Source organism: Bacillus sp. CBEL-1, assembly GCF_004348885.1.
Taxonomy (GTDB): domain Bacteria; phylum Bacillota; class Bacilli; order Bacillales; family Bacillaceae_H; genus Priestia; species Priestia aryabhattai_A.
In genome coordinates this window covers 1,437,446-1,814,417 of the sequence record NZ_SBIM01000013.1, presented here as the reverse complement: position 1 = coordinate 1,814,417, position 376,972 = coordinate 1,437,446, and the positions used below count along the sequence as shown (strand labels likewise).

The following is a 376,972-nucleotide window of genomic DNA, read 5'->3' as shown; positions in this document are numbered from 1 at the left end:
GTGTGGACGGGATAAGTGCTGAAAGCATCTAAGCATGAAGCCCCCCTCAAGATGAGATTTCCCATAGCGCAAGCTAGTAAGATCCCTGAAAGATGATCAGGTTGATAGGTCAGAGGTGGAAGCACGGTGACGTGTGTAGCTGACTGATACTAATCGATCGAGGACTTAACCAAATGATAGTACACGAAGTACTCAGCAAATATGTTATCTAGTTTTGAAAGAATAAAAACTCAAAAAAAGTCTTGATTTCTTTCGAAAATGTTGTATAATATAATATGTCTGGTGGCGATAGCAGAGAGGTCACACCCGTTCCCATGCCGAACACGGAAGTTAAGTTCTCTAGCGCCGATGGTAGTTGGGACTTTGTCCCTGTGAGAGTAGGACGTTGCCAGGCTGTTATATAATGGAGGATTAGCTCAGCTGGGAGAGCACCTGCCTTACAAGCAGGGGGTCGGCGGTTCGATCCCGTCATCCTCCACCATGAATATGTTGCCGGTGTAGCTCAACTGGTAGAGCAACTGACTTGTAATCAGTAGGTTGGGGGTTCAAGTCCTCTTGCCGGCACCACTTTCGAGCCATTAGCTCAGTTGGTAGAGCATCTGACTTTTAATCAGAGGGTCGAAGGTTCGAGTCCTTCATGGCTCACCATTTTAAATACACACACATGCGGGTGTGGCGGAATTGGCAGACGCGCTAGACTTAGGATCTAGTGTCTTTACGACGTGGGGGTTCAAGTCCCTTCACCCGCACCATTTAATTTCATAATGCGCGGAAGTAGTTCAGTGGTAGAACACCACCTTGCCAAGGTGGGGGTCGCGAGTTCGAACCTCGTCTTCCGCTCCACAAATAAGTCCTGCCGGGGTGGTGGAATTGGCAGACACACAGGACTTAAAATCCTGCGGTAGGTGACTACCGTGCCGGTTCAAGTCCGGCCCTCGGCACCATTTTAATAAGCGCCCGTAGCTCAATTGGATAGAGCGTTTGACTACGGATCAAAAGGTTAGGGGTTCGACTCCTCTCGGGCGCGCCATAAACGGGAAGTAGCTCAGCTTGGTAGAGCACTTGGTTTGGGACCAAGGGGTCGCAGGTTCGAATCCTGTCTTCCCGACCATTTATGGGGCCTTAGCTCAGCTGGGAGAGCGCCTGCCTTGCACGCAGGAGGTCAGCGGTTCGATCCCGCTAGGCTCCACCAACTTAATACATTTCTGATAATATGGCGGTGTAGCTCAGCTGGCTAGAGCGTACGGTTCATACCCGTGAGGTCGGGGGTTCGATCCCCTCCGCCGCTACCATATATAATATACGGAGGAATACCCAAGTCCGGCTGAAGGGATCGGTCTTGAAAACCGACAGGGGTGTTAAAGCCCGCGGGGGTTCGAATCCCTCTTCCTCCGCCATTATATTATTATCAAATTATCGCGGGGTGGAGCAGTCTGGTAGCTCGTCGGGCTCATAACCCGAAGGTCGCAGGTTCAAATCCTGTCCCCGCAACCAAAGTGGTCCCGTGGTGTAGCGGTTAACATGCCTGCCTGTCACGCAGGAGATCGCGGGTTCGATTCCCGTCGGGACCGCCATTATAAAAAGGCTCGGTAGCTCAGTTGGTAGAGCAAAGGACTGAAAATCCTTGTGTCGGCGGTTCGATTCCGTCCCGAGCCACCATCTATATGGCGATTGTGGCGAAGTGGTTAACGCATCGGATTGTGGTTCCGACATTCGTGGGTTCGATTCCCATCAGTCGCCCCATATAATTAAGCGGGTGTAGTTTAATGGTAAAACCTCAGCCTTCCAAGCTGATGTCGTGAGTTCGATTCTCATCACCCGCTCCATAATGGGCCTATAGCTCAGCTGGTTAGAGCGCACGCCTGATAAGCGTGAGGTCGGTGGTTCGAGTCCACTTAGGCCCACCATTTATTATTCCACAGTAGCTCAGTGGTAGAGCAATCGGCTGTTAACCGATCGGTCGTAGGTTCGAGTCCTACCTGTGGAGCCATTATATTGGGGAAGTACTCAAGAGGCTGAAGAGGCGCCCCTGCTAAGGGTGTAGGTCGCGTAAGCGGCGCGAGGGTTCAAATCCCTCCTTCTCCGCCAGTCGATTTTAATACTGGCCCGTTGGTCAAGTGGTTAAGACACCGCCCTTTCACGGCGGTAACACGGGTTCGAATCCCGTACGGGTCATATCTGAGAAGGTTTGCATTTATGCAAACCTTTTTTATTTGTTTGAAAATCATCTAGTAAATAGATGGTTTTTTTATTTTCATAAAAATATTCAGAAAAGAAGGAAAAAATAGATGCTTTATGGAATGTAAATTAGATAATAGAAATGAAAGAAGAAAGGTTTATTTACTAGGTTAGTCGTTAGAAAAGAGGGTATAGTAAATAATGGAAATAAAAAAAGAGGAGTTTATTTACTAGGTTAATTGTTATCAAGGAGGGGTATTTTTGAATTCGATTGTTCAACCTACTGATTTTGACATCCATCTTTATCATGAAGGAAATTTGTTTCATAGTTATAAGCTCTTTGGGGCACATAAGTTAACACTAAACGGCATAGAGGGAGTACGATTTTCTGTTTGGGCTCCTAATGCTTCTGCGGTAAGCATTGTGGGTGATTTTAATGAATGGGACGGTTTAAATCATCCGTTAGAGAGATTAAACTCTCAAGGGATATGGACAATATTTATCCCAAATCTTGAAGAGAATATGATTTATAAATACGAAATTACAACTCATAATGGAACCAAAATATTAAAAGCGGATCCATATGCTTTTCATAGCGAAGTAAGGCCTAACACTGCTTCTAAAATTTATTCTTTAGAAGGATACAAGTGGGGTGATCAGTATTGGAAGCGTAAAAAGAAGCAACACGCTGTTTATGAAAAGCCTATGTGCATTTATGAGCTACACGCGGGTTCGTGGAAGATTCACGAAGATGGTGAACTATATACGTACCGTGAACTAGCTGAAGAATTAATTCCTTATGTACTAGAACAAGGTTTTACCCATATCGAACTATTACCGCTCGTTGAGCATCCGCTCGATAAATCGTGGGGATACCAAGGGACTGGCTATTTTTCTGCAACAAGTCGATACGGTTCACCACACGACTTAATGTATTTTATTGATCAATGTCATCAAAGCAGCATAGGCGTTCTTTTAGATTGGGTTCCCGGCCATTTTTGTAAAGATGCGCATGGGTTATATATGTTTGATGGTTCACCCACGTATGAATACAAGAACGAATTAGACCGTGAAAACTATACATGGGGCACGGCTAATTTTGATTTAGGTAAGCCAGAAGTGCAAAGTTTCTTAATATCGAATGCATTGTTTTGGCTAGAGTATTTTCACGTTGATGGCTTTAGGGTCGATGCTGTTGCCAATATGTTGTATTGGCCGAATTCGCATGAATTGGTTGAAAATCAATATGCTGTTCAATTCTTAAGAAAGCTCAATGAAGCGGTTTTTGCCTATGATTCAACTATTTTAATGATGGCTGAAGATTCAACAGATTGGCCACTAGTTACAGCTCCTACATATGATGGTGGGCTAGGTTTTAATTACAAATGGAATATGGGCTGGATGAACGATGTCTTAACCTATATGGAAGCAGACACTCATCAAAGAGCGAACCTTCATGAAAAGATGACTTTCTCTTTAATGTATGCCTTTAATGAAAATTTCATTTTACCATTCTCTCATGATGAAGTCGTTCATGGGAAAAAATCAATGTTAAATAAAATGCCTGGAGACTATTGGCGAAAATTTGCTCAGCTGCGATTATTATACGGCTATTTTATTGCTCATCCGGGCAAGAAACTACTATTTATGGGTGGAGAATTTGGTCAATTCGATGAGTGGAAAGACGCAAGTGATTTAGATTGGCAGCTATATGACTTTGACATGCACCAAAATTTAAATAGTTATTTTAAAGAGTTACTTAAAATTTATAAAAGAAGTAAGCCACTTTATGAATTAGATCATAAAGAAGAAGGTTTCTCTTGGATTGATGTGAATAATCGAGATCAAAAAATCTTTTCGTTTATTCGAACATCAACAAATAGTCAGGATAAGCTTGTAGTGGTATGTAACTTCTCAGATGTTCCATATCATGCATATAAAGTAGGTGTTCCTCTAAACACAGAATATGTTGAGGTCATCAATAGTGATCATGTTGATTTTGGAGGTTCTGGAGTTGTTAACTCAAAACCTTTAAAAGTAGTTGAGGAAGGGTTTCACGGTCTACCGTTTCATATTGAAATGGATGTACCACCCTTTGGGATTAGCATCATGAGAACAAAGAAAAAACGGGGGGAGAGAAAAAAAAATGTTAAAAAAGAAGTGCGTAGCGATGTTATTGGCAGGAGGAAAAGGTAGTCGATTAAGTTCACTTACAAAAAATTTAGCAAAGCCAGCTGTCCCATTTGGTGGAAAATATCGAATTATTGATTTTGCATTAAGCAATTGCTCCAACTCTGGGATTGAAACAGTTGGAATCTTAACACAGTACCAGCCTTTACTTTTACATTCTTATATTGGTATTGGAAGCGCTTGGGACTTGGATAGGAGAGACGGAGGCGTTACGGTATTACCTCCTTATTCAGAGTCATCAGGGGTAAAGTGGTACAAAGGAACTGCTAGTGCAATTTATGAAAACTTAAACTACCTATGTCAGTATGAACCTGAGTATGTGTTAATTTTATCCGGAGACCATATTTACAAAATGAATTATGAAAGTATGCTAGATTACCATATTGAAAAAGAGGCAGATGTATCTATCTCAGTGATTGAAGTTCCTTGGGATGAAGCAAGTAGATTTGGAATCTTAAATACAAACGAAGCTTTAGAAGTTGAGGAATTCGATGAAAAGCCACAGCATCCAAAGAATAATCTAGCTTCTATGGGTATTTATATTTTTAAATGGAATATTCTTAAAGAATATCTAGAAATGGATGCACGTAATCCTTATTCTAGTCATGACTTTGGGAAAGATGTCATTCCTCTATTGTTAGAAGAGAAGAAGCGCTTAATAGCATATCCATTTACAGGGTATTGGAAAGATGTTGGTACAGTTAAAAGCTTGTGGGAAGCGAATATGGACTTATTAGACGAAAGTGATGAGCTCAATTTATTTGATTCTTCATGGAAAGTATATTCAGTAAATCCTAGTCAACCTCCTCAGTATATTGCTCCAACAGCATGCGTAGTGGAATCGTTAGTAAATGAGGGCTGCGTTGTTGAAGGTAGTATTGAACGCTCTGTGTTGTTTCCAGGAGTACAAATTGGCAGCGGTTCAGAGGTCAAACGAAGCGTTGTGATGCCATCGGCTAAAGTGGGAGTAAACGTATATATTGAAAATGCTATTATTCCGTCAGATGTAATCATTCCAGATGGAACTATTATTAAGCCAACACAGGGAAAAGAAGAAGTCATTTTAGTGACTAATGAACTTTTAGAATCAATTTCATAATGCATTTAATTAACAGAGAGGATGAACTACATTGAATAATCAAATGCTAGGCATTATTGATGCTTGCACAACTATGAGCTCTTTACAACCATTAACTTTTTATCGTTCAATTGCGGCTGTTCCATTTGCAGGACGCTACCGCTTAATTGATTTTATGCTGTCGAATATGGTGAATTCTGGCGTCCAAAGCGTGGCTATATTTCCAAAGGACCGCTATCGTGCTCTTACTGATCATATTGGTTCAGGAAAAGAGTGGGATCTAGACCGAAAAAGAGATGGACTATTCATCTTTCCACCTGTAAAAAACGATTTAAAATTAGAAGACCCATCGCTAATTGCTCAATTCCGCTATCATATTGATTATTTCCTTCGAAGTAAACAAGATTACGTTATTATTGCAAATAGCTATACCATTTGTACCATTGATTTCAGTCAAGTATTAAAGCGTCATGTAGCTCAAGGTGCAGTTGTAACGTCAGTAGTGAGTGGTAATACTCCTCTAAACATATACATTATTAATAAAAAAACGTTACTCGATATCCTACAAAATGAAACCCAAGATTTTGATACGATTACAGAGCTTGTGCACTATCTTTCAGAGTCATCCAAAGTGATTACGTATGAGCATAATGGATACCTTTCTCAAGTGGATTCGCTAGAAGCATATTATAAAGCTAGTATGGATATTTTATCTCCAGACACGTGGAAGCAGCTATTTCTAAGAACTCGTCCAGTTTATACAAAAACAAAAGATGAACCTCCAACGCGCTATGCAAAAACAGCTGTAGTGAAAAATTCAATGATTGCTAACGGATGTGTTATTGAAGGGCATGTTGAAAACAGTATTATTTTCCGAGGTGTAAAGATAGGAAAAGGCGCAGTTGTTAAAAATAGTATTGTGATGCAAAAAGGAGCTATTCTTGAAAATAGCGTATTAAACTATGTTGTTTTAGATAAAGATGTAAAAATAGGTAGTCATGAAGAGTTGAATGGTGAACCTAATCTACCAAGAGTATTAGCAAAAGGAACAGTTCAAGGAGCGTTGATGAATTCGTGAATGTATTATTTGCAGTGTCAGAATGTGTACCGTTTATTAAAACAGGAGGATTAGCGGATGTAGCTGGTGCTTTGCCTAAGGAATTGAAGCAGCTGGGCACCAACGTATCTGTAATTATGCCCAAGTATAGCTTAATTCCTGAACAGTACAGTGAGCAGATGACTTTAGAAAAAGTCATCTATGTACAAGTTGGATGGAGAAGACAATATTGTGGGATTTATACGCTAGAAATGAATGGTACTCAGTACATTTTTATTGATAATGAATACTATTTTAAAAGAGATAGTCTGTACGGTCATTATGATGATGCAGAACGCTTTGCCTTTTTCTCTAAAGCAGTACTAGAAGCTATTCCAACTTTAGTAAATGAGCCGGATATCATTCATTGTCATGACTGGCATACAGCCATGATTCCTTTTTTATTAAGAGCGCAATATAATATGTATGACCATATTGAAACGGTATTCACTATTCATAACCTACAGTTTCAGGGGGTCTTTCCAAAGCAAAATTTATATGAGCTACTAAACTTAAATGATTATCACTTTACGTCTAATCAATTAGAGTTTTATGGCAATTTAAATTTTATGAAAGGCGGTCTTGTCTCTGCGGATAAAATTACAACAGTGAGCCCAACTTATCGAAATGAAATTCAAATGCCTTATTATGGTGAAAAGTTAGATGGATTGCTAAGACAAAGAGACCAGGATTTGATAGGGATTGTAAATGGTATTGATGATCAGGCTTATAATCCAGAAGTGGATGAGTTAATTGCATTTAACTATTCAGCACAAGATTTAGCAGGTAAGAATAAGAATAAAGAAGATTTACAAGCATACCTTGGATTAGATGTGAAAAATAATGTCCCACTTGTATCAATGGTAACGCGGTTAACAAAACAAAAAGGGTTAGATCTTGTAAAGCATGTTTTTCATGAAATAACTCGTTTAGGTGCGCAAGTTGTTATACTCGGGACAGGTGAAGAAGAATTTGAATCATTTTTCAAAGACATGGAATCTCAGTATCCCAATCAGGTAAAAGCAATCATTGGTTTCAATGAAGCCCTAGCCCATAAAGTGTATGCGGGATCAGATTTATTTTTAATGCCTTCAAAGTTTGAGCCATGCGGATTAGGTCAATTGATTGCGTTGCGCTACGGTGCAATCCCAATCGTCAGGGAAACAGGTGGGCTAAATGATACGGTCCTTTCGTATAATGAGTCTACTCACGAAGGAAATGGATTTACTTTTGCAAATTATAACGCTCACGATATGCTTTACACAATTGAAAGGGCAATTTCCTTTTACAATGATAAGGACGTATGGGAGAAATTAATGCGAGATGCTATGAGTCAAGATTATAGCTGGGCGCAGTCGGCATTTAAATATAATCAACTATATGCGAACTTAACATCTATTTCATCTTGAAAGGGTGATAAGCTTGTTCTCTAATAAAGAAAGCTTTCAAAAAGTATTTTTAAAAAAGTTAGAAATGACTTATGGGAAAAGCTTCAAAGAATCGACGGTACAAGATCAATACCATACGTTAGGAAATATGGTCAGAGAGTATATTAGTAGTGATTGGATTGCTACTAATGAGGCTCAGAGGTCAAATCATTCAAAACAAGTGTATTATCTCTCGATTGAATTTTTATTAGGCAGGCTATTAGGACAAAATTTACTTAACCTTGGAATAAAAGAAGTAGTTGAAGAAGGGTTAAAAGATTTAAATATTTCACTAGAAGAGATTGAGGAAATTGAGGCAGATGCTGGGTTAGGAAATGGTGGGTTAGGCCGTTTAGCTGCTTGTTTTTTAGATTCTTTAGCTTCTTTAAATTTACCAGGGCATGGATGTGGAATTCGATATAAACATGGGTTATTCGATCAGAAAATTGTGGATGGTTTTCAAGTAGAATTGCCTGAACAGTGGCTTCGTCACGGTAACTCTTGGGAAGTGAGAAAAGTTGATCAATCGATTGAAGTAAACTTCTGGGGAGAAGTTGAATATTACAATGATAATGGCAAACTAGCATTTCGACATATTAATGGAGAGTCTATTTTAGCTGTGCCGTATGACATTCCGGTAGTAGGCTATGATACGACTACGGTGAATACGCTTCGACTTTGGAACGCAGAACCTGCTTCATTTCCAGTACATAAAGACGTAATGCAGTATAAGAGAGAAACAGAAGCAGTATCCGAATTTTTGTATCCAGATGACACCCATGAAGATGGTAAAATTTTAAGATTGAAGCAGCAATATTTTCTCGTATCCGCTAGTTTGCAAAGTATTATTCGTTCCCATCGTATTGTGTACGGGACGCTTGCCAATCTACATGAAAAGGTAGCGATTCATATCAATGACACCCATCCTGTATTAGCTATTCCAGAATTGATGCGCATTCTCTTGGATGAGGAAAATCTTAGTTGGGATGATGCGTGGCATATTACTACACAGACCATTTCATACACCAACCATACGACGTTATCTGAAGCTTTAGAAAAATGGCCAATTCACTTGTTTAAACCGCTTCTCCCTCGTATTTATATGATTGTGGAAGAAATTAATCAGCGCTTTTGTGAAGAGTTGTGGAAAAAATATCCTTACCAATGGAAAAGAATTGAGGATATGGCCATTATCGCGCATGATATGGTGAAGATGGCTCATTTAGCGATTGTAGGAAGTCATAAAGTAAACGGCGTGGCAAAAATACACACCGACATTTTAAAAAAGCGAGAAATGAAAAACTTCTTTGATTTCTATCCACAGAAGTTTATTAATAAAACAAACGGTATTACTCATAGACGATGGCTGTTAAAGGCGAATCCAGAATTATCAATGCTTCTCAATGAAACTATCGGTGATGACTGGGTGAAAAATCCTTACGCATTAAAACAGTTGGAGCCTTATGCTCAAGATAACAATTTTAAAGACCAATTAAAACAAGTAAAGCAACAGCGGAAAGATATTTTAAGCGAAGTTATCAAAAAGCAAACTGGTATTGAAATAAATCCAGAGTCAATCTTTGATGTGCAAGTGAAAAGGTTACATGCTTATAAGCGACAGTTGCTAAATGTACTTCATATTATGTATCTATACAATCGTTTAAAAGAAGACTCTAACTTTAAAATTATACCTAGAACTTTTATCTTTGGAGCAAAGGCTTCGCCAGGATATTACTATGCTAAGAAGGTTATTAAGTTAATTAACTCAGTGGCTGATGTAGTAAACAGTGATCCAATCACATCGCCGTTTTTAAAAGTTGTTTTCCTTGAAAACTACCGCGTTTCTTTGGCTGAAGATGTTTTTACAGCAGCCGATGTTAGCGAACAAATCTCAACTGCCAGTAAAGAAGCATCAGGCACTGGGAATATGAAATTCATGATGAACGGTGCTTTAACTATTGGAACAATGGATGGAGCAAACGTAGAGATTGCGGAAGCTGTTGGAGAAAACAATATGTTTATCTTTGGTTTATCATCTGAGGAAGTTTTACACTATCAACAAAACGGTGGGTATCGCTCATTTGATTATTATCATCATGATCAGCGAATAAAAAAAGTGTTAGAACAGCTTATAAACGGCTTTTTTAAGAATACTTACGATTTATTTGAACCAATTTACGATTCGTTGTTAATGCAAAATGATGAGTACTACGTACTGAGAGACTTCGCTTCCTATGTTCAAGCACAAGAAAAAGTAAATCAAGCATACTGTGACAAAGAGAAATGGTTTGAAATGAGCGCGTTAAATATTGCTCAATCAGGTTATTTCTCTAGCGATCGCACAATATCAGAGTATGCAAAAGAGATTTGGGAAATTAATTCATCAAAACAAATATTGTCATATTAAAAAAGGAGCCTCTAGGCTCCTTTTTTATCTATTATCACTAAAGAAATTATCGGAATTTCTTTATACATATATTTTTATACAGAATAACAGCCGTATTACGCTACTCCTGGTATTCTGTATAATGCTCTTTTTCATGAGATGGTAGGTCACCAAAAGTTGTCATAATACCTTCTTCATCTAAGGTCTGCTCATATTCTTCATGCTGTTTGGACGGGTATACAACAATTTCTTTTCCATATAAATCAGTACCTACGAAGTTCTCATAGTCTTCTACATATCCAACGTTTTCATCATGTTCAATGTATGTGTCGTTATAAGAAGAGATATCTCCTTCGAAGTCAGATGGTGATTCAGACGTTCCATATCTTTCGACGTCTTGCCAAGAATCTTCCGCGTCATATTCAGTTGCTCCGGAAGTATCCAAATCGTATTGTCCAAATGGATGACGAAGGTTTAATTCTTCGACGGGTCGTTGTCGTGATGTTTCTTGCGACGGACTATGCTCTTTACAGTACAAGGTGGTAGGAACTGCTTGGAGACGTTCAAAGCTAATATCTTTTCCACAAGTTTTACATTTTCCATATGAGCTTTTTTCCATAGCATTTAAAGCAGCCTTAATTTCCTTTAGCTCTTCGCGTGTATGTTCATATAATGCAATATCTTTTTCACGTTCGTAAATTTCACTGGCCATATCTCCAGGGTGATTATCATAACTTGATAATTCTCCGGTTGAATCATGTAAACTTTGGGATCTTAACCCAAAATCATTATTGTCTTTTAACTGATGCATTAGGCTTTCTTGTTCAGTTAATAATGCTTCCCTTAATTGATTTAGTTGCTTATTGGAAATCATAAGACTTCTCTCCCTTTTCCCTTGAATTACTCAATTCCACATTATTATGTGTTAAATGATTTAAAAAAATTAAGTTCTATCGTGTTTCACATGTGAAATGATTGGTATTTATGATGAAATGTGTAACGACTTCTTCCCTTAGTTATGGAAAAACTAGTCGATAAATACTTTCATTGCTGAAGGAAAGTAAATATTTTTTTAAGTTATATAATGTAACTTGGAAACAAAGAGCACAAAATCGGTAACTTTTGTTGAGATATGATACAATCTTATCAAGGGAATTCAGTTGTCAAACTAGATTTTTTTACAGCGAAAGTTTATAATAAATTGGTTAAAGACTTACGACATTATAAACGGGGGGACGTAGTGTGATTGCAATAACTGAACAGTTAATACATGATCATTTATCAGAGGCAATTGAATGTGCCAAAAATGAAAGTAACACAAAACTTGTCAGCGTAGTCAAAAAAGTAAGACCTATTGACCCCCTTATTTTTTATGCAAACGGCTATAGACAGTTTTGTAAAGAACGTTTCTTTTGGAGAGATCCGAACCAGCAGTATACGTTCGTTGGGTTAGGAAGAGCTTATACGCTGTCTTCCAAAGAAGGGTCTGAGCGTTTTTTTGATACAGAAAAACAATGGAAGCGCTTTAAAAGAGATATTTTGTATACAAATGACGTAGAGTTTCCAAATGGTACAGGTCCTCTGCTTTTTGGAGGGTTCTCATTTGATCCTTATCAAAAAAGGGACAACCATTGGAACGATTTTTCCAATAGTAAATTTGTAATTCCCTCTGTTCTTTATACAGAGACGGAAGGGAATGGATATCTAAGTATAAACATTAAAGTAAGTGGTGAAGACAATATACAAGCTCATCTTAAGCATATTGAAGAGCTTGAAGGATTGTTAGGAAACCAAGAATATGACGGTAGTAGCTATTCATCGCCTTTACTATTAACAAAAGAAGAAATTGATGTGCAAAGGTTTAAAAAAAATGTTCAAAATGCTACTTCGTTAATCCAACAAGGAAAAATTGAGAAAGTGGTACTAGCTCGACAGTTAAAAGCAACATTTACCGAAGCAATTTCGACAGAGTACGTTATTCAGCGTTTGTTGAGAGAACAACCTACAAGCTATACCTTCATTTTTGAGAATGAAAATCAACATTTTGTTGGGGCGTCTCCAGAGCGTTTGGTGCAAAAAGAGGGAGACTATGTTTTTTCGACTTGTTTAGCGGGTTCTATTAAGCGAGGAAAAACAAGAAAAGAAGATGAGCTTTTAGGTAATGAGCTTTTAAATGATCAAAAAAATTTAATTGAACATGATGTGGTTGTTCATATGATAAAAGAAGCAATGGAAGCCTATTGTATGGAAGTAGAAATACCTATGCAACCAACACTGTATAAAACGAAGCATATTCAACATCTCTATACACCTGTTCGAGGCAAAACGAAGAAAGATGTGACATTGTTTTCGCTGTTAAAAGAGCTCCACCCAACACCTGCTTTAGGAGGATATCCACAAAAAGAATCTTTGTCCATTATTCGAAAGTTAGAGCCATTCGACCGAGGATGGTATGCAGCTCCAATTGGTTGGATTGATATTAATGGTAACGGAGAGTTTATTGTTGGAATTCGTTCAGGTGTAATTGAACGACAACAGGCGATGCTGTTTGCAGGTTGTGGAATTGTAGCGGATTCGACTCCTGAGAGTGAATATGAAGAAACAACGATTAAATTTAATCCAATGCTATCAGCTTTAGGGGGTATAGCAAGTGGACCATACTAATCAGCTAACTGCTTACGTAGCAGCTTTTGTAGACGAATTAGCCAAATTAGGTGTGAATCACGTTGTGGTAAGCCCTGGCTCTCGTTCAACACCAATTGCTATGTTAATGTCTGAGCATGAAAAAATAAAAGTTCATTTAAATATTGATGAGCGCTCGGCTGGTTTTTTTGCTTTAGGTATGGCAAAAGCAAAAAATCAGCCTGTTGCGCTTGTTTGTACGTCTGGAACAGCTGCTGCGAACTATTTTCCGGCGGTTGTTGAAGCATATTATTCAAGGGTTCCTCTACTTGTTATTACTGCAGATCGTCCACATGAACTGCGTGAGGTAGGGGCTCCACAAGCAATTAATCAACAATACTTGTTTAGTCACTACGCGAAGTGGTTTGTAGATACTGCTTTACCAGAAGCAACAGAAGAGCCAATTCGTTACATTCGAACTGTGGCTGGAAGAGCTGTCAGCCTGTCAGCTAGTGGTCCAAAAGGACCTGTTCACATTAACATGCCGCTTCGTGAGCCAATTGTTCCAAATCTGTCTTTGGAAAATTTATGGAGCTTACATGAACGTGAAAACTCTTATGTATCGTTTGATGAAGGAAAATCAATGCTTTCTAGCCAAGCTTTTGAGCATATTGGTCAGTTCATAAAAGACGAAACAAAAGGTTTAATCATATGTGGAGACCAGCTAAATAGTGAGGATAAACAGGCTATTGTAGAGTTATCAGATTATCTTCAATTTCCAATTATTGCAGATCCACTCTCCCAGATGAGAAGTGGTAATCACGATAAAGCTCTTATCATCGATACTTATGATTCATTTTTGAAAAAAGAAGGAATTCAATCACTATTGAAGCCAGAAGTTGTCATTCGTTTTGGTGCCATGCCTGTATCAAAGGGGTTAACTTTATTTTTAAAAGCTTATGAACCAAAAGCTGTTTTTGTAGTAGATGAAAGTAACGGATGGCGAGATCCTACACTTCGCTCCACACATATGATTCAGTGCAACGAAGGACTATTTGCTCGTGAATTACCTAAGTATATAGGGAGTAAAAAATCTTCTAATTCATGGAGCGAAAAGTGGATTGAATTAAATAAGCAAGTTAAGGATTCATTAAAAGCCAGCTTACAAGATAAGTGGTTTGAAGGTAGCATTGTAGAGGAACTGTCAAACCTTTTACCAGCTAATTCGGCTTTGTTTATCGGTAACTCAATGCCGATAAGAGATGTAGATTCGTTTTTCTTTGCAACAGATAAAAAGCTTCACTTATTTGCAAATCGAGGTGCCAATGGTATTGATGGTGTAGTTTCATCAGCTTTAGGCGTTAGCACTGAATATGAGCATACTGTACTTTTAATTGGTGACTTATCTTTTTATCATGATTTAAACGGCTTGCTTGCTGCTAAAATGCATAATCTCAATTTAACAGTCGTGCTCATTAACAATGATGGTGGAGGGATTTTTTCATTCCTACCTCAGTCAAAAGAAGAGAAGCATTTTGAGTTTTTATTCGGTACACCAACAGGCTTGCAGTTTGAGCATGCTGCAAATTTATATGCTGGTACATTTAGTAGAGCTTATACAGCAGGTGAATTTCATGATGCACTAAAAGCTTCGTTTAAAGAGGGCGGACTGCATATTGTTGAGGTACCAACAGTTCGTACAGAAAATGTCGAAATGCACCGTGAAATCTGGAATAACGTTTCACAGGTAATAAATTTGTCTAAGTTTGAGGAATAAGAGATGTATTATAAATATGAAGGTGTTTCGTACCATGTTGAAGTGCAAGGGAAGGGAATGCCTCTGTTATTATTGCATGGTTTTACAGGCTCTTCTCAAACTTGGAGTACATTTGCAAAGTCTTGGGCACGTTATTATCAGGTTATTACAATTGACATTATTGGTCACGGGAAAACGGATTCTCCGAAAACAGTTTCTCTATATACAATGGAACAGATGATGAACGTCATTGTAGGGTTGTTTGACCAACTCCATATTGAAAAAGCCGTTGTCCTAGGTTATTCGATGGGAGCACGTCTAGCACTGGCGTTATCCTGTCACTTTCCAGAGCGAGTAAAAGCACTTATTATGGAAAGTGGGTCACCTGGTCTAAAGACAGAGGCAGAAAAAATTGCAAGGCAAGCTGCAGATGAAAAATTAGCTGTGTTTATTAAGAACCAAGGTATTTTTAAGTTTGTTGATTATTGGGAAAACATTCCTATGTTTGAAACTCAAAAACAAATGTCTGTACAGGATCAAGCGCTAGTTCGACAAGAAAGGTTAGCTCAAACAGAACGTGGTTTGGGAAATAGCCTATTAGGTATGGGAACAGGGGCGCAAGAATCTTATTGGGAAAGGTTAAATGATTTGCTTTTTCCAGTCCTTTTAATCACGGGTGAGCAGGATCGGAAATTTTGTGAAATTGCAAAAAAGATGTCTAATCAGCTCAAATTTTGTAGGCATAAAGTTGTTTTAAATGCCGGCCATGCAATTCATGTGGAACAACCAAGAATTTTTGGTAAAATAGTAAGTGAGTTTTTATCAGAACATGAGGAGGAAGAAAGATGACAGTTGAATGGGTATCTCAACGTAATTATGAAGATATTTTGTATGAAACATATAATGGAATTGCAAAAATTACAATTAACCGTCCAGAAGTAAGAAATGCTTTTCGTCCAAAAACGGTAATGGAATTAATTGATGCTTTTGCATATGCGCGTGATGATTCAAGCGTTGGTGTAATTGTGCTAGCAGGTGCTGGAGACAAAGCATTTTGTTCTGGTGGAGACCAAAAAGTACGCGGACATGGTGGTTATGTAGGCGAAGACGAAATTCCTCGCTTAAACGTATTAGACTTACAGCGTTTAATTCGCGTTATTCCAAAGCCAGTTGTTGCAATGGTTTCAGGATACGCAATTGGTGGAGGTCACGTTTTACATATCGTATGTGACTTAACAATTGCAGCGGATAATGCAATTTTTGGCCAAACAGGTCCAAAAGTTGGAAGCTTTGATGCTGGCTATGGTTCAGGCTACTTAGCGCGTATTGTTGGTCATAAAAAAGCGCGTGAAATTTGGTACCTATGCCGTCAATACAACGCACAAGAAGCACTTGAAATGGGACTTGTTAACACTGTTGTACCATTAGAAGAGTTAGAAGCAGAAACAATTAAGTGGTGTGAAGAAATGTTAGAAAAGAGCCCAACAGCTCTACGTTTCTTAAAAGCTGCATTTAATGCTGATACAGATGGATTAGCTGGTATACAGCAATTTGCTGGAGACGCTACGCTTTTATATTACACAACTGATGAAGCAAAAGAGGGTCGTGACGCATTCAAAGAAAAGCGTAACCCAGACTTCAAACAGTTCCCACGTTTCCCATAATGCTCAAAACAGCTTGATGACACTCATCAAGCTGTTTTTTCTATGGAAAGGAGAATAGAAGCATGAATTTTTTACCTAATTGGTTAAGTCAACGAGCAAAAGTCACACCTAACCGAATTGCCATTGATTTAGAATCGGAATCAATTACATTTTTTCAGCTACATAAACGAGTAGTGAAGCGAGCTTTTCAATTAGCGAGCTATGGTATAAAAAAAGGGCATACAGTTGCTATCTATATGAGAAATCGAATAGAGTATATTGAATTGATTCATGCTTTAGCTTACATAGGAGCAAAAGCTCTATTACTCAATACGCGCTTAAAGCAGCAAGAGATTCAATATCAATGTAGTGATGCAAAAGCAAGTTTTCTTGTTGCCGATGAGAGTTATGAAGAAACTATACTAATTTCAGGAACAGAACTAATTCAACTGCAAGAACTTACCCAGCGATATGAACAAGAAATTGTGCTTCAATCTCAGTATGACTTAAACGATACATATACAATTATGTATACGTCAGGTACGACAGGTAATCCAAAAGGAGTTATGCAGTCTTATGGGAATCATTGGTGGAGTGCTACTGGATCATCACTAAATCTTGGACTCCAGGCAAATGACTGCTGGCTCGTTGCGGTGCCTTTATTTCACATTAGCGGCTTTTCTATTTTAATGAGAAGTGTTATTTACGGCATGAGAATTGTACTACACTCAAGGTTTGAAGCTATAGAAGCAAACGCTGCTATCGAAACAAAAGGTGTAACCATTATGTCGGTCGTAACATCAATGCTAACCCAGATGTTAAAGGAGCTAGGTGAAAGAAAATATCCGGAATCATTTCGTTGCATGTTAACAGGAGGAGGTCCTGTGCCAAGAGGTCTCTTGGATGACTGTATGGAGAAAGGAATTCCTGTTTACCAAACATATGGGATGACAGAAACTTCTTCTCAGTGTGTAACGTTAGCTCCAGAAGACAGCATCCAAAAACTTGGATCTGCAGGAAAGCCCCTGATGCCTTGCCAGCTTAAAATTGTAAATGCTAGCGGTAAAGAAGTAACGAATGGTCTAGAAGGTGAAATCGTTGTGAAAGGCCCTAACGTAACGCCTGGGTACCTCAATAAGCCAGAAGAAACAGCCAAAGCGATAAAAGATGGTTGGTTATATACAGGAGATATTGGTAAGCTTGATGAAGATGGGTTTTTATACGTACTAGATAGAAGATCAGATTTAATTATTTCAGGTGGAGAAAACATCTATCCAGCGGAAATTGAGAGCACTTTATTAAAGCATCCACTTATTGTGGAAGTCGGTGTTACAGGAGTGCCTGATAAACAGTGGGGACAAGTTCCAGCAGCTTTTTTAGTAGTCACATCGCCAATAAAAAAAGAAGAGTTGCATATACATTGTCAGGCAATGTTAGCTAATTATAAAATACCAAAGTATTATTTTATTGTAGATGAACTGCCAAGGACAGCGTCCAATAAAATTGTTAGACGAAAATTACCTAAACTTATAGAACAGGGGCACCAGCTATGATTCAGATTCATAAAGCAACTATTCATGCTATTGAATTGAACCTGTTATCACCGTTTTCAACTAGTTATGGAACTGTGACAAATCGAGAGCTACTGCTTTTAGAAGTAGAAGATATAAATGGTGAAGTAGGGTGGGGAGAAGTGGTAGCATTTTCGACCCCTTGGTATACAGAAGAAACTATTAAAACGTGCTTTCATATGCTCAATGATTTTTTGCTCCCTGCTTTAATTGGTAAGCGATTAAGCACGCCTTTAGATTTGCAGGAACTATTTAATCCTATTAAGCGAAACCATATGAGTAAAGCAGCGGTAGATTGCGCGGTTTGGGATTTATTTGCTAAGAAGAACAATCAGTCGCTATCTCAAGCTCTTGGGGGCACAAAAGAAGCTGTAGAAGCAGGCGTAGTAGTTGGGCTGGATAATATTCATCGAATGATTCATAGAATAGATCAACATTTGAAAGCTGGATATAAACGTTTTAAAGTGAAGATTAAGCCCGGAACGGATTACGATCTTATTAAGCAAATTAGAAAGCATTATCCCAAACTTCCACTGATGGTAGATGCAAACTCTGCTTACTCCTTAGATGATTTGAAGTTGCTTCAAAAGCTAGACGAGTTTGATCTCATGATGATTGAACAGCCTTTAAATTCTAGTGATATTATTGATCACCGCCATTTGCAAAAGCATCTGCGTACACCCATTTGTTTAGATGAAAGTATTGTGTCTTACGATGATGCTAGAAAAGCAATTGAGTTAGGAAGTTGTCAAGTTATTAATGTAAAAGTTGGACGAGTAGGTGGTTTAACAGAAGCAAAGCGGATTCATGATTTGTGCCAGAAAAGTAATGTGCGACTATGGGTCGGAGGAATGCTTGAATCCGGTATATCAAGAGCTCATAATATTGCACTTGCTTCATTAGAACACTTCACCATCCCTGGGGATATTTCAGCTTCTGCACGTTATTGGAACAAGGATGTCATTCTCCCAGAAGTAGAAGTAAATAACGGGTTAATTCATGTGCCAAAAGAACCTGGTATTGGCTATCAGATTGATAGAGTGTTTTTAAATAAAGTTTCCACCTATCAAAAAATATATGAGTGATATAAATCCACTTTAAAAGTGGATTTTTTTATTGGGATTTCTTTTGAAGAGCCTGCTTTCTTATCGTTTATATAAAAGCTATCTATCAGGTGAAAAAAAGTTTGATTAAATTTCACAAATCAAATAGTATAACCAATCCGAAAAAACATGTTATGATGGAATAGTTTGATGAAAAATGAAGCTGTTTATAATAGCTAGTTGCTAATACATAACAAAACTTTTAAAAATTTCTTTTTTATATGTATGCAAGAAATCTTATTAAATAAAGGCGTAGAAGGGTATGTCAAGTAAGGGAAGGGAAAATGAGCGGAAATTTATTTTGAAAAAGATATTGTAGTTCTGTAAGTTGTCCCTTATAATGTGTTTATAACACAACATCTTGTTTTTAATTAAAACTTCATATACTATATTTTGTGTTTTCCAGTAAAAAAGGTGTCTGATAAAAGACTTAAAAGGGAATTTGGTGCAAATCCAAAACTGTCCCCGCAACTGTGAATGCTGATGAAATAAGGAATAGCCACTGTGAATAACAATCATGGGAAGGCCTTAGAGTAAAGCGAAGCATAAGTCAGGAGACCTGCCTTTTTTATGACGTTTTATCTTCTTCGGGAGGTGAGAGGATAGAGCGAGGATTGAGAAAAGACATTTCGTCTTCTTTTATCTTCGTTCTATTCGCTCACTGCGTCAGGTGAGCGATTTTTTTATGATGGAGAAAAAGGAGGAACTTATTCTTATGATTAATACAACAGATTTAAATAAACTTGAAAAAGTAAATTATGATATGAAATTACTTGGTGAAAAATTTCCACAACTTGATTTTTCATGGTATGAGGAAAAGGTAGTGGAAACAGTTGCTGCGAAAGAGAATATGACGGATGAAAAAATAGCAAACGTGTTTATTTTAGCAGCACTTGAGCGAATTTCCATGGATGAGCCGGATTGGACATATGTAGCAGCTCATATCTACTTACAAGAGCTATATCGCAAAGCTGCAGTTAATAGAAAATACGATCAAGCTGAAAGATACGGATCATTTTACCAACTAATTAAAGAACTTACAGATATCGGGATTTATAATACACAGCTCCTGGATACATACTCTGTGGAGGAAATCAATGAGCTAGGCTTAGCCATTGATTATAAAAAAGATAGCTTATTTACGTATATCGGCCTGTTGACATTAGCTGACCGATACTTAGCAACATCACATGATAAGCGCGTATATGAGCTACCGCAGGAACGCTTTTTAATTATTGCTATGACGCTGATGGCAAATGAAAAGAAAGAAAATCGCTTAGCGTTGGTAAAAGAGTCATACTGGGCACTTTCTAATCTTTACATGACAGTAGCAACACCGACATTAGCAAACGCAGGGAAAAGCTATGGACAGCTATCAAGCTGTTTCATTGATACGGTCGATGATAGTTTACGAGGTATCTATGATAGCAATACGGACTTAGCAACATTGAGTAAAAACGGTGGTGGGATTGGCGTGTATCTGGGTCATATCCGTAGCCGAGGCAGCGATATAAAAGGGTTTAAAGGCGTATCATCAGGAACAATTCCTTGGATGAAACAGCTTAATAACACAGCTGTTAGTGTTGATCAACTAGGCCAACGCCAAGGGGCGATTGCTGTATATTTAGACGTGTGGCACAAGGATATTTTTTCTTTCTTAGATGCACGTTTAAACAATGGAGACGAGCGTCAGCGTACACATGACTTATTTACTGGCGTTTGCCTGCCTGATTTATTTATGGAAGCCGTTGAAAAACGTGAAGACTGGTATTTGTTCGATCCGCATGAAGTTCGTACGGTAATGGGGTATTCACTAGAAGACTTCTATGATGAAGAAGAAGGCAGCGGCTCCTTTAGAAATCGTTATCGTGAATGCATTGAAAATGAAGCTCTATCAAGAGAAAAAGTGCCTGCGATTGAAATTTTTAAACGAATTATGATTTCACAATTAGAAACAGGAACACCATATATGTTCTATCGTGATACAGTAAACCGCGCTAACCAAAACCGTCATGAAGGCATGATTTATTGCAGTAATTTATGTACAGAAATTACGCAAAATCAAAGCATGACAACAGTAGTTGAAGAAGTTACCGAAGACGGAAAAATTGTTATTACAAAACAACCAGGTGACTTTGTAGTTTGTAATTTATCGTCTATTAACTTAGCGCGTGCAGTAACGGAAAATGTGCTTGAACGCCTTGTACCTATTCAAGTTCGCATGTTAGATAACGTAATTGAACTGAATAATCTACCAGTTTTACAGGCAAAACTAACAAACCAGCGCTATCGTGCTATCGGCTTGGGTACGTTTGGGTGGAACCATCTATTAGCTCTACAAAAGATTGCTTGGGAAACAGAAGAAGCGGTTCAATATTGCGATGAGCTGTATGAAAAAATTGCTTACTTAACGATTCAATCAAGCATGGAGCTTGCAGAAGAAAAAGGAGCGTACCCTCTATTTGAAGGGTCTGATTGGGAAACAGGAGCTTATTTTACAACACGTGGTTACAACAGTAGTCAGTGGAATGACCTACAGGCGCTTGTAAAAGAAAAAGGAATTCGAAACGGATATTTAATGGCTGTGGCTCCAAATTCATCTACTTCTATTATTGCTGGATCTACTGCGAGTATTGATCCGATCTTCCGTAAGTTCTATTCAGAAGAGAAGAAAAACTATAAAATTCCGGTTACAGCTCCGGATTTGTCACCGGAAACCAATTGGTATTATAAGTCTGTTTATTTAATTGACCAACATTGGAGCATTAAGCAAAACGCAAAGCGTCAGCGTCATATTGACCAATCTATCTCGTTTAACATTTATGTTCAAAATGATATTCGTGCAAAAGACTTACTAGATTTGCACATGACTGCATGGAAAGAAAAGTTAAAAACAACGTATTATGTTCGCTCTACGTCTAGCGAAGTAATTGATGAGTGTGAAAGCTGCCATAGCTAAGAAAGGAGCCGATTTTGTTGACGAACAGTCTAAAGAAACGTGAGATTATGAATGAAAATGCCCCGAACCGCTCAACGGGAATTATTAATGGTGAAACCTCAAACATTTTAAATTGGGATGATGTCCGATTTTCGTGGGCGTTTCCAAAGTATAAACGCATGTTAGCTAATTTCTGGACGCCGTTTGAAATTAATATGGGACAGGACATCAAGCAGTTTCCACAACTCACAGCGGATGAGCAGGAGAGCTTTTTAAAGATTATTGGTCTGTTGGCTTTATTAGACAGCATTCAGTCAGATTATGCGAGTAAAGTGGCTGATTATGTTACAGATTCTTCAATCAATGCGCTGATGATTATTTTAGCTCAGCAGGAAGTTGTTCATAATCACTCTTATTCATATGTATTATCGAGCTTAGTGCCAAAAGCTAAGCAAGATGAAGTATTTGAATATTGGCGTACGGATGAAAAACTTCGTGCACGCAATGACTTTGTAACAAATGGTTATAAAGCATTTGCCGAAGATGCAACGGTTGAAAACTTTTTAAAGTCCATTGTATATGATGTTATTTTAGAAGGCCTGTTTTTCTATAGTGGCTTTGCATTTTTCTACAACTTGGCACGTAATCAAAAAATGGTTGCCACATCCACAATGATTAATTATATTAACCGTGATGAGCAGCTTCATGTAGGATTATTTGAAAAAATCTTTAAAGAAGTCTTAAGTGAAAATCCTGAACAGCGTACAGCTGAGCTTGAAGAGTTTGTTACTTCAACATTTAGACAAGCTGCTCAGCTTGAAATTGAATGGGCTGAGTCAGTCATCGGTGAGAAGTTTGATGGAATTACAATGAAAGATATTCGTCAATACATCGAGTATATGGCGAATAAACGCTGTAATCAAATGGGCTTTGGGCGCGTAGCGTTTCCTGATGCACCAATTGAGAATCCACTACGTTGGATTGTTGCGTATCAGGAAGTTGACCTTGGTAAGACAGACTTCTTTGAACAAAAATCAAGACAATATACAAAGGCATCAGATGTAAATGGGTTTGATGATTTGTAAAATAAAACAGCTGACTAAAATTCTAAAACAGTTTTAGTCAGCTACCTGTGTCGAAACAAGACCTAGCTCAAGGGCACGAGTGGTAATAAGTAGATCAATTTCAGGTGGAATATTTTCCAGTGTTCCACATTCATGTTGCCATAAATGAGCAAATGATTGAACATAAATAGGGAACGTTTGTTTATTGGCTTTAACAGCTTCCGTTTTAAAAAAATGAACAAGTTGATTTGTATTCATATATTACCTTCACTTTCATTGATATGAAAAAGGACAACCCACGTGGTTGTCCTTTTTTTATTAATTAGTAAGAGAACAAAGTTTGTTTTAGGATAACCAATTTAAATGTCTTCAGGTTTAAATGTTTTACAGTCTGTTTCACGGCTATTAGAAGCCTTTTTACCAGCATGGCTGACTACGTAAATTTCGTCTGCTCCACAGTGGTTGCCTTGTTTCCAATAATGACAGTTATTCACTTCACAAAGAATGTTTTGTGACATGTAATCCCCTCCTTTATACGCGTGATATATGTAGTATGGTCAATTTTCATTATTGTTATAATCGAGAGATTGGAAAATTAATTGAGAATTTTTATCAATTAACAATTGACAAAGAGAATCATTCTCAATTATTCTATGTATATAGCAAACAAGATTAAATCATCGTTAAGATTTTAAATAAACCTAATTTTATCGTACAGGAGGAGAAAGAAATGTCATCAGTTATGGTTGTTGGAGGAGATCGTTTAAAGCATATTACAGATCGGTTAGCAGGCGAAGGATTTAACGAAATTATTCATCTTGATGGAAGAAAGAGTAATATGGTGAAGCGAGAAATCCCAGATCATATTGGTTTTGTACTTGTGATTACAGATTTTATTAACCACAACATGGCGAAGGTGATTAAAGAGAAAGCGAAAAAGCAGCAAAAGCCAATTTATTTTGTTAAGCATTCATGGAGCGCGATTCGCAAAGTGATTGAACAAGTATCATAATAAAAAAACAACATGTGAATTTATAAAGCGTGGTGACAGAATGCAGTTAAAAGTTCAAATTAAAACTTTGGCCGGCCATCATATTGAAGAATTTATTCAATGTCCTTATAAATTTTATCAGAGACAGATAAAAGCTCGTAAACAACGATTGGCTGATTGGCGAGATTTCGTAGGAGTAACCGTTCATAAGGTTGTCAAAGAATATTATCTGAAAGCTCCTTATGAAAGGTCTTCCTATCTAATTTTAAAATTGATTGAAAAGTACTGGTCTGAGCTTTCACCGGACCTTTTTCAATCACAAATTCATTATTATGAAGTATTAGCATCTGTCAGTGATTACTTATTAGCTTTTCTTATGAGTGAGTGGCAAGATGATACGCCATTATTTGTTTATGAGAAATACGGAGTATACGTTCCGGAGTTAGAAACAAATATATCATTGCTAATTGATGCTGCGTATTGGTCAGGCTCCTCTTATGAAGTAACAAAGTTTCTACTTGATGATCAATTAGAAGTAAAAGAAATGATGACAGCTTTTATCGTTGTTTTTACAAAGCATGCATTCAATAGAGTACCAAAAGCTATTCATTTTTACTCGCTGCTAACAGGGCGGAGAGAAACTGTCCATATTGAACCTGAAGATTATTCGCAATCAATTAGAAAGTTAAAAATGATGAAAGATATACTGGAAGAACCAAAGTTCTTTCAAAAAACTGCTTCAATAGAAGAGTGTAGAAACTGTCCACTTCGATTCGAATGCAGCACAGGTTCAGATATTCAAGCTGAGAAATTAACAATGTTGATATAAAAAGGTAGGTTTTTTTAAAAGTGAAAGAAGTATTATTAGCCTATGCAAGTATGTCTGGCAACACAGAAGCAATAGCAGATGTGATTGAAGAAGTATTAATAGAAGAGAAGTTAGCTGTACATCGTCTCGAAGTATTTGACTTAACACCAGAAGATATAAGAAATTTTGATCATATCATTTTAGGATCATATACATGGGGAGATGGTGAGTTACCTGATGAGTTTTTAGATTTCTATGATGAAATGGACGATATTGATTTTTCTCAAAAGAAGGTAGCGGTATTCGGTTCAGGTGATATGTCCTATGATATCTTTTGCGGAGCCGTAGATTTATTGGAAGAGAAAGTGCAGAGTCAAGGTGGCTCATTAATGACGGCGGGGTTAAAAGTAGAACTTGCTCCATATGGAGAAGATGTAGAAAAGTGTAAAGCTTATGCGTGCAGTATTGTTAAAGAGATAAAAAAGAAGTAAAGAACAGGTGAATCGTTCTTTACTTCTTTTTTTAATATGGCTTCTTTCCAACATACTTTCGATTGTCTTTCATAAACAAGCGCCAGAAATAATAGAATCCGGGGAATAAAATAGCAAACCCTACGATATACGTTATAAATAACGAGCGAAAAGCATCAGGATGAGTAAATCCAGTTTCAATTGTTACATTTGGATAAATAACATATGGTAAATGACCTCTTCCATATACATAGCTTGCTAAAAAATATTGAAGAACGATTGCAACAACCGCTAATCTTGGCATTCCTTTTCCCTTTGAGGATGGAAGTAAAAGCGCGCCTCCAGCGACTAAAAATAAAAACAATGAAACAAATAAAATAGGCCTGTATTCCATCATATTATTATAAAGCCAGGTAGCTTCCATACGCAGTGTCACCATAATGAGAATAGCCATAACAAGTGAAATGGGACCTGTGATAAGTGCATCTCTTCTATATACTTCATATGCTTCCATTTCATCTGACGACTTGGAGTAATCAGCTAAAAGTAAAGATGATAGAAATAACGAAGAGCTGACAGCAAATCCTATAAAAGCATATACGTTTGGACTAGTAAATACTTTGATTAAGTTTAGTTTTTCAACTCCATCAATGGTATCGATGTAACCGCCTTGGCTAATTGGTAAAACAGCAATTAAAAATGCTGGAATCAATACGCCTGATATACCAGAAATATAAACAAGAGCCTTTTGATGACGAGCGCCCTTGGTATAATGTGAAAATACAAGGAAACCACTTCTAAGTGCCAAAAGCAATAGAATAATACTTCCTGGAATTAATAGAACCGTTCCAAGCGTAAACGTAGCGCCAGGAAAGAAGCTAAATAAACCAACTACAATTGCAACGATGAATACATTAGTTACTTCCCAAGTTGGAGATAGGTAGCGGTTAGCGATATTTGTAGCATTTGTTTTTTCACGGTTAATATAAATCATTGACCAGAATCCCGCTCCAAAGTCCATTGTTCCCATAACAGCATAAATAAAAATAAATCCCCAAATGACCGTGATGGCAAGTAGTGAATCACCCATATCAATTCCACATCCTTTTAGTTCATATCTGCAAGCTCTTTTTCCAAGGGATTACGCTTGAAGTAATAAATAAGAACAAGTGAAACAGCAACAACGAGTATAGCGTATACAATTAAAAATAGGGCAAATAAAAATTCTAAATTAGCAGAGGTAGTAACGGATTCAGAAGTCTTCATAATTCGATAAATCACCCAAGGCTGTCGACCTGTACATGCAAAAATCCACCCGAATTCTACTGATAGAATAGCCAAAGGACCAGAAATAACGAATGCCCACATTAACCACTTTGGAAAACCACGTTTTTTCATAAACTTATACCAAGCAATTCCTAGAATAGATAGTAAAATAAGCAGCGAGCCGATTCCTACCATACCGTTAAAAAGAGTATGGATGAAAAGAGGAGGCCAATATTCTTCTGGAAAATCATTGAGGCCTGCAACAACCGTATCAAAGCGATCATCTGCTAAAAAGCTTAGTGCCCATGGAATCTCAATGCCCCATTTGACCGTTTGAGTTTCGCGATCTGTAAATCCACCGATAGTAAGCGGTGCGTAGTCAGTTGTTTCAAATAAACCTTCTGCTCCTGCGAGCTTTTCTGGCTGATATTCATAAAGAAGCTGCGCAGATTCATGCCCGTTTAGCGCTGTTAAAAATGAAAATATACCTCCAACAATTAGTCCCATCATTAAAGCTTTTTGGTGGAAGCGATAAAGCCGAGGCTCTTTTCGAGAGCGAAGCATTTTAAATGCAGCGATGGATGCAATGACAAATGCCCCAGTTGCATAAGCAGAAACAGCAACATGTCCAGCTGTTGTAATAAAGCTTGGATTAAAGAAAGCTCCCCATGGGTCAACATCTGTAATTTCACCATTTACAATACGAAAGCCAGCCGGAGTTCCTTCAAAAGCGTGGACGTTTGTAATTAACACAGCTGACGCCACAGCTCCAATGGCTACAAGGATAAGGCTTACAATTCGCATTGTTCGCGAAATTCGATCAGCTGCATACACATAGATAGACAAAAATAGTGCTTCAATAAAAAATGCATAGATTTCAATTTGAAAAGGTAATGACATAACTTTCCCTACAACCTCCATAAAACCAGGCCACAATAAAGCTAACTGTACTCCAGCGATGGTTCCAGTTGGGATAGCAACGCCTAATAAAATCGCGGCACCTTTTGTCCAACGCTTTGCCATTAGCTCATAATCTTTGTCTTTCGTGCGCTGATAGAGAAGTTCTGCTAATAAAATCATTAAGGGAATTCCTACGCCTAGCGTGGCAAAAATAATATGAACTCCCATGGTCATACCAAACATCGAACGAGCAGTTACTAAATGTTCCATTGAAATACAACCTTTCCAATCAAGTATTGATAAGCCTTATTGTCCACTTTTTACCACGATTTATTCATTAATAAATTTTCGAAACAGAACACTTGAAAATAAGAATCATTACGATATAATAGATGTATATCTCATTAAAGGAGAGGATTATAATATGAAACCAAATATTCATCCAGAATACAGAAAAGTAGTGTTTATGGATACCAATAGCGGATTTAAGTTTCTATCAGGTTCTACGATGAATACGTCAGAGACTGTTGAATGGGAAGATGGTCAAACATACCCATTGATTAAAGTAGAGGTAAGTTCTGATACGCACCCTTTTTATACGGGCAGACAGAAATTTGCTGATAAAGGTGGACGTGCAGAGCGCTTCATGCAGAAATATAATATGAAACAAAAATAACTAGCCAGTTGGCTAGTTATTTTTGTTTGTAGTTAGTTTAGAGCTTTTTTTAGCGTTTCAATGTTTTTATCCATAATTGAGAAGTAATCTTCTTTGTTCGCTATATCATCTTTTGTAGCAGACTCCAGGTTGTGAAGGGTAAGAGCTTCTGCACCTACTTCTTTTTGAACAAGCTTAGATACTTTAGGCTCTAAGTTTTGATCGAAAATAAAGTACTTAATGTTATGCTCATTTGCTTCTTTAATAATAGACTGTAGCTGCTTTTGTGATGGCTCATTTGTTGGAGACAAGCCTGCAACGCTAATTTGAGTCAATCCATAACGCTTTTCCCAGTATCCATATGCAGCGTGGGAAACTAAAATTTCTTTATGCTTTCCTTCAGAAATAGTTGTTTCTAGCTTTTGGTCAAGTTCTTCTAGCTGAGCCTTTAAGTCTTCATAATTTTTTTCAAACTCTTCTTTTGAGTCTGGTTTTAGTTCTACTAATTCATTCTTAATGTTTTCAGCTAATTGAATTGATAGTACTGGGTCCAACCAGATATGTGGATCCGTATCTCCATGATCATGGGCGTGCTCATCTTCATGGGCATGCTCGTCTTCATGGGCGTGCTCGTCTTCATGGGCGTGCTCGTCTTCATGGGCATGCTCGTCTTCATGGGCGTGCTCGTCTTCATGAGCATGTTCGTCTTCATGAGCATGCGTGCTTTCAGATAGTTCAATACCTTTAGCTGCTTCCACCATAGTAACATCTTCATTTTTTAATGTATCCTGTGCTTTATCAGCAAAGCCTTCTAATCCAATGCCGGAGTAAATGAAAGCATCACCTTTCGCAATTTCCACCATATCTTTTGTTGTTGGTTCGTAAGAGTGAGCATCTACTCCAGGAGGGAGCACACTTTCAACATTCACTTCCTCTCCACCAATTTTCTTAGTGAAATCTTGCAGTGGAAAAATAGTAGTATAAACCGTTAATTTATCGTCTTTACCGCTTGTTTGTTCATTTGAATTATCAGCACCGCATCCAGCTAAAAATGTTGCTGTCCCTAACGCTAATGCCATAAATGTAGCTTTAACTTTCATATATATAATTCTCCTTTCGATTACTAGTTACGAACAATGACCTATGTCATTATATCGTAATAGTTACGATTTGAAAACTATAAATTTCTGACTGAACTGTGAACTTAGGTAGAGGGTCGCGGAAAGTCGACCAATCTTGCTGCATTTCTAAATCAGTAAGTAAGCAGTGGTCAAGCGTTGAGATGATTTCTTCTTCATTCATTTCTAATCCAATAAAGACTAACTCATTTGTGCGGTCACCAAATGTATCATCCCACTTTTCGAGAAGTTCGGGCTCTTCCTTTAATGTCTGTTGTTTTTCAGCTTCTGAATATGCTGCTACCCATTCGCCTGCACCTTGAATCATAATCGATGTTCCTGCTTGCGAGAGCAGTCCTGCCATATCATTTCGTGAAGCTAACCAGAAAAAGCCTTTTGCTCGGACAATATCAACTGGCCAATTCTCAAGCCATGTCATTAACCGTTCTGGATGAAACGGACGGTTTCGTCTGTAAACAAAAGAAGAAATACCAAACTCTTCTGTTTCTGGAGTGTGGTGATCTGTATTTAACTCCTTAATCCAACCAGCCGCTTGGCTTGCTTTTTCAAAGTCAAATAGGCCAGTATTTAGAATTTCTTTCAGGTCGATCACACTTTTAATTGTTTGAATAATTTTAGCTTCAGGGTTCAGCTTTTTTAATACTAACTCCAGCTCTTTTGCATCTTCTTCAGTCAGTAAGTCGACTTTGTTCAGAAGAATGACATTTGCAAACTCAATTTGGTCAATGAGTAAGTCAACAACTTCACGCGTATCATGTTCATCATTGCCTTCTTTGCGATCCAATAAGCTTTCACCTGATGAAAAATCTTCCCAAAATCGATTGCCATCTACGACTGTAACCATTGTATCCAAAGAACATTTTTTTGTTAAATCAATCCCAAGCTCTTCATCGATATAAGTAAACGTTTGGGCCACGGGGATTGGCTCACTAATTCCAGAAGATTCAATCACGATATAATCAATATTCCCTTTATCAACAAGACGTTCAACTTCTTTCATTAAATCGTCTCGTAGCGTACAGCAAATGCATCCATTTTGCATTTCAACTAATGTTTCTTCAGTACGAGAAAAGCCACCTTGCTTTACTAAGTCGGCATCAATATTTACCTCGCTCATATCATTAACGATGACTGCTACTTTAAGTCCGTCTCTATTTTTTAAAATATAATTCAATAAAGTTGTTTTACCTGAACCTAGGTAACCACTTAATACTGTAACAGGTACTTGTTTCATATTGTTCTTCCTTCCTTTAAATAAGAATAATTACGATTTATGCTGTTACATCATATAAAAATTTTTAGTATAATACAAGAGAAACGATTAAAAAATTTTTAAATAGGAAAGGAAGTAGAAAACATGAATCTATTAAACGAGATCCTAGATTACAATGAGAAGTTTGTGGCAAATAACGAATATCGCAAATATGAGACAAGCAAGTTACCGGATAAAAAGATGGTTATTTTGTCTTGTATGGACACAAGATTAGTGGAATTACTTCCTCAATCAATGAACTTACGTAACGGCGATGTGAAGATTGTAAAAAATGCAGGAGCACTTGTATCTCATCCTTTTGGAAGCGTAATGAGAAGTATTTTAGTAGCTGTATATGCACTTCAAGCAGATGAAGTATATGTAATTGGCCACCATGATTGTGGGGCAGGGAAATTAGAGCCGATTTCATTTTTAGAAGCTGTAAAAGAGCAAGGGATTTCAGAAGAAGTAATTGATACAATTGAAAAGTCAGGAATTGATTTAAAAAGCTGGTTAAAAGGGTTCGATTCGGTTGAAGAAACAGTCCAACATACGACGTCTACAATTCGTAATCATCCTTTATTTGCAAAGCATATTCCTGTACATGGTCTTGTTATTGATCCAGGCACAGGAAAGCTAGACGTTATCGTAGATGGATACGAGTATGTGAAAGAAAAGCAAAATAGCTAATTTTTGTTGACAGGTTCTTTTTCAGGAACAGGATCCATACCTCCTGGATGAAAAGGATGACACTTGGAAATTCGCTTTATCGTTAGCCATCCGCCTTTAAAGGCCCCAAATCGCTTAATCGCTTCAACTCCATAATGAGAGCATGTTGGATAGAAGCGACATGTGGGAGGGGTGAGTGGCGAAATCACTTTTTGGTATACCTTTATAATACTCAGCATGATTTTAGCGAGCACTGATATCACACCTTTCTAAACAGATTCTTTTTTATAAATATATCGAAAGAAAAGCACAGGATGCAAATACCAGGTATATAGTATATTAAATTGATGAAAAAAATCGGAATTAAGTGTATGATAGGTAGTAAGAATAAAAAAGGAGTGATAGCATGCCATCAGTAGAAAGTTTTGAATTAGATCATAACGCTGTAAAAGCCCCTTATGTAAGACATTGTGGTGTACACAAGGTAGGTAGTGACGGCGTTGTTAATAAATTTGATATTCGTTTCTGCCAGCCGAATAAACAAGCAATGAAGCCTGATGTTATTCATACATTAGAGCATTTATTGGCTTTCAACATTCGCACTCACGTAGAGAAATATGACCATTTTGATATTATTGATATTTCTCCGATGGGTTGTCAGACAGGATATTATCTTGTTGTAAGCGGAGAACCGAAAGTAGAAGAAATTATTGATCTTTTAGAAGATACATTAAAAGATGCAATTACAATCACAGAAATTCCAGCTGCCAACGAAAAGCAGTGCGGCCAAGCAAAGCTCCATGATTTAGAAGGAGCAAAACGCTTAATGCAATTCTGGTTAAGTCAAGATAAAGAAGAGTTAGCCAAGGTATTCGGTTAACAAAAAAACTCTAGCTACTTGAGCTAGAGTTTTTTTGTTTAACCATAATGTCAATCCTTAGTGTTAGACCATTTTTATAAACTATTCACAATAAGCTGCGCAGCTTGTCTAGCACCAGAAATATTCCTAGCAATCGGCCCCACTTCTAGCTCAGCTAATGCTCCTGTTACATATAAATTAGGTCCCCATTGCAGGGAGTGAGAAACAATAGGGTAGCCACATTCACTGCAATTTAATTTATGCTCATCAATTAACGGTGTAAGCCACTGCTTTTCAGGTAATGTTTGAACAAAGCCAGTTGCTAAGATGACACGTTTCACTTCGATCGTTAGACCATCTTTAAGGTGAAGCGTATTTTTATCGTAATAATCCACTTCTCCATCTACTATTGATAGATGGCCTTTTTCCGTTAAACGTTTAACTTTTAAAAATAATTCTTGTGGAATCGAGCCTTTGTGACGAGCTTCTTTTATCAATTCACGCCTCTTTCGGTAGCTAGATAAACGTCGAAATGGATGCTGCTTTTTTGGACCTAGCCATGCAGGATCACTATCAAAATCGTGAATGCGAAACGGATGTCTTTTAATAAGGGTAACGTTCCCAGGATAAAGAGAAGATAGCTTAACAGCAGTATGTACGGCCGTTATACCTCCACCAATTACAGCAACGGGACTTTTTACTTCTTCTAAGCTGTGTAAAGCTGGATCGAAAATATGTTGAGCGTTGGGATTTTCTTGTGCCCAATGAGGAATTGCTAGTTGATTTCCAATTCCTACCGATAAAACGAGATTATAACTTGTAAATGCTTGTCCAATTTCGGTTTGGATGGTCCAGAGGTTTCCTGTACGCTCAGCGTGAATAACCTTTCCTTGGTGCCAACACTTATTTAACCTTGTATCTTCTATAACGTGGCGGCAGTGCTCGTTAAACAAATCTAAGGAAGGACGTTTATACCGCCCGTAAAAATTCTTAGTCTCACCTTTGATTTTGTTGAATTCTTGTAGACTAAAAGGCAAGCTATCAATATGATGTACAGAAGGAGAACGTAAATAAGGCATATCAATTAAACCGGTGCAGTGTTTCCAATTTGCTAAGGGCTCCTCATGTGGATCTATAATAGCTAAACGTTCAACTGTGGTCTTTTTTTCTTTTAAAAGAAAGTTGGCAAGGGTAGACCCTTGAATGCCCCCTCCAATAATTATCCAATCGTAAATCAAATATATCCACCTCTTTAAATCGTAATCATTTCGTTTTGTGAAAATGATAATAAAAAAATGGTTCATCGTCAATAGCGGAAGAGTACGAAAAACTTCTAAAAAAATGTTTTAATCAAGGAAAAAGGGGTACTACTATACTAGAGATAATTGAAGTAGAAATCATTAAGGAGTGGGTCTTATGTCTAAAGAATTAACAACAATCGTAAATAAGCAAGTAGCAAACTTTAGCGTGATGTATATCAAGTTACATAATTATCATTGGTATGTAAAAGGCGAACAGTTCTTTACATTGCACGAAAAGTTTGAAGAACTTTATACAGAGACAGCAACAGTAATTGATGACTTAGCAGAGCGTTTATTAGCTTTAGGTGGTAGCCCGGTTGCTACAATGAAAGAAATTTTAGAAATGAGCGCAATTGAAGAAGCTCACGGAAACGAAACAGCAAAAGATATGGTATCAGAATTAGTAAAAGACTTCACTACGCTCACAACAGAGTTAAAGCAAGGTATGGACGTAGCCGGCGAAGTCGATGATGAGACAACAGGAGATATGCTTCTTGCTATTCATCAAAGTCTAGAAAAGCATATGTGGATGCTAAACTCTTTCTTAGGAAAGTAAAAACTTGCGAGCTTCTCGCAAGTTTTTTTATTTCGTAAAAGTGTACAAACGATAGCATGTATGAAGAACACTTCTCACTATTTTTCATATGATAGTATGTACTACTATGTAAATAGTTGAGAGGATGAAAAGTGAATATGTACAAACTATCCTTGTTATCTGTGTCTAGTTTAGGTTCATTTATCTTTTTCTTAGTCGGAGAATGGAATTATTTATTGATGGCTCTTGTAGCATTGGTAGCCGTTGATTATGTGACTGGAACAGTTGCAGCATTTATTGATAAAAGTTTATCTAGTAAGGTAGGCTTTCGTGGCATTGCCAAAAAGGTCTTTATTTTTGCTCTTGTGATGATGGCAAACTTTATGGACCAAGTATTTTGGCCGGACAATCATTTTATCAGAGATGTAACGATATTATTCTATATTTTAAATGAAATGATTTCTATTACAGAGAATGCTGGCCGAGTAGGTCTTCCTGTGCCTACCGTTATTAAGGAGGCGATTGAAAAATTAAAAAATCAAATTAAATGATTAGTATAAAAGGAAACCATTATACAAATAAGAAAGGTAAGTCAGTATAAAGGAGCTGAATATCTTTCAATGAAAAAAACGTATTATGTATCCCTCGGTTCAGGTGAGATTTCTCAAGTAAGTACAGCATCGGAATGGAACTTTAAAATAAGTGCGACAGATTTGGAAGTAGAACAACTGCGAGAGCGTTTAGATCAACGTTATTCAGATGATTGGCAAGGTTTTTTTCGAGCACATATTCCTTATCTAGAGTATCATCATGATCGTCAAAATGATGCTTATGATGATATGAATACTCAGTTATATCAAATGTTGTATGAACTCGGAGATGAAGAGGCAAAGGCTCATATTCGTACGATGGGAATTCTACCTTCCTGAAAATAATAAAATTGTAAAACTAGTGCTTCAATTTGTGATTATTAAGGGCTTTTACTGAGAATATTGATAGAAAATCGGTTACTTCTATTCGAAAAGCTAAGAGATAGTACTTAAATGTGTGATAAAATAAGGGAAAAAAATCAAATGGAGTTTGAGTAGACGATGTACACATTTAAGGACGCATACCATAATCAAGTTTTTTTATCATTTGAACGCAGTCCGTTTTCCAAAACTCCTCGTCACGTTTGGGTTGTTTGTCGATACAAAGGGCAATGGTTGCTTACTAATCATTCTAAGCGGGGATTGGAGTTTCCGGGCGGTAAGTTGGAGTTGGAGGAAACTCCAGAGGAAGCGGCAGTTCGAGAAGTATTTGAAGAAACAGGTGGAGAGGTAGAGAACCTCTCGTATATTGGTCAGTATAAAGTAGTTAGTAAAGGAAAAACAATTATAAAAAATATTTATTTTGCAAATGTCTCAAATCTAGTTCCAAAAGATGATTATATGGAAACAAAAGGCCCAGTCATTATTCAAGAAATTCCAGAACAAGGAATTCAAAAAAATACGAAATACAGTTTTATTATGAAAGATAATGTTTTACAGTACGTGATGAAGCATGTAAAGCGTACATTTTTATAAGAAACAAAGAGCCCTGTTATGCATGACAACAGGGCTTTATTAGTATCAATGGCGTGTTAGTCGTTTCTCTAAATAGGAAATCCCTTGGTACATTCCAGTTGCAAATACAGCAATAAGCAACAAGCTTAAAATAACGAGAGTAAAATTGAACACTTGGAAACCATAAATGATCATATATCCAAGCCCTTTAGATGACACAAGAAACTCTCCAACAATTACACCTACCCATGATAAACCAACATTCACTTTAAAAGTTGAAATAATTGCTGGCATTGTAGAAGGTAATATCGCTTGTTTAAAACAATCATGCTTAGTAGCACCAAAGCTTTGTAGTAATTTCACATAGTTTGGGTCCACTTCCTTAAAAGCTGTGTAGACAACAATAGCAGTGATGATAACGGAAATGATTGCGCCCATTGTTAAAATGGAAAAGAAACCAGGTCCAATGGCTACAATCAAAATCGGTCCTAGAGCTACCTTTGGCATAGCATTTAAGATAACTAAATAGGGATCCAAAATCTTTGCTAAACGATTGGAGTACCATAGCAAAGTTGCTAAAATGATACCACACAGCGTTCCGATAATAAATCCAAGCACAGTTTCAAACAAGGTAAAACCAATGTGTTCTAATAATGAACCGTCTCCTATTTTCTCAATAAATAAATTCCATACTCGGAGTGGAGAACTGAAAATAAGAGGATCAATCCATTTGAATGAAGAAGCTAGTTGCCATATTCCGAAAAAAGATAAGAAAATAAATAATTGAACTAAACGAATGATTCGCTTTTCGCTATTTACTGCGGCTTTGTATTGTTGGTGTAAAACATCAGGATTGTGAGGCTGATTCAAGTTGATCTAACTCCTTCCAAATCTCCATGAACAAGTCGTTATACACAGAGTGTTGTCTAGCTTCAAAAGGAGACAGTGTCTGAAGAATTGGTGGTACAGTAAAAATTCGAGCAATTCTTCCTGGGTTGGCTGAAAATAAAACGATTCGATTACTCATCGCAATGGCTTCTCCAATATCATGCGTAACAAGTACCGCCGTTTTTTCATAGGTCATGAGCGTTTTTGATACAAGCTCTTCTAACTTTAACTTTGTTTGAAAATCAAGAGCTGAAAATGGTTCATCTAAAAGTAGAATGCTCGGATTCGTAGCGAGTGTTCTCACAAGTGCTACACGTTGACGCATTCCTCCAGATAATTGATGTGGAAAAAAATCAGAAACGCCTTTTAATCCCATTTCTTCTAGAAGCATTAATGCTCGCTGCTCATGCTCTTTTGTGAGATTACGCTGAATTGTTAGTCCAAGAAGTATATTGTCTTTTATCGTCTTCCAAGGAAACAGGTAATCTTGTTGAAGCATATAACCAACTTCTGCAGTAGGCTCTTGAACAAGTTTGTTTTTAATGTTCACTTCACCTGAAGTTGGTTTAATTAACCCAGCCAAGATAGAAAGAAGTGTCGTTTTTCCACATCCGCTAGGCCCTAGAAAAGAAACAAATTCTCCTTCTTTAATTGACAGGTTGATGTTTTCTAAAGCTGTGGTGGCTGATTTGATTGTGACATATACGTGGTGGACGTTTGTAATTTGCAGGCCTGACATGGTTACTGCTCCATGACATCAGTTGCAATTTTGGTGTTGACTAATGTTTTATGCTCAATACGTTTAGGGAGTTCACCAGCTTCATCCATAATACGCTGAAGGTTTTCCCATTCTTCTTTATCTAACACTGGATTGGTAGCAAATGAATTTTGGGCTTTATATCTCTCAACAACGATTTCAATTGTATCGGTTGATGTGTCTTCAAAATAAGGAGCAATTGCTTCAGCAACTTCTTTTGCACTATGCGTATTAACCCACTGCTGTGCATTATAGATGGCTCTTGTGAATTTTTCAGCTGTTTCTGGATTGTCTTGCAAAAAGCTGTTTTTTGACATGAACGTGGTATAAGGAACTTTTCCTGATTCTTCACCAAAAGAAGCTACGATGTAGCCTTTTCCTTCTTTTTCGAAAATGCTAGCCGTTGGCTCAAATAACTGGACATAGTCGCCAGTTCCGGATGCAAAGGCACTTGAAACGTTAGCGAAATCAATGTTTTGAATAAGTGTTAAATCGTTTTTAGGATCAATATTATGTTCCTTTAAGACGTACTCTCCAACCATTTGTGGCATGCCGCCCTTACGCTGTCCTAGGAATGTTTTTCCTTTTAACTGGTCCCATGAAAAGTTATCAACTTTTTCACGTGCTACTAGAAACGTCCCATCCGTTTGCGTGAGTTGCGCAAAGTTAATAATGGGATCATCAGAACCTTGTGCAGCTACATAGATTGAGGTTTCTGAGCCAACTAATGCAACATCTATGCCATCTGATAAAAGAGAAGTCATTGTTTTGTCTCCGCCCCACGTAGTTTTTAATTCTACATTTAATCCTTCTTTTTCAAAAAAACCTTTTGATATAGCTACATATTGGGGAGCATAAAAGATGGATCTTGTTACCTCTCCTACGCGTACAGTTTCAATTGAACCTTGTTTACCACAGCCAATTAAAGTGAAAGTTAAAATAAAAACAGTAATGATGGACAGCAGCCATTTTAGTTTTCGCATGGTATTTCCTCCTAACGTTAAAATAAGGTTGTAAATCAATTATGATGAAACATATTTATAGGCCAATACATGGAATAGGACTGATAGCGTGACTTTTTCTACAATAATGTATGATAATGGATAAAATAGTGTGAATGCCTGGTTAAAAACGATTGAATGATAAGGAGGATTTTTATGAAGGACGGAACTATTATTAGTCAATATCCTTTCCCATCTCCCAATCCACGCATTTCTTTGTCAATCGTGACGTATATGTGTCAAGGTTTAAAGATTAAGGGGATGTTAGCGGAGCCAAAAGAAGAAGGTACCTATGATGGTTTTTTATATTTAAGAGGAGGTATAAAGAATATAGGCACTGTGAGGCCAGGGAGGCTAATCCAATTCGCATCTCAAGGGTTCATTGTTATGGCTCCATTTTATCGAGGGAATCAGGGAGGAGAAGGTAACGAAGATTTTGGTGGAGATGATCGGTATGATGCTTTTGCTGCCTATGACTTGCTTGTCAGTCACCCTCGAGTTCATCAAAATCGAATTCATGTATTTGGTTTTTCACGAGGAGGCGTAATGGCTTTATTTACTGCCATTGAAAAAAGTGCAGCATGTTCACTTGTTTTATGGGGAGGCGTAACGGATATGGTTCTTACCTATGAAGAGCGAACAGATTTAAGACGTATGATGAAAAGGGTTATTGGTGGAACACCTTCAAAATATCCAGACAGGTATGAATGGCGTTCACCGCTAGCTCACGCACATAATCTGAATGTACCGGTATTGTTAATACATGGAAAAGAAGATGCAAACGTTTCAATTGAGCATGCATATCAATTAGAGAAAATGTTGAAGGAACATAGAAAGCCTGTAGAAAGCTGGTACTTTGATGAATTTCCTCATGCATTTCCTCCTAAGCAAAATCGAGAGACAGTCAAGAATTTAACTGAATGGATGAAAACAAAATAAAAGATATGCCAGCATAGAAAAACCATTGTACAATAGAGGAAAAGAAAGGGAGGTAAGAAGAATGGGAATGCCACTAGAATTAAATACGATGATTGTTACAAAAGGAAATGAGAAGCGAGTAGTAGATAATGTATTTCAAATTGAAAAGAAAGGCTACCGCTTATATCCTCTTGAGGTTCCGCTTAGTATTCATAAAACAAAGAATGGTGAACGCGTCGGTACGGGCGTTATTAAAAAGCTTGAGTTAGAGCAAAATAAAACCGTTGTTACATATGAGCTAATAAAGTTACACTCTACAAATTAAAAAAAGCCGGAATTAATTCCGGCTTTTCGTTATTTTGAAATGATAGGACCACCCATTTGTGAAATTTCTGGAGCTACGTTTGCAAAGCGCTCAAAGTTTTTTGTAAACTTTTGTGCTAGCTGGCGAGCTTTTTCCTCATATAAGTTTGCATTCTTCCATGCCTTTACTGGTTGAAGTACTTCATCAGGAACACCAGGAACATGTGCAGGAATTTCAAGTCCGAAGATTGGGTCTTGAACCGTATCTACGCTAATAAGTTCGCCTTCTAGCGCTGCTTGAACCATCGCACGTGTATAAACAAGCTTCATTCGCTCTCCAACTCCGTATTCTCCGCCGGTCCATCCCGTATTCACCAAATAAACATTTACATTATGCTCATCAATTTTCTTACCTAACATTTCAGCATAAGCTGTAGGTGGAAGAGGCAAGAATGGCTCACCAAAACAAGTAGAGAACGTCGCTTGTGGCGCAGTAATTCCACGTTCTGTTCCGGCAAGTTTACTTGTATAGCCACTTAAGAAATGATACATTGCTTGTTCTTTTGTTAGTTTACTAATTGGAGGTAAAACCCCAAATGCATCTGCCGTTAAGAAAACAATTGCCGTAGGGTGTCCTGCAACACTTGGTAAGATTGTGTTATCAATTGCTTGAATTGGGTAAGCAGCACGAGTGTTTTCTGTTAAACTATTATCATTGTAATCTGCAACTCTAGTATTTGAGTTAATCACTACATTTTCTAAAACTGTCCCAAATCGAATGGCATTAAAAATCTGAGGCTCTTTTTCTTTTGATAGCTGTATACATTTAGCATAGCAACCACCTTCAATGTTAAATACGCCTGTACTAGACCAACCATGCTCATCGTCACCAATTAGCCTTCTTGTAGCATCAGCTGATAGCGTTGTTTTGCCGGTGCCAGATAGTCCGAAGAATAGCGCAACATCGCCTTCCTTACCAACGTTAGCCGAGCAGTGCATAGGAAGTATATCTTTTTGAGGAAGTAAAAAATTCATCACAGAGAAAATAGATTTTTTCATTTCACCTGCATATTCTGTTCCACCAATTAAAACAACTCTTCGCTCAAATGAAATAATAATAAATGTTTCAGAATTTGTCCCATCAATGTCTGGAACAGCTTTAAAAGTAGGAGCAGATACAATTGAGAATGATTCAGCATCATTTTTTAGCTTTGTGTCTTCTGGACGAATAAATAATTGATGAGCAAATAAATTATGCCATGCGTATTCATTTACCACTTGGATTGGAAGCTGATATTTATCATCGGCGCCGGCATATCCATTAAATACAAATAGTTCATTTTGTTCCTTTAAATGTTCTAATACTTTTTTATAAAGTGCGTCAAATCGTTCAGATGAAAAAGGTTGATTAACATCTCCCCATTCAACAGTATGAGAGGTTAAGGAATCGCTTACAATGAATTTATCGTGTGGGGAACGCCCCGTATATTTTCCTGTTTCAACTTGAATAGCACCCGTAGAAGTCAATACGCCTTCTTGTCGCTCTAAAATCTTTTCGACTAATTGAGAAACAGATAGTTGGTGATTCACTTTTTCAGATTCCAGGAGATTGGCTAATTCAATAGACATATTAACAGTACTCATGTGCACTACCTTCCTTTTTTTAAAATGATGTTTAAATGTACAATTAGTATAACACATTACTTTAAATAGTCTATACTATTCGGGTAAAAATGTTCAAATGTTGCGAAAAGTTTTTTGTTTTAGAGAACACAAATCGTTTTTATGAAATGGTCTTATTAATTGAAGATTTATGTAAATAATAGGAAAGGTAAATGCAACCTTTGCATGATTTTCACAGGAATGTTATTGACATAATAGAGCATTTTCCTGTATGATATGTCCTTGAACGGATACTCTCTTATCCCGAGCTGGTGGAGGGACAGGCCCTATGAAACCCAGCAACCATCACCCATTTCAATAGAGGTGATAAGGTGCTAACCTGATGCAAGGGAATAAACCTTGATCGATAAGAGTGAAAGGCTTATGCAGAACTTGATACCTTTCCTCGATACAAGGAAAGGTTTTTTATATTGAAAAAATGTAAATGGAACACAATAAGGGAATGAGTACCGTATCACAATGTATCGTATTTAAAGGAGGAAAACTGATGTCAACACAACGTCGTCTGTTTACGTCAGAATCTGTTACAGAGGGACATCCAGATAAAATTTGTGACCAAATTTCTGACTCAATTCTTGATGCTATTTTAGCTGAGGATCCAAATGCTCGTGTTGCTTGTGAAACAAGCGTAACAACTGGTTTAGTATTAGTAAGTGGTGAAATCACAACATCTACTTATGTAGATATTCAAAAAACAGTACGCGACACAATTAAAGAAATTGGTTATACGCGTGCAAAATATGGTTTTGATGCGGATACTTGTGGAGTAATCACAGCAATCGGTGAGCAATCTCCAGATATCGCTGCTGGTGTAGACCAAGCGTTAGAAGCTCGTGAAGGTTCAATGTCTGATGAAGAAATTGAAGCAATTGGAGCTGGTGACCAAGGTTTAATGTTTGGTTACGCTTGTAATGAAACAAAAGAATTAATGCCGTTACCAATTTCTTTAGCTCATAAGTTAGCACGTCGCTTAACAGAAGTGCGTAAAGAAGAAATCTTACCTTACCTTCGTCCGGATGGTAAAACGCAAGTAACGGTTGAATATGATGAGAATAATCAACCAGTTCGTGTTGATACAATTGTTATCTCTACTCAACATCATCCAGAAGTAACGTTAGAGCAAATTCAACGTAACTTAAAAGAATATGTAATTAATCCGGTTGTTCCACAAGAATTAATCGATGAGAACACGAAGTACTTCATTAACCCAACAGGACGTTTTGTAATTGGTGGTCCTCAAGGTGATGCAGGCTTAACGGGTCGTAAAATTATCGTTGATACTTACGGTGGATACGCTCGTCACGGCGGTGGCGCATTCTCTGGTAAAGATGCAACAAAAGTTGACCGCTCAGCAGCATATGCAGCACGCTACGTTGCGAAAAACATTGTAGCTGCAGGATTAGCTGATCGTTGTGAGGTTCAACTTGCATATGCAATTGGTGTAGCACAACCAGTTTCAATCTCTATTGATACATTTGGAACAGGTAAAGTAACGGAAGAAGTACTAGTTGAAGTAGTACGAAACAACTTTGATCTTCGTCCAGCTGGTATCATTAAAATGCTTGATTTAAGACGCCCAATTTATAAGCAAACAGCAGCATATGGTCACTTTGGCCGTACTGATGTTGAGCTTCCTTGGGAGTTCACTGATAAAGCAGAAACTTTAAAAGCAGAAGCTTTAGCAAAATAATGAAAAGTCGCTGCCTCAAAAGAGGCAGCGACTTTTTTATTTCACAAATTCTAACCCATGGGTGGATTTAGTCGCGACTGATTCATAGCGAAGCAGTAATTGGTCAAATACAGAATCCCACGATTGCGTAAGAGCATAACGACGAGCAGCATCTCCAAACCTTAAGCGAAGCTGGGGAGATTCTAATAAAGTGCAGATGGATTCAATAAACTCTTCAAGTGAATTAGGGGTACAGAGGTAGCCATTTTTCTTATTGCTAACAATATGTTTTACCCCTCCTGCATTAGCAGCAATAACGGGTGTCCCACAGGATAATGCTTCTAATACAACATTACCAAAGGTTTCCGTTTCAGAAGGGAATATGAATAAATCAGAAGCTGCGTATAGTTTAGCTAAATGCTCATGTTCTAAGAAGCCAATGAACGTAATGGAATCACCTGCTTCTTGCTCTAGTGCTTCTTTGCTAGGTCCATCTCCAACGATAAGCCATTGTACTTGGTGACGTAGATGATTAGGAAGTAAACGTGATAGTTTCAAGAAAAATGCTACGTTTTTTTCAGGAGATAAACGTCCAACGTATGTTAAAATATAAGGTCTTTTTATATTATATTTTATGCGGATATCAAATTTATCATAGTAGGGATGAAATAAATGATGATCGACTCCTCGAGACCAGATAGATACATCTTTAAAGCCTTGATTTAAGAGCTGCTTTTTTGTTTCAAGAGAAGGAACAAAGATTTCTTCAAACGGTTCATAAAACCATTTCATGTATCTCCACAGAAGAGGAGATAAGTGTCCCAACTTGTAGCTTGGAAGGTAATGCTCAAAATCAGTGTGATGAGAACCGACTAAAGGAATGCTAAGTTTTTTAGCCACGTGAATACCACTCAGACCCATTGAAAAAGGGGTAGCAACATGCATAATAGTAGGATTGAACTCTCTTATCTTCTTTTTTATTTTTACAATATTCGGTAAAGCAAACCGACATTGTGGATAAAGAAAAAATGGTATACTTAATGAATGATTAATGGGTAATGGACTAAATGTGCGAGATGATGATTCAGGTGCAAAAATCTCATAGTCAATTCGTTGACGAGATAAGTAATAAGTAAAGCGCTCTAATGTCTTTGCGACTCCGTTAATTTCAGGAGAAAACGTATCTGATATCAATGCAATCCTCATCCTACCACCTCCACTTTGATTTAGTAGAATAACTGTAGACCAATAATTCCAGAAAATACACCTAACAGCATGCCCACAAATACGTCAGTAGGATAGTGAAGCCCTAAATAAATCCGCGACACGCCTACTAAAAAAGCAAGTGGGAATAAAAAGAAAATTGAAATAGGTACAGCAATCATAATGGGTGCTAGAAATGAAAAAATAGCTGTTGTATGCCCGGATGGAAATGAGTGATCTTGTAAGGGATTATCCAATACTTTTGTTTCTTTTAATTGAAGGTAAGGGCGTTTTCTTGGATAAATTTTCTTTGTAATCGCTACAGGAATGTGGCTGATTGCTAGAGATAAAGCGCATGCGTAAGAAAGTGATAAAGATGCGCGATCAATGAATAACATCAGGAGTAGAGCCAGGCTAATCATTGAAGTTGCCCCACCGATATGGGTAATCGTGCGAAAAAAAGTGTTAAGGGGCTTGAAATCGAAATATTTATTTACGACTTGAAACAAGTGACACTCCCAATCATAAACTTGACGAATTAGTTTTGTTCGCATATAGCAACCTCCTTTAAGCCCATTATGTTCATAGATAAAGTCATTGGTGACGATGAAACGTTAAAAAAGTATATGTTTTCGTTTTTTAACGAATGTGTAGTCGCTATATTATATTGTAAGGAATGTTTGTAGAGCCAGTGCTAATCTTATGTAAAGAATGTGTGGATTTATTTAGTGCATACTAAGTAAGGTCGCTGTACAAAAAACAAGCAGTGGAGTTGACCACTGCTTGTTTCATTACTTGTTAATCGGATTAAGTGATTTATAATATTGTCCTTTTTCAACATACTGCGTGCGAATTCTGTTCATATCTTTTATATCTTCATCCGTTAATTCACGGACAACTTTAGCAGGGCGGCCTAGTGCAAGTGTATGAGGAGGGATTTTTTTTCCGGGTGATACCAAGCTACCAGCTCCGATAAATGCACCTTCTCCAACTTCTGCTCCATCCAAGATAATCGACCCCATTCCAATCAGTGCGTTTTTGCGGATGAGTGCGCTATGTAAAATAACTTGATGACCGACTGTTACGTCATCTTCAATGATGAGCGGCAAATTAGGGCTTTGGTGAAGGGTAGATTGTTCTTGGATATTAACACGCTTTCCAATAATAGTTGGTGACACATCACCACGAATAACAGTATTAAACCAAATGCTACTTTCATCGCCAATCGTTACATCCCCTGTAATTGTTACGTAATCAGCGATATAGCAAGTGGGTGAAATAGATGGCGTTTTTCCTTTATAAGGATAAATCATGCGTTCATCTCCTTTATTAGTTGAAAAAAGAGTAATAATCTTCTAATGTAAGTGTACATAGTTTTTTTTTACAGGTAAATAGCAAATGAAAGGGAGTAACTCTAATGCGTAAGTGGGAAACAGAAAATCCAAAAGGTGTGGTAGTCATTGTTCACGGCGCAGCTGAGCATCAAGGACGGTACCGCTGGCTAGTCGAAATGTGGCGTTCAGTCGGTATGAACGTTGTGATGGGTGACCTTCCTGGACAAGGTCTAACAACAAGAAGAAGAGGACACATCTTATCATTTGACGAGTACGTACATGAAATTGAGAATTGGGTAAAAGAAGCACAAGCTTATGATTTACCTATTTTTCTATTAGGACATAGCATGGGTGGGCTTGCTGTTATTCGAACACTTCAGTTGAAGAACTTACCAATATGGGGAGCAATCTTATCATCACCATGTCTAGGTCTAAAAGAACAAGTTCCAGCTTATTTAGACGTCTTGTCTAAAGGGTTAAATAAAGTAATGCCAACGAAATTATTTGACTTAGGCTTGACTGTAGAAAAAGCAACAAGAAATCCAGAAGTAAGAGACGAAGACCAGAATGATTCATTGTATGTGACAAAAGTTTCGGTTCGGTGGTATCGCGAACTTGTAGAAGCGATTAATATGGCGTTTCGTGATATTGAAAAAATGCCTGATGTTCCACTTCTTGTTATGCAAGCTGGAGAAGATAAAATTATTGAAAAATTAATTGTAAAGCAGTGGTTTGACGAAGTAGATTTAAGCGAAAAAATCTATAAAGAATGGCCTCAGCTTTATCATGAAATCTTTAATGAACCTGAACGAGATTATGTTTTCACATATGCAAATAGCTTTGTTAACCTTCATATTTAATAAAGCTTGAAACAACGGAGGTGGGGAACCTGTGAAGATACCGTCTCATCCCTTGTCTTTAATGGGGAAAATTTATCGAGGCATCATGCCAACTGTACATGAAGAATTGAAGCAGTGGCGTTTAAAAGCAGAGAAAATACCAAATATAGAGCTTAGAACGCAGGCTTTAGATAGCATTAATACCAAAACCTTTCACTGTGAAGGAGGAGGTATACTAGCAATTTTGGCAAAAGACCAAATGGAGGCCTGCATTCGATTTATCGTTGCGTATCAGACCATTAGCGACTATTTAGACAATTTGTGTGATCGCAGCAATTCGCTCGATCCAAAAGATTTTGCTGCGCTCCATGAGTCCATGCCAGATGCTTTAACACCTGGTGCACCATTAAAGGACTATTACCGCTATCGAGATGATAAAGATGACGGCGGATATCTTAATGAGCTGGTTCTTACATGTCAACAGACGTTGGCTAAAGCAGTGAACTATGCTATCGTAGCACCTTATTTAATTGAGCTAGCTACGTACTACTGTGACTTACAGATACATAAACATGTACGAATAGAAGAACGTGTACCTAGGCTCGAGAAATGGTTTTCAGAGCATAAGGAAGCATTACCACAGATGTCATGGTATGAATTTTCTGCATGTTCAGGGTCGACACTTGGAATCTTTTGTTTAGCTGCTTATAGTTTTACAAAAGGTTTTACATTGCAACATGCAGAGCAAGTACGTAATGGATACTTTCCTTATATTCAAGGGTTGCATATCTTGTTAGACTATTTAATTGATCAAGAGGAAGATGTGGTAGGAGGAGATTTAAACTTTTGCTTTTATTATCCTCATCATCAAGATATGATGAATCGATTTCTACACTTTGTTACAAAGTCTGGTGAGCATGCTAAAAACTTACCAGATGCTCATTTTCATCGCTTTATTTATCAAGGTTTACTAGGTGTTTATTTATCAGATCAAAAAGTTCGAAGCCAAAAGGAAGTAGCTCGAAATGCTAAAAGGCTTATAAAAGCAGGCGGGTCTTTGAGTTATTTTTTCTATGTTAACGGTCGATTATATCGAATGTTAAAAAGATAAGCTTTTGCCATCTGGCAAAAGCTTATCTTTTTTCAATTGCCACAATAAATGGCGGGTTATTTTGCTGGTTGATGAATTGATAGCGTAAAACGTGAACGAGCTGTTGATCAAGATTCGACACATAATGTAGTACATCATCACGCTCTAGCTGTCCTTGTTCATGCCCATGATAAATAACAAGTACAATCAGTCCCTCAGGTGCCAATAGTTCAATAAGCTGTTCAATGGCTTGGATAGTAGACGTCGAGAGAGTAACAATCTCTTTATTTCCACCAGGTAGGTAACCGAGGTTGAAGATTGCTCCTGTTAGCTTACCATGTAGATAAGGTGGAATATGTTTTTTTAAATGACTATGGCTATCTTTTATAAGTGTAACTTGTTGTTCAATACCTTGTTTAACCAATCGTTCAAATGTATTTTGAATGGCTTCATCTTGGATATCAAATCCGTATACATGTCCATTTGCGCCCACTAATTTCGCTAAGAATGACGTATCGTGACCGTTTCCAACAGTCGCATCAATGACTGTATCGCCTTCGTTAACAGCACTTGTTAATAGTGTACGGGCAAAGGGGAGAATGCGTTCAATTTTCATAATGTTGAAACACCCTTTGAAAAGAATTTTCCTTGATAGCTACTTCGACGTTTGAGCTCTTGGTCAATTGTGTTCAATACATTCCATTTATCCACGCTCCACATTGGTCCAATCATTAAATCGATTGGGCCATCTCCTGTAATGCGATGAACAATCATTTCTGGTGGTAGAATCTCAAGCTGATCGCAAACAAGGCTGATATAATCATCAAATGATAAAAATTCGAGCAGACCTTTTTCGTACTGCTTCACCATTGGTGTGCCTTTTAATAAATGCAGAAGGTGGATTTTAATACCTTGGACATCCATTTGTGCTACTTCCTTTACAGTTTCCATCATCATATCTTGAGTTTCAAGAGGAAGGCCGTTAATAATATGAGTGCAAACGCGAATGCCATGCTTTCGCAGTTTGTTCACACCCTCTAAGTAACACGCATGGTCGTGTGCGCGATTAATTAATGCAGAAGTACTTTCATGGATTGTTTGAAGCCCTAGTTCTACCCATAAATACGTACGTTCGTTAAGTTCTGCTAAATACTCAACTACGTCATCTGGTAAGCAATCTGGGCGGGTAGCAATCGATAATCCGACAACTCCTGGTAATGCTAAAACTTCTTCATATTTTTGACGTAGTTCTTCTACTGGTGCATGTGTGTTTGTAAATGCTTGAAAGTAAGCGATGTACTTTCCGTCTTTCCACTTGTGATGCATCTTTTCTTTTATCTTGTTAAATTGTGTAGTTAAGCTTTCAGCTCGGTTTCCAGCAAAATCTCCAGATCCCGCAGCGCTACAGAAAGTACAGCCGCCGTGTGCGACACTTCCGTCTCGATTTGGACAGTCAAATCCTCCGTCTAACGCCACTTTAAATACTTTATGACCAAAATGCTGCCTTAAATGGTAATTCCATGTGTGATAACGTTTATCTTCCGCTTTATATGGAAATGGGTTCACTTGACTCAAGTTAATACCCTCCTTTATCTATCTACGGTACGTGCCCTAAATACAACATCAAATTGTATCAGAAAAAAAGGAAAGTTCCAAAGGCAATTTGAAATTCTATATTTTACAAATGATTTTTTCTAGAGATATGTCGTAAATTTGCCCAAAGATGAGCAAAATACATCTGAAACTAAAGAGTGTGGAGGGAGATACCCATGGCAACACGTCAATCAGTAGATAAGCTTCTTCAACAATGTGAAGATGCGCTCCAATATGCGCAAAGTCAATTGTCTGAAGGAATGAAACAGGAACATTACAACGATACAGAATATACAAAGGCACAGCTTGGTCTTGAAAATGCCTATAAAGAACTTGAAGAGCTTGCTCATAGCGCAAATGATCAACAACGTGAACAGCTTTATCGTATGCGCCTTCAAATTCAGCAGATCCAAAATCGAATGATTTTAACTGAACATTAAGGGGGAAACAGTGATGGCTACTCGTTCAAACCAGAATAATCCGGAACAAAAAACAAAAAATGGAATCAACAATAACGATATTGAAGCAGGTAAAGATTTTGATCCTGTAAAAGAATTAAAAGCTCGTAATAGCAAGCGTGCACAGCCTGATAAATCGAAAACAAAGTAAGGTAAAAAGAGCGCGAAAGCATTTGCTTTCGCGCTCTTTTTCAATAGAAAGTTAATTGAAAACATTTTTAATTGACTTTCTATATGCTAACTCATTGCGAAATGCAGTAGAAAGGACTAGAATGTACGTTGGCTTTAAAAGTTCTCAACAATTGAAAGGAGAAATAGATATGCCAAAGTCATTATGGTTTTTAATCATTGGAATGTTAGTGAATGTTACAGGCGCTTCGTTTTTATGGCCTTTAAACACAATTTATATACATGATCATCTTGGTAAATCATTATCGGTAGCAGGCTTTGTTTTAATGCTAAATGCTGGTGCTAGCGTAATCGGTAATCTTATTGGAGGTACTTTATTTGATAAAATAGGTGGATACAAATCCATTTTGTCCGGTATTATTATTACTTTGATAGCATTAGTCGGGTTAGTTTTTTTTCACGATTGGCCTACATACGTGGTACTGCTTGTGATCGTTGGTTTCGGATCTGGAATTGTATTTCCATCTATGTACGCAATGGCCGGGACAGTTTGGCCAGAAGGGGGACGTAAATCTTTTAATGCTATTTATGTAGCTCAAAATGCCGGGGTAGCCATTGGTGCAGCTCTTGGCGGAATTGTAGCTTCTTATTCATTCACCTATATCTTTTTAGCAAACACGTTACTGTACGTAGTTTTTTTATTGATTGCATTTTTTACGTACAAGAACATTTCAGTTACAGGTTCAGCTCAAACGAATGTATTGCAAGAGGCTAAAGGAATTAAAAATCACTATAAGCTGATTGCTCTATTAACGTTATGTGTGGGCTATTTGCTTTGCTGGATGGCATATGTACAGTGGCAAACAACAATTGCTACCCATACATTAGAGCTTAACATCCCACTCTCTCAATACAGCATGCTTTGGACAATAAACGGCATTTTAATCGTTGCAGGACAACCGTTTATTGTACCAGTTGTACAAAAGTTTGCAAAAACGTTAAAAGTACAAATTATGATCGGGACGGCAATCTTTATTGCATCTTTTGTCATTGTTCTACAGGCCACGACTTTTGTAGACTTTTTAGTTGCAATGGTTGTCTTAACAATTGGAGAAATGTTTGTTTGGCCAGCAGTACCTGCGGTAGCAAACGAATTGGCGCCAAAAGGTAGAGAAGGATTCTACCAAGGTATTGTAAACAGTACGGCTACAGGAGGAAGAATGATTGGTCCTGTTTTCGGTGGGATGATGGTAGATCATTTTGATGTTTCTATACTTGTGTATAGCTTAATTGTTTTTCTGTCCTTAACATTTTTCACAACATGGTTTTATGATGTGAGAATTAGAGAAAAGTCTACAAAACGTTATCAAGTAACGGTTTCAAAATAAATAAAAATCTACAAAGCGGTGCTATATAGCATCGTTTTTTTGTTCTATAAAACCTGGTATGTCTCAATGGTTTGTCTAATAAGATAGTAGAAGTCAACAGAGAGGAGGTTATTCTTCACTTAATTGTAAACGCTTTCTAAAATAAAAGGGGGAAGAAAACGTGCTTAGTATGATCGGATTAATTGGTGGTTTAGTCTTACTTATTGTGCTTACGATGAGAGGGATGAACCTATTAATTGCAGGACCTTTAAGTGCTTTGCTAGTAGCTTTAACCAGTGGAATGCCTCTGTTTCCACAGCTTGTTAAAGAAGGTGAAATAAACTTTGTTGGTAACTATATGTCCGGATTTACAGGTTTCGTGACATCTTGGTATCTAATGTTCTTACTTGGAGCAATCTTTGGAAAAGTGATGGAAGACAGTGGTGCAGCTGATAGTGTTTCAAAATGGATTGTAGAAAAGCTCGGTATGAAAAGGGCTGTATTAGCCATTGTTTTAGCCTGTGCTGTATTAACTTATGGAGGAGTCAGCTTGTTTGTCGTAGCTTTTTCTGTGTATCCTATGGCTGTAAGTTTGTTTAAGCAAGCTAACCTTCCACGACGTTTTATTCCAGCTGCTCTTGCTTTTGGTTCTGTTACGTTTACAATGACTTCAGCTGGGTCACCTGAAATTCAAAACTGGATTCCAATTGATTATTTGAATACATCACCTTATGCAGGTTGGGAAGTAAGTTTAATTGTGGCTGTATTAATGGCAGTGTTTGGCTATTGGTGGTTGAAGAAAATTATTACAAAAGCAGTGCAAAACGGTGAGTACTTTGTTGAGAGAGAGGCGGACCCAAGAACGGAGGAAGGAAGAGAGTTACCTCATCCATTGCTTAGCTTAATTCCTTTAGTTGTCGTTCTTGTTTGTTCATTTGTATTCCATAATTCATTGATGCAATCAGCTCTTATCATTGCTTTATTAAGTGGGATTATCGCTACGTATGTATTAAACCGTCGTTACTTTAAAGACTTCTGGGGAGCGCTATCTGAAGGGACGCTGGGTGCTTTGATTGCAATTGGAAATACGGCAGCTGTTGTTGGATTTGGCGGAGTAGCCAAAGCAGCTCCTGCTTTTAATGTCGCTGTTGAGGCAATGACTAGTATTCCGGGCAGTCCATTAATTGGAGGCGCCATTGCAGTAAGCGTTATTGCAGGAATGACCGGATCAGCATCCGGTGGCCAAGCGATTGCTTTACCGCTATTAGCACCACATTATATGGATGCCGGTGTTAATCCTGAAGCACTTCATCGGGTTGTGGCCATTTCATCTGGGGTATTGGACTCACTTCCTCATAATGGATATGTTGTAACAACAATTAACGCCATTTGCGGTGAAACGCATAAGGATGCCTATGGATCCGTTGCAGCTATGACTGTCGTTGTTCCCCTCGTAGGGTTAGTGGTAGCTATTGCTCTCTTTACATTTGGAGTAGGTATTTAAAGAGTAAGAGGTTCAGCACATGGACATTTTAGCTGTTTATGTGCTGAATGTTTGGATATTTCTTAAAAAAGTGGGCATTATGTATGTTTTTAAGAGATTTGTTTATAAATAAGAAGAGAAACTTTGATAAAATGGTGTGAACAACTTGCAGTTTAATCACATATTATTTACAATACAAGGTAGTTACTATATGAAAAGCATTGAGAAGGAATAGTAGTGGGCGATACGAGCAAAGAGAGTTGACGGTTGGTGGGAGTCAACAAACGACCGTTCATGAACTCACCTTTGAGCTGTAAATGTGAACAAAGTAGCATTTATCGTCATCCGCGTTAAGGAAAATGAGTGAGTACATACATAATTTGTGCTAATGTGGGTGGTACCGCGGGAAGTTTATTCAACCTCTCGTCCCTTTCTTAAGGGATGAGGGGTTTTTTATAGTTCTAACACCATTGTCTTAAAATAGAAGGAGGAGTATTCATGGCCTTTAACCATAAGCAAATTGAGAAGAAGTGGCAACAGGTTTGGGAAGAAAATCATACATTTAAAACGACTGAAGATAAAGGAAAGCGTAAATTTTATGCGCTAGATATGTTTCCATATCCATCTGGAGCTGGCCTACATGTAGGGCATCCAGAAGGGTATACAGCAACAGATATTTTATCTCGTATGAAGCGTATGCAAGGATATAACGTACTTCATCCAATGGGATGGGATGCATTTGGGTTACCAGCAGAGCAGTATGCGTTAGATACAGGAAATGACCCAGCGCAATTCACAGAGCAAAATATTAACAACTTCCGTCGCCAAATCAAATCTCTAGGTTTCTCATATGACTGGGAGCGTGAAATCAATACAACAGATCCAAGCTACTATAAGTGGACGCAGTGGATTTTCTTAAAGTTATACGAAAAGGGATTAGCGTATATTGATGAGGTTGCGGTAAACTGGTGTCCAGCTCTTGGGACGGTATTAGCGAACGAAGAAGTTATTGATGGTAAAAGTGAGCGTGGGGGTCACCCAGTAGAACGACGTCCAATGAAGCAGTGGATGTTAAAAATTACTGCTTATGCAGATCGATTACTGGAAGATTTGGAAGAATTAGATTGGCCAGAGAGCATTAAAGAAATGCAGCGTAATTGGATTGGTCGTTCTGAAGGGGCACATGTTCACTTCACAATTGATGGACATGATGAAACGTTTACCGTGTTTACTACGCGCCCAGATACTCTTTTTGGCGCGACGTATGCCGTATTAGCACCAGAGCATCCATTTGTGGATAAAATTACAACAGCTGAGCAAAAAGCAGCAGTAGGTGCCTATATTGAGAAGATTAAAAGTAAAAGTGACTTAGAACGTACAGATTTAGCAAAAGATAAAACAGGTGTATTTACAGGAGCTTATGCGGTTAACCCAGTAAATGGCGAAAAAATGCCAATCTGGATTGCAGATTACGTATTAATGAGCTACGGAACAGGTGCGATTATGGCAGTTCCAGCTCACGATGAGCGTGACTATGAGTTTGCTGTTAAGTTTGAGCTTCCAATTAAGGAAGTTGTAGCGGGAGGAGACGTTTCGAAAGAAGCGTACACAGGAGATGGCGAGCACGTTAACTCTGACTTCTTAAACGGTTTAAATAAAGAAGAAGCAATTGAAAATATGATTGCTTGGTTAGAAACAAACAAAAAAGGTGAAAAACAAGTTACGTACCGATTACGCGACTGGTTATTTAGCCGTCAGCGTTATTGGGGAGAACCAATTCCAGTAATTCATTGGGAAGACGGTACAACAACACCTGTTCCAGAAAGCGAGCTGCCACTAGTACTTCCAAAAACAACGGAAATTAAGCCTTCGGGTACAGGGGAATCACCATTAGCAAACATTGATGAATTTGTAAACGTAGTAGACCCAGAAACAGGTAAAAAAGGCCGTCGTGAAACAAATACAATGCCACAATGGGCTGGAAGCTGCTGGTACTACTTACGCTACATTGATCCAAAAAATGAAGATGCATTGGCTGATGCAGAAAAATTAAAAGAATGGTTACCGGTTGATATTTACATCGGTGGTGCAGAGCATGCCGTTCTTCACTTATTATATGCTCGCTTCTGGCACAAGTTTTTATATGATATTGGAGTAGTACCGACAAAAGAGCCGTTCCAAAAGTTATTTAACCAAGGAATGATTCTTGGTGAGAACAATGAAAAAATGAGTAAATCAAAAGGTAACGTTGTGAACCCGGATGAGATTGTTGAAAGTCATGGTGCAGATACACTTCGTCTATATGAAATGTTCATGGGACCTTTAGATGCTTCCATTGCTTGGTCAACAAAAGGTTTAGATGGAGCAAGACGCTTCATCGATCGCGTATGGCGTTTGTTAATGGATGACAACGGTGAACTAAGTGATAAAGTGAAAGAAAGCGATGATAAAACATTAGAGCGCGTATACCACCAAACGGTGAAAAAGGTAACGGAAGATTATGAAGGGCTTCGTTTTAATACAGCTATTTCACAATTAATGGTGTTTATCAACGATGCATATAAAGTTGATGTTCTTCCAAAACAATACGTGGAAGGCATTGTGAAGTTACTTGCACCAATTTGTCCACACGTTACAGAAGAGCTGTGGAATAAACTTGGTCATGAAGAAACAATCTCATATGAGGCTTGGCCTGCTTTTGATGAAGCAAAATTAGTAGATGATGAAGTTGAAATTGTTGTTCAAGTGAACGGTAAAGTACGTGCAAAGCTAAACGTTCCAGCCGAAGCATCACGCGAACAGCTTCAAGATATCGCAATGGCAAATGAAAACGTGCAAGAGCAAATCGAAGGCAAGACTGTCAGAAAAGTGATTGCTGTGCCAGGTAAATTAGTAAACATTGTAGCAAACTAAGAACTAATAATAGAGGTCTGAGGCAAGAGCCTCAGGCTTTTTTTATGTAAGTAGAATTTCATTTATCACTTTTGTTACAATAATAGCAGAGGCACGAATACATAATGAGAGGGTTGAAAAAGATGGAACAAGTAAAAGAAATTACAACAGAAGAGCTAAAGAAGCGTTTGGAACAAAATGAAGAACTTGAGCTAGTAGACGTTCGCGAAGATGAAGAAGTAGAAGAAGGTATTATTCCAGGGGCAAGACATATTCGCATGAATGATATTCCTTCACATATTGATGCTTTTGATAAAGAAAAAGAATATATCTTTATCTGTCGCTCAGGTCGCCGTAGTGAGAACGTATGTTATTACTTACAAGAGCAAGGATACAAAGTGCGCAACATGGTTGGCGGTATGCTTGAATGGGAAGGCGAGATAACTAAAAAGTAAATGAACCAAGCCGAGGCACAATCGTTTCAGCGAATGAGATACTCGAACTATCGAAAGGTAATGACTTTTGATAGCTTGGGTATCTTTTTGTCATTCTCAAAACCAGCTGGAAAATTAGTGGAAGAAACGCAACTTCTGTGGAAACTGAAGGAAAGGCTGATACCTTATAATCCGATGGAGTAAAATGGTTATTTGAATTTTAATATTTTAGTGGAGGTATCATTTATCTTCTAGCAAGAATTAGTTGGATTTGTTCCACACTCTTTTTAATTCAACGTATAAATTTTATAAGAATGTCTATAGTGATTGATACATATGTTAATAGAAATGTCCAAGCAGTGATAATCATGGGATGAAAGTGGTGTCGCGGTGTGGTTCAAGTAAAAGTATTTGATAAAGAGCATGAAAAAGATCTAGAAGTAGCTCTAAATCGCTTTTTGAAAAAATTTGATGATGACGATATTGTAGACATTAAGTATCAGGTCACAGTAGATGTGGATCGAGATGAACAGGTATACTGTTTTTCAGCAATGGTCATATATAAAGCCTAGCGCATTAATGCGCTAGGCTTTTGGCATACTCTCCTGCATTTGTTCCAGCAAGCCTTCCTGTTACTAAAGCTGACGTAATGTTATAGCCGCCTGTATAGCCATGAATATCTAAAATTTCGCCGCAAAAGTAAAGGCCATTCATGAATTTTGAAGACATTTCTTTTGGGTGAACTTCCTTTACGGATACGCCTCCACCCGTTACAAATGCTTTTTCAAGAGATAACGTTCCATTTACAGAAAACGTAAATCGTTTCATCAGACCGACAAATTCACGAAGGCGATCATGCGAAATTTGTCCTGCAAGCTCTTGCTCTTCAATATGAGAAGCTTGAAACAAAAATAGTAAATAGCGCTCAGGCACAAATCCTTTTAACACATTTTTGATTGCTTTTTTGGGCTCTTCTTTTAAAAGTGAAACAACTTTTTGAAAGAGGTTTTCTTCGTTTATATCTGGAAATGAGTCAATCATCATTTCAACAGTCGTTGTCTTTTGCTTTTTAAGCTCTTTGACAACATATTGACTGCAGCGTAATACGGCAGGTCCAGAAATTCCAAAGTGCGTAAAAATCATATCCATTCGATGCGTAATGACTGGCTTCCCTTTTTTATTTAAAACGCTTAACCCGACGCTACGTAATGATAAACCTTGCAATGCTTTTTCTCGAATAAATGCTTCGTTTGAAGTGACGGGAACTTCGGTTGGGTAAAGTTCTGTAATGGTATGCCCGGCTGCTTCTGCCCAAGCGTATCCATCACCTGTAGAACCTGTATGAGGAACAGATTTTCCTCCAACAGCTAAAATAACTGCCTTGGTGTGGATTACTTCACCTGTCTCTAACTGAACTGCTTTTACTGCATTGTTCTCATATACAACTTTTCGTACAGGCGTGTTTGTGCGTACATGAACGTTTAAACGCTTTAGCTCACCAATCAGTGCATCAACGACTGATTGTGCCTTATTTGATACGGGAAACATGCGTCCGTGATCTTCTTCCTTTAAAGCAATTCCAAGGTTTTCAAAAAACGAGATAATATCTTCGTTATTAAAAATTGAAAATGCACTATATAAGAAGCGTCCGTTTCCTGGAATGTGCTTAATAATTTCATCAATTGGAAGTCGGTTCGTGACGTTACAACGTCCACCACCCGAAATAGCTAGCTTCCGGCCTAGCTTTGTTCCTTTGTCTACTAATAGTACCTTTGCGCCTTTTTCACCAGCTGCAATCGATGCCATCAAACCAGAAGGTCCTCCTCCGATTACGATTACATCATAAATCATATCTTCACCAACCTGTCTATTTTATAAAATTTGAGTTTGTTCACTGACAAATGAACAAACTTTGGATAAAATGGGCTATAGTCTTGTTTTTTTTCTAGCTGCTAGCAGCAGTTAACATTAAAGCATGTCTGAAATAAAACTGCAACTTGATTCCTTTTTATTTTATCACTATTATCAAAGTGTAACATTACGTATCGGAGGCAAGCTTATGTCTGATTCAAAGCTATTACGAGGAACATTTGTGTTAACGTTAGGAACATATATTTCTCGTATACTAGGAATGATTTATATTTTTCCATTTGCAACGCTCGTTGGAGCTGTAGGTGGCGCCTTATTTGGTTATGGGTATAACCAATATGCTATTTATCTAAGTATTGCAACGGCAGGAATGCCGATGGCTGTTTCAAAATTCGTATCTAAATACAATGCAATGGGTGATTATTATACGAGTAGGAGAATGTATCGTGCAGGCCTTAAGCTCATGCTTGTCACAGGGATTTTATCTTTTCTCTTACTTTATTCTTTATCTCCTTTTATTGCGAATTTAACACTGGGAGGAGCAGATTTAGATAATTCGTTAGAAGACGTTGTCATGGTTATGCGTATGGTGAGCGTGGCGCTTCTTGTCGTACCTATTATGAGTTTAATGCGTGGATTTTTCCAAGGACACCAGTCTATGGGACCAACTGCTGTTTCACAAGTTATTGAACAGTTTGTCCGCGTTGTCTTTTTACTCGCTTCTACGTACATCGTGTTAAAAGTTGTCGGAGGCAGTCTAGCCTTAGCGGTTGGATTTGCAACGATGGGGGCATTTGTAGGTGCGCTCGGTGGATTAGCTGTCTTGTTATGGTATTGGAAAAAACGAAAGCCTCATTTAGATAAGATGGTACAAGAGCAAAAAGTTACGCCAACGCGTATTTCAACGGTTTCTATTTTTAAAGAGTTGTTTACGTATTCTATTCCGTATGTGTTTGTTGGACTTGCAATTCCGCTTTACCAGTATGTTGATCAATTTACATTTAACCGTGCAATGGTAGCTGCTGGCCAAAAAGAAATTGCGGAGACGATGAATGGGATTGTGCAGTCTTATGTACCAAAGCTAGTAATGATTCCTGTTTCATTAGCTACTGCTTTTGGATTAACGCTGGTTCCAACAATTACACGATCGTTTGTGAATCAAGATTACACGGCTCTTCAAAAGCAGATTGACCAGACGTATCAAACGATTATGTTCTTAGTATTACCAGCATCAGTTGGTTTGATGGCTTTAGCAGGTCCAGCCTATGGAACATTCTTTGGTATAGAAGACGTTAAAGCTGGCGGAACAGTCCTATTAGCTTACGCACCAGTGGCGTTATTATTTTCATTTTTCACTGTGAATGCCGCGATTTTACAAGGTGTGAATAAACAAAAATATGCGGTAATCAGTTTAGCATTTGGTCTAATTGTGAAAATTATTTGTAACGTACCATTTATTTATCTATTTCACGAGTTAGGTTCTATTTTAGCAACGGCTCTTGGCTATCTTGTATCTATTGCATATACATTTTATCTCATTAAAAAGTATGCGAATTATGATTACCAAGCATTTATCAAACGTACAGTATTAATCTTTATCTTCGTTGCTATTATGGGATTAAGCGTTAAAGTACTTTCCTTTATTTTAGGTTTCTTCCTAATGTACGATCAAAGCCGTATTGCAGCTGTAGTAATTACCTTTATTGGAGCAGGTGTTGGAGGGGGTATATACGGTGTAGCTACGTATCGTTCGACATTATTAGAGCGAGTAATGGGAAAACGAATTATAAACATAATTGAACGAAAAATTTTACGCCGTCGTCCAGAGAACGGTTAAGAATAGAGTGACTCATTCAATGGGTCACTTTCTTTTCGAATATAAATAGAGGGGGATTTTATGAGATTAGATAAGCTATTAGCTAATATGGGTTATGGCAGTCGAAAAGAAGTAAAAGGGTTATTAAAAACAGGAGCAGTAAAAGTAAATGGTAAAGCGATTAAAGATGCTAAGCTACATGTGGACCCAGAAGCTGAAGAAGTGTCCGTTCACGGAGAGATTATTGAATACAAAGAATTTATTTATTTAATGATGAACAAACCGCAAGGAGTAATTTCTGCTACAGAAGATCATCAACATGAGACAGTTGTTGATTTATTAGAAATTGACGACGCTATTTATGACCCATTCCCAGTGGGAAGACTAGATAAAGATACGGAAGGATTACTGTTATTAACAAATGATGGACAGCTTGCTCACCAGCTGCTTTCACCGAAAAAGCATGTTCCTAAAACGTATTTTGCGATTATTAATATGGAAGTGACAGAGGAAGACGTGGAGGCATTCAGAAAAGGAGTTACACTAGATGATGGATACGTTACGAAACCCGCAGAGCTAACAATCTTAAGAAGCGGTGAATCATCTGAAATTGAGCTAACCATTGTGGAAGGGAAATTTCATCAGGTAAAGCGTATGTTTGAATCGAGAGGTAAAAAAGTAACATACTTAAAACGAATTTCAATGGGTTCGTTGCCGTTAGATGAAGAGTTGGAATTAGGTGAATATCGAGAGTTAACGGAAGATGAGCTAAATTTATTAAGGGGAAAAAAGGAATAAGAGGCGAAAGAAAAAGGAACCTGTACATAAATTGGTTCCTTTTTGTTCACTCTACGCAAGTGAAACAATTCACGTTTAAATGCACCGAAATAAAGTCGGACATTCAAAGATACTCAACACACATGGTGAAAAGTATGAGGAATCTTTATCTCTGTATATAAATACTTACCTTTGAAACTTACTAGGATGAAATCTTGACCTTCTTCTCTGTCGTCGTCCATGTACCACGACTTGGACTATGAACTAAATCATTGTATGCTAAGACATTTAAATCACGCTGAATAGTTCTAGGAGTGATACCAAACTCATCAACAAGCTCTTGAGTAGTAACAGTTCCCTTTTTACTAATGAACATGTAAACGGATTTGATACGCGTTAGCATTCGATTAGTTGAAGGTTTCAAAAAACCACTTCCTTATTCGTTTTTCGTAAGGCACAACTTCTTTATAACTTTGAGATGTCAAGCACTATTTAAGTCCTCAGTTACATTGTACACAAAAAACCATAAAAAATAAAAGGGTAAAGCTTAATTTAATAATTAATTTACAAAAATTGATATAAATGAGATAAATATGTACTTTTTTGGCAGGTCTCCTTTCTTAAGCTATACATTATTTATTTAATGTATGCAAAATATAACCAAATAGACCTATTCAAGCATAAATTTAGAGAAAAGGTTACAACCCTTTACCCTTTTTGCAGCTAATTAAACACCTTAGATGCTTTTTAAAAAAAGGTGTGATAAAGTGGAAAATAGTACAAATTGAATACTTCTGAAATGGTGGAGGATAAATATGGAAGCTATCAATTGGATGGAAGAAGTCAAAAAAAGAGAACGCGATATCTTGGAAGAAACGAAACGTTTTTTACAAATTAAAAGTGTTCTCGATGAATCTATAAAAGAAGATGAGCCGTTTGGAGAAGGAGTAGCTAAAGCTCTTCATTTTTTATTGGATAAAGGACATGCTGATGGTTTTGTAACTAAGAACGTAGATGGATATGCAGGACATATTGAATTAGGAGAAGGAAAAGAATTAATAGGAGTTTTATGTCACGTTGACGTCGTACCTGAAGGTGATGGTTGGTCTGTTGATCCATACGGTGGCGAAATTAAGGACGGGAAAATTTTTGCCCGTGGAGCCATTGATGATAAGGGACCAACAATGGCTGCTTATTACGCTATGAAAATTGTGAAAGAGTTGAAGTTGCCGCTCTCAAAACGCGTACGTATGATTATTGGAACGGATGAAGAAAGCGATTGGAGATGTGTAGATCACTACTTTAAACATGAAGAAATGCCAACGATGGGTTTTGCTCCAGACGCTGACTTTCCTATTATTTACGCAGAAAAAGGAATTACCGATGTGGAGTTACACCAACAACCAATTCAAGGTACAGATGGAGAGTATGTATTAATGTCACTTGAATCTGGTCGTCGCTATAATATGGTGCCTGATCATGCAAAAGCAGTTCTTGCTGTGAAAGAAGAAGTAGACTTGAAAAAAGCGTATGAGAACTTCTTAAATAAACATGGCGTAAAAGGTACAGTTGAATTCAACAACAGCCGATATACGCTTACTTTAGAAGGGGTATCGGCACATGGAAGTGTTCCTCAAAAAGGAAAAAATGCAGGGCTGTTGTTAGTAAGTTTTCTACATGAATTAGCATTAAATGAACAAGCAAGACAGTTTGTTACATATGTGAATCAATATTTTGTAGATGATACAATTGGTAACAAAATCGGTTTGCATGTTCGAGATGATGTAACAGGTGACTTGACCGTAAACGTTGGTATTTTATTTTACACTGATGAGAAAGCCGGGCAAATTGGCTTAAACATTCGTTATCCAGTTGCCGCTAATATTGACAGTATTATTTCTACACTCAAGAAACAAAGTGAGACCTATCAAATCACTGTTAAGCATTTTTCTGATTCAAAACCCCATCATGTAGATAAAAACCATGAGCTTATTAAAACGTTACAGCAAGTGTATCAAGACCAGACAGGAGAAGAACCAACGCTTATTTCTATCGGTGGAGGTACATATGCACGAGCATTAGAAGCGGGAGTAGCATTTGGCCCACTCTTCCCTGGAAGAGAAGAAGTGGCCCATGAAAAAGATGAATATATGGTGGTCGAAGATTTAATGAAAGCAACAGCCATTTATGCACAAGCTATTTATGAATTAGCTAAGTAAACCAAAAAGACGCTCAAAAGCATGAGCGTCTTTTTCTAACTTATTATGAATCAAAAGAGAATAAATCACTTGATAAGTAGCGTTCGCCTGTATCGCAGGCAATGCACACAACGACTTGGTCAGGGCTTAGTTTTTTAGCTACCTCGATAGCAGCATAGCAAGCTGCACCAGAGGATGGACCAACTAAAATTCCTTCTTCAGCTGCCAGTCTACGCGTAATATCATACGCTTCTTCATCTTTAATCTTTAAAATTTCATCATATACATCCACATTTAAGGTATCAGGTATAAAGCCGGGGCTTGTTCCTACAAGCTTATGCTTTCCTGGTTTTCCACCTGATAACACGGGAGAGCCAGCAGGTTCCACTACATGAACGCTCATGTTCGGATAGCGTTCTTTTAACGCTTCACCAGTTCCTGTTATTGTACCGCCAGTACCTGCTGTAGCAACAAATGCAGCTAATTCTTTATTTAAATCATCCATTGCTTCGACAATTTCTTTTGCCGTGGTGTGGCGGTGCGCGTCTGGGTTAGCTGCGTTTTTAAATTGCATCGGCATAAAAGCATTTGGAATTTCTTTTGTTAATTCTTCTGCTTTACGAATAGCCCCTGGCATTTTTTCGTCTCCTGGTGTTAGCACAACTTCAGCCCCGTAAGCTTTTAATAAGTTGATACGTTCTTGTGTCATAGTATCTGGCATAACTAGAATTGAACGATAACCTCTTGCTGCAGCATTCATAGCTAATCCAATTCCAGTATTGCCACTAGTTGGCTCAATTATAGTTGAATTTGACTTTAAAAGGCCTGCCTCTTCAGCTTTAACAATCATATTAAAGGCAGCGCGATCTTTTACGCTCCTGCTGGGATTGAAGAATTCAAGCTTTAAATAAACGGATGCACCGTCAGCTGGCTGAAGGCGATTCAATTTGACAAGGGGCGTATCCCCAATTAAATCTGCCATGTTGTTAACAACTTTCATTATAACCATCCTTTGCATCGATAGAATTAATAATCTTTTTTAACTTAGTATAGACAACAATAGTGTAAAGCTACACTTTCACAGTCAGAAAAAGACGTGTTTTTTCTATCATAACATAATCTATCGCCTTAGTAGGATAAAAGGGTTTAAGCATCCTGTTTCACTAAAAAGCTTTAATTACTAGTGGTATCTTTGTTTTAATATTAGTAAAATTGAACCATAAAAACAATCTGGCAGCTTTTAGCGAGGAGAATGATTTGATATGGCGCAACTTATTAAGATACAAGACTATCTTTCACGCTATGAGAGAGATTTGTATCATTATTCATCTCAATTTACACGTGTGAAACAACATAATTGGGATAGAGCAAAGGAATATTTTTATAATGGAAAAGAAGCGGATATAGCTGAGTTAGAAGAATCACTGACTCCAGAACAATCGCTTTTTCAAAAGGTAAAGTTCTTCTTTAAAAAAGATGAACTAGTTGAAATAGATAAACAATACATGGAGGTAGCAATAGAAAAAGAAGAAGGAGAAGAAAGCTTTGATGCTGAAAATCTCACTACGTTCGTGACAGACCCTAAAAACCTACAAGATTTAAAAGTGTTGTTTTTAGAAAACGTTTTTCAAATGCAAATGAGGTGGGCGACATCAACTTTATTTGAGCTTTCAAATGCAGATAAGCGATATTTTTATGATGAAAAGCTTCAATATTTTTTGAAAAGTTTTCCTGATACGTTTCTACTTATGTATAAGCCTGTGTTTTTAGTGAAAAAAGCCCCTGTTGAAGCAGAGGTTATTTTAATTACGCCTACAGAAACTATCTGCATTGCAATGGTTGAAGGAAAAAATGGCTCTGTGTTTCAGTATTCAAAAGAAAATTTTTGGACAGAGTTAATAGGGAAAGACAAAAAGAAAGTGTTAAATCCTGTGCTTGGATTAAATAGAACGGTGCAACTCGTAAAAAGCCTTTACCAATCGCATAACATTGATCGACCTATTCGAAAAGTATTGCTGAGTCGTAATGGATTCTTTGACTCTCCTAAAGAACCTTATCAAATTGATTTTATTGATAAGAGGAATTATGAAGAATGGTTCTATAGTTTAAGGCGTTTATCAGCACCTTTAAAATTTAATCAGCTTCAAGCAGCTGAGGCACTTTTAAAACATAGTCAAAGCATTTATTTTGATCGAAGTGAGAATGAATCATTTTGATGTGAAATTTAGTATTTATCTAATAGAAAATGCTTTCATTTCTCCAATTTGAACATATAATGCTCATAATAAGTTATGTAGGAGGAGAACAGATGGCTTATGATGATCAAAAATTTGAAGCATATTTAGATAAGATGGATATGGTTACCGTTCTTGTTCCTAAATCTTACTACAATGGAGAAGTGAATTCGCTTTGCTTAATGAGAGGTGACCAATCTCTTTCTTTAACGTTAAAGGATAAAAAAGTCTTACATGAAGCTATAAAATATGAATACTATTGTCCAATGAAAGTAGAGATTGGTGAAGAGTATCGAGTGGTAGAAGAACGTGGTGCGAAAGCAGACTTAAAGATAGGAGCCGTCATCCGGACTCCTGAATTCGATGATGCTTTCTTTTATAATGAATCAGATTTGGGGGTGAGTTTTACTACCCAACATATCCAGGTAAAAGTATGGGCACCAACTGCTACGGATGTAAAAGTAAAGCTTATCAATCCTGAAACTTTAAACAAAGAATATATTAGCATGACTCGCCTGACAAAAGGAGTTTGGACTGCGGCCTGTGGACTTGAAAAAGAAGGGTATTACTACACATTTGAGGTAACGGTCAACGGCGTTACGAGAGAAGCTGTTGACCCTTATGCAATAGCAGCATCAGTAAATAGTAAATATGGTGTGCTGGTGAATTTAAAAAAAACGAAGCAGTCACCGGTGCAAAAGGCTCCGCTTCCAAACCCTACCGATGCTATTATTTATGAAGTGCACATTCGTGATTTTACCATTCATCCCTCCAGTAACGTGTCCAGTAAAGGAACATATGCAGGATTTACTAGAGCGTCAACAGAAAGCGGTGTATCAACAGGCTTAGCTTACTTGAAGGAACTTGGTATTACACATGTGGAACTTTTACCAGTTAATGATTTCGATGGTGTAGATGAATTGAATCCTTTTGATGCTTACAATTGGGGCTATAACCCACTCCTATTCAATGTCCCGGAAGGTAGTTATTCTTTGAATCCGACCAATCCAGTAGCCCGTATTCTAGAACTAAAGGAGCTTATTCAAATCGTTCATGAGAATGACTTGCGTGTTATACTTGATGTCGTCTATAACCATGTGTATATAAGAGAAGAATCTTCATTTGAAAAGATTGTTCCAGGATATTTCTTCCGCCATGATGAATTTGGAATGCCTTCTAACGGAACTGGTGTAGGAAACGACTTTGCTTCTGAGCGTAAGATGGCACGCAAATTTATCGTGGATTCGGTTTTGTTTTGGGTGAAAGAATATGATGTGGATGGCTTTCGATTTGATTTAATGGGAATTTTAGATATTGAAACGATGAATACGATTCGACAAAAGCTGTTTGAATATGATTCATCGATTTTACTATTCGGTGAAGGTTGGGATTTAAATACCCCTTTATCCTCAGAGGAGAAAGCAACCATTTATAATTCTGATAAGGTACCAAACATTGGTTTTTTTAATGATCGTTTTCGAGATTTTATTAAGGGAAGTACTTTTAACATCTATGATAAAGGTTTTATTTGTGGTAACACTCATCGAATAGACGAAGTAAAGCAAGTAGTAGCTGGCAGTGTTTCTTATCAAAAAGGAGAAAAGTATTTATTTACCCAGCCTACCTCCTCAATAAATTATGTAGAATCACACGATAATCATACTTTGTGGGATAAATTGAGTAAGTGTAATTCCCATGAAGAGAAGCGAATCTTGCAAAAGAGGCAAAAGCTTGCAAGTGCAATGGTGTTATTAGCTCAGGGAATTCCTTTTCTACATGCAGGACAAGAGTTTTACCGAACAAAAAAAGGCGTTGAAAATAGCTATCGTTCACCAGATAGCATTAATCAATTTGATTGGGAACAGCGAAAGATTTATAAAGAGGATATCAAATGGCTACAAGCAGTGATTCAGCTAAGAAAAGCACACGGCGCGTTTCGTTTTCATACAACTGAGCGCATTAGGAAGCATATGAAGTTCTTAGAATCACTACCAGAAGTTGTTGCATATTCTCTTGTTAATGTAGAAGAGTACGGACCATGGAAAGATATTATTGTCGCGTTTAACCAAGACACATCGACTCGTTATATTAACTTGCCACCGGGAAATTGGCATGTTGTAATTGATGGAGAAAATGCTTATAAGTATCCATTTACAAAAGTCCTTTCAGGTAAAACAGCCGTTCCTGCAGTTGGAGTTTTAGCATTATTTAAAACATAAGTGCTATTCTGCTACTTGACGAGAAAAGCGGGAAGAGGATAAAATTTATGAAGGATAGCTATTGGTATATGTCCGCAATAGCTGTCTTTTTTATTTAATAAAACAAATACACGTTGTTGATGATATAAATAGAAGTAAACATAACTTTAAATTTTTAATGAAATGTGTGTGTTGAAATTGAAGGTGAATTGGTTGGAACATATATTAGGAAGCGAATGGGAAGTGACTCCTGCTGGCGGTGCAACTGGAGATGCTTATTTCGCAAGGTTTCAAGACCGAAAGCTATTTCTGAAGCGTAATTCATCTCCTTTCCTAGCTGTTTTATCAGCAGAAGGCATTGTTCCAAAACTAGTTTGGACAAAACGAATGGAAAATGGAGATGTAATTACAGCTCAACACTGGTTAGATGGTCGAGAGTTGAAGCCTCAAGATATGAACTCGGATAGCGTAACAGAGTTGCTGAGTAAAATTCATCACTCTAAAGAGCTATTGGATATGTTAAAAAGATTAGGGAAAGAGTCATTATTACCACAAGACGTTCTACTCGATATTCGAGCGAATGTAGATGTAGACTTGCAAAAAGAACTGATTGTTGAGCAAGGAATTATGTATTTAGAACGAGAAGTGGATTTTGTTCAACCAGAGGAATATGTGGTTTGTCATTGCGATGTCAATCATAACAATTGGTTACTAGGCGAAAATGAACAGCTATATTTAATTGATTGGGACGGAGCGATGATTGCTGATCCAGCCATTGACTTAGGCCTCTTATTGTATTGGTATATCGATCCAGCAGAATGGAAGAGCTGGTTAGAAAAGTATGGTATTACTTTAACTGATAACTTACAAAAGCGAATGAAGTGGTATGTGGTGAGTCAGAGCATTTTATTTGTACAATGGCACCGTACAAAGCAAGAAGTACCAGAAATGAACTACTGGCTTAACTACTTAAAAGTATTGCTTGAAAATGAGCAGCTAAGCCAGTAAGTTTAATTAAGATAGACTAGATAGTTCTTCAACCCATTGAGATAGATTTTGTTTGTTTGTCTCAATGTGTTGGTCAAGATGTGCCGCGCTTTTTGCAGTTTGTGTATACTCGCAAATATTTTGAAGCGTACGATACACTTGTTCATTAGCAGTTCCATTTGCTAGCATTGCTTGAGCCAAACGTTCAACTTGTTCGCATTCTGAGACTGTTCCACAGCAGTCTGTTTGGTGATTTGATAAGATGTCCTTTAAGATAGCCATTTGATGCTGAGCGTTTAAAGGCATAGTGCATCATCCTTTCTCGTATGATGCTTTTATTTTTTTCTTTATAAATACAATTATTCATACGAATGTCGGTTGTACAAAATAACCGACATTTTCCGTGTGGTTCAATTTTGATAATTTTTGATAATATAGATGAGGTGTGGAGTATGAGACTAAGAAATAAACCTTGGGCAAAAGAAAAATTGGCGCAGTATCCACAATATGCTGTGGGAAACCCTGCAGAACATAAGGGAAAGTGGAACGAAGTATTTGAAAACAATAATCCAATTCATATTGAAGTAGGAACTGGAAAAGGTCAATTTCTACTTGGAATGGCTAAGCAAAATCCAAATATTAACTATATTGGTATTGAGTTATACGAGAGTGTAATTGTGAGTGCTTTAGATCGTATAATTGAAGCAGAAGTACCGAACTTCAAGCTGCTAAGTGTTGATGCAAAAGACTTAACCGAATACTTTGCTAAAGGTGATGTTGAACGAGTGTACCTAAACTTTTCAGATCCTTGGCCAAAAGTTCGTCATGCTAAAAGACGCTTAACGTACAAAACATTTTTAAATATCTATGAGCAAATTTTAATTGATGGTGGAGAAATACACTTTAAAACAGATAATCAAGGGTTATTTGAATACTCTTTAATGAGCTTTTCTGAATATGGTTTGTTATTAAAGTACGTAAGTTTAGATTTACATGCGAGTGAATTTGAAGGAAATATTATGACTGAGTATGAAGAGAAGTTTTCTCAAAAAGGAAGTCGAATCTATCGTTCAGAAGTTAAATACATGAACGAAAAGTAATATCCACAGGGACCTTTCAACTAATGAAAGGTCCTTTTTATTTAAAAAAGACTATAAAAACGCAAATAGGCAGTGATACAATAAATAGGAATATATGGGAGGTGTGAAAAATGGAAACGTTAACAATAGGGGATGTAAGAGTTACTTGGTTAAACGGTGGAGACAATCATCTTGATGGAGGCGCTATGTTTGGTGTTGTACCAAAAGAGCTTTGGTCTAAAAAATACCCTCCTGCCTATGATAACCGTATTCCGATGAGAACTGATCCACTTTTAGTTCAAATTGGTAAAGAAGTTGTCTTAATTGATGCAGGTATAGGAAATGGAATGATTGAAGGTAAGCAAAAAAAACATTTTGGTATTACGGAAGAATCTCATGTAGAAACGGATTTAATGAAACTAGGGTTAACACGACATGATGTCACCAAAGTAGCGATGACGCATATGCACTTTGATCACGTATCGGGACTAACAACGAAAAGTCAAGGTGCATTGGAGTCTACGTTTCCAAAAGCAGTTATTTACGTAAGCGAAGTTGAATGGAACGAAATGCAAAACCCTAATATACGTTCAAAAAATACGTATTGGAAGCAGAATTGGGAAGCTATTGAATCTCAAGTTGTACCGTTTCATGATTCTATTCAATTGCTCCCGGAATTTACGATGCACCACACAGGTGGGCATAGCGATGGACATTCTGTCGTTGTCATTAGTAGCCAAGGTGAGCAGCTTGTGCATATGGGAGATTTACTGCCAACTCATGCTCATCACAATGTTTTGTGGGTTATGGCCTATGACGATTTTCCAATGACATCTATTTCACAAAAAGAAAAATGGCTTCAATACGCATACAATCAAAATGCATGGCTTAGTTTTTACCATGATGCTTATTACCGAGCAATTAAGTGGGATACTAAAGGTGATATCATAAATGCAGTGAAATTTAATCAATCTTTACTAAGTCAATAATGTTACCGCTACTTTTATCAATGAAAAATTCATATTGTTCACGACTGCCGTCTACAGAGCGAGTAATACCGCCAGAGTAACCTTCAAAAGCGAGACCATACCTATTTATAACCTTGGTCGTCGTCTGAATCCAAGAGCCGTTAATAGGACCATTTTGTTTAAATGCCTGTTTTGCAATGTGCAGTGCTTCCATGGATGAAAGAGACGACTTTTTCTTTTGGTAGAGATAAGCGCTTGCAAAACCAACAGCAATGCCTGTTATGAGCTGGGTATACTTCATAATAATCACCTTCTTTTTTTAATAAAAACAAAAGCTCTTACTATAGTCCATTATACAAAAACATACTTTGATTGTTAAGCAATCCAGGTGTTTAAGGAAGAAGAATGGAAAGTATTTTGACTTTTCGCTACAATAAAGGGTAATGACATACATAAAGGAGACGAAAGATGAATTCAGAAACTTTATCATTATTTAAAACGCTAACAGAACTTCCGGGTGCTCCAGGGCATGAGCATGCAGTAAGGGCTTTTATGAAATCACAAATGGAGCCTTTAACTGATGAAATTATTCAGGATGGACTTGGGAGTATTTTTGGGGTAAAAAAAAGCAATGCCTCAGGTCCAAAAGTAATGGTAGCTGGGCATATGGACGAAGTTGGATTTATGGTAACCGGAGTGACGGATAAAGGAATGTTACGCTTTCAAACATTAGGCGGATGGTGGAGTCAGGTACTCTTGGCTCAGCGCGTCGAGGTTGTTACAAGAACGAGAAAGGTTACAGGCGTTATTGCATCGATTCCGCCACATCTGTTAGAAGATGCGCAGCGTAATAAGCCAATGGCTATTAAAAATATGATGATTGATGTCGGCGCCGATTCTAAGCAAGAGGTTGCTGATATGGGGATTCGTCCTGGAGATCAGATTGTGCCCATTTGTCCATTTACACCAATGGCTAATGAGAAAAAAATCTTAGCAAAAGCATGGGATAATCGATATGGTTGTGGATTAGCGATTGAATTATTAAAAGAAGTAAAAGATGAAAAGTTGCCAAATATTCTATACGCTGGAGCAACTGTGCAAGAAGAAGTAGGTTTACGAGGTGCTCAATCTGCTGCAAATATGATTAAGCCTGATGTTTTTTATGCGCTAGATGCAAGCCCAGCAAATGATATGTCAGGGGATAAGAATGCATTTGGGCAGCTTGGAAAAGGTGTACTGCTTCGCATTTTTGACCGGACGATGGTAACGCATCGAGGTATTCGAGAGTTTATTTTAGATACGGCTGAGACCAATCATATTCCATATCAGTATTTTGTTTCACCAGGTGGCACTGATGCAGGGCGTGTTCATACATCTAATAGTGGAGTTCCATCTGCTGTAATTGGTATTTGCTCAAGATACATTCATACACATGCTTCTATGATTCATGTAGATGATTATGCAGCTGCGAAAGAACTATTAGTGAAGTTAGTGCGTGCAACGGACGAAACAACAGTAGCTACTCTTAAAGAGCAAGTTTAATCTTAGAACAGTCGCTTGTAAAAAGCGATTGTTTTTTGTGTTAATTAAACAATAAGCAAAGGAGAGATAAAATGAATATTGCAATTGGAACGAAAAATCCAACTAAAATAAATGCTGTTAAGAATGTATTTGGACAAGAAATGACCTACCATTTGTTTGAGGTGCCTTCAGGTGTATCTAGCCAACCGTTTTCCGATGAAGAAACCATTCAAGGAGCCATTAACCGTTCAGAGAGAGCATGTAAAGATGAGATGGATTTAGGGATAGGATTAGAAGGTGGCGTAACAGAAACAGATTATGGGTTGTTTTTGTGCAATTGGGGAGCTTTAAGTAGTCCTTCTCTCAAAAAGCCAATTATTGCTGGTGGTGCAAGGATTTTATTACCTCACGAAATTGCAACAATGTTAAAGAAAGAAAAAATTGAGTTAGCGGAAGCTATGGAGCGCTTTACGCATAAAAAAAATGTGCGTTCAAATGAAGGGGCAATCGGTATCTTCACATCGGAAATGCTCACAAGAACAACGATGTTTGAACACGTTGTTCGCATGCTGTATGGTCAATATCAGTTTCATCAAAAACAATAAATAGGATATACTAACACCTTATAATAATGAAACGCTCTACATACTTAGAAGTAAGATACTTGCACCATCTTGTTGACTATGGTTTCATATGAATGACTGTACAATTAAAATAATGATAAATAAGATGTCTTTTTTGGGAAGCAACAAGGCATACAATATAAAGGAGGAAGTAACAATGAAAAAAATGGAGAGTATTGAACAATATAATGAGGTCATTAAAGAAGGAAAACATATTATGATGTTCTCAGCAGACTGGTGTCCAGACTGTCGTGTCATTGAACCAATTTTACCTGAAGTGGAACAGAAATATAGTGACTATACGTTTCACTATGTAGATCGCGATCAGTTTATTGATTTGTGCATTGAACTCAATATCTTTGGTATTCCAAGTTTTGTAGGATACCACAACGGTGAAGAGAGCGGACGTTTTGTAAGTAAAGATCGTAAAACGCAGGAAGAGATTGAACAATTTATCGAAAGTTTAAAAGGATAAGCTACCGCTGGGCCTGTTGTTTTAACAAGAGGCCTAATTTTAAGCTTTTTTGGTGAAAAGGAGGGATTTCTTAGTGAAGATGACGAGTATTAAAATGAAAAAATTAATTCAAGATCGTTTGAAAGATGAAAATTTACGTTTTCAATTCGATCAAAAAAACGATACGCTACGAATTGAGCATTCTGAAACGAAAAAAGGATTAACTGTTTCACTACCAGGACTCATTGCGAAGTGGGAAGAAAAAAAGGACGCAGCAGTAGATGAAATGATATATTATATAAGAGAAGCTGTGCGCGTAATGAATGATGAACAACAATTAAACCCAAAAGAAAAGAAGATTCTTCCAGTTATTCGATCTACTTCTTTTCCAACGAAAACAAACGAAGATGTTCCGCTCGTATATGATGATCATACGGCAGAAACAAGAGTTTATTATGCCTTAGATTTGGGTAATACGTATCGATTAATAGATGAAAAGCTCCTTGAAAAAGAAAAGCTTGAGGTAACATCTATTAGGGAAATGGCAAGATTTAATCTTCGGTCATTGCCGATTACATATAAAAAAGATACGGTTGCGGGCAACGATTTTTATTTTGTTAATGCTAATGACGGGTATGATGCGAGCCGCATTTTAAATGAATCTTTCTTACAAGAGTTTCAAGATAAAGTAAAAGGAACGCTCACAATTGCTGTGCCTCATCAAGATGTTTTGATTTTAGCAGATGTTCAAAATGAAACGGGCTATGATATATTAGCACAGATGAATATGAGCTTTTTTGCTAGTGGAAGAGTACCCATTACAGCACTCTCTTTCTTGTATGAAAACGGGCATTTAGAGCCAATTTTCATTTTAGGAAAAAATCGTAGTAAAGGACGGAGTTAAGGAATGAATATTTTTTACAACAAAGAAGGTATCGGTGATACGCTAATCGTATCTCTTCAAGACATCGAACTGTCAAACCGAACGTTTGAAACAAAAAAGAACGTCACGCGCATCTTTGATGAAAAATCAAATGTTACTGCTGGCTATAATATTTTCGAAGCATCGACTGTTTTATCTTTCTCAGGGCGTGGGCCGATTAAGTTAACAGAAGAGCTAATAGCGGAAGTAAACCGCGTTATTCGAGAAAGTGGATTTTCTGAATCGATTGAAGTAGACTTATCTCCAAAATTTGTTGTGGGCTATGTTCAGGAAAAAGAAAAGCATCCAAACGCTGATAAATTGAATATTTGTAAAGTGGATGTTGGCACAGAAACGTTACAAATTGTGTGTGGTGCTCCAAACGTTGAGGCAGGACAAAAAGTTGTAGTGGCAAAAGTGGGCGCTGTTATGCCAAGTGGTCTTGTTATTAAAGATGCAGAACTTCGTGGCGTACCTTCTTCTGGTATGATCTGTTCTGCAAAAGAATTAGCTTTGCCAAATGCTCCTCAAGAAAAAGGGATTTTAGTGTTGGAAGAAAGCGCAAAAGTAGGAGAAGAGTTCTCAGCTTAATTCTATATAATACAAAAGTCGGATGTTGCTTTACACCTATGTTTCAAAGGATTACAGTTTGTGAAAAGCAATTGTCAATAGTTTTATAAATTTGATAAAATTAAAAGCCACTAGTAGTTCTAGTGGCTTTTTTGCATATTTCATAAGATATCGGGTAACTAGTTAATAGATTTTATAGGAACCCTATTGGATACATGGTAAAATGAATGAGAGTGTATAAAAATTGAAAATTTTACAAGAAGCATACAGTTTTTTATAAATAGAAATACGACTGTTAAGGAAGAAAGAGTGATAAAAATGGGTTTTATGCGAAAAATGATGGATTATCTATTAGGTTATGAAGTGAAAGAAATTATAGTAGATGAAGAAGGTCGAAAAACAGAGATTCCATTAAATGAGCCTAAGAAAGAGACAGAAATGAAGCAAAGGCCAGTTCAAGAAACGGTCAATGAAAAAGCAGCTACTCCAAAGAAGCAAACACCAGCCCGTTTACCAAGACAAGAAAAAGGGACAACCCATCAAGACTTAGAGGCAAAAGTAGCTTATCACTATCCAAAAGGTCAATTTCGCTTTCCACTTATAGATGACAATCAATTTAGTCGTTCAGATGATTCACTAAGTCATGAAGTCCGTCGAAGAGAAAGACCTGCTGAAGAGGTGAAAAATGAACGAGAGTTTGTACGGAAAAGTCGTCAGATGAATCGAGAAGAACCGGCTCCTTTTCAACGTCCAGAATATGTGAAGCCAGTACAAGAGAAAAAAGTATCAGTTGCTTCTAAGCCGACTTCGCAAGTGAAGAAGCCGTTTCGTCCAACTGAAATCCCGTCACCTGTATACGGATTTAACAAGCGTCCAGCTAATCATCAACTTTCTCAACAGCATTCAGAAGTGGTCGAATTTGAGCTTTCGAGCTCAGCTGGAATAAAGCCGACCCCTACGTATGAATCTCTGCGAAAAGAAATTCGTAACGAAAGGACGTACGTAGAACCTCTAGTGCGCAAAGAACAGCAAGAGGAGAGTAAGGAAGTAGAAAACGTAGACTCGTTTAGCGAACAGGTAAAAGATGTTTATGTCGAACCTCAAACAGTCCCGTCTTTACATATTGAAGAACGGCCACTAGAAGAAGTAGAGAAACCATCAATTCAGTTTGAGGGACATGGAAATATTGAAAGCATAGCGCCTGAAGTAGTAGAGAAGTCAGAATCTATAGAAGAAGATGTTCCACAGCAAGAAGCGCCTATTGTAGATGAGTTTGAAGAGGTAAAAGAGTCTCAGCCTGCAATTGAAGAAGAGCCACAAGCATATGCAGATGACCCGGAAGACACTAATCGAAAACCGGAAAAGTCAAGTGCGAGCTCATCAAATGGAGGCCGCAGGTTAGTTCCTTTTAATGTCATGATGTTAAAAAAGGACCGTGAAAAAGTCGCTCAATCTTCGTCTGTAGAGCGTTTGAAAACGCAGGAGAAGCAAGAGGAGCGTGAAGAAGAACCAACTCCTAGCCTACTTAAAGAAGCAACACCATTAGCGGATTCTCAAGCGGAATTGCTGTATCAATTCCCTTCTATGTCAATGTTAAATGCACCATTAATTGAAATGGAAGAGGATCATGATTGGGTACAAGAGCAAAGTGACCTGCTTGATATGACGCTAAACAATTTCAACGTTCGTGCCAAGGTAGTAAATGTGACGAAAGGTCCAACCGTTACACGCTTTGAAGTTCAACCAGAGCCGGGCGTTAAAGTAAATAAGATAACGAATTTAACAGATGATATTAAGCTGAGTTTAGCAGCAAGAGATATTCGGATTGAGGCGCCAATACCAGGTAAAAATACAATTGGCATTGAAGTGCCCAACCAACAAAGTAAGCCGGTTTTGCTTAGCGAAATAGTAAACGACCCAGCTTTCACCCAAAATAAGTCACCTTTAACGGTAGCATTGGGTTTAGATATCTCAGGTTCTCCAGTAGTCACGGATTTAAATAAAATGCCACATGGTTTAATTGCAGGGGCCACTGGTTCAGGAAAAAGCGTATGCATTAACACAATTATTGTGAGTTTGCTCTATAAAGCAGCTCCACATGAGGTCAAATTGATGCTTATTGATCCAAAGATGGTTGAGTTAGCGCCTTATAATGGTATTCCGCACTTAGTAAGTCCTGTTATTACAGACGCCAAAGCTGCCACAACAGCTTTAAAGTGGGCTGTAGAAGAAATGGAACGTCGCTATGAGCTGTTTGCGCATACCGGTGTGCGTGATATTACACGCTATAATGAAAAAGTAGAAGAGCATAGCGAGAAAAGCGGTAAGCTTCCATATCTCGTCATTATTATTGATGAGCTTGCAGATTTAATGATGGTATCACCTGGTGAAGTTGAAGAAGCAATTTGTCGTATAGCTCAAAAAGCGAGAGCATGCGGTATTCATTTGCTGCTAGCGACACAAAGACCTTCTGTTGATGTTATCACAGGTCTTATTAAAGCGAATGTCCCAACCCGCGTAGCCTTTTCGGTCTCTTCTCAAGTTGATTCTCGCACGATCATTGATACAGGTGGAGCGGAGAAACTACTTGGTAAAGGAGATATGCTGTTATTAGAAAACGGTTCGTCTAAAACGGTTCGAGTTCAAGGGAATTTTGTATCAGATGAAGAAATTGATCGCGTCGTCGATCATGTAAAATCGCAAATGAAGCCAACTTATTTATTTGATCAGCAAGAACTGTTAAAAAAACAGCAGACGTTTTCAACACAGGAAGATGATGAATTATTCTATGAGGCGTGTGAATTTGCTCTAAACCAGGACGGTGCCTCAGCATCAAGCTTACAACGCCGATTCCGTATCGGTTATAATCGCGCTGCAAGATTAATTGATATGATGGAGCAGCAAGGGATTATCTCCGAAGCGAAAGGTAGTAAGCCAAGAGATGTGTTAATTACGGAAGATGAGCTGCATGAACTTGAAAATAAAACAGCCAGCTACTAAAGTAAAGACCTGGCTTGCTACGGCTATTTTAGCAGGGTAGCTTAGCCCAGGTCTTTATGTGTGTAATGAGGTTAGGTTATTTTGGAAGTGTGAGAACCGAGATAAAGGTTTGTCAGATTACAAAAAATGATTTAGTATATGTAAGGGTAACATTTCGTTGTTTTTTCCAGTTTAATTTGGAAAGTATAATTATTAATGAGGACGTCAGCTCACAAGCGATATGCTAAGGCTCCTCGATAATGAGTGTGAGAAGCAATGGCGAATAACCATCAAGACATTATTGATTTAATTGAAATTCGGAAAGAAAAACAATCCCAAGCGGATGAGGCCATTCAATCCTTTTATAATGAGTACCTTTTGTTTGTTATGAGGTATACAAACATTCGAGAAAAAGTGAGAGCAGCTCACCTTTTTCGTGAACGTACAGGACTTTCACAAAAGCAAATGCAGCTAAGCGACAAAGAGCATTTATTTCAACAGTGGCTTGCATTTGATTATGTTACAATTCAAGGCCGAACGTTGTTGCAGCAGTTTATAAGTGAAAAAACAGCTACACGAAACGAAACATTTTTAATTCAAAGTGCGTTGTTTTTAACAAGTGTATTAGAGCCGATTGTTGTATCAAAAGTATGTGAGTCTTTTTACGTAAAAGGATATAGTCCATTGACAAACAAGCAGGTTATCATCAAAGATGTAAAAGGAAGGTTTAAAAACACAGATGTTGAGAAAGTATTATGGGTTCGGAAAATAAAGTCACTCGGTTATGACGTGTTAGTAGGCTCTTACTTTATACAAGCAGAAGCTAGTTTGGAGAAGCTACATCAATCACTGAACCAAGAAGAAAAGCTCAATTGGAGACAATTTTTAAAAAGATATGCGGTTACCTATTTGACGGAGGCCAGAGTCTTTCAGAAATAGCCAAAAGTCAAGGCTTTCAAAGCTTGTTGAGCAATTTTCAGAAGTGATATAATATGCAGCTGTTATCATTCTATACGAACAAATGCGAAGAATGACATGTTTGTAAGAGCAATTATTGATAACCGTCATATACTGTCTTACAGATAGACGAATGTTGGAGGTTCTTTATATGACAGTTTACCATTTTGTAGGTATTAAAGGAACAGGGATGAGTGCGTTAGCACAAATCTTAAATGATACGGGCTTTCAAGTTCAAGGTTCGGATATTGAAAAAGAAATCTTTACACAGAAAGCATTAGAAGAGCAGGGGATTCCTGTTCTACCTTTTAATAAAGAAAACATTAAAGAAGGCATGGTTGTAATTGCTGGAAATGCGTTTCCTGATACGCATGAGGAAATTGCAGAAGCCATGGAGCGCGACATACCTGTTGTTCGCTATCACCGTTTTTTAGGTGACTATATGAATCAGTTTACAAGTATTGCTGTTACAGGTGCTCACGGTAAAACATCCACTACTGGTATGCTAGCACATGTTATTCAAGGCGCTGAGCCAACTTCATATTTAATTGGAGATGGCACAGGGAAGGGCGTAAAAGATAGCAAATATTTTGCATTTGAGGCATGTGAATATCGTCGTCACTTCTTATCCTATACGCCAGATTATGCAATCATGACAAACATCGATTTTGATCACCCAGATTATTTTGCAAACATCGAAGACGTATTCAGTGCGTTTCAAGAGATGGGTTTGCAAGTGAAAAAAGGTATTATTGCCTGTGGTGATGACGAGCATCTTCAGCAAATACAAGCAAAAGTACCAGTCTTGTATTATGGATTAGGTGAAGAAAACGATTTTCAAGCTCGCAATATCGTGAAAAGTACGACTGGAACAGCATTTGATGTATTTGTACGTAATACATTCTTTGCATCATTTGAAATTCCTGGATACGGAGACCATAATATTTTAAATGCTCTATCAGTAATTGCTCTATGTCATTATGAAGACATCCCTGTAGCTGTGTTACAAGAGCGATTTAAGACTTATCAAGGCGTAAAGCGTCGTTTTAGTGAAAAGAGTGTTGGAAAGCAAGTATTAATTGATGATTACGCGCATCACCCAACGGAGATTAACGCAACAATTTCAGCAGCTCGTCAAAAGTATCCAAATCGAGAAGTAGTTGCTGTATTCCAACCTCATACATTTACAAGAACACAAACGTTCTTAGAAGACTTTGCTACAAGTTTACAACATGCTGATAAAGTATACTTATGCGATATCTTCGGCTCAGCTCGTGAACAGCAAGGCAAGCTTTCAATTGAAGATCTGCGCAGTAAAATCAGCGGAGCAGAGCTTATTAATGAACAAACAATTGAAACGTTAAAAGGTCATAATGAAGCAGTTCTTGTATTTATGGGAGCTGGGGATATTCAAAAATTTGAAGAGTTATACCAAAAAACGGTTTCATAATAAAAAAAGCTCAGATTATTAATCTGAGCTTTTTTAGTGCTTGGATAATTGATTATTTCAAATTATCTGGATTTAATCCTTTTAATTCTTCTAATACGAAAAGACCGTCTTTACGTATCAATACATCGTCAAAGTAAATTTCTCCACCGCCATATTCAGGACGTTGAATCATAACCATATCCCAATGAATATTTGATTTGTTACCATTGTATGCATCTTCATAGCATTCTCCTGGGGTAAAGTGAAAGCTACCATCAATTTTCTCATCAAATAAAATATCTTGCATTGGGTGTTGAATATATGGGTTTACACCAATTGCAAATTCTCCAACAAAGCGAGCACCCTCATCTGTATTGAAAATTTCATTGATACGCTCTGTATCGTTAGCCGTTGCATCAACAATTTTTCCATTTTCAAACGTTAGCGTTACGTTTTCAAACGTAAATCCTTGATATGGTGAAGGTGTATTATAAGCAATGGTTCCATTTACTGAATCACGGACAGGTGCTGTGTAGACTTCTCCATCCGGAATGTTCATTTCGCCAGCACATTTTACAGCAGGAATATCTTTAATAGAGAATGTTAAGTCTGTTCCTTTTCCAGTTAAACGAACCTTGTCCGTACGATTCATTAAATCAACAAGCGCATCCATCGCTTTACTCATTTTGCTGTAGTCTAAGTTACATACATCAAAGTAAAAATCTTCAAATGCTTCTGTGCTCATTTTAGCCAATTGAGCCATTGCATCATTTGGATAGCGTAGTACAACCCATTTTGTTTTTGGAACACGGATATCACGGTGGACTTTTTTACCGATTGTATTTCCATGAATACGCATTTTGTCTCCTGGTACATCGGATTGTTCAAAGATATTAGAACCTGAACGTAATCCAATATAAGCGTCCATTTGCTTCATCACGTTTGCTTCAAAATCAGCCATCATGCTATATTGCTCTTCTTGTGCACCTTGAAGGAGAGCACGGTCTACCGTATGGTCTTTTAATAAAACAAATGGATATCCACCTGCAGCATATGCTTCGTTTACAAGGGCAGTTACAAGTTCACGTTGCAAGCCAAAGTTTTCAATTAAAACTTTTTCACCTTTTTGAAGACGAATGGAATAATTAATTAAGTTATGCGCCAAAGTTTGAATTCTAGGATCTTTCATATGTATTCCTCCTTTAAAATAAGCGACAACTGTCACTTTCTTATTGTAACCGATTATTTATTTTTTGTTGATGAATATGGAATGTTTTAGTTATACTTTCCAAAGGATAAGGCAATAAATAATAAAAGTTTAAGAAAATGAGGAAGATAGTGTATGATAAGGATAAACACTTCCAATTTTTGATCCTATGTTTAAGTTATTTTGAAATTGGGAACGTATTTGTATCAACAATTATGAACGAGGAGGGGATTAAATATGATTCTTATTTTATATTTAAGCGCTGCAGTAGTCGCTATTGCGATTTTTTATCTTGTTGTTTCAGTATCAAAGACGCTTCGTTCTGTACAACAAACTCTTACTTCTGTGGCAGGAACGCTCGACGGTTTGGAAAAACAAATGACAGGTATTACAACGGAAACAACTGCACTCTTACATAAAACTAATTTATTGGCAGAAGATATTCAACGAAAATCGGAAGCTTTAAATACCGTAGTGGATTCGGTGAAAGGTGTTGGAGACTCGATTCATGATTTAAATAAATCTTTAAAGAACGTGTCTACTAGCGTCTCGCAAAAGGTAGAAGAAAACAAAGAGACTGTTGCACAAGTTGTTCAATGGAGCAATGTAGCAATGGATGTGTGGGAACGATTGAAAGCGAGAAGAAAGCCTGTACAACAATCTACTGTTGATTCCACTGCTGCTGAGTTAGTTGAACCATCAAAAAAACGCTCAAGATCTTATTCTTAAAAGTATACTGGAGGAGAAAGCAATGGCAAATAATCAATCAACAAATAAAGACTTTTTATTAGGAACGATTATTGGAGGAGTAGTAGGAGCAGCGACTGCTTTATTGTTAGCTCCGAAAGCAGGTAAAGAACTAAGAGCGGATTTAAATGAACAAGCTGCTTATGTTCGTTTAAAAACGGAGCAAGTAAAAAATAGCGCTGTTGAAAAAGGACAAGAATTTGCTCAAACTGCGAAAGTAAAAACAGCAGATTTGTCGCATACTATCTCCGAGCAATCATCACAAGTGGTAGATAAAGTGAAAAATTTTAGAAAAGCTGATCAGCATGAAGACAATTTACCACCAACAAGCCTCGAGGTACTTGCTGATGAAGTAGAGTCTCAAAGTGATGAAGACTTTCATCAAAAGCTAACGGAAGCCCAAGAAGCGTTAGATGAAGTAGAAAGCAATATCAATCGCCCTTAAATTTGCTAGTAAGCGTTCATCTACTTGAACGCTTTTTTTTATGACTATCCCATATGTTAATTTATTGTGAATGAGTAATTTGGAAGGTAAAATAAAGAAAAAACTTAAAAGGATGATGAAAATGAAGAAAATTACAAGCGTAGAAGAGTTTAATGAAGTAGTCAACGAAAATGAATCTTTTCTATTTTTAAAGCATAGTACAACCTGTCCAATTAGCGGCGCAGGTTATGAAGCATTCTCGAACTATGTAAACAACCAAAACTCAGTGAAAGCATACTATTTACACGTCCAAGACGCACGTCCACTATCAAATTATATTGCTGAGACATATGGTGTTAAACACGAATCACCACAAGCTCTTTTCTTTGAGAATAATAAAGTAAGTTGGGACATTTCACACTGGAAGATTACCGAAGAAGAACTAAGTAAAAGAGTAAGTAAATAAAAGGTAAAGAAAGCTTGCGTGCTGAAAGATTGCGCAGGCTTTTGCTTTATTGTGCTTCAGGTGAATTTCGTATAAAATGAATGTAACTTAGTCGTCTCCTCTATCTATATCCTCCTAGATCAACAGATTCTTCAAAGGACTTTTGTGTTTTAGTTATTTTCAGCAGCGAGATAAACACATGAATATTGATAACCGTAAAGGTGAAAGGGTGGAACCAAATGGCGAAACAAGATTTACAGCAACTACGTGCTCAAATTGATGAACTGAACCTACAGCTATTAAAAGTTATTAATGAAAGAGGACTGCTCGTTCAAGAGGTTGGTAAACTAAAAGGAGTGCAGGGAACGAATCGTTTTGACCCCGTCCGTGAAAGAGCAATGCTTGATTTAATTGTTGAGAAAAATGAAGGGCCATTTGAAACATCTACTCTACAGCATATCTTTAAGGAAATTTTTAAAGCGAACCTCGAGCTCCAAGAAGATGATCATAGAAAAGCACTTCTTGTCTCAAGGAAAAAAAATCCAGATAATACAATTGTCACGGTAAAAGGAGAAGCAATTGGCAATGGTAGTCAGCGGTTTATTGCAGGCCCTTGTGCAGTTGAAAGCTATGAGCAAGTTGCTGCGGTGGCAAAAGCAGTAAAGCAGCAAGGAATTAAGCTTCTTCGCGGTGGTGCTTATAAGCCTAGAACGTCACCGTATGATTTTCAAGGGTTAGGTTTAGAAGGGCTGAAGATTTTAAAGCAAGTTGCTGATGAATACGATTTAGCGGTGATCAGTGAAATCGTGACCCCTGGTGATATTGAAACAGCACTTGAGTATGTAGACGTTATCCAAATTGGTGCACGAAACATGCAAAACTTTGAATTACTAAAAGCAGCAGGAAGTGTGAATAAGCCTGTATTATTAAAAAGAGGTTTAGCTGCTACAATTGATGAATTTATTAATGCTGCTGAATACATTATGTCAAAAGGAAACGGTCAAATTATCTTATGTGAACGTGGAATTCGAACATATGAGCGAGCAACTCGCAATACGTTAGATATTTCGGCTGTTCCAATCTTGAAAAAAGAAACGCATTTACCAGTTCTTGTCGATGTTACGCACTCCACGGGACGAAGAGATTTATTGCTTCCAACTGCTAAAGCAGCGCTTGCAATTGGAGCTGATGGAGTCATGGCAGAAGTTCATCCAGACCCAGCTGTTGCATTATCAGATTCTGCCCAGCAGATGAATATTCCTCAATTTAATGAATTTATGAATAAGTTAAAGCCGCTTTGTAACTGAAATGTATAAATGAGAAGCCTGAAACTCATGTTTCAGGCTTCTTGTATGAAAAACTGTACTGTTATAAGTAGAAAAAAGCAATAATGTTGCATCTTTACAATAAGTTTGCTAAAAATAGGAAAGGATAAAAAGACAGAATCATTTTTTGAAAATCTGGTGAAATTTGTCGGAAAAAGGCGCTAAAGGCGTTGCGGTTCAGCACATAGTGTCGTATAGTAGTTACAGATATTCGCTATAATTCTGTCAATTATTTTTTATTCAAGCCCCTGTATGTACGTGTATATACATAAGAACTTTTGATGATTTATGAATAGACGTTATATAGAATGGGTATTTAATGGGTATATAAAAATCATGAATGAAAATCTTACAACTATTTCGTTATATGCAAGAAGGATTTATATACGTAATTACAAGTTATCATTTTAGGACAAAATAAGTGAACAAGTAATAAAAAAGGAGCGTGTCGTTATGAACGTAACAATTTATGATGTAGCAAGAGAAGCGAGTGTATCAATGGCAACGGTTTCGCGCGTTGTGAACGGAAACCCTAACGTGAAGCCTTCGACAAGAAAAAAAGTATTGGAAACAATTGAACGTTTAGGCTATCGTCCTAACGCAGTAGCAAGAGGGTTAGCAAGTAAAAAGACAACAACAGTAGGGGTTATTATCCCAGATATCTCAAGTATCTTTTATGCAGAACTTGCACGTGGTATTGAAGATATTGCTACAATGTACAAATATAATATTATTCTAAGTAACTCCGATCAAAATCAAGATAAAGAACTTCACCTATTAAATACAATGCTAGGTAAACAAGTAGACGGAATTATTTTCATGAGTGGTAATTTAACTGAAGAGCATGTAGAAGAGTTAAAAAAGTCACCGGTTCCGATTGTATTAGCAGCATCTATTGAATCTACAAACCAAATTCCATCTGTCACAATTGATTATGAACAAGCAGCATATGATGCGGTTAAGTCTTTAATTGACAATGGCCACAGTAAAATTGCGTTCTTAGCAGGTACTCTAGAAGAACCAATTAATCATGCCAAAAAATTAAAAGGCTATGAAAGAGCATTAACAGATCATCAAATTGATGTTCAAGATTCCTATATTGTGGAAGGCGATTACACGTACGATTCAGGTATTGAAGCAGTTGAAAAGCTATTCGAAGAAAGTGAAAAACCGACAGCTATTTTTGTAGCTACTGATGAAATGGCTCTAGGTGTTATTCATGGTGCACAAGATCGTGGATATAACGTGCCAAATGACCTTGAGGTTATTGGATTTGATAATACGCGTTTAGCTACGATGGTACGTCCGCAGCTAACTTCTGTTGTTCAACCAATGTATGATATTGGTGCGGTAGCTATGAGATTATTAACGAAGTATATGAATAAAGAAACTGTTGATAGCAGCATTGTTCAGCTTCCACACCGTATTGAATACAGACAATCAACAAAATAAAAACAAATTTCCATAAGTAGCTAATGAGCTTAGTCATGCAAAAACATATTGAAGTTGCCATTAGTGGGGAGAGAAGGTATGAAGAAATTTGATCTATTAACGCCTATAGGGATACTAATTGGTATCTCTATGGTTGCGTTTGGCGTTATTTCTAGCGGCGGAGTACAAGGTTTTTTAATTTTTATTGATTTCCCGTCCATGCTTATTGTCTTGGGGGGAGTTTTCGGAGCTCTATGCGTAAGCTTTCCAATTAGGCAGCTTCGTAATATGTGGAGAGTTGGTTTACAAGCTTTTCAATCAAAAGAATCAAACGTTGATGAGATGATTGGGAAATTTGTACAGCTATCAGAATTAGCAAGGCGTGAGGGATTATTAGCACTGGAAGCAGAAATGCACAAGGTCCATGATCCATTCGTACGAAAAGGACTTTTATTAGCAATTGATGGCGTAGAACCTGAAATAATTAAAGAAATGTTAGAAGCAGAAATTATTGGAGTTGAGGAACGTCATTCTAGGGGGAGAAATATGTTTGAAAAAGCTGGTGACTATGCTCCAGCTTGGGGAATGGTAGGAACATTAATTGGACTTGTTTTAATGTTAAGGAACTTAAATACTCCTTCTACACTTGGTCCAAATATGGCCATTGCACTTCTGACGACATTATATGGTTCTCTTCTTTCAAATTTATTATTTCAGCCAATTGCAGCCAAGCTAGCAGTAAAAACAGAGCAGGAAGTATTTATGAAAGAAGTAGTAATTGAAGCTGTTGTCGGTTTGCAAAACGGTCAAAACCCTAGATTATTGCAAGAAAAGCTAAAAGCATTTATACCAGCTAAAAAAGTAGGACAATCTCAGCTTAAAGAGAGGACTAGCGTCCGTGAAGCGTAGAAAAAAAGTTCAGCATTCTTCACAGTCAAACAAATGGATGGTGACGTTTGCAGACCTTGTTACATTAATATTGGTGTTCTTTATTTTACTTTTCTCTATGTCTAATATCGATAATATTAAATTTAAACAATTAGTAAACTCTTTGGGCTTATCAGAATCTAATGGGGTAAACGCTTCTATTATTGAATTTGAATCATCGTCGCATCCGCGAGAAAAAAACAATGAAAAAGGCGTTAGTAACAAGTCAGCGGAGCTTGATCGTATTCTTTTACAGGTACAACAATATCTTGAAAAAAATAACCTTCAAGAAGTGATAACGGCGAATCGGGATAAGCGAGGAGTCGTTTTGGTATTACAAGAACAGGTGTTGTTTGAAACAGGAGAGGCAGAGATTTTAAAAAAAGGCTATCCGTTTTTAAATGAGCTAGGTGAGCTTTTTACGACCATACCTAACCAGATTAAAATTGAAGGCTATACCGATAATCGACCGATTAAAACGTACCGTTATCCATCGAACTGGGAGTTATCTACTGCAAGAGCAAGCAGCGTTATTCGCTACTTTACAGCTAATTATGATTTGAAGTCTGAGCAATTTATCGCTATTGGTTACGGGGAAGCAAAGCCTGTTGTTGAAAATACGTCAGAAGCCAATATGCAAAAGAATCGACGCGTTGAGATTATTATTTCTGACCCAACAAATGAATAGTTATTGAGAGTATGGCCTCTTCTCAGATTATGAGAGAAGGCCATGCTTTTTTAGTGAGATGAAGCTTCTTTCTGATGCGAACGAATAGGAAAAAGAGCTCGAGAGACAGTATGAGCATTCTTTTCCTCAATTTCTTGCCGTCTTGGAATCGGGTCATAGATTCCATCTTCATCATCCCACTTTGTACAGATGGGGATGGGAGCTTCCCTCTCCCACTTTTGAACCCAGGTTGCGGGTAAACTTCCCGTAATATCTTGCTTTTCTAACATCTCTAGCCAAATAAAGGACCAAGCGCGTGGAACTACACGCCAAATATCATATCCTCCACCACCTACTCCAATCCACTTCCCGTTGCAGTATTTATGAGCAATCTCATGCGCGATTTTTGGAATTTCCCGATACATTCTAGTTGTGCCGCAAAGATGAGTAAGCGGATCATAGTAATGAGAATCAGCACCGTTTTGAGTTAAGATCACATCTGGCTTGAAGAACGCAGCAATCTCTTCAAGTGATGTTTTATAGGCATGTAACCATGAGTCGTCTTCTGTATAGGCATCAACTGGTATATTAAATGAATATCCGTATCCTTTATTATGGCCACGCTCATTTACATCTCCAGTTCCAGGGAATAGATATCTTCCCGTTTCATGAATGGATAAAGTACATACAGAAGGATCATCGTAAAAAGTCCATTGTACGCCATCACCGTGATGAGCATCTGTATCGACGTATAAAATGCGGGCACTATATTTTTCTTGCATATAGCGAATAGCTACCGCACTATCATTATAAATACAAAAGCCAGATGCTTTTCCTCGAAAGCCGTGGTGAAGTCCACCACCAAGGTTTAGTGCATGGTTAGCCTTTCCTGACATGACTTGATCTACGGCAGTAAGCGTACCACCAACGAGAAATGCACTAGCCTCGTGCATGTTATGAAAGATAGGTGTATCTTCCGTCCCTAATCCATAGCTTTCAGCTTTTGTGTTCGATAAATTTCCTGATCCAGCATCTTTAACAGCTTGTATATAAGCAGGGTCATGAACGAGCGCTAGCTCTTCGTCAGTAGCCATTCTTGGCAAGACAAGTTGTTTTTCTGTTAGCATTCCAGATTCCAGCAACAGTTCATAAGTTAGCTTTACTCGAAGCTGGTTAAAAGGGTGGTGTTGATTAAATTTATAAGTTAATAAATCTTCAGAGTAAATAAAGACGGCATCTTGTTTTTTCATAACGTATTCTCCAGTGGTTTTGGCCAAATAACTTCGTAGCCGTGATCACGTAAATCGTTAAGAATGCTAAGTGGATTAAACGTTTGAACCCTAAAAACGAGTACTTTATATCGATCATCTTTATCAGGGTATACTAGGACGCTTAAGATATTTGTACGGTGTTGACCGAATATAGCTGTCACGTCACTTAAAACACCCGCTTGATTTTTAACTTTCACTTCAATATGTGACCCAGGCTTATGTGAACCAGTTAACTGAATAAAGCTTCGCAATAAGTCTCGTTCAGTAACAACACCGATTAGACGGTTTTCTTGTGTAACAGGTATGCATCCGATTTGGTTTTCATAGAAGACGTTTGCCATATCTTCCACAAAATCAAGGGGATGTGCAGTAATAACATTTTTTTTCATGATGCGATAAATAGGTTCTGATAATTCAGTAGACTGTGAAGATGGATCTAGAATTGATGGGCTAGCATCTCGTATATCACGATCGGAGATAATACCAACAATATGATTTGCATGATTCACAATTGGAATGTGACGAATTTTATATGTATCTAGTAAGTGAAGTGCTTCAGCAATGGTATCAGTCGGTGCTAGAGTAATAACATCTTGAATCATAATTTCTTCAACAAGCATATAAAACGCCTCCTTATCAATACATAAAGCGATTTTGAAAACGTAGGTGGTCAAACGATTGAACGCTATCTAACTTGACTCTTTTTCCTATTCGAGCCATTAAACAGTTGGCAGGATGTGAGCTGATTTCTGGATCATCTGTTGCATACCAGGTTAATCCACCTGTGTTCATCATTTTTTCCATGATTTTACGATATTCCCACACGTTTAAGCCTGTTCCTTTTAAATCCCAATGCCAATAATATTCTGTTGTAATAATAATATAATCTTCCATTGCATCATCCATCATTGAAACCTTCAATAAACTTTTTCCAATAGAGTAGCTTCTAAATGGAGCTGCCACCTCAATGGCACCTAGCTCAATTAAATTATCCATTTTCCCTTCAGACCATCTTTCTAGAGGGTCTGGGTATAAGAAGGTGACATAGCCAACAACGGTATGGTTAATACGTGCAACAATAATTCTACCTTCAGGTAAGTCGGCAATTTCAACTAGAGCTTGCTTTTGCTGTTCAGCGGGTCTAAAGGCCGTTAATTCTTGGTGGAAATCTAGCTGTGCTAATGTTGTAGAGGAAACGGGACCTTCAATGACTAACGTCCCAACAGGAGTTTTAACTTCTTTCATATTGTATGTTTTGATGTGATTCAACAAGGTCACCACCTTTATTCGGTCTTATCTGTATTATACATAAAATCGAGATAAATGAAGCGTTTTCAATAAATTTATCGAGAAAAAAAGGAAATTGGTAGAATTAGTCGAATTATTTTATCGAGAACAGAGCGTTTTTTTGAAGAATATTTTTAAAATTGAGAAAACTATTACTCTGTTATATAATAGGGATGAGAATATTTACATAAGGGGGAGTTTGTGATGAAGGTGGAAGCGCTTCCTGTAATTAACGGTGAGTATAATTTACAGGACTATGATCAAATGTATACAGAATTTGATTGGTCACAGGTGGAAAAAGAATTTTCTTGGCATGAAACAGGTAAACTAAATGCTGCCTATGAAGCAATAGATAGGCACGCAAACTCTACGAGGAAAAATAAAGTAGCGCTTTATTATCGCGATGCGAATCGTAATGAAAAGTATACGTATCGTGAAATGAAAGATTGGTCAAATAAAGCAGCGAATGTTTTAAAACAGGCAGATGTTGAAAAAGGAGACCGCGTTTTTATTTTTATGCCGAGATCTCCTGAACTGTATTTTGCTCTTATAGGTGCTATTAAATTAGGAGCTATTGTTGGTCCATTATTCGAAGCATTTATGGAAGGTGCTGTGAAAGATCGACTTGAAGACAGTGAAGCGAAAGTATTAATTACAACTCCAGAATTACTCCAACGTGTACCCGTCCAGGAATTACCCGCTTTAAAACATGTTCTTCTTGTAGGTGAAGAAGTGGAAGAGCATGGACCATTTTTAGATTTTAATCAGCGTATTGCACAAGCAAGTAAAGAAGTTGAAATTGAATGGGTTGATCGAACTGATGGTATGCTGTTGCACTACACATCAGGTTCAACTGGCAAACCAAAAGGTGTTTTACATGTTCATAATGCGATGCTCCAACACTATCAAACTGCTAAATGGGTGTTGGATTTAAAAGATGAAGATGTATATTGGTGTACGGCTGATCCTGGTTGGGTCACAGGTACATCTTACGGTATTTTTGGTCCATGGCTAACCGGCTCAACAAATGTTATTATTGGTGGACGTTTTAGTCCAGATTCGTGGTATCAGGCTCTTGAAGAGTACGGTATTACCGTGTGGTATAGTGCGCCTACTGCTTTTCGTATGCTGATGGGAGCGGGAGATGAGCTTGTAAAGCGCTATAATCTATCTCAGCTTCGTCATGTTTTAAGTGTAGGTGAACCTTTGAATCCTGAGGTTGTGCGCTGGGGGATGAAGGTATTTCAAAAGCGCATCCATGATACGTGGTGGATGACAGAAACAGGTGCTCAAACAATTTGTAACTACCCGTGCATGAAGATTAAGCCGGGATCGATGGGCAAGCCAATTCCAGGCGTGACAGCAGCTATTGTTGATGATCAGGGCCAAGAACTCCCACCTTATCGAATGGGGAATTTAGCTATTAAAAAAGGCTGGCCTTCTATGATGCATACAATTTGGAATAACCAAGCAAAATATGAATCATATTTTATGCCAGGTGATTGGTACGTATCAGGAGATTCAGCTTATATGGATGAAGATGGTTATTTTTGGTTCCAAGGGCGAATCGATGATGTTATTATGACAGCTGGTGAGCGTGTAGGGCCGTTTGAAGTTGAAAGTAAGCTTGTGGAACATCCAGCAATTGCTGAAGCAGGAGTTATCGGAAAACCAGACCCTGTTCGTGGTGAAATTATTAAAGCATTTATCGCATTAAGAGATGGTCACCAACCTTCGGATGAGTTGATTGAGGAAATCCGTCAGTTCGTGAAAAAAGGGTTGGCTGCTCATGCAGCGCCACGTGAAATTGAATTTAGAGACAAGCTTCCAAAAACAAGAAGCGGTAAGATTATGCGCCGTGTCTTAAAAGCATGGGAGTTAGATCTTCCAACAGGTGATTTATCAACTATGGAAGATTAATTTTAAAAAAACTCAAAGAGATTTCTCTTTGAGTTCTTAGTTTTTAATCACATAGATTGCTACTTGAATTTTAAAATGAAATCATTCATAATAATGCTGTATAGATTTTTTTAATATAAAATGCAGAGATAGGAAAAAGTAGTAGCTGTCTCCCTGTTAAAGAGAGCTGGTGGTCGGTGTAAATCAGCCATAGACAGATATGAAGTACATCCTTGAGCATCTTTTGTGAATATTTTAGTAGCAAAAGACGGGAAGACCGTTACATCGTTTAAGTGGAAAATAACTGTTGTTATTTTCAAATAGGGTGGTACCGCGATATTTTCGTCCCTTCTTTTATAGAAGGGGCGTTTTTGTGTTGTTTTGAAAGATATATTAAAGGAGAGAAATTTAGATGAGCATTTTACAAGATCTTGAATTCCGTGGTCTTATTAATCAACAAACGGATGAAAAAGGGTTAAGTGAGTTATTAAATTTGGAATCAGTTCGCTTATATTGTGGATTTGATCCAACGGCTGATAGTTTACATATTGGCCATTTGTTACCGGTGTTAATTTTACGTCGTTTCCAGCAAGCTGGCCATCAGCCAATTGCACTAGTTGGTGGAGGTACAGGTCTTATTGGAGATCCAAGTGGGAAAAAAGCAGAACGTACGCTAAATGAAAAAGAAACGGTAGCAATGTTTAGTGATCGTATTAAAGGTCAGCTATCTCGCTTCTTAGATTTTGAAAACGGAGATAATCAAGCGGTTATTGCAAACAACTATGACTGGATTGGATCTCTAGATGTTATTACTTTCTTACGTGATATTGGTAAGAACTTTGGCATCAATTACATGATGGCAAAAGATTCAGTTCAATCGCGTATTGAGTCAGGAATTTCTTTCACAGAATTTAGTTACATGATTCTGCAGTCTTATGACTTCTTAAATTTATACAAAACGTATAACTGTAAGCTACAAATTGGGGGAAGTGACCAGTGGGGGAACATTACAGCTGGCCTTGAACTAATTCGTAAATCAGAAGAAGATGCAAAAGCATTTGGTTTAACAGTTCCGCTTGTAACAAAAGCTGACGGTACAAAGTTTGGTAAAACAGAAGGTGGAGCAGTTTGGTTAGACGCTGAAAAGACAAGTCCTTATGAGTTCTATCAGTTCTGGATTAATACCGATGACCGCGATGTTGTAAAATACTTAAAGTATTTTACGTTCTTATCTCATGAAGAGATTACAGCACTTGAAGTATCTGCTAATGAAGCACCTGAAAAACGTGAGGCTCAAAAGGCATTAGCGTCTGAAATGACGGAGCTTGTTCATGGGAAGGCAGCTCTAGAGCAAGCAATTCGTATTTCACAAGCTTTATTTAACGGTAACATTTCTGAGTTAACTGCAGCAGAAATTAAAGAAGGATTTAAAGATGTACCTTCTTACAATCATAGTGGTGAAGAAGTAGGACTTATCGATTTGCTTGTTGAAAGTAAAATTTCTCCGTCTAAACGTCAAGCGCGTGAAGATGTAACAAACGGAGCAATTTATATTAACGGAGAACGTATTCAAGACCTTCAAAAAGTAATGACGGAAGAAGATCGTATTGAAGGGCAGTTCACAGTTATTCGACGCGGTAAGAAAAAATATACGTTGATTCAATATTAATGAAAAAGACGCTCACACTGGAGCGTCTTTTTATTATTAGAAAAAGAACAGAAAATAAGTCTATTGCAGTAAGTAGAATTAAAAAAATTCGATTGAACTGTATCTTAATGGATTTTATTGAAGGGAAATGGTGAGGTTTCATGCTAATTAACAATGACATGGGGGTTACTAATAAATAATAGGGAATTATCGTCCTCTCTACTTACATTATACAACTAATAGTAAGTTATTTATAGACTACACTTTCTAAAATTCCTGTCCTATACTGTTATATACAAATTTAAAAATGAGGTGTATAAGTATGAATGACAAAAGAGATGTAATAGATAAAGGTCCTTTCTTTCATGGCACTAAAGCAGAACTGAAAATTGGAGATCTTTTAGAGCCACAACACTTATCAAATTATCAAGACAAAAAATCTAACTATATATATTTCACAGCCACATTAGATGCGGCTAAATGGGGTGCTGAATTAGCGACATCTAAATCTAAAGAAAGAATTTACATTGTAGAACCATCAGGTGATTTTGAAGATGATCCTAATTTAACCAACAAAAAGTTTCTGGGGAACCCCACACGTTCTTATAGGTCTAAATCGCCTTTAAAAATAATAGCTGAATTAAGTACATGGGAAAGGCATTCCGATGAAGAAATAAATCGTATGCTAACATCTTTACAAAAGTTACGTGAACAAGGAAATGATGTAATAATTGATTAATCTTTAATTGGAATATATTAATACAACCCTGAAGAGAAATTTCAACCTATGTTATCAAAGTAAAAGAAGTCTCTCTTCTCCCAAGCTTCGGTATGAAAAGTTATTCTATATTTTTTCTTCATAAGTATCTTTAACTGCGAGAGTATATCTTCCAAATAGTTCGTAACTCTTAATGAAATAGTAAGTTTCTATCTATAATCGACAGCCTAATATGTGGCTGTCTTTTTTATTGTTGAAAGAATCCTAAAATATTGTAGAAAGGGTAGCTTTAATATTAGATGCCTCAATTACTGTAAGAACAAGTTACTTAATAAATATTTAAGAAATCTCTAAGAGGATGTTTATAATTGCATCCTACTATACAAATATAGCAAAACAAAAGGAGGGCACAAATTGAAGTAAGTAAGTACAAGTAATCGTGTAGGACGAATCACATATTTGGTATTAGCGATAGTTTTTACAATTTGTATTATCATTCAAATGTTCTGGGGTGGTATGGCAACATTTGTGAATCTAGCTAACTGGAAGAATCATGTAGTATTTGTACAGAAATTTGGATTTACGATACCACTCTTAATGCTTGCCTTCGCTTACTTAGGTGCGGTTCCAAAAAAGGCTTATGGGCAAATGTTTGCACTATTTGGATTGACGTTCCTAATGTATTTTACTGCAAATATTTCAAGGATTATTCAGTGGATAGGAGCTACGCACCCTGTTGTGGCAATTCTATTACTTGCTCTATCTATTGTAATTCTGTTTAGCTCTTGGAAACTTGTTAGTAAGAATAAGACTTAGAAAGGATTGTATAAATCGTGAGAGTTTTTATAGCAGTTATTGTTGGAGTATTTGGTGGTTTTATTTTAGGTATAGCTCTTTCTAGTTTCATTGGTGTTGTAGGTATGACGCTTTTTAATGAACCATTTGGAATTAAATATCTTTCCTATTACACATCTTTTGTTTGTGCAATCTTAGTACCAATCATAGATCACAAAACTTTTAAAAAGTAAAAAAGGAGAATTTATTATGTTTTTAGCCTTTAAAGAGATGGCCCAATCAAAAATTAGATACACATTGATAGGGTTAATTATGATTGCGGTTTTATTTCTAGTGTTCTTTATCTCAGGATTAGCAAATGGTCTTGCATATGGGGATGGTGCTGCAATCAAATATTTAAGCGCCGACTATGTTGTAATGAACAAGGAGGCCAATGGTGCGATTATAAAATCGGAATTAACATTAGATGATATAAATACTATTAAAGACCAGATAAGTGAGGACGCTACGCCTCTTTCTATCACGATGATGTCATCTTTAGTTAAAAGTGGAGAGGCACCTGCCGATGTTACGTATTTTTCGGTGAACACAGATAAATATCCGGAAATAGAAGTTATAGAAGGAAAAAATATTAGTGAATTAGATAAAAATGAAATAATTGTCGATGAAAGTTTAAAAACTACCGGTTTTCAAATAAATGATAAAGTGGTAGATAAAGTGACTGGAAAAGAGATGGTGATTGCAGGTTTTTCAAAAAATCAACTTTATTCAAATATTCCTGTCGTTTATACAGATCTTGAGATGGGTTTAAGTTCAATATATCAATCTGAATCCATGTATAATGCGGTACTATATTCAGGTGAAAAAGTTGATATGAAAGAGTACGATACAAGGTCCGTTAACCAAACAGTGAAAGCAATCCCAGGGTATAAAGAAACACAAGGTTCATTAAATATGATAGTCGTCTTCCTATTTATTATTTCAGCGTTTGTTTCAACGGTATTTTTTTATGTCATAACGATACACAAATTAAACCAATTGGGAGTATTGAAAGCTATTGGTGCAACTACTGGTTATATTGCAAAGAGTATTATGATTCAAGTCATTTTATTAACTGTGACAGGTTTAACTTTTAGTAGTCTACTCGTTTACGGTATGACTCAAGTAATTCCAGAAGAAATGCCCTTTAGATTAACTCCAACTTTAATGCTCGGTACTGCTGCATTATTTTTACTATTAAACTTAATTGGTGCTTTATTATCAGTTTATCAAGTTGCTAAAACGGATGCACTTGAAGCTATTGGGAGGGTTGAATAATGAAACAAGATATATTGAAATTAGAGAATATTTCAAAAATATTTGGTGATGGTGATTCGACGGTTACAGTATTAAAGAACATTTCATTCAGTGTAAATCGAGGAGAGTTTATCGCAATTGTAGGTCCATCGGGTTCTGGAAAAAGTACGTTGTTATCTATTATTGGAGCATTATTAACGCCTACTAAGGGAAAGGTTATAGTAGATAATAAAAACATAGAACACTTTAACTCGGCAAAACTAACTTCTGTAAGACGAGACAAGATAGGATTCATATTTCAATCTGCCAATTTAATTCCTTATTTAACTGTAAAAGACCAATTATTATTAGTAACAGATATTGCAAAGAAAGGGAAAAGGGGAAATGTGGAAAAGTCAAAAGAATTAATTGAACATCTAGGTTTAACTCATAGACTTAAACAATATCCCAACAAACTGTCAGGCGGGGAAAAACAAAGAGTTGCCATAGCAAGAGCTTTTATGAATGATCCTGATATTGTTCTAGCTGATGAGCCAACAGCAAGTTTAGACTCTGAACGCGGGAAACAAGTAGTAGAAATGATTTCAAAGGAAGTAAAATTAAGAAATAAAGCAGCCATTATGGTAACTCATGACGAAAGAGTATTACATCATTGTGATCGGGTGTTATATATTGAGGATGGTCAAATATTTGAGCAAGCATAACTATTTATCGGCAAATTAAGCTGCCAAGGGAAACCAGGCAGCTTTTCTCTTTGAAAAAGGAGTTCTTGTTTAGATAATAATCAAAGATAAGGAGAAACTGTAAACTAAGAAGGTGAGCGTATGTCGATTAAAAAGAGATTGATTCTCTCTAATCTTGGAATGATTGTTATTCCGCTTGGAAGCTTTTTATTAGTAGAAATAATTTTAGGTTACTTAATGTTTGATATGTTTAATGGGGAATTAAAAGGGGAGCAGTTAAAGTTCTTTGTTAGTTTTCGAATAATTGCAATGGTTATCATACTAATAGTAACAAATGGTTTAATGACGTATTATGTTTCAAAAAGCATTCTAAAACCTATTAAGAAGCTTTCACTTGCAGCAAAAGAGATTAGTCAAGGAAATTTAGAGTTCAACATCACATCAGATTCAATGGATGAGATAGGTCAATTATCCAACATATTCGAAGAAATGCGACGAAAGCTAAAAGAAGCAGATATGATTCAATCTCAATTTCAACTGAATCGTCAAGAGCTTATAGCTAGTATTTCTCATGATTTGAAAACACCATTAACCTCTATTAAAGGTTATGTTCAAGGGATACAAGATGGAGTGGCAAATACTCCTGAAAAATTAAATCGATACATGGAAATAATTTATAGGAATACAACAGATATGGATAGCTTAATTGATGAGCTTTTTCTATATTCAAAATTAGACTTACATCAAATTCCTTTTCACTTTGAGGAAGTGGACTTAAAGTTACTGTTTTCTGATTTTATTGATGAATTATCTTTTATGTTAGAAAAAGAGCATGGGAGAGCGATTCTTTCGTATGATTGTGGGGAAATTTATTTGGTAGAAGCAGATCGAGATAAACTATATCGAGTAGTAACAAATATTGTACAAAATAGTTTGAAATACATGGATAAAGAACAAAAGGAAATCACAATTAATCTAACATCTTTTACTGATGAGGTAATTGTTGAAATAAAAGATAATGGTAGTGGGATTAGCAATGAAGATTTACCCTACATATTTGAAAGTTTTTATCGAGCAGACATGTCTAGAAATTCATCAAAAGGTGGAAGTGGTTTAGGGTTATCCATTGCAAAAAAAATTATAGAGGGACATGAAGGAAAGATTTGGTGTAAAAGTACTTCGGGTATAGGTACTAGCATTTATTTTAAATTAAAAAAGGTGAAGTAAAATGAAAAAAGTATTAATTATTGAGGATGAAATGGATATAGCGGAATTACAAAGGGATTATTTGGAAGTAAATGGTTTTGATAGTGATATCGCATCAACAGGTGAGGAAGGACTCCAATTAGCGAATTCAAATAAATATGACCTTATGTTGATAGATGTGATGTTACCAGGAGTAAATGGATTGGAACTATGCAAGGAGTTACGAAAAAAATATGATATTCCTATTTTGATGGTGACAGCTAGAAAGGAAGATATTGACAAGATTAAAGGGTTTGATCGAGGAGCAGATGATTATATTGTCAAACCTTTTAATCCTAATGAGTTAGTTGCAAGAGTGAAAGCACACATATCAAGGTATGATCGTCTAATAAATCGCGAAAAAGAACAAGAAACCTTGCAAATTAGAGGATTGGTTATTCATCGAGACTCACGAAAAGTCATTATAAATAAGGAGGAAAAAATATTTACAGCAAAAGAGTACGATTTATTACTTTTTTTGGCGGAAAATGCAAATAGAGTATTCTCGAAAGAGCATTTATTTGACCGAATATGGGGATATAATTCTATAGGTGATATTACAACAGTTACGGTCCATATTCGAAAAATTAGAGAAAAGATTGAAGAAGATCCATCAAACCCAAAATTTATTGAAACAGTTTGGGGTGTAGGTTATCGCTTTAAAAAAGAATAAAATAAATCTGGTGCTCTATTGAAAAAGAATCTTGCTTTTATGGTTAGTAAAAAAACATTCAGATTCACTGTTGAGAAAGATATATAGGTTTTATCTGCTTGTTTTATTAACGGAATACTATTTGTATAAGATAGAGGAGGAAAAAGGAAAATTATTTCTGTAAGGTACAAGAATACTGTTCAAGTAAATGATATTAGACAATCGGGAGCGATTCATCTGTTGCTAAAATAAATTCTGTATAAGTAAAGGGATGATATTAACAAATATTTAGCCGGAGTCAATTGTTATGAAAATTTCTAGCTACAATTAGTGGACTAGAGTATAACAGTTATAACTATTATATATATTCGTACTCAATAGCGGTTCTGTGGGATAGAGGTATAATCTACCCAGAATCTACATAGACAATGGCTCACTCGACAATTGAAGAGTGGACTTACTATTATGATAATAATAAATTTAGCCACTCTAATAGTAAGCGTCTGTACACGAGTTTTTAATTAGAATTAAAGTTCCTTCAAAACTCCTCTCAAATGGTTGGGAGAATACGCTATTCTACAAAGCCGAAAATAAACAAAAAACCTAGAACCTTGCTGTAACAAGGGTTCTAGGTTTTTTGTATTTCTCTTTAAAGAGAAAATTAATTAACGAGAGTAGAACTCTACGATTAGTGCTTCGTTGATTTCAGGAGATAGTTCAGTACGCTCAGGTAAGCGAGTGAAAGTACCTTCTAATTTTTCAGCATCTACAGTTAAGTAGTCTGGTACGAAGTTTGTAGCTTCTACAGATTCTTTAATAATTGAAAGGTTGCGAGACTTTTCGCGAACACCAATTACTTGACCTGGTTGTACACGGTAAGATGGGATGTCAACACGTTTACCATCAACTAAGATGTGACCGTGGTTAACTAATTGACGAGCTTGACGACGAGTGCGTGCAAGACCCATACGGTATACTAAGTTATCAAGACGAGCTTCTAAAAGAATCATGAAGTTCTCACCGTGCTTACCAGTTAATTTACCAGCAGCAACGAATAAGTTACGGAATTGACGCTCGTTTACGCCGTACATGTGACGTAATTTTTGCTTTTCTTGTAATTGTAAACCGTACTCAGAAATTTTCTTACGTTGTCCTGGACCATGTGGACCTGGAGCGTAAGGGCGTTTTTCTAATTCTTTACCTGTACCACTTAGAGAAAGACCTAAGCGACGAGAAATTTTCCAACTTGGACCTGTATAACGAGCCATGATGACTCCTCCTTGTTTGTGTTTTTATTTTATGCAAAACAAAAACAGACACATTCTAGCGATATGCTCATTTTGTTTTCATGTACCATCGCTCTAGCAGCAGAGAGTTACACGATACACCATCAGCTTATGCTGAGGAACAAAATGAAAAACATAAAGAAGATTGTATAAGCTGCAATATTTTACACAACGAGTATTATATGTTTTCTAATTAGAATTGTCAAGTCCATGTCTTTGAAATGTGATGAGGCATATTCACTATAAAAGAGGGGTTCTTAAGAACCCCTCTTTATTACTTATCACATTGCTTCTAGTAAAGCTTCAACAAACTTCTCTAAATAAGCTTGATCTAGCTCATCGAAACGGCTTTTAATTGGGCTATCAATGTCAAGCACACCAATTAATTTACCGTCTTTTACAATAGGAACAACGATTTCTGATTGAGATGCAGCATCACAGGCGATGTGACCAGGGAACTGATGTACATCAGCAACGAGCTGAGTTTGATGTGTTTCAGCTGCAGTTCCACAAACACCTCGTCCAAATGGAATCCTTACGCATGCCGGTAATCCTTGGAAAGGGCCAAGCACTAGTTGGTTTCCTTCCGTTAGATAAAATCCAACCCAGTTTACATCTTCTAAAAACTGATTTAAAAGTGCTGAAGCATTAGAAAGGTTTGCGATGAAATTATTTTCACCGTCAATTAATGCACGAAGTTGTTTTAAAACGAGCTCGTAATTTTTTTCTCTTGATTCGCTATAGTTTTCGACATGAAACATGTTATTCTCCTCCATTCAACATAAAACGTATAAAAATGTATCAAAGCGCGTCGTTCTGTTCATTACTTTGTCGATAAAAGATTACAGGAACTTAGAAGCTTATCACGAATTATGTAGATAAGCCGATAAAACCCTTTTAAATAATGTAACGATTTCTCTGGGATTTTGCAATGACTTTGATTGCGCATAAGAATACGTAATTTCTGTTTAAATATCACTTGATTGAAAAAAGATGAGGTGGTAAAAATGGCTACTCAAGCTAAAACGAAGGAACGAATTATTGACGCTGCGGTTTCATTATTTAACGCGAAAGGCTTTGATGGAACTTCAGTACGCGAAATTGCTACAAGAGCAAAGGTGAACGTAGCGAATATTTCATATTACTTTGAAGGAAAAGAAGGTCTATTAGAAACCCTTGTTACAACTTACTTTGAAGGCTATATAGCAGCGCTTGAAAATGAATTTGAGCTCAGAGAATATAAAGATGCTAAGGAATGTTTACAAGGGATGGTTGCTGCTGTACTGAATTATCAGCATGAAAACCGTACAATTGCGCGACTTGTTTATCGTGAGATTTCACTAGACACGACGTTCATAAGAGAAGTTATGACAACATACCTGGCAAAAGAGAAGTATTATCTCAAAACTGTTTTAGAAAAAGGAATGGAGAGCAGGGAATTTCGAAAGGTTAACGCTTCATTTATCATTATCCAGTTAAAAGCGCTGCTTTCGATGCCTTACCTCCATCCACAATATTTAACAGAAGTATTATATATCATGCCTCAAGAAACTTACTTTTTAGAACAATACACTGGTGAACTAACCGCTTGGATTCAAACGATGCTATATGAACAGTGTGAATCGAACAAGCAAGTGCACGTGCGTTTAACAAGAAAATAGCGCTTCGTAACCTTGACCGAGGTCCTTCGCACAATGGGCATCTGATCCATAGACAAGAGGGATCTTTTTTTTGCGTGCTAATTCAAGCACATTAGGAGCAGGGTATGCTTCTTGACAAAGAGGTTTAAATAGCCCAGCTGCATTATAATCAAGCTCTAAGTTATTTTCCTGAATGGCTAATAAAATCGTATTGATTTCTTCAGTAAACGGATTAGGACACGGAAATTGCTTTTGGAACTTATGAACGAGCGTCATATGTCCAATTCTCTGTGGCTTAAAAATTCCTAAGTCACAATTTATAGACTTCAACAACGTTTCGTAGTACTTATCATATGTTTTGCTTACACTTCCAAATTTCTGTACAATATGAGCAAATGCTTCGGGGCTATAATCTAAACAAAAGTACTGGCGGTCAAACCTTAAAAAGTGAACAGACAGTATGCTGTCGTCTAAGTGAGGGCCGTATTCATTTAAGAATTGCGCAGTTTTCGTTTCAAATCCATCAATATAATCCACTTCAAGTCCAACATTGATCTTTAAGTCGTTGGCATACTGCTCTTTTATGCGATGGACATCCTTTAAATAACCTTCAAGCTGTGCCATAGACATGCTGCTATCTTGTTGTGGAGTAGGATCAACAAAACTCTCAGGAAGTGGGGCATGCTCTGTAAATGAAATTTCCTGAAATCCTAATTGGATGGCTTGCTCTGCATAAGCTTGTAATGAATCTTTTGAGCCATGTGGACAAAACGGTGTGTGAATATGACGGTCTACCTTCGTCAATTTGCATCATTCCTTTCATTTTCTTTAATTGTAACGTTGCAGTCTAAAACTTCAACTGCACAACTCGAAATTTCAACAATTTTGTCGATAAGTTTAGAAAAGCAAAAGGTTTTTTTTGAAAGAAATGACAAAACGAGATACGGTCGACAAATTACCAATATTTTGTGCAAAAAAATTAAAATTTTTGCTCAAAAGCAAGGCTTTACATGGTATCATAAAAACATTGACGCTTAAACATTTAAAGGATTACAATAACCCTTTTTATAAATAGGAAACTTGTCATGTAGAACGTATTGTAAGGGGGCTTAGTATGGAATTTATTATTGCACTAATCATACTAATTATTGGATTAGTTGTGTACGGAATGTTTTCACGAAAAAAAATCTATCAAGAAATTGACCGGCTTGAATCACGTAAGATGGAGTTAGCAAACATGCCGGTAGCAGAGGAAATTTCAAAAGTAAAAGAACTAAACATGACAGGTCAAACTGAAGAGCTATTTGAACGCTGGCGTGAACAGTGGGATGATATCGTAGCAACTGAGCTTCCAAAAGTTGATAAATTACTTTTTGAGACGGAAGAATGTGCAGATAAATACCGCTTTAAAAAGGCGAAGCAGCTATCTATACATATTAATGAATTGTTAGATAAAACAAAGACTGAAATTGAGAACATATTAACGGAACTACAAAACCTCATTGGTAGTGAACAAGATAATCGTCATGATATTGAAGAGCTTAACCAGTTACACCGCCATGTAAAGAAAAAGTTGCTAGCGCATCGCTATTCATATGGAAAAGCTGAAAAAACGCTTGAAGCAGCAATTGATCATGCAAAGAAGCAGTTTGTTGTTTTTGAAGAAGAAACAGTAAATGGAAACTATTTGCAAGCACGTGAAACGGTTCTACAGCTGAAAATTGATTTAACGGCAATTGATACATGCTTAGAACAAATTCCAAAAGTATTAGTAGAATGTCAAACTACGCTTCCAGCTCAGTTTTCGGAATTGCTTGATGGATTTATTGGGATGACAAGGGATGGATACGTGTTAGATCACCTGCAGGTTGAAGAAACGATTGAATTTTTAAGACATGAAACAGACACGATTATTCAACAAATTGAAGAGCTTTATGTAGAAGAAGCAATGGCAAAGCTAGATAGTGTAAATGAACGTTTAGAACAGTTATATGATGCTTTAGAACACGAAGTGTATTCATATCATAAAATGAATCAGGAATCTCAAACGGTTTCACACTTTTTGAAAATTTTACAAGATAAAAACCGAGAATTGAGAGATGAAACACTGTTCGTACAGCAAAGTTATCATTTTAAAGAGAAAGACTTAGAGCTATATTACAAAATGGACCGCGAATTAAAGCGTTTAACGAACCTTTACTATAATATCACAGATAAAGTAGCGGAACATAACTTAGCTTATAGTGTGATTCAAGAAGAGCTTGAAGATGTGTCGAAGCAACTCAAACAGCTTCAACAGTCGCAAGACTCTTATAGCGATATGTTGCAAGCATTGCGAAAAGATGAGTTGACAGCTAAAGAGCAGATTGAAGAGTTGAAATCTCAGCTCATTGAAGCAAAGAGGTTAATTCAGAAAAGTAATTTACCTGGTGTACCTGAATATTATAAGGTTCAGTTAGAAAAAACGATGCATCTGTTGAAGGACGCAACGTTAAAGCTTCAGGAAAAACCGCTTAACATTCAAGCAGTCCAAACTCTTCTTAGTGAAGCTGTAGAAGCTGTAAAAGAGACGTTTGAAGAAACAGAAGCAATTCTAGAAGAAGCACAGCTTGTTGAAAAAATGATTCAATATGGAAATCGTTACCGTAGTCAGTATGGATCAGTAGCTCAAGCACTACGAGATGCAGAAGAGCTCTTCCGGAAATATGAATACAAAGAGGCTCTGAATGAAGTGGCTAGTGCGATTGAACAGGTCGACCCTGGTGCGGTAGAAAAAATTCAACAGTTTATGGTAACAAATAGATAGAATAAAAAAAACGCCAGCTTAGTTAGCTGGCGTTTTTTATTGGTGATAGGAATTTATGAAGCCTTGCGAGAAGAGGATTCCACATCTTCGATATAACTTCCGCGAATCTTACTAATCATATAGCCGATGATACAAGCAATAAGTGTTGGAATTAACCAACCCATTCCGTCGCTATAAAGTGGAAGGTAGCTTGTAAATAACTTGTCAATGCTTGCAATTTTTAAATTAGCAGCATTTAGTCCATCAAAAAGACTAAAAAACGCACTTGTAATGACTGCTAGTACATATACTTCACGTCCAAATCGTAGTGCTGATGCAGCCAAAGAAAGAACAATTAAGCTAATAGCAATTGGATAGATAAATGTAAGGATTGGCACTGAAATAGAAATTAATTGTGTAAGCCCTACATTTGCAATAATTGCACTAAATATTGTGAGTATTACTACAAAGCCTTTATAGGAAAGCTTTGGGAATATACGATGAAAAAAAGAACTACAAGCAGAAATTAAGCCGATTGATGTAGTTAAACATGCGAATGTAATTGCTAATCCTAAGATAATCGTTCCAAAGCTACCGAATAGTTCCCTAGCAACAGCCGTTAAGATAGCTCCTCCATTGGATTGCATGCCGATAGACTCTACGCTGGATGCGCCAATGTAAGCTAGTGATACATATACTACAATCAATCCAATCGCAGCAATAAAACCTGCTTTAATACAAATAGCCGAAAGTTTCTGACTATTTATAATACCTTTTTCTCGAATACTTGAAATGACAACAATCCCAAACACAAGAGCCGCAATAGCATCCATTGTTAAATAACCATCAACAAACCCTGCTACAAATGAAGCTGATTCGTATCTTGGTTGTGGAAGCTGAAATTCTCCCATTGGTGTCAGTAAACTTTTTAGAACAAGTATAGCTAAGACTGTTAATAATAAAGGTGTTAAAATCTTACCTATGCGATCTACAATTTTTGTTGGATTTAATGATAGAAATAACGTAATACCAAAGAAAATAATGGTATAGATCATTAAAGGTACATTACTAGCTAATGCGCTATCGGACAAGAATGGTGTAACGCCGATTTCAAACGCTACAGTATCTGTCCTTGGAATACCAAAAAAAGGTCCAATTGCTAGATATAAAACAATTGTAAAAAATATTCCGAAAATAGGGTGTACTCGGTTTGCTATTTTTGTGAAATCTCCATTGGTTTTAGACGTGGCGATAATTCCTAGTAACGGTAATCCAACACCCGTTATTAAAAAGCCAATTGTTGCACTCCATGTATTTACCCCTGCTTGTTGTCCTAACGAGGGCGGAAAAATCATATTACCTGCACCAAAAAATAGGGCAAAAAGCATTAAACCAATAGCTAACGTCTCTTTGCGAGTTAGTGCTTCTTTTTTCATAATGCCTCCTATATTCTATAGAAATAGTATAAAGTTTCTGATACATACTATCATATTTCATAAAAAAAATGTCGAAAATTTTAAAAATCTAAATATTCAGTTTAATTATCTGGGCAGTTATATGATATTTAGACTTCTGTTTAGAAAGGTAATTAAGAGTATTATCTGTTTCATTTGGATAAATAAACAACATCATTTAAAAAATAATGAAGGTATGCTATGATAAAAAGTTGTTTCTAAATATTTTTAAAGGGGCGTGCACATTGATTTATTTAGATAATAGTGCTACTACTAAGCCTTATGATGAAGTTATTCAATCTTTTACAAAGGTTGCTACAACATATTATGGAAATCCTTCTTCGCTCCATCAGTTTGGTGTTCAAGCGGAAAATCTTATGACAAAATCAAGAGAGCAAGTAGGACAATTATTACACGTATCACCAAAAGAAATTATTTTTACATCTGGGGGTACGGAGGGAAATAACATGGCAATAAAAGGTGTAGCCATGAAATATAAAAATAGAGGTCGTCATATTATCACAACGGCTATTGAACATGACTCCGTTCATGAACCTTTTAAACAACTACAAGAGCTTGGTTTTGATGTAACATACTTACCTGTTTCTAGAGACGGGTTTGTAAACCCTCATGACCTTAAGAGTGCAATTAGACCTGAAACCATTTTAGTTTCAATCATGCATGTTAATAATGAAATCGGAACAATTCAGCCGATTGAAGAAATCGGGGAAATATTGAAGGAGTATCCAACGGTTTTGTATCATGTAGATCATGTTCAAGGTATTGGAAAAGTTCCTCTTTCGTTGCGAGGTGCTCATATTGATTTATGCACAATATCAGGTCATAAAATTCATGGTTTAAAAGGAACAGGGATTTTATATATAAGCCAAGGGGTTGAACTTTCACCATTGATTAGTGGAGGTTCTCAAGAGTTACAGAAGCGCTCTGGCACTGAAAATGTGCCTGGAGTTGTCTCATTTGCAAAAGCGCTTCGTTTAACTATGGAACATGCATCGAAGAATAGTAATAAAATGAAAAAGATGCAAAGTGACCTGAAAGCTCAATTGGAAAAGCACGAACGTATTATTATGAATACTCCAGTTGAAGGTTCTGCTCCTCACATCTTAAATTTCACTGTAAAAGGAATTAAAGGGGAAGTATTCGTTCATGCTCTAGAGGAAAAAGGTGTTTTTGTATCAACAACATCAGCTTGTTCTTCTAAGCGTCAAAAGCCTAGTAAAACATTATTAGGAATGGGAAAAAGTTACGAAGAAGCCGATCAGTCAATTCGTATTAGCCTGTCTCATGTTAATGATTTTAATGAAATAACGCCAACAGTTAATGCAATCTTCACAGTCATTGAAGAACTAAAAAAAGTAATGGGGTAAAAATAAATGATTTATAACCATATATTAATTCGTTATGGAGAAATCTCCACTAAAGGACAAAACAGAAAAAAATTTGTTGCTCAGCTACGTCAAAATATTGTCCACGCTTTAACCGAATTTTCTAACGTGGATATTAAATACACAAGAGATCGTATGTACATCCACTTGAATGGAGAAAACCATGAGCCGATTGTAGAACGTCTTCAAGAAGTTTTCGGTATTCAAAGCTTTAGCTTAGCTTTAAAAGTAGAAAATGAATTAGAATCGATTCAAGAAGCTGCATTAAAAGCGATGAAAGAGTTTGATGTAGAGAATAGAACATTTAAAGTATCAACACGTCGTGCTTATAAAGAATTTCCGCTTGATACTAGCGAGCTTAACTATGCGGTTGGTAGTCATATTTTGCGAAATACAACAAATTTAAAAGTGGATGTACGTAATCCTGATGTAAATGTAAGAGTAGAAGTTCGTCGTGAAGCCACGTACATTACGTGTTTTGACTATCAAGGAGCTGGAGGGCTTCCTGTAGGGACAAGTGGACGCGCAATGCTTATGCTGTCGGGGGGAATTGATAGCCCGGTTGCAGGTTACCTAGCAATGAAAAGAGGACTAGAAATTGAAGCAGTTCACTTTTATAGCCCACCGTTTACAAGCGAGCGGTCTAAGCAAAAAGTAGTTGATCTTGCTCAAAAGCTTACGAAATATCATTCGAATATTAAGCTTCATATCGTGCCGTTTACAGCTGTTCAGCAAGCTATTCAAAAACAGATTCCAGAAAATTATACGATGACATCTACAAGAAGGATGATGCTTCGTATTACAGATCTATTGCGTACTCAAAGAGAATCCTTAGCAATTGTAACAGGGGACAGTTTAGGACAGGTTGCTAGCCAGACTGTTGAAAGTATGTATGCAATTAATGAAGTAACAAACACGCCAATTTTAAGGCCACTTGTCACAATGGACAAAACGGATATTATTAAGATTGCTCAGCAAATTGATACGCATGAGATTTCAAATCGTCCATATGAAGATTGCTGTACAATTTTTACACCAAGTGCACCAAAAACAAAGCCAAAACGTGAAAAAGTAAATCGATACGAAGAATTTTATGATTTTGATACGCTTATAAAAGAAGCAGTTCAAAATACAGAAACCCTTGAAATAAAGGCGTTAGAGCCACAAAATCTACTTGAAAATGATGCCGATTTATTTTAATAAATAAAAAAGATAAAAATTACCAAAAAAAAAGCGTATGAAGCCATGTGTTTTGACACACTCTATATTCAACAAGCAACGAGGAGGTGAAAACACATGGCAAACACAAACAAATTAGTAGCTCCTGGTTCAGCAGCTGCTATCGACCAAATGAAATACGAAATCGCTTCTGAATTTGGTGTAAACCTTGGACCAGAAGCAACAGCTCGCGCTAACGGTTCTGTTGGTGGCGAAATCACTAAACGTTTAGTTCAAATGGCTGAACAACAACTTGGTGGTAGCTACAAATAAGTCATATTAATTGAATAATGATGGCTAACGAAGAGTGAGGGAAACCTCACTCTTTTCGTTTGGGTGATTTTCTTTTGTCATTTGTGGCAAAGCTTTATACTAAATGTAAAGTGCGTTTGGGAAAGGGAGAGAGAGATGGGAACATTGTTTTATGGTGGAAAAATTTACACAATGGCTCAAGAAGGAGAATGGGTAGAGAGTGTTTTTGTGAAAAATGGAGTAATTGAAGACCTAGGCTTCGAACGTAATGTCAGAAATGCACAACAAAATGATATTCAAAACGAAGTGAACTTAGATGGCAGCGTTATGTATCCCGGCTTTGTTGATAGCCATTTACATCTAATTGGACACGGAGAAAAACTGCTTCGCTTAGACTTGTCCCAAGCGTCTTCTGCCAATGAGGTATTGAAGTTAGTTGAAGAAAAGGTTAAGAAAACCCCATTGGGAGAGTGGATTATCGGAGAAGGATGGGATGAGAACCAGTGGGATGACCCCGAATTACTTCATCATCGAGATTTAGACGTACTGACAGACCAACACCCAATTGTTCTTAAACGTGTTTGTAGACACGGACTGCTTGCAAATGGCAAAGCATTAAAAATAGCGAACATTTCTAAAGGCACGAAATCTCCAGAAGGAGGTGCCATTCACGTTGATGAATTGGGAAGGCCAACAGGTTTTTTAGCAGATCAAGCACAGGAATTGGTAACCAAGCACATTCCAGTTGTATCAGAAGCTTATTTAGAAGAAGCTTTGCAGGTTTCAATTAAAGATTGTGTCCAACATGGGCTTACAGGTGTACATACGGAAGATTTAAATTATTATGGGGGGTTTACCCGGACATACCAAGCATTTAAGAAAGTGATAGAGGATCAAAAAAATTTATTTCGCTGTAACTTACTTGTTCATCATGGGGTTGTAGAGTCAATGGACCAATATGTGAAACAGCAGTCTACTCACTCTGCATTTTTAGAATTTGGTGCGATGAAAATTTTTGCTGATGGTTCACTAGGTAGTCAATCTGCACTGCTTAGCTTTCCATATAAAAGTGATCCATCAACAAACGGGCTAGCTATTCAAAGTCTATCAGAGCTCAAACAGCTTGTTCGAAAGGCGAGAGAGCTTAGCAGGCCTGTAGCTATTCATGCTATCGGTGATTTAGCTTTTGAATACGTATTAGATAGTATTGAGCAATATCCACCTAGTGAAAATGTGCGGGATCGTATTATTCATGCACAAATCTTAAGAAAAGATTTGATTGAAAGAACCAAGCGTTTACCCGTTGTATTAGATATTCAACCGCGCTTTTTAGCAAGTGATTTTCCATGGGTAATTGATAAAATAGGTGAGGAGAAATTGAAATATTGCTACGCCTGGAAAACGCTATTAGATAGCAATATTATGTGTGCAGGAGGCTCAGATGCACCTATAGAGCCAATTAACCCACTATTAGGAATACACGCAGCCGTAACGCGTAAAGTAGGGCCAGGAGACTTACCTGCATATATGCCAAACGAAAAGGTAACGATGTTCCAAGCGATTCAATTGTTTACCTTAGGGAGTGCCCAAGCGACTAGTGAAGAACATATAAAAGGAAAGATTGAAAAGGGATACGTTGGTGACTTTACAGTGTTTAAAAAGGACTTATTTGAAGTAAACGTGGATGAGCTACTTGAAGTTCAAGTTCATTTCACCATTATAAACGGGGAGATTGTCTATAAGTGCTCATAAAAAAAGAGGTGTGCTGTAAAGCACGCCTCTTTAAATAATATTTATAAGAATGTACGCTGTACGCGTTGCCAAAATGAATTATCTTTTAATTTTACAGTTTTGATTTGGCGATCGCTTAGACGCACTTGGATTTGATCCACATGTTTTGTACTGATTGCTTCGTTATCTAAGCCAATAACAGGGTAATGGCTGTTATCGTTTGAGAGCTTTAGTGTTAATGTGTGCTCACTGCTTAAAATAAAAGAAGACCCAAGCGTACGGTAATTGTTATTGTTTAAAGATGCAAGTTCGCTGATTTGCATACACGGTAAAAGCGGATCAACGACGGCACCGTTAACAGATTTATTATAAGCGGTACTTCCTGTTGGTGTTGAAATAACCATACCATCGCCACGGAATGTCTCAAAGTGATTTTCATTAATAAACACGTCCATTGTAAACGTTTTTATTAATGCGGATCGCACAAGACATTCATTTAGCGAATGGAGTGTAGTGCCTTGATCAATAGTTGTTTCTAATACAGGAAAGCGTCTTACCTCAATGTTTTCGGAAGTAATAGCATCGATCATTTTTTCCTTTTCATTAATATGAAAATCACAGTAGAAATTTAGCTGCTCAGATGTTGCTACCCCTGCATATAAGCAGTCATCTCTAAAACCTGTTTGACGGACAGCCTGTAAAAAAGCACCGTCATCTCCAATACTTACGATAATATTTGCATCTTTCGCATGCTCTACTACTGTAAAATCATAATTAACCGCTAACTCTTGTAAAGGTTTTACTGCGGCATTCGTTTCTTTATTTCTAGGATGAAAGAAATAAACATTGCGACGATTTGACATATGTAGTTCCCCCTTGTTTTCCCGTCTTTGATGTAAAAAAATAGTATAAAAGTAAACTTTCTTACAAAAGTTTGTTACAATAATTATATCACTATTAAAACGTAAATTGAAAGATTATTCTTTCAATTTGTACTCAGGATTAATTTAGGAGGGTTTTCATGAATACGAAAAGGTGGGTAGCACTGGCCATCGCAGTGGGTGTATTTATTATTTCAATACTAGTAAACACAGTTTCTGCTTTTCTTTTTGCTAGTGATGAGGAAAGTGGCGTTGCTGGATTCTTTGGTGGAAGTACTAGCGAGCTAACGGAAACGGTAATTGAAGAGGGTACGTCTCTTAATAAGATTGCTGTTTTAGAAGTGAACGGCACGATTCAAGATACCGGAGATAGCACATCAGTGTTTTCGCAAGGGGGCTATAATCACGAGCTGTTTTTAGAGCAACTTGATGCAGCTAAAGATGATGACATGATCAAAGGAATTATCATAAAGGTGAATTCACCAGGTGGCGGAGTAGTAGAAAGTGCTCAAATACATAAGAAAATAGAAGAGATTCAAGCTAATACAAAAAAACCTATTTATATTTCAATGGGTTCAATGGCTGCATCTGGCGGGTATTATATCTCGACATCAGCTGATAAAATTTATGCAACTCCGGATACGCTAACAGGTTCACTAGGTGTTATTATGCAAAGCGTAAACTATGGAGAGCTTGCTGAGCGTCTAGGAGTAAAAGATGTCACGATTAAGAGTGGTGAGCATAAAGACATTATGTCCCCTACAAGAGATATGACAGAGGAAGAGCGTCAAATTATGCAAAAGCTTATTGATAACTCATACAGCGGCTTTGTTGATGTAATCTCGAAAGGGCGTGACTTATCGGAAAGTAAAGTCCGTGAAATTGCTGACGGAAGAATCTATGATGGACGTCAGGCGAAAGAGTTAAAATTAGTTGATGAACTAGGGTTTTTTGAAGACAGTTTAGCAGATATGAAAAAACAATATAAGTTAAAAGATGCTCAGGTTATTGAATACGAATCAGGCTTCGGTTTTCCTTCATGGTTATCTATGAGTATGAACAAAATGATGGGAAGTGATCAGCAGCTATCTTCTATTTTGAAATCATTAGCTGAGCCAAATTCTCCTCGTATGATGTATCTATATCAAGAATAGAGGTGGATGAATAATGGAAAATAACTCATATGATAAAGAACTAGCGGGTGTTGAACATTCATCACCTTTAGAGGATAAGATAGTAAATCCTTCTGTAGTTGAAAATCGCTATGCTGGATTTTGGATGCGCTTTTGGGCATACCTACTTGATATCATTGTAGTAGGAAGTATTAATGGCATTGTTGTAAAGCCAATTTTTAAAGCGTTTGACCTTGCTCAAGTTGATCAATTATTCTCACCTTTTTGGTTCATTACGGCACTGACATTTTACGGTTATTTTATTTTAATGACCAAGTTCTTTGGGCAAACGTTAGGAAAGATGGTGTTCGGCTTAAAGGTAGTCTCATTAAATGGAACTCCGCTTAGCTGGTCAGTCGTTTTGTTCCGAGAAGGGATTGGACGTTATATTTCAAAAACGGTTCTATTTATTGGTTATATCATCGTTGCCTTTTTACCTAAAAAGCAAGGTGCGCATGATTATTTTGCAGAGACTGCGGTAGTGCATGAAATAAAATAATATAGAAGGCCTCTACTCAATGAGTAGGGGCCTTTCTTGTTAGGTTTAACTTCATGATGTATGGGACATAATGGAAGGGGAAAAAGGAGTGAAGAAAGTGATATGGGTGTCATGGGTTATCGCAATACTACTTGTCCTTGTGTTCATAGTGATGGTTACGAAAATTACGGTATATATTGACTTACGACATGCCAAGGATAACGATTATTATCGCGTGACGTTTATGGCGTGGTTTAAGCTCATTCGCTATACATATGAAATACCAGTGGTAAAGGTTCAAAAAGATTCCAAAACCCTGCTTGTCGAAGAAAAAAGCGGAGCGGGAGAAAATACAAATAAAGATAAATGGAAAGACTATTCCGTTGAAGACGGTCTCAATCTTCTGGAAGATGCAAAGCAATTCTTAGAACATGTTGTTGGCTTTCATACTATTTTCCAAAAATTTTTAAATCGGGTAGCAGTGAAAAACCTAAAGTGGCATACGCGAGTAGGTCTGGGTGACGCAGCTCTCAGCGCTATTTTAGTGGGCGTTGTATGGTCTGCAAAAAGTGGTGTTGTTCATCTACTAGACCGCTATATGAGGCTGAAAAATTCTCCTACGATGACAGTAGTGCCAGTCTTTCAACAGATGTGGTCTGAAACCATTTTTCAATGCATAATTTCATTCCGATTAGGCCAAGCTATATTAGTAGGTTTACGTTTAGTTAAGCACTGGCGCAAGATTCCTCGCTTTTATAAGCCTGAAAGCGAAAGTAAGGCGCATTCTGTTAAAACATAAGGAGGTTACTTAAATGGGAGAACATCCAATTAAGAGTCTAATGTCCACAGCAATGGAAAATTTAAAAGAAATGATTGACGTCAATACAATCATTGGAGATCCAGTAGAAACACCGGATGGAAGTGTTATTCTAACGGTATCAAAAGTAGGATTTGGCTTTGCTGCAGGAGGCAGTGAATTTAATGGAGAAGGGCAAAAGTCATCTTCACAACAAGGCGGTCAGTCATCTGATTCAAGCCATCCGTTTGGTGGAGGAAGTGGTGGAGGAGTATCAATCACGCCAATAGCTTTCTTGATTGTCAGCTCAGCTGGAATTAAAATGCTCCATTTAAATGAAAGCACGCACTTATACGAGAAAATACTAGACACGGCCCCTCAAGCAATCGAACGCATGCAGCATATGTTTAGAAAAAATCGTCATGATCATGACCATCACGACCGCCATGATAGTAATGATTCGTTTAATCTATAAACTACAAGCTCTCGTTGTATAATTATAAAAACGAGGGCTTTTTATATGAAGGAAAACGCATTTAATTGCAATCTTTTTATATAGGCGCTAATATGAAGGATGTACATATTTATTTAGGGGAGGAATCATTCGTGACAACAGTTAAGTTTAAAGGTAACGATGTAACATTACTAGGGAATCAAGTAAAGGTAGGAGACAAAGCGCCTAACTTCACGGTTCTTGCAAACGATTTGTCAGAAATAACGTTAGATGACACAAAAGGTTCAGTGCGTCTAATTAGTGTTGTTCCTTCTATTGATACAGGTGTTTGTGATGCACAAACTCGCCGCTTCAATGAAGAAGCATCAAAGCTAGACAATGTGAAAGTATTAACAGTAAGTGTTGATTTACCGTTTGCACAAAAGCGCTGGTGCGGTTCAAATGGTATTGAAAACGTACAAACGTTATCAGATCACCGCGATTTATCTTTTGGTGAAGCATTTGGCGTAACTATTAAAGAACTACGTTTATTAGCTCGTTCTGTGTTTGTGGTAGATTCAAACGACGAAGTAACATATGTTGAATATTTACCAGAAGTTACGGATCACCCAAACTATGAAGCAGCAATTGAAGCAGCAAAAGCAGCTAAGTAATTGAACATGCTTTAGACAAAAAAGGCGGAAAACATTGTTTTTCGCCTTCTTTGTGCGGCATGAACTATTTGTGATAAAATAAAATTCTTTGTTAGAGTTCTATATAAAGCATTGTAATGAAAGATAGATTAGTAAATGGAAGGTTCAAGGAGGAGTAGACGTGAGCGAGTTATCAAAAATGGAGCAGCTGTTTAAGGTTATCGATCAGAGTGCAGTAATTTTACGAAAAGAGCTAGACTGCTTATATCTAGAAGCGGTTGCTGAAACAGGTGAAAACTTATTTCAAGAAGACATCTTACAAGACGAATTAGATGAGGTAACGAAAAAAAGATTACAGAAAGAGTATAGCTCTATAAAACTGAATCAATTTGAGAAAGAGACAATTCGAAAAGCATATCAACTAGCAGTTTTAAAAGGAATGAAAGAAGCTGTTCAACCTAATCACCAAATGACACCAGATGCAGTAGGGTTGTTTATGGGATATGTCATTGGTAAGTTTATGCAAGGTAAAGAAAAATATACGGTGCTAGATCCAGCAGTAGGAGCTGGTAATTTGATTACCACGATTTTAAATATGCATTCACATTCAATTGAACAAGTGTATGGCGTTGATATTGACGATTTATTGCTTCAGTTAACCTATGTAAATGCAAACCTTCAAAAGCACGGTGTAGAGTTATTTCACCAAGATAGTTTACAGCCACTATTTATCGATCCTGTTGACCTTGTGGTTTGTGATTTACCAGTAGGCTATTATCCAAATGATGAAGGTGCTGCTCAATATAAAGTAAAGTCAGAAGAAGGGCATACGTATGCTCATCATTTGTTTATTGAAAAAAGCTTAAACCACGTTAAATCAGGTGGATATGTAGTCACGCTGATTCCAAATAATTTATTTGACTCTGAGCAATCTCATCTTCTGCAGCCATTGCTTAAAGAAGAAGCGATTGTACAAGCAATCATTCAACTTCCGCTATCAATGTTTAAGCAGGAAGAAGCAGCAAAGAGTATTCTGGTTTTACAAAAGAAAGGTGAGGGAGTAACTCCACCAGAGAACGCACTTCTTGTGAATCTACCTAAGTTTAGCAATAAGCAAGGAATGAACGATATTATGAATCAGATGAATGAATGGTTTAAGTTAAATAAATAATTTGTCTTTTTAGAAAATAATGATTTTTTTATGGTGGCGCTTTTAATCGTGCATAGCCCTTGAAATCTATAGTGGTGAATGATTAAATGAATAAGGATAGAATTTGTGTCGAAATGCATAGAATATTGTAGAGAATATCGTTTTGTACTTTTTCGTCAAGTTCATAATGCACGTATATAAAAAGGAGCTGTTTTTAGTATATGTCAAAAATTATCGCAATTAATGCTGGTAGCTCATCTTTAAAGTTCCAGCTGTTTGAAATGCCAAGCGAAGCAGTTTTAACAAAAGGTTTAGTAGAGCGTATCGGCTTAGACGACGCTGTTTTCACTATTTCAGTAAATGGTGAAAAACAAACAGAAGTAAGAGAAATCCCAGATCACTCTGTAGCAGTTCAAATCTTAGTAGATAAGCTTTTATCCCAAGGAATTATTGAGTCATATGATGAGATTACAGGTGTTGGACACCGCGTTGTTCACGGCGGAGAGAAATTTGCTGACTCTGTGTTAATTACAGATGAAACACTAGCTGAAATTGAAGCACTATCAGATTTAGCACCTCTTCATAACCCAGCTAACGTTGTTGGTATTAAAGCATTCCAAGCAATTTTACCAAATATTCCAGCAGTTGCAGTATTTGATACGGCATTCCATCAAACAATGCCTGAAAAATCATTCTTATACAGCTTACCTTATGAGTACTATGAAAACTATGGTGTTCGTAAGTATGGTTTCCACGGTACATCACATAAATATGTATCAGAGCGTGCGGCTGAACTATTAGGTCGTCCAGTTGAGCAACTACGTTTAATTTCTTGTCACTTAGGTAACGGTGCAAGTATCGCGGCAATTGAAGGTGGAAAATCAATTGATACATCAATGGGCTTCACGCCGCTAGCTGGTGTAGCAATGGGAACTCGTTCTGGTAACATCGACCCTGCGTTAATTCCATTCATCATGGAAAAGACAGGAAAAACTGCAGACGAAGTGCTAAATGTGTTGAATAAAGAAAGTGGCTTACTTGGTGTATCTGGTATCTCAAGTGATTTACGTGACTTAATTAAAGCAAGTAGCGAAGGAAACGATCGTGCAGAAACAGCTCTTGAAGTATTTGCTGGTCGTATTCATAAGTACATTGGTTCTTATGCAGCTCGTATGTCTGGTGTAGATGCAATTATCTTTACTGCAGGTATTGGTGAGAACAGTGATGTTGTACGTGCTCGTGTACTTCGTGGTTTAGAATTTATGGGCGTGTATTGGGACCCAGCATTAAATGATGTTCAAGGAGAAGAAGCATTTATTAGCTATCCTCACTCTCCAGTAAAAGTTATTGTCATTCCGACAAACGAAGAAGTAATGATTGCTCGCGACGTAGTTCGTTTAGCAAATATTTAATAGCATAAAAAAAGCTAGCGTCTTTCGCTAGCTTTTTTTGTTTTATGAAAATAGGTGTCTTTCTAAACATTTGTTATAATGGAAACAAATTCTATTACTTAGCTTTAAAGGAGTGAAAGCATGAGCCTAAACAATCGAGAAGAGCAGTTGTTACACGAAATTCAGGAGTGGGAACAAACATTGGATGAATATGATCAAAGTCAGATTGAAATTACATATGATGAATGGCTGCATAAAGCAGTTAGTCTTGTACCTGAGCATATTCTACAAGAATATTTAGCCAAAACAGATGATTTTATGTTTCACTTTACATCCTTTATTCAAAATACAGATATTCAGATACAAGCTGAGAAACAAATTATTAATACAGCGCGCGTATTTCAACCAGATATTACAGATATACCAGAGCTTCAATCACTACAGATTGATCAACTATCTTACATTTGTGATCAACAGCTAGCAAAACAAAGGCTTTATGCATTGGGACAAGGCGCTTTATCCGGTACGGGAAAGACTCTATTAGTAGGTACAGATATTCCAGCTTTGTTATTTATTAATTTACAATCGATTCAAAAAGCAGCAATGAGCTATGGCTATAATATCCATACACCGTTTGAACTTATGATGACGTTAAAGGTATTTCATGCAGCTTTATTGCCGCCCGAATTGCAAAAAGCAGGTTGGCTTGAATTGACAGAGGAAATCCAACATGGCGTAGATCCTTATTTTTATGAAGGTAGAGACCAAGTAGTAACTGAAGCGCTTGTTTATAAAGCTGCTGCTCAGATTGGGAAGAGCCTACTTATAGTCATCTTAAAGCGAAAGGCATATGGTCGTATTCCGTTACTAGGTATGGCAATCGGTGGAGGAATGAACTATAGATTTACAAAGCAAGTAACAGATTATGCGAAGCGATTTTATCAATATCGTCTTTTAATAGAAAAAAGTAAATGACGAGGCCCGGATATAACGCCATAATTTCTTCTCAAAGACGAATTATGGCGTTTGGAAATGAGTGAGGTTGGAGAAAAACATGTTGATTCCATTGAGCTGCAGACATGCGCTTTCCTCTACCTCCTCTACAAATTGCGTGCCTTATTCTTCATTTCACTCTTTTTTAACTTATTATCTCCACCAACAAAAAAAACCGAACGGTTGAGAGTTGAATCTCGACCGTTCGGATAGATCATTAACGGAAACGCTTATGTCTTGACTTTGTTTACAAATGAGTTTTAGCAGATACATCTTGTTCCGTACGATACCAAATCCATAAATCATTAATAATAGAGGCCAACTCAGCAATTTCTTCGTTTAATTTACAAGACTTTTGAAAGTTATCTTCTTCCTCTAGAGCTGCCTGTTTTTTATTAATTTTCCTTTCGATTTCTGCAATCCGATCAGGAATTAAGCCTCTATTTTTTTCCCACTGACTTAAAATCTTGTCTTGCAGTGCTGGAGTATATTCATTCCATGAATGTTCTAAAACAGGAATAGAGATACCCAACCTTTTATTATATAAGAACATATTTTGCATAAATAAACGCCTCACTTGCATCTAAAATCTTTTCACCAATGCTTTTTCCAATTTAAAAATACAAACTTATACTGTTTATGATAAAGGAAGTAATGAGAAAAATCATGCGTTTTATTACTTTATATATGCAATTTTATTTTACAGTTAGAGCATATTTATCTCATAAAATAAGGTTTCAGAAAGATTATTTGTGAATTTATATACTTTTTTATGAATAAGTATTGAAAAAAACTAATAAAGTTGTTAAAGTAATAGTAGATTAAATGAATAAAAATTTATTGAGATGTATTTATATATATTAGGAGGAAATGTTGATGAGTAATCCGAAAATTGTTCTTGCATATTCAGGTGGTTTAGATACTTCAGTTGCTATTAAATGGTTACAGGAAAAAGGTTATGATGTGGTCGCGTGTTGTTTAGATGTTGGTGAAGGAAAAGATTTAAACTTTATTAAAGAAAAAGCTATTACAGTTGGAGCGGTAGCATCACACGTGATTGATGCAAAAGAAGAGTACGCAAATATTTATGCATTAGCAGCTTTGCAAGCTCACACATTATATGAGGGGAAATATCCATTGGTATCTGCGTTATCAAGACCTCTAATTGCAAAGAAGCTTGTTGAAGTAGCTGAGCAAGAAAATGCAGTAGCCGTGGCGCATGGTTGTACAGGAAAAGGAAATGACCAAGTTCGTTTTGAAGTGTCAATTAAAGCCTTAAATCCAGATTTAGAAGTTATTGCTCCAGTACGTGATTGGAAATGGTCTCGTGAAGAAGAAATTGAGTATGCGAAACAGCATAACATTCCAATTCCAGTTAACTTAGACAGCCCGTTTTCAATTGATCAAAACCTATGGGGAAGAAGTAACGAATGTGGTGTTCTTGAGGATCCTTGGGCTGCTCCACCAGAAGAAGCTTACGATTTAACTGCTGCATTAGAAAATACGCCGGATACTCCTGAAACGGTTGAAATTGAATTTGTTCAAGGCGTACCTGTTTCATTAAATGGCCAATCGTATACGTTAGCTCAGCTTATTCTTGAACTGAACGATATTGCTGGAAAGCACGGAGTTGGACGTATCGACCACGTAGAAAATCGTCTAGTTGGAATTAAGTCACGTGAAGTATATGAGTGTCCAGCTGCGATGACTCTTATTAAAGCTCATAAAGAGTTAGAAGATTTAACACTTGTAAAAGAAGTAGCACACTTCAAACCTATTATCGAGAAAAAACTAACAGAAGTTATTTATGAAGGACTTTGGTTCTCACCGTTAACAAATTCATTACTAGCATTCTTAAAAGATACGCAACAATATGTAAACGGGACAGTACGTGTGAAGCTGTTTAAAGGTCATGCGATTGTGGAAGGGCGTAAGTCTCCAAACTCTCTATATAACGAAAAACTTGCTACGTATACAAAAGAAGATGAATTTGACCATAACGCAGCAGTAGGATTTATCTCTTTATGGGGACTTCCAACAAAAGTTAGCAGCATGGTGAATACTAAGAAGGTGACGACAGTATGACCAAATTGTGGGGAGGACGTTTTACGAAACGTCCTGAACAATGGATTGATGAATTTGGAGCATCCATTTCGTTCGATCAACATTTAGTAGAAGAAGATATTGAAGGTAGTTTAGCTCATGTATCTATGTTAGAAAAGTGCAAGATTCTTTCTAGTGAAGAGGCGAATCAAATTAAAGCAGGGTTACAAACCCTGCTTCAAAAAGCAAAAAATAAAGAGCTTACGTTTTCTGCTCAGTACGAAGATATTCATTTGAATCTAGAAAAGCTCTTAATTGATGAAATCGGTCCTGTAGGTGGAAAACTGCATACAGGTAGAAGTCGTAACGATCAAGTTGCAACTGACATGCATCTATATTTAAAGAAACATGTCCAGCAAATCATCCAGCTAACAAAACATTTACAGCATGTATTAGTTGAAAAAGCTGATCAGCATGTTGAAACGATTTTTCCTGGCTACACTCATCTACAAAGAGCGCAGCCTGTATCGTTTGCTCATCACTTGTTAGCATATGTATCAATGTTTAAGCGTGATTTTGAGCGATTTGAAGAATCGTTAAAACGCATTGATATCTCTCCGCTAGGAGCAGGAGCGCTTGCTGGTACAACATTCCCAATTGACCGTTACTATAGCGCTGAGCTGTTGGGCTTTGCAGATATCTATCAAAACAGTATGGATGCAGTAAGTGATCGTGATTTTATTTTAGAATTTTTGAGCAACAGCTCAATTTTGATGATGCACTTATCTCGTTTCTGTGAAGAGTTAATTTTATGGTCGAGTCAAGAATTCCAGTTTATTGAAATGGATGACACGTATGCCACAGGAAGCAGTATTATGCCACAAAAGAAAAACCCTGATATGGCTGAGCTGATTCGTGGGAAAACGGGAAGAGTTTATGGACACCTGTTTAGCTTATTAACAGTGTTGAAAGGTACGCCTTTAACATACAACAAAGATTTACAAGAAGATAAAGAGGGTATGTTTGATACAGTTACAACGATTGAGGGTTGCTTGACAATCTTTGCTGGAATGATTGAAACTATGACTGTTAAAACAGACGTTATGGAATCATCAACCAAAAAAGATTTTTCTAATGCAACAGAATTAGCAGACTACCTCGCTTCAAAAGGGATGCCGTTCCGTCAAGCTCATGAAGTTGTAGGCAAGCTTGTTCTAGAATGCATTCAGCAAGGGATTTATTTAATGGATTTACCATTAGAAAACTACCAAGCCGCAAGCAATTTGTTTGAGGAAGATATCTATCATGTACTTGACCCAAAAACTGCGGTTAACCGCCGTAATAGTGCGGGTGGTACAGGTTTCGACCAGGTAAGACAAGCAATCTTAAAGGTTAAAGAGGATTTAAAACAAGAAATTAATGCATAAAAAATACGCACTTACTGAAGTGCGTATTTTTTATGCATATTTTTTGTAAAAGCATATAGAGTTACAATCCCATCTACGTCGTGCATAACTCCAACAAGTTAGAAGAAAAATAGTGGGGAATAAAACAACATGTTAGCTAAGGAGAGATTAACAATGAAAGAAAAAAAGAAACCTCAGCACGTTTATGAATATGATCATGAAGGAGAAAAAAAAACGTTTCAACAATTAATGGACTCCTACTCAAGTGGTGTAGTAGGAGATGGTCACATGGCTTCAACATTTGAAAATGTTGAAGATAAAAGTGACAACGAACTATATGAATAAAAAGATGGATAAACTATAGGTAAGGCAAAAACTCCCCACTTTATAAGCATAAGGTGGGGAGCTTATTTTACATATCATTCATATGATAAATAAACAATGAATTAAGGAGTGACAATCGTGAAAATAGGTGTTCCAAAAGAAATTAAAAACAATGAGAATCGCGTTGCTATTACACCAGCTGGCGTGACGGCATTTACAAATGCCGGTCATGAGGTATGGGTTGAAAAAAATGCCGGTGAAGGGTCTGGATTTACGAATGAACAGTATGTAGAAGCTGGAGCAACCATTGTTGAAACAGCTCACGATGCGTGGAGTGCAGAAATGGTTATGAAAGTAAAAGAACCATTGCAAGAAGAGTACAATTATTTTCGTGAAGGGTTAATTTTATTTACGTATTTGCACCTTGCTGCTGAAGAAGCATTAACAAAAGCATTGATTGAAAAGAAAGTAGTAGGTATTGCCTATGAAACTGTGCAGCTACCGAATCGTACGCTTCCTCTTTTGACACCAATGAGTGAAGTAGCTGGAAGGATGTCTTCGCAGATTGGCGCACAATTTTTAGAAAAAACAAAAGGTGGCAAAGGAGTGTTACTAAGTGGTGTGCCCGGTGTTCAACGAGGAAAAGTGACAATCATTGGTGGCGGAGTTGCGGGAACAAATGCTGCGAAAATTGCTGTTGGTCTAGGAGCAAATGTAACCATTATTGATTTAAGCGCAGAGCGACTTCGACAACTAGACGACTTATTTGGCAAGGAAATTACAACATTAATGTCAAATCACTATAACATTGCAGAATCTGTGAAGGATTCAGATTTAGTAATTGGAGCAGTATTAATTCCAGGTGCCAAAGCTCCAAAATTAGTTACAACTTCCATGATTAAAACAATGTCTCCTGGCTCAGTTGTCGTAGACATTGCTATTGACCAAGGTGGAATTTTTGAAACAACAGATCGTATTACGACACATGATAACCCAACGTATGAAAAGCACGGTGTTTTACATTATGCGGTAGCTAATATGCCTGGAGCTGTTCCTCGTACTTCAACCATGGCTTTAACGAACGTGACTGTTCCTTATGCACTTCAAATTGCAACCCTAGGATATAAAAAAGCATGTTTGAAAAATCCGCCGTTACTTCAAGGAATTAATACATTAAACGGCTTTGTAACATATGCAGCGGTAGCTGATGCACATGGATTAACATACTCTGATGCTACAACATTGTTAGAGCAAGCATAACCGATTTATAATAAAAAGAACGTACCCTTTCTGTTTAAAGTAGTATAGAAAGGGTATGAACTAGTTAATTAGTGATAATGACAAAGGAGAGGTTATTATGCACATTTCGTATCATGGACATTCGGTTGTGAAAATTGAAACGCAAGGGAAAACGATTTTAATTGACCCATTCATTACTGGGAATGGTCAAACGGATTTAAATGCAGACGATGTACAGGCAGACTATATCTTACTAACCCACGGTCATAATGATCACGTAGGAGATACAGTTGCTATTGCCAAACGAACAAATGCGCAAGTAATTGCTATTGCTGAACTCGCTACATATTTAGGTTGGAAAGGTTTAAACGTTCATCCAATGAGCATTGGCGGAGCTTATACGTTTGAATTCGGTAAAGTTAAACTTACACAAGCTTTCCATGGATCAAGCTATACGGAAGAAGACAACAAGCAAATTGTTTACACGGGTATGCCAGCCGGTTTATTACTAACAATTGAAGGAAAAACTATTTATCATGCGGGCGACACGGCCCTTTATTCCGATATGAAGTTATTAAGCGATTACCATCCAGATGTAGCGTTTTTGCCGATTGGCGATAACTTTACAATGGGGCCAGAGGATGCAGCAGTTGCAGCTTCATGGATTAATGCCAAACTAGTCGTTCCAATCCATTACAATACATTCCCTGTTATTAAACAAGATCCTCATGAGTTCGTTCAATCCTTAAAAGGAATTGAAGGAAAAGTTTTAAATCCTGGAGAAGGTTTAGAGTTATAAGAGAAAAAGCAAGACGGTGCAATTTTAATGTGCATCGTCTTTTTTTGGGTGTACAAGCATACTATGTAAATAAAAAAGGGGGAATGTATTGGTGTTAAAGCGAAATAGAGCGCTTTTATATTTGTTGCTGTGTGGCCTTATGCTTTATTATGTAAAGCCCTATATTGTCATAAGCATAGATAGTCTTCAAGGGATTTTTAGCCTTGCTTGGTTAGGGTTAGCACTGCTAGTTGTAGGTGGTAATGTATCAGCACTTTTATACGCGAAAAAAGAAGAGCAAAAAAAGCTTTTGCAACAAAAACTTCGCAAGCCAACTCGTCAAAGAGGATGAGATTGAATCCCGCTCCTTCCACCTTTATAATAAAAAGAAAAGAGTAAAGCGCCGAGTACGTCCGGTGCTTTAGAAGGGTGAAGTACATTTGGCGACAAAACATGAACAGATACTACACTATATTGACTCGTTACCAATTGGTGAGAAAATATCAGTTAGGCAGATTGCAAAAGAGCTGACGGTAAGCGAAGGTACTGCTTATCGAGCTATTAAAGATGCAGAAAATAAAGGGTACGTTTCTACAATAGAGCGTGTTGGGACCATTCGAATTGAGCGTAAGAAAAAAGAAAATATTGAAAAACTTACGTTTGCCGAAGTTGTAAATATTGTAGATGGACAAGTGTTAGGCGGACGAGAAGGGTTATATAAAACGCTTAACAAATTTGTTATAGGGGCAATGAAGCTGGATGCCATGATGAGATATACAGAAGCAGGCAACCTTTTAATTGTTGGAAACCGAGTAAATGCACATGAACTAGCTTTAGAAGCCGGAGCAGCTGTTTTAATTACAGGAGGATTTGATACGGAAGAGTGGGTGAAAAAGCTCGCAGATGACTTGAAACTTCCGATTATTTCTACAAGTTATGATACGTTTACTGTTGCAACCATGATTAACCGTGCCATCTACGACCAACTAATTAAAAAGGAAATTGTACTGGTTGAAGATATCTTAACGCCAGCTGAAGAAGCTGTTAGTCTAAAGCTTAATGATACAATTGCCACGTGGCATAATCTTAACACAAAAACGCATCACAGTCGTTTTCCGGTAGTGGATGATCAGATGAAAGTTCACGGGATGGTGACTTCTAAAGATGTCATTGGTTATGATGTGCAAACCCCTATTGAGAAGGTAATGACCAAAAATCCAATGACGGTACATGGTAAAACGTCGGTGGCATCTTCTGCTCATATGATGGTTTGGGAAGGTATTGAAGTTCTACCTGTAGTTGATGATTCTCACCATTTAGAAGGAATTATCAGTCGACAAGATGTCTTAAAAGCACTTCAGATGATTCAAAGACAGCCTCAGGTTGGTGAAACAATTGATGATATTGTCACTAATCAATTCATCGATGTAAAAGATACAAAAGCGGAACCATTCTATCGTTGTGAAGTGACACCGCAAATGACAAACTATATGGGAACTATTTCGTACGGTGTATTTACAACGATTGTAACAGAAGCGGCAAATCGAGCACTTCGTTCATTTAAAAAAGGTGACTTAGTTATTGAGAATATTACCATCTATTTCATTAAACCTGTACAAATTGACAGCATTGTTGAAATTCGACCAAAAGTATTAGAATTGGGACGAAAGTTTGGAAAGGTAGATGTTGAAGTATATAATGAGGGCGTCGTTGTCGGTAAAGCAATGCTAATGGCACAGCTCTTAGAACGTGTATGAAAAAAAGTGTGCACTCATTTAGTGCACACTTTTTTCATGAAGACGTTTGAGCTTCTTTTGTAGCAAGAGGAAGATAATACTTATATGCGCGAATACCTGTAATAATACTTCCGAGACCAAATAAAGCAAAGATGATACCGATAATGAGAGACGTTGTAGTTGCATAAATAAACCATTGGTTAATTCCAAAAAAAAGTACAAAAGCTCCGAGTGAAATGCTCGATTTTGCAGAAATCCATTTGCGCTCAATAGGACGTTTGGAGCGGACATACTTAACTTTTAAATAGAAATAAAAGACAAATGAAATGACAATTAAAATGGCGAGAATAGGCATTAATTCATTCAGCTCCTTTTAAAGATAATGACTTATCGGTGGTAAAATATCTAAAAAATTTCGGCTTCATAGCACTGAATGCGTTTTCTTTAAGCTGTATGTAACAGACTACTTATTCTTATTCTATCGATAGATGCCAGAAAATTCTAGTATTAATTAATTCTGCTTTTAAACTTCTAGCTATCTATGATTTAATAGAACTAGCTATTAGGTTTGGTACATAAATAGTTTGCTAATTTATCGATGGGAGTGCTGCTAGATGAAAACACAAATTTTAGATGCAATTAAAAGTTTCGATACAATTATTATTCACCGTCATGTAAGACCAGATCCTGACGCATATGGTTCTCAATGTGGGTTAGCAGAGCTTTTAAAAACATCTTTTCCGGAAAAAAATATTTACGTAACAGGAAAAGAAGCGGAATCTCTTAAGTTTTTATATCAAATGGATGATGTTGCTGATGATTTGTATGAAAATGCACTCGTTATTGTATGTGATACAGCCAATCAAGAACGAATCTGTGATCAGCGATATGCAAAAGGGAAAATGTTAATTAAAATTGATCACCACCCGAATGAAGACAAGTACGGAGATTTACTATGGGTGGATACAGAAGCATGTTCAACAAGCGAAATGATCTATGAATTTTTCCTTCATGGTAAAGAGGATGGACTTATGTTAAATGATCGCGGTGCCAAGTTAATCTTTAGTGGAATCGTAGGAGATACGGGGCGCTTTTTATTTCCAAGCACAAAGCCTAAGACTTTCCGCTATGCAAGCGATTTGATTCAATATGATTTTGAGTTCAAAAATGTTTATGATGAGATGTATAAAACAAAAGAAAACGTAGCACATTTGCACGGTTACGTACTGCAAAACTTCTCCCTATCGGAGTCGGGAGTTGGATATATGAGAATACCAAAAGAAATTCTTGAAAAATATAATGTAACACCAGCAGATGCATCACAGCTAGTTAGTTCGTTAGGGCATATTGAAGGTATAAAGGTATGGGTATTCTTTGTGGAAGAAGAAGATCAAATTCGAGTAAGGTTAAGATCAAAAGGGCCGGTTATCAACACAATTGCTCGTAAGTATAAAGGAGGAGGTCATCCACTTGCAGCTGGTGCTTCCATTTATTCTTGGGATGAGGTTCAGCCACTGCTGCAAGATTTAGAAGCACTATTTCAGTAAATGTTTAAGCAGGCGTACATTCTCTTAGTACGCCTGTTTTACATAACTTTTTCTACTTTCTTTATGCGAATTTCAATTGACAAAGTGGTGTAAAAGTAAATTTGATGCACTTCGACTTCATAAATCATTTTATCGAATTCATATTTTTTATTTTCGATTGCTTTTTTTAATACGTTTCGTGCGTCATACGCACTCTCAATATCTTGAGCAATTAAATGCAATGCTTCCTCTTCAACGCTAGCTTGAAGATGGTAAGAAGTGAGAGAGCCTAATTTGTATTGCTTCGTATTTGTTAAATTTACTTTTACCTCTTGAATTAAAATGTTTTTTTTCATTTTTTTATTTAATTCTCGCACATCCTCTTGCCAAATTAGGCTGTTTTTTTCTGCTGTTTCTAGCTGCTGTTCAAGCTGCACTAATGATTTTGTTTGTTCATGCTGTAGCTCACCATAAATAATTAAAAAAACGCCCCAGCTAACAATGGCACCGATAACTAATCCAGCGAAAAAACGTTCTAAATCTGACCGCTTATATAGACGTTTATTTGGGACTCTCATAAACCTAAGCTCTCTTGAGTTAACCATTTAATAATTAGTGCCCCTGTTTGAGCACCACCCATCGCTGAAAGTATTAACAAGATTTGTTTTACAACATCTTTAGTAGCACCTTCAAATAAGCCACGTTCAAAACTATAGAACGTATCAAAGGTGCCTCCAATTGCTCCCACAATCGCCCAGATTTTTAAACTGTTACTTAAAGTATACATGATATGAAATGGAGATTTACCAATTAAAAATCCTGCAAACGAACCAATTAAAGCACCGCCAAGAATAATACCTAATGAAGTGAAATAGCTCCAAATAAACAATGACATAAAGGGCTCTTTCATCTTTTCCCTCCTTTTATACATTTTCTATCATTTCTGCTGTAATTCATGTATATGGACAAACAAAACAAGTTATGTGATTTGTATGGAAGAACAACAAAATTTATAATGGATATAAATACATAAAAAGAAGGTGGGAAGACTCGTGCCTTTTGTTCATCTACAATTAAAAAGTGCATATAGCATCTTAAATAGTACAGTTCGAATTACGCAGCTAGTCGAACGCGCAAAAGCATTAGATTATAAAGCTGTTGCTCTAACGGATGAAAACGTGATGTACGGAGCTATCCCTTTTTATAAAGAGTGCAAAAAAGCCGGTATAAAGCCAATCATAGGTTTGACTTTACATGTGCTAAAGCAAGAAGATGAATCGTTTTCTTATCCGCTTGTTTTACTTGCTCAGAATGAGAAGGGTTATGAAAATCTAGTGAAGTTGAGCAGTCTTGTTCAAACAAAAGAAAAGAACGGTGTGAAAAAAAAGTGGCTCCCTCATTATAAAGAAGGCATAATTGCTTTTACGCCTGGATTATCAGGAGAAATTGAATCGCTTGTTTTAGATAATAAGCTAGACGAAGCGAGACAAACCATGGCATTCTTTAAACACATATACGGAGAAGAAAGCTTTTATGTGTCTCTTCAACGCCACGGAAATCAAGAGCAGGCTGTAAATGAGGAGCTTCGTAACTTAGCTAAAGAATTGAATGTGAAGTTACTAGCTACTAATGACGTAAAATACCTTGTTCAAGAAGATTATGAGGCCTATGAATGCCTAACTGCTATAGGTGAGGGTAGTATGCTTCAAAGTCTGATAGAAGAGGATTCTGATAAGAAAGAATACTACTTTAAAACACAGTCTCAAATGGAGAGCCTGTATACAGATGTTCTTTCCGCTGTCTATGAAACAAATCGTGTAGCCGAACGGTGCAACCTGGAGCTTTCACTTGGTAAAATGATGATTCCATCCTATCCAATCCCAAATAGTGAGGATACGGCGGATAGCTATTTACAGAAGCAGTGTCAAGCAGGGTTGAAGAAGCGTTTAGGCACAGTACCCCCTGAATATGCAGCACGACTAGATTATGAACTTAGTGTTATTCAAGAGATGAAGTTTAGCAATTACTTTCTAATTGTGTGGGATTTTATGCAGTATGCGCATCAAAATGGAATTATTACAGGTCCGGGACGTGGCTCAGCAGCAGGTTCTTTAGTTGCTTATACGTTAGAAATTACCAATGTTGATCCAATTAAGCATCATTTATTATTCGAGCGGTTTCTAAATCCTGAACGAATCTCAATGCCCGATATTGATATTGATTTTCCAGATAATAAGCGTGACCAAGTTATTCAATATGTTGCTGAAAAATATGGTCAAATTCATGTGGCTCAAATTATCACGTTTGGAACATTGGCTGCTAAAGCTGCCATTCGAGATGTTGGAAAAGTTATAGGAATAGATAAAGAAGAACTGTCCATTATTTCAAAACTGTTACCATCTAAGCCAGGAGTCATGCTACAACAAGCGGTTGTACAATCTAAGCCTTTCCGTGAGTATATTCAAACTACGCCGACTAGACAAAAGCTTTTACAATTAGCGATGCAAGTAGAGGGGCTTCCGAGACATACGTCTACTCACGCTGCAGGCGTTGTTATTAGCGACAAACCGTTGACATCGTATACGCCTATTCAAGATGGTCAGCATAATGTGTACCTCACTCAGTATCCAATGGAAGCACTGCAGGATATCGGCTTACTTAAAATGGACTTTCTAGGTCTTCGTAACTTAACGTTAATTGATTATATTCTTGCAAAAGTGGAGCGAGATACAGGGAAAAAGCAGAAACTATCAGATATCCCTATGCAAGATGCTAAGACGTTTCAGCTTTTAGCAAGTGGTGATACAACTGGAATCTTTCAGCTAGAATCAGACGGCATGCGTAAAGTATTAAAAGAGTTACAACCAACGGAACTAGAAGATATTGTAGCAGTCAATGCTTTGTATCGTCCTGGACCGATGGAACATATTCCAACGTATATTAAAAGAAAGCACGGCTTAGAAAGGGTTACGTATGTTCATGATGTACTAAGACCAATTTTACAAACCACGTATGGAGTTATTGTTTATCAAGAGCAAATTATGCAAATTGCTTCGCAAATGGCAGGATTCTCACTAGGTGAAGCTGACCTTTTAAGGCGCGCCGTCAGTAAAAAAGAAAGTACGACGCTCCAGAAAGAGAGAAAGCATTTTGTTGAAGGAAGTAAACTGCAGGGGTATAGCGAAGAAGTCTCAGACCAAGTTTATAATTTAATTGTTAAGTTTGCTAACTATGGATTTAACAGAAGTCATGCCGTTGCATATAGCTTTATTACTTATTACTTGGCCTATTTAAAAGCACATTACCCTCTTCAATTTTTTGCAGTTTTATTAACCAGTGCGATTGGAAATCAATCAAAAAGTGAGCAATATATTCAAGAAATGAGAAAAAGAAAGATTGCTCTTTTACCGCCATCTATCAATCGAAGCGCGTTTGCTTTCAATGTAGAAAAGAAACAGATTCGCTTTAGCTTAGGAGCAATTAAATATGTAGGTGGAACAGTGGTTCAAGAGGTACTTAATGAGAGAAAGAATAAACCATTTGAGGATCTATTTGACTTTTGTATGCGCGTATCGACGAAGGTTGTAAATAAAAAAATTCTTGAAATGCTGATTAACGCTGGTTGTTTCGACGAGTTTGGTGAAAACCGCGCCACTCTTATTGAAACGATAGACGTGGCATTCGAGCACGCACAGCTGGTTGATCCACAAGATGATTTTGGCATGGAGTTTTCCCTCAAGCCAAAGTACATTATAGTAGATGAATTCAGCGAACAAGAAATCCTAGAACGTGAAAGAGAAGCAGTAGGCTTCTATTTATCAAATCATCCAACTTCTCAGCATGAAAGGTTAATGGAAGCTCATTCTACAACCTCACTATGCGATATTGCAAACTGTAAAAGTGGTACACAAGTTTCAGTTATTGGACTTATCTCAAGTGAACGCGTCATTCGTACCAAACAAGGTGAACAAATGGCTTTTATTGCAATTAGTGATGAAACAGGCGATGCGGATGCAGTAGTGTTTCCGAGAAGCTACGAAAAATACAAACAGCTGTTAAGTATTGGACAAATTGTATTGATTACAGGCAAGGTGGATATTCGAACAAATAAACAACAAATTGTTGCACAAGAAGTTTATTTAGCAAAGGAACTTGAAGAAGAGCTGCCGAAACAAGAAGTATATTTAAGGATAAAGTCATCAGCTCAAAGTGATAAAGTAATTCGTAGTATTTATAAAAAAATTAACAGTGCTAAAGGAAATGTACCAGTTCTGGTGTACTATGAGTTAGAGAAGCGATTATTACGCTTACCGTCGGACTATTTTATTTCACTAGAAAGTGATATCGTTACACAGTTTAAAGACCTATTAGGAGATGAAAATGTCGCTGTAAAAACGCTATAGTCTTTACAGATTGTAGATGATGTTATATTGTAAAGAAGTTAAAAAAAAAGTGGTCTGACCACTGTTACTTAATTTTACATTTACTTAGATGCAATGAAATTGAGCGCTTAACGCTTAACTGCATCGTTTCTATTTTAATAGCTATATGTATACTTATATCGAATGAGGAGTGAGCTCATGTCTTTACGCGAAGAAGCACTGCATATGCACCGTATCAATAAAGGAAAGTTAGAATCTAAATCGAAAATCCCTGTTCGAAATGCTCAGGACTTAAGCCTAGCTTATTCACCTGGAGTAGCTGAACCTTGTAAAGAAATTTATGATGATGTGAATAATGTGTATGAGTATACAATGAAAGGGAATATGGTCGCAGTGGTATCTGACGGAACTGCGGTTTTAGGATTAGGAAATATTGGTCCGGAAGCAGCTTTACCCGTAATGGAAGGTAAAGCAGTATTATTTAAAAGCTTTGCCGGGGTCGATGCGTTTCCTATCTGCTTAAAGACCACAGATATTGACCAGATTGTAGAGACAGTAAAGCTATTAGAACCAACATTCGGTGGAGTAAACCTAGAGGATATTGCGGCACCAAATTGTTTTGAAATTGAGGAACGCTTAAAAAAAGAAACCAATATTCCTATTTTTCATGACGATCAGCACGGAACTGCAATTGTAACGGTAGCTGGCTTGGTAAATGCATTGAAATTAGCAAATAAAAAGATGTCAGAAGTGAAGGTAGTAGCCAACGGTGCTGGAGCCGCGGGAATTGCCATCATTAAATTATTGCATCGCTACGGCGTGCGCGACATTATTATGTGTGACTCAAAAGGTCCAGTTTATGAAGGTAGATCGTTTGGAATGAATAAAATAAAAGACGAGGTAGCCGCTTATACCAATCGTCAAAAAGTAACGGGCACTTTAGAAGATGCACTTGCTGACGCAGATGTGTTTATTGGTGTATCTGTCGAAGGGGCTCTAACAAAAGAGATGATTCAAAAAATGAATGAGGATCCGATTGTTTTTGCAATGGCCAATCCAATGCCTGAAATTATGCCGGACGATGCAAAGAGTGCAGGTGTCAAGGTAATTGGGACAGGAAGATCTGATTTTCCTAACCAGGTGAATAACGTACTGGCGTTTCCTGGTATATTTCGCGGTGCCCTAGATGTACGAGCTACTCATATTAATGAGCAGATGAAAATTGCTGCGGTAGAAGCAATTGCAAGTCTTATCTCATCAGAAGATTTACATGAAGATTATGTTATTCCAGCACCATTTGATCCTAGAGTTGCACCAGCAGTAGCAGCTGCTGTGGCGAAGGCAGCGATGGAAACAGGTGTTGCGAGGTTACAGGTTGATCCAGATGATATTGCATTAAAAACGCAGCGTTTGGCTATCATTGAATAAAGTAAGATAGCGAAAAAAATGTGTGGATACTAAGCGGATAAGGTGAGTGAAAAAATAGGTTGATGAATGAACGTTCAAAAGTTTATGTAGAAATCTTAAAGCAAATTCGGCAATTGATGCAGTCTAATCAGCTGCAAACAGGAGATAAAATTCCGTCAGAGCGAGAGTTAGCAGAGCGACTAAATGCCGGTCGCTCTTCTGTGCGTGAAGCACTTCGAGCATTGGAGTTGCTAGGCCTTATCGAAACACGAAGGGGCGAAGGCACGTTTATTAAAGAAGTAGGCGATCATCAGCTTATCGACATTTTAGCAACGTTTCTCTTACATGATAGCAAGCCAAAAGAAGACTTAATCGAAACAAAATATATGTTAGAAAAAGCATGCTTAGAATCCATACTACAAAATAATAAAAGTATTGTTGATCAGCTAGATAATAAAACCCTAACAATTAAGCATCTATTTGAGCAGCTATTTCGGCTTCAAAATAATCGATTGTTACAGCGAATTTGGTTAATTGTTAGTAACTTTTACTATACATTTCAACAGTCAACAACGATGCAAAATCAAGCCCAAATCGCGTTATTAATTCATGCTATTAAACATGGAAACGAGCATGATGTTTTTACAATTCATAAGGGGTGGTATCATCCTTTTGATGATTCAAAAAATGTCGAATAGCACGTTGCATGTTTCTACACAAAATGTACAAATTTTCTTGTAAAGTAAATATCAACTAGTACACAAAATGAAGAATTATGAGTCTATTCATACTTCATGGTCTGTTGTCACCGATTGTGTAACCTATTTTTGAATAATAGGTGATAAACGCTCTATTGGTTTCAGACTGATGCTTATTATATGGTAAGCAAAGGATACGAAGACGGATTCTTTTAGATAAAAGAATCAAAAGGAGGTTACACTTTGTTAAGAGATCTATTTACTAAAAATACAAAGAATACAAAGAATACAAAGAAGAGAAAGTATGCTTCAGTTCCATCAGAACACCTAAAACAAGATGTACCTGAAGGAATTATGACAAAATGTAAAAAATGCAAAAAAATCATGTACACGAAAGAACTTAATAAAAATCTAAAAGTGTGCTTAAACTGTGGGCATCATCATCAAATGACTGCTCAAGAAAGAATTAGTAGCTTAATTGATGAAGGCACGTTTATTGAATATGATCGTACAATGCGCTCTCAAAACCCTCTAGAATTTCCGGATTACGTTGAAAAATTGGAGAAAGATCGTGAAAAAACAGGGCTTAGTGAGGCTATCGTAACGGGTGAAGGCAATATTAATGGTTTAAAAGTAGTCGTCGCTGTTATGGATTCACATTTTAGAATGGGAAGCATGGGATCTGTTGTAGGTGAAAAAATTACAAGAGCTATCGAAAAAGCAAAAGATTTAGGCGTACCGTTTCTTATTTTTACAGCATCAGGTGGAGCTAGAATGCAAGAAGGTATCTTAAGTTTAATGCAAATGGCTAAGACAAGCTCAGCGTTAAAAATGTATAGTGATAAAGGTGGACTCATTATTTCAATTATGACGCACCCTACAACGGGAGGCGTATCTGCTAGTTTTGCTTCGCTAGGAGATTACAACTTAGCAGAGCCCGGTGCTTTAATCGGTTTTGCAGGTCGAAGAATTATTGAGCAAACGATTCGAGAAGAATTACCAGAGGACTTCCAAACAGCAGAATTTTTATTAAAACACGGACAATTAGATGCGGTTGTGGCGCGTCATAACTTAAAAGAAACGCTCACAAATATTTTAGACATTCATGTAGGAGGTGACGTACAGTGGTAAGTGAATTAGAATTTGAACGCCCAATTGTGGAGTTGCGTAATAAAATTGCAGAGTTAAAAGAGTTTGCAACAAACACGGATGTTGATTTATCAACAGAGATTGAAAAGCTAGAAAAGCGTTTGGAAAAAGTAGAAAAAGATATTTATAATCACTTAAGCCCATGGAATCGTGTACAGATTGCGCGTCATCCTGAACGTCCAACTACGCTTGATTATATCTCAAGATTGTTTACTAATTTTTTAGAGTGCCATGGTGATCGTTATTACGGTGATGATGAAGCTATCGTGGGAGGCATTGCGAAGTTTCAAGGTGTACCTGTTACGGTCATTGGACATCAGCGCGGTAAAGATACGAAAGAGAATATCCGTCGCAATTTTGGAATGCCACATCCTGAGGGCTATCGTAAAGCGTTACGTTTAATGAAGCAGGCTGAAAAGTTTAACAGACCAATTATTTGCTTTATTGATACAAAAGGTGCTTACCCAGGAAAAGCAGCGGAAGAAAGAGGACAAAGCGAAGCCATCGCAAAAAATCTTTTTGAAATGGCTGGCTTAACTGTACCTATCGTTTGTATTGTTATTGGAGAAGGAGGAAGCGGAGGAGCATTAGGACTTGGTGTAGGAAACCATCTTCATATGCTTGAAAACTCCACGTACTCAGTTATATCTCCAGAAGGTGCTGCTGCGTTATTATGGAAAGATGCAACGCTTGCTAAGCAAGCAGCAGAAACAATGAAAATTACCGCGCCTGATTTAAAAGAACTAGGTATTGTGGATGAGGTTGTGGAAGAGGTTAAAGGTGGAGCTCATCGTAATATTGATGAACAAGCAAGTTACATGGAAGCGGCGATTCGTAGCTCTTTACAAGAATTAACAAAACTCACAAAAGAGCAATTAGTTGAAGAGCGTTATGAAAAATACAAAAAAATTGGACAATTTTCAGCTGAAACCGATGCCATCGGTGTAAAATAAACAATAAAGCATCCTCTATTTTGATAGGGGGTGCATTTTCTCGTTTCTACAATAGCTCTTCTCTATTGTGTTTCATAGTTCTTCATGGTATTTTATAGACAGCAAAACCCTATAGGATTCTTAAGAAGAAGCCTGCATTTTCCTTCAATGGATTTAAAAGACATTGTTATAGGGAAAGCAACTCGCTTCTTTTATTGTAATGCCTAAAACCAATTTTATAGGCATGCTTGTCAAATAGACGGGAATAGTAAAATCATTAGATAAACCAAGTTAATTGTAATGAAAAATCAACTCGTTAAGCGTAAAAATTATGCTATGAGTATACAATACATCATGTGTTGTGATAGTCTATTTACTGCTTACATAATAGTTTTTTCTTTGGTTTCAGTGAGCATATCATTGCCTGACTAAACTACATATTGCTGTTAGAGTTTAAAGTAAAAAGTAATTAGGCCAGTGACTTTGAGTGCAAAGTTTGTATTAATTGAGAAGCTTGGTTATACCACTATATAGGAGGAAGATAGAATGCGTAAAACAAAAATTGTAGGTACTATTGGTCCAGCAAGTGAGAGTGTAGAAAAGTTAGTTGAACTATTTAACTCTGGTTTAAATGTTTGTCGTTTAAACTTTTCACATGGTGATTTCGAAGAGCACGGTGCACGTATTGTTAACATTCGTGAAGCTGCTCAAAAGACAGGAAAAACAATTGGAATCTTACTTGATACAAAAGGTCCTGAAATCCGTACAAATACAATGGAAAATGGTGCAATCGATTTAGAAGAAGGTTCTGAGATCATCGTGTCTATGAAAGAAGTAGTAGGGACAACTGAAAAATTCTCAGTTACGTATCCTGGTCTAGTCGACGATGTACACCCAGGTTCTAAAATTCTTTTAGATGATGGTTTAATTGGACTTGAAGTATTAGAAGTTAATAAAGCTGCTGGTGAAATCAAAACAAAAGTATTGAACCCAGGTACTTTGAAAAATAAAAAAGGTGTTAACGTACCAAACGTAAGTGTAAACTTACCAGGTATCACAGAAAAAGACGCAAACGACATTGTGTTTGGAATCGAGCAAGGTCTTGACTTCATTGCTGCCTCTTTCGTTCGTCGTGCGTCAGATGTATTAGAAATTCGTGAGCTGTTAGAAAAACATAATGCTACACACATTCAAATCATTTCAAAAATTGAGAACCAAGAAGGTGTCGATAACATCGACGAAATTCTTGAGGTGTCTGATGGTTTAATGGTTGCTCGTGGTGACTTAGGAGTAGAAATTCCTGCTGAAGAAGTACCATTAGTACAAAAAGATTTAATCAGAAAATGTAATGAGCTTGGTAAACCTGTTATCACTGCAACACAAATGCTTGATTCTATGCAACGTAATCCACGTCCAACTCGTGCAGAGGCAAGTGACGTAGCGAACGCAATCTTTGATGGTACAGATGCAATTATGCTATCAGGTGAAACTGCTGCTGGTTCTTATCCAATTGAAGCTGTTCAAACAATGCATTCGATTGCATCACGTGCAGAACAAGCACTTAACTACCGTGAAATTCTACAACAACGTAGTAAGCAAGTTGGTACATCAATTACAGATTCAATTGGTCAATCTGTAGGGCATACTGCACTTAACCTAAATGCAAGTGCAATCGTTGCTCCAACTGAAAGTGGATATACGGCAAAAATCGTTTCAAAATATCGTCCGCAATCTCCAATCGTAGCGGTAGCAGCAAACGATTCAGTAGCTCGTCGCTTAGCTTTAGTATGGGGCGTTACACCAGTTGTAGGTGAGCGTTGCACAAATATTGATGACATGTTAGAGCATGCTGTAAACGACGCTGTGAAAACGGGTATTGTATCACATGGTGATCTAGTTGTTATTACAGCTGGTGTACCTGTTGGAGAATCTGGTGCTACAAACCTAATGAAAGTACAAGTTGTAGGAGATGTGCTAGCAAAGGGTCAAGGAATCGGACGTAAGTCAGCAGTTGGCCAAGTAGTTGTAGCGAAAAGCGCAGCTGAAGCAAATGAAAAGATGACAGAAGGTGCAATTTTAGTTACAAACAGTACAGACCGCGACATGATTAGTGCAGTTGAAAAAGCAAGTGCATTAATCACAGAAGAAGGTGGCTTAACAAGCCATGCAGCTGTTGTAGGACTAAGCTTAAGCATTCCTGTCATTGTAGGCGTAGAAGGCGCAACAGCAACGTTCCAAGATGGACAAGATATTACAGTGGATTCAGCTCGTGGCGTTGTATATAACGGGCATGCAAGCGTTCTGTAAGTCATAAATAATTTATAAAGGAGAAGGTTTTTTACCTTCTCTTTTTCTATAGTCAGATAGAAGGAGAGTTGACGGTGAAATTTCTCGTTCCAATTTTAATTATTATTCCTGCTATCGAAATTACGTTATTGCTAACAGTAAGTTCAAAAATTGGTATTTTACCAACGTTTTTCTTAATTTTAGCAACAGGAATATTAGGGGCTTATTTAGCAAAGAAGCAAGGTGTAAAGACCTTACAGAGAGCAAGTCAGCAAATGAATTCTGGGCAAGTTCCTGGCGATGCAATTGTAGATGGACTTTGTATTTTAATTGGTGGACTTTTATTATTGACGCCAGGCTTCTTTACCGATACAACGGGTTTTTTATTACTTATTCCGACAACAAGAAAATTTATCAAGCCAACTGTTATGAAGCTGTTTCAACGACTATTTCAAAACCGTAGCCGTTTTACAATTATTCGTTAATAATGAAAATTATAGCGTTAATTAAAAAAGAGTGTGCTGTCAATGAGAGAACTGTTCTCATGAAGCACACTTTTATTTTGCCATAATAAAGTTTTTGATATCGTGAAATATGCCGGCTGAATAGAGCGTACGAATAATAACTAGTAAGATAGGCCCGACAATTAATCCAAGAAAACCAATTAATTTAAAGCCGACAAACAAAGCAACTAAAGTAGCTAAAGGATCTAATCCAATACTAGATGATAGAATTTTCGGTTCCATAATTTGGCGTTGTACGATAACAACCAAGTATAAAACAGATAAACCAACAGCAAAGGAAATATTTCCAGTTGTAAACGCATAAATAATCCAAGGTACGAAAATGAGTCCAGTTCCTAAATAAGGTAATAAATCTACAAAGCCGATAAGTAAAGCGATGGTAATTGAATAATCGACTCGTAAAATGAGCAGACCAATAAGAACAATAATTGTTGTAATGGAAATAAGCGTGAGCTGAGCTTGGATAAATCCAAAGAGTGCTTTTTTTAGCTCTCCTACTACAGCTTCACTACTCTGTTTTACTTTTGGTGATAAAAAGCTTTTACTAAATGTAAGAAAACGATTCCAGTCTTTACTAATAAAGAAGGTAGCAAGTAAAGAAAAAATAACAACAGTTGCGATATTAGGGAGCCATCCGAGAAAAGTTGGAATGGCTTGTAAAAGTCGTTGTACAAAATCTCCTACATTTGTTGTAATACTACTGCCGACATTTTGAATATTTGTTAAAATAGTTTCTTGTTGATTATGGTTTAAACTGTTAAACATGGAAGCGATTTGGTTATAAAGAGGAATCAGTTTGCTGGCAATGAAATTTTCAATGTATACGATGACGGCTTCAAAATTATTTGGAACGACTTTTGCTAGATAGGTTGTACCAGCTATTATTTCAGTTACTAAGAGCGTAATTGAGCCTGCTAGAATGGAAAAAATAAGCATGATTGAAATGAGAACAGCAATGTAGCGTTTACACTTTAACTTACGCTCAAAAAAGTTTACGATTGGGTTCATGAAGAGTGCAATGATAAAGGCAATGATGAATGGATAAAGCAGCGTTGAAAGGTAATAAGCGACTAGAAACGTGACGGTTAAACCAGTCAATAAAATCACGGTGCGTAAAAAGCGAATCCAATAGATCTTAGGCAAGTAGTTAACAACCTCCTTTAAAAGTGGTTTTGTTAGTATTTTACAACTTTTATGAAAGAGTGAAAAGAAAAAAGTGAGGTTTTCACTAGAAAATAAAGTTCAAATAAGTATCAAAGTAATGAAAGGAAGGGGAAACAAATGTTTTCACAGCCAGTTATGTTTTTAGCTATTTTATTCGTTATAGGATTAATTGCAAAAAATCAGTCGTTAATCATAGCAGTAGGTTTCTTATTAGTTATTAAATTAATAGGTCTAGACGGTAAAGTATTCCCTTACTTACAGTCTAAAGGAATCAATCTAGGGGTAACCGTTATTACAGTTGCGGTATTAGTACCGATTGCAACAGGTGATATTGGTTTTAAACAATTGGGAGAAGCTATCAAATCCTCATATGCATGGGTAGCATTAGCTGCTGGAATCCTAGTGGCAATTATTGCTAAATATGGACTGACTTTATTGTCGGAAGATCCTCATATCACAACGGCTCTTGTATTTGGTACAATCCTAGCTGTGGCGCTATTCCAAGGAGTTGCAGTAGGACCTCTGATTGGTGCTGGAATTGCCTATTTATTTATTAAAATTACAGAGTTATTTTAGTAGAAATTTTTTTATAATAACAATTTTTTTAAAATTTATTTACTCTTTTCATTCACAAAAGTCAGATAATTGTTTATAATATAGTTTGAAGCCGCATCTCATTACATACAATTGTATGGTATAACGTATACGATAAAACAACTAAAAAAGCATACTAGATAGCATATTTTCTTTATGTTATTTAGCAATACGAAAATGTAAGCATTTTCTTTTTTTATCAGGGTCTTAAGAAAACCCTATGAGAAACGATGCGCTTCTATAGAAATGTCTTATGTGATGTGGAATTGAGCCAGCGCTCAATTAATTTATTTTCGTATGTACAATAGGGTGTATGGGGAAATCTTTTCTGTAAAGGAGATGGGAATATGACTGCGACTCGAGGTTTAGAGGGAGTTGTTGCGACAACTTCAGCGGTAAGCTCCATTATTGACGACACGCTAACTTATCGTGGTTACAATATTGATGATTTAGCAGACTATGCTACATTTGAAGAAGTAGTTTATTTGCTTTGGCATGGAAAATTACCAAATAAAGAAGAGTTATCTATTTTTTCTAGGTTACTAGCAGAGAATGCTAAATTACCTCATGAAGTATTAGATCATTTCAAAACATATCCAATCAAAGATGTTCATCCAATGGCAGCTTTAAGAACAGCCGTGTCACTAATTGGTCTGTACGATCCAGAAGCAGACCTAATGGATGAAGAAGCTAATTATCGTAAGGCAGTTCGCCTACAAGCCAAATTACCAACAATTGTAACAGCCTTTTCACGCATTCGAAAAGGAATGGATCCAATTGAACCGAACGAAAACTATAGCATTGCTGCTAACTTCTTGTACATGTTAACGGGTAATGAACCGACTGACATTGAAGTTGAAGCATTTAATAAAGCACTTGTCTTACACGCTGACCATGAACTAAATGCATCGACATTTACCGCTCGTGTCTGTGTAGCAACTCTTTCAGATATTTATTCCGGCATTACAGCAGCAATCGGAGCCCTAAAAGGTCCTCTTCATGGTGGTGCAAATGAAGCTGTTATGAAAATGCTATCTGATATTGAAACGGTAGAAAATGCAGAGCCTTATATTCGCAGTAAGTTAGCAAATAAAGAGAAGATTATGGGCTTTGGTCACCGTGTGTATCAGCAAGGAGATCCACGTGCTAAACATTTGAGGGAGATGTCTGAGAAGCTTACAAAACAAGCTGGAGACGCTACTCTTTATGAAATGTCTGTAAAGATTGAAGAAATTGTTACAAGTGAGAAGAAGCTGCCACCAAACGTAGACTTCTATTCTGCTTCTGTCTATCACAGCTTAGGAATTGATCATGATTTGTTTACACCAATCTTTGCGGTAAGCCGTGTATCAGGTTGGGTAGCGCATATTTTAGAACAGTATTCAAACAATCGATTAATTCGTCCACGTGCCGATTATATCGGTGAAGGAAAACAAGCGTATATCCCGATTGAGCAAAGAGATTAACTTTTATGTGAGAAAGTGCTCAGCGTGAGTTGAGCACTTTATAATAAGCTACTAAGCTAATAAGCTTTAAAACTTCAAGGGGGTTATTTTTATGACAAACGGACAAAAAATTACGGTAACAAACGGAGTGTTAAATGTACCTAACAACCCAGTAATTCCATATATCGAAGGAGACGGAATTGGTCCAGATATTTGGGCAGCAGCATCTCGTGTATTAGAAGCAGCTGTTGAAAAAGCATATGACGGCGAAAAAGAAATTGTTTGGAAAGAAGTATTAGCAGGGGAGAAAGCATTTAACGAAACTGGCGAGTGGTTACCAGCTGAAACATTAGATGTTATTCGTGAGTACATAATCGCGATTAAGGGACCATTAACAACGCCAGTAGGTGGTGGAATCCGTTCACTAAACGTTGCTTTACGTCAAGAGTTAGATCTATTTACTTGCTTACGTCCAGTGCGTTATTTCGAAGGTGTTCCATCACCAATTAAACGTCCAGAAGATACGGATATGGTTATCTTCCGTGAAAATACAGAAGATATCTATGCTGGTATTGAGTATGCAAAAGGTTCTGAAGAAGTTCAAAAGTTAATCAACTTCTTACAAACTGAAATGGGTGTTAACAAAATCCGCTTCCCTGAAACATCAGGTATTGGTATTAAACCAGTATCATCTGAGGGTACAGAGCGCTTAGTACGCGGAGCAATTAACTATGCAATCGAGCACGGTCGTAAGTCTGTAACCCTTGTTCATAAAGGGAACATCATGAAGTTTACTGAAGGTGCCTTCAAAAACTGGGGTTATGAACTAGCTGAAAAAGAATTCGGCGATAAAGTATTTACTTGGGCTCAATATGACCGCATCGTTGAAAAAGACGGAAAAGACGCTGCAAATAAAGCACAAGCAGAAGCAGAAGCTGCTGGAAAAATTATCGTAAAAGATTCAATTGCAGATATCTTCTTACAACAAATTTTAACACGCCCTCGTGAATTTGATGTAGTTGCAACAATGAACTTAAACGGTGATTACATTTCGGATGCTTTAGCTGCACAAGTAGGTGGAATTGGTATTGCACCAGGTGCCAACATTAACTATGAAACTGGACATGCAATCTTTGAAGCAACACATGGTACTGCTCCTAAGTATGCGGGTCTAGACAAAGTAAATCCTTCATCTGTATTATTATCAGGTGTGTTAATGCTAGAGCATTTAGGTTGGACTGAAGCAGCTGCGCTTGTAATGGAATCAATGGAAAAAACAATTGCTTCTCAAGTAGTAACATATGATTTTGCTCGTTTAATGGATGGAGCAAAAGAAGTAAAATGCTCTGAATTTGCAGATGAGTTAATTAAAAACTTAGGAAATCAAGTAACAGTATAATAGTAAAAGAGAACGATTTGGGGGAATTAACATGTCAAACAAACGAAAAAAAGTCTCAGTTATTGGTGCTGGCTTTACAGGTGCAACAACTGCGTTTTTGATCGGACAAAAAGAGTTAGCTGACGTTGTATTGGTGGATATTCCACAGGCAGAAAACCCAGCTAAAGGTAAAGCGTTGGATATGTTAGAAGCAAGCCCAGTACAAGGTTTTGATGCTAATATTACAGGAACAGCCAACTATGAAGATACAGCTGATTCTGATGTTGTCATTATTACGGCTGGTATTGCACGTAAGCCTGGTATGAGTCGTGACGATTTAGTTACGACAAACCAAAAGGTAATGAAGTCTGTAACGCAAGAAATTGTTAAATACTCACCAAATTGTTATATTATTGTGTTAACAAACCCAGTTGATGCGATGACTTATACAGTATTTAAAGAATCTGGATTTCCAAAAAATCGTGTAATTGGTCAGTCTGGTGTACTAGATTCAGCTCGTTTCCGTACATTTGTCGCGCAGGAACTGAATGTCTCAGTTAAGGACGTTACTGGCTTTGTACTAGGGGGACACGGTGACGATATGGTTCCTCTTGTACGTTATTCATACGCAGGTGGAATTCCACTTCAAACGTTAATTCCACAAGACCGCTTAAATGCTATTGTGGAGCGTACGCGTAAAGGTGGCGGTGAGATTGTGAATCTTCTAGGAAATGGTAGTGCTTATTATGCACCTGCTGCAGCTCTATTGGAAATGACAGAAGCTATCCTAAAAGATCAGCGTCGTATTTTACCTACAATTGCGTATTTAGAAGGTGAATATGGTTATAGTGGTATCTACCTTGGCGTACCAACAGTTCTGGGGGCAAATGGTATTGAGCAAGTAATTGAGTTAGAGCTAACTGAACAAGAAAAAGCAGCTCTAGATCAATCTGCTGATTCAGTTAAAAACGTGATGAGCGTTCTTATCTAATAAGTAAGAAAGCACTGATTAAACAAAAGCATCATTTATAAAAGAAAAACAGGAAAATTCGAGGGAAACCTCGAATTTTTTTGTTGTAGAAGCTTCACTATCTTATACAAGAACTGTTCGTGTAATTCGTGATTGTTTCTACAAGCTACAAATAGAAAGGATGAAGTAGCAATGGTGCTAGGGAAAAAACAAAAGATTGGAAGAACTATAAAACAAATTCAAGTTGGTGAAAAGCTTTCACTTACTGAACGCATAGAGGATAAAGATATTCTCTTATATCTAGGTCTAACCAATGACGCCAATCCTCTCTATATTCAGCATGATTATGCTGCACAAACAGTATTTAAAAAGCCAATTGTTCCAGCAATCATGATCAATGGAATGATGACAGCTGCTATCTCCAAATACCTGCCAGGTCCGGGAAGTCATGTTTTAAAGCAAACCGTCTCATTTCCTAAGCGTATTTACCACTACAGTACAGTTGAATTTTTATTTGAAGTAGTTGATAAAAATATGGAAGAAAAGACAATTACAATTGACGTACAAGCAACAGATGAAAACGAAGAAAGTGTTGTACAAGCTCAATTTATTGTATGTCCTCCTCAAGAGCTATCCATTGCGGAGACACATGAGTTTGAGAACTTTTAATGCGGTGACAAACAGGCCTCCTTTTCAATTAGGGGGCTTGTTTATTGGCATAATATTATGAAATGCCTTTGAGAACTTTAAAGAATCAGTGTATGATAATGACATACATATAGATAAAATAATGGATGAAGTGGCGTTTAAAATGAATTGATGGAGGCTTATGTTACGAACATGAATAAGAGATTATTAGTAGTAGACGATGAACAGTCAATCTCAACATTATTACAGTATAACCTGCAGCAAGCTGGTTTTGAGGTTAGCACAGCAATGGATGGAGAAGAAGGGTACAATAAAGCACTGGAAGAAAATCCAGATTTAATCGTGTTAGACTTAATGCTTCCCAAAATGGATGGAATTGAAGTGTGTAAAAAGCTTAGACAGCAGAAAGTTATGACGCCTATTTTAATGTTAACGGCTAAGGATGATGAGTTTGATAAAGTGTTAGGCTTAGAACTTGGAGCAGATGACTATATGACCAAACCTTTCAGTCCACGAGAGGTTGTTGCTCGGGTGAAGGCCATACTTCGTCGTTCGCAAATTAGTAATCAAGCGGATCAGGAAGAAGAAGATGGAGAAAGAATTTTTATTGGAGACTTAAAAATTCTTCCTGAGCATTACGAAGCTTATTTTCAACAAGAGCAGCTAGAATTAACGCCAAAAGAGTTTGAACTACTATTATATTTATCAAAACATAAAGGACGGGTGTTAACTCGTGATCAGTTGTTAAGTGCTGTTTGGAACTATGATTTTGCTGGTGATACACGCATTGTAGATGTCCATATTAGTCATTTGCGTGAAAAAATTGAAAGCAATACAAGAAAGCCTATTTATATTAAAACGATTCGTGGTTTAGGGTATAAGTTGGAGGAACCAAAGGTAGATGAATAAGTTCCGCTCGCGCTTACTTTTTGCACTGCTAACCTTAATTATTGTGGTACTGGTTTGTTTAGGCTTATTATTAGCTCAGCTCTTTAAAAACTTCTATTTTCAAACCTTTCAAGAACGTATGGAAAAAGAAGCTGAGCTTGTAGAACTTTTTATTGGTAAAGAAGGCCTGACAAATCCAACTCTGCAAGAAAATGTAGATTCAATTAGTGAGTCATTAAGTGTTCGAGCAACTGTTATTAATAATGATGGCACAATTCTTGTAGATTCAAACGCAAGTAGTGACAGTGGTTCTTTGGAAAACACTAGGATACTCCAAGAGGTAATAAAGAAGCAAAGCATGAATAAGGAAGCGTTCAGTCGTATTGAAGAAAACCATGATCTCTATTACTATGGCGTACCGCTTGTCATTGATGGTGAGAAAGAAGGTTTTGTTGTTTTAAGTACCTCTTTTGCATCGTTAAATCAAGTGAATCAACAAATATGGGGACTGTTAATTGGGAGTCTTGGCGTTGCGTTAATCGTCATTTTATTACTAGGAATAAAGATAATGAATCGCTATACGAGACCAATTGAATCTGCTACTCAGGTAGCCATGGAGTTAGCAAGAGGCAATTATAAAGCTCGTACCTATGAAGATTATATGGATGAAACAGGAATGTTAAGTCAGTCCATCAATGCTTTAGCTCGCAATTTACAAGAGTTAATTCGTAGTCAAGAGATGCAACAAGATCGCTTGCGGACGCTCATTGAAAATATGGGTAGCGGGATGATTTTAATTGATAGTCGCGGCTATATTAACCTAGTAAATCGAGCTTATAAAGAACAGTTCCAAATAAAGATGGATGATTTCTTATATCATCTCTATTATGAAGTGTTTGAACATAAAGAAGTGGTTTCTCTAGTAGAAGAGATTTTTATGACAGAAGTAAAAGTTCGCAAGCATGTTGTACTCTCTAGGAATATTGAGCGTCGTCATTATGATGTATATGGAGCACCAATTATTGGGTTAAATGATGAATGGAAAGGGATTGTTCTTGTCTTTCATGACATAACAGAACTTAAGAAACTAGAGCAGGTTCGTCGAGATTTTGTTGCTAACGTATCTCATGAGTTAAAAACACCTATCACATCAATTAAAGGGTTTAGTGAGACGCTTTTAGATGGAGCTATGGAGGAACCTGAGCTAAGAAAGCAATTTCTATCGATTATCATGAATGAAAGTCAACGGATGGAAACGTTAATACAAGATTTATTAGATTTATCAAAAGTGGAACAGCAAGGTTTTCAGTTAACCGTTCAAACTATTAATATTAATACGCTTCTTTACGAAATTGTTATGGTTCTTTCTAATCGAGCGAAAGAGCGAGAAGTTGATCTTCAAATCGAAACATTGGAAGAGGAATGTTTAATTGAAGGAGATATCCAGCGGTTAACCCAAGTTTTTATGAATTTAATTAGTAATGCACTGAATTATACGATGCCAAGCGGAAAAGTGCATATTCAAATTGAAGAGAAATTAGAAACGGTCCTTATTCATATCACTGATACAGGGATTGGCATCGCTCAAGAAGAAATTCCTCGAATTTTTGAACGCTTTTATCGGGTGGATAAAGCAAGAAGTAGAAACTCCGGTGGTACAGGTCTTGGACTAGCTATTGTCAAGCATCTTGTAGAAGCACATAAAGGACACATTGACGTACAGAGTAAAGTCAATGAAGGGACAACCTTTTCTGTCACATTAAACAAGTACTTAGAAAACTAAGCAAATGTTTACGCTCTTTTTACAAAGTGTTTAAGGAAGCTTAATATAAGCTTGTTATACTTTTCTATGGAAACCCCTTCATCCAAGGAGCCAATTTTGGAAGACGAAAGGAGTCTTCATACTTCTTTCGTCTATTTTTTTATGACATAAGACAAAGGCATTATTCTATAAAGGATAATGCCTTTTTTGTTTATACCATTTATAATTGAGGCGCATTCCTCGTTCAAATTATGCATGAAACTAGTTTCTGGTAAAAAACTAACTGTAATTAGATAGATTAGTTTTTGTTGTTAAGAGGGAACTTTTGATAAAATAGAATAAACGTTCTTTTTTTGAAATGGAGGATTATTCATGTCCAAGAAATTAGTATTAATAGACGGCAATAGTATTGCATATCGTGCATTTTTTGCTCTGCCTTTACTGAATAATGATAAAGGTATACATACAAACGCCATTTACGGATTTACAACGATGTTAATGCGCATTTTAGAAGAGGAGAAACCAACACATCTTCTTGTTGCATTTGATGCTGGCAAAACAACGTTTCGTCATAAAACATTTACAGAGTATAAAGGTGGAAGACAAAAAACGCCGCCTGAGTTATCAGAGCAATTTCCATTTATTCGAGACTTGCTAGATGCTTACGGAATTAAGCGCTATGAGCTAGAGAATTACGAAGCCGATGACATTATCGGTACATTGGCAACACAAGCTGAAAAAGAGAACTTTGAAGTGAAAGTAATTTCAGGTGATAAAGATTTACTTCAGCTTGTTTCAGAACACATAACAGTCGGTATCACGCGAAAAGGCATTACAGATGTTGATGCCTATACTCCAGCTTTAATTGATGAGAAGTATGGAATTAAGGCTATGCAAATAATTGATATGAAGGGGCTTATGGGGGACTCTTCTGACAACATTCCGGGTGTTCCAGGAGTTGGAGAAAAGACGGCTCTGAAATTGTTAAAAGAGTTTGGTACAGTTGAAAACGTCTTGGAATCGATCGATCAAGTAAGTGGTAAAAAATTAAAAGAAAAGCTATCGGATAACAAAGAGCAGGCACTCATGAGCAAAGAGCTTGCTACAATAGACACAAACGCACCCATTGAAGTGAGCTTGGAAAGCGTTTTGTATGAAGGTGAAAATAGTGAAAAGCTTCTAGCATTATTTAAAGAGCTCGGCTTTAATTCCTTGTTAGATAAATTTGGTGGCGATTCAGAGGATAGCAATTCTTTTGAAGAGCTTGAACATAAGATAGTGCAAAATGTAGACAAAAATATACTAACCAAAGACGCTGCGCTTGTTGTGGAAGGATATGAAGAGAATTATCATCGTGATCAGCTGTTAGGCTTTGGTATTAGCAATGAAAACGGCCACTTTTTCATTGAAAAATCAGTAGCCTTAGAGTCTTCTGAATTTGTAAACTGGTTGCAGGATGCATCAATGAAAAAGACCGTATTCGATGGAAAAAGAATGGTTGTCGCGATGCGTTGGGAAGGCTATGAGATTAAAGGAATTGAACAAGATATCATGATTGCTTCCTATATCTTAAACCCTGCGGAAGCCAACGATGATTTAGCTACAATTGCTAAGTTAAAAGGCTATACGCAAGTAAATTCTGATGAAGCAGTATATGGAAAAGGTGCAAAAAAATCTGTACCTGAAGTAGATGAATTAGCAGAACATGTTGCTAGAAAAGCTGCAGCGCTTCGATTTTTAAAAGAAAAGCTGCTAACAGAGCTAAAAGAAAATGAGCAATATGACTTATATGAGCAGCTTGAGATGCCCCTGTCATTTGTATTAGCTGACATGGAATATCAAGGAGTGAAAATTGACCACAACCGACTAGATGAGTTAGGGAAAACTATTCATGAGCGCTTGAAGGAATTAGAAGCTACTATTTATAGTTACGCTGGAGAAGAATTTAACATTAATTCAACGAAGCAGTTAGGGGTTATATTGTTTGAAAAGCTTGAACTCCCCGTTATTAAAAAGACAAAAACGGGCTATTCTACTTCTGCAGATGTGTTGGAACAGTTGGCTAATAAGCATGAAATTATCCAAGAAATCTTAGAATACCGTCAGCTTGGTAAGCTTCAGTCTACATATGTGGAAGGACTAAAGAAAGTCATTCATTCTGATGAGAAAGTTCATACGCGTTTTAATCAAACGTTAACGCAAACAGGACGGTTAAGTTCAGTTGATCCTAATTTGCAAAATATCCCTATCCGCTTGGAAGAAGGGAAAAAAATACGTTCAGCTTTTGTTCCTTCTCAGAAAGATTGGGTAATCTTTGCCGCCGATTATTCTCAAATCGAGCTGCGTGTCTTAGCACATATTGCAGCTGATGAAAAACTAATTGAAGCATTTACAGAAGATCTAGATGTTCATACGAAAACGGCTATGGATGTGTTCCACGTAGCAAAAGAAGATGTGACGGCGAATATGAGACGTCAAGCAAAAGCGGTTAACTTCGGGATAGTGTATGGCATTAGTGATTATGGGTTATCACAGAATCTCGGTATTACGCGAAAAGAAGCAGCAAAGTTTATTGAGCGCTACTTAGAAAGTTTTCCTGGAGTTCAAGAATATATGGCAGACATTATACGTCAAGCGAAAGAAACAGGCTATGTAACGACTTTATTGCACCGTCGTCGCTACCTACCTGAGATTACAAGCCGCAACTTCAATCTCAGAAGTTTTGCTGAGAGAACGGCTATGAACACACCTATTCAAGGAACAGCTGCTGATATTATCAAAAAAGCAATGCTCGAGATGGCTAAGCGATTAAAAGAAGAAAATTTAGAAACCAAGCTTCTTCTTCAAGTACATGATGAGCTTATCTTTGAAGCACCGAAACATGAAATTGAAATTCTTGAACGCATTGTTCCAGAAGTGATGGAAAGCGCACTGAAATTAGATGTACCTTTAAAGGTAGATTATTCATATGGTGCTACTTGGTTTGATGCTAAGTAAACAACAATGAACTAGCAAAGAGAGGTGGATAAGGTGCCGGAATTACCAGAGGTTGAAACGGTTCGCCGCACGCTCATTCATTTAGTAAAAGGAAAAACAATTGATGAAGTAAAAGTAACTTGGTCAAATATCATTAAGCGACCGGTTGATGTTGAACAGTTTTGTGACGCACTAAAGGGACAGACGATTCTAGATGTACACCGTCGAGGTAAGTTTTTGAAAATTATCTTAGATGACTACGTATTGGTTTCTCATCTCCGAATGGAAGGCAAGTACGCTCTTGTTGAAAAGGATGAACCGATTGATAAGCATACGCATGTTATCTTTTTATTTACCGATGGTACGCAGTTAAGGTACAAAGATGTACGAAAATTTGGGACTATGCATTTATTTCAGCCAGGAGAAGAAGAATCATCACCACCCCTAAGTACACTTGGTCCAGAGCCTTTTGAAGCACTGTTTACAGCTGAAGTTCTAAAAAAACGAATCGGTCGAACGACCCGAAAAATTAAGGCGGTCTTATTAGACCAGCAAGTGGTCGTTGGTCTTGGAAATATCTATGTCGATGAAGCACTGTTTCGAGCTCGTATACATCCTGAACGTGTAGCAAGCGAGCTCACCGATGAAGAGCTGGACCGTTTGCATAAAGAAATAGTAGCAACTCTACAGGAAGCGGTTGAAAAAGGCGGAAGCACCATTCGATCCTACGTAAACACTCAAGGAGAGATGGGAATGTTTCAGCTTCAGCTTTATGTTTATGGGAAAAAAGACCAACCTTGTGCTGTATGTGGCACCCCGATTAGAAAATATGTAGTAGCGGGAAGAGGTACGCATATTTGTCCAAGTTGCCAGAAGCTTGAAGAATAATAACAATGGATGGGCTCCTTTCATATACTTTAGATAGATGAAATGGAAGGAGCTCTTTAAGATGATTTCACTTTCTTTAATACTAGTAGCTTTTGCAGTAAGCCTAGATAGCTTCAGCGTAGGATTAACATACGGATTGAGAAAACTTAAAATTCCGTTTAAATCAATTTTAATCATTGCGTGTTGTTCCGCGTTTACATTAACTCTTGCAATGTTTGTCGGTAAAATGATTACTCACTTATTTTCTCCAGCTGCGCTTGACACCATTGGTGGTATTATCTTTGTATTGTTGGGCATGTGGATTTTGTATCAATTTTTTCGTCCTGAAGATGAGGAAACAGCAAAGTTGGAAGAAAAGATTATTTTTAAGGTGGAAATAAAATCTATTGGGTTGGTTATTAACATTTTGAAAAAGCCGACGACAGCAGATTTAGATAAATCCGGCTCTATTACGGGAGTTGAAGCGTTAATTTTAGGTATTGCGTTATCGTTGGATGCATTTGGAGCTGGAATAGCAGCAGCTTTATTAGGCTATTCTCCAATTATATTGGCCATTGCCGTAGCAGCAATGAGTTTTATTTTTCTTGCATTAGGAATTCAAATTGGAAAATGGTTTTCTAAATTAGCTTGGATGAGGATGTTTTCATTTGTACCAGGTGTTGTATTGATTTTAATGGGGATATTTAGATTATAAGAATTAAAAAGGGAGAACATTATGACGATTGTTGTTGGTTTAACGGGTGGAATTGCTAGTGGAAAAAGTACGGTTGCAGCCATATTCCGTGAAATGAGTATACCGGTTATTGATGCTGATCAAATTGCAAAAGAAGTCGTTCAGAACGGTAGAGCGGCTTATAGTAAAATTGTTGAGACGTTTGGAAAAGGCATTTTACAAGAAGATTTAGAAATTAATCGTGCTGCTCTTGGTCAGATTATCTTTCATAATGAACAGGAACGTCAAAAGCTAAATTCAATTGTACACCCGGAAGTTCGAAAGGAAATGTTAAAGCAAAAAGAGCAGCTGATTGCTGAGCAATATCAGCTAGTTGTGTTGGATATTCCGCTTTTGTTTGAAAGCAAATTAACGTATCTGGTAGACCAAGTTGTTGTTGTCCATGTAAATGAACTTGTGCAGCTTGAGCGACTACAGAAGCGAAATAACCTTTCTAAAGAAGATGCATTAGCAAGAATTAAGTCTCAGCTGCCTTTAACTGAAAAGGCAAAGATGGCAGATTTTATAGTTAATAATAATGGAAGTATAGCTGAAACAAAAGAACAAGTGATAAAACTTGTATCAAAATTAACAAATTGAGCTGGAGAGAAGTCATTCTTTCCAGCTTTTTTTAATATATGTAGAATAAGACAATAAAATAATGTGCAATAATTCTTCATTTTAAAATTATTTATGTTATACTATTTTGTATAAAAGGTTAAATAGTATAACATATTTGTTAGGGGGAACAGCCATGAAAGCACGAATTGCAATTAATGGTTTTGGGAGAATTGGAAGAATGGTTTTTCGAACAGCAATTGAAGAGGAGAAGTTAGATATTGTTGCAATTAATGCAAGCTATCCTGCAGAAACATTAGCACATTTAATTAAATATGACTCTATTCATGGTCCATTTAATGGAGAAGTTATTTGTGAAACAGATGCGTTGATTGTAAATGGTAAAAGAATTCAACTGCTTGACTCGCGAGACCCACTCTTATTACCGTGGAAACAGTTGCAAATTGATCTAGTGATTGAAGCAACTGGGAAATTTAACTCTAGAGAAAAAGCACAGTTACATATTGAGGCTGGTGCTCAAAAAGTTGTCTTAACAGCACCTGGTAAAGATGAAGATGTCACGATTGTAATGGGGGTAAATGAAAAGGTATTGGATGTGCATAAGCACCATATTATCTCAAATGCATCTTGTACGACAAACTGCCTAGCGCCTGTTGTGAAAGTATTAGACGAAGCTTTCACCATTGAGAACGGGTTGATGACAACAGTTCACGCATATACGAATGATCAAAAAAATATTGATAATCCACATAAAGATTTGCGACGCGCGCGCGCATGCGGTCAGTCCATTATCCCTACAACAACTGGGGCTGCCAAAGCATTATCGCTGGTGCTTCCTCATCTCAGTGGGAAATTACATGGTATGGCGCTGCGGGTTCCAACGCCAAATGTCTCGCTTGTCGACCTTGTTGTCGATGTTAGGAAAGCGGTAACAAAAGAAGCGGTGAATGAAATGTTTATTCAATCGGCAGAGGGTCCCTTACAAGGCATATTGGCATTTACAACAGAACCATTAGTATCAATTGATTTCAATACAAACCCTCATTCAGCAATCATTGACGGCTTATCAACGATGGTCATGGATGAACATAAAATTAAAGTATTAGCGTGGTACGATAATGAATGGGGATACTCACAAAGAGTAGTCGATTTGGTGAAATATATTACAGCAGAAATGATTCAAAATTCAAAGCTAAAAGTTGGATAAAAAAGCGAGGCAATCATGCCTCGCTTTTTGTGTTTGAATTCATTGTTTGTTCTAATTAAGATAGGGAACTAATAAATGAGAGGTCTTAAGAAAGCGGTGGGGCAGAGAATAAATTGTGTTTAGCTACAGATTGTAAATTTAAATAAAATCACGTGTTGCAAAATAAGTCTAAACAAAGTATACTATGTTTCGTGAACTTCTTGTGTACCTTTCGGTTATGTATCTACTTAAAGGGTTAGGACCTCTCTGGACTAACTTTCCCCCGTGGTAGTTAACATGCTATATGGCGAAAGAATTTCATATTTAACGATTAAAAATTGTTAAAGGGGGAAATATCATTATGGAAACAATGGGTCGTCACGTTATCTCAGAATTATGGGGTTGTGATTTCGATAAGTTGAATGATATGGATTATATTGAAAAAACGTTTGTAGATGCAGCATTAAAGACTGGAGCGGAAGTTCGTGAGGTTGCTTTTCATAAGTTTGCACCTCAGGGTGTAAGTGGGGTTGTTATTATCTCAGAATCACACTTAACTATTCACAGCTTTCCAGAGCATGGATATGCAAGTATCGATGTATACACATGTGGAGACTTAGATCCAACAATCGCTGCTGACTATATTGCAGATGAACTAAACGCTCAAACACGTGAGACAATTGAAGTGCCACGTGGAATGGGTCCTGTACAAGTAAAGCAAACGAAAGCAAATGTACTTTAATAGTATAAAACAAAGCTAAGACAATTAGGGACTGCTCTATAAATTGGACTCGCCATTTATAGACAGTCCTTTTTAGATACAAAAATATTGTTTATCCATTATAATAAAGAAAGTAGCTAGTATATTTTTAATAGCTATAGCGATTATTTTGATAAAAAGGAGTCTATACAACATGGGGATTATTCAAAAAGTAAAGTCAGTTTTTTCGAATCATTCTGAAACTAGAGACCACCACGAGAATCCAAAGTTACAAACACATTACTATAAATCAACAGCCTCTCAAACATTTACTCAGGTGCAAAATTTATTGAAGAATATGAATGGAGTAGAGATTTTAGCTGCTTATGAAGAGCGTGGAGAGATTAGTTTAAACGTATCTAAGGGGCGAAAAGCATTTGTTGTTATTACGATTATTTCATTACGACCTTTTGAAACCGCTATCGATTTTTCGGTTACAACGGAATCAAAAGTGATGCCATTCGATTTTGGGTATAGTAAAGAATTAATCATCTTTTTTTATAAGCATTTTGATCAGCATTTGATTGCTATTAAGTAAGGGAAATAAAGTATATTGAATAAATAAAGCTGTATAACGCCTTTATCTATTGGAAAACAAATGTTTTAGGAAATAAAATTTCAGAATTCATTCTCCTTCACTTGTATTCAAGCTTTGTTTTCTATAATATGAAAAGAAAGTGAATTTTTATTTTAAATTTCTAACATACATAGGCAGTCAGTTCGTACAAGCTGCTTAGTTTATACAAATATAAAAGGTTATTTATTGGAGTTGAGAAGATGAAATGTCCTTCCTGTCAGTATAATGGAACGAGAGTGTTAGACTCACGGCCTGTTGAAGAAGGTCGTTCAATTCGCAGGCGACGTGAATGCGAAAATTGTCACTACCGTTATACAACATTTGAAAAAGTAGAAGAGCCACCTTTAATCGTAGTGAAAAAAGACGGAGCGCGTGAAGAATTTAGTAAAGAGAAGATTTTACGCGGTTTGATTAAGGCATGTGAAAAAAGACAAGTTAGCTTGAAACAACTTGAAGATACTGTACATGATATTGAATCTGAACTGCGTAGTCAAGGTGCATCAGAAGTTCAGTCGGACGTTGTTGGGGAAATGGTAATGGAAAGGCTAGCTGCTATTGATGAAGTATCGTATGTACGCTTTGCCTCTGTTTATCGTCAATTTAAAGACATTAATGTCTTTATTGATGAACTAAAAGAGTTAATTAAGAAAGAAAAACTATAAAAGAGCTATTAAAGAGATTTTTTAGCTCTTTTTTGCTATTTTAGAATTGGGTAGGTAATGATGATGAATGAGCAACATTGGAAAGAAATTATTCCAGTTGACCGTTATGTTGTGAGAACGAGCGGCGTTATTCAAGAATATGATCGAAAAGTGTTAACAACTCTCTATCAACCGTTAATTGGAACCGTGTGCTATGGCTTATATATGACGTTATGGAGTGAACTAGAGCAAGGGCGCTTGTGGGGAGCAGAAGTAACGCATCATCATCTAATGGCCGTTATGCAAATGAACTTAAAATCCATTTATCAAGAGCGATTAAAGCTTGAGGGAATTGGCTTATTAAAAACCTATATGAAAGAAGATGACGGGGGAAGAGTTTATATTTATGAGTTAATTCCTCCATTAACACCACAACAGTTCTTTGATGATGGTGTTTTAAACGTCTACTTATACAATCGATTAGGGAAAAATGTATTTCAAAAAATTAGACGATACTTTATGGACCCAGCTGTTGACCAGATGGAATTTAAAGACGTTACTCGGTCATTTAACGATGTCTATAAGTCAGTACAAACGACAGAGCTCACGTCAAGTTTACAACGAGAGAATCAAGATGTCTTCATACCAAGTAAAGATTTAGACTATGTTGATAACTCCAAAAGAGCGAATATAACGATTAGGGATGCAGGGTTTGATTTTGATTTATTTCTGGCAGGTTTAACCGAGTCCATGATTTCTAAAAAAGCCATTACAATCAAAGTAAGGTCAGCAATTGAAAAGCTGGCGTTTTTATATCAAATCGATGCTTTGCAAATGAAGAATGTTGTCTTGGACGCGCTTAATGAAAATGATCAAGTAGATATTGAAATGCTTCGAAAAGCTGCTAGAAATCATTATCAGTTTGAAAATGGTGAAGCACTGCCTAACTTAAGTGAACAAGTTCAGCCGCCGTTATTACGAACAATGGAACATAAAGAGCCTATTTCTCAAGAGGAGAAGTTAATTAAGCAGTTAGAAGTGACGTCGCCAAAGCAGCTACTGACAGACTTGTCCGGTGGAGCAACGCCTTCTAAAGCAGATTTACAAATGGTTGAAGACGTTATGTTTCATCAAAATCTTTCTCCTGGTGTTGCTAACGTACTTATTTATTATGTCATGCTAAGAACAGATATGAAGTTATCGAAAGCATATGTGGATAAAATTGCGGGGCACTGGGCTCGTAAAAAGGTAAAAACAGTGGAAGAAGCGATGATTATTGCGAAGAATGAGCATAAGGAATACCAAAATTGGGCTGAGTCTAAGCAAGCAACGACGAAGAAAAAACGAACGGTTCGTAAAGAGCTGGTCCCAGACTGGTTGAAAGAAGAGTCGGAAGAGGAAAAGAAACCTCAAAGCCAAAAAGAAGATTTAGATTTTGAAGAAGAAAAGCGGAAACTTGAAGAAGAATTAAAGCAGCTTGATTTGGACTTAAAGAAGAATCGTGAGGATTAATGAATGGAAAGGAGAGGTAATGGGATGAAGTCAATCAATGATTCACTAAACAAATTAGCGAATAATCAAGGTTTCAAGGAACGATTTGAAACGTTAAAATCAGAAGTACTTTCTGATCGTAATGTCCAAGATTTTTTAAGGAAGAATCGGGACCAATTGGATGAAGGTATTGTAGAACGTGGTCTTATTAAGATGCATGAGTTTAAAGGGCAGAGCAAAGAGTGTCAAGACTGTCCATCTTTACAAAGCTGCGTTAATATGATTAAAGGCTATCATCCAAAGCTTTCCATTGATGGTAAGAATATTGATGTAACTTATGAGCGCTGTCCTAGAAAAGTAACTGAAGATGAACGCAAAGAGCAAGAGTCATTTATTCAGTGTCTTTATGTACCGAAAGATATTTTGAGCGCTTCCATGTCAGAGATTGAAATTGAGCAAGGTCGGCTTGAAGCTATTAAGTTAGTGCGAGATTTTGTCAGGGAGTATGAACCTAATAAAAAGATGAAAGCTCTTTATCTACATGGGTCTTTCGGTGTTGGGAAAACCTACTTTTTAGGTGCGATTGCTAATGCCTTAGCTGAAAAGAAAGTGAAATCAACCATTGTATATGTTCCTGAGTTCTTGCGAGAGCTTAAAGGATCTTTTCAAGATAAAACTTTTAACGAGAAGATAGAATACGTTAAAAAAGTGCCCGTCTTAATGTTAGATGACTTGGGGGCAGAATCTGTAACGAGCTGGATGCGAGACGATGTGCTGGGCACCATCCTTCAATTCCGAATGCTGGAAAATTTACCGACTTTTTTTACGTCAAATCTAAATTTTCAGCAGATGAAGCACCATTTAACGTATACGCAAAAAGGTGAAGAGGAAGAGTTGAAAGCCGCGCGGATTATGGAACGAATCAAGACGTTAGCCACTCCTGTAAAGGTGGAAGGTGAAAATAAACGTAACAAATGAGCAGTTCTTTTACATTTCATGTAAGGACTTGCTCATTTTTTTTCATGTTGCCCCATATATATAAATAAAGCGTGTCCAAAAGGGGGCTAACATTAGTGAGAATTTTCTTTAAGTATGAGAAAGAAGCAATTGGTATTTACAGGTCTCTATGCGCGAAACGAAGCGCTTTATCATATGCTCCGCAATGCTTTAAACTTGTGAACAGTCAGCTTCTAGTAATTGACGTGACATATAATCGAGACGAAATTGTACACGATATGCTAATCCCAGTATTGACAGATTTTATATTAGGGCAGAAAGAAGAATCCATTTTAAGTGAGATTTTGACACAGAAATTTTTTTATACAGATTCACAAGAGCTACAGCTTATTATAGACATGGTCTATCATATTGTAGAGGGTGAGAAAGAGGATGTACCAAAACAGGATTTTTCAATGCCGAAAGAGCTATTAATTAGAGAAGCGCTGCAAGATTTCTTAGTGAACAACGTTACGTTTACATTTGAGTCCTTTCTCCAGTTTCGATTAAAGAATTATCGATCTCGCTTACAATACTATGTAGAAATCGCTATTGATGAATATAAACTAGAATATGAATATCAAATGTTTGTTGAACAGCTCAGACAAGTTATTTTAACGGAAGAGGCAAACTGCGAAGCAATACATGTTGTGCATTCACAAGAAAGTGAATTTCAACTCTATGATGAAAATTTTACATTGTTAACAGCAAATCAGCGTCAACATTTAGCTGAGGAATTTATGAAAAAGAATGAGTCGTTATACATAGATCCATCCGTTATAGCGCCTCTCATTACGCTATCTCCAGAGCATATTTATATTTATAGTGATCGTGAGCATACACATGATTTCATTTATACCATTCAAAACCTTTTCCAAGAGCGAGTAATCATATGTACAAAACAAGAAGCCACATTTTTAAAAAAAGAGAATCTGACTTGAGAGGTTGATTTCTATTTTAAAAATGAATATAATAGGCTCATATTGTAAAAATATTAATTAGCGATAAGTAATGATGAGGACATGAGTTTATATTTACGGTTTATTAGAGAGGGAATCCATGGCTGAAAGATTCTTAACACGATTTATATCCTTACCACCTCTAAACTTCAGTAGTAAACAAGTATTTTACTTTAGTAATTACTGACGGAATTTCCGTTATCAAGCCTCGAGCTGTCTTTTATTGTGCTTTATTAAGCAGAAAGACAGAAACAAGGGTGGTACCACGTGTATACACAACTCGTCCCTTACTAAGGGACGAGTTTTTTTATTTGCGTAAATAACCAGTTTATGCAGGATTATACTGAGATAAATAAGGAGTTGAATCACATGTCAGAAGTTATTTCAATGACATTTCCAGATGGTGCAGTAAAAGAATATCCTAAAGGTACAACGACAGAACAAATTGCGTCATCGATTAGCCCAGGGCTAAAGAAAAAATCAATTGCAGGTAAGGTAAACGGTGAGCTCTTAGATTTACGTACACCAATTTACGCAGACGGTCAGCTTGAAATCATCACGCAAGATTCAAGTGAAGCACTTGAAATTATGCGTCACAGTACGGCTCACTTAATGGCTCAAGCGATTAAGCGTGTTTTTAAAGATCAAAAGGTTCAGCTTGGCGTAGGACCAGTTATCGAGAGTGGATTTTATTATGACATTGATATGGAGCAATCCATTACGCCTGACGATCTAATTGAAATTGAAAAAGAAATGAAGAAGATTGTGAATGCAAATATTGATATTGAGCGTCGCGAAGTATCTCGTGAAGAAGCAATTGAGCTATATAAAGAAGTTGGAGATGAATTAAAGTTAGAGCTTATCGATGCAATTCCAGCAGGTGAGACTGTAACAATTTATCAACAAGGCGAGTTCTTTGATCTTTGTCGCGGTATTCATGTTCCATCAACCGGCAAAATTAAAGAATTTAAGCTATTGAATATTGCTGGTGCTTACTGGCGTGGAGATAGCAACAATCAAATGTTGCAGCGTATCTACGGTACAGCATTCTTCAAAAAAGCGGACTTAGATGAGCACTTACGCTTATTAGAGGAAGCGAAGGAGCGTGATCACCGTAAAATTGGTAAAGAGCTTAATTTATTCACAAACTCACAAAAAGTTGGACAAGGTCTTCCATTATGGTTACCAAAAGGGGCAACAATTCGTCGCGTTATCGAACGCTATATTGTGGATAAAGAAGTTGCACTAGGTTATCAACACGTGTACACACCAGTCCTAGGTAGCGTAGAGCTATATAAAACATCTGGTCACTGGGATCATTATCAAGACGGCATGTTCCCAGCAATGGAAATGGATAATGAAGATTTAGTTCTTCGTCCAATGAACTGTCCCCACCATATGATGGTATATAAAAATGATATTCATAGCTACCGTGAATTACCGATTCGTATCGCAGAGCTAGGTACGATGCACCGTTATGAAATGTCCGGTGCACTTGCTGGTCTTCAGCGTGTTCGTGGTATGACGCTAAATGACGCGCACATTTTTGTTCGTCCAGATCAAATTAAAGAGGAGCTAATTCGTGTTGTTCGTTTAGTAGAAGCTGTATATAAGGATTTTGGCTTTGAAAACTATTCGTTCCGCTTATCATATCGCGATCCAGAAGATACAGAAAAGTACTTTGATGATGATGCAATGTGGGAAAAAGCACAAACGATGTTAAAGGACGCAATGGATGAGCTTGGTTTAGATTACTATGAAGCAGAAGGAGAAGCGGCATTCTATGGTCCAAAGCTTGACGTTCAAGTTAAAACGGCTCTTGGAAAAGAAGAAACTCTTTCAACAGTACAGCTAGATTTCTTATTACCAGAACGCTTTGATTTAACATATATTGGAGAAGATGGGAAGCAACATCGTCCAGTTGTTATTCACCGCGGTGTTGTGTCAACAATGGAACGCTTTGTAGCCTTTTTAATTGAAGAATACAAAGGGGCGTTCCCAACATGGTTAGCACCTGTTCAAGTTCAGGTGATTCCAGTATCTCCAACAGTTCACTTAGACTATGCAAAAGAAGTTCAAGAGAAACTTCAGTTAGCAGGGGTGCGCGTGGAACTAGATTCACGTGAAGAAAAAATTGGTTATAAAATTCGTGAAGCTCAAATGCAAAAAATCCCTTACATGCTAGTAGTGGGAGATAAAGAAGTAGAAGAAAAAGCAGTCAATGTGCGTAAATACGGCGAGCAAAATTCAGAAACTGTTGATTTTGAACAGTTCTTAGCAGGGCTAAAAGTAGAAATTACTCGCTAATAAAAAAGTGGAGAGGGGACCCTCTCCACTTTCCTTTTTTAAAAAAAGCAAAAAAAATGTTGCATAAATGTTTTTCCTTTGGTAAAATAATTTTTGTTGTTAAATAAAGAACGAAATCATTGACTTTTGTCTTTGTTGATACTATAATAGCTTAAGTAATTGAATACTTGTTTGTGCAGAAGAAGAAGCACCCGCTTCTCACCTGATTGACGCCTATAGAGCAGTTAGCAGGTTGACATCGTATTTACTTTTAACGATAGTAGTGTGGGTGCATTGTGTACTCACGCTTTTTTGTGTGTATACTCAACATCTACACAAGCGTATTCATTCATTAAACCTTGGAGGTGGCTACTTATTAGCAAGGACATGATGGTAAACGAGGGCATTCGAGCTCGCGAAGTTCGTCTAATTGATCAAAACGGTGAGCAATTAGGAATTAAATCAAAAAATGAAGCACTTGATATTGCTGCACGAGCAAATCTTGACTTAGTAATGGTTGCTGCAAACGCGAAACCACCTGTATGTCGTATTATGGACTACGGTAAGTTCCGCTACGAGCAACAGCGTAAAGAAAGAGAAGCTCGTAAAAACCAAAAGGTTGTTAACTTAAAAGAAGTTCGTTTAAGCCCAACAATCGATGAGCATGATTTTAACACAAAACTTCGTAACGCACGTAAGTTCCTTGAAAAAGGTGATAAAGTAAAAGCGTCAATTCGTTTTAAGGGTCGTGCTATTACTCATAAAGGAATTGGACAAAAAGTACTTGATCGTTTTTCAGAGGCTTGCGCTGATATTAGTTCAGTTGAATCAGCTCCAAAAATGGAAGGACGCAGCATGTTCTTAGTGCTTGCACCTAAAAACGAAAAGTAATAGAACGAGGAGGAACACCCCATGCCAAAAATGAAAACACATCGTGGCGCTGCAAAGCGTTTCAAAAAAACTGGAAGCGGTAAGTTAAAGCGTGCTCGTGCTTACACTAGTCACTTATTCGCTAACAAATCTACTAAACAAAAACGTAAATTACGTAAAGGTTCTTTAGTAAGCAAAGGTGACTTCAAACGTATTCGTCACTTATTAGATAACATTAAGTAATTTGGGTTGAGATAGAAACATAACAGGAGGTAACAATTATGCCACGCGTAAAAGGCGGTACAGTAACACGCAAACGTCGTAAAAAAGTTTTAAAATTAGCCAAAGGTTTCTTCGGTTCAAAGCATAGATTATACAAAGTTGCTAATCAGCAAGTAATGAAATCATACATGTATGCTTATCGTGACCGTCGTCAGAAAAAACGTGATTTCCGTAAATTATGGATCACACGTATCAATGCAGCAGCTCGTATGAACGGTCTTTCTTATAGCCGTTTAATGCACGGATTAAAATTAGCAGGTATTGAAGTTAACCGTAAAATGCTTGCTGACTTAGCTGTAGCTGACGAAAAAGCATTTGCTGAATTAGCAGCAGCTGCTAAAAAAGGTTTAGAAAAGTAATTTTCTACTGAAAAGTCTTGTTACCACGAGGTAGCAAGGCTTTTTTGTTTATTGGAGGGATTATTTTTGTTTTTGATAATATACGCAGTGTTTATTAATCTTGTTGGCTTATACGTAATGAATACAGACAAAAAGAGAGCTCAGCGAAATGAATGGAGAATTAAAGAGCAGACTATTTGGACTATTGCTATTATAGGAGGAGCTCTAGGGGCAACGATTGGCATGAATCTCTATCGTCATAAAACAAAGCATGCAAGCTTTCGTTTCGGTCTCCCTTCTTTAGTAATCATTCATGTGGCTTTATTGCTAATCTATATGTAAATAATGTGAAGAACGAAGTGGGGCAGACAATGAAGGCGTGAAAATTTATGAAGTAGAAGCTGATTATCAACGAATAGTAATAAAAGGCTTAATGTTTCCAGAAATAGTTTTCAAACTTGATGAGTAGTGAGCAGGGAGAGATCCCCCAGTTTACGAGGAGGCTCGGTACTTACCCTGCGGAAAGGGAGAAATTTGTAATGGGAGTTAGGCCAAGCAAAGAGGCTTTTTTCAACTAGAAGTAAGCACATTGTTTTTCAAATGTTCTCTCACTAAAAAAGCCCAAAAGCTACTGCTTTTGTGGCTCTTTCTTTAAAAACTCTCGTACAGGACTTTTCCAGGTAATAATAGCTTTTGGATATAAAGTTGATACCTTAGTGGACACTGATCTTATATCTTCATGAGTTAAATCATTGAGCTGGTCAGGGTTTTTTAATAACATAGTAATAGAAAAAACTTGTTCATTTATATATTTTTCACCTTCAAACAAAATACCTTTATACGTTAGTTCTAAGTTTTTACGAATATTTTCTGCTTCATCAATTACATAAAACTCATTTTGCTCTTTGGCTTGCATTAATTTTCGCTTTGGATTTCGAACGTATCGTATAATAAAAAGCACAAAATAGACTAATAAAGCAATTACTAATAGTCGCATTAAGAGCACAATCAAAGCAATATCGCCTCCTTGCCAGGGGTTGTTTCCTAACAGTACGTATAAAAGGGGAAAAGGTTTCATTTATTTTTAGTTTTATATTAATATTTATTTTATTTTAGGAGAGATTAGATATGAACTTAAAGTCTTTATTTAACATGCAGCGTCAGCTAGACCAACATATTGAAACAAATCATAATCTTCAAAACGAGGATTTGGTTTCACGCAAGCTTCTTGCTTTATTAGTAGAATTAGGTGAGCTGGCTAATGAAACGCGTTGTTTTAAGTTTTGGAGCCTAAAACCGTCAGCAGATAAAAAGATTATTTTAGAAGAGTTCGTAGACGGCGTTCATTTCTTGTTATCTTTAGGGATTGAATGGGGGTTTGATTCAATTGAAGAGCTTCCGGTTAATGCGGACAAAGAAACTGCAACAGAACAATTCTTACACGTGTTCTCTTTGCTCACACAATTAAAAGCAACCGTAAGCCTAGAACAGTACATAGAAGCGTTCTCTTCATATATGGGACTTGGAGAAGTTCTTGGCTTTGCAGCTGAAGAAGTGAAAACGGCTTATATTATGAAAAATGAAGTAAACTTTAAGCGTCAAGATGAAGGGTATTAAGAAGAAACCGTTTCCTCTGAAAATGCTTTCTTATATAATAAAAGATATACATATGAAAGGGGTATGAATAGATGAAAAAGTTAGATGAAACATTACAAATGTTAAAAGACTTAACTGATGCAAAAGGTATTCCTGGAAACGAACGTGAACCAAGAGAAGTGATGAAAAGATATATTGAATCTTACGCTGATAGCATTTCAACAGACGGACTTGGAAGCCTTATTGCCGAAAAAGTTGGAGATGAAAAAGGCCCTAAAATTATGGTTGCAGGTCATTTAGATGAAGTTGGCTTTATGGTTACTCAAATTGATGATAAAGGCTTCATTCGTTTTCAAACGGTAGGTGGCTGGTGGTCGCAAGTAATGCTAGCGCAGCGCGTCACAATTGTAACGCGTAAAGGTGATATTACAGGAGTTATTGGTTCTAAACCACCGCATATCCTACCAGCTGAAGTGCGTAAAAAGACCGTTGAGATTAAGGATATGTTTATTGATATCGGCGCATCTAGCCGTGAAGAAGCAATGGAGTGGGGCGTCAAGCCTGGAGATCAAATCGTTCCTTATTTTGAATTTACCGTTATGAATAACGAAAAAATGCTGTTAGCAAAAGCATGGGATAATCGTATCGGCTGTGCTATTGCTATTGATGTGCTCAAAAATTTAAAGGGGCAAGAGCATCCAAACGTTGTATACGGTGTTGGAACAGCTCAAGAAGAAGTTGGCTTACGCGGTGCAAAAACATCAGCTAATCTTATTCAACCCGATATTGCATTTGGGGTAGATGTAGGTATTGCTGGTGATACGCCTGGGGTGTCAGAGAAAGAAGCAGCGTCAAAAATGGGTGAAGGTCCGCAAATCATTTTATATGATGCATCGATGGTTTCTCATAAAGGTCTACGTGACTTTGTAACAGACGTAGCTGATGAAATGAACATTCCATACCAATTTGATGCGATATCAGGCGGTGGTACTGATTCAGGCGCTATTCATATTTCAGCTAACGGAGTACCTGCACTATCTATTACAATTGCTACTCGCTATATTCATTCACACGCTGCAATGTTACATCGCGACGATTATGAAAATGCTGTGAAGTTAATTACAGAAGTGATTAAAAAACTTGATCGTGAAACGGTTAATAAAATTACGTTTGAATAAAACAAAAGGTGCACTCAGTTTGAGTGCACCTTTTATACTTACTTTAAGCTATTTTCAAGGGTTGTTAAAATTTCTTCTTTTTCACTTTTAGGTGAGTTTTCCCATAGTACTTCGAAAAGCACCCCTAGACCCGGAAGCATTTTTTCTTCACCGCTTTTAATAGCATCCATAATCGTTGCTTCAAGCTCTTCTTGAGAATTACCTGAAACATTTGATATAATAGCATTTCGTAAATTAAGATCCATCGTGATCACCTCAACTATAGATAGTAAAATCAAAAATAGTTTGTGTATGTCACATTCAATTTATGTATCGTAACTGAAATTGATAAATAGAGGAGTTATGTTTGGTGAAGCGCATTGATTCCGTGAAGAACCCACAGGTTAAACTATGGAAAAAATTACACACAAAAAAAGAACGTGATAATCAAGGATTGTTTTTGGTGGAAGGTTTTCATCTTGTGGAAGAAGCCTTGAACCAAAGAGAAATGATTAAGCATCTCATTGTTGCTGATAACGTTGATATTCCATCACATTGGAATGTTGATACGATTGAGATTATTGTGGTGACGTCTGCTGTTATTAAAGCAATTGCTGATACGGAAACCCCCCAGGGAATTGCCGCAGTATGTTACCAGAACCAGTCATCATCAGTTATACAGACAGCGCGTCGATTAGTACTGTTAGATGCCGTCCAAGATCCAGGTAATGTAGGAACTATTATTCGGACAGCCGAAGCGGCTGGAATCGATGCGGTCATTATTGGAGAAGGCTGTGTAGATGTTTATAATAGTAAAGTCATCCGTTCGACTCAAGGTGCAATTTTCAACTTGCCTGTTATTAAGAAAGATTTAATTAGTGCGATTAAAGAGATAAAGGAACTTGGAATTAACGTGTATGGTACATCCTTACAAAATGCTTCGGTGTATACAGAAGTTGAAAAGCCAGAAGCTTTTGCTCTGATTGTTGGTAACGAAGGGAACGGTGTAAGCTCAACGGTGCTGAGTGAAACGGACCAGAACTTATATATACCGATCTTTGGAAAGAGTGAATCCTTAAATGTAGCAATTGCATCAGCAATTTTAATGTACTATTTACGTGGAATGTAGTTGCAACGGCTAGCCGTTTTCACTATAATAATACAATAGCTAAATATGCGAAAAGCAGTGATAGAGAGCAGTAGCTTATGTAACGTTATTCAGGGAGAAAATGCCGTGACTGAAAGCATTTTTATAAGCGTGATAAGTGAATTCACCTCTTGAGTTGACACTTGGACCATCATTTTTGATGTAAAGGTGTTCCGGATATTCCGTTAACGTTAATGAAGTGAACCATGCTTTTGTATGGTTAACAAGGGTGGTAACGCGATTAAACCTCGTCCCTTTTTGGGGAGAGGTTTTTTTATTTGCAATTTTTTAAAACAAAAGGAGGATTATTAAATGAAAGAGCGTTTACAAGAGCTGCAACAAGAAGCCATTGTTAAAGTTAATGACTCAAAAGATTTAAAAGCATTGAATGATGTACGTGTAGCTTATTTAGGAAAAAAAGGACCAATTACAGAAGTACTTCGCGGAATGGGGAAATTATCTGCTGAAGAGCGTCCTGTAATGGGGGCACTGGCAAATGAAGTACGTGAAGCAATTGCTTCAAAGATTGAAGAAAAGCAGGTAGCGCTAGAAGCAGAAGAAATTAACCGCAAGCTAGCTTCAGAAACAATTGATGTAACACTGCCTGGCCGACCAGTTAAAGTGGGTACGCATCATCCGTTAACAAGCGTAATTGAAGAGGTTGAAGATTTATTCCTAGGCATGGGCTATGAAGTAGCTGAAGGGCCTGAAGTAGAGCAAGATTACTACAACTTCGAAGCGTTAAATTTACCAAAAGGTCACCCTGCTCGTGATATGCAGGATACGTTCTACATTACCGAAGAAACGTTATTGCGTACTCATACATCAACTGTACAAGCGCGCGTAATGAATGGAAATGAAGAAAAAAGTCCAATTAAAATCATTTGTCCTGGTAAAGTATATCGTCGCGATGATGATGACGCTACGCATTCCCATCAATTTATGCAAATTGAAGGTTTAGTGGTAGATGAAAATATTCGCATGAGTGACTTAAAAGGAACACTTGAAGTGTTTGTGAAAAAAATGTTCGGGGCTGAGCGTGAAATTCGTCTGCGTCCAAGCTTTTTCCCATTTACTGAACCATCTGTTGAAGTAGATGTATCGTGTGCTAAATGTGGAGGGAAAGGCTGCAACGTTTGTAAGCAAACAGGGTGGATTGAAATTTTAGGTGCTGGTATGGTACACCCAAATGTACTTGAAATGGCCGGCTATGATTCGAAGAAATATCGCGGCTTTGCATTTGGAATCGGTGTAGAACGTATCGCTATGTTAAAGCACGGCGTTGATGATATTCGTCATTTCTATACAAATGATGCTCGTTTCTTAAATCAATTCAAACAAGTATAAAGGAGGGACTAACATGTTTGTATCATATCGTTGGTTGCAAGAATATGTAGATTTATCAGGAGTAAAAGCAGAAGAGCTTGCTGATAAAGTCACAAAAAGTGGAATTGAAGTTGAAGGTGTAGAAAAATTAAATAAAGGGATAAGTGGTGTTGTTATCGGTCATGTCGTAGAACGTGAACAACATCCAAACGCAGATAAGTTAAGCCGTTGTCAAGTTAACCTTGGGGATGAAACAGTTCAAATCATTTGTGGTGCTCCAAACGTAGCACAAGGTCAAAAGGTAGCCGTAGCTAAAGTGGGCGCCGTATTACCAGGTAATTTTAAAATTAAACGCGCTAAGCTTCGCGGTGAAGAATCAAACGGCATGATTTGTTCTCTTCAAGAGCTTGGAATTGAAAGCAAGCTTGTCGCAAAAGACTATCAAGAAGGAATCTTCGTATTCCCAAATGATGCTGAAGTTGGAGCAGATGCTTTAGAGGCATTGAACTTGTATGATGAAGTATTAGAGCTTGGATTAACGCCAAATCGCTCAGACTGTTTAAGTATGCTAGGCGTAGCTCATGAAGTAGCAGCAATCTTAAATCGCGAAGTGAAATATCCAAAGGTGGAGCTTCAAGAATCGGAAGAAAAAGCATCTGATTACATTTCAGTTGCAGTAGAAGCAAAAGAGGATAATCCGCTATACGTAGCACGTGTTGTAAAAAATGTTAAGATTGCGCCATCACCACTGTGGATGCAAACGCGCTTGATGGCAGCTGGCATTCGACCACATAATAACGTAGTTGATATTACAAACTACATTTTACTTGAATACGGCCAACCACTTCATGCGTTTGATTATGATCGTCTTGGCTCAAAAGAAGTTGTTGTTCGTCGTGCAAAAGAAGGTGAAGAAATTGTAACTCTTGATGATCAAAAACGCGTACTGAAAGGAAATCAGCTTGTTATTACAAATGGCAAAGATCCAATTGCCTTGGCTGGTGTAATGGGAGGCGCGAATTCTGAAGTGCAAGATGACACAGTTAATGTGTTAATTGAATCTGCTTACTTCCGCGGATTATCTGTGCGCCAGACTTCTAAAGAACACGGTTTGCGCAGTGAAGCAAGTGCACGTTTTGAAAAAGGAATCGACCCAAGCCGTACGCGCGTAGCAGCTGATCGTGCTGCTGAACTAATGGCTGCGTATGCTGGTGGGGAAATTATTTCAGGTACAGTTGAATTTGATGAAATGACAATTGAGCCTGCTGTAGTATCTGTAGCGCTTGAGCGTATTAACCACGTTCTTGGTACAGAATTAGAAATGGACGAAGTTCAAGAAATCATGAATCGCCTTCAGTTTGAAAGCAAAGTGGAAGAGGATACTATCATTGTAACCGTTCCAACGCGTCGCGGTGATATTACAATTGAAGAAGATATCGTGGAAGAAGTAGCTCGTATGTATGGATACGATCATCTGCCAACAACTCTTCCTGTGACTGTAGCAACGCCAGGTCGTTTATCAGATTATCAGCTAAAGCGTCGTAAAGTACGCCGTTTCTTAGAAGGGGCTGGGTTAGCTCAAACAACAACATATTCATTAACAAGTGCGGATAAAGCAACACAGTTTGCATTAAATACTGCATTAACAGTTCGCCTAGCAATGCCAATGAGTGAAGACCGTAGCGTTCTTCGTCAAAGCTTAGTACCACACTTACTTGAAGCTGTGAAACATAATAACGCCCGTCAAACGGACTCAATTGCGTTATATGAAACAGGTTCTGTGTTCTTAGGCACAGAAGAAGGTAAGCTACCAACAGAAGAAGAGAGAGTAGCGGGTGCAATTACAGGCTTATGGCATTCTCACAGCTGGCAAGGCGAAAAGAAAGCAGCTGATTTCTATGTGGTCAAAGGTGTTGTGGAAGGGTTATTATCAACATTAGGTCTTGATAATCAAGTTGGATATCAACCTACACACCAAGAAGGCATGCACCCTGGCCGTACAGCAGCAGTTGTATTAAACGGTCAAGAAGTTGGATACGTTGGTCAGCTACACCCAGTCATACAAAAACAATATGGTCTTCGCGAAACATATGTATTTGAACTAAACCTAAAAGCAATCTTTGCAGCGAAAATAGAAGAAGTTCGCTATTCTGCAATTCCTCGCTTCCCATCAATTACAAGAGATATTGCTCTTGTTGTGGATACGGAAGTATTAGCAGGAGAACTTCAAACAGCGATTTATGAAGCTGGTGGAAAACTATTGAAAGAAGTTGCAGTGTTTGACTTATATGATGGTGAAAGAATGGAAGAAGGCAAAAAGTCTGTCGCTTTCTCCTTACGTTATCTAGATCCAGAGCGCACGCTTACGGATGAAGAAGTATCAGCAGCTCATGCTAATGTATTGAAAGTGGTCGAAGAACAGTTTAAAGCAAGTTTACGTTCATAAAAAATAAGGAAGCGCCCTTGGGCGCTTCCTTATTTTTTGACTAAAGCTAAAGCTTTTTCCGTATTTGCGAAGTGAGTTTTAGCAATGGAGTGTAAACCTTTGACTCCGTGCTTTTTAATAATGGAGGCAGCTGCAATATCCACCTGTTTGCCTGCGCCACGAGGAATGGTCATACCGACCGTTTCCGAAAGTTTATCCATCTGTTTTAAAAATGCATACCTTGCAATAATAGAAGCAGCAGCTACTGCCAAATGTACGCCTTCGCCTTTTGTACTAAAATATACGTTTTCATTAGCAATTGCTTTTTCGTTAGCAATGTGCTTGTAGTAAGTATTTTTTTCAACAAATTGATCAATTAAAATCGCGTCTGGCTTTTCGGGACTAAGCTTATTTAGCACATTTAAAATGACTTTATTATGAAGAAGTGCTTTCATTTTTCCTTGAGTCATCCCGCGTTCTTGGAAAGTATTGTACTTTTCATTATGTAGAACGAGCAAGCTGTATGGGATAATTTTTATTAATTGCTGAGCAAGTGAGATAATTTTTTGATCGGTTAAATCTTTTGAATCGCGAACGCCAAGCTCTTTTAACAATGGAATTTGCTCTTTTTTTACGTATGCAGCAACAACGGTCATTGGACCGAAGTAATCACCAGTCCCTACCTCATCAGAACCAATTACTGACAGCTCACTAAAATTTGGAGGTAAAGTTGTATTGGCTTTAGAGACTTTCTTTTTTGTCGGCGCGGTTGTCTTGCCCCACTTCTCAGCTTCTGTCTCTGCATCTTTTCCTTGAAAAAGGACTTTTCCAGATCTATAAGCAGTGATTGAGCAACTTCCTGTTTTTGCAGTAAATAATGCACCAGCAGGCACTTTAGCCTGTAAATGCGGGGTGTAAAATGCTTTCATTTTGAAGATGTCATCAGATGACAGTGTTAAAACAGCGTGTGACATATGTCTCCACCTTTCTTTGTCAATAAGCTGGTAAGTCAACTTATTTTACAAATAAACGTCTATTTTTTATAATAACGTAAATATTGATATGTTTCCATTGCAGTCTTCTTCATGATATGATATTGATTAGGATTTTTCGTGGAACGGAGGACTTTCTCGTGTCAGGACAAGATAAAACACGTGCGACAGTTGATATATATGGCCAACCCTATAAAATTGTTGGAACAGAAAGTACTAGTCATATTCGACTAGTGGCTTCTATCGTTGATGATAAAATGAGGGAGATTAGCAAAAAGAATCCGTATTTAGACATTAATAAATTAGCTGTTCTAACTGCGGTGAATATTGTAAATGAGTATGTAAAGCTCAAAGAAGAATATGAAATGTTAGAAAAAAAACTTCATCGGAAAGAGGAATGAGACTTCTAATGTTAGACATTATTTTAGTTATCCTGCTGCTGTTGGGATTTGTTACTGGATTAAAACGCGGGCTGATACTACAAATTGTTCATCTTGTGAGTTTTGCCGTAGCGTTTATTGTGGCCTATATTTTTAGCGCAGATTTAGCACCTCGACTACGTTTGTTAATTCCGTTTCCAAATATGCAACAGCAAAGCGTTGCTTCATTTGTACTAGATCCTGCGTTTCTTGAAGATGCTTTTTACCGCATGATTGCCTTTGCGATTTTGTTCTTTGTAACCCGTCTTGTTTTACGTATGGTTGGTTCTGTACTAACTGCTTTAACGGACCTTCCAATTTTACGTCAGTTGAATAGATGGGGAGGAGGAGCATTAGGATTTGTAGAGGTTTACGTTCTTGTATTCATTTTACTATATCTTGGAGCTGTTCTTCCTGTAAATGACGTACAAATGGCGATTCAGCAGTCGGCAATTGCTACAAATATTGTAGAAAATACACCTTATCTATCATCTGTTATTCAAGATTTGTGGACAGAATACGGTATGGTATAAGTAATTAATTTAAATAGACAGTGGAGAGGATTGCTCAGAAGTGGCATAATACTTTTGAAATCCTCTTTTTTTGTTTTACAATAATGAAGAAGGACTAAACGTAAATAAAGCTTTTTAGTGTCAAAATAGTAAAGATAAAGATAGACGGTACTCATACATATAAATCTTGAATCGAGGTTGAATAATGAATAAAAAAGATGTTATTAAACTTTTGGAGACTATTGCTATATATATGGAGTTAAAAGGGGATAATCCATTTAAAATTTCTGCTTTTCGTAAAGCTGCTGCAGCTCTTGAAAGCGATGAGCGTAGCCTAAGCGACATTGGAGACGTAACAGCTCTACAAGGAATTGGAAAAGGTACGGCGACGGTAATTGAAGAGTTTAGAGAGACAGGTCAGTCATCCGTATTAGACGACTTGAAAACAGAGGTTCCCGAAGGACTAGTGCCACTTTTGAAACTTCCTGGATTAGGTGGGAAAAAGATTGCGAAGTTATATAAAGAGCTGGACATTGTGGACATCATTTCATTAGAAGAAGCTTGCCGTAATGAAAAAGTTCAGGGATTAGCCGGCTTTGGTAAGAAAACGGAAGAAAAGATTTTAGCTGCAATCGCGGAATATGGAAAAAGACCAGAGCGTTTACCACTTGCATTCATGCTGCCAATTGCTGAAGAAATTCTAGGACAACTAGAAGCGATGACAGATATTATTCGATATTCACAAGCTGGAAGTATTAGACGAATGAAAGAAACGGTAAAAGATTTGGATTTTATCATTTCAACGGAAAACCCAGCAGCTGTTCGAGAACAGCTTGTGTCATTACCACTTGTTAAAGATGTCATTTCAAATGGAGATACAAAAGTTTCTGTTACGCTAGGCTATGATTATGATGTATCTGTTGACTTCCGTCTTGTCCAAGATGAAGCTTTTGTTACAACGCTTCATCATTTCACGGGTTCTAAAGATCATAATGTTCGCATGCGTCAATTAGCCAAAGAAAACGGAGAGAAGATTAGTGAGTACGGTGTGGAAAACGTAGAAACAGGTGAACTTCAAACATTTGAAACAGAAGAAGCGTTCTATCACCATTTTGGACTAGCATTCATTCCACCCGAGGTGAGAGAAGATGGACGTGAAGTAGATGTGTTTATAAAGAACCAAGAGCTCTTAAAACATGAGGATATTAAAGGTGACTTACATATGCACTCAACTTGGAGTGATGGAGGTTACTCGCTTGAAGAAATGGCTGAAGCCTGTCGAGCAAAAGGCTATGAATATATGGCTATTACCGATCACTCACAGTATTTAAAAGTAGCTAATGGATTAACACCAGAACGTATTCGCAAGCAACGAGAAGAAGTAAAGAGGTTAAATGAAAAATATACTGATTTTACAATTCTAGCAGGAATTGAAATGGACATTTTACCAGATGGGACGCTTGATTATGAAGACGATTTATTAGCGGAAATGGACTTTGTCATTGCGTCTATCCATTCAAGCTTTTCACAATCACGTGAAGAAATTATGATGCGTTTGAAAAATGCATTAACCAATCAACACGTAGATTTAATTGCACATCCAACCGGCCGCTTAATTGGTCGAAGAGAAGGATATGATGTGGACATTGATTTGTTAATCTCACTTGCTAAAGAAACCAATACTGCGCTTGAGTTAAATGCAAACCCGAATCGTTTAGATTTAGCAGCAGAACACATTAAGAAAGCACAAGAAGCAGGGGTGAAAATCGCTATTAATACAGATGCTCACAACCTTGAGATGTTAGAAGACATGAAGGTTGGTGTATCAACTGGCGTAAAGGGATGGTTAAAGCCTGAAACAGTATTGAATACGTATAATTTAGATGAGTTAAAGATATTTTTAAATCGCCATAAAGAGTAATAATTATCAGGAGGAATTTATTTTGCAACCAAGGATCTTTCAAGTGCTTGAATTTAATAAAGTAAAAGAACAACTAGCTACAAAAGTTGCCTCATCTCTAGGAAGAGAAAAAGTAGAACAGCTTGTTCCATCTACAGACTATGAACAGGTGTTAAAATGGCAGGATGCTACAGATGAAGCAACAACGGTTCTAAGGCTTCGTGGACATGCCCCTTTGGGAGGGATTTCGGATGTAAGACAAAGCGTAAAACGAGCTGAAATTGGAGGAACATTGAGTCCAAATGAGCTTTTAGATATTGCAGGTACAATTTATGCAGCGAGACAATTAAGACAATTTATTGAACAGTTAGCGGAAGACGAAGACGTTCAAATTCCAATTATTCAAGAACATATTGAAAAGTTAATATCGCTCCCAGAAGTAGAGCAAGCAGTTAAGATGAGTATCGATGAAAATGGAACAGTTCTAGATGGTGCTAGCGAACAGCTGAGAGGTATTCGTCAAAAACTTCGTTCGACTGAATCACGTATTCGCCAAAAGCTAGAGAGCTTAGTTCGCTCATCTTCTGCTCAAAAAATGCTCTCAGATACGGTTGTAACAATTCGAAATGACCGATTTGTTATTCCGGTAAAACAAGAGTATCGAAGTGCTTACGGGGGTATCGTTCACGATCAATCATCTTCAGGTGCAACACTATTTATTGAACCGCAAGCAATTGTTACGTTAAATAATGAATTGCAAGAAGCAAAAATGAAAGAAAAGCAAGAAATCGAGAAGATTTTGATTGAACTCACGACTCAAGTAGCAGAAGTAGCAAATGAGCTGAGACAAAATGTTTATTTGCTTGGTGAATTAGATTTTATGTTTGCTAAAGGCCGTTATAGTCATGAATTAAAAGCTTCAAAGCCAAAAATGAATGACCGAGGTTACATTAAGCTATTTAAAGCGAAGCATCCTTTGATTTCACAGGATGAAGTGGTAGCCAATGACATTGAGCTTGGTAATGACTATACGTCAATTGTTATCACTGGTCCTAATACAGGTGGTAAAACCGTTACGCTAAAAACAATTGGTTTATTTACATTAATGGCTCAATCAGGTCTTCAAGTTCCAGCGCTAGACGGTTCAGAGATGGCAGTGTTTAAAAACGTATTTGCTGACATTGGAGATGAGCAATCAATTGAACAAAGTTTAAGTACGTTCTCTTCTCATATGGTTAATATAGTAGATATTTTAAAGAAAGTAGATAGCAAAAGTCTTGTTTTATTTGATGAGCTGGGAGCGGGTACAGACCCTCAAGAAGGAGCAGCTTTAGCTATTTCGATTTTGGATGAAGTATATGGATGCGGTGCAAGAGTGGTTGCAACCACTCACTATCCAGAATTAAAGGCATATGGATATAACCGTGCTGGTGTTGTGAATGCGAGCGTGGAGTTTGATATTGAAACGTTAAGTCCAACTTATAAGCTGTTAATTGGTGTACCAGGACGAAGTAATGCATTCGAAATTTCCAAGCGACTAGGGCTAGAAGATAAAGTCATCGATCATGCTAAGAGTTATATTGGTTCTGAGACAAATAAAGTAGAAAACATGATTGCGGCTCTTGAAGAGAGCAGACGTAAATCAGAAGCTGAGCTAGTTGAAGCGGAAATGTTACGTAAGGAATCTGAAAAGCTTCATCAAGAGCTTCAGCGTCAAATCATTGAATTTAATGAACAGCGTGATAAGCTCTATGAAAAAGCAGAAAAAAAAGCTGAAGATACAATTAAGGAAGCATCACAAGAAGCAGAAAACATTATCCGAGATTTACGACAAATGCAAAAAAATCAGCAGGCATCGATTAAAGAGCACGAGCTCATTGAAGCAAGAAAGCGTCTAGAAGATGCAGTCCCTACATTGGAGAAGAGTAAAAAGAAAGTTTCTAAACCTCAAAAGCAAGAACGAGTTCTGTCGTCAGGAGATGAAGTAAAAGTATTAACATGGGGACAAAAAGGCACATTAATTGAGCGTACGGGGAGTAATGAGTGGCAAGTTCAGATGGGCATTATGAAAATGAAAGTAAAAGAAAAAGATTTAGAGTATATCAACTCACCAAAACCTGTTGAAACAAAGCCTCTTGCAACGGTAAAAGGTAAAGACTATCACGTTAGCTTAGAATTAGATCTTCGAGGAGAAAGATTTGAAAATGCACTTAGTCGAGTGGAAAAATATTTAGATGATGCGCTTCTTGCAGGGTATCCACGCGTATCTATTATTCATGGAAAAGGAACTGGTGCTTTACGAAAAGGTGTGCAAGAATACTTGAAGAACCATCGTTCGGTTAAATCAGCTCGATTTGGCGAAGCTGGTGAAGGAGGGACAGGTGTTACTGTCGTAGAATTTAAGTAATAGAGAAAATGAGGGGGAGGAGAGCTGCAAGGAATGGATAATTTTTGGAAAGATCCGTACGTGGAATCAGCCGCTTACTACAGCGTTGTTATATTAAGTATCGTTGTATTTTTAGCGATTTTTGAACTCGTAACAAAGTATAAAAATTGGGAAGAGATTCAAAAGGGAAATCTTGCAGTTGCCATGGCTACAGGAGGTAAAATATTTGGCTTAGCCAATATTTTTAAATACTCTATTGAGCATAATGATAATTTATTTACAATGCTGGGTTGGGGAATTTATGGATTTGTTCTTTTGTTAATCAGCTACTTTATCTTTGAGTTTTTAACACCAAAGTTTCGAATCGACGACGAGATTGAAAAGGATAATCGCGCAGTCGGCTTGATTTCATTGATTATTTCTGTTGGCATGTCGTTTGTCATTGGTGCAGGAATTGGATAGGGGAGCAGAGACATGGAACTATTGGCAAAAGTATTGATTGGACTATGTGGATTGTTTATGGTGATTGGCCTTATATATTTGTTGTTTTTTTCATGAGTTAGTTAGAGAAGAGAAGAGTGAAAACCTCTTCTCTTTTTTTATAACTATTTGTCATGCTAACCGCTGGTTCAAAAGTAGTATACTTTAAGAAGAAAGAAAATTTTAAAAATAAAGGGAGGGAGCAGTATGCTTGATAAGCCATGGGTTTCTCAATATCCACCTGAAGTACCTCATTCACTTGCATACAGTGAAAAGACATTAGCACAGCTTTTTGAGGAAGCAGCTAAGAAGAATCCTCATAAATGTGCTGTGCATTTTTTAGGAAAACGACTCACGTTTCATGAACTATACGAGCAAGCCATTACGTTAGCTGTATACCTAAAGGAACTAGGTGTCCAACACGGAGATCGAGTCGCCATAATGCTGCCCAATTGTCCTCAAGCTGTTATTTCTTTTTACGGGGTTCTCTTAGCCGGAGGAATCGTTGTTGAAACTAATCCGTTGTACACAGAAAGAGAATTAGAGTATCAATTAAATGATTCAGAAGCAATATGTATTATTGGTTTAGATTTATTGTATCCACGCATTTCAAAAGTGAAAGCGTTAACAAAAGTTAAGCACGTTATTTCAACTTCAATTAAAGACTACTTACCATTCCCGAAAAACCTATTATATCCTTATGTACAAAAAAAGCAGCAAACCATCACTGTTCAAGTTGAGCATATGGGTGATACGCACCTATTCCCAACTATTATGAAGCGTAAAAGAGAATCTGAAATCTTTGTATATGACGTTACTTCTAATGCGGATATTGCCTTATTACAATATACTGGTGGAACAACTGGATTTCCAAAAGGGGTTATGCTTACCCATAAAAATTTAGTAGCGAACGCAACAATGTGCTCTCATTGGCTTTATCGATGCAAACAAGGTCAGGAAAAGATTCTTGGAGTTTTACCGTTCTTTCACGTATATGGTTTAACAACCGTACTCATCTTATCTGTTTTAGAAGGTTATGAAATGATTTTATTACCCAAATTTGATGCGGAAAGTGTTTTAAAAACGATTCATAAGCAGCGGCCTACTTTATTTCCAGGTGCACCAACTATTTATATTGCGTTATTAAACCATCCAGATCTGAGCAAATATAATTTGTCATCCATTGATTCATGTATTAGTGGTTCTGCACCTCTCCCTGTTGAAGTACAGGAAAAATTTGAGGAAATAACGGGAGGAAAGTTAGTAGAAGGTTACGGCTTAACCGAAACCTCTCCAGTTACACACTCTAATTTTGTTTGGGCAAAGAGAATTAGAGGGAGTGTCGGTGTTCCTTGGCCAGATACAGATGCCAAAATTGTTTCTTTTGAAACTGGTGAAGCTTTGCCAATTAATGAAGTTGGTGAAATTGTGGTAAAAGGTCCACAGGTTATGAAAGGATATTGGAAACGTCCTGACGAAACGGAAGCTGTGTTACAAGATGGATGGCTGAAAACAGGTGATGTTGGTTATATGGATGAAAGTGGGTTCTTCTATATTGTAGATCGTAAAAAAGATATGATTATTGCAGGGGGATATAATATTTATCCTCGTGAAATTGAGGAGATACTCTATGAACATCCTAAAGTACAAGAAGTCGTTGTGGTTGGGATTCCAGATGAATATAGAGGAGAAACAGTAAAAGCTTACATTGTTCTAAAAAATGGTGTATCATGTACAGAAGAAGAATTAAATACTTTTTCACGTCAATATTTAGCGGCATATAAAGTTCCTCGGGTATACGAGTTTCGAAAAGAACTTCCGAAAACAGCAGTCGGAAAGATTTTAAGGAGAGCACTCGTTGAGGAAGAAAAAGAAAGCCAAAAAAAGGCGACGTGATAAACGTCGTCTCTTTTTTTTTATAAAACACAATTGACAGAATCATCTTATTTCTTTATTATAAAAATATGAATGAATCATCATTCATATTTTAAAGGAGCGTATCTAGATTGAAAAGAAATAAGCCAAAGTACATGCAAATTATTGATGCAGCAGTAATTGTTATTGCTGAAAACGGCTACCATAATGCTCAGGTTTCCAAGATTGCTAAACAAGCAGGGGTAGCTGATGGAACGATTTATTTATACTTTAAAAATAAGGAAGACGTATTAATTTCTTTATTTCAAGAAAAGATGGGGCAGTTTATTGAAAAAGTACAGGAAGAAATCGTTGAAGTAAACACTGCTTCTGAACGCCTGTATATGTTAATTGATAAACACTTCTCATTCTTAGCAAGCGATTATTCATTAGCAGTTGTCACACAGTTAGAATTAAGACAATCTAATAAAGAGCTTCGTTTGAAAATTAATGATGTATTAAAAGATTATCTTACTGTTATTGATACCATTCTTCAAAAGGGAATTGAAACAGGAGAGTTTCCAGAAAACTTGGATATTCGTTTAGCACGCCAAATGATATTTGGAACAATTGATGAAACGGTCACTACATGGGTGATGAATGATCAACGTTACGAATTGAGCGAATTATCTAAAAAAGTACACTATTTATTAATGAATGGATGCAGTGGCTCTCCTCTTTAATGGGGAGAGCTCATGCTCTACATAAATTGAAGCAAGAGGTGAGTAGAATTGAGCGCTTTGTATAGTGAAACAATTCAAGGAATGACGTTTATTACATTTAATAACCCACCTGCTAATGCGTTGTCTCAAGGCGTATTACAAGAGCTTTCACAACTATTAAAAAAGTACGAAACAATTGAGGAAACTCGAGTTATTATTCTAAAAGGTGAAGGGCGCTTTTTCTGTGCAGGAGCCGATATTAAAGAGTTTACTTCCTTACAACAGTCCACTCAATATGAAAACTTAGCTAAAAAAGGTCAAGACTTATTCGAGTATATTGAAAATTATTCAAAGCCTATTATTGCCATGATTCATGGAGCGGCTCTAGGCGGCGGGTTAGAATTAGCAATGAGCTGCCACATGCGATTTGTTACGCATGATGCAAAGCTTGGCCTACCTGAACTGCAGCTTGGAATCATTCCTGGATTTGCAGGTACCCAGCGACTACCACGCTATGTGGGAACTGCTAAGGCATGTGAAATGATGCTAACAAGCAGACCAATTAAGGGAAAGGAAGCGGTAACTCTTGGACTAGCGAATGCTTCCTACGAAGAGGAGGAACTGCATTCAAAAGTAACAGCGATAGCAGAAGCTATTGCTAAAAAGAGCCCAAGTTCTGTAAAAGCAACTCTTGAATTACTACAGTATACAAAAACGAACCGTTATTACGAGGGTGTAGAAAAAGAAGCGCACCTTTTTGGAAGCGTATTCAATACAGAAGATGCAAAAGAAGGCGTTACGGCTTTTATTGAAAAAAGAGAGCCAAAGTTTGTTGGGAAGTAACTACCTTTAGGAGGGGAAATAAATGAATATTTATGTTTTATTAAAAAGAACATTCGATACTGAGGAGAAAATCGCTTTACAAAACGGTCAAATTGCAGAAGATGGAGCAGAGTTTATTATTAACCCTTACGATGAATATGCAGTAGAGGAAGCAATTCAGCTGAAAGATAAGCACGGGGGAGAAATCACGGTTGTAACGGTAGGAAGTGAAGAAGCAGAAAAAGAGCTTCGTACAGCACTCGCAATGGGAGCTGACAAAGCAGTGTTAATTAACATCGAAGACGATGTTGAGTATGGAGACCAATATACAACAGCTAAAATTTTAGCGCAGTATTTAAAAGACCAATCGCCGGATTTAGTTTTAGCAGGGAACGTGGCAATCGATGGAGGATCAGGCCAAGTTGGTCCACGTGTCGCTGAACTATTAGAAATCCCGTACGTTACAACGGTAACCAAGCTTGATATCGATGGAACAAGCGTAACAGTTGTAAGAGATGTAGAGGGTGACTCAGAAGTTATTGAGACAACGTTACCGCTGCTGGTTACTGCGCAACAAGGTCTAAATGAACCACGTTATCCATCTTTACCAGGTATTATGAAAGCGAAAAAGAAGCCGCTAGAAGAGCTGGAACTAGATGATTTAGATTTAGATGAAGATGATGTTGAAGCAAAAACAAAAACAATCGAAATTTATTTACCGCCTAAAAAGGAAGCAGGACGGGTTTTAAGTGGCGATATTCAAGATCAGGTAAAAGAGTTGGTTACGCTATTGCATTCAGAAGCAAAAGTAGTTTAAAAACGCTTAGGATAATGGGGGAATCGAGATGGGACGCAAAGTATTGGTGTTAGGAGAAGCAAGAGAAGGTGCATTACGACACGTATCATTTGAAGCAATTGCGGCAGGTGCAGCGGTTGCCGAGGGTGGAGAAGTGGTTGGAGTTCTTGTTGGTAAAGGGGTAAAAGATTTAGGGGAAGAACTCATTCATTACGGAGCAAACCGAGTCATTGTAATTGAGCATGATGATTTGGCTTCCTACACATCTGATGGCTACGCACAAGCACTCTTGACTGTTATTCAAGAAGAAAAACCAAACGCAATTATATTTGGTCATACGGCTTTAGGAAAAGATTTATCGCCTAAACTGGCTGCTCGCCTAGATAAAGGACTGATATCAGACGTAACAGCGCTTGAAGTAGCAGGTGGAAACTTAGTTTTCACTCGTCCAATTTATTCAGGAAAAGCGTTTGAAAAGAAAATTTCTACAGACGACTTTATCTTTGCTACTATTCGTCCAAACAATATTTCAGTGTTGGAAAAAGATACGAACCGTACAGGAGATATAAAAGAACTTGATGTGGAAATTAAAAATCTACGTACAATTGTAAAAGAAGTAGTTCGTAAAGCCACTCAAGGGGTAGATTTATCAGAAGCAAAAGTGGTTATTGCAGGTGGACGTGGTGTAAAAAGCGAAGGCGGATTTAAGCCGCTAGAAGAATTAGCTGATGTGCTTGGTGGAGCAGTTGGAGCATCCCGTGGAGCTTGTGACGCGGAGTATTGCGATTACTCACTTCAAATTGGTCAAACAGGAAAAGTCGTAACACCAGATCTCTATATCGCTTGTGGTATCTCAGGAGCCATTCAACATTTAGCTGGGATGTCGAATTCAAAAGTTATTGTGGCTATTAACAAGGATGCAGAGGCAAACATCTTTAAAGTAGCCGATTACGGCATTGTCGGAGACTTATTTGAAGTCGTACCAATGCTTACAGAAGAGTTTAAAAAATTAAAAGTACAATCCTCATAAGAAAAAGTCTTTTCTGCCCGCTATGGTGGAAAAGACTTTTCTTATGAAAATAATGAATGAATTGTTTAAAGGTGTGTAAAATAGGATACAGGTATTATATAAAGTCATCTAGCATGACTCGCCCTTAGATGTTCCATGGCTGTAAAGGACTGTATTATGTAGTAAATAAGTTGTTACTGATATGCTAAAAAGTATAAGCAAATAAATAGCCACTGTTATATGAAGGTGGTATACTTTCTTTATCATGTAGATATAGCATATATTTAGGAGGAATTAGAATGGCAATTGCACACGCAACAGATCAAACTTTTTCAAATGAAATCGGTTCAGGGCTAGTTCTTGTTGATTTTTGGGCACCATGGTGTGGACCATGTAAAATGATCGCTCCAGTTCTTGAAGAATTAGATCAAGAATACGGTGAGAAAGTGAAAATCGTAAAAGTAGACGTGGATGAAAACCAAGAAACTGCTGGTAGTCATGGCGTAATGAGTATCCCAACTTTAATCTTATTTAAAGACGGGCAAAAGGTAGACCAAGTTATTGGTTACCAACCAAAAGAAGCATTAGCTGAATTAGTTGATAAGCACGCGTAAGTAATAAAAACCTAGCTACAGCTAGGTTTTTTTACTACTTATATCTTATTGGCGGTTTCGTACATTTTTTCTAAAAGTGATATAATGAAAGGAAACGAACATTTATTCGTTTCCTTTTATTTTTGTATGGATGAATAATAAATATAGATAAGCAAGAAGATTTTGGCGAAAGTTAAGAGTATTAAAGGAAGGAGAGCAACATGAATCCTTATTTAAAAGAAAAACTGGTAATTTTACCTGAGCAACCGGGTTGTTATTTAATGAAAGATAAGCATGGAACGGTTATTTATGTTGGAAAAGCAAAGGTTTTAAAAAATCGAGTTCGTTCTTATTTCACAGGGTCTCATGATGGAAAAACGTTGCGGCTAGTTAACGATATTGTAGATTTTGAGTATATTGTGACATCTTCAGATTTAGAAGCCCTTATTTTAGAAATGAATTTAATTAAAAAACATGACCCTAAATATAATATTATGCTGAAAGACGATAAGGGATATCCCTTCATTAAAATTACGAGTGAAAAACACCCTCGACTTGTCATTACGCGCAAAATTAAAAAGGATAAAGGGAAATATTTTGGACCGTATCCAAACGTTCAAGCTGCCAATGAAACCAAGCGGCTATTAGATCGTATTTACCCTTTGCGCAAATGCACGACAATGCCTAATCGAGCATGTTTATATTACCATATTGAACAGTGCCTAGCTCCCTGTGTATATGATATTACAGATAGCCAGAACAAAGAAATTATTGACAATATTACGCGCTTTCTAAGCGGTGGATATGAACAGGTGAAAATTGAATTGACAGAAAAGATGTTGAAAGCTTCAGAAGAGCTAGACTTTGAACGTGCAAAAGAGTATCGAGATCAAATTGCTCATATTGAAGCTACAATGGAGAAGCAAAAGGTAACGTTCAATGATTTTATTAATCGTGATGTATTTGGCTACTCCTATGATAAAGGTTGGATGTGTGTGCAAGTCTTCTTTATTCGACAAGGAAAGCTAATTGAGCGCGAAGTATCTATGTTTCCGTTTTACAACGAACCAGAAGAAGATTTCTTAACGTTTATTGGACAATTTTATGGGAAAAACTTAAAGCCTAAAGAAGTACTTGTACCAGCAACCGTAAATGCAGACCTTGCAGAACAGTTGTTAGAAGTGGACGTTCAGCATCCAAAACGAGGCAAAAAGAAAGAGCTTGTTGAGCTTGCTTCAAAAAATGCCCAAATCGCTTTGAAAGAAAAGTTTTATTTAATTGAACGAGATGAACAGCGTACTGTTGGTGCTGTGGAACGGCTAGGACAAGCACTAGGAATTGAAGCTCCTTATCGCATTGAAGCTTTTGATAATTCTAACATTCAAGGAACAGATCCAGTTTCTGCTATGATCGTTTTTGTTGACGGTAAGCCTGAAAAAAAGGAATATCGAAAATATAAAATTAAAACAGTTGAAGGCCCTGATGATTACGATTCAATGCGTGAAGTGGTAAGAAGACGATATACGCGCGTATTAAAAGAAGGTTTACCTTTACCAGATTTACTTATTGTGGACGGTGGAAAAGGTCATTTAGCAGCTGTTCAAGATGTTTTGGAAAATGAACTAGGGTTGCTTATTCCTACAGCTGGATTAGTAAAAGATGAAAAGCATAGAACATCTAATTTAATGATTGGAGACCCTCCTGAGATTGTTCCACTTGAGCGTAACAGCCAGGAGTTCTATTTGCTTCAGCGAATTCAAGATGAGGTTCACCGCTTTGCTATTACGTTTCATCGGCAAGTTCGTTCTAAGTCTGCTTTTCAGTCTGTATTAGACAATATTCCAGGAGTGGGAGAAAAGCGTAAAAGAGCATTATTGCAAAAGTTTGGGTCTGTTAAAAAAATGAAAGAAGCATCAATCGAAGAGATTCAAAATGCAGGAGTTCCAAGGTCGGTTGCAGAGCAAATTGTTGAAGCCTTAAAAAATTAGTATTGAATTCCAGTTTAAACTCTGATAAGCTAGAACATAATTTCATATGACACTTCATTAAACTGAAGTGAAGATAGAGGTGCAAATTTTAAGAGTACACGTTTTGAAGAGTATGAGCTCTAAAGACGAATGTGGAAAGGGAAATTTGCCGAAGTGAATGACATCTCATAGAGTCATTTGCTGGTTCTGCGTTGAATAAATGTAGGATTGTCAAGAATATGTTTCTTGGAGAGCTATCTCACGGCATTGAACGTTTTATATACTTTTCGTTCGTTAAGCAATGAGATATCAATCTCATTGCTTTTTTTATTGTCTGAGCTTAAGCAATAGATCGCCTCTTTATCATATTGAAAATAAAAGAAAGGGTGAGAATACTTATGGGATTAATCGTTCAAAAATTTGGTGGTACTTCTGTTGGATCAACCGAGCGAATTCAGAATGTAGCCAATCGAGTAATTCAAGAAGTTCAGCGAGGTAACCAGGTAATAGTGGTAGTATCAGCAATGGGAAAAACAACAGACGAACTAGTAAGATTGGCAGGGGAAATTACAAGTAAGCCAAGTAAACGAGAAATGGATATGCTACTAACAACTGGTGAGCAAGTAACGATTTCCCTTCTTACAATGGCGCTGCAAGAAAAAGGTTATGAAGCTACGTCCTATACAGGGTGGCAGGCAGGAATTTGTACGGAAGCTCAGCATGGAAATGCACGCATCACCAAGATTAATGAACAAGCTATTGCAGAGCGTTTGAAAAAAAATCATATTGTGGTTGTAGCAGGGTTTCAGGGAATGTCAGAAGATAACAGCATTACAACATTAGGTAGAGGCGGATCTGATACAACAGCCGTTGCTTTAGCAGCAGCATTAAAAGCAGATAAGTGCGATATTTATACAGACGTAACGGGAGTATTTACAACTGACCCTCGCTACGTACAAGGTGCTCGTAAACTGCAGTCTATTTCATATGATGAAATGCTAGAGCTTGCAAATTTAGGGGCGGGCGTATTGCATCCTCGAGCAGTAGAGTTTGCAAAAAACTATCAGGTGCCACTAGAGGTAAGGTCAAGCTTAGTAACAGAAAGAGGAACGATTGTGGAGGAGGAAGTATCAATGGAACAAAACTTAGTAGTAAGAGGAATCGCATTTGAAGACAATATCTCAAGAGTCACCATTGAAGGGCTAAATAATGAGCTGCAGACGTTATCAACCATTTTTACAGCATTAGCAAAAGAACATGTCAATGTAGATATCATTATTCAAAATGTTACGTCAGACAACCGTTTATCCATTTCTTTCTCTATTAAAACAGAAGATACGGATACAACTTTGTCAGTGTTATCTCAATTAAAAGACATAGTCGGTCATAAAAAAGTGGAGCATGAAAGTGGCTTAGCTAAAGTTTCAATTGTTGGTTCGGGGATGATTTCAAATCCTGGCGTTGCGGCTGATATGTTTGAAGTATTAGCTGTGGAAGAAATTGAAGTGAAAATGGTAAGCACATCTGAAATTAAAGTATCAACAGTTGTTCCACATAAAGAAATGGTCAAAGCGGTAGAAACATTACATACTGCTTTTGAATTAGAAGAGCAAGATATTTATCAAGTTCAATAATAAAAAGCGGGCTTTGCCCGCTTTTATTTCTTATATCTTTCCGCTCTAGTTTCAGGTGTAATGATATCTTTTTTATCCCATTGAACTGAAAACAGGATCTTGCCTGCTTTTTCTTTATTTGTTAAATAGGTTTCTGTTAGGCAGTTTCTTAACTGCTGAACTTGTTCAGCAACAAAGCCAGCTTCAAGATGAAAAGATGAATTCGGATACTCAGTAAATCTTCGCTTCACAACTTCACCTGTTAATTCCATTTCAATGTTATATTTTTCCGTTTTTAAAATGGTTAATTGTCCCCAACCAGCTTTTATAAAAAAGCCGCTAATCTCTTCAACAGAGGAAAGTGGGAATTTTCGTGCTAACTGCTTTCCTGCCCAGTACGAGATTTCATTTGTATCACTGCTAAGAAGCTCTGGAATTAACACATCTCGAAGTAAGCTGTATCCAAAATAAGGAGTTGTAGGTACTTGTGGAGTATCGGTTTGATCGATTTCTTCAATTTCAACGATTTCTTGCTGTGTTTCAATTTGTTGATTGCTCATTTTTTCCCCTCTTTCTTTACATCTATTATATACAAATTACACAGGTCTCTCATCTTTTTTTAAAAATAAATCAAGCAAATCCTTTGAAGTTGTTGTTACGTCTATAAGTTTTCAAAATACGTAAAAAAATTATTGTGCAATAAAATGAATATCCTTTTATAGGAAGTCGTAATCTTTTGTAGAAAACGGTTACATAAAGGTGTACAATAAGAAGTGTAAAAAATCTAAAATCCTATAACGACAACTCAGTAAGCGTTAACAAACTTAATTTTTCATAAATTTATATTTTAATGAAGATTTAAACATCTTATCTTGACGCTCTATGTTGATGGGAGTAAAATTGATGTGTCACATATTTTAATAGAGAATGCAAAGGTTTTCATTTTCTGCTGTATCAATCTATTTATTTTATTCGGGAGCTTTGTTTTCACTAACATTGTTTATCTAACTAAGGGGGGTATACGCACATGGCGGCGAACAAAGAGTTTCAGTATCGCAAACTACATTCTTTACTAGGTGTCATACCAGTAGGCATATTTTTAGTCCAACATCTGGTTGTCAACCACTTTGCAACAAAGGGAGAAGAAGCATTTAATCAAGCAGCTCATTTTATGGAAAGCTTACCTTTTCGCTACGCACTTGAAATCTTTATTATCTTCTTACCTATTTTATTTCATGCTATCTATGGCTTGTATATTGCGTTTACTGCCAAAACGAGTGTAAGTAGATACGGCTTTTTCCGTAACTGGATGTTTGTCTTACAACGTGTATCTGGCGTGATAACGCTTATTTTTATTACATGGCATGTTTGGGAAACACGTATTCAAGCTGCACTTGGTCAAAAAGTAGATTTTAATATGATGCAGGATATTTTAAGTAATCCTGGTATGATGGCATTTTACATTGTTGGTGTTGTTTCAACAATTTTTCATTTTGCTAATGGATTATGGTCATTTGGAGTTAGCTGGGGGTTAACTGTAACACCTCGCTCACAACGAATCTCAACATATGTAACGTTAGCGATTTTCTTCGCATTAACATTTGTAGGTGTACGCACATTATTCGCATTCGCATAAAATCACGTTTTAAAGGAGTGAGGTTACAATGAGTAAAGGAAGAATTATTGTTGTTGGTGGCGGCTTAGCGGGCTTAATGGCGACAATTAAAATTGCTGAGTCTGGCAAACAAGTTGATTTGTTTTCATTAGTTCCAGTGAAGAGATCTCACTCAGTTTGCGCTCAAGGTGGTATTAACGGAGCTGTAAATACAAAAGGTGAAGGAGATTCACCATGGGAACACTTTGACGATACGGTATACGGCGGAGACTTTTTAGCCAATCAACCTCCAGTAAAAGCAATGTGTGAAGCTGCTCCAGGAATTATTCACTTATTGGACCGTATGGGTGTTATGTTTAACCGTACTCCTGAAGGTTTGTTAGACTTCAGACGATTCGGAGGAACACAGCATCACAGAACGGCCTTTGCAGGCGCAACAACAGGTCAGCAACTTCTGTATGCACTAGATGAGCAAGTTCGTCGCTATGAAGTAGCAGGACTCGTAACAAAGTATGAAGGTTGGGAATTCTTAGGGGCAGTATTGGATGACGAGCGCACCTGTCGAGGGATTACTGCACAAGATTTAAAGTCTATGGAAATTAAAACATTCCCTGCAGATGCTGTAATCATGGCAACAGGTGGACCTGGTATTGTTTTCGGAAAATCAACGAACTCAGTTATTAATACTGGTTCAGCGGCATCAATTGTGTACCAACAAGGAGCGTACTATTCAAATGGAGAGTTTATCCAAATTCATCCAACAGCCATTCCTGGAGACGATAAGCTTCGCTTAATGAGTGAATCTGCTCGTGGTGAAGGTGGACGTGTTTGGACATATAAAGACGGTAAACCTTGGTATTTCTTAGAAGAAAAATATCCTGCTTATGGTAACTTGGTACCTCGTGACATTGCAACACGTGAAATATTTGATGTGTGTGTAGCGCAAAAACTTGGTATTAACGGCGAAAACATGGTGTATTTAGATCTCTCTCATAAAGACCCAAAAGAACTTGATATTAAGCTTGGTGGTATCATTGAAATTTATGAAAAATTCATGGGGGACGACCCACGTAAAGTACCAATGAAAATCTTCCCAGCTGTTCACTATTCAATGGGCGGACTGTGGGTAGACTATGATCAAATGACAAATATCCCAGGTCTGTTTGCGGCAGGCGAGTGTGATTATTCTCAGCACGGTGCAAATCGCTTAGGTGCTAATTCACTTCTGTCAGCGATTTATGGCGGTATGGTTGCCGGTCCAAAAGCTGTTGATTACATTAAAGGTTTAGAGAAAAGTGCGGATGCTCTACCAACAAGCCTGTATGATCAACATGTAAAACAGGAAGAAGAAAAATGGCAAAGCATTATGTCAATGGATGGGACAGAAAACGCGTATATTCTTCATAAAGAGTTAGGAGAATGGATGACTGACAACGTGACAGTTGTGCGTTATAATGACAAGCTATTACAAACAGATGAGAAAATTCAAGAGCTTATTGAACGCTATGATCGTATTAATATTAACGACACAGCAAAATGGAGTAACCAAGGTGCAACGTTTACTCGTCAGCTTCAAAATATGCTTCAGCTTTCTCGCGTAGTTACGCTAGGGGCATATAATCGTAACGAAAGCCGTGGCGCTCACTACAAGCCTGAATTCCCAGATCGTAACGATGAAGAATTCTTAAAAACAACAATGGCTCAATTTGTTGATAAGAAAAAGGCACCAGCTTTCCATTATGAAGAAGTAGACGTGTCATTAATTAAGCCACGTAAACGTGACTACACAAAGAAAAAAGATGAGAAAAAAGTAACGAAAAAACAACAAGAGGGGGTTCGTTAAATGAGTGCACAACAAACGGCACAAAAAACAGTTCGTTTTGTTATTACTCGTCAAGATTCGCCAGAGACAGCTCCTTATAATCAAGAATTTGAGATACCTTATCGTCCAAATATGAACGTAATTTCTGCACTAATGGAAATTCGCCGTAACCCTGTTGATGCAAACGGAAATGAAACAACGCCTATTAACTGGGATATGAACTGCTTAGAAGAGGTTTGTGGAGCATGTTCAATGGTCATCAACGGCAAGCCGCGCCAATCTTGTACAGCTCTAGTAGATAAGTTAGAACAGCCGATTCAACTTCAGCCAATGAAGACATTTCCTGTTGTTCGTGACTTACAAGTTGATCGAAGCAGAATGTTTGATTCATTAAAGAAAGTAAAAGCATGGGTTCCAATTGATGGAACATACGACTTAGGACCAGGTCCTCGTATGCCTGAGAAAAAGCGTCAGTGGGCATACGAACTTTCAAAATGTATGACGTGTGGGGTTTGCTTAGAAGCATGTCCAAACGTTAATGATAAATCAAACTTCATCGGGCCAGCACCACTTTCTCAAGTACGTTTATTTAATGCTCATCCAACTGGAGCTATGAATAAAGGAGAAAGACTAGAAGCAATCATGGAAGATGGAGGCCTTGCAAACTGCGGTAACTCACAAAACTGCGTGCAGTCTTGCCCAAAAGGTATTCCATTAACAACATCAATTGCAGCGCTTAACCGAGACACAACTATTCAAGCATTCCGTAACTTCTTTGGTAGCGATCAAGTATAATAGAAAAAGAGCTCAACAGCTTTTCCAGCTGCGGAGCTCTTTTTTATTTAAAAAAACTTAGAATACAGTAACCCATTTATTACTTCCTACATAAGATATGGTGACTAAATTTACACCCATCCGATAGTTCAACTCAGGATCAGGCAAGGAGGGTTACATTGAAAGAAAAAGAGTTTCAACCTAAACCACTGCTGACAAAGCGTGAAAGAGAAGTATTTGAACTTCTAGTACAAGACAAAACAACAAAAGAAATCGCGAGTGAACTATTCATTAGCGAGAAAACAGTGCGCAATCACATTTCAAATGCGATGCAAAAGCTTGGAGTTAAGGGGCGTTCTCAAGCAGTTGTCGAACTCCTTCGTATGGGGGAACTTGAATTATAACATGAGCGGGGTATCCCTTTTGGGAACCCGCTTTTTGTTAGTTACTTTGAATGTATCATTAGGGAAAGTTGGGATAAATAAAAATATACATAAATGAAACTTATCGCTTGAATACAAAACACATCCTCCGTATAATAAATAGTGAGAAAAAATTTCTCTATTTCAGAAAAAAGGAGGTGTAGATATGAGGAAAGTATGGTTTTCAATAATGTTGTTTATGCTGCTTGGTTTACCTTTAGGAAATTTGCCAGTTTCGTTCAATGATGGCACACAGCCATATTCTACTGTGGATACTGTAGCTTTAAATCACCCTACGGAAAGCGTACAGCACTCACCAGGTTTAAAACCAATTACTAAGCATTTTAATTTATCATTGGAGACGGGATATACACCTGTTTTACCTATTATTAAAGATGAACAACCTCAACTATATGAAAGTCAAAAAGAGTTTTTTACTCTCCAACAACCCTTTATTTATGCAGCGCAATTTCAAACAAATTACCTCTAACTATTTAACAACTAAAATCCTACGTTTACCTTATAAAAAATTAACGTTTAATAAGGTTATTTGCTGTGCAAACTTTTATGTATTAAACGTTACCTTTTAATACTATATTTTTCCGAATTCTTTATTAGATTTACATGAGAATGAGATAACTAACTACCAAAAAATCATTATGTTATAGGAGCTGTTCATGCATGGTTATTAGAGAATCTGAGCTTCCAGGTATCGGAAGGAAATTTGAGATTGATACACAGGAAGGAAATCGTATTGTCATTATTCTTCATGATGACGGTCGTCGTGAAGTATATTACTTTGACAAAAGAGACTTAGAAGAAAGCGCATTTGATATTACGCTTAACGATACGGAAGCAAGACAGTTAGCTGCCATTTTAGGAGGCATGATTTATAAGCCAAAGGCGATGGAAACAATCGAGGTTGCCTTTAATGATCTTATCATTGAATGGTATAAGGTCGAGCCTGGTGCAAAAGCTCATAATCAAACAATTGGTAATATTGATGTTCGTAGTAATTATGATGTAACCATTATTGCGATTATGAAAGGACCTAAAACAAAGCTTTCTAGTCCTGGTCCAGATACCATCATTGAAGAAGGAGATACGCTCGTTATTTCTGGTGAAAGAGGTAACCTGAAAAGGTTAATTACAGAGCTTCTTTCAAAAGGAGGTAGCGCTTAATCTATGGATCATTTAGTTTTTGAAGTTGGAACAGCGCTAGTATTAGTGGCAGTAGCTGCTGTTTTGGCAAATAAATTAAAATTTACTATTATTCCATTTTTAATCTTATTAGGAATGGCAGTAGGACCACATGCTCCGGAATTTGGAGCCCTAAGCTTTAAGTTTATTGAAAGTGAAGAAATTATCTCTTTTATGGGCAGAATTGGGGTACTATTTCTTCTCTTCTACTTGGGCTTGGAGTTTTCAGTCGGAAAGTTAATTAAATCGGGGCGTTCTATCGCCGTTGGTGGTTCCATTTATATCTTAATTAACTTTAGTCTTGGTTTGTTGTATGGATACTTGACAGGTTACCCTCTTTTAGAAGTACTGATTATGGCTGGTATTATTACGATTTCTTCAAGTGCAATTGTTGCTAAAGTTCTGGTTGACTTAAAGCGAACAGCTAATCCTGAAACAGAACTTATTTTAGGGATTATTATGTTTGAAGATATTTTCCTGGCAGTCTATTTATCCGTCGTATCAGGGCTTGTACTCGGTGACCACACGTCCATCTGGAGCTCTGTTGTATCGGTTTTAATTGCATTTGGTTACATGCTGTTGTTCTTTATCGTTGCTCGAAAAGCAACGCCTTTACTCAACAAACTATTAAATATTTCTTCTAATGAAATTTTTATTATTGTTATATTTGCAACGCTGTTTTTTGTTGCTGGATTTTCAGAAACAATTCACGTTGCAGAAGCAATCGGAGCATTGTTGTTAGGCCTAGTGTTTTCAGAAACGGAGCACCGGGATCGCATTGAACACTTAGTCATTCCATTTAGAGATTTCTTTGGTGCGATTTTCTTCTTCAGTTTTGGATTAAGTATTGATCCTTTAACGTTATTAGATGCTGCATGGTTAGCAATCGGGGCAGTTGTTTTAACAATCATAGGAAATTTCACGGCTGGTATGATAGCAGGTCGGAGAAGTGGTTTATCTCACAAAGCATCAACAAACATTGGGTTAACAATTGTTTCACGGGGGGAATTCTCAATTATTATGGCCAATATCGGTATAGCGGGTGGACTGGCTTCAATTTTACAGCCATTTGCCGCTCTGTATGTACTCATTTTAGCCATTCTTGGCCCATTATTAACAAAAGAATCGAAGATGATTTATGGATTGTTAAATAAAGTTTTTAAATGGAAAAAGGTTGAAAAGTCTTATTAATCTTAGTTGACAAATCGGAATAATGTGATAAAATTCAAAATAACCAAACGAATAGATTGTTATTTTGAGTAATTGCTGATCGGCCAACCGAAAGCTTCTACCTATTTTAGGTAGAAGCTTTTCTTATTTTTAGGGGGGATTACGTGGATTGTTTCTGTAAAAAAGTAATACATTGTCTGTTTATCACAAAGGAGGTAAATCATTGAGTGTACGTTTAGAAAGAATCACAAAGCGTTTCGTAAATAATAATAAATTTACTGTTGTGTTAGAAGATGTGACTGTTGATATTGAGCAAGGAGATTTTGTTACGTTGATTGGACCTAGCGGTTGCGGGAAAAGCACGTTGTTAAAAATGATTGCAGGGTTAGATACAGACTTTGAAGGAAGCGTGAAACTAGATGGCCAGGTAGTTGAGGGGCCATCTTTAAAAAAAGGAATGATTTTTCAAGAGCATCGTTTGTTTCCATGGTTAACGGTTGAAGAAAATATTGCAGCAGATTTGTCGTTAAAAGATAAGCAGATTCGTAAAAAAGTGGATGAATTAATTAGTATTGTGCGCTTGCAAGGTTTTGAAAAGTCGTATCCTCGTGAGCTGTCTGGCGGAATGTCTCAGCGAGTAGCAATTGCTAGAGCACTTTTAAGAAATCCAGACGTACTGTTGTTGGATGAACCTTTCGGAGCTTTAGATGCGTTTACGCGTACACATTTACAAGATGTACTTTTAGAGATTTGGAATCAAAAGAAAACGACAATGATTTTTGTGACACATGACTTAGACGAATCTATTTATTTAGCTAATAAAGTAATGGTTATGAGTGCGAAGCCAGGAAAAGTTCGCAGTATAATACCAATTGATTTGCCTTATCCAAGAAGGAAAGCTGATCAATCCTTTCAAAAAATGAGACACCGTGTATTAAAAGAGTTTGAAGAAGTTGGTATTCACTAAAACAATTGGAGGAATGGTACAGTGAAGAAAATAAGTTTAGTCGTACTTTTTTTAGCTTTATTAGTCATAGCAGGATGCAGCTCAACGTCAGCCAATACAGAACAAAAAGCGAAAACAGTTACCATTGGTATTCAACAAAGCTTAGGCCCATTATTATTGGCTAAAAATAAAGGATGGTTTGAAGAAGAATTCGAAAAGATTGGCGTAAAAGTAAAGTGGACAGAGTTTCAGAGCGGCCCGCCACATTTTGAAGGAATTGCATCAGATCGTTTAGACTTTGGGCAAGTAGGCAATTCACCTGTTATTTCTGCTCAAGGGGCTGATATTCCATTTTTAGAAATCTCAAATGCAAGTGACGGATTAAAAGGGAACGCGATTGTCGTACAAAGAGGTAGTAAGATTAATACAATTAAAGACTTAAAAGGAAAAAAAGTAGCGGTTGCTAAAGGAAGCAGTGGCTTTAACTTCTTATATCGAGCAATTGATGAAGCTGGTTTAAAGCCTGATGACGTTGAAATTATACAGCTACAACCTGATGAAGCACAGCCTGCATTTGAAAATGGATCAGTTGATGCATGGGCAATTTGGGAGCCGTTTATTTCAGTTCAAGAAATTAAAAATGGAGCTCGAGTTTTAGAAAACGGAGAATCTTTAGGGATTTATTCGCCAGGTTTTACAATTGTAAGGGAAAAGTTTGCAAAAGAAAATCCAGACTTAGTTGTACACTTCTTAAAAGTTTATGAAAAAGCACGTGTATGGCAAAATGAAAACTTTGACGAAACGGTAGAAATCTTTGCCAAAGAAAAGAAAATTGATTCTAAAATTGTAAGGAAAGTATTGGAAAATAATCCACCTCTAAATATACCTATTACAGATGAGATTATTGCTGAACAGCAGAAAACAGCTGACTTTCAGTATTCATTAAGCGTAATTAAGAAAAAGATCGATACGAGTAAGGTTGTGGACAATAGCTATATTGAAAAAGCACTGAAAGAGCTAGAAGAAGGTGAATAAAGTGGAGAAATCAACTGCTGTTACGAGTCACATTCAGCCTAGAGTGGTTGTGAGTGAAGAAAATCAAACAAAAACCAAATCGAAAAGTCAGAATAAAAAGAAAGTTTTGTTGAGAGGCTTATTATTTCCAACTCTACTAACAATCGTATGGCAAATTATTGGTTCAATGGGGATTGTATCGAGTACAGTACTGCCTACACCTTTAGATATTGTTATCGCGTTTCAACAATTGATTCTAACAGGAGAGCTTCCAAGCCACTTGCAGGTTAGTATCTTTCGAGCTGCTCTTGGTTTTTTAGTTGGAGCGGGACTTGGATTAGTCTTTGGAATTATTGTTGGATTTTCAAGTAAAACTGAAGCGTATATGGATCCATCCATCCAAATGCTTCGTACGGTACCACATCTAGCGGTTGCTCCATTATTTATCTTGTGGTTTGGTTTTGGTGAAGTGTCAAAGGTACTTTTAATTGCTAAAGGAGCATTCTTTCCGATTTATGTAAACACATTTTTAGGAATTAGAGGAGTGGATTCAAAATTATTTGATGTTGCTCGCATCTTACAGTTTAGCAGATGGAAGCAAGTAACAAGATTAATTCTTCCAGCTGCTTTACCAAGTATTCTATTAGGAATTAGACTATCGCTGGGCATTGCTTGGCTAGGGTTAGTCGTAGCAGAGCTTATGGGATCAAGTGAAGGTATTGGTTATATGATTATGGATGCGAGACAGTTTTCTCAAACAGATATTGTTTTTGTGGGTATCATTATTTTTGCTGTAGTTGGTAAACTGTCGGATTCATTTGTTCGGCTGCTCGAAAAGCGGTTATTGAAATGGAGAGAAAGTTATACAGGGACACATTAATGAATAAAGGGGAGAAAGATTATGAAAATATTATGGTTTATTCCGTCTCACGGCGATGGGCGTTATTTAGGAACAAATAAACGAGGAAGATCAGCTGACTATACGTATTTTCGTCAAGTTGCTCAAGCTGCTGATAGATTAGGATACGAAGGTGTACTTATACCTACTGGTAAATCTTGCGAAGACCCGTGGCTGTTGGCTGCATCGTTAATTCCAGAAACAGAGCGTCTGAAGTTCCTTGTGGCCGTTCGTCCAGGGATTATGACACCGACGGTAGCAGCCCGGATGACATCGACGTTGGACAGAATCTCAAATGGCCGCTTATTGGTAAACGTTGTAACAGGAGGAGATCCAGTTGAGCTTGCAGGGGATGGTGTTTTCTTAAATCACAATGAGCGTTATGAAGTAACTGATGAGTTTCTATCGGTATGGAAAAGGTTATTAAAAGGTGAGAAAGTCAACTTTCATGGAAGTCATATTCGCGTTAAAGAAAGTGAGCTATTGTTTCCGCCAGTACAACAACCACATCCGCCTATCTATTTTGGAGGGTCATCAGAAGCCGGTCAGCACGTTGGAGCTCAGCATTCAGATGTATACTTAACTTGGGGAGAACCAGTAGAACAAGTAAAACAGAAGATAAAGGCTGTTCAGACAAAAGCAAATGGCCGTGATATTAAGTTTGGTATCCGCTTGCATGTTATTGTTCGTGAAACAGAAGAGGAAGCATGGCAAGCAGCAGATAGATTAATTCAACATCTGGATGAAAAAACGATTCAAGCTGCACAAGCTACATTTGCTCGTTATGATTCAGTTGGTCAACAGAGAATGTCTTCTCTTCACCATGGTACAAGAGACCAGTTAACTATAGCTCCTAATTTATGGGCTGGAGTTGGATTGGTTAGAGGAGGCGCTGGTACGGCACTAGTTGGGAGTGCTGAAAATGTAGCAAAACGCATAAAGGAATATCATTCCATTGGAGTGGATACATTCATCTTATCTGGCTATCCACATCTAGAAGAAGCTTATAATGTAGCAGAGCTTCTGTTTCCCCTTTTACCTGTAGGTATAAAAATTCAATCGCCTATTGGAGAAGTGGTAGCAAATCATTCGTTTCCGAAATAATAGATAATAAAAAAAAGCCGACTCATAAAAGAGCGGCTTTTTAGGTTGTTGGTTTTGGTTTAGTAGGAACAGCTTGATCGACTTTTTTAGTTTGCTGGATATAGACTTTAAATAAGAAGATATTTAAGCATCCTAATGTTAAAAACAAAGGTGCGAAATAATATTCTTTTACGAGAAACAAAACGAAAACGCTTCCAAAACAGAACAGAGAACTAAATAAAAAGTAAAACTGTAAGAACTTTTTCACTTTAATCGCCTCCTGTTTACAACTTCTTACACTTATTATATCAAATGATTAACAAAATAGACACAAAATATTCACAAATTGTTCAAAAAAATTTCGCAAAACATCTTGAATTTTTGTCGAAAACAATCATATGTGTATGATGTATAACAAATGAACGAAAAAAGTTGCTTAAATTGAGAATGTATATGTAAAATTTAATATTAAAGGAAAAAAGTACAAGTGAAGGGGATGAATCGATGAAAAGATTTAGAATGCTTTGTTTGATGCTGTTAATCATGATTATAGCGGGCTGTTCAAATGAAGAAGCAGCAAACGATCGCTTTAAACAATATGTGAAGCTTTGGAATGACCAAAAATTTGAAGACATGTATTCTTATCTATCTCAAGAAGCTAAAAAAGATTTGGCAAAAGATGAGTTTGTAGCTAGATATCAAAAGATTTATAATGCAGCTGAAGTAACCAATTTAAAAGTAAAGGTTATAAAATCTGAAGAAAAGCCAGAAAATAGTGAAATTTCTTTGCCGTTTGAAATAAGCATGGATACGGTAGCTGGTAAAATTTCTTTTAAAGAAAATGTGCTATTGGTTGAAGAAAAAGTTGGTGATCAAAGCACGTGGAACGTATCTTGGAAACCTAATATGATTTTTGATGAAATGACACAAGGAGATGAAGTAAGCGTTAGAACATTACGAGCTGAACGTGGAGAGGTTACTGATCGTTCTGGAAGCTATTTAGCTCAGAATGGAAATGCTTCTCAAATAGGAATTGTGCCAGCAAAGTTTAATGCAAAATTAGATGAGAATAAAGAGAGCTTAAGCAAGCTTTTAAATATATCTACTGAAGAAATTGATAAGGCGCTTAACGCTTCATGGGTAAAAGAAGACCAGTTTGTGCCAATCAAAACCATGACGGAAGAAGAAGCTTTAAAAGGAGAAGAGCAGCTTCTAAGTGTTGAAGGAGTTCAAATAAATAATGTACCTGCACGTATTTATCCGTGTGCTGAAGCATGTGCACATCTAGTAGGTTATGTAGCTCCCGTGACGGAAGAGTTTTTAACAGAACACAAAGGTGAAGGGTACAACTCCCAGTCTAGCGCTGGTTTAATTGGTATAGAAGCTCAATATGAAAAGACCTTGCGCGCCAAAGATGGAGCCATCATTTCAATTATCGGTTCTGATGGTAACATAAAAAAAGAAATTGTAAGTAAGAAAGCTGAAAATGGAAAAGACTTGAAGCTGACGGTAGATGCAGATATGCAAAAAAAGTTGTATGAACAAGTAAAAGGCGAAAAGGGTCTAGGAGTTGCAATTCATCCCTTAACGGGAGATGTATTAGGAATGGTTAGTGCACCTTCTTTTAACCCAAACCATTTTTCTTTGGGAATTACATCTACAGAGTATAGTAAATTATCTAACGATGCAGATAAGCCGCTATTAAATCGTTTTAACAAAACATATTCACCTGGCTCTACATTTAAATTATTATCTGCAGCACTGATTGCTGATAGTGGGAAATTTGATTTGAGCGAAAAGAGGAAAATCGGTGATAAATGGCAAAAAGATAGCGGTTGGGGTGATTTTTATATCACACGTGTAGGCAGTCAGCCTAATGTGAATTTTCGAGATGCGCTTGTCACATCAGATAATATTTATTTTGCCCAAGCTATAACAGAATTAGGAGTAAAAGCGTTTGAGCAAGGTAGTGAAAAATTCGGCTTTAACGAAAAGTTACCAATTGATTTTCCGTTTCAAACATCTAAAATTTCACAAAGTAATTCTATAGACTCTGAACTTCTTTTAGCAAATTCAGCGTATGGACAAGGAGAAGTACAGGTTAGTCCTCTCCATCTAGCATCTATTTATTCTTCTATTGTAAACGGTGGTAATATGATTAAACCAAAGCTTATTATGAATGAAGAAGCAGAGCCAGAATTTTGGAAGAAAGATGTAATGAGCAATGAAGCAGCTTTAAACATTAAAGAAAGTCTGATTGGTGTTATTGAAGATTCTAATGGCACAGCAAAAGAAGCGAAGATAAATGGTTTAACACTTGCTGGAAAAACTGGTACAGCAGAGTTAAAACTTTCTCAAGGGGAAAAAGGAAAAGAGAATGGTTGGTTTGTAGCAGTCGATACGGAGTCACCGCATTTACTGGTAGCTATGATGGTTGAGGATGTAAAAAAAGGTAGTCATGATGTTACGCCAAAGGTGAAAAATATATTTAATCAAACATAACAATTAAATAAGAAAAAAAGAGGGGAGAATTTAAGTACTCCCCTTCTTCTTTATTTTGGTTTAATTTTCTGAATAAACAAAAATGTTAAAAGTTTGTAAACCCCAATATTATCCAATTGTTTGTTATCCCTTGATACAACAAGGATTTATATAATAAGGGAATGAAATTGTAAAGTTAAGTCTTTACAATTCATCTGAAAACATATTGACATTCATGCATAATAGGAGTAATTTTTGTTTTGGTATTAAAAAATTCAGTGAAAAAGCTAAGTTTTTGTCGAATGATGTAAAAAGACATAATCTATGATAAAAGCTTGATTAAAATAGGGACTAAAAAAATTACATATAACGAGTCCTTATAGAGGTTAATAAATTGGATGGAGGCTTTACCGTGATTAAAAGGAAAAAAGACAAATTTTCTGAAATGTTGCTTGATATTGCTCAAAACCTAAAAGAATCAGCTGACTTTTTAGGTAACTTTGAATTAAACAATGTATCAGATTTAAAAGAATTCGCTAATGTATTAAAAGCATACGAATCAAAAGGTGACCAATATGTTCATACAGTAATTACAGAACTAAATAAAGCATTTATCACACCGATTGAACGTGAGGATATTTTACAGTTAGCAATGAGTCTAGATGACGTATTAGACGGTATTGATAATTTTGCTGCTATGCTGGAAATTTACTCGATTGCAAAATTTGATGAATATGTAAAAGAATTTGTGAAGAATATTCAAAGCTGTGCAGCAGAAATTTTAGTAACAATCAATCTTTTATCTGAAAAGAAATTATCTCAAATTAGTGCACATGCAATTAAAATTAAAGAGTATGAGTCTCAATGCGATATTTTATATAGAAAAGCATTGAAGCAATTGTTTTCTACATGTAAAGATCCAATTAAAGTAATTCAGTATAAAGAAATTTATGAAATATTAGAAGAAGTGGCAGATTACTGTCAGACTGTTGCTAATAACTTAGAAACAGTTATCATGAAGAACGCGTAAAGGGGCAATAAAATTGGATTCACTGTTACTTTTAACTATCCTTGTTGTTGTTGGAGCGCTTGCCTTTGATTTTATCAACGGATTTCATGATACAGCAAATGCAATTGCTACGTCTGTTTCAACAAAAGCGTTAAAGCCTAGACATGCCATTATTTTGGCGGCAACAATGAACTTTGTAGGCGCAATGACTTTTACAGGAGTTGCAAAAACAATTACAAAAGATATCGTTGATCCATTTACACTTCAAAATGGATCCGTTGTAATACTAGCTGCGTTAATAGCTGCAATTGCGTGGAATTTAATTACGTGGTATTACGGAATACCTAGTAGTTCTTCTCATGCTATTATCGGTGCTATTGCAGGAGCTGCCATTGCAGCAGCGGGATTTGGTGCGTTAAACTATGGCGGTTTTATCAAAATTATTCAAGCTCTTATCTTCTCACCAATTCTTGCTTTTGTGGTTGGTTATATTGTATATACCATTATAAAGTTAGTTTTTAAACATAATAGCAATTTATCTAAGACTAACAAGCAGTTTCGACATGTTCAAATCTTAACAGCGGCATTACAATCTTACACTCACGGAACGAACGATGCTCAAAAAGCGATGGGGATTATTACAATGGCTTTAATTGCAAATAACATGCAGAGCTCAACTGATATTCAGTGGTGGGTACAGCTCTCTTGTGCATTAGCAATGGGAATTGGAACATCTGTTGGTGGTTGGAAAATCATCAAAACAGTTGGTGGTAAGATTATGAAGATTCGCCCGGTAAACGGTGTAGCAGCAGATTTAACCGGTGCAGCGATTATTTTTGGAGCGACTTTTATTCACCTACCAGTTAGTACGACGCATGTTATTTCATCATCAATCCTTGGTGTTGGCTCAGCTCATCGTATTAAAGGTGTTAAGTGGGGGACGGCACAGCGCATGCTAATTACATGGGTTATTACGTTGCCAATCTCCGCTACGTTAGCAGCAATTGCGTATTTCATCTTAGATTTATTCTTTTAAAGAAGCTCATTATGCGAGCTTCTTTTTTATTTATCTAAATGAAGGGTTAAATTTTACACAGCTGTTTAAGTTCTAGCTTGAAAAAGAGCATGAAAAAGAGGACAATAAATATGATGGTTATGAAAATATATAGCGCACTATGTGTTCAGATAAAAATAGAAATAAGGTCAATTCCTTAGAAGGTTAGAAAGGTGGTATATGATTGCGAGATCAAGATGAAAGCATGGTAGTAGAGTTGGAAAGGTCGCTTCGGCATATTGAAGCAATCATTAAGCAAAAAGGTAGAGAAATTTTAGGTCAGTATTCAATTACTCCGCCCCAATTTATTGCATTACAGTGGTTGTTTGAGCGTGGAGATATGACAATTGGTGATTTGTCTAATCGAATTTATTTAGCTTGCAGTACCACAACCGACTTAGTAGATCGTATGGAAAAAAACAAATTGGTGATAAGAGTAAAAGATCCAAAAGATAGACGAGTTGTTCGTATCCATTTGCTTCCGGAAGGAGAGCGAATTATTGAAGAAGTCATTTATAAAAGAAGAGGTTATCTAGAAGGTGTACTAAGTGACTTTTCAGAAGAGGAAATAAAAGATCTTCAAGGTAAATTAAAGAGATTACATGATGAAATGAAAGAAAAATGAGGCGATTTTTGTGAGTAGACCAATAGGTGTTATTGATTCAGGTGTAGGTGGATTAACTGTTGCGAAAGAAATTATGAGACAGCTTCCGAAAGAACAGATTATGTATATCGGAGATACAGCCCGCTGTCCATATGGGCCCCGACCAAGTGAAGAAGTGAAAGCTTTTACTTGGGAGATGACGAATTATTTAGTAGAGCGCAATATAAAGATGCTCGTCATTGCCTGTAATACAGCTACGGCTGTTGTGCTTGAAGAGATTCAGCAGCAGTTAGATATTCCTGTACTTGGAGTCATTCAACCTGGTTCTCGTGCAGCGCTTAAAGTGACGAAAAATCATAAAATAGGTGTCATCGGAACAAACGGTACGGTCAAGAGCCAGGCGTATACACATGCTCTTAAAGCTTTGCATAATCGAGTAGAAGTAGATAATCTAGCTTGCCCACTATTTGTACCGTTAGTCGAGAGCGGTAATTATGAAAGTGACGAAGCTTTACGGATTGTAAAGGAAACGCTAAGGCCGTTGACTAACACGGATATTGATACGTTGATTTTAGGATGTACTCACTACCCGCTGTTACGACCAGTTATTCAACAGGTAATTGGAAGTGGTGTCCAGCTGATAAGCTCTGGTGAGGAGACAGCGATTGAGGTGAGCGCTATCTTATCCTATAGTAATTTACTAGCATCAAGCGGTGAATTACCTGAGCATCAATTTTTTACAACGGGATCGGTTGAGCTTTTTCAATCTATTGCATCGAAGTGGTTTGAACATCCGGTGTATAACGTAAATCATATTGTTTTATAATCAATACGAAAGGAGCAGTGAGAGGTCGCTGCTCCTTTCGTATGAAAAAATAAATTCCTTCGGTCTAAAATAAAAAAAGGCTCGTATACATAATAGTACAAACCGTCTGAGGAGGGGAAGAAATGTCTAAAAAGACAAATCTTATCATGGTGTCAGCAGTGGTAGCTACATCGGTACTATTATCGGGGTGTGGGATGTTTGGCGGTGAAAAAACGGCAGAAATTGATCCACCAAAAGATGTTACCTATGTTAAAGATGAAAAAGCATTGGAAACCGAAGGTAAAGTAGCAAAAGAAGGAAACGATCAAAAGAAAGAAGCAGCAAAGTCTAAAGCTGAAAATAAAACAGAAGTTTATTTAATTGATAAAAATGGCTATGTTGTGCCTCAAACATTAACTATGCCGAATGAAAAAGGTGTTGCGAAACAATCCCTTGAGTATTTAATTGAAGGTGGAGAAGTTTCAAATCTGTTGCCAGATGGTTTCCGCGCAGTGTTGCCAGCAGATACCCGCGTATTAGGAACAAAGTTGGAAAAAGATGGGACGATGATTGCTGATTTTTCACCTGAGTTTGCCAATTATAAAAAAGAAGATGAACTGCGTATTTTACAAGCGATTACTTGGACGCTTACTCAGTTTGACGGAGTAAAAAAAGTTAAGCTTCGTATTAATGGTTATGATAAAGACACAATGCCAGTTAATAATACGCCAATTAGCGAAGGGTTAAGCAGAGCGGATGGGATTAACTTTGATAATGCAGGTGTTGTAAATATTACTCAAACAAAGCCGGCTACAGTTTATTATTTAGCTCAAAACGGGAAGCACACGTACTACGTTCCTGTTACGAAACGAATCAAGGCGAATGAGAGCGATATGTATACAGCTATTGTTAATGAGTTAGTGGAAGGCCCATCTGCTTCTTCAGGGCTTGTTACAGACTTTAATCCAGATGCACAGCTTGTATCTAAGCCGAAATATGCGGATGGTAAGTTAACGTTAACGTTCAATGAAAACATTTTTGGTAATCTGAAAGGAAGCAAAGTATCTCAACAAGTATTAGATTCACTTGTCCTTTCATTGACAGAGCAAAAAGGTGTTGAGAGCGTTGCGATTAAAGTAGATGGTAAGAAGACGTTAACAAATGAAGAAGGAAAAAAGTTAACTGAGCCAGTTTCTCGACCGAAAAATGTGAACACAAAAAGTTTCTAAAAAGTTTTTTACTATATTGATGGTTAAAATATGAAGAGGTGCGCTTATAAAAGCCATCTCTTTTCTTGTTGGATAGGTATGCTTACGAATGATATAGGTATATAATGAAAAGTGTTGTGTTTTACATCGTTTTATACGAAATGATACATATAAAAAATCATATTTAAGGAGGAGAACATATGCGCAATGATGGTCGAAATCAAAAGGAAATGCGTCCGGTTACCATTCAAACGGAGTACTTAAAGAACCCTGAAGGTTCTGTGTTAATATCTGTAGGAGATACGAAAGTAATTTGTACAGCAAGTATTGATGATCGAGTACCACCTTTTATGCGTGGTCAAGGAAAAGGTTGGATTACGGCTGAATATTCTATGCTTCCAAGAGCAACGCAGCAGCGAAATATTCGTGAATCTACTAAAGGAAAAGTGACGGGGCGTACAATGGAAATCCAGCGCTTAATTGGGCGTGCTCTCCGGGCAGTTGTAGATTTAGATAAAGTGGGCGAAAAAACAATCTGGATTGATTGTGATGTTATTCAAGCTGATGGAGGTACTCGTACAGCATCTATTACAGGAGCGTTTGTTGCAATGACCCTCGCTTTTGAAAAGCTTCTTAAAGAAGAAAAGATTAAGGAAATGCCAATTACAGATTATCTAGCTGCTACGTCTGTTGGAATACACGATGAACATGGTGCGATTCTAGACTTGAATTACGAAGAAGATTCAACTGCAGCAGTTGATATGAACATTATTATGACAGGGCAAGGTAAATTTGTTGAGCTTCAGGGAACAGGTGAAGAAGCAACGTTTTCTAAGCAAGAGCTTGATGAATTAATTTCTTTGGGAGAAAGCGGAATTAAGCACCTTATTGAAGCGCAAAAGCAAGTACTTCAATCGCTATAAGAAAAGATATTAACATTAGGTGTGGAGGAGATTAAGATGGTTCGAGAAGTCATTATTGCAACAAAGAATGCAGGAAAAGTAAAAGATTTTCAAACACTTTTTTCTTCTAAAGGCATTGAAGTTAAGTCGTTGCTTGATTTTCCTGAGATTGCTGATGTTGAAGAAACGGGAACAACTTTTGCTGAAAATGCCATTTTAAAAGCTGAAGCAATTTCACATACATTACATACTGCCGTTATAGCGGATGATTCAGGGTTATCTATTGATGCGTTAGACGGAGAACCGGGCGTGTATTCAGCGCGATATGCTGGCGAACAAAAGGATGATAATGCTAATATAGAGAAAGTACTAGAAAAGTTGAACGGTGTGCCGTTTGCTGAACGAACAGCAAGGTTTCATTGTACGCTGGCTCTTTCTGTACCAGGCAAAGATACGATTACAGTAGACGGAACGTGTGAAGGATATATCTTGGAAGAGAAAAGAGGAGAAAATGGCTTTGGCTATGATCCAATTTTCTATATTGAACAGTGGAAGCGTGCTATGGCGGAGTTGACGAAAGAAGAAAAGAATAAAATTAGCCACCGAGCAAACGCACTGAAAAAACTTGAACCACTGATTGATGCCCAATTTTAAAGGAGTGATGACGTGTGAAACTATTGATTGTAAGCGATAGCCACGGATTACAAGATGAGTTAATCGTAATTAAGGAGAGACATGCAGATGTAGATAAAATGATACATTGTGGTGACTCAGAACTTTTGCAAAATAGTAAAGAAATGGCGAACTTTTTAAGCGTTCGTGGAAATTGTGATTACGATGCATCCTATGTCAACGATCGCGTTGAAAAAGTGGGAGAAGCTACATGTTTGGTAACACACGGTCATTTATATAACGTTAAAATGTCAATGATGAATCTTCACTACAAGGCAAGGGAAGTAGGAGCGAATGTCGCATGCTTCGGTCACTCTCACGTTGCAGGAGCAGAAGTAATGGATGGCGTATTATTTATTAATCCCGGAAGTATTTTACTGCCTCGTATGAGAAAAGAGCGCACGTATGCTATACTTGAGCTGGAAGACAATGAAGCAACTGTACAGTTTTATGAGGTAAGCGGTGAGCGTATTCCTAGCATGCAGCTGACGTGCACGCTTGCTTAAAAAATAAATAAAATAAATGAGAAGAAAAAATTTCTCCTCTCTTCTCATTTATTTTTAAAAAAACGTTGACTTTTTAATTGTATTTAAATATAATTAAAAATGTCTTTGAAACAATTTAACAATATGTCCCAGTAGCTCAGCAGGATAGAGCAACGGCCTTCTAAGCCGTCGGTCGGGAGTTCGAATCTCTCCTGGGACGTCCTAAAAGCCTACTTTTTATCTTAAGATAAAAAGTAGGCTTTTTGTTTTTCTAAGGAGTACAAATGAACTCGATAGAAAAACTTTTTTAAATCCTCTCATCCTTAGAGTCTCAATGATGAAAGCGTATCCAAAAATTCTGTTTAGTCTAAATTATCTAAAAAATATTCAAAAAACGGTTGACTATGTATAAAAATGGGCGTAAGATAGTCCTCAAATATAAGTTTTCTAAAAATTTTAATTAGTTGAAAACGTTAGTTTTCTCTGTTATTTGAAAGTGAAAATCTGAGAATAACATCAGGATAAAATAATGAACTAAAACGTTGAAGAGGATAAGTAATTTTGATAGTTTGGTATCAACAGAGAGTCGGGTTGCTGGAAGCCGACGTTACCACATCAAAGTGAACTCACCTCAGAGTGTCATCCTGAATTGAGTAAGGATGGCCGAGTGTTATTCCAACACACTCGTTATCAAAACGAATGTTTATACATTCATGAGGTAGTCTTCGTGACTACAAATGAGGGTGGTACCGCGTAAAGTACAAAAGACTTTTCGCCCCTTGACCTATCTTAATAAAGTGGGTCTTTGTCAGGGGTGGAGAGTCTTTTTTTCTTTTTATTAAGAAAACGAAAGGATGAGAAAAAGTGGGAGCCAATATGCAAACAAAAGAGCCAGCAAACATTGGGAAACAAATGAATGGATCTGATATGTTGATTGAATCTCTAAGAAGAGAGAATGTTGACGTCATTTTCGGTTACCCAGGAGGAGCTGTCTTACCAATTTATGATAAGCTTTACGGCTCAGGAATGTTTCATGTACTTGCTCGTCATGAGCAAGGTGGGATTCACGCAGCCGAAGGGTATGCGAGAATTTCTGGTAAGCCTGGTGTTGTCATTGCTACGAGTGGACCTGGTGCTACAAACATTGTAACTGGTTTGGCGGACGCAATGATTGACTCACTTCCTTTAGTTGTATTTACGGGGCAAGTAGCGTCAAGTGTAATTGGTTCAGATGCGTTCCAAGAAGCCGACGTATTAGGAATTACAATGCCGATTACCAAGCACAGCTATCAAGTGCGTAAAGTCAGTGATTTGCCAAGAATTATTAAAGAAGCATTTCACATTGCAACAACGGGAAGGCCTGGTCCAGTCTTAATTGATATCCCAAAAGACATGGCACAAGGAGATGGTGAGTTTAGCTATGAAGGTGAGGTTAACTTACCAGGCTATCAGCCTACATACACGCCAAACCAGCTCCAGGTTAAGAAATTAGCCGAAGCGGTAACAGTTGCTAAAAAGCCAGTTATTTTAGCAGGTGCGGGTGTATTATTGAGTAAAGGTTCAGAAGAATTAAAAAATTATGTAGAAAAGCAAAACATTCCTGTTGTGAACACGTTGTTAGGGTTAGGCTGTTTTCCGGCGGATCATCCGCTTCATTTAGGAATGGCCGGTATGCACGGCACGTACACAGCAAACATGGCGATTTATGAGAGTGATCTACTCATCAGCATCGGAGCTCGATTTGATGATCGTGTAACAGGCAATTTAAAGCACTTTGCACCAAATGCTAAAATTGCTCACATCGATATCGATCCAGCTGAAATTGGTAAAAATGTACCAACGAAAATCCCGATTGTGGGAGACGCAAAAGAAGTGCTTGCACAGCTTCTTTTACAAGATGGAGAAACAGGAGATTATACGAAATGGCATGAGAAGTTAGCGGGATGGAAACAAGAATATCCTTTATGGTATGAGAACTCTTCAGAAGTGTTAAAGCCTCAAAAAGTGATTGAGCTACTACATCAATATACGGATGGAGATGCTGTAGTGACAACAGACGTAGGTCAGCATCAAATGTGGGTTGCTCAATACTATACGTTCAACAATCCAGATCGATGGGTAACGTCAGGCGGTTTGGGGACAATGGGATTTGGTTTACCTTCTGCCATCGGTGCACAGCTGGCAAACAAAGATAAAACAGTTGTAGCAGTTGTTGGGGATGGCGGCTTCCAGATGACGCTACAAGAATTAGGTGTGATTCATGAGCTTAATCTACCTGTGAAGGTGGTTATATTAAACAATCATTCTCTTGGAATGGTTCGACAGTGGCAAGAAATCTTCTATGAAGAGCGATATTCTCATTCACTGATTCCAAATCAGCCAGATCTTATGAAACTAGCGGAAGCCTATGGCATTAAAGGACTTCAAGCAAAGACTGAAGAAGAGGCACATGCTGTGTTAAAAGAAGCGATGGAGACGGATGGTCCAGTGTTAATGAACTTCTTCGTAGCACCAAAAGAAAATGTGTATCCGATGGTTGCTCCTGGAAAAGGACTTCATGAAATGGTGGGGGTGAAACCGTGAAGCGGATTATAACAGCAACAGTGTTAAATAGAGCAGGTGTATTAAACCGAGTAACAGGGTTATTTACTAAAAGAAATTTCAATATTGAAAGTATTTCAGTAGGGCATACCGAGTCAGAAGGCGTATCGCGTATGACGTTTGTAGTAAACGTGGAAGACGATGGGGCTGCTGAGCAGGTAATTAAGCAATTAAACAAACAAATTGACGTCTTGAAAGTTCAGGACATTACTGAACAGGCGGTTGTTTCACGTGAGCTTGCTTTAATGAAAGTAGCTTCAACACCAGCGAGCCGAAATGAGTTGTATGCAGTTATTGAACCTTTTCGAGCAACCATTCTTGATGTTAGTCGAGATAGCTTAATCATCCAAGTAACGGGTGAATCGAGTAAAATCGAAGCTATGATTGATTTACTTCAACCATATGGGCTGAAAGAAGTAACGCGAACGGGTACCGTAGCTGTGCCGCGTGGAACACAAAAAGTAGCTGCAAAATGGTCATCAATTATTTAACTAGGATTTAAACAAAAAATTAACCTATAAAAAATTAAAAAACAAAGAGGAGAGATTTATTATGACAAAAGTATATTATAACGGTGACGCAAAGGATCAATTTTTACAAGGTAAAACAGTAGCAATCGTAGGATACGGTTCACAAGGTCACGCTCATGCACAAAACTTACGTGATAGCGGAGTAAACGTAGTTGTTGGTTTAAGAAAAGGTAAATCATGGGATCAGGCTGAACAAGATGGATTCACAGTTCTTTCAGTAAAAGAAGCTGTACAACAATCTGAAGTTGTGATGGTCTTATTACCGGATGAGCATCAACCAAAAGTATATAATGAAGAAATTTTACCAGGATTAAAACCAGGAAAATCATTAGTATTTGCACATGGTTTTAACATCCACTTCAACCAAATCGTTGCTCCTGAATTTGTAGATGTATTCTTAGTAGCTCCTAAGGGACCAGGACATCTTGTGAGAAGAACATACGAAGAAGGTGCCGGTGTACCAGCTCTATTTGCTGTATTCCAAGACGTAACTGGTGAGGCAAAAGAAATTGCGTTAGCATACGCAAAAGCAATCGGATCAGCTCGTGCAGGCGTATTAGAAACAACATTTAAAGAAGAAACAGAGACAGATTTATTCGGTGAACAAGCAGTTCTTTGCGGTGGCTTAACATCATTAGTAAAGGCAGGTTTTGAAACACTTGTAGAAGCAGGTTACCAGCCAGAAGTTGCATACTTCGAGTGTTTACATGAATTAAAATTAATCGTTGACCTTATGTATGAAGGTGGATTAGCAGGAATGAGATACTCAATTTCTGATACGGCTCAATGGGGTGACTTTGTATCAGGTCCACGCGTTGTAGATGAGCGTTCAAAAGAACAAATGAAAAAAGTGCTTGAAGACATCCAAACAGGTAAATTTGCTAAAGGATGGATCTTAGAAAACCAAGCAAATCGTCCAGAATTTACAGCAATCAATAACAATGAAAATGAGCATTTAATTGAAAAAGTTGGTGCACAGCTACGTGAAATGATGCCATTTGTAAAAAAACAAAAGAAAGAAGCGGTGGTCGCTAGTGCAAAAAATTAACCTATTTGACACGACGCTAAGAGACGGGGAACAATCACCAGGAGTTAATCTAAACCTACAAGAAAAGCTTGAGATTGCAAAACAATTAGAGCGCTTAGGTATTGATGTAATCGAAGCAGGTTTCCCAGCTTCTTCAAAAGGCGATTTTCAATCGGTGAAGGAAATTGCGTCGACTGTCAAACATTCTTCTGTAACAGGCCTTGCGAGGTCTGTTACACAGGATATTGACATCGCTTGGGAAGCTTTAAAAAGCAGTGCTGAACCAAGGCTGCACGTATTTATTGCTACTTCTCCAATTCACTTGGAACATAAGTTGAAAAAGACACCAGAGCAAGTGTTAGAAACAGCAGTTGAAATGGTGAAATACGCAGCGAAAAAATTTCCGATTGTTCAATGGTCTGCTGAAGATGCATGCCGAAGCGAATTACCGTTTCTAGCACAGATTGTAGAAGCTGTCATTGACGCAGGGGCTAAGGTTGTTAATATCCCGGATACGGTTGGTTATACAACGCCGGCTCACTATGGATCTGTATTTCAATATTTAAAAGAAAATGTTTCAAACATTGATAAAGTATCATTGTCTGCTCACTGTCATGATGATTTAGGCTTAGCTGTAGCTAATTCACTTGCTGCAATTGAAGCAGGAGCAACACAAATTGAAGGTACAATCAATGGGATTGGTGAGCGTGCTGGAAATGCGGCTTTAGAAGAAGTTGCGCTTGCTTTAAACATTCGCAAAGATTTCTATCAAGCTCAGTCAGGCCTAGTTTTACCAGAAATTAAGCGAACAAGTGACTTAATTAGTAAGCTAACTGGCATGACGATTGCACCTAATAAAGCAATTGTAGGTAAAAATGCTTTTGCTCACGAATCTGGTATTCACCAAGATGGCGTCTTGAAAAATCCACTAACATACGAAATTATTTCGCCAGAGCTTGTTGGAGTGAAACAAAATCCAATTGTGCTTGGGAAGCATTCTGGAAGACATGCATTCCGTACACGCTTAGTAGAGTTAGGGTTTGTTCTAGAAGATGAGCAAGCAAACGTTCTATTTGAAAAGTTTAAGGACTTAGCAGATAAAAAGAAAGACATCACAGACGATGACTTGTTTGCATTAGTAGTGCACAAGCAAGTTAACGATGATGTTGAATATAAGCTAGAGGGACTTCAAGTGCAGTATGGTATTAATAATATTCCAACGGCTACAATCACGCTTCAACGTAAGAATGGAGATGTTGTTCAAGAAGCAGCAACGGGATCAGGAAGCGTTGAGGCGATTTACAATACGCTGGCACGTTGTTTAGAACAAGATGTAAAGCTGTTAGATTATCGCTTACAGTCCATTAATGGTGGTCCGGATGCGCTGGCAGAAGTATTTGTTAAAGTACAAAGTGGCGGTGTTGAAGTAAGTGGAAGAGGTGTAGCGTTTGATGTACTAGAGTCATCGGCAAAAGCCTATATTAACGCAATTAATCGCCTATTTGCTATTAAGCAGCACCGTATTGAGCAAGAAGTGTAATACGTAAACAAGAAGGGAGAGACTATCATGACAAAAAAGGTAGCTGTGTTACCTGGAGACGGAGTTGGGAAAGAAGTTACAAAAGGTGCGATTGATGTATTAAACGCCATCGGTCAACGCTTTAACCATCAGTTTGAATTTAGCTATGGGTTAATTGGAGGAGCTGCTATCGATGCAGAAGGAGTACCACTTCCAGCAAGTACAGTAGCAGTTTGTAAAGAAGCGGATGCAGTATTGCTTGGTGCTGTAGGTGGTCCTAAGTGGGATGCTGTTCCTACACACCTCCGTCCAGAGCGAGGCTTATTAGCAATTCGTAAAGAACTGGACCTTTATGCTAACTTACGTCCAGTTACTTATTATGATAGTTTAGCAGATTCTTCTCCTTTGAAAAAAGAATATATTCAGGATGTTGATTTCATTATCGTACGTGAACTAACAGGCGGTTTATATTTTGGAAAACCAAGCGAACGCCGCACAAATGGCAACGAAGAAGCCGTTGTAGATACGCTATATTATAAGCGCGAAGAAATTGAGCGCATCATTCGTCAAGCATTTGAAACAGCAAAGGTTCGTCGTCAAAAAGTTACGTCTGTTGACAAAGCGAATGTATTGGAGTCAAGTCGTTTATGGCGTGAAGTCGCTGAAGAAGTATCAGAAGATTATCCGGACATTGAGCTTGAACATATGCTAGTAGATTCAGCAGCAATGCAGCTTATCCGCAACCCAAAACATTTTGACGTAGTAGTTACTGAAAACATGTTTGGAGATATTTTAAGTGATGAAGCGTCGATGCTAGCTGGATCTTTAGGGATGTTACCATCTGCTAGTTTGACATTAAACGGACCTTCTCTTTATGAACCTGTTCATGGCTCAGCACCAGATATTGCCGGGCAAAATAAAGCCAATCCAATCGCAGCTATTTTATCAGCAGCGATGATGCTAAGACATTCATTTGGCTTTGAAGAAGAAGCCAAGGCAGTGGAACAAGCGGTAGAACATGTATTAAACGCTGGTCATCGTACAGCAGATTTAGCGAACGGATCGCATTATTTATCAACTGAAAAAATGGTCGAAGCAATTGTAGATACGATTGCTGATGACTCTGCAATTATTAACATTATGACGGCTTATAGTTAATCATGCGTTTCTCACCTTTGTGTGAGAAACGTTTTTCATAACTGGAAAGGAGGAGCAAGATGAAAGCAAAGAACATTATTGAGAAACTATGGGAACAGCATGTAGTACGCCAAGAAGAGGGGAAGCCGGATTTATTATACATTGACCTTCATCTTATTCACGAAGTAACGTCACCTCAAGCATTTGAAGGCTTACGTGTTGCTGGACGAAAAGTAAGGCAACCTAATTTGACGTTTGCAACGATGGATCACAATATTCCAACTGTTGACCGTTTCAACATCAAAGATCCAATTGCAAAAAAACAAGTTGATACATTATCTGCAAACTGTGCTGAGTTCGGCGTGAGGTTGTTAGACTTAACGAATGAAGAACAAGGAATCGTTCATATTATTGGACCAGAATTAGGCTTAACGCAGCCTGGAAAGACAATAGTATGTGGGGATAGCCATACATCTACCCACGGAGCGTTTGGGGCATTAGCATTTGGTATTGGTACGAGTGAAGTTGAGCACGTGTTAGCTACTCAAACACTTTGGCAAGCAAAGCCGAAAACGATTCAAGTAAAAGTAAATGGCCAAAAGAAAACCGGTGTATTTGCAAAAGATATCGTTCTAGCAATTATTCAGAAATTTGGTGTGAACTTCGGAACAGGATCTATCATTGAATTCACGGGGGGTTGTATTAAGCAGCTTTCGATGGAAGAGCGTATGACCATTTGTAACATGTCCATTGAAGCGGGAGCAAAAGCAGGCTTAATCAGCCCTGATGAAGTAACTTTTTCTTATATTAAAGGAAGAGAATATGCACCAAAAGGTGAAAAGTTCGCTGAAGCAGTTGAAAAGTGGAAAGCGTTAGCTTCTGATGAAGGAGCAGAATACGATCAAACGCTAGAAATTGATGCAAATGAAATTGAGCCTGTTGTGACATGGGGAACAAACCCTGCAATGAGTTCGTACATTAGTAAAACAGTTCCTACATTCGAATCGTGTAACACGGATTCAGAACGCAAATCATTGGAAAGAGCCCTAGACTACATGGGGTTAACTCCAGGTATGGCAATTGAAGATATTCCAATTCAACACGTGTTTATTGGTTCCTGTACGAACGCTCGCTTATCGGATCTGCGTGATGCAGCTTCTTTTATAAAAGGAAAGAAAGTATCACCGAATGTGCGAGCGATGGTTGTACCAGGTTCTCAGAAAATCAAGCGTATTGCTGAAGAGGAAGGCATTGCTAAAACGTTTGTTGAAGCCGGATTTGAATGGCGCGATTCAGGGTGTAGCATGTGTTTAGGAATGAACTCAGATTTAGTTCCTCAAGGGGAACACTGTGCTTCCACGTCAAACCGTAACTTTGAAGGACGTCAAGGTAAAGGGGCACGAACACACCTTGTTAGTCCGGTAATGGCAGCGGCAGCAGCAGTATATGGTCACTTTGTAGACGTTCGTAAATTACAAGAAGAAGCTGTGAGATAAGGAGAGGTAACATGAATGCATTTACAGTTGAAACAGGAAAAGTAGCCGGGATGGACCGCTCTAACGTCGATACAGATCAAATTATTCCAAAGCAGTTCTTAAAGCGCATTGAGCGTACTGGCTTTGGAAAATATTTATTTTTTGATTGGCGATATAATGAAGATGGAGTAACACCAAATCCTAGCTTTGAGCTAAATGCGCCTGAAAATGAAGGAGCAACAATCTTAGTTGCAAATGAAAACTTCGGGTGTGGTTCTTCACGTGAACATGCACCGTGGGCATTGTTAGATTACGGCTTTAGAGCTATTGTAGCGCCATCCTTTGCAGATATCTTTCAACAAAACTGTCTGAAAAATGGAATTCTGCCAATTACATTACCGGTTGAAGATGTTGAGTATCTATTGAAGGAGTCCAAAGCAGCTGATTATAACTGCACAATTGATTTACATCAGCAAACAATTTCAGATAAAGCTGGATTCAAACGAACGTTTGACATTAATAGCCATTGGAAATATATGCTTGTAAATGGGTTTGATGAAATTGGTTATACATTGTCGTTTGACTCTGACATTGATCAGTATGAACACAATACCGTTCGTTATTGAAAAAAGCTGGGCAAAGTTACGTCTTTGCTCGGCTCTTTTTTGCGTTCTATTAGACAACTTGCTAAACTGTATAGCAAGTAAATGTGAAGTGAGGAGAGAATATGACAGAGCAAAAGCGAGATAATGTAATTGCGTTTCCTCATTTGCAAGAGCGTTTAGTAGAAAAAGCGAAAGAATATCTACAGCATAAGCGCTTTAATGAGGCTCTGAATTTATTTGAGCAAGCATATGGAATAGACCAAGAACACCGAGACGTATTGTTCGGGCTAGCTGTATGCTATTTAGAACTAGGTGAGGTCGAAACAGCTAAAACGATTTGTAAAAAGATGTTATATGAAGACATCGGACATTACTATGATAATCTACAAATGCTTTTAATGATTCTTATACAGCTTGGTGAGTATAAAGAAGGTTATGAAACCTTGCAGGCTGTTGTAGAAGAACATGATGTACCTGCTGAGTATCAAGAACAAATTAATCAACTTTTAGCGTTTTGCTTATCAAGAATGAATCAAGAAATGGATATAGAAGGACAAACAGAGCAGGAGCAACTTACACGCTTAAAAGAGTTCTTAAATGAGACGGTCGTTTCAAATCAAATTGATTATTTACATACGCTCCCTCTCCATCGAATGAATCAGTATAGCTTCTTTTTACAAGAGCTATTTACAAATGAATACATTCATCCTATTGTGAAAACTGAGGCTCTTAAAATATTAATGAAGGAGCAGGTTAACTATGACTTTCAAATCAACAAATTTCAGCGTGAGAAAAAAATTAATCCGCTCACTTTACAACAACTAATACCATCTCCTTTAGCCATTCATGTTGAGAAATCCCTGAGGGAAAAGTTGGAACACGAAAATCCCACTATGCTTCAAGCAAGCTTAGAGATTTGGAATCGCTATTTGTATGTTTTATTTCCATTGAATCCGGTTAATGAACATGTAGATATCTGGGTAGAGGCGCTATATGCAGTTGCAAATGAACTATATGGTGAAGAGGTTGATACTGAGCAAATTGCATTAATGCATAACTTCTCTGCTGATGATTTAAAACAAGCTATTAAACACCTAAAGGAAATTGAAGAAATTTCTTTAATATAAAATGAGGTGTTTTGTTGAAACGTCTTTGTTGTATGTTATAATATAATGGTTGTAAAATGCACTTAAACAAGTATAGTAGAATTTCATCTTTACATCACGTTCCTACTTACTTTAAAGTAATAGGGAGTTCGATAGATAATGAAGGAAGCATTGATCTCATTATCAGAGTGAAAATCACTACTTAAAATGATTTTGGAGGGAAATATACATGTCTGCAAAATGGGAAAAACAAGAAGGTAATCAAGGCGTTTTAACAGTAGAAGTTGAAGCTGCTGAATTCGATAAAGCCTTAGATAAAGCATTCACAAAAGTTGTTAAACAAGTAAACGTACCAGGTTTCCGTAAAGGGAAAATGCCACGTCCACTATTTGAAAAACGCTTTGGTGTAGAATCTTTATACCAAGATGCATTAGATATCTTATTACCAGAAGCTTACAGCAACGCTGTTGCCGAAGCTGGTATCGAGCCAGTAGATCGTCCGGAAATTGATGTTGAAACAATCGAAAAAGGACAAGATTTAGTTTTCACTGCTAAAGTAACAGTTAAGCCTGAAGTAAAATTAGGCGAATACAAAAACTTAGAAGTTGAAAAATTAGACGCAACAGTAACTGACGAAGATGTTGAAGCAGAATTAAAATCTCTTCAAGAGCGTCAAGCTGAGCTAGTAGTAAAAGAAGAAGGTGCTATTGCTGAAGGCGATACTGCTGTAATCGACTTTGAAGGATTCGTTGACGGAGAAGCATTCGAAGGTGGAAAAGGTGAGAACTATTCATTAGAAATTGGTTCTAACACATTTATTCCAGGCTTTGAAGAACAATTAGTAGGTTTAGAAGTTGGAGCTGAAAAAGACGTTGAAGTAACGTTCCCAGAAGAGTACCATGCTGAAGAGCTTGCTGGTAAAAAAGCAACTTTCAAAGTGAAAGTACATGAAATTAAAGCAAAAGAATTACCTGCATTAGACGATGAGTTTGCTAAAGATGTAGACGAAGAAGTAGAAACTTTAGAAGCATTAAAAGCAAAAACAAAAGAAAACCTACAAACTGCAAAAACAAATGAAGCTGAATCAGCTCTACGTGATGCATTAGTAGAAAAAGCTGCTGAAAACGCAGAAGTTGAAATTCCAGAAGCAATGTATGCAACTGAAATGGATCGCATGATGCAAGAATTCGAGCAACGCTTACAAATGCAAGGTTTAAACCTTGAGCTATACTTCCAGTTCTCTGGTCAAGATGAAAAAGCTTTACGTGACCAAATGCGTCCAGACGCTGAAAAGCGCGTGAAGATCAACTTAACGTTAGAAGCTATTTCTCAAGCTGAAAATCTTGAAGTAACTGACGAAGAAGTAGAAAAAGAATTAGAGAGCATGGCAGGAATGTACAACATGCCTGTCGAAGAAATTAAGAAAGTGCTTGGCAGTCTTGAAACAGTTAAAGCTGACATGAAGATTCGCAAAGCTGTAGAATTTCTTGTAGAAAACAGCAAAGCTGTAGCATAATAATAGTAAAGAACAAGGCGCGACTTGATCGTGCCTTGTTTTATAACCTTCAAAAGTTTTTTCATACCATAACGACACGCCAGCACGCTGTTTTGTTCAATTGTCAAAAATCCGTAGTTATGAAATTGGCTTAATAAGCTGACAATACATAATAGCCAATCGATGCTTTTCACTCATCAAGTGTTTATACATAAAACGTTTTAGTATCTATTCCGAAAAATGTATGATAAAATGCAATACAAATCTTTTCATACATGGAAAACTCGGTATGATAAAAGGTCATGCTTTTACTAAGAAGAGAAAGAGCAGTTGGCAAATAACTCGGATTAAGTGAGCTTCCAGCACTTTAGTCATTACTATAAGGGGTGAAAATTATGTTTAAATTTAACGATGAAAAAGGGCAACTAAAATGTTCTTTTTGTGGTAAGACACAAGAACAAGTTCGTAAATTAGTTGCTGGTCCAGGTGTTTACATATGTGATGAATGTATCGAGCTTTGCACTGAGATTGTTGAAGAGGAGCTTGGAACAGAAGAAGAAGTAGAGTTTAAAGATGTACCAAAACCAAAAGAAATCTGTGAAATTCTAGATGAGTATGTAATTGGCCAAGATGAAGCGAAAAAGTCTTTGGCTGTAGCTGTTTATAACCATTATAAACGCATTAACTCCAACAGTAAGATTGATGATGTTGAACTAGCTAAAAGTAACATTTCTTTAATTGGTCCAACGGGTAGTGGTAAAACATTACTTGCTCAAACTTTAGCTCGCATTTTAAACGTGCCGTTTGCTATTGCTGATGCGACGTCATTAACAGAAGCTGGTTACGTTGGTGAGGATGTTGAGAACATCTTACTAAAGCTAATTCAAGCTGCTGATTATGATGTAGAGAAGGCAGAAAAAGGCATTATCTATATCGATGAAATTGATAAAGTAGCAAGAAAATCTGAAAACCCATCAATTACGCGTGACGTATCTGGTGAAGGTGTTCAGCAAGCATTGCTTAAAATTCTTGAAGGAACTGTAGCAAGCGTTCCTCCACAAGGTGGACGTAAGCACCCGCATCAAGAATTCATTCAAATTGACACAACAAATATTCTATTTATTTGTGGTGGGGCATTTGATGGTATTGAACCAATTATCAAGCGTCGTTTAGGTAAGAAAGTAATTGGATTCGGTTCAGAAACAAAGCAAGCGGATCTTAACGATAAAGAATTATTATCAAAAGTGCTGCCAGAAGACTTATTAAAATTTGGTTTAATTCCTGAGTTTATCGGTCGTCTACCTGTTACGGCTAGCCTTGTACCTTTAGATGAAGGAGCGCTTGTTGAGATCTTAACAAAGCCAAAAAATGCGCTAGTAAAACAATATCAAAAGCTTCTTGAGCTAGATAATGTTGAGCTAGAGTTTGAAGATGAAGCACTTGTTGAAATTGCTCGTAAAGCAATTGAACGTAAAACAGGTGCACGTGGTCTACGTTCAATTATTGAAGGCATTATGCTAGAAGTAATGTATGATCTGCCTTCCCGTGAAGACATTGTAAAATGTATTATCACTGGAGAAACGGTTCGTGATCAAGTAGCACCTAAGTTTATTCTAGAAGATGGTTCAACCGTTGAACAGGGAAGTAAAACATCTGCTTAATAAATAAGAAGACAGGGCGTTAGTTTTTTAACGCTCTGTCTTTTTTTATTTTATAAAGAATTTTATGCTAAATTTGTTTATTCCACCTGTTGCAAGGAGATAATAACAAATAATTATCTTAACAATTGTTGCAGGAGGTTACTTATGAATTGGACGAATATTGCCTTAATGGTTCAGCTGTTCTTTGGTATCATTATTGGCTTGTACTTTTGGAACTTATTGCGCAATCAGCGCACACAAAAGGTATCAATTGATCGGGAATCAAAAAAAGAAATGGATCAATTGCGAAAAATGCGTGCCATTTCACTAACTGAACCATTAGCAGAAAGAGTTAGGCCGTCAAGTTTTCATGATATCGTGGGACAAGAAGATGGCATTCGTGCTTTAAAGGCCGCGCTATGTGGTCCAAACCCACAGCACGTTATCGTATATGGACCTCCAGGCGTAGGTAAAACGGCAGCAGCTCGTCTTGTATTAGAAGAGGCAAAAAAGAATCAGAAGTCTCCTTTCAAAAAAGGATCAGTATTTGTAGAGCTTGATGCGACGACAGCGCGTTTTGACGAACGAGGAATTGCAGACCCCCTTATTGGATCTGTGCATGACCCTATTTATCAAGGAGCCGGGGCTATGGGACAAGCTGGAATTCCTCAGCCAAAGCAAGGTGCTGTAACGGATGCTCACGGAGGAATCTTATTCATTGATGAAATTGGTGAACTACATCCTATCCAAATGAACAAATTACTAAAGGTATTAGAAGACAGAAAAGTGTTTATGGAAAGTGCGTATTATAGTGAAGAAAATGCACAAATTCCAACTCATATTCACGACATCTTTCAAAATGGACTCCCTGCAGACTTTCGTTTAATTGGGGCCACAACAAGAACACCTAATGAAATTCCGCCAGCCATTCGCTCACGCTGTGTGGAAGTGTTTTTTCGTGAACTTGATCAAGATGAAATCATTAGTGTTGCGAAAAAAGCTGCTCAAAAAGTACAAATGGAAGTAACAGACAAAGGCCTGTCTATGTTGTCTACATATGCTCGCAATGGTCGAGAAACGGTTAATATGATGCAAATTGCAGCTGGATTGGCAATTTCAGAAGATCGTAAAGACATAAAGAATGAAGATATTGAATGGATTATTCATTCGAGTCAGCTAACTCCACGTCACGAGCCGAAGATTCCAGAACAAGAACAAGTAGGACTAATTAATGGATTAGCTGTATATGGACCTAATTCTGGTGCGCTGTTAGAAATTGAAGTAAAAGCAATTAAAGCAAAAGAAAAAGGAAATATCACCATCACAGGTATAGTTGAAGAAGAAAACATTAGTGGGCAAGGAAAATCAGTACGAAGAAAAAGTATGGCAAGAAGTTCAATTGAAAACGTCATTACTGTACTCCGCTCCATGGCTGTTCCTGCCGATGAATATGATATTCATGTGAACTTTCCTGGAGGAGTACCAATTGATGGACCTTCCGCTGGAATTGCCATGGCAACAGGCATTTATTCTGCTATCTATGAAGTGCCAATCAAACATACAGTTGCAATGACTGGAGAAATTGGATTGCATGGAAATGTTAAACCAATTGGAGGCGTCATTCCTAAAATTAAAGCTGCAAAGCAGGCAGGAGTAACTCACGTAATCGTTCCAAAGGAAAATATGAATGGAATGGTAGAACAGATTCGAGGAATTGAAATTTTACCAGTGACTCAACTAGCAGATGTTTTAAATTATGCACTCTTACCAATACAAGATCACGTTGCTCATCTATCAAAAGAAGCTGGGGTGCCAAAGCGTGAATCTATGTAATATTGATAACATTTAGTTGGAAAAATTTTTTTATATGAATATCATTTGCCTTTTTCGCGTATAAAACCTTTATACACGCTTTACGAAAAAGGCTTTTTCTATGTGAAAAAAGATATTGACTTCGCTTTGCATTTCAAAGACTTCACATGGTACAATTAATAATTACTATTATTAGACATGCCAAGTTAAATAGGATAAAATTGAAGCAGAATTTATCCCTTACATACTATGGAATAAACGGGCATTGGAGGTGTTCATTGAATGACGAAAAATGAAACAATTCGCATTCCACTTTTACCTTTACGTGGGCTTATTGTCTATCCAACTATGGTATTACATTTAGATGTTGGAAGAGATAAATCTGTGCAGGCTTTAGAAAAAGCAATGATGGACGACCATTTGGTGTGCTTAGTTTCTCAAAAGGAAATGGGCATCGATGAACCATCGGTTGATGACTTATATAGAATAGGTACTTTAGCAAAGATTAAACAAATGTTAAAGTTGCCAAATGGAACGATGAGAGTATTGGTTGAAGGATTAAACCGTATTAAAGTTAAGGAAGTAGTTGAGGAAGAAGATTGCTTCCTGGCTGATGTAGTGAAATACAATGAAGAACATGAAACAGATGTAGAAGACAAAGCGCTAATGCGCACGCTTTTAGATTACTTTGAACAATACATAAAGCTATCTAAAAAGGTGTCTGTTGAGACATTTTCAACGGTAACAGACATTGAAGAACCGGGCCGCTTAGCCGATATTGTTGCTTCGCATTTGCCAATTAAAATTCAGTTGAAGCAAGAAGTTCTTGAAACTGAAGATGTAAAAGAGCGTTTGAACATGCTCATTTCTTACATTCAAGATGAACAAGAAGTGCTACAACTTGAAAAGAAAATTGGACAGCGCGTGAAAAAATCAATGGAGCGTACTCAAAAAGAATACTATCTTCGTGAACAAATGAAGGCTATTCAAAAAGAGTTAGGTGATAAAGAAGGAAAAGGCGGAGAAGTTGCTACGCTTCGGGAAAAAATTGAAGAAAGTGGTATGCCCGAGCGTGTGATGACGACTGCGTTAAAAGAACTAGATCGATATGAGAAAATCCCTGCTACCTCTGCAGAAAGCTCAGTTATTCGCAATTATATCGATTGGTTACTTACTTTGCCATGGACAAAGGAAACAGAAGATCGTTTAGATATTCATCGTGCAGATAAAATTCTAAATGAAGAGCATTATGGTCTTGAAAAAGTAAAAGAGCGAGTGCTTGAATACTTAGCTGTGCAAAAACTAACGAACTCACTAAAGGGACCAATTCTTTGTTTAGCTGGACCTCCAGGAGTAGGTAAAACGTCTCTGGCACGCTCTATTGCAACAGCATTAAACCGAAACTTTGTCCGCGTATCGCTCGGTGGCGTGCGTGATGAATCTGAAATTCGAGGTCATCGCCGTACATACGTAGGTGCCATGCCTGGACGCATTATTCAAGGAATGAAAAAAGCTGGTACAGTTAACCCTGTCTTTTTATTAGATGAGATTGATAAAATGTCTAACGACTTCCGTGGAGACCCGTCTTCTGCTATGCTTGAGGTCTTAGATCCTGAACAAAATCATAATTTTAGCGATCATTACATTGAAGAAACGTATGATTTATCAAAAGTGATGTTTGTAGCTACTGCTAATAATTTAGCGACGATTCCAGGACCTTTGCGCGACAGAATGGAAATTATTAATATTGCAGGCTATACAGAACTTGAAAAGCTTGAAATTGCTAAACGTCATTTAGTAGTGAGACAGTTAGAAAACCACGGCTTGAAAAAAGCTGACCTTCAAATTCGTGAAGATGCTTTAGTAGCAATCATTCGTCTCTATACGAGAGAAGCGGGTGTTCGTAATCTAGAACGTGAAATTGCGTCTATTTGTCGTAAAGCTGCCCGCATTATCGTATCTGGAGATAAGAAGCGCGTAGTGGTAACTGAGAAGAACTTAGAAGAATTTTTAGGAAAAGCTAGGTTCCGCTATGGGCAAGCTGAATCGGAAAACCAAGTTGGTGTTGCAACTGGATTAGCTTACACAACTGTGGGAGGAGATACGCTTGCAATTGAAGTCAGTCTATCTCCTGGAAAAGGTCGCCTTGTGCTAACCGGAAAACTTGGTGATGTAATGAAGGAATCTGCTCAAGCGGCGTTTAGTTATATTCGCTCAAAAGCCGAAGCGTTAGGAATTGATGAGAAGTTCCATGAAAAATATGATATTCATATTCATGTGCCAGAAGGAGCAGTGCCAAAAGATGGACCTTCGGCTGGAATTACAATTGCAACGGCTTTAACATCAGCTTTAACAGGTAGACCGGTAAGAAGAGAAGTAGGAATGACGGGTGAGATTACGCTCAGAGGTCGTGTCTTACCAATCGGTGGATTAAAGGAAAAATCTTTAAGTGCACATCGTGCTGGACTTACGAAAATCTTAATCCCTCAAGATAATGAGCGTGATATTGAAGATATTCCAGATAGTGTACAAGAACAGTTAGACATCGTACTTGTATCTCATTTAGATCAAGTATTGGAACATGCATTAGTAGGAGAGGTAAAATGAAAGTAACTCAAGCGGAGATTGTTATCAGCGCAGTAAAGCCTGATCAATATCCAAAAGAAAATTTGCCAGAATTTGCTTTGGCTGGTCGATCAAATGTAGGAAAATCATCATTTATTAATAAAATGCTTAATCGTAAAAACTTAGCACGTACATCTTCAAAACCTGGAAAAACACAAACGTTAAATTTTTATTTAATTAATGAAATGATGCATTTCGTTGATGTTCCAGGCTACGGCTTCGCTAAAGTATCTAAGAAAGAGCGTGAAGCATGGGGTAAGATGATTGAAACGTATTTAACGGATCGTGATCAGCTAAAAGCTGTTTTATTAATTATTGATTTACGTCACGCCCCGTCTAAAGATGACGTCATGATGTACAATTTTTTAAAACATTATGGAATTCCCGTAATGGTTATTGCCACAAAAGCGGATAAAATTCCGAAGGGGAAATGGCAAAAGCACTTAAAAGTTGTACGTGATACGTTAGAGCTAGACTCTGAAGATGAATTAATCCTATTTTCATCTGAAACGGGTCAAGGGAAAGACCAGTCTTGGAGATCACTCCAATATCGTATGAATAACTAACAAAAAAGGTTGAAACGAAAAGCGGTAGCTTTTCGTTTCAACCTTTTTACATATATTACTTACGTTTGAAAAATAATAAATATAAGCCAATGAGTAGAAATAGAATAGGCCAAAAGGTGGCTAAATAGTTCACGCCGTTTTCAACCGCCGGAGCAAATTGGTTTAAATTATTCGAAAACATCATAAACAACGCAATGAGTAATAAAAGAATCCCTTGAAATAGGCCAGTTTTACTCTTTTTCGCACTCAGTAAAAAGCTTAGTGCAACCATCAAAACAACCATACTAGTATGTTGAGGCCAAAACGGCAGCCAGTCACTTACATAAAAATGTCCGCCTAATGTAATTAATATGTAGCTTGCTAGTACGTTGGAATAGTCTTGGGAAATCCGACATTGTGCCCAAAGCGCAACGCCAATTAAAACGAGCAGGAGAGGCCAGGTGTATAAATGTTCTGCAATTTTTAAATTAAGCTCGTCTACTAGAAAAAAGATTCCAAATCCAACTAATAAAACTCCGAAAAAAATTGACTGTTTCTTCATCGTAACCTCCTGGTGTGATTAAACAGGAAAAGTGATAAATCACTGCTTTTTTGATACAATTTGTTATGGATAATCGTTAATATCTTAACACATGTTTTCAAAGACTGTTCACATTTTTTTTAAGAACGAGTAGGGAAACATGTTATAATAGAGATAGACAAAAGGACAGTAATTTAATTTTTTATTGAAGGGGGTATGTACAAGTGCATATTATAGCAGTCGGCTTAAATTATCGAACAGCCCCTGTTGAAATAAGGGAAAAACTTAGCTTTAAAGAGCAAGAGTTAGGCTCTGCAATGAAAGCTTTAAGCAATCAAAAGAGTATCTTAGAAAACATTATTGTGTCAACATGTAATCGTACGGAAATCTATGCAGTAGTGGATCAATTACACACAGGGCGTTATTATGTAAAAGCCTTTTTGGCAGAGTGGTTTGAGCTAGATAAAGACGAGTTTTCACCTTTTTTAACAATTGCTGAAAATGATGGTGCTATTGAGCATTTGTATCGAGTAAGCTGTGGGTTAGATTCAATGGTTGTTGGTGAAACACAGATTCTTGGACAGGTACGTTCAAGTTTTTTACTTGCCCAGCAAAATCAAACAATCGGAACGGTATTCAATCAACTATTTAAGCAAGCTATTACATTGGCTAAGCGTGCTCATAGTGAGACAGAGATTGGAGCCAATGCTGTGTCAGTGAGCTACGCTGCAGTTGAGCTAGCAAAAAAAATCTTTGGTGATCTATCATCAAAGCATGTACTTATTCTAGGTGCAGGTAAAATGGGCGAGCTTGCTTTACAAAACCTATACGGCAGTGGTGCTCAACAAGTAACAGTTGTTAATCGTACATTTGAAAAAGCAGAAGAACTTGCTAAGCGCTTTTCTGGTCAAGCGAAGCAGCTAAGCGAACTTCAATGTGCGCTCATTGAGGCTGATATTTTAATTAGCTCTACGGGAGCAAATACGTTTGTTGTATCAAAAGATATGATGAAGCAAGTGGAGCGTATGCGAAAAGGACGACCTCTCTTTATGGTTGATATCGCAGTTCCACGGGATTTGGACCCTGCACTTGAAGAGCTTGATAGCGTCTTTTTATATGATATTGATGACTTACAAGGAATTGTGGATGCAAATTTACAAGAACGCAGAAAAGCTGCTGAAACGATTGAGTTAATGATTGAAGCTGAAATTGTTGATTTTAAAATGTGGATAGGCCGCCTTGGGGTTGTGCCTGTTATCTCAGCTCTTCGAGAGAAAGCATTAACCATTCAGGCTGATACGATGGCAAGCATTAATCGTAAGCTTCCGAATTTGTCGGAGCGTGAACGAAAAGTGCTGAACAAACATACGAAAAGTATCATAAATCAACTGCTGCGAGATCCGATTTTACATGCAAAAGAACTGGCTGGAGAGCAGCATGCTGAAGAGTCGTTAGAATTGTTCATGAAGATTTTTAATATTGAACAAGAAGTGGAAGCTCAAAAGCAAAAAGAATCTCATCATGAGCTACCCGCAACTCCTCAACAAGTAGCTTACCAGTCGTAAGTGAGGCTTTGATATGGTTGATATCTCGTTGACCAGAATTTATGAGTTAATTGTGATTTTATACGCGGTCAGTGTTTTACTTTATTTTATTGACTTTGTACAGCATAACCGGAAGGCGAATAAAGTAGCCTTCTGGTTACTTTCTATTGTTTGGTTTTTACAAACAATCTTTTTATTTTTACGAATGTGGGAAACAGGTAGAGTTCCAATCTTGACTATTTCAGAAGGATTGTATTTTTATGCCTGGGTGCTCATTACGTTATCATTAGTCATCAACCGTTTATTTCGAGTTGATTTTGTCGTGTTCTTTACGAATGCGATCGGCTTTTTGATTATGGCCATTCATACGTTTGCGCCAATGGAGACACAAACATCAGTTGAAGCAGAGCGATTGGTATCAGAGCTGTTAATTTTTCATATCACCATGGCTATTTTATCTTATGGCGCTTTTTCTATTTCGTTTGTTTTTTCAGCTTTGTATCTTGTACAGTACGATTTGTTGAAAAAGAAAAAGTGGAACAAGCGACTGATGCGCATTGAGGATTTAACGAAGTTGGATTATCTGTCTTACGTACTTATCTTAATTGGTGTACCTCTATTGCTGTTGTCCTTGATGCTTGGGTTAATATGGGCGTATATTAAAGTAGTCAACTTTCATTGGTACGATACAAAAGTATTAGGTTCGTTTTTTATGCTCCTTGCATACAGCGCTTACTTGTATGTGCGTTTGAGAAGAGGGATTCAAGGTCGGGCAATTGCTATTTGGAACATCGCATTATTTTTAATTTTATTGATTAATTTTTTCTTATTTGGAAGTTTGTCAAACTTTCATTTTTGGGAGTCGTAAAACTAGGAGGACAACATGCGGAAAATTATTGTCGGTTCGCGCCGAAGCAAACTAGCATTAACACAGACAAAGTGGGTTATCGAACAGTTGAAACAACAAGGTCTTCCTTTTGAGTTTGAGATTAAAGAAATTGTCACAAAAGGAGATAAAATTCTAGATGTAACGCTTTCTAAGGTAGGCGGAAAAGGCTTATTTGTGAAAGAAATTGAACAAGCAATGCTGTCAAAAGAAATTGATATGGCCGTTCACAGCATGAAGGATATGCCTGCTGTTTTACCTGAAGGGTTAACAATTGGTTGCATTCCGCTTCGTGAAGATCACCGGGACGTGCTGATTTCAAAGACAGGACAAACGTTTGAAGAGCTACCAAGTGGAGCTGTTATTGGAACAAGTAGCTTACGACGTGGTGCACAGCTTCTTGCAAAGCGCTCAGACATTGAAATTAAATGGATTCGAGGGAATATCGATACACGTTTAAACAAATTACAAACAGAAGAATATGACGCAATAATTCTAGCTGCAGCTGGTCTATCACGAATGGGTTGGTCTAAAAATACTGTGACGCAGTATTTAAATCCTAGCTTAAGTGTCCCAGCGGTTGGTCAAGGGGCTTTAGCGATTGAGTGTCGTTCAGATGACAAGGAGTTACTTGAACTTCTACATATGTTAAATGATGAGGAAACAAGCTTAGCAGTGCAAGCCGAGCGCGTGTTTTTAAAACGCATGGAGGGCGGCTGCCAAGTTCCGATTGCAGGCTATGCTCACGTAGTAGAGAATAAGCGTGTACAATTAACAGCGCTTGTTGCTTCTCCAGATGGCCAACAAATTTATCAAGAAACGCTTGCTGGTACGGATCCTGTAGAAATTGGAGAGGAAGCTGCACGTCGTTTAACTGCCAATGGAGCTAAAGAATTAATTGAACGTGTAAAAGAGGAGCTGGACAGTTAATGAGTCAACAGGCTCCTCTTTTTTTAAAACGAGTGTTGATTACGCGCCAAGCGGAGCAAGCGAAAAGTTTTATTGCTGCAATACAAAATCTAGGTGGTATTCCTTTAACGGTGCCTGTTTTATCTTTTGTACCAGCAGTTAATCGTGAGGGTATACAGAGAGTACTTGAACAACTTCATACATATCAGTGGATTATCTTTACAAGTCAAAATGGAGTCGACTTTTTCTATCAGTGGCTCAATCTATTAAACATACACAGTAGCCTAGCAAAATCATGCAAGGTTGCTGTTGTTGGAAAAAAAACAGGTGAAGCTCTCAAAAAACGTGGAGTAGAGCCAGACGTAACTCCTGAAGAATACGTAGCAGAATCTTTGCTAGAAGCATTGGTGAAAAAGGCCAATCCTCATGAGAAAATACTTGTTGTTAGAGGGAACTTAGCGCGCCCTATTCTTTTACGAGGTCTTGATGAGAAAGGTTATAGGGTGACGGACCTTGTGATGTATGAGACGGTTCAAAATAAAGCATCTATGACCGAGCTTCAACGTGCTGTGGAGCAAGCGGATATCATTACGTTTACAAGCTCATCTACCGTTAATTTCTTTGTTGATATGATGGATTCAAAGCAAGATTGGCTATCAGTTATAAATGAAAAAGTGGTTGTATGTATAGGACCTATTACGGCTCAAACCGCTGCGAAATATGAAATTGAGCACATCGTTCCAGAAGAGTATACAATTAATGGTATGATAGAGAAAATGGTAGATTATTTTAAGGGTAACAATTAAGGAGGATTTTCTTATGACATTATTACAATTTAATCGTCATCGTCGTTTAAGACGTTCAGATAGCATGCGTGCGCTTGTTCGCGAAACGCATTTAAAGCCAGAAGACTTTATTTATCCAATCTTTGTAATTGAAGGGGAAAATAAGCGTAATCCAGTTCAATCAATGCCAGGCGTAGAGCAAGTATCTCTTGATTTATTAAGTGGGGAAATGCAGGAGCTTGTCGATTTAGGTATTCAATCCGTTATTGTTTTTGGCGTACCAGCTGAAAAAGATGCTGTTGGTTCCCAAGCTTATCATGACCATGGAATTGTTCAAAAAGCAATTCGTCAAATTAAAGAAGAGTTCCCTCACTTAGTCGTTATTGCAGACACTTGTTTATGTCAATATACTGATCATGGGCATTGTGGCATTATTGAAGAAGGAAAAGTTTTAAATGATCCAACCCTTGATTTGCTAGCAAGAACAGCTGTTAGTCAAGCAAAAGCAGGTGCTGATATCATTGCTCCTTCTAACATGATGGATGGATTTGTAGCGGCTATTCGTCACGGTTTAGACGAAGCGGGTTTTGAAGATATCCCGGTTATGTCTTATGCTGTAAAATATGCTTCAGCTTTCTACGGTCCTTTCCGTGATGCAGCGCACTCTTCTCCGCAATTTGGAGATCGTAAAACCTATCAAATGGATCCAGCCAATCGCTTGGAAGCTCTTCGTGAAGCGGAGTCTGACGTAGCGGAAGGCGCAGACTTTTTAATTGTAAAACCAGCGTTGTCTTACTTAGATATTATGCGTGATGTGAAAAATAATTTTAACTTACCTGTCGTGGCTTATAACGTTAGCGGGGAATATTCCATGATTAAAGCAGCTGCACAAAATGGATGGGTAAATGAAAAAGAGATTGTATTAGAAAAGCTTACAAGTATGAAGCGTGCCGGAGCAGATTTAATTATTACGTATCATGCAAAAGATGCTGTTCGCTGGCTAAAAGATAACTAAAAGGAGTGTTTGTTCGATGAGAAGTTATGAAAAATCAAAAGCAGCCTTTCTTCAAGCAAAGCAACTAATGCCGGGCGGCGTAAATAGCCCAGTTCGTGCTTTTAAATCTGTAGATATGGATCCTATCTTTATGGAACGTGGAAAAGGAGCAAAAATCTACGATATTGATGGAAATGAATATGTAGATTATGTCTTATCTTGGGGACCGTTAATTCATGGTCATTCAAATGATCGTGTAGTAGAAGCAATTAAGAAAGTAACGGAGTCTGGAACAAGCTTTGGTGCTCCTACTTTAATTGAAAATGAATTGGCGAAAGTAGTAATTTCACGCGTACCTTCAATTGAAGTTGTTCGTATGGTAAGCTCTGGAACGGAAGCGACAATGAGCGCTCTTCGCTTAGCTCGTGGTTATACGAACCGAAATAAAATTTTAAAATTTGAAGGGTGTTACCATGGGCACGGTGATTCATTATTAATTAAAGCTGGTTCTGGTGTAGCAACCCTTGGTTTACCAGACAGCCCTGGTGTACCAGAGGGGATTGCTAAAAATACGATTACGGTTCCTTATAATGATTTAGAAAGTGTAAAGTATGCGTTCGAGCAGTTCGGTGAAGACATTGCAGGTGTTATTGTTGAGCCGGTGGCTGGAAATATGGGAGTAGTACCACCTCAACCTGGTTTTTTAGAAGGGCTTCGTGACATTACATCAGATTATGGTTCACTGTTAATTTTTGATGAAGTAATGACAGGATTCCGCGTGGCATATAACTGCGCGCAAGGATACTATAACGTAACGCCTGACTTAACTTGTTTAGGAAAAGTAATTGGTGGTGGGCTTCCGGTTGGTGCGTACGGGGGAAAAGCGGAAATTATGGAGCAAGTAGCACCAAGTGGTCCAATTTACCAAGCAGGTACCCTTTCTGGAAACCCACTTGCAATGACGGCAGGTTACGAAACGCTAACACAGTTAACGCCACAGTCGTATGATGAATTTTCTAGAAAAGCAGATCGCCTTGAAGAAGGGCTAAAAGCAGCTGCGGAAAAATATGAAGTGCCTCACACAATTAATCGAGCAGGTTCAATGATTGGCTTATTCTTCACAAACGAAGAAGTAATTAATTATGAGACAGCGAAAACATCAAATCTTGAATACTTTAGCAAGTACTATCGTGAAATGGCAAATGAAGGAGTCTTCTTACCACCTTCTCAATTTGAAGGTATGTTTTTATCAACTTCTCATACGGATGCAGATATTGAATTTACGATCCAAGCTGCTGAAAAAGCCTTTGCTAAACTTCGTTCATAAACAAAAAAGCTTACGTGATAAACGTAAGCTTTTTTGCTTTTAAAGACATATTTTATTTTTCACTTTCATACATCTTTAATGACAACGCTATTTTATAAGGTGTTGGAAGGGGGAGAGCAATTTGTCGCAGGATAATTTATCGGGTCTGCGTTTTTCAGTAGAAGAATCAGTATGGTTTCAAAAGGGACAGGAAGTGTCTCAGCTTTTATCAATCTCCTTAGAGCCTCAAGTCGCAATCCAAGAATATGATCAATATGTCTCCATTCGTGGAGCTTTATTGCTAACAGGTGAATATGAAACGTTAGAAGAGGAAGCACACTCTTTGCGCGAATATACAAACGAAAAGCACGTTGAATCAGTGCTTGTTAGAGAAGATGGTATAGCTGAGCTATCACATGCCTTTCCTGTTGACATTACGATTCCTAAAAATCGTATTCAGAATATGGAAGATGTTTACGTGTCCATTGATCTATTTGATTATGAGTTACCAGAATCGGATTGTCTACAGCTAATGGCAGATTTATCGATTACGGGTCTTTATGGAGAACAGCAAAGCCACGTAAGAGAAGAGGAAGAAGATTGGGTAGAAATTGAAGAGCCAGAAGTAGAATATGAAGAAGAGCTTGAAGCTTCTCAGCGCAACAATGTTGTTGAAGAAGTGGAAGAAAAGGAAGAGCTTGAAGTTGCTTATCGAAACGCTTCTATCGAGGAAGAAGTGGACGTAAAGGAAGTTGAAAAAGAAGCTCAAGTTCAAAACTATTTTTCATCCGTTTTTCGTACTGAAGAACCAAAAGAAACGTTAGTCAAATACGAAGAAGATGTGTATGAACCATTTGAAGTAGAAGTGAAAAAAGAAGAAGTTCAAGAAGAGCGCGAAGATAATGTGATTGAGCTGTTTCAAGCACGTGAAGATGCGTCTAGATGGAGCGAAGAAGAGACAGAAACAGCACATTATGAGGAAAAAGAACAGGAAGAAAATGAAATTGTAGTAGAGTTTCGAAAAGAAGAAGAATCGGCTTCAAACCGTGCGGAAAATGCGCTGTATTTAACAAAGCTATTTTCTCGTGAGGAAGAGAAACAAGCGACGTGGCGGTTGTGTATTGTCCAAAGCGGAGACTCACTTGATACAATTGCCGAACGCTATGATACAAATGTACAGAGTCTTTTAAGAGTAAATGATTTAGAAGACGAGCAAGAATTAGAAGAAGGAAGTATTCTAAACATTCCTGTTAACTAAAATAGCAACAGAAAACAGTTTTGACTTCTGCTACGTCTTAACTGTTTTCTTTGTGTATAAATAAATGTTCAAGGCATATGAAGTGACAAGGAGGTGTGAACATGAACCATCAGGGATCTGTTAATTACCATGAACTGCTGAAACAGTATCAGCTTGAAGTTGATTTCATTGAGGACTACGGGAAAGTCAAAAAAGTTTATACCAAAAGTGGAGTCTATGCCTTAAAAGAAGTAGAAGAAGTTGAAATTAGGAGCCATGATTTTATTAGAAAGCTTCAAGATCTTCAACACAAAGGGTGGATGGGATTTGTCCCTATCTATCAGTCCAGACAAGGTTCGCCTGTTATAACGGATCAAAACAAAGGTTATTATTTAATGCCCTGGCTTCCTAATACCCCTTCCGACGAACGAGATATAAGATATCATAAATTATTTCAAGAGTTAGCAAAGCTTCATGGTACTTCTTCAAAAGAAGTGGAAGTCAAAAAGGAAGATATTGAAACGCATTATAATGGATTAAAAACAACGTGGGAAGATCGTCAGAAAGAGCTTGAAGAGTATGTAATGGAATGTGAGAAAAAGGTGTATATGTCTCCTTTTGAGCTTCATTTTTGTACAGTTTACTATGAAATGACGCGGGCTATGGAATTTGGGTTTAGTCGGTTAGATGAATGGAACACTGAAATGGAAGAAAAAGAAAAAATACGACTTGTGACGATTCATGGAAAGCTGTCGGCAAAGCATTTTTTATACGATGAACGTGGTAACGGCTTTTTTATTAATTTAGAGCAAGCACGTGAAGCCTCACCCATCCATGATCTTGTCTCATTTTATTTACGAACGCTACGCACATATCCGTTAACGAGTTTAGATAGCTATGAGTGGTTCGCAACGTATGAGAAGCATTTTGCACTGAGAGAAGAAGAACGTTTACTTTTGCATTCCTATCTTGCTTTTCCAGAACCTTTATATCAGTGCATCATGCAGTATCGCCATCAGCGCTATAAAACAGAGCTGGAACATATGCAATCATTGATTCGAGCATACTGGCTGACAAAAAATATTGAGCAAGTCAACATTAAAATCTTTGAAGTAGATCAACAGAAAAAAATAGCAGCAGAAGCGGCTGCTAATGCCCAATCGACTGATTGATTCGATTGGGTTTTTTACATCCATTCTAAATAGAGTGCAATGGTGATGAGTGCAAAAATGGCAAGAAGGAAAACGTCGAACGTGGTGGGGAAAAAAAGCGTTCGAATTCCTTGAATAATCGTGAGGGGAATAATAAATTGTGCACACGCTGCTCCAACTGTTTTAAACCAGCGCTGTATTTGATAAGAGTTAAACTGTAAGTTGGTTCGTTTTCTCATATTCCATAGGCTCCTTTCCTACCTGCAGACCGTTACATAATAATGTATGAATCATGGGCGCTAGGTGTTCAGTTTTTTTGGTAAGATCCGGCGCGTTTGTGAATAGAATGAGAAAAAAATGGAGAAGATTATTGACGACTTCATATTTTTTCATATAGTATAATTAAGAGAAAATCATATGAACATACAGTGAGTAGGAAGAGTACAAACTAAAGCACCTTTAGAGAGAGAAATCAATAGCTGAAAGATTTCTTAGGAAGGCTTATTTGGAAGGTCGCCTATGAGTAGTTTTTTTGAACAGACTATGGTCCAAGTAGAAAAAACCGGTTAATAAACCGTTATGAAATGAAGTGTATAGACGTCTTTACGGGAGAAGTCTATAAAAAAAGGTGGTACCGCGAAATCAACTCCTTTCGTCCTTTTATGGAAGAAGGAGTTTTTTTATGTTCATTCGAGCTTTCATATATTGAAAGCTATATAAGAAATCATACATGGAGGTACAGAGTATGTCAGAACAAGAAGTAAAGCTTTCAACGAAGTATGATCCAAAATCCGTTGAAGAAAATCGCTATCAATATTGGTTGGATGGTAAGTTTTTTGAAGCCACAAACGATGCTGAAAAAGAGCCTTATACAATCGTAATTCCACCCCCAAACGTAACGGGTAAGCTTCACCTAGGGCACGCTTGGGATACAACGTTACAAGATATTTTAACGCGTATGAAGCGTATGCAGGGCTATGATGTTCTATGGTTACCTGGAATGGATCATGCTGGTATTGCTACACAGGCAAAAGTAGAAGAAAAGCTTCGTCAAGAAGGAAAAAGTCGTTATGATTTAGGACGCGAAAAGTTTGTAGAAGAAACGTGGAAGTGGAAAGAAGAATATGCTAGCTTCATTCGTCAACAGTGGTCCAAGCTAGGTCTTGGTTTAGATTATTCTCGTGAGCGCTTTACGTTAGATGAAGGCTTGTCAAAAGCCGTTCGTGAAGTATTTGTTAATCTATATAAAAAAGGCTTAATTTATCGCGGGGAATATATTATTAACTGGGATCCAGCAACAAAAACAGCTCTCTCTGATATTGAGGTTATTTATAAAGATGTGCAAGGTGCATTTTATCATATGCGCTATCCGCTTGCGGACGGTTCTGGACATATTGAAATTGCAACAACTCGTCCAGAAACAATGCTAGGTGATACAGCAGTCGCTGTTCATCCTGAAGATGAACGCTATAAACATTTAATTGGTAAAACAGTGAAGCTTCCAATTGTAGGTCGTGAAATCCCTATCGTTGGTGATGATTATGTAGATATGGAATTTGGTTCAGGTGCTGTTAAGATTACACCTGCTCATGATCCAAACGACTTTGAAATCGGGAACCGCCATAACTTAGAGCGCATTCTTGTGATGAATCAAGACGGTACAATGAACGACAAAGCAGGAAAATATGAAGGTATGGATCGCTTTGAATGCCGTAAACAAATTGTAAAAGACTTACAAGAAGACGGTATTTTATTTGAAATTGAAGATCACATGCACTCTGTAGGTCATAGTGAACGTAGTGGAGCAGTGGTAGAGCCTTATTTATCAACTCAGTGGTTTGTGAAAATGCAACCCCTAGCTGATCAAGCAGTTGACCTTCAAAAGGGAGAAGAAAAGGTTCAGTTCGTTCCAGATCGTTTTGAAAAGACGTACCTGCATTGGATGGAAAATATTCGTGATTGGTGTATTTCACGTCAACTATGGTGGGGACACCGTATTCCGGCTTGGTATCATAAAGAAACTGGAGAAGTGCACGTTGATCATGAGCCTCCAGCAGATATTGAAAACTGGGAGCAAGATTCAGATGTACTTGATACGTGGTTCAGCTCAGCTTTATGGCCATTTTCAACGATGGGTTGGCCAGATGTGGAATCAATTGACTTCCAGCGTTATTATCCAACAAATGCGCTTGTAACGGGTTATGACATCATCTTTTTCTGGGTATCTCGCATGATTTTCCAAGGTCTTGAATTTACAGGTAAGCGTCCATTTGACGATGTATTAATTCACGGACTTGTACGCGACGAGCAAGGACGTAAGATGAGTAAGTCTCTTGGAAACGGTGTAGATCCGATGGAAGTAATTGAGAAGTACGGTGCCGATTCACTTCGCTATTTCTTATCAACAGGAAGTTCACCGGGGCAAGATTTACGTTTTAGCTTTGAAAAGGTTGAAGCAACTTGGAACTTTGCCAATAAGATTTGGAATGCATCTCGCTTTGCATTAATGAATATGGATGGCATTACGTTTGAAGAGCTTGATATGTCAGGCGAGAAATCAGTAGCAGATGAGTGGATCTTAACACGCTTAAATGAAACAATTGAAAGCGTGACGAAGCTAGCTGATAAGTATGAGTTTGGTGAAGTAGGGCGCGTGCTTTATAACTTCATCTGGGACGACTTCTGTGACTGGTATATCGAAATGGCAAAGCTACCTTTATATGGAGAAGACGAAGTGGCTAAGAAAACAACTCGTTCCATCTTAGCGTATGTGTTAGATAACACAATGCGACTTTTACATCCATTTATGCCGTTTATTACCGAGGAAATTTGGCAAAGTTTGCCGCATGAAGGCGAATCAATTACGGTAGCGAAATGGCCAGAAGTACGTCCAGAGCTAACAAACAAAGAAGCGGCAAATGAAATGCGTTTACTTGTAGATATCATTCGTTCAGTACGTAATATTCGTGCGGAAGTAAATACGCCAATGAGCAAGCAAGTACGCTTATTCATTAAAGCAAAAGATAAAACGATTCAAGCCCAGCTTGAAAAGAACCGTGCATACATCGAGAAATTCTGTAATCCAAGTGAGCTTGCAATTTCTACGGAAATCTCTTTAGACGAAAAAGCAATGACAGCTGTTGTAACAGGAGCTGAATTGATCCTACCTCTTGAAGGGTTAATTAATATTGAAGAGGAAATTGCGCGCCTTGAAAAAGAATACGATAAGCTGAATAAAGAAGTGGAACGTGTTCAAAAGAAACTTGGAAATCAAGGTTTCATCGCGAAGGCACCCGCAAAGGTAGTAGAAGAAGAGCGCCAAAAAGAACAGGATTATGTTGAAAAGCGTGAAGCTGTTCAAGCGCGTATTGTCGAATTGCGCGGGGAATAATAAAAAAAAGCGTTGCTTATGAAGCAGCGCTTTTTGTATACATAATGGAACCAAAATTGGAAGTTCATTCGATTTTTACTGTTGCATTCGCTATAATAATCATAATACAAAAAGAAAGGTGAACGCCATGATACAAACATATGATGAGGCCTTACAATGGATACATAATCGCTTACGCTTTGGCATAAAGCCAGGCTTAGAGCGAATGAACTGGATGCTTGAACAACTTGATTATCCCCATCAAAATATAAAAGCTATTCATATTGCGGGCACGAATGGAAAAGGCTCAACTGTTACGTATATGCGCCATATGCTTCAAGAAGCAGGTTATAATGTGGGAACATTTACTTCTCCCTATATTGAAACGTTTAATGAACGAATCAGCATAAATGGTACGCCAATTTCAGATGAAGACATGATTCGCCTTGTACAAGAAGTTAAAGCAGTTGTAGAAAGGGTAGAAGAGACAGAATTTGGCGCTGCGACTGAGTTTGAAGTCATTACGTTGATGTTCTTTTTATATTTTGGCTATCATAAACACGTTGATTATGTTCTTGTTGAAGCTGGACTTGGTGGTCGGTATGACTCAACAAATGTCGTTGAACCACTGTTAACGATTATTACGAATATTGGCTTTGATCACATGGCTATATTAGGGAATACGGTAGATAAGATTGCTTTTGAAAAAGCAGGAATCATTAAGTCAGCAGTACCTTTAGTGACCGGTGTAGAACAAAAAGAAGCGATAGAAGTAATTGAAAGCATCGCTCGTGACCATGAGGCGTCGCTAGATCGTTTGGGCAGGGACTTTACAATTGAAAGTTACAAGGTTTTAGAAAATGGCGAAGCCTTTACATTACAAACACCTGTCCATACTTATGAAAACCTTGAACTTGGCATGTTTGGCTATCATCAAGTGAAAAACGCAACCTTAGCGATTCGAGCTTTAGAGATTCTACACCAAAAAGGAGAGCTGAAACTTTCTTACGCTCAGCTAGCAGAAGGTTTAAAAAAAGCACGGTGGAGCGGACGCTTTGAAAAAATTAGTGATTCTCCATTAGTAATTATTGATGGTGCCCATAATCAAGAAGGCGTCGATAGCCTATTGAGTACGCTACGTCTCCATTATGAAAACAAACGGATTCATGTCATTTTCAGCTGCTTAAATGATAAGAGTGCGGAGGAAATGGTGGCAAGTTTGGAAGGTATAGCTGAGAGCATAACCTTTACATCATTTGATTTTCCAAGAGCGAGAACAGGCCAAGAACTATATGAGCTCAGCAAGCACCCTAATAAAAAAGTGAACGAAGAATGGCAAGAAGCAATTGAACAAGCTCTTTTAAGTCATGCTAAATCGAATCACTTAATCATCATTACAGGTTCGCTTTACTTTATTTCAGAAGTTCGATCATTTTTACTTCACTCATAAAAGCAAAGGGTGGGCGGGGGAATGAATACTATAATTTAAAGCAGGATGGCTTTTAGCTGTTCAAAGTATTGTCACTTTAATCAATGGGAAAACTGATATATAATTGACATGAATCTAAACGTAAGGAGATTGTGAAAATGAGTAAGGAAAATGAGAAAATAGTGCCGACTAGTAATAAAAATTATACGGGCATTATCTTAACGGTTTCATTAATTGCAAATGCAATTATCTTAGCACTGTTCTTTTCACCAATCGGTTATCAAGGAGAGGTTCACTTTGACCTAACAATCTTTCCGCGATTAAATGCAATATTAAACAGTTTTACTTTTATCTTTCTTGTAGCGGCATTAGTATCAATTTTAAAGAAAAACATTAAAGCTCATAAAGGGTTTATTTTAGCGGCATTTTCTTCAACTCTCTTGTTTCTTGTTTTTTATTTGACATTTCACTATATGTCAACGGAAACAGCAACTTTTGGTGGGGAAGGGATTATTCGCCCAATCTATTTCTTTATTTTAATTACTCATAGCTTCTTAGCGGCCGTAGTTGTTCCACTTGCACTGTTTTCAACGGTTTGGGGCTGGACAATGCAAGTAAATAAACATAAAAAAATTGTTCGCTGGACAATGCCTATTTGGCTTTATGTAAGTTTTACAGGTGTACTTGTATACTTGTTTATGGCACCTTATTATTAAAAAACCTTTTCCAATTGGAAAAGGTTTTTTTATTTCAATACTTTATAAGGGTTTCGAAAGTGGATTGAACAAGCAGTGAATCATTAAAATGTATATAGAACTAAAGAGTTATCTTAATAGATTTAAATTTCTATTTTTTAGTATGAGACTGTTGGCTCTAAGGGCTTAATAAAAAAATGCATCATTAAACATAATTATAGAGCTAGTATTCATTATAAAAACAGGTTTAATACAAGAGTTCAATTATCTAGGTTTACGATGAAATCACTTTTATATTCTTTAAATCAATGTATAATAAAGGTAAGTTTAATTTCCTATAAATTGGTAGTTTGGATTAATTGAATATGTAACTTTTTATGAATTTTGGATGAGTGTACAGCTATTATATAGTTATAAAGAATCAGTAGTTAGCAAATGCTATTCATTGGTTCTTTACATATTTAACAGCTTAGAGAACAGGATGTATTGTAAGAATAATAAGCTTAATTTTCATTAGCATCACTCTTACATCAAATAATAGGTATATGCAAAATGTACAATTAGAAAGGAGTGGAAAAAAGTGATTAAAAAAGTCTTGGGGAATGAAAAAGCATTAACTCTCATTGAGCTATTAGGTGTAATCGTTATACTTGGAATTATCGCAGCAATTGCCATTCCAAGTATCGGTGGAATGATTCAAAAGTCTCGTGAGGATGCGGTTAAGTCTGATGCTCTTAAAGTATTAAGAACCGCTCAAGCTTACATTGTATCTAATGATTTTAAAGATCATGATGAAGACATAAAAATCACCAAAGAGCAATTAAAGCCATATGTAGAATTGGAAAGTTTAAATTTAGAACTTAAAGAAGTGATTTACAATGGAGAAACATACGCAATAGAAGGGTTTGGCGTAGCAGGTAAGAAAATTATTACTTTTAATAGAGCTACTATTAAGGATATACAGTCAAAACATAGTAGTAAGGTTACTATAGCAGCAAATCCATCACATACTTCTGAAAACAATGAGAGAACTTATAAACAATGACTATGCTTTATATTTTCACAATAGGTCTTGTTTTAGGGTCTTTTTATAACGTGGTAGGTTTACGAATCCCCATTGGAAAATCTATCGTCAAGCCACGATCGAGCTGTCCTAAATGTCAACATGCTTTGACAACTCGAGAGCTTCTGCCAGTGCTGTCTTATATAGTGCAAATAGGGAAGTGCCGACACTGTAGTACAGCTATCCCAATTAAGTATCCAATTATAGAGTTTTTAACAGGTATTTTGTTTGTTTTGTCTTTTCAATTATATGGCTTTCAGTTAGAAGTTATTGTCGCATGGACGCTCATATCGCTGTTGATAATTATTGTAGTCTCCGATTTATCATACATGCTTATTCCTAACAAGGTGCTTTTGTTCTTTTTACCATTTGTAATTATCCAACGACTCTTTATTCCTCTTACACCGTGGTGGGATATGTTCTTAGGCGGTTTTGTAGGGTTTACTCTTTTGCTTTTAATAAGCTTAATGAGCAAAGGTGGAATGGGAGGAGGTGATATTAAGTTGTACGGAGTTCTTGGTTTAATTCTTGGTTGTAAGCTTATTGTCCTTTCTTTCTTTTTGGCTGCATTAGTTGGTACAAGCGTTGGGTTACTTGGTATGGCAATAGGAAAAATTCAACGTGGAAAGCCAATTCCATTCGGCCCTTCAATCGCAGCGGGAACGCTTGTTGCATATTATTATGGCGATGTTCTTATCAACTGGTACTTTACATATGTATTTAACATATGAAGAAGCTTCTTATTACATCCCATCAATTAGAAATAATATGTGAAAGCTCAAATAAATGTTTCTTGAAAATATCTAGTTAGCAAGCTACCATACCCAAACTTAAATAGTTAGATTTAGTGACTATTAGACCACACCCTATTTCCTCTATAGAATAAGCAATCTTCACCAATATTCTGTTATCCTTGATTAGCAAATTTGCGTAATAAAACTCCATTAATCGACATAATAAAAGTTTATAAACAAAATCAAACACGAGGGAAGTATAACTAAAGTCCTGGATGTTGTTGTTGTTTTTATGATTGTAATCTCCTTAGTATTTATAGGTATATAGATTTAGTTCAATTGTTAAAATACGATATGAGATTGCTTGTATAAGAAGAGACATTAGGGTCTTTACCACCTTAACTGGTGGTCGACAGAATTAAAAATTCTGTAATAAAATAGCGAAACCTTTTATAACAAGACGACAAATGTCTTGTTATTTTTTTTATCGTCTATGATAGCATGGTAAAAAGTGTATGTGTTAGGCAGCAAAGGGTGGTGAAAAAGTGGACAAGCAAAATCCAAAAGTTACGGTCAAAATTAATGGTAAACAAAAGAATATACAAGATACGACTGCACCTAAGAAAAAGGAAGAAGACGTAGTATGGGTTCTTCCAGAAAAAATCGAGATGTCTGAGCGCAAAGTCGTTTCAATTGAAGAAGTGCGCAACGAAAAGAAAAAGCAGCCCAAAGAGCCTGTAGGTAAAATAACCATCAATAAATCATCGTTCTCAGCAGTGAGGAAATTCATTGTCATTGTAGGATTAGCAGTTACCGTCGGCGTAGGATTTGGCATGTTTGGCTTAAATACGATTACCAATGATAAGCAGCCCACTCCGGTCAGTAAAACTCCATCGGCAGTTGCGGTTAATTCTGAAGTGACTAATCAGCCGGAACAAACAAGTGCGGTTAAAAAAGAACCAAAAGAAAACGCAAAGTCTTCAGCAAAAGCAACGGTTGATGCGTTCCCAATCTATATTGTACAAGCAGGTGTTTTTTCTTCAAAAGAAGCAGCGAATAAAGCAAAAGAAAACCTAAATGGCGAAAGCGTTGTTTTTGGAAAAGATAATACTTACACCATTGTCATAGGCGCTAGCACAAGTGAATCAAAAGCAAAAGAGCTGAGGAATACCTATAAAAAAAGTAGTGAAGATGCCTATGTAAAATCATACGAGATGAAAGGTGCTGCTCAGCTGGCAGAAAGTGACGAAAAAGTGATGTCGACTCTACAACCATTTATGGCTAACGTAATGGATCAAGTAGGAAAAGCAGCGGAAGGAAACAAAGTATCAAGCGTAAGCGAGGTCAAGAAAGAACTGGATAAAATCCAAGAGCAAACGGATAATAAAGAGATAGGACAGTTAATTAAAACATTGGAACAATCGGTTTCTTCACTTGAATCATTTAATCAATCAAGTAAAAAAAGCGATAGTGATGAAGCGACTAAGTATTTGCTAACGTCTCTTGTTCAGTATCAGCAAATCATTAAGAAGTAAGTCAGGTGGCCTCGCTACCTGATTTGTTTATTGTAAAAAATGGTTAATCTTGTTAAAATTGAGTTGTGTTCTTTTTTTCAAATATTTGAAGTGTAAAGGTTGAGATCAATGAACAAAGAATTAATATTAGCCTCTGGCTCTCCTCGTCGTAAAGAACTGCTACAGCAGCTTCACATTCCTTTTTCCGTACATGTAAGCAACGTTGATGAAAAAGTTAATCCAAACTATTCACCGTCTGAGGTGGTGATGGATTTAGCATTGCAAAAAGCATCTGATGTTGCAATGCTGTATCCCAATCATATTGTACTAGGTTCCGATACGGTTGTTGTCTACAAAGACATTATTTTAGGAAAACCAGCTAGCGAAGCAGAAGCAGTTCAAACCTTAGAGATGCTTTCAGGAAAAAAACATCAGGTTCTTACAGGAGTAGCTCTTGTAGAAGGTGAGCAAGTTCAGACATTCTATGAAAAAACAGATGTTGAATTTTGGCCATTAACAGTAGATGAAATTACGCAGTACGTTCGAACGGGTGAGCCAATGGACAAGGCAGGCTCGTACGGTATACAAGGCCTAGGAGCTGCGTTTGTCAAAAGCATTCAAGGTGATTACTTTTCTGTTGTTGGTCTGCCGTTGTCTCGCACAATAAGAGAACTGAGAAAGCGTGGTTTCGCCTACTCCAATTGAGGAGGGAACCCATTTGATGAATGAATCATTAATGATGAAAGATTTTCCATATGAAGAAAGACCAAGGGAGCGCCTTATGCAAAAAGGTGCTTCCAGCTTATCAAATCATGAACTTATCTCTATCTTGCTTCGAACAGGAACGAAAGAAGAATCCGTTTTTCAACTAGCCAATCGAATTCTGCGCTATTTTGATGGATTGGAGCTATTACAAAATGCAACGCTGGATGAAATGGTGAGAATGAAAGGAATTGGACAAGCAAAAGCGGTTCAGCTTATGGCTGCAATTGAACTCGGAAAGCGGATGGCTCAGGTGAAACCAGGAGTAAAGTACGCTATTCGAAGCCCAGAAGATGGAGCAAATTACGTAATGGAAGAAATGCGTACATTACTTCAAGAGCATTTTGTCTGCCTTTATTTAAACACGAAAAACCAGGTTCTTCATAAACAAACCATCTTTATTGGTAGCCTCAATTCATCGATTGTACATCCTCGTGAAGTCTTTAAAGAAGCTTTCCGTCGCTCGGCAGCCTCTATTATTTGTGTACACAATCACCCTTCCGGAGACCCTACACCTAGTCGAGAAGATATCGATGTGACTAAACGCTTGCAAGAATGTGGATTAATCATTGGTATTGAACTTTTAGACCATTTAATTATTGGGGATCGAAAATATATTAGCTTAAAAGAAAAAGGATATATGTAATGCTATGCTTTTTAATTTCCTTGAGTTATAATAGTAGTCATGATTTTAAATGACAAGTTCTTTACAATCATCGGTTATTAATAGACAAAGTATGAAAATATATCATACAATATTTGGCGTTGACATCTATAAAAGAAGTATAGAAAATAAAAAATGTTATTAATGAAATGGTGAAATCGACTGAGAGGGTTTAGCCTTTGCATTTCGGTAAGAGAAAGGAAGAGACACATGTTTGGAATCGGTACTAGAGACCTTGGAATAGATTTAGGTACTGCAAATACACTTGTTTATGTTAAAGGAAAAGGAATTGTTGTACGTGAACCGTCAGTTGTAGCATTACAAACAGATACAAAGCAAATTGTAGCGGTTGGTAATGATGCGAAAAATATGATTGGTCGTACACCTGGAAATGTTGTAGCACTTCGTCCTATGAAAGATGGCGTAATTGCTGATTATGAAACAACAGCAACAATGATGAAATATTACATCAAACAAGCACAAAAAACAAAAAGTTTGTTTGCTGGCAAGCCTTATGTAATGGTATGCGTACCATCAGGAATTACGGCTGTTGAGAAACGCGCGGTTATTGACGCAACTCGCCAAGCTGGAGCTCGTGATGCTTATACAATTGAAGAACCATTTGCAGCAGCAATCGGGGCAAATTTACCTGTTTGGGAACCAACAGGAAGCATGGTGGTTGACATTGGTGGCGGTACTACAGAAGTAGCAATTATCTCATTGGGTGGTATTGTAACATGTCAGTCAATCCGTATTGCTGGAGACGAAATGGATGAAGCAATCATCCAATATATTCGCAAAAATTACAATCTTATGATTGGTGAACGTACGTCAGAAGCGTTAAAAGTTGAAATTGGTTCAGCAGGTATCCCTGAAGGAATCGATAACATGGAGATTCGTGGACGTGACTTATTAACTGGGTTACCGAAAACAATTGAGATTTCGGCAGAAGAGATTGCTGATGCGTTGAAAGATACGGTTGCAGCTATTGTTGATTCAGTAAAAGGTACGCTTGAAAAAACACCACCAGAATTAGCGGCAGATATTATGGACCGCGGAATTGTGTTAACAGGCGGCGGTGCCTTACTACGCAATTTAGATCGTGTAATTAGTGAAGAAACAAATATGCCTGTTGTCATTGCAGAAGATCCGTTAGACTGTGTAGCAATTGGAACAGGAAAAGCATTAGATAATATTGATTTATTCAAAAATCGTACAAGCGATTCATATCGCTAAACAGTAAGAGGTGTAAATCGTGCCACAGTTTTTTCTAAATAAACGTCTAGTTATTTTGTTAGTTAGTATTATTGTATTAGTGGCATTGATTGGTTTTTCGTTAAATGGTCGTAAAGATGTAACGTGGCCTGAACAGTTTGTGAAAGACACGGTCGGTCTTGTTCAGGCTACATTTCACCAACCCGCACAGTATGTAGCGGGTTTCTTTGAAAATGTAGGTGACCTAAAACGTACATATGAAGAAAATGAAGTGCTAAAAGCACGCCTTGACGAGCGTATGCAATTAGAAGCGAAAGTAAGTGAGCTAGAAACAGAAAATGATAAGCTACGTGAACAGGTGGATAAAGAAAGCGACCTCAAAGCTTATAGTCCAATCGAAGCAACGGTTATTGCTCGAAACCCAGACCGCTGGCATGACGTTATTGCTATTGATAAAGGGAAAGTTCACAATGTTGAAGAAAACATGGCCGTGATTACGCCAGGTGGACTTATTGGGAAAGTAAAACATGCTTCTCAGTTTACTTCAACGGTTCAATTGATTAGCTCATCCGATCGTACTAACCGCGTATCGGCTAAGATTCAAGCAAAAACACCTGTGTACGGTTTAATTGAAGGATACGACGAAGAAGAACAAGCTCTTTTATTAAGACGAATTCCATTTGATGCTGAAATTAAAGAAAAACAAAAAGTTGTTACCTCTGGCCTTGGGGGCGAAGATGGTGTATTCCCAAGCGGACTTGTTATTGGGGAAATTACAAAGATTGAGCCTGATGAGTACGGTTTAACACAAAAAGCATACATTAAGCCATCAACAGACCTATACGACCTTGACCATGTCATGGTTGCTAAAAGAAGTACAGTGATGTCTGAAGACAGCTTAGAAGTAGAGGAGGAAGAGTGATGAAACGCTTCCTCTTACCTTTCATAATTCTAGTTATTTTTATGTTAGAAAGCATTTTTGTAAACTTTGTTGCGATGCAGCCAGCTTTTCGAGACTGGCTTTTATCGCCGCGCTTTGTTTTAATTGCGCTAGTGTTTATGACTATTTATATTAATCGCAAGCAAGCGATGATTTTTGGAATTGTTTTTGGGTTTTTATATGATATCGCCTTTACGGATGTACTGGGTATTTATGCGCTTGGCCTACCAGCCGTATGTTATATCGTGTCACAGCTGATAAAAATTTGGCAAAACAATTTATTAGTGGTACTTTTTATTTGTTTAATTGCAGTTGCAATTATTGAATTTTATGTATATGGCATTAATACAATTATCGGGGTATCCGATATGGTACTGGGGCGTTTCTTAGCGGAACGATTCTATGCGACTCTGATTTTAAATGCAATTTTTGCGGTGATTTTTGCGCTACCTCTACAAAAGTGTTTTCAATACTTTTCACTGTTTTATGCGAAGGAGCGATGATGCTTCAAAAAAAGTCAATTTTCTAGTTCCAAGTTCGTAGAAATGTTGTGATTCTGCGAGTGAAAAAAAGGAATTGGTAAGTCTCTGTCGAAATTATATATTCGTTGAGGTGAGCGTCTTGAATAAACAAAAGCAACAAAATATAACCATTAAAGGAACGAAAGATGGACTAACGCTCCATCTCAATGACGCATGTTCGTTCGAGGAGCTATTAGCTGAACTACAGACGAAGCTTTTGACGAATAAACATGGAGATGACGAGCAGCATGTCACCGTATATGTGAAAGTTGGAAATCGTTTTATTACTGAAGATCAGGAAAACGAGCTAAAGGCGCTCATCGAGAAGAATCGACACTTAGTGGTCAAGCAAATCGATAGTAACGTCATTTTAAAACAGGATGCATTACGGGTAAAAGAACAAGAAGAATTAGTTTCTGTTGCAAAAGTTGTGCGCTCAGGACAAGTGCTTCACGTCGAAGGAGACCTATTATTAATCGGCGACGTTAATCCTGGGGGAACCATTGTAGCAGGGGGAAATCTTTTTATATTAGGTGCTTTAAAAGGAATTGCTCATGCAGGGTATCGTGGTAATAAAACGGCAGTCATTGCAGCTTCAATTATGCAACCGTCTCAGCTTCGAATTGCTGATGTAATTACACGACCCGAAGAAGAGGATAGTGATAAAGAGCAAAGTGTCATGGAATGCGCATATTTAGATGACGCAAATCAAATGGTCATAGACCGCGTTCAAGGCTTAGCGAGTCTACGACCTAACTTGACAAGGTTAGAAAGGAGAATTTGACAGTGGGAGAGGCTATTGTTGTTACGTCTGGTAAAGGTGGAGTTGGGAAAACAACGACATCTGCCAACTTAGGTACTGCGCTGGCGTTAGCTGGAAAGCGCGTTTGTTTAGTAGACACTGATATCGGTCTGCGCAACCTTGATGTTGTGATGGGACTGGAAAATCGAATTATATATGATCTTGTAGACGTGGTAGAAGGGCGCTGCCAACCTCAAAAAGCCTTAATTAAAGACAAACGATTTGAATGTTTGTATCTGCTTCCTGCTGCTCAAACGAGCGATAAGACAGCTGTTCAGCCAGAGCAAATGCGTGAGCTGATTCTTGAATTAAAGCAAGAGTACGACTATGTCATTATTGATTGCCCAGCTGGTATTGAGCAAGGGTATAAAAATGCAGTAGCTGGTGCAGATAAAGCGCTCGTTGTGACAACTCCAGAAGTGTCAGCTGTTCGTGATGCTGATCGCATTATTGGGTTGCTCGAGCAAGAAGATATTGAATCACCAAAGCTTGTCATTAACCGAATTCGAAGTCATATGATGAAAAATGGAGATATGCTTGATGTAGATGAAATTGCTCAGCTGCTTGCAGTTGACCTTATTGGAATTGTAGCCGATGATGAAAATGTCATTAAAGCATCTAATAGCGGTGAGCCTATCGTTATGGATCCATCTAGCAAGGCTTCCATTGCTTATCGTAATATCGCACGACGAATTCTTGGTGAAACCGTTCCTTTACAATCGCTTGATGATGAAGATAAAGGGATGTTCGCACGCATTAAACGATTCTTTGGTGTACGCGCATAAAAATAAAACGTTTGTTTGAAAAGCTTCCGGTATGGAAGCTTTTTTTCGTTTCGCTATTCATCATTTTAATCCTGTCATAACGATACCGGACAAGTCATACATTAAATTGTATAAGTTTAAGGACAAGGAGAATGATGAATCATGAATCGACGTGCTGATGAAATTCGAAAGCGAATTGCTGAGCGTAAAAAAAAGCAGCTGTCTACTGCTAAGAAAATCCCGCATGAGCCACTTCATACGTCATTGATGAGTGAAGAAGAAAAGTATGGTTTTCCTGATTATTCACCTATTGAATATACGCCTACTACTAGTGGCGGTGAGCGCTATCCCTTCTTTCGAAAAGAGCGTTTCTTTTTTAAAGTGTTAGCTTCAGCTTGCTTAGTGCTCATCGTAGCAATTTTATTTAAAAGTCCTTCCCCGACATTTGAAAAAGCAAGGACGTACATTTCCACAACAATGGATCAAGAATTTCAGTTTGCAGCAGTTTCATCTTGGTATGAAGACCAATTTGGCAAGCCTCTTACACTTTTACCACAAAAAGATGAACCTAAAATTGATGAGCAAAGCGTTAGCGGAGGTTACGTTATGCCTGCATCTGGAAAAGTGATGGAAACTTTTGAAGAGGATAAGCAAGGCGTAACAATTCAAACAGGAGCTGATTCTGTTGTGGAAGCCATGAGTGAAGGGATTGTTCGCTATGTTGGTAAGCGAGATGGAATTGGTAACACGGTAATTATCCAGCATGCTGATGGCTCTGAAACATGGTATGGACAATTAAAAACGGTGGATGTAAACGTTTATGACTTTGTTAATAAAGGAAAAGAACTTGGCGTAGTGGCAAGTTCAGACGATGGAGAAACAGGCCTCTTTTATTTTGCTATAAAAAAAGGTGAAAAGTTTGTGGATCCTAGTCAGGTGATTCAATTTGAATAGCTACTTATCACTCCTGATGAAAATTCATATTCACCCTCTGTTGTGGGGGGTTTTTATTATTGGGATTTTTACAGCCACAATTAAGCCTTTGATGATTTTATTTGTAATTATCCTGATTCATGAGTTGGGTCACGCGTTTGCTGCTCACCATTTCTCATGGCGAATTAAACGAATTATGCTGCTGCCATTTGGTGGAGTAGCAGAAGTAGATGAACATGGAAACCGTCCGTTGCGTGAAGAGCTAATTGTTACAATTAGCGGACCTATTCAGCATATTTGGCTCGTTGGAGGTGCTTACTTATTTGCTGAGCTTGGTTGGATCCAAGCAGAAACATATGAACAATTTCTCTATCAAAATGCGCTTATATTCTTTTTTAATTTATTACCTATTTGGCCCTTAGATGGAGGGAAGATTTTGTTTTTATGGTGCAGTAGATATGCACCGTTTTTAAAAGCACATGAGCGAATGTTAAAGCTATCAAGTGGATTTTTAGTAGCTTTATGCCTCTATACAGCTATTGTCTATGCAATGCACCTTCACTTATGGATTGTTTTAGCCTTTCTAATTCTTTGTCATTATCAAGAATGGCGTAATCGCCATTTTGTTTACATGCGCTTTTTACTAGAACGATATCATGGAAAAGAAAGGGCAATTGCTACTTTACAGCCGGTGAATGCGTCTGCAAACGAGCAGATTTACGACGTGTTAAAGAAGTTCAAAAGAGGTTGTAAGCATATGATTGTGTTTCAAGCAAACGGTGAAGCATTGAGAATTGATGAAAACGAATTGCTTCATGCTTACTTTGTGGAGAAAAGAGTGGACAGCTCACTTAACGAGCTTGTATCTATCTATTAAAATCAAGTAACATATAAAGAAGGTAAAGTTCGGCTGAACGCGTAGCCGGACTTTTTTAATTGAACATTTAAAGAAGTGGAGATTTAAACGTGAGAAAATGTATTATTAATGCTGCAACAAAATCGAAGCGCATTGCTGTTATAAATGATGGAGAGCTAGAAGAGGTTTATTTAGAAGAGCAGAATAAGCACCAGATTGTTGGTGATATTTATATAGGGCGAGTTGTGAAGGTTATACCCGGTATGCAGGCCGCATTTATTGACATTGGTCTATCACAAAATGGATTTATTCATCAGCAAGAGCTCATTTCGTATCGAAATGATTCAGACAGCCAAAAGGACAGCAGGGCAATGTCAGCTTTTATTCGAGAAGGTGATGCCATTGTTGTTCAGGTGATTAAAGAAGGGATTGGAACAAAAGGACCACGCTTAACCGGTGTTATTGAATTTGCAACAGAAGAGCTTGTTTATTTGCCTGAAGGAAATTATGTGGCAGCTTCGAAAAAGATGGAGGAGCAGGAGCGAGTTAAGTGGAAACAGCTCGGTCAACAGCTCATTGAAAACAAAGAAGGCCTTGTCTTTCGAACAGCTGTGCAATCGCTGACAGAGGAACAGGTAATGAAAAGAGTCAAAGAACTGAGGAGGCAGTATCAGCATGAAATTGTAGCAAATAAGAATCAGAAGGCACCAAAGCTCTTAAAAAAAGGCCAAGAGTTTTTGAATTCAGTTGTACAAAGTGTGAGTAAAAAAACAATACAAGAATTCGTAGTGGATGATTTTACCCATTATCAACAGCTTCTTGAAACGTATCCCACATTACCTTTTTACTATTATAAAGGAACTGAAAGCGTATTTGAGCACTATGATATCGATAGCCAAGTTGAAAAACTTTTGAGACGAACGGTTTGGCTAAAAAGTGGTGGCTATATTGTGATTGATGAAACAGAAGCAATGACGGTAGTAGACGTAAATACAGGAAAGTTTAGCGGGAAAAGCTCACTGAGGGAAAACATTTTGCGTGTTAATAAAGAAGCTGCCCTTGAAATAGCTAAGCAGCTAAAGCTTCGCCATATCGGCGGTATGATACTAGTTGATTTCATTAACATGAGTAGCCGACAAGATCGTGAGGTATTGCTACAGTATGTTCAAGATATCGTCAAAGTAGATGAAGTTCGTACTACTGTGGTTGGGTTTACTGAACTTGGTATTTTGCAACTAACTCGCAAAAAGGTACGCGATAGCATTGGTTCTACCTTAACGATGGCTTGTCAGGTTTGCAATGGAACAGGACGAGTGATGGATGCAGAAACCATTGCGTTTCAAATTGAACGTAAGTTATGGGAATATCGATTTTCAACAGAAGAAGCCATTTGGATAGAAACGCGTGAAGATGTAGAAGAACACTTAAAAAAAGATGGTTTCTTTCATGCGTTAGAAGAAATGATTGGACTAAAGTTGTACTGTACGTCAACTCTTTCAGCTTCTCATACGTATCACATTAAATATGTAGGGCAAGAATCTGTCATTCAGGAAAGGATAAAAAAGTAATCTTTTTACGAATAAAGTTACAAATCTAATTGACACTTACCTTCATACTGTAGTAAGATTTAATATGTTGGTTTGTAGCACCCGTGCTACAACCGCTCAGAACAGGTTTTAAGTCCGATATGGACACCTGTGATGGCGAGTCTTAGTTTTTAGAGGAGGTGCAGAGAATGTACGCAATTATCGAAACTGGTGGTAAACAAATTAAAGTAGAAGCTGGTCAAGCAATCTACATCGAAAAACTTGCTGGTGAACAAGGCGAAACAGTTACTTTTGATAAAGTATTATTTGTAGGTGGCGACAACGTTAAAGTTGGTGCTCCATTTGTTGAAGGTGCAACAGTTACGGCTAAAGTTGAAAAACAAGGTCGTGCTAAGAAAATCACTGTATTCAAATACAAAGCAAAGAAAAACTATCGTCGTAAGCAAGGTCACCGTCAACCTTACACAAAAGTTGTTATCGACGCTATCAACGCGTAAGATTAGCATCTGATGATCAAGGTGACAATTTCTCGTAACGCAAACAAGCAAATCGACGGGTTCACGATGAGTGGACATGCTGAATTTTCCGAGCATGGAAAAGATCTTGTTTGTGCGGGAGCATCGGCAGTTTCATTTGGCACTTTAAACGCTATTCATTCAATAACCGGCGTAACGCCAGTTATTAAGCAGGGTGGAGATGGTGGATATCTTCGCTGTGAGATTCCAGAAAATGTTGATTTATCGGCATTGGAGCAAATTCATCTTTTGCTAGAAGGAATGGTTGTGTCTTTGAAAACAATCGAATTAGACTACAGTAAATATATAAAAATTAACGACAATTAAACAGGAGGTGGATGTCATGTTAGTAAGATTAGACCTTCAATTCTTCGCTTCTAAAAAAGGAGTAGGTAGTACTAAAAACGGTCGTGATTCAATCGCGAAACGTCTTGGTGCTAAACGTGCTGATGGCCAATTCGTAACTGGTGGTTCAATTTTATACCGTCAACGCGGTACTAAAATTTACCCAGGTGCAAACGTAGGTCGTGGTGGAGATGATACTCTATACGCTCAAATCGACGGTATCGTTAAATTTGAACGTTTCGGTCGTGACCGTAAAAAAGTATCTGTATATCCAGTAGCTCAAGAAGCATAAGCTGTGAAAAGAAAACTCTAACCTCAATGGAGGTTAGAGTTTTCTTTTTGTAGAATAATTCACCTATTCTCCACTGGAATTTGTTATAATCGAACATATTAAATAACAATGATGCGAGATGTTTTTATCGCCTAGAAGTTACTTATGCTCGAGTCAAAAGTTAGTTAGGAGTGCGAAAATGAAAAAAGAGTGGGATGTTGTCGAAGTATTAAAATATGCTAGGCATGATTGGCTAAACAAGATACAGCTAATTAAAGGCAATTTAGCACTGAATCGGGTAGATCGAGCGAACGACATCATCAATACAATCGTGAACGAGTCACAGCACGAATCAAAATTGACAAGCATGAATATGCGTTTGTTCACAGGGTTTGTTATGACTTATCACTGGTATAACCACGCGGTTCGGTTGGAGCTTGAAGTGCTCGGAAACGCTCAGGATTTATCAAAGTACGATAATGAAGTATACAGATGGTGCCGTTATTTAACCGGTTTGCTAGAATCTCATATTGATTATCATGCTGATAATTATTTGAGTATTTCATTATGCACAGAAGAGCAGGAACCTCGTTTCTTTTTTGATTTTAGTGGAATACTAACGGATATGCAAAATTTACAAGAACAGCTCGGTAGCTATGAATATGGTCAAATGCTTACATGCGTTGAACAAGAGATGCTTCCAACTGAGTTTAATATTCAAATTAAAATAAATACATGAGTAGATCTCTTTTGTACAAGTGTACAGAAGAATGAACTAGAACGGAGTGAAAGTACATGTTTGTAGATCAGGTCAAGGTATATGTGAAAGGTGGCGACGGAGGAAATGGTATGGTTGCCTTCCGTCGTGAAAAGTATGTGCCAAAGGGAGGTCCTGCTGGGGGTGACGGTGGTCACGGAGCAGACGTTATCTTTGAAGTAGAAGAAGGCTTACGTACACTTATGGATTTCCGCTATAAGCGACATTTTAAAGCAGATCGTGGTGAGCACGGTATGTCAAAAGGTCAGCATGGTCGTAATTCAGAAGCAATGATTGTTAAAGTGCCACCAGGAACAGTTGTGATTGATGCAGAAACAAAAGAAACGGTCGCAGATTTAGTCGAACACGGTCAGCGTGCAGTGATTGCAAAAGGGGGACGTGGTGGTCGAGGAAATACGCGTTTTGCAACGCCGGCTAACCCAGCTCCAGAGCTTTCTGAAAACGGAGAGCCAGGGCAAGAGCGCGATGTTATCCTTGAGCTAAAAGTATTGGCTGATGTTGGATTAGTTGGATTTCCAAGCGTAGGGAAATCAACGCTACTATCCGTTACGTCTGCTGCTAAGCCAAAGATTGCCGAGTATCATTTTACAACGCTTGCACCAAATTTAGGCGTTGTTGAAACAGGAGACAACCGTAGCTTTGTTATGGCGGATCTACCTGGTTTAATTGAAGGTGCACACGAAGGCGTTGGTTTAGGACATCAGTTTTTACGCCATATTGAACGTACGCGTGTTATTGTTCACGTAGTCGACATGTCTGGGTTAGAAGGTCGTGACCCTTATGAAGACTATTTAACAATTAATGAAGAGCTACGCCAATACAACCTACGCTTAACAGAGCGTCCGCAAGTGGTAGTAGCAAATAAAATGGATATTCCAGAAGCGGAAGAAAATTTAGCGCGCTTTAAGGAAAAAGTAGGAGAAGAAGTGAAGGTATTCCCTATCTCTGCTGCAACGCGTGATGGAATTCGTGAACTGTTGTTTACGGTTGCTGACCTTGTAGATACAACGCCTGAATTCCCAATGCATGAAGAGGAAGATTTATCAACTCATCGCGTACTTTACAAGCACGAGAAGAAGGAAGTAGAATTCCACATTACACGTGATAGCGATGGTTCATTTGTATTAGATGGTGAAAAAGTTGAAAAGCTGTTCAAGATGACCGATTTCTCAAGAGACGAATCTGTTCGCCGCTTTGCTCGCCAGCTTCGTGGTATGGGCATAGACGAAGCGCTTCGTGAAAGAGGCGCAAAAGATGGAGATATTGTAAAGCTATTTGAATATGAGTTCGAATTTATCGACTAATCATTCATGTCACAGGGGAGGGGCTTGACTTGGATAAGGCTGATAAGCAGTTTTATTTAGTACGAGAAGATGTATTGCCAGAAGCCATGAAGAAAACGCTGGATGCAAAGCTGCTAATTGAACGTGGAAAATCAGCTTCCGTAGCTGATGCAGTTCAAGAGGTTGACTTAAGCAGGAGTGCTTTTTATAAATATAGAGATACTGTGTTCCCGTTTCAAACGGTTGTGACACAGCGAATTATTTCACTCTTTTTTCACCTGGAAGATCGCTCAGGTACGTTATCTCATTTACTAAGTGTCGTAGCCTCTTCAGGGTGTAATGTGTTAACAATTCACCAAACCATTCCGCTACAAGGAAGAGCAAATGTTACGCTCTCTTTAGATATTGCAAGCATGAAGGTTGAGCTGAACGATTTGTTACGAGAATTAAAAAGGCTTGCATTTGTAGACAAGGTTGAAGTCCTTGGTTCAGGTGCTTAACTAGAAAGCAGACATAGACAGGAGAGAGAAGAATCGTGGGGAAAGTAGGATATTTAGGACCAAAAGCAACATTTACACATGTAGCAGTTCAAGAAGTATTTTCAGAATATGAGCAGATTCCCTTTAAGACTATTCCATCTTGTATTGATGCGGTGTATAACGAAGACGTAGAGTATGGAATCGTTCCGCTTGAAAATGCATTAGAAGGTTCCGTTAATTTAACACTTGATTATTTAATTCATGAGCATCGCCTTCCCGTGGTAGGTGAGATTATTTTACCGATTCGTCAGCATTTAATGGTTCATCCTAATCATGCAGACAAATGGGAAGAGGTTAAGACTGTGTATTCACATCCCCACGCTATTGCGCAGTGTCATAAGTTTTTGTACGGTAGCTTGGGACATGTTCCGGTGGAAGAAATGACATCAACAGCATTTGCTGCAAAGTACGTTAGCGAGAACCCAGAAGAAGTAGTCGGTGCAATTGCCAACGGATTAGCTGCTAAGGAGTATGGGCTTCATATTGCACGACCCAATATTCATGATTATGATCACAATACGACTCGGTTCGTCGTGCTTCATAAAGACCGAACTCGCGCTGTGCCATTTGAGCAAGAGAATGGCTACAAAACGACTTTAATGATTACATTACCATCGGATCAAGCTGGAGCACTGCATCAAGTACTGTCTGCATTTGCATGGCGTAAGTTGAATTTATCTAAAATTGAATCAAGACCAATGAAGACAGGACTAGGAAATTACTTCTTTATTGTCGATATTGAACAAGAAATGGACGAGGTGCTAATACCAAGCGCTATTGCTGAACTTGAAGCACTTGGATGTAAGGTAGCTATTCTAGGAAGCTATCCACATACGTTACTCGACCGAAAAATCCCGCTATAAAATATAGCGGGATTTTTTATTCACTCTTTAATAAGTAGCCAGCTTGCTCAAGTGCTTCGCAGGCTGCATCAAGCTTCTGAATAGTGTCAGCTTCAAGTGTATGAAGGTGAGTACCTTCTGTTAATTGCGACAGATACGTTGCATTTGTTTGGTTAATCTTTTGTAAAAAGGCTTCTACATCTTTACGAGTTTGAACCATCATTGAAGCCGTGAGTTCTCCGTACACGGGATGTTCAATGGTTACGTCTTTTACGCATACTCCATGATCTACAATCATAAACAGCTCTTTTTCCGTATCTTCAGGTGCATGATGACAAGCAATAATTCGTTGCTGAGAGGATGCCTGGTTAGGAGATTGCATATAAATATAGCCTTGGCTTGTAGCTAGAATGGGTTCATTACGGGCTTTTAAGAGCGAGATATCTTGCACAATTACCTGTCTGCTTACCTTTGTTCTCTTTGATAGTTCACTGCCCGTCATAGGCTGTTGCTCAGTTTTTAACCATTGTAAAATGAGCTCTCGTCGCTCTTCACCTAAAACTTTGCGTTGATTTTCTGACATGCTTTTACCGCTCCTTCATAATCTCTTTATGTAATAAATGAAGCACCTTCATTAGTTCATCCAAATCTTCCGTAGTTGTATGCAAACTAAAGGAAATACGAATAAAATTTTTGGCTTGCTCGGGGCTTTTTCCAATAGCTAGTAACGAACGAAGAGGGGCTTGTTTATGAACTGTACAAGCACTGCCGGTTGCTACTGCGATATTGTGACGATTACATTGTAACATAACATACTGACCTTGTACGTTGCGGAACGTTAGTCCAATGATGCCTGGAAAATGAGCGGGACTATTTGCTTCCATCTGAACAAACCCTTGTAAGCCCTCAATTTGTGTAAGTAAATACGATTTTAAGTGCTCAAAGTGGTTGTAAGATTTTTTTAACTGGTTATGGGCATGTTCTGCAGCTGTCGCAAAGGCTACAATCCCTGGGACATTCATAGTACCTCTATCGTGTTCTGTAACTAAATTAATTAGGTTAGAAATGCTTTTACCAGAGGCTGGGCGAATGTAAACAAATCCAACTCCTTTAGGACCATATAATTTATGACTCGCTACAGATAGACTATCAATGCTTGCTTTTTCAACGTCAATTGGTATTTTTCCAAATGACTGCACGCAGTCACAGTGAAACCAAATACCGTGTTCTTTTAGCAACTGTCCAATAGCTTGGATTGGCTGAATCGACCCAAGCTCGTGATTGACATGCTGAATGGCTACAAGAACCGTATCTTCTTGAATTGCTTGTTTCAAAGCTTCTATTGATACAACGCCAGCTTTATTAACCGGTAGATAAGTAATGGTGTAACCAACTTTTTGAGAAGAAGAAAGCGCTCGTAAGACCGAAGCATGCTCTAACGAAGTCGTTATAATATGTTTTCCTCTATGTTCCGTACGCTGAAGAAGAGATTGAATAGCCAGCATATTGGACTCTGTTCCTCCGCTTGTAAAGTGTATACCTTGCGTATCTCCATTTATAAAAGAAGCGAGCTTGTGTCGACATAAAGAAAGCAAGTCCCCTGCTTGAGTACCAATCGTATGTAGACTGTTCGCGTTTCCATAATAAGATATGGCAGCTGTGTTATATGCTTCGATTGATTCCTTACTCATAGGCGTGGTTGCCGCATAATCAAGATAAACCATAGCTTTCCCTCTTTTCTTAAAAATAAAAAATATCTTGTCTTTTATTTAATAATATGTAAATATAGGTGTCAAGACACATGTAAAGTTAATGTCTTATTTTTTGTTTTGAAAATGAACAGAAGTATAAGAGGTGAAGCATGCATAAGACGGACGTATTAATTATTGGGAGTGGATTGGCAGCTTTAGCTACGGCTTATGCTTTGTATCCATATAAAAAAGTCACGATGGTAACAAAGGGGCGTATAGAAGAAAACAATTCTATATTGGCACAGGGAGGAATTGCAGCGGCAGTAGGAAACCATGATGGCTGGCAAGAGCATGCTTATGATACGTTAGCAGCTGGAAGTAGCCACTGCATTGAAGAAACCGTACATATATTGGCTAAAGAAGGTGTTAGCTGCGTACGGGACTTTATCGCTGATGGAATGAAGTTTGATCAGTTGAAAAATGGAGATTTTCATTTTGGTCGAGAAGGAGCTCATCGATTAAATCGAATCTTGCATGCAGGAGGAGATAAAACGGGTGCCTTGCTATTTTCATTTTTAAAGAAGCGAGTATTACCTCATGTTGATATCATAGAGCATCAAGTCATTCAGAAGCTAATTTGTGACGACAGAGGCTGCATTGGAGCCATTGGAGAAGGAAGCAGAGGACAGATGCAAGCGTATTTGGCAGAGCACGTTGTAGTGGCTACTGGCGGAATCGGCGGTTTGTATCAGTATACATCCAATCATATTCATGCCACTGGAGAAGGGGTGATGCTGGCTTATGATGCAGGAGCAGAACTTGAAGATTTAGAATTTATTCAGTTTCACCCTACGCTATTGCGAAAGGGGAATCATGCAGTTGGATTGGTATCAGAGGCTGTGCGTGGTGAAGGTGGTGTGCTCGTAACTGAAGATGGAGAGTACTTCATGAAAGGAATTCAGCCGTTTGAAGACCTATCTTCACGAGATATTGTAGCCAGAGCAGTTTTTGAACAAATGCAAAGAGGAAAAGACGTCTTTTTAGATATTAGCGAGGTAGAAAAGTTTAATGAGCGCTTTCCAACAATAAAAGCTCTTTGTCAAAAAGCAAATATTGACCTTTCCCAAAAACGAATACCAGTCATACCGGGAGCCCACTTTTTGATGGGGGGAATAAAGGTTAACGAGCATGGAGAAACGACTATTCCTTATCTTTATGCTGTAGGAGAAGTAGCTTGTACAGGGGTGCATGGTGCAAATCGTTTAGCAAGCAACTCGTTGTTAGAGTGTATCGTATTTGGTAGACGAGTAGGGGAGCATATCCTATCAACAGAAAGTCGTCAAGTCATAGACTATAAAGCAGACGAGCAAGTTTCAAGGTTTGAGGAATCTTTCACTATGAACCAAGTAGATATTCAAGCGGTTATGATGCAGCACGTAGGGATAATTAGAAATGCAGCTGGTCTACAGGAGGCAATAAATTGGTTTGAACATGAGCTGAATTTGTTAAGGCTTAAAGTCGTAACTTCATATTCAAAGCAACAAAGACAGCGAATGGCAATGCTAAAGCTTGGAAAGCTTATAGCATCTTCAGCGATAAATCGATGTGAAAGCAGAGGCGCTCACTATCGATCTGATTTCCCATATAAGGAACATAGTTGGGAGAAACAAAAGATTATTCATTCTTTAGAGGGTGTACTGGCTTAAATATGCATAATTAATGACAGAAAAGAGGGGATTTTGTGAATGCATTAAAGATTAAAACACTACTTCATCAATTTTTCATTGAAGATATTGGAGATCAAGATTTGACGAGTGAAGCCATTTTTTCACGTCACGAAACGGGATATGCTGAAATTGTTGCTAAGCAAAGTGGGATCTTTGTGGGTGATAGTATTATTGCAGAAGGCTTTTACCTAATAAATCAACAAGCGGAAGTTCAGCTTTATAAAAGAGACGGGGAACATGTTAAAGCTGGGGATATCATTGCAAAGGTTCATGGACCGATCCAAGCAATTTTAACAGGAGAGCGCGTTATTTTAAATCTTATTCAACGCATGAGTGGTATTGCAACAATGACTTTCCAAGCGAGAAAAATGATGGAAGGTACGCACACACAGATTTGTGATACGCGTAAAACGACGCCTGGACTTCGAGGGTTAGAGAAGTATGCTGTTCGCATGGGAGGCGGAGTAAATCATCGGTTTGGCCTATACGACGGAGTCATGTTAAAAGACAATCATATTGCGTATGCAGGTTCTATTAAAAAAGCTGTTTTAAAAGTGAAAGAATCTGTTGGACCAATGGTAAAGATAGAAGTTGAGATAGAGACCCTTGAACAGCTAAAAGAAGCGGTGGAAGCAGATGTAGATGTTATTATGTTTGATAACTGCCGTCCACAAACAATTAAGGAATGGATTTCCCTTGTACCAAATCACATCATGACAGAAGCTTCTGGTGGGATGACGTTAAATAACATAGCTTCATATAAAGACACGGGTGTAGATTATATTTCCTTAGGAGCTCTAACCCACTCTGTGCAGTCGCTTGATATTAGTTTAAACGTGGAGGAAATGAACCATGAACTTGTTTGAAACATTAAAGACTCAGACACTACCCCTTGAATATTCAACGATGTCAGATGAAGAGATGAAAAAAAGAATTAGAGTCATTAAGCAAAGGCTTGGTGATCAGCTTTACATATTAGGGCATCATTATCAAAAGGACGAAGTTTATGAGTTTGCAGATGCGGTAGGAGATTCCTTGCAGCTATCTCAAATGGCCGCAGCAAATAAAAAAGCTGCTTACATCGTATTCTGTGGTGTTCATTTTATGGCCGAAACGGCGGATATTCTAACAACGAGTAATCAACGAGTTGTATTACCTGATATGAGAGCAGGATGTTCTATGGCTGATATGGCCGACATTCAACAAACTGAAAAAGCATGGCCGATTTTGCAATCTCTGTTTGGAGACACAATTGTACCGCTTACGTATGTTAATTCTACTGCGGCGATTAAGGCATTTGTTGGTAAATATCATGGTGCAACCGTGACGTCATCTAATGCAAAAGAAGTGGTTCAGTGGGCGTTTACTAAAAAGCAGCGTATTTTATTTTTACCAGATCAGCATTTAGGGAGAAATACAGCTTATGAACTAGGTGTACCTCTTGCTGAAATGGCTATTTGGGATCCAATTGAAAATGAGCTCGTTTTTGATGGTGACATAGAAAACGTAAAAATCATCCTGTGGAAGGGACACTGCTCTGTTCATGAAAATTTCACGGTGAAAAATATTGAATATGTACGTAAAACGCATCCAAACATGAATATTATCGTTCATCCAGAGTGTACGCATGATGTTGTACAGCAGTCTGACTATGCTGGTTCAACCAAATATATTATTGATACGATTAAACAAGCACCAGCGGGGTCAGAGTGGGCAATTGGAACGGAAATGAACTTGGTTAACAGACTGATTCATACTCATGAGGATAAGAAAGTTATTTCATTAAATCCTTATATGTGTCCATGTTTAACAATGAATCGTATTGACCTTCCACACTTGCTTTGGTCTTTAGAAATGATTGATAAGGGAATGCCAATTAATGAGATTAAAGTGGAGTCTGAAGTAGCTGTGCTGGCTCAAAAAGCACTTAACAACATGCTTGCAATGACTTAAAGATACGAAAATAAATGAGAATTGAAAAACAAGCATAAAAAAGATCCTTTCACATACATTTGTGGTGATGGATCTTTTTTTTTATAAAAAAATCCAAACTTTTAAGCATCAAGAATAAAATACTTGTTCAAGGCATATGTTGTGATGAACAAACAGAACTTGCTTTGATTCCGCACATATAGATGAAATATACTCGACTCGGGAGGGGAATGACGTTGAAAATCCATATTGTCCAAAAAGGGGATACCCTTTGGAAAATCGCTCAAAAATATGGCGCAAACTTTGAAGAGCTTAAAAAAATGAACTCACAATTAAGCAATCCAGACATGATTATGCCTGGAATGAAAATTAAAGTACCAACTGGCGGAGTACCTGTGACGAATGAAGGTAACTCATTAGGGATTAAAGAAATGCCTAAAGTCCAGCACCCATATAGTGACCAATCAACGAAAGCTTATCCGGTAACTGAAATAGATAGTGAACCATCGCCAACTCCGAGCATGCAACCAATGAAAAAAGAGATGCCAATTGCTCCGCCACCAAAAAAGGAAGCACCAGTAGCGCCGGTAGCACCAGTAGCGCCAAAGAAAGAAATGCCGAAAAAAGAAGCACCAAAGAAAGAAGTGCCAAAGAAAGAAATGCCGAAAAAAGAAGCACCGAAAAAAGAAATGCCTAAAATGCCAAAGCTTCCAAAGATTCAGCCAATCGCTCCTGAAATTGACATTAATAATTACTATACGTTAAACATGGCGATGCAACAGCCGAAAAAAGAAGAACCAAAAGTAGAAGCGGTTGTAGAGTCGCCTGAAAGTCCAGAGATGGAAAGTATAGAAGCACCAGTTCAACAGCCTTGTTATCCAATTGTACCAATTTCTCCAGTCATGCCTGGATGTGGATTTCATTATATGCCGTGTTACCCACCACCAATGCCGCCAGCATACCCAGCATATCCACAGCAATGGCAGATGCCGCAGGTACAAGGAGAAATGGAATCAGCAGAATCAATGGAAAACAACCAAATGGTAGCTGGCCAAATGCAGTATCCAAATGCGCCAATGCATGCTGCGAATGCGCCATTTTATCCAGTGATGAATCCGTATATGCCATGTGGTCCTGTTCAATGCTCGCCTTGTCCACCACCTTGGGGATACCAGCAACCAGCGTATCCAATGTATCCATCGATGCCTCAGGTACAGGGGGAAATGATGGAATCTCCAGAGATGGAAAACAATAGTGTAATGGGCATGCAGATGCCATATCAGCCACCGCAAGAAGACTGCGGATGTGGATCTCCTCAGCCCATGCCATACGGACATCAACAGATGCCATACGGATATCAACAGATGCCATATGGGTACCAAGATCAGCGCTTGGCACCTTATCCAGACCCGTATGGACCCCCATTTGGTATGATAGGGGCACCTCCATATCCAGCAGTTGATCCAAATTTATTTAATATACCTGATTATGAAGAAGATGAAGATTAATAACGGCAGAGGCGATGACTCTATACATCGCCTCTTTTTTTATTTAGTAGAAAAAGGAGTTCACGTGAAGCAATACTATATAAAAAAGCCACATGTCCTTTATCTACACACGAATCAAGGGATGAAAATAATAAAGAAGTATCGTTATGAAGGCACAATCAATCGTACGTTTCAATTTATTCAAGCACTTAACGAGTACGGATTTAACGCTGCCGTTAATTTTGAACCATTTCCAAATGGAGAGTTTGTAATTAAAGCGAGAGAAGGTGTTTGGGGAATTATGCCTTACCTCCAAACAAAGTCATTAACTTCGTATGAACAATCAAATCATCGAAAGGGAGTTATTGAGCTACTACATTCTTATCATAAAGCTGCATCATTTGCGTGGTATGATGTAAAAGACATATTTCCAACGTATGAACTTACTTATGTTTGGCAAAAGCGACTTGCTCGTTTTATTCATCACAAAAAACTTATTGAGTCCATCATTGGAAAAAGAACGTATAAAGTTATTGAAGATTTATGCCAAAACAGCTTAATTGCTATGCACAAGTACGAAAGCGAAGAGCAAAAGCATCCGCAAACAATCATCCATGGGGATACGGCTTCTCATAATTTTTTAAGGGGAATTAACAACGAGTATTATTTAATCGATTTTGATTGTGCAGCTCAATCTACACTTTTTACAGATTATATTCAATTAGCTCAGCGTTTTTTATTACAGGAAAACTTTTCAATTGAAAAGTTACTAAAGGAAAGAGGAATGACACATCTTTTCGATTCGCCTTATGTTATTGCTGCCCTGTGCTTTCCAGCTATGATTTTGTTACCTTGGTACACGCGTTTAACAAACATATCCTCCTCATATAGAGAGCTTATTCAGCTAAAAAAATGGACTGAAAAGCAGGTTATAAAAGCTGAGTTAACAAATAGGGAGATATTGCGTATATTCCCTAATATCTAAAGAGTTTACCGCTAACTGACAGCATAAATTATGCTCAACTTTAAGACCCTAATGATGAGTCCGCTATAAGGTGGCTCATTTAAAGGGGGAGTTTCGATTGAACAAGTATATTATTTCATCATTAGCAGCAGGTTGTATGTTTGGTTTAACGGCTTGTACAAGTGATCAGGGCATGGAACAGCGTTATAACGACAATACTGAACCTGTTGGTTACTATACAAGTGAAAACGAAAATGAGCATCGTCTTGATCAAGGAAAAGGTCCTGTAACTGATATGTTAGATGGTGACGACGAAAACAACAATAGACGAACGGCTCCGTTAAACGTAACGGATGGGCGTTACGATAGCCCAACTAATTCGTATCAAAATCCATCTACAAATAAAAATGGTTTTTATAGCAATGCTAACATCGGTGATAGTGACATGAATTATCACGGTCATCTCAATGGTAGAAATAACCTCACGCAAACAAATACAAATGCTTATCCAGCAGATTTAACTGAGAAAGTAGCAGACAAAGCAGCTGGTGTAAACGGCGTGAAAGACTGTAGAGCAGTAGTTGATGATAACCGCATGTTAGTAGCTGTCGATCCATCTAACAGCAATGTAAACGAAGAAGAGCTTAAAAAGGCTGTACAAAAAGAAGTGAAGCCTTTAGCGAAAAAGTATGACCTTCAAGTTGAAGTAGATAACGGAATGTTCAATAGCGTACGTAATGTTGATAATGACATTCGTAACGGTGTAGATAATGGAATTATTCGTACAAACATCAACAGTTTGTATGAATCCATTGATGAGAATGTTAATCGTAAAAACCGCTAAGTAAAAAAGAACTGGGACTAAGTATTCCAGCTAACGAGATATCCGAACGACCGGGAGCTAACTCACCATCGTTCGGATCTTTTTTTGCTTGCAAACCGAGTTGAAAAGCTAAATCTTGTAGAAGAGCCCTGACTTTCCTTTGAGAATGGCTTATTTAGTTTTATCATAGCTTCTCTTTGTGTATTTAAGGAAATGGATAAAAAAAGAAAGAAAGGAAAAGATATAAATAGAAATTCTTCTTTCAGTCATCTTTATGAAGTGACAAATTACATGTGTGAGGTGATGATGGATGAAACGAACCATTCATCAAATAATCATTGTATGTACCATCAGCAGCTTTTTAGTAAGCTTAGCTGGAGTAGTGGAAGCTAAGCGCCCGATGACTATTTTCTTGGAGCGTACGTATGTAGATGGAGTTATTAGTCAAGAGGTCGTAAATTCCCCGTACATGACAAAAGAAGAAGTAGTAAATGCTTATTCTACGTGGAGAGTAATTAAAGCATCAAACGAAGAGGTGGTACTGAGAAAGGCGGTTGACGATATTTCTCCAATGCTTAAAGAAAATGGCTACGTTGGCTTATCAGTTAATGGAGTATTATCTACGTTTGAAGGGAAACCTGTAAATTCTACAAATATTATTCAATCTTTCTTTCAGATTGATGTAGAAAAATTAGAGAGTTATCAAGAAGAGCGGCTAAAAGACGGGATTCGTGTTCAAACGAAAGATGACTATGTATCCTTGATGAATTTTTATAAAATGTACGAGCTTAATTCGCGGCCTACTTCTATCAAGTAGCCGCTTTTTGTTATGTTCTAACCAGCAGTAAGAACTTGAAAGCAGATTTCTTTTTATTTCTACGTCAAATTCCTTCTATTCACTTTTAGGGTTGTGTTAAAATAATAGTCAGCGCTATACGTTCGACAGAGTATGAACAGAAATTATGGAATTAAAACTATCATGGCTTCTTAGTTGGAAGATAGATGAATGAACTGGGCAGTGTTCTCTACTTGATGATAACAAGGAGGGTAGACTGCCTTCGTTCATGTGAGAGGGAGAGAGTTAGTTGATTGATTATATCAGAGGTGTGATTACATATATTAATCCAGAGTACGTTGTCATAGAAAATCAAGGAATGGGCTATCAGGTATTTACACCAAATCCTTATGTATTTTCTGTTGATAATGAAGAGAAAATTATTTATACGTATCAATATGTGCGAGAGGATATCTTAGCACTGTACGGCTTTCATTCTCGTGAACAAAAAGAACTATTTATGAAATTAATTAGCGTGTCAGGTATTGGACCAAAAGGTGCGTTGGCGATTCTAGCATCAGGTAACCCTTCTCAAGTGGTGCAGGCTATTGAAGAGGAAAATGAAAAGTTTTTAGTAAAGTTTCCGGGAGTAGGAAAAAAAACAGCTCGTCAAATGATTTTGGACTTGAAAGGAAAGCTTCATGACATCGTACCGGATGCAGTGCCATCACTATTTGCTGATATGGACGAACAAGAAGTTAAATCACAAAGCTCAGAAGCTTTAGATGAGGCTATTGAGGCACTAAAAGTCCTTGGATATGCAGAGCGAGAGATTAACAAGGTAGTTCCAGCCTTAATGCAGCAGTCGATGACGACGGATCAATATATTAAGGAAGCATTGAAGCGTTTGCTTAAGTAACGAATGAAGGAGGAATATGATGGACGATCGTATTGTGACAGGCGATGCACTTAGCGAAGAAGAAGTGTTAGAGCAAAGTCTTAGACCTCAATTTCTACAACAGTATATTGGTCAGCATAAAGTAAAGAGTCACTTAGATATCTTTATTAAAGCCGCTAAAATGCGAAGTGAAACGTTGGATCATGTACTGCTATATGGGCCTCCTGGCTTAGGAAAAACAACGTTGGCGACCATTATTGCCAATGAGATGGGCGTGCAAATTCGCACAACTTCAGGTCCAGCCATTGAACGTCCTGGAGATTTAGCTGCTGTACTAACAAGCTTAGAGCCAGGCGATGTGTTATTTATTGATGAAATTCATCGTCTTAATCGATCGGTTGAAGAGGTCCTTTATCCTGCAATGGAGGATTTTTGTCTAGATATTGTGATTGGGAAAGGCCCGAGTGCTCGCTCCGTACGGTTAGATTTGCCTCCCTTTACGCTTGTGGGAGCGACAACGAGAGCTGGTTTGCTTTCATCACCACTGCGAGATCGGTTTGGGGTTTTAAGCCGCTTGGAATATTACCAAGAAGAAGACTTAGCATCTATCGTAGAGCGTACAGCTTCTATCTTAAATGTAGGCATTGATACGCAAGCTACGCATGAAATTGCCAGGCGGGCTCGTGGGACCCCAAGGATTGCTAATCGTCTTTTAAGACGCGTTCGTGATTTTGCACAGGTAAAAGGTGATGGTGAAATTACCGTTCAACTTGCTACAGAAGCTTTAGAGATGCTGCAAGTTGACCGTTTAGGTTTGGATCATATTGACCATAAATTATTAAGAGGGATTATTGAAAAATTTCGTGGAGGTCCAGTTGGATTAGATACAATTTCTGCTACCATTGGCGAAGAATCACACACAATTGAAGATGTATATGAACCATACTTACTTCAAATTGGCTTCTTACAAAGAACGCCTAGGGGACGCATCGTGACGTCTCTTGTGTATGATCATTTCCAAATGGAGGTGCCAGAGAAGTGAACGAGCTCCCTAAATTAATAATGATTATGGGCGGTATTTTACTATTGGTCGGTTTTTTGCTACAATTTATCGGCAAACTTCCTGGTGATATTTTAATTAAAAAAGGAAATACAACCTTTTATTTTCCAATCGTGACTTCGATTATTATTAGCGTTTTATTGTCGCTTATTTTCTTTTTTATTGGTCGATTTAAATAATTATTTTAGTAGGAACAGGTGAATGAAATGAAAGTAGATTTGTTTGATTTCCATTTACCAGAGGAATTGATTGCACAAACGCCTCTTGAAAAGCGTGATGCATCAAGACTTATGGTAGTAAACAAAGAAACAGGTGAAGTACGTCATCATATGTTTCATGACCTTCTTGATTATTTACAAGAAGGTGATTGTCTTGTATTGAACGATACGCGTGTGTTACCAGCCCGTTTATTTGGAACAAAAGAAGATACGGGAGCTAATATTGAAGTTCTGCTTTTAAAACAAACAGAAGGTGACATGTGGGAAACGCTTGTAAAGCCTGCAAAGCGCGTTAAAGAAGGAACTATTATCTCGTTTGGGGATGGCCGCTTAACAGCCGTTTGTAAAGGTGTAAGTAATCAGGGGGGGAGACTGCTTGAATTCCAGTATGACGGAATCTTCTATGAAGTATTGGAACAGCTTGGTGAGATGCCGCTGCCACCTTATATCAAAGAACGCCTTGATGACCGTGAACGCTATCAAACTGTGTTCGCACGTGAACAAGGTTCAGCTGCAGCACCAACAGCAGGACTTCATTTCACGGAAGAAATGCTGGAAGAAATTAAAGCAAAAGGTGTGCATATTGCCTTTTTGACGCTGCACGTTGGCCTAGGAACATTCAGACCCGTCAGCGTAGATGATTTAGAAGAGCATGATATGCATGCGGAATACTATCAAGTGAGTGAAGAAACAGCTTCATTGTTGAATTCAGTACGTAAACAAGGTGGGCGAATTATTTCTGTTGGGACCACGTCTACACGTACGCTTGAAACAATTGCAACTGAACACGATGGTGTGTTTAAAGCTTCATCGGGCTGGACGAGCATCTTTATTTTCCCTGGATACGAATTTAAAGCGATTGATGGTATGATTACAAATTTCCATTTGCCGAAGTCAACCCTTATTATGCTTGTTAGCGCGTTAGCTGGACGTGAGCATATCATCGGCGCATATGAAACAGCGGTAAAAGAAAAGTATCGATTCTTTAGTTTTGGCGATGCCATGCTAATCTTGTAATTTAACATGAAAGGAATACACTAATGACAGCTATTCGTTATGAACATATTAAAACATGTAAGCAAACCGGAGCACGCCTTGGTATTGTGCATACCCCGCACGGATCTTTTGAAACGCCGATTTTTATGCCAGTCGGTACGCTTGCTACAGTAAAAACAATGTCTCCTGAAGACTTAAAAGCAATGGGAGCAGGAATTATTTTAAGCAACACGTATCACCTTTGGCTACGTCCAGGTCATGAAATTGTGAAAAAAGCTGGTGGACTTCATAAGTTTATGAACTGGGATCGTCCTATTTTAACAGATTCAGGTGGTTTCCAAGTATTTAGTCTAAGCGATCTTCGACGTATTGAAGAAGAAGGCGTGCATTTCCGCAATCACTTAAATGGTGACAAGCTATTCTTATCACCTGAAGGAGCAATGGAAATTCAAAATGCACTTGGTTCAGATATCATGATGGCATTTGATGAATGTCCACCGTATCCTGCTGAATATGATTACTTAAAACGTTCAGTGGAGCGTACAAGCCGCTGGGCTGAACGCTGCTTAAAAGCTCATAGTCGTCCGCAAGACCAAGGGTTATTTGGTATTGTGCAGGGTGGAGAATTTGAAGACTTACGCCGTCAAAGTGCTTCTGACTTGGTTTCTATGGACTTCCCGGGTTATGCTGTAGGTGGGCTATCTGTTGGAGAGCCAAAAGACGTTATGAATCGCGTGCTTGAATTTACAACGCCTTATCTGCCAGCGGACAAGCCTCGTTATCTAATGGGAGTGGGTTCACCAGATTCATTAATCGATGGTGCTATCCGAGGAATTGATATGTTTGACTGTGTGCTACCAACACGTATTGCACGTAATGGTACATTAATGACGAGTGAAGGGCGTTTAGTTGTAAAAAATGCCAAATATGCAGAAGACTTTGGCCCAATCGATCCAAACTGTGATTGCTATACGTGTAAAAATTATTCAAGAGCGTATATTCGTCATTTAATTCGTTCTAATGAAACGTTTGGAATTCGATTAACATCTTACCATAACTTATATTTTCTGCTAAACTTAATGGAGCAAGTCCGTGAAGCTATTCGCGAAGATCGCTTAGGCGATTTCCGTGATGAATTCTTTGATAAATATGGATTTAACGGACCAAATGCAAAAAATTTCTAGGTCATTACAGGAGTTTTTCATTTGAATATGAATAATTACCTGTTGATAAATTGATTAAAGGAGGAGATTTTGTGGAAATTTTCCAAGCAATATGGCCATTACTTTTAATGTTCGCCATCTTTTATTTCTTATTAATTCGTCCACAGCAAAAGCGTCAAAAAGCTGTACAGCAAATGCAGTCTGAGCTGAAGAAAGGTGATAAAGTCATCACAATCGGTGGAATGCACGCTTTAGTTGAGGCAATCGATGAGGGAACAGTTATTGTGAAAACAACAGACGGTTCTAAAATGGTATTTGACCGTGCTGCGATTCGTGAAATCCGTAGCGAAGCATAATATAGAAAAAGCTCCTACATTACTGTAGGAGCTTTTTTATGCTGTTTTAGAACCTGATAAGTTGACTCCAATCACACCACCAAGCATAGCTACTAGTAAAAAGCCACCATGGAATAGGAGCTGCTGAGCCGAAAAGAGCTCGTTATATCCAAGAAACTGTAGCATAAGCATAAGAACAGAGTAGATAAGACCCGTTGCTCCACCAATCATCCAACCCTTTGAGCCACTTTTTCCACCTGACATAAACCCGCCAATAAAGACTGCCAAAAAGGACAAAATAGCAATCCACAGTTGCAAAGCCTGCTCAGTAACAGACGAAAACTTTAACAAAAGTGCTAACAAAAGGCTGATGATAAAACCAATAATAAAGATAATCATTACGCCAAAAAAGATAGCGCTGCTCATTCTTTTTGCTTCCATTACGAAAACCCCCTTATATGTCAAACTCCACCCTTAGTACGAGCATATTCACAAAATGGAAGAAATAGACGCAAAAAAGTTCGTCTATTTTCCTTTGTTTAAACGAAAACTAGTCAGGAATGTCAAAGTACGGAGGTTTTTATATGGAGATCGTAACAATGGTATTTCGTACTATTTTGTTGTATCTTATCGTATTAGTCATCTTTAGGCTAATGGGGAAGCGTGAAATCGGTGAGCTCAGTATTTTAGACCTTGTCGTATTTATCATGCTAGCAGAGCTAGCGGTGATGGCAATTGAGAATACAAATGATCCATTGCATCATAGCTTAGTGCCGATGGTTACTTTACTGGTAATTCAGATTGGGTTAGCGCTTTGGTCACTTAAAAGTAATCGCATGCGCAATTTCTTAGACGGTCAGCCGACGGTGATTATTCAAAATGGCGAAATTCGTGAAAGGGAAATGCAAAAGCAACGCTATAACTTTAATGATTTACTCATGCAGCTTCGCGATAAAAATGTGAAGGATATTGCTGACGTTGAATTTGCTATTTTAGAACCTTCTGGCAAGCTATCCGTTTTTGAAAAAAAGAATAACACTGCTTCTTCTGGAAAAGAAAGCCTAAATTTACCTTACATTATTGATGGTGTAGTTCAAGAAGAGCATTTGGCACTGGATAACCGTACAAAGCTATGGCTTCGCCAAGAGTTAAAAAAGCTAGGTTATGAAGAAATAAAGAATATTTCATATTGCACCTACAATAATGGAACCTTTTTTGTGGATAAAGTAGATGAACCGAAATAAAGAAGATGAGCGTAGTTGCTCATCTTCTTTATTTCTTTTTAAATAGCCGTAAAATTGAAAAACGGTGAAGTTCTTCTTTCGTAACAAGCTTGAATAGCAATAAAAGAATAACGTATAAAAGGCTCGTAACTGCTATGGAGACCAACGTTTGTAGTACAAGTGGAAGGTTGGAGAATAAGTGTGTAAAGGCATACTGTCCAACCCATCCAGCAGCTAACATGACGATAAAGCTTTTTACATAATCCATGATTTGTAGTTTATACATAATTTGTTTCATAACAGTTGATAAATGAAGAAGAGTAACGAGCATAGTGCCAACTACAATAGAAAGTCCGGCACCCATAATACCAAGAGTAGGTTGAGAAGCTAACAAGAAAATCAGTGCAGTCTTCACAGCTGCACCAATGAAGCTGTTAATCATTGCAGCTTTGGCTAGGTCTAAAGCTTGTAAGGCGGCCTGTAGGGGTCCTTGAAAGTAAGAAAAAATAAAAAATGGTGCCATTACTTTAACAAAAATAGCTGCTTTATCTGATCCATACATCAATTCCATTACAGGGTTGGCAAATACGTATAATATAACAACGGCAAGTCCACCTGTTATAAAGGAAAGGCGCAATGCTTGATGAAGTCTATACTGAATTTGTTTCATCTGATTCTTTGCATAAGATTCACTGATAGCTGGGACTAGTGCTGTTGAAAGAGAAACGGTAATAAAGGACGGTAACATTAATAATGGAAGTGCAAAGCCTGTTAGTTCGCCGTACTGTTGAGTAGCGATGGTGGTTGCTACGCCGGCAATTGCCAAGCTTTTGGCTACAACAATTGGCTCTAAAAACCAAGAAACTGAACCAATCATACGACTTCCTGTAGTGGGAACAGCAATGCGCATTAAATCATAAAAGGTATCTTTGCCATCACGCAGGGATTGAAAAAAGTTACGCCGGACAGTTAACTTCTTTTTTCGCTTAAACATATAGAACATATAAAATAAAGATGCTAATTCTCCAAATACAGAAGAGAGCATAGCGCCAGCAGCGGCGTATTCAATTCCATAAGGTAAGAACGCCTTTGTGCATACAGCGATTAAAGTGATACGAACGACTTGTTCAATGACCTGCGAATAAGCAGCGGGTTTCATTTGTTGAAGGCCTTGAAAATAGCCGCGGATAACCGATGAAATAGCGATAATTGGAATGACAGGAATAATCGCTAATAGTGGATATAAGGTACGCTCATCTGTAAAAAAGGTTTTTGCAATAATAGGAGCGAATACTATTAAACTGAGCGTAAATATAAAACTCAACGTACACGTAATGCTTAAAGAAACAACCAGAATTTTTTTGATTTTGCGTTTGTCACCAAGCGCTTGTGCTTCAGCAACAAGCTTTGAAATAGCAACAGGTAATCCTAACTGAGTTAACGTAATAACGAGTACAAGAGTTGGAACAGCCATCATGTAAAGACCGACACCTTCGTTTCCGATCATTCTTGCAATAACAACGCGGTTAATAAATCCCAGAACTCTTGTAATCAATCCAGCTATAATTAAAATAATAGTACCTTGCAAAAATTTAGACATAGATCCTCACTGCCTTCTTGGACAAATTATAATTGACGTAATCCAATATATGCAGGGGATGTGTCCAAGCATGACAAGGAATCAAAGAAATAACAGAGAGCTTGCTTATATATTTTGCATGTGTGTGAAAAAAGGAGCCGTGAACATGAACTCGATAATATCAGATGAGCAAAAAGCTATCATTCAACCGGTAATTGAGAGTAAGTTAGAAGAATTTCATTTAATTGGTTACGAAGACGTAACGGAAGTGGAGCTGTGGGCGTATTTGAACCAAAAGAAGTGGAAAAAGCGTCAAGAATTTTCGTTGCATCAGGTTGTCAGTGACGTGTTGACTGTTAAGATTACTGATGTAATGAGCTATGTAACAATTGAATCTTATAAATCCAATATGTTCGAAACTGTTAGTGACAATGAGGATTGGAAAGAATTATTAAAGTAATGCAAATTTTATGGTTCGTCATTTGACAGACCCCCTAGTTATCGAAGATAATTAAGTTGGTATTTTACAGCGATTAGCTCATGTGTTTTACATAAGAAGGAGGATTTCTTATCGATGGTTAAAAGAGGACGTATCGTTACCTTTTTCCTCTTAGTACTTTTAATATTTGGTACAATCGGAACAACGGTTACAGGTATTGCGAAAGATATTAAGCTTGGCCTCGATCTTCAAGGTGGGTTTGAGATTTTATATGATGTAAAACCTGCTAAGAAGGGCGATGTCATCGACAACAGTGCACTTAAAAGCACAGTTGAAGCGTTGAATCAGCGTGTGAATGTGCTCGGTGTAAGCGAGCCTAGTATTCAAATTGAAGGAGATAATCGCATTCGCGTACAGCTTGCTGGTGTTACCGATCAGTCACAAGCTCGTGAGCTATTATCAACTGAAGCAAATTTAACCTTCCGTGATGTAAATGACAATATATTGATGGATGGTTCTGATCTTGCTCAAAATGGTGCCAAGCAGTCGTTTGATGAAAACAATCAGCCGAGTGTTTCGTTAAAGCTAAAAGACGCTGATAAGTTTAAAGAAGTAACAAAAAAAGTGCTAGATATGGCACCGAACAACTTATTGGTTATTTGGTTAGACTTTGAGGAAGGAAAAGATTCTTATAAGGCAGAAGCAGCTAAGCAAGATCCTAAGTTTTTATCCGCTGCAACTGTGAATCAAGTTTTCTCTCAAAAAGAAGTATCGATTACAGGTGGCAACTTTACAGTTAAAAGTGCTACAGAACTATCAGAGCTATTAAATGCAGGCTCTTTGCCAGTTAAATTAGATGAGATTTATTCAACGTCTGTCGGTGCTCAGTTTGGTGAAAAAGCTCTTGATATGACTGTTTTTGCAGGAGCGATTGGAATTGCTGCAATCTTTATTTTTATGATTGCATTCTATCGCTTACCAGGTATTATTGCAGTTATTACGCTGAGTTTTTATTTGTATTTAAACCTTTTAGTGTTTGACCTTATGCACGTTGTGCTTACGCTTCCAGGTATTGCTGCACTTATTCTTGGAGTAGGTATGGCAGTGGATGCTAATATCATTACATACGAGCGAATTAAAGATGAATTAAGAACAGGTCGTTCCGTTATGTCTGCTTTTAAAGCGGGGAATCGCCGTTCCATTGCAACAATTTTTGATGCAAACTTAACAACAATGTTAGCTGCTGTGGTGCTGTTTATCTATGGAACAAGTTCTGTTCAAGGATTTGCGACAACGTTAATGATTGGAATTGTACTAAGCTTTGTGACGGCTGTGTATGGAACAAGATTGCTATTGGCACTTCTTATTAACAGCCGCTGGTTAAATAAAAAGCCTCATTTGTTTGGTGTGAAAAAATCTGAAATTCATGATTTAAGCAAAGACGATGGGCAAACGGTTTTACCAACTGCTTGGGACCGTTTTGACTTTGTTAAAAACCGCAAGCGCTTCTTCGCTTTCTCTAGCGCACTTGTAATTGCAGGAATTGTTGCTGTTCTAGTATTCAAGCTGAACCTAGGAATTGATTTTGCAAGTGGAACCCGAGTAGAAGTGGCAAGTGATAAAGCTTTAACTCAAGAGCAGGTAGAAAAGGACATGTCTTCAATTGGATTAGACTCAGACGATGTGATTATCACAGGTGATGATAAAAAGACGGGAGTTGCCAGCTTTGTAGGTGTACTTTCACAAAAAGAAATTGCTGATTTAAAGGATTACTTCGGCGAAAAGTATGGCTCAGAACCTAACGTAAGTACGGTTTCTCCGACTGTCGGAAAAGAGCTAGCACGAAATGCAATGATTGCTGTATTAATTGCTTCCATTGGAATTATTATTTATGTAGGGTTCCGATTTGAGCTGTACATGGGATTAGCAGCTATTGTAGCTTTACTACATGATGCCTTTTTCATCATTGCGTTCTTTAGCTTGACTCGTCTTGAAGTTGATTTGACATTTATAGCCGCAATTTTAACAATCGTTGGTTACTCAATAAATGATACGATTGTAACGTTTGACCGCATTCGAGAGAACATGAAGAAGTTTAAATCAAAAACGTTTGAAGATTTAAAGTTTATCGTGAACTTAAGTTTGCGTGAGACGCTAACTCGATCTTTAAATACGATTATTACGGTTACCCTTGCTGTAGTAGCGTTATTACTATTTGGAAGTGACTCAATTTTAAACTTCTCTATCGCTTTACTAATAGGATTAATTGCAGGTACGTACTCATCGATTTTCATTGCCGCTCAGCTGTGGCTTGTGTGGAAAGGAAAACAGCTAGAACGTAAGAAAGTTGTTGAAAACGAAACGGAATAAATTAATGAAAAAGTGCACGGAATAACCCGTGCACTTTTTCTGTGTCTTCTCTTTCAATTCATATCATAAGCTTAGTAGCAAAAGAGAATTTTGGGAACGCTAATGAATACTGCTTTCTAGAAAGGGTGTGGAAAAGTGGACAATGAAAAGCGATTTAAAGAAGCGCAAACTGCAGCAGTGGTAGGAATGGTTGGTAATATTGTCTTGGCCATCATGAAATCAGTTGTAGGCGTCATGGCAAACAGTCGAGCACTCATAGCGGATGCAGCAAATTCCGTTTCAGATGTTGCCGGCTCACTTGTGGTTTTTATTGGTGTGAAAATTGCAAAGCAGCCACCTGATGAAGACCACCCTTATGGACACGGAAAAGCTGAATCAATCGCTGCTATTATCGTAGCCGTTCTTTTAGCCATTGTAGGGATTGAAATTTTAACTTCATCTTTCCAAGCATTCTTTAATCCAATAGAGCCACCTAAAATTTTTGCTATTTATGCTCTAGTTACGGCTATCATCATTAAAGAAGGATTGTATCGATACACATATCGTATTGGAAAGAAAATAAAAAGTGACGCTGTTATGATCAACGCACATGATCATCGTGTGGACGTCTTCTCTTCCTTTGCAGCGCTTGTAGGTATTGGGTCTTCTCTTATTGGTGATAAAATTGGAATAGAGTGGTTAGTATATGCGGACCCCCTAGCAGGATTAATTGTTTCTGTACTTGTTTTAAAAACAGCTTGGACACTAGGGGCAGAAGCTTTTCACAATACGTTGGATCATGTTCTTCATGAGGAAGATACTGCACATTTAAAAGAAATAGTGTTAGGTGTTGAAGGTGTTGAACGAATTGATACCCTTCATGCAAGGGAGCATGGTTACTATGCTATTGTTGATTTGCGCATTTCAGTCGATCCGTTTATTACGGTAGAAGAAGGTCATCAGATTGGAAAAGTAGTCAAAGAGCAGCTACTGGAAGAACCGAATATTCAAGGTGTATTTGTTCATATTAATCCATATTCAGAAAGTTAAGATTAAGCTCACTCATTGCCCCTTTGGACTGCCTTTAGTATAATTATGTGGGTTAAGGGGTGAGATGAGATATGCTACAGTCAAAGAAGCGTTGGAATGTAAAACATATAGATAATCCACTTGTTGATGAATTTGCAAAGAAACTCAATATTACACCTCTCGTTGCTTCACTGCTTATTAATCGAGGAATTCAAACGGTAGAAGAAGCCTCACAGTTTTTACATATTGAGGATGAATCTTTTCATGATCCATTTCTTTTAGAAGGTATGGAAGAAACGGTTGCACGTATTCGTCAAGCAATTGAAAACAATGAACGTATTATGATATATGGGGACTATGATGCTGATGGTGTAAGCAGTACGTCCGTTATGCTATCTGCTTTAGGTCAACTCGGAGCACAAGTTGATTTTTATATACCCAATCGTTTTACAGAAGGCTACGGCCCAAATGAACAGGCATTTAGACAAATTAGTGATGAAGGGTATGGTTTAGTCATCACAGTAGATACTGGAATTTCAGCAGTAAAAGAGGCAAAGCTAGCAGCTGAGCTGGGATTTGATCTAATCATTACTGACCACCACGAACCAGGCCCTGAACTTCCAGAAGCCTATGCAATTATACACCCTAAGCTTCCTGGTGGAGTTTATCCATTTAAAGAGCTAGCTGGAGTTGGGGTGGCATTTAAATTAGCACACGCTTTGCTCGGTGAAGCTCCTGAGCATTTATTAGAACTAGCTGTCATTGGTACAATTGCTGATTTGGTACCGCTAGTTGGAGAAAATCGACTAATAGCAAAAAAAGGCTTACGCTATTTAAAGAGTTCGACCCGACCTGGAATTGAAGCACTACTAAAAGTATGCAGCGTGAAGAAAGAAGACATTACGGAAGACACGATTGGATTTGCTCTTGCTCCAAGAATTAATGCTGTAGGTCGTCTTCAAGATGCAGACCCAGCAGTCGATTTACTGATGTCTGATCATTATGAAGAAGCAATTGAGTTAGCAAAAGAAATTGATAATTTAAATAAAGAACGTCAACAGATTGTTAATGAAATTACACAAGAAGCAATCAATACTGTGGAAGGTCTATACCCGCCTAGTGAGAATCCAGTCTTAATTATTGAAGGTGAAGGCTGGAACGCAGGGGTTGTTGGAATTGTAGCTTCTCGCTTGGTAGAAAAATTCTATCGTCCAACCATTGTGTTAAGTCTTGATCACGAAACGGGCTTAGCAAAAGGGTCAGCAAGAAGTATCCCTGGATTTGATTTATTTGCAAACTTATCAAAGAGTCGTGATATTTTACCACATTTCGGAGGCCATCCAATGGCTGCAGGGATGACGCTTGAAGCAAAAAATGTTGAGCTATTGCGTCAACGCTTAAATGAACAAGCGCAAGAAGTGCTAACCGAACAAGACTTCATTCCCATTACTTCGATTGATACAATATGCAAAATTGAAGATGTTACAATCTCTAGTATTGAAGAACTTCAAACACTCGCGCCATTTGGTATGCATAACCCTAAGCCAAAAGTTCTTGTTGAGCACGTTACGCCAACATCAATGCGTAAAATTGGGAGTGACAAAAACCATTTAAAGCTTGTTGTAGAAGATAATGGATTCTCTATTGACGCTGTAGGATTTGGATTAGGACATGTGTTAGATGAGGTTTCTCCATTAGCTAAAGTATCGTTAGTCGGTGAGCTTTCTATTAATGAATGGAATAATATGCGAAAGCCACAGCTTATGATTGAAGATGTAGCGGTCAGCGAATGGCAGTTATTTGATTACCGAAATTCATTTGATATGAAACGGTTTTTTCAAGAGATTTTTACGAAAGAAATGGACATTGTAACTTTTAATCCAAAGACCGTTCAAAAGCATGCAGCGATTTTGCCAATGGATCAAGTCGTTGAGATTTCGACAGATGAACAGGCTAGTCTATATAAGTCAGCTGATAAACAAATGGTTCTTTTAGATTTACCAGATTCAACACAGAGGCTAAACCTCTTGTTTGCTGAAGGACAGCCGGCTCGAGTTTACGCGATGTTCGTAACAGAAAGTGATAGTTACTTTGATACGATTCCAACGCGGGAGCATTTTAAGTGGTTTTATGGACTGCTAGCGAAAAGAAGTCCGTTTGACTTAAACCGTTATAAAGAAGAAATTGCCATTCACAAAGGCTGGACAAAAGATACAATTGATTTTATCTGCCAGGTGTTTTTTGAACTAGAATTTGTTACAATAAACAATGGTCTAATTTCGCTAGTGAAAAATAGTTCTAAACGTGATTTAATAGAGTCTGTGACTTATCGTAATAAACAGCAACAAATTGAAATGGACAAAAACTTTATTTATAGTTCATATGCACAGTTAAAAAGTGAGTTTGAGAAGCTTCTTGCAAGTGCGGATGAATGAGGAGGCAACATTAGAATGAATTTTAAAGATTATATTACAATTGTACCTGACTGGCCAAAACCAGGTATTAAGTTTAAAGATATCTCAACATTAATGGATAATGGTGAAGCGTATCGTGCAGCGACAGATGAAATCATGAAGTATGCAAAAGATAAAGAGATTGATATCATCGTTGGACCTGAAGCACGTGGATTTATCGTTGGCTGTCCGGTTGCATACGCGTTAGGTGTAGGCTTTGCACCGGTTCGTAAAGAAGGTAAATTACCTCGTGAGGTAATTAAAGTTGATTATGGCTTAGAATATGGAAAAGACGTATTAACAATCCATAAAGATGCAATTAAGCCAGGGCAACGTGTATTAATTACAGACGACTTATTAGCGACAGGTGGAACAATTGAAGCAACAATTAAACTGGTTGAAGAACTAGGTGGAGTAGTTGCTGGGATTGCGTTCCTTATTGAATTGTCATATTTAGATGGACGCGAAAAGCTAGAAGGATATGACGTATTTACATTAATGACGTATTAATGAATGGATGTATAATGAAACAGAGAAGTGCCTAAATGAATTAGGCGCTTTTTTGTTTAATACAAAGAAAGCAAAAGATTGAAATGTGACTTTATTTGATAAATTATTACCAAAGGCTTTACATCTCTATTAATTTTCATGATAATAGTTACAATATGAATTAATAAAAATGCTAGTTGATAAAGGTGATTTCATGGCAAATGAGCAAGTCCTAACAGCAGAACAGGTCATTGATAATTCGAGACGGTATTTGGATGAAGAGGATGTTGCGTTTGTTCAAGCAGCATATGATTTTGCAAAAGAAGCACATAAAGAGCAATATCGTAAATCAGGAGAACCGTATATCATTCATCCTATACAGGTTGCAGGGATTTTAGTTGATCTTGACATGGATCCAGCTACAATTGCAGCTGGATTCTTACACGATGTCGTTGAAGATACAGAGATAACGCTAAAAGATTTAGAGAAAGCTTTCAATTCAGAAGTTTCAATGCTAGTAGACGGTGTTACAAAACTTGGGAAAATTAAATATAAATCAAAAGAAGAGCAGCAAGCAGAAAACCATCGCAAAATGTTTGTTGCAATGGCACAGGATATTCGTGTTATTTTGATTAAATTAGCGGACCGTTTGCATAACATGCGTACATTGAAGCACTTACCACAAGAGAAACAGCGCCGCATTTCAAACGAAACGTTGGAGATTTTTGCACCGCTTGCTCATCGTTTAGGGATTTCAAAAATTAAGTGGGAGCTTGAAGACACAGCGCTCCGCTATTTAAACCCTCAGCAATATTATCGAATTGTAAACTTGATGAAGAAAAAGCGAGCAGAGCGCGAGCAGTATTTAGAAGAAGTTATTGATGAAGTCCGCGAGAACGTTGATGATGTATCGATTAAAGTCGAAATTTCGGGTAGACCAAAGCACATTTATTCAATCTATCGTAAAATGGCTCTTCAAAATAAACAGTTTAATGAAATTTATGATTTGCTTGCAGTGCGTATTATTGTAGACAGCATTAAAGATTGCTATGCGGTACTTGGTATTATCCACACCTGTTGGAAGCCAATGCCTGGTCGTTTTAAAGATTATATTGCAATGCCAAAGCAAAACATGTACCAGTCTCTTCATACAACCGTTATTGGGCCAAAAGGAGATCCATTGGAAGTTCAAATTCGTACTTTTGATATGCATCAAATTGCAGAGTACGGAATTGCTGCACATTGGGCGTATAAAGAAGGAAAGTCAACGGAACATGCATCTTTTGAAGAGAAGCTAACTTGGTTCAGGGAAATTTTAGAGTTTCAAAATGATGCTAATGATGCAGAAGAGTTCATGGAATCATTAAAAATTGACTTATTTTCGGACATGGTCTACATTTTTACGCCGAAAGGCGATGTGATTGAATTACCATCCGGCTCCGTTCCAATTGATTTTGCATATCGCATCCACTCAGAAATTGGAAATAAAACAATTGGTGCGAAAGTCAACGGAAAGATGGTTACGCTTGATTACCGGTTAAAAACGGGAGATATCATTGAAATTCTAACATCCAAGCATTCTTATGGACCAAGTAAAGATTGGTTGAAGCTTGCTCAAACATCTCAGGCGAAAAATAAGATACGTCAGTTCTTTAAGAAACAAAGCCGAGATGAAAATATTGAAAAAGGCAAAGAGCTTGTTGAAAAAGAAATTCGTCAAATGGAATTTGATGTGAAAGAAGTATTAACAACCGATAATATTAAACGAGTAGCCGAAAAGTTTAACTTTTCAAATGAAGATGATATGTATGCAGCAATTGGATATAATGGTTTAACTGCTGCTCAGGTTGCCAATCGTTTAACAGAGAAATGGCGAAAACAGCGTGATCAGGAGCAGGAAGTGCAGGTAGATGATCTTGCTCGAGATACAGCAGCAAAGCGTGTACGTCAGCATAAGCGCAAAGACTCTGGTGTTATTGTACCGGGTGTTGAAAATATGCTTATTCGTTTATCAAAATGTTGTAATCCAGTTCCTGGTGATGAAATTGTAGGATTTATTACAAAGGGGCGTGGAGTATCTGTTCACCGCGCAGACTGTTTGAATGTCCATACGGAGGATTCGGAAAATCGTTTAATTCCAGTTGAGTGGGAAACGCATATTAAAGAAGGTAAAGAATTTAATGTCGAGATTGAGATATCTGGATATGACCGTCGCGGCTTGTTAAACGAAGTGCTGCAAGCTGTAAATGAAACAAAAACCAATATTTCAGCTGTATCTGGACGATCTGATCGAAATAAAATGGCAACCATTAATATGTCAATTTCTATTCATAACATTAGTCATCTTCATAAGGTTGTTGAACGTATCAAGCAAATTCGTGATATCTATTCGGTTCGTCGTATTATGCATTAAGAAAGGTACGTGAAGAATGAAAGTTGTAGTACAGCGTGCAAAAGAAGCAAAGGTTACCGTTGAAGGTGAAGTTGTTGGTGAAATTAGTAAAGGCTTTATGCTCTTAGTAGGGGTTACGCATGAAGATGAAGTGAAAGATGCGGATTACCTTGCAGATAAGATAGTCAACCTACGAGTGTTTGAAGATGAAGCAGGGAAAATGAATCACTCATTGCTTGATATTGAGGGAGAAATTCTATCTGTTTCGCAGTTTACGCTATATGGTGATTGTCGAAAAGGAAGACGCCCAAATTTTATGGGAGCGGCAAAGCCAGACAAAGCGCTTACGCTGTATAAGTATTTTAACGAGCAGCTAGAGAAAAAGGGAGTTCGTGTTCAAACCGGTTCGTTTGGAGCAATGATGGACGTTAGCTTTACCAATGATGGGCCTGTTACGTTAATTATTGAAAGCAAAGATAAATAAGTGATTAAAAAAGCGTCTGTTGCATCACGTGCAAACAGGCGCTTTTTCTATTATTGTTTGAAGTATTGCTGAATTCCTACGGCTACTTGATGAGAGACTCTTCGCTGATACTCAACGGAATTAATGTAGGTTTCTTCACGCTTATTACTTAAAAAACCTAGCTCTAATAAAATGCTTGGACGTTTATTTTCACGCAGCACGTAGTAGTCTCCAAAGCGCACTCCTTTATCTTTTAAATCACTTTGATTGACAAGTGAAGCATGAACAGAACCAGCTAGAAGCGAGTCTTGGTTGTCATGATAAAAGTACGTGATGAGTCCCGTTAAGCTGGAATCAGCGACACTGTTATAATGAATGCTGATATACAAATCAGCGCTGTTTGAAGCCAAGATACGATTGGACAGCTTTACATAGGAATCGTCTGTTCTTGTTAATTTTACGATGGCACCATTGTTTTGAAGCTCTTCTTGTACAAAACGAGCAGTTCGAAGTGTTAAATCCTTTTCATATGTACCTTGTGTACCTATTGCCCCCTTGTCTTTTCCACCATGTCCTGGGTCTAAAATAATGGTTTTCCCTTTTAAATCGTCTGTAGGTAGATTTTTGATAGCAGGTGTCGATTTTAGCTGAATCTGTTGCTGTGGAGAGAGGTTATTAAAATTTAACAATGCTGTATGTGGTTTAGAAATCCAGCCTTTAAGGTCTTGAAATTGAACAAAAATCCAATCTCCTTGTTGATCTATAACGTTCACCTCATCATGCTGTTTAAGTGTTGCTGCAATTGAAAAAGCTAAACCTGGTCCTGTTCGAACGTGTAAGGTATCCGCTGTAATAATCCTAGGTGAGAAGCGTGGAGATTCTGGATGATCGAAGGAAGAGAGACAAACGAGTATGATGACAGACAACAAGAAATAGAGTTTAGACGAGCGAACAAAAGCCATACATATTCCTCCTTTATCACAGACTAAGTAATTCGAGATTACGAAAAAAAATCCTTTCGTTTATGAAAGATGTCGACTTTTTTGGCAATGCTATAAAGAGCATATGTAGTGTAAAAGTACATGGAAAGAAGGGGTATACGTGAAATTTAGTGATAAAGGTGAGCATTCCTTTCAACAAAATCAGTCGCTTTTCGGCATGCAGTTCCACGACTTCGTAGATAAAGAAAAGGATGCTTCTTCAATTGAATTAGCGTCAGAATTTGGTTTGTCGCTTCGAGATGTACAAAAGCTTAGAAAACAGCTAAATCGTTCATAATTCATTTCGCTTCCAACTTACCAACAATTTATAGCCGTGAAGTTCTTGACAACTGTTCATTTCATTCGTAATATAGTAAACAATTGCTATATTTTAACGAACGGCTATTACATAGCTTAATTTTATATGAATAGAACCTATGATAAAGAAAAGTAGTTGAGATGACACATGGAGAGAGAAAAAGTGCCTTGGGCTGAAAGCATTTTACATGATGACTCAATGAATGAACACTTTGGAGGTTTCGCTCTGAAAGCATGGTTAGTAGGAGTTGAACGGTTTCGTACGTTAACGAATGAGTGGAAGCATGCAGCATGGTATGCTTCAATTAGGGTGGTACCACGTGATTTAAACTCTCGTCCCTACTAGTTGCTAGTAGAGATGAGAGTTTTTTTGTTATAGAAAATGAAGTTATAGGAGGCATATGACGCTTTATGTCAGTTCAAATACCAAGAGGAACTCAAGATATCTTACCAGGAAAAGTAGAATACTGGCAGTTTGTTGAGCAAAAAGCTCGTGAAATCTGTCGTGCATTTAACTACAAGGAAATTCGTACACCGATGTTTGAACATACTGAGCTATTTCAGCGTGGTGTGGGAGAAACAACGGATATCGTTCAGAAAGAAATGTATACCTTTAAAGATCGCGGAGATAGAAGTTTAACGCTTCGTCCAGAAGGAACTGCTGCTGTTGGACGTTCTTACGTAACGCATAAAATGTTTGGGAATCCAAATCAACCAACGAAGCTTTTCTATATTGGCCCAATGTTTCGATATGAAAGACCGCAAGCGGGACGCTTCCGTCAATTCGTTCAGTTTGGTGTTGAAGCACTTGGTGTGAATGATCCAGCTATCGATGCAGAAGTGTTGGCGCTTTTAATGAATTTTTACCAATCCCTAGGTTTAAAGAAGCTAAAGCTAGTTGTAAACAGCTTAGGAGATACAGAAAGTCGTCAAGCGCATCGTCAGGCGCTAATTGATCATTTCTCTCCGCGAATTGGTGAGTTTTGTAGCGATTGTCAAAACCGCTTGCACAAAAATCCACTTCGCATTTTAGATTGTAAAAAAGATCGTGATCACGAGCTTATGCATACGGCACCATCTATCTTAGAATATTTAAATGACTATTCAAAAGAATACTTTGAAAATGTACAGCAATACTTAACGGACTTAGACATTGAGTATGTTGTTGATCCAACGTTAGTTCGCGGGTTAGATTACTATAATCACACAGCATTTGAGCTAATGAGTGAAGCTGAAGGATTCGGTGCTATTACTACGCTATGTGGTGGAGGACGCTATAACGGACTAATTCAGGAAATCGGTGGTCCTGAAACACCAGGTATTGGATTTGCTTTAAGTATCGAGCGCTTACTATCAGCCTTAGAAGCTGAAAGCATTGAGCTTCCGGTAGAAAAGGGTATTGATTGCTATGTTGTGACGCTTGGGGACGCAGCAAAAGCAAAATCAGTGGCGCTTGTGAATAAACTTCGAAAAGCGGGCTTTGTAACAGAAAAAGACTACCAAGACAAAAAAGTAAAAGGCCAATTTAAATCTGCAGATCGCTTAGAAGCAAAATATGTAGTGGTCCTTGGAGATGACGAGTTAGAAAAAGGCGTAGCTAATGTGAAAGATATGGCATTAGGTCAGCAAGAAGAAGTGAAGTTAGAAGAGCTAGTAGCTTACTTACAGAACAAAGCTTAAGGAGGAATAGTCATGACAAAACGTTCATATTACTGTGGTGACGTAACGGAGACGGTCATCGGTGAAAAAGTACTGCTAAAAGGTTGGGTGCAAAAGCGCCGTGACTTAGGAGGATTAATCTTTATTGATTTACGTGACCGAGGAGGTTTAGTACAAGTAGTATTTAACCCTGAGGTGTCGAAAGAAGCGCTTGAAATCGCTGAAACTGTTCGAAACGAGTACGTATTGCAGGTTGAGGGTGAAGTAGTAGGTAGACAAGAAGGTACGATTAACCCTAACTTGAAAACAGGGAAAATTGAAATTCACGCTGAGCGTATCACAGTATTAAACGAAGCAAAAACGCCTCCATTTGCTCTGAATGATCAAACAGATGTATCAGAAGATGTGCGTTTAAAATATCGTTACCTAGACCTTCGCCGTCCGGAGATGTTTTCAACACTAAAGATGAGAAGCGATATTACAAAGACTATTCGCAACTTCTTAGATGACAACGACTTTTTAGATGTAGAAACACCGATTCTAACAAAAAGTACCCCAGAAGGTGCACGTGATTACCTTGTACCAAGCCGTGTGCATCCAGGAGAATTTTACGCGCTTCCACAGTCGCCGCAAATATTTAAGCAGCTGTTAATGGTAAGTGGTGTAGAACGCTACTACCAAATCGCGCGCTGCTTCCGTGATGAAGACTTACGTGCGGATCGCCAGCCAGAATTTACGCAAGTCGATATTGAAACTTCTTTCTTAACACAAGAAGAAATTATGACAATGACAGAAGAAATGATGTCAAAAGTAATGAAAAATGTAAAAGGTTTAGATATTCAGACACCGTTCCCACGCATGTCTTATGATGAAGCGATGAGTCGATTTGGCTCTGATAAGCCGGATACGCGATTCGCTATGGAGCTTGTCGATTTATCTGAACTTGTAAAAGACTGTGGGTTTAAAGTATTCAGTGCTGCAGTAGAAAGCGGCGGTCAGGTTAAAGCAATCGCTGTTAAAGGAGCTGCTCAGAATTATTCTCGCAAAGATATTGATGCGTTAACAGACTTTGTTAAGATTTACGGTGCTAAAGGCCTTGCATGGTTAAAAGTTGAAGCTGAAGGACTAAAAGGACCAATTAGTAAATTCTTTAATGAAGAAGAACAAGGGCAGTTTATGAACACGTTACAAGCAGAAGAAGGGGATTTATTATTATTTGTTGCTGATAAAAAATCAGTAGTAGCAGATGCATTAGGTGCACTTCGCTTAAAGCTTGCTAAAGAGCTGGGCTTAATTGATGAGTCATTATTCAATTTCCTATGGGTAACTGATTGGCCACTTCTTGAGCATGATGAGGAAGAAGGTCGTTACTATGCGGCTCACCATCCGTTTACAATGCCAGTTCGTGAAGATTTACCTCAGTTAGAAACAAACCCAGGTGCCGTTCGCGCTCAAGCATATGATCTTGTTTTAAACGGCTATGAGCTTGGTGGCGGCTCACTGCGTATTTATGAGCGTGATATTCAGGAGCAAATGTTCAAAACGCTTGGCTTTACCCTTGAAGAAGCGCATGAACAATTTGGCTTCTTACTTGAAGCGTTTGAATACGGAACACCTCCTCACGGTGGAATTGCATTAGGACTTGATCGTCTGGTTATGCTTCTTGCTGGACGTACAAATCTTCGCGATACGATTGCGTTCCCGAAAACAGCGAGCGCAAGCTGTCTATTAACAAACGCACCGGGTGAGGTAAGTGAGGCTCAGCTTGTGGAATTGAATTTAGATATTCGAAAAACAAAAACAGAAGCATAATATTGCAAAAAAAAATCTTCTGTGATAAGATACTTTCAAGAACAATAGAGTCCTGATATGTTCGTCTTTACAACAGTTTTGACCGAACAATTTGTTGCTTGGGAATTCGGAGTTTTTATACAGCGTACATGCCTTTTCTAAGGACTTACAATGTGTAAAACAGAGTACCCACCTGCTGAGAGCGGGTTCAAAACAAAAGCACTAAGACGGCATTATTGGGACTAGCGTACATAAAAACCTTCTCTGTTTTAGATAGAGAAGGTTTTTTTATGAGTTTTTAATACGTAACCCGATAGACATGCTTGCTTTTGAAGAAAAGTGTGTTATAGTCTAATTCGTATAAAAACCATTATGCAAGCATTTACGATGGTAGAAAAACTTGAAAAGTACACACTATTAAAAAAGTGTTGAAATAGAAAGGCGGAGTGTTTAAACAATGTTGCATCAATTTTCACGTAATGAGCTAGCGATTGGAAAAGATGGCTTAGCAACTTTAAAAGGCAGTACAGTAGCTGTTCTAGGTATTGGAGGCGTTGGTTCATTTTCGGCAGAAGCGCTTGCTCGCTCAGGAGTTGGACGATTAATTTTAGTTGATAAAGACGATGTGGATATCACAAACGTTAATCGTCAAATTCATGCTTTATTATCAACAGTAGGGAAACCAAAGGCAGATTTAATGCGCGATCGAATTCTTGATATTAATCCAGATTGCGAAGTCATTTCGTTAAAAATGTTCTATACAGAAGAAACATATGAGCAGTTCTTTAGCTATGACCCTGACTTCGTGGTTGATGCGTCTGATACTATTTCATATAAAATTCATTTGATGAAAGAGTGTTTAAGACGAAATATTCCGGTAATCTCAAGCATGGGCGCTGCTAATAAAATGGACCCAACTCGCTTTAAAATTGCTGATATTTCCAAAACCCATACAGATCCAATTGCGAAGGTAGTACGTACGCGACTGCGTAAAGAAGGAGTTCGCAAAGGAATTAACGTTGTCTTTTCGGATGAAAGACCAATCGTTATTCGTGAAGAAATTCGTAAAGAAGTAGGAAACGATGCAGCGGAAATTCGCAAAGCTAAAATGCCACCATCATCAAATGCATTTGTTCCTTCTGTTGCCGGTTTAATCATGGCTGGACATGTTATTAATGAACTGTTAGCAGACGTAACAATTAAACGTGTTGGTGACGATAAGTAAGAAAAAAAGCCCCATTAGGCTCTGAATTTAAAAAATAAAGTTTATCTTTATCTTTTAAAACCTGGCCTCTTTGGGGCTTTTATTATGTGGATAAATTCTTATAAACCTGTGCTAATGCTTGTTCAAATTTTCCTGTTCTTTTTGGTTCATAATAGCGTTTATTCTTTATTTTATCAGGAAGGTATTGCTGTTTAACCCATCCGCTTTCAAAGTCGTGAGGATATTGATAATTCTGTGCTCTCCCAAGCTTAGCTGCTCCTTTATAATGGCCGTCTTTTAAATGATTGGGAACCTCACCAGACAAGCCTTTTTTTATATCAGCAATAGCAGCGTCAAGTGCTTTGTAAGCTGAGTTTGACTTTGGTGATAAACAAAGTTCAATGACGGCAGTAGCTAGCGGTATACGTGCTTCTGGAAGTCCTAGCCTCTCAGCTGATTCAATGGCGGATAGCGTTCTTGCACCGGCTTGAGGGCTCGCTAGTCCAACATCTTCGTATGCAATGACTAAAAGTCGTCTGTTAATGCTTATTAAATCACCAGCTTCAATCAGTCTTCCTAAGTAATGAAGAGCGGCATTCACATCGCTTCCTCGAATGGATTTTTGAAATGCTGAAAGTACATCGTAATGAGCATCTCCATCTTTATCATGGGAAAAATATTTTTGCTGTAAGCACTGCTCAGCAATCTCAAGCGTGATATGAATAAAGCCTTCCTCATTTTCGTCCGTAGATAAAATAGCAAGTTCAAGGGCATTTAGAGCGGAACGAACATCGCCGTTACAGCTCGTTGTGAAGTGAAGCATTGCATCATGATCAACTTGAACATTTTGATCGCCATATCCGCGCTCTTTATCATGTAGTGCTCTGGTTAAGGCTTGTTCAATATCATCCGGTTCTAAGGGTTTTAGTTCAAAGATTTGACACCTACTTCGAATCGCTGGGTTAATCGCATGATAAGGGTTACTGGTAGTAGCTCCAATCAACGTAATAAGTCCATTTTCCAAATAAGGAAGTAAAAAGTCTTGTTTCCCTTTATCTAACCGATGAACTTCATCCAATAACAAGATTACTTTGCCAGACATTTTTGCTTCTTCAGCTACAATCTCCATATCTTTCTTATTATTCACAACCGCATTTAGCTGCCGGAAAGCTATTTTGGTTGTTTTTGCAATAGCTGTAGCAATAGACGTTTTTCCTACGCCAGGCGGGCCGTACAAAATCATTGAACTCAAGTGGTTGGCTTTGACCATTCGATAAATCATTTTGTCTTTTCCAACAAGATGCTGTTGTCCAATGATTTCGTTGATAGATTTAGGGCGCATGCGAAATGCAAGTGGGTTCTTATTCATACACTGACCTCCTTTTAGGATTGGATATGTAGTTTTTCTTTACTGTATCATATCTAAAAAAGTGTTGAAATTTATCTCATAGGGATAGTATGATATAATGTCAACAGTATAACGTTTTTGAATGGGCTATTTTAATTTGAAACAATGAACGACCTATTATAAACACCTTTATTGAATATAAGAAGGAGTGGAGAAGATGAAAATCTCGACAAAAGGACGCTACGGTTTGACAATTATGATTGCATTAGCAAAACGTTTTGGTGAAGGACCCATTTCATTGAAAACAATTGCTCAAAACCATGACTTATCCGAACATTACCTTGAGCAGTTAATTTCCCCTCTTCGTAATGCAGGCCTTGTGAAAAGTGTTAGAGGTGCATACGGTGGCTATATTTTAGCACATGAACCTGCAAATATTACAGCAGGAGACATTATTTCGGTACTAGAAGGACCAATCAGTCCAGTAGAAGGGTTGGAAGACGAAGAGCCAGCTAAAAGAGAGCTGTGGATTCGCATTCGTGACGCGGTTAAAGAAGTGTTGGATAGTACAACGCTTGAAGATTTAGCGAATCATTCAGATGGCGAACAAGAATCATACATGTTTTATATTTAATTTGCTGATTTAGGAGGAGTTTTTAGTTGGAGCGTATTTATGTAGACCATGCAGCCACGTCTCCTGTACATCCAGCGGTTGTTGAAAGAATGACGACGTTTATGCATGAACATTTTGGGAATCCGTCAAGCATTCATCACTATGGACGAGAAAGCCGTAGATATCTAGATGAAGCGCGTCAAACAATTGCCAGCAGTATTGGAGCACGTGAAAATGACATTATCTTTACGAGCGGTGGAACAGAAGCAGATAACATGGCGTTGATTGGTGTTGCGCTTGCGAATAAACATCGTGGCAATCATATTATTACTACATCTATTGAGCATCATGCTGTCTTGCATACCTGTCAGTTTCTAGAAGAACAAGGTTTTGAAGTGACATATCTACCGGTTGATGAAACTGGGCGTGTATCCATTGAAGATATTAAACGCTCATTAACGGATAAAACAATTTTAGTTTCAGTTATGTATGGCAACAATGAGGTTGGTACAATCCAACCAATCTCAGAAATTGGTGCACTGCTAAAAGAACATGGTGCTTATTTCCATACGGATGCAGTGCAAGCTTATGGATTAATTTCTTTAAATGTGCAACAATTAGGTGTCGATCTTCTTTCCGTTTCTTCTCATAAAATCAACGGACCTAAAGGAATTGGCTTTTTATATGTTGCTCCACACGTTGTGCTTTCACCGCTTTTATTCGGAGGAGAGCAAGAGCGAAAGCGTAGAGCGGGTACAGAAAATATGGCAAGCATTGTTGGGTTTGAACAAGCTGTTCGCATTGCGCAAGAATCATTAAAAGAACGTGCAGTTCAGTATAAGCAGTTTAAAGAACGAATGATGCAGATACTAGAAGAGGAGCAGGTATCGTTTAACGTCAATGGTAATGTCGATTATGCTTTACCACACGTACTGAATCTTTCTTTTGAACGTGTAAACGTAGAATCCATGCTTGTGAATCTAGATTTAGCAGGAATTGCTGCATCAAGCGGATCAGCTTGTACAGCAGGAACTGTTGATCCGTCTCACGTACTTGTCGCAATGTTTGGCAAAGAATCTGATCGTATTACCTCTTCAATTCGCTTTAGCTTTGGCTTGGGTAATACGATGGAGCAAATAGAAGAATTAGCTCGTAAAACAGCAACAATCGTAAAGCGATTGGCAAAATAAAAGAACACGTTTATTGGAGGTGACTAAGTTGACGAAAGCACCAAAAGATACGCGTGTTGTTGTTGGAATGAGTGGAGGAGTAGACTCTTCAGTTGCTGCTCTTTTATTAAAACAACAAGGTTATGATGTAATTGGAATCTTTATGAAAAACTGGGATGATACGGATGAAAATGGCGTATGTACAGCAACAGAAGATTACAATGATGTCATTCGCGTATGTAATCAAATCGGTATACCATACTATGCAGTCAACTTTGAGAAACAATATTGGGATAAAGTATTTACGTATTTCCTTGATGAGTACAAAGCAGGTCGTACGCCAAATCCTGATGTTATGTGTAATAAAGAAATTAAATTTAAAGCATTTTTAGAACATGCGATGACGCTTGGAGCAGACTATTTAGCAACAGGTCACTACGCGCAAGTAGCGTATCGTGATGGTGAGTACAAAATGCTTCGCGGGGTAGACAATAACAAAGACCAAACGTATTTCTTAAACCAGCTTGGTCAAGAGCAGCTCTCAAAAGTGATGTTTCCACTTGGAGGAATCGAAAAATCCAAAGTGCGTGAGATTGCGAAAGAAGCGGGACTTGCGACAGCTACTAAGAAGGATAGCACGGGCATTTGTTTTATTGGAGAACGCAATTTCAAAGAGTTTTTAAGTCAGTACCTTCCAGCTCAGCCTGGTCTTATGCAAACGTTAGATGGTGAAGTAAAAGGAAATCATGATGGCCTGATGTATTATACAATCGGTCAACGTCACGGGCTTGGAATTGGTGGAAGCGGAGAGCCTTGGTTTGCTGTTGGTAAAGATTTAGAAAAGAATGTTCTTTATGTTGATCAAGGGTTTCATAATGAACTGTTATACTCAACGTCTATTACAGCAACTAATGTTAGCTGGGTAAGTGATCGTGAGTGGAACGAGCCGCTTTCTTGTACAGCTAAATTCCGTTATCGTCAAGAAGATAATGAAGTAACGGTTGAAAAGCTAGACGAAAATACGGTTAAAGTACTTTTTAAGAAACCAGTTCGTGCCGTAACGCCAGGACAAGCTGTTGTATTTTATAACGGTGAAGAGTGTCTAGGTGGAGCTACAATCGATAATGTGTATAAAGATGAAGAGCAGCTTTGGTACGTGTAATACGAATCCAAAGGCTTTTTAACGAAACCTCGGCTCTGTAGAGCGGGGGTTTTGTTATGATATACTACTAGTAATGGGATAAACTAATAAAAAACAACGGTGGAGTGAAATATGACAGATAAAAATCAATTAGGTATTCAATATATGCAAGATGGAAAATTTGAAGAAGCAGCAAAAACATTTTCAGAAGCAATTGAAGAAAATCCAAAAGATCCAGTTGTATACGTAAACTTCGGCAACCTTTTAGCCGCAGTTAGCGAAACGGATCGAGCACTAAAATTTTATGAACGGGCAATTGAAATTGATGAGGAAACAGCAACTGCTTATTATGGTGCTGGTAACGTGTACTTTAACCTTGAGCAATTAGAACAAGCGAAGCATTATTTTGATTTAGCTATTAAAAAGGGCTTAAATTCTTCAGATGCGCATTTTATGCTTGGCTTAACACTATTTCATTTAGAACAAACAACGTATGCTCTGCCTTATTTAAAACGAGCAGTAGAGCTCAATGAACACGATACAGAAGCCAGATTTCAGCTTGGACTTTGTTTAGCTCAACTGGAAATGGTAGATGAAGCGGTAGAAGAGTTACTTCGCGTTGTCCAAGAAGATGAAGAACATGCTGATGCTTACTACAATCTAGGCGTAGCTTATGCGATGAAAGATGATAAAGATAAAGCTATCTCAATGTTTGATCAAGCATTAGAAATCCAACCAGATCATCATCTAGCAGCAAATGGTAAAAATGTTCTTTCAATGATGGAACACTAAGAAGTGAATGTAAAAATGGGGGAATAGTATGAGTGAGGAAGTTCTAAACCCTTTACAACCCGAGGAAGAGAAAACGTACATAAAAGGCACGGCAATTGTCACGGTCTTTCATAACGAAGAAAACTTGTATAACGTAACAAGAATTAGAATAAAAGAAACAAATGTATCTATGGACGATAAAGAAGCGATTGTTACGGGTTATTTCCCTCGTTTAAATGAAGATGAGCTTTACACTTTTATTGGAAATTTTAAAGAACATCCGAAATTTGGCCTTCAGTTTCAAGTAGAGCAGTTTAAAAAAGAGCTTCCCCAGTCAAAGCAAGGGGTTATTCAGTACTTATCAAGTGATCTCTTTAATGGTATTGGTAAAAAAACGGCAGAAAATATTGTAGAAGCACTGGGTGAGCGTGCAATTTACCGAATGCTACAAGACCCTGCAGTATTAAAAAAGGTGCCTAGACTTTCTGCTGATAAAGCTGAAAAGCTAATTGCTCAGCTAAGAGAGCATCAGGGGTTAGAAGAAGTAATGGTTAAGCTGACAGATTTGGGTTTTGGTCCGCAGCTTTCTATGAAAATTTTCCAAGCTTATAAACAAGAAGCTCTAGAAGTGATTCAAACAAATCCCTATCAGCTCGTAGAAGATGTGCAAGGAATTGGCTTTAATCGAGCGGATGAATTAGGGAGAAAGCTCGGGTTAGCAACCAATCACCCTAATCGGCTTCGAGCCGGGATTTTATATGTTATTGAACATGAATGCAATCAAATGGGACACGTCTATGTGAAAGCAGAGCAGCTATATCAGAAAACGGGAGAACTGTTACAAAAGAGTCGTCAAGAACCACTCTCAGAAATGGATATTACACGCGAGATTGACGCATTAAAAGAAGAGAAAAAGATTATTATTGATGACGATAAAATGTACTTTCCACCGCTTTTTTATGCTGAAAAAGGAGTCGTTAAAGCAATTAGCAAGCTCATGGCCCAAACAGAGTACGCAGAGCAATTTCCCGAATCAGAGTTCCTTCTAGCTCTAGGGGAGTTAGAAGAACGTTTAGGCGTACAATATGCACCTTCGCAAAGGGAAGGGATTCAAAAAGCACTTTTATCCCCAATGCTTCTTCTTACAGGAGGCCCAGGGACGGGTAAAACAACAGTAATTAAAGGTATTGTAGAACTTTATGCAGAGCTTCATGGCTGTTCGTTAAATCCAGGCGATTATAAAAAAGACGAAGGGTTTCCCGTATTGCTTGTCGCTCCTACTGGACGAGCGGCTAAGCGTATGAGTGAGGCAACGGGCTTACCAGCGGTGACGATTCACAGGCTTCTAAAGTGGAATGGACAAGAAGGGTTTGACCACAATGAAGAGAATCCAATCAATGGCAAGTTGTTGATTGTGGATGAGGTCTCCATGGTGGATCTATGGCTTGCTCACCAACTCTTTAAATCACTTCCAGCTAGCATCCAAGTAGTGCTTGTAGGAGATGAGGACCAATTGCCTTCAGTTGGTCCTGGCCAGGTACTGAAAGACTTATTACATTCTGAAGCCGTTCCTACCGTACGATTAACAGACGTGTATCGCCAAGAAGAAGGCTCATCTATCATTGATTTGGCTCATGAAATTAAAAAAGGACGTCTTCCATCCGATTTAACTAATCAACAAGGTGATCGTTCTTTTATTCGCTGTTACGGTGGGCAAATTACAGATGTCGTCAAACAAGTGTGTGGCAATGCTGTAAAAAAAGGCTATACGGCTAAAGATATTCAGGTATTAGCTCCAATGTATAAAGGTCCAGCTGGTATTGATAAGATGAATGAAGTCCTTCAAGAGTTATTTAATCCGGCTTCTCATCAACGGAGAGAACTGAAGCATGGAGATGTAACCTATCGTGTAGGCGATAAGGTGCTTCAGCTTGTCAATCAACCGGATAGCAATGTTTTTAATGGGGATATGGGGGAGATTGTATCTGTTTTTTTCGCCAAAGAAAATACAGAGAAGCAGGATATGCTCGTTATTTCATTCGAAGGAAATGAAGTAACGTATACGAAACAAGACTTTAATCAGATTACGCATGCGTACTGCTGTTCTATTCATAAATCACAAGGAAGTGAGTTCCCCATTGTTGTGTTGCCTATTGTGAAAAGCTATTATCGAATGCTGAGACGAAACCTTCTCTATACAGCAGTCACCAGAAGCAAGCAGTTCTTAATCTTATGTGGCGAAGAAGAAGCGTTTCAAATTGGCGTAAATCGGAACGAAGATAGCGTTCGGCAAACCAATCTACAAGCTCTTCTCAAAGAGCAATTAGTTGATGAGTTAGAAGATCCTGAGGTTCCATTTATGAAAGATGCAAATATTGGTATGGAAAACCTTACGCCGTATGATTTTATGTAAGATATCGCAACCTACAAAAGAATTAAGCATTGTTTAATTCCCTCCTCCTACCCTGGTGTTTAGGTATGGACATGGTAAAAAGTGGACAGAATACGTTTTATAAACGAACGTATAAAAGAGGTGTTCACTTTGTTAAAGTGTCCAAACTGTAGAAGTATTGATGTTGGTAAAATTGGGGTTAATCAATATTATTGCTGGAATTGTTTTATTGAAATGACGATTTCAAAAGGACAAATTAATACCCACCAAGTAGAAGAGGATGGCACATTAAGCTCATTGGATGATCTATTTTCAGAGGATGAGCGTACAATGAACTTTTAACTCATTTAGGGGGGCTTTGCGATGAATCGAATTATTCCGTCAGTAGTTGCTTTTGGTCTAGGGGCGTATGCGTTTAAAATGGCAGATGACCGAGATATGTTTACAAAGCGCAATATGAAAAAAATGCGCAAGCGTGTAATGAAAGCAATGCACTAAAATCATTGTTGGTCTCTTTACAAAAAAAGCTCTTGCTTAGCAAGGGTTTTTTTTATGTCAAAGGATATCTTAAAAACATCATGAATAAACTCTTTTCTTTGTTGAAAAATAAACATGAGGAGGAGTTTATTGTGAAAGAGGTACCGATTAAATGGTTTTATCGCTTGGGGATTTTTTTGCTGGCACTGCTTTGTATATTGCTTTTATTTAAAATAAAGTTTGTTTGGCTACCGTTTCTTGAGATGTTTTTTAAAGCAATGTTGCCTTTTTTTGTTGCTGCCTTTATTACATATTTACTTCATCCAATTATTGAGAAGACGCATGAAAGAGGTGTTCCGCGACCTCTTGCTATTTTACTGATTTACCTCATCTTTTTTGGTGGAATAGGTTATGGCATCTATAAAGGATTTCCTCTTTTCGTTATTCAGCTAAAAGAATTAAATGAACAGTTGCCCGAACTTACGGAGATGTATAAGGGGTGGGTGCATGAAATTCATGATCGTACTTCAACCCTGCCAAACGGAGTTCATGAGAAAATTGAACAAAGTATTGTCGATTTAGAGCAAACTGTTAACGCATGGTTATTACGAGTGATGGAGGGAGTTAAATCCATCGTTAATTCATTTTTAATTCTCATTATTATTCCATTTATTGTATTCTACCTACTAAAAGACTTTGGGCTTGTTCGAAAAGCAGTCGCATATATTGTGCCAAAAAGATGGCATGAGGAAGGAAAGCATTTTCTACATGATGTAAATTTGTCATTAGGGAGCTATCTTAGAGGGCAGTTTTTTGTTTGTCTCATCATAGGTGCCATTGCCACGACTGCATTTTGGTTTTTTAACGTACCGTACGCACTGTTGCTAGGAGTAATCATAGGCATTACGAATATCATTCCGTATTTTGGCCCAATTATTGGAGCAGTACCGGCCGCTATTCTCTCTATGACGGTCTCTGTTAAGCTTGTGCTAATTGTTGTCGTCATTATTTTTGTGCTTCAATTTTTAGAAGGCAATGTTTTATCTCCTCTAATTGTAGGGAAGAGCTTACATATTCATCCTCTTTTTATAATCTTAGCGCTTTTGCTTGGAGGAGAATTTGGAGGAGTATTTGGGTTAATTATTGCTGTTCCCATTTTAGCTGTTGTAAAAATTTCAATTCTACATGTGCGAGGGCATACTTTGAAACATTGACAAAGCAACCCGAATTTGTCATAATATCGCCATAGAAAACGTTACATAGTAAACAATACAATGATGGAACCAAGTAGGCTGTACACTGGTATATAAGAGAAGCACTTCCAAGGCTGAAAGAGGTGCAATACAAAGAATAGCTGAATAGCTAGTCCTGAGTGCAGGAAAAACCTGCCGTTTCAGCAGCGTTAATGCGATGAAGGTGATGAACATCCTTGTATGTTCATAATCAGGGTGGTACCGCGAGCTAAACTCTCGTCCCTGCTTTTTGGGATGAGAGTTTTTTTGTGCGCAAATTTCTAAAATTGCCTATTGTATTGTGCGTAATGAAGCAAGCTGCTTTTAGGTCATTCTGTTTTTGTCTATAAATAATGAAGAGTTCTAAAGGAGGAACCAATCATGAAAAAGTTAACATCTGCACAAGTGCGCCAAATGTACTTGGATTTCTTTAAAGAAAAAGGTCATGATGTAGAGCCAAGTGCTTCTCTTGTACCTCATGAAGACCCATCCCTTTTATGGATTAACAGTGGTGTTGCCACGCTAAAGAAATACTTTGACGGACGTGTCATTCCACAAAACCCACGTATTTGTAATGCTCAAAAATCAATTCGTACAAATGATATTGAAAATGTCGGTAAAACAGCGCGTCACCATACGTTCTTTGAAATGTTAGGTAACTTTTCAATCGGTGAATATTTTAAGGAAGAAGCAATCGACTGGGCTTGGGAATTCTTAACAAGTGATAAATGGATTGGCTTTGATTCTGAAAAACTATCGGTTACTATTCATCCAGAAGACGAAGAAGCATTTAAGCTTTGGAATGAAAAAATCGGTGTTCCAAAAGAGCGTATTATTCGTTTAGAGGGTAACTTCTGGGATATCGGTGAAGGACCAAGTGGACCAAATACAGAGATTTTCTATGACCGTGGTGAAGCTTATGGAAACGACTTAACAGATCCTGAGCTGTACCCTGGTGGAGAAAACGAACGCTATTTAGAAATCTGGAACTTAGTATTTTCTCAATTTAACCACAATCCAGACCATACCTACACACCGCTACCAAAGAAAAACATTGATACAGGAATGGGACTAGAGCGTATGGTATCTGTCATTCAAGATGTACCAACAAACTTTGATACAGATTTATTCATGCCAATTATTGAAGCAACTGAAAGTATCTCAGGTGCTAAGTACCGCACGGAAGATGAAAAGGACGTGGCATTTAAAGTAATTGCTGACCATATTCGTACGGTAACATTTGCCGTTGGAGACGGAGCTCTTCCATCAAATGAAGGCCGTGGATATGTACTGCGTCGTTTATTGCGTCGCGCTGTGCGTTATGCGAAGAAATTAGGCATCAATCGTCCGTTTATGTATGAGCTAGTACCCGTTGTAGGCGAGATTATGGTTGATTTCTATCCAGAAGTTAAAGATAAAACAGACTTTATTCAGCGTGTTGTGAAAAACGAGGAAGAGCGTTTCCATGAAACGTTAAATGAAGGTCTTGCTATCTTAGCAACGATGATTAAAAAAGCAAAAGACCAAAGCAGTAATATAATTTCTGGTGAAGATGTATTCCGCTTATATGATACGTATGGCTTCCCTGTAGAGTTAACGGAAGAATATGCAGAAGATGAAAAAATGAAAATAGACCATGCTGGTTTTGAAAAAGAAATGGCAGGTCAACGTGAACGCGCAAGAGCGGCTCGACAAGATTCTAACTCTATGCAAGTTCAAGGTGGCGTACTAGGCGAATTAACAGTTGAAAGTGAATTTGTCGGCTACGATAAAGATGAAGTGGAAACGTTCATCGAAGCCATTATTGTAAATGGCGAGCTTGTTGATAGAGTAACAGAAGGTCAAGAAGCACAGGTTATTTTAAAGCAAACTCCATTCTACGCTGAGAGCGGTGGACAGATTGCTGACCAAGGAGAAATTTCAAATGCGACAGCTGTGGCGTCTGTTAAAGATGTACAAAAGGCACCAAATGGCCAAAACGTACACACGGTAGAAGTAAGAAATGGTGAGCTTGTAAAGGGTGAAACATACACAGCAACAATTAGTGGGAAAAAGCGCGACGCAATTGTGAAAAACCATACGGCAACTCACCTCCTTCATCAAGCGTTAAAAGATACGTTAGGAACGCATGTTAACCAAGCTGGTTCATTAGTAACTCCAGGTCGCTTACGTTTTGACTTCTCTCATTTTGGCCAAGTAACAGCGGAAGAAATTGAAAAAATTGAGACGATTGTTAACGAAAAAATTTGGGAAAACATTGCGGTAAATATTGAAAATAAAGCTATTGACGAAGCAAAAGCAATGGGAGCAATGGCGCTGTTTGGTGAAAAATATGGTGATATCGTTCGAGTTGTTCAAGTTGGAAACTATAGCTTAGAACTTTGTGGTGGTTGCCACGTTGCGAACACGTCTGAAATCGGTCTATTTAAGATTGTGTCAGAATCAGGAATTGGAGCTGGAACACGCCGTATTGAAGCAGTAACTGGAAAAGCAGCTTACCAGTTGATGAATGACCAAGTAACATTGTTAAAAGAAGCAGCAGCAAAAGCGAAAGCAAATCCTCGCGATCTTGTTGGACGTGTAGAAGGTTTACTAGAAGAGATTCGCCAGCTTCAACGTGAAAATGAGTCATTAGCAACAAAATTAGGAAATATTGAAGCAGGAAACTTAATTGACCGTGTAAAAGACGTAAACGGTGTGAGTGTCCTAGCAGAAAAAGTAAACGCAACGGATATGAACAATCTTCGTTCAATGGTAGATGACTTAAAGCAAAAACTTGATTCAGCAGTTATTGTACTAGCAGCACCTCAAGGTGAAAAAGTAAACATCGTTGCGGGAGTGACAAAAGATTTAATTTCAAAAGGTCATCATGCAGGTAAGATTGTAAAAGAAGTGGCAACAATTTGTGGCGGCGGCGGCGGCGGGCGTCCAGATATGGCTCAAGCAGGCGGAAAAGACCCGAACCAAATTGAAAATGCATTGAAGATTGTAGAAGAATGGGTTAAATCCGTTTAATTCTCCGCTTTCTTGGTGTACAATAGAAGTAAGACTTAACATGATTCATAATGTGCTCACAAATTAAACGAGTGAGGTGGGAAAATGAGTTCATTTGATAAAACAATGCAATTCAATTTTCAAGATGAGCCAGCTGAAACAAGCGTCCATGAGGTTTTATTTACGGTTTATGACGCATTGAAAGAAAAAGGATATAACCCGATTAACCAAATCGTTGGATATTTGCTATCAGGCGATCCTGCTTACATTCCTCGTCATAATGATGCGCGAAATACAATTCGCCAATTAGAGAGAGACGAGCTCATTGAAGAACTTGTGAAATCTTATTTACAACAGCATCGAAAGGATTCATAAATGCGCGTATTAGGATTAGATGTTGGTACGAAAACGATTGGCGTAGCTGTAAGCGATGAAATGGGCTGGACAGCTCAAGGAATTGAGACTATTAAAATTGCTGATGAGCAAATGAAGGAGTCTTATCCTCGATTACAGCAGTTAATTGATGAATATTCAGTTGAGAAAGTCATTGTTGGACTACCCAAAAATATGAATGGAACAATCGGTCCTCGCGGTGAAGCTTGTCTTCAATTTGCGGAGGAACTAACGAAGAATCTAGACATTGAAACGATGATGTGGGATGAGCGTTTATCGACAATGGCTGCAGAGCGTGTGCTACTTTCAGCGGATGTTAGTCGTAAAAAGCGTAAAAAAGTCATCGATAAGATGGCAGCTGTTATGATTCTTCAAGGATATTTAGACAGCAAACAATAAGGTTGATTGTTGCTTAGCTTCTGCACGGTTATACTCGATTATAAGAGTCTAATTTGATAAGAAGCTAGGGCTTTCAACTTGTCATAAAATTGCTAGTAACTAGCTGGAAAATGAGGTGTCAAACATGACAGAAGAAGGAAAAATTACAATCGTAGACGAAAGTGGTAACGAACAATTATGTGAGATTCTATTCACATTTGATTCTGAAGAATATGGTAAATCTTATGTGATTTATTATCCGATTGGTGCAGATGAAAACGACGATGAAGAAATTGAAATTCATGCGTCTGCCTTTACACCAAGCGAAAATGGTGAAGATGGTGAGCTTCAACCAATCGAAACAGAAGAAGAGTGGGATATGGTTGAGGAAATGGTTAATACGTTCCTTGACGAAGAAGAAGGCGAATAAAAAAGTTGGTGGCGAGAGCTACCAACTTTTTTTATGGTTTTCTTTCAAATAATTTACATCTTTACTGTCTATCCTAATGAGGATATGTCTTTTCACTTGCTTTTATAGGCGGTCTTGTATGATAATGACGAAAAATGAGATAAATTGTAGTATAATAGTGCGTGCGTATGAGAGGAGGATGCAACTTGTCGCACCAGTCTTTTTTAACCCCTAAAAATAATAAACGAAAAAAAATTATGATTGTGACAATAATTCTTTTAGCTGTACTTATTGGTGGAGGCTTTTTTTATGCCCAATCATTTGTACAACCCGTTGATAAAAACAGTAGTAAACAAGTAAACATAACGATTCCACAAGGTTCTTCAGTACGCTCGATTGGAACGTTGTTAAAAGAAGAAAAGCTAATTAAAAGTGAAAGTGCTTTTCGATACTATATTAAAGCTTCTAGCGTATCAGGTTTTCAGGCTGGAACATACACTTTCTCTCCTTCCATGAGCTTAAGTGAGATGGTAGATATGATGGAAACGGGAGATGTATCAAAGAATCCCGATGTTCGCTTAGCGATTCCAGAAGGGCGTCAACTTGACGAGATAGCTACTATCATTGCAAATAGAACGAAGTATACAGAAGCAGAAGTAATGGATACTCTAGACAATCCTGCTTTTATTGAGAAGATGAAGAAGAAATATCCGGACCTTGTGACGGATGAAGTGCTTAATAAGGATATCAGGCATCCTTTAGAAGGGTACTTGTATCCTGCTACTTACGATTACTATGATTCAAATGTTTCGCTTGAAGTTATTTTAGACGAGATGATTGGCAAAACAAATGGTGTTTTAGCTCAATATCAAAAAGAAATGAAGAGCAAAAAATATACTGCTCATCAACTTTTAACAATGGCGTCTTTGATTGAAGAAGAAGCAACGAAACAGGTTGATCGCGAGAAAATTGCAAGTGTGTTTTACAATCGTATTGAAGAGGATATGCCATTACAGACGGATCCAACGGTGTTATATGCTTTAGGTGAACATCGTGAGCGCGTCTACTATAAAGATTTAGAAGTGGACTCACCTTACAATACGTACAGAGAGAAAGGACTTACACCAGGACCGATTGCTAACTCTGGTTTAATGTCCATTAAAGCAGCTTTGGAGCCCGCTGATACAGATTACCTTTATTTCTTAGCGAATAAAGATGGAGAAGTCATCTTTACTAAAACACTCGATGAACATAACCAGGAAAAAGCGACTCATATCACAGGTCCTCGGGAAGAAGATAAGGAATAAAAGTAATAATATACGTTAATTATGTGTTTAAAACCCCCTCTATTTTAAAAAGCAGAGGGGGTTTTAGTTATAAATTTGTATGGATAGCTCTAATAATCGATTCGACTTTTGGCATCTGCTCTACTTTTATGTTAAAATATATCGGGTTTACGTTCAGAAAAAAACCACTTATAATAGACTAGTTGTATATTTTTATTGCGGTATATTTTGTACGTTAGTACATGGTAATTAAGGCTTTTTTAAAGCTTTAGTCACGTTTATTTAGTAAATCAAACTATATATAACCGCTTTTGACTAACGTCAAACATACTTCTTTGAACGGAGGAAGTGTTTTGCTTTTACAAAATGTTGAACAATATGTAGAAAACCTTATTCCTAAGCGTACAGAGCTTGTTGAAGAGATGGAGAACTATGCAAAAGAGCACGTGGTACCAATTATGGAACTTATCGGAATCGAAACATTGCTTCAAATTCTTCGCCTTCATCAGCCAGCACATATATTAGAAATTGGGACAGCCATCGGCTATTCTGCTATTCGTATGGCTGAAGCATTGCCAAATGCTAAAATCGTTACGATAGAACGTAATGAAGATCGTTATAAACAAGCTCAATTATTCATTAATCGAGCTGAAAAGAAAGAACAGATTAAAACCTTGTTTGGAGATGCTTTAGAACTTCAAGCAGACATTGAAAAAAATGGCCCTTACGATGCAGTGTTTATTGATGCTGCCAAAGGACAATATCAGCGATTCTTTCAGCATTATGCACCACTCTTAAATAAAAAAGGTATTATTATTTCAGATAATATTTTATTCAAGGGGCATGTAGCAACAGATTTATCGCAGATTGAAACGCGTCGTAAGCGAAGTTTAATTAAAAAAATTGATGCATACAACGTATGGCTAATGGAACATCCAGATTTCCAAACCACAATTTTACCAATTGGGGATGGAATTGCAATTAGTATAAAAAGAGGTGACTGACAATGAAAAAACCTGAATTATTAGTAACACCAACTGCTGTTTCAGATATTAAACCATTAATAGAAGCAGGTGCAAACGCATTTGTAATTGGTGAACAGCGATACGGGTTAAGACTTGCAGGAGACTTTAAGCGTGAGGATATTGTAGAGGCAGTTAATGTTGCACACGCTCATCATGCAAAAGTTTATGTAGCTATGAATGCATTATTTCACAACGATAAAGTAGCTGAGTTAGATGAATATATCTTATTTTTACAAGAAGCAGGCGTAGATGCGATTGTCTTTGGGGATCCGGCAGTATTGATGGCTGCTCGTGCAGTTGCGCCGAAAATGAAGCTTCACTGGAATACAGAGACGACGGCAACTAACTGGTATACATGTAATTATTGGGGGCGAAAAGGTGCTAAGCGTGCAGTATTAGCTCGCGAGCTAAGTATGGACAGCATTATTGATATTAAAGAACATGCAGAAGTAGAAGTGGAAGTACAGGTCCACGGAATGACATGTATGTTCCAATCGAAGCGCTCTTTATTAGGTAATTATTTTGAATATCAAGGTAAGGTTATGGAAGTTGGAAATCGTAAGCTTGAAAAAGACATGTTCTTATTCGACAAAGAGCGTGATAACAAGTATCCAATTTACGAAGATGAGAACGGTACACATATCATGAGTCCAAACGATATTTGTATTATCGACGAGCTTGCAGAAATGATTGATGCGGAAGTCGATGTCTTTAAAATTGACGGCGTGTTAAAAAGCTCAGAATACATTATTGAGGTAACGAAAAAGTATCGCAAAGCTATTGATTTATGTGTAGAGAATCGTGAAGAGTATGAAAATCTAAAAGATGAGTTACTAGAAGAAATTGAAGGAATGCAACCAGCAAATCGTCCTCTTGATACAGGGTTCTTCTTTAAAGAAACTGTTTACTAAGCATCATGAGAACGGAAAAATCGAAAAAGTAGACAATTAGGAGGTACTAACTATGGCTGTACAAATCGATACGGTTGTTAATGGGAAGCGTGTTATTACGAAAAAGCCCGAGTTGTTAGCTCCAGCAGGCAATCTTGAAAAGTTAAAAGTAGCAGTACATTATGGTGCTGATGCGGTCTTTATCGGTGGAAAAGAGTTCGGTCTTCGCTCAAATGCAGGCAACTTTTCATTAGAAGAAATGGCTGAGGGAGTAGAATTTGCAAAAAAATACGGAGCGCGTATTTATGTAACAACAAATATCTTTGCTCATAATGAAAACATGGATGGCTTAGATGAATATTTAATGGGATTACAAGCTGCTGGCGTAGCTGGAATTATCGTAGCTGACCCGTTAATCATTGAAACATGCCGTAAGGTTGCGCCAAAGCTAGAAGTTCACTTAAGCACTCAGCAGTCGCTTTCAAACTGGCGTGCTGTTCAGTTCTGGAAAGAGGAAGGCTTAGAGCGTGTTGTACTAGCACGCGAAACCGGGGCTGATGAGATACGTGAAATGAAAGAAAAAGTAGATATTGAAATTGAAACATTTATCCACGGAGCTATGTGTATTGCTTACTCTGGTCGATGTACGTTGAGTAATCATATGACAGCTCGTGATTCAAATCGTGGTGGTTGCTGTCAGTCATGTCGTTGGGACTACGACTTATTCAAGTTAGAAGGCGAAGCAACAGAAGTTCCTTTATTCAATGAGTCAGATAGTCCGTTTGCAATGAGTCCAAAAGATTTAAATTTAATTCAGTCAATTCCAAAAATGATTGAGCTTGGTATCGACAGCTTAAAAATTGAAGGCCGTATGAAATCAATCCACTATATTGCAACAGTTGTAAGTGTCTACCGCAAAGTTATTGATGCTTATTGCGCAGACCCAGAAAACTTTGTAATTCAAAAAGAGTGGTTAGATGAGCTTGATAAATGTGCTAATCGTGATACTGCGCCTGCTTTCTTTGAAGGTGTACCAGGCGTAGATGAGCAAATGTTTGGTATTCATGGTAAGAAAACAACATTTGATTTTGCTGGACTAGTGTTAGACTATGATGAGGAAACAAGCATGGTAACACTCCAACAACGAAACCACTTTAAGCCTGGAGATGAAGTGGAATTCTTTGGCCCAGGAATTGAAAACTTTACACAAGTAGTCGGCACAATTTGGGATGAAAAAGGAAATGAGCTAGACGCTGCTCGTCATCCGTTACAAATTGTAACGTTTAAGGTAGACAAACCATTGTCTTCTTACAACATGATGCGGAAGGGGATGTAATAAGAAAATGGGGAAAAAGCCCGTTGTAATCGGTATTGCTGGTGGATCTGGCTCTGGAAAAACAACTGTTACAAAAGCAATTTATGAATATTTTAAAGGTCATTCAATTATGCTTCTGGAGCAAGATTATTATTATAAAGACCAAAGTAACCTGCCATTTGAACAGCGTTTACAGACGAATTATGATCATCCTTTAGCATTTGATAATGACCTTTTAATTGAGCACTTGCAGAAATTATTAAATTATGAGAGCATTGAAAAACCTGTATATGATTATACTATTCATACTCGCTCTCAAGAAGTTATTGTAGAAGAGCCAAAGGACGTTATTATCTTAGAGGGGATTTTAGTGCTAGAGGACAAACGTCTGCGTAATTTAATGGATATTAAGCTGTATGTTGATACAGATGCTGATTTACGTATTATCCGCCGAATGTTACGAGATATTAAAGAGCGTGAGCGTACGCTAGAATCCGTAGTCGATCAATATATTTCAGTGGTACGTCCAATGCATAATCAGTTTATTGAACCAACTAAGCGATATGCTGATATTATTATCCCAGAAGGCGGACAAAACCACGTAGCAATTGATTTAATGGTAACGAAAATCCAAACAATTCTTGAACAAAATGCGATTTTATAATAACATAGCATAGATACAGGGATTTTTTTGAAAATAAAATCGTCATATTCTATAAAAAAGGTCTTGACATATAGTAGAGAAACGAGCAGCTTCTAATTTGAAGCTGTCATTTCTCTATTCACTGAGATTTTAGAATATGAAACCTTTTAGTACATACAGAAAACACTGTATAAGGCACTAATGTATTTCGATTTTATAAAGGAGTGAAGGGTTATGGCACAAGAAAAAGTGTTTCCAATGACGGAAGAAGGAAAGCTAAAATTAGAACAAGAATTAGAATATCTGAAGACGGTAAAGCGTAAAGAAGTAGTAGAGCGTATTAAGATTGCTCGTAGTTTTGGTGACTTATCAGAGAACTCTGAGTACGATTCAGCAAAGGATGAGCAAGCTTTCGTTGAAGGGCGTATTACAACGCTTGAAAATATGATTCGCAATGCAAAAATTATTGAAGAAGATGTAGAGAATTCTTCAATTGTATCTTTAGGAAAATCTGTTACGTTTGTTGAACTACCAGACGGAGACGAGGAAACGTATACAATTGTAGGTAGTGCGGAAGCTGATCCATTTGAAGGCAAAATTTCAAATGACTCTCCAATTGCTAAAAGCCTAATAGGCAAGCAGGTTGGAGATGAAGTAACAGTTCAAACTCCAGGCGGAGAAATGGCTGTTAAAATTGTTACTGTAAAGTAAATATAAGTCAATTAGCTTGTTAAAAGGAAGCGCCAACGAATAGTTTCGTTGATGCTTCCTTTTTTTCTACTTCTATAAAAAATTTTAATTCTGAATTTTATCTGTTGTGTTTGTTTGAAAAAAAGATACATCGGCGACAATGGTACAGAGTGAGGTGTATCGACATTGAGAGTAGTTCGAAAACGAATGCAATCGATTTTGATTATTATTATGTTGTTAATTTTTTTACTTATTGGCAGACTCGTTCAAATACAGCTTATTAGTACAGAATCATTTTCAAATCATAATGTTAATTTAATTGAAGAAAGCGTTCATCAGCGCACACAAGAGATGGTAGTAGACGATGGAAGAGGGAAATTTATAGACCGCAACGGTCAATCGCTTACATCCGTTACGAATAATCGTCTTGTGCTGTTTCCGTTTTTAAATGAAATGAAATGGCCTATGCAGCAGGTTTCTACTATTACGGGAATCTCGACAGTAGAGATGGTCACAAAGCTAAAAGATACGAGGTCTCCCGTAGCTGTTGGAGATCATTTAACTATTGATCAGTTAAAGCAAGTAAATGAATTAAAGATACCTGGAGTTTTTGGTGTTCCATTAAAGGATAACCGTCCTATACCTATTGCTGAGCATGTAATTGGTTTAGTGAGACAAAGTCAGGAGAAAATCGTAGCACAGTATGAAGATAAATTGAAAAGTGGGGAATTAAAAACAAATACGCCGATTGGCATTACAGGTATGCAAAAGACATTTGACGAATTTCTTCTACCACAGCAAGAGTCGAAGTTGTTATATCACGTGGACCGGTTTGGGGGGCCCATGTTTGGAATTGATGTTAAGTATACGGGGGATGCTAATCCTTTTTATCCAGTAAATGTGAAAACGACGTTGGATTTGACAATTCAAGAAAAGGTAGAAGAGTTATTAGAACAATATAACTTAAAAGAAGGCGGAGTAGTACTATTAGATATTGAAAAGAGTAACATCTTAGCCATGGCTAGTAGACCTAATATCAATCAAACTCACCCGTATGAAGAAAAAGCAAAAGGGTTATATAATCGCATGCTAATTCCACAAGTCCCTGGATCAGTGTTTAAAACCGTCACGGCAGCTGCTGCAGTAGAAGAAGGGGTTCTTGCTCCGAATATGACGTTTAATTGTGATCAAAGCATCTATGACCAACCGTTAGAGAATGGTCATCAAAAAGGGATGTTATCCTTTGAAGAGAGCTTTGCTCAAAGCTGTAACAAAACATTTGCACAGCTAGCTAAGCAGATGAGTGAAAAAAACCCTGATTCATTGGACCAATATGCTCAAAAATTAGGTCTGACGGACCCTGTGGGATGGAGCGGAGATGTGTTTCACTTTGACCATTTTACACAGCTTCAAGAGGGAAAAGGAACAGTATGGCAGAAAGATACCAATAAACATGTTCCTAATGCCATTTCTCAAACCGCAATCGGTCAGTTAGACGTGAAGCTTACTCCTTTAGCAGTTGCTAATATGATGGCTACGATTGCTAGAGGTGGAGAAAAGCGACAAGTAAAGATAGTCGATGAAATTCAATATAAAAACAAAGCTTCGCTTTATACGTTTAAAAACAAAAAGTTACCTGGCGAAAATATAGAAAAGCAAACAGTTAGGGAACTTCAACAGTTACTAAGTCAAGTTGTTCAAAGTGATGATGGCACGGGGAGGCGTTTTCGAGATCTTCCTTACTCAGTAGCAGGAAAATCTGGTACTGCTGAAATTGATGTAGAGAACGAAATCGTCAATAAGTGGTTTGCTGGATACTTTCCTGCCGACAAGCCTAAGTATGCGTTAGTAGTCGTGGATTTGAATACAAAAAGTACAATATCATCTACAAATCAAGTTTTTTATGATATTGTTAAAGAAATGTATGATTTAAATCATCAATAACTAAAAGCCATGTAAAAAATATTACAAAAATGCTTCAAATGAAGGTATGTGCTTCATGAATTTCCAAACACATGGTAAAATAGAACATTATAAAAGTTGGAGGAAGTTGTAGCAATGAATAACAATCGTTCTTCAAGACATCAAAACAAAGAAAAAAAGGTTAACCGATTATATAATGTGTTAATTGCCGTAGTTGCGGTAATGATTGTCTTTATCGGTGGCTCACTTATTCTTGGAGGAGGATCAGATGAGACATCTCCAGAACAGAATAATGAGCAAACGCCAAAGTCCGAAAATAATAATGATACGGAGCAAAATACTCCTGAAGAAAACACGGAGGAACCTGCAGCTGATGAAGAAGCGGATGAAAATGCAACGGATGATGAAGCAACAGAGCAAGAGGAATCTTCTGATGTAGAAGTGGAAGAAAATCCTGAGCCAGGTGTTGAAAGCCGTACAGTAGATCCATCTTGGGAACCTGTAGGTACAGAGCAAGGTGAAAAGCCAGCAGCTACGTATAAAAAAGGTTCAACTGACTGGAATGAAATGCTTGCAGCCGTTGGTGCTGGAGTAGGTGTTAATCCAAGCGATATGACAGTATGGCGTTTAGGTAATAATGGTGCTCCTGAAAAAGCAGTGGCAACAATTAGCCCTAAAGGTGAAGGTTCAGTAAAATATCGAGTGGAGATTGAATGGGTAGAAAACGAAGGTTGGAAACCAACTGTCGTTGAAAAATTATCTTAACAAAAAAGCGGCGCTTTTATTAGCGCTGCTTTTTTAATTTGAAATGAACAACAGCAGAGTAGAGCTTTTTACCTTTGTCATAGTCCACTGCCATTTGATGTGACACACTTTTTACTTCTAACAAGATAGCTTTATTTTGTTCAATTTTGGTGCTAATTTGCTTTTCTAAATCCTTTAAATCATGTGATTCAAAAAACTCAATCTTATCCTCAATCATATCAAACTGAAAGTTCATAGTTATTCTTTCCTTTCTGCATCCCATATTTACCAAGCTTTATTTTAACAAGAATTCTTGCCGAAATAAATTTATTATGATACTTTAAGAACAATTAAACTTTTAAATCATACTATATCTATAAGAATTATAAGGAAAAGAAAAATGACCTTTTAAATAACAGCAACTTTTTATTGTACAAAAATAACTTGGATAGTAACAAATTTAAACATGAGGGTGAGATAGATGGGAAGAGAGTTTTTAAACATCTTTGAAAAATGGGCAGAAAACTATGATTCGACTGTTGAAGGACATGATCAAGAATATCAAGAAGTTTTTCGAAACTATGAAGAGATTTTACAAGCAGTTGCAAATCGTTCATCAGGAAACGTAATTGAATTCGGTGTTGGAACCGGGAACTTAACGAAAAAACTGCTGGAAAACAATTTAACCGTAACAGGAATTGAGCCTTCAAATTCAATGCGAAAGCTTGCGGCAGGAAAGCTAGGTGAACTAGCTACTTTATCTGATGGCGATTTCTTAGCGTTTCCTGCTCCAAAAGAGCAGGTTGATACAATTGTTAGTACTTATGCTTTTCATCACTTAACAGATAAAGAAAAAGAGCTTGCGATTAGAAACTATAGCAACCTTCTACAAACAGATGGTAAAATAGTGTTTGCTGACACGATGTTTGAAACAAACGAAGCGTTTCAAGAGACGATTGAATATGCTAAGCAACATAAATTCTTTAACTTAGCGGAAGACTTACAAAGAGAATATTATACAACGATCCCTGTCTTAAAAAATCTTTTTGAGCAAAATGGGTTTGAAGCAACTTTTGAACGTTTCAATCATTTCGTTTGGATTGTGGAGGCAACGAAACAATAACAGAAAGAGGTTCGTATAATGAAAGTAGCAATCATTGGTGCTATGGAGGAAGAAGTAACCATTCTCCGAGACAAGGTAGAAAACAGAGAGGAAACAGTCATTGCAGGCTGCGAATATTCAACTGGTACAATCAATGGAGTTGAGGTAGTACTGTTGAAGTCGGGAATTGGAAAAGTAAATGCTGCATTATCAACAGCAATTTTATTAGAGAAATTTCAGCCAGATTATGTAATTAACACAGGATCTGCTGGTGGGTTTCATCCAGACCTAAATGTTGGAGATGCAATTATTTCATCGGAAGTACGTCACCATGATGTTGATGTAACAGCATTTGGCTATGAGTACGGTCAAGTTCCAAATTTACCAGCTGCATATCAAGCTGACGAAAAACTTGTTGAGATCGCAGAACAAAGTGCACAAGAAGTAACGGATATGAAAGTAGCTAAAGGTTTAATCGCAACGGGTGACTCATTTATGAATGATCCAGTTCGCGTTGAATTTGTAAGAGAAAAATTTCCAGAATTAATGGCAGCCGAAATGGAAGCAGCTGCAGTGGCTCAGGTTTGTCACCAGTTTAAAGTGCCTTTCGTTATCATCCGTGCATTATCTGATATTGCTGGTAAAGAATCAGATGTATCGTTTGATCAGTTCCTTGAAAAGGCAGCTGTAAACTCTACAAACTTAGTATTAAACTTTTTATCCAAATTAAAATAATAAAAGCTATCTAATGTTACCAATGCTATTTTATAGTATTGGTACTATTGGAATTTAATTCATACTAAACAGGTATGTTAACTATAAATGGTAACTTCTACTAAAGAGGTGTTGGCATCATGGAAGTCGTAAAAAGTATCCATGAATTAATTGGAAAAACCCCTATCATTGAAATTACAAAATTCTCGCTTCCTACAGATGTAAGATTATTTGCCAAGCTTGAATACTTTAACCCTGGAGGAAGTATTAAAGATCGTCTTGGAAAAGAGCTAATTGAAAGAGCACTTGCTGAAGGGAAGGTTACTGATGGTGGGACGATAGTTGAACCAACTGCAGGAAATACCGGGATCGGGCTTGCTCTAGCAGCTGTTCCATACAATTTAAATGTTATTGTATGTATTCCTGAAAAGTTTAGCATTGAAAAACAGGAGCTTATGAAAGCCCTTGGTGCGAAAGTTATTCATACGCCTACGAGTGAGGGAATGAAAGGAGCTATTCAAAAAGCAAAAGAGCTTGTTGAAGCTATTCCAAACTCTTACTGCCCGCAGCAGTTTGCAAACGCTGATAATCCTCTAACGTATTATAAAACGTTAGGTCCAGAGGTATATGAACAGCTCGATGGTCAAATCGATATATTTGTGGCAGGAGCAGGGACAGGTGGTACGTTTATGGGTACTGCTCAGTATTTAAAAGAACAAAATTCATCAATAAAAACAGTGATTGTGGAGCCAGAAGGATCAATTTTAAATGGTGGCCAACCAGGGCCTCACAAAACAGAAGGCATTGGAATGGAATTTGTACCAAGTTACATGGATACAAGTTATTTTGATGATATTCATACTATTAAAGATGACTTAGCATTTAAAGCCGTTCAAGAGCTAGCGGTAAGAGAGGGGCTATTAGTAGGTAGTTCATCAGGAGCTGCTTTTATGGCCGCACTAAAAGAAGCACAAAAAGCTGAGCCTGGTACAAATATCCTTACTATTTTCCCAGATAGCAGTGAACGATATTTAAGTAAAAAAATTTATGATGGAGGTATTTAAATAATGAAGCGTAAAACACAGCTTATTCACGGTGGAATTGCAGGAGATCAACATACTGGAGCAGTATCAGTTCCAATTTATCAAGTAAGCACGTACAAGCAAGAAGAAGTTGGGAAACACAAAGGCTATGAATATTCACGTACTGGAAATCCAACTAGACATGCTCTAGAAGAATTAATTAAAGACCTTGAAGGAGGAGAAGCAGGATTTGCGTTTGGATCGGGGATGGCTGCAGTTACAGCGGTTATGATGTTGTTTAACAGCGGTGACCATGTTATTTTAACGGATGATGTATATGGCGGTACGTATCGTGTAATTACAAAAGTGTTAAATCGTATCGGCATTGAAGCGACATTTGTTGATACAAGTAATGTTGCAAACATCGAAAAAGAAATTAAAGAAAATACAAAAGCACTGTACATTGAAACACCAACAAACCCATTATTGAAAATCACCGATATTTCAGAAGCTACACAAATAGCGAAAAAGCATGATTTAGTAACGATTGTCGATAATACATTTAGCACACCATACTGGCAAAACCCAATTGAGCAAGGAGCGGATATTGTTCTCCATAGTGCAACAAAGTATCTAGGAGGCCACAGTGATGTTGTCGCTGGCTTAGCTGTTGTGAATTCAAAAGAACTGGCAGAAGAACTTCATTTTATTCAAAATTCAACTGGTGGTATCTTAGGTCCACAAGACTCATGGTTACTCATGAGAGGAATGAAAACGTTAGGAATTCGCATGGAAGAGCATGAAGCAAACACAAAGAAAATTGTGAACTACTTAAGCAATCATCCAGCGGTACAAAAAGTTTACTACCCAGGCCTTGAAAGTCATCCAAACCACGCAATTGCTAAGCAGCAAGGAAGAGGATTTGGTGGTATGGTATCATTTGATGTAGGCAGTGAAGAGCAGGCTAATAAGCTATTAACTACGGTAAAATACTTCACGTTGGCTGAAAGTTTAGGAGCAGTGGAAAGCTTAATTTCTTTACCTGCTAAAATGACACATGCTTCTATTCCAGCTGATCGTCGCAAGGAGTTAGGAATAACGGACGGACTAGTACGGATATCAGTAGGTCTTGAAGATGTAGAAGACTTAATTGAAGATTTATCAAATGGCTTAAAATAAAAGAGATTGGGTGAACTCCCAATCTCTTTTATTTACATAAATTGTCATCCTTGTGCTGGTGTTCTGTATGTTACCATAAAGATAGGATTTCTAGTCACCACACGTACTAAGAAACGTAAAAAGCTTAGGGGAAAAGGGTGAAGCTTATGAATCAAAAAGAATTAAAATTAATTAAACAAAAAATAGAAGATTATCGACGATTTATTTATGTATTGTTAGCTACAGGTACATTTTTATATATTGGTGTATTAATTGGGCAAGGTGAAAAAACATTTGTTCAATTAATGTTCATGTCTGGAGTAGATGTTGTTTTATTAATAGTAGCCTTTTACTTTGCTTATCAAGCTAAAAAGTTAAAGAAAAAAATAAAAGATGAGCTTTCGTCATAAAGGTGTATAAAGAAAAGTGGAAAAAGAGTTAATTTTTCTTTCCATTTTTCTTTTTTTCTTTTTCAGCACGATAAAACTCATGAAACATCTTCATTAATGCGCGTTTCTCAATGCGAGAAACATAGCTTCTAGATATATTGAGTTCCTTAGCTATTTCACGCTGGGTTTTTTCTTTCTGTAAATCGAGTCCGAATCGTCCAACAATTACCTCTTTCTCACGTTCATCAAGAATGTCGATATACTCTTTAATTTTCTCTAATTCCATATTTAGCTGAATCATATCAATGACATCATCCGATTCGGATTTTAAAATGTCAATAAGGCTAATTTCATTTCCTTCTTTATCTTGGCCAATTGGATCGTGCAACGACACGTCCTTTTTTGTTTTCTTTAAAGCTCTCAAATGCATTAAAATTTCATTTTCAATACACCTTGCCGCGTATGTTGCGAGCTTTGTACCTTTTCCTTGAGAATAGCTTTCAATCGCTTTGATTAAACCAATTGTTCCGATTGAGATAAGATCTTCAGCGTCTTCCCCCGTATTTTCAAATTTTTTTACGATGTGTGCTACGAGTCGAAGGTTGTGTTCAATTAATAAGTTTCTTGCTTCTTGGTCTCCTTGAGCCATTAAAGTTAAATAGCGTTTTTCTTCTGCAGCCGATAGGGGCTGTGGAAAAGCGTTATTTTTAACATACGACACAAGAAATATCAACTCTTTAAAAAAGTATCCGAGCGCTGTAATAATAGTTGACATTTTCACACCTCCAGTTAGTGTAAGCGATAAAGCCGTGACATTAAACTATATGTTAGGCGGGCTTACTATGTGCCTGTACGGTTAAAAATAACGGCAAGACAAGCGAGTTTCGCAAAATTCTTTTTAAGAGGTACAGACACAATGGACACCTGCCCATACATAAGCTATCTTTTTGAATAAATTATAAGTAATACGTATGTAAGGAGTGACAACTATGTCATATGGATATGGCGCATATGGGTGTTATCCAAGCTATCCATGTTATCCACCTTGTGGCGGCGGAGGATATGGATGGGGAATAGGGTTACTAGTTGTTTTATTTGTACTACTACTTATTTTCGGCGGCTTTTACTGGTTTGGATGTTACTGGGATTAATAAAAAACCTCATGCGAGCGCATGAGGTTTTTGTTATACTTTCTTTAGTTTAAACGTGCTAACCATTAAGAAAGATAAAATAATGGTTAAAAACATAAAAACATAGGACGGTAAGTAAGGTACAGATAAGTAGCTTAGGGTTAATAAACAACCTGCAGCTGTAATCGGTAATCCTGTAAAATAACCGTTGTTCTCTGTAATATTAAAGCGTGCTAATCTTAGAGCACCGCATGCAATATATACAATAGCGAATACGGCTCCAGAAGCTCCGTAGCTAAATAGGATGCTTTGATATAGTAGTAGAGCCGGAGCAATACCAAATGATATAATATCGCACATGGAATCTAGCTGTTTCCCAAGTTCTGATTCAATATTTAACTTCCGGGCAACCATTCCATCAAAGCGATCAGCTAGCGCTGCAAGAAAAATAAGCAGTAAGCTAAGCTTTAATTCATCACGTAGAATGAATAAAATGGAAAAGCTACCAAGACTTAAATTTAGTAATGTTAAAGCATTTGCTGATTGGGATTTTATCTTTTTAATTGTATGATCAAGATAATCTAATAAAAACAAGTTCCTCACTCCTTTTAGAGGATGACCTCCTATAGCATGATGATAGAAAAGATCGTAATTTCATTTTAGACGTAAACGAGAGGCTAGTAAAGAACTATTGAAGTTTGGCACCTTAAAATTATAGGAATGTATATAAAGGTTGTTAGCTGCACTAAAGCAAAAAAATAGAACCTATTTAAGAAAGAGAAAAGCTTGTCAGATGAACGGGTACTGGACAGGCTTTACTACTCTCAAATAGGCCCTTCTATTAGTTAAGATGGAATCTGAATGGTTATTTTTAATGATCGGCGTTGAATTTCTTTTTCAATTAGCTGAATGAACTCTGGACTTAATTGTAACTGTGTAGCTTTATAATATGATTCGATAAGAAGTTCATCTGATAACTTTCGCATGATAATGCCGCCACCTCCTGTAAAAAAGATAGGTGCTTTAATTCTAAGAAGTATCTCGTGTCCTAATAGTATTCTTATTCATAATGTATCATGAATCGAAATATAGAACAATCGTTCTGTTATCCACAATTATAAGTGGATAAGCTGTGGGTATTTTGTTTATAATTACCAATAATGCATAATCTATGAAAGGGATAATGTGAATAAAATTATCCACAGAATACCAGTTAGCATAATTTGTCGAAAAGTTTCTTGAGAAAATATCGGAAATTTTAAGGTTTTTTCATTTGTTTTTAATCATTTTATTCTTTTTTTGGTGAAATTAAGATATGATTATAGTTTGACTGCAGAAATTTCAACAAAAGAAATAGCTGATGAAAATAAGTAGTATTTAAATATAAATGACTGGTGGAAAAATGAACATACCCCGTGATAATGATCGGTGGAAATTGTTCTTAGAACGTTATTAATATAGTTGAGGTGCATAATACGTGTTAAAACTTTTTTTACCAAACCAACATGTGAAAAGTGTATTGCAAATTAAACCTGAGGATTTAATTGAGCGAGGAGTAAAAGGCATTATCACAGATTTAGATAATACGTTAGTGGAGTGGGATCGACCTGACGCAACGCCTGAGCTTATCGAGTGGTTTAAGTTAATGCAAGAACACGGTATTAAGATTACTATTGTATCGAATAATGTGGAAAAGAGAGTTAAGCTCTTTTCAGATCCTGTAGGGTTACCATTTGTTCATCAAGCAAGAAAGCCGATGAGAAAAGCATTTAGACGAGCACTGCGTGATATGGAGCTACAAAAAGATGAAGTAGTTGTCATTGGAGACCAGCTCTTAACAGATGTACTAGGCGGAAATCGCTTAGGTGTTTATACCATTTTAGTTGTGCCCGTTGCGCAGACGGATGGATTTATTACAAAATTCAATCGTAAAATGGAGCGACGTATTTTAGCGTGGATGAAAAGAAAAGGTATGATTAATTGGGAGGAATAAAAGTGAGTGAAGAAAAGCTACAATGTATGGGTTGTGGGGTAGAAATTCAAACAGAACGCCCAAACGATATTGGTTATGCCCCTAAGTCTGCACTTGAAAAGGAATTTGTTATCTGTCAAAGATGTTTTCGTTTAAAGCACTATAATGAAATTCAAGACGTAGCCTTAACAGATGACGACTTTTTAAAAATCTTAAATGGAATTGGCCAAACGGATGGCTTAGTCGTGAAGGTAGTAGATATCTTCGATTTTAACGGTAGTTGGCTACCAGGCCTACATCGTTTTGTAGGCGAAAATAACGTTATTCTTGTTGGGAATAAAGCAGATTTACTTCCTAAATCTGTGAAGAAAAATAAATTGATTCACTGGATGAAGAAATCTGCAAAAGACCTTGGGTTAAAGCCTGTAGATGTCTTTTTAATGAGTGCGCATAAAGGACAAGGCATTAAGGAAGTTGCTGAAGCAATTGAACACTACCGATTTGGAAAAGATGTTTATGTTGTTGGCTGTACAAACGTTGGTAAATCAACGTTTATTAATGCAATTATTAAAGAGTTTACAGGTGAAAAAGATGTTATCACAACATCTCAATACCCTGGCACCACTCTTGACATGATTGATGTACCGCTTGATAATGGCGCATCGTTATATGATACACCTGGTATTATCAATCATCACCAAATGGCCCATTACGTAGATAAACGCGATTTGAAGCTTATCTCTCCAAAGAAAGAGATTAAGCCGAAAATTTATCAGCTAAATGAAGGGCAGACGCTGTTCTTTGGAGGATTAGCGCGATTAGATTATGTAAGCGGCGGTCGTAAATCACTAACGTGCTATGTGTCAAATGAACTTCTTATTCATCGTACAAAGCTCGAAAAAGCAGATGAGCTGTATAAAAACCAATTAGGAGAGTTGCTTCAACCTCCAAGACCTGAACAGCTAAGCGAGTTTCCAGAGCTTGTTGCCCATGAATTTACAATCAAGCATGATAAGACGGACATTGTATTCTCTGGACTTGGCTGGGTGACGGTAAACGAACCTGGTACAAAAGTAGTTGCATATGCACCAAAAGGTGTTGGGGTATTTGTACGTGAATCATTAATTTAAATATAAAGAAGAGGGGAAATATGTTGAAGCAGTTATATGGACTAATAGGTTATCCAATAGGGCATTCACTTTCACCGCTTATGCATAACGATGCGTTTGAAAATTTAGGAATAGACGCTCATTATGAAGCGATTCAAATTGAGCCTGACTCCTTTAAGGTTGAAGTTGAGAAGCTAAAAAAGCAGCAGATTAAAGGGTTTAACGTGACGATTCCGTATAAAGTTGATATCATGGACCTTTTAGATGAGGTCGACCCTTTAGCTAGAGCGATTGGAGCTGTTAATACAGTTGTAAATCAAAATGGACGCTACGTTGGATATAATACAGACGGGGATGGCTATGTGGCGTCTCTACTACAGCATGTAGGCCACACTTTAAAAGGTAAAGCTGTTGCTATTATTGGTGCAGGAGGAGCGGCTAAGGCAATTTTTTACACGCTAGCATCTCACAAAGATAGCCCTTCTTCTTTTTATATATGTAACCGAACGGTTGAAAAAGCACAGAGGTTAATTGATCAATTGCCATTTGAAGCTAATGCATCAGCTATCACGTTAGACGAAGCAGAAAAAGAAGTAGGTACGTTTGATGTCGTTATTAATACAACATCTGTGGGGATGCATCCTCATGTGGAGGATGTGCCAATTGACATTCAACATATTCGCCCAGAAACAATTGTTAGTGATATTATTTACAATCCGTTAGAAACTAAGTTATTAAAAGAAGCGAAACAAAAGCAAGCATATTGTCATAATGGTGTAGGTATGTTTGTATTACAAGGAGCGCTTGCTTTTGAAAAGTGGACAGGTATCGTTCCTGATCAAAAAAAGATGGAACAAATTGTATTGAAGAAACTTACTGAAAAGTAAAAGCATCATGGAGGTTTTTATGTTAAAAGGAAAACAAAAGCGATTTTTACGTTCAAAAGCACATCACTTATCACCAATCTTCCAAGTGGGTAAAGGTGGAGTGAATGAAAATATGGTTCAACAAATTTCAGATGCACTTGAAGCGAGAGAGCTATTAAAAGTTAGCATTTTACAAAACTGTGAGGAAGACCGTAACACAGTAGCAGAGCAGTTAGCCAAAGGTACTAGAGCTCAAGTTGTTCAAGTCATCGGCAATACGATTATTCTTTATAAAGAGTCACGTGAAAATAAACAAATCGTATTACCTCGATAAGAAAAGGATACCCTATCATACGCGTATGATAGGGTATATGTACATGTCGAGAGAAGCTTAATACAATAAAAGGAGCTATGATTTTTTGAAACGTATTGGTATTTTTGGTGGAACGTTTAACCCTCCCCATATCGGACATTTAATTATGGCAAATGAAGTATTGTTTTCGTTAAAGTTAGATGAAATTTGGTTTATGCCTTCGCATATTCCACCTCATAAAAACTTGAAACAAGAAATTGACCCTAATCATCGTTTAAATATGCTTAATTTGGCAACTAACGGTTATTCTAAATTCCGTGTTCAATCGATTGAATTCGAACGTAACGATATATCATATACATTTGATACGATGTGTATCTTAAAAGAAACGTATCCAGACAATCAGTTTTATTTTATCATCGGAGCGGACATGGTAGAATATTTACCGAAATGGTACAACATTGAGGAACTGCAAAAGCTTGTAACATTCGTGGGAGTAAAAAGACCTGGGTACGAAATGCAGTCTCCTTATTCAATATTAGAAGTAGAAGCACCTCAAATGGATGTTTCTTCATCATTCATACGAGAACGTCTTAAAATGCAAGGCCCTATTGATTTTTACGTGCCTTTATCAGTAAAACACTATATTGAGGAGAATCAGCTATATGAATCAGAGTGAAGCTTTAGCTGTTGTAAAAGAGCAGTTAACGGAACGAAGATATATTCATACGTTAGGAGTCATGGAAACGGCTAAAAAATTGGCCGAGCGATATGATGTAAACATAAAAAAAGCTGAATTAGCTGCAATCTTTCATGATTACGCAAAGTTTCGACCAAAAGAAGAAATGAAAGCGATTATCATAAATGAAAGCATGTCTGTTCATCTTCTTGAGGCAAATACAGAACTTTGGCACGCTCCAGTTGGTGCATTTTTAGTTGAAAAAGAAGTGGGGATAGCAGACGAGGAAATACTAGATGCTATTCGTTATCACACATCTGGGAGACCAGGAATGTCGCCTTTAGAAAAAATAATTTATGTGGCTGATTATATTGAGCCAGGTCGTAAGTTTCCTGGGGTTGAAGAGGTAAGAGAACTTGCAGAGCAAAATTTAGATAAAGCGTTACTTCAAGCATTAAAAAATACGATTAGCTTTTTAATTAGCAAAAATCAAAGCGTTTTCCCAGATACGCTGTATACTTATAATGAATTAGTTTTAGGAGGAAAAAATAAATGAACGAACGCGATTTATTATCACTTGTGGTAAAAGCAGCAGACGATAAAAAAGCAGTAGATTTAGTTGCATTAAATATGCAAGGAATTTCACTCGTAGCAGATTACTTTGTCATTTGTCACGGTAACTCTGATAAGCAAGTTCAGGCTATTGCAAGAGAAGTAAAAGAGCAAGCGCATGAACACGAAATTACGGTAAAGCGTATGGAAGGATACGATGAAGCGCGTTGGGTACTTGTGGATTTAGGTGATGTTGTTGTCCATATCTTCCACAAAGATGATCGTGGTTACTATAATTTAGAGCGTTTGTGGGGAGACGCTCCTTCTGTTGACTTACAAGAAGAATTGCAATCATGAGCAGCTATAAGCAATTTGCTTACGTCTATGATCATCTCATGACGGACATTCCATATGATCAATGGATTCAGCTTGTGTCTCGTAAGGTGGGAACAGGCAAAAAGCTGTCAATTCTTGATGTGGGATGCGGCACCGGTGAAATGTCAATTCGTCTAGCTAAGCAAGGTTATGAAGTCACTGGAATTGATTTATCGGATGATATGTTGGTGATTGCCCAAGAGAAAGCGCAACGTGAAGGCATTATGTTAAAGTTATACGAACAAGACATGTCAGAACTTGAATTGATGCAGCAGTTTGATTGTGTTGTTATCTTTTGCGATTCACTCAATTATCTCCAAACTGATGAACAAGTTAAAGAGACATTTACGCGTGTCTATGAACATTTAGCTCCAGGTGGCTTTTTGTTATTTGACGTTCATTCAACTCACAAACTGAAAAACGTTTTTGGAGACAATTCATTTTCATATGTAGATGATGATGTATCGTATATTTGGAACTGTGAGTACAATGAGGTGAATCAAAGCGTTCAGCATGATATGACGTTCTTTGTATATGATGAAGAAATTGAAGCGTACGATCGATTTGATGAAGTTCATATTCAGCGAACGCTATCAGAGTCTACGTATAAAGAGTGGTTAATACAAGCTGGATTTTCAACTGTTGAAGTAAGCGCTGATTTTAAAGACGAGCTTCCCAACCAAAACAGCGAAAGAATATTCTTCTCCGCAAAAAAATAAAAGAAGCATCAGCTTCTTTTATTTTTTTATAAAAAAGCAGGAATTTTGTTGAATAAAGGTGAATAGTGTTGATTACGTAAAATTAAACTGTTTTTCAACAAGCTCGATATCCTCATCAAATTTTTCGTGTGTTTTTTGAAACAAATGCACAAACATATCTCCAAGCTCTGCTTCTAATACTTTAATTCCTTCTCCTGTAACACCGCCTTTTACGCATACTTTCTCTTGTAGAGTAGGAAGCGTAAAAATTTCTTTTTCAAGTAGTTTCCCCATTCCAATAATCATATCACTAGCCATAATGGTTGCTTCTTCTTTTGAAATCTCTGTTTCTTGAACAGCAGCATCAATAAATCTTTGCAGCAAGAAGCTAAAGAAAGCGGGTCCACAGCTAACAATATCTGATGATACTCTTGTAATATTTTGTGGAATTGATACAGTTTTGGACATGCTGCTAAATAAATTCGTTAAATAGTTTTGATAAAAAGCTGAACAATGATTTCCATATGTCATAAGTGATACGCCTGATAATGCACGGTTCGTAATACTTGGAATGATTCTCGCTACTTGGGTAGGCACAATGCTTTCTAGCTGTTCCACACTTATGGGACTTGTAATCGATACAATGCAATGTTCTTGTGTTAACAGCGGTTTGATTTTTATTAAAAGGGGGTGAATATCCAATGGTTTTACACATACAAAAATAAGTTGTGAAGAACGGACAACTTCTTCCGCACAATCTCCCAGCTGAATTTCTCGGTGCTGCTTTTGAATCGTTTTTGCTTTGTTTTTTGTTCGGTTTGTAATAATTAGTTGTGAAGGATGTACGGCTTTTGATTCAATAAACGCATCAATTAATATTCTCCCCATATTACCTGTTCCAATAAATCCTATATTCACTTGTACTTCCCTCCTTCAAAAGCCTATTCTTCTAAACAGTATGAGATTATTAACCAATTTATGACGTTAGTTCATAATCCCATAAGGAGGAAACCATGACTTTACCAAAAAAGCATTGGATTATTTTAGGTTTCATTTCGATAGTTGTATGTGGATTTTTAATTTACACAAATGTTTTATTTCCCCAGGTAGAAACGAGTGCTCAAGTTGAAGAAGACTTCCCATTTACTGAAAAACAAGAGGATAGCTCTTTAACACTGGATGTGCCTCAAAAAGACTCGACCAGTACTCAAATCGTTGTTGATGTGAAAGGGGAAGTTCAAAAACCAGGCATTTACAAGCTTGAGGAGGGCCTTAGAGTTCAGGATGCCATTGAGAGAGCGAGTGGAGTTACGAAAGAAGCAGACATGAACCATGTGAATTTAGCAACAAAAGTAGCTGATGAAATGGTCATCTACATTCCAGCTATCGGTGAAGAGCCTGTAGTTCCCATGTCAACTGTGGGAAGTATGGACCAGAATAAGAGTGCAGTCAATTTGAACACAGCAACTTTGGAAGAATTACAAACCTTAAATGGAATTGGGCCGTCAAAGGCGCAAGCCATTCTCACATACCGCGAAGAGAATGGACCATTTAAAACACTTGAAGATATTTTACAAGTTGCAGGAATTGGGGAAAAGTCACTGGAAAAAATCAAAACAGAGATATCAATAAATTAGTGAATGCGTTGACGTCATCTCCTTTTAACCGATACACTAGGTACTAGATAGTGAGACAAGAAAGTAGGGAGTAGACGATGTCAAGAATTTCATGGGATCAGTATTTTATGGCACAAAGCCATTTATTAGCATTACGCAGCACGTGTGAGCGTTTAGCTGTAGGTGCTACCATTGTGAGAGATAAACGCATTATCGCAGGAGGGTACAACGGGTCAATAAGCGGAGGGGTCCACTGTGCAGACGAGGGCTGTTATGTTATTGATAACCATTGTGTTAGAACCATTCATGCAGAGGTAAATGCCCTGTTACAGTGTGCTAAGTTCGGTGTTAAAACAGAAGATGCAGAAGTTTATGTAACGCACTTCCCTTGCTTAAATTGTTGCAAAGCACTTATTCAAGCCGGGATTAAGACAGTTTATTATGCTAACGATTACAAAAATCATCCATACGCTGTTGAATTATTTAAGCAATCAGGGGTAAGGTTTGAAAAAGTAGAGCTAAACGAAGCCGTCATTGATTTAAATAGTCAAAAAAAGTTGAGCTTTGTAAATAGTATTTTAGAGAAACTTCACCATAGCAATCTTTCCAAAGAAGAAATTGCTCGTTTAGAAGATCAAGCTTTTTCCCTGTTTCAGCATTCATAAGCTAGGCACTTAGTGTCTAGCTATCTCTTTTGAGTGGGAGGTTCTTTTTTGAAAGGCTTTTATTTATATGCAGCAGTTAGCGCCATGTTAACCATGTTTTTAGCCTATCACTTCTTATGGATTACACTCATAGTTGTACTAAGCTACGCAGTTTTTTTATACCTTAGATGTCCACGCTATGTTTTCATCCTTTGCGTTCTTATTGGCAGCTTTTTCTTTGGGTTATTTCATCTTTTTTTATTTCATCATCAAACATCGATTTCTTCGAATCAAACAATATTTACCGGACAAATCTCTTCCATTCCTAATATAGATGGAAGCCAAGTACGCTTTTTCTTTAGCACGCAAGGTGAAGAAGTATCTGTTGTATACTATATGAAAAGTGAAAGTGAAGTTAAGCAGGTTCAAAGCTTAATGATTTATGACCGCTGTATGTTAAAAGGAAAACTTTCATCTTTTGAAGAAAGGCGAAATCCAAACGCATTTAACTATAAAGGGTACATGGATACTAAGCATGTTCATTGGAAGCTTAAAGCATCTACGTTTACACCCTCTTTATGCCACCCTTCTAAACAATTGTCTTTTCTTCAGCGGCTTTCTATTTATCGACAACATGGAATTGATTATCTTCAAAAGAATGTTCCTCAACCAGCATCGTCTTTTATGCAAGCGCTCATTTATGGAGAGAGAAGTCAAATCGATTCTGATTTACTTCAGCTTTACCAAAGCTTTGGGCTCATTCATTTGCTAGCTATTTCAGGTCTTCACGTTGGCCTAATGACGTTTATGTTCTTTTATGTACTAATTCGAATGGGAATGACGCGCCAGTTAGCCACGAATATTTTATTAGTGACTCTTCCTTTGTACGCCATTATCGCTGGTGGGGCACCTTCAGTTATTCGTGCCGTGTTAATGAGTATGTTAGCTTTAGCGAGTACAAAGTATCAAAAGAAAATTAGTCTAACAGATAGCATAGCGCTGGCATTCTTGTTAATGATAGCTGTTAATCCATTTTACATTTTACAAGTAGGGTTTCAATTATCTTTTGTCGTCACCCTCTTTATTGTGCTTAGTGCACAGGTGATTTTAAAAAGAATTACGTCCACTATGGGTCAGTTACTGCTGGTATCATTTATTGCACAGCTCGGATCACTACCTCTATTATTGTTTTACTTCTATGAAGTTTCGCTACTAAGCCTTCCTCTTAATATGATTTATGTTCCCCTTTTTTCAACAGTCATCCTCCCTCTTTGTTTGTTCATATTTACTACGTCATTTTTCTTTTTACCCATTGCAGCTATCGGTCAATGGATACTAAATAATGTATTATTACTAAGCGAATGGTTCCTGCAACGAATACACAATCTATCTCCTGTATTCGTAGTAACAACTGGTAAGCTTTCTTTATGGGTTGTAGGACTTCTGTACATAGCTATTTACAGTGTTTTATGGTCCATTGAGAAGAAGAAATATACATCTTTTTTTAGCATAGTTACGGTCTTAATACTTGTGGTTCAGTGTCTCTTTCCGTATGTAAATCCATATGGGAAAGTGACGATGATTGACGTGGGCCAAGGAGACAGCTTGTTAATTGAACTTCCATATAGGAGAGGAGTCTATTTGATTGATACGGGAGGAAGCGTTCTGTTTTCAAGTGAAGGCTGGCAAGTACGCCGTGATTTGTTTGACGTGGGAAAGGATATTGTTATGCCAGTTTTAAAATCAAAGGGAATTGGAAAGGTAAATAAGTTATTGATTACACACGGGGACTATGACCATGGCGGAAGTGCCAGTACGTTACTGGATCAAGTCAAAATTGAACAGGTAGTACTGGGGAAAAAGAAGCAGCTTACAGATTTAGAAGTAAATATTATCGAACAAGCAAGAAAAGCAAATAGCAAGATTTCCTACGTTAAAAAAGGAGACTATTGGAAACAAGGAGATACTTCTTTTTACATTCTTTCACCAACAGGTACAGAAACAACGAGCAATAACTCATCTATTGTTTTATTTACAGAGCTTGGAGGGATTAGTTGGCTTTTTACAGGTGATTTGGAAGAAGCGGGAGAAGCTGAGATTCTTCGTACTATTCCTTCGATACAAGCTGATGTTTTAAAGGTTGCACATCATGGAAGCAAATCGTCTACATCACCTGCATTTCTTCGTGCACTCAATCCTCAAATTGCTCTCATATCCGCAGGCAAAAAGAATCGCTATGGTCACCCGCATAACGAAGTGGTTGAAAGGCTACAAGAAGCTAACGTTTTCATCTATCGAACAGATGAAAACGGTGCAATTACGTATACATTTCGAAAAAACAAAGGAACCTTTTACACAGAACTTCCATAGTCTATATCAAGTTAAAAAAAACGACTGTAGATGACAGTCGCTAAGTATTGCTGATTTTCTATCTCGTTTACCGATTCAACTAATGAATAGAACTCTGTTCATTAGCATCTACTTATGATCTATGATCCAAAGTAGTGAATGACCGTTGCGATAATAAATAAGGTAGTAAAAAATCCAAATGATGCGATAAATCCTACAGCCGAATCGACTGCGTCGTTTCGTTTACTTTGAACGCTTTCTTCAAATTGATTCATTGCCACCCCTCCTATTTACAGTATAATCCATGTTTTTTAAAAAATCTATAAAATATAAAGCGTTTTCCTAACCTGACAACAGTTAACAATCATTGTTTGTGGTAAAAAAGTAAACGATAATTATATGGGTTTACTCATTAACAAATAAGTAACCTAGGGCTTAATTTGTTAGTGTTTATTATAAACTGAGGAATTGCTACTTTTAGCAATTCCTTTTTGTATTCTTGCCAAACCGCTATTACACCTATACCATAGAAGATGAAGAACTATAGAATGGAGCGTAAAAAATTGGCAATAGATCCGTTGAAAACTATCAATTCTAAGGACATAAAACCCGTCTATTTATTACATGGTTTAAATGCTTTTATTATGAAAAAAGCAAGAGATAAAATTATTCAATATTCCTTATCAGACGAGGAAAAAGAGTTTAATTTATCGATATATGACTTAGAGGAAACGCCGATTGAACAGGTAATTGAGGATGCTGAAACGCTGCCTTTTTTAGGTGATAAGCGAGTGGTAATTGCCAAGAATGCTTTTTTTCTAACTGCAGAAAAATCAAAATCTAAGGTAGAACACGATGTTAGTAAATTACAGACTTACCTTGAGCAACCCGCACCTTTTTCAACCTTAATCGTGCAAGCTCCTTATGAAAAATTAGATGAGCGAAAAAAAATAACCAAAGCGTTAAAAAAGCAGGCTATGTATGTTGAAGCAAATGAATTTAATGAGCAGGACTTAGTGCGATGGATAAAAGATGTACTGCATAAAAGAAATGTAGAAATGGATGAAGATGCTAAGCAGCTCTTGTTGCAGCTTGTTGGATTAAACGTTACGATTATTACAAATGAAGTAGAAAAAATGATGCTTTATGTAGGAGATAATGGTGTCATTACGCGAGAAGTTGTACACGAGCTAGTAGCTAAAACGTTAGAACAAAATGTTTTTACGCTTATTGAAGCAGTTATGAATAAAAATTTAAAAGAGGCGTTAAATATTTATCAAGATTTGCTTCGAAATAATGAAGAGCCAATTAAAATTTTGTCTTTACTGGCTTCACAATTTCGCTTAATTTATCATACAAAGCAACTTTCTGGCCAAGGGTATGGTCAACAGCAAATTGCACAAACGTTAAAAGTACATCCTTTTCGAGTGAAGATTTCTCTTCAACAAAGTAGAAGGTTTGAAGAGCCGGTGCTACGTAACATTATTAAAGAGCTAGCAGAAGCAGATTATGAAATGAAGACGGGGAAAATAGACAAAGCATTGCTTTTACAATTGTTTTTCTTAAAGCAAGCTGGTGGCTAAAAACCATAAAAAAAACGATCCTATGGGGATCGTTTTTTCGCTTATTATGCAGATAAACCGTTAAGTTTTTGCGCTAAGCGAGATTTTTGACGAGCTGCAGCGTTTTTGTGGATAAGACCTTTTTGTGCAGCCTTGTCTAATTTTTTAGAAGCAACAGAGTATGCTGCTTTTGCATTATCTACATCGTTGTTTTCAACTAAAGCTTCAAAGTTTTTGATAGCAGTACGCATAGCAGATTTTACTTGGATGTTATGTGCACGACGAGCTTCAGTAGTTTTTACACGTTTGATAGCTGATTTAATGTTTGGCATTCGTTTCACCTCCCGAAATTATAGCAATCGAGATTATATAGAACTCGACATTTCTTACAATAAGAACAAAGGATATTTTATCAAACCCACGGCTATAATGCAATAGCACCTAAAAGGAATTTTATCGCTCTTGTGCATGAATTAATTAGCAACAGGTGAAACTAACTTCTATGATAATAGCTGAGGAGGGTCTGCAATGAATGAAAACTTGGATTTAAGTCAATATAGTATTCGCACCGATTTAGCCGTGGAAGCAAGGACGATGGCTGTTGAAGACAATGAAAAGCAAGCGAAGCAGTCTGAGCTTGAAGGAGTTATTTTTAAAGAAAAAGATGTCGATGGAGTAAAGGTTTCTTTAGTTGAAATAACTGAACAAGGTGCCCAAACGGTGGGAAAGAAAAAAGGGCGCTATCTTACTCTAGAATCTGTTGGAATTCGCGAGCAGGATACCGAAAAGCAGGAAAAGATGGAGGAAGTATTTGCTAAGGAACTGAATCATTTTATAAAAGGCTTAAATATTGCAGATGATGCAAGCTGTTTAGTAGTCGGCCTTGGAAACAGTAGCGTTACTCCGGATGCACTTGGTCCAAAGACGGTAGAAAATTTATTAATTACTCGTCATTTATTTGCTCTACAGCCTGAAAGCGTAGAAGAGGGGTTCCGTCCAGTAAGTGCTATTATACCTGGTGTGATGGGGATCACTGGAATTGAAACTAGCGATATTATCTTTGGGGTTGTACAAAAAGTCAAACCAGATTTCATTATTGCTGTTGATGCTTTGGCAGCGCGTTCAATTGAACGTGTAAACGCAACAATTCAAATTTCAGACTCAGGTATTCACCCCGGCTCTGGAGTTGGAAATAAACGAAAAGAAATTAGCTATGAAACGCTAGGCATTCCAGTAATTGCAATTGGTATACCTACAGTTGTTGATGCGGTATCAATTACAAGTGATACTATTGATTTTATTTTAAAGCATTTTGGACGTGAGATGAATGAACAAGACAAGCCTTCGAAGTCACTTATTCCTTCTGGAATGACGTTTGGAGAAAAGAAACAGCTAACTGACGAAGATTTACCAAGCGAAGAACATCGTCAAACATATTTGGGGATGATTGGTACGTTACCTGATGAAGAAAAGCGTCGTTTAATTCATGAGGTGTTAGCCCCATTAGGCCATAATCTGATGGTTACACCAAAAGAAGTTGACTTATTTATTGAAGAAATGGCTAACGTCGTAGCTGGAGGATTAAACGCAGCTCTTCACCATGAAGTGGACCAAGGAAACTTTGGATCTTATACTCATTAAAAGTGAATGAAACCAGCAGAAGTGTCCCATAATGAATACTACGAAAATGAATAGGTATGTTTAGATGAAAGGAGCATTCTCATGGTGAAATTCATGATGAAGTCGCTGCTGCTAAGCGTTGTGTTATTGTTCGGCGTATTATTAGGGATGCAGACTGCCCAGCAAGGATTAATCAAGATGAAAGGGTATGATGACCCTAGTATTGAGCAAGTGTTTACAGTTTCTAAGACGGGCGAGGGCGAAGTAGAAGCAGATGTAATGGGAAACAAACGAGTTGTGGACCTTGAAGAAAAACAAAAGCTGCTGGAAGAGCGAAAGGCATTTAACTTTTTTTCTTCAATTGGAAAAAGCTTAGCTAACAGCATCCAGGCTGTTATACAAAAAGCAGTCGAAGCTTTTCATAACCTGTTTGTATAAAAAAACAAAGCAGAGCAGCCTTAATGTTTCGCTACACATTAAGGCTGCTCTGCTTTATTATTGAACTCATCTCTCTTCCTCCCTTGAGAAGTTTATTGAATGTTGACTGATGTGTTGTTATAATTTACTTTAGTGTATTTTGCCGATTTTCAGTAGGAGTGAAAAAATGATGGATAGAGAAGCGAAGTTAAACCGACAGTCGAAAATTAGAAACTTTTCGATTATTGCTCATATAGATCACGGAAAGTCAACATTGGCTGACCGTATTTTAGAAAAGACAAATGCGCTTACCCAGCGCGAAATGAAAGCTCAACTTTTGGATTCTATGGATTTAGAACGTGAACGTGGAATTACCATTAAGCTAAATGCTGTTCAGCTTAAGTATAAAGCAAAAGATGGAGAAGAATATATTTTCCATTTAATTGATACTCCAGGGCACGTCGATTTTACATATGAAGTGTCTCGTAGTCTTGCAGCTTGTGAAGGAGCAATTCTTGTAGTGGATGCTGCCCAAGGAATTGAAGCGCAAACATTAGCCAACGTATATTTAGCGTTAGATAATGATTTGGAAATTTTACCTGTTATCAATAAAATTGATCTTCCAAGTGCTGAGCCTGAACGCGTGCGTCAAGAAGTGGAAGATGTAATTGGCTTAGATGCTTCAGAAGCAGTGCTTGCTTCTGCAAAAGCAGGTATTGGAATTGAAGAGATTTTAGAGCAAATTGTAGAAAAAGTACCTGCTCCTGAAGGGGATCCAGAAGGGCCTTTAAAAGCCTTAATTTTTGATTCATTCTATGATGCTTATCGTGGTGTTGTTGCATCTATTCGTATTGTAGAAGGATCGGTCAAAACAGGCGATAAAATTCGCATGATGGCAACAGGAAAAGAATTTGAAGTTACTGAAATTGGTGTGTTAACACCAAAAGCAGTTCCACAGGACGAACTATCTGTTGGAGATGTAGGGTATTTAACAGCTGCTATCAAAAACGTAGGAGATACACGCGTAGGGGATACGATTACACTTGCTAAAAATGGTGCAACTGAACCCTTACCTGGTTACCGCCGATTAAATCCAATGGTATATTGCGGCTTGTATCCAATCGATACAGCCAAATATAACGACTTACGCGAAGCTTTAGAAAAACTAGAACTGAATGATTCAGCTCTTCAGTTTGAACCAGAGACATCTCAAGCGTTAGGGTTTGGTTTCCGTTGTGGATTCTTGGGCCTCCTTCACATGGAGATTATCCAAGAGCGTATTGAGCGTGAGTTTAAGATTGACTTGATTACAACAGCTCCAAGTGTTATTTACGATGTATACATGACAGATGGTGAGAAAGTATCTGTTGATAATCCGTCTAATATGCCAGATGCTCAAAAGATTGAAAAAGTTGAAGAGCCTTATGTAAAAGCAACAATGATGGTTCCTAATGATTATGTAGGAGCAGTTATGGAGCTTTGTCAGAAAAAGCGCGGTAATTTCATCGACATGCAGTACTTAGATGCAAATCGAGTAAGTATTGTGTATGAGATTCCGCTAGCTGAGATTGTGTATGATTTCTTTGATCAACTAAAATCAAACACAAAAGGGTATGCATCTTTTGATTATGAACTAATTGGTTATAAAGAATCTAAGCTCGTGAAAATGGATATCTTGTTAAATGCAGAAAAAGTCGATGCACTATCCTTCATTGTGCACCGTGACTCAGCATATGATCGCGGTAAAATCATCGTAGAAAAATTAAAAGAACTGATTCCACGTCAGCAGTTTGAAGTGCCTATTCAAGCAGCTATTGGTCAGAAGATTGTCGCGCGTTCAACAATCAAAGCCATTCGAAAAAATGTATTAGCAAAATGTTACGGTGGGGATATTTCTCGTAAGCGTAAGCTTCTTGAGAAACAAAAAGAAGGTAAGAAAAGAATGAAGCAAGTCGGATCAGTAGAAGTTCCACAAGAAGCATTCATGGCTGTACTACGTATGGATGAAGAGTGAGGAATTATTTAACATAAGCAGTTTAGTGTTGTATAACTGATTGATTTGTTACACTATAGCGTAGAGCGATTAAAGGCGCGTTACGATAAAAATACCGCAGAGAGCATCTGCGGTATTTTTATCATTTACTTTAACTATTTTGAGGTGGAAGACGATGATTGAAGCAGCTTATTTGCATATTCCTTTTTGTCATCATATTTGTCACTACTGTGACTTTAATAAAGTATTTTTCAAAAATCAGCCGGTTATGCCTTATCTAGAAAAAATGAGGGACGAGATGAGGCATACAGTAGCAAAATATCCTGCTAATCAATTAAGGACAATTTTTGTTGGTGGAGGAACTCCAACAGCTCTCGATGAGAAGCAGTTGACTTACTTTTTAGAATCGATTCACGAATCATTTCCGGTTCAAAATGTAAAAGAGTTTACGTTTGAAGCAAACCCAAATGAGCTGACAGCAGAGAAATTACGAGTTTTACATGCGTACGGTGTAGACCGCTTAAGTATTGGAGTTCAAACATTTAACGAAAAGCTCCTTGAAAAAATTGGACGTGTTCACAGTAACCAACAAGCATTTCAAGCCGTTGATGAAGCTAGAAAGATAGGGTTTGAAAATATCAGCTTAGATCTCATGTACAGCTTGCCTGGTCAAACGATTTCTGATTTTAAAGAAACGCTTGATATTGCGTTCTCAATGGACGTAGAGCATATCTCTGCTTATTCTTTAATCATTGAGCCTAAAACAGTATTTTATAACTTGATGAATAAAGGACAGCTTCGCGTGCCTTCCCAGGAAGATGAAGCGTTCATGTACGAGATGTTAATGGATGAGATGGAGAAGCACGGATATTCTCAATATGAGATTAGCAATTTTGCTCGCTTGGGCTACGAAAGCCTTCATAACCTCACATATTGGGATAATAATGATTACTACGGAATAGGAGCAGGAGCACATAGTTATATTGATGGAATTAGACGGTCTAATATTGCACCATTGAAAAAATATATGCAAACTATTACGGAAACAAAGAGTGCCTGCTTAGATGAAATTTCTGTTTCTAAAGTGGAAAGAATGGAAGAGGAAATGTTTTTAGGGCTGCGCAAAACAGATGGTGTGAATAAAGCTAATTTTTATGACAAGTATAAAGTAGAAATGAATGAAGTTTTTTCAAAACCGATACAAGAGTATGTTAACAAAGGGCTGCTTGAAGAGACAGACAGTTCGCTAAGATTAACAAAAAAAGGGCGCTTTCTAGGAAATGAAGTATTCCAGGCATTTATTGGTGGAATCTAATCGTTGACATGACCCATGATGATTTGGTAATTTATTATTAGATTTAGCACTCAAGCTTTTAGAGTGCTAACAGAGGTGATGAAACGTGCTTACTGATCGACAGCTATTAATTTTACAAGTCATAATTGATGATTTTATTCGATCTGCACAGCCTGTTGGCTCTCGTACACTTTCTAAAAAAAGTGAGATTAATTTTAGCTCAGCAACAATTCGCAATGAAATGTCTGATTTAGAAGAGCTTGGCTTTATTGAAAAAACTCATACATCTTCAGGGCGCGTTCCGTCTGAAAAAGGATATCGCTATTATGTGGATCATTTATTGTCTCCGCAGCTATTAACGGATGAAGATATTTCAACGGTTAATTCTCTTTTTGCTGAACGCGTTGTTGAGCTGGAAGAGATTGTACAAAAATCTGCTCAGATTTTATCAGATTTAACAAGCCTAACGTCAATTGTTCTTGGCCCTAAAGCGGTAACCAATAAGCTGAAGCAGCTGCAAATTTTGCCGCTAACTGAAGAATCAGCCGTTGCTATTATTGTTACAGATGCAGGTCACGTACAGCATCGTACAATTACTTTACCTGCTGGAATTGGCGCATCAGATATTGAAAAGATGGTCAATATTTTAAACGATAAGTTAGTGGGCGTTCGGATTACTGAGCTACATGATAAGATGTACAAAGAAGTAGCGTTATTGCTAAAGAATCATATTCGAGGGTATAAAGAAACGATGACGATTTTAAACGATGCATTAAAGCTAAACACAAGCGGTAAAATGGTTATCGGTGGAAAAACGAATATGTTTGCTCAACCTGAGTTTCATAACATCGATAAAATTCGTGATTTATTCACTATTATTGAACATGAAAAAGAGTTTTCGCAGCTTTTAACGTCTAGCAAATCTGGTATTCACGTTAAAATTGGTCGTGAAAATGAAGTGAACGAAATGGCTGATTGCAGTTTAATTACCGCTACGTATTCGTTTGGTGAAGAACAAATTGGTACCATTGCTTTACTAGGTCCGACTCGCATGGAATATGCGCGAGCTATTAGCTTAATGACATTGTTATCTTCCGATATGTCCCGCTTATTAACGAATTTATACAAGCAATAAAAATATAAGGAAAGTGCTGGAAGATATTGCTTCCTGCCTTTCCTATGATAAAATAGACAGCGGCATGAACGTGCTCTAACTTTAAGGAGGTGAAGGAATTGTCAAACGAAAAGCAAGTAGAAGAACAAGTAGAAGAAGTAGTACAAGAAACTGTAGATACAGAAAATCAGCAAGAAGAAACTGTTGAAGAATCTGCAGAGGCTACTCTTCAAACACAAATTGACCAATTAAAGCAACAGCTTGAAGAACAGGAAAATAGATATGTACGTCTACAAGCTGATTTCGATAATTTCCGTCGTCGTTCTCGTCTTGATGCAGAAGCAGCACAGAAGTATCGTGCGCAATCTTTAGTGACAGACATCTTACCAGCACTGGATAACTTTGACCGTGCTCTACAGGTGAACACAGAAGATGAGAACACGAAGTCTGTAATGAAAGGTGTAGAAATGGTTTACCGTCAATTAGTTGAGGCACTTCAAAAAGAAGGTGTTGAGGCAATTGAATCTGTTGGAAAACCGTTCGACCCTTATGAACATCAAGCTGTTATGCAAGTAGAAGATGAGGCGTATGAATCAAATACAGTCGTAGAAGAACTTCAAAAAGGGTATAAGCTAAAGGATAAAATTATTCGCCCTGCAATGGTAAAAGTAAATCAATAAAATTATTACATAAAACAAGGAGGTTATTTTACATGAGTAAAATCATTGGTATCGACTTAGGTACAACGAACTCTTGTGTCGCTGTCTTAGAAGGCGGCGAGCCAAAAGTAATCCCAAATCCAGAAGGAAATCGTACAACACCATCTGTTGTTGCGTTTAAAAACGGTGAGCGTCAAGTTGGGGAAGTAGCAAAGCGTCAAGCAATTACAAATCCAAACACAATCATCTCAATTAAACGTCACATGGGTACAGATCACAAAGTAGAAGCTGAAGGAAAAGAGTATACACCTCAAGAAATGTCAGCAATTATTCTGCAACATTTAAAAGGATATGCAGAGGAGTACTTAGGTGAGCCTGTAACAAAAGCAGTTATCACGGTTCCTGCATACTTTAACGATGCTGAGCGTCAAGCAACAAAAGATGCTGGTAAAATTGCTGGTTTAGAAGTTGAGCGTATTATCAACGAACCAACAGCGGCTGCTCTTGCATACGGGTTAGAAAAAACAGACGAAGACCAAACTGTACTTGTATACGACTTAGGTGGAGGTACGTTTGACGTATCAATTCTAGAGCTAGGAGATGGCGTATTCGAAGTGCGCTCAACTGCTGGTGACAACCGCCTTGGTGGAGATGATTTTGACCAAGTAATCATCGACTACTTAGTAGCAGAGTTTAAAAAAGAAAATGGCATTGATTTAGCTAAAGATAAAATGGCACTTCAACGTCTAAAAGATGCTGCTGAAAAAGCGAAAAAAGATTTATCTGGTGTAACTTCTACACAAGTTTCACTACCGTTTATCACAGCTGGCGAAGCTGGACCACTTCACTTAGAAGTAACGCTATCACGTGCGAAGTTTGAAGAATTATCTGCAGACCTAGTAGAGCGTACAATGGCTCCAGTACGTCAAGCCTTACAAGATGCTGGTCTTTCTGCAAGTGAGCTAGATAAAGTAATTTTAGTTGGTGGTTCTACTCGTATCCCAGCGGTGCAAGAAGCCATTAAAAAAGAAACTGGTAAAGAGCCTCATAAAGGTGTAAACCCTGATGAAGTTGTTGCTTTAGGTGCAGCAATTCAAGGTGGAGTATTAACTGGTGATGTAAAAGACGTAGTGTTATTAGACGTAACGCCACTATCTTTAGGAATTGAAACAATGGGCGGCGTATTCACAAAGCTAATTGAGCGCAACACAACAATTCCTACAAGTAAATCACAAGTATTCTCAACAGCAGCTGATAACCAAACGGCTGTAGACATTCACGTACTTCAAGGTGAGCGTCCGATGTCAGCTGATAACAAAACGTTAGGTCGTTTCCAATTAACGGACATTCCACCAGCTCCACGTGGTGTACCTCAAATCGAAGTAAGCTTTGATATTGATAAGAACGGTATCGTAAACGTACGTGCAAAAGATTTAGGTACAAATAAAGAGCAAGCAATTACAATTAAGTCTTCTACTGGTTTATCAGATGATGAAATTGAACGCATGGTAAAAGAAGCAGAAGATAACGCAGATGCAGATAAACAACGTAAAGAAGAAGTTGAATTACGCAATGAAGCAGATCAACTTGTATTTACAACTGAAAAAACGTTGAAAGACCTTGAAGGTAAGGTTGAAGAAGCTGAAGTAGCAAAAGCTAACGAAGCAAAAGAGGCGTTAAAAGCTGCAATCGAAAAGAATGACCTTGAAGAAATCAAAGCGAAAAAAGATGAGCTTCAAGAAGTTGTTCAAGCTTTAACGGTGAAAATGTATGAGCAAGCTCAACAAGCTCAGCAAGCAGCTGGTGGCGAAGGCGCTCAAAATGATGATGTTGTAGATGCAGAGTTTGAAGAAGTAAACGACGATAAAAAATAATGCATCTTGACGACTAATGTGAAGGACGCCACGGTGCAATTCACAGGATTTTAAAAGTCAAAGTCAAGCTATCTCTTGGCTTTGACTTTTTTAACGTACAAAAATAGCAATTCACAATAGGTTCGGTGTATCGCTTAACTTTTCTGTTGCGATGAAAAGATTAATGATGATACAATTACGTTTATGTGAAACGATTCGGGAGTGAGTATTGATGAGTAAGCGAGATTACTATGAAGTACTCGGCATCAGCAAAGGCGCTACAAAAGATGAGATTAAAAAAGCGTATCGTAAGCTTTCAAAAAAATATCATCCGGATATTAATAAAGCCGAGGATGCTGCAGAGCAATTTAAAGAAGTCAAAGAAGCATATGAAGTGTTAAGTGATGACCAAAAGAAAGCACACTATGATCAATTTGGTCATGCTGATCCAAACCAGGGCTTTGGTGGTTTTGGCGGAGGTTCAGACTTTGGCGGTTTTGGCTTTGAAGATATTTTTAGTTCAATCTTTGGTGGCGGAGGTCGTAGAAGAGACCCTAATGCTCCAAGGCAAGGTGCCGATTTACAGTACACGATGACATTATCGTTTGAAGAGGCGGTATTCGGAAAAGAAACAACTATTGAAATTCCTCGTGAAGAAACGTGTGACACATGTAACGGATCGGGTGCAAAGCCAGGTACAAAAGTCAGCACGTGTTCACATTGTAACGGTTCTGGACAATTAAATGTAGAACAAAACACGCCGTTTGGTCGTGTAGTAAACCGTCGTGCTTGCCATCATTGTAATGGGACTGGTAAGAAAATTGAGCAAAAATGTTCAACATGCCACGGTGAAGGCAAAGTAACAAAACGTCGTAAAATTAATGTGAAAATCCCAGCTGGTGTGGATGATGGCCAACAGCTTCGTGTGAGTGGTCAAGGAGAACCAGGTGCAAATGGCGGTCCATCTGGAGACTTATACGTTGTGTTTAACGTTCGATCACATGAGCTCTTTGAGCGTGACGGTGATGATATTTATTGTGAAATGCCATTAACCTTTGCACAAGCTGCATTGGGAGATGAAGTGGAAGTACCGACGCTACATGGAAAAGTAAAGCTGAAAATTCCTGCAGGTACTCAAACGGGTACAAGGTTCCGACTAAAAGGAAAAGGAGTAGCAAACGTTCGAGGATATGGTCAGGGTGACCAACATATTCATGTGCGCGTTGTTACACCAACAAAGCTCTCTGAGAAACAAAAACAATTAATTCGAGAGTTCGCAGAGTTAAGCGGACAAGAAGCAGTTGATGAGCAACACGATTCTTTCTTTGCAAAAGTAAAGAGAGCAATTAAAGGCGAATAATAAACATTGACAGGTTGGTAAAATGCTTTACCAACCTGTCAGCTGTGATAAAACAAAATAAAGCGAAAAAACAGAAGGGATGAAGTTGGTAGAGATGAAATGGTCTGAAATTTGTATTCATACGACACAGGAAGCGATTGAACCAATCTCACATATTTTACATGAATCAGGAGCAAGCGGTGTTGTAATCGAAGATCCAGCAGATTTAATAAAAGAGAGGGATACAACTTTTGGGGAAATCTACCAGCTTAATGCCGATGATTACCCTGAAGAAGGTGTAATCGTAAAGGCATACCTTCCTGTAAACAGCTTCTTAGGTGAGACGGTTGAAGGTATTAAAGAAGCTATTAATGGCTTGTTAGTTTATGATTTTGATTTAGGTGCAAACAAAGTGACAATCAGTGAGGTAAATGAAGAAGAGTGGGCTACTGCTTGGAAGAAATACTATCATCCTGTAAAAATATCTGAGCGTTTTACAATTGTTCCTACTTGGGAAAACTATGAAAAAGTCAACACAGATGAATTAATTATTGAATTAGATCCAGGGATGGCGTTTGGAACAGGGACCCACCCAACAACAGTCATGTCGTTGCAAGGACTTGAGCGAACGGTTAAAGAAAATGATACGGTTATTGATGTCGGAACAGGTTCTGGTGTTTTGAGTATTGGTGCAGCAATGCTTGGTGCGAAATCTGTAAGAGCGCTTGACCTTGATGAAGTAGCGGTTCGTTCAGCTCGTTTAAACGTAAAGCTAAACAAAGTGCAAGGTGCTGTAACGGTTGCTCAAAACAACCTTTTAAATAATATTGAAGGTCCTGTAGACGTTGTTGTTGCAAATATTTTAGCAGAAATTATCGTTCGTTTTGTTGACGATGCATATGCAGTTTTGAAGCCAGGCGGTTCGTTTATTACATCAGGTATTATTAGTGCTAAGAAAGAAGAAGTAAAAGAAGCCCTTGTGAAAGCTGGATTTGTTATTGAAGAAGTGACAATGATGGAAGATTGGGTAGCTATTATTGCAACTAAACAAGCTTGATAAGTGAGAAGGTGTAGCTGTGCAACGTTATTTTTTAAAAAATGATCAATTTGTTGATAGAACGGTGAAAATTACTGATTCAGATGCTCACCACATCCAGCGAGTGATGAGAATGTCAGAAGGAGAACGCGTTATTTGTTGTAATGAAAACGGACAAGCGGCTCTTTGTGAGATTGAAATGATTTCCACTGACGAAATCCAAGGATCTATTATAGAATGGTTAAGTGAAGAAAAAGAGATGCCTGTGACAGTTACGATTGTGAGCGGGTTGCCTAAAGGGGATAAGCTTGAGCTTATTATTCAAAAAGGGACAGAACTTGGCGCAACGAAGTTTATCCCTTTTATTGCGGATCGCTCCATTGTGAAATGGGACGAGAAAAAAGGCAAAAAGAAATTAGAGAGATGGAACAAAATTGCAAAGGAAGCTGCAGAGCAATCCCACCGTACCACAGTGCCAGCTGTTGATAGTCCCATGACTTTAAAACAGCTTGTTGCAGCAAGTGAATATACGCATAAAATCGTAGCGTATGAAGAAGTAGCTAAGCAAGGTGAAGCTTCTAATTTGCATCATGTTTTATCTCATCTGCAGTCTGGTGATTCTCTTTTGGTTGTTATTGGACCAGAAGGTGGATTGACAGAACAAGAAGTTGCGTTTTTAGAAGAACATCAATTTACTAAATGTGGATTCGGTCCTCGAATTTTACGTGCAGAAACAGCACCGCTATACGTGCTATCTGCTATATCATATCAAACTGAGTTAATGGGGTGAATACAATGCCAACAGTTGCTTTCCACACATTAGGGTGTAAAGTGAATCACTATGAAACAGAAGCTATTTGGCAGTTGTTTAAAGGAGCTAACTACGATCGCGTAGAATATGAGCAAACTGCTGATGTATATGTTATCAATACCTGTACGGTAACGAACACAGGTGATAAAAAAAGTCGTCAAGTAATTCGTCGTGCAATTCGTAAAAACCCAGATGCGGTTATTTGTGTAACGGGTTGTTACGCACAAACATCACCAGCAGAAATAATGGCGATTCCTGGCGTGGATATTGTTGTAGGTACACAGGATCGTGTAAAGATGCTAGATTACATTGAACAATTTAAGCAAGAGCGTCAGCCGATTAACGGTGTAGGAAACATCATGAAAACACGTGTATATGAAGAGTTAGATGTACCGGCTTTCACAGACCGTACACGTGCATCTTTGAAAATTCAAGAAGGTTGTAACAATTTCTGTACGTTTTGTATTATTCCTTGGGCAAGAGGCTTAATGCGTTCACGTGATCCAAAAGAAGTTGTAGCGCAAGCTCAACAATTAGTAGATGCTGGTTATAAAGAGATTGTGTTAACAGGAATTCATACAGGTGGCTATGGTGAAGATATGAAAGATTATAATCTTTCACAGCTACTACGTGATTTAGAGTCTCAAGTAAAAGGATTAAAACGTATCCGTATTTCATCAATTGAAGCTAGTCAGATTACAGACGAAGTTATTGACGTGTTGGATAAATCTGAAATGGTTGTTCGCCATTTACACGTTCCCCTTCAATCTGGATCAAATACAGTGTTAAAACGCATGCGTCGTAAGTACACAATGGAATTCTTCGGAGAGCGTTTGACTCGCTTAAAAGAAGCGTTACCAGGTCTTGCGATTACATCTGATGTAATTGTAGGATTCCCTGGTGAAACAGAAGATGAATTTATGGAAACATATAACTTCATTAAAGAGCATAAATTCTCAGAGCTTCACGTGTTCCCGTACTCTAAGCGTACAGGTACACCGGCTGCTCGTATGGATGACCAAATTGATGAAGAAGTGAAAAACGAGCGCGTACATCGCTTAATTGAACTTTCAAATCAACTGGCAAAAGAGTATGCGTCGGAATTTGAAGGTGAAGTGTTGGAAGTGATTCCAGAAGAACGTTACAAAGAAGAGTCAAATAGCAATTTGTATGTGGGTTATACGGATAACTATTTGAAAGTAGTGTTCCCAGCAACGGAAGAAATGGTTGGAAAGCTTGTTAAAGTGAAAATCTCTAAAGCAGGTTACCCTTATAATGAAGGTGAATTTGTCCGCGTGATGGATGAGGTAGAAATGCCAACTGATCGCGTTAAACTAAGTTCTTAATTTTAAAGAATGCACGTGGATTTGCAGAATAAAGTAAATCTGCGTGCATCAGCTTTATAACTACTTGAAAAAATGGGTATGGTTTAATAAGTGAATTCATAAAATACAATTGAATGGGTTTATTACTTTATTTAAACTGGTTGACCTTAAGAGTTCATTATATTATAATGGCAAAAGACATGTCTAACACATGTCATTATGATGTTAGTGGTTTTGTTCGGAGGGAGGGAATTAGAATGTCAAAAACAGTTGTTCGTAAAAACGAATCGCTTGAAGATGCTCTTCGTCGCTTCAAACGTTCAGTTTCAAAAACTGGTACGTTACAAGAAGCAAGAAAGCGCGAATTCTATGAAAAGCCTAGCGTAAAGCGTAAGAAGAAATCTGAAGCTGCTAGAAAGCGCAAGTTCTAATAAGAGGGTGGATTTATTATGAGTCTTCTCGAGCGTTTAAATAGTGATATGAAGCAAGCGATGAAAAACAAAGAGAAAGAGAAGCTAACCGTGATTCGCATGGTAAAAGCATCTCTTCAAAATGAAGCCATTAAGTTGGGCCACGATCTAACTGAAGCAGACGAGTTGACGGTTATTTCTCGCGAATTCAAACAACGTAAAGACTCCCTCCATGAATTTGAGAAAGCAGGTCGTCAAGATCTTGTTGATAAAATTCATTCTGAATTAGTTATATTAGAAGCTTATGCGCCTAAGCAACTAAGTGAAGAAGAGTTAAGCGAATTGATTAAAGCAACGATTGAAGAAACGCAGTCTTCCTCTAAAGCTGATATGGGGAAAGTTATGGGAGCGCTTATGCCTAAAGTGAAAGGTAAAGCTGATGGCTCTCTTGTAAATAAGCTTGTTCTTCAACACTTATCGTAAAAAACACCTTACACACGTAAGGTGTTTTTTATATGTCTCTATCAATTAATACATAAAATAGTTTCAAAAACTTGAAACTATTTGTAAAGTTAATCGTATAAAAAGATAAGCACTCATATGATGCAAAGAGAGGAGGGGTGATAGGATAAGTGAAAAAAATAACTTTAAGCATCATTGCCGCTACGTTCATCATACTTTGTTTTTTACCGCAAACCTTAACTGCTAATTCAAAAAAAGTATACGTAATCCCAGTTGAAGATACGGTCGAAAAAGGCCTTTTAGCCTTTTTAAATCGCAGCATTAAAGAAGCTGAAGCTGAACAGGCTGAATTGATTGTATTAGATATTAATACCCCTGGTGGAGCCGTAGATGCCGCTTCTGACATTGGAAAGAGTATTACAAAAACGGACATTCCCATTGTTGCTTTTGTCAATAAGAAAGCATTGTCTGCAGGAGCATACATTGCATTAAACGCTGATCAAATTTATATGACTCCTGGATCAACGATGGGTTCTGCAGCCGTTATTGATGGATCTGGCAACGCAGCAGATGATAAGGCACAGTCTTACTGGCTGTCTGCAATGAAAAGTGCCGCTGAGCAAAATGGACGTGATCCTAAATATGCAATGGCAATGGCAGATAAATCAATTGAGCTGCCAGAGCTGGACATAACGAATAAAGAACTATTGACGCTGACCCCAAAACAAGCCGAAGACGTACAATACTCTGAAGGTACAGTTGCTAATTTAAACGAGCTATTAAATAAATTAGGCTATGAAAAATCGGATGTGATTACAACAAAGGTTAGTTGGGCAGAGCATATTGCTCGTTTTGTTACCAATCCAGTAGTCGTACCGATTTTGCTGTCAATAGGAGGGCTAGGTTTAGTGATCGAGTTATATACGCCAACGTTTGGTTTAGCTGGATCTATGGGAATTGGTGCGCTACTTCTATTCTTTTATGGTCATCTTGTAGCAGGGTTAGCAGGAATGGAAGCAATTATTGTATTTATTATTGGAATAGTTCTTCTATTACTCGAGCTTTTTTTACCGGGTGGAATACTGGGAATCATTGGGTTAGGGGCTATCTTTATTAGCTTCTTTCTTACTACGGACAACTACATGCAAATGGGCGTGTCACTAATCATTGCTTGTGCTGTTGCTTTGGGAGGAGCGTTTGTTATGGTGAAATTTTTTGGTAAGAGAATGAAAACGTTGAGAAAAATGGTTTTAAGTGATTCATTGAATACCGAATCGGGTTATGTTTCAAACCAAAATCGTTATGAACTAATTGGTAAAGAAGGAATAACGGTTACACCACTTCGACCATCTGGTACAGTTTCCATTGATGATGAATACATCGATGTAGTATCAGAAGGGAATTATTTGGCAAAAGATGTTAAAGTGAAAGTGATGAAAGTAGAAGGGTCACGAGTTGTTGTACGTAAAGTGAAAGATTTACCAACTGAGGAGGAAATTAAATAATGGAACCAGGTAGCTTATTATTTTTTGTGGGAATTGGCTTAGCAATCATTTTATTAGCCGTGTTCTTTACGTTTGTACCGGTAATGCTGTGGATTTCAGCATTAGCAGCAGGTGTACGAATTAGTATTTTTACACTAGTGGGAATGAGATTACGTCGCGTTATTCCATCTCGCGTTGTAAATCCTTTAATTAAGGCAAGTAAAGCTGGATTGGATGTTTCAACAAATCAGCTAGAGAGTCACTATTTAGCAGGTGGTAACGTTGACCGCGTTGTTAATGCGTTAATCGCTGCTCAACGTGCAAATATTGAGTTATCGTTTGAGCGCGGAGCTGCTATTGATTTAGCTGGGCGTAATGTATTAGAAGCTGTTCAAATGAGCGTTAACCCAAAAGTAATTGAAACACCATTCATTTCAGGTGTTGCGATGGATGGTATTGAAGTAAAAGCAAAAGCTCGTATTACAGTACGTGCAAACATCGATCGTTTAGTAGGGGGAGCTGGAGAAGAGACAGTTATTGCTCGTGTTGGTGAAGGAATTGTTTCTACCATTGGTTCTCAGCAAGACCATAAAAAGGTGTTAGAAAACCCGGATATGATTTCACAAACTGTTTTAACAAAAGGATTAGATTCAGGCACAGCTTTTGAAATCCTATCGATTGATATTGCAGATATTGATATCGGTAAAAACATCGGTGCCGTTCTTCAAATTGATCAAGCAGAAGCTGACAAAAATATTGCACAAGCAAAAGCGGAAGAACGTCGTGCAATGGCTGTAGCGCAAGAGCAAGAGATGCGTGCAAAAGTAGAAGAGATGCGTGCAAAAGTAGTAGAAGCAGAAGCGGAAGTTCCGTTAGCAATGGCAGAAGCACTACGCTCTGGCAATCTTGGCGTGATGGATTATATGAATATCCGAAACATTGATGCAGATACAGATATGAGAGACTCTATCGGTAAAATGGGACAGGATGAAGAAGAGAAGTAAGGAGGACTCTCCTCATGAACGTAATTCAAGGTATATTTGAATTTATTATCGGAAATCTCTTTCTTGTTATCATCGTCGGAGGCTTTATTTTAAACGTTATTCAACGTTATATTGGTTCGGGTGCAGAGGATCAAGAAAAACGTCCACAGCGTCAGCCAATGCCTCCTGTTGGTAATCCTACTTCTAGAGAAGAGAGAAATCGTCCGCAACGAATACCGTACCGTCCTTCTGATCGTGATGAAAAGGAAACGGTAGTAGAAGTTAGGAAAGATATGCAAGAAGAAGCTCAAGCAGTTCGTAATGAGCTTCAAGAAAAGCTTGAACAGCTAAAAACCCAAAGGGAAATGCCGAAGCGAGCTGTCGGAGGCTCATCTCTAACCATCGACAAGAAGCAGAGAACGTCTACTCGTCCTGTTGCATTTTCAAAGAAATCAGCAGTTCAAGGAGTTATTTGGTCGGAAGTACTAGGACCACCAAAGTCGAAAAGACAAAGTTATAAAAGATAAATAGATGTGATACATTAACCCCCTTTCTCATAAACATGAGATGAAAGGGGGTTCTTTTTTATGAGCAAAACATGGAGACAGCAAATGAAAAGATGGATGACGAAAACGATGGAACTACCCGCTGATGTGTTAATGGATCTTCCTCGGATTACGTTAGTTGGACAAATACACATATATATTGAAAATCATAAAGGTTTATTAGCCTTTTCTGATACTGAAATACGAGTGTTGTTAAAGCAGGGACAAATGCTAGTCCGCGGTGAAGGACTCGTGATAAAGGTGATTTTACCTGAAGAATTAGTATTAGAAGGGAAAATTAATCAAGTTCTTTATTTAGAACAGTAGGGGTAGGAGGAACATAATGAAGAATGGATGGACAAACTTTATTATTGGAACCGTGCGAATTCGAATTGTTGGAAAAGGCATTGAACGTTTTGTGAATTTATGCGTACGCCAAGGAATTATGGTCTCTCATGTCAAAAAAGTAGAAGAGGGCTGTATTACAGCCACTATTTTGTTGAAAGATGTTAAAAAAATTCGTATACTGATTCGAAAAGCTGACTGCAAAATTTATTTTGTACGTCGGCAAGGCTTTCCTTTTTTAACAAAAACAATGTGGAGAAACAGCGGGTTTGTCTTAGGTTTTCTTTCTTTTTTTCTTTTGCTCACGCTGCTATCTAATATGATATGGAAAGTTGAAATAACTGGAGCTTCTCCAGAAACAGAATATGAAATGACCAAGAAGCTAAAGGAAGTGGGCGTTAAGAGAGGGGAATTTCAATTTTTACTAGGTAGCCCTGAACAAATACAGCGTTACTTAACCGATTCTATGAATAACATCACATGGGTCGGTGTAGAGGTTAAAGGAACTTCTTATCACTTTCAAGTGGTTGAGAAAAATGAGCCAAAACCCCAAGAGAAATCTTCTTACCAGCACTTAGTTGCAGCAAAAAAAGCAACGATTACAAAAATGTTTGTGGAGAAAGGACAATCTTTGGTAAAAGTAAACGATGTGGTTAATGAAGGTGAGGTGCTGGTTTCTGGAATTATTGGCAATGAGAAAAATAAGAAGGTTGTATCAGCTAAAGGAGAAGTTTACGGGGAAACATGGTACAAGTCTGAAGTAGAAGTTCCACTTGAGACTAATTTTCATGTGCTAACAGGAGAATCCTATAGTAAGCATTACTTAGATTTAAGCGCATTTAAAATGCCTCTTTGGGCGTTTTCAAAAGAAAAGTATAGAACAACAAAAGTTGAAAAAGAAGTAAAGCCGCTGTATTTTTTTAAATGGAAAACACCGCTTTCTTATGAAAAAGTTATTATAAGAGAAGATCAAAGTACAAAACGGGTATACTCTAAACAAGAAGCCGTTGAAAAAGGGCTTGAAACGGGTCGGAAACAATTAAAAGCATTTTTAAGTGAAGATGCTGAAATAAAAGGTGAAAAAGTTTTGCACCAACAACTTGAGAATGGTAAAGTAAAATTATCAATACATTACCAAGTTATAGAAAATATTGCGAGTACCCAACCAATTATTCAAGGAGATTGAGGAATGTCAGAACAGCTAGTAACAATTAACGTACAACTTGACGATTCAAACGAAGCAATTTCTTTATTCGGTGTACAGGATGTTAACTTAAAGAGAATTGAAGAAGAAATGAATGTCAACATCATCTCTCGAGGTGAAACAGTTATTGTTTCAGGTAATCCTGAAGATGTACAAACCGTTGAAGAAATGTTAAAAAAACTAGTAACAATTATTCGTAAAAACATTACAATTTCAGAACGAGATGTTGTCTACGCTATTCAGCTCGCCAAAAAGGGTACGCTGGAGTTTTTTGAAGATGTATACGAAGAAGAGATTGCCAAAAATGTACAAGGCAAGTCAATTCGTGTTAAGACATTGGGACAAAGCCACTATATTTCTGCTATTAAAAAGAATGACCTTGTATTTGGTATTGGACCAGCGGGAACGGGAAAAACGTATTTAGCCGTTGTAATGGCCGTTAATGCTTTGAAAAATGGGTTTGTAAAGCGTATTATCTTAACGCGCCCAGCTGTTGAAGCAGGGGAAAGCTTAGGTTTTCTACCGGGAGATTTAAAGGAAAAGGTGGATCCTTATTTACGACCACTATATGATGCGTTGCACGATGTGTTAGGAACCGAGCACACGCAGCGATTAATCGAAAGGGGCGTAATTGAAATTGCACCGCTTGCTTATATGCGTGGGCGTACCTTAGACGATGCTTTTGTCATTTTAGATGAGGCGCAAAATACAACATTAGCACAGATGAAAATGTTTTTAACTCGATTGGGTTTCGGGTCAAAAATGATTATTACAGGTGACGTATCACAGGTGGACTTGCCTAGAGGTGTGAAGTCTGGTTTAGGGTCAGTTACAAAAATATTAAATAATGTAACAGGCATTTCGTTTATCCATTTAGATCAATCAGATGTTGTTCGTCATCCATTGGTTGGTCGAATTATTCAAGCGTATGACCAATTTGACAAAGAGACCCTTTAATTTAGGGTCTATTTTTTGTAAAAGGGGGAAATTGGTGTGTCAAAGTTTCGGTTTTTGAAACAAACAATGGCACAGATCGAAAAGCTGCGGTTAATTCAACTAGGGTTATATGCTTTAATTGGTCTCATTATGTTTGCGTCTATGTATAGCAATGTAAAGCCAGAAGAATTGGACTTGAGGCTTCTATCGATTTCACCGGAGACGATTTATTCACCTGTGACAATTGAGGATAAAGAGAGTACTGAAAAGAAAAAGGCAGAGGCAAAAGAAGCAGTTGAAGATGTGTATACACAAAAAACAGAATATGCACAAAACCAGGTCGATCTTGTCGCATCTATTTTTGATGCTATTATTGAAGTGAATAAAGAATACGATCAGCTAGAAAATAAAAGCGAAGCAAGCAAACAAGAAATGTTGCAGGATAAGCTTCCGGATAATATTCGCAAGGATCTATCTGACAAGGCAATTAGTGAGCTTTTACAGACGAACAAAGAAGAATTATCGGTTGCCAAAGATGCGGTTGTTACAGCGGTCCATCACGTAATGAAAAACCAAGTCATGATTAGTGACTTAGAAGAAATGAAAGACCAAGCTGAGGGGCAGTTGGTGTATACGACTAATGTAAGTTCTAATCTAAAGGCGGCAATGAATGAAATTGCAAGATCTTCTATTATTCCAAATGTTATTTATGATCCACAAAAAACATCTGAAAATCGCCAGGCAGCAGTTGAGAAAGTAGAGCCTGTAAGAATTAAGCAAGGTCAAATTATTGTGGAAGAAAATCAGCTCATTAATGCCGATATCTACCGCCAGCTTCAGCTTGCTGGGCTGTTAAATAATAAAGGAATGCTGCAGCCGTTTATTGGCTTAAGCTTGTTAATTATTATTATGATTGGCGGAGCAGCTTTTTATTTGCGCGGCTTTCATGCAAATACATATAAGCCACTCCTTTTATATGCGATTATCACGAGCATTACGATTGCTTTAATGAAGATCTTAAGCTTTTTTCAACGAATTGATTTATCTGAAATTGGCTATTTAGCCCCTGTGGCTGTTGGTGGTATTCTGCTGCGAGTGTTAATGAATGAGAAGATTGCGATTATCTCTAGCATACTCTTTGCCATTTGCGGTAGCATTATCTTTAACGGTGAATTGACAACAGCTTTTAATATGAATATAGGGATTTACTTGTTGATTAGTAATATTACAGCCATTTTGTTTTTAATGGACAAACAGCGCAAAGCAAGAGTGCTACAAGCAGGACTTGTTGTTGCACTAATGAATGTTATCGTTAGTCTATCCATTATTTTTATTAAAAATGGTCAGTTAGATACGGTTGAGCTTGGCTACTATAGCTTAATGGCAATGGCATCTGGTATTATTTCTTCAGTATTAGCTATTGGTTTGCTCCCTTTCTTTGAAAGTGGCTTTGGGATTTTATCAACGATGAAACTAATTGAGCTATCTAGTCCCAACCATCCTTTACTGAGAAAAATTTTAACCGAAACGCCGGGTACGTATCATCATAGCGTAATGGTAGCTAACTTGTCAGAGGCCGCTTGTGAAACTATTGGGGCCAACGGCTTGCTCGCACGTGTAGGGGCCTATTATCATGATATTGGTAAGACGAAGCGGCCTCAGTATTTTATTGAAAACCAAATGAATATTCGTAATCCACATGATGCGCTATCTCCAAAAGTTAGTAAAAATATCATCACGTCTCATACAACAGACGGAGCATCTATTTTGCGCAAACATAAGCTACCAAAAGAGATTGTTGATATTGCTGAACAGCATCACGGAACGTCTTTGTTAAAGTTTTTCTATCATAAAGCGCTGGAACAAACAGAAGAAGAGATAAAAGAAGAAGACTATCGTTACGAAGGGCCTAAACCCCAAACAAAAGAAGCCGCCGTCATCTGCATTGCAGACAGCGTAGAGGCTGCTGTGCGTTCAATGCCAAATCCAACCCCAGAAAAAATTGAGAAAATTGTGCGCAGCATTATTAATGACAGGGTTGAAGATAAGCAGTTTATTGAATGTGACATTACATTAAAAGAATTGGAATTAATCAGACAAGCTCTTTGTGAGACGCTAAACGGTATATTCCATTCTCGTATTGAGTATCCTGAATTAAAAAAACAGAAGGTGAAAGCATGAGTTTACTAATTGACTTTATTGATGAAACAAATGAAATAAAAAATGAACAAAAAGAAACATTAGAAGCCTTATTAGCGGTAGCTGCTGCTAAAGAAGGTGTAGAAGATGGAACGGAAGTGTCAATCACGTTTGTAAACAATGAGCGCATTCAAGAAATAAATCGTGAATATCGTGACAAGGACAAACCAACTGATGTTATTTCTTTTGCTTTAGAGGAAATGGGAGAAGGTGAAATTGAAATTTTTGGTGAGGAAATGCCGCGAGTGTTAGGGGATATTATCATTTCTGTCCCAAGAACAATTGAGCAAGCTGAAGAGTATGGCCACTCCTTTATGCGTGAACTAGGTTTTTTAACCGTACATGGGTTTTTACATTTGCTTGGTTATGATCACGAAACGGCTGAAGACGAGAAGCAAATGTTTACACGTCAAAAGGACATTTTAGATGAGTATGGCCTTACGCGATAGGGGAAAAATAAGACGTTTGGTCCGTAGCTTTGGCTATGCAATAGAAGGTTTTAGGTATGTGGTTGCAAAGGAAGCGAACATGAGAATTCACGTTTTGGCTTCTTTTGTAGTCATCCTAGCGAGTTTTTGGTTTCGTATCTCATTAACAGAATGGTTGATTGTTTTACTGTTAATTGCAGGTATGTTTAGCTTGGAACTGATGAACACAGCTGTTGAAAAAACAGTGGATTTAATTACAACTAAACGTCATCCCTTAGCAAAGCACGCAAAGGATGCTGCCGCTGCGGCAGTGTTGGTTTATGCGTGTTTTGCTGTGATTATTGGCATGCTAATCTTTTGGAAATACATCTTCTTTTCATGAGTTGTTTGTATTCCACATATAGCGTTGTGCTATAATGATGCTATAGTAAGATTTTCTTTTTTGACAGCACGCTGAACTTATTACGTGTTGGAGAAAAGATAGTAAGAATACTATGAATGGATCAATCATCGGAGGCTTTACATGAGTAATCATACATTTAAATCAGGTTTTGTTTCAATTATTGGTAGACCTAATGTTGGAAAGTCTACCTTTTTAAATCGAGTAATTGGACAAAAAATCGCCATTATGAGCGACAAGCCACAAACAACTCGTAATAAAATTCAAGGCGTTTATACAGAAGATGAGGCACAGATTGTGTTCATTGACACACCTGGGATTCATAAACCTAAGCATAAGCTTGGAGACTTTATGATGAAAGTTGCGCAAAATACCTTAAAAGAAGTAGACCTTGTGCTGTTTATGGTAAACGCAGCTGAAGGATTAGGCCGTGGTGATGAATTTATCATTGAACGTTTAAAAGAGACAAAAACACCAGTGTTTTTAGTCATTAACAAAATTGATGAAATTCATCCAGATGAGCTGTTTACAATCATTACAACATATAAGGATTTATATCCTTTTGCTGAGATTATCCCAATTTCTGCTTTGCAAGGAAACAACGTAGAGCGTTTGTTAGATCAAATTAAAAAAGTACTTCCAGAAGGTCCACAATACTACCCTGCTGATCAAGTGACGGATCATCCAGAACGTTTTATCATTACAGAATTAATTCGTGAAAAGGTATTGCATTCAACTCGCGAAGAAATTCCCCACTCTATTGCAGTTGTCATGGACTCTATGCAAAAGCGAGATAACGGTGCAATATACGTGGGAGCAACAATTATTGTTGAACGTGATTCTCAAAAAGGTATTGTGATCGGGAAGCAAGGAAAAATGTTAAAAGAAGTAGGTAGAAAAGCGCGTGCTGACATTGAAGCTTTATTAGGCTCAAGAGTTTTCTTAGAACTTTGGGTGAAAGTACAAAAAGATTGGCGTAACCGTGCATCACATTTAAGAGACTATGGATTCCGAGAAGATGAATATTAAGTTAACACGTCATAAATTGTAAAAAATTGTGTTACATGATTTTAGCTAGGAAGGCTATTCTAAACGTAAGGAATTGAAATTGTATCTGATCTATACGATTAGAAAGGTGGGAGTTCTATGTTAAATTTTACTTGGAACGTCTTTTCACAAACAGGTAGTATCGATACATACCTTCTTTTCAAAGAACTTGAAAAAGAGGTAATAGAAGGGCCCGAAGCACACGAAGATGATCCTGAAGGTCTCAATTCTCCAGTTTCGTAGCCTTCCCAATAGTAGGTGATAAAGTTTGTTTAAAAAATGTGAAGGTATTGTTATTCGAACGAATGACTATGGTGAATCAAATAAAATTGTAACCATCTATTCACGTGAATTGGGCAAGGTAGGCTTAATGGCAAGAGGTGCGAAAAAGCCTAGTAGTCGTTTAGCTTCTGTGACACAGTTATTTACGTATGGCTATTTCTTTATACAGGCAGGTTCAGGAATGGGAACTCTTCAGCAAGGTGAAGTGATTTCTTCTATGAGAAGCATACGCGAAGATATTTTCACAACCGCGTATGCTTCTTATATTCTTGAATTAACGGATAAAGGAACAGATAATAACAAGCCAAACCCCTTTCTTTTTGAGCTACTTTACCAAACGATTCATTATATGAATGAAGGATACGATACTGAAATCTTAACGTATATTTATGAAATGAAGATGCTGAATGTACTGGGGTTATATCCAATTCTCGATGAATGCGCGGTTTGTCATGCAAAAGAAGGAACCTTTCACTTTTCTGTACGAGAAGGGGGCTTTATTTGTCACCGTTGCCTAGAAAAAGATCCTTATCACTTTAAACTTACGCCCACGTCCGTTAAATTACTGCGTTTATTTTATTATATGGATCTAAAAAGGCTAGGGTCTATTTCAGTCAAGCCTGAAACGAAAAAACAGTTGCACTTTATTATTGATCAATATTATGATGAGTATTCAGGCCTGTATTTAAAAACAAAGCGATTTTTAACTCAAATGGAATCGTTGAAAGCGGCATTGCCAACTAAAAGCGAATAAGGTTACGTGTGAGTTCTATAATATAATGTGAGGGTGCCTCAAGATAAAGTGATATTTGAGACGCCCTTTTTACTGTTGTTTTAAAAAAAACAATAGCGATTAGAAAAGTGACAAGCATCTTTCATGTTTTTTTGGACGTAACGTGATAGAATAAAAAATCCTTTTAAAAAATATATCTTTTCATCTTTTACTTTTAAATAAAAAGTATATAATGTTTTTATAAATAGTATGTCACATTTAACGGTTAGGTGGTGATTAAAATCGAACTAAATAAAAGACAAGAACATATCTTACAGATTGTAAAAGACCAAGGTCCCATTACTGGAGAGCATATTGCAGATAAGCTAAACTTGACACGGGCAACACTTCGACCGGACTTAGCGATTTTAACAATGGCAGGTTATTTAGAAGCACGACCTCGCGTGGGGTATTTCTATACGGGAAAAACAGGAGCGCAACTTTTAACGGATAAAATCAAAAAAATCCAAGTTCAGGACTATCAATCTATCCCTGTTGTAGTCAATGAAAATGTGTCTGTATACGATGCAATTTGTACGATGTTTCTCGAAGATGTAGGAACATTGTTTGTTGTGGATGAACAGTCGTTATTAGTAGGAGTTCTATCTCGAAAAGACTTGCTGCGTGCAAGTATTGGAAAGCAAGAGCTTACATCAATTCCTGTTCACATTATTATGACTAGGATGCCTAATATTACATATTGTCATCGTGAAGAGCTTCTCATTGATATTGCACAGGTGTTGATTGAGAAACAAATTGATGCCATTCCCGTGGTGAAAAAAGTAGATGCAGGACTTGAAGTAGTAGGAAGAGTGACAAAAACAAATATCACAAAATTACTAGTAGCACTGGCTCATGATGAAGTATTATAATCGAAGTGATTAAAATGATTAAGGGGATGTGCCAAAATGAACAACCCATGCTTATATGTAATCTCGGATTCGGTTGGGGAAACAGCAGAATTAGTTGTCAAAGCAGCTTCCAGTCAATTTAATATGACGGAATTTATTATTAAAAGAGTTCCTTATGTGGAAGATACAGCTACGCTAGCGGAAGTAGTATCTCTAGCTAAGTTGAACAATGGAATTATTGGGTTTACACTTGTGAAACCAGAAATGCGCAGCTTTTTGCTGAACGAAGCGGCTAAAAAAGGCGTGGAAGTTTTTGATATTATCGGACCACTTATTGACAAAATTCAATCATCGTATCAGTTATCGCCAAGGTACGAACCAGGAACAGTTAGCAAGTTAGATGATGATTATTTTAAAAAAGTAGAAGCGATTGAATTTGCAGTTAAATATGATGATGGACGAGATCCACGAGGTATTTTACGAGCGGATATCGTACTCATTGGCGTATCACGAACGTCAAAAACACCATTGTCTCAGTTTTTAGCTCATAAACGCTTAAAGGTGGCTAATGTTCCAATCGTACCGGAAGTAGATCCACCAGAAGAACTCTTTCACGTGTCACCTAAAAAATGCATTGGTCTAATGATCAGTCCTGATAAGTTAAATGACATTCGCAAAGAGCGTTTAAAGTCATTAGGATTAAATGACCAAGCTATCTACGCAAATATCGAAAGAATTAAAGAAGAGTTAGATTTCTTCCAAGGGATTGTCGATAAAATTGGATGTGAAGTAGTCGACGTCTCAAATCGAGCTGTAGAAGAGACTGCTGGGATTATTGCAAAAATCATTCAACAAAAAAAATAATGCAGTTGTCAGCAGAGCTAAAAAATGACGTGACAATACCGTATTGCTTTATGAGCCATCATTCCTGAATGATGGCCCTTTGCATAACGAGCTATTCCTTAACTTTATGGTAGAAAATATCGCGTAGTTATATTATAATTAAAAATTGTGATAAAAAAGAATAGTTTTAGGTTTAGACTTTGTGAAGAACGAATAAACTATTTATATAAATGTCAAGGATCGAGTCTAAAAAGTATTCGACAAACGCAATCTACATGAAATTACAAATGGTAGAAGGAATCTGTGGAGGGATGTAGAATACAGAGTTATAGCAAAAGAAACTATACGATTTTTGTCGATGCTGATGCGTGTCCTGTAAAAAAAGAGATTGTAGAACTAGCACATACATACTGCGTTGAGGTTATGTTTGTTGCTTCATATGCTCACATGCAAACAAACCCTTCAGCGGGTAAGTGGGTTTACGTAGATAGTGAGAAAGAAGCAGTAGATTTATACATTTTAAATCACGTTCAGCAAGGAGACATCGCTGTAACACAGGATACGGGGTTAGCGAGCATGCTTCTTAGTCGACGGGTTTATGTATTGTCTCCACGTGGAAAAGTATATAGTGAGAGTGATATGGATACGGTTCTTTTTTTTCGATATGTTTCAGCAAAGGAAAGAAAAGCAGGTCGTTATTCAAAAGGCCCTAAAGCTTTTAGCGATGAAGACAGAGAGAATTTCAGTACAGCGCTCGAAAAAATATTGTCGAAACGTGAAGGAATTTAGCTTTTAATGAAGAATTACTATAGAAATACGGAGCTGTTAACATGGCAAATCGAATTCCCGATGAAGTGATTGATCGTATTCGACGTTCAGTAGATATTGTCGATGTCATAAGCGACCATGTGCAGCTAACAAAACAGGGCCGAAATTATTTCGGGCTATGTCCGTTTCATGGGGAAAATACACCATCATTTTCTGTATCGCCAGACAAGCAAATTTATCATTGCTTTGGGTGTGGAGCTGGAGGAAACGCATTTTCATTTGTTATGGATTTAGAGGGGCTTTCGTTTACCGAAGCTGCTCAACACCTTGCTGATAAAGGGAATATTCCATTTGAATATGAAGTTCAACAGCCGAGTTCCGAGGGTTCAAAGTCAGAAAATGCCCTGGTTGATGCACATGAGCTTTTAAAGAAATTTTATCATCATTTATTGGTAAATACAAAAGAGGGCCAGGAAGCATATGATTATTTAATTAACCGTGGTTTCACAAGGGAAATCATAGATGAGTTTGAAATTGGATATGCACTGGATTCCTGGGATTTTGTTACTAAATTTTTAACAAAGCGTGGATTCAAGCCAGATGAAATGGAAGCTGCAGGTCTTATTATTAAACGAAACCAAGAAGAAAGTTATTTCGATCGGTTTCGAGATCGAGTTATGTTTCCCATTGCAGATTTACAAGGGAGAACCATTGCTTTTTCAGGGCGCCTATTAAAAGAGATAAAAGGGCAGCCTAAGTATCTAAATAGTCCCGAAACTTCGATCTTTAATAAAAGTCGTACACTCTACAATTTTCACCGTGCCAAAAAACACATTAGAAAAAATCAACAAGTCATTTTATTTGAAGGATTCGCAGACGTTATTTCATCGGTGACTGCGGAGTGTCAGCAGTCCATCGCCACGATGGGTACCGCGCTTACCGAAGAGCAGGCTAAAATCATCCGTCGAAATGTTGAATCCGTTATTTTATGCTATGATGCAGACTCAGCAGGTATTGAAGCCGCGTATAAAGCTGTGAATATTTTAACAGATGCAGGCTGCTCAGTAAAAGTCGCTATGATGCCAGATGGATATGACCCTGACGATTATATAAAAGAGTTTGGAGCAGCAAAGTTTCGAAACGAAGTTATTGAAAACAGCTTGACGCTTATGGCATTTAAAATGCGATATTTGCGACGTGGTAAAAACTTGCAGATTGAAGCCGATCGTATGAAGTATATTGACGAAGTGTTAAAAGCAATTAGTCGATTAACAAAAGCGGTCGAAAAAGATTATTATTTAAGGCAGCTGTCTCAAGAGTTTTCAATTTCATTAGATGCTTTAAAAGAACAGCAACAACAAGTTCGCCATGAAGTGAAAAAGAAAAAGGATAATGATTCTTGGAATAGAAATACTATATCAAGACATCCTGTCACAAAAAAGAACCTCCTTCCTGCACATGAAAATGCAGAGAGGCATTTAATTGCATATATGCTAAAAGACAGGGATATAGCGTTTCGGATTCAAGATATGCTTCAAGCACAGTTTAATATAGAAGAACATAGGGCTCTTGTGACGTACTTATATGGGTACTATGAAGAAGGTTATAGTCCTAATCCAAGCAACTTTATCGAACGTATTCCTGATTCAAACCTGACAGGTTTAGCTTCGGAACTAGCGATGATGTCAATTAACGAAGAATTGTCGGAGCAAGCGTTGCATGATTACATTCAACAAGTGTTGAATTATGAAAAGAAGTCCATAATAAAAGACAAAGAGCAGCAAAGGCAAGAAGCGGAGCGTCAAAAGGATTATGTAAGAGCTGCGACAATTGCAATGGAAATTTTGGAATTAAAAAAGGCGTTAAAATAAAACGTGTTTATTAGTCCCACTTTTAAAAAAGGTGTCCTCAAAATTTTGGAAGGAGGGGATTTGATGGCTGAAAAATCAGCACATTCAAAGCAACTTGATTCAGATTTAACAATAGAGCAAGTCAAAGAACAATTGACTGAAATTGGTAAAAAACGTGGTGTTCTCACATATGAAGAAATTGCCGAACGCATGGCGAATTTTGAAATTGAGTCCGACCAGATGGATGAATATTACGAATTCCTTGGGGAACAAGGTGTTGAAGTGATGAGCGAAGCAGAAGCAAATGAAGATGCGGATCCAGATATTCAACAATTGTCTAAGGAAGAAGAGTTTGATTTGAATGACCTTAGCGTACCACCAGGAGTAAAAATCAATGACCCTGTTCGTATGTATTTAAAAGAAATTGGTCGTGTAGATCTTCTATCTGCTGAAGAAGAAATTAACTTGGCAAAACGTATTGAAGAAGGCGATGAAGAAGCTAAGCGTCGTTTAGCAGAAGCAAACTTACGTCTAGTTGTAAGTATTGCTAAGAGATATGTAGGACGCGGTATGCTTTTCTTAGATTTAATTCAAGAAGGAAACATGGGCTTAATTAAAGCAGTTGAAAAGTTTGATTACCGTAAAGGTTACAAATTTAGTACGTATGCAACATGGTGGATTCGTCAAGCCATCACCCGTGCAATTGCAGACCAAGCGAGAACAATTCGTATTCCTGTACACATGGTAGAAACAATTAACAAGTTAATTCGTGTTCAACGTCAATTACTACAAGACTTAGGTCGTGAGCCATCTCCAGAAGAAATTGCAGAGGATATGGATTTAACACCAGAAAAAGTACGTGAAATTTTAAAAATTGCTCAAGAGCCTGTTTCACTTGAAACGCCTATTGGTGAAGAAGATGACTCTCATCTAGGTGATTTCATTGAAGATCAAGATGCAACATCGCCTTCTGAGCACGCTGCCTACGAATTATTGAAAGAACAATTAGAAGACGTCTTAGATACGTTAACAGATCGTGAAGAAAATGTGCTACGTCTTCGTTTTGGTTTAGATGATGGTCGTACACGTACGCTTGAAGAAGTTGGAAAAGTGTTTGGCGTAACGCGTGAACGTATTCGTCAAATTGAAGCAAAAGCATTGCGTAAGTTAAGACATCCAAGCCGCAGCAAACGTTTAAAGGATTTCTTAGAATAGAATTTAAGATGAATTAATAGTTTACTTCTATATAGGAGTAAACTATTTTTTTTTTTTGCTTCTTTTTTTTACCAGTCATTACCCTTTGAATATATTTTACTGAAATGAGTTTTGTTTTGCAAATGCTCTTTTTTTAAAAATCCACTAAATTATACAAGAAAACTTTTAAATGCAATCGCTATCATTTTTTTAAAGGAACTTTTCATTTATTATATCATGAAATGGATTCTCTTATTTTAAAAGTTGAGAAAATTTACAAAAATGACTTATAATTAATTATTGTAAGCGTATACATTTTGTTTTGGGGGGAATTTGAGATGAATTTTGAATTAACGGCAGAACAGAAAATGATTCAAAAAACACTTCGAGAGTTTTCAGAAGCTGAGGTTGCACCAGGAGCATTGGAACGAGACAAGACGAAAGAATTTCCGTTAGATGTGTTTAAAAAGTTATCTGATTTAGGCGTTATGGGGCTTCCTTTTCCAGAAGAGTATGGTGGAGGGGGTGCTGATACTGTTAGCTTTGCTATTGTAGTAGAAGAGCTAAGCAGAGCATGTGGTTCAACGGGAATTACATATTCTGCTCACGTATCGTTAGGCGGTGCACCTATTCATCTATTTGGAACACCTGAGCAAAAAGAAAAATACTTAGTTCCAATCTGTACTGGAGAATCGTTTGGAGCATTTGGTTTAACTGAACCGAATGCAGGAAGCGATGCTGGAGGAACTGAAACGAGTGCAGAGTTAGAAAATGGTGAATATACGATTAACGGCAGTAAATGCTATATTACCAATGCAAGCTATGCAAAATTTTTAGCTCTGACAGCTGTTACAGCAAGGAATGAAGGGAAAAAAGAAATCTCTGCGCTAATTGTGCCGACTGATTCAGTTGGTTTTTCAGTTATTGATAATTATGAAAAGATGGGCCTTCATGCTTCGAATACAACGGAACTAATTCTAGAAGACGTAAAAGTGCCAGAAGAAAATTTACTTGGCAAAAAAGGAGAGGGCTTTAAGCAATTCTTAAAAACGCTCGATGGAGGCAGAATCGGAATTGGAGCAATGGGAGTTGGAATTGCTCAAGCGGCTTATGAAAAAGCTCTTGCTTATGCCCAAGAAAGAAAGCAGTTTGGAAAAAACCTTTCATCTTTTCAAGCAATCCAATTTAAACTGGCAGATATGGCTATGAAAGTGGAACTGGCAAGAACGATGGTTTATAAGGCAGCGTGGCTGAAAGATCAAGGCAAACCTTTTACTAAGGAAGCGGCTATGTGTAAGCTTTATGCGTCTGAAATATGTATGGAAGTAGCAAGCCAAGCTATTCAAATCCACGGTGGATATGGGTATATGAAAGAGTATCAGGTCGAGCGTTTTTTACGAGATGCGAAACTATTGGAGATTGGTGAAGGGACATCTGAAATTCAGCGTTCCGTTATTGCTAGACAGATTGGCTGCTAATGAACTTTAAAAAGTGTAAGCGTTTCGAAAAATAGTGGATTTTATAGAGAGATTAGATAATTCTGTCAATAAAACCCTTTCACTTGTCCCCGTTTTACAGTAAAATAAAGATGCTTATATTATTTTGCTATTTCACGGGATGGGAATACATAAAGGGGGTATAGTTAATGAATCGAAATCCACTGATACCATTTTTGCTCATCGCACTTATTGGAATTGGATTAATGGTAACCTTCTCATTTAATGGTCTCAACAACGCAGAAGAAATAGCCGCTGAAAAAGAAGGTGGGGGCGAAGAAGATCAAGCCTCAGCAAAGCCTGAAGATCTCTATCAACAAAACTGTATTGGATGTCATGGCGATCAGTATCAAGGAGGCGTAGGGCCAGCTTTAAAAGGAGTGGGCGACAAGCTTTCTGAAGAAGAAATTGCTGATATTCTAGTGAACGGAAAGGGATCAATGCCATCCGGGTTAATATCTGCTGAAAAAGCTCCTGAGATGGCGAAATGGGTTTCAGAAATTAAATAACTAAGATTTTTATGGTAGCCTCTTATAAACTAAGAGGCTTTTTTTTATACAAGTTAGGAAATAATAGAACCGGGATCACAGTATGATTCGTAAGAGTGTTTATGATAAAATAATGAACAGTAATTACATAAAGAATAGGTGACAAGACAATGAATGAGTTAAAATTATCTAAGCGACTAGAAGAAGTGGCAAAATCAATACCAAAGGGAGCAATGATTGCTGATATTGGATCAGATCATGCTTATCTACCTTGCTATGCATATTTACAAGGATATATAAAAGGCGCAATTGCAGGTGAAATTACAGAAGGTCCTTTTCAATCAGCTGTTAAACAAGTAGAAAAAACCAGCTTAACAGACGTCATTGAAGTAAGAAAAGGCGATGGGTTAGCTGTTATTACACCGGGTGAAGTGGATTGCATTACCATTGCAGGAATGGGTGGAACCTTAATTCAAACTATTTTGGAAGATGGGAAAGAGAAGCTGCAGGGCGTTAAAAGGCTTGTGCTACAGCCTAATATCGGAGCTCACCATATCAGACAGTGGTTGATTGAACATAAATGGTCTTTAGTTGACGAAAAAATCATGGAAGATGACGGCCGAATCTATGAAATCCTTGTAGCTGAACAAGGGGATCCATTAGGTGCCTATGGTGACAAGGTCGAAGAAGGAATTTTAGTAGGACCAATTTTGGCAAGGGAGAAAAATGATGCCTTTAAGAAGAAATGGAATCATGAGTTAGCACATACGAAAAAGATTGTCGAGCAAATGGAAAAATCAGCTACAACAAAAGAAGGACAAGAAAAAAAGAAAAAATTAGAAAATGAAATTCGAATCATTGAGGAGGTTTTATCATGAATAAAGTACCAAACGGTTATCAAGTTATTGAGCTGTTTGAATCTTTTTCTCCGAAGCACTTAGCTATGGAAGGGGATAAAATTGGTTTGCAAATCGGCACATTAAACAAGCCAGTTTATAAAGTGATGATTACCTTAGATGTATTAGAAATGGTTGTTGATGAAGCAATTGAACAGCATGTTGATCTCATTATTGCTCATCATCCTCCTATCTTTCGACCGTTAAAGCAAATCCAAACGGATCAGCCTGCTGGACGTATCGTTGAAAAGTGCATTAAACATGATATTGCTGTATATGCTGCTCATACAAACTTAGATATTGCTGAAGGTGGCGTTAACGATTTGCTAGCTGAAGCATTAGGTTTGCAAAACACAGAAGTTCTTGTTCCAACGGGTGCTGAAGAACTAAATAAATTTGTAGTTTACGTACCAGAAACACATTACGAAGCGGTTCACCAAGCAATCTCAAAAGCAGGTGCAGGTGAGATCGGATTATATAGCGGCTGTGCGTTCTTTACAGAAGGCGTTGGAACCTTTACCCCATCGGAGCAGGCAAATCCTTATATCGGCTCACAAGGTACTGTAGAACGCGTGAAAGAAGTGAAAATTGAAACGATTTTTCCAGCAAGGCTTCAAAAGAAAGTTGTGCAAGCCGTACTACGTGCTCACCCATATGAAGAAGTAGCCTATGATATTTATAACCTTAAGCAAAAAGGAAAAGAGTATGGTCTTGGGAAAATCGGACATCTATCCCGTGAAATGACACTAAAAGAATTCGCTCATCATGTAAAAGAAGCGTTAGATGTAGAAGGGTTAAGAGTCGTTGGTAACTTAAATGATACTGTGAAAAAGGTTGCGGTATTAGGTGGGGATGGTAACAAATACATTTCTAATGCAAAATTTAAAGGTGCCGATGTTTATGTGACAGGGGACTTATATTTTCATGTAGCACATGACGCAATGATGATGGGGCTGAATGTTATTGATCCTGGTCATCATGTCGAAAAAGTGATGCGTCAAGGAGTTGAAAAGAAAATGCAAGAGCTCTGTAAAGACAAGAAGTTTGAGTGCACAATCTTTTCATCAAAAGTTAATACAAATCCATTTACGTTTCTATAAAAAAAGATGCTCATCAGAGCATCTTTTTTAGGATGATTTTTTCGTACGTACTTTTGGTAAGATTTTCGATAATGGAACAGTTTTTTCAAGTGTCCATGTTGTTTCGTCAGCAGGGTCAAACTGCTCTAGAAACTTAATGACTTCTTTTGTAATTGGCGTAGGAGTGGATGCACCAGCCGTTACAGCGACTGAAGTAGCATCTTTCAACCAATCTACTTTAAGCTCAGAAATATCGCTAATACGATAAGCTTTTGTTCCAGCAATCTCTTCAGAAACTTGCGCTAGGCGGTTAGAATTATTACTTTTTGGATCACCAACAACAATTGTCACGTCAGCTTCTCCAGCTTGTTCTGCTACCGCTTCTTGACGTACTTGTGTTGCTAGACAAATTTCTTTATGCACTTCAGCATGAGGGTATTTCTCTTGAACTTTTTCAATCACATCGGCTACGTCCCATTGGCTCATTGTTGTTTGATTCGTCACAATGATTTTATCTCTTGTAATATCAAGGGATTCTACATCTTCTTCTTTTTCAATTAGATGAACGATGTGAGGCGCAATACCAACTGCTCCTTCCGGCTCAGGATGGCCTTTTTTACCGATATAAACGACTTCATAGCCTTCTTTCTCTTTTGCAAGAATAAGGTCATGTGTTTTGGTTACGTCTGGGCACGTTGCGTCAATTGTAACAAGTCCTTTTTCTTTTGCGCGCTCTTTTACTTCTGGTGATACACCATGAGCTGTAAAAATGACCGTACCTTCATTAATTTTATCTAAAATCTCTAAACGATTTGCGCCGTCTAGGGTAATGATTCCATCTTCTTCAAACGCGTCTGTTACGTGTTTGTTATGCACAATCATGCCTAATATATAAATTGGGCGTGGAAGTGATGTATCCAAAGCTGCGTTGCGTGCAATAACCATTGCATCAACAACTCCATAGCAATAGCCGCGTGGAGCAATTTTTATAACTTTCATTAGTATCCTCCTCATCATAAGGTGACGAGTATTTGTAAACTCTTTTCTATTATATAAAAGCATGAACAATAATACAAAGGATATATTGGTCGTGTAATGCTTCCTCTCTATAATTGACATTAGTCTTTCTTTTTGGGTGACAATATGTATAAAAGGTAGATGTTAACCTCTCTACCTTTCTTTTGTTAAATATAAAGCTTTGGTGTTGATTGGCGTACTTTTTTAACGGGTTTAATTTCTTCATCATCAAAATTAAATTCGTCGCTTTCTAATTTCTTTTCTTTTTCGTTCTCGTTCTCTTTAGAATTATTAATTTGGGTGCTTCCTTCATTGTTTTTTTCTTCGCTATTGTTACTTGCGTCATCTTCTTCCTCTTCACCTGTATCCGCTGTGCGTAGTAGCTGATACATTTTTATAAGAGACGGAGCGTTTTTAACGAGTGGTCCGTACTGTTGTACCATTGGCCCCATTGTTTCAGCCACTTTAATAACCTTTTGAATATTGGTCATCATGGAGCTAAGCGTAGCAGGGTTCGTTAAATTTTGTAAATTGCTTAATAATGAAGCAGACGATGCGGGTGTAGCTGCACTTTGAACCGTATTGAATAGAGAAGTAGGTGGAATCATCCTTTGAGCTCCAGCAGCTCCAGAACCTCCAAAGGCTTCAGTGCCTCTGGCACCAGCACGACCTCTTCCAAATATACGAGCTAGCAAATTTCCTGGACCACGAGGCGTTCCTTGAGGGTTGATTCCCTGTGTATTCGGGAAGAATGTTTGTTGAGTATTAGTAGGTCCAAACGGGCTCTGCATACGAGGGGGAAAGGATGGTCTTCTTGGAATCAAAGAGCGCACCTCCTTTAGGTTAGTAAACTTCTTCTTTATCCTATGCATTTGTACCGAAAATGTTTGCAAAACCCAACATAAGTTTTTAGAATCAAAATGATCAGTAGTCAGCGAGAGCAAAATGGATTATAATCATATATTGTGTTTAAAATTGAACGTGACAGTAAAAAAAGGAGATTTAATATGGAAAAAACTAACTTTGAACGTTTTGAGCTACAGCCATTTTTAATAGAAGCAATTAAGCAATTAGGGTTTTATAACCCAACAGAAATTCAAGAACGCTTGATTCCATCAGTTTTAAAAGGAGACAGCGTTATTGGTCAGTCGCAAACAGGAACAGGTAAAACACATGCATATTTACTTCCTCTTTTAGAAAAAGTGAATCCGGCAAAGCAAGAAGTACAGGTTGTTATTGCAGCTCCAACACGTGAGCTAGCTTCACAAATTTATCAAGAAGTATTAAAGATTACGAAATACTGTGAAGAAGGAAAAGAAATTACAGCAAAATGTTTTATTGGTGGAACAGACAAGCAGCGTACGATTGAAAAGTTAAAAAAACAGCCACAAATTGTAGTTGGAACACCTTCACGTCTATTTGATTTAGTAAATGAAAAAGCGTTATTTGTTCATACGACTGCAGCAATCGTTGTAGATGAAGCAGATTTAATGCTTGATATGGGCTTTTTAGAAGATGTAGATCGTTTGGCAAGCAGCATGCCTGAAAAGCTTCAAATGCTTGTATTCTCAGCTACAATTCCAGAGAAATTAAAGCCATTCTTGAAAAAATATATGGATAACCCTAAATATTCTCATGTGGCACCAAATCAAGTAGCAGCAGCTAAGCTAGAGCATGTATTAGTACCCCTTCGTCATCGTAACAAGTTTAAACTTTTACACGATATGCTTGTTTCTTATAATCCATACTTAGCCATTGTGTTTACCAACACGAAGAAGATGGCTGATGAAGTAGCGGATGATTTAATGGCAAAAGGCCTTCGTGTAGGGCGTATTCATGGGGATTTAACGCCACGTGATCGTAAGAAGATGATGAAACAAATTTCAAACCTAGAGTTTCAATACGTTGTAGCAACAGATTTAGCAGCTCGCGGTATTGACATCGAGGGCATTAGTCACGTAATTAACTTTGAACTTCCTTCAGATCTAGATTTTTATATTCACCGCGTAGGACGTACAGCACGTGCTGGATATTCAGGGATTGCTGCTACAATGTATGATGTAGAAGATGAAGATGCAGTGATTCGACTTGAGAAAATGGGAATAGAGTTTGTGAACAAAGACTTGAAAAACGGTGAATGGATTTCAATTGATGACCGCAACCGTCGTAAAAAACGTCAGAAAAAAACGGATGATGTTGATAAAGAAGCAAGTCGCTTAATTCAAAAGCCAAAGAAAGTAAAACCTGGCTATAAGAAAAAACGTGCTCGTGAAATTCAAAAGTTTGTTCAAAAGAAAAAGAGAAGCGAGCGCCGCAATAATCGATAAAACAGAGGTGGTAACAACATGTTAAAAATCGGTTCGCACGTATCAATGAGTGGGAAAAAGATGCTGCTTGGGGCTAGTGAAGAAGCTGTTTCGTATGGAGCTAATACGTTTATGATTTATACGGGCGCTCCTCAAAACACAAGGCGTAAAAAAATTGAAGAGCTAAACATTGAAGCTGGTCTACAGCATATGAAAGAAAACGGTATTGATAACATCGTTGTGCATGCTCCATATATCATTAATATTGGTAATACAACAAATCCAGCCACGTTTGAGCTTGGAGTAGAGTTTTTAACTTCAGAAATTCAGCGTACCCATGCTCTTGGTGCTCGCCAAATTGTACTTCATCCAGGAGCTCATGTAGGAGCTGGCACAGAAACAGGCATCAAGCAGATTATCAGTGGATTAAATGAAGTGCTTCGCCCAGAACAAGAAGTACAGATTGCCTTAGAAACAATGGCGGGAAAAGGATCTGAATGTGGACGAAGTTTTGAGGAAATCGCTATGATCATTGATGGTGTTACGCATAACGAAAAGTTATCGGTTTGTTTTGATACATGCCACGTTCACGATGCAGGATATGATATTGTGAACGATTTTGATGGAGTATTAAATGAATTTGATAAAATGGTGGGGATTGATCGTATTAAAGTACTGCATGTTAACGATAGTAAAAATAGCTGTGGGGCTAAAAAAGACCGACATGAAAATATTGGCTTTGGTCATATTGGCTTTGACGCGTTAAATTACATTGTTCATCATCCAGCATTTGCAGATGTGCCGAAGATTCTAGAAACACCGTACGTTGGCGTGGATAAAAAGACGAAAAAAGCACCATATAAGCTTGAAATTGATATGTTGAAAGCAAAAGTATTCGATCCCGAGTTACAAAATAAGCTGATGAACTAACAGTTAAAATAAGCTGAGACATAAGTATTTGAGCGAACGAGATATCCGAACTAGTGGAAGGTAACGACTTTTAATAGTTTGGGTATCTTTTTATTTGTTCCAAAAATAAGTTAAAAAGCCTAGTGGAATGGAGCGTAAGATACATAGCTCCTGAGGGAACTAGAGGAAAGGCTGAGACCCCGCAGCACAGCGAGGAGAATCAGGTTCCTCCCTGCGAAAAGCGAGTGTCTGCAGCATCATGGAATGAGCTTGTTATTGCAGCCTAAAAGATTTTAGAAAAGGCATAAGTCGTGTTTGAGAAAGAATCATTTCGTTTTCCTAGATTCTTTGTTTGTGTTACATCAGTTTTTGGAAAAGCTCATTGACCTTTTTAGCTGTTTCCCGATCTGTTACTTGAGCAATTTGCTTAATTAAATAACGCCGCTCAGCTTCATTATAAATGTTTACAGGTTTTTGCCTAATGACGTTCACAAGAGTATGAGCCTGCTCGGGTGTAATAAACACATTATACTGTTTACTATATTTAAGCAACTCGTTTGGTGTTAAGCTATTCACTTTTTTGTTAACGATTTGTTGAACTAATTTCATGTCAATCCCTCCTCGTTATATACATTGTATGAGGGAAAGTGCAACATGTGCTGATTTTCTTTATGTATTAACATTTACAACAAAGTAGGATTGAGGTATACTACTAGAATGATTAAATCGTAACGATTCTGACGTGAATGGGGTAACGGCTAAAATAATGAAACCGTGCCCTGTTCGTCGTGCTTAAATATAGAAAAGAATGGTGATAAATATGAGTATAGCGAATGCTATTGAAGTTGAACAATTATCGTTCCAATATGATGGGAGATATGTTTTAGAGGACATTAGCTTTTCAATTCCAAAAGGATCCTTTTTAGGACTTGTAGGTCCAAATGGTTCTGGAAAATCAACGCTCATTAAATGTATTCTGGGACTGCAGAAGCCTTCAAAAGGGTTAATTCGCTTATTTGGAACAGAACAAAGAAAATTTAAAGAGCGAAGCAAAATTGGCTATGTGTCACAAAAAGCAAATAGCTTTAACAGTGGTTTTCCCGCAACGGTATTTGAAGTTGTATCAACAGGGCTAACATCTAAGATTGGATTGTTTAAGTTTATGACATCAGCACATCGAAAAAAAGTTAAAGAAGCAATAGCTGCTGTTGGTATGAGTGAGTTTATAAATCGAAACATAGGTGAGTTATCAGGTGGGCAGCAACAGCGTATTTTCATTGCACGTGCTCTTGTAAGTGACCCGGAGCTGCTCATATTAGATGAGCCTACGGTTGGTGTGGATGCTCAAAATGTTCAAAATTTTTATCAATTATTAGAAAAACTAAATAAGGAACACGGAATCACTCTGTTACTTGTTACACATGATATTGGAACGATTACTGATAAAGTAACGCACGTTGCGTGTTTAAATAAATTTTTACATTTTCACGGGGAATCAAAGGACTTTGAAACGTTTTGTGAGCATGATGTATCCATGTTTTATGGACATGACGTTCATATGTTAACTCATCACCATGACCATGGAGGGCAGCACGCATGATTGCAAGCTTATTTGAATTTGAATTTTTACGCAATGCATTTGCAACGGGAATGATCATCGGGGTCTTAGCTCCGCTTTTAGGCGCTTTTATCGTTGTGCGCCGCCTTTCTCTTATTGCAGATGCGCTTAGCCATGTAACTCTTGCCGGCATTTCTTTTAGTTTGTTATTGAGTCAGAAAGTAGGGTTTATGCAAGGGGTAAACCCACTATATCTAGGGATGGTTGCTTCAGTTGGAGGATCGCTTTTCATTGAAAAGCTACGTGCAGTTTACAAGCATTATCAAGAATTAGCCATTCCCATTATTTTATCGGGCGGAATAGGAATTAGTGCCATTTGTATTTCATTAGCAGATGGCTTTAACAATGACTTAATGAATTATTTGTTTGGTAGCGTCAGCGCTGTAAGCCGATCAGATTTATGGACGGTTATTGGTATTGCGGTAGTAGTTATTACGCTCGTTTTCGTATTTTATAAAGAATTGTTTATTTTATCCTTTGATGAAGAGCATGCGTCAGCATCTGGCATTAAAGCGAAATGGGTGCATTTTTTATTTATCGTAATGGTTGCTTTAGTTATTGCGGTTTCCATGCGAATTGTTGGAATTTTATTAGTGTCATCCTTAATGACGCTCCCGGTAGCAGCGAGCATTCGCTTAGCTAATGGTTTCAAACAAACCATTTTATTATCGGTCATTTTTGGAGAAGTATCCGTACTAGGTGGATTGTTTTCAGCTTACTATTTAGATTTAGCTCCCGGAGGTACAATTGTTGTCATTGCTGTTATAATTTTAATTATATCAATCATGATTAACAAAGGGCGAAAGGGGAAAAGAACATGAATTTGTCAGAAGCAATTAATTTGTTAAAAGATGAAGGATATAAGCATACTGGAAAACGAGAAGAAATGCTTGCGTTGTTTTCAAAAACGGATAAGTATTTAACGGCTAAAGATGTGTTAGAGCATATGCGATTGGATTATCCAGGTCTTAGCTTTGATACTATTTATCGTAACTTATCACTATTTGCAGACCTTGGCATATTAGAGATGACGGAGCTTTCAAGTGAAAAGCATTTCCGCTTTAAATGTGCAACTAAACACCACCATCATCACTTTATTTGCTTACAATGTGGCAAAACAAAAGAAATTGATGCTTGTCCAATGAAGTATGTAAACGAAGATTTAGAGGGATTCGATGTAACGGGACATAAATTTGAAATCTACGGTAAGTGTACGGATTGTAACGAGCAAGTGGTAAATTGAATTTGATAAAAAGAAGGCGAACTTAGCTAAGTTCGCCTTTTGTTTTTGTCATTACGATTGCTTTTTGATCCAATTGTTTACCCATTCATTTGCTTCTAACCAATTGTGAACTCGTACAACTTTTGAAGGCACTGGAAGACGGTTATATGGCGTATCAAAAAGAATGACAGGTATATCACACTCTTCACTTATATCACAAGCATTGTCATGCTTGTCTTCAAAGAATATATCCACTTTGTACTTTTTTGCTGCTTCTACTTTGAAATGTGTTCCAATAAGTTCAATATGATGAAACGATACATCATGTTCATTAAACCAATTTTTCGTCACATCTAATAGTTTATCTGAGCGAGCACTGATAAAAAAAAGTTCATGCTGCTTATGCCACTGTTGTAAAATTTCTTTTGCGTGGGAAGCAAGAGGGGATGACTTGTAAATTGCGGCTTCGTTGTCTGTAAACCATTGTGCTAATTCTTCACGAGTAGCATTTACAAAAGGTAAGAAATCATACTCCGTAATATCTTCGTAAGTTAAATTTGCATTAAATGCTTTATTTAAATGAGGAACAAATGTTTCGGGTGAAGTAACTGTTCCATCAATATCAATTCCAAATCGTTTAGACAAACAATTGCACTCCAATCTGTAAAATCTTCTCTAGCGGTTTGTTATGTTAAGTGTACTAAAGTAAGAAAACATTAACAACTATAATTTTAAGATGACATCACATACTATAAATGCTCCTTTATTTCAGAAAGTGAGGGATAGACATGGAGAATGAGCAGCATGAACGACGTAAGGATACAGATTACGACGCGTACGAAGCGGACTTTATGGAAGAAACAGCTGCTGAGATAGCAGTTCCAGCTTCAGGACGTGAAGAGCATATTCATCGTGAACATGAAGTAGTTGGTCAAGATGAAGGAAAAGGGTATGGGCGCTTTGCGCTGATCCTATCCATTCTTTCGTTATTTTTCTTGCCGATTATCCTTGGCGCAGCTGGGATTATTTTAGGGTTTATCGCACGAAGAAAAGGAGCAAACACGTTAGGAGCATGGGCAATAGGGATTGGGATTGTATCCATTATTGTGGGAACCTTTATCCTCCCGTTCTTTTAACAAAGAAAACAGGGTACCGTTTGGGTACCCTGTTTTTTAAGTGTTTTGTTCTGCTTTTTGCTTTTCATAATATTCTTCAGCAATCTTATCGACTTCTTTTTTCAACTCTTCAACCATTGTTTCTTCTGGAACCTTGCGAACGATTTCTCCTTTGCGGAAGAGCAATCCTTCACCTCTTGCACCAGCTATTCCGATATCTGCCTCGCGAGCTTCACCAGGTCCATTTACTGCACAACCTAATACAGCAACTTTAATCGGTGCCTTAATATGTGAAATATACTCTTCAACTTCGTTTGCGATGCTAATAAGGTCGATTTCAATGCGTCCACATGTAGGACAAGAAATTAAAGTCGCTGCATTAGCTGCTAAGCCAAATGATTTTAATAATTCGCGAGCCACTTTTACTTCTTCAACGGGATCAGCACTCAAAGATACGCGAACGGTATTTCCAATACCTTTGGATAGGATAGCACCTAATCCAGCAGCACTTTTTACTGTTCCCGCAAATAACGTACCAGACTCTGTGATACCTAAGTGTAAAGGATAATCAAAAGCTTTTGCTGCTTTTTCATATGCTTCAATTGCCAGGTTTACATCAGAAGCCTTCATAGATATGATGATATCGTGGAAGTCTAGATCTTCTAGAATTTTAATGTGATGTAATGCACTTTCAACCATTCCATCAGCTGTTGGATATCCGTATTTATCTAGAATGCGCTTTTCAAGTGAGCCTGCGTTAACCCCAATACGAATTGGAATGCCTTTAGCTTTTGCGGCGTTAACAACAGCTTCAACTTTTTCACGGCGTCCAATGTTTCCTGGGTTAATTCGGATTTTATCAGCTCCGCCTTCAATTGCTTTTAAAGCAAGACGGTAATCGAAATGAATGTCAACAACTAAAGGGATATTAATTTGTTTTTTAATATCTGCAATAGCATTTGCTGCGCGCTCATCTGGGCAAGCTACGCGAACAACTTGACAGCCTGCTTCTTCTAGGCGCTTAATCTCAGCGACCGTTGCTTCAACATCATGTGTCTTTGTTGTTGTCATACTTTGGATAACTACTTCATTATTGCCACCGATTGTTAAATTTCCAACTTTAACAGGGCGTGTTTTTGTACGATGTATAATTTCACTCACGTGATAATCTCTCCTTCAAAAAGAAATCAAGAATTTAGATTCATTAATAGAATAACTCTTTATAGATAAAATAACTAGTATAAAGTGTTGCCTGTTTATTTTAACAATGACAATCTTTGTTTGACAAGAAGTATGCTGTAATTACTTGTAAGTAGGGAATTTATATGTTTTTCCAACTTGGATTTCATGTGGAGAAAGCCCGTTATTTAAAGTGGTAAAGTCTTTTGACAGCTGATTGATTGAAACGGGAATAGAACCTTTTAGTGACTTTTCCATAATAGACAATACCGTATCTCCAGCTTTTACTTTTACTTCTATAAAATGTGTTGTTGTTTGTGTTGGCTGTTCTTTCTCAACATTTGCCAGAACAGGAGCAGCTTCAGTTGAGGAAGGAATCGTACCATATTTAATATCATAATGACAAATATAACCAACAAATGCGAGAGCGGCAAGGGCAGATAGTCTTTTCATAAGCTCCTCCTGAAAGCAAATTTTAAATAAACAGGGTGTTATAGCTTATGCTTGTCCAACTTTAACTATGAATGGAGAATTTATTTTGAAAGAAAAATTAATGATGATTTCACTAGGACTATTACCGCTCATTATGGTTCTGGGGAATTCTACCTTGATTCCTCTGTTACCAAATATTCAGCAGTCCTTGGATTTAAATGAATTACAAACGGGCTTTATCTTAAGTGCTTTTACAATTCCAGCAGCCATCTTAATTCCAATTGCAGGTATCTTATCAGATCGTTATGGTAGAAAAAAACTTATCTTAATTTCGTTAACTTTTATTATGGTAGGAAGTATTGTATCTTTTTTTAGTATGGCAATACCAAGTCAGGCGTTTTCAATATTAATTGGAGGGCGAGTAATACAGGGAATAGGAGCAGCAGGTACGACAACTCTTGCAATGGCTTTAGTAGGTGATGTGTTTCATAATGACAAGCGGGCGACGGCATTAGGATTGTTAGAAGTATATAACGGAGTTGGAAAAGTCATTGCTCCTATTATAGGTGCGACTGTTGCGCTCGTAACATGGTCTGCCGTTTTCATTGTCTATCCCTTGGTTGCATTAATGGCTTTTTTAGGTATTAATCGATACGTAGAAAATGTAAAGAACAGTGAGAATGCGTTAGGAATTCGAGCTTATTTTCAACAAGCCTTTCGGATTGTTTATCAACGGAAGAAAGAATTGTTTCCTCTTTTTTTTATAGGAGGGGTAGGGCTGTTTATTGTCTTTGGTGTTCTGTACTTTCTATCTTTTTTAATTCAAGAAACGTATCATATCGATGGTTTTTTTAAAGGGACAGCTTTTTTCTTCCCTCTCAGCGCGATGACCCTTGCTTCTTATTGGAGTGGAAAACGAATTAAAAACGATGAGGTCTTAATGAAGAAATTAATGCTTCTAGGTACGAGTTTATTATTTGTAACGTTTGGTTTGCTTATTTTTGTCCATTCTCTTTCTGTTTTAATGTTTAGCTTGACGCTTGCTTTTGGCGGGCTTGGCTTTGTGTTGCCGTGTGTGAACATGATGATTACGTCTACAACTTCAGATGCAGAAAGAGGGTTTGTTGTGTCATTATACGGCACAACCCGGTTTCTAGGTGTTGCTTTAGGACCCATCGTATATGGAGTTTGGATGGTAAATGAAAAAAGCATGTACATGTATAGTTTTCTAACTTTGCTCATAGCGGGCGGATGGCTGATTTTACGAATCTTCAGCTCAGTTGATATTGGAAAGAGAAAAGTTGTAAAGGTGAAACTGAAGTAGTTTTTCATTTGAAAAGAACAATTTTTTTATATAGAGTTTACAACCTTCTTTCATACTTTGGACTACTAATTAAAAGAGGGAACAAAGTTGCATCTATGTGTAATAAATGAGATACATGATATCAGAAATCAATCCATTCGCTGAAAGCTTAATGGCAGTTTCCAAAGAAGTGGTTGCGAGTACCACGGAGCTTTGTACATACTTTTAATAGCTAAAGAAAGCATGTTGAAAACACTGAGTAAATAGCACAAGAGTTAACCATACTCTCCAAAAAGCTACAGCAAGTCGCTCAGTTTTTTTATTAATATAAAGGGTACCTCTTAAGCGTTTAAAGAGATACCCTTTTCCTTTTTAATTGGAAGCCTCGATAAAATAAATACATACGTAAATAGCACTCCAGCTAAATAAAGGCTTGTTGAGTAGGGGGCAGAATAAGAGAATAAATCAATAATCATAAATAGAACAGTCATGGGAGTAATGCTGTAAGCACTCAATACCCAAGCGTGTTTGAACGTTACTGTTTTTTTGGTGAAGCGACTCGTGTACAGACCAATTACAGCGAAAAGTGTAATTTGAATAAACTTTAATCCTGCTGTTAAACAAAATAATAAAAAGACAGAGAGAGGAATAAAAACAAAAAGCGTATTTTTAATATCTTTTAAGTGATGTAAAAGATCCACTTTGCTTAAAGAGTTCCAACCTAAAAGTTCGTATGAATACACTTGTGCTTGTCCTTTAATGGCAAGAAAGACACCATCTTTCACCAATCCTATTCCGTATAAAGGCGGTGTAATTGAAACTTCCTCAGTTGTAGTCGTGGAATCTAGAGTAAATGAAGAACTAGAAATATTCCTTTTTCCTTCTTCGTAAAGTGTGTAATCTTCAAGGTAAACAGTTGTGGATGGTGTTGTAATATACTGAATGGCATTTTGATAACCGCTTACAATTGTGGGTATCATAAAAAGCAAAGCTGGTAGTAATGAGAAAGCAGTTAACAATAAAACATAACCGATGGTTTTATTTGGATGTTCAAATCTAAGCATCACTACTTTTTTTGGAAGGTATGTACTCATTAAAAAGCGGCGAAACATTTCCATGGACAAAGCTCCTTATTTTAGTAATATTTGCTTTTTATTTTACCATTATATTCATAATGAAAGTGCGAAAAGGTGATTTTTTTTATGTAGATGCTGTGTTATGTAAATGAAATGTTAAGATAATGTAAATTTTTCAGAATCAGCGTTTACACAACATTTATTTTACGTTAATAATTATGTGGGACTTGTAGATGTCTGTCGAAAAATGAAACTGTAGAGATAGGAGTGGAATTCTTTGGAACTAGATGTTCAGAAGATGATATTTGAATTTATCGGTGGCCTCGGGATTTTCCTGTTTGGGATTAAATTCATGGGTGATGGCTTACAAAAGTCAGCCGGAGATAAATTGCGCGATATACTAGATCGTTTTACAACAAATCCATTTATGGGTGTGCTTGCAGGGATTTTGGTTACCATACTCATTCAAAGTAGTTCTGGTACAACCGTTATTACAGTCGGGTTAGTAAGTGCTGGTTTTATGAACTTACGTCAAGCAATTGGAGTTATTATGGGAGCGAATATCGGAACAACCGTTACAGCTTTCATAATCGGTATTAAAATTTCAGATTATGCGTTACCTATTTTAGCTGTAGGTGCTCTCATGTTATTCTTCTTTAAGAGCAAGCCAGTTCAAAACTTTGGTCAAATTGTGTTTGGCTTTGGGATGTTATTCTTTGGACTAGAGCTAATGGGTGATGGTATGAAGCCACTCCGTTCACTTCAAGCGTTTCAAGACTTAACGGTAAGCATGAGTGATAACCCAATCTTAGGTGTTGTCATTGGTACGGTGTTTACAGTTATCGTTCAAAGTTCAAGTGCAACCATTGGTATCTTACAGGAGCTATTTGGTCAAGGAGCAATCGATATTTATGCAGCGTTACCCGTATTATTTGGAGATAATATTGGTACAACCATTACAGCAATTTTAGCATCCATTGGTGCAAGCGTTGCGGCAAGACGCGCAGCGTTAACTCATGTAATGTTCAATATCATTGGAACAGTTATCTTCTTAGTTATTTTACCGCTGTTTACAAAGTTTGTTCTGTATTTACAAGGTGCATTAGCACTAAACCCAGAGATGACAATAGCCTTTGCACACGGAACGTTTAACATCACGAATACTATTATTCAATTTCCGTTTATTGGATTATTGGCTTTAATCGTAACAAAAGTAATTCCAGGAGACGATGCGCTAGTTGACTTTAAACCGAAACATCTAGATCCAGTTTTTATTGAGCAATCACCATCGATTGCGTTAGGACAAGCAAAAGAAGAGCTGGTTCGTATGGGACAGTTCTCAACAATTGGATTAGAAGAAGCAAACAATTATTTAAAAACGAAGCAACATAAGCATTCTGATATGGCTCTACAAATTGAAGATGCTATTAATAATTTGGATAAAAAAATTACCAACTATTTAATTTTACTTTCTTCTTCTTCTATGTCAGCGTCAGAAAGTGAAGAGCATTCAATGTTGTTAGACACAGCTCGTGATATTGAACGTATTGGAGATCATTTCGAAAATATCGTTGAGCTCGTTGACTATCAAATCACTAACAAAGTAAAAGTAACATCTGAAGCTAATAAAGATTTAGCAGAAATGTTCGAACTAACAATTTCAACAGTTAAAGAAGCTGTTGCAGCACTAGAGCACAACGATCGTGAAAAGGCTGTTCACGTTATGCAGCAAGAAGATCAAATTGACAGCATGGAGCGTTCACTTCGTAAAAAGCATATTTTACGCTTAAATGAAGGAGCTTGCACAGGGTCAGCTGGAATTGTATTTGTTGACATTATCAGTAACTTAGA

Annotated in this window: 370 protein-coding genes, 21 tRNA genes, 2 rRNA genes, 1 other RNA gene, 3 riboswitches and 8 other annotated features (1 of these 405 only partly in view); of the genes, 330 read left to right on the top strand and 64 right to left on the bottom strand. The window is 37.6% G+C overall.

Features of this window, described 5'->3' with window-relative positions; all coding sequences use genetic code 11:
- From EPL02_RS19270 to EPL02_RS19140, 27 genes are all read left to right on the top strand, one after another.
- A 23S ribosomal RNA gene (locus tag EPL02_RS19270) occupies positions 1-173 on the top strand; the annotation flags it as partial.
- Between the two features lie 105 nt (positions 174-278).
- Positions 279-394 (top strand): 5S ribosomal RNA (rrf, locus tag EPL02_RS19265).
- A gap of 11 nt (positions 395-405) precedes the next feature.
- Positions 406-481: transfer RNA gene (locus EPL02_RS19260), tRNA-Val, on the top strand.
- Between the two features lie 10 nt (positions 482-491).
- Positions 492-567 (top strand) — tRNA-Thr (locus tag EPL02_RS19255).
- 5 nt (positions 568-572) lie between these two features.
- Positions 573-648 (top strand) — tRNA-Lys (locus tag EPL02_RS19250).
- Between the two features lie 18 nt (positions 649-666).
- Positions 667-752 (top strand) — tRNA-Leu (locus tag EPL02_RS19245).
- Between the two features lie 16 nt (positions 753-768).
- Positions 769-843, top strand: a tRNA-Gly gene (locus EPL02_RS19240).
- Between the two features lie 12 nt (positions 844-855).
- Positions 856-944: transfer RNA gene (locus EPL02_RS19235), tRNA-Leu, on the top strand.
- A gap of 9 nt (positions 945-953) precedes the next feature.
- A tRNA-Arg gene (locus EPL02_RS19230) sits at positions 954-1,030 on the top strand.
- 4 nt (positions 1,031-1,034) lie between these two features.
- A tRNA-Pro gene (locus EPL02_RS19225) sits at positions 1,035-1,111 on the top strand.
- A 5-nt stretch (positions 1,112-1,116) separates the two neighbouring features.
- Positions 1,117-1,192, top strand: a tRNA-Ala gene (locus EPL02_RS19220).
- A gap of 23 nt (positions 1,193-1,215) precedes the next feature.
- A tRNA-Met gene (locus EPL02_RS19215) sits at positions 1,216-1,292 on the top strand.
- Positions 1,293-1,304: 12 nt separating this feature from the next.
- Positions 1,305-1,397 (top strand) — tRNA-Ser (locus tag EPL02_RS19210).
- A 20-nt stretch (positions 1,398-1,417) separates the two neighbouring features.
- Positions 1,418-1,494: transfer RNA gene (locus EPL02_RS19205), tRNA-Met, on the top strand.
- 4 nt (positions 1,495-1,498) lie between these two features.
- Positions 1,499-1,574, top strand: a tRNA-Asp gene (locus tag EPL02_RS19200).
- Positions 1,575-1,583: 9 nt separating this feature from the next.
- Positions 1,584-1,659 (top strand) — tRNA-Phe (locus EPL02_RS19195).
- Positions 1,660-1,667: 8 nt separating this feature from the next.
- Positions 1,668-1,743 (top strand) — tRNA-His (locus EPL02_RS19190).
- A gap of 9 nt (positions 1,744-1,752) precedes the next feature.
- Positions 1,753-1,826 (top strand) — tRNA-Gly (locus tag EPL02_RS19185).
- Between the two features lie 4 nt (positions 1,827-1,830).
- Positions 1,831-1,907: transfer RNA gene (locus EPL02_RS19180), tRNA-Ile, on the top strand.
- 8 nt (positions 1,908-1,915) lie between these two features.
- Positions 1,916-1,990, top strand: a tRNA-Asn gene (locus EPL02_RS19175).
- 7 nt (positions 1,991-1,997) lie between these two features.
- A tRNA-Ser gene (locus EPL02_RS19170) sits at positions 1,998-2,088 on the top strand.
- Between the two features lie 15 nt (positions 2,089-2,103).
- Positions 2,104-2,175: transfer RNA gene (locus EPL02_RS19165), tRNA-Glu, on the top strand.
- Positions 2,176-2,439: 264 nt separating this feature from the next.
- Positions 2,440-4,374 carry a 1,4-alpha-glucan branching enzyme gene (gene glgB, locus EPL02_RS19160; protein ID WP_131888446.1) on the top strand — a complete coding sequence of 645 codons (1,935 nt, stop codon included), beginning with the start codon at positions 2,440-2,442 and terminating at the stop codon, positions 4,372-4,374.
- A complete protein-coding gene (locus EPL02_RS19155) occupies positions 4,325-5,467 on the top strand; it encodes a glucose-1-phosphate adenylyltransferase (RefSeq protein ID WP_094911985.1) in 1,143 nt (380 codons plus the stop codon). The genes glgB and EPL02_RS19155 overlap by 50 nt, the downstream gene beginning before the upstream one ends.
- A 31-nt stretch (positions 5,468-5,498) precedes the next feature.
- A complete protein-coding gene (locus EPL02_RS19150) occupies positions 5,499-6,524 on the top strand; it encodes a GlgC family sugar phosphate nucleotidyltransferase (protein WP_094911984.1) in 1,026 nt (341 codons plus the stop codon).
- A complete protein-coding gene (gene glgA, locus EPL02_RS19145) occupies positions 6,521-7,951 on the top strand; it encodes a glycogen synthase GlgA (RefSeq protein WP_131888445.1) in 1,431 nt (476 codons plus the stop codon). Before EPL02_RS19150 ends, glgA begins: the two co-directional genes overlap by 4 nt.
- Positions 7,952-7,964: 13 nt before the next feature.
- A complete protein-coding gene (locus tag EPL02_RS19140) occupies positions 7,965-10,376 on the top strand; it encodes a glycogen/starch/alpha-glucan phosphorylase (protein ID WP_131888444.1) in 2,412 nt (803 codons plus the stop codon).
- Positions 10,377-10,476: 100 nt separating this feature from the next.
- Here the strand turns inward: EPL02_RS19140 and EPL02_RS19135 are convergent, their stop codons facing one another.
- Positions 10,477-11,229 carry a TraR/DksA C4-type zinc finger protein gene (locus tag EPL02_RS19135; RefSeq protein WP_131888443.1) on the bottom strand — a complete coding sequence of 251 codons (753 nt, stop codon included), beginning with the start codon at positions 11,227-11,229 and terminating at the stop codon, positions 10,477-10,479.
- Between the two features lie 368 nt (positions 11,230-11,597).
- Between EPL02_RS19135 and EPL02_RS19130 the strand changes: the two genes are divergently transcribed.
- From EPL02_RS19130 to EPL02_RS19095, 8 genes are all read left to right on the top strand, one after another.
- A complete protein-coding gene (locus EPL02_RS19130) occupies positions 11,598-13,019 on the top strand; it encodes an isochorismate synthase (protein ID WP_131888442.1) in 1,422 nt (473 codons plus the stop codon).
- A complete protein-coding gene (menD, locus tag EPL02_RS19125) occupies positions 13,006-14,754 on the top strand; it encodes a 2-succinyl-5-enolpyruvyl-6-hydroxy-3-cyclohexene-1-carboxylic-acid synthase (protein WP_131888441.1) in 1,749 nt (582 codons plus the stop codon). Before EPL02_RS19130 ends, menD begins: the two co-directional genes overlap by 14 nt.
- 3 nt (positions 14,755-14,757) lie before the next feature.
- A complete protein-coding gene (menH, locus tag EPL02_RS19120; RefSeq protein ID WP_094911978.1) occupies positions 14,758-15,582 on the top strand; it encodes a 2-succinyl-6-hydroxy-2,4-cyclohexadiene-1-carboxylate synthase in 825 nt (274 codons plus the stop codon).
- Positions 15,579-16,397 carry a 1,4-dihydroxy-2-naphthoyl-CoA synthase gene (gene menB, locus EPL02_RS19115; RefSeq protein ID WP_094911977.1) on the top strand — a complete coding sequence of 273 codons (819 nt, stop codon included), beginning with the start codon at positions 15,579-15,581 and terminating at the stop codon, positions 16,395-16,397. The genes menH and menB overlap by 4 nt, the downstream gene beginning before the upstream one ends.
- Before the next feature lie 62 nt (positions 16,398-16,459).
- Positions 16,460-17,929, top strand: a complete 1,470-nt coding sequence (locus tag EPL02_RS19110; RefSeq protein WP_131888440.1) for an o-succinylbenzoate--CoA ligase — start codon at positions 16,460-16,462, stop codon at positions 17,927-17,929.
- Complete coding sequence (gene menC, locus EPL02_RS19105) at positions 17,926-19,032, top strand: o-succinylbenzoate synthase (RefSeq protein ID WP_131888439.1); 1,107 nt, start codon at positions 17,926-17,928, stop codon at positions 19,030-19,032. The genes EPL02_RS19110 and menC overlap by 4 nt, the downstream gene beginning before the upstream one ends.
- 413 nt (positions 19,033-19,445) lie before the next feature.
- Positions 19,446-19,631, top strand: a riboswitch (cobalamin riboswitch).
- Between the two features lie 182 nt (positions 19,632-19,813).
- On the top strand, positions 19,814-22,009 hold the full coding sequence (locus EPL02_RS19100; protein ID WP_434223172.1) for a ribonucleoside-diphosphate reductase subunit alpha: 2,196 nt from the start codon (positions 19,814-19,816) through the stop codon (positions 22,007-22,009).
- A 47-nt stretch (positions 22,010-22,056) separates the two neighbouring features.
- Positions 22,057-23,073: a ribonucleotide-diphosphate reductase subunit beta gene (locus EPL02_RS19095; RefSeq protein WP_434223171.1), complete on the top strand. Its 1,017-nt coding sequence runs from the start codon at positions 22,057-22,059 to the stop codon at positions 23,071-23,073.
- A 33-nt stretch (positions 23,074-23,106) separates the two neighbouring features.
- On the opposite strand, the gene EPL02_RS19090 is transcribed toward EPL02_RS19095, so the two are convergent.
- Entirely contained in the window at positions 23,107-23,310 is a 204-nt protein-coding gene (locus EPL02_RS19090; RefSeq protein ID WP_094911972.1) for a hypothetical protein, read from the bottom strand.
- Positions 23,311-23,411: 101 nt separating this feature from the next.
- Positions 23,412-23,570: a DUF1540 domain-containing protein gene (locus EPL02_RS19085; protein WP_094911971.1), complete on the bottom strand. Its 159-nt coding sequence runs from the start codon at positions 23,568-23,570 to the stop codon at positions 23,412-23,414.
- Between the two features lie 212 nt (positions 23,571-23,782).
- Between EPL02_RS19085 and EPL02_RS19080 the strand changes: the two genes are divergently transcribed.
- From EPL02_RS19080 to EPL02_RS19070, 3 genes are read left to right on the top strand one after another with little or no spacing between them, the layout of a single operon-like run.
- Positions 23,783-24,064 carry a DUF2325 domain-containing protein gene (locus EPL02_RS19080; RefSeq protein ID WP_094911970.1) on the top strand — a complete coding sequence of 94 codons (282 nt, stop codon included), beginning with the start codon at positions 23,783-23,785 and terminating at the stop codon, positions 24,062-24,064.
- Between the two features lie 40 nt (positions 24,065-24,104).
- Complete coding sequence (locus EPL02_RS19075) at positions 24,105-24,872, top strand: PD-(D/E)XK nuclease family protein (RefSeq protein ID WP_131888436.1); 768 nt, start codon at positions 24,105-24,107, stop codon at positions 24,870-24,872.
- 20 nt (positions 24,873-24,892) lie between these two features.
- Entirely contained in the window at positions 24,893-25,342 is a 450-nt protein-coding gene (locus EPL02_RS19070) for a flavodoxin (RefSeq protein WP_094911968.1), read from the top strand.
- Positions 25,343-25,373: 31 nt separating this feature from the next.
- Here the strand turns inward: EPL02_RS19070 and EPL02_RS19065 are convergent, their stop codons facing one another.
- Entirely contained in the window at positions 25,374-26,411 is a 1,038-nt protein-coding gene (locus EPL02_RS19065; RefSeq protein ID WP_094911967.1) for a cytochrome d ubiquinol oxidase subunit II, read from the bottom strand.
- Between the two features lie 17 nt (positions 26,412-26,428).
- The gene (locus EPL02_RS19060; RefSeq protein ID WP_061784914.1) at positions 26,429-27,757 is read right to left on the bottom strand and encodes a cytochrome ubiquinol oxidase subunit I; all 1,329 of its coding nucleotides are present in this window, start codon (positions 27,755-27,757) and stop codon (positions 26,429-26,431) included.
- Positions 27,758-27,911: 154 nt separating this feature from the next.
- On the opposite strand from EPL02_RS19060, the gene EPL02_RS19055 reads away from it, so the two are divergent.
- Positions 27,912-28,163, top strand: a complete 252-nt coding sequence (locus EPL02_RS19055; protein WP_094911966.1) for a type B 50S ribosomal protein L31 — start codon at positions 27,912-27,914, stop codon at positions 28,161-28,163.
- Positions 28,164-28,195: 32 nt separating this feature from the next.
- Here EPL02_RS19055 and EPL02_RS19050 read toward each other — a convergent pair whose 3' ends face one another.
- Positions 28,196-29,242, bottom strand: coding sequence for a metal ABC transporter solute-binding protein, Zn/Mn family (locus EPL02_RS19050; RefSeq protein ID WP_131888435.1), 1,047 nt, complete (start codon positions 29,240-29,242; stop codon positions 28,196-28,198).
- 49 nt (positions 29,243-29,291) lie between these two features.
- Positions 29,292-30,515 carry a GTP-binding protein gene (locus EPL02_RS19045; protein WP_131888434.1) on the bottom strand — a complete coding sequence of 408 codons (1,224 nt, stop codon included), beginning with the start codon at positions 30,513-30,515 and terminating at the stop codon, positions 29,292-29,294.
- Between the two features lie 123 nt (positions 30,516-30,638).
- Here EPL02_RS19045 and EPL02_RS19040 point away from each other — a divergent pair, with 123 nt between their 5' ends.
- Complete coding sequence (locus tag EPL02_RS19040) at positions 30,639-31,223, top strand: beta-class carbonic anhydrase (protein WP_094911963.1); 585 nt, start codon at positions 30,639-30,641, stop codon at positions 31,221-31,223.
- On the opposite strand, the gene yidD is transcribed toward EPL02_RS19040, so the two are convergent.
- Positions 31,220-31,441 (bottom strand): membrane protein insertion efficiency factor YidD, encoded by a 222-nt coding sequence (yidD, locus tag EPL02_RS19035; RefSeq protein ID WP_179289256.1) that lies wholly within the window; start codon positions 31,439-31,441, stop codon positions 31,220-31,222. The two genes, EPL02_RS19040 and yidD, sit on opposite strands and share 4 nt — an antisense overlap.
- Before the next feature lie 167 nt (positions 31,442-31,608).
- Here yidD and EPL02_RS19030 point away from each other — a divergent pair, with 167 nt between their 5' ends.
- Positions 31,609-32,082 (top strand): S-ribosylhomocysteine lyase, encoded by a 474-nt coding sequence (locus tag EPL02_RS19030; RefSeq protein ID WP_131888433.1) that lies wholly within the window; start codon positions 31,609-31,611, stop codon positions 32,080-32,082.
- 74 nt (positions 32,083-32,156) lie between these two features.
- Here the strand turns inward: EPL02_RS19030 and EPL02_RS19025 are convergent, their stop codons facing one another.
- Positions 32,157-33,299: an NAD(P)/FAD-dependent oxidoreductase gene (locus tag EPL02_RS19025; protein WP_131888432.1), complete on the bottom strand. Its 1,143-nt coding sequence runs from the start codon at positions 33,297-33,299 to the stop codon at positions 32,157-32,159.
- Positions 33,300-33,477: 178 nt separating this feature from the next.
- Between EPL02_RS19025 and EPL02_RS19020 the strand changes: the two genes are divergently transcribed.
- From EPL02_RS19020 to ytkD, 4 genes are all read left to right on the top strand, one after another.
- Positions 33,478-33,918, top strand: a complete 441-nt coding sequence (locus tag EPL02_RS19020) for a Dps family protein (RefSeq protein WP_094911960.1) — start codon at positions 33,478-33,480, stop codon at positions 33,916-33,918.
- Between the two features lie 137 nt (positions 33,919-34,055).
- The gene (locus EPL02_RS19015) at positions 34,056-34,448 is read left to right on the top strand and encodes a phage holin family protein (protein WP_131888431.1); all 393 of its coding nucleotides are present in this window, start codon (positions 34,056-34,058) and stop codon (positions 34,446-34,448) included.
- A gap of 69 nt (positions 34,449-34,517) precedes the next feature.
- Complete coding sequence (locus tag EPL02_RS19010) at positions 34,518-34,826, top strand: hydrolase (RefSeq protein WP_094911958.1); 309 nt, start codon at positions 34,518-34,520, stop codon at positions 34,824-34,826.
- Between the two features lie 162 nt (positions 34,827-34,988).
- Complete coding sequence (gene ytkD / locus EPL02_RS19005) at positions 34,989-35,462, top strand: RNA deprotection pyrophosphohydrolase (protein ID WP_094911957.1); 474 nt, start codon at positions 34,989-34,991, stop codon at positions 35,460-35,462.
- A 45-nt stretch (positions 35,463-35,507) separates the two neighbouring features.
- Here ytkD and EPL02_RS19000 read toward each other — a convergent pair whose 3' ends face one another.
- Genes EPL02_RS19000 through EPL02_RS18990 form a run of 3 tightly spaced genes read right to left on the bottom strand, consistent with a single transcriptional unit; the run spans position 35,508 to position 38,069 of the window.
- The gene (locus EPL02_RS19000; RefSeq protein ID WP_094911956.1) at positions 35,508-36,311 is read right to left on the bottom strand and encodes an ABC transporter permease; all 804 of its coding nucleotides are present in this window, start codon (positions 36,309-36,311) and stop codon (positions 35,508-35,510) included.
- A complete protein-coding gene (locus EPL02_RS18995) occupies positions 36,289-37,068 on the bottom strand; it encodes an ABC transporter ATP-binding protein (RefSeq protein WP_131888430.1) in 780 nt (259 codons plus the stop codon). Before EPL02_RS18995 ends, EPL02_RS19000 begins: the two co-directional genes overlap by 23 nt.
- 2 nt (positions 37,069-37,070) lie before the next feature.
- The gene (locus EPL02_RS18990; RefSeq protein ID WP_131888429.1) at positions 37,071-38,069 is read right to left on the bottom strand and encodes an ABC transporter substrate-binding protein; all 999 of its coding nucleotides are present in this window, start codon (positions 38,067-38,069) and stop codon (positions 37,071-37,073) included.
- Between the two features lie 174 nt (positions 38,070-38,243).
- Here EPL02_RS18990 and EPL02_RS18985 point away from each other — a divergent pair, with 174 nt between their 5' ends.
- Positions 38,244-39,026 carry an alpha/beta hydrolase family protein gene (locus EPL02_RS18985; RefSeq protein WP_131888428.1) on the top strand — a complete coding sequence of 261 codons (783 nt, stop codon included), beginning with the start codon at positions 38,244-38,246 and terminating at the stop codon, positions 39,024-39,026.
- Between the two features lie 61 nt (positions 39,027-39,087).
- On the top strand, positions 39,088-39,330 hold the full coding sequence (locus tag EPL02_RS18980) for a DUF2584 domain-containing protein (RefSeq protein WP_094911953.1): 243 nt from the start codon (positions 39,088-39,090) through the stop codon (positions 39,328-39,330).
- Positions 39,331-39,359: 29 nt separating this feature from the next.
- Here EPL02_RS18980 and pckA read toward each other — a convergent pair whose 3' ends face one another.
- The gene (gene pckA / locus EPL02_RS18975; protein WP_131888427.1) at positions 39,360-40,952 is read right to left on the bottom strand and encodes a phosphoenolpyruvate carboxykinase (ATP); all 1,593 of its coding nucleotides are present in this window, start codon (positions 40,950-40,952) and stop codon (positions 39,360-39,362) included.
- Between the two features lie 274 nt (positions 40,953-41,226).
- Positions 41,227-41,344, top strand: a riboswitch (SAM riboswitch).
- A gap of 134 nt (positions 41,345-41,478) precedes the next feature.
- On the opposite strand from pckA, the gene metK reads away from it, so the two are divergent.
- Positions 41,479-42,681 (top strand): methionine adenosyltransferase, encoded by a 1,203-nt coding sequence (metK, locus tag EPL02_RS18970; protein WP_094911951.1) that lies wholly within the window; start codon positions 41,479-41,481, stop codon positions 42,679-42,681.
- Between the two features lie 36 nt (positions 42,682-42,717).
- Here metK and EPL02_RS18965 read toward each other — a convergent pair whose 3' ends face one another.
- From EPL02_RS18965 to EPL02_RS18955, 3 genes are all read right to left on the bottom strand, one after another.
- On the bottom strand, positions 42,718-43,866 hold the full coding sequence (locus tag EPL02_RS18965) for a glycosyltransferase family 4 protein (RefSeq protein WP_131888426.1): 1,149 nt from the start codon (positions 43,864-43,866) through the stop codon (positions 42,718-42,720).
- Positions 43,867-43,886: 20 nt separating this feature from the next.
- Entirely contained in the window at positions 43,887-44,417 is a 531-nt protein-coding gene (locus EPL02_RS18960) for a phosphatase PAP2 family protein (RefSeq protein ID WP_094911949.1), read from the bottom strand.
- A 237-nt stretch (positions 44,418-44,654) separates the two neighbouring features.
- On the bottom strand, positions 44,655-45,176 hold the full coding sequence (locus EPL02_RS18955; RefSeq protein ID WP_094911948.1) for a gamma carbonic anhydrase: 522 nt from the start codon (positions 45,174-45,176) through the stop codon (positions 44,655-44,657).
- 104 nt (positions 45,177-45,280) lie between these two features.
- Here EPL02_RS18955 and EPL02_RS18950 point away from each other — a divergent pair, with 104 nt between their 5' ends.
- Both EPL02_RS18950 and EPL02_RS18945 read left to right on the top strand, forming a co-directional pair.
- Positions 45,281-46,057: an alpha/beta fold hydrolase gene (locus EPL02_RS18950; protein WP_094911947.1), complete on the top strand. Its 777-nt coding sequence runs from the start codon at positions 45,281-45,283 to the stop codon at positions 46,055-46,057.
- 31 nt (positions 46,058-46,088) lie between these two features.
- Positions 46,089-47,147, top strand: coding sequence for a tetraprenyl-beta-curcumene synthase family protein (locus tag EPL02_RS18945; protein WP_094911946.1), 1,059 nt, complete (start codon positions 46,089-46,091; stop codon positions 47,145-47,147).
- A gap of 22 nt (positions 47,148-47,169) precedes the next feature.
- Here EPL02_RS18945 and mnmM read toward each other — a convergent pair whose 3' ends face one another.
- Positions 47,170-47,742: a tRNA 5-(aminomethyl)-2-thiouridylate-methyltransferase MnmM gene (gene mnmM / locus EPL02_RS18940; RefSeq protein ID WP_094911945.1), complete on the bottom strand. Its 573-nt coding sequence runs from the start codon at positions 47,740-47,742 to the stop codon at positions 47,170-47,172.
- Positions 47,739-48,701 carry a tRNA modification radical SAM protein MnmL/YtqA gene (gene mnmL / locus EPL02_RS18935; RefSeq protein WP_131888425.1) on the bottom strand — a complete coding sequence of 321 codons (963 nt, stop codon included), beginning with the start codon at positions 48,699-48,701 and terminating at the stop codon, positions 47,739-47,741. Before mnmL ends, mnmM begins: the two co-directional genes overlap by 4 nt.
- Before the next feature lie 194 nt (positions 48,702-48,895).
- On the opposite strand from mnmL, the gene EPL02_RS18930 reads away from it, so the two are divergent.
- From EPL02_RS18930 to EPL02_RS18900, 7 genes are all read left to right on the top strand, one after another.
- Positions 48,896-49,159, top strand: a complete 264-nt coding sequence (locus EPL02_RS18930; RefSeq protein WP_094911943.1) for a YtzC family protein — start codon at positions 48,896-48,898, stop codon at positions 49,157-49,159.
- A 13-nt stretch (positions 49,160-49,172) separates the two neighbouring features.
- Positions 49,173-49,328, top strand: a complete 156-nt coding sequence (locus tag EPL02_RS18925; protein ID WP_094911942.1) for a glycogen biosynthesis protein GlgD — start codon at positions 49,173-49,175, stop codon at positions 49,326-49,328.
- 169 nt (positions 49,329-49,497) lie between these two features.
- Positions 49,498-50,694: an MDR family MFS transporter gene (locus EPL02_RS18920; RefSeq protein ID WP_350019658.1), complete on the top strand. Its 1,197-nt coding sequence runs from the start codon at positions 49,498-49,500 to the stop codon at positions 50,692-50,694.
- Positions 50,695-50,854: 160 nt separating this feature from the next.
- Positions 50,855-52,177 (top strand): GntP family permease, encoded by a 1,323-nt coding sequence (locus EPL02_RS18915; RefSeq protein ID WP_131888424.1) that lies wholly within the window; start codon positions 50,855-50,857, stop codon positions 52,175-52,177.
- A gap of 191 nt (positions 52,178-52,368) precedes the next feature.
- Positions 52,369-52,590 (top strand) — a binding site (T-box leader).
- Between the two features lie 64 nt (positions 52,591-52,654).
- Positions 52,655-55,069, top strand: a complete 2,415-nt coding sequence (leuS, locus tag EPL02_RS18910; protein WP_131888423.1) for a leucine--tRNA ligase — start codon at positions 52,655-52,657, stop codon at positions 55,067-55,069.
- Positions 55,070-55,191: 122 nt separating this feature from the next.
- Positions 55,192-55,503, top strand: coding sequence for a rhodanese-like domain-containing protein (locus EPL02_RS18905; RefSeq protein WP_094911939.1), 312 nt, complete (start codon positions 55,192-55,194; stop codon positions 55,501-55,503).
- Positions 55,504-55,874: 371 nt separating this feature from the next.
- The gene (locus tag EPL02_RS18900) at positions 55,875-56,054 is read left to right on the top strand and encodes a sporulation protein Cse60 (RefSeq protein ID WP_094911937.1); all 180 of its coding nucleotides are present in this window, start codon (positions 55,875-55,877) and stop codon (positions 56,052-56,054) included.
- A gap of 4 nt (positions 56,055-56,058) precedes the next feature.
- On the opposite strand, the gene EPL02_RS18895 is transcribed toward EPL02_RS18900, so the two are convergent.
- The gene (locus EPL02_RS18895; RefSeq protein ID WP_131888422.1) at positions 56,059-57,333 is read right to left on the bottom strand and encodes a BaiN/RdsA family NAD(P)/FAD-dependent oxidoreductase; all 1,275 of its coding nucleotides are present in this window, start codon (positions 57,331-57,333) and stop codon (positions 56,059-56,061) included.
- A gap of 208 nt (positions 57,334-57,541) precedes the next feature.
- On the opposite strand from EPL02_RS18895, the gene EPL02_RS18890 reads away from it, so the two are divergent.
- Positions 57,542-59,188: a putative polysaccharide biosynthesis protein gene (locus EPL02_RS18890; RefSeq protein WP_131888421.1), complete on the top strand. Its 1,647-nt coding sequence runs from the start codon at positions 57,542-57,544 to the stop codon at positions 59,186-59,188.
- A gap of 60 nt (positions 59,189-59,248) precedes the next feature.
- Entirely contained in the window at positions 59,249-59,965 is a 717-nt protein-coding gene (locus EPL02_RS18885) for a pseudouridine synthase (RefSeq protein ID WP_094911934.1), read from the top strand.
- Between the two features lie 181 nt (positions 59,966-60,146).
- On the opposite strand, the gene EPL02_RS18880 is transcribed toward EPL02_RS18885, so the two are convergent.
- Positions 60,147-60,368 carry a DeoR family transcriptional regulator gene (locus tag EPL02_RS18880; protein WP_025909502.1) on the bottom strand — a complete coding sequence of 74 codons (222 nt, stop codon included), beginning with the start codon at positions 60,366-60,368 and terminating at the stop codon, positions 60,147-60,149.
- A 391-nt stretch (positions 60,369-60,759) separates the two neighbouring features.
- On the opposite strand from EPL02_RS18880, the gene pepV reads away from it, so the two are divergent.
- Positions 60,760-62,163, top strand: coding sequence for a dipeptidase PepV (pepV, locus tag EPL02_RS18875; RefSeq protein ID WP_094911933.1), 1,404 nt, complete (start codon positions 60,760-60,762; stop codon positions 62,161-62,163).
- Between the two features lie 43 nt (positions 62,164-62,206).
- Here pepV and cysK read toward each other — a convergent pair whose 3' ends face one another.
- A complete protein-coding gene (cysK, locus tag EPL02_RS18870; protein ID WP_165932603.1) occupies positions 62,207-63,145 on the bottom strand; it encodes a cysteine synthase A in 939 nt (312 codons plus the stop codon).
- A 259-nt stretch (positions 63,146-63,404) separates the two neighbouring features.
- On the opposite strand from cysK, the gene EPL02_RS18865 reads away from it, so the two are divergent.
- From EPL02_RS18865 to EPL02_RS18855, 3 genes are all read left to right on the top strand, one after another.
- Entirely contained in the window at positions 63,405-64,358 is a 954-nt protein-coding gene (locus EPL02_RS18865; protein WP_131888420.1) for an NERD domain-containing protein, read from the top strand.
- 92 nt (positions 64,359-64,450) lie between these two features.
- Positions 64,451-66,595 carry a type I pullulanase gene (gene pulA / locus EPL02_RS18860; RefSeq protein ID WP_094911930.1) on the top strand — a complete coding sequence of 715 codons (2,145 nt, stop codon included), beginning with the start codon at positions 64,451-64,453 and terminating at the stop codon, positions 66,593-66,595.
- A gap of 171 nt (positions 66,596-66,766) precedes the next feature.
- Positions 66,767-67,582 (top strand): phosphotransferase family protein, encoded by an 816-nt coding sequence (locus tag EPL02_RS18855; protein ID WP_179289255.1) that lies wholly within the window; start codon positions 66,767-66,769, stop codon positions 67,580-67,582.
- A 6-nt stretch (positions 67,583-67,588) separates the two neighbouring features.
- On the opposite strand, the gene EPL02_RS18850 is transcribed toward EPL02_RS18855, so the two are convergent.
- Complete coding sequence (locus EPL02_RS18850) at positions 67,589-67,867, bottom strand: YtzH-like family protein (protein WP_025909496.1); 279 nt, start codon at positions 67,865-67,867, stop codon at positions 67,589-67,591.
- Positions 67,868-68,013: 146 nt separating this feature from the next.
- On the opposite strand from EPL02_RS18850, the gene trmB reads away from it, so the two are divergent.
- A complete protein-coding gene (gene trmB / locus EPL02_RS18845) occupies positions 68,014-68,661 on the top strand; it encodes a tRNA (guanosine(46)-N7)-methyltransferase TrmB (RefSeq protein WP_094911928.1) in 648 nt (215 codons plus the stop codon).
- A gap of 110 nt (positions 68,662-68,771) precedes the next feature.
- On the top strand, positions 68,772-69,629 hold the full coding sequence (locus tag EPL02_RS18840; RefSeq protein WP_131888419.1) for a YtnP family quorum-quenching lactonase: 858 nt from the start codon (positions 68,772-68,774) through the stop codon (positions 69,627-69,629).
- Here EPL02_RS18840 and EPL02_RS18835 read toward each other — a convergent pair.
- Positions 69,604-69,909 (bottom strand): PepSY domain-containing protein, encoded by a 306-nt coding sequence (locus EPL02_RS18835; protein WP_131888418.1) that lies wholly within the window; start codon positions 69,907-69,909, stop codon positions 69,604-69,606. The genes EPL02_RS18840 and EPL02_RS18835 overlap by 26 nt on opposite strands.
- Positions 69,910-70,076: 167 nt before the next feature.
- Here EPL02_RS18835 and EPL02_RS18830 point away from each other — a divergent pair, with 167 nt between their 5' ends.
- From EPL02_RS18830 to murC, 8 genes are all read left to right on the top strand, one after another.
- The gene (locus EPL02_RS18830; RefSeq protein WP_094911925.1) at positions 70,077-71,150 is read left to right on the top strand and encodes a M42 family metallopeptidase; all 1,074 of its coding nucleotides are present in this window, start codon (positions 70,077-70,079) and stop codon (positions 71,148-71,150) included.
- 71 nt (positions 71,151-71,221) lie between these two features.
- On the top strand, positions 71,222-71,734 hold the full coding sequence (locus tag EPL02_RS18825; RefSeq protein WP_131888417.1) for a DUF84 family protein: 513 nt from the start codon (positions 71,222-71,224) through the stop codon (positions 71,732-71,734).
- 175 nt (positions 71,735-71,909) lie between these two features.
- A complete protein-coding gene (locus tag EPL02_RS18820; protein WP_094911924.1) occupies positions 71,910-72,227 on the top strand; it encodes a thioredoxin family protein in 318 nt (105 codons plus the stop codon).
- Between the two features lie 79 nt (positions 72,228-72,306).
- Complete coding sequence (locus EPL02_RS18815; protein ID WP_131888506.1) at positions 72,307-73,110, top strand: DUF1444 domain-containing protein; 804 nt, start codon at positions 72,307-72,309, stop codon at positions 73,108-73,110.
- Positions 73,111-73,113: 3 nt separating this feature from the next.
- Entirely contained in the window at positions 73,114-73,719 is a 606-nt protein-coding gene (ytpR, locus tag EPL02_RS18810; RefSeq protein ID WP_131888416.1) for a YtpR family tRNA-binding protein, read from the top strand.
- A 297-nt stretch (positions 73,720-74,016) separates the two neighbouring features.
- Complete coding sequence (locus EPL02_RS18805; protein ID WP_131888415.1) at positions 74,017-76,698, top strand: DNA translocase FtsK; 2,682 nt, start codon at positions 74,017-74,019, stop codon at positions 76,696-76,698.
- Positions 76,699-76,953: 255 nt separating this feature from the next.
- Positions 76,954-77,616, top strand: coding sequence for a nicotinate phosphoribosyltransferase (locus EPL02_RS18800; RefSeq protein ID WP_131888414.1), 663 nt, complete (start codon positions 76,954-76,956; stop codon positions 77,614-77,616).
- A 169-nt stretch (positions 77,617-77,785) separates the two neighbouring features.
- Positions 77,786-79,084 (top strand): UDP-N-acetylmuramate--L-alanine ligase, encoded by a 1,299-nt coding sequence (gene murC, locus EPL02_RS18795; RefSeq protein WP_131888413.1) that lies wholly within the window; start codon positions 77,786-77,788, stop codon positions 79,082-79,084.
- Between the two features lie 52 nt (positions 79,085-79,136).
- On the opposite strand, the gene EPL02_RS18790 is transcribed toward murC, so the two are convergent.
- Positions 79,137-80,252, bottom strand: a complete 1,116-nt coding sequence (locus tag EPL02_RS18790; protein ID WP_131888412.1) for an aminopeptidase — start codon at positions 80,250-80,252, stop codon at positions 79,137-79,139.
- Positions 80,253-80,507: 255 nt separating this feature from the next.
- Here EPL02_RS18790 and EPL02_RS18785 point away from each other — a divergent pair, with 255 nt between their 5' ends.
- The 7 genes from EPL02_RS18785 (at position 80,508) to motS (ending at position 86,257) form a co-directional block, all read left to right on the top strand.
- Entirely contained in the window at positions 80,508-80,999 is a 492-nt protein-coding gene (locus EPL02_RS18785) for a DUF948 domain-containing protein (RefSeq protein WP_094911918.1), read from the top strand.
- Between the two features lie 22 nt (positions 81,000-81,021).
- Positions 81,022-81,462: a YtxH domain-containing protein gene (locus tag EPL02_RS18780; RefSeq protein ID WP_131888411.1), complete on the top strand. Its 441-nt coding sequence runs from the start codon at positions 81,022-81,024 to the stop codon at positions 81,460-81,462.
- Positions 81,463-81,583: 121 nt separating this feature from the next.
- Complete coding sequence (gene ytxJ / locus EPL02_RS18775) at positions 81,584-81,907, top strand: bacillithiol system redox-active protein YtxJ (RefSeq protein ID WP_131888410.1); 324 nt, start codon at positions 81,584-81,586, stop codon at positions 81,905-81,907.
- 218 nt (positions 81,908-82,125) lie between these two features.
- The gene (locus EPL02_RS18770; protein WP_131888409.1) at positions 82,126-83,193 is read left to right on the top strand and encodes a bifunctional 3-deoxy-7-phosphoheptulonate synthase/chorismate mutase; all 1,068 of its coding nucleotides are present in this window, start codon (positions 82,126-82,128) and stop codon (positions 83,191-83,193) included.
- A 471-nt stretch (positions 83,194-83,664) separates the two neighbouring features.
- A complete protein-coding gene (ccpA, locus tag EPL02_RS18765; RefSeq protein WP_094911914.1) occupies positions 83,665-84,663 on the top strand; it encodes a catabolite control protein A in 999 nt (332 codons plus the stop codon).
- Positions 84,664-84,741: 78 nt separating this feature from the next.
- Entirely contained in the window at positions 84,742-85,551 is an 810-nt protein-coding gene (gene motP, locus EPL02_RS18760) for a flagellar motor protein MotP (RefSeq protein WP_094911913.1), read from the top strand.
- 37 nt (positions 85,552-85,588) lie between these two features.
- Positions 85,589-86,257, top strand: coding sequence for a flagellar motor protein MotS (motS, locus tag EPL02_RS18755; RefSeq protein WP_286175492.1), 669 nt, complete (start codon positions 85,589-85,591; stop codon positions 86,255-86,257).
- 50 nt (positions 86,258-86,307) lie between these two features.
- Here motS and EPL02_RS18750 read toward each other — a convergent pair whose 3' ends face one another.
- Genes EPL02_RS18750 through EPL02_RS18740 form a run of 3 tightly spaced genes read right to left on the bottom strand, consistent with a single transcriptional unit; the run spans position 86,308 to position 88,776 of the window.
- The gene (locus EPL02_RS18750; RefSeq protein WP_131888407.1) at positions 86,308-87,486 is read right to left on the bottom strand and encodes an acetoin utilization protein AcuC; all 1,179 of its coding nucleotides are present in this window, start codon (positions 87,484-87,486) and stop codon (positions 86,308-86,310) included.
- On the bottom strand, positions 87,483-88,127 hold the full coding sequence (locus EPL02_RS18745; RefSeq protein ID WP_131888406.1) for an acetoin utilization AcuB family protein: 645 nt from the start codon (positions 88,125-88,127) through the stop codon (positions 87,483-87,485). The genes EPL02_RS18750 and EPL02_RS18745 overlap by 4 nt, the downstream gene beginning before the upstream one ends.
- Before the next feature lie 16 nt (positions 88,128-88,143).
- Entirely contained in the window at positions 88,144-88,776 is a 633-nt protein-coding gene (locus EPL02_RS18740; protein WP_131888405.1) for a GNAT family N-acetyltransferase, read from the bottom strand.
- Between the two features lie 222 nt (positions 88,777-88,998).
- On the opposite strand from EPL02_RS18740, the gene acsA reads away from it, so the two are divergent.
- The 9 genes from acsA (at position 88,999) to EPL02_RS18695 (ending at position 97,751) form a co-directional block, all read left to right on the top strand.
- Positions 88,999-90,714, top strand: a complete 1,716-nt coding sequence (gene acsA / locus EPL02_RS18735) for an acetate--CoA ligase (protein WP_094911909.1) — start codon at positions 88,999-89,001, stop codon at positions 90,712-90,714.
- A 116-nt stretch (positions 90,715-90,830) separates the two neighbouring features.
- Positions 90,831-91,046 (top strand) — a binding site (T-box leader).
- 59 nt (positions 91,047-91,105) lie between these two features.
- The gene (gene tyrS, locus EPL02_RS18730) at positions 91,106-92,362 is read left to right on the top strand and encodes a tyrosine--tRNA ligase (protein WP_094911908.1); all 1,257 of its coding nucleotides are present in this window, start codon (positions 91,106-91,108) and stop codon (positions 92,360-92,362) included.
- Positions 92,363-92,663: 301 nt separating this feature from the next.
- Positions 92,664-93,080, top strand: a complete 417-nt coding sequence (arr, locus tag EPL02_RS18725; RefSeq protein WP_131888404.1) for an NAD(+)--rifampin ADP-ribosyltransferase — start codon at positions 92,664-92,666, stop codon at positions 93,078-93,080.
- A 438-nt stretch (positions 93,081-93,518) separates the two neighbouring features.
- The gene (locus EPL02_RS18720; protein ID WP_131888403.1) at positions 93,519-93,875 is read left to right on the top strand and encodes a DUF6220 domain-containing protein; all 357 of its coding nucleotides are present in this window, start codon (positions 93,519-93,521) and stop codon (positions 93,873-93,875) included.
- 17 nt (positions 93,876-93,892) lie between these two features.
- Positions 93,893-94,087 carry a DUF5957 family protein gene (locus EPL02_RS18715; protein ID WP_131888402.1) on the top strand — a complete coding sequence of 65 codons (195 nt, stop codon included), beginning with the start codon at positions 93,893-93,895 and terminating at the stop codon, positions 94,085-94,087.
- Positions 94,088-94,103: 16 nt separating this feature from the next.
- Positions 94,104-95,171: an ABC transporter permease gene (locus EPL02_RS18710; RefSeq protein WP_131888401.1), complete on the top strand. Its 1,068-nt coding sequence runs from the start codon at positions 94,104-94,106 to the stop codon at positions 95,169-95,171.
- On the top strand, positions 95,171-95,854 hold the full coding sequence (locus EPL02_RS18705) for an ABC transporter ATP-binding protein (RefSeq protein WP_131888400.1): 684 nt from the start codon (positions 95,171-95,173) through the stop codon (positions 95,852-95,854). Before EPL02_RS18710 ends, EPL02_RS18705 begins: the two co-directional genes overlap by 1 nt.
- Positions 95,855-95,974: 120 nt before the next feature.
- Positions 95,975-97,060, top strand: a complete 1,086-nt coding sequence (locus EPL02_RS18700; RefSeq protein ID WP_131888399.1) for a sensor histidine kinase — start codon at positions 95,975-95,977, stop codon at positions 97,058-97,060.
- Position 97,061: 1 nt separating this feature from the next.
- Positions 97,062-97,751, top strand: a complete 690-nt coding sequence (locus EPL02_RS18695; protein ID WP_131888398.1) for a response regulator transcription factor — start codon at positions 97,062-97,064, stop codon at positions 97,749-97,751.
- A gap of 644 nt (positions 97,752-98,395) precedes the next feature.
- Here the strand turns inward: EPL02_RS18695 and rpsD are convergent.
- Both rpsD and EPL02_RS18685 read right to left on the bottom strand, forming a co-directional pair.
- Complete coding sequence (gene rpsD / locus EPL02_RS18690; RefSeq protein ID WP_025909471.1) at positions 98,396-98,998, bottom strand: 30S ribosomal protein S4; 603 nt, start codon at positions 98,996-98,998, stop codon at positions 98,396-98,398.
- Positions 98,999-99,297: 299 nt separating this feature from the next.
- A complete protein-coding gene (locus EPL02_RS18685) occupies positions 99,298-99,777 on the bottom strand; it encodes a GAF domain-containing protein (protein ID WP_094911907.1) in 480 nt (159 codons plus the stop codon).
- Between the two features lie 246 nt (positions 99,778-100,023).
- Between EPL02_RS18685 and refZ the strand changes: the two genes are divergently transcribed.
- Positions 100,024-100,677: a forespore capture DNA-binding protein RefZ gene (refZ, locus tag EPL02_RS18680; RefSeq protein ID WP_094911906.1), complete on the top strand. Its 654-nt coding sequence runs from the start codon at positions 100,024-100,026 to the stop codon at positions 100,675-100,677.
- On the opposite strand, the gene hisJ is transcribed toward refZ, so the two are convergent.
- On the bottom strand, positions 100,663-101,460 hold the full coding sequence (gene hisJ, locus EPL02_RS18675) for a histidinol-phosphatase HisJ (RefSeq protein WP_131888397.1): 798 nt from the start codon (positions 101,458-101,460) through the stop codon (positions 100,663-100,665). The genes refZ and hisJ overlap by 15 nt on opposite strands.
- Positions 101,461-101,770: 310 nt before the next feature.
- On the opposite strand from hisJ, the gene ezrA reads away from it, so the two are divergent.
- The gene (gene ezrA / locus EPL02_RS18670; protein WP_131888396.1) at positions 101,771-103,462 is read left to right on the top strand and encodes a septation ring formation regulator EzrA; all 1,692 of its coding nucleotides are present in this window, start codon (positions 101,771-101,773) and stop codon (positions 103,460-103,462) included.
- Positions 103,463-103,515: 53 nt separating this feature from the next.
- Here ezrA and brnQ read toward each other — a convergent pair whose 3' ends face one another.
- Positions 103,516-104,877, bottom strand: coding sequence for a branched-chain amino acid transport system II carrier protein (brnQ, locus tag EPL02_RS18665; protein WP_131888395.1), 1,362 nt, complete (start codon positions 104,875-104,877; stop codon positions 103,516-103,518).
- 263 nt (positions 104,878-105,140) lie between these two features.
- Here brnQ and EPL02_RS18660 point away from each other — a divergent pair, with 263 nt between their 5' ends.
- From EPL02_RS18660 to EPL02_RS18645, 4 genes are all read left to right on the top strand, one after another.
- Positions 105,141-106,283: a cysteine desulfurase family protein gene (locus EPL02_RS18660; RefSeq protein WP_131888394.1), complete on the top strand. Its 1,143-nt coding sequence runs from the start codon at positions 105,141-105,143 to the stop codon at positions 106,281-106,283.
- A 6-nt stretch (positions 106,284-106,289) separates the two neighbouring features.
- On the top strand, positions 106,290-107,501 hold the full coding sequence (gene thiI, locus EPL02_RS18655; RefSeq protein WP_094911900.1) for a tRNA uracil 4-sulfurtransferase ThiI: 1,212 nt from the start codon (positions 106,290-106,292) through the stop codon (positions 107,499-107,501).
- 96 nt (positions 107,502-107,597) lie between these two features.
- On the top strand, positions 107,598-107,792 hold the full coding sequence (locus EPL02_RS18650) for an alpha/beta-type small acid-soluble spore protein (protein WP_094911899.1): 195 nt from the start codon (positions 107,598-107,600) through the stop codon (positions 107,790-107,792).
- Between the two features lie 135 nt (positions 107,793-107,927).
- Positions 107,928-109,523 (top strand): amidohydrolase, encoded by a 1,596-nt coding sequence (locus EPL02_RS18645; protein WP_131888393.1) that lies wholly within the window; start codon positions 107,928-107,930, stop codon positions 109,521-109,523.
- 41 nt (positions 109,524-109,564) lie between these two features.
- On the opposite strand, the gene EPL02_RS18640 is transcribed toward EPL02_RS18645, so the two are convergent.
- The gene (locus EPL02_RS18640) at positions 109,565-110,365 is read right to left on the bottom strand and encodes an NAD kinase (protein WP_131888392.1); all 801 of its coding nucleotides are present in this window, start codon (positions 110,363-110,365) and stop codon (positions 109,565-109,567) included.
- A gap of 158 nt (positions 110,366-110,523) precedes the next feature.
- Here EPL02_RS18640 and sppA point away from each other — a divergent pair, with 158 nt between their 5' ends.
- The 8 genes from sppA to EPL02_RS18600 all read left to right on the top strand — a co-directional run bounded on the left by sppA (position 110,524) and on the right by EPL02_RS18600 (position 117,431).
- On the top strand, positions 110,524-111,537 hold the full coding sequence (gene sppA / locus EPL02_RS18635) for a signal peptide peptidase SppA (RefSeq protein WP_131888391.1): 1,014 nt from the start codon (positions 110,524-110,526) through the stop codon (positions 111,535-111,537).
- Between the two features lie 13 nt (positions 111,538-111,550).
- Positions 111,551-112,054 carry an RDD family protein gene (locus EPL02_RS18630; RefSeq protein ID WP_131888390.1) on the top strand — a complete coding sequence of 168 codons (504 nt, stop codon included), beginning with the start codon at positions 111,551-111,553 and terminating at the stop codon, positions 112,052-112,054.
- Positions 112,055-112,142: 88 nt separating this feature from the next.
- Positions 112,143-112,832, top strand: coding sequence for a DUF2953 domain-containing protein (locus tag EPL02_RS18625; protein ID WP_286175481.1), 690 nt, complete (start codon positions 112,143-112,145; stop codon positions 112,830-112,832).
- Positions 112,833-112,845: 13 nt separating this feature from the next.
- Positions 112,846-113,304: a GerW family sporulation protein gene (gene ytfJ, locus EPL02_RS18620; protein ID WP_131888389.1), complete on the top strand. Its 459-nt coding sequence runs from the start codon at positions 112,846-112,848 to the stop codon at positions 113,302-113,304.
- Positions 113,305-113,435: 131 nt separating this feature from the next.
- Positions 113,436-113,936 carry a thiol peroxidase gene (tpx, locus tag EPL02_RS18615; RefSeq protein WP_094911893.1) on the top strand — a complete coding sequence of 167 codons (501 nt, stop codon included), beginning with the start codon at positions 113,436-113,438 and terminating at the stop codon, positions 113,934-113,936.
- Positions 113,937-114,096: 160 nt separating this feature from the next.
- Positions 114,097-115,086, top strand: coding sequence for a class I SAM-dependent methyltransferase (locus EPL02_RS18610; protein ID WP_131888388.1), 990 nt, complete (start codon positions 114,097-114,099; stop codon positions 115,084-115,086).
- Between the two features lie 200 nt (positions 115,087-115,286).
- Positions 115,287-116,477 (top strand): acetate kinase, encoded by a 1,191-nt coding sequence (locus tag EPL02_RS18605; protein ID WP_094911891.1) that lies wholly within the window; start codon positions 115,287-115,289, stop codon positions 116,475-116,477.
- Positions 116,478-116,597: 120 nt separating this feature from the next.
- Complete coding sequence (locus EPL02_RS18600; protein ID WP_131888387.1) at positions 116,598-117,431, top strand: EcsC family protein; 834 nt, start codon at positions 116,598-116,600, stop codon at positions 117,429-117,431.
- 265 nt (positions 117,432-117,696) lie between these two features.
- Here the strand turns inward: EPL02_RS18600 and EPL02_RS18595 are convergent, their stop codons facing one another.
- On the bottom strand, positions 117,697-118,011 hold the full coding sequence (locus EPL02_RS18595) for a hypothetical protein (protein WP_094911994.1): 315 nt from the start codon (positions 118,009-118,011) through the stop codon (positions 117,697-117,699).
- A 314-nt stretch (positions 118,012-118,325) separates the two neighbouring features.
- Here EPL02_RS18595 and EPL02_RS18590 point away from each other — a divergent pair, with 314 nt between their 5' ends.
- The 7 genes from EPL02_RS18590 to EPL02_RS18565 all read left to right on the top strand — a co-directional run bounded on the left by EPL02_RS18590 (position 118,326) and on the right by EPL02_RS18565 (position 124,996).
- Entirely contained in the window at positions 118,326-119,534 is a 1,209-nt protein-coding gene (locus tag EPL02_RS18590; protein ID WP_131888386.1) for an argininosuccinate synthase, read from the top strand.
- Positions 119,531-120,919 (top strand): argininosuccinate lyase, encoded by a 1,389-nt coding sequence (argH, locus tag EPL02_RS18585; protein ID WP_131888385.1) that lies wholly within the window; start codon positions 119,531-119,533, stop codon positions 120,917-120,919. Before EPL02_RS18590 ends, argH begins: the two co-directional genes overlap by 4 nt.
- A 153-nt stretch (positions 120,920-121,072) precedes the next feature.
- Complete coding sequence (locus EPL02_RS21010) at positions 121,073-121,243, top strand: hypothetical protein (protein ID WP_165932597.1); 171 nt, start codon at positions 121,073-121,075, stop codon at positions 121,241-121,243.
- 117 nt (positions 121,244-121,360) lie between these two features.
- Complete coding sequence (gene ald, locus EPL02_RS18580) at positions 121,361-122,482, top strand: alanine dehydrogenase (RefSeq protein WP_094911887.1); 1,122 nt, start codon at positions 121,361-121,363, stop codon at positions 122,480-122,482.
- Between the two features lie 97 nt (positions 122,483-122,579).
- Positions 122,580-123,260, top strand: a complete 681-nt coding sequence (locus EPL02_RS18575) for a metal-dependent hydrolase (RefSeq protein WP_094911886.1) — start codon at positions 122,580-122,582, stop codon at positions 123,258-123,260.
- Positions 123,261-123,351: 91 nt separating this feature from the next.
- On the top strand, positions 123,352-123,591 hold the full coding sequence (locus EPL02_RS18570; RefSeq protein ID WP_256993359.1) for a hypothetical protein: 240 nt from the start codon (positions 123,352-123,354) through the stop codon (positions 123,589-123,591).
- A gap of 88 nt (positions 123,592-123,679) precedes the next feature.
- On the top strand, positions 123,680-124,996 hold the full coding sequence (locus EPL02_RS18565) for a CBS domain-containing protein (RefSeq protein ID WP_094911885.1): 1,317 nt from the start codon (positions 123,680-123,682) through the stop codon (positions 124,994-124,996).
- Between the two features lie 34 nt (positions 124,997-125,030).
- On the opposite strand, the gene EPL02_RS18560 is transcribed toward EPL02_RS18565, so the two are convergent.
- Entirely contained in the window at positions 125,031-125,330 is a 300-nt protein-coding gene (locus tag EPL02_RS18560; protein WP_094911884.1) for a YtpI family protein, read from the bottom strand.
- A gap of 259 nt (positions 125,331-125,589) precedes the next feature.
- Between EPL02_RS18560 and EPL02_RS18555 the strand changes: the two genes are divergently transcribed.
- Complete coding sequence (locus tag EPL02_RS18555; protein WP_131888384.1) at positions 125,590-126,522, top strand: DHH family phosphoesterase; 933 nt, start codon at positions 125,590-125,592, stop codon at positions 126,520-126,522.
- 38 nt (positions 126,523-126,560) lie between these two features.
- On the opposite strand, the gene ytrI is transcribed toward EPL02_RS18555, so the two are convergent.
- Together ytrI and ytrH are read right to left on the bottom strand one after the other, a co-directional pair.
- Positions 126,561-127,079, bottom strand: coding sequence for a sporulation membrane protein YtrI (ytrI, locus tag EPL02_RS18550; protein WP_131888383.1), 519 nt, complete (start codon positions 127,077-127,079; stop codon positions 126,561-126,563).
- The gene (gene ytrH, locus EPL02_RS18545) at positions 127,076-127,411 is read right to left on the bottom strand and encodes a sporulation membrane protein YtrH (RefSeq protein WP_025907274.1); all 336 of its coding nucleotides are present in this window, start codon (positions 127,409-127,411) and stop codon (positions 127,076-127,078) included. Before ytrH ends, ytrI begins: the two co-directional genes overlap by 4 nt.
- 142 nt (positions 127,412-127,553) lie before the next feature.
- Between ytrH and dnaE the strand changes: the two genes are divergently transcribed.
- The 7 genes from dnaE to EPL02_RS18510 all read left to right on the top strand — a co-directional run bounded on the left by dnaE (position 127,554) and on the right by EPL02_RS18510 (position 137,840).
- Entirely contained in the window at positions 127,554-130,904 is a 3,351-nt protein-coding gene (gene dnaE, locus EPL02_RS18540) for a DNA polymerase III subunit alpha (RefSeq protein ID WP_131888382.1), read from the top strand.
- Positions 130,905-131,081: 177 nt separating this feature from the next.
- Complete coding sequence (gene ystJ / locus EPL02_RS18535) at positions 131,082-132,311, top strand: NADP-dependent malic enzyme (RefSeq protein ID WP_131888381.1); 1,230 nt, start codon at positions 131,082-131,084, stop codon at positions 132,309-132,311.
- A 62-nt stretch (positions 132,312-132,373) separates the two neighbouring features.
- Positions 132,374-132,988 carry a FadR/GntR family transcriptional regulator gene (locus EPL02_RS18530; protein ID WP_286175491.1) on the top strand — a complete coding sequence of 205 codons (615 nt, stop codon included), beginning with the start codon at positions 132,374-132,376 and terminating at the stop codon, positions 132,986-132,988.
- Between the two features lie 243 nt (positions 132,989-133,231).
- Entirely contained in the window at positions 133,232-134,119 is an 888-nt protein-coding gene (gene accD, locus EPL02_RS18525) for an acetyl-CoA carboxylase, carboxyltransferase subunit beta (protein ID WP_131888379.1), read from the top strand.
- Positions 134,113-135,090 (top strand): acetyl-CoA carboxylase carboxyl transferase subunit alpha, encoded by a 978-nt coding sequence (accA, locus tag EPL02_RS18520; RefSeq protein WP_094911877.1) that lies wholly within the window; start codon positions 134,113-134,115, stop codon positions 135,088-135,090. Before accD ends, accA begins: the two co-directional genes overlap by 7 nt.
- A gap of 525 nt (positions 135,091-135,615) precedes the next feature.
- On the top strand, positions 135,616-137,376 hold the full coding sequence (gene pyk / locus EPL02_RS18515; RefSeq protein WP_094911876.1) for a pyruvate kinase: 1,761 nt from the start codon (positions 135,616-135,618) through the stop codon (positions 137,374-137,376).
- Between the two features lie 74 nt (positions 137,377-137,450).
- Positions 137,451-137,840 carry an FxsA family protein gene (locus EPL02_RS18510; RefSeq protein WP_094911875.1) on the top strand — a complete coding sequence of 130 codons (390 nt, stop codon included), beginning with the start codon at positions 137,451-137,453 and terminating at the stop codon, positions 137,838-137,840.
- A gap of 72 nt (positions 137,841-137,912) precedes the next feature.
- Here the strand turns inward: EPL02_RS18510 and ytvI are convergent, their stop codons facing one another.
- Positions 137,913-139,022 (bottom strand): sporulation integral membrane protein YtvI, encoded by a 1,110-nt coding sequence (gene ytvI / locus EPL02_RS18505; protein WP_094911874.1) that lies wholly within the window; start codon positions 139,020-139,022, stop codon positions 137,913-137,915.
- A gap of 138 nt (positions 139,023-139,160) precedes the next feature.
- Here ytvI and EPL02_RS18500 point away from each other — a divergent pair, with 138 nt between their 5' ends.
- The 23 genes from EPL02_RS18500 to EPL02_RS18390 all read left to right on the top strand — a co-directional run bounded on the left by EPL02_RS18500 (position 139,161) and on the right by EPL02_RS18390 (position 162,611).
- Positions 139,161-139,619, top strand: coding sequence for a DUF441 domain-containing protein (locus EPL02_RS18500; protein ID WP_094911873.1), 459 nt, complete (start codon positions 139,161-139,163; stop codon positions 139,617-139,619).
- Between the two features lie 365 nt (positions 139,620-139,984).
- A complete protein-coding gene (gene citZ, locus EPL02_RS18495) occupies positions 139,985-141,103 on the top strand; it encodes a citrate synthase (protein ID WP_094911872.1) in 1,119 nt (372 codons plus the stop codon).
- A gap of 91 nt (positions 141,104-141,194) precedes the next feature.
- Positions 141,195-142,481 (top strand): NADP-dependent isocitrate dehydrogenase, encoded by a 1,287-nt coding sequence (icd, locus tag EPL02_RS18490; protein ID WP_131888378.1) that lies wholly within the window; start codon positions 141,195-141,197, stop codon positions 142,479-142,481.
- 31 nt (positions 142,482-142,512) lie between these two features.
- On the top strand, positions 142,513-143,451 hold the full coding sequence (gene mdh, locus EPL02_RS18485; RefSeq protein ID WP_094911870.1) for a malate dehydrogenase: 939 nt from the start codon (positions 142,513-142,515) through the stop codon (positions 143,449-143,451).
- Between the two features lie 171 nt (positions 143,452-143,622).
- Positions 143,623-144,099 carry a MaoC/PaaZ C-terminal domain-containing protein gene (locus EPL02_RS18480; protein ID WP_094911869.1) on the top strand — a complete coding sequence of 159 codons (477 nt, stop codon included), beginning with the start codon at positions 143,623-143,625 and terminating at the stop codon, positions 144,097-144,099.
- Positions 144,100-144,270: 171 nt separating this feature from the next.
- Entirely contained in the window at positions 144,271-144,987 is a 717-nt protein-coding gene (locus EPL02_RS18475) for a response regulator transcription factor (protein ID WP_094911868.1), read from the top strand.
- The gene (pnpS, locus tag EPL02_RS18470; RefSeq protein ID WP_131888377.1) at positions 144,980-146,749 is read left to right on the top strand and encodes a two-component system histidine kinase PnpS; all 1,770 of its coding nucleotides are present in this window, start codon (positions 144,980-144,982) and stop codon (positions 146,747-146,749) included. The genes EPL02_RS18475 and pnpS overlap by 8 nt, the downstream gene beginning before the upstream one ends.
- 351 nt (positions 146,750-147,100) lie before the next feature.
- Complete coding sequence (gene polA / locus EPL02_RS18465; protein ID WP_131888376.1) at positions 147,101-149,725, top strand: DNA polymerase I; 2,625 nt, start codon at positions 147,101-147,103, stop codon at positions 149,723-149,725.
- Between the two features lie 33 nt (positions 149,726-149,758).
- Complete coding sequence (gene mutM / locus EPL02_RS18460) at positions 149,759-150,592, top strand: DNA-formamidopyrimidine glycosylase (protein WP_131888375.1); 834 nt, start codon at positions 149,759-149,761, stop codon at positions 150,590-150,592.
- 61 nt (positions 150,593-150,653) lie between these two features.
- Complete coding sequence (ytaF, locus tag EPL02_RS18455; RefSeq protein ID WP_131888374.1) at positions 150,654-151,286, top strand: sporulation membrane protein YtaF; 633 nt, start codon at positions 150,654-150,656, stop codon at positions 151,284-151,286.
- Positions 151,287-151,307: 21 nt separating this feature from the next.
- Positions 151,308-151,904: a dephospho-CoA kinase gene (gene coaE / locus EPL02_RS18450; RefSeq protein WP_131888373.1), complete on the top strand. Its 597-nt coding sequence runs from the start codon at positions 151,308-151,310 to the stop codon at positions 151,902-151,904.
- A gap of 154 nt (positions 151,905-152,058) precedes the next feature.
- A complete protein-coding gene (locus tag EPL02_RS18445) occupies positions 152,059-153,090 on the top strand; it encodes a glyceraldehyde-3-phosphate dehydrogenase (protein WP_094911862.1) in 1,032 nt (343 codons plus the stop codon).
- A gap of 340 nt (positions 153,091-153,430) precedes the next feature.
- Positions 153,431-153,811 carry an adenosylmethionine decarboxylase gene (gene speD, locus EPL02_RS18440; protein WP_025907230.1) on the top strand — a complete coding sequence of 127 codons (381 nt, stop codon included), beginning with the start codon at positions 153,431-153,433 and terminating at the stop codon, positions 153,809-153,811.
- Positions 153,812-153,983: 172 nt separating this feature from the next.
- Positions 153,984-154,367, top strand: a complete 384-nt coding sequence (locus EPL02_RS18435) for a cytosolic protein (protein ID WP_094911860.1) — start codon at positions 153,984-153,986, stop codon at positions 154,365-154,367.
- Between the two features lie 239 nt (positions 154,368-154,606).
- Positions 154,607-155,068 carry a transcriptional regulator NrdR gene (gene nrdR, locus EPL02_RS18430; protein WP_094911859.1) on the top strand — a complete coding sequence of 154 codons (462 nt, stop codon included), beginning with the start codon at positions 154,607-154,609 and terminating at the stop codon, positions 155,066-155,068.
- Between the two features lie 63 nt (positions 155,069-155,131).
- Positions 155,132-156,559: a replication initiation and membrane attachment family protein gene (locus EPL02_RS18425; RefSeq protein WP_131888372.1), complete on the top strand. Its 1,428-nt coding sequence runs from the start codon at positions 155,132-155,134 to the stop codon at positions 156,557-156,559.
- Positions 156,560-156,583: 24 nt separating this feature from the next.
- Entirely contained in the window at positions 156,584-157,516 is a 933-nt protein-coding gene (dnaI, locus tag EPL02_RS18420; protein ID WP_094911858.1) for a primosomal protein DnaI, read from the top strand.
- 95 nt (positions 157,517-157,611) lie between these two features.
- A complete protein-coding gene (locus EPL02_RS18415; protein WP_094911857.1) occupies positions 157,612-158,475 on the top strand; it encodes a putative sporulation protein YtxC in 864 nt (287 codons plus the stop codon).
- 387 nt (positions 158,476-158,862) lie between these two features.
- The gene (gene thrS, locus EPL02_RS18410; protein WP_131888371.1) at positions 158,863-160,800 is read left to right on the top strand and encodes a threonine--tRNA ligase; all 1,938 of its coding nucleotides are present in this window, start codon (positions 158,863-158,865) and stop codon (positions 160,798-160,800) included.
- 173 nt (positions 160,801-160,973) lie between these two features.
- Positions 160,974-161,099: a sequence feature (ribosomal protein L20 leader region), on the top strand.
- Positions 161,100-161,166: 67 nt separating this feature from the next.
- Positions 161,167-161,670 carry a translation initiation factor IF-3 gene (infC, locus tag EPL02_RS18405; protein ID WP_131888370.1) on the top strand — a complete coding sequence of 168 codons (504 nt, stop codon included), beginning with the start codon at positions 161,167-161,169 and terminating at the stop codon, positions 161,668-161,670.
- 21 nt (positions 161,671-161,691) lie between these two features.
- Entirely contained in the window at positions 161,692-161,892 is a 201-nt protein-coding gene (rpmI, locus tag EPL02_RS18400) for a 50S ribosomal protein L35 (protein ID WP_013059426.1), read from the top strand.
- Between the two features lie 38 nt (positions 161,893-161,930).
- Positions 161,931-162,290 (top strand): 50S ribosomal protein L20, encoded by a 360-nt coding sequence (gene rplT, locus EPL02_RS18395; protein ID WP_061784963.1) that lies wholly within the window; start codon positions 161,931-161,933, stop codon positions 162,288-162,290.
- A gap of 66 nt (positions 162,291-162,356) precedes the next feature.
- The gene (locus tag EPL02_RS18390) at positions 162,357-162,611 is read left to right on the top strand and encodes a DUF1294 domain-containing protein (protein WP_131888369.1); all 255 of its coding nucleotides are present in this window, start codon (positions 162,357-162,359) and stop codon (positions 162,609-162,611) included.
- A 286-nt stretch (positions 162,612-162,897) separates the two neighbouring features.
- Here the strand turns inward: EPL02_RS18390 and EPL02_RS18385 are convergent, their stop codons facing one another.
- Complete coding sequence (locus EPL02_RS18385; protein WP_131888368.1) at positions 162,898-163,281, bottom strand: hypothetical protein; 384 nt, start codon at positions 163,279-163,281, stop codon at positions 162,898-162,900.
- A gap of 116 nt (positions 163,282-163,397) precedes the next feature.
- On the opposite strand from EPL02_RS18385, the gene EPL02_RS18380 reads away from it, so the two are divergent.
- Together EPL02_RS18380 and EPL02_RS18375 are read left to right on the top strand one after the other, a co-directional pair.
- Positions 163,398-163,886: a dUTP diphosphatase gene (locus tag EPL02_RS18380; protein ID WP_094911854.1), complete on the top strand. Its 489-nt coding sequence runs from the start codon at positions 163,398-163,400 to the stop codon at positions 163,884-163,886.
- 71 nt (positions 163,887-163,957) lie between these two features.
- Positions 163,958-165,043, top strand: a complete 1,086-nt coding sequence (locus tag EPL02_RS18375) for a M42 family metallopeptidase (protein ID WP_131888367.1) — start codon at positions 163,958-163,960, stop codon at positions 165,041-165,043.
- Positions 165,044-165,081: 38 nt separating this feature from the next.
- On the opposite strand, the gene sspI is transcribed toward EPL02_RS18375, so the two are convergent.
- Entirely contained in the window at positions 165,082-165,288 is a 207-nt protein-coding gene (gene sspI / locus EPL02_RS18370; protein WP_061784967.1) for a small acid-soluble spore protein SspI, read from the bottom strand.
- A 104-nt stretch (positions 165,289-165,392) separates the two neighbouring features.
- On the opposite strand from sspI, the gene EPL02_RS18365 reads away from it, so the two are divergent.
- The 3 genes from EPL02_RS18365 to pheT all read left to right on the top strand — a co-directional run bounded on the left by EPL02_RS18365 (position 165,393) and on the right by pheT (position 169,941).
- Positions 165,393-166,151: a TrmH family RNA methyltransferase gene (locus tag EPL02_RS18365; RefSeq protein WP_094911852.1), complete on the top strand. Its 759-nt coding sequence runs from the start codon at positions 165,393-165,395 to the stop codon at positions 166,149-166,151.
- Between the two features lie 48 nt (positions 166,152-166,199).
- Positions 166,200-166,428 (top strand) — a binding site (T-box leader).
- A 53-nt stretch (positions 166,429-166,481) separates the two neighbouring features.
- A complete protein-coding gene (gene pheS, locus EPL02_RS18360; RefSeq protein WP_094911851.1) occupies positions 166,482-167,516 on the top strand; it encodes a phenylalanine--tRNA ligase subunit alpha in 1,035 nt (344 codons plus the stop codon).
- Positions 167,517-167,529: 13 nt separating this feature from the next.
- The gene (pheT, locus tag EPL02_RS18355; RefSeq protein WP_094911850.1) at positions 167,530-169,941 is read left to right on the top strand and encodes a phenylalanine--tRNA ligase subunit beta; all 2,412 of its coding nucleotides are present in this window, start codon (positions 167,530-167,532) and stop codon (positions 169,939-169,941) included.
- 29 nt (positions 169,942-169,970) lie between these two features.
- On the opposite strand, the gene rnhC is transcribed toward pheT, so the two are convergent.
- Positions 169,971-170,894: a ribonuclease HIII gene (rnhC, locus tag EPL02_RS18350; RefSeq protein WP_094911849.1), complete on the bottom strand. Its 924-nt coding sequence runs from the start codon at positions 170,892-170,894 to the stop codon at positions 169,971-169,973.
- Positions 170,895-171,052: 158 nt separating this feature from the next.
- Between rnhC and zapA the strand changes: the two genes are divergently transcribed.
- The 13 genes from zapA to EPL02_RS18285 all read left to right on the top strand — a co-directional run bounded on the left by zapA (position 171,053) and on the right by EPL02_RS18285 (position 186,006).
- A complete protein-coding gene (gene zapA, locus EPL02_RS18345) occupies positions 171,053-171,313 on the top strand; it encodes a cell division protein ZapA (RefSeq protein WP_094911848.1) in 261 nt (86 codons plus the stop codon).
- A gap of 8 nt (positions 171,314-171,321) precedes the next feature.
- The gene (locus EPL02_RS18340; protein WP_094911847.1) at positions 171,322-171,864 is read left to right on the top strand and encodes a CvpA family protein; all 543 of its coding nucleotides are present in this window, start codon (positions 171,322-171,324) and stop codon (positions 171,862-171,864) included.
- Positions 171,865-172,048: 184 nt separating this feature from the next.
- Positions 172,049-173,764 carry a DNA polymerase/3'-5' exonuclease PolX gene (gene polX / locus EPL02_RS18335; RefSeq protein WP_131888366.1) on the top strand — a complete coding sequence of 572 codons (1,716 nt, stop codon included), beginning with the start codon at positions 172,049-172,051 and terminating at the stop codon, positions 173,762-173,764.
- A gap of 22 nt (positions 173,765-173,786) precedes the next feature.
- Positions 173,787-176,150, top strand: coding sequence for an endonuclease MutS2 (locus EPL02_RS18330; protein ID WP_131888365.1), 2,364 nt, complete (start codon positions 173,787-173,789; stop codon positions 176,148-176,150).
- A gap of 33 nt (positions 176,151-176,183) precedes the next feature.
- Positions 176,184-176,591: a DUF350 domain-containing protein gene (locus EPL02_RS18325; protein ID WP_094911845.1), complete on the top strand. Its 408-nt coding sequence runs from the start codon at positions 176,184-176,186 to the stop codon at positions 176,589-176,591.
- A gap of 225 nt (positions 176,592-176,816) precedes the next feature.
- Positions 176,817-178,505, top strand: a complete 1,689-nt coding sequence (locus tag EPL02_RS18320) for a long-chain-fatty-acid--CoA ligase (RefSeq protein WP_131888364.1) — start codon at positions 176,817-176,819, stop codon at positions 178,503-178,505.
- Positions 178,506-178,615: 110 nt separating this feature from the next.
- Positions 178,616-179,206, top strand: a complete 591-nt coding sequence (locus tag EPL02_RS18315; protein WP_025907840.1) for a fatty acid metabolism transcriptional regulator FadR — start codon at positions 178,616-178,618, stop codon at positions 179,204-179,206.
- Between the two features lie 81 nt (positions 179,207-179,287).
- On the top strand, positions 179,288-180,028 hold the full coding sequence (locus EPL02_RS18310; RefSeq protein ID WP_094911989.1) for an enoyl-CoA hydratase: 741 nt from the start codon (positions 179,288-179,290) through the stop codon (positions 180,026-180,028).
- 22 nt (positions 180,029-180,050) lie between these two features.
- Positions 180,051-180,824, top strand: coding sequence for an electron transfer flavoprotein subunit beta/FixA family protein (locus EPL02_RS18305; protein WP_094911843.1), 774 nt, complete (start codon positions 180,051-180,053; stop codon positions 180,822-180,824).
- A gap of 28 nt (positions 180,825-180,852) precedes the next feature.
- Positions 180,853-181,833 carry an electron transfer flavoprotein subunit alpha/FixB family protein gene (locus EPL02_RS18300; protein ID WP_094911842.1) on the top strand — a complete coding sequence of 327 codons (981 nt, stop codon included), beginning with the start codon at positions 180,853-180,855 and terminating at the stop codon, positions 181,831-181,833.
- A 278-nt stretch (positions 181,834-182,111) separates the two neighbouring features.
- Positions 182,112-182,426: a thioredoxin gene (trxA, locus tag EPL02_RS18295; protein ID WP_025907844.1), complete on the top strand. Its 315-nt coding sequence runs from the start codon at positions 182,112-182,114 to the stop codon at positions 182,424-182,426.
- Positions 182,427-182,626: 200 nt separating this feature from the next.
- A complete protein-coding gene (gene uvrC / locus EPL02_RS18290; RefSeq protein WP_094911841.1) occupies positions 182,627-184,393 on the top strand; it encodes an excinuclease ABC subunit UvrC in 1,767 nt (588 codons plus the stop codon).
- A 66-nt stretch (positions 184,394-184,459) separates the two neighbouring features.
- Positions 184,460-184,637, top strand: a riboswitch (Lysine riboswitch).
- Positions 184,638-184,770: 133 nt separating this feature from the next.
- Positions 184,771-186,006: an aspartate kinase gene (locus EPL02_RS18285; protein ID WP_094911840.1), complete on the top strand. Its 1,236-nt coding sequence runs from the start codon at positions 184,771-184,773 to the stop codon at positions 186,004-186,006.
- A 23-nt stretch (positions 186,007-186,029) separates the two neighbouring features.
- Here the strand turns inward: EPL02_RS18285 and EPL02_RS18280 are convergent, their stop codons facing one another.
- Positions 186,030-186,545 (bottom strand): YslB family protein, encoded by a 516-nt coding sequence (locus tag EPL02_RS18280; protein WP_131888363.1) that lies wholly within the window; start codon positions 186,543-186,545, stop codon positions 186,030-186,032.
- Positions 186,546-187,012: 467 nt separating this feature from the next.
- Here EPL02_RS18280 and EPL02_RS18275 point away from each other — a divergent pair, with 467 nt between their 5' ends.
- The 11 genes from EPL02_RS18275 to ssuD all read left to right on the top strand — a co-directional run bounded on the left by EPL02_RS18275 (position 187,013) and on the right by ssuD (position 196,950).
- The gene (locus EPL02_RS18275) at positions 187,013-187,621 is read left to right on the top strand and encodes a succinate dehydrogenase cytochrome b558 subunit (protein WP_094911838.1); all 609 of its coding nucleotides are present in this window, start codon (positions 187,013-187,015) and stop codon (positions 187,619-187,621) included.
- Positions 187,622-187,649: 28 nt separating this feature from the next.
- Positions 187,650-189,443: a succinate dehydrogenase flavoprotein subunit gene (gene sdhA, locus EPL02_RS18270; RefSeq protein WP_094911837.1), complete on the top strand. Its 1,794-nt coding sequence runs from the start codon at positions 187,650-187,652 to the stop codon at positions 189,441-189,443.
- Complete coding sequence (gene sdhB, locus EPL02_RS18265; protein WP_094911836.1) at positions 189,444-190,217, top strand: succinate dehydrogenase iron-sulfur subunit; 774 nt, start codon at positions 189,444-189,446, stop codon at positions 190,215-190,217. It begins immediately after the preceding gene.
- Positions 190,218-190,375: 158 nt separating this feature from the next.
- Positions 190,376-190,600 (top strand): spore germination transcription factor GerE, encoded by a 225-nt coding sequence (gene gerE / locus EPL02_RS18260; RefSeq protein WP_013059396.1) that lies wholly within the window; start codon positions 190,376-190,378, stop codon positions 190,598-190,600.
- Between the two features lie 184 nt (positions 190,601-190,784).
- Positions 190,785-191,108: a hypothetical protein gene (locus EPL02_RS18255; protein WP_094911835.1), complete on the top strand. Its 324-nt coding sequence runs from the start codon at positions 190,785-190,787 to the stop codon at positions 191,106-191,108.
- Positions 191,109-191,299: 191 nt separating this feature from the next.
- Entirely contained in the window at positions 191,300-191,800 is a 501-nt protein-coding gene (locus EPL02_RS18250; protein WP_131888362.1) for a cation:proton antiporter regulatory subunit, read from the top strand.
- Between the two features lie 3 nt (positions 191,801-191,803).
- Positions 191,804-193,009 (top strand): cation:proton antiporter, encoded by a 1,206-nt coding sequence (locus EPL02_RS18245; RefSeq protein ID WP_131888361.1) that lies wholly within the window; start codon positions 191,804-191,806, stop codon positions 193,007-193,009.
- Between the two features lie 202 nt (positions 193,010-193,211).
- Positions 193,212-193,955 carry an ABC transporter ATP-binding protein gene (locus tag EPL02_RS18240; protein WP_131888360.1) on the top strand — a complete coding sequence of 248 codons (744 nt, stop codon included), beginning with the start codon at positions 193,212-193,214 and terminating at the stop codon, positions 193,953-193,955.
- A 21-nt stretch (positions 193,956-193,976) separates the two neighbouring features.
- The gene (locus EPL02_RS18235) at positions 193,977-194,969 is read left to right on the top strand and encodes an aliphatic sulfonate ABC transporter substrate-binding protein (RefSeq protein WP_131888359.1); all 993 of its coding nucleotides are present in this window, start codon (positions 193,977-193,979) and stop codon (positions 194,967-194,969) included.
- A 166-nt stretch (positions 194,970-195,135) separates the two neighbouring features.
- The gene (locus EPL02_RS18230; protein WP_179289253.1) at positions 195,136-195,828 is read left to right on the top strand and encodes an ABC transporter permease; all 693 of its coding nucleotides are present in this window, start codon (positions 195,136-195,138) and stop codon (positions 195,826-195,828) included.
- Between the two features lie 21 nt (positions 195,829-195,849).
- The gene (gene ssuD / locus EPL02_RS18225; RefSeq protein WP_094911829.1) at positions 195,850-196,950 is read left to right on the top strand and encodes an FMNH2-dependent alkanesulfonate monooxygenase; all 1,101 of its coding nucleotides are present in this window, start codon (positions 195,850-195,852) and stop codon (positions 196,948-196,950) included.
- Positions 196,951-196,990: 40 nt separating this feature from the next.
- Here the strand turns inward: ssuD and EPL02_RS18220 are convergent, their stop codons facing one another.
- Positions 196,991-197,197, bottom strand: coding sequence for a hypothetical protein (locus tag EPL02_RS18220; RefSeq protein WP_061785402.1), 207 nt, complete (start codon positions 197,195-197,197; stop codon positions 196,991-196,993).
- Between the two features lie 236 nt (positions 197,198-197,433).
- On the opposite strand from EPL02_RS18220, the gene EPL02_RS18215 reads away from it, so the two are divergent.
- The 23 genes from EPL02_RS18215 to yihA all read left to right on the top strand — a co-directional run bounded on the left by EPL02_RS18215 (position 197,434) and on the right by yihA (position 224,287).
- Complete coding sequence (locus EPL02_RS18215) at positions 197,434-199,431, top strand: penicillin-binding transpeptidase domain-containing protein (RefSeq protein WP_131888358.1); 1,998 nt, start codon at positions 197,434-197,436, stop codon at positions 199,429-199,431.
- Between the two features lie 391 nt (positions 199,432-199,822).
- Positions 199,823-200,440 carry a DUF47 domain-containing protein gene (locus EPL02_RS18210; RefSeq protein ID WP_094911827.1) on the top strand — a complete coding sequence of 206 codons (618 nt, stop codon included), beginning with the start codon at positions 199,823-199,825 and terminating at the stop codon, positions 200,438-200,440.
- Between the two features lie 13 nt (positions 200,441-200,453).
- Positions 200,454-201,455 (top strand): inorganic phosphate transporter, encoded by a 1,002-nt coding sequence (locus tag EPL02_RS18205; RefSeq protein ID WP_094911826.1) that lies wholly within the window; start codon positions 200,454-200,456, stop codon positions 201,453-201,455.
- A 223-nt stretch (positions 201,456-201,678) separates the two neighbouring features.
- Positions 201,679-202,098, top strand: coding sequence for a MarR family winged helix-turn-helix transcriptional regulator (locus EPL02_RS18200; RefSeq protein ID WP_094911988.1), 420 nt, complete (start codon positions 201,679-201,681; stop codon positions 202,096-202,098).
- A 10-nt stretch (positions 202,099-202,108) separates the two neighbouring features.
- Positions 202,109-202,903: a glutamate racemase gene (racE, locus tag EPL02_RS18195; RefSeq protein ID WP_094911825.1), complete on the top strand. Its 795-nt coding sequence runs from the start codon at positions 202,109-202,111 to the stop codon at positions 202,901-202,903.
- A 122-nt stretch (positions 202,904-203,025) separates the two neighbouring features.
- Entirely contained in the window at positions 203,026-204,111 is a 1,086-nt protein-coding gene (locus EPL02_RS18190; RefSeq protein ID WP_131888357.1) for a GerMN domain-containing protein, read from the top strand.
- 179 nt (positions 204,112-204,290) lie between these two features.
- On the top strand, positions 204,291-205,013 hold the full coding sequence (gene rph, locus EPL02_RS18185; protein WP_094911823.1) for a ribonuclease PH: 723 nt from the start codon (positions 204,291-204,293) through the stop codon (positions 205,011-205,013).
- A 36-nt stretch (positions 205,014-205,049) separates the two neighbouring features.
- Positions 205,050-205,646, top strand: coding sequence for an XTP/dITP diphosphatase (locus EPL02_RS18180; RefSeq protein WP_131888356.1), 597 nt, complete (start codon positions 205,050-205,052; stop codon positions 205,644-205,646).
- A 14-nt stretch (positions 205,647-205,660) separates the two neighbouring features.
- Positions 205,661-206,170 (top strand): metallophosphoesterase family protein, encoded by a 510-nt coding sequence (locus EPL02_RS18175; protein WP_094911821.1) that lies wholly within the window; start codon positions 205,661-205,663, stop codon positions 206,168-206,170.
- 125 nt (positions 206,171-206,295) lie between these two features.
- Positions 206,296-206,369 (top strand) — tRNA-Arg (locus tag EPL02_RS18170).
- A 313-nt stretch (positions 206,370-206,682) separates the two neighbouring features.
- Positions 206,683-206,932: a binding site (T-box leader), on the top strand.
- A 93-nt stretch (positions 206,933-207,025) separates the two neighbouring features.
- On the top strand, positions 207,026-208,732 hold the full coding sequence (gene ilvB, locus EPL02_RS18165) for an acetolactate synthase large subunit (RefSeq protein ID WP_179289251.1): 1,707 nt from the start codon (positions 207,026-207,028) through the stop codon (positions 208,730-208,732).
- Complete coding sequence (gene ilvN / locus EPL02_RS18160; RefSeq protein ID WP_094911819.1) at positions 208,729-209,241, top strand: acetolactate synthase small subunit; 513 nt, start codon at positions 208,729-208,731, stop codon at positions 209,239-209,241. Before ilvB ends, ilvN begins: the two co-directional genes overlap by 4 nt.
- A 61-nt stretch (positions 209,242-209,302) precedes the next feature.
- On the top strand, positions 209,303-210,328 hold the full coding sequence (ilvC, locus tag EPL02_RS18155) for a ketol-acid reductoisomerase (protein WP_094911818.1): 1,026 nt from the start codon (positions 209,303-209,305) through the stop codon (positions 210,326-210,328).
- Positions 210,315-211,847, top strand: a complete 1,533-nt coding sequence (locus EPL02_RS18150; protein WP_131888355.1) for a 2-isopropylmalate synthase — start codon at positions 210,315-210,317, stop codon at positions 211,845-211,847. The genes ilvC and EPL02_RS18150 overlap by 14 nt, the downstream gene beginning before the upstream one ends.
- A 27-nt stretch (positions 211,848-211,874) precedes the next feature.
- Positions 211,875-212,984 carry a 3-isopropylmalate dehydrogenase gene (gene leuB / locus EPL02_RS18145; RefSeq protein ID WP_094911816.1) on the top strand — a complete coding sequence of 370 codons (1,110 nt, stop codon included), beginning with the start codon at positions 211,875-211,877 and terminating at the stop codon, positions 212,982-212,984.
- Between the two features lie 59 nt (positions 212,985-213,043).
- The gene (leuC, locus tag EPL02_RS18140) at positions 213,044-214,459 is read left to right on the top strand and encodes a 3-isopropylmalate dehydratase large subunit (protein ID WP_131888354.1); all 1,416 of its coding nucleotides are present in this window, start codon (positions 213,044-213,046) and stop codon (positions 214,457-214,459) included.
- Positions 214,460-214,470: 11 nt separating this feature from the next.
- Positions 214,471-215,064 (top strand): 3-isopropylmalate dehydratase small subunit, encoded by a 594-nt coding sequence (leuD, locus tag EPL02_RS18135; RefSeq protein ID WP_094911812.1) that lies wholly within the window; start codon positions 214,471-214,473, stop codon positions 215,062-215,064.
- A gap of 101 nt (positions 215,065-215,165) precedes the next feature.
- Positions 215,166-216,170 carry a tetratricopeptide repeat protein gene (locus tag EPL02_RS18130; RefSeq protein ID WP_094911810.1) on the top strand — a complete coding sequence of 335 codons (1,005 nt, stop codon included), beginning with the start codon at positions 215,166-215,168 and terminating at the stop codon, positions 216,168-216,170.
- Between the two features lie 208 nt (positions 216,171-216,378).
- Entirely contained in the window at positions 216,379-217,665 is a 1,287-nt protein-coding gene (gene tig / locus EPL02_RS18125) for a trigger factor (protein ID WP_094911808.1), read from the top strand.
- A 374-nt stretch (positions 217,666-218,039) separates the two neighbouring features.
- Positions 218,040-219,305, top strand: a complete 1,266-nt coding sequence (clpX, locus tag EPL02_RS18120; RefSeq protein WP_025908562.1) for an ATP-dependent protease ATP-binding subunit ClpX — start codon at positions 218,040-218,042, stop codon at positions 219,303-219,305.
- A gap of 144 nt (positions 219,306-219,449) precedes the next feature.
- A complete protein-coding gene (lonB, locus tag EPL02_RS18115) occupies positions 219,450-221,117 on the top strand; it encodes an ATP-dependent protease LonB (protein WP_094911807.1) in 1,668 nt (555 codons plus the stop codon).
- A 261-nt stretch (positions 221,118-221,378) separates the two neighbouring features.
- On the top strand, positions 221,379-223,703 hold the full coding sequence (lon, locus tag EPL02_RS18110) for an endopeptidase La (protein WP_094911806.1): 2,325 nt from the start codon (positions 221,379-221,381) through the stop codon (positions 223,701-223,703).
- A complete protein-coding gene (gene yihA, locus EPL02_RS18105) occupies positions 223,700-224,287 on the top strand; it encodes a ribosome biogenesis GTP-binding protein YihA/YsxC (protein ID WP_094911804.1) in 588 nt (195 codons plus the stop codon). Before lon ends, yihA begins: the two co-directional genes overlap by 4 nt.
- Before the next feature lie 55 nt (positions 224,288-224,342).
- Here yihA and EPL02_RS18100 read toward each other — a convergent pair whose 3' ends face one another.
- The gene (locus EPL02_RS18100; RefSeq protein ID WP_094911803.1) at positions 224,343-224,828 is read right to left on the bottom strand and encodes a LiaF transmembrane domain-containing protein; all 486 of its coding nucleotides are present in this window, start codon (positions 224,826-224,828) and stop codon (positions 224,343-224,345) included.
- A gap of 203 nt (positions 224,829-225,031) precedes the next feature.
- Between EPL02_RS18100 and hemA the strand changes: the two genes are divergently transcribed.
- From hemA to ysxE, 8 genes are all read left to right on the top strand, one after another.
- Positions 225,032-226,372 (top strand): glutamyl-tRNA reductase, encoded by a 1,341-nt coding sequence (gene hemA / locus EPL02_RS18095; RefSeq protein ID WP_094911801.1) that lies wholly within the window; start codon positions 225,032-225,034, stop codon positions 226,370-226,372.
- Positions 226,373-226,385: 13 nt separating this feature from the next.
- Complete coding sequence (locus EPL02_RS18090) at positions 226,386-227,219, top strand: cytochrome C assembly family protein (protein WP_094911800.1); 834 nt, start codon at positions 226,386-226,388, stop codon at positions 227,217-227,219.
- A 15-nt stretch (positions 227,220-227,234) separates the two neighbouring features.
- Positions 227,235-228,167, top strand: coding sequence for a hydroxymethylbilane synthase (hemC, locus tag EPL02_RS18085; RefSeq protein ID WP_094911798.1), 933 nt, complete (start codon positions 227,235-227,237; stop codon positions 228,165-228,167).
- Positions 228,167-228,952, top strand: a complete 786-nt coding sequence (locus EPL02_RS18080; protein WP_131888353.1) for a uroporphyrinogen-III synthase — start codon at positions 228,167-228,169, stop codon at positions 228,950-228,952. The genes hemC and EPL02_RS18080 overlap by 1 nt, the downstream gene beginning before the upstream one ends.
- A 13-nt stretch (positions 228,953-228,965) precedes the next feature.
- A complete protein-coding gene (hemB, locus tag EPL02_RS18075; RefSeq protein WP_094911795.1) occupies positions 228,966-229,946 on the top strand; it encodes a porphobilinogen synthase in 981 nt (326 codons plus the stop codon).
- A 16-nt stretch (positions 229,947-229,962) separates the two neighbouring features.
- A complete protein-coding gene (gene hemL, locus EPL02_RS18070; protein ID WP_131888352.1) occupies positions 229,963-231,252 on the top strand; it encodes a glutamate-1-semialdehyde 2,1-aminomutase in 1,290 nt (429 codons plus the stop codon).
- A gap of 121 nt (positions 231,253-231,373) precedes the next feature.
- Positions 231,374-232,489 (top strand): stage VI sporulation protein D, encoded by a 1,116-nt coding sequence (gene spoVID / locus EPL02_RS18065; protein ID WP_131888351.1) that lies wholly within the window; start codon positions 231,374-231,376, stop codon positions 232,487-232,489.
- 101 nt (positions 232,490-232,590) lie between these two features.
- Positions 232,591-233,640, top strand: a complete 1,050-nt coding sequence (gene ysxE / locus EPL02_RS18060; RefSeq protein ID WP_131888350.1) for a spore coat protein YsxE — start codon at positions 232,591-232,593, stop codon at positions 233,638-233,640.
- Positions 233,641-233,654: 14 nt separating this feature from the next.
- Here ysxE and EPL02_RS18055 read toward each other — a convergent pair whose 3' ends face one another.
- Positions 233,655-233,858: a hypothetical protein gene (locus tag EPL02_RS18055; protein ID WP_094911789.1), complete on the bottom strand. Its 204-nt coding sequence runs from the start codon at positions 233,856-233,858 to the stop codon at positions 233,655-233,657.
- A 180-nt stretch (positions 233,859-234,038) separates the two neighbouring features.
- Positions 234,039-234,282, top strand: a binding site (T-box leader).
- Between the two features lie 82 nt (positions 234,283-234,364).
- On the opposite strand from EPL02_RS18055, the gene EPL02_RS18050 reads away from it, so the two are divergent.
- The 23 genes from EPL02_RS18050 to pheA all read left to right on the top strand — a co-directional run bounded on the left by EPL02_RS18050 (position 234,365) and on the right by pheA (position 256,022).
- Positions 234,365-237,010, top strand: a complete 2,646-nt coding sequence (locus EPL02_RS18050; RefSeq protein WP_131888349.1) for a valine--tRNA ligase — start codon at positions 234,365-234,367, stop codon at positions 237,008-237,010.
- A gap of 127 nt (positions 237,011-237,137) precedes the next feature.
- Positions 237,138-238,439: a bifunctional folylpolyglutamate synthase/dihydrofolate synthase gene (locus tag EPL02_RS18045; protein ID WP_131888348.1), complete on the top strand. Its 1,302-nt coding sequence runs from the start codon at positions 237,138-237,140 to the stop codon at positions 238,437-238,439.
- Between the two features lie 137 nt (positions 238,440-238,576).
- Positions 238,577-239,134 carry a DUF420 domain-containing protein gene (locus tag EPL02_RS18040; protein ID WP_131888347.1) on the top strand — a complete coding sequence of 186 codons (558 nt, stop codon included), beginning with the start codon at positions 238,577-238,579 and terminating at the stop codon, positions 239,132-239,134.
- Positions 239,135-239,693: 559 nt separating this feature from the next.
- The gene (locus EPL02_RS18035; protein ID WP_131888346.1) at positions 239,694-240,158 is read left to right on the top strand and encodes a prepilin-type N-terminal cleavage/methylation domain-containing protein; all 465 of its coding nucleotides are present in this window, start codon (positions 239,694-239,696) and stop codon (positions 240,156-240,158) included.
- Positions 240,155-240,907 (top strand): prepilin peptidase, encoded by a 753-nt coding sequence (locus tag EPL02_RS18030; protein WP_131888345.1) that lies wholly within the window; start codon positions 240,155-240,157, stop codon positions 240,905-240,907. The genes EPL02_RS18035 and EPL02_RS18030 overlap by 4 nt, the downstream gene beginning before the upstream one ends.
- Before the next feature lie 548 nt (positions 240,908-241,455).
- A complete protein-coding gene (locus EPL02_RS18025; RefSeq protein WP_131888344.1) occupies positions 241,456-242,445 on the top strand; it encodes an SPOR domain-containing protein in 990 nt (329 codons plus the stop codon).
- A gap of 108 nt (positions 242,446-242,553) precedes the next feature.
- Positions 242,554-243,129 carry a Maf family protein gene (locus EPL02_RS18020; protein ID WP_131888343.1) on the top strand — a complete coding sequence of 192 codons (576 nt, stop codon included), beginning with the start codon at positions 242,554-242,556 and terminating at the stop codon, positions 243,127-243,129.
- A gap of 16 nt (positions 243,130-243,145) precedes the next feature.
- Positions 243,146-243,832, top strand: coding sequence for a RadC family protein (gene radC / locus EPL02_RS18015; protein WP_094911781.1), 687 nt, complete (start codon positions 243,146-243,148; stop codon positions 243,830-243,832).
- A 228-nt stretch (positions 243,833-244,060) separates the two neighbouring features.
- Entirely contained in the window at positions 244,061-245,086 is a 1,026-nt protein-coding gene (locus EPL02_RS18010; protein WP_094911780.1) for a rod shape-determining protein, read from the top strand.
- A gap of 19 nt (positions 245,087-245,105) precedes the next feature.
- On the top strand, positions 245,106-245,987 hold the full coding sequence (mreC, locus tag EPL02_RS18005; protein WP_094911778.1) for a rod shape-determining protein MreC: 882 nt from the start codon (positions 245,106-245,108) through the stop codon (positions 245,985-245,987).
- Positions 245,987-246,508 (top strand): rod shape-determining protein MreD, encoded by a 522-nt coding sequence (mreD, locus tag EPL02_RS18000; RefSeq protein ID WP_094911777.1) that lies wholly within the window; start codon positions 245,987-245,989, stop codon positions 246,506-246,508. Before mreC ends, mreD begins: the two co-directional genes overlap by 1 nt.
- A gap of 118 nt (positions 246,509-246,626) precedes the next feature.
- A complete protein-coding gene (minC, locus tag EPL02_RS17995; protein ID WP_094911775.1) occupies positions 246,627-247,310 on the top strand; it encodes a septum site-determining protein MinC in 684 nt (227 codons plus the stop codon).
- A 2-nt stretch (positions 247,311-247,312) separates the two neighbouring features.
- On the top strand, positions 247,313-248,113 hold the full coding sequence (gene minD, locus EPL02_RS17990) for a septum site-determining protein MinD (RefSeq protein ID WP_094911774.1): 801 nt from the start codon (positions 247,313-247,315) through the stop codon (positions 248,111-248,113).
- A 141-nt stretch (positions 248,114-248,254) separates the two neighbouring features.
- Positions 248,255-249,046, top strand: a complete 792-nt coding sequence (locus EPL02_RS17985) for a M23 family metallopeptidase (protein WP_094911773.1) — start codon at positions 248,255-248,257, stop codon at positions 249,044-249,046.
- Positions 249,039-249,902 carry a M50 family metallopeptidase gene (locus EPL02_RS17980; RefSeq protein ID WP_094911772.1) on the top strand — a complete coding sequence of 288 codons (864 nt, stop codon included), beginning with the start codon at positions 249,039-249,041 and terminating at the stop codon, positions 249,900-249,902. The genes EPL02_RS17985 and EPL02_RS17980 overlap by 8 nt, the downstream gene beginning before the upstream one ends.
- An 89-nt stretch (positions 249,903-249,991) precedes the next feature.
- Positions 249,992-251,449 (top strand): Rne/Rng family ribonuclease, encoded by a 1,458-nt coding sequence (locus EPL02_RS17975; RefSeq protein ID WP_131888342.1) that lies wholly within the window; start codon positions 249,992-249,994, stop codon positions 251,447-251,449.
- 80 nt (positions 251,450-251,529) lie between these two features.
- Positions 251,530-251,602, top strand: a sequence feature (ribosomal protein L21 leader region).
- A gap of 14 nt (positions 251,603-251,616) precedes the next feature.
- A complete protein-coding gene (gene rplU, locus EPL02_RS17970) occupies positions 251,617-251,925 on the top strand; it encodes a 50S ribosomal protein L21 (RefSeq protein WP_025908526.1) in 309 nt (102 codons plus the stop codon).
- Between the two features lie 12 nt (positions 251,926-251,937).
- Positions 251,938-252,270 (top strand): ribosomal-processing cysteine protease Prp, encoded by a 333-nt coding sequence (locus EPL02_RS17965; RefSeq protein ID WP_078989235.1) that lies wholly within the window; start codon positions 251,938-251,940, stop codon positions 252,268-252,270.
- Between the two features lie 16 nt (positions 252,271-252,286).
- Positions 252,287-252,580: a 50S ribosomal protein L27 gene (gene rpmA, locus EPL02_RS17960; protein ID WP_094911768.1), complete on the top strand. Its 294-nt coding sequence runs from the start codon at positions 252,287-252,289 to the stop codon at positions 252,578-252,580.
- A 178-nt stretch (positions 252,581-252,758) separates the two neighbouring features.
- Entirely contained in the window at positions 252,759-253,298 is a 540-nt protein-coding gene (locus EPL02_RS17955; protein WP_131888341.1) for a Spo0B C-terminal domain-containing protein, read from the top strand.
- Between the two features lie 56 nt (positions 253,299-253,354).
- Entirely contained in the window at positions 253,355-254,641 is a 1,287-nt protein-coding gene (gene obgE, locus EPL02_RS17950; protein WP_094911765.1) for a GTPase ObgE, read from the top strand.
- Between the two features lie 29 nt (positions 254,642-254,670).
- Positions 254,671-255,120 carry an ACT domain-containing protein gene (locus tag EPL02_RS17945; RefSeq protein WP_025908521.1) on the top strand — a complete coding sequence of 150 codons (450 nt, stop codon included), beginning with the start codon at positions 254,671-254,673 and terminating at the stop codon, positions 255,118-255,120.
- A 32-nt stretch (positions 255,121-255,152) separates the two neighbouring features.
- Positions 255,153-256,022, top strand: a complete 870-nt coding sequence (gene pheA / locus EPL02_RS17940) for a prephenate dehydratase (RefSeq protein ID WP_131888340.1) — start codon at positions 255,153-255,155, stop codon at positions 256,020-256,022.
- A gap of 16 nt (positions 256,023-256,038) precedes the next feature.
- Here pheA and EPL02_RS17935 read toward each other — a convergent pair whose 3' ends face one another.
- Together EPL02_RS17935 and EPL02_RS17930 are read right to left on the bottom strand one after the other, a co-directional pair.
- A complete protein-coding gene (locus EPL02_RS17935; protein WP_094911762.1) occupies positions 256,039-256,584 on the bottom strand; it encodes a transcription repressor NadR in 546 nt (181 codons plus the stop codon).
- 4 nt (positions 256,585-256,588) lie between these two features.
- The gene (locus EPL02_RS17930) at positions 256,589-257,725 is read right to left on the bottom strand and encodes an IscS subfamily cysteine desulfurase (RefSeq protein ID WP_131888339.1); all 1,137 of its coding nucleotides are present in this window, start codon (positions 257,723-257,725) and stop codon (positions 256,589-256,591) included.
- Positions 257,726-257,862: 137 nt separating this feature from the next.
- Between EPL02_RS17930 and nadB the strand changes: the two genes are divergently transcribed.
- The 13 genes from nadB (at position 257,863) to yajC (ending at position 270,091) form a co-directional block, all read left to right on the top strand.
- On the top strand, positions 257,863-259,398 hold the full coding sequence (gene nadB / locus EPL02_RS17925) for an L-aspartate oxidase (protein WP_131888338.1): 1,536 nt from the start codon (positions 257,863-257,865) through the stop codon (positions 259,396-259,398).
- A gap of 35 nt (positions 259,399-259,433) precedes the next feature.
- A complete protein-coding gene (gene nadC, locus EPL02_RS17920) occupies positions 259,434-260,285 on the top strand; it encodes a carboxylating nicotinate-nucleotide diphosphorylase (RefSeq protein WP_131888337.1) in 852 nt (283 codons plus the stop codon).
- Positions 260,272-261,372, top strand: a complete 1,101-nt coding sequence (gene nadA / locus EPL02_RS17915; RefSeq protein ID WP_131888336.1) for a quinolinate synthase NadA — start codon at positions 260,272-260,274, stop codon at positions 261,370-261,372. Before nadC ends, nadA begins: the two co-directional genes overlap by 14 nt.
- A gap of 209 nt (positions 261,373-261,581) precedes the next feature.
- Positions 261,582-262,859 (top strand): SafA/ExsA family spore coat assembly protein, encoded by a 1,278-nt coding sequence (safA, locus tag EPL02_RS17910; protein ID WP_131888335.1) that lies wholly within the window; start codon positions 261,582-261,584, stop codon positions 262,857-262,859.
- A 64-nt stretch (positions 262,860-262,923) separates the two neighbouring features.
- The gene (locus tag EPL02_RS17905) at positions 262,924-263,823 is read left to right on the top strand and encodes a phosphotransferase (RefSeq protein WP_131888334.1); all 900 of its coding nucleotides are present in this window, start codon (positions 262,924-262,926) and stop codon (positions 263,821-263,823) included.
- 97 nt (positions 263,824-263,920) lie between these two features.
- Positions 263,921-264,646: a YhcN/YlaJ family sporulation lipoprotein gene (locus EPL02_RS17900; RefSeq protein ID WP_247600448.1), complete on the top strand. Its 726-nt coding sequence runs from the start codon at positions 263,921-263,923 to the stop codon at positions 264,644-264,646.
- Between the two features lie 289 nt (positions 264,647-264,935).
- Complete coding sequence (locus EPL02_RS17895) at positions 264,936-265,442, top strand: BofC C-terminal domain-containing protein (RefSeq protein WP_094911754.1); 507 nt, start codon at positions 264,936-264,938, stop codon at positions 265,440-265,442.
- A gap of 268 nt (positions 265,443-265,710) precedes the next feature.
- A complete protein-coding gene (gene ruvA, locus EPL02_RS17890; protein ID WP_131888333.1) occupies positions 265,711-266,319 on the top strand; it encodes a Holliday junction branch migration protein RuvA in 609 nt (202 codons plus the stop codon).
- A 19-nt stretch (positions 266,320-266,338) separates the two neighbouring features.
- Positions 266,339-267,340: a Holliday junction branch migration DNA helicase RuvB gene (gene ruvB / locus EPL02_RS17885; protein WP_094911750.1), complete on the top strand. Its 1,002-nt coding sequence runs from the start codon at positions 266,339-266,341 to the stop codon at positions 267,338-267,340.
- Positions 267,337-267,537, top strand: coding sequence for a DUF2905 domain-containing protein (locus EPL02_RS17880; protein WP_094911749.1), 201 nt, complete (start codon positions 267,337-267,339; stop codon positions 267,535-267,537). Before ruvB ends, EPL02_RS17880 begins: the two co-directional genes overlap by 4 nt.
- A 27-nt stretch (positions 267,538-267,564) precedes the next feature.
- The gene (queA, locus tag EPL02_RS17875) at positions 267,565-268,593 is read left to right on the top strand and encodes a tRNA preQ1(34) S-adenosylmethionine ribosyltransferase-isomerase QueA (protein WP_094911748.1); all 1,029 of its coding nucleotides are present in this window, start codon (positions 267,565-267,567) and stop codon (positions 268,591-268,593) included.
- A 23-nt stretch (positions 268,594-268,616) separates the two neighbouring features.
- Positions 268,617-269,756: a tRNA guanosine(34) transglycosylase Tgt gene (gene tgt, locus EPL02_RS17870; protein ID WP_094911747.1), complete on the top strand. Its 1,140-nt coding sequence runs from the start codon at positions 268,617-268,619 to the stop codon at positions 269,754-269,756.
- A 71-nt stretch (positions 269,757-269,827) separates the two neighbouring features.
- A complete protein-coding gene (gene yajC, locus EPL02_RS17865) occupies positions 269,828-270,091 on the top strand; it encodes a preprotein translocase subunit YajC (protein ID WP_025908505.1) in 264 nt (87 codons plus the stop codon).
- Between the two features lie 36 nt (positions 270,092-270,127).
- Here yajC and EPL02_RS17860 read toward each other — a convergent pair whose 3' ends face one another.
- Positions 270,128-270,511: a TIGR04086 family membrane protein gene (locus tag EPL02_RS17860; protein ID WP_094910904.1), complete on the bottom strand. Its 384-nt coding sequence runs from the start codon at positions 270,509-270,511 to the stop codon at positions 270,128-270,130.
- 143 nt (positions 270,512-270,654) lie between these two features.
- Here EPL02_RS17860 and EPL02_RS17855 point away from each other — a divergent pair, with 143 nt between their 5' ends.
- Positions 270,655-271,314, top strand: a complete 660-nt coding sequence (locus tag EPL02_RS17855; protein WP_094910903.1) for a DUF421 domain-containing protein — start codon at positions 270,655-270,657, stop codon at positions 271,312-271,314.
- A 28-nt stretch (positions 271,315-271,342) separates the two neighbouring features.
- Here the strand turns inward: EPL02_RS17855 and spoVB are convergent, their stop codons facing one another.
- Positions 271,343-272,893: a stage V sporulation protein B gene (gene spoVB / locus EPL02_RS17850; RefSeq protein ID WP_131888332.1), complete on the bottom strand. Its 1,551-nt coding sequence runs from the start codon at positions 272,891-272,893 to the stop codon at positions 271,343-271,345.
- Positions 272,894-273,038: 145 nt separating this feature from the next.
- Between spoVB and EPL02_RS17845 the strand changes: the two genes are divergently transcribed.
- From EPL02_RS17845 to dtd, 7 genes are all read left to right on the top strand, one after another.
- Positions 273,039-273,332, top strand: coding sequence for a post-transcriptional regulator (locus EPL02_RS17845; RefSeq protein ID WP_131888331.1), 294 nt, complete (start codon positions 273,039-273,041; stop codon positions 273,330-273,332).
- A 114-nt stretch (positions 273,333-273,446) separates the two neighbouring features.
- The gene (gene secDF, locus EPL02_RS17840) at positions 273,447-275,681 is read left to right on the top strand and encodes a protein translocase subunit SecDF (RefSeq protein WP_094910900.1); all 2,235 of its coding nucleotides are present in this window, start codon (positions 273,447-273,449) and stop codon (positions 275,679-275,681) included.
- Between the two features lie 135 nt (positions 275,682-275,816).
- Entirely contained in the window at positions 275,817-276,710 is an 894-nt protein-coding gene (locus tag EPL02_RS17835; RefSeq protein WP_131888330.1) for a cation diffusion facilitator family transporter, read from the top strand.
- Between the two features lie 71 nt (positions 276,711-276,781).
- The gene (gene recJ, locus EPL02_RS17830; protein ID WP_131888329.1) at positions 276,782-279,124 is read left to right on the top strand and encodes a single-stranded-DNA-specific exonuclease RecJ; all 2,343 of its coding nucleotides are present in this window, start codon (positions 276,782-276,784) and stop codon (positions 279,122-279,124) included.
- Between the two features lie 15 nt (positions 279,125-279,139).
- A complete protein-coding gene (locus tag EPL02_RS17825; RefSeq protein WP_025911735.1) occupies positions 279,140-279,652 on the top strand; it encodes an adenine phosphoribosyltransferase in 513 nt (170 codons plus the stop codon).
- A 193-nt stretch (positions 279,653-279,845) separates the two neighbouring features.
- Positions 279,846-282,044: a RelA/SpoT family protein gene (locus EPL02_RS17820; RefSeq protein WP_025911733.1), complete on the top strand. Its 2,199-nt coding sequence runs from the start codon at positions 279,846-279,848 to the stop codon at positions 282,042-282,044.
- Positions 282,045-282,060: 16 nt separating this feature from the next.
- Positions 282,061-282,507 (top strand): D-aminoacyl-tRNA deacylase, encoded by a 447-nt coding sequence (gene dtd / locus EPL02_RS17815; protein WP_131888328.1) that lies wholly within the window; start codon positions 282,061-282,063, stop codon positions 282,505-282,507.
- A 50-nt stretch (positions 282,508-282,557) separates the two neighbouring features.
- On the opposite strand, the gene EPL02_RS17810 is transcribed toward dtd, so the two are convergent.
- Positions 282,558-283,448 (bottom strand): N-acetylmuramoyl-L-alanine amidase family protein, encoded by an 891-nt coding sequence (locus EPL02_RS17810; protein WP_131888327.1) that lies wholly within the window; start codon positions 283,446-283,448, stop codon positions 282,558-282,560.
- 139 nt (positions 283,449-283,587) lie between these two features.
- On the opposite strand from EPL02_RS17810, the gene EPL02_RS17805 reads away from it, so the two are divergent.
- The 5 genes from EPL02_RS17805 (at position 283,588) to EPL02_RS17780 (ending at position 288,459) form a co-directional block, all read left to right on the top strand.
- Positions 283,588-283,764 carry a hypothetical protein gene (locus tag EPL02_RS17805; RefSeq protein WP_035321387.1) on the top strand — a complete coding sequence of 59 codons (177 nt, stop codon included), beginning with the start codon at positions 283,588-283,590 and terminating at the stop codon, positions 283,762-283,764.
- 130 nt (positions 283,765-283,894) lie between these two features.
- Positions 283,895-284,128: a binding site (T-box leader), on the top strand.
- 67 nt (positions 284,129-284,195) lie between these two features.
- Positions 284,196-285,464: a histidine--tRNA ligase gene (gene hisS, locus EPL02_RS17795; RefSeq protein ID WP_094910894.1), complete on the top strand. Its 1,269-nt coding sequence runs from the start codon at positions 284,196-284,198 to the stop codon at positions 285,462-285,464.
- Positions 285,465-285,476: 12 nt separating this feature from the next.
- Positions 285,477-287,255 carry an aspartate--tRNA ligase gene (gene aspS / locus EPL02_RS17790; RefSeq protein WP_131888325.1) on the top strand — a complete coding sequence of 593 codons (1,779 nt, stop codon included), beginning with the start codon at positions 285,477-285,479 and terminating at the stop codon, positions 287,253-287,255.
- 46 nt (positions 287,256-287,301) lie between these two features.
- A non-coding RNA gene (gene ssrS / locus EPL02_RS17785) (6S RNA) lies at positions 287,302-287,481 on the top strand.
- Positions 287,482-287,691: 210 nt separating this feature from the next.
- Positions 287,692-288,459 (top strand): tRNA threonylcarbamoyladenosine dehydratase, encoded by a 768-nt coding sequence (locus tag EPL02_RS17780; protein ID WP_094910892.1) that lies wholly within the window; start codon positions 287,692-287,694, stop codon positions 288,457-288,459.
- An 82-nt stretch (positions 288,460-288,541) separates the two neighbouring features.
- Here the strand turns inward: EPL02_RS17780 and EPL02_RS17775 are convergent, their stop codons facing one another.
- Positions 288,542-289,807 (bottom strand): replication-associated recombination protein A, encoded by a 1,266-nt coding sequence (locus EPL02_RS17775; RefSeq protein WP_094910891.1) that lies wholly within the window; start codon positions 289,805-289,807, stop codon positions 288,542-288,544.
- A gap of 196 nt (positions 289,808-290,003) precedes the next feature.
- On the opposite strand from EPL02_RS17775, the gene cymR reads away from it, so the two are divergent.
- The 20 genes from cymR (at position 290,004) to EPL02_RS17675 (ending at position 310,292) form a co-directional block, all read left to right on the top strand.
- Complete coding sequence (gene cymR, locus EPL02_RS17770; protein ID WP_094910890.1) at positions 290,004-290,420, top strand: cysteine metabolism transcriptional regulator CymR; 417 nt, start codon at positions 290,004-290,006, stop codon at positions 290,418-290,420.
- A gap of 26 nt (positions 290,421-290,446) precedes the next feature.
- Positions 290,447-291,589, top strand: coding sequence for a cysteine desulfurase family protein (locus tag EPL02_RS17765; RefSeq protein ID WP_131888324.1), 1,143 nt, complete (start codon positions 290,447-290,449; stop codon positions 291,587-291,589).
- Between the two features lie 28 nt (positions 291,590-291,617).
- Positions 291,618-292,730, top strand: a complete 1,113-nt coding sequence (gene mnmA, locus EPL02_RS17760) for a tRNA 2-thiouridine(34) synthase MnmA (protein ID WP_131888323.1) — start codon at positions 291,618-291,620, stop codon at positions 292,728-292,730.
- A gap of 111 nt (positions 292,731-292,841) precedes the next feature.
- On the top strand, positions 292,842-293,501 hold the full coding sequence (locus tag EPL02_RS17755; protein WP_094910888.1) for a tetratricopeptide repeat protein: 660 nt from the start codon (positions 292,842-292,844) through the stop codon (positions 293,499-293,501).
- A 28-nt stretch (positions 293,502-293,529) separates the two neighbouring features.
- Positions 293,530-295,893, top strand: a complete 2,364-nt coding sequence (recD2, locus tag EPL02_RS17750) for an SF1B family DNA helicase RecD2 (protein WP_094910887.1) — start codon at positions 293,530-293,532, stop codon at positions 295,891-295,893.
- Between the two features lie 129 nt (positions 295,894-296,022).
- Positions 296,023-296,214 (top strand): hypothetical protein, encoded by a 192-nt coding sequence (locus EPL02_RS17745; RefSeq protein ID WP_131888322.1) that lies wholly within the window; start codon positions 296,023-296,025, stop codon positions 296,212-296,214.
- A gap of 21 nt (positions 296,215-296,235) precedes the next feature.
- The gene (locus tag EPL02_RS17740; RefSeq protein ID WP_094910885.1) at positions 296,236-296,370 is read left to right on the top strand and encodes a YrzQ family protein; all 135 of its coding nucleotides are present in this window, start codon (positions 296,236-296,238) and stop codon (positions 296,368-296,370) included.
- A gap of 128 nt (positions 296,371-296,498) precedes the next feature.
- Complete coding sequence (locus EPL02_RS17735; protein ID WP_434223170.1) at positions 296,499-297,563, top strand: AI-2E family transporter; 1,065 nt, start codon at positions 296,499-296,501, stop codon at positions 297,561-297,563.
- A 399-nt stretch (positions 297,564-297,962) separates the two neighbouring features.
- On the top strand, positions 297,963-300,596 hold the full coding sequence (gene alaS / locus EPL02_RS17730; RefSeq protein ID WP_131888320.1) for an alanine--tRNA ligase: 2,634 nt from the start codon (positions 297,963-297,965) through the stop codon (positions 300,594-300,596).
- 84 nt (positions 300,597-300,680) lie between these two features.
- A complete protein-coding gene (locus EPL02_RS17725; RefSeq protein ID WP_094910882.1) occupies positions 300,681-300,950 on the top strand; it encodes an IreB family regulatory phosphoprotein in 270 nt (89 codons plus the stop codon).
- Positions 300,951-301,367, top strand: a complete 417-nt coding sequence (gene ruvX, locus EPL02_RS17720; RefSeq protein WP_094910881.1) for a Holliday junction resolvase RuvX — start codon at positions 300,951-300,953, stop codon at positions 301,365-301,367. It begins immediately after the preceding gene.
- Between the two features lie 115 nt (positions 301,368-301,482).
- Positions 301,483-301,776, top strand: a complete 294-nt coding sequence (locus tag EPL02_RS17715; RefSeq protein ID WP_256993314.1) for a DUF1292 domain-containing protein — start codon at positions 301,483-301,485, stop codon at positions 301,774-301,776.
- 185 nt (positions 301,777-301,961) lie between these two features.
- The gene (mltG, locus tag EPL02_RS17710) at positions 301,962-303,062 is read left to right on the top strand and encodes an endolytic transglycosylase MltG (RefSeq protein ID WP_094910880.1); all 1,101 of its coding nucleotides are present in this window, start codon (positions 301,962-301,964) and stop codon (positions 303,060-303,062) included.
- A 332-nt stretch (positions 303,063-303,394) separates the two neighbouring features.
- On the top strand, positions 303,395-304,045 hold the full coding sequence (locus EPL02_RS17705) for an O-methyltransferase (RefSeq protein WP_131888319.1): 651 nt from the start codon (positions 303,395-303,397) through the stop codon (positions 304,043-304,045).
- A gap of 2 nt (positions 304,046-304,047) precedes the next feature.
- Complete coding sequence (locus EPL02_RS17700; protein WP_094910878.1) at positions 304,048-304,977, top strand: peptidase U32 family protein; 930 nt, start codon at positions 304,048-304,050, stop codon at positions 304,975-304,977.
- Positions 304,978-305,029: 52 nt separating this feature from the next.
- Positions 305,030-306,292 carry a peptidase U32 family protein gene (locus EPL02_RS17695; RefSeq protein ID WP_094910877.1) on the top strand — a complete coding sequence of 421 codons (1,263 nt, stop codon included), beginning with the start codon at positions 305,030-305,032 and terminating at the stop codon, positions 306,290-306,292.
- A gap of 7 nt (positions 306,293-306,299) precedes the next feature.
- Positions 306,300-306,935 carry a uridine kinase gene (gene udk / locus EPL02_RS17690; protein WP_094910876.1) on the top strand — a complete coding sequence of 212 codons (636 nt, stop codon included), beginning with the start codon at positions 306,300-306,302 and terminating at the stop codon, positions 306,933-306,935.
- A 213-nt stretch (positions 306,936-307,148) separates the two neighbouring features.
- The gene (gene greA / locus EPL02_RS17685) at positions 307,149-307,625 is read left to right on the top strand and encodes a transcription elongation factor GreA (protein WP_094910875.1); all 477 of its coding nucleotides are present in this window, start codon (positions 307,149-307,151) and stop codon (positions 307,623-307,625) included.
- A 165-nt stretch (positions 307,626-307,790) separates the two neighbouring features.
- The gene (locus EPL02_RS17680; protein ID WP_131888318.1) at positions 307,791-309,548 is read left to right on the top strand and encodes a peptidoglycan D,D-transpeptidase FtsI family protein; all 1,758 of its coding nucleotides are present in this window, start codon (positions 307,791-307,793) and stop codon (positions 309,546-309,548) included.
- A 114-nt stretch (positions 309,549-309,662) separates the two neighbouring features.
- A complete protein-coding gene (locus tag EPL02_RS17675) occupies positions 309,663-310,292 on the top strand; it encodes a YrrS family protein (RefSeq protein WP_131888317.1) in 630 nt (209 codons plus the stop codon).
- Between the two features lie 19 nt (positions 310,293-310,311).
- Here the strand turns inward: EPL02_RS17675 and EPL02_RS17670 are convergent, their stop codons facing one another.
- The gene (locus EPL02_RS17670; RefSeq protein ID WP_131888316.1) at positions 310,312-310,527 is read right to left on the bottom strand and encodes a YrzA family protein; all 216 of its coding nucleotides are present in this window, start codon (positions 310,525-310,527) and stop codon (positions 310,312-310,314) included.
- Positions 310,528-310,752: 225 nt separating this feature from the next.
- Here EPL02_RS17670 and EPL02_RS17665 point away from each other — a divergent pair, with 225 nt between their 5' ends.
- The 5 genes from EPL02_RS17665 to EPL02_RS17645 all read left to right on the top strand — a co-directional run bounded on the left by EPL02_RS17665 (position 310,753) and on the right by EPL02_RS17645 (position 314,677).
- On the top strand, positions 310,753-311,394 hold the full coding sequence (locus tag EPL02_RS17665) for a class I SAM-dependent methyltransferase (protein ID WP_131888315.1): 642 nt from the start codon (positions 310,753-310,755) through the stop codon (positions 311,392-311,394).
- An 18-nt stretch (positions 311,395-311,412) separates the two neighbouring features.
- The gene (gene mtnN, locus EPL02_RS17660) at positions 311,413-312,108 is read left to right on the top strand and encodes a 5'-methylthioadenosine/S-adenosylhomocysteine nucleosidase (protein WP_094910870.1); all 696 of its coding nucleotides are present in this window, start codon (positions 311,413-311,415) and stop codon (positions 312,106-312,108) included.
- 119 nt (positions 312,109-312,227) lie between these two features.
- Positions 312,228-313,151 carry a PLP-dependent cysteine synthase family protein gene (locus EPL02_RS17655; protein ID WP_094910869.1) on the top strand — a complete coding sequence of 308 codons (924 nt, stop codon included), beginning with the start codon at positions 312,228-312,230 and terminating at the stop codon, positions 313,149-313,151.
- A gap of 3 nt (positions 313,152-313,154) precedes the next feature.
- Entirely contained in the window at positions 313,155-314,288 is a 1,134-nt protein-coding gene (locus EPL02_RS17650; protein WP_094910868.1) for a bifunctional cystathionine gamma-lyase/homocysteine desulfhydrase, read from the top strand.
- Between the two features lie 146 nt (positions 314,289-314,434).
- On the top strand, positions 314,435-314,677 hold the full coding sequence (locus tag EPL02_RS17645) for a YrhC family protein (protein ID WP_094910922.1): 243 nt from the start codon (positions 314,435-314,437) through the stop codon (positions 314,675-314,677).
- Between the two features lie 28 nt (positions 314,678-314,705).
- Here the strand turns inward: EPL02_RS17645 and sigK are convergent, their stop codons facing one another.
- Entirely contained in the window at positions 314,706-315,431 is a 726-nt protein-coding gene (gene sigK / locus EPL02_RS17640; RefSeq protein WP_094910867.1) for an RNA polymerase sporulation sigma factor SigK, read from the bottom strand.
- A gap of 214 nt (positions 315,432-315,645) precedes the next feature.
- On the opposite strand from sigK, the gene EPL02_RS21005 reads away from it, so the two are divergent.
- The gene (locus EPL02_RS21005) at positions 315,646-315,807 is read left to right on the top strand and encodes a hypothetical protein (RefSeq protein ID WP_165932596.1); all 162 of its coding nucleotides are present in this window, start codon (positions 315,646-315,648) and stop codon (positions 315,805-315,807) included.
- Positions 315,808-315,840: 33 nt separating this feature from the next.
- On the opposite strand, the gene pssA is transcribed toward EPL02_RS21005, so the two are convergent.
- Positions 315,841-316,380 carry a CDP-diacylglycerol--serine O-phosphatidyltransferase gene (pssA, locus tag EPL02_RS17635; RefSeq protein WP_094910866.1) on the bottom strand — a complete coding sequence of 180 codons (540 nt, stop codon included), beginning with the start codon at positions 316,378-316,380 and terminating at the stop codon, positions 315,841-315,843.
- Between the two features lie 251 nt (positions 316,381-316,631).
- On the bottom strand, positions 316,632-316,772 hold the full coding sequence (locus EPL02_RS17630; RefSeq protein ID WP_025911687.1) for a sporulation histidine kinase inhibitor Sda: 141 nt from the start codon (positions 316,770-316,772) through the stop codon (positions 316,632-316,634).
- 491 nt (positions 316,773-317,263) lie between these two features.
- Here EPL02_RS17630 and EPL02_RS17625 point away from each other — a divergent pair, with 491 nt between their 5' ends.
- The 8 genes from EPL02_RS17625 (at position 317,264) to EPL02_RS17590 (ending at position 322,371) form a co-directional block, all read left to right on the top strand.
- Positions 317,264-317,779 (top strand): YqeG family HAD IIIA-type phosphatase, encoded by a 516-nt coding sequence (locus tag EPL02_RS17625; protein ID WP_094910865.1) that lies wholly within the window; start codon positions 317,264-317,266, stop codon positions 317,777-317,779.
- A 2-nt stretch (positions 317,780-317,781) separates the two neighbouring features.
- Positions 317,782-318,888, top strand: a complete 1,107-nt coding sequence (gene yqeH / locus EPL02_RS17620; RefSeq protein WP_094910864.1) for a ribosome biogenesis GTPase YqeH — start codon at positions 317,782-317,784, stop codon at positions 318,886-318,888.
- Between the two features lie 23 nt (positions 318,889-318,911).
- Positions 318,912-319,754, top strand: a complete 843-nt coding sequence (gene aroE / locus EPL02_RS17615) for a shikimate dehydrogenase (RefSeq protein WP_094910921.1) — start codon at positions 318,912-318,914, stop codon at positions 319,752-319,754.
- 19 nt (positions 319,755-319,773) lie between these two features.
- A complete protein-coding gene (gene yhbY / locus EPL02_RS17610) occupies positions 319,774-320,067 on the top strand; it encodes a ribosome assembly RNA-binding protein YhbY (protein ID WP_094910863.1) in 294 nt (97 codons plus the stop codon).
- An 85-nt stretch (positions 320,068-320,152) separates the two neighbouring features.
- Positions 320,153-320,725 (top strand): nicotinate-nucleotide adenylyltransferase, encoded by a 573-nt coding sequence (locus EPL02_RS17605; protein ID WP_094910862.1) that lies wholly within the window; start codon positions 320,153-320,155, stop codon positions 320,723-320,725.
- The gene (yqeK, locus tag EPL02_RS17600; RefSeq protein WP_094910861.1) at positions 320,712-321,281 is read left to right on the top strand and encodes a bis(5'-nucleosyl)-tetraphosphatase (symmetrical) YqeK; all 570 of its coding nucleotides are present in this window, start codon (positions 320,712-320,714) and stop codon (positions 321,279-321,281) included. Before EPL02_RS17605 ends, yqeK begins: the two co-directional genes overlap by 14 nt.
- On the top strand, positions 321,278-321,634 hold the full coding sequence (rsfS, locus tag EPL02_RS17595; RefSeq protein ID WP_025911675.1) for a ribosome silencing factor: 357 nt from the start codon (positions 321,278-321,280) through the stop codon (positions 321,632-321,634). The genes yqeK and rsfS overlap by 4 nt, the downstream gene beginning before the upstream one ends.
- Entirely contained in the window at positions 321,631-322,371 is a 741-nt protein-coding gene (locus EPL02_RS17590) for a class I SAM-dependent DNA methyltransferase (RefSeq protein WP_094910860.1), read from the top strand. The genes rsfS and EPL02_RS17590 overlap by 4 nt, the downstream gene beginning before the upstream one ends.
- 72 nt (positions 322,372-322,443) lie before the next feature.
- On the opposite strand, the gene comER is transcribed toward EPL02_RS17590, so the two are convergent.
- On the bottom strand, positions 322,444-323,268 hold the full coding sequence (gene comER, locus EPL02_RS17585; protein WP_094910859.1) for a late competence protein ComER: 825 nt from the start codon (positions 323,266-323,268) through the stop codon (positions 322,444-322,446).
- A 95-nt stretch (positions 323,269-323,363) separates the two neighbouring features.
- Between comER and EPL02_RS17580 the strand changes: the two genes are divergently transcribed.
- The 3 genes from EPL02_RS17580 (at position 323,364) to EPL02_RS17570 (ending at position 326,980) form a co-directional block, all read left to right on the top strand.
- Positions 323,364-323,987, top strand: a complete 624-nt coding sequence (locus tag EPL02_RS17580; RefSeq protein WP_131888314.1) for a helix-hairpin-helix domain-containing protein — start codon at positions 323,364-323,366, stop codon at positions 323,985-323,987.
- A 77-nt stretch (positions 323,988-324,064) separates the two neighbouring features.
- Positions 324,065-324,631, top strand: coding sequence for a ComE operon protein 2 (locus EPL02_RS17575; protein WP_131888313.1), 567 nt, complete (start codon positions 324,065-324,067; stop codon positions 324,629-324,631).
- Positions 324,632-324,679: 48 nt separating this feature from the next.
- Positions 324,680-326,980, top strand: a complete 2,301-nt coding sequence (locus tag EPL02_RS17570) for a DNA internalization-related competence protein ComEC/Rec2 (RefSeq protein WP_131888312.1) — start codon at positions 324,680-324,682, stop codon at positions 326,978-326,980.
- 119 nt (positions 326,981-327,099) lie between these two features.
- On the opposite strand, the gene EPL02_RS17565 is transcribed toward EPL02_RS17570, so the two are convergent.
- Positions 327,100-327,234, bottom strand: a complete 135-nt coding sequence (locus tag EPL02_RS17565) for a YqzM family protein (RefSeq protein WP_025911668.1) — start codon at positions 327,232-327,234, stop codon at positions 327,100-327,102.
- Between the two features lie 273 nt (positions 327,235-327,507).
- Here EPL02_RS17565 and holA point away from each other — a divergent pair, with 273 nt between their 5' ends.
- The gene (gene holA, locus EPL02_RS17560) at positions 327,508-328,542 is read left to right on the top strand and encodes a DNA polymerase III subunit delta (RefSeq protein WP_256993313.1); all 1,035 of its coding nucleotides are present in this window, start codon (positions 327,508-327,510) and stop codon (positions 328,540-328,542) included.
- A gap of 44 nt (positions 328,543-328,586) precedes the next feature.
- On the opposite strand, the gene rpsT is transcribed toward holA, so the two are convergent.
- Complete coding sequence (gene rpsT / locus EPL02_RS17555) at positions 328,587-328,853, bottom strand: 30S ribosomal protein S20 (protein WP_094910854.1); 267 nt, start codon at positions 328,851-328,853, stop codon at positions 328,587-328,589.
- Between the two features lie 196 nt (positions 328,854-329,049).
- Between rpsT and gpr the strand changes: the two genes are divergently transcribed.
- The 34 genes from gpr (at position 329,050) to EPL02_RS17385 (ending at position 362,965) form a co-directional block, all read left to right on the top strand.
- Positions 329,050-330,162, top strand: a complete 1,113-nt coding sequence (gpr, locus tag EPL02_RS17550) for a GPR endopeptidase (RefSeq protein WP_094910853.1) — start codon at positions 329,050-329,052, stop codon at positions 330,160-330,162.
- Positions 330,163-330,243: 81 nt separating this feature from the next.
- The gene (locus EPL02_RS17545; RefSeq protein ID WP_094910852.1) at positions 330,244-330,579 is read left to right on the top strand and encodes a DUF3679 domain-containing protein; all 336 of its coding nucleotides are present in this window, start codon (positions 330,244-330,246) and stop codon (positions 330,577-330,579) included.
- A gap of 166 nt (positions 330,580-330,745) precedes the next feature.
- Complete coding sequence (lepA, locus tag EPL02_RS17540) at positions 330,746-332,572, top strand: translation elongation factor 4 (protein WP_094910851.1); 1,827 nt, start codon at positions 330,746-330,748, stop codon at positions 332,570-332,572.
- A gap of 154 nt (positions 332,573-332,726) precedes the next feature.
- Positions 332,727-333,866 carry a radical SAM family heme chaperone HemW gene (gene hemW / locus EPL02_RS17535; protein ID WP_094910850.1) on the top strand — a complete coding sequence of 380 codons (1,140 nt, stop codon included), beginning with the start codon at positions 332,727-332,729 and terminating at the stop codon, positions 333,864-333,866.
- A gap of 85 nt (positions 333,867-333,951) precedes the next feature.
- Positions 333,952-334,980, top strand: a complete 1,029-nt coding sequence (gene hrcA / locus EPL02_RS17530; RefSeq protein ID WP_094910849.1) for a heat-inducible transcriptional repressor HrcA — start codon at positions 333,952-333,954, stop codon at positions 334,978-334,980.
- Between the two features lie 89 nt (positions 334,981-335,069).
- The gene (gene grpE, locus EPL02_RS17525) at positions 335,070-335,639 is read left to right on the top strand and encodes a nucleotide exchange factor GrpE (RefSeq protein WP_434223150.1); all 570 of its coding nucleotides are present in this window, start codon (positions 335,070-335,072) and stop codon (positions 335,637-335,639) included.
- 32 nt (positions 335,640-335,671) lie between these two features.
- Entirely contained in the window at positions 335,672-337,492 is a 1,821-nt protein-coding gene (gene dnaK / locus EPL02_RS17520; RefSeq protein ID WP_094910847.1) for a molecular chaperone DnaK, read from the top strand.
- Positions 337,493-337,703: 211 nt separating this feature from the next.
- Positions 337,704-338,831: a molecular chaperone DnaJ gene (gene dnaJ / locus EPL02_RS17515; protein ID WP_094910846.1), complete on the top strand. Its 1,128-nt coding sequence runs from the start codon at positions 337,704-337,706 to the stop codon at positions 338,829-338,831.
- Positions 338,832-338,925: 94 nt separating this feature from the next.
- A complete protein-coding gene (prmA, locus tag EPL02_RS17510) occupies positions 338,926-339,867 on the top strand; it encodes a 50S ribosomal protein L11 methyltransferase (protein ID WP_094910920.1) in 942 nt (313 codons plus the stop codon).
- Between the two features lie 19 nt (positions 339,868-339,886).
- Positions 339,887-340,636, top strand: a complete 750-nt coding sequence (locus tag EPL02_RS17505) for a 16S rRNA (uracil(1498)-N(3))-methyltransferase (protein ID WP_131888311.1) — start codon at positions 339,887-339,889, stop codon at positions 340,634-340,636.
- 5 nt (positions 340,637-340,641) lie between these two features.
- Positions 340,642-342,003, top strand: coding sequence for a tRNA (N(6)-L-threonylcarbamoyladenosine(37)-C(2))-methylthiotransferase MtaB (gene mtaB, locus EPL02_RS17500; protein ID WP_131888310.1), 1,362 nt, complete (start codon positions 340,642-340,644; stop codon positions 342,001-342,003).
- A gap of 236 nt (positions 342,004-342,239) precedes the next feature.
- Positions 342,240-342,413 carry a 30S ribosomal protein S21 gene (rpsU, locus tag EPL02_RS17495; protein ID WP_003152957.1) on the top strand — a complete coding sequence of 58 codons (174 nt, stop codon included), beginning with the start codon at positions 342,240-342,242 and terminating at the stop codon, positions 342,411-342,413.
- Between the two features lie 18 nt (positions 342,414-342,431).
- Positions 342,432-342,875: a GatB/YqeY domain-containing protein gene (locus tag EPL02_RS17490; RefSeq protein ID WP_025911644.1), complete on the top strand. Its 444-nt coding sequence runs from the start codon at positions 342,432-342,434 to the stop codon at positions 342,873-342,875.
- 173 nt (positions 342,876-343,048) lie between these two features.
- Positions 343,049-344,359 carry an NfeD family protein gene (locus tag EPL02_RS17485; RefSeq protein WP_483295841.1) on the top strand — a complete coding sequence of 437 codons (1,311 nt, stop codon included), beginning with the start codon at positions 343,049-343,051 and terminating at the stop codon, positions 344,357-344,359.
- Complete coding sequence (floA, locus tag EPL02_RS17480; RefSeq protein WP_094910843.1) at positions 344,359-345,342, top strand: flotillin-like protein FloA; 984 nt, start codon at positions 344,359-344,361, stop codon at positions 345,340-345,342. The genes EPL02_RS17485 and floA overlap by 1 nt, the downstream gene beginning before the upstream one ends.
- 14 nt (positions 345,343-345,356) lie before the next feature.
- Positions 345,357-345,848: a hypothetical protein gene (locus EPL02_RS17475; RefSeq protein WP_094910842.1), complete on the top strand. Its 492-nt coding sequence runs from the start codon at positions 345,357-345,359 to the stop codon at positions 345,846-345,848.
- Positions 345,849-345,908: 60 nt separating this feature from the next.
- Positions 345,909-346,193 carry a sporulation protein YqfC gene (gene yqfC / locus EPL02_RS17470; RefSeq protein ID WP_025911638.1) on the top strand — a complete coding sequence of 95 codons (285 nt, stop codon included), beginning with the start codon at positions 345,909-345,911 and terminating at the stop codon, positions 346,191-346,193.
- A gap of 16 nt (positions 346,194-346,209) precedes the next feature.
- Positions 346,210-347,397: a sporulation protein YqfD gene (yqfD, locus tag EPL02_RS17465; protein ID WP_094910841.1), complete on the top strand. Its 1,188-nt coding sequence runs from the start codon at positions 346,210-346,212 to the stop codon at positions 347,395-347,397.
- A 3-nt stretch (positions 347,398-347,400) separates the two neighbouring features.
- Entirely contained in the window at positions 347,401-348,372 is a 972-nt protein-coding gene (locus tag EPL02_RS17460; protein WP_025911635.1) for a PhoH family protein, read from the top strand.
- Between the two features lie 66 nt (positions 348,373-348,438).
- On the top strand, positions 348,439-350,532 hold the full coding sequence (locus EPL02_RS17455; RefSeq protein WP_434223169.1) for an HD family phosphohydrolase: 2,094 nt from the start codon (positions 348,439-348,441) through the stop codon (positions 350,530-350,532).
- The gene (gene ybeY, locus EPL02_RS17450) at positions 350,529-350,999 is read left to right on the top strand and encodes an rRNA maturation RNase YbeY (protein ID WP_094910839.1); all 471 of its coding nucleotides are present in this window, start codon (positions 350,529-350,531) and stop codon (positions 350,997-350,999) included. The genes EPL02_RS17455 and ybeY overlap by 4 nt, the downstream gene beginning before the upstream one ends.
- Complete coding sequence (locus EPL02_RS17445; RefSeq protein ID WP_350019625.1) at positions 350,977-351,360, top strand: diacylglycerol kinase family protein; 384 nt, start codon at positions 350,977-350,979, stop codon at positions 351,358-351,360. The genes ybeY and EPL02_RS17445 overlap by 23 nt, the downstream gene beginning before the upstream one ends.
- Positions 351,361-351,501: 141 nt before the next feature.
- Entirely contained in the window at positions 351,502-352,407 is a 906-nt protein-coding gene (gene era, locus EPL02_RS17440) for a GTPase Era (RefSeq protein WP_094910838.1), read from the top strand.
- Positions 352,408-352,524: 117 nt separating this feature from the next.
- Positions 352,525-352,668 (top strand): YqzL family protein, encoded by a 144-nt coding sequence (locus tag EPL02_RS17435; protein ID WP_131888308.1) that lies wholly within the window; start codon positions 352,525-352,527, stop codon positions 352,666-352,668.
- A 25-nt stretch (positions 352,669-352,693) separates the two neighbouring features.
- Positions 352,694-353,461 carry a DNA repair protein RecO gene (recO, locus tag EPL02_RS17430; RefSeq protein WP_094910836.1) on the top strand — a complete coding sequence of 256 codons (768 nt, stop codon included), beginning with the start codon at positions 352,694-352,696 and terminating at the stop codon, positions 353,459-353,461.
- 251 nt (positions 353,462-353,712) lie between these two features.
- On the top strand, positions 353,713-354,351 hold the full coding sequence (gene ccpN, locus EPL02_RS17425) for a transcriptional regulator CcpN (RefSeq protein WP_090752854.1): 639 nt from the start codon (positions 353,713-353,715) through the stop codon (positions 354,349-354,351).
- A gap of 36 nt (positions 354,352-354,387) precedes the next feature.
- A complete protein-coding gene (locus tag EPL02_RS17420) occupies positions 354,388-355,194 on the top strand; it encodes a pyruvate, water dikinase regulatory protein (RefSeq protein ID WP_094910835.1) in 807 nt (268 codons plus the stop codon).
- 282 nt (positions 355,195-355,476) lie between these two features.
- On the top strand, positions 355,477-355,962 hold the full coding sequence (locus EPL02_RS17415; protein WP_094910834.1) for a YaiI/YqxD family protein: 486 nt from the start codon (positions 355,477-355,479) through the stop codon (positions 355,960-355,962).
- 41 nt (positions 355,963-356,003) lie between these two features.
- Positions 356,004-357,812 (top strand): DNA primase, encoded by a 1,809-nt coding sequence (gene dnaG / locus EPL02_RS17410; RefSeq protein WP_094910833.1) that lies wholly within the window; start codon positions 356,004-356,006, stop codon positions 357,810-357,812.
- A gap of 63 nt (positions 357,813-357,875) precedes the next feature.
- A complete protein-coding gene (gene rpoD, locus EPL02_RS17405; protein ID WP_061784756.1) occupies positions 357,876-359,006 on the top strand; it encodes an RNA polymerase sigma factor RpoD in 1,131 nt (376 codons plus the stop codon).
- 317 nt (positions 359,007-359,323) lie between these two features.
- Positions 359,324-360,463, top strand: coding sequence for an acyl-CoA dehydrogenase family protein (locus tag EPL02_RS17400; RefSeq protein WP_131888307.1), 1,140 nt, complete (start codon positions 359,324-359,326; stop codon positions 360,461-360,463).
- A gap of 167 nt (positions 360,464-360,630) precedes the next feature.
- Positions 360,631-360,990, top strand: coding sequence for a cytochrome c550 (gene cccA, locus EPL02_RS17395; protein WP_094910831.1), 360 nt, complete (start codon positions 360,631-360,633; stop codon positions 360,988-360,990).
- 149 nt (positions 360,991-361,139) lie between these two features.
- Positions 361,140-361,847 carry a tRNA (adenine(22)-N(1))-methyltransferase gene (locus EPL02_RS17390; protein ID WP_094910830.1) on the top strand — a complete coding sequence of 236 codons (708 nt, stop codon included), beginning with the start codon at positions 361,140-361,142 and terminating at the stop codon, positions 361,845-361,847.
- On the top strand, positions 361,844-362,965 hold the full coding sequence (locus EPL02_RS17385; protein ID WP_094910829.1) for a Nif3-like dinuclear metal center hexameric protein: 1,122 nt from the start codon (positions 361,844-361,846) through the stop codon (positions 362,963-362,965). The genes EPL02_RS17390 and EPL02_RS17385 overlap by 4 nt, the downstream gene beginning before the upstream one ends.
- Before the next feature lie 27 nt (positions 362,966-362,992).
- Here the strand turns inward: EPL02_RS17385 and EPL02_RS17380 are convergent, their stop codons facing one another.
- On the bottom strand, positions 362,993-363,943 hold the full coding sequence (locus EPL02_RS17380; RefSeq protein ID WP_094910828.1) for a 4-hydroxy-3-methylbut-2-enyl diphosphate reductase: 951 nt from the start codon (positions 363,941-363,943) through the stop codon (positions 362,993-362,995).
- Between the two features lie 185 nt (positions 363,944-364,128).
- Entirely contained in the window at positions 364,129-364,794 is a 666-nt protein-coding gene (gene vrrA / locus EPL02_RS17375) for a VrrA/YqfQ family protein (RefSeq protein WP_483295836.1), read from the bottom strand.
- A gap of 174 nt (positions 364,795-364,968) precedes the next feature.
- Between vrrA and EPL02_RS17370 the strand changes: the two genes are divergently transcribed.
- Positions 364,969-366,288 carry a DEAD/DEAH box helicase gene (locus tag EPL02_RS17370; RefSeq protein ID WP_094910826.1) on the top strand — a complete coding sequence of 440 codons (1,320 nt, stop codon included), beginning with the start codon at positions 364,969-364,971 and terminating at the stop codon, positions 366,286-366,288.
- Between the two features lie 18 nt (positions 366,289-366,306).
- On the top strand, positions 366,307-367,197 hold the full coding sequence (locus EPL02_RS17365; RefSeq protein WP_094910825.1) for a deoxyribonuclease IV: 891 nt from the start codon (positions 366,307-366,309) through the stop codon (positions 367,195-367,197).
- 336 nt (positions 367,198-367,533) lie between these two features.
- Here EPL02_RS17365 and EPL02_RS17360 read toward each other — a convergent pair whose 3' ends face one another.
- Complete coding sequence (locus tag EPL02_RS17360; RefSeq protein WP_094910824.1) at positions 367,534-367,785, bottom strand: DUF2624 domain-containing protein; 252 nt, start codon at positions 367,783-367,785, stop codon at positions 367,534-367,536.
- 211 nt (positions 367,786-367,996) lie between these two features.
- On the opposite strand from EPL02_RS17360, the gene EPL02_RS17355 reads away from it, so the two are divergent.
- From EPL02_RS17355 to EPL02_RS17345, 3 genes are read left to right on the top strand one after another with little or no spacing between them, the layout of a single operon-like run.
- Entirely contained in the window at positions 367,997-368,776 is a 780-nt protein-coding gene (locus EPL02_RS17355) for a metal ABC transporter ATP-binding protein (RefSeq protein ID WP_094910823.1), read from the top strand.
- Positions 368,773-369,615 carry a metal ABC transporter permease gene (locus EPL02_RS17350; protein ID WP_094910822.1) on the top strand — a complete coding sequence of 281 codons (843 nt, stop codon included), beginning with the start codon at positions 368,773-368,775 and terminating at the stop codon, positions 369,613-369,615. Before EPL02_RS17355 ends, EPL02_RS17350 begins: the two co-directional genes overlap by 4 nt.
- Positions 369,612-370,037 carry a Fur family transcriptional regulator gene (locus EPL02_RS17345; RefSeq protein ID WP_094910821.1) on the top strand — a complete coding sequence of 142 codons (426 nt, stop codon included), beginning with the start codon at positions 369,612-369,614 and terminating at the stop codon, positions 370,035-370,037. The genes EPL02_RS17350 and EPL02_RS17345 overlap by 4 nt, the downstream gene beginning before the upstream one ends.
- Before the next feature lie 51 nt (positions 370,038-370,088).
- Here EPL02_RS17345 and EPL02_RS17340 read toward each other — a convergent pair whose 3' ends face one another.
- Positions 370,089-370,661: a 5' nucleotidase, NT5C type gene (locus tag EPL02_RS17340; RefSeq protein ID WP_094910820.1), complete on the bottom strand. Its 573-nt coding sequence runs from the start codon at positions 370,659-370,661 to the stop codon at positions 370,089-370,091.
- A gap of 143 nt (positions 370,662-370,804) precedes the next feature.
- Here EPL02_RS17340 and EPL02_RS17335 point away from each other — a divergent pair, with 143 nt between their 5' ends.
- Positions 370,805-371,152, top strand: a complete 348-nt coding sequence (locus EPL02_RS17335) for a DUF4190 domain-containing protein (protein WP_094910819.1) — start codon at positions 370,805-370,807, stop codon at positions 371,150-371,152.
- A 36-nt stretch (positions 371,153-371,188) separates the two neighbouring features.
- On the opposite strand, the gene ispG is transcribed toward EPL02_RS17335, so the two are convergent.
- Positions 371,189-372,292 (bottom strand): flavodoxin-dependent (E)-4-hydroxy-3-methylbut-2-enyl-diphosphate synthase, encoded by a 1,104-nt coding sequence (gene ispG / locus EPL02_RS17330; RefSeq protein ID WP_131888305.1) that lies wholly within the window; start codon positions 372,290-372,292, stop codon positions 371,189-371,191.
- Between the two features lie 141 nt (positions 372,293-372,433).
- The gene (locus EPL02_RS17325; protein ID WP_094910817.1) at positions 372,434-372,763 is read right to left on the bottom strand and encodes a LysM peptidoglycan-binding domain-containing protein; all 330 of its coding nucleotides are present in this window, start codon (positions 372,761-372,763) and stop codon (positions 372,434-372,436) included.
- 85 nt (positions 372,764-372,848) lie between these two features.
- Between EPL02_RS17325 and EPL02_RS17320 the strand changes: the two genes are divergently transcribed.
- Complete coding sequence (locus tag EPL02_RS17320; RefSeq protein ID WP_094910816.1) at positions 372,849-374,066, top strand: MFS transporter; 1,218 nt, start codon at positions 372,849-372,851, stop codon at positions 374,064-374,066.
- Positions 374,067-374,386: 320 nt separating this feature from the next.
- On the opposite strand, the gene EPL02_RS17315 is transcribed toward EPL02_RS17320, so the two are convergent.
- On the bottom strand, positions 374,387-375,163 hold the full coding sequence (locus EPL02_RS17315; RefSeq protein ID WP_131888304.1) for a DUF1189 domain-containing protein: 777 nt from the start codon (positions 375,161-375,163) through the stop codon (positions 374,387-374,389).
- A gap of 235 nt (positions 375,164-375,398) precedes the next feature.
- Here EPL02_RS17315 and EPL02_RS17310 point away from each other — a divergent pair, with 235 nt between their 5' ends.
- Positions 375,399-376,972, top strand: partial view of a Na/Pi cotransporter family protein gene (locus tag EPL02_RS17310; protein WP_179289217.1) — the 5' portion only. It continues 82 nt past the right edge of the window; 1,574 of the gene's 1,656 nt are visible here — the first part of the coding sequence; the start codon lies at positions 375,399-375,401; the stop codon falls past the right edge of the window.

Bases quoted from the DNA above. Each gene is read 5' to 3' on its own strand.
- EPL02_RS19155 (WP_094911985.1), top strand. From the start codon at position 4,325: ATGTTAAAAAAGAAGTGCGTAGCGATGTTATTGGCAGGAGGAAAAGGT.
- EPL02_RS19135 (WP_131888443.1), bottom strand. From the start codon at position 11,229: ATGATTTCCAATAAGCAACTAAATCAATTAAGGGAAGCATTATTAACT.
- menH (WP_094911978.1), top strand. From the start codon at position 14,758: ATGTATTATAAATATGAAGGTGTTTCGTACCATGTTGAAGTGCAAGGG.
- menB (WP_094911977.1), top strand. From the start codon at position 15,579: ATGACAGTTGAATGGGTATCTCAACGTAATTATGAAGATATTTTGTAT.
- EPL02_RS19110 (WP_131888440.1), top strand. From the start codon at position 16,460: ATGAATTTTTTACCTAATTGGTTAAGTCAACGAGCAAAAGTCACACCT.
- menC (WP_131888439.1), top strand. From the start codon at position 17,926: ATGATTCAGATTCATAAAGCAACTATTCATGCTATTGAATTGAACCTG.
- EPL02_RS19100 (WP_434223172.1), top strand. From the start codon at position 19,814: ATGAAATTACTTGGTGAAAAATTTCCACAACTTGATTTTTCATGGTAT.
- EPL02_RS19095 (WP_434223171.1), top strand. From the start codon at position 22,057: ATGAATGAAAATGCCCCGAACCGCTCAACGGGAATTATTAATGGTGAA.
- EPL02_RS19090 (WP_094911972.1), bottom strand. From the start codon at position 23,310: ATGAATACAAATCAACTTGTTCATTTTTTTAAAACGGAAGCTGTTAAA.
- EPL02_RS19085 (WP_094911971.1), bottom strand. From the start codon at position 23,570: ATGTCACAAAACATTCTTTGTGAAGTGAATAACTGTCATTATTGGAAA.
- EPL02_RS19080 (WP_094911970.1), top strand. From the start codon at position 23,783: ATGTCATCAGTTATGGTTGTTGGAGGAGATCGTTTAAAGCATATTACA.
- EPL02_RS19075 (WP_131888436.1), top strand. From the start codon at position 24,105: ATGCAGTTAAAAGTTCAAATTAAAACTTTGGCCGGCCATCATATTGAA.
- EPL02_RS19065 (WP_094911967.1), bottom strand. From the start codon at position 26,411: ATGGGTGATTCACTACTTGCCATCACGGTCATTTGGGGATTTATTTTT.
- EPL02_RS19060 (WP_061784914.1), bottom strand. From the start codon at position 27,757: ATGGAACATTTAGTAACTGCTCGTTCGATGTTTGGTATGACCATGGGA.
- EPL02_RS19055 (WP_094911966.1), top strand. From the start codon at position 27,912: ATGAAACCAAATATTCATCCAGAATACAGAAAAGTAGTGTTTATGGAT.
- EPL02_RS19050 (WP_131888435.1), bottom strand. From the start codon at position 29,242: ATGAAAGTTAAAGCTACATTTATGGCATTAGCGTTAGGGACAGCAACA.
- EPL02_RS19045 (WP_131888434.1), bottom strand. From the start codon at position 30,515: ATGAAACAAGTACCTGTTACAGTATTAAGTGGTTACCTAGGTTCAGGT.
- EPL02_RS19040 (WP_094911963.1), top strand. From the start codon at position 30,639: ATGAATCTATTAAACGAGATCCTAGATTACAATGAGAAGTTTGTGGCA.
- yidD (WP_179289256.1), bottom strand. From the start codon at position 31,441: ATGCTGAGTATTATAAAGGTATACCAAAAAGTGATTTCGCCACTCACC.
- EPL02_RS19030 (WP_131888433.1), top strand. From the start codon at position 31,609: ATGCCATCAGTAGAAAGTTTTGAATTAGATCATAACGCTGTAAAAGCC.
- EPL02_RS19020 (WP_094911960.1), top strand. From the start codon at position 33,478: ATGTCTAAAGAATTAACAACAATCGTAAATAAGCAAGTAGCAAACTTT.
- EPL02_RS19015 (WP_131888431.1), top strand. From the start codon at position 34,056: ATGTACAAACTATCCTTGTTATCTGTGTCTAGTTTAGGTTCATTTATC.
- EPL02_RS19010 (WP_094911958.1), top strand. From the start codon at position 34,518: ATGAAAAAAACGTATTATGTATCCCTCGGTTCAGGTGAGATTTCTCAA.
- ytkD (WP_094911957.1), top strand. From the start codon at position 34,989: ATGTACACATTTAAGGACGCATACCATAATCAAGTTTTTTTATCATTT.
- EPL02_RS18995 (WP_131888430.1), bottom strand. From the start codon at position 37,068: ATGTCAGGCCTGCAAATTACAAACGTCCACCACGTATATGTCACAATC.
- EPL02_RS18990 (WP_131888429.1), bottom strand. From the start codon at position 38,069: ATGCGAAAACTAAAATGGCTGCTGTCCATCATTACTGTTTTTATTTTA.
- EPL02_RS18985 (WP_131888428.1), top strand. From the start codon at position 38,244: ATGAAGGACGGAACTATTATTAGTCAATATCCTTTCCCATCTCCCAAT.
- EPL02_RS18980 (WP_094911953.1), top strand. From the start codon at position 39,088: ATGGGAATGCCACTAGAATTAAATACGATGATTGTTACAAAAGGAAAT.
- pckA (WP_131888427.1), bottom strand. From the start codon at position 40,952: ATGAGTACTGTTAATATGTCTATTGAATTAGCCAATCTCCTGGAATCT.
- metK (WP_094911951.1), top strand. From the start codon at position 41,479: ATGTCAACACAACGTCGTCTGTTTACGTCAGAATCTGTTACAGAGGGA.
- EPL02_RS18965 (WP_131888426.1), bottom strand. From the start codon at position 43,866: ATGAGGATTGCATTGATATCAGATACGTTTTCTCCTGAAATTAACGGA.
- EPL02_RS18960 (WP_094911949.1), bottom strand. From the start codon at position 44,417: ATGCGAACAAAACTAATTCGTCAAGTTTATGATTGGGAGTGTCACTTG.
- EPL02_RS18955 (WP_094911948.1), bottom strand. From the start codon at position 45,176: ATGATTTATCCTTATAAAGGAAAAACGCCATCTATTTCACCCACTTGC.
- EPL02_RS18950 (WP_094911947.1), top strand. From the start codon at position 45,281: ATGCGTAAGTGGGAAACAGAAAATCCAAAAGGTGTGGTAGTCATTGTT.
- mnmM (WP_094911945.1), bottom strand. From the start codon at position 47,742: ATGAAAATTGAACGCATTCTCCCCTTTGCCCGTACACTATTAACAAGT.
- EPL02_RS18930 (WP_094911943.1), top strand. From the start codon at position 48,896: ATGGCAACACGTCAATCAGTAGATAAGCTTCTTCAACAATGTGAAGAT.
- EPL02_RS18925 (WP_094911942.1), top strand. From the start codon at position 49,173: ATGGCTACTCGTTCAAACCAGAATAATCCGGAACAAAAAACAAAAAAT.
- EPL02_RS18920 (WP_350019658.1), top strand. From the start codon at position 49,498: ATGCCAAAGTCATTATGGTTTTTAATCATTGGAATGTTAGTGAATGTT.
- leuS (WP_131888423.1), top strand. From the start codon at position 52,655: ATGGCCTTTAACCATAAGCAAATTGAGAAGAAGTGGCAACAGGTTTGG.
- EPL02_RS18905 (WP_094911939.1), top strand. From the start codon at position 55,192: ATGGAACAAGTAAAAGAAATTACAACAGAAGAGCTAAAGAAGCGTTTG.
- EPL02_RS18895 (WP_131888422.1), bottom strand. From the start codon at position 57,333: ATGATTTATGATGTAATCGTAATCGGAGGAGGACCTTCTGGTTTGATG.
- EPL02_RS18890 (WP_131888421.1), top strand. From the start codon at position 57,542: ATGTCTGATTCAAAGCTATTACGAGGAACATTTGTGTTAACGTTAGGA.
- EPL02_RS18885 (WP_094911934.1), top strand. From the start codon at position 59,249: ATGAGATTAGATAAGCTATTAGCTAATATGGGTTATGGCAGTCGAAAA.
- pepV (WP_094911933.1), top strand. From the start codon at position 60,760: ATGGAAGCTATCAATTGGATGGAAGAAGTCAAAAAAAGAGAACGCGAT.
- EPL02_RS18865 (WP_131888420.1), top strand. From the start codon at position 63,405: ATGGCGCAACTTATTAAGATACAAGACTATCTTTCACGCTATGAGAGA.
- pulA (WP_094911930.1), top strand. From the start codon at position 64,451: ATGGCTTATGATGATCAAAAATTTGAAGCATATTTAGATAAGATGGAT.
- EPL02_RS18850 (WP_025909496.1), bottom strand. From the start codon at position 67,867: ATGCCTTTAAACGCTCAGCATCAAATGGCTATCTTAAAGGACATCTTA.
- trmB (WP_094911928.1), top strand. From the start codon at position 68,014: ATGAGACTAAGAAATAAACCTTGGGCAAAAGAAAAATTGGCGCAGTAT.
- EPL02_RS18840 (WP_131888419.1), top strand. From the start codon at position 68,772: ATGGAAACGTTAACAATAGGGGATGTAAGAGTTACTTGGTTAAACGGT.
- EPL02_RS18835 (WP_131888418.1), bottom strand. From the start codon at position 69,909: ATGAAGTATACCCAGCTCATAACAGGCATTGCTGTTGGTTTTGCAAGC.
- EPL02_RS18830 (WP_094911925.1), top strand. From the start codon at position 70,077: ATGAATTCAGAAACTTTATCATTATTTAAAACGCTAACAGAACTTCCG.
- EPL02_RS18825 (WP_131888417.1), top strand. From the start codon at position 71,222: ATGAATATTGCAATTGGAACGAAAAATCCAACTAAAATAAATGCTGTT.
- EPL02_RS18820 (WP_094911924.1), top strand. From the start codon at position 71,910: ATGAAAAAAATGGAGAGTATTGAACAATATAATGAGGTCATTAAAGAA.
- EPL02_RS18815 (WP_131888506.1), top strand. From the start codon at position 72,307: ATGACGAGTATTAAAATGAAAAAATTAATTCAAGATCGTTTGAAAGAT.
- ytpR (WP_131888416.1), top strand. From the start codon at position 73,114: ATGAATATTTTTTACAACAAAGAAGGTATCGGTGATACGCTAATCGTA.
- EPL02_RS18805 (WP_131888415.1), top strand. From the start codon at position 74,017: ATGGGTTTTATGCGAAAAATGATGGATTATCTATTAGGTTATGAAGTG.
- EPL02_RS18800 (WP_131888414.1), top strand. From the start codon at position 76,954: ATGGCGAATAACCATCAAGACATTATTGATTTAATTGAAATTCGGAAA.
- murC (WP_131888413.1), top strand. From the start codon at position 77,786: ATGACAGTTTACCATTTTGTAGGTATTAAAGGAACAGGGATGAGTGCG.
- EPL02_RS18790 (WP_131888412.1), bottom strand. From the start codon at position 80,252: ATGAAAGATCCTAGAATTCAAACTTTGGCGCATAACTTAATTAATTAT.
- EPL02_RS18785 (WP_094911918.1), top strand. From the start codon at position 80,508: ATGATTCTTATTTTATATTTAAGCGCTGCAGTAGTCGCTATTGCGATT.
- EPL02_RS18780 (WP_131888411.1), top strand. From the start codon at position 81,022: ATGGCAAATAATCAATCAACAAATAAAGACTTTTTATTAGGAACGATT.
- ytxJ (WP_131888410.1), top strand. From the start codon at position 81,584: ATGAAGAAAATTACAAGCGTAGAAGAGTTTAATGAAGTAGTCAACGAA.
- EPL02_RS18770 (WP_131888409.1), top strand. From the start codon at position 82,126: ATGGCGAAACAAGATTTACAGCAACTACGTGCTCAAATTGATGAACTG.
- ccpA (WP_094911914.1), top strand. From the start codon at position 83,665: ATGAACGTAACAATTTATGATGTAGCAAGAGAAGCGAGTGTATCAATG.
- motP (WP_094911913.1), top strand. From the start codon at position 84,742: ATGAAGAAATTTGATCTATTAACGCCTATAGGGATACTAATTGGTATC.
- motS (WP_286175492.1), top strand. From the start codon at position 85,589: ATGGTGACGTTTGCAGACCTTGTTACATTAATATTGGTGTTCTTTATT.
- EPL02_RS18750 (WP_131888407.1), bottom strand. From the start codon at position 87,486: ATGAAAAAACAAGATGCCGTCTTTATTTACTCTGAAGATTTATTAACT.
- EPL02_RS18745 (WP_131888406.1), bottom strand. From the start codon at position 88,127: ATGCTTGTTGAAGAAATTATGATTCAAGATGTTATTACTCTAGCACCG.
- acsA (WP_094911909.1), top strand. From the start codon at position 88,999: ATGAAGGTGGAAGCGCTTCCTGTAATTAACGGTGAGTATAATTTACAG.
- tyrS (WP_094911908.1), top strand. From the start codon at position 91,106: ATGAGCATTTTACAAGATCTTGAATTCCGTGGTCTTATTAATCAACAA.
- arr (WP_131888404.1), top strand. From the start codon at position 92,664: ATGAATGACAAAAGAGATGTAATAGATAAAGGTCCTTTCTTTCATGGC.
- EPL02_RS18710 (WP_131888401.1), top strand. From the start codon at position 94,104: ATGTTTTTAGCCTTTAAAGAGATGGCCCAATCAAAAATTAGATACACA.
- EPL02_RS18705 (WP_131888400.1), top strand. From the start codon at position 95,171: ATGAAACAAGATATATTGAAATTAGAGAATATTTCAAAAATATTTGGT.
- EPL02_RS18700 (WP_131888399.1), top strand. From the start codon at position 95,975: ATGTCGATTAAAAAGAGATTGATTCTCTCTAATCTTGGAATGATTGTT.
- EPL02_RS18695 (WP_131888398.1), top strand. From the start codon at position 97,062: ATGAAAAAAGTATTAATTATTGAGGATGAAATGGATATAGCGGAATTA.
- rpsD (WP_025909471.1), bottom strand. From the start codon at position 98,998: ATGGCTCGTTATACAGGTCCAAGTTGGAAAATTTCTCGTCGCTTAGGT.
- EPL02_RS18685 (WP_094911907.1), bottom strand. From the start codon at position 99,777: ATGTTTCATGTCGAAAACTATAGCGAATCAAGAGAAAAAAATTACGAG.
- refZ (WP_094911906.1), top strand. From the start codon at position 100,024: ATGGCTACTCAAGCTAAAACGAAGGAACGAATTATTGACGCTGCGGTT.
- ezrA (WP_131888396.1), top strand. From the start codon at position 101,771: ATGGAATTTATTATTGCACTAATCATACTAATTATTGGATTAGTTGTG.
- brnQ (WP_131888395.1), bottom strand. From the start codon at position 104,877: ATGAAAAAAGAAGCACTAACTCGCAAAGAGACGTTAGCTATTGGTTTA.
- thiI (WP_094911900.1), top strand. From the start codon at position 106,290: ATGATTTATAACCATATATTAATTCGTTATGGAGAAATCTCCACTAAA.
- EPL02_RS18650 (WP_094911899.1), top strand. From the start codon at position 107,598: ATGGCAAACACAAACAAATTAGTAGCTCCTGGTTCAGCAGCTGCTATC.
- EPL02_RS18645 (WP_131888393.1), top strand. From the start codon at position 107,928: ATGGGAACATTGTTTTATGGTGGAAAAATTTACACAATGGCTCAAGAA.
- EPL02_RS18640 (WP_131888392.1), bottom strand. From the start codon at position 110,365: ATGTCAAATCGTCGCAATGTTTATTTCTTTCATCCTAGAAATAAAGAA.
- sppA (WP_131888391.1), top strand. From the start codon at position 110,524: ATGAATACGAAAAGGTGGGTAGCACTGGCCATCGCAGTGGGTGTATTT.
- EPL02_RS18630 (WP_131888390.1), top strand. From the start codon at position 111,551: ATGGAAAATAACTCATATGATAAAGAACTAGCGGGTGTTGAACATTCA.
- ytfJ (WP_131888389.1), top strand. From the start codon at position 112,846: ATGGGAGAACATCCAATTAAGAGTCTAATGTCCACAGCAATGGAAAAT.
- EPL02_RS18605 (WP_094911891.1), top strand. From the start codon at position 115,287: ATGTCAAAAATTATCGCAATTAATGCTGGTAGCTCATCTTTAAAGTTC.
- EPL02_RS18600 (WP_131888387.1), top strand. From the start codon at position 116,598: ATGAGCCTAAACAATCGAGAAGAGCAGTTGTTACACGAAATTCAGGAG.
- EPL02_RS18595 (WP_094911994.1), bottom strand. From the start codon at position 118,011: ATGCAAAATATGTTCTTATATAATAAAAGGTTGGGTATCTCTATTCCT.
- EPL02_RS18590 (WP_131888386.1), top strand. From the start codon at position 118,326: ATGAGTAATCCGAAAATTGTTCTTGCATATTCAGGTGGTTTAGATACT.
- argH (WP_131888385.1), top strand. From the start codon at position 119,531: ATGACCAAATTGTGGGGAGGACGTTTTACGAAACGTCCTGAACAATGG.
- EPL02_RS21010 (WP_165932597.1), top strand. From the start codon at position 121,073: ATGAAAGAAAAAAAGAAACCTCAGCACGTTTATGAATATGATCATGAA.
- EPL02_RS18575 (WP_094911886.1), top strand. From the start codon at position 122,580: ATGCACATTTCGTATCATGGACATTCGGTTGTGAAAATTGAAACGCAA.
- EPL02_RS18560 (WP_094911884.1), bottom strand. From the start codon at position 125,330: ATGCCTATTCTCGCCATTTTAATTGTCATTTCATTTGTCTTTTATTTC.
- EPL02_RS18555 (WP_131888384.1), top strand. From the start codon at position 125,590: ATGAAAACACAAATTTTAGATGCAATTAAAAGTTTCGATACAATTATT.
- ytrI (WP_131888383.1), bottom strand. From the start codon at position 127,079: ATGAGAGTCCCAAATAAACGTCTATATAAGCGGTCAGATTTAGAACGT.
- ytrH (WP_025907274.1), bottom strand. From the start codon at position 127,411: ATGAAAGAGCCCTTTATGTCATTGTTTATTTGGAGCTATTTCACTTCA.
- ystJ (WP_131888381.1), top strand. From the start codon at position 131,082: ATGTCTTTACGCGAAGAAGCACTGCATATGCACCGTATCAATAAAGGA.
- EPL02_RS18530 (WP_286175491.1), top strand. From the start codon at position 132,374: ATGAATGAACGTTCAAAAGTTTATGTAGAAATCTTAAAGCAAATTCGG.
- pyk (WP_094911876.1), top strand. From the start codon at position 135,616: ATGCGTAAAACAAAAATTGTAGGTACTATTGGTCCAGCAAGTGAGAGT.
- EPL02_RS18500 (WP_094911873.1), top strand. From the start codon at position 139,161: ATGTTTTCACAGCCAGTTATGTTTTTAGCTATTTTATTCGTTATAGGA.
- citZ (WP_094911872.1), top strand. From the start codon at position 139,985: ATGACTGCGACTCGAGGTTTAGAGGGAGTTGTTGCGACAACTTCAGCG.
- icd (WP_131888378.1), top strand. From the start codon at position 141,195: ATGACAAACGGACAAAAAATTACGGTAACAAACGGAGTGTTAAATGTA.
- mdh (WP_094911870.1), top strand. From the start codon at position 142,513: ATGTCAAACAAACGAAAAAAAGTCTCAGTTATTGGTGCTGGCTTTACA.
- EPL02_RS18480 (WP_094911869.1), top strand. From the start codon at position 143,623: ATGGTGCTAGGGAAAAAACAAAAGATTGGAAGAACTATAAAACAAATT.
- EPL02_RS18475 (WP_094911868.1), top strand. From the start codon at position 144,271: ATGAATAAGAGATTATTAGTAGTAGACGATGAACAGTCAATCTCAACA.
- pnpS (WP_131888377.1), top strand. From the start codon at position 144,980: ATGAATAAGTTCCGCTCGCGCTTACTTTTTGCACTGCTAACCTTAATT.
- polA (WP_131888376.1), top strand. From the start codon at position 147,101: ATGTCCAAGAAATTAGTATTAATAGACGGCAATAGTATTGCATATCGT.
- ytaF (WP_131888374.1), top strand. From the start codon at position 150,654: ATGATTTCACTTTCTTTAATACTAGTAGCTTTTGCAGTAAGCCTAGAT.
- coaE (WP_131888373.1), top strand. From the start codon at position 151,308: ATGACGATTGTTGTTGGTTTAACGGGTGGAATTGCTAGTGGAAAAAGT.
- EPL02_RS18445 (WP_094911862.1), top strand. From the start codon at position 152,059: ATGAAAGCACGAATTGCAATTAATGGTTTTGGGAGAATTGGAAGAATG.
- speD (WP_025907230.1), top strand. From the start codon at position 153,431: ATGGAAACAATGGGTCGTCACGTTATCTCAGAATTATGGGGTTGTGAT.
- EPL02_RS18435 (WP_094911860.1), top strand. From the start codon at position 153,984: ATGGGGATTATTCAAAAAGTAAAGTCAGTTTTTTCGAATCATTCTGAA.
- nrdR (WP_094911859.1), top strand. From the start codon at position 154,607: ATGAAATGTCCTTCCTGTCAGTATAATGGAACGAGAGTGTTAGACTCA.
- EPL02_RS18425 (WP_131888372.1), top strand. From the start codon at position 155,132: ATGAATGAGCAACATTGGAAAGAAATTATTCCAGTTGACCGTTATGTT.
- dnaI (WP_094911858.1), top strand. From the start codon at position 156,584: ATGAAGTCAATCAATGATTCACTAAACAAATTAGCGAATAATCAAGGT.
- thrS (WP_131888371.1), top strand. From the start codon at position 158,863: ATGTCAGAAGTTATTTCAATGACATTTCCAGATGGTGCAGTAAAAGAA.
- infC (WP_131888370.1), top strand. From the start codon at position 161,167: ATGATGGTAAACGAGGGCATTCGAGCTCGCGAAGTTCGTCTAATTGAT.
- rpmI (WP_013059426.1), top strand. From the start codon at position 161,692: ATGCCAAAAATGAAAACACATCGTGGCGCTGCAAAGCGTTTCAAAAAA.
- rplT (WP_061784963.1), top strand. From the start codon at position 161,931: ATGCCACGCGTAAAAGGCGGTACAGTAACACGCAAACGTCGTAAAAAA.
- EPL02_RS18380 (WP_094911854.1), top strand. From the start codon at position 163,398: ATGAACTTAAAGTCTTTATTTAACATGCAGCGTCAGCTAGACCAACAT.
- EPL02_RS18375 (WP_131888367.1), top strand. From the start codon at position 163,958: ATGAAAAAGTTAGATGAAACATTACAAATGTTAAAAGACTTAACTGAT.
- sspI (WP_061784967.1), bottom strand. From the start codon at position 165,288: ATGGATCTTAATTTACGAAATGCTATTATATCAAATGTTTCAGGTAAT.
- pheS (WP_094911851.1), top strand. From the start codon at position 166,482: ATGAAAGAGCGTTTACAAGAGCTGCAACAAGAAGCCATTGTTAAAGTT.
- pheT (WP_094911850.1), top strand. From the start codon at position 167,530: ATGTTTGTATCATATCGTTGGTTGCAAGAATATGTAGATTTATCAGGA.
- rnhC (WP_094911849.1), bottom strand. From the start codon at position 170,894: ATGTCACACGCTGTTTTAACACTGTCATCTGATGACATCTTCAAAATG.
- EPL02_RS18340 (WP_094911847.1), top strand. From the start codon at position 171,322: ATGTTAGACATTATTTTAGTTATCCTGCTGCTGTTGGGATTTGTTACT.
- polX (WP_131888366.1), top strand. From the start codon at position 172,049: ATGAATAAAAAAGATGTTATTAAACTTTTGGAGACTATTGCTATATAT.
- EPL02_RS18325 (WP_094911845.1), top strand. From the start codon at position 176,184: ATGGATAATTTTTGGAAAGATCCGTACGTGGAATCAGCCGCTTACTAC.
- EPL02_RS18320 (WP_131888364.1), top strand. From the start codon at position 176,817: ATGCTTGATAAGCCATGGGTTTCTCAATATCCACCTGAAGTACCTCAT.
- EPL02_RS18310 (WP_094911989.1), top strand. From the start codon at position 179,288: ATGACGTTTATTACATTTAATAACCCACCTGCTAATGCGTTGTCTCAA.
- EPL02_RS18305 (WP_094911843.1), top strand. From the start codon at position 180,051: ATGAATATTTATGTTTTATTAAAAAGAACATTCGATACTGAGGAGAAA.
- EPL02_RS18300 (WP_094911842.1), top strand. From the start codon at position 180,853: ATGGGACGCAAAGTATTGGTGTTAGGAGAAGCAAGAGAAGGTGCATTA.
- trxA (WP_025907844.1), top strand. From the start codon at position 182,112: ATGGCAATTGCACACGCAACAGATCAAACTTTTTCAAATGAAATCGGT.
- uvrC (WP_094911841.1), top strand. From the start codon at position 182,627: ATGAATCCTTATTTAAAAGAAAAACTGGTAATTTTACCTGAGCAACCG.
- EPL02_RS18285 (WP_094911840.1), top strand. From the start codon at position 184,771: ATGGGATTAATCGTTCAAAAATTTGGTGGTACTTCTGTTGGATCAACC.
- EPL02_RS18280 (WP_131888363.1), bottom strand. From the start codon at position 186,545: ATGAGCAATCAACAAATTGAAACACAGCAAGAAATCGTTGAAATTGAA.
- EPL02_RS18275 (WP_094911838.1), top strand. From the start codon at position 187,013: ATGGCGGCGAACAAAGAGTTTCAGTATCGCAAACTACATTCTTTACTA.
- sdhA (WP_094911837.1), top strand. From the start codon at position 187,650: ATGAGTAAAGGAAGAATTATTGTTGTTGGTGGCGGCTTAGCGGGCTTA.
- sdhB (WP_094911836.1), top strand. From the start codon at position 189,444: ATGAGTGCACAACAAACGGCACAAAAAACAGTTCGTTTTGTTATTACT.
- EPL02_RS18255 (WP_094911835.1), top strand. From the start codon at position 190,785: ATGAGGAAAGTATGGTTTTCAATAATGTTGTTTATGCTGCTTGGTTTA.
- EPL02_RS18250 (WP_131888362.1), top strand. From the start codon at position 191,300: ATGGTTATTAGAGAATCTGAGCTTCCAGGTATCGGAAGGAAATTTGAG.
- EPL02_RS18245 (WP_131888361.1), top strand. From the start codon at position 191,804: ATGGATCATTTAGTTTTTGAAGTTGGAACAGCGCTAGTATTAGTGGCA.
- EPL02_RS18230 (WP_179289253.1), top strand. From the start codon at position 195,136: ATGGGGATTGTATCGAGTACAGTACTGCCTACACCTTTAGATATTGTT.
- ssuD (WP_094911829.1), top strand. From the start codon at position 195,850: ATGAAAATATTATGGTTTATTCCGTCTCACGGCGATGGGCGTTATTTA.
- EPL02_RS18215 (WP_131888358.1), top strand. From the start codon at position 197,434: ATGAAAAGATTTAGAATGCTTTGTTTGATGCTGTTAATCATGATTATA.
- EPL02_RS18200 (WP_094911988.1), top strand. From the start codon at position 201,679: ATGGTAGTAGAGTTGGAAAGGTCGCTTCGGCATATTGAAGCAATCATT.
- EPL02_RS18190 (WP_131888357.1), top strand. From the start codon at position 203,026: ATGTCTAAAAAGACAAATCTTATCATGGTGTCAGCAGTGGTAGCTACA.
- rph (WP_094911823.1), top strand. From the start codon at position 204,291: ATGCGCAATGATGGTCGAAATCAAAAGGAAATGCGTCCGGTTACCATT.
- EPL02_RS18180 (WP_131888356.1), top strand. From the start codon at position 205,050: ATGGTTCGAGAAGTCATTATTGCAACAAAGAATGCAGGAAAAGTAAAA.
- ilvB (WP_179289251.1), top strand. From the start codon at position 207,026: ATGCAAACAAAAGAGCCAGCAAACATTGGGAAACAAATGAATGGATCT.
- ilvC (WP_094911818.1), top strand. From the start codon at position 209,303: ATGACAAAAGTATATTATAACGGTGACGCAAAGGATCAATTTTTACAA.
- leuB (WP_094911816.1), top strand. From the start codon at position 211,875: ATGACAAAAAAGGTAGCTGTGTTACCTGGAGACGGAGTTGGGAAAGAA.
- leuC (WP_131888354.1), top strand. From the start codon at position 213,044: ATGAAAGCAAAGAACATTATTGAGAAACTATGGGAACAGCATGTAGTA.
- leuD (WP_094911812.1), top strand. From the start codon at position 214,471: ATGAATGCATTTACAGTTGAAACAGGAAAAGTAGCCGGGATGGACCGC.
- EPL02_RS18130 (WP_094911810.1), top strand. From the start codon at position 215,166: ATGACAGAGCAAAAGCGAGATAATGTAATTGCGTTTCCTCATTTGCAA.
- tig (WP_094911808.1), top strand. From the start codon at position 216,379: ATGTCTGCAAAATGGGAAAAACAAGAAGGTAATCAAGGCGTTTTAACA.
- clpX (WP_025908562.1), top strand. From the start codon at position 218,040: ATGTTTAAATTTAACGATGAAAAAGGGCAACTAAAATGTTCTTTTTGT.
- lonB (WP_094911807.1), top strand. From the start codon at position 219,450: ATGAATTGGACGAATATTGCCTTAATGGTTCAGCTGTTCTTTGGTATC.
- lon (WP_094911806.1), top strand. From the start codon at position 221,379: ATGACGAAAAATGAAACAATTCGCATTCCACTTTTACCTTTACGTGGG.
- yihA (WP_094911804.1), top strand. From the start codon at position 223,700: ATGAAAGTAACTCAAGCGGAGATTGTTATCAGCGCAGTAAAGCCTGAT.
- EPL02_RS18100 (WP_094911803.1), bottom strand. From the start codon at position 224,828: ATGAAGAAACAGTCAATTTTTTTCGGAGTTTTATTAGTTGGATTTGGA.
- EPL02_RS18090 (WP_094911800.1), top strand. From the start codon at position 226,386: ATGGTTGATATCTCGTTGACCAGAATTTATGAGTTAATTGTGATTTTA.
- hemC (WP_094911798.1), top strand. From the start codon at position 227,235: ATGCGGAAAATTATTGTCGGTTCGCGCCGAAGCAAACTAGCATTAACA.
- EPL02_RS18080 (WP_131888353.1), top strand. From the start codon at position 228,167: ATGAGTCAACAGGCTCCTCTTTTTTTAAAACGAGTGTTGATTACGCGC.
- hemB (WP_094911795.1), top strand. From the start codon at position 228,966: ATGACATTATTACAATTTAATCGTCATCGTCGTTTAAGACGTTCAGAT.
- hemL (WP_131888352.1), top strand. From the start codon at position 229,963: ATGAGAAGTTATGAAAAATCAAAAGCAGCCTTTCTTCAAGCAAAGCAA.
- ysxE (WP_131888350.1), top strand. From the start codon at position 232,591: ATGAACCATCAGGGATCTGTTAATTACCATGAACTGCTGAAACAGTAT.
- EPL02_RS18055 (WP_094911789.1), bottom strand. From the start codon at position 233,858: ATGAGAAAACGAACCAACTTACAGTTTAACTCTTATCAAATACAGCGC.
- EPL02_RS18050 (WP_131888349.1), top strand. From the start codon at position 234,365: ATGTCAGAACAAGAAGTAAAGCTTTCAACGAAGTATGATCCAAAATCC.
- EPL02_RS18045 (WP_131888348.1), top strand. From the start codon at position 237,138: ATGATACAAACATATGATGAGGCCTTACAATGGATACATAATCGCTTA.
- EPL02_RS18040 (WP_131888347.1), top strand. From the start codon at position 238,577: ATGAGTAAGGAAAATGAGAAAATAGTGCCGACTAGTAATAAAAATTAT.
- EPL02_RS18030 (WP_131888345.1), top strand. From the start codon at position 240,155: ATGACTATGCTTTATATTTTCACAATAGGTCTTGTTTTAGGGTCTTTT.
- EPL02_RS18020 (WP_131888343.1), top strand. From the start codon at position 242,554: ATGAACAAAGAATTAATATTAGCCTCTGGCTCTCCTCGTCGTAAAGAA.
- radC (WP_094911781.1), top strand. From the start codon at position 243,146: ATGAATGAATCATTAATGATGAAAGATTTTCCATATGAAGAAAGACCA.
- EPL02_RS18010 (WP_094911780.1), top strand. From the start codon at position 244,061: ATGTTTGGAATCGGTACTAGAGACCTTGGAATAGATTTAGGTACTGCA.
- mreD (WP_094911777.1), top strand. From the start codon at position 245,987: ATGAAACGCTTCCTCTTACCTTTCATAATTCTAGTTATTTTTATGTTA.
- EPL02_RS17985 (WP_094911773.1), top strand. From the start codon at position 248,255: ATGAATCGACGTGCTGATGAAATTCGAAAGCGAATTGCTGAGCGTAAA.
- rplU (WP_025908526.1), top strand. From the start codon at position 251,617: ATGTACGCAATTATCGAAACTGGTGGTAAACAAATTAAAGTAGAAGCT.
- EPL02_RS17965 (WP_078989235.1), top strand. From the start codon at position 251,938: ATGATCAAGGTGACAATTTCTCGTAACGCAAACAAGCAAATCGACGGG.
- rpmA (WP_094911768.1), top strand. From the start codon at position 252,287: ATGTTAGTAAGATTAGACCTTCAATTCTTCGCTTCTAAAAAAGGAGTA.
- EPL02_RS17955 (WP_131888341.1), top strand. From the start codon at position 252,759: ATGAAAAAAGAGTGGGATGTTGTCGAAGTATTAAAATATGCTAGGCAT.
- obgE (WP_094911765.1), top strand. From the start codon at position 253,355: ATGTTTGTAGATCAGGTCAAGGTATATGTGAAAGGTGGCGACGGAGGA.
- EPL02_RS17935 (WP_094911762.1), bottom strand. From the start codon at position 256,584: ATGTCAGAAAATCAACGCAAAGTTTTAGGTGAAGAGCGACGAGAGCTC.
- EPL02_RS17930 (WP_131888339.1), bottom strand. From the start codon at position 257,725: ATGGTTTATCTTGATTATGCGGCAACCACGCCTATGAGTAAGGAATCA.
- nadB (WP_131888338.1), top strand. From the start codon at position 257,863: ATGCATAAGACGGACGTATTAATTATTGGGAGTGGATTGGCAGCTTTA.
- nadA (WP_131888336.1), top strand. From the start codon at position 260,272: ATGAACTTGTTTGAAACATTAAAGACTCAGACACTACCCCTTGAATAT.
- safA (WP_131888335.1), top strand. From the start codon at position 261,582: ATGACGTTGAAAATCCATATTGTCCAAAAAGGGGATACCCTTTGGAAA.
- EPL02_RS17895 (WP_094911754.1), top strand. From the start codon at position 264,936: ATGAAACGAACCATTCATCAAATAATCATTGTATGTACCATCAGCAGC.
- ruvB (WP_094911750.1), top strand. From the start codon at position 266,339: ATGGACGATCGTATTGTGACAGGCGATGCACTTAGCGAAGAAGAAGTG.
- queA (WP_094911748.1), top strand. From the start codon at position 267,565: ATGAAAGTAGATTTGTTTGATTTCCATTTACCAGAGGAATTGATTGCA.
- tgt (WP_094911747.1), top strand. From the start codon at position 268,617: ATGACAGCTATTCGTTATGAACATATTAAAACATGTAAGCAAACCGGA.
- EPL02_RS17860 (WP_094910904.1), bottom strand. From the start codon at position 270,511: ATGGAAGCAAAAAGAATGAGCAGCGCTATCTTTTTTGGCGTAATGATT.
- EPL02_RS17855 (WP_094910903.1), top strand. From the start codon at position 270,655: ATGGAGATCGTAACAATGGTATTTCGTACTATTTTGTTGTATCTTATC.
- spoVB (WP_131888332.1), bottom strand. From the start codon at position 272,893: ATGTCTAAATTTTTGCAAGGTACTATTATTTTAATTATAGCTGGATTG.
- EPL02_RS17845 (WP_131888331.1), top strand. From the start codon at position 273,039: ATGAACTCGATAATATCAGATGAGCAAAAAGCTATCATTCAACCGGTA.
- secDF (WP_094910900.1), top strand. From the start codon at position 273,447: ATGGTTAAAAGAGGACGTATCGTTACCTTTTTCCTCTTAGTACTTTTA.
- recJ (WP_131888329.1), top strand. From the start codon at position 276,782: ATGCTACAGTCAAAGAAGCGTTGGAATGTAAAACATATAGATAATCCA.
- EPL02_RS17825 (WP_025911735.1), top strand. From the start codon at position 279,140: ATGAATTTTAAAGATTATATTACAATTGTACCTGACTGGCCAAAACCA.
- EPL02_RS17820 (WP_025911733.1), top strand. From the start codon at position 279,846: ATGGCAAATGAGCAAGTCCTAACAGCAGAACAGGTCATTGATAATTCG.
- dtd (WP_131888328.1), top strand. From the start codon at position 282,061: ATGAAAGTTGTAGTACAGCGTGCAAAAGAAGCAAAGGTTACCGTTGAA.
- EPL02_RS17810 (WP_131888327.1), bottom strand. From the start codon at position 283,448: ATGGCTTTTGTTCGCTCGTCTAAACTCTATTTCTTGTTGTCTGTCATC.
- hisS (WP_094910894.1), top strand. From the start codon at position 284,196: ATGTCAGTTCAAATACCAAGAGGAACTCAAGATATCTTACCAGGAAAA.
- aspS (WP_131888325.1), top strand. From the start codon at position 285,477: ATGACAAAACGTTCATATTACTGTGGTGACGTAACGGAGACGGTCATC.
- EPL02_RS17780 (WP_094910892.1), top strand. From the start codon at position 287,692: ATGTTGCATCAATTTTCACGTAATGAGCTAGCGATTGGAAAAGATGGC.
- EPL02_RS17775 (WP_094910891.1), bottom strand. From the start codon at position 289,807: ATGAATAAGAACCCACTTGCATTTCGCATGCGCCCTAAATCTATCAAC.
- cymR (WP_094910890.1), top strand. From the start codon at position 290,004: ATGAAAATCTCGACAAAAGGACGCTACGGTTTGACAATTATGATTGCA.
- EPL02_RS17755 (WP_094910888.1), top strand. From the start codon at position 292,842: ATGACAGATAAAAATCAATTAGGTATTCAATATATGCAAGATGGAAAA.
- recD2 (WP_094910887.1), top strand. From the start codon at position 293,530: ATGAGTGAGGAAGTTCTAAACCCTTTACAACCCGAGGAAGAGAAAACG.
- EPL02_RS17740 (WP_094910885.1), top strand. From the start codon at position 296,236: ATGAATCGAATTATTCCGTCAGTAGTTGCTTTTGGTCTAGGGGCGTAT.
- alaS (WP_131888320.1), top strand. From the start codon at position 297,963: ATGAAAAAGTTAACATCTGCACAAGTGCGCCAAATGTACTTGGATTTC.
- EPL02_RS17725 (WP_094910882.1), top strand. From the start codon at position 300,681: ATGAGTTCATTTGATAAAACAATGCAATTCAATTTTCAAGATGAGCCA.
- ruvX (WP_094910881.1), top strand. From the start codon at position 300,951: ATGCGCGTATTAGGATTAGATGTTGGTACGAAAACGATTGGCGTAGCT.
- EPL02_RS17700 (WP_094910878.1), top strand. From the start codon at position 304,048: ATGAAAAAACCTGAATTATTAGTAACACCAACTGCTGTTTCAGATATT.
- EPL02_RS17695 (WP_094910877.1), top strand. From the start codon at position 305,030: ATGGCTGTACAAATCGATACGGTTGTTAATGGGAAGCGTGTTATTACG.
- udk (WP_094910876.1), top strand. From the start codon at position 306,300: ATGGGGAAAAAGCCCGTTGTAATCGGTATTGCTGGTGGATCTGGCTCT.
- greA (WP_094910875.1), top strand. From the start codon at position 307,149: ATGGCACAAGAAAAAGTGTTTCCAATGACGGAAGAAGGAAAGCTAAAA.
- EPL02_RS17675 (WP_131888317.1), top strand. From the start codon at position 309,663: ATGAATAACAATCGTTCTTCAAGACATCAAAACAAAGAAAAAAAGGTT.
- EPL02_RS17670 (WP_131888316.1), bottom strand. From the start codon at position 310,527: ATGAACTTTCAGTTTGATATGATTGAGGATAAGATTGAGTTTTTTGAA.
- EPL02_RS17665 (WP_131888315.1), top strand. From the start codon at position 310,753: ATGGGAAGAGAGTTTTTAAACATCTTTGAAAAATGGGCAGAAAACTAT.
- mtnN (WP_094910870.1), top strand. From the start codon at position 311,413: ATGAAAGTAGCAATCATTGGTGCTATGGAGGAAGAAGTAACCATTCTC.
- EPL02_RS17655 (WP_094910869.1), top strand. From the start codon at position 312,228: ATGGAAGTCGTAAAAAGTATCCATGAATTAATTGGAAAAACCCCTATC.
- EPL02_RS17650 (WP_094910868.1), top strand. From the start codon at position 313,155: ATGAAGCGTAAAACACAGCTTATTCACGGTGGAATTGCAGGAGATCAA.
- EPL02_RS17645 (WP_094910922.1), top strand. From the start codon at position 314,435: ATGAATCAAAAAGAATTAAAATTAATTAAACAAAAAATAGAAGATTAT.
- sigK (WP_094910867.1), bottom strand. From the start codon at position 315,431: ATGTCAACTATTATTACAGCGCTCGGATACTTTTTTAAAGAGTTGATA.
- EPL02_RS21005 (WP_165932596.1), top strand. From the start codon at position 315,646: ATGTCATATGGATATGGCGCATATGGGTGTTATCCAAGCTATCCATGT.
- EPL02_RS17630 (WP_025911687.1), bottom strand. From the start codon at position 316,772: ATGCGAAAGTTATCAGATGAACTTCTTATCGAATCATATTATAAAGCT.
- yhbY (WP_094910863.1), top strand. From the start codon at position 319,774: ATGTTAAAAGGAAAACAAAAGCGATTTTTACGTTCAAAAGCACATCAC.
- yqeK (WP_094910861.1), top strand. From the start codon at position 320,712: ATGAATCAGAGTGAAGCTTTAGCTGTTGTAAAAGAGCAGTTAACGGAA.
- rsfS (WP_025911675.1), top strand. From the start codon at position 321,278: ATGAACGAACGCGATTTATTATCACTTGTGGTAAAAGCAGCAGACGAT.
- EPL02_RS17590 (WP_094910860.1), top strand. From the start codon at position 321,631: ATGAGCAGCTATAAGCAATTTGCTTACGTCTATGATCATCTCATGACG.
- EPL02_RS17580 (WP_131888314.1), top strand. From the start codon at position 323,364: ATGACTTTACCAAAAAAGCATTGGATTATTTTAGGTTTCATTTCGATA.
- EPL02_RS17575 (WP_131888313.1), top strand. From the start codon at position 324,065: ATGTCAAGAATTTCATGGGATCAGTATTTTATGGCACAAAGCCATTTA.
- EPL02_RS17565 (WP_025911668.1), bottom strand. From the start codon at position 327,234: ATGAATCAATTTGAAGAAAGCGTTCAAAGTAAACGAAACGACGCAGTC.
- holA (WP_256993313.1), top strand. From the start codon at position 327,508: ATGGAGCGTAAAAAATTGGCAATAGATCCGTTGAAAACTATCAATTCT.
- rpsT (WP_094910854.1), bottom strand. From the start codon at position 328,853: ATGCCAAACATTAAATCAGCTATCAAACGTGTAAAAACTACTGAAGCT.
- gpr (WP_094910853.1), top strand. From the start codon at position 329,050: ATGAATGAAAACTTGGATTTAAGTCAATATAGTATTCGCACCGATTTA.
- EPL02_RS17545 (WP_094910852.1), top strand. From the start codon at position 330,244: ATGGTGAAATTCATGATGAAGTCGCTGCTGCTAAGCGTTGTGTTATTG.
- lepA (WP_094910851.1), top strand. From the start codon at position 330,746: ATGATGGATAGAGAAGCGAAGTTAAACCGACAGTCGAAAATTAGAAAC.
- hemW (WP_094910850.1), top strand. From the start codon at position 332,727: ATGATTGAAGCAGCTTATTTGCATATTCCTTTTTGTCATCATATTTGT.
- dnaK (WP_094910847.1), top strand. From the start codon at position 335,672: ATGAGTAAAATCATTGGTATCGACTTAGGTACAACGAACTCTTGTGTC.
- dnaJ (WP_094910846.1), top strand. From the start codon at position 337,704: ATGAGTAAGCGAGATTACTATGAAGTACTCGGCATCAGCAAAGGCGCT.
- prmA (WP_094910920.1), top strand. From the start codon at position 338,926: ATGAAATGGTCTGAAATTTGTATTCATACGACACAGGAAGCGATTGAA.
- mtaB (WP_131888310.1), top strand. From the start codon at position 340,642: ATGCCAACAGTTGCTTTCCACACATTAGGGTGTAAAGTGAATCACTAT.
- rpsU (WP_003152957.1), top strand. From the start codon at position 342,240: ATGTCAAAAACAGTTGTTCGTAAAAACGAATCGCTTGAAGATGCTCTT.
- EPL02_RS17490 (WP_025911644.1), top strand. From the start codon at position 342,432: ATGAGTCTTCTCGAGCGTTTAAATAGTGATATGAAGCAAGCGATGAAA.
- floA (WP_094910843.1), top strand. From the start codon at position 344,359: ATGGAACCAGGTAGCTTATTATTTTTTGTGGGAATTGGCTTAGCAATC.
- EPL02_RS17475 (WP_094910842.1), top strand. From the start codon at position 345,357: ATGAACGTAATTCAAGGTATATTTGAATTTATTATCGGAAATCTCTTT.
- yqfC (WP_025911638.1), top strand. From the start codon at position 345,909: ATGAGCAAAACATGGAGACAGCAAATGAAAAGATGGATGACGAAAACG.
- yqfD (WP_094910841.1), top strand. From the start codon at position 346,210: ATGAAGAATGGATGGACAAACTTTATTATTGGAACCGTGCGAATTCGA.
- EPL02_RS17460 (WP_025911635.1), top strand. From the start codon at position 347,401: ATGTCAGAACAGCTAGTAACAATTAACGTACAACTTGACGATTCAAAC.
- EPL02_RS17455 (WP_434223169.1), top strand. From the start codon at position 348,439: ATGGCACAGATCGAAAAGCTGCGGTTAATTCAACTAGGGTTATATGCT.
- ybeY (WP_094910839.1), top strand. From the start codon at position 350,529: ATGAGTTTACTAATTGACTTTATTGATGAAACAAATGAAATAAAAAAT.
- EPL02_RS17445 (WP_350019625.1), top strand. From the start codon at position 350,977: ATGAGTATGGCCTTACGCGATAGGGGAAAAATAAGACGTTTGGTCCGT.
- era (WP_094910838.1), top strand. From the start codon at position 351,502: ATGAGTAATCATACATTTAAATCAGGTTTTGTTTCAATTATTGGTAGA.
- EPL02_RS17435 (WP_131888308.1), top strand. From the start codon at position 352,525: ATGTTAAATTTTACTTGGAACGTCTTTTCACAAACAGGTAGTATCGAT.
- EPL02_RS17420 (WP_094910835.1), top strand. From the start codon at position 354,388: ATGAACAACCCATGCTTATATGTAATCTCGGATTCGGTTGGGGAAACA.
- dnaG (WP_094910833.1), top strand. From the start codon at position 356,004: ATGGCAAATCGAATTCCCGATGAAGTGATTGATCGTATTCGACGTTCA.
- rpoD (WP_061784756.1), top strand. From the start codon at position 357,876: ATGGCTGAAAAATCAGCACATTCAAAGCAACTTGATTCAGATTTAACA.
- EPL02_RS17400 (WP_131888307.1), top strand. From the start codon at position 359,324: ATGAATTTTGAATTAACGGCAGAACAGAAAATGATTCAAAAAACACTT.
- cccA (WP_094910831.1), top strand. From the start codon at position 360,631: ATGAATCGAAATCCACTGATACCATTTTTGCTCATCGCACTTATTGGA.
- EPL02_RS17390 (WP_094910830.1), top strand. From the start codon at position 361,140: ATGAATGAGTTAAAATTATCTAAGCGACTAGAAGAAGTGGCAAAATCA.
- EPL02_RS17385 (WP_094910829.1), top strand. From the start codon at position 361,844: ATGAATAAAGTACCAAACGGTTATCAAGTTATTGAGCTGTTTGAATCT.
- EPL02_RS17380 (WP_094910828.1), bottom strand. From the start codon at position 363,943: ATGAAAGTTATAAAAATTGCTCCACGCGGCTATTGCTATGGAGTTGTT.
- EPL02_RS17370 (WP_094910826.1), top strand. From the start codon at position 364,969: ATGGAAAAAACTAACTTTGAACGTTTTGAGCTACAGCCATTTTTAATA.
- EPL02_RS17365 (WP_094910825.1), top strand. From the start codon at position 366,307: ATGTTAAAAATCGGTTCGCACGTATCAATGAGTGGGAAAAAGATGCTG.
- EPL02_RS17360 (WP_094910824.1), bottom strand. From the start codon at position 367,785: ATGAAATTAGTTCAACAAATCGTTAACAAAAAAGTGAATAGCTTAACA.
- EPL02_RS17355 (WP_094910823.1), top strand. From the start codon at position 367,997: ATGAGTATAGCGAATGCTATTGAAGTTGAACAATTATCGTTCCAATAT.
- EPL02_RS17350 (WP_094910822.1), top strand. From the start codon at position 368,773: ATGATTGCAAGCTTATTTGAATTTGAATTTTTACGCAATGCATTTGCA.
- EPL02_RS17345 (WP_094910821.1), top strand. From the start codon at position 369,612: ATGAATTTGTCAGAAGCAATTAATTTGTTAAAAGATGAAGGATATAAG.
- EPL02_RS17335 (WP_094910819.1), top strand. From the start codon at position 370,805: ATGGAGAATGAGCAGCATGAACGACGTAAGGATACAGATTACGACGCG.
- EPL02_RS17325 (WP_094910817.1), bottom strand. From the start codon at position 372,763: ATGAAAAGACTATCTGCCCTTGCCGCTCTCGCATTTGTTGGTTATATT.
- EPL02_RS17315 (WP_131888304.1), bottom strand. From the start codon at position 375,163: ATGGAAATGTTTCGCCGCTTTTTAATGAGTACATACCTTCCAAAAAAA.